Annotated in this window: 461 protein-coding genes, 3 tRNA genes and 4 pseudogenes (2 of these 468 running past the window's edge); 267 read left to right on the top strand and 201 right to left on the bottom strand. The window is 64.0% G+C overall.

Translation table 11 applies throughout. The features are described from left to right. The 9 genes and pseudogenes from QM801_RS12585 to QM801_RS12545 form a co-directional block, all read left to right on the top strand. A protein-coding gene (locus QM801_RS12585) for a chemotaxis protein CheA (RefSeq protein ID WP_415019558.1) crosses the window boundary here: on the top strand, positions 1 to 1277 show its 3' portion. 898 nt of this gene lie to the left of the window's left edge; only the last 1277 of its 2175 coding nucleotides appear in the window; the start codon falls outside the window, past its left edge; the stop codon is at positions 1275 to 1277. Between the two features lie 8 nt (positions 1278 to 1285). Then, positions 1286 to 1744, top strand: coding sequence for a chemotaxis protein CheW (locus QM801_RS12580; RefSeq protein ID WP_415019557.1), 459 nt, complete (start codon positions 1286 to 1288; stop codon positions 1742 to 1744). 5 nt (positions 1745 to 1749) lie between these two features. Beyond that, positions 1750 to 2307 carry a CheR family methyltransferase gene (locus QM801_RS12575; RefSeq protein WP_415019556.1) on the top strand — a complete coding sequence of 186 codons (558 nt, stop codon included), beginning with the start codon at positions 1750 to 1752 and terminating at the stop codon, positions 2305 to 2307. A 1-nt stretch (position 2308) separates the two neighbouring features. Next, on the top strand, positions 2309 to 2608 hold the full coding sequence (locus QM801_RS12570) for a CheR family methyltransferase (RefSeq protein WP_415019555.1): 300 nt from the start codon (positions 2309 to 2311) through the stop codon (positions 2606 to 2608). Then, a pseudogene (locus QM801_RS12565) lies at positions 2605 to 3643 on the top strand (protein-glutamate methylesterase/protein-glutamine glutaminase). The gene QM801_RS12570 and the pseudogene QM801_RS12565 overlap by 4 nt, the downstream one beginning before the upstream one ends. Then, complete coding sequence (locus tag QM801_RS12560; RefSeq protein ID WP_415019554.1) at positions 3640 to 4029, top strand: response regulator; 390 nt, start codon at positions 3640 to 3642, stop codon at positions 4027 to 4029. The pseudogene QM801_RS12565 and the gene QM801_RS12560 overlap by 4 nt, the downstream one beginning before the upstream one ends. Beyond that, a complete protein-coding gene (locus tag QM801_RS12555; RefSeq protein WP_415019553.1) occupies positions 4026 to 4556 on the top strand; it encodes a chemotaxis protein CheD in 531 nt (176 codons plus the stop codon). Before QM801_RS12560 ends, QM801_RS12555 begins: the two co-directional genes overlap by 4 nt. 49 nt (positions 4557 to 4605) lie before the next feature. After that, entirely contained in the window at positions 4606 to 4923 is a 318-nt protein-coding gene (locus QM801_RS12550; RefSeq protein WP_415019552.1) for a hypothetical protein, read from the top strand. Between the two features lie 96 nt (positions 4924 to 5019). Next, complete coding sequence (locus QM801_RS12545; RefSeq protein WP_415019551.1) at positions 5020 to 5388, top strand: hypothetical protein; 369 nt, start codon at positions 5020 to 5022, stop codon at positions 5386 to 5388. 41 nt (positions 5389 to 5429) lie between these two features. Here the strand turns inward: QM801_RS12545 and QM801_RS12540 are convergent, their stop codons facing one another. Beyond that, entirely contained in the window at positions 5430 to 6797 is a 1368-nt protein-coding gene (locus QM801_RS12540; RefSeq protein ID WP_415019550.1) for a methyl-accepting chemotaxis protein, read from the bottom strand. A 355-nt stretch (positions 6798 to 7152) separates the two neighbouring features. Here QM801_RS12540 and QM801_RS12535 point away from each other — a divergent pair, with 355 nt between their 5' ends. Next, on the top strand, positions 7153 to 7374 hold the full coding sequence (locus QM801_RS12535) for a hypothetical protein (protein WP_415019549.1): 222 nt from the start codon (positions 7153 to 7155) through the stop codon (positions 7372 to 7374). A gap of 288 nt (positions 7375 to 7662) precedes the next feature. Here QM801_RS12535 and QM801_RS12530 read toward each other — a convergent pair whose 3' ends face one another. Further along, complete coding sequence (locus tag QM801_RS12530) at positions 7663 to 7959, bottom strand: PilZ domain-containing protein (RefSeq protein ID WP_415019548.1); 297 nt, start codon at positions 7957 to 7959, stop codon at positions 7663 to 7665. A gap of 278 nt (positions 7960 to 8237) precedes the next feature. Between QM801_RS12530 and QM801_RS12525 the strand changes: the two genes are divergently transcribed. Continuing rightward, a complete protein-coding gene (locus QM801_RS12525; protein ID WP_415019547.1) occupies positions 8238 to 9806 on the top strand; it encodes a pilus assembly protein TadG-related protein in 1569 nt (522 codons plus the stop codon). Between the two features lies 1 nt (position 9807). On the opposite strand, the gene QM801_RS12520 is transcribed toward QM801_RS12525, so the two are convergent. From QM801_RS12520 to QM801_RS12435, 18 genes are all read right to left on the bottom strand, one after another. Then, positions 9808 to 10530, bottom strand: coding sequence for an N-formylglutamate amidohydrolase (locus QM801_RS12520; RefSeq protein ID WP_415019546.1), 723 nt, complete (start codon positions 10528 to 10530; stop codon positions 9808 to 9810). Positions 10531 to 10532: 2 nt separating this feature from the next. Continuing rightward, on the bottom strand, positions 10533 to 11873 hold the full coding sequence (locus tag QM801_RS12515) for a glutamine synthetase (RefSeq protein ID WP_415019545.1): 1341 nt from the start codon (positions 11871 to 11873) through the stop codon (positions 10533 to 10535). Continuing rightward, the gene (locus QM801_RS12510; RefSeq protein ID WP_415019544.1) at positions 11873 to 12511 is read right to left on the bottom strand and encodes a cysteine hydrolase family protein; all 639 of its coding nucleotides are present in this window, start codon (positions 12509 to 12511) and stop codon (positions 11873 to 11875) included. Before QM801_RS12510 ends, QM801_RS12515 begins: the two co-directional genes overlap by 1 nt. A 24-nt stretch (positions 12512 to 12535) precedes the next feature. After that, positions 12536 to 14041 (bottom strand): sugar ABC transporter ATP-binding protein, encoded by a 1506-nt coding sequence (locus tag QM801_RS12505; protein ID WP_415019543.1) that lies wholly within the window; start codon positions 14039 to 14041, stop codon positions 12536 to 12538. Continuing rightward, on the bottom strand, positions 14038 to 15075 hold the full coding sequence (locus tag QM801_RS12500; RefSeq protein ID WP_415019542.1) for a hypothetical protein: 1038 nt from the start codon (positions 15073 to 15075) through the stop codon (positions 14038 to 14040). Before QM801_RS12500 ends, QM801_RS12505 begins: the two co-directional genes overlap by 4 nt. Then, positions 15072 to 17195, bottom strand: coding sequence for an ABC transporter permease (locus QM801_RS12495; protein WP_415019541.1), 2124 nt, complete (start codon positions 17193 to 17195; stop codon positions 15072 to 15074). The genes QM801_RS12500 and QM801_RS12495 overlap by 4 nt, the downstream gene beginning before the upstream one ends. A 64-nt stretch (positions 17196 to 17259) precedes the next feature. Then, a complete protein-coding gene (locus QM801_RS12490) occupies positions 17260 to 18291 on the bottom strand; it encodes a sugar ABC transporter substrate-binding protein (protein WP_415019540.1) in 1032 nt (343 codons plus the stop codon). 14 nt (positions 18292 to 18305) lie between these two features. After that, entirely contained in the window at positions 18306 to 19301 is a 996-nt protein-coding gene (locus QM801_RS12485; RefSeq protein ID WP_415019539.1) for an ABC transporter permease, read from the bottom strand. Between the two features lie 83 nt (positions 19302 to 19384). After that, positions 19385 to 19798, bottom strand: coding sequence for a carboxymuconolactone decarboxylase family protein (locus QM801_RS12480; RefSeq protein ID WP_415019538.1), 414 nt, complete (start codon positions 19796 to 19798; stop codon positions 19385 to 19387). 11 nt (positions 19799 to 19809) lie between these two features. Next, a complete protein-coding gene (locus QM801_RS12475) occupies positions 19810 to 20679 on the bottom strand; it encodes a branched-chain amino acid aminotransferase (RefSeq protein WP_415019537.1) in 870 nt (289 codons plus the stop codon). Positions 20680 to 20757: 78 nt separating this feature from the next. After that, positions 20758 to 21960 carry a DegT/DnrJ/EryC1/StrS family aminotransferase gene (locus QM801_RS12470; RefSeq protein ID WP_415019536.1) on the bottom strand — a complete coding sequence of 401 codons (1203 nt, stop codon included), beginning with the start codon at positions 21958 to 21960 and terminating at the stop codon, positions 20758 to 20760. Beyond that, positions 21957 to 22733, bottom strand: a complete 777-nt coding sequence (locus tag QM801_RS12465; RefSeq protein WP_415019535.1) for an SDR family NAD(P)-dependent oxidoreductase — start codon at positions 22731 to 22733, stop codon at positions 21957 to 21959. Before QM801_RS12465 ends, QM801_RS12470 begins: the two co-directional genes overlap by 4 nt. After that, complete coding sequence (locus QM801_RS12460) at positions 22730 to 23725, bottom strand: ABC transporter permease (protein WP_415019534.1); 996 nt, start codon at positions 23723 to 23725, stop codon at positions 22730 to 22732. Before QM801_RS12460 ends, QM801_RS12465 begins: the two co-directional genes overlap by 4 nt. Positions 23726 to 23806: 81 nt before the next feature. Then, entirely contained in the window at positions 23807 to 24847 is a 1041-nt protein-coding gene (locus QM801_RS12455) for a sugar ABC transporter substrate-binding protein (protein WP_415019533.1), read from the bottom strand. Between the two features lie 28 nt (positions 24848 to 24875). Then, complete coding sequence (locus tag QM801_RS12450; protein ID WP_415019532.1) at positions 24876 to 25646, bottom strand: ATP-binding cassette domain-containing protein; 771 nt, start codon at positions 25644 to 25646, stop codon at positions 24876 to 24878. Continuing rightward, positions 25621 to 26796, bottom strand: a complete 1176-nt coding sequence (locus tag QM801_RS12445; RefSeq protein ID WP_415019531.1) for an ROK family transcriptional regulator — start codon at positions 26794 to 26796, stop codon at positions 25621 to 25623. The genes QM801_RS12450 and QM801_RS12445 overlap by 26 nt, the downstream gene beginning before the upstream one ends. A 105-nt stretch (positions 26797 to 26901) precedes the next feature. Continuing rightward, the gene (locus QM801_RS12440; protein WP_415019530.1) at positions 26902 to 27363 is read right to left on the bottom strand and encodes a RidA family protein; all 462 of its coding nucleotides are present in this window, start codon (positions 27361 to 27363) and stop codon (positions 26902 to 26904) included. Continuing rightward, entirely contained in the window at positions 27360 to 28475 is a 1116-nt protein-coding gene (locus QM801_RS12435; protein ID WP_415019529.1) for an alanine racemase, read from the bottom strand. The genes QM801_RS12440 and QM801_RS12435 overlap by 4 nt, the downstream gene beginning before the upstream one ends. Before the next feature lie 138 nt (positions 28476 to 28613). On the opposite strand from QM801_RS12435, the gene QM801_RS12430 reads away from it, so the two are divergent. Beyond that, a complete protein-coding gene (locus QM801_RS12430; RefSeq protein WP_415019528.1) occupies positions 28614 to 29318 on the top strand; it encodes an SDR family oxidoreductase in 705 nt (234 codons plus the stop codon). Between the two features lie 4 nt (positions 29319 to 29322). Here QM801_RS12430 and cysK read toward each other — a convergent pair whose 3' ends face one another. Next, positions 29323 to 30282 carry a cysteine synthase A gene (gene cysK, locus QM801_RS12425; RefSeq protein WP_415019527.1) on the bottom strand — a complete coding sequence of 320 codons (960 nt, stop codon included), beginning with the start codon at positions 30280 to 30282 and terminating at the stop codon, positions 29323 to 29325. A gap of 182 nt (positions 30283 to 30464) precedes the next feature. Here cysK and QM801_RS12420 point away from each other — a divergent pair, with 182 nt between their 5' ends. The 6 genes from QM801_RS12420 to QM801_RS12395 all read left to right on the top strand — a co-directional run bounded on the left by QM801_RS12420 (position 30465) and on the right by QM801_RS12395 (position 33932). Further along, positions 30465 to 31334, top strand: a complete 870-nt coding sequence (locus QM801_RS12420) for an extracellular solute-binding protein (protein ID WP_415019526.1) — start codon at positions 30465 to 30467, stop codon at positions 31332 to 31334. Next, on the top strand, positions 31216 to 31611 hold the full coding sequence (locus QM801_RS12415; protein WP_415020922.1) for an extracellular solute-binding protein: 396 nt from the start codon (positions 31216 to 31218) through the stop codon (positions 31609 to 31611). Before QM801_RS12420 ends, QM801_RS12415 begins: the two co-directional genes overlap by 119 nt. Before the next feature lie 294 nt (positions 31612 to 31905). Beyond that, positions 31906 to 32832 (top strand): transcriptional regulator GcvA, encoded by a 927-nt coding sequence (locus QM801_RS12410; RefSeq protein WP_415019525.1) that lies wholly within the window; start codon positions 31906 to 31908, stop codon positions 32830 to 32832. A 92-nt stretch (positions 32833 to 32924) separates the two neighbouring features. Continuing rightward, entirely contained in the window at positions 32925 to 33077 is a 153-nt protein-coding gene (locus QM801_RS12405; RefSeq protein ID WP_415019524.1) for a hypothetical protein, read from the top strand. Beyond that, complete coding sequence (locus QM801_RS12400) at positions 33074 to 33280, top strand: hypothetical protein (RefSeq protein WP_415019523.1); 207 nt, start codon at positions 33074 to 33076, stop codon at positions 33278 to 33280. The genes QM801_RS12405 and QM801_RS12400 overlap by 4 nt, the downstream gene beginning before the upstream one ends. 82 nt (positions 33281 to 33362) lie before the next feature. Continuing rightward, positions 33363 to 33932, top strand: coding sequence for a LysE family translocator (locus QM801_RS12395; protein ID WP_415019522.1), 570 nt, complete (start codon positions 33363 to 33365; stop codon positions 33930 to 33932). 6 nt (positions 33933 to 33938) lie between these two features. Here the strand turns inward: QM801_RS12395 and QM801_RS12390 are convergent, their stop codons facing one another. Continuing rightward, positions 33939 to 35453 (bottom strand): trimethylamine methyltransferase family protein, encoded by a 1515-nt coding sequence (locus QM801_RS12390; protein WP_415019521.1) that lies wholly within the window; start codon positions 35451 to 35453, stop codon positions 33939 to 33941. Further along, positions 35453 to 37540, bottom strand: a complete 2088-nt coding sequence (locus tag QM801_RS12385) for an FAD-dependent oxidoreductase (protein WP_415019520.1) — start codon at positions 37538 to 37540, stop codon at positions 35453 to 35455. The genes QM801_RS12390 and QM801_RS12385 overlap by 1 nt, the downstream gene beginning before the upstream one ends. Before the next feature lie 134 nt (positions 37541 to 37674). On the opposite strand from QM801_RS12385, the gene QM801_RS12380 reads away from it, so the two are divergent. The 8 genes from QM801_RS12380 to QM801_RS12345 all read left to right on the top strand — a co-directional run bounded on the left by QM801_RS12380 (position 37675) and on the right by QM801_RS12345 (position 46520). Continuing rightward, complete coding sequence (locus QM801_RS12380; protein WP_415019519.1) at positions 37675 to 39699, top strand: CocE/NonD family hydrolase; 2025 nt, start codon at positions 37675 to 37677, stop codon at positions 39697 to 39699. 36 nt (positions 39700 to 39735) lie between these two features. Further along, positions 39736 to 40686, top strand: coding sequence for an ABC transporter permease (locus QM801_RS12375; protein ID WP_415019518.1), 951 nt, complete (start codon positions 39736 to 39738; stop codon positions 40684 to 40686). Further along, entirely contained in the window at positions 40670 to 41530 is an 861-nt protein-coding gene (locus QM801_RS12370) for an ABC transporter permease (protein ID WP_415019517.1), read from the top strand. The genes QM801_RS12375 and QM801_RS12370 overlap by 17 nt, the downstream gene beginning before the upstream one ends. Beyond that, positions 41527 to 42489: an ABC transporter ATP-binding protein gene (locus QM801_RS12365; RefSeq protein ID WP_415019516.1), complete on the top strand. Its 963-nt coding sequence runs from the start codon at positions 41527 to 41529 to the stop codon at positions 42487 to 42489. Before QM801_RS12370 ends, QM801_RS12365 begins: the two co-directional genes overlap by 4 nt. Continuing rightward, entirely contained in the window at positions 42486 to 43490 is a 1005-nt protein-coding gene (locus QM801_RS12360; RefSeq protein WP_415019515.1) for an oligopeptide/dipeptide ABC transporter ATP-binding protein, read from the top strand. The genes QM801_RS12365 and QM801_RS12360 overlap by 4 nt, the downstream gene beginning before the upstream one ends. After that, a complete protein-coding gene (locus QM801_RS12355) occupies positions 43487 to 45043 on the top strand; it encodes an ABC transporter substrate-binding protein (RefSeq protein ID WP_415019514.1) in 1557 nt (518 codons plus the stop codon). Before QM801_RS12360 ends, QM801_RS12355 begins: the two co-directional genes overlap by 4 nt. Then, positions 45040 to 45675: a TetR/AcrR family transcriptional regulator gene (locus QM801_RS12350; protein WP_415019513.1), complete on the top strand. Its 636-nt coding sequence runs from the start codon at positions 45040 to 45042 to the stop codon at positions 45673 to 45675. Before QM801_RS12355 ends, QM801_RS12350 begins: the two co-directional genes overlap by 4 nt. Positions 45676 to 45749: 74 nt before the next feature. Continuing rightward, the gene (locus QM801_RS12345; RefSeq protein ID WP_415019512.1) at positions 45750 to 46520 is read left to right on the top strand and encodes an SDR family NAD(P)-dependent oxidoreductase; all 771 of its coding nucleotides are present in this window, start codon (positions 45750 to 45752) and stop codon (positions 46518 to 46520) included. 59 nt (positions 46521 to 46579) lie between these two features. Here the strand turns inward: QM801_RS12345 and QM801_RS12340 are convergent, their stop codons facing one another. After that, positions 46580 to 48178 carry a GMC family oxidoreductase gene (locus QM801_RS12340; RefSeq protein ID WP_415019511.1) on the bottom strand — a complete coding sequence of 533 codons (1599 nt, stop codon included), beginning with the start codon at positions 48176 to 48178 and terminating at the stop codon, positions 46580 to 46582. A gap of 179 nt (positions 48179 to 48357) precedes the next feature. Between QM801_RS12340 and QM801_RS12335 the strand changes: the two genes are divergently transcribed. From QM801_RS12335 to QM801_RS12280, 12 genes are all read left to right on the top strand, one after another. Beyond that, positions 48358 to 49227 (top strand): carbohydrate ABC transporter permease, encoded by an 870-nt coding sequence (locus QM801_RS12335; RefSeq protein ID WP_415019510.1) that lies wholly within the window; start codon positions 48358 to 48360, stop codon positions 49225 to 49227. Positions 49228 to 49324: 97 nt separating this feature from the next. Next, positions 49325 to 50200 (top strand): phytanoyl-CoA dioxygenase family protein, encoded by an 876-nt coding sequence (locus tag QM801_RS12330; protein ID WP_415019509.1) that lies wholly within the window; start codon positions 49325 to 49327, stop codon positions 50198 to 50200. A 25-nt stretch (positions 50201 to 50225) separates the two neighbouring features. Next, entirely contained in the window at positions 50226 to 51233 is a 1008-nt protein-coding gene (locus QM801_RS12325) for a LacI family DNA-binding transcriptional regulator (RefSeq protein ID WP_415019508.1), read from the top strand. Positions 51234 to 51447: 214 nt separating this feature from the next. Continuing rightward, the gene (locus tag QM801_RS12320; RefSeq protein ID WP_415019507.1) at positions 51448 to 52923 is read left to right on the top strand and encodes an ABC transporter substrate-binding protein; all 1476 of its coding nucleotides are present in this window, start codon (positions 51448 to 51450) and stop codon (positions 52921 to 52923) included. A gap of 9 nt (positions 52924 to 52932) precedes the next feature. Further along, positions 52933 to 54087 carry a carbohydrate ABC transporter permease gene (locus QM801_RS12315; RefSeq protein WP_415019506.1) on the top strand — a complete coding sequence of 385 codons (1155 nt, stop codon included), beginning with the start codon at positions 52933 to 52935 and terminating at the stop codon, positions 54085 to 54087. Next, the gene (locus QM801_RS12310; RefSeq protein WP_415019505.1) at positions 54084 to 55268 is read left to right on the top strand and encodes a carbohydrate ABC transporter permease; all 1185 of its coding nucleotides are present in this window, start codon (positions 54084 to 54086) and stop codon (positions 55266 to 55268) included. The genes QM801_RS12315 and QM801_RS12310 overlap by 4 nt, the downstream gene beginning before the upstream one ends. A gap of 12 nt (positions 55269 to 55280) precedes the next feature. Next, positions 55281 to 56348, top strand: coding sequence for an ABC transporter ATP-binding protein (locus tag QM801_RS12305; protein WP_415019504.1), 1068 nt, complete (start codon positions 55281 to 55283; stop codon positions 56346 to 56348). 33 nt (positions 56349 to 56381) lie between these two features. Beyond that, positions 56382 to 57446 carry a Gfo/Idh/MocA family protein gene (locus tag QM801_RS12300; RefSeq protein ID WP_415019503.1) on the top strand — a complete coding sequence of 355 codons (1065 nt, stop codon included), beginning with the start codon at positions 56382 to 56384 and terminating at the stop codon, positions 57444 to 57446. Then, on the top strand, positions 57446 to 58276 hold the full coding sequence (locus tag QM801_RS12295; protein WP_415019502.1) for a sugar phosphate isomerase/epimerase family protein: 831 nt from the start codon (positions 57446 to 57448) through the stop codon (positions 58274 to 58276). The genes QM801_RS12300 and QM801_RS12295 overlap by 1 nt, the downstream gene beginning before the upstream one ends. Then, positions 58273 to 59094 carry an alpha/beta fold hydrolase gene (locus QM801_RS12290; protein ID WP_415019501.1) on the top strand — a complete coding sequence of 274 codons (822 nt, stop codon included), beginning with the start codon at positions 58273 to 58275 and terminating at the stop codon, positions 59092 to 59094. The genes QM801_RS12295 and QM801_RS12290 overlap by 4 nt, the downstream gene beginning before the upstream one ends. Further along, entirely contained in the window at positions 59091 to 59798 is a 708-nt protein-coding gene (locus tag QM801_RS12285) for a ribulose-phosphate 3-epimerase (protein ID WP_415019500.1), read from the top strand. Before QM801_RS12290 ends, QM801_RS12285 begins: the two co-directional genes overlap by 4 nt. A 5-nt stretch (positions 59799 to 59803) precedes the next feature. Further along, complete coding sequence (locus QM801_RS12280; RefSeq protein WP_415019499.1) at positions 59804 to 60721, top strand: ROK family protein; 918 nt, start codon at positions 59804 to 59806, stop codon at positions 60719 to 60721. Between the two features lie 4 nt (positions 60722 to 60725). Here QM801_RS12280 and QM801_RS12275 read toward each other — a convergent pair whose 3' ends face one another. Continuing rightward, positions 60726 to 61169, bottom strand: coding sequence for a MaoC family dehydratase (locus QM801_RS12275; protein WP_415019498.1), 444 nt, complete (start codon positions 61167 to 61169; stop codon positions 60726 to 60728). Between the two features lie 93 nt (positions 61170 to 61262). On the opposite strand from QM801_RS12275, the gene QM801_RS12270 reads away from it, so the two are divergent. Beyond that, positions 61263 to 63491, top strand: coding sequence for a propanediol/glycerol family dehydratase large subunit (locus QM801_RS12270; RefSeq protein ID WP_415019497.1), 2229 nt, complete (start codon positions 61263 to 61265; stop codon positions 63489 to 63491). Beyond that, on the top strand, positions 63481 to 63894 hold the full coding sequence (locus QM801_RS12265; protein ID WP_415019496.1) for a diol dehydratase small subunit: 414 nt from the start codon (positions 63481 to 63483) through the stop codon (positions 63892 to 63894). The genes QM801_RS12270 and QM801_RS12265 overlap by 11 nt, the downstream gene beginning before the upstream one ends. 13 nt (positions 63895 to 63907) lie before the next feature. Here QM801_RS12265 and QM801_RS12260 read toward each other — a convergent pair whose 3' ends face one another. The 4 genes from QM801_RS12260 to QM801_RS12245 are packed head-to-tail and all read right to left on the bottom strand — an operon-like array spanning position 63908 to position 67703. After that, complete coding sequence (locus tag QM801_RS12260) at positions 63908 to 64930, bottom strand: aldo/keto reductase (protein ID WP_415019495.1); 1023 nt, start codon at positions 64928 to 64930, stop codon at positions 63908 to 63910. A gap of 25 nt (positions 64931 to 64955) precedes the next feature. Continuing rightward, positions 64956 to 65813 (bottom strand): sugar phosphate isomerase/epimerase family protein, encoded by an 858-nt coding sequence (locus tag QM801_RS12255; protein ID WP_415019494.1) that lies wholly within the window; start codon positions 65811 to 65813, stop codon positions 64956 to 64958. After that, complete coding sequence (locus QM801_RS12250) at positions 65803 to 66942, bottom strand: dihydrodipicolinate synthase family protein (RefSeq protein WP_415019493.1); 1140 nt, start codon at positions 66940 to 66942, stop codon at positions 65803 to 65805. Before QM801_RS12250 ends, QM801_RS12255 begins: the two co-directional genes overlap by 11 nt. A gap of 2 nt (positions 66943 to 66944) precedes the next feature. Further along, positions 66945 to 67703 (bottom strand): 3-ketoacyl-ACP reductase, encoded by a 759-nt coding sequence (locus tag QM801_RS12245; RefSeq protein ID WP_415019492.1) that lies wholly within the window; start codon positions 67701 to 67703, stop codon positions 66945 to 66947. Between the two features lie 97 nt (positions 67704 to 67800). On the opposite strand from QM801_RS12245, the gene QM801_RS12240 reads away from it, so the two are divergent. The 3 genes from QM801_RS12240 to QM801_RS12230 are packed head-to-tail and all read left to right on the top strand — an operon-like array spanning position 67801 to position 71746. Then, the gene (locus QM801_RS12240) at positions 67801 to 69393 is read left to right on the top strand and encodes a GMC family oxidoreductase (protein WP_415019491.1); all 1593 of its coding nucleotides are present in this window, start codon (positions 67801 to 67803) and stop codon (positions 69391 to 69393) included. 3 nt (positions 69394 to 69396) lie between these two features. Then, on the top strand, positions 69397 to 70974 hold the full coding sequence (locus QM801_RS12235; protein ID WP_415019490.1) for an acyl CoA:acetate/3-ketoacid CoA transferase: 1578 nt from the start codon (positions 69397 to 69399) through the stop codon (positions 70972 to 70974). After that, positions 70967 to 71746, top strand: a complete 780-nt coding sequence (locus tag QM801_RS12230) for an enoyl-CoA hydratase/isomerase family protein (RefSeq protein ID WP_415019489.1) — start codon at positions 70967 to 70969, stop codon at positions 71744 to 71746. The genes QM801_RS12235 and QM801_RS12230 overlap by 8 nt, the downstream gene beginning before the upstream one ends. A 24-nt stretch (positions 71747 to 71770) precedes the next feature. Here QM801_RS12230 and QM801_RS12225 read toward each other — a convergent pair whose 3' ends face one another. Continuing rightward, positions 71771 to 72415 (bottom strand): TetR/AcrR family transcriptional regulator, encoded by a 645-nt coding sequence (locus tag QM801_RS12225; protein WP_415019488.1) that lies wholly within the window; start codon positions 72413 to 72415, stop codon positions 71771 to 71773. Positions 72416 to 72681: 266 nt separating this feature from the next. Between QM801_RS12225 and QM801_RS12220 the strand changes: the two genes are divergently transcribed. The 5 genes from QM801_RS12220 to QM801_RS12200 all read left to right on the top strand — a co-directional run bounded on the left by QM801_RS12220 (position 72682) and on the right by QM801_RS12200 (position 78356). Then, entirely contained in the window at positions 72682 to 73791 is a 1110-nt protein-coding gene (locus QM801_RS12220) for a sugar ABC transporter substrate-binding protein (RefSeq protein WP_415019487.1), read from the top strand. 112 nt (positions 73792 to 73903) lie between these two features. Next, positions 73904 to 74857 (top strand): ABC transporter permease, encoded by a 954-nt coding sequence (locus QM801_RS12215; RefSeq protein WP_415019486.1) that lies wholly within the window; start codon positions 73904 to 73906, stop codon positions 74855 to 74857. A gap of 6 nt (positions 74858 to 74863) precedes the next feature. Next, a complete protein-coding gene (locus QM801_RS12210) occupies positions 74864 to 76369 on the top strand; it encodes a sugar ABC transporter ATP-binding protein (protein WP_415019485.1) in 1506 nt (501 codons plus the stop codon). An 11-nt stretch (positions 76370 to 76380) separates the two neighbouring features. Continuing rightward, positions 76381 to 77322: an ABC transporter permease gene (locus tag QM801_RS12205; protein WP_415019484.1), complete on the top strand. Its 942-nt coding sequence runs from the start codon at positions 76381 to 76383 to the stop codon at positions 77320 to 77322. Next, the gene (locus QM801_RS12200) at positions 77319 to 78356 is read left to right on the top strand and encodes a zinc-dependent alcohol dehydrogenase (RefSeq protein ID WP_415019483.1); all 1038 of its coding nucleotides are present in this window, start codon (positions 77319 to 77321) and stop codon (positions 78354 to 78356) included. Before QM801_RS12205 ends, QM801_RS12200 begins: the two co-directional genes overlap by 4 nt. 3 nt (positions 78357 to 78359) lie before the next feature. Here the strand turns inward: QM801_RS12200 and QM801_RS12195 are convergent, their stop codons facing one another. Beyond that, positions 78360 to 79178 (bottom strand): aldo/keto reductase, encoded by an 819-nt coding sequence (locus QM801_RS12195; protein ID WP_415019482.1) that lies wholly within the window; start codon positions 79176 to 79178, stop codon positions 78360 to 78362. Between the two features lie 121 nt (positions 79179 to 79299). Here QM801_RS12195 and QM801_RS12190 point away from each other — a divergent pair, with 121 nt between their 5' ends. After that, positions 79300 to 80442: an acyl-CoA dehydrogenase family protein gene (locus QM801_RS12190; protein ID WP_415019481.1), complete on the top strand. Its 1143-nt coding sequence runs from the start codon at positions 79300 to 79302 to the stop codon at positions 80440 to 80442. Positions 80443 to 80451: 9 nt separating this feature from the next. Here the strand turns inward: QM801_RS12190 and QM801_RS12185 are convergent, their stop codons facing one another. After that, positions 80452 to 81378: a LysR family transcriptional regulator gene (locus QM801_RS12185; protein WP_415019480.1), complete on the bottom strand. Its 927-nt coding sequence runs from the start codon at positions 81376 to 81378 to the stop codon at positions 80452 to 80454. A gap of 37 nt (positions 81379 to 81415) precedes the next feature. Here QM801_RS12185 and QM801_RS12180 point away from each other — a divergent pair, with 37 nt between their 5' ends. The 3 genes from QM801_RS12180 to QM801_RS12170 are packed head-to-tail and all read left to right on the top strand — an operon-like array spanning position 81416 to position 83385. After that, positions 81416 to 82084, top strand: coding sequence for an NADPH-dependent F420 reductase (locus QM801_RS12180; protein WP_415020921.1), 669 nt, complete (start codon positions 81416 to 81418; stop codon positions 82082 to 82084). Continuing rightward, complete coding sequence (locus QM801_RS12175) at positions 82081 to 82635, top strand: antibiotic biosynthesis monooxygenase (protein ID WP_415019479.1); 555 nt, start codon at positions 82081 to 82083, stop codon at positions 82633 to 82635. Before QM801_RS12180 ends, QM801_RS12175 begins: the two co-directional genes overlap by 4 nt. 12 nt (positions 82636 to 82647) lie before the next feature. Beyond that, positions 82648 to 83385, top strand: a complete 738-nt coding sequence (locus QM801_RS12170; protein WP_415019478.1) for a type 1 glutamine amidotransferase domain-containing protein — start codon at positions 82648 to 82650, stop codon at positions 83383 to 83385. A gap of 3 nt (positions 83386 to 83388) precedes the next feature. Here QM801_RS12170 and QM801_RS12165 read toward each other — a convergent pair whose 3' ends face one another. Together QM801_RS12165 and QM801_RS12160 are read right to left on the bottom strand one after the other, a co-directional pair. After that, positions 83389 to 83976, bottom strand: coding sequence for a DUF1349 domain-containing protein (locus QM801_RS12165; protein WP_415019477.1), 588 nt, complete (start codon positions 83974 to 83976; stop codon positions 83389 to 83391). An 88-nt stretch (positions 83977 to 84064) separates the two neighbouring features. Continuing rightward, the gene (locus tag QM801_RS12160) at positions 84065 to 84718 is read right to left on the bottom strand and encodes a glutathione S-transferase family protein (protein ID WP_415019476.1); all 654 of its coding nucleotides are present in this window, start codon (positions 84716 to 84718) and stop codon (positions 84065 to 84067) included. Positions 84719 to 84816: 98 nt separating this feature from the next. On the opposite strand from QM801_RS12160, the gene QM801_RS12155 reads away from it, so the two are divergent. After that, on the top strand, positions 84817 to 85263 hold the full coding sequence (locus QM801_RS12155) for a MarR family winged helix-turn-helix transcriptional regulator (RefSeq protein ID WP_415019475.1): 447 nt from the start codon (positions 84817 to 84819) through the stop codon (positions 85261 to 85263). 102 nt (positions 85264 to 85365) lie between these two features. Next, positions 85366 to 85713: a hypothetical protein gene (locus QM801_RS12150; RefSeq protein ID WP_415019474.1), complete on the top strand. Its 348-nt coding sequence runs from the start codon at positions 85366 to 85368 to the stop codon at positions 85711 to 85713. Here the strand turns inward: QM801_RS12150 and QM801_RS12145 are convergent. Beyond that, a complete protein-coding gene (locus QM801_RS12145; protein WP_415019473.1) occupies positions 85689 to 86591 on the bottom strand; it encodes an SMP-30/gluconolactonase/LRE family protein in 903 nt (300 codons plus the stop codon). The two genes, QM801_RS12150 and QM801_RS12145, sit on opposite strands and share 25 nt — an antisense overlap. Positions 86592 to 86777: 186 nt before the next feature. Here QM801_RS12145 and dusA point away from each other — a divergent pair, with 186 nt between their 5' ends. After that, positions 86778 to 87776, top strand: a complete 999-nt coding sequence (gene dusA / locus QM801_RS12140; protein WP_415019472.1) for a tRNA dihydrouridine(20/20a) synthase DusA — start codon at positions 86778 to 86780, stop codon at positions 87774 to 87776. A 154-nt stretch (positions 87777 to 87930) separates the two neighbouring features. Here dusA and QM801_RS12135 read toward each other — a convergent pair whose 3' ends face one another. From QM801_RS12135 to cobS, 3 genes are all read right to left on the bottom strand, one after another. Continuing rightward, positions 87931 to 88182 (bottom strand): DUF1289 domain-containing protein, encoded by a 252-nt coding sequence (locus QM801_RS12135; protein ID WP_415019471.1) that lies wholly within the window; start codon positions 88180 to 88182, stop codon positions 87931 to 87933. A gap of 61 nt (positions 88183 to 88243) precedes the next feature. Further along, positions 88244 to 88762 carry a TIGR02281 family clan AA aspartic protease gene (locus QM801_RS12130; RefSeq protein ID WP_415019470.1) on the bottom strand — a complete coding sequence of 173 codons (519 nt, stop codon included), beginning with the start codon at positions 88760 to 88762 and terminating at the stop codon, positions 88244 to 88246. Positions 88763 to 88868: 106 nt separating this feature from the next. Beyond that, on the bottom strand, positions 88869 to 89720 hold the full coding sequence (gene cobS / locus QM801_RS12125) for an adenosylcobinamide-GDP ribazoletransferase (RefSeq protein ID WP_415019469.1): 852 nt from the start codon (positions 89718 to 89720) through the stop codon (positions 88869 to 88871). Positions 89721 to 89769: 49 nt separating this feature from the next. Between cobS and cobT the strand changes: the two genes are divergently transcribed. Further along, positions 89770 to 90786, top strand: coding sequence for a nicotinate-nucleotide--dimethylbenzimidazole phosphoribosyltransferase (gene cobT / locus QM801_RS12120; protein WP_415019468.1), 1017 nt, complete (start codon positions 89770 to 89772; stop codon positions 90784 to 90786). Positions 90787 to 90900: 114 nt separating this feature from the next. Here cobT and QM801_RS12115 read toward each other — a convergent pair whose 3' ends face one another. Next, on the bottom strand, positions 90901 to 92334 hold the full coding sequence (locus QM801_RS12115; RefSeq protein ID WP_415019467.1) for a sensor histidine kinase: 1434 nt from the start codon (positions 92332 to 92334) through the stop codon (positions 90901 to 90903). Between the two features lie 213 nt (positions 92335 to 92547). On the opposite strand from QM801_RS12115, the gene QM801_RS12110 reads away from it, so the two are divergent. Together QM801_RS12110 and QM801_RS12105 are read left to right on the top strand one after the other, a co-directional pair. Continuing rightward, on the top strand, positions 92548 to 93681 hold the full coding sequence (locus QM801_RS12110; RefSeq protein WP_415019466.1) for an Mrp/NBP35 family ATP-binding protein: 1134 nt from the start codon (positions 92548 to 92550) through the stop codon (positions 93679 to 93681). 133 nt (positions 93682 to 93814) lie between these two features. Then, positions 93815 to 94504, top strand: coding sequence for a hypothetical protein (locus QM801_RS12105; protein ID WP_415019465.1), 690 nt, complete (start codon positions 93815 to 93817; stop codon positions 94502 to 94504). A 12-nt stretch (positions 94505 to 94516) separates the two neighbouring features. On the opposite strand, the gene QM801_RS12100 is transcribed toward QM801_RS12105, so the two are convergent. The 3 genes from QM801_RS12100 to QM801_RS12090 all read right to left on the bottom strand — a co-directional run bounded on the left by QM801_RS12100 (position 94517) and on the right by QM801_RS12090 (position 97200). Further along, entirely contained in the window at positions 94517 to 95137 is a 621-nt protein-coding gene (locus tag QM801_RS12100; protein WP_415019464.1) for a glutathione S-transferase family protein, read from the bottom strand. Positions 95138 to 95249: 112 nt separating this feature from the next. Continuing rightward, positions 95250 to 96254 (bottom strand): GTP 3',8-cyclase MoaA, encoded by a 1005-nt coding sequence (gene moaA / locus QM801_RS12095; protein WP_415019463.1) that lies wholly within the window; start codon positions 96252 to 96254, stop codon positions 95250 to 95252. 55 nt (positions 96255 to 96309) lie between these two features. After that, entirely contained in the window at positions 96310 to 97200 is an 891-nt protein-coding gene (locus QM801_RS12090) for a LysR family transcriptional regulator (protein WP_415019462.1), read from the bottom strand. A 116-nt stretch (positions 97201 to 97316) separates the two neighbouring features. Here QM801_RS12090 and QM801_RS12085 point away from each other — a divergent pair, with 116 nt between their 5' ends. The 4 genes from QM801_RS12085 to QM801_RS12070 all read left to right on the top strand — a co-directional run bounded on the left by QM801_RS12085 (position 97317) and on the right by QM801_RS12070 (position 101118). After that, entirely contained in the window at positions 97317 to 98585 is a 1269-nt protein-coding gene (locus QM801_RS12085) for an aminopeptidase P family protein (RefSeq protein ID WP_415019461.1), read from the top strand. A gap of 102 nt (positions 98586 to 98687) precedes the next feature. Next, positions 98688 to 99776, top strand: coding sequence for an ABC transporter ATP-binding protein (locus tag QM801_RS12080; protein ID WP_415019460.1), 1089 nt, complete (start codon positions 98688 to 98690; stop codon positions 99774 to 99776). 2 nt (positions 99777 to 99778) lie between these two features. Next, a complete protein-coding gene (locus tag QM801_RS12075; RefSeq protein ID WP_415019459.1) occupies positions 99779 to 100483 on the top strand; it encodes a DUF1194 domain-containing protein in 705 nt (234 codons plus the stop codon). Next, positions 100480 to 101118 (top strand): dimethylsulfonioproprionate lyase family protein, encoded by a 639-nt coding sequence (locus QM801_RS12070; RefSeq protein ID WP_415019458.1) that lies wholly within the window; start codon positions 100480 to 100482, stop codon positions 101116 to 101118. Before QM801_RS12075 ends, QM801_RS12070 begins: the two co-directional genes overlap by 4 nt. A gap of 3 nt (positions 101119 to 101121) precedes the next feature. On the opposite strand, the gene QM801_RS12065 is transcribed toward QM801_RS12070, so the two are convergent. Further along, a complete protein-coding gene (locus tag QM801_RS12065) occupies positions 101122 to 102573 on the bottom strand; it encodes an amidase (RefSeq protein WP_415019457.1) in 1452 nt (483 codons plus the stop codon). Between the two features lie 103 nt (positions 102574 to 102676). Between QM801_RS12065 and QM801_RS12060 the strand changes: the two genes are divergently transcribed. From QM801_RS12060 to QM801_RS12045, 4 genes are read left to right on the top strand one after another with little or no spacing between them, the layout of a single operon-like run. Next, on the top strand, positions 102677 to 103270 hold the full coding sequence (locus tag QM801_RS12060) for a hypothetical protein (protein ID WP_415019456.1): 594 nt from the start codon (positions 102677 to 102679) through the stop codon (positions 103268 to 103270). Between the two features lie 54 nt (positions 103271 to 103324). Next, a complete protein-coding gene (locus QM801_RS12055) occupies positions 103325 to 104611 on the top strand; it encodes an efflux RND transporter periplasmic adaptor subunit (protein ID WP_415019455.1) in 1287 nt (428 codons plus the stop codon). Positions 104612 to 104614: 3 nt separating this feature from the next. Continuing rightward, positions 104615 to 105331 carry an ABC transporter ATP-binding protein gene (locus QM801_RS12050; protein WP_415019454.1) on the top strand — a complete coding sequence of 239 codons (717 nt, stop codon included), beginning with the start codon at positions 104615 to 104617 and terminating at the stop codon, positions 105329 to 105331. Then, complete coding sequence (locus QM801_RS12045; RefSeq protein WP_415019453.1) at positions 105328 to 106536, top strand: ABC transporter permease; 1209 nt, start codon at positions 105328 to 105330, stop codon at positions 106534 to 106536. Before QM801_RS12050 ends, QM801_RS12045 begins: the two co-directional genes overlap by 4 nt. Positions 106537 to 106542: 6 nt before the next feature. On the opposite strand, the gene QM801_RS12040 is transcribed toward QM801_RS12045, so the two are convergent. The 5 genes from QM801_RS12040 to QM801_RS12020 form a co-directional block, all read right to left on the bottom strand. Continuing rightward, positions 106543 to 107178 (bottom strand): DUF937 domain-containing protein, encoded by a 636-nt coding sequence (locus QM801_RS12040; protein ID WP_415019452.1) that lies wholly within the window; start codon positions 107176 to 107178, stop codon positions 106543 to 106545. Between the two features lie 3 nt (positions 107179 to 107181). Continuing rightward, positions 107182 to 108525: an MATE family efflux transporter gene (locus QM801_RS12035; protein WP_415019451.1), complete on the bottom strand. Its 1344-nt coding sequence runs from the start codon at positions 108523 to 108525 to the stop codon at positions 107182 to 107184. Next, a complete protein-coding gene (locus QM801_RS12030; RefSeq protein WP_415019450.1) occupies positions 108522 to 109151 on the bottom strand; it encodes an HAD-IA family hydrolase in 630 nt (209 codons plus the stop codon). Before QM801_RS12030 ends, QM801_RS12035 begins: the two co-directional genes overlap by 4 nt. Then, a complete protein-coding gene (gene tldD, locus QM801_RS12025) occupies positions 109148 to 110566 on the bottom strand; it encodes a metalloprotease TldD (protein WP_415019449.1) in 1419 nt (472 codons plus the stop codon). The genes QM801_RS12030 and tldD overlap by 4 nt, the downstream gene beginning before the upstream one ends. A gap of 96 nt (positions 110567 to 110662) precedes the next feature. Then, positions 110663 to 111319 (bottom strand): invasion associated locus B family protein, encoded by a 657-nt coding sequence (locus QM801_RS12020; RefSeq protein WP_415019448.1) that lies wholly within the window; start codon positions 111317 to 111319, stop codon positions 110663 to 110665. Between the two features lie 280 nt (positions 111320 to 111599). On the opposite strand from QM801_RS12020, the gene coxB reads away from it, so the two are divergent. From coxB to QM801_RS11960, 12 genes are all read left to right on the top strand, one after another. Then, positions 111600 to 112484, top strand: coding sequence for a cytochrome c oxidase subunit II (gene coxB / locus QM801_RS12015; protein WP_415019447.1), 885 nt, complete (start codon positions 111600 to 111602; stop codon positions 112482 to 112484). A gap of 24 nt (positions 112485 to 112508) precedes the next feature. Continuing rightward, positions 112509 to 114161, top strand: a complete 1653-nt coding sequence (gene ctaD / locus QM801_RS12010) for a cytochrome c oxidase subunit I (protein ID WP_415019446.1) — start codon at positions 112509 to 112511, stop codon at positions 114159 to 114161. 15 nt (positions 114162 to 114176) lie between these two features. Then, positions 114177 to 115133: a heme o synthase gene (locus QM801_RS12005; RefSeq protein WP_415020920.1), complete on the top strand. Its 957-nt coding sequence runs from the start codon at positions 114177 to 114179 to the stop codon at positions 115131 to 115133. Beyond that, complete coding sequence (locus tag QM801_RS12000; RefSeq protein WP_415019445.1) at positions 115133 to 115288, top strand: hypothetical protein; 156 nt, start codon at positions 115133 to 115135, stop codon at positions 115286 to 115288. The genes QM801_RS12005 and QM801_RS12000 overlap by 1 nt, the downstream gene beginning before the upstream one ends. Next, positions 115285 to 115863, top strand: coding sequence for a cytochrome c oxidase assembly protein (locus QM801_RS11995; RefSeq protein ID WP_415019444.1), 579 nt, complete (start codon positions 115285 to 115287; stop codon positions 115861 to 115863). The genes QM801_RS12000 and QM801_RS11995 overlap by 4 nt, the downstream gene beginning before the upstream one ends. A gap of 11 nt (positions 115864 to 115874) precedes the next feature. Further along, positions 115875 to 116738 carry a cytochrome c oxidase subunit 3 gene (locus QM801_RS11990; protein WP_415019443.1) on the top strand — a complete coding sequence of 288 codons (864 nt, stop codon included), beginning with the start codon at positions 115875 to 115877 and terminating at the stop codon, positions 116736 to 116738. Positions 116739 to 116802: 64 nt separating this feature from the next. Next, positions 116803 to 117177 (top strand): DUF983 domain-containing protein, encoded by a 375-nt coding sequence (locus QM801_RS11985; RefSeq protein ID WP_415019442.1) that lies wholly within the window; start codon positions 116803 to 116805, stop codon positions 117175 to 117177. After that, on the top strand, positions 117174 to 117887 hold the full coding sequence (locus QM801_RS11980) for an SURF1 family protein (protein WP_415019441.1): 714 nt from the start codon (positions 117174 to 117176) through the stop codon (positions 117885 to 117887). Before QM801_RS11985 ends, QM801_RS11980 begins: the two co-directional genes overlap by 4 nt. Positions 117888 to 118001: 114 nt before the next feature. After that, on the top strand, positions 118002 to 119390 hold the full coding sequence (gene thrC, locus QM801_RS11975) for a threonine synthase (RefSeq protein ID WP_415019440.1): 1389 nt from the start codon (positions 118002 to 118004) through the stop codon (positions 119388 to 119390). Between the two features lie 11 nt (positions 119391 to 119401). After that, entirely contained in the window at positions 119402 to 120667 is a 1266-nt protein-coding gene (locus QM801_RS11970) for a M16 family metallopeptidase (RefSeq protein ID WP_415019439.1), read from the top strand. Between the two features lie 41 nt (positions 120668 to 120708). Next, positions 120709 to 121287 carry a GNAT family N-acetyltransferase gene (locus QM801_RS11965; protein WP_415019438.1) on the top strand — a complete coding sequence of 193 codons (579 nt, stop codon included), beginning with the start codon at positions 120709 to 120711 and terminating at the stop codon, positions 121285 to 121287. An 85-nt stretch (positions 121288 to 121372) separates the two neighbouring features. Then, positions 121373 to 124585: a putative bifunctional diguanylate cyclase/phosphodiesterase gene (locus QM801_RS11960; protein ID WP_415019437.1), complete on the top strand. Its 3213-nt coding sequence runs from the start codon at positions 121373 to 121375 to the stop codon at positions 124583 to 124585. 12 nt (positions 124586 to 124597) lie between these two features. Here the strand turns inward: QM801_RS11960 and QM801_RS11955 are convergent, their stop codons facing one another. Beyond that, complete coding sequence (locus tag QM801_RS11955) at positions 124598 to 125179, bottom strand: YqgE/AlgH family protein (protein ID WP_415019436.1); 582 nt, start codon at positions 125177 to 125179, stop codon at positions 124598 to 124600. A gap of 96 nt (positions 125180 to 125275) precedes the next feature. On the opposite strand from QM801_RS11955, the gene QM801_RS11950 reads away from it, so the two are divergent. The 3 genes from QM801_RS11950 to QM801_RS11940 are packed head-to-tail and all read left to right on the top strand — an operon-like array spanning position 125276 to position 128142. Continuing rightward, the gene (locus QM801_RS11950) at positions 125276 to 126088 is read left to right on the top strand and encodes a protein-disulfide reductase DsbD domain-containing protein (RefSeq protein WP_415019435.1); all 813 of its coding nucleotides are present in this window, start codon (positions 125276 to 125278) and stop codon (positions 126086 to 126088) included. A gap of 31 nt (positions 126089 to 126119) precedes the next feature. Further along, a complete protein-coding gene (locus tag QM801_RS11945) occupies positions 126120 to 126602 on the top strand; it encodes a peroxiredoxin (RefSeq protein ID WP_415019434.1) in 483 nt (160 codons plus the stop codon). A 13-nt stretch (positions 126603 to 126615) separates the two neighbouring features. Next, positions 126616 to 128142 (top strand): malonate--CoA ligase, encoded by a 1527-nt coding sequence (locus QM801_RS11940; RefSeq protein ID WP_415019433.1) that lies wholly within the window; start codon positions 126616 to 126618, stop codon positions 128140 to 128142. Between the two features lie 137 nt (positions 128143 to 128279). Here QM801_RS11940 and QM801_RS11935 read toward each other — a convergent pair whose 3' ends face one another. Together QM801_RS11935 and QM801_RS11930 are read right to left on the bottom strand one after the other, a co-directional pair. Continuing rightward, positions 128280 to 128906, bottom strand: a complete 627-nt coding sequence (locus tag QM801_RS11935; RefSeq protein WP_415019432.1) for a hypothetical protein — start codon at positions 128904 to 128906, stop codon at positions 128280 to 128282. Between the two features lie 212 nt (positions 128907 to 129118). Further along, on the bottom strand, positions 129119 to 129340 hold the full coding sequence (locus tag QM801_RS11930; protein WP_415019431.1) for a hypothetical protein: 222 nt from the start codon (positions 129338 to 129340) through the stop codon (positions 129119 to 129121). Between the two features lie 105 nt (positions 129341 to 129445). On the opposite strand from QM801_RS11930, the gene ykgO reads away from it, so the two are divergent. From ykgO to QM801_RS11915, 3 genes are all read left to right on the top strand, one after another. Continuing rightward, a complete protein-coding gene (gene ykgO, locus QM801_RS11925) occupies positions 129446 to 129571 on the top strand; it encodes a type B 50S ribosomal protein L36 (protein WP_415019430.1) in 126 nt (41 codons plus the stop codon). Positions 129572 to 129663: 92 nt separating this feature from the next. Continuing rightward, the gene (locus tag QM801_RS11920; protein ID WP_415019429.1) at positions 129664 to 130284 is read left to right on the top strand and encodes a tetratricopeptide repeat protein; all 621 of its coding nucleotides are present in this window, start codon (positions 129664 to 129666) and stop codon (positions 130282 to 130284) included. A 7-nt stretch (positions 130285 to 130291) separates the two neighbouring features. Continuing rightward, positions 130292 to 130837, top strand: coding sequence for a GNAT family N-acetyltransferase (locus QM801_RS11915; RefSeq protein WP_415019428.1), 546 nt, complete (start codon positions 130292 to 130294; stop codon positions 130835 to 130837). 188 nt (positions 130838 to 131025) lie between these two features. Here QM801_RS11915 and pyk read toward each other — a convergent pair whose 3' ends face one another. Continuing rightward, positions 131026 to 132459, bottom strand: a complete 1434-nt coding sequence (gene pyk / locus QM801_RS11910; protein ID WP_415019427.1) for a pyruvate kinase — start codon at positions 132457 to 132459, stop codon at positions 131026 to 131028. An 18-nt stretch (positions 132460 to 132477) separates the two neighbouring features. After that, entirely contained in the window at positions 132478 to 132888 is a 411-nt protein-coding gene (locus tag QM801_RS11905) for a DUF1036 domain-containing protein (RefSeq protein ID WP_415019426.1), read from the bottom strand. A gap of 214 nt (positions 132889 to 133102) precedes the next feature. Between QM801_RS11905 and QM801_RS11900 the strand changes: the two genes are divergently transcribed. Both QM801_RS11900 and QM801_RS11895 read left to right on the top strand, forming a co-directional pair. After that, positions 133103 to 133402: a DUF1244 domain-containing protein gene (locus QM801_RS11900; RefSeq protein ID WP_415019425.1), complete on the top strand. Its 300-nt coding sequence runs from the start codon at positions 133103 to 133105 to the stop codon at positions 133400 to 133402. A gap of 24 nt (positions 133403 to 133426) precedes the next feature. After that, complete coding sequence (locus QM801_RS11895) at positions 133427 to 133699, top strand: DUF2312 domain-containing protein (protein ID WP_415019424.1); 273 nt, start codon at positions 133427 to 133429, stop codon at positions 133697 to 133699. Positions 133700 to 133894: 195 nt separating this feature from the next. On the opposite strand, the gene QM801_RS11890 is transcribed toward QM801_RS11895, so the two are convergent. From QM801_RS11890 to QM801_RS11875, 4 genes are all read right to left on the bottom strand, one after another. Continuing rightward, on the bottom strand, positions 133895 to 134239 hold the full coding sequence (locus tag QM801_RS11890; RefSeq protein WP_415019423.1) for a GIY-YIG nuclease family protein: 345 nt from the start codon (positions 134237 to 134239) through the stop codon (positions 133895 to 133897). Positions 134240 to 134428: 189 nt separating this feature from the next. Next, positions 134429 to 136003 (bottom strand): DUF882 domain-containing protein, encoded by a 1575-nt coding sequence (locus QM801_RS11885; protein WP_415019422.1) that lies wholly within the window; start codon positions 136001 to 136003, stop codon positions 134429 to 134431. Between the two features lie 260 nt (positions 136004 to 136263). Next, the gene (locus QM801_RS11880; RefSeq protein WP_415019421.1) at positions 136264 to 138258 is read right to left on the bottom strand and encodes a L,D-transpeptidase family protein; all 1995 of its coding nucleotides are present in this window, start codon (positions 138256 to 138258) and stop codon (positions 136264 to 136266) included. A gap of 113 nt (positions 138259 to 138371) precedes the next feature. Further along, entirely contained in the window at positions 138372 to 139850 is a 1479-nt protein-coding gene (locus QM801_RS11875) for a sigma-54-dependent transcriptional regulator (protein ID WP_415019420.1), read from the bottom strand. A gap of 256 nt (positions 139851 to 140106) precedes the next feature. Here QM801_RS11875 and QM801_RS11870 point away from each other — a divergent pair, with 256 nt between their 5' ends. The 9 genes from QM801_RS11870 to QM801_RS11830 all read left to right on the top strand — a co-directional run bounded on the left by QM801_RS11870 (position 140107) and on the right by QM801_RS11830 (position 148674). Then, on the top strand, positions 140107 to 141888 hold the full coding sequence (locus QM801_RS11870) for a M3 family oligoendopeptidase (protein ID WP_415019419.1): 1782 nt from the start codon (positions 140107 to 140109) through the stop codon (positions 141886 to 141888). Next, the gene (locus tag QM801_RS11865) at positions 141885 to 142421 is read left to right on the top strand and encodes a GNAT family N-acetyltransferase (protein WP_415019418.1); all 537 of its coding nucleotides are present in this window, start codon (positions 141885 to 141887) and stop codon (positions 142419 to 142421) included. The genes QM801_RS11870 and QM801_RS11865 overlap by 4 nt, the downstream gene beginning before the upstream one ends. Before the next feature lie 114 nt (positions 142422 to 142535). Continuing rightward, positions 142536 to 142820: a hypothetical protein gene (locus QM801_RS11860; protein WP_415019417.1), complete on the top strand. Its 285-nt coding sequence runs from the start codon at positions 142536 to 142538 to the stop codon at positions 142818 to 142820. A gap of 12 nt (positions 142821 to 142832) precedes the next feature. Then, positions 142833 to 143951 (top strand): Re/Si-specific NAD(P)(+) transhydrogenase subunit alpha, encoded by a 1119-nt coding sequence (locus QM801_RS11855; protein ID WP_415019416.1) that lies wholly within the window; start codon positions 142833 to 142835, stop codon positions 143949 to 143951. Then, positions 143951 to 144268, top strand: coding sequence for a proton-translocating transhydrogenase family protein (locus QM801_RS11850; protein ID WP_415019415.1), 318 nt, complete (start codon positions 143951 to 143953; stop codon positions 144266 to 144268). Before QM801_RS11855 ends, QM801_RS11850 begins: the two co-directional genes overlap by 1 nt. A gap of 1 nt (position 144269) precedes the next feature. Beyond that, positions 144270 to 145667 carry an NAD(P)(+) transhydrogenase (Re/Si-specific) subunit beta gene (locus QM801_RS11845; RefSeq protein ID WP_415019414.1) on the top strand — a complete coding sequence of 466 codons (1398 nt, stop codon included), beginning with the start codon at positions 144270 to 144272 and terminating at the stop codon, positions 145665 to 145667. Between the two features lie 102 nt (positions 145668 to 145769). Further along, on the top strand, positions 145770 to 146546 hold the full coding sequence (locus QM801_RS11840; protein ID WP_415019413.1) for a DUF1194 domain-containing protein: 777 nt from the start codon (positions 145770 to 145772) through the stop codon (positions 146544 to 146546). Between the two features lie 76 nt (positions 146547 to 146622). Then, positions 146623 to 147639, top strand: a complete 1017-nt coding sequence (locus QM801_RS11835) for a flagellar motor protein MotA (protein ID WP_415019412.1) — start codon at positions 146623 to 146625, stop codon at positions 147637 to 147639. 6 nt (positions 147640 to 147645) lie between these two features. Then, the gene (locus QM801_RS11830; RefSeq protein WP_415019411.1) at positions 147646 to 148674 is read left to right on the top strand and encodes a peptidoglycan -binding protein; all 1029 of its coding nucleotides are present in this window, start codon (positions 147646 to 147648) and stop codon (positions 148672 to 148674) included. Here QM801_RS11830 and QM801_RS11825 read toward each other — a convergent pair. Further along, entirely contained in the window at positions 148655 to 150445 is a 1791-nt protein-coding gene (locus tag QM801_RS11825) for an ABC transporter transmembrane domain-containing protein (RefSeq protein WP_415019410.1), read from the bottom strand. The genes QM801_RS11830 and QM801_RS11825 overlap by 20 nt on opposite strands. 133 nt (positions 150446 to 150578) lie before the next feature. Here QM801_RS11825 and rpmE point away from each other — a divergent pair, with 133 nt between their 5' ends. Then, positions 150579 to 150800 (top strand): 50S ribosomal protein L31, encoded by a 222-nt coding sequence (gene rpmE / locus QM801_RS11820; protein ID WP_415019409.1) that lies wholly within the window; start codon positions 150579 to 150581, stop codon positions 150798 to 150800. Between the two features lie 76 nt (positions 150801 to 150876). Here the strand turns inward: rpmE and QM801_RS11815 are convergent, their stop codons facing one another. Further along, positions 150877 to 151425 (bottom strand): DUF1465 family protein, encoded by a 549-nt coding sequence (locus tag QM801_RS11815; RefSeq protein ID WP_415019408.1) that lies wholly within the window; start codon positions 151423 to 151425, stop codon positions 150877 to 150879. A 308-nt stretch (positions 151426 to 151733) separates the two neighbouring features. Beyond that, complete coding sequence (locus QM801_RS11810; protein WP_415019407.1) at positions 151734 to 151919, bottom strand: DUF1192 domain-containing protein; 186 nt, start codon at positions 151917 to 151919, stop codon at positions 151734 to 151736. A 147-nt stretch (positions 151920 to 152066) separates the two neighbouring features. On the opposite strand from QM801_RS11810, the gene QM801_RS11805 reads away from it, so the two are divergent. From QM801_RS11805 to QM801_RS11785, 5 genes are all read left to right on the top strand, one after another. Beyond that, positions 152067 to 153053: an NAD(P)H-quinone oxidoreductase gene (locus QM801_RS11805; RefSeq protein WP_415020919.1), complete on the top strand. Its 987-nt coding sequence runs from the start codon at positions 152067 to 152069 to the stop codon at positions 153051 to 153053. Between the two features lie 71 nt (positions 153054 to 153124). Further along, positions 153125 to 153427, top strand: a complete 303-nt coding sequence (locus QM801_RS11800) for a DUF1778 domain-containing protein (RefSeq protein WP_415019406.1) — start codon at positions 153125 to 153127, stop codon at positions 153425 to 153427. Between the two features lie 7 nt (positions 153428 to 153434). Beyond that, on the top strand, positions 153435 to 153929 hold the full coding sequence (locus QM801_RS11795) for a GNAT family N-acetyltransferase (RefSeq protein ID WP_415019405.1): 495 nt from the start codon (positions 153435 to 153437) through the stop codon (positions 153927 to 153929). A 127-nt stretch (positions 153930 to 154056) separates the two neighbouring features. Beyond that, positions 154057 to 154779, top strand: a complete 723-nt coding sequence (locus QM801_RS11790) for a DUF1013 domain-containing protein (RefSeq protein ID WP_415019404.1) — start codon at positions 154057 to 154059, stop codon at positions 154777 to 154779. A gap of 2 nt (positions 154780 to 154781) precedes the next feature. Continuing rightward, complete coding sequence (locus tag QM801_RS11785) at positions 154782 to 155378, top strand: short chain dehydrogenase (RefSeq protein WP_415019403.1); 597 nt, start codon at positions 154782 to 154784, stop codon at positions 155376 to 155378. Positions 155379 to 155634: 256 nt separating this feature from the next. Here the strand turns inward: QM801_RS11785 and QM801_RS11780 are convergent, their stop codons facing one another. The 6 genes from QM801_RS11780 to QM801_RS11755 all read right to left on the bottom strand — a co-directional run bounded on the left by QM801_RS11780 (position 155635) and on the right by QM801_RS11755 (position 161029). Continuing rightward, complete coding sequence (locus QM801_RS11780; RefSeq protein WP_415019402.1) at positions 155635 to 156018, bottom strand: GNAT family N-acetyltransferase; 384 nt, start codon at positions 156016 to 156018, stop codon at positions 155635 to 155637. Positions 156019 to 156086: 68 nt separating this feature from the next. Further along, positions 156087 to 156860, bottom strand: a complete 774-nt coding sequence (locus QM801_RS11775) for an SDR family NAD(P)-dependent oxidoreductase (RefSeq protein ID WP_415019401.1) — start codon at positions 156858 to 156860, stop codon at positions 156087 to 156089. A 9-nt stretch (positions 156861 to 156869) separates the two neighbouring features. Continuing rightward, positions 156870 to 157619, bottom strand: a complete 750-nt coding sequence (locus tag QM801_RS11770) for an SDR family NAD(P)-dependent oxidoreductase (protein WP_415019400.1) — start codon at positions 157617 to 157619, stop codon at positions 156870 to 156872. 21 nt (positions 157620 to 157640) lie between these two features. Beyond that, the gene (locus QM801_RS11765) at positions 157641 to 158786 is read right to left on the bottom strand and encodes an MFS transporter (protein ID WP_415019399.1); all 1146 of its coding nucleotides are present in this window, start codon (positions 158784 to 158786) and stop codon (positions 157641 to 157643) included. An 81-nt stretch (positions 158787 to 158867) separates the two neighbouring features. Then, positions 158868 to 159902, bottom strand: a complete 1035-nt coding sequence (locus QM801_RS11760; protein ID WP_415019398.1) for an extracellular solute-binding protein — start codon at positions 159900 to 159902, stop codon at positions 158868 to 158870. 137 nt (positions 159903 to 160039) lie between these two features. Beyond that, positions 160040 to 161029: a sugar-binding transcriptional regulator gene (locus QM801_RS11755; protein ID WP_415019397.1), complete on the bottom strand. Its 990-nt coding sequence runs from the start codon at positions 161027 to 161029 to the stop codon at positions 160040 to 160042. Between the two features lie 503 nt (positions 161030 to 161532). Between QM801_RS11755 and QM801_RS11750 the strand changes: the two genes are divergently transcribed. The 4 genes from QM801_RS11750 to QM801_RS11735 all read left to right on the top strand — a co-directional run bounded on the left by QM801_RS11750 (position 161533) and on the right by QM801_RS11735 (position 165459). Further along, complete coding sequence (locus QM801_RS11750; RefSeq protein ID WP_415019396.1) at positions 161533 to 163101, top strand: extracellular solute-binding protein; 1569 nt, start codon at positions 161533 to 161535, stop codon at positions 163099 to 163101. Positions 163102 to 163206: 105 nt separating this feature from the next. Then, positions 163207 to 164118, top strand: a complete 912-nt coding sequence (locus QM801_RS11745) for a carbohydrate ABC transporter permease (protein ID WP_415019395.1) — start codon at positions 163207 to 163209, stop codon at positions 164116 to 164118. After that, the gene (locus QM801_RS11740; RefSeq protein ID WP_415019394.1) at positions 164115 to 164936 is read left to right on the top strand and encodes a carbohydrate ABC transporter permease; all 822 of its coding nucleotides are present in this window, start codon (positions 164115 to 164117) and stop codon (positions 164934 to 164936) included. The genes QM801_RS11745 and QM801_RS11740 overlap by 4 nt, the downstream gene beginning before the upstream one ends. A 106-nt stretch (positions 164937 to 165042) precedes the next feature. Next, a complete protein-coding gene (locus QM801_RS11735) occupies positions 165043 to 165459 on the top strand; it encodes a cyclic nucleotide-binding domain-containing protein (RefSeq protein WP_415019393.1) in 417 nt (138 codons plus the stop codon). A gap of 1 nt (position 165460) precedes the next feature. Here QM801_RS11735 and QM801_RS11730 read toward each other — a convergent pair whose 3' ends face one another. Together QM801_RS11730 and QM801_RS11725 are read right to left on the bottom strand one after the other, a co-directional pair. Then, the gene (locus tag QM801_RS11730; RefSeq protein WP_415019392.1) at positions 165461 to 166627 is read right to left on the bottom strand and encodes a fumarylacetoacetate hydrolase family protein; all 1167 of its coding nucleotides are present in this window, start codon (positions 166625 to 166627) and stop codon (positions 165461 to 165463) included. A gap of 10 nt (positions 166628 to 166637) precedes the next feature. Next, entirely contained in the window at positions 166638 to 168206 is a 1569-nt protein-coding gene (locus tag QM801_RS11725; RefSeq protein WP_415019391.1) for an acetolactate synthase large subunit, read from the bottom strand. A gap of 130 nt (positions 168207 to 168336) precedes the next feature. Here QM801_RS11725 and QM801_RS11720 point away from each other — a divergent pair, with 130 nt between their 5' ends. From QM801_RS11720 to QM801_RS11710, 3 genes are read left to right on the top strand one after another with little or no spacing between them, the layout of a single operon-like run. Further along, positions 168337 to 169158 carry an aldo/keto reductase gene (locus QM801_RS11720; protein WP_415019390.1) on the top strand — a complete coding sequence of 274 codons (822 nt, stop codon included), beginning with the start codon at positions 168337 to 168339 and terminating at the stop codon, positions 169156 to 169158. After that, the gene (locus tag QM801_RS11715) at positions 169151 to 169672 is read left to right on the top strand and encodes an ureidoglycolate lyase (RefSeq protein WP_415019389.1); all 522 of its coding nucleotides are present in this window, start codon (positions 169151 to 169153) and stop codon (positions 169670 to 169672) included. Before QM801_RS11720 ends, QM801_RS11715 begins: the two co-directional genes overlap by 8 nt. 10 nt (positions 169673 to 169682) lie before the next feature. Then, positions 169683 to 170522: a bifunctional allantoicase/(S)-ureidoglycine aminohydrolase gene (locus tag QM801_RS11710; RefSeq protein WP_415019388.1), complete on the top strand. Its 840-nt coding sequence runs from the start codon at positions 169683 to 169685 to the stop codon at positions 170520 to 170522. Positions 170523 to 170631: 109 nt separating this feature from the next. Here the strand turns inward: QM801_RS11710 and QM801_RS11705 are convergent, their stop codons facing one another. The 3 genes from QM801_RS11705 to QM801_RS11695 all read right to left on the bottom strand — a co-directional run bounded on the left by QM801_RS11705 (position 170632) and on the right by QM801_RS11695 (position 172407). Beyond that, positions 170632 to 170964 (bottom strand): type II toxin-antitoxin system PemK/MazF family toxin, encoded by a 333-nt coding sequence (locus QM801_RS11705; protein ID WP_415019387.1) that lies wholly within the window; start codon positions 170962 to 170964, stop codon positions 170632 to 170634. 6 nt (positions 170965 to 170970) lie between these two features. After that, positions 170971 to 171225, bottom strand: a complete 255-nt coding sequence (locus QM801_RS11700; RefSeq protein WP_415019386.1) for an antitoxin MazE family protein — start codon at positions 171223 to 171225, stop codon at positions 170971 to 170973. A gap of 81 nt (positions 171226 to 171306) precedes the next feature. Next, positions 171307 to 172407: a mandelate racemase/muconate lactonizing enzyme family protein gene (locus tag QM801_RS11695; RefSeq protein ID WP_415019385.1), complete on the bottom strand. Its 1101-nt coding sequence runs from the start codon at positions 172405 to 172407 to the stop codon at positions 171307 to 171309. 135 nt (positions 172408 to 172542) lie between these two features. On the opposite strand from QM801_RS11695, the gene ispH reads away from it, so the two are divergent. Further along, on the top strand, positions 172543 to 173505 hold the full coding sequence (gene ispH / locus QM801_RS11690; RefSeq protein WP_415019384.1) for a 4-hydroxy-3-methylbut-2-enyl diphosphate reductase: 963 nt from the start codon (positions 172543 to 172545) through the stop codon (positions 173503 to 173505). Next, entirely contained in the window at positions 173502 to 173954 is a 453-nt protein-coding gene (gene rnhA, locus QM801_RS11685; protein WP_415019383.1) for a ribonuclease HI, read from the top strand. The genes ispH and rnhA overlap by 4 nt, the downstream gene beginning before the upstream one ends. A gap of 1 nt (position 173955) precedes the next feature. On the opposite strand, the gene QM801_RS11680 is transcribed toward rnhA, so the two are convergent. From QM801_RS11680 to QM801_RS11665, 4 genes are read right to left on the bottom strand one after another with little or no spacing between them, the layout of a single operon-like run. Then, entirely contained in the window at positions 173956 to 174351 is a 396-nt protein-coding gene (locus tag QM801_RS11680) for a VOC family protein (RefSeq protein WP_415019382.1), read from the bottom strand. Then, positions 174351 to 175970, bottom strand: coding sequence for an acyl-CoA synthetase (locus tag QM801_RS11675; RefSeq protein WP_415019381.1), 1620 nt, complete (start codon positions 175968 to 175970; stop codon positions 174351 to 174353). The genes QM801_RS11680 and QM801_RS11675 overlap by 1 nt, the downstream gene beginning before the upstream one ends. A 44-nt stretch (positions 175971 to 176014) precedes the next feature. Continuing rightward, complete coding sequence (locus tag QM801_RS11670; RefSeq protein WP_415019380.1) at positions 176015 to 177124, bottom strand: phosphatase PAP2 family protein; 1110 nt, start codon at positions 177122 to 177124, stop codon at positions 176015 to 176017. Next, complete coding sequence (locus QM801_RS11665; RefSeq protein ID WP_415019379.1) at positions 177117 to 178211, bottom strand: phosphatase PAP2 family protein; 1095 nt, start codon at positions 178209 to 178211, stop codon at positions 177117 to 177119. Before QM801_RS11665 ends, QM801_RS11670 begins: the two co-directional genes overlap by 8 nt. A gap of 149 nt (positions 178212 to 178360) precedes the next feature. On the opposite strand from QM801_RS11665, the gene QM801_RS11660 reads away from it, so the two are divergent. After that, positions 178361 to 180250, top strand: coding sequence for a propionyl-CoA synthetase (locus QM801_RS11660; protein WP_415019378.1), 1890 nt, complete (start codon positions 178361 to 178363; stop codon positions 180248 to 180250). A 90-nt stretch (positions 180251 to 180340) separates the two neighbouring features. After that, positions 180341 to 181243: a DMT family transporter gene (locus tag QM801_RS11655; RefSeq protein WP_415019377.1), complete on the top strand. Its 903-nt coding sequence runs from the start codon at positions 180341 to 180343 to the stop codon at positions 181241 to 181243. Here the strand turns inward: QM801_RS11655 and QM801_RS11650 are convergent. The 8 genes from QM801_RS11650 to QM801_RS11615 all read right to left on the bottom strand — a co-directional run bounded on the left by QM801_RS11650 (position 181240) and on the right by QM801_RS11615 (position 187901). Next, positions 181240 to 182232 carry a succinylglutamate desuccinylase/aspartoacylase family protein gene (locus tag QM801_RS11650; protein WP_415019376.1) on the bottom strand — a complete coding sequence of 331 codons (993 nt, stop codon included), beginning with the start codon at positions 182230 to 182232 and terminating at the stop codon, positions 181240 to 181242. The two genes, QM801_RS11655 and QM801_RS11650, sit on opposite strands and share 4 nt — an antisense overlap. 45 nt (positions 182233 to 182277) lie before the next feature. After that, the gene (gene rimK, locus QM801_RS11645; protein ID WP_415019375.1) at positions 182278 to 183183 is read right to left on the bottom strand and encodes a 30S ribosomal protein S6--L-glutamate ligase; all 906 of its coding nucleotides are present in this window, start codon (positions 183181 to 183183) and stop codon (positions 182278 to 182280) included. Positions 183184 to 183186: 3 nt separating this feature from the next. Next, positions 183187 to 183630, bottom strand: a complete 444-nt coding sequence (locus QM801_RS11640) for an ATP-dependent zinc protease (RefSeq protein WP_415019374.1) — start codon at positions 183628 to 183630, stop codon at positions 183187 to 183189. A 55-nt stretch (positions 183631 to 183685) separates the two neighbouring features. Further along, positions 183686 to 184723 carry a zinc-dependent alcohol dehydrogenase family protein gene (locus QM801_RS11635; RefSeq protein ID WP_415019373.1) on the bottom strand — a complete coding sequence of 346 codons (1038 nt, stop codon included), beginning with the start codon at positions 184721 to 184723 and terminating at the stop codon, positions 183686 to 183688. 61 nt (positions 184724 to 184784) lie between these two features. Beyond that, the gene (locus tag QM801_RS11630) at positions 184785 to 185828 is read right to left on the bottom strand and encodes a dipeptidase (RefSeq protein WP_415019372.1); all 1044 of its coding nucleotides are present in this window, start codon (positions 185826 to 185828) and stop codon (positions 184785 to 184787) included. A gap of 116 nt (positions 185829 to 185944) precedes the next feature. Beyond that, on the bottom strand, positions 185945 to 186544 hold the full coding sequence (locus QM801_RS11625) for a superoxide dismutase (RefSeq protein ID WP_415019371.1): 600 nt from the start codon (positions 186542 to 186544) through the stop codon (positions 185945 to 185947). An 89-nt stretch (positions 186545 to 186633) separates the two neighbouring features. After that, positions 186634 to 187473 (bottom strand): hypothetical protein, encoded by an 840-nt coding sequence (locus QM801_RS11620; protein WP_415019370.1) that lies wholly within the window; start codon positions 187471 to 187473, stop codon positions 186634 to 186636. Continuing rightward, positions 187470 to 187901 (bottom strand): ABA4-like family protein, encoded by a 432-nt coding sequence (locus QM801_RS11615; RefSeq protein ID WP_415019369.1) that lies wholly within the window; start codon positions 187899 to 187901, stop codon positions 187470 to 187472. The genes QM801_RS11620 and QM801_RS11615 overlap by 4 nt, the downstream gene beginning before the upstream one ends. 131 nt (positions 187902 to 188032) lie before the next feature. Between QM801_RS11615 and QM801_RS11610 the strand changes: the two genes are divergently transcribed. Together QM801_RS11610 and QM801_RS11605 are read left to right on the top strand one after the other, a co-directional pair. Continuing rightward, positions 188033 to 188629, top strand: coding sequence for a TetR/AcrR family transcriptional regulator (locus QM801_RS11610; RefSeq protein ID WP_415019368.1), 597 nt, complete (start codon positions 188033 to 188035; stop codon positions 188627 to 188629). Positions 188630 to 188635: 6 nt separating this feature from the next. After that, positions 188636 to 189415, top strand: coding sequence for a TSUP family transporter (locus tag QM801_RS11605; protein WP_415019367.1), 780 nt, complete (start codon positions 188636 to 188638; stop codon positions 189413 to 189415). Positions 189416 to 189547: 132 nt separating this feature from the next. Here the strand turns inward: QM801_RS11605 and QM801_RS11600 are convergent, their stop codons facing one another. The 4 genes from QM801_RS11600 to msrB all read right to left on the bottom strand — a co-directional run bounded on the left by QM801_RS11600 (position 189548) and on the right by msrB (position 193854). Next, positions 189548 to 190729 (bottom strand): acyl-CoA dehydrogenase, encoded by a 1182-nt coding sequence (locus QM801_RS11600; RefSeq protein WP_415019366.1) that lies wholly within the window; start codon positions 190727 to 190729, stop codon positions 189548 to 189550. Between the two features lie 95 nt (positions 190730 to 190824). Then, positions 190825 to 191370, bottom strand: coding sequence for an isochorismatase family protein (locus QM801_RS11595; RefSeq protein WP_415019365.1), 546 nt, complete (start codon positions 191368 to 191370; stop codon positions 190825 to 190827). After that, a complete protein-coding gene (locus QM801_RS11590; RefSeq protein WP_415019364.1) occupies positions 191360 to 193456 on the bottom strand; it encodes a S9 family peptidase in 2097 nt (698 codons plus the stop codon). Before QM801_RS11590 ends, QM801_RS11595 begins: the two co-directional genes overlap by 11 nt. Further along, on the bottom strand, positions 193453 to 193854 hold the full coding sequence (gene msrB, locus QM801_RS11585; protein ID WP_415019363.1) for a peptide-methionine (R)-S-oxide reductase MsrB: 402 nt from the start codon (positions 193852 to 193854) through the stop codon (positions 193453 to 193455). Before msrB ends, QM801_RS11590 begins: the two co-directional genes overlap by 4 nt. 197 nt (positions 193855 to 194051) lie before the next feature. Between msrB and QM801_RS11580 the strand changes: the two genes are divergently transcribed. The 4 genes from QM801_RS11580 (at position 194052) to QM801_RS11565 (ending at position 198111) form a co-directional block, all read left to right on the top strand. Beyond that, the gene (locus QM801_RS11580) at positions 194052 to 196184 is read left to right on the top strand and encodes a DUF2336 domain-containing protein (RefSeq protein WP_415019362.1); all 2133 of its coding nucleotides are present in this window, start codon (positions 194052 to 194054) and stop codon (positions 196182 to 196184) included. A gap of 93 nt (positions 196185 to 196277) precedes the next feature. Next, complete coding sequence (locus tag QM801_RS11575; RefSeq protein WP_415019361.1) at positions 196278 to 196685, top strand: MucR family transcriptional regulator; 408 nt, start codon at positions 196278 to 196280, stop codon at positions 196683 to 196685. A 99-nt stretch (positions 196686 to 196784) separates the two neighbouring features. Further along, a complete protein-coding gene (locus tag QM801_RS11570; RefSeq protein WP_415019360.1) occupies positions 196785 to 197294 on the top strand; it encodes a PAS domain-containing protein in 510 nt (169 codons plus the stop codon). Between the two features lie 67 nt (positions 197295 to 197361). Then, positions 197362 to 198111 carry a DUF6456 domain-containing protein gene (locus QM801_RS11565; RefSeq protein WP_415019359.1) on the top strand — a complete coding sequence of 250 codons (750 nt, stop codon included), beginning with the start codon at positions 197362 to 197364 and terminating at the stop codon, positions 198109 to 198111. Here QM801_RS11565 and QM801_RS11560 read toward each other — a convergent pair. Continuing rightward, positions 198099 to 198527 carry a SufE family protein gene (locus QM801_RS11560; RefSeq protein ID WP_415019358.1) on the bottom strand — a complete coding sequence of 143 codons (429 nt, stop codon included), beginning with the start codon at positions 198525 to 198527 and terminating at the stop codon, positions 198099 to 198101. The genes QM801_RS11565 and QM801_RS11560 overlap by 13 nt on opposite strands. A gap of 79 nt (positions 198528 to 198606) precedes the next feature. After that, complete coding sequence (locus tag QM801_RS11555; RefSeq protein WP_415019357.1) at positions 198607 to 199050, bottom strand: DUF5330 domain-containing protein; 444 nt, start codon at positions 199048 to 199050, stop codon at positions 198607 to 198609. Positions 199051 to 199353: 303 nt separating this feature from the next. Here QM801_RS11555 and QM801_RS11550 point away from each other — a divergent pair, with 303 nt between their 5' ends. From QM801_RS11550 to QM801_RS11540, 3 genes are all read left to right on the top strand, one after another. Next, a complete protein-coding gene (locus tag QM801_RS11550) occupies positions 199354 to 200115 on the top strand; it encodes a peptidoglycan-binding domain-containing protein (RefSeq protein WP_415019356.1) in 762 nt (253 codons plus the stop codon). A 10-nt stretch (positions 200116 to 200125) separates the two neighbouring features. Beyond that, entirely contained in the window at positions 200126 to 200467 is a 342-nt protein-coding gene (locus QM801_RS11545) for a DUF1491 family protein (RefSeq protein WP_415019355.1), read from the top strand. Positions 200468 to 200548: 81 nt separating this feature from the next. Then, positions 200549 to 200746 carry a hypothetical protein gene (locus QM801_RS11540; protein ID WP_415019354.1) on the top strand — a complete coding sequence of 66 codons (198 nt, stop codon included), beginning with the start codon at positions 200549 to 200551 and terminating at the stop codon, positions 200744 to 200746. A 13-nt stretch (positions 200747 to 200759) separates the two neighbouring features. On the opposite strand, the gene QM801_RS11535 is transcribed toward QM801_RS11540, so the two are convergent. From QM801_RS11535 to QM801_RS11525, 3 genes are all read right to left on the bottom strand, one after another. Next, a complete protein-coding gene (locus QM801_RS11535; protein WP_415019353.1) occupies positions 200760 to 201326 on the bottom strand; it encodes a hypothetical protein in 567 nt (188 codons plus the stop codon). 1 nt (position 201327) lies between these two features. Continuing rightward, on the bottom strand, positions 201328 to 201846 hold the full coding sequence (locus tag QM801_RS11530) for a DUF1214 domain-containing protein (protein ID WP_415019352.1): 519 nt from the start codon (positions 201844 to 201846) through the stop codon (positions 201328 to 201330). Between the two features lie 63 nt (positions 201847 to 201909). Next, the gene (locus QM801_RS11525) at positions 201910 to 204195 is read right to left on the bottom strand and encodes a transglycosylase domain-containing protein (protein WP_415019351.1); all 2286 of its coding nucleotides are present in this window, start codon (positions 204193 to 204195) and stop codon (positions 201910 to 201912) included. A gap of 300 nt (positions 204196 to 204495) precedes the next feature. On the opposite strand from QM801_RS11525, the gene QM801_RS11520 reads away from it, so the two are divergent. Both QM801_RS11520 and QM801_RS11515 read left to right on the top strand, forming a co-directional pair. After that, on the top strand, positions 204496 to 205107 hold the full coding sequence (locus QM801_RS11520) for a LysE family translocator (RefSeq protein WP_415019350.1): 612 nt from the start codon (positions 204496 to 204498) through the stop codon (positions 205105 to 205107). Between the two features lie 16 nt (positions 205108 to 205123). After that, positions 205124 to 205600, top strand: a complete 477-nt coding sequence (locus QM801_RS11515) for a YcgN family cysteine cluster protein (RefSeq protein ID WP_415019349.1) — start codon at positions 205124 to 205126, stop codon at positions 205598 to 205600. A 1-nt stretch (position 205601) separates the two neighbouring features. On the opposite strand, the gene QM801_RS11510 is transcribed toward QM801_RS11515, so the two are convergent. The 3 genes from QM801_RS11510 to QM801_RS11500 are packed head-to-tail and all read right to left on the bottom strand — an operon-like array spanning position 205602 to position 208770. Continuing rightward, the gene (locus QM801_RS11510) at positions 205602 to 205808 is read right to left on the bottom strand and encodes a hypothetical protein (protein ID WP_415019348.1); all 207 of its coding nucleotides are present in this window, start codon (positions 205806 to 205808) and stop codon (positions 205602 to 205604) included. 21 nt (positions 205809 to 205829) lie between these two features. Further along, positions 205830 to 206489, bottom strand: coding sequence for a class GN sortase (locus QM801_RS11505; RefSeq protein WP_415019347.1), 660 nt, complete (start codon positions 206487 to 206489; stop codon positions 205830 to 205832). Between the two features lie 4 nt (positions 206490 to 206493). Then, positions 206494 to 208770 carry a marine proteobacterial sortase target protein gene (locus QM801_RS11500; protein ID WP_415019346.1) on the bottom strand — a complete coding sequence of 759 codons (2277 nt, stop codon included), beginning with the start codon at positions 208768 to 208770 and terminating at the stop codon, positions 206494 to 206496. A gap of 135 nt (positions 208771 to 208905) precedes the next feature. Between QM801_RS11500 and QM801_RS11495 the strand changes: the two genes are divergently transcribed. Together QM801_RS11495 and QM801_RS11490 are read left to right on the top strand one after the other, a co-directional pair. After that, positions 208906 to 209658 carry a helix-turn-helix domain-containing protein gene (locus QM801_RS11495; RefSeq protein WP_415019345.1) on the top strand — a complete coding sequence of 251 codons (753 nt, stop codon included), beginning with the start codon at positions 208906 to 208908 and terminating at the stop codon, positions 209656 to 209658. Positions 209659 to 209721: 63 nt separating this feature from the next. Further along, positions 209722 to 210672: an endonuclease/exonuclease/phosphatase family protein gene (locus tag QM801_RS11490; protein ID WP_415019344.1), complete on the top strand. Its 951-nt coding sequence runs from the start codon at positions 209722 to 209724 to the stop codon at positions 210670 to 210672. Between the two features lie 9 nt (positions 210673 to 210681). Here the strand turns inward: QM801_RS11490 and QM801_RS11485 are convergent, their stop codons facing one another. The 6 genes from QM801_RS11485 to QM801_RS11460 form a co-directional block, all read right to left on the bottom strand. After that, positions 210682 to 210903, bottom strand: coding sequence for a formate dehydrogenase subunit delta (locus QM801_RS11485; RefSeq protein WP_415019343.1), 222 nt, complete (start codon positions 210901 to 210903; stop codon positions 210682 to 210684). Further along, positions 210890 to 211726, bottom strand: coding sequence for a formate dehydrogenase accessory sulfurtransferase FdhD (gene fdhD / locus QM801_RS11480; protein WP_415019342.1), 837 nt, complete (start codon positions 211724 to 211726; stop codon positions 210890 to 210892). Before fdhD ends, QM801_RS11485 begins: the two co-directional genes overlap by 14 nt. After that, positions 211723 to 214584 (bottom strand): formate dehydrogenase subunit alpha, encoded by a 2862-nt coding sequence (gene fdhF / locus QM801_RS11475; RefSeq protein WP_415019341.1) that lies wholly within the window; start codon positions 214582 to 214584, stop codon positions 211723 to 211725. The genes fdhD and fdhF overlap by 4 nt, the downstream gene beginning before the upstream one ends. Before the next feature lie 5 nt (positions 214585 to 214589). Then, positions 214590 to 216140: a formate dehydrogenase beta subunit gene (locus tag QM801_RS11470; RefSeq protein WP_415019340.1), complete on the bottom strand. Its 1551-nt coding sequence runs from the start codon at positions 216138 to 216140 to the stop codon at positions 214590 to 214592. Beyond that, the gene (locus QM801_RS11465; RefSeq protein WP_415019339.1) at positions 216137 to 216628 is read right to left on the bottom strand and encodes a formate dehydrogenase subunit gamma; all 492 of its coding nucleotides are present in this window, start codon (positions 216626 to 216628) and stop codon (positions 216137 to 216139) included. Before QM801_RS11465 ends, QM801_RS11470 begins: the two co-directional genes overlap by 4 nt. 83 nt (positions 216629 to 216711) lie before the next feature. Next, positions 216712 to 217611: a LysR family transcriptional regulator gene (locus QM801_RS11460; protein WP_415019338.1), complete on the bottom strand. Its 900-nt coding sequence runs from the start codon at positions 217609 to 217611 to the stop codon at positions 216712 to 216714. Positions 217612 to 217885: 274 nt separating this feature from the next. On the opposite strand from QM801_RS11460, the gene QM801_RS11455 reads away from it, so the two are divergent. From QM801_RS11455 to QM801_RS11345, 23 genes are all read left to right on the top strand, one after another. Further along, positions 217886 to 218464 (top strand): hypothetical protein, encoded by a 579-nt coding sequence (locus tag QM801_RS11455; protein WP_415019337.1) that lies wholly within the window; start codon positions 217886 to 217888, stop codon positions 218462 to 218464. Further along, positions 218367 to 219626: a DNA-packaging protein gene (locus QM801_RS11450; protein ID WP_415020918.1), complete on the top strand. Its 1260-nt coding sequence runs from the start codon at positions 218367 to 218369 to the stop codon at positions 219624 to 219626. Before QM801_RS11455 ends, QM801_RS11450 begins: the two co-directional genes overlap by 98 nt. A gap of 14 nt (positions 219627 to 219640) precedes the next feature. Further along, positions 219641 to 220765 (top strand): phage portal protein, encoded by a 1125-nt coding sequence (locus QM801_RS11445; protein ID WP_415019336.1) that lies wholly within the window; start codon positions 219641 to 219643, stop codon positions 220763 to 220765. A gap of 32 nt (positions 220766 to 220797) precedes the next feature. Next, on the top strand, positions 220798 to 221334 hold the full coding sequence (locus tag QM801_RS11440; RefSeq protein ID WP_415019335.1) for an HK97 family phage prohead protease: 537 nt from the start codon (positions 220798 to 220800) through the stop codon (positions 221332 to 221334). After that, the gene (locus tag QM801_RS11435; RefSeq protein ID WP_415019334.1) at positions 221335 to 222543 is read left to right on the top strand and encodes a phage major capsid protein; all 1209 of its coding nucleotides are present in this window, start codon (positions 221335 to 221337) and stop codon (positions 222541 to 222543) included. A gap of 68 nt (positions 222544 to 222611) precedes the next feature. Continuing rightward, positions 222612 to 223181, top strand: coding sequence for a head-tail connector protein (locus tag QM801_RS11430; protein ID WP_415019333.1), 570 nt, complete (start codon positions 222612 to 222614; stop codon positions 223179 to 223181). After that, positions 223178 to 223582, top strand: coding sequence for a DUF3168 domain-containing protein (locus QM801_RS11425; protein WP_415019332.1), 405 nt, complete (start codon positions 223178 to 223180; stop codon positions 223580 to 223582). Before QM801_RS11430 ends, QM801_RS11425 begins: the two co-directional genes overlap by 4 nt. 10 nt (positions 223583 to 223592) lie before the next feature. After that, the gene (locus QM801_RS11420) at positions 223593 to 223997 is read left to right on the top strand and encodes a phage major tail protein, TP901-1 family (RefSeq protein ID WP_415019331.1); all 405 of its coding nucleotides are present in this window, start codon (positions 223593 to 223595) and stop codon (positions 223995 to 223997) included. Then, a complete protein-coding gene (locus QM801_RS11415; RefSeq protein WP_415019330.1) occupies positions 223997 to 224329 on the top strand; it encodes a gene transfer agent family protein in 333 nt (110 codons plus the stop codon). The genes QM801_RS11420 and QM801_RS11415 overlap by 1 nt, the downstream gene beginning before the upstream one ends. Next, positions 224326 to 224523, top strand: coding sequence for a phage tail assembly chaperone (locus QM801_RS11410; protein ID WP_415019329.1), 198 nt, complete (start codon positions 224326 to 224328; stop codon positions 224521 to 224523). Before QM801_RS11415 ends, QM801_RS11410 begins: the two co-directional genes overlap by 4 nt. Next, positions 224520 to 225062 carry a phage tail tape measure protein gene (locus tag QM801_RS11405; protein ID WP_415019328.1) on the top strand — a complete coding sequence of 181 codons (543 nt, stop codon included), beginning with the start codon at positions 224520 to 224522 and terminating at the stop codon, positions 225060 to 225062. The genes QM801_RS11410 and QM801_RS11405 overlap by 4 nt, the downstream gene beginning before the upstream one ends. Before the next feature lies 1 nt (position 225063). Continuing rightward, positions 225064 to 225693: a TIGR02217 family protein gene (locus tag QM801_RS11400; RefSeq protein ID WP_415019327.1), complete on the top strand. Its 630-nt coding sequence runs from the start codon at positions 225064 to 225066 to the stop codon at positions 225691 to 225693. Next, entirely contained in the window at positions 225690 to 225941 is a 252-nt protein-coding gene (locus QM801_RS11395) for a baseplate hub protein (protein ID WP_415019326.1), read from the top strand. Before QM801_RS11400 ends, QM801_RS11395 begins: the two co-directional genes overlap by 4 nt. Next, the gene (locus tag QM801_RS11390) at positions 225880 to 226563 is read left to right on the top strand and encodes a DUF2163 domain-containing protein (RefSeq protein ID WP_415020917.1); all 684 of its coding nucleotides are present in this window, start codon (positions 225880 to 225882) and stop codon (positions 226561 to 226563) included. Before QM801_RS11395 ends, QM801_RS11390 begins: the two co-directional genes overlap by 62 nt. A gap of 2 nt (positions 226564 to 226565) precedes the next feature. Beyond that, the gene (locus QM801_RS11385) at positions 226566 to 226997 is read left to right on the top strand and encodes an NlpC/P60 family protein (protein WP_415019325.1); all 432 of its coding nucleotides are present in this window, start codon (positions 226566 to 226568) and stop codon (positions 226995 to 226997) included. Between the two features lie 3 nt (positions 226998 to 227000). After that, on the top strand, positions 227001 to 230876 hold the full coding sequence (locus tag QM801_RS11380; protein WP_415019324.1) for a baseplate multidomain protein megatron: 3876 nt from the start codon (positions 227001 to 227003) through the stop codon (positions 230874 to 230876). Next, positions 230869 to 232050 carry a DUF2793 domain-containing protein gene (locus tag QM801_RS11375; RefSeq protein ID WP_415019323.1) on the top strand — a complete coding sequence of 394 codons (1182 nt, stop codon included), beginning with the start codon at positions 230869 to 230871 and terminating at the stop codon, positions 232048 to 232050. The genes QM801_RS11380 and QM801_RS11375 overlap by 8 nt, the downstream gene beginning before the upstream one ends. Positions 232051 to 232071: 21 nt before the next feature. Beyond that, entirely contained in the window at positions 232072 to 232290 is a 219-nt protein-coding gene (locus QM801_RS11370; RefSeq protein ID WP_415019322.1) for a hypothetical protein, read from the top strand. Next, entirely contained in the window at positions 232287 to 232859 is a 573-nt protein-coding gene (locus QM801_RS11365) for a lysozyme (RefSeq protein WP_415019321.1), read from the top strand. The genes QM801_RS11370 and QM801_RS11365 overlap by 4 nt, the downstream gene beginning before the upstream one ends. Beyond that, the gene (locus tag QM801_RS11360; RefSeq protein WP_415019320.1) at positions 232859 to 233347 is read left to right on the top strand and encodes a 3TM-type holin; all 489 of its coding nucleotides are present in this window, start codon (positions 232859 to 232861) and stop codon (positions 233345 to 233347) included. The genes QM801_RS11365 and QM801_RS11360 overlap by 1 nt, the downstream gene beginning before the upstream one ends. 120 nt (positions 233348 to 233467) lie before the next feature. Continuing rightward, on the top strand, positions 233468 to 233866 hold the full coding sequence (locus QM801_RS11355) for a PepSY domain-containing protein (protein ID WP_415019319.1): 399 nt from the start codon (positions 233468 to 233470) through the stop codon (positions 233864 to 233866). Between the two features lie 40 nt (positions 233867 to 233906). After that, positions 233907 to 234578 (top strand): response regulator transcription factor, encoded by a 672-nt coding sequence (locus QM801_RS11350; protein WP_415019318.1) that lies wholly within the window; start codon positions 233907 to 233909, stop codon positions 234576 to 234578. Further along, positions 234568 to 235965: an ATP-binding protein gene (locus tag QM801_RS11345; protein ID WP_415019317.1), complete on the top strand. Its 1398-nt coding sequence runs from the start codon at positions 234568 to 234570 to the stop codon at positions 235963 to 235965. The genes QM801_RS11350 and QM801_RS11345 overlap by 11 nt, the downstream gene beginning before the upstream one ends. Positions 235966 to 236247: 282 nt before the next feature. On the opposite strand, the gene QM801_RS11340 is transcribed toward QM801_RS11345, so the two are convergent. Then, complete coding sequence (locus QM801_RS11340; protein WP_415019316.1) at positions 236248 to 237258, bottom strand: GlxA family transcriptional regulator; 1011 nt, start codon at positions 237256 to 237258, stop codon at positions 236248 to 236250. A 197-nt stretch (positions 237259 to 237455) separates the two neighbouring features. On the opposite strand from QM801_RS11340, the gene QM801_RS11335 reads away from it, so the two are divergent. Next, the gene (locus tag QM801_RS11335) at positions 237456 to 238352 is read left to right on the top strand and encodes a methylenetetrahydrofolate reductase (protein WP_415019315.1); all 897 of its coding nucleotides are present in this window, start codon (positions 237456 to 237458) and stop codon (positions 238350 to 238352) included. A gap of 71 nt (positions 238353 to 238423) precedes the next feature. On the opposite strand, the gene QM801_RS11330 is transcribed toward QM801_RS11335, so the two are convergent. Next, positions 238424 to 238648, bottom strand: a complete 225-nt coding sequence (locus tag QM801_RS11330) for a hypothetical protein (protein WP_415019314.1) — start codon at positions 238646 to 238648, stop codon at positions 238424 to 238426. Positions 238649 to 238789: 141 nt separating this feature from the next. On the opposite strand from QM801_RS11330, the gene QM801_RS11325 reads away from it, so the two are divergent. Further along, the gene (locus QM801_RS11325) at positions 238790 to 240217 is read left to right on the top strand and encodes a winged helix-turn-helix domain-containing protein (RefSeq protein ID WP_415019313.1); all 1428 of its coding nucleotides are present in this window, start codon (positions 238790 to 238792) and stop codon (positions 240215 to 240217) included. Positions 240218 to 240224: 7 nt separating this feature from the next. Here QM801_RS11325 and QM801_RS11320 read toward each other — a convergent pair whose 3' ends face one another. Genes QM801_RS11320 through QM801_RS11305 form a run of 4 tightly spaced genes read right to left on the bottom strand, consistent with a single transcriptional unit; the run spans position 240225 to position 245446 of the window. Further along, the gene (locus tag QM801_RS11320) at positions 240225 to 240818 is read right to left on the bottom strand and encodes a sarcosine oxidase subunit gamma (RefSeq protein WP_415019312.1); all 594 of its coding nucleotides are present in this window, start codon (positions 240816 to 240818) and stop codon (positions 240225 to 240227) included. After that, a complete protein-coding gene (locus tag QM801_RS11315) occupies positions 240811 to 243831 on the bottom strand; it encodes a sarcosine oxidase subunit alpha family protein (protein ID WP_415019311.1) in 3021 nt (1006 codons plus the stop codon). Before QM801_RS11315 ends, QM801_RS11320 begins: the two co-directional genes overlap by 8 nt. A gap of 4 nt (positions 243832 to 243835) precedes the next feature. Beyond that, entirely contained in the window at positions 243836 to 244180 is a 345-nt protein-coding gene (locus QM801_RS11310; protein WP_415019310.1) for a sarcosine oxidase subunit delta, read from the bottom strand. 12 nt (positions 244181 to 244192) lie between these two features. Next, positions 244193 to 245446, bottom strand: coding sequence for a sarcosine oxidase subunit beta family protein (locus QM801_RS11305; RefSeq protein ID WP_415019309.1), 1254 nt, complete (start codon positions 245444 to 245446; stop codon positions 244193 to 244195). A 152-nt stretch (positions 245447 to 245598) separates the two neighbouring features. Here QM801_RS11305 and ccmI point away from each other — a divergent pair, with 152 nt between their 5' ends. From ccmI to QM801_RS11245, 12 genes are all read left to right on the top strand, one after another. Then, the gene (ccmI, locus tag QM801_RS11300; RefSeq protein WP_415019308.1) at positions 245599 to 246705 is read left to right on the top strand and encodes a c-type cytochrome biogenesis protein CcmI; all 1107 of its coding nucleotides are present in this window, start codon (positions 245599 to 245601) and stop codon (positions 246703 to 246705) included. Continuing rightward, on the top strand, positions 246702 to 247151 hold the full coding sequence (gene ccmE / locus QM801_RS11295; protein WP_415019307.1) for a cytochrome c maturation protein CcmE: 450 nt from the start codon (positions 246702 to 246704) through the stop codon (positions 247149 to 247151). Before ccmI ends, ccmE begins: the two co-directional genes overlap by 4 nt. After that, the gene (locus QM801_RS11290; RefSeq protein WP_415019306.1) at positions 247148 to 249136 is read left to right on the top strand and encodes a heme lyase CcmF/NrfE family subunit; all 1989 of its coding nucleotides are present in this window, start codon (positions 247148 to 247150) and stop codon (positions 249134 to 249136) included. The genes ccmE and QM801_RS11290 overlap by 4 nt, the downstream gene beginning before the upstream one ends. A gap of 5 nt (positions 249137 to 249141) precedes the next feature. Then, positions 249142 to 249597, top strand: a complete 456-nt coding sequence (locus QM801_RS11285; protein ID WP_415019305.1) for a cytochrome c-type biogenesis protein — start codon at positions 249142 to 249144, stop codon at positions 249595 to 249597. 117 nt (positions 249598 to 249714) lie between these two features. Next, positions 249715 to 251208, top strand: coding sequence for a DegQ family serine endoprotease (locus tag QM801_RS11280; RefSeq protein ID WP_415019304.1), 1494 nt, complete (start codon positions 249715 to 249717; stop codon positions 251206 to 251208). 225 nt (positions 251209 to 251433) lie between these two features. Continuing rightward, positions 251434 to 252108: a winged helix-turn-helix domain-containing protein gene (locus QM801_RS11275; RefSeq protein WP_415019303.1), complete on the top strand. Its 675-nt coding sequence runs from the start codon at positions 251434 to 251436 to the stop codon at positions 252106 to 252108. Further along, positions 252098 to 253495 (top strand): sensor histidine kinase, encoded by a 1398-nt coding sequence (locus tag QM801_RS11270; RefSeq protein WP_415019302.1) that lies wholly within the window; start codon positions 252098 to 252100, stop codon positions 253493 to 253495. The genes QM801_RS11275 and QM801_RS11270 overlap by 11 nt, the downstream gene beginning before the upstream one ends. Before the next feature lie 215 nt (positions 253496 to 253710). Continuing rightward, positions 253711 to 256620: a bifunctional [glutamine synthetase] adenylyltransferase/[glutamine synthetase]-adenylyl-L-tyrosine phosphorylase gene (locus tag QM801_RS11265; protein ID WP_415019301.1), complete on the top strand. Its 2910-nt coding sequence runs from the start codon at positions 253711 to 253713 to the stop codon at positions 256618 to 256620. Positions 256621 to 256733: 113 nt separating this feature from the next. Beyond that, positions 256734 to 257195 carry an EF-hand domain-containing protein gene (locus tag QM801_RS11260; RefSeq protein WP_415019300.1) on the top strand — a complete coding sequence of 154 codons (462 nt, stop codon included), beginning with the start codon at positions 256734 to 256736 and terminating at the stop codon, positions 257193 to 257195. 10 nt (positions 257196 to 257205) lie between these two features. Then, a complete protein-coding gene (locus QM801_RS11255; protein ID WP_415019299.1) occupies positions 257206 to 257817 on the top strand; it encodes a sigma-70 family RNA polymerase sigma factor in 612 nt (203 codons plus the stop codon). 1 nt (position 257818) lies between these two features. Then, entirely contained in the window at positions 257819 to 258211 is a 393-nt protein-coding gene (locus QM801_RS11250) for a hypothetical protein (protein WP_415019298.1), read from the top strand. Next, positions 258208 to 258744, top strand: coding sequence for a periplasmic heavy metal sensor (locus tag QM801_RS11245; protein WP_415019297.1), 537 nt, complete (start codon positions 258208 to 258210; stop codon positions 258742 to 258744). Before QM801_RS11250 ends, QM801_RS11245 begins: the two co-directional genes overlap by 4 nt. Before the next feature lie 10 nt (positions 258745 to 258754). On the opposite strand, the gene QM801_RS11240 is transcribed toward QM801_RS11245, so the two are convergent. From QM801_RS11240 to QM801_RS11215, 6 genes are all read right to left on the bottom strand, one after another. Continuing rightward, on the bottom strand, positions 258755 to 260971 hold the full coding sequence (locus QM801_RS11240; protein ID WP_415019296.1) for a PAS domain-containing sensor histidine kinase: 2217 nt from the start codon (positions 260969 to 260971) through the stop codon (positions 258755 to 258757). Between the two features lie 231 nt (positions 260972 to 261202). Beyond that, a complete protein-coding gene (pepN, locus tag QM801_RS11235) occupies positions 261203 to 263827 on the bottom strand; it encodes an aminopeptidase N (protein ID WP_415019295.1) in 2625 nt (874 codons plus the stop codon). Positions 263828 to 263876: 49 nt separating this feature from the next. After that, positions 263877 to 265229 (bottom strand): 8-oxoguanine deaminase, encoded by a 1353-nt coding sequence (locus QM801_RS11230; protein WP_415019294.1) that lies wholly within the window; start codon positions 265227 to 265229, stop codon positions 263877 to 263879. Further along, a complete protein-coding gene (locus tag QM801_RS11225; protein ID WP_415019293.1) occupies positions 265229 to 265906 on the bottom strand; it encodes a DUF1028 domain-containing protein in 678 nt (225 codons plus the stop codon). Before QM801_RS11225 ends, QM801_RS11230 begins: the two co-directional genes overlap by 1 nt. Positions 265907 to 265910: 4 nt before the next feature. Then, complete coding sequence (locus QM801_RS11220) at positions 265911 to 266327, bottom strand: RidA family protein (protein ID WP_415019292.1); 417 nt, start codon at positions 266325 to 266327, stop codon at positions 265911 to 265913. A gap of 24 nt (positions 266328 to 266351) precedes the next feature. After that, positions 266352 to 266888, bottom strand: coding sequence for a flavin reductase family protein (locus QM801_RS11215; protein ID WP_415019291.1), 537 nt, complete (start codon positions 266886 to 266888; stop codon positions 266352 to 266354). Positions 266889 to 267077: 189 nt separating this feature from the next. Here QM801_RS11215 and QM801_RS11210 point away from each other — a divergent pair, with 189 nt between their 5' ends. Further along, complete coding sequence (locus tag QM801_RS11210) at positions 267078 to 268325, top strand: NAD(P)/FAD-dependent oxidoreductase (RefSeq protein ID WP_415019290.1); 1248 nt, start codon at positions 267078 to 267080, stop codon at positions 268323 to 268325. On the opposite strand, the gene QM801_RS11205 is transcribed toward QM801_RS11210, so the two are convergent. Continuing rightward, on the bottom strand, positions 268322 to 269245 hold the full coding sequence (locus QM801_RS11205) for a sugar kinase (protein ID WP_415019289.1): 924 nt from the start codon (positions 269243 to 269245) through the stop codon (positions 268322 to 268324). The two genes, QM801_RS11210 and QM801_RS11205, sit on opposite strands and share 4 nt — an antisense overlap. Then, the gene (locus QM801_RS11200; protein WP_415019288.1) at positions 269245 to 270003 is read right to left on the bottom strand and encodes a hypothetical protein; all 759 of its coding nucleotides are present in this window, start codon (positions 270001 to 270003) and stop codon (positions 269245 to 269247) included. The genes QM801_RS11205 and QM801_RS11200 overlap by 1 nt, the downstream gene beginning before the upstream one ends. A gap of 77 nt (positions 270004 to 270080) precedes the next feature. Between QM801_RS11200 and QM801_RS11195 the strand changes: the two genes are divergently transcribed. Continuing rightward, positions 270081 to 270698, top strand: a complete 618-nt coding sequence (locus QM801_RS11195; RefSeq protein ID WP_415019287.1) for a hypothetical protein — start codon at positions 270081 to 270083, stop codon at positions 270696 to 270698. A 2-nt stretch (positions 270699 to 270700) separates the two neighbouring features. On the opposite strand, the gene QM801_RS11190 is transcribed toward QM801_RS11195, so the two are convergent. From QM801_RS11190 to QM801_RS11175, 4 genes are all read right to left on the bottom strand, one after another. After that, positions 270701 to 271360, bottom strand: a complete 660-nt coding sequence (locus QM801_RS11190) for a TerC family protein (protein WP_415019286.1) — start codon at positions 271358 to 271360, stop codon at positions 270701 to 270703. 81 nt (positions 271361 to 271441) lie between these two features. Further along, complete coding sequence (gene scpA / locus QM801_RS11185; RefSeq protein ID WP_415019285.1) at positions 271442 to 273592, bottom strand: methylmalonyl-CoA mutase; 2151 nt, start codon at positions 273590 to 273592, stop codon at positions 271442 to 271444. Beyond that, positions 273589 to 274704, bottom strand: coding sequence for a methylmalonyl-CoA mutase family protein (locus QM801_RS11180; RefSeq protein ID WP_415019284.1), 1116 nt, complete (start codon positions 274702 to 274704; stop codon positions 273589 to 273591). The genes scpA and QM801_RS11180 overlap by 4 nt, the downstream gene beginning before the upstream one ends. Positions 274705 to 274754: 50 nt before the next feature. Further along, positions 274755 to 275126, bottom strand: coding sequence for a hypothetical protein (locus QM801_RS11175; RefSeq protein WP_415019283.1), 372 nt, complete (start codon positions 275124 to 275126; stop codon positions 274755 to 274757). 79 nt (positions 275127 to 275205) lie between these two features. Here QM801_RS11175 and QM801_RS11170 point away from each other — a divergent pair, with 79 nt between their 5' ends. Both QM801_RS11170 and QM801_RS11165 read left to right on the top strand, forming a co-directional pair. Continuing rightward, positions 275206 to 276690 (top strand): helicase HerA-like C-terminal domain-containing protein, encoded by a 1485-nt coding sequence (locus QM801_RS11170; RefSeq protein WP_415019282.1) that lies wholly within the window; start codon positions 275206 to 275208, stop codon positions 276688 to 276690. 91 nt (positions 276691 to 276781) lie between these two features. After that, positions 276782 to 277750 (top strand): DMT family transporter, encoded by a 969-nt coding sequence (locus QM801_RS11165; protein ID WP_415019281.1) that lies wholly within the window; start codon positions 276782 to 276784, stop codon positions 277748 to 277750. On the opposite strand, the gene QM801_RS11160 is transcribed toward QM801_RS11165, so the two are convergent. The 3 genes from QM801_RS11160 to QM801_RS11150 form a co-directional block, all read right to left on the bottom strand. Beyond that, positions 277747 to 279318: a trimethylamine methyltransferase family protein gene (locus QM801_RS11160; RefSeq protein ID WP_415019280.1), complete on the bottom strand. Its 1572-nt coding sequence runs from the start codon at positions 279316 to 279318 to the stop codon at positions 277747 to 277749. The genes QM801_RS11165 and QM801_RS11160 overlap by 4 nt on opposite strands. Positions 279319 to 279562: 244 nt before the next feature. Further along, complete coding sequence (locus QM801_RS11155; protein WP_415019279.1) at positions 279563 to 280717, bottom strand: PQQ-dependent sugar dehydrogenase; 1155 nt, start codon at positions 280715 to 280717, stop codon at positions 279563 to 279565. 33 nt (positions 280718 to 280750) lie between these two features. Continuing rightward, entirely contained in the window at positions 280751 to 281962 is a 1212-nt protein-coding gene (locus QM801_RS11150; protein WP_415019278.1) for a cytochrome P450, read from the bottom strand. 69 nt (positions 281963 to 282031) lie between these two features. Between QM801_RS11150 and QM801_RS11145 the strand changes: the two genes are divergently transcribed. From QM801_RS11145 to QM801_RS11125, 5 genes are read left to right on the top strand one after another with little or no spacing between them, the layout of a single operon-like run. After that, positions 282032 to 283258 carry a multidrug effflux MFS transporter gene (locus QM801_RS11145; RefSeq protein WP_415019277.1) on the top strand — a complete coding sequence of 409 codons (1227 nt, stop codon included), beginning with the start codon at positions 282032 to 282034 and terminating at the stop codon, positions 283256 to 283258. 32 nt (positions 283259 to 283290) lie between these two features. Continuing rightward, positions 283291 to 284550 carry a sarcosine oxidase subunit beta family protein gene (locus QM801_RS11140; protein WP_415019276.1) on the top strand — a complete coding sequence of 420 codons (1260 nt, stop codon included), beginning with the start codon at positions 283291 to 283293 and terminating at the stop codon, positions 284548 to 284550. Between the two features lie 10 nt (positions 284551 to 284560). After that, complete coding sequence (locus QM801_RS11135; RefSeq protein ID WP_415019275.1) at positions 284561 to 284806, top strand: sarcosine oxidase subunit delta; 246 nt, start codon at positions 284561 to 284563, stop codon at positions 284804 to 284806. Then, positions 284803 to 287733 (top strand): sarcosine oxidase subunit alpha family protein, encoded by a 2931-nt coding sequence (locus tag QM801_RS11130; RefSeq protein WP_415019274.1) that lies wholly within the window; start codon positions 284803 to 284805, stop codon positions 287731 to 287733. Before QM801_RS11135 ends, QM801_RS11130 begins: the two co-directional genes overlap by 4 nt. Beyond that, on the top strand, positions 287726 to 288256 hold the full coding sequence (locus QM801_RS11125; RefSeq protein WP_415019273.1) for a sarcosine oxidase subunit gamma: 531 nt from the start codon (positions 287726 to 287728) through the stop codon (positions 288254 to 288256). The genes QM801_RS11130 and QM801_RS11125 overlap by 8 nt, the downstream gene beginning before the upstream one ends. Here QM801_RS11125 and QM801_RS11120 read toward each other — a convergent pair. Beyond that, positions 288144 to 289133 (bottom strand): LysR substrate-binding domain-containing protein, encoded by a 990-nt coding sequence (locus tag QM801_RS11120; protein WP_415019272.1) that lies wholly within the window; start codon positions 289131 to 289133, stop codon positions 288144 to 288146. The two genes, QM801_RS11125 and QM801_RS11120, sit on opposite strands and share 113 nt — an antisense overlap. Positions 289134 to 289244: 111 nt before the next feature. Between QM801_RS11120 and QM801_RS11115 the strand changes: the two genes are divergently transcribed. Continuing rightward, complete coding sequence (locus QM801_RS11115; protein ID WP_415019271.1) at positions 289245 to 290033, top strand: 2OG-Fe(II) oxygenase; 789 nt, start codon at positions 289245 to 289247, stop codon at positions 290031 to 290033. Between the two features lie 155 nt (positions 290034 to 290188). Here the strand turns inward: QM801_RS11115 and QM801_RS11110 are convergent, their stop codons facing one another. Beyond that, complete coding sequence (locus QM801_RS11110) at positions 290189 to 291175, bottom strand: neutral zinc metallopeptidase (RefSeq protein WP_415019270.1); 987 nt, start codon at positions 291173 to 291175, stop codon at positions 290189 to 290191. Between the two features lie 128 nt (positions 291176 to 291303). On the opposite strand from QM801_RS11110, the gene QM801_RS11105 reads away from it, so the two are divergent. Beyond that, the gene (locus tag QM801_RS11105) at positions 291304 to 292929 is read left to right on the top strand and encodes an NAD+ synthase (protein ID WP_415019269.1); all 1626 of its coding nucleotides are present in this window, start codon (positions 291304 to 291306) and stop codon (positions 292927 to 292929) included. Positions 292930 to 293054: 125 nt separating this feature from the next. Here QM801_RS11105 and QM801_RS11100 read toward each other — a convergent pair whose 3' ends face one another. Next, positions 293055 to 294044, bottom strand: coding sequence for an aldo/keto reductase (locus QM801_RS11100; RefSeq protein WP_415019268.1), 990 nt, complete (start codon positions 294042 to 294044; stop codon positions 293055 to 293057). A 140-nt stretch (positions 294045 to 294184) separates the two neighbouring features. On the opposite strand from QM801_RS11100, the gene gltX reads away from it, so the two are divergent. The 6 genes from gltX to QM801_RS11070 all read left to right on the top strand — a co-directional run bounded on the left by gltX (position 294185) and on the right by QM801_RS11070 (position 300510). Next, entirely contained in the window at positions 294185 to 295504 is a 1320-nt protein-coding gene (gene gltX, locus QM801_RS11095; RefSeq protein WP_415019267.1) for a glutamate--tRNA ligase, read from the top strand. Positions 295505 to 295523: 19 nt separating this feature from the next. Next, the gene (locus tag QM801_RS11090) at positions 295524 to 296198 is read left to right on the top strand and encodes a glutathione S-transferase family protein (RefSeq protein WP_415019266.1); all 675 of its coding nucleotides are present in this window, start codon (positions 295524 to 295526) and stop codon (positions 296196 to 296198) included. A gap of 7 nt (positions 296199 to 296205) precedes the next feature. Beyond that, positions 296206 to 296901, top strand: a complete 696-nt coding sequence (locus QM801_RS11085) for a glycosyltransferase (RefSeq protein ID WP_415019265.1) — start codon at positions 296206 to 296208, stop codon at positions 296899 to 296901. A 204-nt stretch (positions 296902 to 297105) separates the two neighbouring features. Next, positions 297106 to 297399: an HU family DNA-binding protein gene (locus QM801_RS11080; RefSeq protein ID WP_415019264.1), complete on the top strand. Its 294-nt coding sequence runs from the start codon at positions 297106 to 297108 to the stop codon at positions 297397 to 297399. A gap of 178 nt (positions 297400 to 297577) precedes the next feature. After that, positions 297578 to 300013, top strand: a complete 2436-nt coding sequence (locus QM801_RS11075) for a GcvT family protein (RefSeq protein WP_415019263.1) — start codon at positions 297578 to 297580, stop codon at positions 300011 to 300013. 8 nt (positions 300014 to 300021) lie between these two features. After that, positions 300022 to 300510, top strand: coding sequence for a YbaK/EbsC family protein (locus QM801_RS11070; protein ID WP_415019262.1), 489 nt, complete (start codon positions 300022 to 300024; stop codon positions 300508 to 300510). Positions 300511 to 300565: 55 nt separating this feature from the next. Here QM801_RS11070 and QM801_RS11065 read toward each other — a convergent pair whose 3' ends face one another. The 3 genes from QM801_RS11065 to QM801_RS11055 all read right to left on the bottom strand — a co-directional run bounded on the left by QM801_RS11065 (position 300566) and on the right by QM801_RS11055 (position 303489). Further along, positions 300566 to 300844 (bottom strand): hypothetical protein, encoded by a 279-nt coding sequence (locus tag QM801_RS11065; protein ID WP_415019261.1) that lies wholly within the window; start codon positions 300842 to 300844, stop codon positions 300566 to 300568. A gap of 107 nt (positions 300845 to 300951) precedes the next feature. Then, positions 300952 to 302358, bottom strand: coding sequence for an undecaprenyl-phosphate glucose phosphotransferase (locus tag QM801_RS11060; RefSeq protein ID WP_415019260.1), 1407 nt, complete (start codon positions 302356 to 302358; stop codon positions 300952 to 300954). Between the two features lie 135 nt (positions 302359 to 302493). Further along, positions 302494 to 303489: a LacI family transcriptional regulator gene (locus tag QM801_RS11055; RefSeq protein WP_415019259.1), complete on the bottom strand. Its 996-nt coding sequence runs from the start codon at positions 303487 to 303489 to the stop codon at positions 302494 to 302496. 113 nt (positions 303490 to 303602) lie between these two features. Between QM801_RS11055 and QM801_RS11050 the strand changes: the two genes are divergently transcribed. From QM801_RS11050 to QM801_RS11005, 10 genes and pseudogenes are all read left to right on the top strand, one after another. Continuing rightward, the gene (locus QM801_RS11050; protein ID WP_415019258.1) at positions 303603 to 304361 is read left to right on the top strand and encodes a sugar phosphate isomerase/epimerase family protein; all 759 of its coding nucleotides are present in this window, start codon (positions 303603 to 303605) and stop codon (positions 304359 to 304361) included. Positions 304362 to 304370: 9 nt separating this feature from the next. Continuing rightward, positions 304371 to 305513, top strand: a complete 1143-nt coding sequence (locus QM801_RS11045) for a Gfo/Idh/MocA family protein (RefSeq protein WP_415019257.1) — start codon at positions 304371 to 304373, stop codon at positions 305511 to 305513. A gap of 53 nt (positions 305514 to 305566) precedes the next feature. Next, a complete protein-coding gene (locus tag QM801_RS11040; protein ID WP_415019256.1) occupies positions 305567 to 306568 on the top strand; it encodes an ATP-binding protein in 1002 nt (333 codons plus the stop codon). A gap of 111 nt (positions 306569 to 306679) precedes the next feature. Continuing rightward, complete coding sequence (locus tag QM801_RS11035) at positions 306680 to 307717, top strand: PstS family phosphate ABC transporter substrate-binding protein (protein WP_415019255.1); 1038 nt, start codon at positions 306680 to 306682, stop codon at positions 307715 to 307717. Between the two features lie 102 nt (positions 307718 to 307819). After that, positions 307820 to 308737: pseudogene (gene pstC / locus QM801_RS11030) on the top strand (phosphate ABC transporter permease subunit PstC); the annotation flags it as partial. Further along, positions 308730 to 309953 (top strand): phosphate ABC transporter permease PstA, encoded by a 1224-nt coding sequence (pstA, locus tag QM801_RS11025; protein ID WP_415019254.1) that lies wholly within the window; start codon positions 308730 to 308732, stop codon positions 309951 to 309953. The pseudogene pstC and the gene pstA, both read left to right, overlap by 8 nt. 11 nt (positions 309954 to 309964) lie before the next feature. Continuing rightward, positions 309965 to 310774, top strand: coding sequence for a phosphate ABC transporter ATP-binding protein PstB (gene pstB / locus QM801_RS11020; RefSeq protein ID WP_415019253.1), 810 nt, complete (start codon positions 309965 to 309967; stop codon positions 310772 to 310774). Positions 310775 to 310785: 11 nt separating this feature from the next. Continuing rightward, positions 310786 to 311502: a phosphate signaling complex protein PhoU gene (gene phoU, locus QM801_RS11015; protein ID WP_415019252.1), complete on the top strand. Its 717-nt coding sequence runs from the start codon at positions 310786 to 310788 to the stop codon at positions 311500 to 311502. A gap of 14 nt (positions 311503 to 311516) precedes the next feature. After that, positions 311517 to 312212, top strand: coding sequence for a phosphate regulon transcriptional regulator PhoB (gene phoB, locus QM801_RS11010; protein ID WP_415019251.1), 696 nt, complete (start codon positions 311517 to 311519; stop codon positions 312210 to 312212). A gap of 156 nt (positions 312213 to 312368) precedes the next feature. Beyond that, positions 312369 to 313601: an ATP-grasp domain-containing protein gene (locus QM801_RS11005; RefSeq protein ID WP_415019250.1), complete on the top strand. Its 1233-nt coding sequence runs from the start codon at positions 312369 to 312371 to the stop codon at positions 313599 to 313601. Here QM801_RS11005 and QM801_RS11000 read toward each other — a convergent pair. The 5 genes from QM801_RS11000 to QM801_RS10980 all read right to left on the bottom strand — a co-directional run bounded on the left by QM801_RS11000 (position 313598) and on the right by QM801_RS10980 (position 316822). Further along, positions 313598 to 314557, bottom strand: a complete 960-nt coding sequence (locus tag QM801_RS11000) for a 3-hydroxyacyl-CoA dehydrogenase (protein WP_415019249.1) — start codon at positions 314555 to 314557, stop codon at positions 313598 to 313600. The genes QM801_RS11005 and QM801_RS11000 overlap by 4 nt on opposite strands. Positions 314558 to 314634: 77 nt before the next feature. Beyond that, positions 314635 to 315141 (bottom strand): hypothetical protein, encoded by a 507-nt coding sequence (locus tag QM801_RS10995; RefSeq protein ID WP_415019248.1) that lies wholly within the window; start codon positions 315139 to 315141, stop codon positions 314635 to 314637. An 8-nt stretch (positions 315142 to 315149) separates the two neighbouring features. After that, complete coding sequence (gene hemP, locus QM801_RS10990) at positions 315150 to 315335, bottom strand: hemin uptake protein HemP (RefSeq protein WP_415019247.1); 186 nt, start codon at positions 315333 to 315335, stop codon at positions 315150 to 315152. 348 nt (positions 315336 to 315683) lie between these two features. Beyond that, complete coding sequence (locus tag QM801_RS10985; RefSeq protein WP_415019246.1) at positions 315684 to 316310, bottom strand: outer membrane protein; 627 nt, start codon at positions 316308 to 316310, stop codon at positions 315684 to 315686. Positions 316311 to 316489: 179 nt separating this feature from the next. Further along, positions 316490 to 316822 (bottom strand): hypothetical protein, encoded by a 333-nt coding sequence (locus QM801_RS10980; protein ID WP_415019245.1) that lies wholly within the window; start codon positions 316820 to 316822, stop codon positions 316490 to 316492. Positions 316823 to 317135: 313 nt separating this feature from the next. Between QM801_RS10980 and QM801_RS10975 the strand changes: the two genes are divergently transcribed. After that, positions 317136 to 318560 carry a DUF6600 domain-containing protein gene (locus tag QM801_RS10975; protein WP_415019244.1) on the top strand — a complete coding sequence of 475 codons (1425 nt, stop codon included), beginning with the start codon at positions 317136 to 317138 and terminating at the stop codon, positions 318558 to 318560. Positions 318561 to 319020: 460 nt separating this feature from the next. Here QM801_RS10975 and QM801_RS10970 read toward each other — a convergent pair. Next, a tRNA-Val gene (locus QM801_RS10970) sits at positions 319021 to 319096 on the bottom strand. Positions 319097 to 319436: 340 nt separating this feature from the next. On the opposite strand from QM801_RS10970, the gene QM801_RS10965 reads away from it, so the two are divergent. Then, positions 319437 to 320063, top strand: coding sequence for an alpha/beta hydrolase (locus tag QM801_RS10965; RefSeq protein ID WP_415019243.1), 627 nt, complete (start codon positions 319437 to 319439; stop codon positions 320061 to 320063). Here the strand turns inward: QM801_RS10965 and gph are convergent. After that, positions 320048 to 320713 (bottom strand): phosphoglycolate phosphatase, encoded by a 666-nt coding sequence (gene gph / locus QM801_RS10960; RefSeq protein ID WP_415019242.1) that lies wholly within the window; start codon positions 320711 to 320713, stop codon positions 320048 to 320050. The two genes, QM801_RS10965 and gph, sit on opposite strands and share 16 nt — an antisense overlap. Before the next feature lie 92 nt (positions 320714 to 320805). Between gph and QM801_RS10955 the strand changes: the two genes are divergently transcribed. Genes QM801_RS10955 through gor form a run of 3 tightly spaced genes read left to right on the top strand, consistent with a single transcriptional unit; the run spans position 320806 to position 324355 of the window. Then, a complete protein-coding gene (locus QM801_RS10955) occupies positions 320806 to 322281 on the top strand; it encodes an NAD-dependent succinate-semialdehyde dehydrogenase (RefSeq protein ID WP_415019241.1) in 1476 nt (491 codons plus the stop codon). Further along, positions 322278 to 323000: a ribose-5-phosphate isomerase RpiA gene (gene rpiA, locus QM801_RS10950; RefSeq protein ID WP_415019240.1), complete on the top strand. Its 723-nt coding sequence runs from the start codon at positions 322278 to 322280 to the stop codon at positions 322998 to 323000. The genes QM801_RS10955 and rpiA overlap by 4 nt, the downstream gene beginning before the upstream one ends. Next, positions 322997 to 324355, top strand: coding sequence for a glutathione-disulfide reductase (gene gor / locus QM801_RS10945; protein ID WP_415019239.1), 1359 nt, complete (start codon positions 322997 to 322999; stop codon positions 324353 to 324355). Before rpiA ends, gor begins: the two co-directional genes overlap by 4 nt. A gap of 3 nt (positions 324356 to 324358) precedes the next feature. Here the strand turns inward: gor and QM801_RS10940 are convergent, their stop codons facing one another. Beyond that, entirely contained in the window at positions 324359 to 324943 is a 585-nt protein-coding gene (locus tag QM801_RS10940) for a DUF1989 domain-containing protein (RefSeq protein WP_415019238.1), read from the bottom strand. Positions 324944 to 324998: 55 nt separating this feature from the next. Here QM801_RS10940 and ileS point away from each other — a divergent pair, with 55 nt between their 5' ends. From ileS to mutL, 4 genes are all read left to right on the top strand, one after another. Beyond that, positions 324999 to 328022 (top strand): isoleucine--tRNA ligase, encoded by a 3024-nt coding sequence (gene ileS / locus QM801_RS10935; protein WP_415019237.1) that lies wholly within the window; start codon positions 324999 to 325001, stop codon positions 328020 to 328022. Next, a complete protein-coding gene (lspA, locus tag QM801_RS10930; protein WP_415019236.1) occupies positions 327992 to 328534 on the top strand; it encodes a signal peptidase II in 543 nt (180 codons plus the stop codon). Before ileS ends, lspA begins: the two co-directional genes overlap by 31 nt. Positions 328535 to 328581: 47 nt before the next feature. Further along, the gene (locus QM801_RS10925) at positions 328582 to 329067 is read left to right on the top strand and encodes a hypothetical protein (protein WP_415019235.1); all 486 of its coding nucleotides are present in this window, start codon (positions 328582 to 328584) and stop codon (positions 329065 to 329067) included. A 75-nt stretch (positions 329068 to 329142) separates the two neighbouring features. Further along, positions 329143 to 330912, top strand: a complete 1770-nt coding sequence (gene mutL / locus QM801_RS10920; RefSeq protein ID WP_415019234.1) for a DNA mismatch repair endonuclease MutL — start codon at positions 329143 to 329145, stop codon at positions 330910 to 330912. On the opposite strand, the gene rsmD is transcribed toward mutL, so the two are convergent. Beyond that, positions 330909 to 331466, bottom strand: coding sequence for a 16S rRNA (guanine(966)-N(2))-methyltransferase RsmD (rsmD, locus tag QM801_RS10915; protein ID WP_415019233.1), 558 nt, complete (start codon positions 331464 to 331466; stop codon positions 330909 to 330911). The two genes, mutL and rsmD, sit on opposite strands and share 4 nt — an antisense overlap. A 92-nt stretch (positions 331467 to 331558) precedes the next feature. Here rsmD and QM801_RS10910 point away from each other — a divergent pair, with 92 nt between their 5' ends. Next, positions 331559 to 332011, top strand: a complete 453-nt coding sequence (locus QM801_RS10910) for a nucleoside deaminase (RefSeq protein ID WP_415019232.1) — start codon at positions 331559 to 331561, stop codon at positions 332009 to 332011. Here QM801_RS10910 and QM801_RS10905 read toward each other — a convergent pair. The 6 genes from QM801_RS10905 to QM801_RS10880 form a co-directional block, all read right to left on the bottom strand. After that, complete coding sequence (locus QM801_RS10905; RefSeq protein WP_415019231.1) at positions 332008 to 332898, bottom strand: patatin-like phospholipase family protein; 891 nt, start codon at positions 332896 to 332898, stop codon at positions 332008 to 332010. The two genes, QM801_RS10910 and QM801_RS10905, sit on opposite strands and share 4 nt — an antisense overlap. Next, complete coding sequence (gene purD / locus QM801_RS10900) at positions 332895 to 334148, bottom strand: phosphoribosylamine--glycine ligase (RefSeq protein WP_415019230.1); 1254 nt, start codon at positions 334146 to 334148, stop codon at positions 332895 to 332897. Before purD ends, QM801_RS10905 begins: the two co-directional genes overlap by 4 nt. Continuing rightward, positions 334145 to 335782, bottom strand: coding sequence for a thiamine pyrophosphate-binding protein (locus tag QM801_RS10895; RefSeq protein ID WP_415019229.1), 1638 nt, complete (start codon positions 335780 to 335782; stop codon positions 334145 to 334147). Before QM801_RS10895 ends, purD begins: the two co-directional genes overlap by 4 nt. Before the next feature lie 70 nt (positions 335783 to 335852). Next, complete coding sequence (locus QM801_RS10890) at positions 335853 to 337382, bottom strand: hypothetical protein (RefSeq protein ID WP_415019228.1); 1530 nt, start codon at positions 337380 to 337382, stop codon at positions 335853 to 335855. Beyond that, entirely contained in the window at positions 337379 to 338305 is a 927-nt protein-coding gene (locus QM801_RS10885) for a hypothetical protein (protein ID WP_415019227.1), read from the bottom strand. Before QM801_RS10885 ends, QM801_RS10890 begins: the two co-directional genes overlap by 4 nt. A gap of 152 nt (positions 338306 to 338457) precedes the next feature. Further along, complete coding sequence (locus QM801_RS10880) at positions 338458 to 339600, bottom strand: citrate/2-methylcitrate synthase (RefSeq protein WP_415019226.1); 1143 nt, start codon at positions 339598 to 339600, stop codon at positions 338458 to 338460. 23 nt (positions 339601 to 339623) lie between these two features. Between QM801_RS10880 and QM801_RS10875 the strand changes: the two genes are divergently transcribed. Further along, on the top strand, positions 339624 to 340526 hold the full coding sequence (locus QM801_RS10875) for a phosphate acyltransferase (protein WP_415019225.1): 903 nt from the start codon (positions 339624 to 339626) through the stop codon (positions 340524 to 340526). A gap of 3 nt (positions 340527 to 340529) precedes the next feature. On the opposite strand, the gene QM801_RS10870 is transcribed toward QM801_RS10875, so the two are convergent. Together QM801_RS10870 and QM801_RS10865 are read right to left on the bottom strand one after the other, a co-directional pair. Beyond that, entirely contained in the window at positions 340530 to 341624 is a 1095-nt protein-coding gene (locus QM801_RS10870; protein ID WP_415019224.1) for an acetate/propionate family kinase, read from the bottom strand. A gap of 44 nt (positions 341625 to 341668) precedes the next feature. Continuing rightward, the gene (locus tag QM801_RS10865) at positions 341669 to 342085 is read right to left on the bottom strand and encodes a hypothetical protein (RefSeq protein WP_415019223.1); all 417 of its coding nucleotides are present in this window, start codon (positions 342083 to 342085) and stop codon (positions 341669 to 341671) included. A gap of 100 nt (positions 342086 to 342185) precedes the next feature. Here QM801_RS10865 and QM801_RS10860 point away from each other — a divergent pair, with 100 nt between their 5' ends. From QM801_RS10860 to QM801_RS10840, 5 genes are all read left to right on the top strand, one after another. Further along, positions 342186 to 342656 carry a transcriptional repressor gene (locus QM801_RS10860; protein ID WP_415019222.1) on the top strand — a complete coding sequence of 157 codons (471 nt, stop codon included), beginning with the start codon at positions 342186 to 342188 and terminating at the stop codon, positions 342654 to 342656. Beyond that, entirely contained in the window at positions 342656 to 343465 is an 810-nt protein-coding gene (locus QM801_RS10855) for an ATP-binding cassette domain-containing protein (protein WP_415019221.1), read from the top strand. Before QM801_RS10860 ends, QM801_RS10855 begins: the two co-directional genes overlap by 1 nt. 1 nt (position 343466) lies before the next feature. Next, complete coding sequence (locus tag QM801_RS10850; protein WP_415019220.1) at positions 343467 to 344267, top strand: metal ABC transporter permease; 801 nt, start codon at positions 343467 to 343469, stop codon at positions 344265 to 344267. A 90-nt stretch (positions 344268 to 344357) separates the two neighbouring features. Further along, positions 344358 to 345608: a flavodoxin-dependent (E)-4-hydroxy-3-methylbut-2-enyl-diphosphate synthase gene (ispG, locus tag QM801_RS10845; protein WP_415019219.1), complete on the top strand. Its 1251-nt coding sequence runs from the start codon at positions 344358 to 344360 to the stop codon at positions 345606 to 345608. Beyond that, complete coding sequence (locus QM801_RS10840) at positions 345601 to 346347, top strand: hypothetical protein (RefSeq protein ID WP_415019218.1); 747 nt, start codon at positions 345601 to 345603, stop codon at positions 346345 to 346347. Before ispG ends, QM801_RS10840 begins: the two co-directional genes overlap by 8 nt. On the opposite strand, the pseudogene QM801_RS10835 reads toward QM801_RS10840, so the two are convergent. Next, a pseudogene (locus QM801_RS10835) lies at positions 346348 to 347281 on the bottom strand (polyprenyl synthetase family protein). On the opposite strand from QM801_RS10835, the gene mtgA reads away from it, so the two are divergent. The 4 genes from mtgA to QM801_RS10815 all read left to right on the top strand — a co-directional run bounded on the left by mtgA (position 347275) and on the right by QM801_RS10815 (position 350426). Next, positions 347275 to 348123: a monofunctional biosynthetic peptidoglycan transglycosylase gene (gene mtgA, locus QM801_RS10830; protein WP_415019217.1), complete on the top strand. Its 849-nt coding sequence runs from the start codon at positions 347275 to 347277 to the stop codon at positions 348121 to 348123. The pseudogene QM801_RS10835 and the gene mtgA overlap by 7 nt on opposite strands. Before the next feature lie 68 nt (positions 348124 to 348191). After that, positions 348192 to 348377 carry a 50S ribosomal protein L32 gene (gene rpmF / locus QM801_RS10825; RefSeq protein ID WP_415019216.1) on the top strand — a complete coding sequence of 62 codons (186 nt, stop codon included), beginning with the start codon at positions 348192 to 348194 and terminating at the stop codon, positions 348375 to 348377. Between the two features lie 106 nt (positions 348378 to 348483). Further along, positions 348484 to 349500 carry a GNAT family N-acetyltransferase gene (locus QM801_RS10820; RefSeq protein ID WP_415019215.1) on the top strand — a complete coding sequence of 339 codons (1017 nt, stop codon included), beginning with the start codon at positions 348484 to 348486 and terminating at the stop codon, positions 349498 to 349500. Further along, positions 349497 to 350426, top strand: a complete 930-nt coding sequence (locus QM801_RS10815) for a cupin-like domain-containing protein (RefSeq protein ID WP_415019214.1) — start codon at positions 349497 to 349499, stop codon at positions 350424 to 350426. Before QM801_RS10820 ends, QM801_RS10815 begins: the two co-directional genes overlap by 4 nt. Positions 350427 to 350507: 81 nt before the next feature. On the opposite strand, the gene ald is transcribed toward QM801_RS10815, so the two are convergent. Then, positions 350508 to 351623, bottom strand: coding sequence for an alanine dehydrogenase (ald, locus tag QM801_RS10810; RefSeq protein WP_415019213.1), 1116 nt, complete (start codon positions 351621 to 351623; stop codon positions 350508 to 350510). Positions 351624 to 351761: 138 nt separating this feature from the next. Between ald and QM801_RS10805 the strand changes: the two genes are divergently transcribed. Next, a complete protein-coding gene (locus QM801_RS10805) occupies positions 351762 to 352217 on the top strand; it encodes an Lrp/AsnC family transcriptional regulator (RefSeq protein ID WP_415019212.1) in 456 nt (151 codons plus the stop codon). Positions 352218 to 352220: 3 nt separating this feature from the next. Here the strand turns inward: QM801_RS10805 and QM801_RS10800 are convergent, their stop codons facing one another. The 4 genes from QM801_RS10800 to QM801_RS10785 all read right to left on the bottom strand — a co-directional run bounded on the left by QM801_RS10800 (position 352221) and on the right by QM801_RS10785 (position 355669). Next, the gene (locus tag QM801_RS10800; RefSeq protein WP_415019211.1) at positions 352221 to 353114 is read right to left on the bottom strand and encodes a hypothetical protein; all 894 of its coding nucleotides are present in this window, start codon (positions 353112 to 353114) and stop codon (positions 352221 to 352223) included. Between the two features lie 127 nt (positions 353115 to 353241). Then, positions 353242 to 354189: a DMT family transporter gene (locus QM801_RS10795; RefSeq protein WP_415019210.1), complete on the bottom strand. Its 948-nt coding sequence runs from the start codon at positions 354187 to 354189 to the stop codon at positions 353242 to 353244. Between the two features lie 3 nt (positions 354190 to 354192). Next, on the bottom strand, positions 354193 to 355095 hold the full coding sequence (locus tag QM801_RS10790; protein ID WP_415020916.1) for a PLP-dependent aminotransferase family protein: 903 nt from the start codon (positions 355093 to 355095) through the stop codon (positions 354193 to 354195). Further along, the gene (locus QM801_RS10785) at positions 355019 to 355669 is read right to left on the bottom strand and encodes a GntR family transcriptional regulator (RefSeq protein WP_415019209.1); all 651 of its coding nucleotides are present in this window, start codon (positions 355667 to 355669) and stop codon (positions 355019 to 355021) included. Before QM801_RS10785 ends, QM801_RS10790 begins: the two co-directional genes overlap by 77 nt. Before the next feature lie 131 nt (positions 355670 to 355800). On the opposite strand from QM801_RS10785, the gene QM801_RS10780 reads away from it, so the two are divergent. The 10 genes from QM801_RS10780 (at position 355801) to QM801_RS10735 (ending at position 366519) form a co-directional block, all read left to right on the top strand. Next, entirely contained in the window at positions 355801 to 358608 is a 2808-nt protein-coding gene (locus QM801_RS10780; RefSeq protein WP_415019208.1) for a molybdopterin oxidoreductase family protein, read from the top strand. Beyond that, positions 358605 to 359399 (top strand): 4Fe-4S dicluster domain-containing protein, encoded by a 795-nt coding sequence (locus QM801_RS10775; RefSeq protein ID WP_415019207.1) that lies wholly within the window; start codon positions 358605 to 358607, stop codon positions 359397 to 359399. The genes QM801_RS10780 and QM801_RS10775 overlap by 4 nt, the downstream gene beginning before the upstream one ends. Before the next feature lie 7 nt (positions 359400 to 359406). Beyond that, positions 359407 to 360333, top strand: coding sequence for a dimethyl sulfoxide reductase anchor subunit family protein (locus tag QM801_RS10770; RefSeq protein ID WP_415019206.1), 927 nt, complete (start codon positions 359407 to 359409; stop codon positions 360331 to 360333). 119 nt (positions 360334 to 360452) lie between these two features. Then, positions 360453 to 361178 carry a septum site-determining protein MinC gene (minC, locus tag QM801_RS10765; RefSeq protein ID WP_415019205.1) on the top strand — a complete coding sequence of 242 codons (726 nt, stop codon included), beginning with the start codon at positions 360453 to 360455 and terminating at the stop codon, positions 361176 to 361178. A gap of 21 nt (positions 361179 to 361199) precedes the next feature. Further along, positions 361200 to 362015: a septum site-determining protein MinD gene (minD, locus tag QM801_RS10760; protein WP_415019204.1), complete on the top strand. Its 816-nt coding sequence runs from the start codon at positions 361200 to 361202 to the stop codon at positions 362013 to 362015. Next, positions 362012 to 362269 carry a cell division topological specificity factor MinE gene (minE, locus tag QM801_RS10755; protein ID WP_415019203.1) on the top strand — a complete coding sequence of 86 codons (258 nt, stop codon included), beginning with the start codon at positions 362012 to 362014 and terminating at the stop codon, positions 362267 to 362269. Before minD ends, minE begins: the two co-directional genes overlap by 4 nt. 70 nt (positions 362270 to 362339) lie before the next feature. Continuing rightward, positions 362340 to 363170 (top strand): MBL fold metallo-hydrolase, encoded by an 831-nt coding sequence (locus QM801_RS10750; RefSeq protein WP_415019202.1) that lies wholly within the window; start codon positions 362340 to 362342, stop codon positions 363168 to 363170. Between the two features lie 43 nt (positions 363171 to 363213). Further along, complete coding sequence (gene bmt, locus QM801_RS10745; RefSeq protein ID WP_415019201.1) at positions 363214 to 364227, top strand: betaine--homocysteine S-methyltransferase; 1014 nt, start codon at positions 363214 to 363216, stop codon at positions 364225 to 364227. Further along, entirely contained in the window at positions 364227 to 364982 is a 756-nt protein-coding gene (locus QM801_RS10740; RefSeq protein WP_415019200.1) for an AAA family ATPase, read from the top strand. The genes bmt and QM801_RS10740 overlap by 1 nt, the downstream gene beginning before the upstream one ends. A gap of 70 nt (positions 364983 to 365052) precedes the next feature. Further along, a complete protein-coding gene (locus QM801_RS10735) occupies positions 365053 to 366519 on the top strand; it encodes an AAA family ATPase (protein WP_415019199.1) in 1467 nt (488 codons plus the stop codon). Here the strand turns inward: QM801_RS10735 and QM801_RS10730 are convergent. Beyond that, positions 366516 to 367457 (bottom strand): Gfo/Idh/MocA family protein, encoded by a 942-nt coding sequence (locus tag QM801_RS10730; RefSeq protein ID WP_415019198.1) that lies wholly within the window; start codon positions 367455 to 367457, stop codon positions 366516 to 366518. The genes QM801_RS10735 and QM801_RS10730 overlap by 4 nt on opposite strands. Before the next feature lie 11 nt (positions 367458 to 367468). Then, positions 367469 to 368707, bottom strand: a complete 1239-nt coding sequence (locus QM801_RS10725) for a cysteine desulfurase-like protein (RefSeq protein WP_415019197.1) — start codon at positions 368705 to 368707, stop codon at positions 367469 to 367471. Positions 368708 to 368867: 160 nt separating this feature from the next. Between QM801_RS10725 and QM801_RS10720 the strand changes: the two genes are divergently transcribed. Continuing rightward, on the top strand, positions 368868 to 369563 hold the full coding sequence (locus QM801_RS10720) for a corrinoid protein (RefSeq protein ID WP_415019196.1): 696 nt from the start codon (positions 368868 to 368870) through the stop codon (positions 369561 to 369563). A 99-nt stretch (positions 369564 to 369662) separates the two neighbouring features. On the opposite strand, the gene QM801_RS10715 is transcribed toward QM801_RS10720, so the two are convergent. The 3 genes from QM801_RS10715 to QM801_RS10705 all read right to left on the bottom strand — a co-directional run bounded on the left by QM801_RS10715 (position 369663) and on the right by QM801_RS10705 (position 370733). Next, the gene (locus QM801_RS10715; protein WP_415019194.1) at positions 369663 to 369824 is read right to left on the bottom strand and encodes a Flp family type IVb pilin; all 162 of its coding nucleotides are present in this window, start codon (positions 369822 to 369824) and stop codon (positions 369663 to 369665) included. A 297-nt stretch (positions 369825 to 370121) separates the two neighbouring features. Further along, positions 370122 to 370283, bottom strand: a complete 162-nt coding sequence (locus QM801_RS10710; RefSeq protein ID WP_415019195.1) for a Flp family type IVb pilin — start codon at positions 370281 to 370283, stop codon at positions 370122 to 370124. A 288-nt stretch (positions 370284 to 370571) separates the two neighbouring features. Then, a complete protein-coding gene (locus tag QM801_RS10705) occupies positions 370572 to 370733 on the bottom strand; it encodes a Flp family type IVb pilin (protein WP_415019194.1) in 162 nt (53 codons plus the stop codon). Positions 370734 to 370949: 216 nt separating this feature from the next. Between QM801_RS10705 and QM801_RS10700 the strand changes: the two genes are divergently transcribed. Further along, positions 370950 to 371594: a DUF1638 domain-containing protein gene (locus QM801_RS10700; protein WP_415019193.1), complete on the top strand. Its 645-nt coding sequence runs from the start codon at positions 370950 to 370952 to the stop codon at positions 371592 to 371594. Between the two features lie 3 nt (positions 371595 to 371597). Here QM801_RS10700 and QM801_RS10695 read toward each other — a convergent pair whose 3' ends face one another. From QM801_RS10695 to QM801_RS10680, 4 genes are read right to left on the bottom strand one after another with little or no spacing between them, the layout of a single operon-like run. Next, positions 371598 to 371981, bottom strand: coding sequence for a GFA family protein (locus QM801_RS10695; RefSeq protein WP_415019192.1), 384 nt, complete (start codon positions 371979 to 371981; stop codon positions 371598 to 371600). After that, positions 371978 to 372892, bottom strand: a complete 915-nt coding sequence (locus QM801_RS10690; protein WP_415019191.1) for a homocysteine S-methyltransferase family protein — start codon at positions 372890 to 372892, stop codon at positions 371978 to 371980. The genes QM801_RS10695 and QM801_RS10690 overlap by 4 nt, the downstream gene beginning before the upstream one ends. Then, positions 372892 to 373509 (bottom strand): hypothetical protein, encoded by a 618-nt coding sequence (locus QM801_RS10685; protein WP_415019190.1) that lies wholly within the window; start codon positions 373507 to 373509, stop codon positions 372892 to 372894. The genes QM801_RS10690 and QM801_RS10685 overlap by 1 nt, the downstream gene beginning before the upstream one ends. 43 nt (positions 373510 to 373552) lie before the next feature. Further along, the gene (locus QM801_RS10680) at positions 373553 to 375133 is read right to left on the bottom strand and encodes a trimethylamine methyltransferase family protein (protein ID WP_415019189.1); all 1581 of its coding nucleotides are present in this window, start codon (positions 375131 to 375133) and stop codon (positions 373553 to 373555) included. Positions 375134 to 375314: 181 nt separating this feature from the next. On the opposite strand from QM801_RS10680, the gene gcvA reads away from it, so the two are divergent. Genes gcvA through QM801_RS10660 form a run of 4 tightly spaced genes read left to right on the top strand, consistent with a single transcriptional unit; the run spans position 375315 to position 379601 of the window. Then, positions 375315 to 376247: a transcriptional regulator GcvA gene (gene gcvA / locus QM801_RS10675; protein ID WP_415019188.1), complete on the top strand. Its 933-nt coding sequence runs from the start codon at positions 375315 to 375317 to the stop codon at positions 376245 to 376247. Continuing rightward, positions 376244 to 377818, top strand: coding sequence for a trimethylamine methyltransferase family protein (locus tag QM801_RS10670; RefSeq protein WP_415019187.1), 1575 nt, complete (start codon positions 376244 to 376246; stop codon positions 377816 to 377818). The genes gcvA and QM801_RS10670 overlap by 4 nt, the downstream gene beginning before the upstream one ends. 2 nt (positions 377819 to 377820) lie before the next feature. Continuing rightward, complete coding sequence (locus QM801_RS10665) at positions 377821 to 378684, top strand: carbohydrate kinase family protein (protein WP_415019186.1); 864 nt, start codon at positions 377821 to 377823, stop codon at positions 378682 to 378684. Positions 378685 to 378692: 8 nt separating this feature from the next. Continuing rightward, entirely contained in the window at positions 378693 to 379601 is a 909-nt protein-coding gene (locus QM801_RS10660) for a pseudouridine-5'-phosphate glycosidase (protein ID WP_415019185.1), read from the top strand. A 1-nt stretch (position 379602) separates the two neighbouring features. On the opposite strand, the gene QM801_RS10655 is transcribed toward QM801_RS10660, so the two are convergent. After that, positions 379603 to 380712 (bottom strand): M24 family metallopeptidase, encoded by a 1110-nt coding sequence (locus QM801_RS10655; RefSeq protein WP_415019184.1) that lies wholly within the window; start codon positions 380710 to 380712, stop codon positions 379603 to 379605. A gap of 125 nt (positions 380713 to 380837) precedes the next feature. Between QM801_RS10655 and QM801_RS10650 the strand changes: the two genes are divergently transcribed. Together QM801_RS10650 and QM801_RS10645 are read left to right on the top strand one after the other, a co-directional pair. Beyond that, entirely contained in the window at positions 380838 to 381764 is a 927-nt protein-coding gene (locus tag QM801_RS10650) for a DMT family transporter (RefSeq protein ID WP_415019183.1), read from the top strand. A 57-nt stretch (positions 381765 to 381821) separates the two neighbouring features. Further along, positions 381822 to 382595, top strand: a complete 774-nt coding sequence (locus QM801_RS10645) for a DUF2189 domain-containing protein (RefSeq protein ID WP_415019182.1) — start codon at positions 381822 to 381824, stop codon at positions 382593 to 382595. Between the two features lie 57 nt (positions 382596 to 382652). Here QM801_RS10645 and QM801_RS10640 read toward each other — a convergent pair whose 3' ends face one another. Beyond that, entirely contained in the window at positions 382653 to 382991 is a 339-nt protein-coding gene (locus QM801_RS10640) for a hypothetical protein (protein ID WP_415019181.1), read from the bottom strand. Positions 382992 to 383205: 214 nt separating this feature from the next. On the opposite strand from QM801_RS10640, the gene QM801_RS10635 reads away from it, so the two are divergent. Beyond that, positions 383206 to 383742 carry a hypothetical protein gene (locus QM801_RS10635; protein ID WP_415019180.1) on the top strand — a complete coding sequence of 179 codons (537 nt, stop codon included), beginning with the start codon at positions 383206 to 383208 and terminating at the stop codon, positions 383740 to 383742. Here QM801_RS10635 and QM801_RS10630 read toward each other — a convergent pair. From QM801_RS10630 to QM801_RS10620, 3 genes are all read right to left on the bottom strand, one after another. Beyond that, a complete protein-coding gene (locus QM801_RS10630; RefSeq protein ID WP_415019179.1) occupies positions 383726 to 384463 on the bottom strand; it encodes a hypothetical protein in 738 nt (245 codons plus the stop codon). The genes QM801_RS10635 and QM801_RS10630 overlap by 17 nt on opposite strands. 6 nt (positions 384464 to 384469) lie before the next feature. Beyond that, positions 384470 to 385138 (bottom strand): glutathione S-transferase, encoded by a 669-nt coding sequence (locus QM801_RS10625; protein WP_415019178.1) that lies wholly within the window; start codon positions 385136 to 385138, stop codon positions 384470 to 384472. A gap of 278 nt (positions 385139 to 385416) precedes the next feature. Further along, entirely contained in the window at positions 385417 to 387465 is a 2049-nt protein-coding gene (locus QM801_RS10620; RefSeq protein ID WP_415019177.1) for an ASKHA domain-containing protein, read from the bottom strand. 158 nt (positions 387466 to 387623) lie between these two features. Here QM801_RS10620 and QM801_RS10615 point away from each other — a divergent pair, with 158 nt between their 5' ends. After that, positions 387624 to 388151, top strand: coding sequence for a c-type cytochrome (locus tag QM801_RS10615; RefSeq protein ID WP_415019176.1), 528 nt, complete (start codon positions 387624 to 387626; stop codon positions 388149 to 388151). A 3-nt stretch (positions 388152 to 388154) separates the two neighbouring features. Here the strand turns inward: QM801_RS10615 and QM801_RS10610 are convergent, their stop codons facing one another. Next, positions 388155 to 388571 (bottom strand): GFA family protein, encoded by a 417-nt coding sequence (locus tag QM801_RS10610; protein ID WP_415019175.1) that lies wholly within the window; start codon positions 388569 to 388571, stop codon positions 388155 to 388157. Then, positions 388568 to 389500, bottom strand: coding sequence for a LysR family transcriptional regulator (locus QM801_RS10605; RefSeq protein ID WP_415019174.1), 933 nt, complete (start codon positions 389498 to 389500; stop codon positions 388568 to 388570). Before QM801_RS10605 ends, QM801_RS10610 begins: the two co-directional genes overlap by 4 nt. Positions 389501 to 389614: 114 nt before the next feature. Here QM801_RS10605 and QM801_RS10600 point away from each other — a divergent pair, with 114 nt between their 5' ends. After that, a complete protein-coding gene (locus QM801_RS10600) occupies positions 389615 to 390106 on the top strand; it encodes a cupin domain-containing protein (RefSeq protein ID WP_415019173.1) in 492 nt (163 codons plus the stop codon). 66 nt (positions 390107 to 390172) lie between these two features. Here the strand turns inward: QM801_RS10600 and QM801_RS10595 are convergent, their stop codons facing one another. Together QM801_RS10595 and QM801_RS10590 are read right to left on the bottom strand one after the other, a co-directional pair. Next, positions 390173 to 391132, bottom strand: a complete 960-nt coding sequence (locus QM801_RS10595; RefSeq protein WP_415019172.1) for a methyltetrahydrofolate cobalamin methyltransferase — start codon at positions 391130 to 391132, stop codon at positions 390173 to 390175. Continuing rightward, entirely contained in the window at positions 391129 to 391431 is a 303-nt protein-coding gene (locus tag QM801_RS10590; protein ID WP_415019171.1) for a virulence factor, read from the bottom strand. Before QM801_RS10590 ends, QM801_RS10595 begins: the two co-directional genes overlap by 4 nt. Before the next feature lie 218 nt (positions 391432 to 391649). Here QM801_RS10590 and QM801_RS10585 point away from each other — a divergent pair, with 218 nt between their 5' ends. Further along, entirely contained in the window at positions 391650 to 392510 is an 861-nt protein-coding gene (locus tag QM801_RS10585; RefSeq protein WP_415019170.1) for a hypothetical protein, read from the top strand. A 98-nt stretch (positions 392511 to 392608) separates the two neighbouring features. Here the strand turns inward: QM801_RS10585 and QM801_RS10580 are convergent, their stop codons facing one another. From QM801_RS10580 to QM801_RS10570, 3 genes are read right to left on the bottom strand one after another with little or no spacing between them, the layout of a single operon-like run. Next, positions 392609 to 393664 carry a phenylacetate--CoA ligase family protein gene (locus QM801_RS10580; RefSeq protein ID WP_415019169.1) on the bottom strand — a complete coding sequence of 352 codons (1056 nt, stop codon included), beginning with the start codon at positions 393662 to 393664 and terminating at the stop codon, positions 392609 to 392611. Further along, entirely contained in the window at positions 393661 to 394932 is a 1272-nt protein-coding gene (locus tag QM801_RS10575; RefSeq protein WP_415019168.1) for a hypothetical protein, read from the bottom strand. Before QM801_RS10575 ends, QM801_RS10580 begins: the two co-directional genes overlap by 4 nt. A gap of 16 nt (positions 394933 to 394948) precedes the next feature. Further along, positions 394949 to 395203 carry a GlsB/YeaQ/YmgE family stress response membrane protein gene (locus QM801_RS10570; protein ID WP_415019167.1) on the bottom strand — a complete coding sequence of 85 codons (255 nt, stop codon included), beginning with the start codon at positions 395201 to 395203 and terminating at the stop codon, positions 394949 to 394951. Between the two features lie 125 nt (positions 395204 to 395328). Between QM801_RS10570 and QM801_RS10565 the strand changes: the two genes are divergently transcribed. Beyond that, entirely contained in the window at positions 395329 to 395709 is a 381-nt protein-coding gene (locus tag QM801_RS10565; protein WP_415019166.1) for a YidB family protein, read from the top strand. A 207-nt stretch (positions 395710 to 395916) separates the two neighbouring features. Next, positions 395917 to 396195 (top strand): hypothetical protein, encoded by a 279-nt coding sequence (locus QM801_RS10560; RefSeq protein ID WP_415019165.1) that lies wholly within the window; start codon positions 395917 to 395919, stop codon positions 396193 to 396195. Positions 396196 to 396204: 9 nt separating this feature from the next. Here the strand turns inward: QM801_RS10560 and QM801_RS10555 are convergent, their stop codons facing one another. Further along, complete coding sequence (locus QM801_RS10555) at positions 396205 to 397089, bottom strand: helix-turn-helix domain-containing protein (RefSeq protein ID WP_415019164.1); 885 nt, start codon at positions 397087 to 397089, stop codon at positions 396205 to 396207. 261 nt (positions 397090 to 397350) lie between these two features. Between QM801_RS10555 and QM801_RS10550 the strand changes: the two genes are divergently transcribed. Together QM801_RS10550 and QM801_RS10545 are read left to right on the top strand one after the other, a co-directional pair. Then, positions 397351 to 398643 (top strand): adenylosuccinate synthase, encoded by a 1293-nt coding sequence (locus QM801_RS10550; protein WP_415019163.1) that lies wholly within the window; start codon positions 397351 to 397353, stop codon positions 398641 to 398643. Positions 398644 to 398775: 132 nt separating this feature from the next. After that, on the top strand, positions 398776 to 399990 hold the full coding sequence (locus QM801_RS10545) for an OmpP1/FadL family transporter (RefSeq protein WP_415019162.1): 1215 nt from the start codon (positions 398776 to 398778) through the stop codon (positions 399988 to 399990). Between the two features lie 3 nt (positions 399991 to 399993). Here the strand turns inward: QM801_RS10545 and QM801_RS10540 are convergent, their stop codons facing one another. Further along, complete coding sequence (locus tag QM801_RS10540) at positions 399994 to 401409, bottom strand: putative bifunctional diguanylate cyclase/phosphodiesterase (protein ID WP_415019161.1); 1416 nt, start codon at positions 401407 to 401409, stop codon at positions 399994 to 399996. A 98-nt stretch (positions 401410 to 401507) separates the two neighbouring features. Between QM801_RS10540 and QM801_RS10535 the strand changes: the two genes are divergently transcribed. Together QM801_RS10535 and QM801_RS10530 are read left to right on the top strand one after the other, a co-directional pair. After that, positions 401508 to 402206, top strand: a complete 699-nt coding sequence (locus QM801_RS10535; RefSeq protein WP_415019160.1) for a CAP domain-containing protein — start codon at positions 401508 to 401510, stop codon at positions 402204 to 402206. 139 nt (positions 402207 to 402345) lie between these two features. Then, on the top strand, positions 402346 to 403845 hold the full coding sequence (locus QM801_RS10530) for a replicative DNA helicase (protein WP_415020915.1): 1500 nt from the start codon (positions 402346 to 402348) through the stop codon (positions 403843 to 403845). A 154-nt stretch (positions 403846 to 403999) separates the two neighbouring features. On the opposite strand, the gene QM801_RS10525 is transcribed toward QM801_RS10530, so the two are convergent. The 4 genes from QM801_RS10525 to QM801_RS10510 form a co-directional block, all read right to left on the bottom strand. Further along, complete coding sequence (locus QM801_RS10525; protein WP_415019159.1) at positions 404000 to 404587, bottom strand: SCO family protein; 588 nt, start codon at positions 404585 to 404587, stop codon at positions 404000 to 404002. A gap of 7 nt (positions 404588 to 404594) precedes the next feature. Further along, positions 404595 to 405071: a copper chaperone PCu(A)C gene (locus QM801_RS10520; RefSeq protein WP_415019158.1), complete on the bottom strand. Its 477-nt coding sequence runs from the start codon at positions 405069 to 405071 to the stop codon at positions 404595 to 404597. Positions 405072 to 405094: 23 nt separating this feature from the next. Further along, positions 405095 to 406462 carry a PepSY-associated TM helix domain-containing protein gene (locus tag QM801_RS10515; RefSeq protein WP_415019157.1) on the bottom strand — a complete coding sequence of 456 codons (1368 nt, stop codon included), beginning with the start codon at positions 406460 to 406462 and terminating at the stop codon, positions 405095 to 405097. 80 nt (positions 406463 to 406542) lie between these two features. Beyond that, positions 406543 to 406947 (bottom strand): hypothetical protein, encoded by a 405-nt coding sequence (locus QM801_RS10510; protein WP_415019156.1) that lies wholly within the window; start codon positions 406945 to 406947, stop codon positions 406543 to 406545. A 283-nt stretch (positions 406948 to 407230) separates the two neighbouring features. Here QM801_RS10510 and rpsF point away from each other — a divergent pair. The 3 genes and pseudogenes from rpsF to rplI all read left to right on the top strand — a co-directional run. Beyond that, a pseudogene (gene rpsF / locus QM801_RS10505) lies at positions 407231 to 407590 on the top strand (30S ribosomal protein S6); the annotation flags it as partial. 8 nt (positions 407591 to 407598) lie between these two features. Next, complete coding sequence (gene rpsR / locus QM801_RS10500) at positions 407599 to 407838, top strand: 30S ribosomal protein S18 (RefSeq protein WP_415019155.1); 240 nt, start codon at positions 407599 to 407601, stop codon at positions 407836 to 407838. Between the two features lie 13 nt (positions 407839 to 407851). Beyond that, positions 407852 to 408433 carry a 50S ribosomal protein L9 gene (rplI, locus tag QM801_RS10495; protein ID WP_415019154.1) on the top strand — a complete coding sequence of 194 codons (582 nt, stop codon included), beginning with the start codon at positions 407852 to 407854 and terminating at the stop codon, positions 408431 to 408433. Between the two features lie 61 nt (positions 408434 to 408494). Here rplI and QM801_RS10490 read toward each other — a convergent pair whose 3' ends face one another. The 5 genes from QM801_RS10490 to QM801_RS10470 all read right to left on the bottom strand — a co-directional run bounded on the left by QM801_RS10490 (position 408495) and on the right by QM801_RS10470 (position 411623). Next, positions 408495 to 408860 carry a HutD family protein gene (locus QM801_RS10490; protein ID WP_415019153.1) on the bottom strand — a complete coding sequence of 122 codons (366 nt, stop codon included), beginning with the start codon at positions 408858 to 408860 and terminating at the stop codon, positions 408495 to 408497. Next, positions 408811 to 409044, bottom strand: a complete 234-nt coding sequence (locus QM801_RS10485) for a HutD family protein (protein ID WP_415019152.1) — start codon at positions 409042 to 409044, stop codon at positions 408811 to 408813. The genes QM801_RS10490 and QM801_RS10485 overlap by 50 nt, the downstream gene beginning before the upstream one ends. 81 nt (positions 409045 to 409125) lie before the next feature. Continuing rightward, a complete protein-coding gene (rpoH, locus tag QM801_RS10480; protein ID WP_415019151.1) occupies positions 409126 to 410040 on the bottom strand; it encodes an RNA polymerase sigma factor RpoH in 915 nt (304 codons plus the stop codon). Positions 410041 to 410146: 106 nt separating this feature from the next. Then, positions 410147 to 411139 carry an RluA family pseudouridine synthase gene (locus QM801_RS10475; RefSeq protein ID WP_415019150.1) on the bottom strand — a complete coding sequence of 331 codons (993 nt, stop codon included), beginning with the start codon at positions 411137 to 411139 and terminating at the stop codon, positions 410147 to 410149. Positions 411140 to 411149: 10 nt separating this feature from the next. Continuing rightward, the gene (locus QM801_RS10470; RefSeq protein ID WP_415019149.1) at positions 411150 to 411623 is read right to left on the bottom strand and encodes a hypothetical protein; all 474 of its coding nucleotides are present in this window, start codon (positions 411621 to 411623) and stop codon (positions 411150 to 411152) included. Between the two features lie 33 nt (positions 411624 to 411656). On the opposite strand from QM801_RS10470, the gene QM801_RS10465 reads away from it, so the two are divergent. The 5 genes from QM801_RS10465 to QM801_RS10445 all read left to right on the top strand — a co-directional run bounded on the left by QM801_RS10465 (position 411657) and on the right by QM801_RS10445 (position 413849). Next, a complete protein-coding gene (locus QM801_RS10465) occupies positions 411657 to 412283 on the top strand; it encodes a DUF2306 domain-containing protein (RefSeq protein WP_415019148.1) in 627 nt (208 codons plus the stop codon). A gap of 8 nt (positions 412284 to 412291) precedes the next feature. Next, complete coding sequence (locus QM801_RS10460) at positions 412292 to 412609, top strand: hypothetical protein (protein ID WP_415019147.1); 318 nt, start codon at positions 412292 to 412294, stop codon at positions 412607 to 412609. A 60-nt stretch (positions 412610 to 412669) separates the two neighbouring features. Beyond that, positions 412670 to 412744, top strand: a tRNA-Glu gene (locus tag QM801_RS10455). Between the two features lie 170 nt (positions 412745 to 412914). Continuing rightward, entirely contained in the window at positions 412915 to 413244 is a 330-nt protein-coding gene (locus QM801_RS10450) for a hypothetical protein (protein ID WP_415019146.1), read from the top strand. A gap of 128 nt (positions 413245 to 413372) precedes the next feature. After that, a complete protein-coding gene (locus QM801_RS10445; protein WP_415019145.1) occupies positions 413373 to 413849 on the top strand; it encodes a VOC family protein in 477 nt (158 codons plus the stop codon). Here QM801_RS10445 and msrA read toward each other — a convergent pair. The 4 genes from msrA to cysQ form a co-directional block, all read right to left on the bottom strand. Further along, positions 413783 to 414409 (bottom strand): peptide-methionine (S)-S-oxide reductase MsrA, encoded by a 627-nt coding sequence (gene msrA / locus QM801_RS10440; protein WP_415019144.1) that lies wholly within the window; start codon positions 414407 to 414409, stop codon positions 413783 to 413785. The genes QM801_RS10445 and msrA overlap by 67 nt on opposite strands. 179 nt (positions 414410 to 414588) lie before the next feature. Beyond that, a complete protein-coding gene (locus QM801_RS10435; protein WP_415019143.1) occupies positions 414589 to 415521 on the bottom strand; it encodes a hypothetical protein in 933 nt (310 codons plus the stop codon). Positions 415522 to 415624: 103 nt separating this feature from the next. Further along, on the bottom strand, positions 415625 to 416221 hold the full coding sequence (locus QM801_RS10430) for a DUF1134 domain-containing protein (protein WP_415019142.1): 597 nt from the start codon (positions 416219 to 416221) through the stop codon (positions 415625 to 415627). A gap of 213 nt (positions 416222 to 416434) precedes the next feature. Then, positions 416435 to 417223, bottom strand: a complete 789-nt coding sequence (gene cysQ, locus QM801_RS10425; RefSeq protein WP_415019141.1) for a 3'(2'),5'-bisphosphate nucleotidase CysQ — start codon at positions 417221 to 417223, stop codon at positions 416435 to 416437. 136 nt (positions 417224 to 417359) lie between these two features. On the opposite strand from cysQ, the gene chpT reads away from it, so the two are divergent. Next, on the top strand, positions 417360 to 417995 hold the full coding sequence (chpT, locus tag QM801_RS10420) for a histidine phosphotransferase ChpT (protein ID WP_415019140.1): 636 nt from the start codon (positions 417360 to 417362) through the stop codon (positions 417993 to 417995). Between the two features lie 13 nt (positions 417996 to 418008). On the opposite strand, the gene QM801_RS10415 is transcribed toward chpT, so the two are convergent. After that, positions 418009 to 418212 carry a hypothetical protein gene (locus QM801_RS10415; protein ID WP_415019139.1) on the bottom strand — a complete coding sequence of 68 codons (204 nt, stop codon included), beginning with the start codon at positions 418210 to 418212 and terminating at the stop codon, positions 418009 to 418011. A gap of 140 nt (positions 418213 to 418352) precedes the next feature. Further along, complete coding sequence (gene ctrA, locus QM801_RS10410) at positions 418353 to 419066, bottom strand: response regulator transcription factor CtrA (RefSeq protein WP_415019138.1); 714 nt, start codon at positions 419064 to 419066, stop codon at positions 418353 to 418355. A 417-nt stretch (positions 419067 to 419483) separates the two neighbouring features. Here ctrA and QM801_RS10405 point away from each other — a divergent pair, with 417 nt between their 5' ends. Next, positions 419484 to 419882 (top strand): flagellar export protein FliJ, encoded by a 399-nt coding sequence (locus tag QM801_RS10405; protein ID WP_415019137.1) that lies wholly within the window; start codon positions 419484 to 419486, stop codon positions 419880 to 419882. Positions 419883 to 419937: 55 nt separating this feature from the next. Here QM801_RS10405 and QM801_RS10400 read toward each other — a convergent pair whose 3' ends face one another. Together QM801_RS10400 and QM801_RS10395 are read right to left on the bottom strand one after the other, a co-directional pair. Beyond that, the gene (locus QM801_RS10400) at positions 419938 to 420660 is read right to left on the bottom strand and encodes a hypothetical protein (protein WP_415019136.1); all 723 of its coding nucleotides are present in this window, start codon (positions 420658 to 420660) and stop codon (positions 419938 to 419940) included. Between the two features lie 9 nt (positions 420661 to 420669). Continuing rightward, positions 420670 to 421620, bottom strand: a complete 951-nt coding sequence (locus QM801_RS10395; protein ID WP_415019135.1) for an aminotransferase class IV — start codon at positions 421618 to 421620, stop codon at positions 420670 to 420672. A gap of 115 nt (positions 421621 to 421735) precedes the next feature. Between QM801_RS10395 and QM801_RS10390 the strand changes: the two genes are divergently transcribed. Further along, positions 421736 to 422650, top strand: a complete 915-nt coding sequence (locus QM801_RS10390) for a DMT family transporter (protein ID WP_415019134.1) — start codon at positions 421736 to 421738, stop codon at positions 422648 to 422650. Here the strand turns inward: QM801_RS10390 and QM801_RS10385 are convergent. Then, positions 422647 to 424512, bottom strand: a complete 1866-nt coding sequence (locus QM801_RS10385) for a monovalent cation:proton antiporter-2 (CPA2) family protein (RefSeq protein WP_415019133.1) — start codon at positions 424510 to 424512, stop codon at positions 422647 to 422649. The two genes, QM801_RS10390 and QM801_RS10385, sit on opposite strands and share 4 nt — an antisense overlap. Continuing rightward, positions 424509 to 425111 (bottom strand): NAD(P)H-dependent oxidoreductase, encoded by a 603-nt coding sequence (locus QM801_RS10380; protein WP_415019132.1) that lies wholly within the window; start codon positions 425109 to 425111, stop codon positions 424509 to 424511. The genes QM801_RS10385 and QM801_RS10380 overlap by 4 nt, the downstream gene beginning before the upstream one ends. A gap of 80 nt (positions 425112 to 425191) precedes the next feature. Here QM801_RS10380 and QM801_RS10375 point away from each other — a divergent pair, with 80 nt between their 5' ends. Next, positions 425192 to 425434, top strand: coding sequence for a hypothetical protein (locus QM801_RS10375; protein ID WP_415019131.1), 243 nt, complete (start codon positions 425192 to 425194; stop codon positions 425432 to 425434). A gap of 50 nt (positions 425435 to 425484) precedes the next feature. Here the strand turns inward: QM801_RS10375 and QM801_RS10370 are convergent, their stop codons facing one another. Beyond that, positions 425485 to 425760, bottom strand: coding sequence for a DUF1153 domain-containing protein (locus tag QM801_RS10370; RefSeq protein ID WP_415019130.1), 276 nt, complete (start codon positions 425758 to 425760; stop codon positions 425485 to 425487). 297 nt (positions 425761 to 426057) lie between these two features. Here QM801_RS10370 and mnmA point away from each other — a divergent pair, with 297 nt between their 5' ends. From mnmA to QM801_RS10350, 4 genes are all read left to right on the top strand, one after another. Then, entirely contained in the window at positions 426058 to 427164 is a 1107-nt protein-coding gene (gene mnmA / locus QM801_RS10365) for a tRNA 2-thiouridine(34) synthase MnmA (RefSeq protein WP_415020914.1), read from the top strand. Positions 427165 to 427209: 45 nt separating this feature from the next. Then, positions 427210 to 427863 carry a class I SAM-dependent methyltransferase gene (locus QM801_RS10360; RefSeq protein ID WP_415019129.1) on the top strand — a complete coding sequence of 218 codons (654 nt, stop codon included), beginning with the start codon at positions 427210 to 427212 and terminating at the stop codon, positions 427861 to 427863. A gap of 59 nt (positions 427864 to 427922) precedes the next feature. Next, positions 427923 to 428744: a CDP-alcohol phosphatidyltransferase family protein gene (locus QM801_RS10355; RefSeq protein WP_415019128.1), complete on the top strand. Its 822-nt coding sequence runs from the start codon at positions 427923 to 427925 to the stop codon at positions 428742 to 428744. A 38-nt stretch (positions 428745 to 428782) separates the two neighbouring features. Further along, positions 428783 to 428859 (top strand) — tRNA-Met (locus tag QM801_RS10350). Between the two features lie 11 nt (positions 428860 to 428870). Here the strand turns inward: QM801_RS10350 and QM801_RS10345 are convergent. Both QM801_RS10345 and QM801_RS10340 read right to left on the bottom strand, forming a co-directional pair. Further along, the gene (locus tag QM801_RS10345; RefSeq protein ID WP_415019127.1) at positions 428871 to 429476 is read right to left on the bottom strand and encodes an NYN domain-containing protein; all 606 of its coding nucleotides are present in this window, start codon (positions 429474 to 429476) and stop codon (positions 428871 to 428873) included. A gap of 179 nt (positions 429477 to 429655) precedes the next feature. After that, entirely contained in the window at positions 429656 to 430126 is a 471-nt protein-coding gene (locus tag QM801_RS10340; RefSeq protein WP_415019126.1) for a hypothetical protein, read from the bottom strand. A 253-nt stretch (positions 430127 to 430379) separates the two neighbouring features. Here QM801_RS10340 and QM801_RS10335 point away from each other — a divergent pair, with 253 nt between their 5' ends. Then, complete coding sequence (locus QM801_RS10335) at positions 430380 to 431453, top strand: substrate-binding domain-containing protein (RefSeq protein WP_415019125.1); 1074 nt, start codon at positions 430380 to 430382, stop codon at positions 431451 to 431453. Positions 431454 to 431456: 3 nt separating this feature from the next. On the opposite strand, the gene QM801_RS10330 is transcribed toward QM801_RS10335, so the two are convergent. After that, positions 431457 to 432029, bottom strand: coding sequence for a hypothetical protein (locus tag QM801_RS10330; RefSeq protein ID WP_415019124.1), 573 nt, complete (start codon positions 432027 to 432029; stop codon positions 431457 to 431459). A gap of 124 nt (positions 432030 to 432153) precedes the next feature. Between QM801_RS10330 and QM801_RS10325 the strand changes: the two genes are divergently transcribed. The 9 genes from QM801_RS10325 to spt all read left to right on the top strand — a co-directional run bounded on the left by QM801_RS10325 (position 432154) and on the right by spt (position 440530). Continuing rightward, the gene (locus QM801_RS10325; RefSeq protein ID WP_415019123.1) at positions 432154 to 433233 is read left to right on the top strand and encodes an NAD(P)/FAD-dependent oxidoreductase; all 1080 of its coding nucleotides are present in this window, start codon (positions 432154 to 432156) and stop codon (positions 433231 to 433233) included. Beyond that, positions 433230 to 434027 (top strand): HAD-IIB family hydrolase, encoded by a 798-nt coding sequence (locus QM801_RS10320; RefSeq protein ID WP_415019122.1) that lies wholly within the window; start codon positions 433230 to 433232, stop codon positions 434025 to 434027. The genes QM801_RS10325 and QM801_RS10320 overlap by 4 nt, the downstream gene beginning before the upstream one ends. 33 nt (positions 434028 to 434060) lie before the next feature. Further along, positions 434061 to 434831, top strand: coding sequence for a sterol desaturase family protein (locus QM801_RS10315; protein ID WP_415019121.1), 771 nt, complete (start codon positions 434061 to 434063; stop codon positions 434829 to 434831). Positions 434832 to 434924: 93 nt separating this feature from the next. Beyond that, complete coding sequence (locus QM801_RS10310; protein ID WP_415019120.1) at positions 434925 to 435617, top strand: hypothetical protein; 693 nt, start codon at positions 434925 to 434927, stop codon at positions 435615 to 435617. 107 nt (positions 435618 to 435724) lie between these two features. After that, the gene (locus QM801_RS10305; protein WP_415019119.1) at positions 435725 to 436246 is read left to right on the top strand and encodes a hypothetical protein; all 522 of its coding nucleotides are present in this window, start codon (positions 435725 to 435727) and stop codon (positions 436244 to 436246) included. Positions 436247 to 436356: 110 nt separating this feature from the next. After that, the gene (locus tag QM801_RS10300) at positions 436357 to 438144 is read left to right on the top strand and encodes a fatty acyl-AMP ligase (RefSeq protein WP_415019118.1); all 1788 of its coding nucleotides are present in this window, start codon (positions 436357 to 436359) and stop codon (positions 438142 to 438144) included. A 9-nt stretch (positions 438145 to 438153) separates the two neighbouring features. After that, a complete protein-coding gene (locus tag QM801_RS10295; RefSeq protein WP_415019117.1) occupies positions 438154 to 439098 on the top strand; it encodes an NAD-dependent epimerase/dehydratase family protein in 945 nt (314 codons plus the stop codon). Then, complete coding sequence (locus tag QM801_RS10290; protein ID WP_415019116.1) at positions 439095 to 439340, top strand: acyl carrier protein; 246 nt, start codon at positions 439095 to 439097, stop codon at positions 439338 to 439340. The genes QM801_RS10295 and QM801_RS10290 overlap by 4 nt, the downstream gene beginning before the upstream one ends. Before the next feature lie 2 nt (positions 439341 to 439342). Continuing rightward, on the top strand, positions 439343 to 440530 hold the full coding sequence (gene spt / locus QM801_RS10285; protein ID WP_415019115.1) for a serine palmitoyltransferase: 1188 nt from the start codon (positions 439343 to 439345) through the stop codon (positions 440528 to 440530). Positions 440531 to 440608: 78 nt separating this feature from the next. Here spt and QM801_RS10280 read toward each other — a convergent pair whose 3' ends face one another. From QM801_RS10280 to QM801_RS10265, 4 genes are all read right to left on the bottom strand, one after another. Next, positions 440609 to 440896, bottom strand: coding sequence for a GIY-YIG nuclease family protein (locus QM801_RS10280; RefSeq protein WP_415019114.1), 288 nt, complete (start codon positions 440894 to 440896; stop codon positions 440609 to 440611). A gap of 161 nt (positions 440897 to 441057) precedes the next feature. Further along, positions 441058 to 441603: an adenine phosphoribosyltransferase gene (locus QM801_RS10275; protein WP_415019113.1), complete on the bottom strand. Its 546-nt coding sequence runs from the start codon at positions 441601 to 441603 to the stop codon at positions 441058 to 441060. Between the two features lie 29 nt (positions 441604 to 441632). Continuing rightward, the gene (gene hemF / locus QM801_RS10270) at positions 441633 to 442478 is read right to left on the bottom strand and encodes an oxygen-dependent coproporphyrinogen oxidase (RefSeq protein ID WP_415019112.1); all 846 of its coding nucleotides are present in this window, start codon (positions 442476 to 442478) and stop codon (positions 441633 to 441635) included. A gap of 88 nt (positions 442479 to 442566) precedes the next feature. After that, entirely contained in the window at positions 442567 to 443010 is a 444-nt protein-coding gene (locus QM801_RS10265; RefSeq protein ID WP_415019111.1) for a tRNA (cytidine(34)-2'-O)-methyltransferase, read from the bottom strand. 165 nt (positions 443011 to 443175) lie between these two features. Between QM801_RS10265 and petA the strand changes: the two genes are divergently transcribed. The 3 genes in view from petA to QM801_RS10250 are tightly spaced (at most 14 nt apart) and all read left to right on the top strand, a layout consistent with a single transcriptional unit that may run on beyond the window. Beyond that, positions 443176 to 443769 (top strand): ubiquinol-cytochrome c reductase iron-sulfur subunit, encoded by a 594-nt coding sequence (gene petA, locus QM801_RS10260; RefSeq protein WP_415019110.1) that lies wholly within the window; start codon positions 443176 to 443178, stop codon positions 443767 to 443769. A gap of 14 nt (positions 443770 to 443783) precedes the next feature. Beyond that, positions 443784 to 445025 (top strand): cytochrome b, encoded by a 1242-nt coding sequence (locus QM801_RS10255; RefSeq protein WP_415019109.1) that lies wholly within the window; start codon positions 443784 to 443786, stop codon positions 445023 to 445025. Positions 445026 to 445039: 14 nt separating this feature from the next. Continuing rightward, positions 445040 to 445282, top strand: partial view of a cytochrome c1 gene (locus tag QM801_RS10250; protein ID WP_415019108.1) — the start only. Its footprint extends 579 nt past the window's final position; 243 of the gene's 822 nt are visible here — the first part of the coding sequence; the start codon lies at positions 445040 to 445042; the stop codon falls past the right edge of the window.

Here is a 445282-nt window from a genome sequence, read left to right as displayed (position 1 = left end):
AACCCGTGATGCTCACAGCGATCGAGGGTGGCAAGCAGGATGCGGCGAACAAGCAGGACAAGGCGTTGCCCACCTCAGCCACCATTCGCGTGGAACTGGACCGCGTCGACAAGCTCATCAACCTTGTCGGCGAGTTGGTCATCAACCAGGCCATCCTCGCCCAGAGCGTGGGGCAGGCCATTCACTCCGGCGCCAACGACGTGAACAGCGGGCTCGAGGAACTCGAACGTCTGACCCGCGACATCCAGGACAGCGTCATGGCGATCCGCGCCCAGCCGGTGAAGTCGCTGTTCCAGCGCATGGGCCGCATCGTGCGCGAAGTGGCCGATGCCACCGGCAAGATCGTGCGCCTGCGCACCGAAGGCGAGACCACGGAAGTCGACAAGACCGTGATCGAGTCCTTGGCTGATCCGCTCACCCACATGATCCGCAACGCCGTCGACCACGGCCTTGAAACGACGGAAGACAGGCTCCGCGCCGGCAAGCCGGAGGAGGGGGTCGTGCGTCTTTCCGCAGCACACCAGTCGGGCCGCGTGGTGATCACCGTTGCCGATGACGGCGGCGGCATCAATCGCCCGAAGGTTCTGGAAACGGCGCGCCGCAAGGGCCTCATTCCACCCGGCGCGCAGCTCACCGAAACGGAAATCGACAATCTTCTCTTCCTCCCCGGCTTCTCCACAGCCACGGAAGTGTCCGCCATTTCCGGCCGTGGCGTCGGCATGGACGTGGTGCGCCGCTCAATCCAGGCGCTCGGCGGACGCATTTCCATCAGCTCCAAGCCGGGCATCGGCACGACCTTCACCATGAGCCTGCCGCTGACGCTCGCCGTTCTCGATGGCGTTGTCGTGTCGGTGGCTGATGATGTTTTCATCGTGCCGCTCACCAGCGTTGTGGAAACGCTGCAGCCGGAAGCAAGCAACATCCTTCCGTTGGGGCAGGGCTATGCGCTCCGCATCCGCGAATGGATCGTTCCCATGATCGATGTGGGCAAGGCGCTTGGCGTGCGCCGCACGCCGATCGATCCCGCCAACTCGGTGGCGATCCTGGTCGATACCGAGGACCGCTCGCGCTGCGCGCTTCTGGTCGATCGCATCGACGACCAGCGCCAGGTGGTGATCAAGAGCATCGAAAGCAACTACGGCGAGATTCCCGGCATCGCCGCAGCCACAATCCTGGGCAATGGCCGGGTGGCGATGATCCTCGACGTCGAGACCATCACCGAAGGCCACCAGAAGAATTTTGAAACGCCGAAGCGCGTCAGCAGAGGCGGGAGATGAGGTAAGTCATGGACAACGAAAAGGCACACGACAGACACGAATTGATCGCGTTCAAGGTGGGCGACCAGGAATTCTGCGTCGACATCATGAACGTGCGCGAGATCCGGGGTTGGACGGCAACCACGCCCATTCCCCACGCGCCGCCCTACGTGGTGGGCGTCATCAACCTGCGCGGCACCGTGCTGCCGGTGCTTGATCTTGCGGGCCGCCTCGGCAAGGAGGCCGTCACGCCATCCCACCGCCACGCCATCATCGTGGTGCAGGACGAGGGCCGCATGACGGGGCTGCTCGTGGAAGCCGTGTCGGACATCGTGACCGTGGGCGACGAGATGATCCATCCGACGCCCGAGGTCAGCGACAAGGAAGGCAGCATGTTCATCACCGGCATCGTCACCCTTGAAGGCCGGATGATCAGTCTTCTGTCTCTTGCGGCCGTTCTTCCGGCGAAGCAGGTGAAGGCGGCCTGATACAAATGGACAACGACCCGTCATCTCCGACGAGTGAGTTCAATCTGTCCCTGGAGCAATTCCATGAAATTGCCCAAGTGGTGGAGCGGATGACCGGCATCAACCTGCCGGACCGCAAGCACGCACTCGTCTATTCGCGCCTGGCCCGGCGCGTGCGGGCCCTGGGCATGAAGTCCTTTGCGGACTACACCGCCTTCGTGAAGGGGACGGATGGCACCGAAGAGCTCTTCAAGATGGCCGAGGCGTTGACCACCAACGTCACCAAGTTCTTCCGCGAAGATCACCACTTCGAACACTTCAAGACACAGCTGCTGCCGCGCCTCATCAGCTCTGCCCGTTCGGGCGGCAGGGTGCGGATTCGGTCAGCGGGCTGCTCGTCGGGACAGGAGCCGTATTCAATTGCGCTGTGCATTCTGGCGGCACTTCCGGACGCCCGTTCCTACGATATCAAGATCCTGGCCACCGACATCAATACCCAGGTCCTCGCCACCGGGCGCCGCGGCGTCTATTCGGTGGAGGATCTCCAATTCCATTCCCGCCAACCTGCGCAATTCCTGGACTGACGTGTCCGGATCGCAGTTCGAATTCGACGAAGCGGCAAAGCGCCTGATTTCGTTCAAGCAGCTCAACCTCATCGAGCCTTGGCCGATGAAGGGCAAATTCGACGCCATTTTCTGCCGCAACGTGATGATCTACTTCGCCTCGGACCTACAGTCGACACTGTGGGAACGCTTTTCCACCAAGCTCAATGACGATGGCATGATCTACATCGGTCATTCCGAGCGTGTCATCGGCCCGGCTTCCGGTGTGCTGAATATCGAAGGCCCCACCGCCTACCGCAAGAAGGTGAGGGCCGCCGCATGACCATCCGTGTGCTGATCGTCGATGACTCCCGCACCATGCAGATGGTCATGGCGCAAAAGCTGTCGTCCGAGTTCTGATATCGAAGTGATCGGCTTTGCCGGCACGGCACTTGAAGCCCGCGAAAAGATCAAGCTTCTCAATCCGGACGTCATCACGCTCGATGTCGAAATGCCCGAGATGAACGGCATCGAGTTCTTGAGGCGCATCATGAAGCTGCGGCCCATGCCGGTCGTCATGGTCTCGACCCTCACCGAGAAATCGAGCGACATCGCCATTGCGGCACTGGAAATCGGTGCAGTCGATTGCGTTGCCAAGCCGAAGGGCGATGGCAGCGAAGGTTTCGCCGGTCTCGTCGAGGCGATCCGCGGTGCTGCGCGTGCCGACGTGAAAAGTGCCGTCACGCCACAGGCAAAGCAGGTCAAGCCGGTGGAAGCCTATGCACCCGGCCGTTTCCTTGTGGCGGTGGGTTCGTCAACGGGCGGCGTCGAAGCGCTCCAGACGATCCTGATGAACCTGCCGCCCAATTGTCCACCCATTCTCATTGCCCAGCACATGCCGGGCAAGTTCACCAAGACGCTGGCCTCGCGTCTCGACAAGCTGTGTGCGCCCCGCATCTCCGAAGCCCAGGATGGCGATCCAGTGCGGCCAGGCACGGTCTACATCGCCCCCGGCAGCGATGCGCATCTCGAAATCAACGGTGGCGACACGCCGGTCTGCAGGCTTCGGCAGGCGGATCCGGTCAATGGTCACCGTCCGTCAGTCGATGTTCTGTTTGAGTCTGTGGCGCGGCATTGCGGACCCCGCTCGGTCGGCGTGATCCTGACTGGCATGGGCCGCGATGGCGCGGAGGGATTGCTGAAAATGCGGCAGGCAGGTGCTGTCACCTTCGGACAGGATGAAGGAACGTCCGTGGTCTATGGCATGCCGCGCGCCGCGAAAACTCTGGGGGCAGTCCAACGCGAACTGCCGATCAATCTTATCGCGTCCGAAATCCTCAATTCCACCAACTCATACAAAACAGGAGGTGTACTGTGACATTTGCACGGCACCTGAAAGTACTCGTCGTTGACGACACAACGGTCAGCCGCATGCTGGTCTGTGACGGTCTCTGGTCCTTCGGCGTCAAGGATGTGGTGATCGCACAGGATGGCGATCAGGCCATGAAGATGCTCATGGAAACGCCATGCCATCTCGTGATCTCCGACTACAACATGCCGAAGATGAACGGCATCGAACTGCTCAAGGCGGTCCGCTCCTACGCGCCCACCAAGACGACCGGCTTCATTCTCGTGACCGGCAAGGGCGACAAGGCGCTGATCGACGAAGGCCGCAAATATGGCCTCAACAATTTCCTTCTGAAGCCGTTCACCAACGACGGTTTGCGCAACTGCCTTGAGAGGGTCGTAGGCAAGCTTTCATGACAGACGAACGCGTCAACATCGTCCAGGGCGAATTCGCCGTGGGGGACAGGCAGGAGATCGTGATCCAGACACTTCTGGGGTCATGCGTCGCCGTGTGCGCCTATGATCCCGTGGCCGGTGTTGGCGGCATGAACCATTTCCTCCTGCCGGGGGATAGCGGCGCGAAGGGCGTGGACTACACGGTTCGCCACGGCGCCTATCTGATGGAATTGTTGATCAATGGCATTCTGAAACGCGGTGGGGACAGGAAGCGGCTCAATGCAAAGATTTTCGGCGGCGCCAATACCGTGAAAGGCATTGGCGAGCCGATCGGGCAGAAGAACATCGACTTCGCGCGCCGCTATCTCGGGGCCGAACAGATCCCGATCGTCAGCGAAAGCGTGGGGGGCAGCGTGGGGCGGCGCCTGAAGTTCTGGCCGGCCAGCGGCCGTGTGCAGCAGGCGTACATTGCTCCACCGAAGGAAGAATTCACATTGTCGTATCCAAAGGTGGGAAATGCAAAGGCGGGCGAAATCGAACTCTTCTGAGGCGCCGGGTCTTCCCGCGAACGTCTCCGGCAAGGATGTCCTCAGCAGGATGTCCCACATTCACGGCTCGTTGGCGGTTTCTGCCGCCCGCATCGAGGCGATCGTGTCGGAACTGCTGCGCTCCTCCGACCAGCACGGCCACATTTCGGTGTTCGATCTCCAGGAACTCGACAAGGTGCGTCAGTCGCTTGAAAACCTGCAAAGCATTTCGCGCACCATCGCCGAACATATGCCGGACCGCCTTGCCATTCCGAAGAATGCGCTGAAGCAGGTGATGACGCTGGGCGACATGGAATCCGCGCTGCTCGATGGCCGGCACGCCAATGATGCGGACGATGATCAGGCCGGCATTCACCTTTTCGACTGAGCACGCGAAAACGCTCGAATTTTCTCAAATTTCTTGACGTTCACTTTACGTCAACTGTTCAGTTCCCAGTCAGGTGGGATGGTGCAAAATGCCACCATGACCGCCGAATGGACCAAAGAGGACAGGCGACGCGAGCCCCGCTTCCGCGTGCAGAAGCCCGGCCTTCTCGTGTTCGAAGAGTCCGATGTCTTCGAGCAGTGCCTGGTGCTGGAGCAAAGCGCCGGCGGTGCACGTGTTCTCTGTTCACCGGCGTTCCGGTTTCCCGGCAAAGGCATGTCTCTGGTGTTCATTGCCGAGCGGCTTCTGCAGCCGGTGGAAACGGTGTGGCGGACCGATTGCTACGCCGGATTTTCCTTCAGCCGTGAGGCCTATCACGTCTTTGACCTGGAAGAAGTCGAAGCGGCTTCGCGCTGCCCCATGAGCGCATGGCCCATGTCTTTGCCGCCGTCCTGGCGCGCAGAATAGAAAAGGCGGCCCGCAGGCCGCCTTCGCACGTCAATCGGAAATCAGGCCGCAGCCTGTCGGGTCTTGAACTGGCCGATCAGGCGTTGCAGCTCGTCGGTCTGCTGTGAAAGGCTGAAGCAGGCCGCCGTAGATTCCTCGGCCATGGCCGCATTCTGCTGCGTCGTGCCGTCAATCTTGTCCATCACGCTGCCGAAATCCTGCATGGCCTTGCCCGCTTCCGAGACGGCGCGCACGCCGTTCGAGACGAAGTTGGCGGACTTCGAGATCAGGTCGCGGATTTCCCTGGCCGCTTCGGCGGAACGTTGCGCGAGGGCACGCACTTCCGTTGCCACAACGGCAAATCCCTTGCCGGCATCGCCGGCGCGCGCCGCTTCAACGCCTGCGTTGAGGGCAAGCAGGTTGGTCTGGAAGGCGATCTCGTCCATCACGTTGACGATCTGGGCGATCTGCTTCGAGGAGGTTTCGATCTGCGAAATGGCGGTGACGGCCCGGCCGATCACCGATTCTTCCTTCTCTTTCTCCTCAACCACGCGCATGCCGTCACGGGCAAGCGTCGTGAGGCGGCGCAGTGTCTGCATCGTGTGTTCCACCTCGATGGCGTGGGTTTCCACACGCTTCGACAAGTCGCCTGAGGCCGTTGCAATTTCGGAGGTACCGGAGCGGATCACGTCGATGTTTCCGTGGATCTGGATAACCGCGTTCTCGAGCTTGGCGAGAGATTCGTTGAAGTCCGCTGCAAGATCGGCATAGGCCGCGGGAAGCTCATCGGTGATGCGGTAGGCGACATTGCCGATGGCGAGTTGCTGGATCGCGGCACCGATCGTTCCCGTCACCAGTTGACGCTCATGTTCAACTGCTTCCTCCGCCTTGCGTTCAGCAGAGACACGCGCCCTTTCGGCGACATGCTCGAGATAGACTGAAATGACGAAATCCATGTCGAGCATGGCCGACTTGATGAGTCCGCCCATGATCTTGCCGACACTCTCTTTGTCGGGCCCTTTTGCGAAGAGCGACATTCTCGGCCAGATGTTGTCGATCACAGAAACGGTGATCGCTTCCAGGATCAGGGCATAACCGCCGATGTACCAGTGGGGTTCAAGGCCGAGCCGCGCGTGAGTGGCGGCGATACGCTTGGCGTGTTCGACGAAATCGGCGTCAAAGCGGGCGCTGCCAACCGCATTCCAGTGTTCGATCTGGCGTGTCTTGGCCGAATTGATGTGATCCGCACCGGAGAAGAACTTCGCCACTTCGGGAGTCTGTTGAAGCTTGGCGTAGAACTTGTCGAGGGCACCGGGCAGGGCGCTGCGAATGGCCTCGCTCACCTTGAGCAGGTCTTTGCGCGTGTTCTCATCAATGCCGTAGTATTTGATGAAGTCGTTCGTGTCGAATGATAGCGGCGTGCTGGACATGGGTCTTTCCTTCGAATGCCACAGCGACGAATTACGCCCCACGGCTTGCGCGAACCTCATGAGCGTTGTGGGCGGACTGCAGAAAAGTGCTTGAAGAACCTAAATAAATATTCATTTTCGCTGTGAGCAATCTGTCCCAAGGACGCGTGCTGCGCGTTGCTTCCGGAGCTTCCATTTGCTGAATGACAAGATGACAGCGGGATACAGCCGCCCGTGAATCCAGCAATTGAAAGTTGCCGTTGTCTGCGTACTGAACGTTCCGATTGTTTGGTCTCGATCAATGCAATGACCCGAAGTTGAGCGTAACTGCATCGTCACGGGGGCATGAATTCAACCTGCGATGAAGGTGACAGGCTTGACGGACAGGACCATTGCGGACCGGATCATGCATCTCCTCGACCATATGCAGATCTCGATCGGACATTGCGAAAAGGTCGTGCAGAGCACTGCGTCCACGACCGGTGATCCGACGACCGGTGAACCGGAGGTCGCGGCCCTCGCGGCGCGCCTGAAGCGCCTGCAGGAACAGGTGTTGGCGCTGAAGGCAAAACACGCCCGAGCAGGCAGTGATGTTTGATTGTTCCTGCCGCTATCGCGTGGTGCGGCTGCGCGGCAACGCGTCAGCTGTGCACTTTGCGCAAGCGTTTCTGCCGCCGGGCAGGAAGAGTCCGAATCTCCGCGGGCGGTCGGGAGACTGAAGCACAAGCACCGCCGGCCTCAGGCGCGTCGCATGCATCCGTCCTTCGCCGTTGGTCGAGAGCACCGTGGTCTCGTGCTTCCCGGGTTCTTGGATGTCATGAAAGATGGCGGTCATGCCGCCCTTTGACCGCAGTGACCTTGTGCAGGTCTTTCGCCAAAGCTGGCCTTACTTGTAGGCGGGCGTTACCTGGCGCGGGCCGTTCTCGAGGCTGAGACCAAGGAAGTTCCCTTCCCGCCACACCACGCGCGCGTCATAGCAGACAGCTTCACTCAGCACCACCAGCTCCGCCCTGTCGGACAGGACAAAGGAGTTGGCCAGCTTGACCCTGGCGCCGGAGGCACTCATGTCAACGATTTCGCAATAGAGGCTGTTGCCCGAAATCTTGTCGACAAACAGTCCGTTCTTGCGAACCGCGTAACGGGGGTGAGCCCGCCGCTCGCGTGTGATCTGAACATCTGACATGCCCTGATATTGATCACTGTTACTTACGCTGGGCTGGACTCCGGCAGCCCTTTTGGCCTGCAAGAGACCGCTAATCACAACCACAGATGTCGGGAAGTATTGCCAGATGGCGAAAACCCAGGTTTCACGGGCTTCTTTCTCTCACCCTGGTTGAGAACGTGCAGGCAAAGGGCAGGTTGCCCGCAGATGCTTACAAATTGAGGCAATCTGGAAAGAGCACGCTTATGGGCGCCATGTCATGACATGGCATCCTGAGCTTGAACCGAGAGGCAACAGTCGTGTTCAAAACCGTGACGTCCTTCCTCCGCAACGCCAGCGGCAGCACATCCGTGACTCTGGCCCTGTCGGTCATTCCCCTCATGGCTGCAGCGGGTGGGGCGGTCGACTATGCCCGCTGGAGCGATGCCCGCGTCCAGGTGGGTACGGCACTCGATGCCGCAGTTCTCACCGGCACGCAGCGCCTCGCCGAAACCAAGGGAGATGAGGCCGCGGCCCTGAAGGCGGCGAGCAATTCCTACGCCAAGGCCATTGACGGCAAAGTGCCTCTGGCCCGCAACACCGTGAAATTCGCCCTCAACAAGACCAAGACCGGGCTCAGCGCCACGGGTGACGCCGCGGTCTCCACCAGCCTTTTGCGGGTTGTCGGCATCGATGAAATCCAGGTCTTCAGTTCCGCCGCGTCGGAAACCGTCGAGGCTGATTACACCGCCGGCAATCCGGGTGGCGATCTCGAGATCTCGCTGATGCTCGATGTGACAGGCTCCATGTGCAACGACGGCAATGGTCCGTGTACGTCCGGAACAAAGATCACCGCGCTCAAGGACGCAGCAAAGAAGCTGATCGATACGGTTGTCTGGGATGACCAGTCGAAATACACGTCGCGCATCGCCATCGTACCGTTCTCCACCCGTGTGCGCGTCGGGCCGGATGGCGGTGGCGCCTCGGCCATGGCCGCCATGACCGGCCTTCCCGCCACCTATTCGGGCTTCGTCAACTATTGCGTGAGCGGCAGCGGCAGCGGCGGCAGTGAAGGCGGCGGAAGCTGGACCTGCACCAAGACCGAGGTGCAGCAGGTGAAGAACCTCAAGATCATGCCCTGCGTGACCGACCGCTTCTACAACACCGGCTGGAAGTTCGATTATACCGACGATGCGCCGGGCAAGGGGCAGTACCTCAACGCCCACGATGGCTCGCGCAGCCCGAACTATGTTGATAGCTCAACGACCAAGGCCACCTCGGGCCTTGGCGCAACGGCAAGCGATCCCACCACCACGTGGAACTACGACAGCAACGGTGGCTGCGCCGATGTGGCCAACGGAAACCGAATCCTCGCCCTCAGCAACGACAAGACGGTGCTGAAAAAGAAGATCGATGGGCTCGAGGCCTTCGGCTCCACGGGCGGCGTGCTCGGCACCGCATTCTCGTGGTACATGCTCTCGCCGAACTGGAAGGGCGTCTGGGGCAGCGCCAGTGCGCCCAAGGCCTATTCGCTCCTCAAGGAGAAGAACAGCACGGGTGCGGCCAAGCTGCGCAAGATCGCCATCCTCATGACCGACGGTGTCTACAACACCTATCGCGGCTGGAAGGACCAGAGCGCCTCCGACCTCTCGAACGCTGCCATCACAATGTGCACGGAGATGAAGAAGAAGGGGATCGAGGTCTACACCATCGGATTCGGTCTGGATGAGCTTCCCGCCAAGGACAAGTCGCTGGCCTCGGCCACGCTCAAGTCCTGCGGTTCGGATGTCTCGCACTTCTATTCATCGACGAATGCAAAGGAACTGATGGCAGCCTTCGATGCGATCGGAAGCCAGGTCTCGGCTTCCAGCATCCGCCTGACCCGCTAGTTCAGTCGAGCGCCTGCGCGATGAGCGAGGCCCAGGCCTTCTGGCCCTCGGGCGAGGCGATGAGGTCCTGCCGCACTTCGAAGAGCACCGCTTCGATCCCGCGGGCTTCTCCGTGCACGGGGATGGTGTAATCGCCATCATCGCTGATCTGATAGGGCTGGTTTGCTTCCACAAGGCGGTGCGGCGCATTGAGGCGCTGTACCAGCAGTTCGCCTAGCCGCTCGGACTTCCGGAACAGAAGCCCGGCATGCCATGGCCGCACGAAGCCTTTGAACACCGGTGTGAAGCTGTGCATGGCGAGCAGGATCGTGGCCTGTCCGCGCGCCTTCCTCTGATCGAGCACAGCAGAGACGGCATTCTGGAAGGGCCAGTAATAGGCGTTCAGCCGCGCATCGATTTCGTTCCGCGAGAGATTGCGGTTGCCGGGAATCTCGGTCGTCTCGCTCACCACCGGCATGAGAGTGGGCGAATGACGCGGGCGGTTGCAGTCCACCAGCAGGCGCGAATATCCGGAGAGAACGAGCGGTGCATCGAGCGCCTTCGAAAGCAGGCGCGAGATGCCCGCCGCGCCGATATCATAGGCGATGTGCCGCTGAAGCTCGGACTCGGGCAGGCCAAGGCATTCATATGACGCCGGAATGTAGTTCGACGCATGTTCGCAGGTCAGCACATAGGGCGCGGTGCCCTCTGCATTCACGATTTCAAAGGCTGCAGGTTCTGCCATGGTCAGTAGATGGTCGCGTAGCGCTGGCACAGTTCATCGGGCGATTGCCCGTCGCTGAGCTTCAGCTCCATGCGCTTCATGCCGATGTAGGTTTCGAGCGTCACCGGTGCAAACCAGCCGCTCACCGTCTTGTCTGCCGCAAGGCAATCGAGTGCTGCTTCCAGCGTGTCCGGCAGGCGCACGAGGCCGAGCTTGCTGCGCTCCTCGGCAGAGAGCGCTTCCGGATCGCCGGAGAAGATCGGTGGTGCGGGAAGCTTGGCGCGAATGCCTTCGAGGCCTGCAAGGATCAGCACCGCCAGAGAAAGATGGGGCGAAGCGGTTGCATCCGCAGCACGGAACTCGATGTTGTATTGTTTGGCCGGGTCCTTGCCGCCGATCGAGACCGTGGGGCAGATGCGGAGCGACGACTCCCGGTCGCGCTCACCCAGCCAGGTGTAGCTGGAGCTCCAGTTGTGCGGCTTCAGGCGCAGGCCCGAAATGGGAGACGATGCGGTGAAGGCGATGAGGGCGGGCAGGTGCTTGAGCACGCCCGCCGCGAAGGCACCTGCCAGCTTCGACATGCGGCCCGGCCCCTTGGCATCGAAGGCAGCGGGCTTGCCGTTCGCGCCAGCGAAGCTGAAGTGGATGTGGACGCCGTTCCCCACGCCATTGACGGCCGTCTTGGGCGAGAAGCTCGCCCGCCAGCCCCGCCGCATGGCGATCTCGCGGATGACTTCGCGGATCACGAGCGCGCGGTCGGCGGCCACAAGGCCGTTCGCCGGCGGCGTGGTGATCTCGAACTGGTCGCGGCCATATTCCGCGACAAACACTTCGGGCTCGATCCCTGCCTTCGTCAGAGCCGCAACGATATCGGGCCCGAAGGGATCGGCGCGGCGCAGCGCCGAAACGGCGAAGGAAGGGGCCGGCGGCCAGTTCGCGCCCAGCACCTGGAATTCCTGTTCGAAAGAGGCGATGAATTCCGTTCCCGTCTCCTTTTTGAATTCCGCCAGCGCGCGCTTCAGCAGGCTGCGCGGGCAGCAGACCCACGGTGATCCATCGGTCTCGACGATGTCGCTCATCACGAGGTCGAGTGGTGTAGCGGCACCCGCCGGCCAGCAGGTGTAGCGCGCCGCACGGTCGGCGATGAGACGGAGATCACCGGCGCTGCCCCACGGATTGGGATCGGCGATGATGTCGTAGCTGGTGAGCGACATGTTGGCCGGAACCCAGCCGCAGGTCTTGGCGCCCTTCGAGGCGTCGAACGAGGCGCGCGTCACGGAACGGCCGCGGGCAATGCCGGCATAGTCCATGATCGTGAGCGCGGTGAGGGGCGCGGGCGCAGTGGGGGAGGGAGCCTTCGGCATCACGCCAGGTCCTTGAAGCGCGTCACGATGGTGGCGGTGTCGGTGATCCAGCCATAGCCGCCGAAGGCGCGGAGTGCCGCATCATGCCGTTCCTGGCTGTAGGTGGCGCAGGCATCCGCCGCAACGCTCACCATGTAGCCGCGGTCGGAGGCATCGCGCACCGCCATGTCGACACACTGGTCGGTGACGACGCCGGCGATCACCAGATAGCGGATGTTCATGTTCTTCAGCACGTAGTCGATCGCTGTCGAATTGAACACACCGGAGGAGGACTTCGGCAGCACGATCTCGTTCTCGATGGGTGTCAATTCGCGGATTGGCTGGCCCTCCGGCAGGCCCTTGGGCACGAAGATGTTCGAGAGGCGGTGATCGAGCGAAATGTCCCGGCCATCCTTCGTCAGTGCCTCAATGATGGTGTGCAGCACCGGTACGCCCGCGGCCCGCGCTGCATGCAGCAGCTTTTCCTGGTTGGGAATGGCAGTCTCGCGCAGGCGCTTGAAGTAGTAATGGTCGGCCGTGTACTCCGGATGCGCGGGGTCAAGCCCGGGACGGCAGAAGATTTCCTGGATGTCGACAAAGAGAAGGGCCGTCTCACCCTTCACATAGGGCGCATCGCGCCTTGTGATCACTTGCGCCATGGCGCTCACTCTCCTCAGGCGGCGCTAATGCACCGCGGCAAACATAATTTTCTCTTCCGTCGCCTCTGCCGGTGAAATCTCTTCCACCACGCGGCCTTGGCGGCACACCAGAATGCGGTCCGACAGGTTCATGATCTCCGGCAGATAGGATGAAATCACCACGACGGCGAGGCCCTGGTCGGCAAGCTCGTTGATGAAGCGGTGGATTTCCGCGATGGCGCCCACATCAACGCCGCGCGTCGGCTCGTCGAAGATCACCAGCTTCGGCTTCTGCGCCAGACCCTTGCCGATCACCACCTTCTGTTGGTTGCCGCCCGAAAGCTCAACCACGCGGGCGTTGTCGTTGATCGCCTTCACGTCCAGCCGCTTCGACCACTGCGCCGAGATCTCCTGCATCTCGGTATAGCTCACGAACTTTGCCTTGGTGAGGCCTGCGGCCAGCGCGCCCGAATAGAAGTTCTCGGCAATCGACATGGTTTCGAAGAAGCCTTCGAGCTTGCGGTCCTCGGTCACGTAGATGATGCCGTCCTGCACGGCGTGAACGGGCACGTTGTAGCGCACGGGCTTGCCGTCAAATACCACCTCGCCGCCCCTCAGGAAGTCGCGCTTGTAGATGCCGGAGATGATCTTGAACGTTTCCGTGCGCCCCGAGCCCACAAGGCCGAAGATGCCGGTGATCTGCTTCTCGAAGATCGAGAAGGAGTTGTTGCGCACCATGTTGCCCATGGAAACATCGCGCACCGAGAGGATCTGCCGCCCGGGCCTGCGCAGGTCCGCTGCGGTGCGCCTGCGGTTGTAGATCTCACCCGTCAGGCTGCGGCCCACCATGGCGCGCACCACCTTGTCGCGGTCGAAGTCAGCCGAGGAGCCGCTCTCCACCAGTTCGCCATCCCGCAGGATGCTGATGCGGTCCGCATGGGCGAGGGCCTCCTCGAGGGCATGGGTGATGAAGATGATGGAAACGCCCGACGACTTCAGCCGTTTCATCAGCGCGAAGAAGTGGCGCTTCTCCTCGGGCGTGAGCGTCGCCGTGGGTTCATCGAAGATGATGACGTCGGCCTTGTGGTGAACGGCGCGCGCAATCTCCACCATCTGCCGTTTGGCAGCACCGAGGGTGGCGACGGTTGCCGTGGGGTCTACCGTGAAGTTGAGGGATTGCAGAAACTGCTGTGCGGCGATGTAGATGCCGCGGAGGCGGTTCAGGAATTTCTCCTCACCGAGGTAGATGTTCTGCGCCACCGTCATGGAGGGAACGAGGCTGGTCTCCTGGAACACCATGGCGATGCCGTTCTGCAGCGCCTCGAAGGGCGAGGCGAAGCGCACGGCTGTGCCATTGTGCAGCATCTCGCCTTCGCTGGCCTCTACCACGCCTGCCATGATCTTGGTGAGGGTGGACTTGCCCGCGCCATTCTCGCCGAGCAGGGCGTGGATTTCACCCTTCAGCAGCGAAAAGTTCACGTTCTTCACCGCCGGCACACCGCGATAGGCCTTGGTGACGTTGCGCATCTCGATGACGGGCTGGAGGCTCATGCGGCACCTCCCGTTGCGATGCCGATGATGTGGTTGCCGCCTTTCGACGCGGCCACCACCCGGCCATCGAACAGGATCGCGGATGTCACGCCATGGAAGCGGCCGTTGGCGCGGCTGTGAAAGCTGGTTTCCGGCTGGAAATCATGATCGAGTGAAGCCACCAGACCATAGGACCGTGAAGGCGACCACGGCTTGTGCACGCCCATGCTGCGCACGCCGCCGTTCTGCAGCGGCTCAAGGAAGCTGTGGGCGGGCGAGAGCGTGGGCGCAATCCAGAAGCGGCTGTCGATCTCGCGCATCATGTCGGCGCGGTATTGCGGTTCCTGCAGCACGAACTCGACCAAGCGATTGAGCGGCGCGAAGAGCGCGAGGAGATAGCCCGTGTGCGTCGCCGTAAGGCGCGCAGGATAGGCCGGCAGCCGTGACAGAACCTCCGCCGGCCGGCCACCGGACAGCGGAACGGCCACAAGGCGGTGGGCCCAGCTCTCGCTCACCACGAGACGCTGGTTCCGCGTATCCACGGTGATGCCATAGGCATAGTTGAGGCCGGAAGCGAGTTGCGTGCGGCTTCCCGTGGCCGGATCGACGCGCCACACGGAGCCGGATCGGTTGCGGTGCATGAGGTCACTCGTCCACTGCGACGGCGCAAAGTCCGCCGACCCGTTGCAGACATAGAGCGCACCCTCATGGAAAGTGAGCGCCGTAATGCAGTTGAAGCCTGCCACGGTCTTCTCGCCGATCTTCAGCGTGCCGTCTTCAAGACCAAGCGCCAGCACATCGTCACTGCTCACTGCCAGCGCCGTCACGGGCGAAGGCAACGTGGCCAGCACCTTGTGGGGCGATACCTGCCGCACCTCATGGCCGCTCGAATAGATGAGCTTGCCCTTCAGCACCGCCAGATTGTCGGGTTCGATGGCGGCAACGACAACTTCAGCCTCATCCAGCATCGTGTTGGGGCGCAGCGCCCCGTCCATCGGCGGAATGGTGACGGCCTTGCCGCGGAAGAGATCGAGCAGGGGATCAAGCAGGCTCATGTGGCGGCTCCCCAATAGGAGCGCGGGCCGGTCCAGTTCGGATCGGCATTCTCCAGCTTGTAGCGGCCGATCCTGTTGTTGAGGATGCCGCCCACATAGAGATAGCCCTTGTGCTCGCGCATGGAGGTGACCATCGGATGACTGTTGCCGGTGAGGTCGCCCATGGTTTCGATGATGCGGCCATCGCCTGCGAACTTCACGACGCCGCCCGTGTTGATGTTGGGGAAGAGCCACTCATCCTGCGGCAGGCGGCGGCTCATGCGCTTGCGGAAACCGGGATGACGAAGTGCAAGGTCGAAGCTCGGCGTGCGCATGCCGAGCCAGGCCATCCAGTAGTTGCCGTCGGAGGCGCGGTTGATGTTGTCGGGATAGCCGGGCATGTCCTTGATCACGCATTCGGCGGTGCCGGCCTTGGGGCCCTCGATCCAGTAGCGGTGCACGCGGCAGGCCCAGCTCTCGGCGAAGAACAGCGACTTGCCGTCATGCGCCATGCATACGCCGTTGGCATAGCGGTAGTTGTCGAGCAGCGTCTTCGTCTCGCCCGTCTTGGGATCATAGACCAGCAGGCGGCCGGTGGGGCGTCCCTCGATCGAGTCGATGGCCCAGTCGTGGGCCTCGTAGCGCGTGGTGGAGTCGGTGAAGTAGATCTTGCCGTCAGGGCCAATGTCGAGGTCATTGGGATCACGCAGGCGGGCGTCATCGACGATCGAGGTGTAGGAGCGGTTGGTCTCGGCGGAGAGCTGCTTCACCTCGCCCTTGGGCGAGATCTGGTAAAGCCCCATGGCGCCGACGCAGGAAAGGATGTTGCTGTCCTTGTCGATGGCGAGGCCCAGCGGGAAGCCACCCGTGTGCGCGAAGATTTCGGAGCGCACGTAGTCGGGTGCAAAGAAGCGCACGATCTCGCCATGGCGCGTGCCGCAATAGAGGTGGTCATCCTTGTCCAGCACCACGTCTTCCGGGCCTTCCAGTTCGCCAAGGCCGATATATTCCGTGTGGGCGATGCGGTTGTTGAGGGCATAGGGTGAGCCGCTGTCCGGCACGGCGGATTGGGTCTCGCCCATGCGGTGATAGATCGGTGCCACATAGAGTTCGTTCAGCACCTTGTGGCGGTTCTTCAGCCAGCGGATGTCGAGGATCACGGCGGCCGCGAGCATGATGCCGAGCACCATCTGGTTCGTGCCCGTGCCGTAGCCCAGGCGGATGAGGCCGTTGTTCATGACAAGCACGATGATGGCGCCCATGATCGACTTCGCCACCGAGCCGCGCCCGCCGCCCAGCGAATTGCCGCCGACCACCGCTGCGGTGATGGCGAGGATTTCCATGTTGAGGCCGGTGCCGGGGCCGGCGCCGCTCAGGCGGCAGGCAATCAGGAAACCAGCGAACCCGGCGCACAATCCGGAAATCACGTAGGACATGAACACCGTCTGCCGCACCTTGATGCCGGAGTTGTGGGCAGAGCGGCGCGAGCCGCCGACGGCGAGAATGTGCCAGCCGGGGCGGGAACGCGTGAGCGCGATATGCGCGATGGCCGCCAGCAGCGTGGCCGAGATCACCGGCACGGAAAAACCGTAGACATCGCCGTCGCCGATGAAGTCCCAGACATCGGAGGAGGCCGACGACAGCTGGATCAGCGAGCCGTAGTTGACGATGAGGATGTCGTAGATGGCGCGGCCGATCACCAGCGTCACCAGCGTGGTGAGGAAGGCGCGCAGCCGCATGTAGCCGATGAGATAGCCGTTCACGGCGCCGAAGGCCGCACCCGTGGCGATGGAGGCGAGCAGCGCCACGCCGGTGGGCAGTTCAAAGATGAAGAACGTGGCAACAGCCGCAAAGGCCGAGAGCGCGAAGATCGAACCCACCGCCAGGTCGATACCGCCCGCCAGCATGACAACGGTGAGGCCGATCACCACGATCAGGAACTCACCGAGCTGGCGCGTCGATTCCAGCAGCGAGAACGGTTCGAAGAAGCCGGGAATGGCCGTGCCGAAGACGCCGATGGTCACCAGCAGGGCGAGGAAGGGAATGGCATTGTCGGTCCAGCGCTTGGTCAGGATCTCGCCGATGATGTGATCGGGAACGAGATTGTAACGCCAGGCCTGAAGCCGTTCGCGGAAGGTCATGGGGTCAGCCGGTCAAAAGGAACATGCGGGGAGAGGACCGTTTATCCGCTCCCCGCACGTGGCATCACTTCGCCGCGTCCTGCAGGGCCTTCAGGCTCCAGCAGCTGCGCGGGGTGAGGTTGTCCTTCGTGACGGTGGACATCAGCGTGTAGAGATAGGGCGAAGCGGTGCCCGGGGGCTGGCCGCTCTGCAGCAGGTACTTGATCACCGCCACCATCGCTTCGCTCTCGTTGTAGAGCTCGGTTGAAACAACGGCGTCGAAATTGCCGTCCTGGATGTTCTTGCAGGTGGCATTCTCTTCGCCGCCACCGGTGGTGACGAGATAGACCTGGTCCTGCTTGCCCGCATCGCGGATGGCGGCGGCCGCACCCGTGGCGTCACCATCCCAGAAGTCGATGATGCCACAGATGTCGGGGTTCTGCTGCAGCATGGTGGTGGTCACGTTGCGCGAGTTCGTGGCATCCCAGTTGGAGTCGGGCTTGGCGACCACCTGGAAGTCCTTGTGCTGCTCCAGCACCTTCATGATGCCGGCATACTGGTAGAGGCTGGTGGCGTTCACTTGGTCGCCCTGCACGAGGCCGATCTTCTTCGAGGACTTGTCGCCGCAGCCCTTGATCACCGCTTCTGCTTCAAGCTGGCCCAGGCGGTTCCAGTCGCCGCCCACATAGGCGTCGGCCTTGAAGTTGGCCGGGTTGTCGATGAGGATCACGTAGATCCCTTCCTTCTGCGCCTTCTTCATCAGCTTGACGTAGGAGTTGAGGTCGGGCGCCATGATGACAAGCACGTCCGGCTTGGTGCTGGACGAGATGAGTTCGGTGATGGCCTGCGCGCCTGCTTCCACGGACCAGTTGGGGTCACGCGTTTCGAAAGTGCCGCCGAAGCCTTCCACTTCGCGCTTCAGGATCGCGGCCCAGCCCTGAGCGAGGTCGAAGCCCATGGCCATCGGAACCAGCGCCACGCGCTTGCCCTTCAGGGCCGCTTCATAGATGGCGGGGCCGCCCGCGGCGGGGCCATTGTCTTCCTGCGCAAAGGCGGGAACCGCGTGTGTCAGTGCAGTTGCGGTGGCCGCAGCGGCCAGCAGCATTTTCCAGTTCATGACGTTACTCCCTGTCATATGTCGCCCTGTTGGGCTGTCTGTTCATCGCGTGGGTTGAGGATGCTGTCCACAATGATGGCGATGAGCAAAACTGTAGACTTGATTAGATTTTGGTAAATGTTCGGAATGTCGATGATGGTCATGGCATTGAGCATGATGCCGATCAGGATGGCGCCGCCGATCACGTTGCGCATGCCGCCCTTGCCGCCCGAAAGGCCGATGCCGCCGATCACCACCACCAGGATGATGTCGTAGAGCAGCGTGGAGTTGACGACGCGGGTGTTCATGCTGTGAAGGCTGGAAGCGGTGAGCAGGCCGGCGGCAAAGGCGATCACCGCGGAGATCACATAGCGCAGCATGTTCATGGGCCGCACCGGAATGCCGATGTTGCGCGCCGCCATCAGGTTGTCGCCCATGAAGTAAACATAGCGCCCCCACTTGGTGTAGCGGAGGAAGAGATAGGCGATGAAGCAGGCGCCGCCGAAGATGAAGACTTCCGCCGGAATGTCGAGGATGCGAACGCCGCCGAGTGTCTCGAGCCAATGACCGGGCGGAATGGCGATGGCATCCTGGGTGATGAGCTGCGAGCGCACATAGCCGAAGACGAAGGAGCCGCTGGCGAGCGTCGCAAAGATCGCCGGCACATCGGCGTAGGCGACGAGGAAGCCGTTCACGAGGCCGATCGCCAGCACGGCGAGAAGGGCGATGCCGAAGGCCGCACCTTCGCTCCACCCGTCGTTCAGCATCTGCAGGTACCAGGCAGCGCTCATCGCCATGATGGCGACGGCGGCAAGGTCGATGCCGCGGCCGATGATGACGATCGCCATGCCCACGGCAAGCAGGCCCAGAACCGAAACGCTGCGCACGATGGAAATCAGGTTGGCAGGATCGGCGAAGCCGGGGAGCGTGACAGCCGAGATGAGGAAGAGCAGGGCGGCGATGCCGAGCACGATCCGTTCCTGACTCCAGAAACCCCGCGACAAGACGCCCGCCGTACTCAGCCCACTCATTGTTATGTGCCCGATCCCTTTACCCTTTTGGAAACTTGCCGCACCCCCCGGGGGCCGTCAAGCAGGGCAGCGGGTTTTCGCGACTATTCGCGCCCGTTTTCCATGTCGAAAACGGGGTCCACCGGCACCTGCATGGCATTCAGCAACTGGTTGGTGCGGCCGGCGGTGGCGATCACCCGCAGCAGGTCTGCATACATTTCATCCGTCATGCCCTTGGCGCGGGCAGCGGCGGTGTGGGAGTGCACACAGTAGCGGCACGAGTTGGTGACCGAGACGGCGATGTAGACCAGTTCCTTGGTCAGCGGGTCGAGCGCCGAAGGCACAGCCATGACGGATTTGACACCCTGCCATGTCTCTTCGAGAAGCTGTGGATCGAAGGCGAGATAGAGCCAGAAATTGTTGATGAAGTCGGACTTGCGGGTGGCGCGGATGTCATCGAACACCGCCTTCACGCGCGGGTTGGTCTCGGCATCCTGGATCAGCGTGACGGTCGACATGGCAGAACTCCTCAGAGGCGCTGGCCGCGGGCGGCCCAGTCCCAGTAAATCTCACGCGCCCGCGGGGCAACCTTGCCGGGGCCATACTCCACATCGTCGAAGCGCGTGACGGGCGTCACCTTGGAGATGTTGCCGGACATGAACACCTCGTCCGCCTTGCGGAAGTCGTCGTGGCTGAGGGTGCATTCCTCCACCGTGAAGCCGTCCCCGCGGAGAAGCCCGATGATGCGCTGGCGGGTGATGCCGTTGAGGAAGGTTCCGTTCGGCACCGGCGTCTTCACCACCTTGTCCTTCACCATGAACACGTTCGCGGTCGCCGTTTCCGCCACGTTGCCGAGGGGATCGAGCACCAGCACGTTGTTGAAGCCCTTGGCGTGGGCCTCGCGCAGCATGCGTGCATTGTTGGGATAGAGGCAGCCCGCCTTGGCATTGACGAGGGCGGAGGCCAGCGTCGGCCGGGTGAATTGCGTAGTCGTCACCGTCTGTGACGCGGTGGGTGGCGCAAGCGGCAGTTCCTCGAGGCAGAGACAGAACACCGTCGTCTCCGGATTGGGGCCGATCACGCCCTGTCCGCCGCCCGTCGACCAGTACATGGGGCGAATATAGACGGGCCGGTCCTTGCCAAGCAGCCGCATGCCCTCGTGGGTGATGGCCACCATCTCGGCCACGGTCTTGGTCGGCTTCAGGCCCATCACGGTGGCCGAATGGTTGGCGCGGGCCAGGTGCAGGTCGAGGTCCGGCATCAGCCCGTCAAAGGCGCGCGCCCCGTCGAATACCAGCGTGCCAAGCCAGGTGCCGTGGTCGGCGGCCTTCATCACGGGAATGTCGCCCTGATGCCACTTGCCTTCAAAATAGGTCCAGATATTCGTGCCGACGGCCATGATCAGTAGTCCTGTTGAGATATGGGAGAAAGGTTAGCCGCCCCGCCTGCTGCAAAGAAAGGGTCTTTGCGCCGCAGCTCAGGAAACCCTGCCGAGAGCCGCGCGCAGGGCCTTGCCCACGGTTGAGGCATCGGCCTCCGCCATGCAGACGGGATTGATGACCACGCGATTCTGCCCGCGCCAGAAGGGGTCAGCATGGATGCTGGGCTTGCCCCCGATGAGCTGCTTGAGCACCCGGGCGGCACGGTCCGGCTTTCCCTCACACTGGACGATGAGGAGGGGAATGCCATGGGTGTCGTCCGCACCTTCGATGGAGACGGCGGCAGCCTTCGCGTCCTTCAGTTCGCGCGCCACATCCTGCAGCAGTGCCATCCAGCGGGCATGACGCGTGGCATCGCCTTCGGCAATGAAAAGGCGGAGCGCGGTCAGGAGCCCCACGATCTCCTCCTTCCCCGCCTTGCAGCTGCGGCCGATGCCGTGCTGCGGCGTGCCCTTGAGCTTCTTCTTGTCGATGAGGCTCTTGGGCGGATCCCACATGTCCTCATAGATGTCGAGGTCGAGGTGCTGCAGCGCCGCCGACATGATCAGGTCCTTGCGGCCACAGAGAATGCCGCTCGCCTGCGGGCCGCCCAGAAGCTTCCCTCCGGAGAAGGCGACGAGGTCTGCACCTTCCGCGATGAAACGCTTGAGGTTGAATTGCGGCGGCAGTTGTGCCGCGGCATCGACGATGACGGGCAGTTTGTGGCGCTTGGCAATCGCCGTCACAACGGGAAGCGGCGGCTGGGCCGCGGCATCGGCGACGTAGAAGATCGCCGCCGTGCGATCGCAGATCGCGTCCTCGATCTCCCAGCCCTCGGCATCGCGCACGCCTGCACCCGAATAGCGGTCGGGCAGGCCCACCTCGATGATGGTCGCCCCTGCCGCGCGGATCGCATGATCATAGAAGTTGCGCTGGCTGCGGATCATGATGACCTCGTTTTTCATGCCCCGTGTGTCGGGCAGGCGCGCCATGCGCCCGGGATCAAGTCCCGCCATGCACGCCGCAGCCGCAAGGAGGAGGCAGGCCGACGCGCCTGAGGCAACGTAGCCCGCCTCCGCTCCCGTGGCCCACGCGATCTGTTGAGAGGCTGCCGCCTGAAGCTCCGCCATGTCGACGCAGTGTTGCGAGGCCTGCACCATGGCCTCGGCCACCTCGGGCCGCATCAACCCGCCCGAGAGCCGCGTCGCCGGACCTTTGGCATTGATGATCGGCGTCACCCCGATGGTCTTGTAGATGCTCATGTTGAAGGCGGCCCGATGCGGAAGTCGGCGCTCTCGGGAATGAGCTGCCCGCCATCGACCACGATCGTGGTACCGGTCACGTAGCTGGCCTCATCGGAGGCGAGATAGAGGAAGGCATTGGCCACATCGCGCGGCGTGCCGAGGCGTCCGAGCGGAATCGCCGCTTCCATGCTGGCGACGTACTCGGCGCTGCGGTGGATCTGGATTGCTTCGGTGAGGATGTTGCCGGGCTCCACACCGTTCACGGTGATGCCATAGCCGGAGAACTCCAGTGCCGCCGCGCGAATGAAACCGTTGATGCCGGCCTTGCTGGCCGCATAGTGGCCGTGGCCGGGATTGGTGACGTGTGGCCCGGTGATCGAGGACGTGTACAGCATGCGGCCATGCTTCTGCGCCCGCATGACGGGAAGCGCCGCGCGCGCCGCGTTGAAGGCGCCGCGCAGGTTCACGCCCAGCACCCGGTCCCAGTCCTCGGGCGACGTCTGCTCGATCAGCTGCCAGGGATAGATGCCGGCGTTCTGCACGAAGATGTCGAGCCTGCCGAATTTTTCCTGCGCCAGCGTCACCGCCCTTTGCGCGTCTTCCATCTTCGAGATGTCGGTGCGGATGAATTCCGCGCCCAGTTCCTTTGCTGTTTCCCGCCCCGCCTTTTCCTCCACATCGGCGAGCACGAGCCGTGCCCCTTCCTCCCTGAAGCGGAGAGCCACGCCCTTGCCGATGCCGGTGGCCGAGCCGATCACCAGCGCCACACGGTTTGCGAGACGACCGCTCATGCAAGGCTCCTGCGGATGGTTTGCTTGAAGGTGTCGAGCATCACGGCGGCAAGCACAAGCAGACCGTGGATCACCTGGGTCACGTTGGCGGGAAGGCCCATGAGGTTGATCGCCGTGTTGATCGACGAGAGCAGCAGTACGCCGGCATAGACGCCGGGCAGCGAACCCACGCCGCCCTTGAGGCTGACGCCGCCGATCACCACCGCAGCAAAGGCATTGAACAGCATGCCCACGCCGAGATTGGCGGTGGCGCCCGAGGTGCGGATGGTGAGCAGCCAGCCGGCCAGGCCCGCCGTTGCGCCAGCAAGTACGAAGGCGATCATCAGGTTGCGGTTCACGCGGATGCCGGCGCGGTGAGTGGCGGTTTCATTGCCACCGATCATCTTGAGGTGGCGGCCGAAGGGCGTTTTCATCATCATGAAGGAGAAGGCGACGAAGCAGAGGATGGCGATCCACGCAGTGAGCGGCAGACCGAGGAAGCGCTGGATGCCGAAGAAGCGGATGGCGGGATCGAGGTCCTGCGCCGACCGCCCGCCAGAGACGGCGACCACAAGGCCGCGCACCCAGATATAGGCCGCGAGCGTGATGATAAAGGCGTTCATCTTCACCTTGACGATGAGGAAGCCGTTGAAGAGGCCGATGATGCCGCCGACGGCGAGCGCCGCCAGCAGGGAAACGGGAACGGCGAGCCATTCCGGCGTGAGCTTGAAGCCCATGCCGATGCCGGCGGAGCAGAAGAGAATACCCACGCCCATGGCGGCAAGGGCCGCAACCGATTCAACCGAAAGGTCCATCTGGCCTGCAAGGATGACGAGTGCGAGGCCGATCGACATCACGCCGAGCACGCTCGAGGCCTCGATGATGTTGGCGAAGATGCTGGGCTGGAAATAGTTTGGGATGAAGGCCGAGAACACGGCCAGCACGAAGATCAGCATGAACCAGACGAGATTATCGAGAATGAATTCGACGCGGCGCCGTGTCTGCGGTGTCATCTCTGGTTCCGTAGCGAATGAGAGTTGCAAGGGGGAGAACCTCCGGGCCTTGGCAGCCCGGAGGTTTTGAGGAGGAGGGCGTTATTCCACCGACTTCACGGTGTCCGTCGGCGGCTTCAGGTTGCCCCAGAAGCTCGGATTGTCGACGTTGTCCTTGTTGATGGCAGCACCGGGGATCTTGATATTCGGACCCCAGGCTTCGATCGTCACGGTGGACTTGAGGCCGAGCACGTCATACTCGCCGGCCTTGATCTCCTGCTTGTTCACGATCTTGTCCATGAACATCGCCACGGCGGCGGCCTGAGCATAAAGCGGCTGCTCCACTTCCACGTTGAGCCAGCCCTTGCGGATGAGGTCGAGGCCGACGGGCGCACCGTTCGAGCTCATCATCATCACGTCACCCGGCTTCTTGCCTGCCGCTTCCAGCGAGGCGACGGCCGCCACCGAGAGATGCGCGGCATGCGAGAAGATCAGGTCGATGTCCGGATTGGCAACGATGGCGTCGGCCACGATGGTGCCGGCGTTGCTCGCTTCCCACTGCATGGCGGGCTTGGAGATGATGGTGACGTCCGGGAACGCCTTCATCTTCTCTTCGAAGCCCTTCTGGATGTCGAGGGTGTAGGGGTCGCCAGGGTCGCCCAGCACCTGCAGAACCTTGCCCTTCACCGAACCGTTCTTGGCGGTGAGAAGCTTCTGGGTTTCGTCGGCGGCGATGTGGCCGATCTCCACCGTGCCGGCCACCGAGGTGAAGTCCGACATCGTCGAGGTGATCTGGCGGTCGAATTCGACAACCGGGATGCCGGCGGCGCGGGCCGCCTCGATCGAGGGCTTCAAGGCGTTGAAGTCGACGGCGGCGAGGATGATCGCCGCAGGCTTCAGTGCGATCGTGTCGTTCATCTGCGACTGCTGCGCTTCCGTCTTGTTGTCGGCGTTCAGCGTCTTCATCTCGTAGCCGACCTGCTTGAGGAACATCTCAAGCGCGCTCACCGAACCGGTCTGGAATTCGTCGAGCAGGGTGGGAACCATGTAATAGACGGTGCCCTTGCCTTCGGCCATCGCAGGCTTGATGGTGGCAGACGCGGCCAGCGCCGCCATGACGGCCATGAATGTTCTTCTGTGCATTGTTCGCTCCTCTGGTTTTCCGGATGATTCAGGTCCTCGCCGCTGTTCCGGACACAGCGAGAGATTCTCCCGTGATCATCTTGATCACGTCGTCGGGATTCGTATCCTGCGTGCGCACGTCGCCTGCGACAACCCCCTGGCGGATGACCACAATGCGGTCCGCCACCTGGAAGGCCTGCTGCATGATGTGCGTGATGATGATGACGCCGATGCCCTGGCTTGCAACCTGACGGATGGTTTCAAGGCCACGCCGTGTCTGCTCCACACCGAGCGCGGCGAAGGGTTCGTCCAGCAGCACCAGCTTGCCGCCCCAGTGCACGAAGCGGTTCAGCTCGATCGCCTGGCGCTGGCCGCCGGAGAGATTTTCCACATTGGTGCGGAGTGACGGGATGCGCGTGCCGGCATTGGCCATGGCCTTGGTGACGGCGGCTTCCATCGCCTTCTCGTCGAGAATGGGAATGCCGAGGAACTTGCGGGTGATCTCGCGGCCCATGAAGAAGTTGGCGACGACGTCGACATTGGTGCAGAGCGAGAGGTCCTGATAGACCGTCTCGATACCGGCGGCCTTGCCTTCGGCAGGCGACTTGGCACGGTATTCCTGACCTTCGAAGAGTATACGGCCCGATGTGGGCTCCTGTCCGCCGGCAATGATCTTCACCAGCGTGGATTTGCCGGCGCCGTTGTCGCCGAGGAGTGCGATCACTTCGCCCTTGTTCACGGTGAAGGAGACGCCCTTCAACGCCTCGATGGCGCCGTAGGACTTGCGGATGTTGTCAAGCACCAACAGGGGCTGGTCCATGGTCGGCTCCTTTCCATTGGTCTTGCGATTGCGGGTGCTTGAACATGCGACCCTCGCGGGGGGCAAGGGCGCCGCGTACTGCGAGCGCCGCAGCACCGCGCAGCACGGTGTCCTCGCCCAAGCTGGCCACAATCAGGCGCGGCACGGTGCGGTCGTGGCGGGCGGCGATGGAATTGCCCAGCGCATCGGCTGCGCCTGCAAGTCGGGTGAGCAGGCTTCGCGGTGCAAGGCCGCCGAGCACGATGGTCTGCGGGTCATACATGTTCTCGATCATGCGTATGGCGCGGGTGAAAATGGGGCGGACGTCCTCCACCCAGTCTTCCTCGCTCATCTGGCGGCGGCCAAAGGCTTCGAGGGAGACATAGCGTTCGAGACAGCCGCGGTTGCCGCAGGCGCACATCTCGCCATCGGTCATCATCGCCACGTGGCCGATTTCGCCGGCATTCCCCCAGTTGCCGCGCACCGTCTCGCCGTCATGCACCATGGTGCCGCCCAAGCCGAGACCAAAGTAGAGATAGTAGTAGTCCGAGAGGTTGGTGCCGTGGCCGTACAGCTGTTCGCCCAGCGCCGCTGCCGCCATGTCGATCTCGATGAAGCCGGGCAGCCCGGAGGCCTTCTCCAGCCATTGCGGAATGTTCACGTCCTGCCAGCCCGCGAGTGTGGTGGGACCGATGAAGCTCATGCTGTCGACGCCGAAGGGTCCCGGCATCGCAAGGCCCGCACCGAGAAGGCGGGCGTTGCGGACGGGCTCCTTCAACTGCTGCACAAGCCGCGCGATGATGTCGAAGGCCTGGTCGGGTGAGGCGTTGTCGATGTCCTCCCGCGCCGTGGCCACGATGGTGCCGCCGAGATTGACGAGCGCCACCTCGATGAGGCGCGGTGTGATCTGGATGCCGAAGGCGTGGCCGCTGTCAGGGTTGATGCTGAGGGCGCTGGGCGGAAGGCCGCGGCCTGAGGGTTTCAGCCGCGAGGAGAGCAGGAAGCCATCCTCTTCCAGTTCACGCACGATGTTGGAAATGGTCTGCACCGTGAGTCCGGTGCGGTCGGCGATCTCGTTGCGCGCAATGGGTCCGTGCCGGCGGATGAGCTCCAGCACAGTCCTTCGGTTGAAGGGCCGGCCGACCTCCTGATTGGTTCCGCGCAGAGACATCCCATACCTCTCCGGAAAAAGTTAGACAGCAAATCCAGATTTTGTCAAACGGCTTTCAAAAATAGAGATGGGGAAAAAGCCTGTTTTCCGGCGTTGCCGCCGGCGTCAGGGCTTCACCAGCAGAATGGCCTCGATCTCCACCGTGATGCGGTTGGGGAGCGAACCCATGCCAACGGCGGAGCGGGCGTGGCGGCCTGCCTCGCCGAACACCGCCACGAAGAGATCGGAGCAGCCGTTGATCACCTTCGGCTGGTCGCCGAAGTCCGGCTCCGCATTGACCATGCCGAGCAGCTTGATGACCGCCTCGACGCGCGAGAGTTCGCCCAATGCTGCCTTCGCCGCCGCCAGCAACTGCAGCCCGGTGAGGCGCGCATCCTCGTAGCCTTGCGCCACATCCACGTCGCGGCCAAGCCGCCCGGTGCTGAAGGTGCCGTCGGCGCGCTTCGGGCCCTGACCCGAGAGATAGAGAAGATTGCCGGCAAACCGGTACGGCACATAGTTGGCCTGCGGTGCGGGCACATCAGGCAGCACGATTCCCATTTTCTCCAGGCGTTGTTCAGGCGTCATTGCACTTTTCCTCTTGCATCCACGGTGAGCGCGCCAAGCACGTCGTTGCCGCGCACGAACACCACCTTGTCGAACAGGTTGTTGACGGGGCAGGTGTGGTTCATCACCACCCGCAGCGTCTCGCCGATGTGCAGCGGGCGCGGTGCTGTTCGCGTGTCGAGATAGCCGTGCTCTTCATTGGCGTTGTAGACCTTCGCATCGCCCAGATCGCGGACGATGCCATAGCCCTCTAGGCCGAGAAGGTCGCTGGTCAGCGACTTGGTTCCCGCATCGATGATGGCGCGTTCGCGCGTCGGTGTGCTGACCACGGTGGTGAGCACTGTCTCGGCGCAGTCAGCCCAGTCGCAGGCCTTCACCGCCACCAGCGAGCGGTCATTATAGATGTAAGTGCCGGCCCGGTATTCAGTCACGTCCTCGAGGCCGGTCTTGTCCCAGAGATCGCGCGAGCCGCCGCTGCTGACCCGCGGGCAGGGAAGCCCCGCCTTGCTCAGAAGCGCCTTCGTCTCGGCGATGAAAGCCGCAACCTCCTTGCGCTTGAAGGCGGGCGGATAGGTCATCAGGCCACCGAAGGCGAGGCCGGGCAGGCTGGCGATCTTCTGTGCCAGTGACAGCGTCTCTGCCGGCGTCTGGGTGCCGTTGCGGCCCGAGCCCGTATCGCACTCCGCCAGCACGTCGAGCTTGCGGCCCGCCGCAACGCCTGCCTGCGAAAGCCCGTCGAGGATCTCGGCATTGTCGGCGACGACCGCGATTTCGCTCCGCTTCATGAGCGCGGACAGCCGCTCGAGCTTGTGCTTTCCCACCACGTTGAAGGTGAGCAGCATGTCGCGGATGCCGGCATCGGCCATCACCTCCGCCTCGCCCAGCTTCTGCACGCAGATGCCCTTCGCCCCGAGGGCCAGTTGCAGTTTCGCAATTGGCACCAGCTTATGCGTCTTGATGTGCGGGCGATTGGCCACCCCCACCGCGTCGCAATGGGCCTGCCAGCGCACGAGGTTCTTCAGCATCACGTCGAAGTCGATGACGGGGACAGGCGTTTCAAGGTCATCGATCGTCTTGCCCGCCGGCTCGAAGGGGAAGAAAGTTTCGGCCTGGGCCGCTGAAATCGTCTGCATGGAACACCACTCTGTGGCGGTCATGATCAGCATTTGCCGATTTTGCGGTCAACCCCGCTCATCGCCGCCCGCATTTTTCGGCATGGCTGACCGTCGTACGAGCGGATATGGTGCGCGCCACAACTTCGGAGAGACGACATGAGCAGCAAGAAAGTGGCGATCATCACGGCGGGCGGCAGCGGCATGGGAGCAGCAGCGGCGCGGCGCCTCGCGGCCGATGGCTTCAACGTTGCCATCCTCTCGTCCTCCGGCAAGGGCGAGGCGCTGGCCAAGGAGCTGGGCGGCATCGGCGTCACCGGATCGAACCAGTCCAACGACGACGTGAAGAAGCTGGTCGATGCCGTGGTGGCGAAGTGGGGCAGGGTGGATGTGCTGGTGAACAGTGCGGGCCACGGCCCCCGCGCGCCCATCCTCGAGATCAGCGATGCCGACTGGATGAAGGGCATCGATGTTTACTTCCTCAGCGCGGTGCGGCCGACGCGCCTCGTCACGCCCATCATGCAGAAGCAGAAGGATGGCGTGATCATCAACATCTCCACCGCCTGGGCCTTCGAACCCTCGGCCATGTTCCCGACCTCCGCCGTGGCCCGCGCCGGGCTCGCCGCCTTCACCAAGGTCTTTGCCGACACCTATGCGCCTGACAACATCCGCATGAACAATGTGCTGCCGGGTTGGATCGACAGCTTGCCCGCAACCGACGAGCGCCGCGCCTCGGTGCCGATGAAGCGCTACGGCACGGCAGAGGAAATCGCCGGCACGATCAGCTTCCTTGCTTCGCCCGCCGCCGCATACATGACCGGACAGAACATCAAGGTGGACGGCGGCATCACCCGCTCGGTGTAAGGCCTCAGCCGATCCCGTCGAAGAGCGCGGTCGAAAGATAGCGTTCGGCGAAGGACGGCACGATGGCGACGATGGTCTTGCCCTTGTTCTCGGGCCGCTTCGCCAGCTGCAGGGCCGCCCAGATCGCCGCACCCGAGCTGATGCCGCCAGGCAGGCCTTCCTCGCGTGCAAGGGCGCGGGCCGTGGCGAAGGCATCGTCATTGCTGACCTTGATGATCTCGTCGATCACGCGCGTATCAAGGATGGGCGGCACGAAGCCCGCCCCGATGCCCTGGATTTTGTGAGGGCCGGGCTGGCCGCCTGAGAGGACGGGTGAATCGACGGGCTCGATCGCCACCACTTGAAGGGAGGGCTTGCGCTTCTTCAGCACGGAGCCCACGCCGGTGATCGTACCGCCGGTGCCGACACCGGAGACGAAGATGTCGATCTTGCCCTCGGTGTCGTTCCAGATTTCCTCCGCCGTCGTTGCGCGGTGAATGGCAGGATTGGCCGGATTCTCGAACTGCTGGGGAATGATGGCGTTGGGGTCGGCGTCCTTCAGTTCCTGCGCCTTGGCGATGGCGCCCTTCATGCCCTTTGCCGCCTCGGTGAGCACCAGTTCGGCACCGAGCAGGGCCAGCATCTTGCGCCGCTCGATGGACATGGACTCGGGCATCACCAGCTTGAGCCGGATGCCGCGCGCTGCCGCCACGAAGGCCAGCGCGATGCCGGTGTTGCCGGACGTCGGCTCGATCAGCACCGTGTCCTTGGTGATGCGGCCATCCTTTTGCAGGGCATCGATCATGGCGACACCGATGCGGTCCTTCACGCTTGCCAGCGGATTGAAGAATTCGAGCTTGGCGAGGATGTCGGCGACGGCCCCGTTATTCGTCCCGAAGCGCTGCAGGCGGACAAGCGGCGTATCGCCGATCGTCTCGGTGATGGAACTGTAGATCCGTCCGCGGCCGGGTTTGTGGGTGCTCATGGGGGTTGTCCTTTCGCTGCTGCAATCGGCGCGCCGGAGGTCTCCGGCAAATGAGAGGAATGAAAGTCGCGCTTCAATTTTTCTCAGCTTAACAAATCTAAAGCAGGCGGCAATTGCTTCTCAATTGCCCATGGCGCCGCGCTCGCTGAACATTTGTCATGATCACACATGAGGAGTTTTCGATGTCGATCACTGACACTACCAACAAGCCGCTGAACCGCCGCAGCGTCATCAAGGCCGGCGCCGGCCTTGCCGCCATCGCGGTTGCCAGCCCCGCCATCGTGCGCAATGCGCGCTCGTCCTCTGGCGAACTGAGCCTGCTCAACTGGTCCGACGAATTTCCGGGCGACGTGATCCCGAACTTCGAGAAGGCGACCGGCATCAAGGTGAAGACCACGCCGTTCTCGCAGAACGAGGAGCAGATCAACAAGCTGCAGGCCTCGGGCGGCGACGGCTACGATCTCGTGCAGCCCACCCGCGACCGCGCTCCGCAGTTCAAGGAACTGGACGTGCTGGCGTCCTACGACACGGGCAAGCTCAAGAACTTCGCCAATCTCCAGCCCGCCTTCCTCGATAGTTCGGCGAGCATCTGGACCTGGGACGGCAAGCTCTATCACCTGCCGCATCTCTGGGGCACCGAGGCGATTTCCTGGCGCACCGACCTGTGGAAGGGCGATCCGGCTAAGCTCTCCTACGGCGACCTCTGGGCCGACGATGTGAAGGGCCACGTGCAGGGCCGTCCGCACTCGCTGCTCGCCGGCATCGGCCTCTGGCTCGATGCCACGGGCAAGCTGCCGACGAACCGCCTGCTCGATGCTTACAAGGACGAGGACTCGTTCAAGAAGATCTATGACGAGATTCCTCAAGGTGGCGCTGGAGAAGAAGTCCTGGATCAAGCAGTTCTGGGACTCGGCCGACAACACCAAGTCGGGCCTGCTCGAGAACGACGTGATCATCGGCCAGACCTGGGATGGTCCGGCGATCAGCCTCAAGAAGGCGGGCAAGCCCGTCAGCTATCAGGCGCCCGTCGAAGGTGCGATCACCTGGGTTGATGGCCTGTCGCTCACCAAGGCGGCCAAGAACACCGAACAGGCCTATGCCTTCATCGACTACCTCTTCCAGCCGGAAGTCTCGGCTGCGCTGGCCGAAGGCTCGGGCTACAATCCGGTCATCAAGGGCGCCGACGACAAGCTGTCGGACGCCGCCAAGAAAATCTTCAAGGAAGCCTACCCGGGCGACGCCCTGAGCAAGCTGTGGCACCGTCCGCCGGAGCCCTCGTGGTTCGCGGAACTGCGCACCCAGTACGCCGACAAATACAAGGCGGCGTAACGCTCAACCGCATCCCGAGCGAAGGCCCTGCATGCCCGTGCGGGGCCTTCAACTTTTCTGGCAACACTTCAAAGGAACTGTTTGCAGGGGCTCGCATTTCTCAAAAGTGCCCGGCTCCGTTCCATGGCAGTGTGTGACCCATGCCGCCGCTTCGGTCATGGAGCCCGGCATTTCCTCCCTAGACTTGGGTCGCTCTGCGGAGCGACCCCTTTTCGGGGGGTGCGGCAAACAGGGTGTTCGTCAAAACGAACAACCCCCTTTACTCTACCGATTTAGTAGAGTATTGCTGTCTGCATGAGACGACAGCTCCCCCCTCTGAATGCCTTGCGCGCCTTTGAAAGCGCCGCCCGCCACCTCAGCATCACGCTTGCGGCGGAGGAGTTGCACGTGACACCGGCTGCGGTGAGCCACCAGATCCGCCTGCTGGAAGATCACATCGGCCTGCCCGTTTTCGCCCGCAATGGCCGTGGCCTCGTCCTCACGGATGCGGGTGCAGCGGGCCTGCGTGATTTGCAGGAAGGCTTCGCGCGCCTCTCCGCCGCGATGGATGCCATCGATTCGCTGGGCGAGACAGGGCTGCTGACGATCAGCGTCGCGCCATCCTTCGCAGCGAAATGGTTGCTGCCGCGCCTCCACACCTTCCAGAAGCGCCACCCCGACATTGACGTGCATGTCTCGGCCTCGATGCAGCTCGTCGACTTCGCCCGCGACGGCATCGACCTCGCGATCCGTTATGGTGCCGGCAACTACGGCGAACTCTCGCGCGAGAAGCTGCTTACCGAACACGTGATGCCTGTGTGCAGCCCGTCCTTCCTGCTGGAGCATGGACCGATCAACAGCGTTCAAGACCTCGCCGGCGCAACACTTCTGCATGACGACAGCCCGGACAATGATCCGTCCTGCCCGAACTGGGACATGTGGCTGCGTGCTTCCGGCGCCAAGGACATCGATGCCTCGCGCGGTCCCCGCTTCAATCAGGCGAGCCTCGTCATCGAAGCGGCGATTCTCGGCCGCGGCATTGCGCTGGCAAAGTCCACGCTGGCCCAGGCCGATCTGGCGGCCCGCCGCCTCGTTGCGCCCTTCGCCGCCACCAAGCCCATCGACTTCGCCTATTACATCGTCGCTCCCAAATCGAAGCTGAACCTGCCGAAGGTTTCGCACTTCTGCGACTGGCTGCGCGAAGAGGCCGCGAGCCACGAGCAGGAAAAGGCGGTGGCGTGATGCTGAACGGAACTCAAGCCCCGCTTCAGGCAAGTTCAATTGTGCCTTTTGGGCGAAGCAGCGATTGTGGCGTGGCAATGCGGAACACCACCATGATCAAGCCGAAGCCACCGGAACTCACGCTCTTTGAAATGCTCGCCGACCCCATCGTGCAGGATGTGATGCGGCGCGATGGCGTGACACGCGAGCAGGTGATTCACCTTTTTGAGAACCTTGCCGCGCGGCGGCGGAGGAGGGCAGCATGAGCACGGAGAAAACCATGTGGCAGCGCATTCTGGACTTTCTCGAACGTACCTCCTTCCCGGTCGAGCCCCGCGATGCCGAGGCGATGAACGAGGCCGCAGCCCTTGCCGCCACACGCTATGAATTCATCCTGCCGGAGCTGATGGCCGTGCAGGCCGAAGACAGCCGCCTGCGCCGCGCCAAGCGGATCACCGCAGGCGGCTGACCGCCGATCTGCTTCGATTGATCCATGTCATGACAAGGGCGGGCCTGCCGTGCCATGTGTGCAGGCCTGAGATGAGCCTTCCATGACGTTCACCGCCTTCATCCTTGCAACGGCACTGTTGCTGCTGACGCCCGGACCCACCAACACGCTTCTGGCCGTGGCGGGGGCCGAGCGCGGCTTTGCGCGCGGCATCCGTCTGGTCGCTTTCGAACTCGTTGCCTATCTCGCTGTTGCCGTGCCGCTTGCGCTCGCCAGCACGGCACTCACCGAAGCTGCCCCGCACTTCCGCGAGTTCGTCTCCTTCGCGGCGTCGGCCTGGGTGGCTTTTCTTGCGGTGAAGCTCTGGCCGCAGACATCGGCGGCAGGCATGGAGCCCGCGCGTGTCACAGGCCGCACCGTCTTCTTCACCACGCTTCTCAATCCTAAGGCCGTCATCATCGGCCTCGTTCTTCTGCCATCGGGCGGGAACCTGTGGGAACGGAGCGCGGCCTTCGCGCTTCTGATCCTCGCCGTGGCGGCCGTGTGGTGCGGCGCGGGGCAACTACTGACCGCGCGCGCAGAAAACGGCCCGCGTCTCGCCCGCCGTGTCGCTGCCGTGGGGCTTGGCATTCTCTCGGTGGTGCTGTTTACCTCGGGCCTCCGTCTCGCCTGAGACGGCTCAGTTCATCGGCGCGCCGCCCTCGGCCTTACGCTTCGCCACATAGGCGTCCAGCGCCTCGCTGATACCGGGATCGATGGCGGGCTGTTCATACTCCGCCAGCAACTGCTTCCACACCGTGTTGGCCCGCGTGCGTGCATCGATGCTGCCCCGTTCCAGCCAGTTCGGATAATTGTCCCAGTTGGAGAGAAGCGGCACGTGGAAGGCGGTCTCGTAGCGCGAGAGTGTGTGCGCCGTGCCGAAGAAATGCCCGCCATGGCCCACGTCGCGGATCGCATCCAGTGCCAGGCTGTCTTCGCTGATGGCGATGGGATCGAAATAGGCCGCCATCATCTGCAGCATCTCGGCATCGAGGATCAGTTTCTCGAAACTCGCGGTCAATCCGCCATGCATCCAGCCCGCCGCATGTTCGATGAGGTGAGCGCCACCCATCATCGACCCCCACAGCGCCATCTGGCTTTCGTAGGCCGCCTGCGCATCCACCTCGTTTGCCGCCGTGACATTGGACGATCGGAAGGGCACGCCGATGTGGCGCGCGAGTTGCCCTGAGGCCTGCGCTGCCTTGGCATACTCCGGCGTACCGAAGGCGGGCGCGCCCGATTTCATGTCGACGTTCGAAGTGAAGCCGCCATACATCACGGGAACACCGGGCCGCACGATCTGGGTGAGCATGATGCCGGCCAGCGCCTCGGCATGCTGCTGCACCAGTGCGCCCGCGATGGTCACGGGGCTCATGGCCCCCGCCAGCGTGAAGGGCGTGATGATGTTCACCTGGCCATGCTCCGCCATCGTCATCAGGCCTTCCGCCATGGGAATGTCGAGCTGCAGCGGCGAATTGGTGTTGATCACGCCCATCAGGCAGGGCTGCGCGGTCATCTCGGCGGGCGTGATGCCGAGTGCAATCGCCCCCATCTCGATCCCGTCCATCGTGCGGGCGCGCCCCAGCGTCTGCGTCTGCCAGTTCTTGTCGAGAAGGGTGATCTCGGCCTTGTAGATATCGAGATGGCGGGTGTTGGCCGGAAGGTCGAGTGGCTCGAAGGGGCCGCCGCCTTCCTGATGCAGGATGTTGAGGGACTGGATGAGGCGGAGATAGTCGCACATCTCCGCGAAGGTGCCCTCGCGGCGGCCGCGCTCGATGTCCATCACGTAGGCCGGGCCGCCCACCGCCGAGAAAACCACGTCATTACCGCCGAAGTGAAGGTCACGCTCCGGGTTGCGGGCGCGGAGCGTGAAGGTGCGGGGCACGGTCTTCAGGAGTTCGCCCGCCATGGCCGGATCGAAGCGCACGATCTCGCCGCTCACCGTCGCCCCCGCCGCGGCGAAGCGCTTGCGGGCCTCCGGCTCCAGCACCTTCATGCCGATTTCAGACAGCACCTTGAGGGCGGTCTGGTGAATCTGCGCCACCTGATCGTCGGAGATTACCGAGACAGGCGCATAGGGACGCCGCACGCGGCCGAAACTTCGCTGCGGCACGGAGGTGCCGCTACGCCCGGCCCGCGCCACGCGACGCGCCATTATTCGGCGGCCTTGGCGGCGGGGTGCGCGTCGGGCGGGAAGGGGAAGTCGCGCCGCACCGTGATCTCGGCGGCAGGATGGCCCAGCTCCTGCGCCGTCTTGTGGCCGTTGTAGACGGCATGGACGATGGCGCCGGGCGCATAGGCATCGCCCGTCAGGTGCAGCGAGCGGATGCCCACCGCAGCAAGGTCGGCCTTTTGAAGCGCATCGTGCAGCGCGCTGCCGCCCTGGCGCTGGCCCACGATCACCAGCGAGCGGGCCGGGATGCTGCGCGGCTCGTTGGTGAAGAACTGCGCCAGATGCAGCGTCTCGCCGTCAAAGCCCGTTACTGTCTCGAGGGTGCGGAAGGCGATGCCGCGTTTCGTCAGGGCCTGATGTACGAGAGGTTGTTCGTTGGTCATGAAGGACCATGCAGCCGCTGCGCCCGCCGTGGTGATGTAGGTGACGGCACAGCCCTTGGCCGAAAGGTCTTCCGCCACGGCCGAGCCCAGATAGTAGTTGTCGTAGTCGAAGACCGCGACCGGACCTTCCGGCACCACGCCCCGCATCAGGTCGGCGGGCGTATAGATGCGCGGGGCATCGAGCGTGCCTGAAGGGATTTCGGTGTTGTTGCAGAGCACCGGCAGCCAGCCCGAGCCGGTGGCGATCACCACATGCTCGGCCCCGAAGCCGAGCACATCCTCGGCGCTCATCTCGCTTTCGGGATAGAGATGCACGTTCGGCATTTGCCGAAGCTGGCCAAGGCGATAGTCGACGACGCGGAACCATTGCTTGAGGCCGGGCAGGGCCGCTTCCCAGAGCAGCCGGCCACCAAACTGGCGGGAGCGTTCAGCCACACTCACCTCGAAGCCGCGCCGCCCCAGCGTGAGGGCCGCTTCCAGTCCGGCAGGGCCACCGCCCACCACGAGCACGGAGCCCTTGCCGTCCTTCTTCGTCTTCTCCGGATGCCAGCCGCGCCGCCATTCCTCGCCGGCGGTGGGGTTCTGCGAGCAGCGCACCCACACGCCATCATGCCAGGATGAGATGCACATGTTGCAGCCGATGCATTCGCGGATATCGGCCTCGCGGCCCTCGTTGATCTTCTGCGGCAGGAAGGGATCGGCGATCGATGGCCGGGCTCCGCCGATCAGGTCGAGAACGCCCCGCCGGATCTGGCTCACCATGGTGTCGGGCGAGGTGAAGCGGCCGACGCCGACGACCGGCTTCTTGGTCACCGTCTTTACGAAATCGATGATCGGCTCGTGGCTGCCTTCGGGGGTGAAGCGCGAGGCGGCGCAGTCGGTGACCGAATAATCCATCTTCACGTCGAAGAGATCGGGATCGTCCTTGAGATGGCCGATCGCTTCGTGCGCCTCGCTCTCGGCATTGGCCGAGGGGCGCGCGCGCAGTTCCTGCATGGAGATGCGGAGCGCCACGGCGCAGCGCCCGCCTGTTGCCTGCCGCACCGTGTCGATCAGTTCGCGGGTGAGGCGCACCCGGTTCTGCATGGGGCCGCCATATTCATCCGTCCGCTGATTGTATTCGGTGAGAAGGAACTGGTAGGGCAGGTAGCCCATGCCCGAATAGACATAGAGAATGTCAAAGCCCGCCCGCTCGGCACGGATCGCGGCATCGTGATACCAGCCGCGCATCTCCCTGATGTCGGCCTTGTCCATGATCTTGGGCCGCTGCGAGGACATGAAGCCCACATGGGTCGCCATCCAAGGAACGCCCGAGGGCGAGAGTGGCGCATGCCGCGTCGTGCGGTTCACGGCGGCGGCCCCGCCATGCCAGAGTTCGACACCGGCCAGCGCGCCGTGGGCATGCACGGCATCGGTCATCACGGCGTGGGATTTCACGTCCGCGTCATCCCACAGCGAGGCAAAGGGGAAGGGGCTGTCGTCGGAGGAGGGGTGCACCGAACAGGCGCCGGTGCAGACCACACCCCATCCGCCCTCCGCCTTCATGCCCCGGAAGGCGGCCCGCACATGGGGGTTGGCATTGGTCATGCCGGAGGCGTGAGGCACTTGATAAAAGCGGTTTGGAGCGGTCTTGGGACCGATGCGCACGGGTTCGAAAAGGATGTCGTAACGGGGGTTGCGCGCCATGCCTGCACCCTTGTTGAATGGTTGTATAGTAAGCCCCGGCCAATTCGCCCGTCAAGACATTGCCTTTAAAAGGGCCATTGACGCAATCGGAATTCTTGTTGCATGGTCATTCAACAAGAACAGGGGTGTCCGCAGTGGCGTCCGTCCGAACCGAGTTCCCGCACCGGGTGAAGGTCGTCGAGAGCGAAATGATCACGCTCTCCGATGGCACCCGCCTCGCCGCCAAGTTGTGGCTGCCGGAAGACTGCCACACGAAACCCGTTCCCGCCATTCTGGAATATCTCCCGTATCGCCAGCGCGACGGCACGCGCACCCGCGACCAGGGGCATCACATGTACTTCGCCGGACACGGCTATGCCGCGATCCGCGTCGACATCCGAGGTTCGGGCGACAGCGAAGGCCTGATCGACGACGAGTATTCGGTGCAGGAACAGCTCGACGGTTGCGAGGTGATCAGCTGGATCGCCGGGCAATCGTGGTGCGATGGTCAGGTGGCGATGATCGGCATCTCCTGGGGCGGCTTCAACGGCCTGCAGATTGCCGCGCGCCAACCGCCGGCATTGAAGACCATCATCACCGTGGGGTCCACCGACGACCGTTATGCCACCGATATTCATTGGGTGGGCGGCTGCCTCTCGAAGGACAACTTCGACTGGTCGGCCACCATGTTCGCCCACAACGACCTGCCGCCGGACCCCGCCATCGTCGGCGAAAAATGGCGGGAGATGTGGCTCGCCCGTTGCCGGCACAACACGCCGTGGATTCTCACCTGGCTGCAGCACCAGCGCCGCGACGACTACTGGAAGCAGGGCTCTGTCTGCGAGGACTTCTCGAAGATCACCATTCCTGTCTATGCCGTCTCCGGCTGGGCCGACAATTATTCCGAGAGCGTGCCGCGCCTGCTGGCCGGACTGAAAGGCCCTCGCCTCGGCCTCGTCGGACCCTGGGCCCATTCCTATCCGCACGACGTAACGGTCGAACCGGCCATCGGCTGGTTGCAGGAGGTTCTGCGCTGGTGCGATCACTGGATGAAGGGCCGCGACACCGGCATCATGGATGAACCCATGTATCGCGTGTGGATGCAGGAGAGCGTGCCGCCCCGCACCTGCTACACCGAACGCGCCGGGCGCTGGGTGGGCGAAGCGAAATGGCCGTCGCCCCGCATCAAGCGGCAGACGCTGCATCTCAATGCGGGCGGGGTGCTTTCGGAGAAGAAGGCGAAGAAGAAGTCCGTGCCGCTCTGTTCGCCGCTCTGGGTCGGCCTCGCAGCGGGCGAGATCGGCCGCTACGGCGAAGAGGCGGAATGGGCCACCGACCAGCGCGAGGACGACGGTGGCTCGCTCGTCTTCGTCAGCGAACCCCTGAAGAAGCGCGTGGAGATTCTGGGCGCGCCCGTCGTGCGGCTGCGCTTTTCGTCGGACAGGCCGCAGGCGCTGGTCTGCGCCCGCCTTAACGACGTGGCGCCCGATGGTGCGTCGACGCGCGTCACCCTCGGGCTGCTCAATCTCACCCATCGCGACAGTCACGAGCACGCCACCGCGCTTGTTCCCGGCAAGGTCTATGAGGCTGATGTGGAGATGGACGACATTGCCCACGCCTTCCTGCCGGGGCATCGCATCGCCGTTTCGATTTCGACAACCTACTGGCCCATCGCCTGGCCCTCGCCGGAACTCGTGACACTGCAGGTGATGGCGGGCGACAGTGTGCTCGAACTTCCCGTGCGCCCGCCTCGTAAGGCGGATGCGGAGTTACGCGTCTTCGATCCGCCGGAGATCGCGCCCCAGACGCCGCACACTTACCATGAGGTCGAGAAGCCGCATCAACGCCGCGTCACCCGTGATCTTCTCTCCGGCCGGATGGTGGTGGATTTCCCGCGCTGGACCTTCCGCAAGGAGATGACGGACATCGAGACGGTGAGTTCATCGACGGCGCTGGCCCGTTACGAAATCACCGACGGCGATCCGCTCTCCGCCGTGCTCACCACCAGTTATGATGTGCTGATCGAACGCAAGGATGCCTCGGTCTTCCACCGCAGCGAGGGCAAGCTCTCCTGCACCGCCACGCACTTCATCGTCGACACCACCGTCTCCGTGGGCGAGAACGGCAAGGAGGTCTTCACCCGCACCTGGCATGAAAGGATTGCCCGTGACATGGTCTAGTTGCCGGACACAGAGGCGCAGAGGCGGGAAGCAACCGTGCTGACCTACGCCATCAAGCGCATCTCGCTTGCCCTGATCATCATCGTGGTGGTCATGCTCGCCATGTATGCGATGGTGTTTCTGGTGCCGGGCGATCCGGCGTCACTGGCTCTCGGCCCGCGGGCGACCCCGGAATTCAAGAAAGAACTGATCATACGCATGGGGCTGGACCAGCCCGTGCACATGCAGATCATCCATTTCTTCGGCAGCGCGCTCTCCGGCAACCTCGGCTATGACGTGTGGTCGAAGCGGCCCGTCGTGGACATGATCCTCGAGGCGTTCCCCAAAACGCTCTTCCTCGGTGCAGTGGCCATCGGCGGTGCGCTCGTGGCGGGCATCCTGCTCGGCTGCCTCGCCGTGGTCTGGCGCAACACCTGGATGGACAAGCTGCTCGCCATCCTCTCGGTCAGCTTCATTTCCATTCCGTCCTTCGTGATCGGCATCTACGGCCTGCTTATCTTCTCGGTGTGGCTGGGCTGGCTTCCGGCCATCGGTGCGGGCGAGGAGGGCGATCTCTGGAGCCAGCTCAAGGCAGTGATCCTGCCGGCGCTGGCGATCGGCCTGACCTGGGTCGGCTATCTCGCCCGCCTCGTGCGCGCCTCGCTGCTGGAGGTAATGGGCGCCAACCACATCCGCACGGCCCGCGCCTTCGGTCTCAGCGAAGGGCGGATCATCCTCCGCCATGCGCTCCGCGTCGCCATCATCCCGGCCATTGCCATCGTCGCCGTGGGCTTCGGCTCCATTCTCTCGAGCGCCGTCTTCGTCGAGACGGTGTTCTCGCGCCCCGGCATCGGCACGCTCATCACCACGGCGGTGCAGAAGCGCAACTATCCGGTGGTCATGGGCACAGTGCTGTTCATGACCGCCTTCTATCTTCTCGTTGTCACCGCCGCCGATCTCCTGATCGCACGGCTTGATCCGCGGGTGCGCGATGCCATCCGCTCCTGACCCGCGTAGCGCCTGGCGCAGGCTTCTCTCCGATCCCATGGCGGTGATGGGGCTCATACTCGTCACGGCTTTCGTCGCCATGGCGCTCTTTGCGCCGTGGCTGGCGCCGCATGATCCGCTGAAAATCCAGGTGATGGACAAGTTCCACCGCCCTGACTCCATCTATCTGGCGGGTGCGGACCAGCTGGGCCGCGACATCCTCTCCCGCATCATCTATGGCGCGCGCACCGCCATGGGCGTGGCCCTCACCGCCACGGGCACCGCGGGGCTCTGCGGGCTCATCCTCGGCCTCATCGCAGGTTATGGCCCACGCTGGCTCGACGGCATCCTTGTGCTGCTCTTCGACTCGCTGAGTTCGCTCCCGACCGTGATGTTCGCCCTTGCCGTCATCACCGTGCTGGGGCCCGGCACCTTCACCCTCATTCTCGTCATCATCCTCATTTCCATTCCGGGCTATGCCCGCTTCATCCGCGCCCAGACGCTGGGCCTCGCCCACGCCGACTTCATCGAGGCCGAGCGCGTGATGGGCTCCTCCCACGCCCGCATCATATTCCGCCACTTGCTGCCCAATGTGGTGGGTCCGCTTCTCATCGTGCTCTCCATGGACGTGCCCGTGGTGATCATGCTGGAGGCGGGGCTGAGCTATCTCGGGCTTGGCGTGAAGCCGCCATCGCCCTCCTGGGGCAACATTCTCTATGACGGCTATGTCTCGCTCCGTCAGGCGCCCTTCATCGTGGTGATCGCGGGCCTGCCGCTCGTGCTCGCCACCATCGGCTTCACCTTCCTGGGCGAAGGCCTGCGCGATGCGCTTGATCCGAAGCTGCAGGGGAGGGTGCCCGCATGACCGCCCTCATCTCGACGCAAGACCTGTCGGTGAGCTACCGCGGCCATGGCGCCGAGGTGCGAGCACTCCGCGGCGTCACCTTCCGTGCCGAAGCGGGGGAGGTCGTTGGCATCGTCGGCGAAAGCGGCTGCGGCAAGTCCACCCTTGCTTCGGCGATCATGACGCTGCTGCCGCCCAACGCGAAAGTGACGGGCAGGCTCGATTATCGCGGCGAGAACGTGCTTGCCCTCTCAAACGAACAGCGGCGCGCCCTTCGCGGCCGGAAGATCGCGATGATCTTCCAGGACCCGATGACGGCCTTCCACCCGGCCATGACCATCGGCCGGCAGCTTGTCGAATTCCAGATGCAGATGCCGGGCAGCCGCGCTGAGAAAGAAGAGCGCGCCGAAGCCATGCTGGCCAAGGTCGGGATCGCCGATCCTGCCCTCAACATGCGCCGCTACGTGCACGAACTCTCGGGCGGCATGCGGCAGCGGGCCGCCATCGCCGCCGCCCTGCTGATGACGCCCGACGTGCTGCTGGCAGACGAACCGACGACGGCCCTCGACGTCACCATGGAGGCGCAGATCATCCACCTGCTGCGTGAACTCCGCCGCGAGCACCAGGGCACCATCATCATCATCACCCACCACCTGGGCGTGATCGGCGAGCTCTGCGATCGGGTCTACGTCATGTATGCGGGCGAGGTGGTGGAGGAGGGCGCGGTCGACGCCGTCTATCACGATGCCCGCCATCCCTACACGCGGGCACTCATCGCCTGCGACCCCGCCACGGCGGAACAGGGCAAGGGGCCGCTGCCCACCATTCCGGGCCGCCTGCCAGACCCGAGCGAGCCCATCGCCGGCTGCGGTTTTGCCAGCCGTTGCAGCCTCGCGAGCGAGCGCTGCCGGGTGACGCCGCCGCCCGCTGTCACGGTGGCCACAGGTCATGTGGTCCGCTGCTATGAGGTGACGCCATGAGCGACCTCTTTGTAGCCCACGAACTTCGTGTCGATCTCGAGCCACCGGGCTCCTTCCTCGCGCCGCTTCTCGGCGGCGTGGAGATGGTCAATATCCTCAACGATGTCAGCTTCTCGATCGGGCGCGGCGAGATCTTCGGCCTTGTCGGAGAATCCGGTTCGGGCAAGACGACACTCGCCCGCACCATGCTGGGCCTCACCAAGGCGAGCAGCGGAGAGCTCACCTTCGACGGGCTCGATGCCACCGCGCCATCCTCGCAGCGGCAGTTGCGCCGGAGCGTGGCGATGATGTTCCAGGACCCGGTCGCATCGCTCAGCCCGCGCATGAAGGTGGGAGCCTTGGTGACGGAGCCTCTCGTCATCCACGGCGTGCCCTTCACGGATCGCTCAAAGGCGGCCATCGAACTCCTTGACCGAGTTGGGCTTTCCGCCGCCTTCGCACAGCGCTATCCGCATGAGCTGTCGGGCGGGCAGGCGCGCCGTGTCTGCCTCGCGCGGTCGCTGGCCCTCAAGCCCGCGCTGGTCGTGGCGGATGAACCCACCGCCGGGCTCGACGTCTCGGTGCAGGGCGAGGTGCTGAACCTGATGATGAAGCTCCGCGACGAGATGAACGTCAGCTTCCTCATCATCACCCACAATCTCGCGGTGGTGCGGCAGGTGACCGACCGTGTCGCCATCCTTTATCTCGGGCGGCTGGTGGAGACGGGCAGCACGGCGGATGTCTTCCGCGCGCCGCAACATCCCTACACCCAGAGCCTGCTCGCCTCGGAGCCGCAGCCCGATCCCCGCAAACGCCGGAGCGATCTTGCCATCGTCGGCGAAATCCCCAGCGTCATCCGCCGCCCCAGCGGCTGCGAATTCCACACCCGCTGCCGCTACGCCATGGCGTTCTGCCGGCAGCAGCTTCCCTCTCTCCGCGCCGTCGAACCCGGCCACGGCGTGCGCTGCCACTTTGCCGGAGACACAACAATCATAGAACCCTACCCAGGAGGAACATCATGACGCTTGAATGGAGAACCGACCGCCGCGGCCTGCTGAAGGCCGGCGGAACCCTGCTCGCAGGCCTCGCGGCCGGCCCCCGCATCGCCTGGTCCGCCGATGGCGACACCCTCCGGCTCCGCGCCACCGCCGACCTGCAGGTGCTCGATCCCAAGGGCATCATCGGCGAACTCGACGACATCATTCCCCGCTGCACCCAGGTCACCCTCGTCCGCCTCGGCGACATGCGGGAGGACAATCCGCTCTCCAATTATGCCGCCGAGAAGATCGAATGGCTCGATCCGCAGAAGCTCGCCTTCACGCTGCGCGATGGCCTCACCTGGAATAACGGCTTCGGCCCCGTCACGGCGGAAGACGTGAAGTTCTCCTTCGAGCGCATCGCCGGTAGCGACTCCGCCTGGGCGTACCAGTTCGAGAAGCTCGATCATGTGGAAGTGAAGGACGCAAAGTCCGGCATCCTGCACCTCAAGTCGCCCTTCAAGCCCATCATGGTGATCGGGCTGCCCTATTATGGCGGCCACATCGTCTGCAAGGCGGCGGTGGAGAAAGCGGGCGGCAGCTACACCACATCGATCCCGGCGCAGTGCGGCCCCTTCCTGCTCGACAAGTGGGAGCAGAACCAGAAGGTGACGCTCGTCTCCAATCCGGACTGGAAGCTGGAAAAGCCCGCCTTCAGCAAGATCGAATACTACGTCGTCACCGACGATCAGGCGGCATTGCTCGCCTACGAGGCGGACTCCTTCGACTTCACCCGCGCCGCCAACAGCGCAGCGAAGCAGTTGAAGGCGAACCCGCCCAAGGGCGCCAAGATCATCGAGGCGCAATCGACGCGCTATGTCTGGCTCACCATCAACATGAATGCCGAGCCGCTGAAGGATGCGCGCGTCCGCCAGGCCATCCAGTATGCCTATGACGGCGATGCGGTGGTGCAGGGCGCCTATGACGGGCTTGTCACCCGCGCCGTCGGCGTAGTGCAGCCGGGCACGAAATTCGCCCGCGAGAAAAACATCATCGCCACCCGGGACGTGGAAAAGGCCAAGGCGTTGTTGGCCGAGGCGGGTGTGAGCGATCTCTCGCTCAAGCTCTACTGCCAGACCGATTCCACCCAGCAGGCGATCGCCCAGATCATCCAGGCGAGCCTGGGAGAGGCGGGGATCACGGTCGAGATCCAGCCCACCGAGGATGCCGCCTATTGGGCCCTGGGTGACAAGACGCAAGGCGACCGCTACAAATCCATCGAACTGGTCCTGATGAATTTCGCGGGCGGCATCGACCCCACGGAAAATCTCGTGTGGTTCCGGCCCGACCAGATCGGCGTCTACAACTGGTCCTTCTTCGACAGCAAGGAGTTCGAAGACCTCTACCAGAAAGGCCTCGTCGAGCAGGACGATGCCAAGCGGAAAGAGATCTTCAACAAGATGGAAGACCTGATGGAGCAATCCGGCGGCTTCATCTTCATCTGTTTCGAGCCTTACCTCGCCGTGCACGACGATAACCTGAAGCCGGTCGTCCTCGCGGATGGACATCCCAACCCGGTTCTGTTCACCAAGGCATGACCACAGCAAAGAAAGCCCCCCGCTTCAGCCGGAAGAGCGCTGAGGACCGCAAGCAAGACCTGATCAAGGCAGGGCTCTCCTGCCTTGCCAAGGGCGGCATCACCTATTTCACGGTGGATAATATCTGCCGCGCCGCCAATGTCTCGAAGGGTCTTGTGGTCCATCACTTCGGCTCGAAAGAGGGGCTTGCCGCTGCCGTCTATGCAGCGGCCTACAACCAGATGCTGGCGCCCGTCATCTCGGACGAGGAGACGGGCGGCAACATCGCGAGGCTTCTCGACTGGCTGCTCGACGAGCTTCCCGCCAATCAGGAAAACCTGCGCATCTGGCTGGCCCTGTGGGGGGAGATCGCCAGCAACCCGCATCTGCAGGTGGAGCACCGCAAGCACTATGCCCTCTATCGCGAGTCCATCGCCCGCACCATCAACGCGGCGGCGCGGAAGCGTGGCATCATCGCCGACAGTTACGAGATCGCGGCCTCTCTCATCGCCATGGTGGATGGCGTCTGGCTGCAGCGCTGCCTCGATCCGGCCCGGCTGAAGCATGCCGATGCGGTCGCCATGTGCCTGCGCCATGTGGAAAACGCGCTGGCGGCAGGTTCGCCTGCGCCTGCGGAGCGAGGCCAGCGCTAACCGGCGCTTTCCCGCTTGCATCGCGGCAGCGGAGCGATGATGACTCTTTCGGACAGCCGCATGGAGCATTCACGATGACCGGATGGATCGACCGCTTTTCACTGAAGGGCCGCCGTGCCCTTGTCACCGGAGCGAGCAAGGGGATCGGCTCGGAAATCTGCCGTGTCCTCGCTGAAGCCGGCGCCGATATCGCCGCCGTCGCCCGCGACCCGGCAGGGCTTGCCGCGGTGAAGAAGGACGTGGAGGCACTCGGCCGCACATGCGTGGCGATCGAGGCCGACCTTGCCACCATCGAGGGCCCGCGTGAGGCGGCGCGCCTGGCGCTCGCCGCCTTCGGCACCATCGACATCCTCGTCAACAATGCCGGTGTCACCACCATCAAGTCGATCATCGATACGCCGCCCGAGGATTGGGAGTGGGTCAACAACGTCAACCTGCGGGCGCCCTATCTGCTGGCCCAGGCGCTGGTGCCCAACATGATCAAACAGAAGATGGGGAAGGTCATCAATATCTCGTCCCAGTCGGGCGTGGTGGCGCTCGATGATCACGGTGCCTATGGCGCTTCGAAGGGCGGTCTCAACATGCTGACTCGTGTGATGACGGTGGAATGGGCCAAGCACAACATCCAGTCGAACACCGTCTGCCCCACGGTGATCCTCACGCCCATGGGCGAGATGGTCTGGGGTGATCCCGCCAAGGGCGATCCCATGAAGGCGAAGATTCCTGCAGGCCGTTTCGGCCGCACCACCGAGGTGGCCGACCTCGTGCTCTTTCTCGCGTCCTCCGCGTCGGACATGATCTGCGGGCAGGACATCCTCATCGACGGCGGGTTCACGGCGCAATAAGTTCTTCACGCGCCGTTTCAGCAGGCGGTCTTATCTCCCTGAATCAACTCGCGATTTCCTCAGGGCGAGACGCGATTGCCCTTGATCAGGTCCGCCGCCTTTTCACCGATCATGATGGTGGGGGCGTTGGTGTTGGACGAATTGATCTGCGGCATGATGGAGGAGTCGCAGACGCGAAGCCCGTCGAGCCCGCGCACCTTGAGGTCGGGCGCCACCACCGCCATCTCGTCCACGCCCATCTTGCAGGTGCCGACGGGGTGATGCTGCGTCTTGGCGTTTGCGGCCAGGTACTCGAAGATTTCCTTGTCGGTGTTGACGGCAGAACCGGGCAGGTGCTCGCCCGCCAGGAACGGCTTCAGCGCGGGCTGCCGCAGGATGTCGCGTGCCAGGCGCACGCCCATGATGCCGCGGCGCAGGTCTTCCGGCTCCTGCCAGTAGTTGGGATCGATGAGCGGCGCATCCGTGGGGTTGGCGCTCTTCAGCTTGACCGAACCGCGGGACTTCGGGCGCATGAAGGCCGCATTGAGCGTGACGCCGCCATTCGCCGATTTCGCCACGCCAGCCTCAATGCCAGAGCCCTGGCCGAAGTGAAGCTGGATGTCGGGTAGGGGGGCGGTCTTGTCGGAATACCAGAAGGCACCTGTCTCGAAGAGGCTCGAGGCCGCAGGACCCCGCTTGAACATGAAATACTGGATGCCGGCCCAGAGCGCCCGGTGCGGCGCGGCATAGCTGTCGTAGCTGAAGGGCCCGGAGCAATGGGAGATGACGAAGAGATCGAGATGATCCTGCAGGTTCTTGCCGACGCCGGGCAGGTCGTGCACCGGCTTCACGCCCGCCGCCTTTAACTCGTCGGCAGGGCCGATGCCGGACTGCAGCAGCATCTTGGGCGAGCCGATGGCGCCCGAGGTGACGATCACCTCGCGCTCGGCGCGAATGATCTCGGCGCCCGACTGACCGGCAAGCTCCACGCCCACGGCGCGGTTGTTCTCGATCACGATGCGGGACACCAGCACGCCCATGCGAACCTCGAGGTTCTTGCGCGACTTCGCCGGCCCGAGATAGGCGGATGCCGCAGACGATCGCCGACCGTCCTTCTGGGTCAGCTGATAGAAGCCCACGCCTTCCTGCTTGGCTCCGTTGAAATCCGGATTGTAGGGAATGCCATACTGCTGTGCCGCCTTGATGAAGGCATCGGCCACGGGCAGGGGCGCAAGCGGCATCGACACGCCAAGCGGCCCATCGGCGCCATGGAATTCGTTGACGAAGCGCTGGTTGCCTTCCGCCTTGCGGAAATAGGGAATGAGCGTCTTGAAGTTCCAGCCATGACAGCCATGGTCGCGCTCCCAGGCCTCATAGTCGTCGGCGTTGCCGCGGGTATAGACCTGCGCGTTGATCGAAGAGCCGCCGCCCAGCACCTTGGCCTGCGTGTACCACAGCACCCGGCCGTTCATGTGCTTCTGCGGTACGGTGGACCAGCCCCAGCTTGCCACACCCTTGGTCATCTTGGCAAAGCCGGCGGGAATCTGGAACAGCATGCCCTTGTCGCTGCCGCCCGCTTCCAGCAGCAGAACCTTCGTGTCCGGGTCTTCCGTCAGACGCGCGGCGATGGTGCAGCCCGCCGAGCCGCCACCAATAATAATGAAGTCATAGTTCGCCATCGTCTGCCACATCCTCCCGTTTCTTTTCCGTAACCTTAGCAACTCTGTCGACGCCCGGAAGACCCATTCGCAATGGATGGGGCAGGCGGGCGAGAGGGGGGCGGGCCTTGAAGCCGCCCCATGGCCTCGCTAATCCTGTTGGTGGCCGCAGAAGAATGATCAAGCGAGGTGGCCTCTCCGTGCATAGGCCGCAACAGCGAACATCACCGGGCAGGGCCGCCACCTACATCCTGCTGGGCCTTTGGTCGCTGATCTGCGCCTTTCCTCTGTATTGGCTGGCGCTAGCGTCGATCCGTCCGGTCGAAGATCTGGCGGGTCCGCCACACTATCTGCCCTTTTTCGACTTTGCCCCGTCGCTCGCTGGATGGCGCTTCATTCTCGCCGATCCGGCCGAGACCCTGCTGCCCAGCTTCTTCAATTCGCTTCTCATCGGCACCGGTGCAACAGCGCTCAGCCTGCTCGCGGTGGCCTTCGCGCTCTATGGTGGAACGCGCGTCGGACACGGCGGGCAACGCCTTCCCCTCGCCAAGCTCATGCTTGCTGTCCGCGTCGTTCCGCCTGTCGTCATCGCACTGCCTGTTTACGTGATCGCGGCCAGCATCGGCATGCTGGATACGCGGAGCCTGATGATCGGCCTCTATGCGGCAATCAATCTTCCCGTCGCGTTCTGGCTGCTGGCGCCGGTCTTCGGGCAGCGGCCGACGGATCAGGAGGAGGCGGCCCTGCTGGATGGCGCATCGCATCTCGGCATTCTCTTTTCCGTGCTGCTGCCGATGATTCTCCGCTCAGTTGCCGTCACCGGTCTGCTGCTCTTCATTCTCTGCTGGAACGAATATCTCTTCGCCGCCTATCTCACCTTCGATCATGCCGGCACGCTGACGCCATGGATGGTGGGGCAGCTCTCCATGAAGGAAGCGCAGGCCGGTGGCGAGGCGGAGGAGCTTTCGCACATGGCGGCCGCAGCCGTGTTCATGGCGGTTCCCGCCCTTGTGCTCGCTGCCGCAGTGCAGCGCTTCATCGGCCGCAGCATCGCTGCATTGCAGCGTTGAATTATCCGGACGCCATGCCCGGCAATTATGCATATTGCCTGATCCTAATCGATTAGCTACGGTCTGCCCGCCAATGGGTAAAATGGGAGGAACGCGCATGTATACGAAACAGGCTTTGCGGGAATTGGGCGTCGGCCCCGGCACGTTGAGCGCCGAGCAGTTGCGGCAATTCGACAAGCTCGGCTTCTTCATCGTCGAGAATGTGCTGAGCAAGGACGATTGCCAGAAGATGCGCGACGCCTTCGAGCAGATCCACGCCGCCGAAAACGACAAGGGCGGCCACGAGGTTCACGTTGAACCCGGCGCGCGCCGTCTTTCAAACATCTTCAACAAGACCGATGCCTTCGACAAATGTTTGTGGATTCCGGAAATCCTCGCCGCCTCCGCCCATGCGCTGGGCGAGATCAAGGTGCATGGCGCCAATGTTCGCGATCCGGTGAAAGGCTACGGCCAGCAGGACCTGCATGTGGACGTGCCGAAGAAATTCGACGACGACTGGTGGGTGGTGAACTCGATGATCATGTTCGACGACATGACGCTCGACAACGGCCCCACGCGCGTGGTGCCCGGTTCCCAGTGGTGGGCGCCGATCAATGTGCCTTACGTCAACATCGGTGACTGGGAACCGCAGCCGCTGTCGCCCGAAGACGCGGCCCGCGTGCCCAAGGACCTGTCTGCGCCCTATCCCGGCGAAATCATGGTGGAGGCCCCGGCAGGATCGGCGATCATCTGCAACTCCTCCATGTGGCACAGCGGCACCGTGAAGAAATCCGACAAGCACCGCCGCATGCTGCATCTTACCTACACGCGCCGTGACCTGCCGCAGCAGCTGCTGCAGCTCGATTACCTCACGCCCGAACTCTACAACCGCATGTCGCCGGTGAAGCGCTATCTCCTCGAGATCGAACCGCCTAAGGATGGCGACGGCGTGCTGCGCCAGCCGAAGAAGGATCACAGGGGCTGGTGGAACTGATCACCGACGATCGGGACTGCGTTTCATGGTGACGATGAAGGATGTCGCGCGGGCGGCAGGCGTCAGCGTATACACCGTCTCGGCCGCGCTCTCGGGCGCGGCCCCCGTCAGCGCGGAACTGCGCGAGCGTGTAAACGCGGCTGTTCAGCGTTTGGGTTATGAGGGCAATTCCGTTGCGCGGGGGCTGCGGCAGGGAACGTCGTCGCTGATCGGTCTCATCGTTTCGGACGTGACCAACCCGTTCTTTACCGAGGTTGTCGACTGCATCCAGACGCTGGCGCGGCAGAGCGGCTACTCGGTGCTGCTCGGCATCAGCGGCCACGATGTGGCGCGGGAGGCTGAACTGCTCCGTCTCATGCGCTCGCACCAGGCGGCGGGGACCATCCTCGGTCCTGCCGGCGGCAAGACGGATTACGATGCAGGTGAACTCGCCGCAGGCCGCATGAAGGTAGTGGCGATCGACAATGCCTTTCCCGCCCTTGCAGTTGATTGCATCAGTCTCGACAACCGCAATGCCGCTGCGCTTGCGGTGACGCATCTTCTTGAACTCGGCCACACGGCAATCGGCATGGTCGCTGGCCTGCCGCGCCAGCACGTGGCGCGCGAACGCCTTGCCGGTTATCGCGATACTTTGCGGAAGCATGGTCATCCCGTTCGCGAGGAACTGATTGCGAGCGGCAACTTCCGTCTCGAGGATGGCTATGCCGCCTGCCGGACGCTGATGCAGGGGAAGGGCGCTCCCACCGCGCTCTTCGTTGCCAACAACCTCATGCTGATCGGCGTCATGCGTGCCCTGGGCGACATGGGCCTCCGCGTGCCGCAGGATGTGTCGGTGTGCAGCATCGACGATTTTCCCTGGGCCACCGCGTTTCAACCGGCGCTCACCGTGGTGCAGCAGCCTATCGCGGCCATGTCGGAAGCCGCCTTCACGACGCTCGTGAGGCGCCTCGGCGGTGATGCCGGGGAGGCCACGCGCCAGCTCTTTGCGCCGGAACTGATTGTCCGGAAATCAACAGCGCAGCGGACGCGGTAGCATCGTCTTCGTTGCAGATGCGAAGAGCATGCCAGTCATCTTTTGCATGAGAATTGTTCATGAGCGCGTACGCCCGAGCGTGACGCGCTGATCAAACTTAAGGCACTGTTTTCATCTTGCCAGAACCGCACGTTTGGGTACAACTTGCGCCAAGCTGACATGAAAAAAGTCAGTTGTCGTACAAATAAGAACTTCATAAGTGGGAGGAAAACCAATGAAAATCATGAAGTTTGCCGCGGCCGCCCTGATGGGAGCCGTTGCTCTGACCGGTCTTGCGGCTTCGTCCAGCGCCGGTGAATTCGATGGCGTGACCATCAACATCCTGACGCGTCCGGGCCCGGTCATCGCCGGTCCGCTCAAGGAACGCGGCGTGACCTTCGAAAAGGAAACGGGCGCCAAGATCGTCGTGAACGAAGTGCCGTTCGCTGAAATCTTCCCGAAGATCCAGAACGACTGGACTACGGGCACGAACTCGATCGACGTCGGCGTGTTCGCCGCCGGTTGGGGCGTTGAACTCGACGCCGCCGGCCTGCTCGAGGATCTCGATCCCTATATCGCCAAGGATACGAAGATCGACACGAACGACCTTGCTCCCTATTTCCGCGACTTCGGCATGAAGATCGGCGGGAAGTACAAGCTCGTCCAGCTCGATGGCGACTTCCAGATGGTCTACTACCGCAAGGACGTGCTCGAGAAGGCCGGTCTGCAGCCGCCCAAGACCTGGCAGGACTACATCGACGTGGCCTCCAAGATCCACGGCCAGGACATGAACGGCGACGGCACGCCGGACTACGGCTCCTGCATCTTTAAGAAGCGCAATGCCCAGTCCTACTTCGCCATTCAGACTGTTGCCGCGTCCTTCGTGCAGACTCAGGGCACCTCCCAGGGCTTCCACTTCGACAACAAGACGATGAAGCCGCTGATCAACAACGAAGCCTGGAAGAAGGCGTTCGAGCTCTACAAGGAAACGGGCAAGTACGGTCCGCCTGAAGAACTCAACATGGACATCGGCGACACCCGCGCGCTCTTCAAGGCCGGCCGTTGCGGCCTGCTGATCGAATGGGGCGATCCAGGCACGTTGCAGCTCGACCCCGATGCCGCCAAGGTGAAGGGCCAGATCTTCGCCGTTTCGGCCGTGGGCTCGAAGGAAGTGCTTGATCGCGCAAGCGGCAAGCTGGTCCCCGTGACCAAGGAAAATGCGCCTTACTCGGTTGATGGCGTCAACTACGCTCCGTTCGCCGCCTTCGGTGGCTGGGCTGGTGCGATCAACGCCAAGGCCGACGCCAAGAAGAAGGAAGCTGCCTACGCCTTCCTGTCCTACATGAACCAGGCCGCGCAATCGAACGTCGACGTGACGATCGGCTCGACGGGCTACAACCCCTACCGTCTGTCGCAGCTCAAGAGCACTGACCTGTGGGAAAAGGCCGGCATGCCGAAGGATCTCGCCGAGAACTACCTCGGCGCCATCAACGGTGCGCTGAACAACCCGAACATGGCTTCTGACATGAAGATCCCGGGTGCCCAGCAGTATACCGGCGTCGTGCTCGACACCGAACTCGCCCGCTACCTCGCTGGCGAAATCACCGTCGACGAAGCTCTCAAGAACATCGAAGAGGGCTGGGAAAAGATCACCGAGGACTTCGGCCGCGACGAGCAGATCAAGGCCCAGGCTCTGGCCCTCGGACTCTAAGACACGGCAATGTCAGCCGCTTCAACACATCACCAGCCGGGGGCAACCCCGGCTGGAACGGTGGGGGCCGCAGGGTTGGGCGAATGGTTCGACCGGCATGCGCGCACTTTCTTCATTGCGCCTGCTGTCATCCTCATCCTGATCTTCGCGATCTTCCCGACCTTCTATTCGATCGTCTTCGCGCTCAGCCGCGTCAAGTTCACCGGCAACGGACTGCGCTTCCGTTTCGTCTGGTTCGACAATTTCCTCGCCCAGTTCTCCGGCAACGAGCAGGCCCACTTCCTCGGCCGCGTGAACGAGATGGGTGCCTTCGGCTCGATCTTCACGCTGGCCGTCATCGGTGCCGCCGGGTGGTGGCTGTTCCGCTCCTGGCAGAAGGGCTCCACCTGGGTCGGCATGATCGGCCGCACCATTTCGGCCGCCATGTTCATTTTCGTGGGCTGGATTCTCGGCGCCACGCTGCTCTCCGGAAATCCCTGGGGCACGCTGATGACAACACTGTTCTATGTCATCATCGGTTGTCTCGTTCAGTTCGTGATCGGAACCGGGCTCGCCTTCCTGTGCTCGCAGCCCATTTCCGGCAAGAACTTCTTCCGCGTTCTCTTCTTCATCCCGCTGATGATCACGCCGCTCGGCGTGGGCTACGCCTTCAAGATGGTGCTCGACATCACCAAGGGCCCGCTCCAGCCCCTGTGGAATCTCATCGGACTGCAGGACTGGGCCTGGTCCACCGATGCCTGGGCGGCGCGCTTCTTCGTCATCCTGGGTGATTCCTGGCAATGGATTCCCTTTGTCTTCATCTGCATGCTGGCGGCACTTGAAAACGTCTCCAAGGACCAGATCGAAGCCGCCGAGGTGGATGGCGCATCGAGCGTCGAGATCTTCCGCGAGATCACCTGGCCGCAGATCGTTCCCGTCGCCGTGACGGTGATCCTCATCCGCATGATCGAGGCCTTCAAGATCGTCGACCTGCCCAACATCATGACATCGGGCGGCCCAGGCATCGCCACCGAGTCGATGACGCTGCACTCCTACTTCCTCTGGCGCGCCAACGACATGGGCTCGTCCGCGGCGGTGGCCTACCTGCTGCTCATCCTCACCGTCGTCGTCTGCTCGTCCTTCTTCAACTATGTGGTTCTCGGCCAGTTGAGGAACGTGAAATGAGCGATCAGTCCTTCAAGCTCGTCGAAGCCAACAAGAGCCTGATGGAACGGCTCTTCGAACCTCCTGCCGTCGGCAAGATGTCGCCGGTTGCCAAGGTCGTGGCCTACAGCCTGCTGGCCTTCTGGTCGCTTTTCGTGATCTTCCCGATCTACTGGGTGATCATCACCGCGTTCAAGGATGCGGGTGCGGTCAACCAGGGCCCGTTCTACATTCCCTTCGTCGACTTCCAGCCGACGCTGGATGCCTGGCGCGTGCACTTCTCGGTCGATCCCTATTGCGATCTCTACTCGCTCGGCCGCCAGCTGGTCCTGCTTGTCCACAACACGCTGGCCTTCATCGTTTCGCCCGTGGTCACCATCACGCCCATGGAGCCGCAGATCTGCAAGGTCTATCAGGCCTTCACGAACTCGCTGGTGATCGGCCTTGCGGCAACGGCGCTGTGCGTCTCTGTGGGAAGCCTCGCCGCCTATGCGCTGGTGCGCTTCGAGTACAAGCCGAAGTTCGGCAACGCCGTGGTCTTCGTGCTGCTGGCGCTCGCCATGATCCTCGCCACCAGCTACATGGGCATTCCGTGGTACGTGAGTGCCGCCGCCGCCCTGGCGCTGTTCTTCCTGCTGGCCCGGTCGCTCGGCAAGCGCTTCAAGGCCAGCCTCGGCAACGGCGACATCCTCTTCTGGATCATCTCCCAGCGCATCCTGCCGCCCATCGTGGTGATCATTCCGATCTACATGATGTTCCAGGCGGTGGGCCTGCTCGATACGCACCTTGCGCTGATCATCGTCTATGCGGTGGGCAACCTGCCGATCGTCGTCTGGCTGATGCACGACTTCTTCGCAAGCCTGCCGGTCGAACTTGAGGAATCGGCCCAGCTCGACGGCTCCAGCCGCTTCGGCATCTTCTGGGAAATCGTGCTGCCGCTCACCAGGCCCGGCCTTGCCGCCACGACGCTGCTCACGCTCATCCTCAACTGGAACGAATACATTTTCGCCGTGTTCCTTTCCACGGCCAAGGCGCAGACCATGCCCATCATGGTGGCGGCGAAGAACGCCGGCGAAAAGGGCATCCTGTGGTGGGAAATGTGCGCCATCATCGTCATCATGATCATTCCCGTGATCCTGATGGCCATCATCCTGCAGCGTTACATCGCCAAGGGCGTTCTGCTCGGCGCGGTCAAAGGGTAAAGAGGGGCATCCATGTCTTCCACAACGGGCGTTCCCGTCACATACGACAAGATCGCAAAGTCGTTCGGTCAGGTGCAGGTGCTGGAGGAACTGTCGCTCCAGGTCCAGCCGGGTGAATTCCTCGTGCTGCTCGGCGCCTCGGGTTCGGGCAAGACCACGGCGCTGCGCATTCTCGCGGGCCTCGAAACCGCCACCAGCGGACGCATCACCATCGGCGAGCGCGAGGTCACCAACGTGCTGCCGAAGTACCGCGACGTATCCATGGTCTTCCAGTCCTACGCGCTCTATCCGCACAAGACGGTGGCGGAGAACATCGGCTTCCCGCTGAAGGTGCGCAAGGTTCCCAAGGCCGAGCAGGACGCCGCGATCCGCGATGCCGCGGCACAGGTGCAGATCGACCAGCTGCTTGACCGCTATCCCCGCCAGCTGTCAGGCGGCCAGCGCCAGCGCGTGGCCCTTGCCCGCGCCATGGTGCGCCGTCCTTCCGTCTTCCTCATGGACGAGCCGCTCTCCAACCTCGATGCCAAGCTGCGCGGCCACATGCGCGCCGAGCTGAAGCACATGCAGTCGACACTCGGCACCACCACGATTTACGTGACCCACGATCAGATCGAGGCCATGACGCTCGCCCACCGCGTCGCCATTCTGGAAAAGGGCGTGCTGCAGCAGCTTGATACGCCCGCCAACATCTACAACAATCCGGCCAATCTCTTCGTCGCCCAGTTCATTGGCTCGCCGCCCATGAACGTGGTGCACGGCGCTCTCGAAGGCGGCAACTTCCAGACCCGTGGCGCCAAGGTGTCGGTGCCCGTGAGCGGCCGCATTGCCAAGGCCATTCTCGGCGCCCGCCCGGAAGACTGTTCGGTCGTTGCGCCCAGCAAGGGCAACATGAATGCCGAAATCTACACCGTCGAACTGATCGGCGACCACACGCTGGTGACCGTGAAGGCGGGCGAGGACCTTCTCACCATCAAAGCGCCCAAGGACTTCGCGGGCAACACGGGCGAGAATGTCGGCGTCACCTTCAGCAAGGAACGCCTCTTCGTGTTCGACACCGAGTCCGGCGCCCGCGTCAGGTGAGCGGGCGGCTGTCCTCCAGCGCAGAGCGGGCCGATGGCTGAAAAACTGAATGTCGGCGTTCTCGGTTGCGGCCCCATCGCCCAGGCCGGACATTTCGAAAGCTGCACCAAGGCCTCGAACGCGCGCCTCTATGCCATCTGCGACGTGGCGGATGACCTGCGCGAGCGCATGGCGGCGATGCATGCGCCGGAAAAATCCTATGCCAGCTATGACGAGATGCTGGCCGACCCCAAGCTCGATGCGGTGATCATCGCAACGTCGGACGCTTTTCATGTGCCGGCGTCGCTGAAGGCGCTGGCCGCGGGCAAGCATGTGCTCTGCGAGAAGCCTCTCGGCATCGGTCTTGAGGAAGTGCTCGAACTCGAAGCGGCAGTGAAGCGCTCCGGCAAGCGCCTGCAGGTGGGCCACATGAAGCGCTACGACGCGGGGCTTCAGGAGGCGCACCGCTTCATCAAGGAAGAGATGGGCGAGATCGTTGCCCTCAAGGCGTGGTATTGCGACAGCACCCACCGCTATCCCATGACGGATGCGACGCAGCCGCTCATCATCAAGTCGGCGCTGGCGCTGAAGCCCAAGACCGATCCCAAGGCCGATCTCACGCGCTACTACATGCTGGCCCATGGCTGCCATCTCGTCGATACGGCGCGCTACTTTGCGGGCGACATTGTTGCCGTCACGGCGCGGCTCTCGCGCGACAAGGGCATGCACTGCTGGTTCGCGGATGTGGAGTTTGCCAGCGGCACGCTGGGGCACCTCGACCTCACCGTGGCGGTGCGCATGGATTGGCACGAGGGCTTCCAGATCTACGGCCAGCATGGCTCGGTCATCGGCAAGACCTACAATCCCTGGTACTACAAGACCTCGGACGTGGACATTTTCCGTGAGCGTGACGGCATGTCCTACCGGCCGCTGGGTGCGGATGGCCACTTCTACCGACGCCAGCTGGAAGGTTTTGCCGCCGCCATTCTCTCGAACGGGCCGCTCACGGGTGCGGGGATTGAAGATGGCGTGGCTTCGGTGCGCGCCATGCTTGCCGTCGCGCGCTCCGCGGCGGAAGGGCGGCGCGTGCGCCTCGACGACGTCTCCGGGCTGATCTAATGCGGCTCGGAATCTTTGCCAAGACCTTCGCTGGCAATGATCCCGAAGCGGTGCTGCGCCAGTCGGCCGAAGCAGGCTTCGAAGGCGTGCAGTACAACATGGCCTGCTCGGGTCTTGCCGCGATGCCGGACGCCATTCCATCAGATGTCGCGCAGGCGGTGGCAGCCGCGGCGGCGGCAACGGCGCAGCCGGTCTTTGCCGTGTCCGGCACCTACAACATGATCCATCCCGATGTGGCGGTGCGACGCGACGGCGAGCGCCGCCTGAAGGTGATCGCCGCAGCGTGTGCGGCCCTCGGCACCAAGGTTGTGACCCTCTGCACGGGCACGCGGGATCCGCAGGACCAGTGGCGGCATCATCCGGACAATGCCTCGCCTGAGGCATGGCGCGATCTGCTCTCGGCCTTCGAGGTGGCCGTCGGCATCGCAGAGTCCCATGGCGTCATGCTGGGCGTGGAGCCGGAGTTGGCCAATGTGGTGAGCAGTGCCGCCGCTGCGCGCCGACTCATGGACGAGATGAAGTCGGATGCCATCGGCATCGTGCTTGATCCCGCCAACCTCGCCGAAGAGGCGACTCCGGACGAGCGCCGCAGGGGCATTGCCGAAGCAGTCGATACGCTCGCGGGCCGCATCATCATTGCCCATGCCAAGGACCGCACGGCCACGGGCGAGGTCGCAGCACCGGGGCAGGGCGCCATCGACTTTGCGCATTTCCTCTCCGCCTTGCGCGCCTCCTGCTTCGACGGGCCGCTGGTGGCCCACGGCTTCGGTGCGGGCGAGGCGAGGGACGTGGCAGATTTCCTCCACCGCCAGCGCGCCGCATTGCCATGAAGGGTTTTCGTCAGCATATCCTGCGCCGCGATGGCATCGCGCTCACCCTCTATGTGCAGGAGGGCGAGGGGCCGCTGATGGTCTTCCAGCATGGGCTGTGCGGTGATGCGGCCCAGCCCGCTGCCGTGTTTCCTCACACATCGGGCGCGCGTCTTGCGGTGCTCGAGTGCCGTGGACATGGCGCGAGCGAAGCGGGCGACCCCGCTGCGTTCGCCATCGCCACCTTCGCCGATGATGTGGCCACGGCCATCCGCATGATCACGGATCGACCCTGCGTGGTGGGCGGCATCTCCATGGGCGCCGCCATTGCCATGCGCCTTGCGGTGCGCGAACCGGGCCTCGTGCGCGGGCTCGTGATCGCGCGGCCGGCCTGGAGCTTTTCCGATGCACCCGCCAACATGCGGCCTAACCTTGCCGTGGGCGAATGCCTGCGCAAGCAACGGACGGCAGGCGAGGCCGATGCTTTCGTAGCCTCCGGGACCGGCCGGATGCTCGCCGCTGAATCGCCCGACAATCTGAAATCACTGCTCTCGTTCTTCACCCGTGAACCTCGCAGCGTCACGGCGGAACTGCTCGTTCGCATTTCAGGCGATGGACCGGGCGTCACCCGTGCGGAGCTTTCCGCGCTCCGCGTGCCTACGCTCGTCATCGGGAACAGCGAGGACCACATTCACCCGCTGAGTCTCGCCACGGAAATCGCAGACGCCATTCCGGGCGCGCGGTTCCGCGAAATTCCCGCCAAGACCCACGGCAAGGAGGCATACGAGTCCGCTTTCCGCGCCGGGCTCGGCACTTTTCTTCAGGAGATCACCCCATGAGCAAACCCGCTGCCGGATGGTTCGACCGGCTTCCCGCCAAACGCTGCCTTGCGGAATTCTCCATGTGGTCGGCGGATCTCTGCAATCTCGACCGTGATCTTGCCCGCATCGGCCCCCATGCCGACATCCTTCATGTCGATGTGGCAGATGGCGTCTTCGCACCCGCCTTCCTCTTCTTCCCCGACCTCGTCGCCGCCATGCGGGCGAAGTCGTCGCTCCCCATCCACGTGCACCTCATGGTGGATGATGCGATCCTGCTCCAGCAGGTGGAACAGTTCGCGGAGGCGGGGGCCGATCTTATCAGCATCCACGCCGAATGCCGGAACGCCATGAAGGCGATCGAGCTGATCAAGGCAAAGGGCGCATTGGCCGGCGCGGTGCTGCGGGTGGAGACTCCGGTCGAAGCCATCCTGCCGACGGTGAAGTCGCTCAGCATGGTGACGCTGCTCGGCACCGCCATTGGCGTGAAGGGCGTGGGCCTCGCCGAAACCGCGCCGGGCCGCATCACCGCCATGCGAAAGATCGTGGCGGCAACGAAAACGCCGCACCGCCAGATCGTGGCCGCCGATGGCGGCATCCGTGAGAACACCGTTCCGGTGCTCGTCGCCTCCGGGGCCGAGACGGTGGTGATGGGCTCGCTCGCCTTCGGCGCGCCGGACCTTGCCAAGCGCATCGCCTGGCTGCACGCTTTGCCGATAGGATGATCGCAATGGCGGCGGATGTGGTTCTGGCAGTGGATGTGGGCGGCACGCAGACGCGTGCTGCACTGGTGGACCGTGAGGGCCATGTGATGCACCGCCAGTCCGTGCGCACGCCTGCCGATGAAGGGGCTGACGCTGTTGTTTCGGCCATTGCCCAAAGCTGCCGCAGCATCCTGTCCGAAGCGGGGATCACAACCGCCATTCCGCTTGGCCTCTGCGCCCCGGGGCCGCTCGATGCCAAGCGCGGCATTGCCCTCTCGACGCCCACGATCCGCGGTTTCACCAACTTTCCCCTGCGCCAGGCGCTGAGCGATGCGCTGGGCGTACCCGTCACCATCGAGAATGACGGGCCCTGCGCGGCACTCGGTGAATGGATGTGTGGTGCGGGCCGCGGCACGGAGAACTTCGTCTATGTGACGATCTCCACGGGGATCGGCGGCGGCGTGGTGTCAGACGGCCACCTGATGCGCGGCAGGCTTGGCCTTGCCGGCCATGTCGGCCACATGCCGCTCAAGACCGAAAGCAGCGCCATCTGCTTCTGCGGCAAACCCGGCTGCTGGGAGGCGGAAGCCTCAGGCTCAGCCCTGCAGAAGAAGGCGCTGGTCGCCGGCTTTACCGGCCTTCCCGATGTCTTCGCCCGTGCCGAAGGCCGGGAGCCCAAGGCGCTTTCCTTCGTTGCCGCCGCATCGGACGACATTGCGCTGGGTGTGGTTGCCATCATTCATCTGTTCAGTCCGGAGCGCGTCGTGATCGGCGGCGGCGTCTCGAACGGTTTCAATGTGCTGGGCCCCCTCATCCGCGAACGGGTGGATGCGCGCGTGCTGCCGCCCTTCCGCGGCACTGAGATCGTGCGGGCAGGGCTCGGCGATGACTCCGGCCTGATCGGGGCAGCACAGCTCGTGCTTCACCCCCACACCGCCGCCTGAGTCTTCAGGCCTCCGGGCGCTTCAGCCAGCGCATGATGTGGGTGGCAACGGCGCATTGGGTGCCGTTCTGCGTGTGGATGCTGACGGCCGCACTGGTGCGCATCTTCACCGGATCGGCGCTCTCGATCCGGTACGTCACCGTGATGGTATCGCCGATCTTCACGCCCGCAAGGAAGCGGACCTTGTCGTAACCGAGCGAGACCGGATAGTGCTGTTCCATCAGCGCGACGCATTTGTCGGTGATGAGGGTCGAGGCCCGCGACATGTAGCCCACCAGCAAGGCCCCGTGGGCGATGCGCCCGCCATACTCCGTCTTGGCCATGGCGGCTTCATCCACGTGGTTGGGCGAAAGGTCACCGGTGATCCCGGCAAAGAGATAGACGTCGCTTTCGCCGACGGTCTTGGAGCAGGTGACGGTGGCGCCCACCGCGGCCTCAAAGGCATTCATGTCATTCCCCATCGGATGGGCTGCAAGCTTGCGTGATCCCGTGGGCGGGGTAAAGATCAATTGCAGGAGCGCCGGCGCGCGCAGGACAGGGCAATGACAGGATCGAAGCGGTTTCAGCAGCGGGCCGGGCGCGCGGTCAACAAGGATACCTTTGTCCGGGAGAATGCCTGGCTGGGCCTCATCGTCATGGGAAGTCCCAACGACCCGAAGCCGTGGCTCCGCATCGACAAGGGCCGGGTGGTGGAGATCGACGGCTGCGCCGAGGCCGACTTCGACACCATTGACCGCTACATCGCCCGCTACGCCATCGACGTGACGGCAGCCGAAGAGGCGATGGCGATGGACTCGCTCGCGCTTGCGCGGATGCTGGTGGACATCAACGTGCCACGCCCGCGCCTGATGAAGCTGATGGGCGGCTGCACCCCCGCCAAGCTCTGCGAGGTCGTCTCCCATCTCAACGTCGTCGAAATGATGATGGCGATGCAGAAGATGCGGGCCCGCAAGACGCCGGGCAACCAGGCCCATGTCACCAACTGGCGCGAGAACCCGGCGCTGATGGCGGCAGATGCCGCCGAGGCGGCACTCCGCGGCTTCGATGAGTTGGAAACAACCTGCCGGGTCGCACGCATGGCGCCCTTCAATGCGCTGGCGCTGCTGGTGGGTTCGCAGACGCCCCATGGTGGCGTGCTCACCCAATGCGCTGTGGAGGAGGAATTGAACCTCCGCCTCGGCCTCAAGGGCCTCACCTCCTATGCCGAGACGCTCTCCGTCTATGGCACGGATGATGCGCTGCGCGACGGCGATGACACGCCGTGGTCCAAGGGTCTGCTCGCCTCGGCCTACGCCTCGCGCGGCATCAAGATCCGCTTCACCTCCGGTACCGGGGCCGAAACCCTGATGGGCTACGAGGCCGGGAAGTCCATGCTCTATCTCGAGGCCCGCTGCCTCATGCTGGTGAAGGGCTCGGGCGCGCAGGGGGTGCAGAACGGCTCGATCAGCTGCATCGCGCTCACGGGCGCACTGCCGGGCGGCGTGCGGGCCGTGCTGGCGGAGAACCTGATTGCTGCCGCACTCGGACTTGAGGTGGCCACCGGCAACGATGCGATGTCTTCACACTCGGAAATGCGCAAGACGGCGAAGCTGATGCTGCAGTTCCTGCCAGGCACCGACTTCATCACCAGCGGCTACAGCTCCATGCCGCGCAAGGACAACATGTTCGGCGGCGGCAACTTCGATGCCGACGACATGGACGACTGGCTTGTCATGCAGCGGGACATGCAGGTGGATGCAGGCATGGAGCCCGTCACCGAGGCGGATGTGCTGGCGGTGCGGCGCAAGGCGGCAGCGGCCATGCAGGCGGTGTTCAAGGGGCTCGGTTTCCCGGCCATCAGCGATGCGGAGATTGAGGCGGCGGCGACGGCCTATGCCTCGGACGACATGCCCGAGCGCGACTTCGTGAAGGACCTTGCGGCGGCGGATGATTTTCTGGATGGCCCGCGCACGGCGCTCGATGTGGTGAAGGCACTGGACGCTGCGGGCTTCAGTGATGTGGCCGCCAACATTCTTGCCATGCAGCGGGTGCGCGTGGCGGGTGATTACCTGCAACCCGCCGCCGTGCTCGACAAGAACTTCGAGGCGCTGAGCGCCTTCACCGACCGCAACGACTATCAGGGCCCCGGCACGGGCTTCCGGCTTCAGGGCGAACACCTCGAAAAGCTCGTCAACATTCCGCAAGCCCGCGCGGCTGAGGAAATGGTGCCGCTGTCTTCCGGGCAGGCCGGTGTCGCGCTGACACCCGCTCCTGCAACGTCTGGCGACGCCGGCGATGTGGTGATTGCCGTGGGGCCCGCCTTCGCCGACACGCTCGACACAACCCTCTGCGGCCTGAAGCATGGCGAGGTGCTGAAGGCGATCAGCGAGGGGATCGAAAGCGAGGGCCTGCGCCCGCGGGTCTACAAGGTCTTCCACACGGCGGACTGCGGCATGCTGGGTTACGAGGGTGCCAGGCTCAGCGGTTCGGGCATTGCCATCGGCCTGCAATCGAAGGGCACGGCGGTGATCCAGCGCAAGGGTCTCGCCCCCCTCAACAATCTCGAACTCTTCTCGCAGGCGCCGCTGCTTTCACGCGAGGCCTATGTGCGGATCGGCGCGAACGCTGCCTGCCATGCCAAGCGCCAGCCACCATCGCCCGTGCCCGTGAAGGTCGACAACATGGCGCGCCTGCGCCTCATCGTGCATGCCATGCTGATGCACAAGCGCGAGATTGCCGCCATCCGGCCCGGCAAGCCCGCAACCGAAATGCAGGTGGTCCATGAGCGCTGACACGCCATCGGGCGATGGTGATCCGCGCCGCCGCCAGCGCAGCCTCGAGGTGAGCGAGATCACGTTGGAGAATGTGCGGCTGGGCAAGCTTTCGGCCGAGGACCTCGCCATCCGCCGGGACACACTGCTGGCGCAGGCCCAGCGCGCCGAGGAGGAGGGTTACCCGCAGCTTGCCCGCAACTTCCGGCGCGCGGCCGAATTGACGGCATTGCCAAATGACGTGCTGCTCGGCGCCTATGAAAAACTCCGGCCCTATCGCGCCAGCTATTTCGAACTGCTGTCACTCAGTCAGGAAATTGCCGCGCGCTATGATGCGCCGGAGACGGGCAACTACATCCGCGAGGCAGCAGAGGTCTACCGCGCCAAGGGCCTGTTGAAAGAAGACCCCGGCGCGGAGAGTTGACGGTCAGAGACTATCAGGCCTTCGGCACCGGCGCATCCTCGCGCAGCAGCTTCTCGTGCTTCAGTTCCTGCCAGAAGGCAGGCGGAATGGGGTGGCTGACGAGCGCGATGTTCTGGTTCATCTGCTCCACGTTGCGCGTGCCCGGAACATGCGAGGCGACAGCCGGATGGGCGAGCAGGAATTGCAGCGCCGCCGCCGGCAACGGCACCTTGTGGCGGGCGCAGACGGCCTCGATCTTCTTCACCTTCTGCATGATGGGCTCGGGAGCTGGCGCATAGTTCCACTTGGCCCCGGGCACGGCACCCGTCGCCAGGATGCCGCCGTTGAAGCCGCCGCCGATCACAATCCCTGTGCCGCGGCGCTCGCAAAGCGGCAGAAGGTCGTTGAGCGCTTCCTGTTCGAGCAGCGTGTAGCGTCCCGCCACCAGCAGCGTATCGAAGTCGCCCGCCTTCATGAAGTCGAGCATCACTTCCCAGTTGTTGACGCCCACGCCGATGGCCTTCACCAGACCCTGTTCGCGGAGTTCGATGAGGGCGCGGTAGCAGCCGTCCATGGCCTGCTTGAAGTAGACCTTCTGCATCTCCGCCCCATGGGTGAAGACGTCGGCGTCATGGATGAAGAGAATGTCGATGTGCTCAAGGCCGAGGCGCTGGAGTGAATCCTCGAAGCTGCGCATGGTGCCGTCGTAGGAGTAATCGAAGCGGCATTTGAAGGGTGCGCCATTCACCCACGGCGTGAAATCGATGTCCTTGCGGCGGGCGGCCTTCAGCACGCGGCCCACCTTGCTCGAAACAACGAATTCATCCCGCGGGCGCCAGCGCAGATAGTGGCCGAGGCGGAGTTCCGAGAGGCCGTGGCCGTAGTAGGGCGCGGTGTCGTAGTAGCGCATGCCCGCATCCCAGGCACGGTTGATCATCGCCGCCGTCTCCTCTTCGGAGATGGGCCGGAGGAAGTTGCCGATGGGGGCGGCGCCAAAGCCCATGTCGGTGATGTCGAAGCCGACGCGGCCGAATTTCCTGATCTTGATGGCTGACATGATGTGATCCTCCGCTGCTCTTGTTTTATGTTGCTGTTGAAAAGCGCTCCCGGCAGGCCTGCAGCGTCTCGGCCATGGGCCGACGCCACCAGTTCTGCGCCGAGAAGATTTCGACTTCGACCGCACCCGTATGGCCCGCCTCTTCAAGTGCCGTGCGCAAGCCACGGATGTCGATGATGCCGTCGCCCATCATGCCGCGGTCGTTGAGAACATCGGTGGTCGGCACCAGCCAATCGCAGACATGAAAACCAAAAATGCGTTTCTCGCGGCCCGCGCGGGCAATATCGCGTCGGATGTTGGGGTCCCACCAGACGTGATAGCAGTCGATGATGGTGCCCACCTGCGGCTCGTCCGTCTTGCCCTCGATCATCTCGCACCAGTCAAGGGCTTCGGAAAGCAGGGTGAGACAGGAACGGTCGGCGGCATAGACGGGGTGCAGCGGCTCAAGCCCGATCTTCACGCCAGCTTTCCGGCCATGCTCCATGAGTTCGCCGCAGGCCTCGCGTACCTGACGCCGGGCATCCTCGATATCCTTCGAGCCTTCGGGCAACGAGCCCACCACCATCACGAAGACCGGCGCGCCAAGCACGGCGGCATCGTCGATGGCCTGCTTGTTGGCGGCGATGTTTGCGCGGTACTGCGCGACAGTGGCCGCCGGAATATAGGGGCTGCGGCAATAGCCGGAGAGCTTCAGGCCTGCGTCACGAATCTGCCGCGCCACGGCGGACACATCGAGGTCCTTGGTGTCCCGCCGCCAGGGCGAGATCATGCCGAAACCGGCGCGCGCCACAGCCTCGATCACCTCATCGATGGGCGCCTGGAAACCCAGGGTCGCCGTGTTGATGGAGCAGATCTCCGGGTGGCGGGCGAGGTCACGCACCATACAGGTTCAGCAGCTTTCTCATGCGGGCGGTGGCAAGGTCGGGGTCGCGGAGCAGCCCCGCCTGGTCGGCGAGCTTGAAGCAGTCGATGAAGTAGGGCAGGGGCCGCATCGCCTGCGCACCGTTCACCATGACGAAATGATCCTGGTGGCCGTTGAGCCAGGCGAGGAAGACAATGCCCGTCTTGTAGAATTGCGTGGGCGCGCGGAAGATGAGACGCGAGAGCGGAACGGTGGGGGCCATCAGCCTGTCGTAGGTGGCGCGGTCACCGCTCGCGAGCGCCGACAGCGCAGCCGACGCCGCAGGCGCAATCGCATCGAAGATGCCAAGCAGGGCATGCGAGAAGCCTTGTGCATCACCCGCGATCAGTTCGGGGTAGTTGAAGTCGTCGCCGGTATACATCTTCACGGAGGCCGGCAGGCGACGGCGCATCACCACTTCCTTCTGGTCGTCCAGAAGCGAGATCTTGATGCCGTCCACCTTGGCGACATTCGCGTTGATGACGGCGAGCGCGGTCTCCAATGTCTGCTCGAAATGGTCCGCGCCCCAGTAGCCCTTGAGGGCGGGATCGAACATCTCGCCGAGCCAGTGCAGGATCACCGGATGATCCGCTTCCGACAGCACGCGCGAATAGACCTTCACGTAGTCGTCAGGCGATTTCGCCACCTTCACCAGCGCCCGGCTTGCCATCAGGATGACGCGGCCGCCGAGCTTCTGGATGGCGTGAAGCTGCTGCAGGTAGGCGGCAGTCACATCATCGAGAGAGCGCGCATCCTGCGGCGCAAGATGATCGGTGCCGCAGCCCGAAGCAATGAGGTGAGCCCGGCTGCCCGCATGGGCGAGCGACTGGCGGACGAGTTCAAGCGCGCTCGGCCAGTCCAGCCCCATGCCACGCTGCGAGGTGTCCATGGCCTCAGCAATGCCGAAGCCGAGGTCGAGAAGGTGCGTGCGGAAGGCCAGGGTCTTCGCCCAGTCGATGGCGGGCGGGCCGGAGGGATCGGCATTGGTGAGGGGATCGGCGACCACATGGGCCGCCGCATAGGCCACGCGATTGAAGGGCCTTGCAGGCGCCGATTCCGGCAGCGGCTTGCCGTGCAGGATGTAGTGGCCGTTGGGGAAGACGATCTGCATCGCTAGTACCTCACCGTCAGAAGCCCGCCATCCACCTGGATCGGCTGGCCCACCGTATAGGGCAGGAGGCCAGACGCCAGCGTGAGCGCGATCCGCCCCACTTCTGCAGGCTGGCCGAAGCGCTTCACCACCGTCAGGCCGTTGTCGATCAGGGCATCGTACTTGGCCTTGGAGGGCGCGGTCATGTCGGTCTCGATGAAGCCGGGCTGGATTTCATAGACGCCGATCCCCTCGTCTGAGAGGCGGGAGGCGAAGAGTTTCGACATCATCGAGGCGGCCGCTTTCGACATGCAGTATTCGCCTCGCGCGATCGATACGGCCGTGGCATTGGCCGAGGTGATGGTGATGATGCTGCGATGGTCTGTGCTCTTCACCTTGAGCAGGCGCTTCGCAAAAGCCTGGGTGAGGAAGAAGGTGCCGCGTGCATTGACGCTCTGGCAGCGGTCGTAGCTTTCGGTCGTGACGTCGAGCAGGTCGCCCCGTGACATCACCGAGACCCCGGCATTGTTCACAAGCGTGGTGAGGGGGCCGATGGCCGCTTCCGCCTCATCGAGGACGCGGGCATGGGAGCCAAGGTCGCCGATGTCGGCCTTGATGGCGGCAGCCTTCCGGCCCATTCCTTTCAGCTCCTTCGCCACAGCCTGAAGGTCTTCTCCCGCCTCCACGTCAGCCACCGCCACGTCGAAGCCCGCGGACCCCAGCGCAAGGGCAATTGCCTTGCCAATACCGCGTCTTGCGCCGGTGACCAGAGCCTGTCCCATCTCGGATTTCCTCACTATAAGAGACGCTGCAATTCGCTCTTGAATGCACGAACTAGTTAGTTATATGTTGGGGCCTGTCGCGAAGCAAGGGGCAAACATGGCCGGGTATGATTACATCATTGTGGGCGGCGGGTCTGCCGGATGCGTGATGGCCGCCAGGCTCAGCGAAATGGCCGATGCGCGCGTCCTGCTGCTCGAAGCGGGTCCCCGCGATACTGACCCCTACATCCATCTGCCCGTGGGCTTCGCCAAGATGACCTCGGGCAAGCTGCTGTGGGGTTATGAAACGGCACCGCTCAAGCACGCCAACAACCGCACCGCCGTTTATCCGCAGGCCCGCGTGCTGGGCGGCGGCAGTTCCATCAATGCGGAAATCTTCACGCGCGGCTGCCCGGAGGACTACGACACCTGGGCGAACGAGATGGGCTGCACGGGATGGTCGTGGAACGACCTCAGGCCCTATTTCATCAAGTCGGAAGGGAACACGCGGCTGAAAGGACCGGACCACGGCACCGATGGCCCGCTCGCCGTGTCCGATCTCCGCTCCCACTCACCGCTCTCCGATGCCTTTGTTGATGGTTGCGTCGAGATCGGCATGCCGCGCAAGGATGATTTCAATTCCGGCGATCAGGCCGGTGCGGGGCTCTATCAGACGACAACGAAAAACGGCCGCCGCTGCTCCGCCGCGGTGGGCTATCTCAAGCCCGTCATGGGCCGCGCAAATCTCACCGTGCGCACCGGCCTCATGGTGAAGCGCATCGTCGTCGAGAACGGCCGCGCCAAGGGCATCGAGGTGATCGACAATGGCGCCGTGCAGCGCATCGATGCCGACCGGGAAGTGATCGTCACGGCGGGCGCCATCGGATCGCCCAAGCTGCTGATGCTCTCCGGCATCGGCCCTGCCGCGCATCTGACATCGGTCGGTGTGCCGGTGGTGCATGATCTGCCCGGCGTGGGCCAGAACTTCCACGACCATTTCTCCACCGACGTGATCTGGCAGCTGAAGGGGCCGTACTCCTACGACAAATACAAGAAGCCCCACTGGGCCGCACTTGCAGGGCTCCAGTATCTCCTGATGGGCAATGGTCCCGTGAGTTCCAACATCGTGGAGGCCGGTGCCTTCTGGTGGGGCGACCGCACGGAGAAAACACCCGACATCCAGTTCCACTTCCTCGCCGGTGCGGGCGTGGAGGAGGGCGTGGGCTCCGTGCCCGGCGGCAATGGCGCCACCTGCAACAGCTATCACGTGCGCCCGCGCTCGCGCGGTTCCGTCACGCTCCGCTCCAACCGCCTCGAGGATGCGCCCATCATCGATCCCAATTCCTTCGCCGAACCCTATGACCTCGAGCGTCATATCGACGGCATCAAGATCACCCAGGAGGTGGGCCGCTCGAAAGCCTTCGGCCAATATGTGGAGCGGGAACATTTTCCCGGTACCGCCTGCAAGACGAAGCAGGATTACATCGACGTTGCCCGCAGCAATGCCCGCTCGTCCTATCATCCCGTCGGCACCTGCAAAATGGGCGGCGATGCGATGGCGGTGGTCGACATCCACTGCCGGGTGCGCGGCATCGAGGCTTTGCGCGTCTGCGACAGTTCCATCATGCCGCAGGTCGTTTCTTCCAACACAAACGCGCCCACGATTGCTATTGCTGAAAAAGCTGCGGACCTGATCCGCGGCAACAGGTGACGAATGCCCAAGATTGTTTCTGCCGCCGAAGCCGTGCGCCACATTCCCGATGGCGTGATCGTTGCGGTCAATTCCTCCTCCGGCCTCAATTGCCCGGACAGCATTCTCGCCGCCATGGGCGAGCGCTTCGACCGTGAGAAATCCCCCGGCAACCTCACCATGATCCACCCGATCGCGGCCGGCGACATGTTCGGCATCAAGGGCATCGGCCACATCGCCAAGCCCGGCATGATTTCCAAGGTGGTGGCAGGCTCCTATCCGTCGGGCCCTTCCACCGCCGAGCCACCGCAGATCTGGCAGATGATCACCGGCAACGAGATCGCCGCCTACAACATTCCGTCGGGCATCGTCTTCGACATCATGCGCGAGGCGGGCGCCAAGCGCCCCGGCGTCATCACGAAGGTGGGTCTCGGCACCTTCGTTGATCCTGACCACGAGGGCTGCGCCATGAACGGCCGCGCCGCCGCACAACCGATCGTGCGCAAGATCACGTTCGAAGGCGAGGACTGGCTGTTCTTCCCCACCATCACGCCAAAGGTCTCGATCATCCGCGGCTCCACTTGCGACAGCCGGGGCAACATGACCTTCGGCCAGGAAGGCGCCTATCTCGGTGCCATGGAACTCGCCCTTGCCGCCCACAACAATGGCGGCATCGTCATCGCGCAGGTGCGAAAGATCGTCGGGAACGACACCATCAAGCCGCATGACGTGCATGTGCCCGGCATCCTCGTCGACTACATCGTGGAAGCCCCGGACCAGTGGCAGACCACGCAGACGCCCTATGACCCTGCCATCTCGGGCGAGGAGCAGCGGCCGCTGTCGTCCTTCGACCTCATGGAGTTCGGCACCGGCAAGGTGATCGCGCGGCGCGTGGCGCAGGAACTGCGGGCCGGCTGGGCCGTGAACCTGGGCTTCGGCGTTTCGGCCAACGTGCCCCGCATCTTCATCGAGGAAGGCCTGCACGGCCAATGCACCTGGGTTCTGGAGCAGGGGCCGGTGGGCGGCGTGCCGCTGCTCGAATTCCAGTTCGGCTGTTCCTCCAATGCCGAGGCCTTCGTGCCCTCGGCCCACCAGTTCACCTATTTCCAGGCGGCGGGCTTCGATTGCTCGCTGCTCTCCTTCCTGCAGATCGATCCCGATGGCTCGGTGAACGTCTCGAAGCTGGCGGCGCGGCCGCATGTGACGGCGGGTGCGGGCGGCTTTGTCGACATCACCGCCCGGGCCCGCCGCATTGTCTTCTCCGGCTTCTTCAATGCCGGGGCCAAGATGCAGGTGGCGGACGGAAAGCTCGTGATCGAGAAGGAAGGCAAGGTGAAGAAGCTCACCAAGGCCCTCGACCAGATTTCCTTCTCGGGCAAGCGCGGCAAGATGCAGGGGCAGGACGTGACCTATGTCACCGAGCGCTGCGTCATGAAGCTCACGCCGAACGGCATCATGGTGACGGAGATTGCCCCCGGCGTCGATCTCCAGACCAACGTTCTCGATCAGTCCGAATTCCCGCTGCTGGTTGCCTCCGGTCTCAAGACGATGGATGCTGCGCTTTTCAAGCCGGACAAGCTGGGACTGAGGCTTCATGATTGACACAGGCGACAGCCGCATCGAACTCACGGTGGAGGGGCACCTCGCCACCATCCGCATCAACCGCCCCGACAAGCTGAACGCCCTCGACTACGGCATGGTGCAGGCGCTGGAACGCGCCGCCCTTCTTGCCGATGGCGAGAGTGCCGTCCGCGCCGTGATCCTGACGGGCGCGGGCGAGAAATCCTTCTGTGCCGGTGGCGACATCGAGGCCTGGTCAAGCTGGCCGCCGGAAGAGTTTGCGATGAAGTGGGTGCGCCTCGGCCACCGCGCCTTCGATGCGCTGGCGCGGCTCCGTCATCCCGTCATCGCCGCCATCAACGGCCACTGCCTGGGAGGCGGACTTGAACTCGCCGTCACGGCGGACATCCGCATCGCGGAAGAGCACGTGAAGTTCGGCCAGCCAGAATCAGGCCTCGGCATCATCGCGGGCTGGTCCGGCACGCAGCGGGCGGTGCGCCGCTTCGGCGTGCAGACGGTGCGGCGCATGGCGCTCGCAGGCGAAATCTTCACCACCGAGCAGGCGCTGGCCCTGGGCCTCACCGACAAGGTGGTGGCGAAGGGCGAAAGCCAAGCCGCCGCGAGGGCGATGGCTGAACAGATCGCTGCCCGCAGTCCGCAGGCGACCCGTCTCACCAAGCTGATGATGAACATGGCGGAGGGGGAAGAGCGTGAAGCGGCAGCCGAGGCGTTGGGCGGCTTCGTCGCCGCCGCCAGCACCGACCTTGCCACGGGGCTCGAGGCCTTCCGGAACAAGCGCAAGCCGACGTTCTGAGTGGAGCGGGTGTTGCGCCTGCCCTCAAAAGTGTTCGGGGCGGCAGACCAGCCGGATGATCGTTTCGATGTTGAACTGCAGGCGCTGTTCCAGTGCGGCTGGGTCCATCAGGTCGCGCTCGAAGACGATGGATCCGGTGAAGCGGTTGGTGAGGTAGTAGTAGCCGATCGCCGCGATGGTGATGTTGAGCTGCACCGGGTCCACCCCGGGGCGGAACACGCCTGACTCCTCGCCGCGCTCCAGGATCTTTGCCACCATGTTGACGAAGCGGCGGCTGACCACCTTGATCGCTTCCGACTTCTTCAGGTGGCGGGCGCGGTGCAGGTTCTCGCTGTTCACCAGCGTGATGAATTCCGGATTCTTGATGTAGTAGGTCCAGGTGAAGCGCACGAGCGTTTCCAGCGCCTGCCTCGGCTCGAGGCTGTCGAGCTGCAGCCGCTGCTCCGCATTGCGGATGTCGAGATAGGCCTGCTCCAGCACGGTCTGGAACAGATCGTCCTTGCTGCCGAAGTAATGATAGAGCATGCGCTTGTTGGCTTGCGCGCGGTCCGAGATTTCATCGACGCGGGCGCCGCCGAGGCCGTTCTTGGCGAACTCCGCCTTGGCGGCCTGGAGCAGGCGGCGCTTGGTTTCGTCCGCATCACGTACCTTGACCTTCTTGTCCATCATCCATCTCCCCGCGGTTCCGAGTGACGCGCCGTCGCATGTGGCCTGAGTCGCCTGCCGTCCTGCGTAGCCCAGAAGGTTGCACAGGCCAATTCATTCAAAACGGCAAACCTTCCGGTTGAGCAAGCCCCCGCTGTTGCACGGTCAACAGATGAGACTTGACTCCCGACCCGAATAGTATGTAACCAGTTAGTGCAAAAAACAATCCTGTTTTGCCGCCGACCGGCAAAACAAGAGCGCTCAACGTGGATTGAAAGGGAGGTTCTCAAATGTCCAATTTCATCAAGACCTACGTGCAACAAGAGAAGATCAATCGCCGGAACCTGCTGCTCGCGACGGCAGCCGGCCTGACCACCGCGGCCATGCCGCGGGCCTTTGGCCCCGGTGCCGCAATGGCCGACTCCGGAGGCTGGGCCCTGGCCTGGAGCTACCGTGACCGCGCCTCGGCCTACTGGAATGCCATCGTCTCCGGCGGCGAGGCCTACACCGAAAGCCTCGGCCTCAAGAAAGAGGACATGACCAACCTCATCAACGAGGGCTCGTCCGAAAAGTCGCTGGCCGACATCAAGGCCTTCCTCGCCAAGAACAGCGGCAAGGCCGCAATTGCCTGCGACGCGAACGACAGCCCCAACGCCCGCCCGGTGGCGGAAGCGGTGCGCGATGCCGGCGGCTACATCTCCACCATCTGGAACAAGACCGATGACCTGCATCCGTGGGACATCGGCGACAACTATGTCGCCCACATCTCGTGGTCGGGCGAGAAACCCTCGGCTGAAGCCGCCAAGATTCTCTTCGAGGCCATGGGCGGCGAAGGCGGCGTGGTTCACCTGGGCGGCATTCCCGCCAACATCCCCGCCATCGAGCGCTTCAACGGCCTGAAGACGGCGATGAAGGACTATCCCAAGATCGAGCTGCTCGACTCCCAGCCCGCCGATTGGGACACGACCAAGGCCGCAGCGCTGATGTCCAGCTACCTCACCAAGTACGGTGACAAGATCAAGGGCGTGCACTGCGCCAACGACAACATGGCCTATGGCGTGCTGCAGGCCCTGAAGGCCGAAGGCATCTCGCTCCCCGTCACCGCCTTCGACGGCAACCCGGAAGCGGTCGACATGGTCCTGAAGGGCGATCTCCTCGCCACCGTCTTCACCAACCCGCATTGGGGTGGCGGCATTGCGCTTGCTCTCGCCCACCAGGCAGCGATCGGCAAGTTCAAGCCCTCGGACGAACCGAAGGAGCACCGTGAGTTCTACGGTCCGTCGATCCTCGTCACCAAGGCCGACGCCGAGAACTTCAAGAAGACCTATCTCGACTCGACGCCGAAGTATGACTGGACCGACAAGTGGGGCCTCTCGGCCGGCCAGATCCAGTACAAGTAACCGGTTACACGACATGGAGGACGGCACCCCGGGTGCCGTCCTCAGTCATAGAAACGCCAAAGATCAGATGGGATCATTCCGGTAAAAGGGGCGGCTTCCGGTGCACAACATCATGACGAGGGAAAACCTGCTGAAGTGGGCGCCGCTGCTGGTGCTCCTCGCACTCGTCCTCTTCTTTTCCGCCATCAACCCGAATTTCCTCTCGCTGCGAAACTTCGCGCGCCTCTCGATCGTCGCCTCGCCCGCCCTCATGGTGGCGGTGGGCGTCACCTTCATCATCATCATGGGGTCGATCGATCTCTCCATGGAGGGAGCGGTCTCGGCCCTTGCCGTCATCTTCTGCTATCTGCTGGTCTGGCTGGGCGGCTCCGTCGCCGGCATCGGCTTCCTCGCCATTCCGGCGATCCTGCTGCTGGGTTTCCTCGTGGGCGCGGTGAACGGCCTCATCCATGTACGGCTGCGCATCCCGTCCTTCATGAGCAGCCTCGCCATGGGCTTTGTCGGCACCGGCGCTGCCGTGCTCATGACCGGAGGAAACATCGTCAAGATCGATGACGAGGTCTTCCGCTCGCTCCTCACCTACCGGGTCCTGGGTTTCCCGCTCATGGCCTATGCCGCCTTCGCCTTCCTGCTGCTGGGCTGGGTGATCCAGTCCTACACGCGGCTCGGGCGCAACTTCTATGCGGTGGGCGGCGGCGAGGACCTCGCCCATGCCTCCGGCGTGAACGTGAAGCGCGTGCGGGTGTTGGGTTTCGCGCTGGCCGGATTCTATTTCGCCATCGCCGGCCTGCTGCAGGTGGCGAAACTGGGCCAGGCCGAGTCCGTCACCGGCTCCAACCTCATGTTCATCTCCATCACCTCCGTTGTGGTGGGTGGTGTCGCACTCTGGGGCGGCATCGGCGGTGTGTGGAACGCCTTCGTCGGCGTGCTCATCGTCGCCGTCATCAACAACGGCATGATCGTGATCGGCATTCCCGACTTCATCCAGGATGGCCTGCTGGGCCTTCTGGTCATCATCGCCGTCATCCTCTCGACAGACCGCCGCTCGGTTGCCTTTGTGAAGTAGCCCGCCATGTACGAGATGCAGAAGATCGAGAAGAAGTTCCCCGGCGTCCACGCCCTGAAGGCGGTGGACTTCGCGGTGAAGCGCGGCGAGATCGTGGGACTGGTGGGCGAGAACGGCGCCGGCAAGTCGACGCTGATGAAAGTGATCTACGGCGCCTATTCACCCGATGGCGGCAAGATCCTGAAGGACGGCAAGGAGGTCCGCTTTGCGAGCCCCATCGATGCGCTTCAGGCCGGCATCGGCATGGTGTTCCAGGAGCAGTCGCTGATCCTCAATCTTTCGGTGATGGAAAACATCTTCCTCGGCAACGAGGCGCAGTTCCGCCGGGCCGGGCTCATCAACTGGTCGGCGATGGCCGACGCTGCGCGCCAGCAGCTGAAGAAGGTGAAGCTCGACATCGATCCGGCCCGCAAGACCTCGTCGCTCTCCTTTGCCCAGCGCCAGCTTGTGGAACTGGCGAAGGTGCTGACATTGGAAGAGCGCGTGACGGGCGATCTCGTCATCCTGCTCGATGAGCCCACCTCGGTGCTCTCGAAGGAAGAGGTGGAACTGCTCTTCGGCATCATCCGCGACCTTACCAAGCGCGCCTCCTTCATTTTCGTCTCGCACCGCATGGACGAAGTGCTGGCCATCTCCGACCGCATCTACGTGATGAAGGACGGCATGGTGGTGGACGTGGTGGCCAAGGGCAAAGCCACCATCGAGGACATCCAGCACAAGATGGTGGGACGCGCCGTCGACAAGGAATATTACCGCGAGCGCCGCCGCAAGCCCTTTGATGAGAACAAGGTTCTGGTCGAACTCGACAACGTCTCGCTGCCGGGTCGCGTGCGGGACATCTCCTTCAAGATCCACGCGGGCGAGGTGCTGTGCCTGGTGGGCGCAGAGGGCTCGGGCCGCGAAGGCATCGTGCGCGCCATCTACGGCATGATCACGCCCACCGCAGGCACGCTCAAGATTAAGGGCCAGGCCCTGCAACACGTGTCGCCGCGCGCCGCTGCGGAGTCGGGCGTCGGCTACGTGCCGCGCGAGCGCAAGGTCGAAGGCATCGTCAACGGCATGAATGTCTACGAGAACATGACGCTCTCGCAGCAGTCGCGTTTCTCGAAGGGGGGCATCCTCAACATCGCCGCCGAGAAGACGCTGGCACGGGATTGGATCAGGAAACTGTCGATCAAGGCCTCGTCCGAATTTGCCGATTGCGGCAATCTCTCGGGCGGCAACCAGCAGAAGGTGGTGCTCTCCAAGTGGCGTTCCGGCGGTTCCGACATCATGCTGCTCGATCATCCCACCCGCGGCCTCGACATCGGCGCCAAGGAAGATGTCTACGAGATGATCCGCGACATGTGTGATGATGGCGTCGGCATCCTGCTGGTGGCGGATACCTTCGAGGAGGCGATCGGCCTCGCCCATACCATCATCGTCGTGAAGGACGGCCGCATCCAGAAGCGCTTTGAGCAGGGCGAGGCAGTGCGGCCCACGCCCTTCGATCTCCTGCATCACATGGCATAGGAACAGGCGACATGAACCTGGAACGCATCAAGCCGCACCTTCCCTGGATGACCCTGGCGATGCTCGTGGTGATCGTCAGCCTCATCGATCCCCACTTCCTCAATCCCTGGAGCATGCTGAGCCTTGCCGCCGACATCGTGCCGCTGTTCATCATGGCGCTCGGCATCACCTTTGCGATCTACATCGGCGGCATCGATCTCTCGGCCCAGTCCATGGCCAACATGGTGACGGTGGTGGCCACCGTCCTTCTTGGCTCCATGGGGGCCTGGGTGGCCGTCTTCTGCGTGCTGCTGGGTGCGGCCCTCGGCGCCTTTTCCGGTTTTGTCACGACGCGCTTCTTCGTACCTTCCTTCATCTCCACGTTGGCGGTGGGTGGTGTTGCCTATTCGGTGGCGCAATGGCTGTCGGGCCAGCGCTCCGTCTCCATGGATGCAGCCCAGCGCGATGCGCTGTTCGGCTGGATGATCAGCAAGACCGGCGGCATTCCCCATGAGCTGCTGATCGCCGCGGTGCTGCTCGCGATCTGCTGGTTCATCGAGCGCCGCACCGTCATCGGCCGCAATCTGAAGGCGATCGGTGCGGGCGAGCTTGCCGCCGTGGCATCCGGCATCTCGGTTGCGAAATACAAGACGGCGGCCTTTGCCTTGTCCGGCGCGCTGGCCGCCTTTGCCGGGCTGCTTTTTGCCGTGAAGCTGTCGGGTGGTGCGCCCAGCGTGGCGAACGGCTTCCTGCTTCCCGCCATCGTTGCCGTGCTGGTGGGCGGCACGCCGCTCACGGGCGGTGTGGGCGGCGTCATCAACACGATGATCGGCACGCTGATCGTGGCAGTGATCCGCGCCTCCATGCTTTACCTCGATGTCAACGCCACGCAGCAGCAGATGTTCTTCGGCCTAATCCTCATTGCCGCCATTGCGCTTACCATTGACCGCGCCAAGCTCAGGATCGTGAAATGACCGCGATGGGGCAGATGCGCGCCGCCGTTCTCGTCGAGCCCGGCAAATTCGTGATCGAGCAGCGCGCCATCCCCCCGCCAAAGCCGGATGAGGTTCTGATCAAGGTGGAACGTGCCGGCATCTGTGGCACGGACCTTCACATCTTCCACGGCCACTACGCGGCGGACAAGCTGCCGCTGGTGCCCGGCCACGAATTCGTCGGCGTCGTCGCGGGGACAGGGGCGGAGGCCTCGCGCTTTACCGAAGGGCAGCGCGTGGTGGTCGATATCAATGTGGGCTGCGGCAGCTGCTTCTGGTGCCGCCGCAACGAAATCCTCTCCTGCCCGGAGATGCAGCAGCTCGGCATCACCATGGATGGTGCCTTCGCGGAGTACATCGCCGTACCGTCGCGCCTCGTCATCCCTGTGCCTGAGGATATGCCGGCCGACGTAGCGGCCCTCACCGAGCCCGTCGCCTGCGTGGTGCGTGCGGCGCGGAAGTCGAAGGTGGGTCTCGGCCAGTCGGTGGTGGTGCTTGGGGCAGGCCCCATCGGCAACCTGCACATCCAGTTGATGCGGCTGGTGGGCGCGGCCCCCATCATCGTCATGGAACTTTCGGAACTGCGCGCCGAGATGGCGCGGGCGGCAGGTGCCGATGCCGTCGTCACCGATCCGGCCAAGCTTCACGAGACGGTGTTGGCCATGACCGCCGGCCGCGGCGCCGACGTGGTGATCGAAAGCGTGGGTGCGCCTGCGCTCTATGCGGAAGCCTTCAAGCTCATCCGCCGCGGCGGCCACGTCGCCTTCTTCGGCATCACCGGGCCGGGCGCCAGCGTTCCTGTCGATATCGTTCAGACGATCCTGCGCGAGGATAGTCTCAAGGGGTCGGTCGCCGGCATGGGTGAGGACATGCATGATGCACTGACATTGCTCGCGCATGGCCGCTTCGCCACGGAGCGCTTTACCGAAGCGTCCTTTGCGCTTTCCGACATTCAGCAGGCCTTCGACAGCGTGCCGCAGCGCCCGCAGCACCTGAAGACGCAGATCGTCTTCTAGGCTTCAGTCCCAGTCGGGCGCCCAGGGCACAAGCTGCTTCGTCACGACACGGAAGTTCACGGCCGTGAGCGCGTCGATGCGCGCCATGTCGATGCTGGAGAGTGTGAAGTCCGTGATGTTCCAGTTGGCGCGGATGTTGTCCGGCTTGGTCGACATGGCATTCACCACCACACCCTTCTGGAAGATCCAGCGCAGCACAATTTGCGCGGGCGTCTGCCCATAGGCTGCGGCAAGCTCGTGGAAGAGGGCGTGCTTGAACACTTCGCCGCGCGCCACAGCGGAATAGGAACAGAGGGGAATGCCCGTCTCCGCTGCGCCCGCCAGCAGCTTCGATTGGTCGAGCAGGGGGTGGAACTCCACCTGGTTGGTGGCCAGCGGCGCGGAGACAATGCGCTTCGCCGTCTTCATCATCGCCACCGTGTAGTTGGAAACGCCGATCTCGTTGGCAAGGCCGCGGGTGTGCGCAGCTTCCAGCAACTTGAGCGAGGGCGCGATGTCGCCGCCGATGGGCGGCCAGTGCAGGAGCAGCAGGTCGGCCTTGCTCACGCGAAGATCACGCAGGCTCTGCTCCACGCTTGTCAGGAAGCGCGCTTCGCTGAAGTTGTCGGGGTGGACCTTGGTGATGATGTAAAGATCGTCCCGCACGTGGCCACTGTTTGCCAGCGCCTCGCCGAGGTCCTTCTCGTTGCCATACATCTGCGCCGTGTCGAAGGCGCGGTAGCCCGCGGCGAGGGCGGCGGAGACGGCTTGGGCCAGCACTTCGCCCTTCAACGGATATGTGCCAAAGAGGCGGCCCTTGGTGCGGCGGAAGAAGGTGTTCATGGGGGGTATTCATCCCTGTTCGAAGGTGCTTTTCCCGGCCTTAGCACAAACGGCTTGTTAAGTAACTAGATAGTGCGTATTGTGGCTTGGAATTTTTTGCCGGAATCCTGGAGGAAACCCGATGTTTCTCAATGAGACCCACCTGCAAGTGCGCGACATGGCGCGCAATTTTGCCGAGTCGGTGATCAGGCCCGCCGCCGAGAGGCTGGACCGCGAGGAACGCTTCCCCACCGAGATCTACGAGCAGATGGCCGGCCTCGGCCTCTTCGGCATCGGCGTACCGGAAACCCTGGGCGGGCCCGGCTTCGACACCATCACCTATGCGGTGGTGATGGAGGAACTGGCCCGTGGCTACTCCAGCGTCGCCGACCAGTGCGGCCTTGTGGAACTGATCTGCACGCTGCTGGTGCGCCACGGCACGGCGGAGCAGAAGACGCTCATCGCCGACGTGCTCTCCATGAAGAAGAAGGTGGCCTACTGCATCACCGAGCCGGAGGCGGGCACCGACGTGTCGGGCATCCGCACCACCGCCACGCCCGATGGCAGCGGCTGGACTCTGAACGGCGGCAAGATTCGGATCCACAATGCACCGGTGGCCGACCTCGGCTTCGTGCTCGCCCGCACCGACAAGGAGGCCGGCAACCGCGGCATGTCCATCTTCATCGTCGATCTCCATGCCAAGGGCGTGTCGCGCGGGCCCAAGGAACACAAGATGGGCCAGCGGGCGAGTCAGGTGGGCGCGCTCACCTTCACCGATGTGAAGCTCGATGCCGGAAGCCTTCTCGGCGAGCAGGGCCGCGGCTTCCACATGATGATGAGCGTGCTCGACAAGGGCCGCGTCGGCATCGCCGCTCTCGCCACCGGCATCACCCAGGCGGGGCTCGAGGCGGCCGTGGACTATGCCACCCAGCGCAAGCAGTTCGGCAAATCCATTTCGGAATTCCAGGGCGTGCAGTGGCTGCTGGCTGACATGGCGAAGGACATCGAGGCAGCCCGTCTCCTCGTGCTCTCCGCTGCGTCGAAGATTGACCGCGGCGAGGACGCAACGAAATCCTGCTCCATTGCCAAGTGCTTTGCGGGCGACATGGCGGTGCAGCGCACCTCCGATGCGGTGCAGGTGTTCGGCGGCTCGGGTTACATCCGCGGCTTCGAGGTGGAGCGCCTCTATCGTGACGCCAAGATCTGCCAGATCTACGAAGGCACCAACCAGATCCAGCGCATGATTATCGCGCGCGAGCTGTTGAAGAAGGGCGCCCGCGCCTGAGGGTGCGTTTCAGTTTTTCTCTTTGCCAATGCTGAGCAGGTGCTGGCGCAGCCATTGCAATTGCGGCTGTGCATCGTTGCGGCGGTGCCAATAGGCCGAGACCGCGAAGGAGCGGATCTCCAGCGGCGGCTTGGCCGTGACGAGTCCGAAACCCCTCGCGAAATTCGCCGCCACGCGGGCGGGCAGCGTCACGATCGCAGTTGAAGCCGCGACGGCGGCAAGCGCGGGCAGGAAGGCGGGCAGGCCGAGCACGATGCGGCGGCTCTTGCCCATGGCCTCCAGCCTGTCATCCACCACGCCCTTCAGGTCTCCCGCCGGCGAAATCAGCACGTGTTCCGCCTTGCAATAGTCGTCGAGGCTGATGCGCGGCGCCTTGGGCAGGGCGCGGGGGCGCCCCGCCACGAGGAAAGTCTCGTCATAGAGTTTCTCGCCGGAAATCTGCGGCGGGCAGTTCCACAGGAAGCCGAGCGCCACATCGGCCTGTCCTTCGTTCAGCGCCTCGATGGCATCGCCCCGGCCGTGCGGCAGTACCGACAGGCGGAGGCCCGGCGCGCTCTTGCGCAGCCGCGCAGCCAGCCGCGGAATGATCACGGCCTGCTCGGCATCAAGAGCGGAAATCCGCAGCGTGCCGCTCGCCCGCGCAGGATCGAACTGCCGGGCCGCACCCAGTGCCCCGCGCAGGCTCTCGACCGCCCCAGAGACACTCGCTTCAAGCGCAAGGGCCGTTGCGGTGGGCTCCATGCCATGCGGGCGGCGGAGAAAGAGCGGGTCGCCGAAGATTTCGCGCAGCCGCTTCAGCCCCTGGCTGATTGCCGATTGGGTGAGGCCCAATTCATCCGCCACGGCATTGGCCTTGCGGTGGCGGAGCAGGCCGAGGAAGACCAGCAGCAGCGTGAGGTCGAGGCGGCGGAGTTCGGAATTGCTTAAGTCAGTCATGAACTGAATTCGTTATCATTGATATCGTCACCGTCTTATCCCGGGCTTCCACACAGAGGCAAGGGTCGGACACATGCAGATCGCCATCATCGGAACCGGAAACGTCGGGCGCGCCATCGCCAAGGGCCTGAAGGGCAAGGGACATCTTGTCGTCTTCGGCAGCCGCTCGGATGACGCCGCAAAGGCGGCCGCACTCACGGCGGAAACGGGTGCCACCATCGCCACGCCGAAGGATGCCGCCGCCGGCGCAGACGTAGTGGTCCTCGCGCTCCCCTGGACCGCCGCCGAAACCGCCATCCGTGAGCTTGGCGATCTCGCCGGCAAAACGGTGATCGACTGCATGAACCCGCTCGGCATGGTGGCGGGATCACTCGGGCTCCTCATCGGCCACACAGACTCCGGCGGCGAGACGGTGCAGCGCTGGCTGCCCCGCACCCATGTCGTGAAGACCCTCAATCAGGTGGGCGCAGAGATGATGGCGGACAACGCCCGCCTGCCGCATCGCCCGGTGATGCTGATGGCGGGCAATGAGGCCGCTGCCAAGGCCAAGGCCACCACGATTCTCGCCGCCCTCGGCTTCGAAGCCCTTGATGCAGGCGACATCACCAAGGCGCGACTTCTCGAGCCCTTCGCCATGGTGTGGATCAACCAAGCCCTCATTCGCGGCAAGGGCCGCGCCTGGGCCTTCGCGGCGGTCGCGGCATGAGCGAGCCCGTCACCGTCATTGTCCGCCGCAAGGTGAAGCCCGGCCGGGAAGCCGCCTATGAGGATTGGCTGCAACGCCTCGTGAAGGCGGCCGCACAGGAGTTCAGGGGTTACCTTGGCGCCGAGTTTCACCGCCCCTCGGCGGGCAGCAACGAATACCGCAGCATCTTCCGCTTCGAAACGGTAGAGGCTCTCGAAGCTTTCGAGCGCTCGGACCTCCGCGCCCGCATGCTTGCCGAAGCCGCGCCCTTCTTCGCCGCCGATGCCGCATGGGAGCGCCTCACCGGTCTTGAATTCTGGTTCGATCCGCCACCCGGCACCCGCGTGCCGCAGCCATCGCCCCACCGCATGGCGCTGGTGCTCATCGCCGTCGTCTTCACGCTGGTGCTGGTGCTCAACCTGCTGCTGGGCCCCTTCATGAGCGGATGGCCACTGCCGCTCCGCGTGCTGGCCACCGTGACCCTTCAGGTCGTGCTGATGACCTACGTCATCATGCCGAGGCTCACGCCGCACCTCGCGCGCTTCATCTATCCAACATCGAAACCCCATTGAAAGGAACCCGACATGAGTGCCTCCATCGATATCCACGGCAAGAAAAAGATCCTGATGATTGCCGCGAACCCCGCAACCTCGCCCACCACCGGCTGGCCCATCGGCTTCTGGTGGGCGGAACTCACCCATCCCTACTGGACCTTCACGGAAGCGGGCTATGACGTCGACATCGTCTCGCCCAAGGGCGGTGATCTTGTGGCTGACGGCTACTCCGACCCGCAGGACGCCTCCGGCTATTCCGCCCACGACCTGATCTCTCTTGGCTTCAAGCTCTCGCCCACCCACGCCGCGCTCCTCAAGGGGACGAAGTCGATCAAGGATGTGGACCTCAAGGACTATGACGGCATTTTCCTGGCCGGTGGTCAGTCACCCATGGTGACAATGATCGGCGACACAGCCCTTCATGCCTTCGTGGCCAAGGCTTTTGAGGCAGGAAAGATCGTCGCCGTCGTCTGTCACGGCACCTGCGTGCTGCTGAAGACGAAGCTCTCCAATGGCGATCTTCTGGTGAAGGGCAAGACCTGGACCGGCTTTGCCAATTCGGAAGAGGCCTTTGCCGACAGCTTCGTCGGCAAGCGCATCCAGCCTTTCTGGATCGAGGAGGAAGCGAAGAAGATCGAAGGCACGAACTTCATCGTCTCCTCCATGTTCAAGGCTTTCGCCGTGCGCGATGGCAACCTCATCACCGGGCAGCAGCAGTTCTCGGGCGCCGCCGCGGCGGAGCTCGTGGTGGAAGCGCTGGGCCGCTGAGGCTCAGGTGAGGTCGTGCAGGTCCTTCGACGTGGCAGGGCCGATGGCAAAATCGGAGAAGCGGCAGGTGAACCCGCCGCGCTCCGGACTGCAGCACATCGGGCCGACCCGGTAGTCGCCCGCCACGGGGAAGGGCGCCAGCCGGAAGAGGGGCCAGAGCTTGCCATCGGCGGAGGCCTGCACGCGAAGTGCACCTTTCGCCAGCGTCACCCGCAGGCGCACGTCGCCGGCATCACCCGTAAGTTTGCCCACCGACCAGTCGGAGTGGCCGCGCGTCACCACCGTGCTCAGCATGGCTTCGCCATCGGTGAATTCGATTCCGGCCTTCACCCAATGCGTTTCATCAATGCGGATCATCAGGCCGGCCTGGTCGTAAAGGTGGTCATAGTTTGCGCGAAAGCGGATCTCGGCGGTGACGTCACCCGAGACGGTGGTGCCGAGGAAATGGCCGCTGTCGCGCTCGAAGCCGTAATGCGTCTTGCGCCAGAAATCCGTGTTGGCCTCGGTCGTCACCTCGAGACTGTTGTCGCTGACTGACCAGAGCTTCGGCTGGTTCAGCCATGTGCAGTTCTTGAAGGACACGTGTTGCAAGGAACCTCTCCTGCGAAGGGTGTATGCAGGCCAGCTTAGCCTGCAATCGCCCGGCGCAGGGAGAGATATGTGAGGGGAGGCTCGACCGTCAATTCATCTGCGTCGCAAGGTGAGACGGACGCTTGCGCAAGAAGGCCGTGAGCCTCTCCTCATAGTCTGCACCCACGGCGGATTCGACTGACGGCCGCTCCGCCAGCGCCTTGCGCCACGCAAGGGTTCCCGGCTTTCCGTCGAGGATGCCGAAATCGCCAATCCGGTCGAACACGTCGAAGTAGCGGAAGACCGGTCCGAATACGGCATCGACAAGCGAAAAGCGTGCGCCTGCGAAGAAGGGGCCGTCACCAAGGCGCGTCTCCATCTGGGCAAAGCGGGCCGCAAGCGCCGCCACCTTGGCCTCGAAGCCGGTCTTGTCCGGCGCAGAGTAGAAGCCGGCAATATCGTTCAGGATGGCGGAGCCGAACTCGATGATACCGCGATGGCGGGCGCGGAGCAGGGGATCCTGCGGATGGAGCGGCGCGGCCTGCGTTTCTTCCAGATACTCCAGAATGACCGCACTCTCGAAAATCGCCTCGTCGCCCACGCGCAGGACCGGCGTCTTGCCGAGGGGCGATAACTCCAGGAACCACGCGGGCTTGTTCGAGAGATCAATGTCGATCCGCTGGAACGGTACGTTCTTCTCGGTGAGCGCGATGACGGCGCGCTGAACATATGGGCAGAGATGGTGGCTGACGAGGGTGAGCATGGGCAGAACTCCAGATAGATGCAAATGCATGTTAATTAATGCGGATGCATCTATCTGTCAAGGTGGATGCGAATGCATGTTTGTGCTAGCAAGTCCCCATGAAGGAAAAACCAAGCGAGTCTGCCGTCAGAGCCTGGGTGCGCCTGACCCGCGCCCAGCAGCAGGCCATGGAAACCATCGAAAGCAGCCTGAAGGCCGCGAAGTTGCCGCCGCTCGTCTGGTACGATGTGCTGCTTGAGGTCGAGAGGGCGGGTGCGGATGGTCTGCGGCCCTTCGAACTGGAAGGCGCCATGCTGCTGGAGCAGTACCAGCTCTCCCGGTTGCTGGGCCGCATCGAAAAGGAAGGCTACATCGCCCGCCGCCTCTGCGAGGAGGACGGGCGGGGACAGGTGGTGACCATCACGGACGCGGGCAAGGCCATCCGCCGCCGCATGTGGGCCGTTTACGGCCGCGCCATCGAGGCCGCAGTCGGCCGGCATTTCTCCGATGCGGAGGCGGGCGCCCTTGGCCAGTTGCTCGAGCGCATGATCACCAAGCGGAAATAACCCCACGCTGTGGGGATGCCACGAATGTGATGTGCGGGCAGCGGGAAGCCTTGATACCGTTCGAGTTGCGGCATGATCAGCTACGCCCGGAGACCGATCGACATGAGAACATCAACGCTTCTGGCCCTTGCGGTACTGCTGGCCCATCCGGCAGCGGCGGCCGAACAGAAACTCACGGGCGCAGAGATCAAGGCTGCGCTTGCCGATCATGTCTTCGCGGGGAGCAACGACGGACGCGCGGTGGAACAGTCCTTCGACGCTTCGGGCCGCACACTCTACACCGAAGACGGCAATGCCTCCCAGGGACTCTGGGAGGTCCGTGGCGACCAGTACTGTTCGCAGTGGCCGCCCCACGATGCCTGGTCGTGCTACGACATGACGGCCGACGGCAAGACCGTCACCTTCATCTCCTCCAGCGGCGTGCGCTACGTGATGACCCTCGCCAAGTGAGAGGCCTTCAGTGTCACCAGCCGGCCCGTGCCGGAGAGCGTGACGAAGGCATCGCGCTCGTCGGCATCGAAGCAGATGTTCGTCGTCAACGGATCGGGAAGCGGCAGGAAGCCGAGCGCAGTTCCAACCGGTGCAATCGAGGCAATGCCGCCCCTGAAGAGCGAGGCCACATGAAGCGTGCCCGCGCAGTCCACGGCCATGGAATCCCATGAGGTGAAGCCGGGCGGACCCGCAATATGACGCCCTGGCAGAAATCCCTCCGGCGGGGCCAGCGTCCCGGGTTCCACGACGTCCCACGCCCAGATATGGCCGCTGTCGGTTTCGGCGGCATAGACCGTCTTGCCGTCTGGGGAGAGGCCGACGCCGTTTGGCGTGGTGAGTGGATAGGCCAGTTCGCGGATCAGGCTTCCATCCGCCCTGGCGTAGTAGAGGCCCCCGCAATCAAGATCACGGCTGCGGCGTTTTCCGTGGTCGGTGAAGTAGAAGCCGCCATGCGCGTCGAAGACGAGGTCGTTGGGCCCGGCAAGTGGATGACCGTTGCAGGCCCGGTACAGCTCTTCCACCTTCCCGGTGGTGATGTCGATGCGCTCGATGCGGCCACCCGAATATTCAGGCGCATCCGGCATGGGCCAGAGGTAGCCGTCCCGTCGCGTCCAGGCAAAGCCGCCGCTGTTGCAAATGTAGAGGAAGCCATCCGGCCCAAGAGCGGCGCCGTTCGGACTGCCGCCCGGCGTCGCGATCACCTGCTTGCGGCCATCGGGCAGAATGCGCGACACGGTTCCAGCCGCCAACTCGACGATGAGCAGGCTGCCATCCGGCATCCAGACCGGACCCTCCGGAAAGGCCAGCCCTTCGGCCACAACAGAAAATTCAGTCATGATTGGTCACGCTCCTTCGCTTCTTGCGGCATTCCGCCGGGCCCTTCATGTAGCATGGGACAAAGGAAAAGCGGGCCCTTCATCCTGACATGGCAAGGAGGTGGAAATGACGGGAAACGTGTGTAAAGAGGGCCGTCAGGCCACCATAGAACTTCAGGTGGCCTTGCAGATGTTCTGGACAAACGATTGAAATACGAAGGTAAAACATTCGCCGTTGCACCGATGATGGACTGGACTGACCGGCACTGTCGCGTCTTCCATCGCGTCCTCTCGCGCACGGCTGTGCTCTATACCGAGATGGTCACGGCCCGCGCCATCAAGCACGGCAACCGGCCACAGCACCTCGATTTCGATGCCCGAGAAAACCCGCTGGTCCTGCAACTTGGCGGCAGCGAGCCCGAGATCCTGGCCGAGGCGTCGAAGATTGCCGAGGACTGGGGCTACCGCGAACTCAATCTCAATGTCGGTTGCCCGTCGGACCGGGTGCAGGGCGGCAATTTCGGTGCCTGCCTGATGGCCGACCCGCCGCTCGTGGCATCGTGCGTCGAGGCCATGCGCAAGGCCGTCTCGATCCCCGTTACCGTCAAGTGCCGCATCGGCATCGACGACCAGGACGAGGACGCGGACCTGCAGCGCTTCATCACCTGCGTGAGCGAGGCCGGATGCAGCACCTTCATCGTCCATGCCCGCAAGGCCTGGCTGCAGGGCCTTTCGCCCAAGGAAAACCGGGAAATCCCGCCACTCAACTACGAACGCGTCTACCGCCTGAAGCAGTCGCGCCCCGATCTCCGCATCGAGATCAACGGCGGCATTGCCAGCGTGGCGGACTCGCTCGCCCATCTCGCGCATGTGGATGGCGTCATGCTTGGCCGCACCGCCTACCAGACGCCGTGGGAACTGGCGTCCGTCGATCCTCTGTACACGGATGAAGCGGCCCCCGTCGCCACCCGGCGCGAGGCGGTGGAGGCGATGCTGCCCTACATGGAAGAGCATCTGGCCCAGGGCCTGCCGCTCCATCGCATCACCCGCCACATGCTCGGTCTCTATCACGCCCAGCCGGGCGGTCGCATCTGGCGGCAGATCCTTTCGACCGAAGGTGCCCGCCATGGCGCCGGCATCGAGGTGGTGAAGAAGGCGCTCGCCGCCGTGGAAGAACAGGCCGCCCGCGTGGCGGATGCGGCGTAGAAAACTCACCCGTCATTCCATGCGAGCAACGCCGTGCGTTGCGAGACATGGAACCCAGCTTTGGCTGACACACGCGAAGGAAGCGGGGTTCCATCTCGCGCATCGCGTTGCGATGCTTGGATGGAATGACGAATGAAGATGAAAGTCTTTGGACCTAAGCCGCGCCATCCGCCAGGCGCGCGCGGCGGCCGCCGCGGCGGGTCTTGCGCAGCGTCAGGCTGGCCACCCGTTCCGGCAGCCCGGCCATCACCGCGCGGCGCTCCTCGGGCGTGAAGCCCAGCCAGCTGCCGATTTCGTCGCGCGTGCGTCCGCATCCGATGCAGAAACCCGTTTCCGGATCCACCACACAGATCTTCACACAGGGGCTTTCGATCCCCGGATAGCGGAAGTCGTCCATCATGCCCATGAATGTAGTCCCGAACCGGCGCTGTCAAAGCCCCAATGCGGCATGATTTTGCCGTGAAGCGTCAGTTCTTGAGGATGAGCTTGCCGTCCTCGACGGTGAAGCTCCGGAGCTTGGACAGGAAGCTCATGCCCAGAAGCGTGCCCTTCATCGCACCTTCCTGCAGCACGAGGCCATCCACGTCGCGCACCTTCACATTGTCGATCATGACGTAGCGGAGCTTGACCCGGGCGGCCTTGCCCTCGCCGTTGGCGGTCATCACCTTGACGTCATATTCGAGGCCATGCGGCTTCAGGCCCGCGGCTTCCGCATCTTCATAAGAGAGCGCAACCGCCGTGGCGCCGGTATCGACCAGCACGATAATGTCTTCGCCGTTGATGTTGGCCTTGGTGATGAAATGTCCGCCATTGCTCGAGTCCACCTCGGTCATTGCCATCAGGCGGAGCGGCGGAACCTCCTGTGCCATGGGCTGGAGGCCCGGCATGCCTGCGGCGGCGATCAGGAGAAATGCGAGGAACGTGCTCGGCACAAGGCTCGGCACGCGAACATCAACCTCACGGGCAAACGACAAAAACCGGCGCATGACACAACTCCCGACGCGGCGCCGTCTTCGTGTGGCGCTCGGGCACGGAAATTAGCGATCAGGCTTTGGTCAACAGTTGATGAAGTCTGAAAACCTGCGCGCAGGGTTAATCACCGGTTGACACGAACACGATCAGCATCGCGAGTTCGCTCAGCACCTGCACCGCGCCGCAGACATCACCCGTCTGGCCGCCGATCAGCCGCACGGTGAGGCGGCGCATGTAGGCCGTCACGCCAAGTCCGGCGGCAAGGGCAATCAGGCCCGACGGCGGCGAGACAAGAAGACCCGCCGCCAGCGTCAGCGCCGCCGCAGTGATGATGGCGAAGGCCGCGCCATTCCGCCCCGGCGTTCCGGCATGCACGGCAAGGCCGTCGCCGCGGGCGGGCCGCGTGGCCCACAGCAGGTCCACCATCAGGGCGCGCGAGAAGGCCCCGCAGGCCGCCAGCACCGCAACCACGGTCAGCGGGTCAAGCCCGGCAAGCGTCTCGTAGCAGGCGGTGCGCACGAACATGCTGGCGACGAGGGCGAGCGTGCCATAGCTGCCGATATGGCTGTCACGCATGATCTCGAGCCGGCGCTCCCGGCTCTTGCCGCCGCCGAAGCCGTCGGCGGTGTCGGCGAGGCCATCTTCATGCAGCGCGCCGGTCACCAGCAGGCCGAGCGCCATGGTCAGTGCGGCTGCAACCAGGGAGGGCAGGCCGATGTAGCTGAAGCCCGCCAGCGCTGCACCGCCAGCGGCACCGATCATCGCCCCTGCAACCGGAAAGAGGCGCATCGATTGCGAGAGCGGCGGCGGATCGATGGTGTTGGCGAAGGGAATGGGCACCCGCGTGAGAAAGCGCAGGCTGTGAAGCAATTCGGCGAAGGGTCGAATTCTTCCGCGGCGCGGTTGCTCTGGCGGCGTGTCGGTCATGTCCTTTGGCGTGTCGGCAATTCCGTTGACGTGTGGGGGCGGCACGGCCAAAACCGCTCCCGTCCCCAATTCTCAAAAGCACGAATCCAATCAAATGACTACGGGCCTCCCCTTCGACGACATCAGAAATTTGCTGAGCACCATGCCGCAGGCGGATGGCTCGGCCGTGGCCGCGGTCCGGGAACGGGACGGGCAATTGACCAAGCCGCCCGGCGCCCTGGGCCGCCTCGAGGAGATCGTCGCCTGGATGGCCGCATGGCAGGGCCGGGACATGCCCCGCGTGGAGCGCCCGGTCGTGGCCGTCTTCGCCGGAAACCATGGCGTGGTGGCCCAGGGCGTGGCGGCCTATCCGCAGGCGGTCACGGCCCAGATGGTGGCCAACTTCCAGAATGGCGGCGCTGCCGTGAACCAGATCTGCAAGACCTTCGACCTTGGCCTCAAGGTCTTTGAACTCGCCCTCGAGCGCCCGACCCGCGACATCACCCAGGATGCCGCCATGGACGAGGCCGAGTGTGCCGCCACCATGGCCTATGGCATGGAGGCCACCGCCGGCGGCTGCGATCTTCTCTGCGTGGGTGAAATGGGGATCGGCAACACCACCATTGCGGCGGCGCTCTCCCATGGCCTGTTCGGCGGGAAAGCTGAAGACTGGGTCGGCCCCGGCACGGGTGTCGACAGCGAAGGCCTGAAGCGCAAGGCCGATGCGGTGCGCCGCGCCACCGCGCTCCACAAGGCCCACCTCGATGATCCGCTGGAAGTGCTCCGCCGCTTGGGCGGGCGCGAACTCGCCGCCATGGCGGGCGCCATCCTCGGAGCCCGCATGCAGCGCGTGCCGGTTCTGATCGACGGCTATGTGGCAACAGCCGCCGCCGCCGTGCTCTTCAAGGCGAACCCGTCCGCGCTCGATCACTGCATGGCCGCCCATGTCTCCGCCGAGCCCGCCCACAAGGCGCTGCTGGCGAAGCTCGGGATGAAGCCGCTCCTCGATCTCGGCATGCGCCTGGGCGAGGCCTCCGGCGCGGCCATGGCTGCGGGCGTGGTGAAGGCTGCGGTCAACACCCATGCCAACATGGCGACCTTCGCGAGCGCCGGCGTCAGCGACAAGGGGTGAGTTCCTGACAATCCTCCATGGCCGGGCTTGACCCGGCCATCCAGACTTCACACTGCAAACATGGATGCACGGCTCAAGGCCGGGCATGGAGAGTGTTTGAAAATGGAGTAGCGCTCAACCCGTGAGGTTGATCAGCTTGCGCTGGGTCTCGCTGGCAATGCTGGGCGAGGTGGCTAGTTCATTCCGCGGGCCAGAGAGCACGCGCGCCGCCGGGAAAGTGCAGATCACTTCCGTGCCCTGGCCCACATCCGAGATGATGTCGATCATGCCGCCATGCATCTCCATGAGGCCCTTGACGATGGGAAGGCCGAGGCCTGCGCCATCGATGGCGTTCTTCGCCGCAATCGAACCCCGCGAGAAGGCCGAGAGCGCGTGATCGATTTCCTGGCGCGGAATGCCCGGGCCGTTGTCCTTGATCGAGATGGACACGCCACCGGCCGTCGTCCTGCGCACTGACATCACCACGCGGCCCTTGGGCGGCGAGAACTTGATAGCGTTGGTGAGCAGGTTGATGGCGATCTGGTTCACGGCGCGCTGGTCGCACATGACCTTGGGCACATTGGGTTCGACCTGGATGTCGACGAAGGTGTCCTTTTCCGCCGCTTTCATGCCGAGCAGGTGCTGGGCATTCTGCAGCGCGGTCGTGAGCATCATCGGCTCTTCGCGGAGTTCGAGTCGGCCCGCCTCGATGCGCGAGAGGTCAAGAATGTCGTTGATGAGGCCAAGCAGATAGCGGCCGGAACTGTTGATGTCGCCGGCGTAGTCGCGATAGGCGCGGTTCGAGAGCGGCCCGAACATCTCGCGCTCCAGCACTTCCGAGAAGCCGAGAATGGCGTTCAGCGGCGTGCGCAGTTCGTGGCTCATGTTGGCGAGGAACGAGGACTTGGCGCGGTTGGCATTCTCGGCCTTCTGGCGCTCGGCATCGGCGCGGTCGCGTTCCGCCTTCAGTTCCTGGATGAGGCCGTCCTTCTGCTGGCGGAAGATGATCATGTCGCGCAGCGTTTCCTGAAGCTGCCGCGCCACGAAGAGATAGAACACTTCGAGCGTGATGATGAGGCCCGCGAGCGAAAGATAGATGGCATTGCCTTCAGCGACACAGCGCACCGCGACACCGATGGTCATGACGCCGGTGCCGGCAATCAGCACGGGCATGAAGTTCGAAACGATGAGCAGGCGCACCACGCTCACCGCAATGATGGCGGCCACGAGGAAGGTGTTCTGCAGGCTGTCCGAGTTCGGCCAGAAGAAGAACAGCGGCAGCACCCAGAACATGCCTTGGAAGAGTTCGGACGCGGCGATCATGCCGATCCAGTCGCGCTGTTCCGGCACCGAACGCTTGCGCGAGAAATAGACCTTGCAGAGCACGAGCTGCACGAGGCCGCAGCCGATGGCGCCGACGGCCCAGGCGAGTGCCGTCGTCCATGGCACCCACAGGGTTGCAGTCACGGCCATGAAGAGCACGAGAAGCGGCATCACGGGCGCCAGCTTCATCTGGTTCTTCAGGAAGATTTCGAGGAATTCCCCGTGCCATGCCATGTCGTCGGCCACGGATTTCTCCGGGCTTGCGGACGGCGATGTGAATCCTGCTGCGACGCTCATGGTCAACGGGCCCGGGTTGAAAATTCGAACCCCGACCATATCTGCGAAAGCCTAAGGGCGGCTTTGCACGTATTGTAAAAATTGAGTTGAAGGCATGTGCAAAGCTCCGATTGCAGGGCCGGAGCGCCCATGGCAAGGAGCGGCGGACGCAACGGATTAACCATGACCACACTGACCAAAGACCGCATCCTCGACGAACTGAAGCGCATTGCCGCCCCCGACGGCCGGGGCAACATCGTCTCCGCCGGGCTCATCTCCGACATCGTGATCGAGGGTGGCGAGGTGACCTTCGCGCTCAGCGCCGATCCCGCCCGCCTCAAGACCATGGAGCAGTTGCAGACCGTGGTGGAGCAGGCGGTGAAGCGGCTGCCCGGCGTCAGCAAGGCCCGCGTGGTGCTGACGGCTGAACGCCAGCCGGGCAGGGCGGCGCAGCCCGCCTCACCGGCCCCAGGGGCCCAGCCCGGCGCTGCGCCGCAGTCCCGCGCTGTCGCCGTTCCCGGCATCACGCATCTGATCGCGGTGGCCTCCGGCAAGGGCGGCGTGGGCAAGTCCACCACAGCCATCAATCTTGCGCTGGGGTTGAAGTCGCTGGGCCTGCGCGTTGCGGTTCTCGATGCCGACGTTTACGGCCCCTCCATGCCCAAGCTCTTCGGCCTCACCGGGAGGCCCGAGGCGAGCACCGCCGACGGCAAGCGCATGAAGCCCATGGCGCGCTATGGCGTGGAGGTGTCCTCGATCGGCTTCCTCGTCGATGAAGACACACCCATGATCTGGCGCGGCCCCATGGTGATGTCGGCGCTCACGCAATTGCTCCGTGAGGTCGAATGGTCAGAGGCCGACGTGATGGTGATCGACATGCCGCCCGGCACAGGTGACGCGCAGCTCACGCTCGCACAGCAGACGCCGCTTTCGGGTGCTGTCATCGTCTCCACCCCGCAGGACCTTGCCCTCATCGATGCGCGGAAGGGCCTCAACATGTTCCGCAAGGTCAACGTGCCGCTGCTCGGCATCGTGGAGAACATGAGCTACTTCACCTGCACCAAGTGCGGCGAGCGCCACGACATCTTCGGCCACGGCGGTGCGAAGGCGGAGGCAGAGCGCCTCGGCGTGCCCTTCCTGGGGGAAGTTCCCCTCGACATGGACGTGCGGCTCCGCTCGGACGAGGGCCGCCCCGTGGCCGCCACCGCGCCGGAAAGTCAGCATGCGGCCATCTACCGCGACATCGCCCGCCAGGTCTGGGCACAACTGGAGGGCGGAAACCTCCGGAAACCCGCGCCCAAGATCAGTTTTGACTGAAACCGCGTTAACCATACTTGTGGAGAAATTACATCTGTTCAAAGCCTTGGCTGTCCTGATAGTTTACCATAACAGGGTCAGGGACAACCGGGGGACGGGAATCGTCGCCCCCCGATGGCGGGAGGTGTAGTCAATGTCGAAGTTGATGCAGGTTTTGGGGCTCATTCTGCTTGCGGCAGGCGTGTTCCTTGCAGTGATGGGTTTCGTCAATCAGGCGCAGCTTCAGGTGCGCGGCATTGACATGGCATCAGCGATCAACCTGATCGTGGGCGGCATTCTGGCAATCGGCGTCGGCGGGATCATCTCCGCCGTCTCGGCCACGGCCCCGCTCGAAGACTACGCCGACGAAGTGGCGCCTGCGCCCACGCGCCCTGCGCCCGAACCCATTCCCGCGCCGAAGGCCGAAGAAAAGACATCTGAGGCCGCTCCGGCCAAGTCCATGCGCTTCCCCAGCTTCGGCCGCAAGGCGGAGGAGGCGGCTGCCGCTGCCGCCGCAACCAGCGCCGCCAGCGCGGGTGCCAAGGCGGATGCGCCGCTCTCGCCGGCCGTCAAGGAAACCATCGACGCCCTCGAACAGGCCAAGAGCGATCTCGAGAACGCCCTCACCGGCACCGACTCGGTCGAGACAATGGCGACTGCTGGCAGCGAAGCAGCCGCTCCGGCAGACGGCGAACTCTACGTCGTTGAGGACAAGGTGATCCGTGGCCGCTCCGCCCGCATCCTCTCGGATGGTACGGTGGAAGCCGAGACGGACGAAGGCTGGATGCGCTTCGAGAACCTCGAGCACCTCGACGAATATCTCGACGCCGTGGAACAGGCGTAACCTTCCGCTCGACTATTTTCGCGGCATGCAGTCGTAAGGGTGCTTCCAGCCGGGAAGCGCCCTGATGCCGTCGAGCCAGTTCAGCACGTGCGTGAAGGGCGCCATAGTGAAGGGCAGTTCCTCGCCATAGTAGAGATAGCCGCAGAGCGAGAAGTCCGCGATGGTCGGGCGCTTGCCGAGGATGAACGGCTTGTCGGCGAGATGGGCATTGACCACGCCGAGCGCGCCCAGCGCGCGGCCGCGCAGATACTCCGTCACCTCGTTCTCCGGCTTCTTCATCAGCGTCACCAGATAGCGAAGCGAGGCGATGGGCGAGGTAAGCTTGTGGTTGTCGAACAGCATCCAGCGCATGATCTCGCGGCGTTCGTCTTCGCTCTTGGCGCCGAACTTGCGCGTCACCTCGGCGAGGTAGTCGAGAATGACGCCGGATTGCGTCAGCGTCTTGCCCGCATGCATCAGCACCGGCACTTCGCCCATGATGTTGATCTTGCCGCGGTAGGCCTCGGTCTTCGTCTCGCCGTTGAAGAAATCGACGAACACCGGTTCCCACGCCACGCCGCACACCTGCAGCATGAGGGCAGCCTTGTAGGCATTGCCGCTTTCACCGAAGCAATAGAGCTTGAAGTCTGTCATCGGGGGTTCCCGTCCCGTTGTCATCCCGGACAGACGAGCATCGGACGGGGGCTGATGCAAGTGACCATTTTTTGACTGATCCACGCGACGTGCAGGCCGGGAACTGTTGCCCTCAACCGCCGGTCAGGCTCATGTGGCGGGCCACCGCGGGCTTGTTGTGGCGGCGGTCGATGACGAAGTCGTGGCCGAGCGGCTTGCGCCCGATGGCTTCAAGAATGGCGGCCCGCAGCAGCTCGTTGCTTTCGGAGGCGCGGAGCGGCGCGCGCAGGTCGGCGGCATCGTCCTGGCCCAGGCACATGTAGAGCGTGCCGGTGCAGGTGACGCGCACGCGGTTGCAGCTCTCACAGAAGTTGTGGGTGAGCGGCGTGATGAAGCCGAGCCGTCCGCCCGTCTCCTTCACCTCAACATAGCGGGCGGGTCCGCCCGTCTTGTAGGGAATGTCGTCGAGCGTGAACTGCTCCATCAGCTTCGCGCGCAGCACCGAGATCGGCAGATACTGGTCGGTACGGTCGCCGTCGATGTTGCCCATCGGCATGGTCTCGATGAGGGTGAGGTCCATGCCTTCGCCGTGCGCCCAGCGGATCATCTCGGGGATTTCGTCCTCGTTGAAGCCCTTGAGCGCCACGGCATTGAGTTTCACCGCAAGCCCCGCGGCTTGCGCGGCGCGAATGCCCTCCATGACGCGATTGAAATCACCCCAGCGGGTGATGGTGCGGAACTTCACCGGGTCGAGCGTGTCGAGCGACACGTTGATGCGCTTCACCCCGTGGCGGGCGAGATCGCTTGCGTGTTTCGCAAGCTGGCTGCCGTTGGTGGTGAGCGTCAATTCCTCGAGCGCGCCCGAGCGCAGGTGGCGCGACAGGCTTTCGACGAGCGTCATGATGCCCTTGCGCACCAGGGGCTCGCCACCCGTCAGGCGGATCTTCCTCACGCCCTCGGCGATGAACTCCGAGCACAGCCGGTCCATCTCCTCGAGCGACAGCAGGTCCTTCTTGGGCAGGAAGGTCATGTCCTCGGCCATGCAATAGGTGCAGCGGAAATCGCAGCGGTCCGTGACCGAGACCCGGAGATAGGTCACGTGCCGGCCAAAGGGATCGATCAGGGCAGGGGCGGACATGAAAGCGAAAACCCGTGTGTGTCAGGCCCGTATTTGGGCGTTATAGCCCAACGGGTCAAGCGGCAGCTTCCTTCATCAGCCATGAGCGAAAGGCGGAGATGGCCTCGGCCCGGCCTTCCTTGTTGTCGGGTTCCACCAGCCAGTAGCTCCAGTCTTCATTCACCGAGGTGTTCTCGAACAGCACCACGAGGCGGCCCGCCGCCACGTCATCCTTGATGAGGGAGCGGGGACAGAGCGCCAGCCCCTGTCCGGCCAATGCGGCGGCGCGCAGCAGGTTGAAATCCTCGAACACCGGACCGCTCTCCGGGTTGGCATGGCGGATGCCGAGCTTCTTCATGAAACGCTGCCAGCCCTGCCGGTCGGTGTCGTGAAGGAGGGGCGCGTGGAGCAGGGTGGTGGAGCGTTCGAAGGGCCCCTCGCGGGCAATGAGCGCCGGGTTGGCCACGGCCACCGTGTCGCCCGCCAGAAAGCGCACCGCCTTCCCTTCACCCACGCTGCCTTCGCGCCCCCAGGTGATGGCGATGTCGATCTCGTTGAAGTTGAGCGGCTGCCCGGCGAGCAGGTAGATCACCTTCACCGGAATTTCCGGATGCTCGCGGAAGAAGGCGGAGAGCTTTGGAATGAGCCAGATCGTGGCGATCGACGGCAGCACCGCGATCGTGAGAGTTGCGCCCACCTGCGAGGCCTTCACCTGGCGGCAGGACTCGGCGATCAGGTTGAAGGCTTCCGCCAAGCCGGTGGCGAGGAGTTCGCCCTTGGGGGTGGGCAGGGTCTGGCGGCCTTGGCGCTCGAACAGCATGAGGCCGAACCAATCCTCCAGTTGCCGCACCTGGTGGCTGACAGCCGATTGGGTGACGTGCAGTTCATTGGCAGCGCGCGAGAAGCTGCGGTGACGGGCGGCGGCCTCGAAGCAGCGCAGGGCATTGAGCGGCGGAAGTTTGGCCATCGGGCGAACCCCCTTCAAGTATGAGCTTAGCTCATCATGATAGTGAAGGATGCTCCTTTGACACAAGCCTTTTGTTGCCGGAAACACAAATCCATCTCATGAAGGAAGCACCGGAAATGGCCACTCTCGAACGTCCCGCCCTCGTCGACTACCGCAACAACGGCAAGAGCCCGAAGCCGACCTTCTCGGCCGCTGAAATGCAGCGCCGGCAGGATGCGGTGAGGGGCTGGATGGCGCGCGCCAGCGTCGATGCCTGCGTGTTCACCTCCTACCACAACATCTGCTACCTCTCGGACTTCCTCTATTGCTACTTCGGCCGCAAGTATGGCCTCGTCATCACCCAGGAGAAGGCAACGAGCGTCACCGCAGCGATTGACGGCGGCCAGCCCGCCCGCCGCACCTATGGCGACAACGTCACCTACACCGACTGGTCGAAGGACAACTACTTCATCGCGCTCAAGGGCCTCATCAAGGGCGTGAAGCGCGTCGGCATCGAGTTCGATCACGTCAGCCTCGACTTCCGCAAGATGCTGGAAGATGCCTTCCCGGGCGTGGAGTTCGTGGATTGCGCTGCGCCCTCGCAGCGCCTGCGCTGGATCAAGTCGGATGAGGAGATCAAGCACATCTCCAAGATGACGAAGATCGCCGACCTCGGCGGTGCCGCCTGCGTGGAAGCGATCGAAGTGGGCGCACCCGAACACGAAGTGGCGCTGCATTCCACCGCCACCATGGTGCGCGAGATTGCCCGCGTCTGGCCCAATGCCGAACTGATGGATACCTGGACCTGGTTCCAGTCCGGCGTGAACACCGACGGCGCCCACAACCCCGTCACCTCGCGCAAGATCAAGCGCGGCGACATTCTCTCCCTCAACTGCTTCCCGATGGTGGCGGGCTACTACGTTGCCCTCGAGCGCACGCTCTTTGCCGAGACGGCGTCCAAGGAACACATCCGCCTCTGGGAGGTGAACTGCAAGGTGCACGACGAAGGCAAGAAGCTTCTGGTGCCGGGTGCAAAATGCTCGGACGTGGCGAAGCAACTGAACGCCATCTATGCCGAGCACGACCTGCTCAAGTACCGCACCTTCGGCTACGGCCATTCCTTCGGCGTTCTCTGCCACTACTACGGCCGCGAAGGCGGCCTTGAACTCCGTGAGGATTGCGACACCGTGCTGCAGCCCGGCATGGTCGTCTCGATGGAGCCGATGATCATGATCCCCGAAGGCCAGAAGGGTGCCGGCGGCTATCGCGAGCACGACATTCTCGTCATCACCGAGAAGGGCAACCGCAACATCACCGGCTTCCCCTATGGCCCCGAGCACCTCATCATCGGCGGCAAGAAAGCCGCGAAGAAGAAGCCCGCAAAGAAGGCAAAGAAGCGCAAATAAGAGGCATCCGCGGGGCTTTCCTTCCGCCGCACGCTTGCTAAGATGAGCCGGAAAGAAATTCCGGCAACAAGGGGAATGCCAGACGTGTCGCAGTCCGAAGCAATGGTTCGTTTCGTCAATGTTCAGAAGAGCTATGACGGCGAAACCCTGGTTGTGAAGAACCTCAACCTCGACATCGCCAAGGGCGAGTTCCTCACCATGCTCGGGCCTTCGGGGTCGGGCAAGACGACGACGCTGATGATGCTGGCGGGCTTCGAGCCCGCCACCCATGGCGAAATCTATCTCAAGGACAAGCCGATCAACAACGTGCCGCCGCACAAGCGCGGCATCGGCATGGTGTTCCAGAACTACGCGCTCTTTCCGCACATGACGGTGGCGGAAAATCTCGCCTTCCCGCTGGAGGTGCGCAACATCTCCAAGGCCGAGCGCGAGACCCGCGTGAAGAAGATCCTCGACATGGTGCAGCTGCCGCAAATGGCGAACCGCCGTCCGGGGCAGTTGTCGGGCGGCCAGCAGCAGCGCATCGCCGTCGCACGCGCGCTTGTCTTCGAGCCCGATCTCGTTCTCATGGACGAGCCGCTGGGCGCTCTCGACAAGCAGCTGCGCGAGCAGATGCAGTACGAGATCAAGCACATCCACGACCGCCTCGGCGTCACCGTCGTTTACGTCACGCACGACCAGTCGGAAGCCCTCACCATGTCGAACCGCATCGCCGTGTTCAATGATGGCGTGGTGCAGCAACTCTCCACGCCCGCCGAACTCTACGAGCGCCCGCAGAATTCCTTCGTCGCCCAGTTCATCGGCGAGAACAACAAGCTCAAGGGCACGGTGACCGATGTGTCCGCCGACGGCACCTCGCAGGTGAAACTCGATTCCGGCGACGTGGTGAAGGCGCTTGCCGTCAACGTCAAGAAGGGCGAGCGCACGCTGCTCTCGGTCCGGCCGGAGCGCGTCGAGATCAATCCCGGTTCGCAATCGGTCGATGGCCTGCTCAAGGGCCGCATCGCCGAACTCATCTATCTGGGCGATCATATCCGCGCCCGCCTCGAGGTGGCGGGTCATGACGACTTCATCGTCAAGGTGCCGAACAAGGCGACGACCGGTGGCGTCGACGAGGGCAAGACCGTGCATGTCGGCTGGAAGGCCGCCGATTGCCGCGCCCTCGATTACGCCGAGTACGCATCGCATTAGCGATGGCTGCGCCCCGGCCAACACGGCGTGTGTTTGGTGCGGGGCTTCTGGCGGCCCTTGCCGCCGGGCCGGCAGCAGCCGCCACCGACCAGCCTCCGGTCGATCTTGCCCTCGTGCTTGCCATCGATTGTTCCTACAGCGTCGACAGCCGCGAATACCGCCTGCAGATGCAGGGGCTGGGCGATGCGCTGGCCAGTGCCGAAATCTTCGAGGCGATCCAGAAGGGCCCCCTGCAGAAAATCGCCATCAGCGTCTTCCTCTGGTCCGATATCGAAACCCAGGTGGTGATCCTGCCGTGGAGTGTGATCGCCACGGCGGACGATGCCCAGCGTCTCGGCAACCGCCTGGCCGTCTCGCCGCGCCTTGCGCAGCAGGGTGGCACCGCCATCTCGGCGGCACTTCTCTATGGTGGCGCGCTTCTTGCGATTGCGCCGCCCGCCACCCGCCATGTCATCGACCTCTCCACCGATGGCCGCAACAACATGGGAAAACCTGCTTTCCGCGCCCGCGATGAAGTGGTGGCGCGCGGCGTCACCATCAACGGCCTCGCCATCGCCAATGAGTGGCCGACGCTCGATGTCTATCTTGAACGCCAAGTGGCTGGCGGTCCCTCCAATTTTGTGGTGAAGGCGGACAGCTACGATGATTTCGGTGCGGCCATGCAGCGCAAGCTCATCCGCGAGATCACCGGGCCCGGAGTGACATGATGAAGCAAGCCATAACAGCACCAGACGTGCGGCACGTGATCGGACGGGTGGCGCGGGGCCTGATGGCGCGGGGCGGGGAGGGCGTGGAGAACGTCATCTACCGTCTCTCGGAACAGCCGCTGAAGGACCCGCAGTTCCAGTTGCCCGAACCGGCCACGAAACCCGTCGTCAAGTATCTCGACCAGAGCTTGAAGCAGGCGGAAACTCTCGACAAGGAACTGGCGGATGCGCTGGCGAAGATTGCGCCCGCGCTGCGCTGGGAGCAGAGCGAAAGCTACACCGACGAGGTCCTGGGCGAGGGCTTCAAGGACAATTATGCCTGGGCGGAACTGATCGGGCCGAAGGGCTTCTTCCCCGGCGACGATTACCTGATGGGCTTCCTGCTGCTCGGGCCGCACCGGCATTATCTCGATCACTTCCATCCCGCGCCCGAACTCTATTGGCCGCTCACCGAACCTTCCGAGTGGAAGAAGGGGGACGACCAGCCCTTCGTGCCGCGCCGCCAGGGCGAGGTGATCTGGCATCCCTCACTCGTCACCCACGCCACAATCACCCACGAGAAGCCATTGCTCGCTTTCTATTGCTGGACCCGCAATGTGAAGGTGGGCGCGAGGCTCGTGGCGTTGATGAAGTGAACGTCAATACCCGGGCGGCGCGACGAAGCCGCCGAACTCCTCTTCGATCCATTCCGCCACCTTGAGTGCCGTGAGGTCGCCATAGGCGCGGGCGACGATCTGGACGCCGACAGGAAGGCCGGCAGGCGTGAGGCCGATGGGTGCGATGGTGGATGGCAGATAGAAATTGCCGGAGTAGCCCGCCCAGAAGCGCTGGTCGATGGTCGAGACCTGCTTGCCGTTCACCGGAATGTAACGCTCGTGGCGCTCGCCCTTCTGGTCGTGCGGCCACGCGGCAGACGCCGCAGCGGGGCAGAGCAGCACGTCCCAGTCGCCGAAGAACTGGTCCCAGATCTGCGCCATCTGGTGACGGCGCTCGTTGGCGCGCAGCCACGCGCCGTGCGAGAGCGCGAAGGCGCGCGTCATCAGCGGCACATATGACTTGTCGCCTGGGTCGAAGGTGCGGGCCTTCTGCACGGCGGCATCAATCTCCGCGTCGCTCATCCGCTTCGTCGCGGTGGCGCGGAGCAGCGTGATATAGTTCTCGTACACCTCCTCGTCGCTGAAGGCGGGCGCGGCCTCATAGGTCAGCTTCTTCACCTTCTTCTTCAGGAACTCGCCGAGCGCGATGAGCCGGTTCTGGTAGGCCTGGTCGACATCGCTCACCGGACTGTTGAGCTTCACCGCCACGCGCAGGTCCTTGAGCGTGGCAAACGGCGGCTTCGGCAATTTCACCTGCAGGCCATGGGCCTCGATGCCTTCGGTGCCGGCGAGAAGGCCCATCATCGCCGTCAGGTCCTTGGAGGAACGGGCGAGGGGGCCCGCCACGGTGATGTCGCTGATCGAGACGCTGCCCGGCATGAGATGGCCGCGATAGGGCACAACGCCATAGGTGGGCTTGTGGCCATAGACGCCGCAATAGTGCGCAGGGTTGCGGATCGAGGCACCGATGTCGCTGCCGATCTCGAGCGCCGTCATGCCGGTGGCAAGGGCAGCCGCCGATCCGCCGGAGGAGCCGCCCGGCGTACGCGTCACGTCCCACGGATTGTTGGTGGTGCCATAGACATCGTTGAAGCTCTGCCAGTCGGCGAGCGCCAGCGGCACGTTGGTCTTGCCGTACATGACGGCGCCCGCATCCAGCATCCGCTGCAGAGCGACGGCGTTCTTCTGGGCGATGTTGTCCACCATGGCGGGGTCGCCCCAGGTGGAGGGGTGACCCTGCCAGTCGAAGCTTTCCTTGGCGGTCATCGGCACACCGTCGAAGGGGGACAGGGCTTCTCCCGCGGCAAGGCGCTTGTCGGAGGCCCGCGCCGCCGCCCGCCCGCGTGACAGGTCGGTGAGGATGACGGCGTTGATCGCGTCGTTGTGGCGGGCATATTGGGTCAGGCACTCGCCCAGCAGCTCCATGGCCGAGAGCTTCTTTTTCTTGAGCAGGCGGCCAAGCTCGAGGGCAGGCTTGAAGACCAGTTCCGACATTCCGTTCCCCTATCGAAGACCCAAGCCTAACAAGGCCATGTGCGCGCCGCAATGTCACAAGAGCAGGGGCGACAAGCGTTCGCGCATGAATTAAATCTTGGTCATGCACACGCAAACTCACATCATCATGGGCGCAGCCCTCGGCGGCCGCTCGGTGCGCAATGCCTGGGCGGGGGCAGCGGGCGGCCTGCTGCCGGACCTGCCCATGCTCCTTGCCGTCCTCGGCCTGAAGATCATGTCCGTGCCGGACCCGATCATCTTCGGCATCATCTACTGGCAGGAATGGATGCAGGTGATGAACGGCATCGCCCACAATTTCTTCCTCTGGGGCGGCCTCATCCTGCTGGCCTTCTGGCGGCGGGAGCGGCTGGCCGCCACGGCGGGGGCAATCGACCGATGGGGCACCGTCATGGTCTTTGCCGTTTCCGGCTTCCTGCACACGCTGATCGATTTCCTCTGCCACCGGGAGGATGCGCACATGAGCTTCTGGCCGCTGTCGCGCTGGAAACTCATGTCGCCCGTGTCCTATTGGGACGGGGCGCATTACGGCCACATTGTCTCGGCCTTTGAAGCGGTTCTGGGGCTTGTCCTCGCCCTCGTGCTCTTCGGGCGCTTCGGAAACCGTTGGACCCGCACGGTTCTGGCCCTTGCCATGCTGCTCTACGCCGCAGTCCCGGCCTACTTTATTCTGCGCTGATGCGACGGAATCGCCCTGCGCCAGCCGTCTGCCGTACCTATATACGGTGGACCCATGAACATCATGACCCAGCCCAGCCGGGCCGACGTTGAGACGGCTCTTGACCTGACCGCCGCCCGCAAGGGGCGCAAGTGGGCGCGGCGGCTTGTCTGGATCGCAGTGCTTGCGGTGATCGCGGCGGGCGGGCTCTATGCCTACGAGCGCTACAGCGCCGCCCGCGAGGCCATCGTTTACGACACCAAGACAGCCGAGGTGACCAACCTCACCGTCACCGTTTCGGCCACCGGCACGATCCAGCCCATCACCCAGGTGGATGTGAGCAGCGAACTCTCCGGCGTCATCCGCACCGTGAACGTCGATGACAACAGCATCGTGAAGAAGGGCGATACGCTCGCCACCCTCGACACCGAGCGGCTTGACGCCCAGAAGGCCAAGTCGGAAGCACAACTGGCCGGCGCCGAGGCGAAGCTTCAGGATGCCCGGGCCACCCTCGACCAGCGCCAGACCGCCGCCGACCGCCAGAAGGACCTGCGCAAGCGCGGCCTGTCCACCGAGCAGGACCTGCAGTCCGCCAGTGCCGATCTGGCCCGCGCCACCGCATCCGTCGCCGCCGCCGAGGCCGACCTCGCCTCCGCCAAGGCCGACCTTGCCATTCTCGAAGCCGACCTGAAGCGCGCCGTCATCGCCGCCCCCATCGACGGCGTGGTGCTGAAGCGCGCCGCCGAACCGGGACAGACGGTGGCCTCGTCGCTGCAGGCGCCCGTTCTCTTCACCCTTGCGCAGGATCTCACCCGCGTGCAGCTCGAAGCGGCGGTGGACGAGGCCGACATGGGTGCCGTGAAGACCGGGCAGAAGGCCGGCTTCTCGGTCGATGCCTATCGCGGCCGCAACTTCCCGGCCCAGATCGAGCGCCTTTCCTATGCGCCCGAAACGGTAGATGGCGTCGTCACCTACAAGGCGATCCTCTCTGCACCCAATGAAGACCTTGCCCTTCGCCCCGGCATGACGGCGACCGCCAAGATCATCACCGAGGACTATGCCAACGTCCTGACCGTTCCCAACGAGGCGCTGCGCTATGCCCCGCCGCGGGTGGAAACGTCGCGTGGCTTCTCGATCACGCAGATCTTCATGCCGCGCTTTCCGCGCTCCGAGCGCGGCACACGCGATGCCTCGCCCGACGGCATGCGCGATGTTTATGTGTTGCGGCACGGTGTGGCCGAGAAGATCAGCATCAAGACCGGATCGAGCGATGGCCGCCGCACCGTCGTCCTCTCCGGCGAGCTCAAGGCCGGCGACAAGCTGATCACCGCCCAGCGCACTGCCGCCGCATCGGGGTCATGAGCCATGAACGCCTTTGACCCCAACGCCCGGACGCCGATCATCTCGCTCCGCGGGCTTCGCCGCTCCTATGGCGAGGGGGCGGCACGGGTGAACGCGCTCGATGGTGTCGACCTCGACATCCATCCCGGCGAGTTCACCGCGATCATGGGCGCCTCGGGCTCGGGCAAGTCCACCTGCATGAACATCATCGGCTGCCTCGACCGCCCGACCGCCGGTACCTACAGCTTCAGTGGCGTCGACGTGACCGGCCTCGACAACGACCGCCGCGCGCTCCTCCGGCGCAACTATCTCGGCTTCGTCTTCCAGGGCTTCAACCTGCTGCCGCGCACGACCGCGCTTGAAAACGTCGAACTGCCGCTCGTCTATCGCGGCATGAGCCGCAGCGAGCGGGAACAGCGCGCCGCCGCCGCGCTCAGGGCCGTGGGACTCGAAGGCCGCGAGAACCATACGCCGTCGGAACTCTCGGGCGGCCAGCAGCAGCGTGTCGCCATCGCGCGTGCCATCGTCACGGACCCGCTCGTGCTCCTCGCCGATGAACCCACCGGCAACCTCGACACCGCCCGCAGCCATGAACTGATGCGGCTTGTCACCGATCTCAACCGCACGCGCGGCATCACCATCATCATGGTGACGCATGAGGAAGACATCGCCGCCTATGCCGGCCGCAAGGTGATCTTCGCCGACGGCAAGATCCGCAGCGACGTGAAGGTGGCGGCATGATCTGGGAATCCATCAAGCTCGCGCTCCGCACCATCCGCCGCAACGTGCTGCGCTCCATCCTCACGCTGCTCGGCATCGTCATCGGCGTTGCTGCCGTGGTGGCGCTGGTGACGATCGGTGAGGGTGCACAAAGCCGCATGACCTCGGAACTCTCGAAGCTCGGCAGCAACATGCTGATCGCCCGCCCTGGCGCACCGACGCCGGGCCCGCCCACCGGCAGCGAGGCGCGCAGCTTCTCCGAACGCGATGTGGATGCGTTGAGAAGCGGCCTCACCGGGGTGCGCGCCATGGCGGCCTCGTCGAACAAGCAGGCCAAGGTTGTCTACGGCACGGCAAGCCAGGACACGCAGGTGACGGGCACCGAACCCAGCTTCTTCGAAACCCAGGACTGGACCTTCACGTCAGGCGGCACCTTCAGCGACTCCGACGCCCGCAGCGGCACCGCCGTCTGCGTGATCGGCGCGACGCTGGTGCGCGAACTCTTCCAGGGCGAAGAGCCCATGGGGCAGGTGATCCGCGTCAGCAGCATGCCCTGCGAGGTGATCGGCACGCTCGCCGCCAAGGGCCAGTCCGCCTTCGGCACCGATCAGGACAACACCGTGGTCATGCCGCTCCGCACCTTCCAGCGCCGCATTGCGGGCTCGACCAAGATCGCCACCATCGCTGTCTCGGGCCAGAGCCAGCAGGTGCTGCCCACGCTGCAGGCCGACATGACCGACATCCTGCGCGAGACCCGCCGCGTGCAGCCGGGCGAGGAGGATGACTTCACCGTCCGCGACATGACGCAGATTGCCGCCGCCATGTCATCGACCACCACGGTCATGACCGGCCTGCTCGGCGCAGTCGCTGCCGTGAGCCTGCTGGTGGGGGGCATCGGCATCATGAACATCATGCTGGTGTCGGTGGCGGAGCGCACCCGGGAGATCGGCATCCGCCTTGCGATCGGTGCCCGCGCCAATCAGGTGCTGCTACAGTTCCTGGTGGAGGCGGTGGTGCTCTGCATCATCGGCGGCTTCCTCGGGCTGGCGCTGGGCTATGCCATTGCCGGCGGCGGTTCGCTGCTGCTCGGCATTCCCTTCCACTTCAACGCCACCATGGCGGCGGTTGCCGTGATCTTCTCCGCCGTCATCGGCGTGGTCTTCGGCTTCTTCCCGGCGCGCAGTGCCGCCCGCCTCGATCCCATCGAAGCGCTCCGCCACGAATGAGCGGCCTCAGGTCTTGAAGATGTCCTTGAAGATGTCGTTGAGGCCCGGCGTGCGCGTACGGCGGCGGCGTGTGGTGGTGCGGCGGCGCGTCGAATAGGTGTAACGGCGGCGGCGGCGCTTGGGCGCAAGCTGGCGCTGCGCACCCTGCATCAGGCCCTTGAGCAAGGCGCCAAGAATGATGGAGAGCAACCCGCCACCGCTGCCGCCCGTGTCGGCAGCCTGCTGGGCTCCGCCAGACAACTGCGCGGAATTGCTGGCGGCGAGGGTTGCCATGACGGCCGTTGCGCTCAGCGCTGCGGCTTTTTCTTCCGCTGCATTGCTCGCTCCCAGTGCGTCGGCAGCCTTTGCTTTCGAGCCATAGAGTTCGGTGAGAATGGCGGCGCCGTCGGACTGTGCCTCGCTCCCCGTCATCGCCTCCGCATCGTTCAGGTCGGAACTGTCGCCCCCTTCCTCGAGCAGGTCGAGCAGGGCCTCGAAGGCTTCCGTATCGGAAGCCGCCTTGTCCTTCAGCCTGGTGGCGATCTCGGGTGCGAAGCGGCTGATCAGGCGCTTGCCGTCAGCTTCCGAAAGCCCGCAGGCGGCTGCGGCGTTCGCATAGTATTGTCCGCCCTGCACGGCAGAGAGAATGTCGGTGATGGCCATGGTTCAAGCTGCCCCAGTTTGCAGTCGGTTCACGATCCTAGCGGCCATCCACACCGACGCAACGCCAAAAAGGACGGACCCCACGCCGACCGCCGCCATCATGCCGGTGACGCCGCCCACGGCACTCCCCACAATCGCGAAGGGCACCGTGCCCACCGTTGCCTTGCCCCAGTTGAACCAGGTCGAGAGGCCCGGGCGGCCGAGGTTGTTGAAGGCGGCATTGGCCACGAACTGCGCGCCTGCAAAGGCCCAGGTGACGCCGATGAAGGTGCAGAAGAAGAGCACGTAGTGGCGCGCCTCGCCGGTGAGGTGGAAGGCATCCGCCAGCGGATGACGGAAGAGGAAGAGAAGGAGCGAGGTGATGAGGGTGTAGGCGGCGGCGAAGGTGAGGCCGTCCTTCAGCGTCTGCTTCACGCGGACGAAGTCCTTCGCGCCGAAGTTCTGGCCGATGATCGGGCCAACCGCACCCGAGAGCGAGAAGATGATGCCGAAGGCCACGGGCACGATGCGCCCGATGATCGCCGAGGAGGAGACGGCCTCCGTGCCGTAGGGCGCAACTGCAAAAGTCGTGTAGGCGATGGTGAAGGGTGTGGCGAGCTGCGTCAGTACCGCCGGGAAGGCGATGGCCCAGATCGCCGGGAAGTCGCGCCGCAGGGCCTTGAGCGAGAGATGATTGAGGAAGCGGTGATGCACCGCGATGCCGTGTACGCCGATTGCCAGCGCAACGGTGTTCGCCGTCACATGGGCGACCGCCGCACCCTGAATGCCCCAGCCGAAATGGAAGATCATGATCGGGTCCATGATCAGCGTGGCGCAGGCAGAACCCAGGGTCACGAACATGGCGCGGTTCGGGCTGCCGATGCCGCGGAGTGCGAAGGAGCAGCACACCGCCGTCGAGAGCAGGATGAAGCCGGGCGTGAGAATGTGGATGTAGGAGACGGCGAGTTCCAGCGCCTGTCCCTCTGCGCCGAGCAGGTGCATCAGCGGCCGCGCGAAGATCGCCGCAAGAATGGTGTAGGCGCCGGAGACGACGAGCGTGAATGTGACACAGCTCGTGGCGAATTCCTTGGCGCGCTCGGGGTTCCCGGCCCCGAGGTTCCGCGCCACCAGTGCCGCCGTGGCGATGCCGATGCCGATCCCCATGGAGAGGTTGGCGAAGGAGAGAATGCCGGCAAAGCCGATGGCCGCCGTCACGTTCGTGTCCCGCAGCAGGCTGAGGTAGAAGAGGTCGGCCAGGTCGGCGCCGAACATGGTCATGAGGCCCACGGCGCCCGTCAGCGTCATGACCACCACATGGCGCATGATCGATCCCGACAGGAACACGGCCCGGTTGGCGCCTGCGCTCACAGTTCAAATCCCAGTCTGCGGCCCTCTTCGACGAGAAGGCCGGGGTTGCGGTAATGATGTCCGATCAGGCCGGCGATGCGCGCGCCCTCGACATTGGACTTCTTGTCGTCGATGAACCAGCAGTCGGCCGGCTTACGGCCCAGCGAATCCACCAGCCGGGCAAAGCTCTTGGGGTCCGGCTTCTTGGTGCCGAATTCATAGGAGCAGAAGCGCTGCTGGAAGATCATCGCCGCTTCCGGCAGCAGCCGTTCAAGGCGTTGTTTCACGATGGGCCCGTTGTTGGTGTAGATCGCCACGTCGGCCTGCGCCTTGAGCAGGGCGGCCACCACCAGCACCTCGCTGTTGGCGGTCATGGCGTGGCGGCGGGCCTCCACCCATTCCTCCTCGCTGATGGCATAGCCAAGCCGCGCCCCGAACTCGCTGAGGTAGAGCGACGGATCGGGATAGGCCCCGGCATCGGCGGCATCCTCGAAGCCCGAGTCCCACAGCGCGGCGCGCACGTCACGCGCCGTGGTGTTGGCGAGTGTTGCGAGATAGCGCAGCCTGCGGCCGAGGTCGTAGTGACAAAGCACGTCGTCCATGTCGAAGATCACGAGGGTAGGACGCGCCGCCGTCACGAATGTCATGCCGCCTTTGTGCCGCCCACGGTAAGGCCGTTGATGCGGAGCGTCGGCTGGCCTACGCCCACCGGCACGCCCTGGCCGTTCTTGCCGCAGGTGCCGATTCCCTTGTCGAGGGCGAGGTCGTTGCCGACCATGCTGATCTTCTTGAGCGCCTCCGAACCCGCACCGATCAGGATGGCGCCGCGCACCGGCCGCGTCAGCTTGCCGTTCTCGATCATGTAGGCTTCCGTCACGGTGAAGACGAACTTGCCGGAGGTGATATCGACCTGCCCGCCACCGAAGGACTTGGCGAAGATGCCGGTCTTCATCGAGGCGAGGATTTCTTCGGGCGTGCGCTTGCCGTTCAGCATGTAGGTGTTGGTCATGCGCGGCATGGGCGTGTGGGCATAGGATTGGCGGCGGCCGTTGCCGGTGGGCTTCACCCCCATCAGGCGGGCATTCATCCTGTCCTGCATGTAGCCCACGAGGATGCCGTTCTCGATCAGCGTGGTACAGTTCGAAAGCGTGCCCTCGTCGTCGATGGTGATCGAGCCGCGGCGGTCCGGCAGCGTGCCGTCATCAACCACAGTAACATCGTCGGCGGCGATGCGCTGGCCCATGAGGCCGGAGAAGGCGGACGTGCCCTTGCGGTTGAAATCGCCCTCAAGGCCATGGCCGATCGCTTCGTGCAGGAGAATGCCGGGCCAGCCGGGTCCCAGCAGCACGTCCATCTCGCCTGCGGGCGCGTCACCCGCCTCGAGCGCCACCATCGCCTGGCGGTAGGCCTCGCGCGCGGCGGCCTGCCAGCGGTCTTCGGTCAGGTATTCGGCGGGAAGCGCGCGGCCACCGAAGCCGTCGCCACCCTGGCCCTGGCGGGTGCCGTTGTCGGTCGTCACCGAGACGTTGAAGCGGAGCAGGGGGCGGACATCGCGGAACAATTCGCCGTCGGGGCGAATGATGGTCACGTCCTGGAAGTCGGTGCCGATCGAGACCGAGACCTGCCGCACCTTGGGATCGAGCCCGCGGGTGAAGGCATCGACCTTCTGCAGCAACGACACCTTCTCGGCGAAGCCCAGCACGTCGGCGGGATTGAAGTCGCCGTAAAGCTTGCGGTTGCTCCGCTGTGGCGGCTCGCTCACGGTGCGGCTGCGGCCATGGCGGAGGATTGTCTCCACCGTGTCGCCGGCGCGGCCGAGGGCGGCGGGCGTGAGTTCGGAGGAATGGGCATAGGCCGCCGTCTCGCCGCTGACCGCGCGCAGGCCGAAGCCCTGGCCGTCGTCGCTGGAGGCCGACTTCAGCTTGCCGTCGTCGAAGACCAGGCTTTCGCTCTGGCGCTTCTCGATGAAGAGCTCGCCATCGTCGGCCTTGGCGAGGGCCTCCTGGGTGTGGCGGCGGGCCTCGTCGAGGGAGAGGTCGCCGATGGCGTCAAATGAAGGCATGGGGAGAATCCTGCTGTTCGGATGACCCTAGATAATGAGAAAGGCCCGGACCTTCCAGCCCGGGCCTTCATGATACGGAAAACTGTCCGGTCCGGCTCAGTACTTGTCGAGTTCTGCTGCCGCTGCGCCAAAGCCCTCGAGCGAGATCTTGATGGGGTAGCCGTTGCCCGGGCGGTCATAGAGATAGAAGACCGAGGCGCCGCCCTTCTTGAACTTGGCCAGCGTGTCCGGCGACATCTCGCCCATGGCCTCGCAGATCGGCGGCACGCAGCGGGTGTAGATCAGCCGCGAGGGCAGGGCGGCTCCGTCGATCTCGACGGGAATGCCGGTGGGCAGGTAGACCCCGATCGGCGTCATGATGCGCATGAAGAGGGCCGACTTGTCGCCGCGCTTCACCTTGTTGACGATCACCGAAATGGCGACCTTGTCGTTCTTTTCGCTCTTGTTCTGTTGGGTCATGCCGCAGGACCGGCCGGCCTCGGCGTCGGGAGAGGCAGGCACCTCGGCGCACTGCACGTTCCACTTGCCGAAGGTTCCCATATTGTCGACCTTGGGCAGCGGGCGCTGGCCCGGGGCCTGCGCCTGACCCTGGGCGTTCTTGCGCGGTCCCAGTCCCGGCGGCGGCAGCGGCTGGGAGTCGCTCTTGCCACCCTGGGCGGCAGGATCGTCCTGCGCCATCGCGGGAATCGCATGCGGCTGCATCATGAGGAGCGAGGCCACTGCGGCCAGCGTCAGTACACGGGTGATTCTCACTGAAAGTCGTCCTTTGTCACGTTCGTGGGCGCTCTTAGCCCCCGCCACCGGGGCTGGCAAGCCACCCCTCCCGCGCGGGAACAGCGGGCTTTCCCGTGCAAATGCGGCAGAAATCCGGCTTTGCCGGACACCTCCGGTGAAATGACGTTTTGCCGCGCTTGGTGCGGTTGCGGCAGCCTGTGGAATGTGGTTGATCTAGATCAAACCGCAAAGTGGGACGGCGCTTTTCTGCACGAGGCAACGCGCCGGAACCCCGGGTTAACGTGAGGGTATACTGGCAATGAAAATCTACGCGAAACTCGCATTGGCGCTGCTTGCGCTCGCCGCACTTCCGGGGCTGGCCTTGGCCGCCGCCGGAGAGGCAGAGCCCTGGCAGATCGGATTCCAGGATTCGGTGACGCCTGTGGCAGACTACATCCACTGGTTCCACAACTGGATCCTGCTGCCGGTCAGCGTCATCATCGCGCTCTTCGTTCTGGCCCTTCTCCTCATCGTGATCGTGAAGTTCAACGCCAAGGCCAACCCGGTGCCCTCCAAGACCACCCATCACGCCGGTCTTGAAGTGGCGTGGACGGTGATCCCGGTCCTCATCCTGGTGCTGATCGCCATTCCGTCCTTCCGCCTGCTTTACCTGCAGCGCGACATTCCCCAGGCCGACATGACCATCAAGGTGATCGGCAACCCCGGCTGGAACTGGACCTACCAGTACCCGGACCTCGGCGTCGATGAATCGGGCGAAGCCAAGGTGAGCTTCACCGCCTCGCTGCTGCCCGAAGACCAGGCCAAGGCCCAGAACCGGCCCTATCTGCTCGCCACCGACGTTCCCGTCGTGGTGCCCGTGAACAAGACGATCAAGGTGATCGTCACCTCCGACCCGGCCGGCATCATCCATGCCTGGACCATCCCGTCCTTCGGCAACAAGATCGACGCCATCCCGGGACGCCTCAATGAAGACTGGTTCCGCGCCAGCAAGGAAGGCGTCTACTACGGCCAGTGCTCGGAACTCTGCGGCAAGGACCATGCCTTCATGCCGGTCGAGCTTCACGTCGTGAGCGAGGAAGACTTCAAGGCCTGGAGCGAAAAGGTCCAGACCGCGAGCGTCGAAGAAGCCCGCGACTTCCTGTTTGCCATGCTGCAGGCCAAAGGCCAGCTGGCGTCCAACTAATCACTGCTCCGAGAGGCAATAACAATGGCAACCGCACACGCCGCTCATGACGATCATCACGCCGACCCCTCGGGCTGGCGCCGTTACGTCTATTCCACCAACCACAAGGACATCGGCACGATGTACCTGTGGTTCTCCATCATGGCCGGCGTCATCGGCGGCATTCTCTCCGTGCTCATGCGCATGGAACTGCAGCAGCCCGGCATCCAGATCTTCCACGGCCTTGCCCAGATGGTCTACGGCGTCAGCGCCGATGCAGCCGTTGACAACGGCAAGCACATGTATAACACCTTCGTGACGGCCCACGGCCTGATCATGGTGTTCTTCATGATCATGCCCGCCATGATCGGCGGTTTCGGCAACTGGTTCGTGCCGCTCATGATCGGTGCTCCCGACATGGCCTTCCCGCGCATGAACAACATCTCCTTCTGGCTCCTGGTTCCGGCCTTCACGCTGCTGCTGATCTCCATGTTCGTGGAAGGTCCGGCGGGCATGCATGGCGCGGGCACAGGCTGGACGGTCTATGCGCCGCTTTCGACCTCGGCCCATCCCGGACCGTCGGTCGACTTCGCCATCCTGTCGCTCCACCTCGCGGGCGCCTCGTCGATCCTCGGCGCCATCAACTTCATCACCACCATCTTCAACATGCGCGCCCCCGGCATGACGCTGCACAAGATGCCGCTCTTCGTCTGGGCCGTGCTGGTGACGGTGTTCCTGCTGCTGCTCTCGCTCCCGGTTCTCGCCGGCGCGATCACCATGCTGCTCACCGACCGCAACTTCGGCACCTCGTTCTTCGAAGCCTCGCAGGGTGGTGACCCCGTGCTTTACCAGCACCTCTTCTGGTTCTTCGGACATCCGGAAGTGTACATCCTCATTCTCCCGGGCTTCGGCATCATCAGCCACATCGTCTCGACCTTCTCCAAGAAGCCGGTGTTCGGCTATCTCGGCATGGCCTACGCCATGGTGGCGATCGGCGTCGTCGGCTTCATCGTCTGGGCGCACCACATGTATACGGTGGGCCTCGATGCCGACACGCAGGCCTACTTCGTCGCCGCCACGATGATCATCGCAGTGCCGACGGGCGTTAAGATCTTCTCGTGGATCGCCACCATGTGGGGCGGTTCCATCGAGTTCAAGGCGCCCATGGTCTGGGCCATCGGCTTCATCTTCCTGTTCACCGTGGGTGGTGTGACGGGCGTGGTGCTGGCCAACGCCGGCGTCGACCGCAGCCTGCACGACACCTACTATGTCGTCGCCCACTTCCACTACACCATGTCGCTGGGTGCCACCTTCGCCATCTTCGCGGGCTGGTACTACTGGTTCCCGAAGATTTTCGGTTACATGTATTCCGACGCCATCGCCAAGCTGCACTTCTGGGTCACCTTCATCGGCGTGAACCTGATCTTCTTCCCGCAGCACTTCCTTGGCCTCGCCGGCATGCCGCGCCGCTACATCGACTATCCGGAAGTCTTCGCCGGTTGGAACTATGTCTCGTCGATCGGCTCCTACATCTCGGCCTTCGGCGTCCTCATCTTCATCTTCGGCGTCGTCCAGGCGTTCTCGAAGAAGCAGAAGGCTGCCGACAATCCGTGGGGCGAGGGTGCAACGACGCTGGAGTGGACGCTGTCTTCTCCGCCGCCCTTCCACCAGTTCTCCACGCTTCCTGTCATCAAGTAAGACAGCGGACGGATGATGACTGCGACGACCGCCCATACGGCGACCGAACCCATGGCCACCCTGGCTGCCCCCGGCGGCCAGGGAACGGTGGGCGACTATGTGGTGCTGCTCAAGCCGCGCGTGATGTACCTCGTGGTCTTCACCGCGGTGGCCGGCCTCTTTGCCGCGCCGGGCGAGATGCACCCCTGGTTCGGCTTCGTCACCATCCTCTGCATTGCCCTGGGTGGGGGCGCCTCGGGCGCCCTCAACATGTGGTACGACGCCGACATCGATGCGCTGATGACGCGCACCGCGAAGCGCCCGGTACCGGCAGGCTCCATCTTGCCGGGTGAGGCGCTCGGCTTCGGCCTCGCACTGGCGGTGGCCTCGGTGCTGATGCTGGGGCTGCTCGTCAGCATTCCGGCGGCGCTGCTGCTGGCCTTCACCATCTTCTTCTACGTGGTGATCTACACCATGGGCCTGAAGCGCCGCACGGCACAGAACATCGTCATCGGCGGTGCTGCCGGTGCCTTCCCGCCAATGATCTCGTGGTGCGCCGTCACCGGCACCATCGATCCCGGCGCGATTGCGCTGTTCATGCTGATCTTCATGTGGACCCCGCCGCACTTCTGGGCGCTCGCCCTTTACCGTGAGGTGGACTACGGCAACGCAGGCGTTCCGATGCTGCCCAACGTGGCGGGCCGCGACGCCACCAAGAACCAGATCCTCATCTACACCCTGCTGCTCATTCCGGCCGCGGCCGGCCCGGTCTTCACCGGCACGGCGGGCTGGCTCTATGCCGCGGGTGCCGCCATCCTCACCACGCGCTTCCTCTATGACGCAGTGTGCATCTGGAAGGCCCCGACCCGCGAAGCCGAGAACCGCGCCTCGCGCTCGCTCTTCCGCTTCTCCATCCTCTGGCTCTTCGCGCTCTTCGCCCTCATCCTGGCGGAGAAGCTCATCGGCCTGCCGCCCATCGGAGGCCTGCTGTGATGGCGGAGCCCCTCCAGCCTTTCTCGCCCGATGACCTGAAGCGCCGCCGCCGCCGCGCCATCATGATGGCGCTGGCGCTTGTGGCGCTGGTGGTGATCTTCTTCATCTCCACCATGGTCCGCCTGGGCGGCAATGTGGCGGAGCGCGCGCTGTGAACAGCCCGCAGGACATGAACCGCAAGAACCGGCGCGTCGCCGTCATGGCCTTCGGCGTCTCGCTCGCCATGCTGGGCGCGGCCTATGCCTCGGTTCCGCTGTACCGGCTCTTCTGCCAGGTCACGGGCTTTGGCGGCACCACGCAGCGGGCCGAGGCCGCCACCGGCCCGATCGTCGACAGCCTGATGTCGATCCGCTTTGACGCCAATGTCTCCGACAAGCTGAAGTGGAAGTTCCATCCCGGCCAGCAGCCGATCAAGGTCAGGCTGGGCGAGCCGACGCTCATCCACTACGTCGCCACCAACCTCACCGACCATGAGACCACCGGCACGGCAATCTTCAACGTGACCCCGACGGAAGCCGGCGTCTACTTCAACAAGATCGAGTGCTTCTGCTTCACCGAGCAGACCCTGAAGCCGGGCGAACGGGTCGAGATGCCGGTCGAGTTCTTCGTCGATCCGGAGATCCTGAAGGATCCCGACACCCGCACGATTCGCGAAATCACTTTGTCCTATTCATTCTATCCCGCCACCCCGAAGGCCGCAGACAAGCAAGCGGCCAACACGACCAATTGAGGAGCAACCCCATGGCTGACGCGCACGCCAAGAATCATGATTACCATCTCGTAGATCCGTCGCCGTGGCCCTTCGTCGGCTCCATGTCGGCGTTGATCCTGGCGATCGGTGCCATCGTCTGGATGCACGGCAGCACGCCGATCGTGGCGCTGATCGGCCTCGCGCTCGTGCTCTACACCATGTTCATGTGGTGGCGTGACGTGATCATCGAATCCCACAAGGGCGACCACACCCCGGTCGTCAGCCTCCACCTCCGCTACGGCATGCTGCTCTTCATCGCCTCGGAAGTGATGTTCTTCGTGGCTTGGTTCTGGGCCTATTTCGACGCCAGCCTCTTCGCCGGCGAAGCCCGCCAGGCAGCCCGCGTGCTGGCCACGGGTGGCGTCTGGCCGCCGGCCCCCGGCGGTGAAGTGACCAAGATCTTCGATCCGTGGCACCTGCCGCTGATCAACACGCTGATCCTGCTCACCTCGGGCACCACGGTCACCTGGGCCCACCACGCCCTCCTCAACAACGACCGCAAGGGCCTGATCAACGGCCTGCTGCTCACCGTCATCCTCGGCATGACCTTCACCGGCCTGCAGGCCTACGAGTACATGCACGCTGCCTTCGCCTTCGACCGCGCCAACGGCGGCAACATCTATGGCTCGACCTTCTTCATGGCCACCGGCTTCCACGGCTTCCACGTGATCGTCGGCACCATCTTCCTGCTGGTCTGCCTGTTCCGCGCCCTCAAGGGCGACTTCACCCCGGAGAAGCACTTCGGCTTCGAAGCCGCCGCCTGGTACTGGCACTTCGTGGACGTGGTCTGGCTCTTCCTCTTCGCCTGCATCTACGTGTGGGGCTCGGTGGGCGTCGTCATCCCTGCCGAATAAGCCGCAGGCAAAACGTCTTGAAATGGCCGGGTCTCCCGGCCATTTCCTTTTGGAGGCTTGGCCCATGACCGAAAACTACTATCCCGACCTCTCGCCCGTGACGACGGGCCTCGCCGGAAAGTGCCCGCGCTGCGGGCGCGGCCGGTTGTTCTCGGGTTATCTCACGGTGGCCAAGTCCTGCTCCTCCTGCGGGCTCGATTTCTCCTTTGCCGATGCGGGTGATGGCGCGGCCTGGTTCGTCATGCTCTTCGCCTGTGTGGTCGGCGTGGGCTCGATCCTCGGCATCGAGGTGGCCTATTCGCCCGCCTGGTGGGTCCATGTGCTGATCGCCATCCCCACGCTGGTGATCATGCCCATCATCCTGCTCCGCCCGGTCAAGGGCATCCTGCTTGCCCAGCAGTGGAAGACCAACGCCCAGGAGGGGCGCATCCAGCAATGAGTTCACCCGCACCGATGAGGGAGCAGGGGGTCCGCCACCGCGTCTGGCCGGTGTTGCTGGCGGCGGGGATCGGCCTCGCCATCCTGCTGGCGCTCGGCACGTGGCAGGTGAAGCGGCTGGCCTGGAAGGAAGGGCTGATCGCTGCCATCGACCGTGCCATCGCCGCCGACCCCGTCTCGCTCACCGATGCCCTCGCCAAACCCGATCCCGACTTCACCAAGGTGACCGTGACGGGCGCCTTCAGCGGTCCCGGCCTCCGCCGCCTCGCGGTGGTGAATGGCGGCCCCGGCTGGGAGGTCGTCCAGGGCTTCGTCACCACCGACGGCGCCCGGCTCCTCGTCTCCCGGGGGCTGATCCCTGAGGCCGCAGCCATTCCTCAGAGCCCGGCCGAGGTCACGACAACGGGCATTCTCCGCCGCCACGGCGCCCGCGGCACCTATGACGGCGACAACGACGTGGCCGGAAACCGCTGGTACTGGTGGGACGTGCCCGCCATGCAGCAGGCGGTCTTCGGCGGGCAGGGCCTTGCCACGCCGCTGGTGCTCCACCTCCTGCCCAAGGCGGACGGCACGGCCGGCCTCACGGTCGAGCCGCCCAAGGCCGACCTCCGCAACAATCACCTCGGCTATGCCATCACCTGGTTCGGCCTTGCCGCGGCCCTGGTGGTGGTCACGGGCGTGTTCCTGCGCCGGAACGCCATGGCCCGCTGACCCCGCTCAAAGGGCTCTGGTGAGAACGTATCGCCCTTGGCGGGGCGCCCATGCCGCGGGCGAGGGTTGAACTCACCCGCCGCACCCCTTAAGGCGAGCCAAAAGGTGCACTGCATGCAGTATGTTTCCACCCGTGGCGCCGCCCCGGTGCTGAGCTTCGAAGACGCCATGATTTCGGGCCTTGCCCGCGACGGCGGCCTCTATGTGCCGGATCAGGTGCCGGTCCTCTCCGTGGTCGAGCTGAAAGCGCTCCGGGGCAAACCCTTCGCCGACGTGGCCTTCGCCGTGGCCAGCCGCTTTGCCGATGGCGCCATTCCGGAGAAGGAACTCCGCCGCATGGTGGACGAGGCCTATGCCACCTTCGCCCACAAGGCGGTGACACCGCTGAAGCAGCTCGACGCCAACCACTTCCTGCTCGAGCTCTTCCACGGGCCGACCATCGCTTTCAAGGACGTCGCCATGCAACTGCTGGCCCGCCTGATGGACTGGTCGCTGGAGCGCTCGAAGTCCCGTGCCACCATCGTGGGCGCCACCTCGGGCGATACGGGCGGTGCGGCGATCGAGGCCTTCCGCCACAGCAGGAACGCCTCGATCTACATCCTCCATCCCCATGGCCGCGTCTCGGACGTGCAGCGCCGCCAGATGACCACGGTGCACGCGCCCCACGTTCACAACATCGCGCTCGAAGGCACCTTCGACGACTGCCAATCGATCGTGAAGGCGCTGTTCAACGATCACGCCTTCCGTGACGAGATCCGGCTGGCCGGCGTCAACTCCATCAACTGGGTCCGGGTCATGGCCCAGATCTCCTACTACATCTTCGCAGGCCTTGCCCTCGGCGCGCCGGACCGGGCCATCTCCTTCGCCGTGCCCACCGGCAATTTCGGCAACGTGTTCGCAGGGCTGATGGCGAAGCGCATGGGCCTTCCCATCGACCGGCTGGTGATCGCCACCAACGCCAACGACATCCTCGACCGCACGGTGAAATCCGGCCGCTACGAGGTGAAGGGGGTGCACGCCACAACGAGCCCCTCCATGGATATCCAGGTCTCCAGCAACTTCGAGCGCCTGGTCTTCCTGGCCAACAACCGGGACGCCAGTGCCGTCACCCGCGCCATGGACAACCTGAAGCAATCGAATTCCTTCACACTCGCCTCGGACGCCCTGCAGGCAATCCGCGACGAGTTCGATTCCGGCGCCACCGGCGAGGCCGAAACCGCCGCCACCATGCGTGCCATTCTGGCAGAAACGGGCGAGGTGCTGGACCCGCACACGGCGGTCGCCGTGGCCGTGGCCCAGAAAAACATCGGCAAATCGCCCATGGTCACCCTCGCCACCGCCCACCCGGCAAAGTTCCCGGATGCGGTCGAGAAGGCCATTGGACTAAGGCCGGGTTTACCTCAACGATTTGAACACTTGATGGACGCGCAGGAAAGTTTCACAGTGCTTCCAAACAGCGTGGACGCGGTGAAACAGCATATCAAGACCCGCAACCCGTTGTGAGGGGAGGGTCTATGTCTGTAGAGGTTTCGCGGCTGGAGAATGGGCTGCATGTGTTGACGCATCACATGCCGCACCTGGAAACCGTCGCCCTCGGCATCTGGGTCAAGGCCGGCGCCCGTGACGAGTTGCCGGAAGAAAACGGCATTGCCCATTTCCTCGAACACATGGCCTTCAAGGGCACCAAGCGCCGCACGGCGCAAGGCATCGCCGAAGAGATCGAAAGTGCGGGCGGCGAGATCAACGCCGCCACCGGCATGGAAACCACCACCTACTATGCCCGCGTTCTCCGCAACGACTGGCAGCTCGCCCTCGACATCCTCTCCGACATCTTCCTGAATTCGACCCTCGATGAAGAGGAACTCGAGCGCGAGCGCGACGTCATCCTGCAGGAGATCGCCGCCGCCAAGGACCAGCCCGACGATCTCGTCTTCGATCTTGCGCAGGCGGCAAGCTACGGCGACCATCCCCTCGGCCGCTCCATCCTCGGGCCCGAGAGCCTGATCGAGACCATGACCCGCGACCAGATGAAGGCCTGGCGCGACCGCAACTACTGGGCCTCGCGCATTGTCGTCTGTGCGGCGGGCAACATCGACCACAAGGCCTTCACCCGCGAGACGGCGAAGCTCTTCGGCCATCTGGCGCAGGGCCACGGTCCGCAGCGCCATTCGCCGGTGTTCTCGGCGGGGGCGGCAACCGAACAGAAGCCGCTCGACCAGACGCACATCGTGCTCAACTTCAGTGCGCCCAACTACCGCGATCCGCGCATCTACCAGATGCAGATCCTCTCGGCCATTCTGGGCGGCGGCATGTCGTCCCGCCTGTTCCAGGAAGTGCGCGAGAAGCGCGGCCTCTGCTACAGCGTGTTCTCCTACGGCACCTCCTACGAGGACGTGGGCCAGCTCGGCATCTACGCCGCCACCTCGCCCGAGCACACGCCGGAGCTGATCGACCTTTCCTCCAAGGTGATGATGTCCATGGGCGAGCAGGTGACGGCGAAGGAAGTGGACCGCGCCAAGGCCCAGCTCAAGGCGAGCCTCGTCATGAACCTCGAAAGCGCTTCCTCGCGCGCCGACCAGATTGCCCGCCAGTATCTCGCCTTCGGCGCGGTGCCGGAGATGTCCACCCTCGTCGAGCGCATCAGCGCCGTGACGCCGGACGATGTGAAGACGCTGGCGCAGAGCATCTTCAGCGGCAAGCCGCCGTCGCTCAGTGCCGTGGGCCAGCTCTCCTCACTCGAAAATCATTCCACAATCGCCTCGCGCTTCATGAAGCGTTGACGGGGCGCAACGCCGGGGTCACTCCCGAGAGGTTGTCCTTGATGGGTTTTCTCTCAACCTTTCGCCGCTCGCGCGTCTCGGCTGTGCTGTCGGGGCAGGGCGTGTCGCTGCGCTTTCCCGAGATGGATGATTTCCACGACTGGGTGCACCTGCGTGTGCAGAGCCGCAACTTCCTCGAACCCTGGGAGCCGACCTGGCCCGATGACGAATTCTCCCAGTCGGCCTTCCGCTACCGCATCCGCCGCTACCGCGACATGCGCGAGGACGATCTCTGCTATCCCTACTTCATCTTCTCCGGCGAGACGCTGGTGGGGGCGGTGACGCTCTCCAACGTGCGCCGCGGCGTGGCCCAGGCGGGCACGCTCGGCTACTGGATCGGCGAACCCCACGTCCGCCGGGGCTACATGCTGAAGGCTTTGTCGTTGCTCGTGCCGCACTGCTTCTCGGCCCTTGGCCTGCACCGGGTGGAGGCCGCCTGCCTGCCCCGCAACGAGGCCTCCATCGGCCTTCTGGAAAAGGCCGGTTTCGAGCGCGAGGGCTATGCCAAGTCCTACTTGCAGATTGCGGGAAAATGGGAGGATCACCTGCTTTATGCCAAGGTTTCCCCCGTTCCGGCCTGAGCAAATCGGAAAGGCGTGGCGGGCCTTGCCGGGCTACCATGGGGCGATGATTCGCGGGGCGTCGACATTGCGGAAATGGATGGGCGTGCTGGCCGCGTGCCTGGGCGTTGTCCTCTGCGCCTGCTTCGTCACGGTCCCTGGCGCCGGGGCGCAGCAGGTGATCGACATCCCTGCCACCTTCAGCGAGCGCGACCTGACCGGCGCGGGTGCCCCCATTGCGGCCCAGCGCCAGAACCTTGCGATCGAGGTGCCGGGCGATCTCGAAGGCACACGCACGGTGCTGGAACTGCGCGGGCGGGGGCCGGGGCCCACTTACAACTGGACCGTCTTCAGCATCCGCAATGCCTCCCCCACCGAACGCAAGTTCGTGCTGGTGGTGGATGAACAGCGCTTCGCCGCCTCGGGCGTGCTCGACCCGCTGCCCTTCGGCGTCTGGCCCGCCAACATCGCGCTGTCCAGCGGCCGCGAGACGCTGGAGCGCGCCGCCTCGCAGACGGGCGTCACCGCCACCTTTGTGGTGAAGCCCATGGCCAACGTGACGTTCGCGCTGGAAGGAGGCTCCCCCGGGCAAAGCGTGCAGCTGATGACGCCCCAGGCTTTCGCCAACCACGAGTCGTGGCTGAGCTTCGCCAATGGTGCGGCGATTGCCATTGCCATCCTGCTCGCCTGCGGTCTCTTCGGCCTCTACGGCATTCGCAGCCATTCCGCCTTCGTGGCGGCGGGTGTGTTCTCGCTCGTTTCTGCAGGCTTCATGGCGCTCGACAGCGGCTATCTCGTCCGCCTGCTGCCGCGGCTTCCCATCGCCGGCATGCCCTTCGATATGCTGCGCGCCCTCACCGAAGGGCTGATGACGCTTGCGCTCGTGCTCTGCGTGGTGAGCTTCAACGCCATCCGCCAGCGCGGCGTTGTGGCGGCGCTTGCCGTCACCGTCATGATCCTCGTGGCGGTGGGCAATCTCGGCTTCGGCCTCTTCGATCCGATCCGGGCGACGGTGGCGGCCCGCCTCGGCTTCGTGCTTCTGGCCGTGGCGGGTCTGGTGATGGCGTTCCTTGCCCGCACCAGCGGCACGGGGATCGGCAAATACAATCTGCTCTCGTGGTTCGCCATCCTCGGCTGGACAGTGATGGCCACGATCTTCGCCACCAGCGCCACCGCCAATTCCATGCAGCATGTGGCGCTGCTCTTCGGCTTGGCACTGGTGCTGTCCCTCATCACCTTCATGCTGGCGAGCTTCGCGCTCTCGCAGGGTTATCTCACCCGCAACCTGATGACGGACTCGAGCCGCCGCAGCCTCGCGCTGGCGGGGGCCGAGCATTTCGTCTGGGACTGGCGGCCCTTCGATGACGTGCTCGACATCAGCTCCGACCTCGCCGAAAGCCTGGGCTACGACAAGGCCACGTGGATGAAGGCGCCGCAGGCCTCGCTCCGCGCCGTGCTGCATCCCGATGACGAGCCGCTCTATCAGGCGCTTCTCGCCAACCGCACTCTCGAGCCCGGACGCTTCCACGAAATCGAACTCCGCCTGCGGGAGGCGATGGGCGAATACCGCTGGTTTGCCCTCCGCGTGCGGCCCTTGCCCGGCGCCAACCGCCGCGCCGACCGCGTCATCGGCACGCTCACCGACATCACCCGCAACAAGGTGGTCGAAGACCGCCTCATCACCGATGCGGTGCATGATCCCGTCACGGGCCTGCCGAGCCGTGTCGTCTTCGCCGACCGTCTCGCCCGCGAGATCGAGAAGCCGCTCGCCCAGCCGGTACGCGTGCTGCTCGTGGCGCTTGAGCGCTTCAAGACCCTGAACGAGGGACTGGGGCACGATCTCGGCGACCAGCTGCTCCTGATCGCCGGGAGGCGCATCGCCGATTGCCTGAGCGACGATGACGCGGCGGCGCGCTTGACCGGCAGCCAGTTCGCGGTGATGCATGTCGAGAAGATCGATGGCCGCGATGCCATGACGCTGGCCGAGGACATCCGCCGCGCCATCGCCCAGCCGGTGACGCTGGGCGAGCGCAACATCTTCCTCTCGGCGGCGATCGGCGTCTCGCGCCCGAGTACCGACGGCTACAATGCCGAGACATTGCAGGCGCAAGCGGCGTCCGCGCTGCATGAATCGCAGAAGCAGGGCAAGGCCAGCATCCGCGAGTTCGAGGCGGGGATCGAAGACGAGCGTCCCGCCCGGCTCGATCTCGAACATGATCTGCGCCGCGCCCTCGACACGGGCGAGATCGAGGTTCTGTACCAGCCCATCGTCTCGCTCGAATCCCGGGAGGTGGCAGGGCTGGAGGCGCTGGTGCGCTGGAACCATCCCGGCAAGGGGCAATTGTTGCCCGCCAAATTCCTCAGCCTCGCCGAGCAGGCCGGCCTGATGCCGGAGATCACCGCCAAGGTGATGGCGGACTCGCTGCGCCAGATGGGCATCTGGCAGCGCACGCTCACGCGCGAGCGGCCGGTCTATGTGGCGATCAATCTCTCCGCCGAGGAACTGACCGATCTCGGCTTCGTCGACCGCCTGCGCGCGGCGATTGCGCGGGAAGGGGTGAGGCCCAACACGGTGAAGGTGGAGATCACCGAGTCGGTGGCGGTGCGCTACCCCGAGCGCGCCCGCGTCTTCCTCCAGCGCCTGCAGGCGCTGGGCGTCGGGGTCGCCTGCGATGATTTCGGCACCGGCTTCTCGAGCCTGTCGAGCCTGCGCGATCTGCCCTTCGACACGCTGAAGATCGACCGCTCCTTCCTTGTGGCCGAGGCGATGGAGGGGCGGGGCGGCGTCATTCTCGATACGGTGGTCTCGCTCGCCCACGGGCTCGGCATGCTTGTGGTGGCGGAAGGGATCGAGACCGAGGCGCAGGCCTCGCGCCTTCTCGCCATGGGCTGCGACCTGGGGCAGGGCTTTCATTTCAGTGAGGCGCTGCGGGCTCGCGATGTGGAGGCGCTGCTCAGCGTGCTGCCCCGCGTCCATGCCACGTTCCGCAATGGCTATGATGTGGAGGAGAACGATCCGGTCCCTGGCCATGCGCCGCTTGCACCACGGCCCGCCCGCGCCGAAGAAGAGATGTTTGAAACGCCCGTTCCCGACGACACCATGTTCGAAGGCAGCAGCGATGACGACGAGGACACCTTCGAGGAGGCGGACGATCCCGAGGTCGAGCCCGAGGAACTGCCGTCGATCTTCGCCCTTCCTGGAAAGGGCAGCGCCGAACTCACCGTGGCGCAACTGCGCGCGGCGGTGAAGCCGAAACTGAAGCTCAAGGCGCGCCACCGCCGCAAGCGCCTGCCGGCGAAACCTCGCAAGCGGCGCTAACTTTGAATTCTGTTATCCGTGGCCCGCTTCGCTCGACAGCATGCGCGGGTCGATGCCGAGCTTGGCCAGCGCGCGCGTGTGGGTGATCTCCAGGTCGGGCTCGTAGATCAGCGCCGGCTCGGCATCACAGTGGAGCCAGCCATTGTGCAGGATCTCGTTTTCGAGCTGCCCCGGCGACCAGCCGGCATAGCCGAGCGCGATCAGCTTCTGTGCAGGCCCACGGCCCTGGGCGATATCGGTGAGCACGTTGAGCGTGGCCGAGACAACATAGCTGCTGCCCACCGCGAGGCTGGTGTCATCGGCGGGATAGTCCGGGCTGTGCAGCACGAAGCCGCGGAAGGTTTCGACCGGCCCGCCGAGGCGGATCGGGATGCGCATCACGTCTTCCGGAACGGCATCGAGATTGTCGGCAAGCTCGGTCTTCTCCAGAAGGTCGGAGAACACCGTGAGCGGTGCGGGCTTGTTCACCACGAAGCCCATGGCACCCTGTTCGGTGTGGGCGCAGAGGAAGACGACCGAACGCTCGAAGTTCGGATCACTGATGGAAGGCATCGCAATCAGCAGTTTTCCTGCGAGGCTGGTGAACGATGACATGGGGCCACTGTAATGCGGGTTTGGGTTGTGCGCAAAGGAAAGGGTTGACGCGGCTGTGACTGGAACGGGAGAGTGGGGCGGATTAAAGTCCGGCCCATGACGATACAGCGTTCCAGGCCGCCCGTTGGTTCCCTCTCGCGGCGCATGTTCCTTGGCGGAAGTGCGGCCCTGCCTGTTTTGTGGGCGGAAGCTGTCCGCGCCGCCGGCAAGCCTTATGCGGCCCGCATCTTCTCCGCCGGCTTCGATGGCGCGGCCTATCAGGGCGGGCTGCAGCTGGCCATGGAGCCCGGCTGGAAGACCTATTGGCGGGTGCCGGGCGAGGGCGGCATTCCCCCGTCGCTGGAAGTGAAGGGCGGCAACATCGGCAGCTTCTCCTTCGCCTGTCCGCTGCCGCACCGCATCGCCAGCGAAGGCGGCGAGGCGATCGGCTACAAGGACGAGGTGATTTTTCCGTGGCGGCTTGTGCCCGCCGATGACGCGAAGCCTGTCATGGCCTCGTTCTCCGCCTTCGTCGGCGTCTGCGAGACGGTGTGCATTCCCGTGCCGTTGACGCAAGACCTGACGCTCGAACCCGTCGGCATCGCCACGCCCGACACGGCACTCCTCTCGCGCTGGCTCGCCCGCGTGCCGCCTGAGGGCAAGATCGTGAGCGGCCTCAGTGCAGGGGAGGCAAGCGGCATCTTCATCGACATGCAATTGTCCGCCCCGGCGCAGGATATCTTCGTCGAGGGGAACGCCATGCACTTCTTCGCCGCCCCCGTCTGGGCCGCGGACCGGAAGAGCGCCCGCCTTGCCGTGCACGGGGCCAAATCCGCCGGTGAACTCCGGAACCAACCGCTCCGTATCACCGTTGCGACCGGTGACGGCTCTCCCGCCGGGGGGCTTGAGCAGATCGTCCCGGTCCTCTAAGCCCATTTTTCCTTCAACATACGGAGCGACCATGACCATCAAGATTGGCGAACGCCTGCCGCAGGCCGAATTCAACACCATGACGGCCGACGGCAACCAGAAGCTCTCGACTGACGTGGTCTTCAAGGGCCGCAAGGTGGTGCTGTTCGCCGTGCCCGGCGCCTTCACGCCCACCTGCTCGATGAACCACCTGCCGGGCTTCGTCGCCGCCGTCGACCAGATCAAGGCCAAGGGCGTGGATACCATCGCCTGCACCTCGGTGAACGACGTGCATGTCATGAATGCCTGGGCCAAGGCCTCGGGTGCGGATGGCAAGATCCTCTTGCTCGCCGATGGCAATGCCGCCTTCGCCAAGGCCGTGGGCCTCGACATCGACCTCGCCGTTGCCGGCATGGGCCACCGCTCGCGCCGCTATTCCATGATCGTCGACGACGGCGTGGTGAAGACGCTGAACGTGGAAGAGAAGTCGGGCGTCAACGTCTCGGGTGCCGAGACGATCCTCGAGCAGCTCTGAGCCCTCGCGCATCATGGCGCACTGGAACGAGGGGCTTTCCGCCCGCAACTTCGCCGAACTCGCCGCCACCCGCGGCGGTCCGGTGCAGCGTCCGTTCCTCGCCTGCGATGATGGCCGCAGCTTCACCTTCGCAGACTTCTGGGCGCTGGCGGGCCGTCTCGCCTTTGCCCTGAAGGCGGCAGGCGCCAGGCCCGGTGACCGCATCGCCGTGCAGGTGGAGAAAAGCCCGGAGGCGATTGCGCTGTTCTGGGCCTGCACCCGCGGTGGCTTTGTCTTCCTGCCGCTCAACACCGCCTACACGGCGGCAGAGGTGTCCTATTTCGTCGAGGATGCCGAACCCGCCGTGCTGGTGGTCGCGCCGCAGCGGGCGGACGCGCTTGCAGCCCTCGCGGCCAGGCAGAAGGCCGCGCTGCTGACGCTTGATGATGTGGGCGGCGGCACGCTGGTGACCGGCGCCACCGGCCTGATCGAAGATCATCCGTCGGCTTGGGATGATCTGGCCGCGATCCTCTACACCTCCGGCACCACCGGCCGCTCCAAGGGCGCCATGCTGAGCCACGGCAATCTTGCCTCGAACGCACTGGCGCTGGTGGAGGCTTGGGCGTTCACGGAGAAAGACGTGCTCATCCACGCGCTTCCCGTCTATCACACCCACGGCCTGTTCGTGGCCACCAACACGCTGCTGCTGTCGGGCGGGCGCATGCTCTTCCGCCGCAAGTTCGATGGCGATGACGTGATGCGGCTCATGCCTCAGGCGACGAGCCTGATGGGCGTGCCCACCTTCTACACGCGTCTCCTGCAGCATCCGGGCCTGACGCGAGAGGCAGTGCAGCACATGCGCCTCTTCATCTCGGGCTCGGCACCGCTTCTCGCCGAGACGCACAAGGAATTCTCGGCGCGCACCGGCCACGCCATCCTCGAGCGCTACGGCATGACCGAGACGAGCATGAACACCTCGAACCCCTATAAGGGCGACCGCCGCGCCGGGACGGTGGGCATGCCCCTGCCGCACATCGCCGTGCGCGTCGCCGATCCGCAAACGCACACGCCGCTTTCCGCCGAAACAGATGGGATGATCGAGGTGAAGGGCCCCAATGTTTTCAAGGGCTATTGGCGCAATCCGCAGAAAACGGCTGAAGACTTTACCCGCGATGGCTGGTTCATCACCGGCGACATGGGCCGCATCTCCGCCGATGGCTATGTGACGATCTCGGGCCGCGCCAAGGATCTCGTCATCACCGGCGGCTTCAATGTCTATCCGAAGGAAATCGAACTGGTGATCGACGCCATGCCGGGCGTGGTGGAATTGGCCGTCTTCGGTGTGCCGCATCCGGATTTCGGCGAGGCCGTCACGGCAGCGGTGGTGGCGAATCCCGGCGCTGCACTGGATGAGGCCGCGATGATCGCGGCGCTCCGCAAGGACCTCGCCGCCTTCAAATGCCCGAAGCGGATCCTCGTGCTCGACGAACTGCCGCGCAACGCCATGGGCAAGGTGCAGAAGGCGGTGCTGCGGGACAAGTGGAAGGGGCTCTTCGGGTAACGCGTGTTATCGCGCGCCTCGCCCCCACCTCGTATTTGGTGACGTGCACCACTCCGTTCCTTCTTGCTTGTACTTGCGGCCGCCAAAGAGAGATATCTGCGATGCATGCCGTTGACCCTTCTTAGACTCAATCAGAGTCATTGGTTCTTAGCAAAATGAGAGATTATCTTCTCGAAAGCAGCCTGTGCATCTTCGAAACGGTCAAAGCGTTTGCCCCACGGATACCTTTTCATTTCCGGTTCGCCAACCAGCCCAGGTCGCAAGGAGGTCAAGGGCTCCCCGTCTGGAAGGAGCTCCTTGGGACCAAAAACCTGAAAGTGTAGGTTCTCAGAATCGTGATCTGCAAGTTGGAAAATGTTTAAGCTGATAATTGATTCTCGAATTCGATAAGAGATGTATCTGTCGATAGCGCATCTTCCCGAGCGCTGAAGACCACCAATCTTGGCAGTATTGTCAGACTGCAAGAGATTGTGCGCAACAAAGCGTTTGGTCCCGTTAGACTTCGCTTTTGCCGTCTCAGGCGACAAATCGTACTCCTTAAGGAGTCGAAGTCCAAATTGCCCAAGTTTATGACTCAACTCATTCTCGACTGTTCTCACGCCATCGGTTATGCCCGACCTTCTATTTCTCTTGGCCGCCTTTTGAGTTGGTTGAATTCCTCTTGATGCAATCTCTGTTTCACAGAGATTTAGGACTCTGGCAGCTTCGGTATCGCCTCTTCCCGCGACCTCAAGTGACTTGGATTCTGATCTCCCAAAGCTCATCGTCAGACCTCTTTGTAAACCAGAGAGGGTCCCAACTCTTTGACATATCATCCACTCCTTTTGACTGCTTTCATTTTACCATTGTCGACAAGCGGCCTCCGAACTCTCAGGATGCATGATTTGCCTTACAATGCCTCAACGCCAAGATTTTCCAGTTTTGGCCGCCAGGAAATAGGCGCCACGAAGGCGGCAGGAGCGGGAATCGTGCCCCCTCACCGCCCCGTATGCACCCCGGCCAAGTTCACGAGATGAACCAGCGCCAGGATCCCCACGAATCCCACCACCAGCATCACCGGAGTCGTGGGGAGGAGGCGGGGCTGCAGCGTCGCCCGCGGCCGTTTCTCCAGCCAGGCGAGCAGCCCGACCACCCCGAGGCAGGTGGCAAACACAAGAAAAGTCGTGATAAATTCGGGCGTTAGGGGCAAGTTCGGCATGGGGCAGGGGCTCTAGAGGGAGTGGTTGACAGGCTTCCGGGGCGTGACTAAGGAGAGGCCCGAATTTGAATCAGGGCGGATAAGCCGCTCCTATAGGTGATTTCCATGAAAGTCCGCAATTCCCTCAAGGGCCTGATGAAGCGCCACCGCGACAACAAGCTGATCCGTCGCAAGGGCCGCGTCTACATCATCAACAAGACCAACCCGCGCTTCAAGGCGCGCCAGGGCTAACACCCTCACACTTGCGTGAGTTTGCACCGCGTTGGGCCCCGCCCGGCGCGGTTGCCGTTTTTGTGGCGGAATTTTTGTGTCATAATCTCGTGATGCACGCGCTTCGCATCACCCTCCTGGCACTGGCGTTGTCCGCCGCTCCCGCACTGGCGCAGCAAAGCCCGGCTGATCCCCCCGCGCCTCAGCCTGCCGCCGCGGCTACGCCCGCCGCCCCTGCCAAGAGCCCGTCGCAACTCCGTGAGGAGGAGCTGGACCGCCTCTTCGGCCTTCTCCATGGCGAAGGGGCGGAAGCCCGCGCCGCCACGGTCGAGAAGCGCATCTGGGCCACCTGGGGCCGCAGCGACAGCGTGACGGCGGAAGTCCTTCTCAATCAGGCGACCAAGGCGATGAACGCCGAGGAGTTCGAAACCGCCGAAGTGATCCTCGACCGGTTGCTGACGGTGCGCCCCGAATTCGCCGAAGCCTGGAACCGCCGCGCCACCCTCAACTTCCTTGCCAAGCGCTATGACAAGGCGCTCGCCGACATCGACAAGGTGCTGGAACTCGAGCCCCGCCATTTCGGCGCGCTCGCCGGCCGCGGCATGATCTACGAGGCGCAAGGCAAGCCTGACCAGGCGCTGGCCGCCTATCGCGAAGCCCTCACCATGAATCCCTTCATGTCCGGCGTGAAGGACAAGGTGCAGCTTCTCGAGAAGGAACGGCCGGACATTTAGGACCGTCATGGCGAAATCGTCTGCGCTGATCATCCGGCCTGCGGGAGCCGACGACGTTGCCGCCATCACTGCGATCTATGCCGATCATGTGCTGCATGGCACGGCGAGCTTCGACACGGTGCCGCGCTCGCATGCGGCGACGCGCGACAAGCTCAACGAATGCGTGGGGCGCCATTGGCCGTTTCTGGTCGCCGAGAAGGATGGCGCGGTGGTGGGCTATGCCTATGCCACGCAGTTCCGCGACCGCCCGGCCTATGCCAATGCCTGCGAGAACTCGATCTATGTCGCATCCGCACGGCGGGGCGAGGGGATCGGCACCGCCTTGCTCACCGCACTCGTCCAGCAGGCCGAGGCGAACGGCTTCCGCCAGATGATCGCGGTGATCGGCGGTGGCGAGCCGGCCTCGATTGCGGTGCATGCCAGGGCAGGCTTCGAACATGCAGGCCGCATGAAGGCGGTGGGCTGGAAGTTCGGGCGCTGGCTCGACACGGTCTACATGCAGCGGACGCTGGGCGAAGGCGATTCCAAACCGCCGGACCGGAAGCTCAGGTAGAGTGGCGCTTCCAACGTTCCGTCATTCCGGACGGGCACCCTTCGAGGCCGCTGACGCGGCACCTCAGGGTGAGGGTGTTTTCTACCTCATGCTGAGGAGCATTGCGCAGCAATGCCTCGAAGCATGCGCCGCGCGCCTTCCTTCCCCACCCCCGTCATTCCAAACGCGTCACTTGTGGGCAGCCGCCCTCACACACCCTTGCCGTCGCGGCCGACGGTGGCGACGCGCAGCATGTTGGTGGTGCCCGGCGTGCCGATGGGCACACCCGCCGAGATCAGGATGCGGTCACCCGGCTTGGTGAAGCCTTCCTTGCAGGCGATTTCGCCGGCGCGCGAGAACATCTCGTCGATGGAGGACGCATCTTCGGTGAGCACCGTGTGAATGCCCCAGCAGAGCGCCAGACGCCGCGCCGTTCCGGGAACAGGCGTCAGTGCCAGCACAGGCAGGTTCGGGCGCTCGCGTGCAATACGCAGGCCCGTGGAGCCTGAGCCCGTGTAGCAGACGATGGCCGGCACCTGCAGCGTCTCGGCGATGCTGCGGGCGGCAGCCGAAATGGCGTCGGCAACAGTGATTTCGGGTTCGGTGCGCTGGGCGTGGATGATGCCGCCGTAGAGGGAATCGTTCTCCACCGTCTGGGCCACGCGGTCCATGGTCTGCACGGCCTTCTCGGGCCACTTGCCGCTGGCGCTCTCGGCCGAGAGCATCACGGCATCGGCACCTTCATAGACGGCGGTGGCGACGTCGGAGACTTCGGCGCGGGTGGGCACCGGTTCCTCGATCATCGATTCCAGCATCTGGGTGGCAACCACGACAGGGCGGCCATAGCGGCGCGCGGCGCGGGTGATCTGCTTCTGGCGGGCGGGCACCGATTCAATCGGCAGCTCCACGCCAAGGTCGCCGCGGGCCACCATGATGCCGTCGGCGATCTTGAGAATGTCGTCGAGGCAGGTGAGGGCAGAGGGCTTCTCGATCTTGGCCATGACGGCGGCCCGTCCGGCGATCAGCTTCTTCGCTTCCGCCACGTCCTCGGGGCGCTGCACGAAGGAGAGTGCGATCCAGTCGGCTCCGATCGTCGCGGCAGCCTCGAGGTCGGCGCGGTCCTTCTTGGTAAGGGCCGGAATGGGGATCACGGTGTCGGGCAGGTTCACGCCCTTGCGGTTCGAGAGCAGGCCACCGAAGATCACCTTGGTGGTGAGGCGGTTGGGCGTTGCTTCGGTGATTTCGACGCGCAGGCGGCCGTCGTTCAGAAGCAGGCTGTCGCCCACGCGGGCCGCGGCGAAGATTTCCGGATGCGGAAGGTGCACGCGGATCTGATCACCGGGTGTGGGATCGGTGTCGAAGACGAAGGTGTCGCCGGCATGGATTCGCACTTCCTTCTCGGCGAAGGTGTCGATGCGGATCTTGGGGCCCTGCAGGTCGCAGAGCACGCCGATCGGCCGCTCGAGCTTGGCCTCGACGGCGCGGATGTGGCCATAGAGCGTCTTGAGGAGATCGTGGTTCGTATGGCTCATGTTGATGCGGAACACATCAACACCGGCCATGAACAGCTTCTCGATCATCTCCGGGCTCGAGGAAGCGGGTCCCAGCGTCGCCAGGATCTTGACTTTGCGATTGCGGCGCACGGGACTTCCGGTCTTGCGTTAGGGGTTGGACTTGTCGCCGGAGAGCGAAATCGTCCAGTCGGTTTCTTCGCCGGTATCAACCTCGAAGAAGCCCACCTGGGTGAACTCGCGTTCCTTGCAGTTATCGAAGCCCCGGATCGTGAAAATCTTGTCGCGGATGCACATCATGGCCTTGCCGCCCCAGGAGCCGCCCTTGTCGTAATCCACGGCATACACGTAGTAGTACTTGGCGATCAGGTCGCCCTTGAGCAGCGGCAGGCATTTGCCGGGGTCGAACGTCCACCAGCCTTCCGTCGCCCAGCCTTCGCGATCCTTGTAGCCGATGGCCACGCCAACCCGGCTCGTCGTGTTGTTACACAGCTTCAGGTCGGCCTTGGCCGGCGCGGCAGCAAATCCCAGGAGCATCATCGCCCCCAAGATGCCAGCCATGTGTCGTCCCATGCCTAATCTCCCGGAATACATCATCCGAATCAGCCCTACATTTCATTTCAGAGGTACGCCCGTCAACTTAAAAACTCGGAAACAATTGGTTGTTTTCGCAGGGTGATGGGTGATTTTTGTGGCGAAAAAGCCTGTGTACAGGCTGTGGATGACACCTCCGCCGGGTTTGTCTGGCAGGGCGGGCCTTCCTATGTAGGAGGGCATGGACAAGTCCCGTCAGACAGAACTGGAAGCGGCCGCCTTTCGCCGCCTGATCGAGCATCTGCGCAACCGCACGGACGTGCAGAACATCGACATGATGAACCTGGCCGGCTTCTGCCGCAATTGCCTCTCCAACTGGCTGGAGGACGCCGCGAAGGCGCAAGGCGTGGCCCTCACCCGTGACGAGGCCCGCCAGCACGTCTACGGCATGCCCTACGAGGAGTGGAAGGCCAGGAACCAGACGGAAGCCTCATCGGCCCAGAAGGCCGCCTTCGAACACGCCAAGCCCAAATCCCACTGACCCCCTTCAGGACCGAACCCGCCCATGGCCGAGAAAACCAAGACCACTTTTGCCCAAGGACAACTGCGCGCCCTTGTGGAACGGATCGAGCGCCTCGAAGAGGAGAAGAAGTCGATCGCCGGCGACATCAAGGAAGTCTATGCCGAGGCCAAGGCCAACGGCTTCGACACCAAGATTCTCCGCAAGGTGATCTCGCTGCGCAAGAAGGACGCTAACGAGCGCCAGGAGGAAGAGGCGTTGCTCGACGTCTACCTCGCCGCCCTCGGCATGCCCGAGAGCAGGGAAGCGGCGGAGTAAGACTTCCAGCCGTTATCCCCGCCCCTACAGTTCGTCACCCCCGCGAAGGCGGGGCCAAGCTTTTTTCTGTGATCGGTAAAAGCTGGATTCCGGCTCGCGCGCGACATCTCGCTATCGCTCGATCAAGGCGCGCGTCCGGAATGACGGGTTGGGGAGGTGGCGATTTTTCCTCCGTCACCCCCGCATTTTCTCCCGTCACCCCCGCGAAGGCGGGGGCCCAGCTTTGGCGTCGACCAATGTGGCGATGGTGTCGATCGAGTCTTGCAGATCCAGCCAGCTGGGGTTCATCTTTTCAATGAGTTGAATCTTCCAGGCGCGGTTCCACTTCTTCAACTGCTTCTCGCGCCTGATTGCGTATTCCAAGAAATGGTGGTGTTCGTACCAAACCAGCTGCTTCACGTCGTATCGAGAAGTGAAGCCATCAAAGCGGCCGTTCTTGTGATCGCACACCCGAAGCCAAAGTGAGCTGGTGACGCCGATGTAAATCGTGCCGCGGTACCTGTTCGCCATAATGTAGACGGCGGGAGTCTTTTCTTCCATGTCCAAGCTCTGCCCACCCCTTGGACTATGGGCAAATAGAGTGAGGCAAAGAAAGCTGGGCCCCCGCCTTCGCGGGGGTGACGGAAGAGGGGCGGGGGTGACGGAAGAGGGGGCCGCCATTCCGGACGCGCACCCCAGCAACAAAAAAGCCCCGGCGATGCGGGGCTTTTTCGTTTGATGGTCTGAATCCTATTCGGTCGAGCCGTCGCTGTTGGACGGGGTCACGGCCTGCGACATGCGCACATTGAGCGGTGGCAGGTTGCCCTTGCCCTCGCGGTTCACGGAGAGCATGTCGCCCTTGCCCGTGGCAGCGGTCGGCGCCTTGAAGCCGACGATGCCCGAGCCGTCTTCACCCAGGATCGCCGCGCGCGGCATGATTTCGTTCAGGTTGGCATCGACCTTGGCGGCAACCTCATCGTTGCTCTGCACCTGCTTGGCGCTGGCAAAGAGGCTGTTCCACCAGCTGTCGCTGGCGCCGCCCAGCGAGGCGATGCCCGGCTGGATCGAAGCGCCGTCCTGCTGCGTCTGATCGCGCAGCGGCGGGTTGAAGCTGGTCTTGGTTTCGACGTTGGAGATGACATCGATCTGGTCATCTTCCTCGTTGGCGGCATCTTCGCTCAGGCTGGCCAGTTCTTCGTTGGCGACAGGCGAGGGCTTCTTGCTCCAGTTCTGGCCTTCCGGCGGCGCGCTGGCGGGCTCGATGTTGACGCTGGCATCAGCCGATGCGAGCTGCATCACCGAACGCGGCTTCAGGCGCGGCTTGACGATGGAGGCGGAGGCGAGAGGCTTCGGCGCAGCGGCACCTTCGTCATCGCCCGAACCATCGGCGAGGGCTTCGACAGCCGCCGTCTGGGCCATGGAGGCGAGGCCGTCGGTATCAGGATCGACGAGCTTCTTGCTCTTGCGTTCGGCCGTGGCCGGCTGATCGACGATGGCGTCATCCAGCGGCGCGGCAGAGCTGATCGTATCGGCGCCAACCGCAGCGGCGTCTTCGCTCCACTGGGCCATCTGGCCGCCATTGTAGGCATCAAGCGGCGCGGTCTGGTCGGCAGGGGCCTTCTTGCGGCCCTTGCCGGTCACGAGACCCCAGAGGCCGCCGTTCTTGTCGTTGTCGTCATCCTCGGAGGCCACTTCAACCGAAGCATCGGGCAGCGGCTGCTTGCCGGTGAGGCGCTTGCCGACGTACTTCTTGCCATCGCGGAGGAGGCTGGCCATCTGCGAGGGCGCCATGCCGGGGCCCCAGTGACGGACGTTGCCGGAGTCGATGTGCAGGAAGCCCGTGGGACCACCCGCAGAGCTGTAATAACCGACGCCGCCCACCTGGCGGACAAGCGCGCTGTTGCGGATCTTGGTCGTCGGCACGTCAGGGAAATAGAAGTCGATCGCCTTGCCCTTCATGTGCTGGCTCTTGGTCGCAACGTGGCGGCCGATCTTCTTCAGGAAGGCGTTGGTGCGCGGGCTGCGGTAGCCGCAGACGATGTGAATTGGCTGGGTCGAACCCAGGTCGGCGTGCAGCTCGTACAGAAGGTCGAGGGTGCGCGGATCAATGGTGATCGGCTCGTTGCGGCGCCAGTCGCGGAGCAGGTAGTTGATCTTGTTCATGGCCGACGGAATGTAGCGTCCGTCCTTCATGTACGTGATCGTCAGGCTTTCCTTGGTGTGGATGTGATACAGCGAAATCGTGCGCGTTTCACCGCCAGCGACCGAAGGCGACGTGCCGGCAAAAGACCACGCACCGAGAGCGAGCGTTCCGACAATGGCCATGGAGGCCAACGCTTTGGCGAATTTCTTGGTCAAAGGAAAACGATGTCCGACGTCCGTTACCTGATTTTGTTCCACGCAACTAACCCCGAGCACCGGCCCGGCTCCCACACATACAGGCCGGACTTGAGGAAGTTACCCACCCACTCTAGTCCTGAACCCGACATCGAACAAGATTAAGGCTGCGATGAGGCAACCCCGTTATGGGAGTAACCATGCCCGATTATGATTAATTGGGGATTAATGGTGGCGATTCAAAGGATTTAGTCGCTAACCAAACTGGTCGATTTTGCCGCAGTTTGAACGATCTTTTCCCCCGTCGCACCACCGAAGGTCCGGGCCACCAGGGCCTCGGCCGCCGTGATCGACTTATCCCGCTCGTAAATATCGGAATAATAACGGACTTTTCCGTCAGAATCGGGCCATGCCGTGAAGTAGGTCAGGTGCACCTTGATGTTGCCCTGGACCTTGACGTTTTCGGTCTCGCCACCGGCCAGACGCGCCTCCACCTGGGCGTCGTCGATGCCGAGCAGAACCTTGGCGAACTCACGCGGGTTCTGGACGCGCACGCAGCCATGGCTGAAGGCCCGGCTGTCCTGGGAGAAGAGTTCCCGGTTCGGGGTGTCGTGCATGTAGATCGAGTGGCTGTTGGGGAAGAGGAATTTCAGTTCGCCCAGCGCATTGCCAGAGCCCGCCTTCTGGATCACGCCGATCCCGGAATTGGGACCGACCGCCCCCCAGTTGATCGAGCGGGAGGAGACCTTCTTGCCCTTGGCGTTGATCACCTGATAGCCGTTGCGGTCGAAATAGCCCGGGTCGCGGCGCAGCTTGTTGCGGTATTCGTTGATGATGATCGACTGCGGCATGCCCCAGGTCGGGTTGAACACCACGGTTTCCATCTCATCCGAGAAGACGGCAGTCTGGGTGGTCGGACGGCCGACGATGACGCGGCTCGTCCACTCCCGCTTGCCGTGGTTCATCACCACCACTTCCTGGGCCGCCTGGTTGACGAAGACATAGCGCTGGCCGAGGTTCTTCGGCAGCCAGCGGATCCGTTCCATGCTGGCGATCAGCTTGTCGCGTTCGCTGCCAGTGTCGACGCCGTTGAAGGACTTGACCGTCGCCTGATCAAGCGCGCCCGTCTGGGGAATGCCGGCGCTGGCCTGATAGAGCTTCAGGCTCTTGCTCAGGGTCTTGTCGAGGACATCGAGCTTTTCCGGATCGGCGGCATCGGCGTCGTCAGAGGAAAGATGTCCGAGAGCCACCATGCGGGCGCGGAGTTCCGGGATGCGGGCATCCTTCTGCCCGACCTTCACACGCTTTCCGGTGGGGAAGGGGACGGGCTTCTCGGCCGTGTCGTTCGAAAGCTTGGCCAGCTCCGCCTTGAGAATGGCATAGGCCGGGTGGCTCGGTTCCAGCGTCTTCAGATATTCCGCGGGGAAGGGCGTGTACGCCAGAACCTTGAGCGCCGTTGATGGCGACACGGCTTCAGGTTGGATGTCGTGATAGAGCGAGAGCTTGCTCGGCTCGAAGGCGCCGCCCGTCATGTGGACGGCATAGGTCGCAACGGCCGTGGTGAGGCCCACATCGAACTGTGCGGCCGCAATGTTGCTGCCGGCAATCTGACCGTCCATGTCGTCGAAGGAGGTGAAGCCGCCGGGCAGGTAGCGCGCCGGTTCAAGGCCTTCCTGGGCAGAATTCTTGAGCGTCGCCAGAACCGTCTTGGCCCGCTCGGACACCTTGCCATTCTCCAGCCAGAGCGGCTTGAACTGACTGTCCTTGTAGAGGGCGATCACGGCATCGCGCACAGGCTGGTCGGCCTTCACGGGCGTCTTGGCGTCGGAGAGCACAATCCGCACAGCTTCACCCTCCACGCCGGTGGCCGGCATGGGGATCAGGCTCTTGTCGGATACGGCAACGAGCCGGGGCAGGCCATAGGTGAGATTGCCCATGCCCATGCCGGGAATGGTGGGTTCCGGATCGCCGTAGTCGGCGTCGTTCGCATACTGGCGTTTGCCCGAACCGAAGGACGGATCGCGGTAAACATCGACACCGTTGTCACGCAACCACCAGCCGCGGCGCTCGGCATCCATCTGCCGGCGGCGCTCCGCCCGGCTGGCGCGTTCTTCGCTCGTTCCGAAGAGGGACTCGAAGAAACTCTTGCGTTTCTTCTTCTGCCCGTTGTCGGCATCAGCGGGAGTGATGAGGATCAGAAGAGCAGCAACCGATGCTGCGGCCTTTATAAAACGCGTGTCCATTTCGACTCCCCGGGGAGATTTTTACTTAGACTCCCGGTAGTTCGTTTGCAATGTCCGTGCTGCAACACAGCACAACATTTTATAAACAGATTCGCCGTGGGAAGTATTTGGGTTCAGCTCGCGGCTTCTTCCAGTCCCAAATCGCGCATCTTGCGATAAAGTGTGGAGCGCCCGATGCCCAACTTCCGAGCGACCTCAGACATTTGCCCGCGATAGCGGTGGAGGGCGAGGCGGATCATGTCCGCTTCCACGTCTTCCAGTTTGCGGATGTGGCCGCCGTCGGTCACAACCGGAATGCCGAGCGCCGTGCCGTCGCTGACCTCGGTTCCGCCCTTGCGGGGGCCACTGTGCGTCTGGACGGGTGCCGCCGGCATGACCGGAGCGGCCGGAACCTTGATCTCGTAACCGTCGACGAGGGAGGCGATCTGGGGGAAGTCCTCGATGCCGAGCTGGTCGCCTTCACAGAGCACGATTGCCCGGAAGACGGTGTTCTCGAGCTGGCGGACATTGCCCGGCCAGGCGTAGGCCATGAGCATGGCCAGCGCGTCCGGCTTGATGCCATGGACCTTGCGGCCCTCTTCGGCGGACAGCTTGGTGATGAAGTGCTGGATGAGGGCCGGCACGTCATCCTTCCGGTCGCGGAGCGGCGGCACCATGATCGGGAAAACGTTGAGGCGGTAGTAGAGGTCTTCGCGGAACTGCCCGGCCTTCACCATCTCGATCATGTTGCGATTGGTGGCCGAGACGATGCGCACGTTCACCTTCACCGGCTTGCGCGAACCAACGGGATCGATCTCGCCTTCCTGGATGGCGCGCAGCAGCTTCACCTGCATCTCGAGCGGCAGTTCGGCAACTTCATCGAGGAACAGCGTGCCGCCGTCCGCTTCCTGGAACTTGCCGATGTGTTTGGAGGTGGCGCCGGTGAAGGAGCCCTTCTCGTGACCGAAGAGGGTGGATTCGACGAGGTTCTCAGGGATCGCGCCGCAGTTCACGGCGACGAAGGAACGACCGGCCCGGTCGCTCTCGCCCTGGATGGCACGGGCGATCATTTCCTTGCCGACGCCGGATTCGCCTTCGATGAGGATCGGAATGTTGGAGGCGGCACCGCGCTTGCCGAGGCGGATGACATTGCCCATGCCGGCGGAGGAGGCGATGAGATCGGCGAAGGTGAGCGCGCCGCTGACCTTCTTGTTGAGGCGCTTCACCTCTTCGGTGAGGGCATTGACCTTGAGCAGGTTCTGGATCGAGACCTTGAGGCGCTCGGGCGAGACGGGCTTTACCACGAAATCATCGGCACCGGCGCGCATCGCGCGGATCACCGTTTCGATCGAGCCCTGCGATGTCTGCACGATCACCGGAAGATCGCCGCGCACGCCCTGGAGTTTTTCGAGGAATTCGATGCCGTCCATTTCAGGCATCACGAGATCGAGGATCACCATCTCGTAGGTGCCGCCCTGGGGTCCGCGGAGCGCATCGAGCGCTTTCTGTCCACCATCCACCGCAGCCGCTTCGAAGCCGAAGCGCTTCACCATTTCTTCGAGAATGCGGCGTTGAGCGGGTTCGTCTTCGACAATCAGTACGCGAGCAGCCATTCCGGTATCACTTCTTCACTGACCAAGGGTTTTCGGTGCGGTTTCTAGGGTCCGCTTGGGACGTGTCGCGATTTGTGACAGGTAAGGGTAAATTCCCTCTTAACGGGCTTGCCCAATTGGGGACAAACTCCGGCCAGACCTTCGCCGCGATCGGAGCCGTCGAGCGGTGCACCGTTGTCTTGCGAGGCCCGCTCCTCCATATTTCCCGGTGAAACGGGAAGAGATCTCTTCCGCCGCTCACATTTTGAGGATCATCATGACATCTGCTTCCACCGCTCTTGCCAATCTGCCAGAGTGGAACCTCGCCGACCTTTATCCCGCGCCCGATTCGCCCGCCTTCACCGCCGACGTGAAGGAAGCACGCACGCGCTGCGCTGCATTCGCATCAGCCTGGAGCGGAAAACTGGCGAGCGCCTCGCCCAAGGATCTCGCCAAGGCGATCGGTGAATATGATTCGCTCTCCGATCTCGTGGGCCGGATCGGCTCCTACGCGCAGCTTCACTACGTAGGCGACACCACCGATGCAGCGCGCGCCAAGTTCTATGGCGACGTCTCGAACACGCTCACCGAACTTTCGAGCCAGTTGCTTTTCTTCGAACTCGAACTGAACAAGATCGACGACACGGCGCTGGCAAACGCGCTGCGCGAACCCGCACTCGCCCATTACAAGCCCTGGCTCGACAACCTGCGCATGGAGAAGCCCTATCAGCTCGATGACAAGCTGGAACAGCTCTTCCTCGAAAAGTCGCAGACGGCGGCGGGCGCGTTCAACCGCCTGTTCGACGAGACCATGGCCGATCTCCGCTTCGAGGTGGACGGCAAGCAGCTCACTCTGGAGCCCACACTGAATCTCATGCAGTCGCCGGACGAGGCGCGCCGCAGAACGGGTGCCGAGGCGCTGGCGAAGACGTTCAAATCGAACCTCCGCCTGTTTACGCTCATCACCAACACGCTGTCGAAAGACAAGGACATTTCTGACCGCTGGCGCGGCTTCAAGGACATCGCCGACGCGCGCCATCTCTCGAACCGGGTCGAACCTGAAGTCGTTGCCGCTCTCGTCGATGCGGTGCGCGCCGCCTATCCCAAGCTCTCGCACCGCTACTACCGCATGAAGGCGAAGTGGCTGGGCAAGGAGACGCTCATGCACTGGGACCGCAATGCGCCCCTGCCGCAGGAGGACACGCGCGACATTCCCTGGGACGAAGCGCGCGAGACCGTATTGTCCGCCTACGGAGAATTCGCTCCCGAGATGGCATCGATCGCCAAGGGCTTCTTCGACAAGCGCTGGATCGACGCGCCCGCACGCCCCGGCAAGTCACCCGGCGCCTTCGCGCATCCGACCGTGCCGTCGGCGCATCCCTATGTGCTGCTCAACTATCTCGGCAAGCCGCGCGATGTGATGACGCTCGCCCACGAACTGGGCCATGGCGTGCATCAGGTGCTGGCTGCTCCGCAGGGCGCGCTGATGGCGTCCACGCCGCTCACGCTGGCCGAGACGGCTTCGGTCTTCGGCGAGATGCTGACCTTCCAGCGCATTCTCAAGAACACCACGGACCCGAAGAAGCGCAAGGCGCTGCTCGCCTCCAAGGTGGAGGACATGATCAACACGGTGGTGCGCCAGATCGCCTTCTACACTTTCGAGCGCAAGGTGCACTCCGCCCGCAAGGAAGGTGAACTGACGCCGGACCAGCTCAATGCCATCTGGCTTGAGGTGCAGCGCGAGAGCCTGGGTGACGCCATCACCTTCGGCGAGGGCTACGAGGTGTTCTGGACCTACATCCCGCACTTCATCCACTCGCCGTTCTACGTCTATGCCTATGCCTTCGGCGATTGCCTCGTGAACTCGCTCTACGCGCGTTACAAGGAAAGCGCGGCGGGCTTCCAGGACAAGTATTTCGCCATGCTGAAAGCGGGCGGCACCAAGCACCACTCGGAGCTGCTGAAGCCTTTCGGACTCGACGCCACGGATCCCGCCTTCTGGCAGAAGGGGCTCAGCGTCATCTCCGGCATGATCGACGAACTTGAGAAGACGGAGTGAACGAACTCCGCTTCCGCCGCCCTGCACCGGGAGAGGCCGCCGCCATGGCCGCCCTTCATGTGCAGTGCTGGCGGGAGTCTCTGGGCGATATTCTGCCGCCTGACGTGATTGCAGGCTTCGACGTCACGAAGATGATCTCAGCCTGGGAAAAACGCCTGGCCGATCCCACCCGCATCATTCACGCCGCCTGTGCAGGCGATAACCTTGTGGGCTTCGTTATCGGCGGGGCCGCCGAACCGCCGGGCTACGGCATGGACGGCAATGTGGCGGCGATCTATGTCGCGGCCCACTGGCACCGGAAGGGGCTCGGCAAGGCGCTGATGGGGCTCATTGCGCGGGACTGGCAGGCGCGCGGGGGCAGGGGGCTTGCTCTCGAGGTGATCAGCGCCAATGCCCGGGCCCGCCGCTTTTACGACGCCATGGGCGGCCAGGCCGTCTCAACCGGAACCTATGTCTGGGACGGCCATCCGCTCCCCGTGGCGGTCTATCATTTCGGGAACCTTCCGGCCCTGGCCGCCCTAGCGCCTGCCTGACCTTCGACGAGCGCCGGCCCTGCGCCAAAAGGTGCGCGTTTCCACGTCTTGCACGCCGGGGCCACCCCGGCTAAGCGTGGTGCCATTACAGATTCAGCCATTTGAGGGAACAGTATGGCCGACCATTCTCCGTCTCATTCGCCGCGCGGATTCCAGGACCACAAGGAGACCTATGAGGGCTTCCTCACCGGCTCCGTCGCCCTGGCCATCATCTGTGGCTATGTCCTTGTTGCGCTGGTTGCCTTCGGCTTCATGGACTCTCTCAACGTGCTCACCGGCTTTGCCGGCCTGATCGTCGGCATCATCGCCACGCTGATCGATGCCCGCGCCGGCGGCAAGTGGTTCCTCTCCGGGGGCCTGCTTGTGCTGTTCGGGCTCTTCGTCGCCATCAACCTCTAAGCAGAAGACACCATGAAGATCGCGATTCCCGCCGAAAGTCATCCGGGGGAGGCGCGTGTCGCGGCCTCGCCCGACGTGGTGAAGGCCTACATCAAGAAGGGCGCCAAGGTGGCCGTGCAGTCCGGCGCGGGCCTTGGCTCCAACATCTCCGACGATGATTTCAAGGCGGCCGGCGCCGAGATCGTGAAAGGCGAGGCGGTGGTCAAGGACGCCGACATCGTCCTCACCATCCGCAGGCCCGGCGAGAAACTTCTCAAGGCCATGAAAGAGGGTGCCATCGTCGCCGGCGGCCTCGAACCCTACGGCGACCGCAAGGCGCTGGAAGACTTCGCCAAGGCAGGCGTCACCGGCTTTGCCATGGAACTGATGCCGCGCATCACCCGTGCTCAGGCCATGGACATTCTCTCCTCGCAGGCAAACCTCGCCGGCTACAAGGCGGTGATCGAAGCGGGCGCCGCCTTTGGCCGCGCCTTCCCGATGATGATGACGGCCGCGGGCACCGTGCCTGCCGCCAAGGTCTTCATCATGGGTGTGGGTGTTGCCGGCCTGCAGGCCATCGCCACCGCGCGCCGCCTGGGCGCGATTGTCTCTGCCACCGACGTCCGCAAGGCCACCGAAGAGCAGGTGAAGTCGCTGGGCGCCAAGTTCGTCTATGTCGATCTCGCCGAAGCGGCCACCGCCGCGGGCTATGCCCGTGAACTGACGGCCGAGGAAAAGGCCAAGCAGGCGGAACTGGTTGCCTCCCATATCAAGTCGCAGGACGTGGTGATCACCACCGCGCTCATCCCCGGCCGCCCGGCGCCCACCCTCATCACCAAGGAAATGGTGGAGAGCATGAAGCCCGGCTCGATCATCGTCGACCTCGCGGTCGAGCGGGGCGGCAACTGCCCGCTCTCCAAGCCCGACCAGATCGTCGAGCACAAGGGCGTCAAGATCATCGGCACCCTCAATCTCGCAGGCAGGCTTGCGGGCAACGCGACACCGCTCTTTGCCAAGAACATCGCCAACTTCCTCGACCTGATCATCCAGAAGGACGGATCGCTCAAGATCGACGAGGCGGATGAATGCATTTCCGGCACGCTGATCGCCAAGGGCGGCAAGCTCGTGCACAAAATCTACGAGGCGAAATAATGGAACAGATGGCCCATTCGATCGACCCCTTCATTTCGCTGCTCGGCATCTTCGTGCTTGCGGTGTTCGTGGGTTACTACGTGGTGTGGAACGTGACACCCGCCCTCCACACGCCGCTGATGAGCGTGACCAACGCCATTTCCTCGGTGATCGTGGTGGGTGCGCTGCTCGCCGTGGGGGCAGGGGCGATTGCCTCCGGCTCGACGCTCGCCATGATCTTCGGCTTCCTTGCGCTGGTGCTGGCCTCGATCAACATTTTCGGCGGCTTCATGGTCACCTCGCGCATGCTTGCCATGTACAAGAAGAAAGAGAAGTAAGATGAGCGCCAATCTCGCAGCCCTTCTCTATCTCGTCGCAGGTGCGCTCTTCATCATGGCGCTGCGCGGGCTCTCCTCGCCCGCCACCTCGCGCCAGGGCAACATGTACGGCATGGTCGGCATGACCATTGCCGTTCTGACGACCCTCGCGCTCGCAAAGCCGGTGGGCGTGCTGCCGTGGCTCCTGATCGTGGGCGGCCTCGCCATCGGAGCCGTCATCGGCGGCATCACGGCGAAGCGCATCCCCATGACGGCGATGCCGCAGCTTGTCGCCGCCTTCCACTCGCTTGTCGGCCTTGCTGCCGTCTTCGTGGCCGCTGCCGCCTTCTATGCACCCGATGCCTTCGGCATTGCCACGGATGGCGTGATCCACGCCCAGAGCCGCATTGAAATGTCCCTTGGTGCCGCCATCGGCGCCATCACCTTCACGGGCTCGGTCATCGCCTTCCTCAAGCTCGATGGCCGCATGTCGGGTGCGCCCATCCTGCTGCCCGCCCGCCATGTCATCAACATCGCGCTCGGTGTCGCACTCCTCGCCGCCATCGTGATGTTCTTCCAGACCCCGGCGGACATCTGGTTCTGGGCCATTGTGGTGATCAGCTTCATCCTCGGCTTCCTGCTGATCGTGCCGATCGGCGGCGCCGACATGCCGGTCGTGGTCTCGATGCTGAACTCCTATTCCGGCTGGGCGGCCGCCGGCATCGGCTTCACGCTGGCCAACACCGCGCTCATCATCACGGGCGCGCTCGTCGGTTCCTCGGGCGCCATTCTCTCCTACATCATGTGCAAGGGCATGAACCGCAGCTTCATCTCGGTCATCCTCGGCGGCTTCGGCGGCGAAAGCGCCGGCCCCGCCGCCAAGGGCGAGACGAAGCCTGTGAAGCAGGGCTCTGCCGACGACGCCGCCTTCATGATGAAGAACGCCGAGACGGTGATCATCGTCCCGGGCTACGGCATGGCCGTCGCCCAGGCGCAGCACGCGCTCCGCGAAATGGCCGATCATCTCAAGAAGTCGGGCGTCACGGTGAAATATGCCATCCACCCGGTGGCGGGCCGCATGCCCGGCCACATGAACGTGCTGCTCGCCGAAGCGAACGTGCCCTATGACGAGGTCTTCGAACTGGAAGACATCAACAGCGAGTTCGCTCAGGCCGACATCGCCTTCGTCATCGGCGCCAACGACGTCACCAACCCCGCCGCCAAGGAAGACCCGGCCTCGCCCATCTACGGCATGCCGGTCCTCGAGGTGTGGAAGGCCAAGACCGTGATGTTCATCAAGCGCGGCATGTCGTCGGGTTATGCCGGCATCGATAACGGCCTGTTCTGGCGCGACAATACGCTGATGCTCTTCGGCGACGCCAAGAAGATGACGGAAGAAATCAACAAGGCCATGGGCTGAGCCCAGAGCTTGCGCGAGCGGCGGGGTTGCTCCCCGCCCGCGCATGATTTTGCCGTCTTTGCCGCCGAGACAGTCGTATCACCTGCAAGGGGAGGCGAATGCATGCGGCTTCATGTGCTTTTCAGTCTGCTGGCATTGCTTTTGATCCCCGCCTCCGTGGCGCGGGCCGAGGCGGTCGATCTTGAACTCGTTCTCCTCGCGGATGCGTCCGGCTCCATCGGCAACGACGAGATCCGCTACCAGCGCCAGGGTTATGCCGATGCGTTGGCCTCGCAGGACGTGCTGGACGCCATCGCCACCGCCGGGCGATACCAGAAGATCGCCGTCACCTACATGGAATGGGGCCAGTGGGACTCCCAGATCGTCGTCGTGCCCTGGAAGGTCATCGCCAATGGCGACGATGTCCGCGCCTTCAACGAGGCCCTGCTGGCCGCGCCCCGCATCGCCCGTGGCCGCAATGCCATTGGCAATGCGCTGATCAAGGCCGCCGCCGCCATCGCCACCAATGAGTACGAGGGGGTGCGGAAGGTGATCGACCTTTCCGCCGACAGCGTGAACAGCTGGGGCGGGGCAGGCGTACCCGAAGCGCGTCAGGCCGTGCTGGCACAGGGCATCACCATCAACGGGCTTGCCGTTCTCTGCCGCACCTGTGCGAGCGGCAGGCCTGTCTCCTACGATCTCGAGAAGGCCTTCGAAGACACCATCATCGGCGGCACGGGGAGTTTTGTCGTCTCGGCGGACAAGCCTGAAAATTTTGCATTGGCGGTGAAACGCAAACTCATTCTCGAGATCGCCGCTGCAACACCCGCCATGGCTGCACCCCGGCAGCAGGCCTCCCGTGATGCATGGACTGCGAAGAGCGTCTCACAACCGGACTGAACCCCTTTCCCCCGCGCCGCTTTCTCGTCTAACTTGCCCCATAACAACGGCCGGGAGAGCCGGAAGGGGTGGAACGATGGCACAGGAATCGCCGCAACTTGAACAACCGATGGTTCACCTCGTCCACATGGCGGTGTTCACGCTGGTGGTCGCGGTGCTGGTGGCGGTGATCTACAACGGCATCAAGGCGGCCTTCATGGCCAATCCCTTCCTCAACGGCCTGATCGTGGCGACGCTGCTGCTCGGCATGGTCTATGCCTACCGCATGGTCTGGCGCCTCATGCCGGAGGTGAACTGGGTCAACAACTTCCGCCTCGGCGAAAGCTCGGAGCAGCCGCTGCCCATCCTGCTTGGCCCAATGGCCACCATGCTGGGCGATGCCGACCGCCGCACCATCCTCTCGCCGTCCTCCATGCGCTCGCTGCTCGATTCGCTGGCCTCCCGCCTCGATGAAGCCCGCGACCTGATGCGCTACCTCGTCGGCCTGCTGATCTTCCTCGGCCTCCTCGGCACTTTCTGGGGCCTTCTTGAAACCGTGTCGTCGGTGGGCGATGCCATCCGCGGCCTCGATGTCTCCACGGCGCAATCAAGCTCGGTCTTCGAGGAACTGAAGAACGGCCTGCAGCGCCCGCTGGCCGGCATGGGCCTTTCGTTCTCGTCCTCGCTCTTCGGCCTTTCCGGCTCGCTGATCCTGGGCTTCATGGACCTCAAGGCCTCGCAGGCCCAGAACCGCTTCTACCAGGACCTGGAAGACTGGCTTTCCACCATCACCGACCTGCAGGCCGGAACGGGCGAGGGTTCGAGCCAGGCCGGCACGCCTGCCTTCATGCGGATCGACATGCAGGGCTTGCAGCGCTCGCTCGACCGCCTGGCCCAGCAGATGAGCGAGACCAGCACCACGCCTGCGGTCGCTGCCACCAACGGCAGCGGCAACGAGACAATCGAGCAACTGGCCGATGCCGTCGCAAGCCTCGTGGCCCAGATGCGCGACGAGCAGAAGATGGTGCGCAACTGGATCCAGACCCAGCAGGTGCAGCAAAGTGAAATCCAGCGCCTCCTGATCCGCCAGAGCGGCGGACGCAGCCGGGAATAGCCGCCCATGCCCGCACTGTCCCGCAGGAGACGGCAGGAAGACGCGCCTTACTGGCCGGGCTTCGTCGATGCCATGGCGCAGCTACTGCTGGTCATCACCTTCCTGCTGTCCGTCTTCATGATCGCGCAGTTCCTGCTGGCGCGGGAAATCACCGGGCAGGATTCGGCGCTGGGGCAGTTGCGCTCGCAGATCGCCGAACTCACCCAGCTCCTCAACCTCGAAAAGGCCGCCAAGGCCGATGCCGAGGCGCAGCTTCTCTCGCTCACCGATGACCTCAACTCGGAAAAGGCGAAGAACGCGGGCCTGATGGCCGATCTTCAGGCGGAGAACGAGAAGGGGCAGTCAGCCGGCTCCATCGTCTCGGCGCTGCAAACATCGCTCGATGCCGAGAAGAAGATTTCCTCCGATGCGCTGGCCAAGGTGGAACTGCTCAACCAGCAGATTTCCGCCATGCGCCGCCAGCTCTCGCAGCTGAATGCGCTGCTGGACGCCGCTGAGGAGCGCAACAAGGCCTCGGAAGCCCAGGTGGCCGACCTCGGCAAGCGCCTCAACATGGCATTGGCGCAGAAGGTGCAGGAGCTGTCCAAGTACCGCTCGGAATTCTTTGGCCGCCTGCGCCAGATCCTGTCGCAGCGCTCCGACATTCTCGTGGTGGGCGACCGCTTCGTCTTCCAGGCGGAAGTGCTGTTCCCGAAGGCCAGTGCCGACCTGAACGAGGCGGGCAAGGTGGAAATGCTGAAGCTGGCTGACGCGCTCCGCCAGCTTGAGCGCGAGATTCCGGAAGACATCGCCTGGGTGCTGCGCGTCGATGGTCACACTGATGCGGACCCCATCCAGTCGCCCATCTTCCAGTCGAACTGGGAACTGTCGTCGGCCCGCGCCATCACCGTGGTCAAGTTCCTGATCGCGCAGGGTGTGCAGCCCAAGCACCTCGTGGCGGCAGGCTTCGGCGAATATCAGCCGCTGGTGGAAGGCGCGAGCGAAGATGCCAAGGCGGAGAACCGCCGCATCGAACTCAAGCTGACGGACCGGTGAACTGCAGCTTGGCGAGGCGGGCGTAAAGCTCGTTCGTCTCGATCAGTTCGCTGTGGCTGCCCTGGGCCACCAGTTGCCCCTGATCCAGCACCAGAATGCGGTTGGCATTGCGCACCGTGGCAAGACGGTGGGCAATCACCAGCGTGGTGCGGTGCTGTGTGATCGTCTCCAGCGCCTGCTGGATCATCTGCTCGCTTTCGGCATCGAGCGCGCTCGTCGCTTCATCAAGGAGCAGGATCGGCGCGTTGCGCAGGATGGCGCGGGCAATGGCCACGCGCTGACGCTGGCCACCCGAGAGTGTGACGCCACGCTCCCCAAGCGGGGTGTCGTAGCCCTGCGGCAGGGCGCGGATGAAGCCATCGGCGCGGGCCGCGGCGGCGGCAGCTTCCACATCGGCCATGCTGGCGTCGGGGCGTCCGAAGCGGATGTTCTCCAGCACAGAGCCTGAGAAGATGACCGGGTCCTGCGGCACGGTGGCGATGCGGTTGCGGAGTTCCGTCAGGTCAGCTGTGGGCAGCGCCACGCCGTCAATGGAGATGGTGCCCCTTTGCGGATCGTGGAAGCGTTGCAGCAGGGAGAAGATCGTGGTCTTGCCCGCACCCGAGGGGCCGACGATGGCCACCACTTCACCGGGCTTCGCCTCGAAGGAGAGCGATTTCAGAATCTCGGTCTCGGGCCGTGTCGGATAGTGGAACGTCACGTCGCGGAAGGTGACGAGGCCCTGTCCGGGTTTCGGCAGAGCGACGGGCTTCGCAGGAGAGGTGATCTTCGGCTGTTCCTGCAGCAGTTCGGCAATGCGCTCGGCGGCACCGGCGGCAAGCTGGATCTCGCCATAGACTTCCGACAACTGCCCGAGCGAGCTTGCCGCGAAAACGGCATAGAGCACGAACTGGCTCAGCGTTCCGCCCGAAAGCTTTCCCGCCATCACGTCGCGCGCGCCGAACCAGAGCAGGCCGACGATGGCGCCCAAAGCCACAAGGATGATCAGGAAGGTGAGCACACCGCGGGCGAAGGTGCGCTGGGCGGCGGCATTGAAGGCGGTGCGGGTGGCGCCCGCGAAGGCCGCCATGGTGGTGGCTTCCTGCGCGTTTGATTGTACCGTGCTGATGGCGCCCAAACGTTCCTGTGCGAAGGCGGCACTGTCGGCAAGCGTGTCCTGCGCCAATCGCGAGAGGGCGCGCACCCGCCGGCCATAGAGCACGAGCGGCAGCACGATCAGCGGAATCGCGAGTGCGGCAAGGCCCGAGAGCGTGGGGCTGGTGTAGATCATCATCGCCAGCGCACCGAGCAGCATCACCGCGTTGCGGAGCGCGATCGAGGCGGTGGAGGAGAAGGCGCTCTTGATCTGGGTGGTGTCGGCGGTGAGACGGGAAATCACTTCGCCCGTCTTCTGCACTTCGTAGAAGGAGGGCGTGAGCAGCGTGAGATGGCGGAACAGGGCATCGCGGATATCGGCCACCACGCGCTCGCCGATCCAGGTCACATAATAGAAGCGGAGTGCCGAGCCCACCGCGAGAAGCAGCACCACCGCCAGCATCACCGCGAAATACTGGTCGACCAGATTGGCATTCTCGCCGGTGAAGCCGTGGTCGAGAACCCGCCTGACGGCAATGGGGATGATCAGCGTGGCGCCCGAGGCCACCAGCAGGGAAACCAGCGCATAGACGATTTGCCGCCGGTAGGATCCGAGAAAGGGCAGGAGGCTTCGGAGGGGGCGCAAGTTGTTGGATTTGCCGCGCCTTTTGGCTTCCTGTTCGTAGACGTTACTCATCTCAGACCCTGATCTCCGGAGGGCCTTGCAGGCGCCCGCGGCCTCCTATATAGGACCGCCTCATTCCTTGTCACCCCGCGCTTTTTCAGACTGTGGAACGGCGCAATTTTGTCTTTTTGAAGAGATTGAAATCATGAAGTCCGGCATTCATCCCGACTACCACCCGATCACCGTCGTGATGACGGACGGCACCAAGTTCGTCACCCGCTCCACCTATGGCAAGGCTGGCGACACGCTGAACCTCGACATCGATCCCAAGTCCCATCCCGCGTGGACCGGCGGCCAGCAGGGCCTCGTCGACCGCGGCGGCCGCGTCTCGCGCTTCAATCAGAAGTTCGGCTTCCTCAAGAAGTAAGCCTTCGGGACTTTCGAGATACAAAAAAACCCGGCTGTTTCAGCCGGGTTTTTTCATTTGGAATGGCTGTGAGGCCTTAGCGTGTGCCGAAGGCGCGGGCCAGCTGATCGAGCTGCGAGGCAACGGGGTTGTCCGCCGTCACGGGCGCCTGCTGCTGCTGGCGCTGGATCATGAGATCAAGGGTCTTGATGCGCTCGAGCAGGCGGAGCGACCGCTCAACAAGTTCGTTCAGGCCCTCGGGCAACTGGTCGGCGCCCGGAATGTTGTTGCCGCGGCCGATGTCGCTGAGGCTGATGCGGTTCTTTTCCTTGCGGGCTTCCTCGCTGCCGAGTTCGCCCGAGGCGATGGCGCGCTGCAGGAGCAGCCAGGAGGCGAGCTGCATCAGGCGCGTGGTGAGTCGCATGCTTTCGGTGGCGTAGGCGATGGCGCCGGAACGGTCGAGCGCCTTGCTGTCGGCGCGGCCGGGGCCATCAAGATAGTTGGCCGTCTCCTCGACCAGACCCATGCCTTCCTTGAAGACCCGGTCAAACTGCTCGGAAGCCGTGAATTTCGAAAGGAAATCGACCGTTTGCCGGCCTGTTCCCGTACCCGCCGCATTCCCCATGGTGAACAACCTCTTACTCACTCGTCACTACTTTTAGCATTTGGCCGTTCGTTGTCCACCGGGCGTTGGTGGACCATTCTGGAGCAAATACCGGTTACGCGTTTGTAAGGAGCAAGAGAGGGGCCACGCGCCCGCGCAGGCGCGAAACAAAAAAAAGCCGCGGAAACCGCGGCTTGAGTTCTAACAGGGAGGCGTCAAACAGAGTGGACAAAACCACTCAGAGAATCCGGATCGCTCCGAATGATTGTGAAGGTAAACGACAAAACTTGACGAATGGTTAATACAGACAAATTTTACGGTGAGGTTTTTCGTTTTCTTCACCCTGCCTGTTAGCTTTTGAAGAATGCATCAGCAGCTGCCTTCGATGCTTTCTTCTTTGCAATTTCCGCTTTGAGCCGGGCAATTTCTCCCTCAAATGCAAGTATTCGTTGCTCAAGTTCGGCAACGGAGATCGTGTCGAGAGGTTCGCCGACTGTGAGCTTGGGGGCCGGCTTTGGTAAATCGTCGAGGTCCATTTCATCCTCCGGTCGGTGTACGAATGCTGGAACCGACATTAACCGTAAGCGCCGCGGACGATCAAATCCGTCAGGAAAGTTTGCGTGGCACCGCCGTTCTGACGCACGATGGGCCAGCACGTTCAAGGAGTTGCAGAGATGAACATGATGCGGGCGATTGCCATTCGCGAACCGGGCGGTCCCAATGTGCTGGTGCCGGTCAATCTGGCGCGGCCCACGCCGGGCGAGGGGCAGGTGCTGATCCGTGTCGCGGCGGCAGGCGTGAACCGCCCCGACGTGATGCAGCGGCGCGGCGCCTATCCGCCGCCGCCCGGAGCGCCCGCCACGCCGGGCCTCGAGGTCTCCGGTTATATTGTCGAGCTTGGCCGCAATACCGGCGCCTGGAAAATCAGCGATCCCGTCTGCGCGCTCGTGCCCGGTGGCGGCTACGCGGAATACTGTGTGGCGGCAGCGGAGAACTGCCTGCCCATTCCGCGCGGCATGTCGCTCAATGAAGCTGCTGCACTTCCCGAAACCTACTTCACCGTGTGGACCAATGTGTTCGATCGCGGCGGCCTGAAGGCCGGTGAAACATTTCTGGTTCATGGTGGCACAAGCGGCATCGGCTCCACCGCGATCATGCTCGCCAAGGCATTTGGTGCGACCGTCATCACCACGGCGGGCTCGGACGACAAGTGCGCGGCAGCGCGCGCCTTCGGTGCCGATCTCGCCATCAACTATCGCACGCAGGATTTTGTTGCGGTGATGAAGGAGAAGGGACTTGCCGCCAACCTCATCCTCGACATGGTGGGCGGCGACTACATCGAGCGCAACTTCAAGGCCGCCGCCCTGCATGGCCGCATCGTGCAGATCGCCTTCCAGAACGGCTCGCGCCCGACCCTCGACCTCACACCCATCATGGTGAAAAGACTGACCTATACAGGCTCCACACTCCGCCCGCGCACCGTAGCCGAGAAAGCGGAGATTGCGCGTGAACTCCAAAAGAAGGTGTGGCCTCTCCTGTCGGAAGGCCGCTGCCATCCCAAGATCTTCGCAACGTTTCCGCTGGAGAAGGCCGCCCAGGCCCACGCCCTCATGGAAAGCTCGAGCCACGTGGGCAAGATCGTGCTGACGCTCGGGCATCTGGGGGGCTGAAACAGCCCCGTTTTGCGCAGCTTGTATCGTGTATGTACAATGTCTATACACGGGCTTCAGGAGTTAAGCCCGTGAGCGTCTCGACGAAGAAGCCCAAGGCCACAAAGGCCCGCAAGGATACGGTGATCAATCTGCGTCTGCCGGCGCAGATGCGCGACCTGCTGGATGAGGCGGCCGAGGCCCTGGGCAAGACGCGTACCCAGTTCGTGGTCGACAGCGCCCATGCGCAGGCCCTCGATGTTCTGCTCGACAAGCGTATCTTCAAGCTTTCGGGCCGGGACTTCACGGCCTTCCTCAAGGCGCTGGACCGCCCCACCAAGGCAAACGATGCACTGAAGGCGCTGCTGAAGAGCAAAGCGCCATGGGCGTCTTGATGCGGCTGTGACGATTCTCACCGCGCCGGAACCTCTCGAACCGGATCATCTCATCGACAGCTTTTCCTGCGGCAAGCCGGAACTGGATGACTGGCTGAAATCAAGGGCAGGGCCCTCCGAAGCCAAGTCGGCGCGCACCTATGTTGTCTGCGAAGGCCGCAGGGTGGTCGGCTATTATTGTCTCGCGGCAGGCGGCGTGATGCGCGAGTCCGTGCCAGGCAAGTTCCGCCACGGACTGCCGACCTCGGTTCCGGTGATGATCATGGGACGGCTTGCGGTCGATCTCGCATGTCATGGCCGCGGCATCGGCTCGCATCTTCTGGCAGATGCGATGCGGCGGACCGTTCTTGTTGCCCGCCAGGTGGGGGTGCGGGCGCTTCTCGTCCACGCCCTCGATGAAACCGTCCTGCCGTTTTATCTCCGGCACGGCTTCAGGCCACTTTCGAGCGGATCGCGGACACTGTTTATACCAATGGAAACAATCGTTTCCACGCTCTCGTGAAGGCTTTGCACGAAGCCCAAGGAGTTGATTGCCTTGGGCGGCGTTATCGCCTATAGGAGCGCCATCCCCGACAATTTGTGTCCAAACAATTGGAGCCCGTGGAACGGCCCCGAAGGAGCGAAATATTATGTCACGCCCACCTCTGATGCCCAAGGCCACCGCTGTCTGGCTGGTTGAGAACACGACGCTAAGCTTCAAGCAGATCGCCGATTTCTGTCATCTCCACGAACTGGAAGTGAAAGGCATTGCGGACGGCGATGTTGCCACCGGCGTGAAGGGCCTCGATCCCATCACCGGCGGCCAGCTCACCCGCGAGGAAATTGCCAAGGCGGAGGCCGATCCGTCGCATCCCCTCGCCATTCTCGAATCCAAGGTCGACGTGCAGGTGAAGAAGTCGACGAGCGGCCCGCGCTACACGCCCGTCTCGCGCCGTGGCGACCGCCCGGACGCCATCGCCTGGCTCTTGCGCTATCATCCGGAACTGCCCGATGCCGCGATCATGAAGCTCGTCGGCACCACCAAGCACACGATCAACGCCGTGCGCGACCGCAGCCACTGGAACATCTCTTCGATCAAGCCGGTTGATCCCGTGTCGCTCGGCCTGTGCTCGCAGATCGATCTCGACTTCGCCGTTCAGAAGGCCGCCAACCGCAACAAGAAGATGACGGGCGATGCGGAAGAACCGCGCACCCTCATTCCGGCCTCGGAAGTGGAGGGCACCACCGCCCACCGCATGGCCATGGAAGAGCGCGAGGCCCAGGAAGCGGAAGAAAACCGCCGCGAGGCCGAGCCGGATGCCGATTCCGTCTTCGCCAAGCTCAAGGGCGTCAAGACCGACGACAACGCCTGAGCATGCGCGTCCTCATCGCAGGCGGTGCAGGAACAGTGGGCAGGGCTGCGGCCCGGGCGCTCGGCAAACACGATCTCGTCATCGCCGGGCGCAAATCCGGCGATGTTCATGTGGATGTGACGGATGAAGCCTCCGTCCGCGCCATGTTTGAAAAGCTTGGCAAGGTCGATGCCATCGTCGCCTGCACCGGCAATTCCTATTTCGGCCCGGTCAGCACCATGACGCCGCAGCAATTCCTCGACGGCATGAAGGACAAGGTCATGGGCCAGATCAATCTGGCCCTGATCGGTATGGTGCATGTGACTGACGGCGGCTCGATCACGCTCACGAGCGGCATTCTCGCCCGTGATCCGGTGCGGCAGGGCGCCAACGCCGCCGCCACCGATGGCGCGCTCGATGCCTTCGTGATCGGTGCGGCGATCGAGATGCCGCGGGGCCTTCGCATCAATGCGGTGAGCCCCGGCCTGCTGGAAGAAGCGGTTGCGGCCTACGACGGTTATTTTCCGGGCCATGCGCCGGTGTCGTCTCAACGCGTCGGCCTCGCCTTCGTGAAATCGGTGGAAGGCGCCATCACCGGTCAGGTGATCAAGGTCGATTGAGGCTTCGGACTTCTTATCTCCACTGCCAATAGATCTGTTCTCCACGGCCGGGCTTGACCCGGCCGTCCAGTTTTTTCCAGGATCGAAAATGGATGCCCGGCTCAAGGCCGGGCATGGAGAAGGAAGAGTGACGCGCGTCCGGAATGACGGTTTTGGTTAGTGGCCAGGAGTTTTTTTGACCGTCACCCCCGCGGAGGCGGGGGCCCAGCTTCTTCATCCCACCTTTTTAGCCGTCATGGCCCACGCATGTGGGCCATCAGTCTTTGGTCAGAAGCACACAATGGCTAAGCGTCTTCTTCATGAAAACATCGCCATCTCTCCTGGATGTCACTTCGTAACCCCGCCGCAGATAGAACTGTTCAGCTGTAGTTCCAGCGCCCGTATCAAGGACGATCTCAGACCGGCCACGCTGCGTGAGAAAATCCTCCGCAATCTTCAGAAGGGATGATCCGTGACCTTGCCCTGCATGCGACGGATGCGTGAACAGCGCGAAGAGCCGGCCCTCGGTGCTCTCGGCCATCGCAAAGGCAACGACCGTACCTTGATGCTCTGCCACCCACGCACCGAGCGTTCCATCATCCATGGCACGCCCTACGCTCTCCGGCGTGATGCCGCGCGCAACCATGGCGTCCACGGTCATATGATTTTCCCGGACAGATGTCCGCACGCGGGTGATCTCTGGCAGGTCGCTTTTTCGCGCCTCCCTGATCACTCCTTCACCGGCACCGTGTAATTGAGCGGCATGCGGGCGCCGTCGACATAGATGATCTGGCCCGACACGTAACTCGAGTCATCGGAGGCAAGGAACGTTGCGACGGCGGCGACTTCCGCCGGCTCGCCCACGCGGCCGAGCGGCGTGCGCGAGAGCGCGCGTGTGAGGGCCGCCTTGTCCTGCAATGTGCCCGTCAGCATGTCGGTGCGGATTGAACCCGGCCCGATGCCGTTGACGCGGATGCCGTGATGGGCAAGCGCGATCGCAGAGACCGCCGTCAACTGCTTCACGCCGCCCTTCGACATCACGTAGGGCGCAATCTGGGGAATGGCGAGCGTGTCGTTGACCGACGACATGTTGACGATCGCGCCGGGCTTCCGGCCCGCTGCGATCTGCTTCACCATCTCGCGGGCGCAGGCCTGCAACATCAGGAAGGAACCCTTGAGGTTGATGCCGAGCACACGGTCGTAATCCTCTTCGGTGATGTCGAAGAAATCCTTTGCCACGGTGATGCCGGCGTTGTTCACCAGCACGTCGACGCTGCCCATATCCTTCACCACGCCCGCCACCAGTGCGGTCACATCGGCGGCTTTCGACACGTCGCAATGACGGTAGCTGGCGCCGAGCCGGGCCGCTTCTTTATGCCCGGCGTCGTCCAGCACGTCGCACATCACCACGCGCGCGCCCTCCGCAACGAAGCGTTCGGCGATGGCGAGGCCGATGCCCCGCGCAAATCCTGTGACGATTGCGACGCGATCCTTCAGCTTCAAGACTTACTCCTAGTGTCCGTGGAAATTGCTGGTCGCCGTTTCCATGAGCACCGACATGAAATGCACATGCCGGGCGCGGGAGAGGGCGCCAAGCGCGGTTCCTACCACATCCTTGGTGGTAATCCAGCTTGTCCGATCGCGCGTTTCGTCCCACTCCTTCTGGTGGAGGGGCGAAAGGTCCTCGATGTTGGGCGGGTAGATCGCCGTCACCCGCACGCCCGTGCCGCGCAGTTCCTGGCGGAGGCCATCGGTGAGGCCCGCCTGGCCGTGTTTGGAGGCGAGATAGGCAACCGACGCGCCCTGCAATGGCACGTTGGCCATGCCGCTGATCGAGACGATATTGAGAATGTCGGCGGCGGGCGAGGCCTTGAGCAGGGGCAGCATGCCACGTGTCAGAAGCAGCGTGCCCGTCACGTTTGCCGTGATTGTCTGCTGGATAGCGAAGGCGTCGTGGGACTCCATCGGCCCCGAGAGCCACGTCGCGGCATTGTTGATGAGAATGTCGAGGGGCTGCTTTTCATCCCGCCACTTCTTGGCGAAGAGTGTGACCTGCGAGAGGTCGGCCAGATCGAGGGCGTGATATTCCGGGGCCGTTCCGGTGCGGAGCCGGATCGATTCCGCCAGCGCCGAGAGCGGTTCGATGTTGCGCGCCGTGAGGTAAAGCTTCGCGCCGAGATCGGCGAGGATAACGGCGAAGGCCGCACCCAATCCGCGGGCCGCACCGGTGATGAAGATGCGCTTTCCCTTGATGTCGTTCATCGGTGTCCCCTGCCGGCGGGGTCAGTAGGTATCCGCCGCTTTCACCATGCGCGAATAGAAGGCGATGATCAAGGCAGCGGCCACGGTGATGAAGAGCGCCATCTGCAGGGTGGTGAGGTCGGCCACTACACCGATAAGCGGCGGCCCGGCAAGGAAGCCGGAATAGCCGAGCGAGGTGACAGCGGCGATGCCGCGCCCCGGTGCGGAAGGTTCAAGCCGTCCGCCGCCTGCGAACAGGACAGGCGCAATGTTGCCGAGGCCTAAGCCTGCAAGCGCGAAGGCCGCGAGCGACCATGTGACATGCGGGGCGAGAAGGGCGGTCGCCGTGCCCGCCGCGGTGAGGAGGGCGCTGATCGCCACCAGCCGCACGGCGCCGAAGCGGGCGCGCAGCCAGTCACCGGTGAAGCGGGCAACCGCCATGCCGGTCTGGTAGAAGCCGAAGGCGGTGGCGGCGAGTGCGGCGTCCACCACGAAGCGTTCCTTCATCATCAGCGCGCCCCAGTCTGCAACCGAGCCCTCGATCATCAGGGCGAGGAAGCAGAGCAGGCCGAGGCCGATGGTGGTGCGCGTGGGCCAGGCGAAATGTTCGCCCGAAAGCCCGCGGTCGAGATGCGTGGGAAGCAGGTTGAGCCCGGCATAGGCCACGCCCAGAAGCGCAATGGTGCTGGCGATGAGGAGCTGCCAGTGCGCGCCCACCATGTCGAGCAGCCAGGCGCCCGCGATGGTGCCCGCCGCGGCTCCCACGCTGAAGCCGCCATGGAAGCCCGACATGACGGGCTTCTTCATCTGCCGTTCAACGAGCAGGCCATGGGCATTCATGGCCACGTCCATGGAACCAATGGCGGCCCCGAGAATGGCGCCGCTCGCCATGAAGAGCGGCAGGTCGGGGGCCAGTGACGGGCCAGCCACCGAAAGCGCAAACATCACACCGCAGATCCAGGTCACGCGGGCGCTGCCGTAGAGATTGACCAGCGCGCCGGCGATGGGCATGGCGATGACGGCGCCGCCCGCGATGCAGAGAAGGGCGAGCCCGAAGACCGAGAGGCTCACGTCCAGCCGCGCCTGGGCAATCGGAATCTGCGTGGCCCAGGTGCCGAAGAGAATGCCGTGGAGAATGAAGAGGGAAAGAACCGCAAAGCGGGCTGCTGAAAGGTTGTGAGTCGACATTCCTGATCCGGCACTGAAAAAGCCGCCCGTGTTTAGCGGGCGGCCTTGCATTACCCAAGTGATTTCAACGGACCTCTGCGCTCAGCGCAGAACCTCTTTCCAGATGGCATTGTAGAACTCGGTGACGTCAGGAGGGCAGACGTCGATGAACTTGCCCTTGGCCTCCAGCTCCGGCGGAATAACGATCTCGGTCGCCGTCTTCATGTCGTCGGGCATGTAGGCTTCGGACCCGGAGATGGCGTTGGCATAGCGCGCAAAGGTTGAGTTCAGCCCGGCGGCCTCCGGCGTCATCATGAAGTTCTGGAAGAGCTTGGCGTTCTCCACGTTCTTCGCGTCCTTCAGCACCGCCACGTTGTCCATCCAGAAGGCGAAGCCTTCTTTGGGATAACCGTACTTGATGTCCGGGTTCTCCAGGCGGGCGCGGAACACGCCGCCGTTCCATTCGAGGCTGGCGGAATAGTCGCCCTTGGCGAGCTTTTCGACCGAGCTGTAGTCCATGGAGAGCCAATGCGTCTTGGCCTCGATCAACTTGTCGCGCACTTTCTTGAGCAGGGCCTTGTCGCCGCTGCAGGGTTCGCCGCCCAGGTACATGATGGCCAGCGCCATCACGTCACCCATCTCGGGCACCACGTTGATCTTGCCCTGCAGTTCGGGCGGCGGATCGAAGATGATGGCCGAAGTGTTCACGTCGCCCTTGTAGAGCTTGGTGTTGGCGGCAACGCCGGTCGAGCCCCACAGCCACGGCACGGTGTACTTTCGGCCGGGATCATAGGGCACGTCCTGCCACTTCGCTTCGACGTTCTTGAAGTTCTCCATCTTGTTGGGCTCGGTCTCGAGCAGAAGCCCTTCGCTGATCCAGATCGGCACGAAGTTGGAGGAGGGGATTACGACATCCATGCCGTGTCCGCCGGCGCGCACCTTGGCGAGCGCGGTGTCGTTGGAGTCGAAGTCGGTAATTGTCACCTTGACGTCGTACTTCTCCTCGAACTTCTTGATCATGTCGAGGCTGGTGTAGTCACCCCAGTTGTAGATGTTGAGTTGGCCCGCGGCCTGGGCCGTGCCGGCCATGGTCATGATGGCAAGGCCGCAGACGGCGGCCAGCATTCCGGATTTCATGTGTGCACCCCTTGGGTTGTCGTTCTTGCGCTTCTCCCCGCCCATTGCCCGGTCGTCCGGGTCTCTTGGCGCAACAACACAATCACCAACTTGCCCGCGGTGTGCAAGGGTGTTTCAAGCGGCGGCTGGAGGAAATCTCAGGCGTGGGAGAGCAGGGCCTTGGCCGTTTCTTCGTTGGTGATGAGCACGTTGGTGGCCGCAAGCTTCATCCCTGCAATCAGGGCGGGAACCTTGTCGAGTCCGCCCGAGATCATCACCCGGCGCGGCACCTTGCGCAGGCGCTCGATGGGCGTGGACATGACGCGCCCGTTGATCGGGTGATCGACGATGCGGCCATTGGCATCGAAGAAATTGTAGAGCAGATCTCCCACCGCATTGGCGGCGATCAGCGACTGGCGTTCGCTCTCGCTGAAGAAGCCGAAGCGGAAGGAGGTCGACATGGCCGACATGGTGCCCACGCTCATCAGCGCCATGTGCATCTTCTCCACACGGTTCAGCACGCTGTCGAGGCCGCAGCGTTCAATGAGGGCGCGGCGCGTGTCGGCACTGTCGACCACCGCAGGCGCGGTGAGGAGGTAGCAATCCGCACCCACGGTGTTGGCGAACTGCCAGGCGAATTCCGCGGGGTTGAATCGGCGGGCCTGCACGATGCCACCCAGCAGCGAGACCACCTCGACGTTGTTCAGTTCCTTGGGCGAGAGCGTCTGCAGAGATTCATAGAGAGTGGCGCCCCAGCCCACGCCGAGGCAGAAATCATCCGTGAGCTGATCAGTGACATACATGCCCGCGGCAAAACCGATCGCCTTGTTGACGTGCGCTGGTTCCGCCGGCTCCGGCACCACCACGGCGTCCACGAGATTGAAGCGCAGCTTCAGCCTGGCCTCGAGGTCGAGGCATTCCGCCACTCCGCCGGTAATCCAGATCTTCACCTCGCGCTGCTTCAGCGCCTCGTTGATATTGCGCACCACGGTGACGCGGCCGATGCCGAGGCGGTCGGCGATTTCATTTTGCGTCAGGCCCTCGACGTAGTACATCCATGCAATCCGCATGCGGTTCCGCGCCACCCGGCCCGCCGTGCGCTCCGGCAGGGGAGCCGCTGAAAAGCCGTTCTTCGCCTTGTCCAACATCGCGCGTCGCTCCCGTCTGAGAGGGAACCGGTTCGAGAACCGGCACCCCGGGCCATGGATACTTATGTCCATCCATAGCACATTTGTTTCGGAATTGAGAGCATCCGTCTTGGCAATTCGGTGAATTCGGGTGAAAAGTGGCCCAATATCAGCCCTGTTTCGAAGAAAGTATGGGACTTATCCAGACCAAAACGAAACATTTGCATCGGGCAAATACATTTAGTAGTCTAATTCGAACGAGAACACTAAGGCCCCTCGAAGGGCTCTCCGGGAGGATCAAGCGGAATGCCTGCTACAGGTATCTCCAGATTTGGCGTGTGGTTCGACGCGGCACCGGTGTGTGACCGCAGGCGGCCTGCGTGCCTCGCTCCGTTCTCCGGCTTTTCATCGAAGATTTCGTGCCGTTCCCGCACCGGGACTACGGATCCGAAAAACCTGCGCAGCGGCTGGCCTGCCGCAGCACCGGGCTTCCATCAGACAGGCCACACAAACGGAGGAATGTGATGACGTTAAAGAAGTCGGGTCTCGTCACCCGCCGCTCGGTGCTGAAGAGCACGGCGGCGACAGGTGCGGCGCTCAGCGTGGGCGGTGTGAACCTGTTCAATGTCAACCGGGCCTTTGCCGACATGGCAAATCCGGCAGACGTTCTGGCCAAGATCAACGTGGCCAACTACGTGAACAAGGATTACCAGAAGCAGTACGGCCTGAACGGCGACGAACTGATGTGGGATCCCAACAAGGACTGGATCCGCACCGCCGACTGGGAAGCCATCCGCAAGGAACACGGCGGCAAGACCGTCCGCTTCCTCATCTCGTCGGACGACCGTGAATCGGCGCTGCAGGGCACCCAGCCCTTCAAGGACCTCTCGGGCATCAACATCGACCTCGTCGCCATTCCTGATGGCGACATGAAGAACAAGATCGTCTCGGAAGCCATGTCCGGGAACCCGTCGTTCGACTGCATGCAGTTCTTCTCTCCCTGGCTCGGCGACTTCGCCGCGCAGGGCCTGCTGGCCAAGCTCGACGACTACGCCGCCAAGTGGAAGCTGCCGCTTGACGACTTCTACGACACCTACCGCCTGAACTACGCCAACTTCGGCGACCAGGGCATGTACGGCATTCCCTTCGACTGCGACATCCAGCAGGTGCACATCCGCAAGTCGATCTTCAAGAAGGTCCTCGGCAAGGATCCGGACACCATCAACACCATTCCGACCTACGAGGAAATGGTGCGTCTGGCGCCCGAACTCAACAAGGCCGAGAAGGGCGTTGCCGGCATCGGCATGATGGCTGGCCGCGGCTTCTGGGCCACCTACCTGTGGGAGCACATTGCTGCCCAGCACGGCATGATGCTGTTCGACGACAAGTGGGAACCGATCTTCAACGGCGACGCCGGCATGAAGGGCCTGGAAACCATTCTCGCCCTGTCGAAGAGCGCCATCGAAGGCGTTGCCGCTGCCGACTGGCCGACCAACCGTGGCGCCTTCCTCGGCGGCCAGATCGCCTGCAACATCTCGTGGCAGGACTCGGGCACGCAGGCCACGCGTCCCGACCAGTCGAAGCTGGGTGACGACGTTCTCACGATCTATGAACCGCGCGTTGCCGGCGGCGTCTACTGCCCGCCGAACATTGCCGGTTCGACCTCGTCGGTCGCCGCCACCTCGCCGGAACCGGAAGCAGCCTTCCTGCTGCTGTCGTTCCTGACGACCTCGTCGATCATGGCCATGAACGAAGCCAACGCCAACGGCGTGGCCCCGGGCTACCGCTCGGTGCTCAACAACGAGAACCTCCGCAAGGTTTCGCAGCCGGCCAAGATCTGGGCCGAGTCGCTCGACTACGCCTGGTGCTCGCCGCGCCTCCCGTCGGCCTTCGACATGGAGCAGGAAATCGGCTTCCAGATCAACGACTGCATCGTCGGCAAGATCACCGCGAAGGAAGCTCTCGACAACGCTGCCGCCAAGGTCAAGGACATCATGACCAAGTCGGGCTTCTATGCAGGCAAGGACCCCGTGTCCTACGCCTCCATGGCTCCCGGCCTGAACCTCGGCGCCGGCAAGAAGGCTCCCATCTGATCCTCCCTGAACTGATGGCCGGGGAAACCCCGGCCATTTTTCTTCCGCTTGCACCGCCGCCATTTCTCGCGGCACACTCGATCTCCTCCAGACGGCAGACTGCACATGAGCGCCACAGCCACCTTGCCCTCGACCGCGATGAAGCGACGCCGCAGCCCTCTGGCCCGGAAGCTCTTTCCCTATCTGCTGGTGATGCCGGCGGTGATCTATCTGCTGCTGATCACGCTCTATCCCGGCGTCTATGCCATGTACCGCTCGCTCTATTCGGGCAAGTTCAAGCTGGAGTGGGCCGGCTTCGCCAACTACCGCGACATATTCTCCGACACAGAGTTCCTGAACGCTCTGTGGAATACGCTCTTCCTGGGCTCGATCACGCTCGCCATCGAATTCGTCCTCGCCATGGTTCTTGCGGCACTCGTCTACCGCGACCCGTGGGTGAAGGGCCTGCGCATCATCTTCCTGCTGCCCATGCTGCTCATGCCGTCCGCCGTCACCTTCATCTGGAAGCTGATGTTCAACGACGGCCGCATCATCAGCGACCTGATGAAGCGCATCGGCCTCATCGACTTCAACGTGGACTGGATGTTCACGCCCGCACTTGCCCGCCTCGTCGTCATCTGGACCGACGTGTGGCAGTGGACACCCTTCCTCTTCATCATCTTCGTCGCCGGCCTTCAGGGCCAGGACAAAGAAGTGGAGGAGGCCGCCCGTCTTGACGGCGCCTCGTGGACCAAGCTCTTCTTCAACATCACGCTGCCCATGATGCGGCCGATCATCGCCATTGCGCTCATCCTGCGCGGCATCGACATCCTCAACATGTTCACGCCGATCCAGCTCATCACCCACGGCGCCCCCGGCGGCGCCACCGAAACGCTGGGCTACTACATCAACCGCGTGGCGTGGGATGGCCCCAACTTCGGCTATGCCTCGGCGATTTCCGTCGTCGTGCTGGCCTTCACCGTCGTTGCCGCACAGCTCCTCGTGCGCCGCTACTTCCGCTCGGGAACAGAAGCATGAAATCGAAGCGCTCCATCGTCGGCACCATCATTCTCCTCGCCTGGGTCGTCGTCTCGATCTGGCCGATCTGGTACTTCGCCACGATCGCGCTCCGCCCGCGTGTCGAGATCATTGCACCCGATCCGATCTACTGGCCCACTTTCACCACCGAAACCTGGGCCAAGATCCTGGATGAATGGCCAATGGGCCGCTACTTCTTCAATTCCATCGCCTCGGTGGTGGGCAGCGTCTTCATCTGCCTGCTGCTCGGCGTGCCTGCCGCTTATTCGCTGTCGCGCTACCGCTACAAGGGCCGCGAGGACATCGGCAACTACATCCTCTCGACGAAGATGATGGCCCCGGTCGTGGTCGCCATCCCGCTCTATGTGCTCTTCGCCCAGTTCCGCATGCTCGATACGGTGTGGGCGCTGATGATGGTCTATGCCGCCATCAACCTCTCGATCGTGGTGTGGATCATCCGCTCCTACATGATCGACATTCCCCACGAGATCGAGGACGCGGCCCGCACCGATGGCGCCTCCGACCTGCGCATCCTCTGGGAGATCATCATCCCCATGTGCCTTCCGGGCATCATCACGGCGGCGGTCATCGCCTCGGTCTTCGCCATGAACGAGTATCTGCTCACCCTCGTCATCGGCCGTAAGGACGCCTACACGATGTCGATCGCACTCGGGAACTTCAAGGGCGGCTCCGACGGCATCATCTACAATGCCATCGCGCTCGTCGCCTTCATGGCCTTCTTCCCGATCCTGGCGCTGGTCATCGCGATCCAGAATCATCTCTCGCGCGGCCTCACCATGGGCGCCGTAAAGGGCTGATCCGGCTCGGCGTTTACCCAACCGAAGATGAACGGCTCGTTCAAGGGCCGTTCAGTGCTATGCTGCAACCTTGCCGGGATAAGGGCAACAGCAGCGAGGCGCACCCATGCTTGATTCACTCAAGGAACGTCCCATCGACTTCCGCATCTTGAAGGACCTGAACTTTCCCGACGTCCTCATCCGGGCCGGCGAAACCATCGTCAGCGAAGGCGACGACGGCACGCTGATGTACATGATCCGCAAGGGCACCGTGGAGGTGCGCATCAACGGCATCCCGGTGGAAGAGATTTCCGACGGCGGCATCTTCGGCGAAATGGCGCTGCTCGAACACTCGACCCGCAGCGCCAACATCGTCGCCAAGACCGATGTGGAGGCCGTACCTCTGGACGAGAAGCGCTTTATGGTGCTGCTCGCCAAGGTGCCGCACTTCAGCCTGCTGATCATGCGCCTGCTGGCCCGCCGCATCCGCAAGATGAATTCGAAGCTCGCCGTTCTTCAGGCTGTGAGCGTCGATCCCGCCTGAGTCAGAGAAGCCCGCGCCCCGCGAGGTTGCGCATCAGGTGTGACACGCCGAAGCGCCACGGCGGGCACTGGTCAGTGGACCGCACCGTGTTGATCAGCGCCCCCAGCTTCGGGTTCGAGACGCTTACCACGTCACCATGCTTGTGGGTGAAGCCCGAGCCCGGCGCGTCGCGGTCCTGGGTGGGCGCAAACACCGTGCCGCAGAACAGAACGAAGCCATCCGGATACTGATGGTGTGGGCCGATGGCGCCTTCCACCAGCTTGAGTGGCGGGCGGCTGATGCGGCTCATGTTGCTGCCGCCTGTCAGGGTGAAGCCGTCCGGCCCTTCCACGGCGAGCGACACATCCATCGTGTTCACGTCGGCAAGACCATAGCTCTCGTCAAAGAGGCGAATGAAGGGGCCGAGCGCGCAGGAGGCGTTGTTGTCCTTGGCCTTGCCGAGGAGCAGGGCGGAGCGGCCTTCCACGTCGCGCAGGTTCACGTCGTTGCCGAGGGCTGCCCCGATGATCGTGCCGGCGCTGTTCACCACCAGCACGCATTCGGGCTCGGGGTTGTTCCATTGCGAAATGGGATGGATGCCCACCTCGGCGCCGAAGCCCACCGCACTCATCACCTGCGACTTGGTGAAGATCTCGGCGTCCGGCCCGATCCCCACTTCCAGATACTGCGACCAGGCGCCTTTCTCGATCAGCGCCTTCTTGAGCGCCATGGCTTCGGGAGAGCCGGGCACCAGCTTCGACAGGTCATCGCCGATGAGGCGGGAAATGTCGCGGCGGATGCCGTCTGCCAGCGCCGGGTTGCCGCGGGCCTTTTCCTCGATCACCCGCTCCAGCATGGAGGTGGCGAAGGTGACGCCCGCGGCCTTGATGGCCTGAAGGTCAATGGGAGCGAGCAGGCGGACAGGCGCAGGCGCACCCGAGAGGGTCGCCGCCAGCACGTCCTTGAGCGCGCCCACGGGCGTGCCCGTTGCAGCCTTCGCGGTGGCGGCGGGGCTTGCCGCCTCGCACAGGTCCCGCATGGTCGGGATGTCGCGCGAGGTGATGTCGAACAGCGTGCCACCGCGCACCATCACGATGGCAGGGCCAACGCCCTCGCGCCAGACACGGCCCACATGCACGCCGTCCGCCGTTGCGTTTTCCGTCAGGCGGATCGCTTCTGCCGCTTTCATCGCTTGGTCCTCACACCATCAGTTCAATCAGGAAGGGCCCCGGTTGCTTGTAGGAATGCTGCATCAGCCGGGCGCAATCCTCAAGCGTCGTGGCGCGCGCCGCCTCCACGCCGAAGCCGCGCGCCATCTTCACGAAGTCCATGTCGGGGTTGCCAAGGTCGAGCATGTTCATGGCGGTGGGGCCGGGGTTGGCGCCCACGGCATAATACTCGCCGATTAGGATCTGGTACTTGCGGTTGTTGATGATCACGGTGGTCACGGGCAGGCGTTCGCGCGCCTGCGTCCACAGCGATTGGATCGTGTACATGGCCGAACCGTCGGCCTGGATGTTGAGAACGCGGCGGCCCTTGCCGGCAACCGCAGCACCCGTTGCCGCCGGCATGCCGTAGCCGATGGCGCCACCCGTCACCATCATCCAGTCGTGCGGGCGGGCCGCATAAGAGCCCGGGAACATGAAGGTGCCGAAGGTGATTGCCTCGTCGACGACGATGGCATCATCGGGAATGACCGCACCGAGGAGCGCGCCGAAACCTTCCGACGACGGCGCGCCATGGGGTACTTCGGGCCGCCGCCCGGTATCGAACACGGTGGTGCGCGGCGCACCGATATCCTGGGCCAGCGCATCGAGGGCTTCCACAAGGTCCTGACCCGGCTGGGCCAGCACGGTGACGCTTGCTGTCTCGGGCGCGTGATGGCTGGGCACGCCGGGATAGGCGAAGAAGCCGACAGGAGGCCGCGAGCCCACGCAGATGATGTGCTCCACGTCCTTCAGGCGGTCGATCGCCATGGCGGCAGGATAGGGCACGCGTTCGAGCGGCAGGCGGCCCGTGCCGCGCGCCTGCAGGCCGTTGATCGACTCCGCCATCACCCGGCAGCCGGTCTTGGCCTGGATGCGAGCGGCATGCTGTTGCGCCGCATGGGTCAGCGCCTCGTCACCCAGCAGCAGCAGCACGTTCGACTTCTCTTTCAGGATCGTCGCAGCGGCGCGCAGCTTGGCCACGTCGAAGGGCCGGACGGCAAGGGCAGGGAGGCGGGGCGCAACCACACCGCCCTCATTCCACGAAATATCCGAGGGCACGATGAGCGTGGCGATCTGGCCCGGCGCCTTGCGCGCAGCCTGCACAGCTTCCGCCGCGTCGGCGCCAAGTTGGGCCGTGTCGCGGGCGGTGCGCACCCAGTGCGAGACGGTCTCCGCCACCTTCACGGTATCCATGGCGAGAGGCGGTTCATACTGGGCGTGATAGGTCGCCTGGTCGCCCACGATGTTGAGAACGGGCGAACGCGCCTTCCTGGCATTGTGAAGATTGGCGAGCCCGTTGGCGAGGCCCGGCCCGCAGTGGAGCAGCGTCACCGAGGGTTCGCGCGCCACGCGGCCATAGCCGTCGGCCATGCCGGTCACCACGTTTTCCTGCTGGCCCGGAATGCAGCGCAGGCCGGGGATGCGGTCGAGTGCGGCCACGAAATGCATTTCGCTGGTGCCGGGGTTGGCGAAGCAGACCTTCAGGCCGTTGCCGATGAGCGTGTGGACGAGGCTTTCCGCACCGTTCATCCGGGGCGGCTGGGTGGGGGAGTTTTCCATGACTCACCTTATCGCTGCTTTGCCCGGCGGCCTCAACCCCACGTCTTTTCTGACGTGAACGGTCACATGAACGGCGTTGACGCCTAGGTTGCACGTGCAATAGTGCCCGTTGCGAGCGAGGGAAAGAGCGATGGAAACACGACCGGTTCCGGCCTTCAACGGCATTCCCGCCCTGGGACTCGGCACCTATCCCCTGTCCGGGCAGGATTGCACCGACATCGTCAAGATGACAGTGGGACTTGGTTACCGCCACATCGACACCGCCCAGATGTATGGCAACGAACGCGAGGTGGGCGCGGCCCTCAAGAGCTGCGGCGTGCCGCGCGGCGAGATCTTCGTCACCACCAAGGTCGACCCCTCCAACAACGGCAAGGCCCGCTTCTCGGATTCCGTGAAGCGCTCCATCGATGATCTGGGCGGGCCTGTCGATCTGTTGCTCATCCACTGGCCGCCGCCCGATGCGGAGATTGATGCCACGCTCGACTTGTTGAAGGCGGAGCAGGTGGCCGGCCGCACGGCCCGCATCGGCGTTTCAAACTTCACGCCGCGCATGCTGCGCCAGGCGGCGAAGCGCCTGCCGGAGATCGCCTGCAATCAGGTGGAGTACCATCCGCTCCTCGATCAGCGCGAGCTGAAGAAGGCCGCCGATGCGCTCTCCCTGCCGCTTGTCGCCTACAGTCCGGTGGCGCGCGGCCGCACCTTCCAGAACGGGGTGATCAAGGCGATTGCCGAGAAGCACAAGCGCCCGCCCTCCGAGATCGTGCTGCGCTGGATCGTGCAGCAGGGCGTGGTGGCCATCCCCAAGACCTCGAAGCGCGACCACGCCGCCTCGAACCTCAACATCTTCGCGTTCGAACTGTCGCCCGATGAAATGACGGCGATCTCCGGCATCGGCTCGTCCGCGGGCCGCACCATCAATCCGGGCTGGATGTCGGGGCGCTGGAATGACTGAGCGCCACATCAGGCTCGCGCCGGAGCCGCTCACGCCGGAGGCCTTCCGCCCCTATGGCGACGTGCTGGAAACCTCGCGGGTGTCGCCCCGCACCATCAACCAGGGCTTCGCGCAGCGCTTCAACGACCTCTGCCATGTGGATGTGGCAACGGGCGAGGGCGCGGTGAATGTGAGCCTCTTCACCGCCAATCCGCGGCCGCACCCCATCGCCGTCGAACTCATGGAACGGCATCCGCTCGGCACCCAGGCCTTCATCCCCATGCAGGACCGGCCGTGGCTGGTGCTCGTCTGCGATGACCCGCTCGATCCTTCGACCTACCGGCTCTTCGCCGCAACAGGGAGACAGGGCGTGAACTATGCCCGCAAGGTCTGGCATCATCCGCTGCTCGTCTTCGATCCCGAAAGCCATTTCCTCATCGTCGACCGGAAGGGCCCCGGCGAAAACACCGAAGAGGTCTGGCTGCCGCGCGACTGGAAGCTGCAGGCGTTTGCAAATCACGCGGCAGATCATTAGCCTTGGCGGCATGAGCAAGACACCTCGCTATTTCGCGCCCCATGGCGGGCAGCCGCCGCAGACCGACCTTCTCACCGGGCGGGCCATTTTCACCACCGCCTATGCCGTGATCCCCAAGGGGGTGATGCGCGACATCGTCACCAGCTACCTGCCGGGCTGGGACAAGACGCGCGCCTGGATCATCGCGCGGCCCATGTCGGGCTTTGCCGAAACCTTCTCGCAATACATCATGGAAGTGACCCACGGCGGCGGCAGCAAGACGCCGGAGCCGGACCCCCGTGCCGAAGGCGTGCTCTTCACCGTGGAAGGCACCTACACCCTCATGATCGGGGAGAAGGTGCATGTGATGAAGCCCGGCGCCTATGCCTATCTTCCGCCCGGCGCCAAATGGGCGGTGCGGAACGAGGGCGTCGAGCCCGCCCGCTTCCACTGGATCCGCAAGCGCTACGAGGCGGTGCCGGGCATTCCGTTGCCCGAGGCCTTCGTCATCAACGAGCAGGATGTGGCGCCGTCGGTCATGCCGGATTGCAACGGCGTGTGGTCCACGACCCGCTTCGTCGATCCCGCCGACATGCGTCACGATATGCATGTCACAATCGTGAATTTCGAGCCGGGCGGCATCATCCCCTTCCTCGAAACCCACGTGATGGAGCACGGCCTCTACGTGCTGGAAGGCAAGGCCGTCTACAAGCTGAACGGCGACTGGGTGGAAGTGGAGGCAGGCGACTTCATGTGGCTCCGCGCCTTCTGCCCGCAGGCCTGCTACGCGGGCGGCCCGGGCCGCTTCCGCTATCTCCTGTACAAGGACGTGAACCGCCACGCGCGGCTCGATCCCTTCGCAGCGCGCTGACGCATCGTGCGAGCAAGTGGCATCCACTTGCGAAGCGAAAGATGCGTTAAAACAAATATCTCGCGCAACTTTTCTCTCTCACATCGTACCGATGTGATCGTCCGTTGCGCTAGGCAATCCCGAGGAAAACGGCGAGCGCGCGGGTGACCTGCATCATCTCGACCTCTGCGAGCTTGCCTACGCGCTTTCCGATCCGTGTAAGCGAGAGGGTGGTGACCTTGTCGATGGCGATCTGCGATGGTTGCTGCAGGCCGTTGCCCTTTGTGGGCTGGACAGTCTGGCGAAGCAATGGAACGTCGTCCCGCAAGTCGCTCGTAAACGGACAGACTGTGACCGATGGCACATCCGAAAACGCATCCGACTGAATGACCAAGCAGGGGCTGGGTTTGCCGTAGTCGCCGGGCGAGGAAGCAATCACGATGTCGCCACGGCGAAAGCCCATGGGCGCTCAGGCCTTCGGCCAGTCTTCAGCCGCCTCGATAAAGCCCATCAGTTCGTCGCCGGCGGGGTCGGAGACCGCAAGCCGCCGCGACTGGTTGCGGCAGGCGGCAAGGAACTTCGGATCCTTGGTGTCCGGCAGCCACAATTGCACCGGCTTGAGACCGGCCGCCCGCAACCGCGCGCGATATTCCGCCATGCGCTTCGATGCCGGTGAGGGCGTCTTGCGCGAGCGGGATGCGGGTGTGGAGCGGGACCGTGCCATGGTCTGACATATAGCGCGTAACATGTTACGGCGCAAGGTATTGCGTGGGCCATGACGGCGAAATCTGAAGGCTGCGAAGCCCTACAAACTGCTCGCCTGATGCTTCGCCTTGTCGAGCCAGGCCGGGCTGATCTCCACGCCCCAGCCGGGAGCGTCCGTCACGGTGACGTGCCCGTCCTTCACCACGTACGGATCATTGCGGAAGAGGCCGTACTGCCAGGGATAGTAGTCCGCCTCTTCGATGGAGAATTCGAGATACTTCCCCGCATTCGGAATCGCCCGCAGAAGATGCATGGTGCAGAGTGTCACGAGCGAGAGGTTGGCCGCGTGCGGCGTGCAAGGCAGGCCCGCTGCCGCCCCCATCCGCGCCACTTCCATGCTGCGCAGCATGCCGCCCATGTACATGACGTCGGGCTGGATGATGTCCACGGCGCGCATGGCGATCATCGTCTTCCAGGCGGTGAACTCGCAATCCTGTTCGCCGCCCGTGACGTCGATCGAGAGCGCATCCGTCACCTGCTTGGTCTGCTCGAACTCCCAATAGGGGCAGGGCTCCTCGAAATGGCCGATGCCGTTCTGCTCGAGCAGGCGGCCCACTTCGATGGCCCGCTTCGGCGAGTAGCATGAGTTGCCGTCGACGAGCTTGTCCACGCCGTCGCCCAGGGCCTTGGAAACAACCGGGACAACCGCCTCGGTGCGGCCCGGCCATTCGTCCTTGTCGCGCCCGCACTCCGCCCCCACGCGCCACTTGAAGGCATCGAAGCCATGCGCATCGCGGAGTTTCAGGAAGCGCTTCGCCTCGTCTTCCGGCGTGATGTCGCGCTTCATCGAGGAGGCATAGCAGCGGAGCTTGCCCGGCGTGCCGCCGAGAAGGGCGGTGACAGGCTTTCCCTCCAGCTTGCCGCGCAGGTCGAGGAGGGCGGTGTCGAGGCCGGTCATGGCGCGGCGGAGGTACGAGCCCGGATACTTGTGTTCGCGCTCGCCAATCAGGTTCAGCGTGTCGGCAAAGTCGAGGGCATTGGTGCCCAGCGCATGGCGGGCCACCTGGCGGTGAAAGATCTCGCAGGTGATGTCGGCATTGTAGGTCGAGACCTGGCCCCAGCCGGTGGCGCCCGTTTCCGAGGTGGCGCGGACGAAGCCCACGAATTCATTGCAGAAAGTCTCAAGCCTTGTGATTTTCATGTGTCTCTCCCGGGATGCAATCTGCGCGATGTCGGGGGCTTTCGTCCATGCCGGATGCGACAGGCCTGTGACGCCATCGGGCAAGCTTGACATCCCCCCGCACCCCCGCCACATCTGGCCCCGGAGACCTGACCCATGCCGAAGCCCGCCCTCAAGATCCTGCTCGCGGCCCCGCGCGGCTTCTGCGCCGGCGTGGTGCGGGCCATCGACATCGTGGAGCGCGCCCTCGAGGTCTATGGCGCACCGGTCTATGTCCGCCACGAGATCGTCCACAACAAGTTCGTGGTCGACGGCCTGAAGGCCAAGGGCGCCATCTTCGTCAAGGAACTGGATGAGATCCCGGCAGGCGATCACCCCGTGGTGTTCTCGGCCCATGGCGTGCCGAAGGCTATTCCGGCCGAGGCCCAGCGCCGCAAGATGTTCCAGCTCGATGCCACCTGTCCGCTCGTCACCAAGGTGCACCTCGAGGCCCAGCGTCATTTCGACGAGGGCTGCGAGATCATCCTCATCGGGCACGCCGGCCACCCCGAGGTGATCGGCACCATGGGGCAATTGCCGCAAGGTGCGGTTACGCTGATCGAGACGCCGGAAGATGCGGAAGTCCTTCAGGTGCGCGATGCTTCCAAGCTCGCCTACATCACCCAGACCACGCTCTCGGTCGATGATACGGCGGGTGTGATCGAGGTGCTGCGCCGCCGCTTCCCGGACATTCGCGGGCCGGTGAAGGAAGATATCTGCTACGCCACCACCAACCGGCAGGAAGCGGTGAAGTCCATCGCCAACCAGCTCGACATGCTGCTTGTTGTGGGCGCGCCCAATTCGTCGAATTCCAAGCGCCTTGTCGAAGTGGGCCAGAAGAACGGCTGCCCCCGCGCGCTTCTGGTGCAGCGGGCGAGCGAACTGAACTGGGATGACCTGAAGAACCTCAAGACTCTCGGCCTCACGGCAGGCGCTTCTGCGCCGGAAGTTCTGGTCAACGAGATCGTCGATGCCTTCCGCGAACACTACGATGTGACCGTCGAGAAGGTGACGCTGCGCGAGGAGAACGTCTCCTTCAAGCTGCCGCGTGAACTGCGCGAAAACCAGCCCGCCGCATGAGCGCCAACACCGTCGTCATCCACACTGATGGCGCCTGTTCCGGAAATCCGGGGCCGGGCGGCTGGGGCGCCATTCTCGATTACAATGGCACCCGCAAGGAACTCTTCGGCGGCGAGGCCAACACCACCAACAACCGCATGGAACTGAAGGCGGCGATCGAGGCATTGAATGCGCTCACGCGGCCCTGCGCGGTCGCCATGCATGTCGATTCCCAATACGTGAAGGACGGCATCACCAAGTGGATTCATGGCTGGAAGAAGAACGGCTGGAAGACCGCCGACAAGAAGCCCGTGAAGAACGTGGAGCTGTGGCAGGCGCTCGATGAGGCGATCAAGCGTCACCAGATTTCCTGGCACTGGGTGAAGGGCCACGACGGCAATCCCGACAACGAACGCGCCGACGAACTGGCGCGCCAGGGGATTGCGGAGATCCGCGCCGCCGGGCGCTGAGTTAAGCGGGTTCGCGCGGCTCGATCAGGTCCCAGCCGTTTCCGTAGAGGTCTTCGAAGACGGCGACGGTGCCATAGGGCTCATGGCGCGGCTCCTCGCGGAAGACGATGCCCGCCGCCTTCATCCGCGCTGCCGTGGCAGTGAAGTCGTCACAGTGCAGGAAGAAGGCGACGCGCCCGCCCGCAGCCTTGCCGATGGCTGCGACTTGTTCGGGGCCTTGCGCCTTGGCGAGGATGAGGCCTGCGCCATCGTCAGAAGCCGCAACACGCACCCAGCGTTTGCCCTCGCCCATCGATACGTCTTCCATCAGACGGAAGCCGAGCTTGTCCGTGAACCACGCAATCGCTTCATCATAGTCCCGCACCACATAGGTGACGGCCTTGAGCACCAGCGCCATCAGCCCTTCGCCAGTTCGCGGAGCTTGAACTTCTGGATCTTGCCCGTGCTGGTCTTGGGGATTTCGGTGAAGACCACGTAGTGCGGCACCTTGTAGTGGGCGAGGTGATTGCGGCACCAGGCGATGATTTCCTCGGCGGTTGCCGTCTTGCCGGGCTTCAGTTCCACGAAGGCGCAGGGCGTCTCGCCCCACTTCTGGTCAGGCTTCGCCACCACGCCCGCGGCCTGCACGGCAGGGTGCTTGTAGAGCGCATCCTCCACCTCGATCGACGAGATGTTCTCGCCACCCGAGATGATGATGTCCTTGGAGCGGTCCTTGAGCTGGATGTAGCCGTCCGCATGCAGCACGCCGAGGTCGCCGGAGTGGAACCAGCCGCCCTTGAAGGCTTCGTTGGTGGCCTTCGGGTTCTTGAGATAGCCCTTCATCACCACGTTGCCGCGGAACATCACTTCGCCCATGGTCTCGCCATCGGCGGGCACACGCTGCATCGTCTCCGGGTCCATGACGGTGAGGTCTTCGAGCGCATGATAGCGCACGCCCTGGCGGGCCTTCTTGGCGGCGCGCTGCGGGCCGGCGAGTTCATCCCACTCCGCCTTCCAGTCATTGACCACGGCGGGGCCATAGGTTTCGGTGAGGCCATAGAGATGCGTGACGTTGAAGCCGGCATCGGCCATGGCCGCGAGAACCGCTTCGGGCGGCGGTGCGGCAGCGGTGAAGAACTCCACTTTCTGCGAGAGCGCGCGCTTGTCTTCGGCGGGCGCGTTGAGGATCGTCGACATGACGATGGGCGCGCCGCAGAGATGCGTCACCTTGTGATCGTCCAGTGCGGCCCAGATCAGCTTGGAGCGCACCCAGCGCAGCGTCACGTGGGTGCCGCCGATCACCGAGAGCGACCACGGGAAGCACCAACCGTTGCAGTGGAACATGGGCAAGGTCCAGAGATAGACGGCATGCTTCGGCATCGTTGCCGTCAGCACGTTCCCTTGTGCGAGGAGGGCGGCACCGCGGTGATGATACACAACGCCCTTGGGATTGCCGGTCGTGCCGGAAGTGTAGTTGAGCGAGATCGCGTCCCATTCGTCATCGGGCCAGTGCCAGGCGTAATTGGCGTCGCCCGATTGCAGGAAGCGCTCATAGTCCTCCGTGCCCACGCGGCTGCCGTCCACCTCGTATTCGGGATCGACATAGTCGATGATCAGCGGCTTCACCTTGCACAGGGCGAGTGCTTCGGCGCCGAGCTTCGAGAATTCCTTGTCGACGATGAAGACCTTGGCCTCGGCATGGTCGAGGGAGAAGGCGATGGTCGCCGCATCGAGGCGCGTATTGAGGGTGTTGAGCACGCCCTTTGTCATGGGCACGCCGTAGTGGCATTCCAGCATGGCGGGCGTGTTGGCGAGCAGCACCGACACGGTATCGCCCTTGCCGATGCCGTGCTTTGCGAGCGCCGAACCCAGCTTGCGGCAGCGGGCATAGAACTCCCGGTAGGTGACGCGGGCATTGCCATGGATGATGGCGAGGCGGTCGGGATAGACGGCGGCCGAGCGCTCCAGGAAGGAGAGCGGCGTCAGCGGCTGGAAATTGGCGGCGTTCTTGTCGAGGTCGTGATCGTAGGAAGACATGCGAGGGCACCCGTTGAGGACGCCCCTTTTAGCAAGCCTTTCGATTAAAGCGAGGCCAGACCTTCGTCCAGTTTCTGGGCCTCGGCACGGGCATGGTGCCAGCGGGCGGCGTAGCCGGCCAGCCACCAGCACAGGGCGGCAAGGGCGATCCCGGCATAGCCGTCAACCGCATAGTGCCAGCCCAGGTGGACGGAGCCCACGAGGATGATGCCGCAATAGACGGCAAAGGCGATGCCGAGCCCCCGGCAGCGCCGCCAGGTGGCGAGCGCAAAGAGAAGCGCCGAGGCATTGTGCATGGAGGGGAAGGCCGAGATGCCGATGGGGGCGGTCTTGCCCGTGTAGCCGTCCCACAGCAGCTGCTGGGTATCGAGCGAGAGGATGGGAATGCGTGTGTTGACGTCGTGGAGATAGCTCATCAGCGGCGCGAAGGGATCGGGCGAGAGGCCGATGCCGCCGTAGTAGACGGGGCCTGCCGAGGAGAAGGCGACCGCCAGAATCCCGCCGCCGATCCACCAGGTCAGCATGTAGGCGAGGAAGAACTGGGTGCGATTCACCGAGGTGCGGGTGGCGAAGCCGAACCACATGAAGCAGCCGAAGAGGGCGAGGAACCAGCAGTTATAGAATACGCTGATGGCGAAGGTCACGTAGTCGTGGCCAAGGATGGGTTGCAGCAGCACCCACGGATCGAAGCCGCCATGCAGGCTGCGGTCGAGGGTGGCCATGGTCGTGTCCCATGCGAAGGGGTTCACGTAGGGGATCATCGGCTTCAGCTCGAGCATGCCCTTGTTGAAGATCACCATGGCGGCAAGGAGCGGCAGGCCGACGATGAAGGCAGCGGGCTTGCGGAACAGTCCCGTCACATCGGCGATCATCTGGCGCGAGGGGCTCTCGGGCTTCAGCACCAGCACATATTGACCGAGGCGGAAGAGGAAGACGGCGACGAGGCCCGCCGGGATCGTCAACGTGATCATGCCCATGACGAGGGCGCGCACAGACGCCACCTTCGCTTCCGGCACGTCACGCAAAAACCAGGTCGTGGTCGCAACGTAGAGCAGGGGAATGACGAAGAAGATCCACTGCTGGCGCAGGCTGAGCCAGAGGAGCCGGGCGCGGTCCGGCGTTGCGGCTGGCGTGGAGAGCGTAACCTCAGACATGGGCAACCTCGGCATTGAACTGTGACACCTGCGGGCGGGACTCCCACCAGCGGGCAATGCGGCCGGAAAGCATCCACAGGCCGAAGGCGATGGGCCAGGCGATGTAGCCGTCGACGGCGTAGTGCCAGCCGAGGTGCACCGAGGCGATGAGCACCAGCAGCGCATGGGCGATCATTACACCCCGCAGGATGCGGCCCTTGTTCCACACCGCGAGCACGAAGAGGAGCGCGGTGGCATTGTGCATGCTGGGCATGGCCGACACGCCGCCGAAGACCGAACCCTCGCTGCGGAAATCCCACAGCATGTTCTGGGTGTCGATGGCCCACAGCGGATAGAGATCGTGGACGTGGTTGAGATAGGTCATGAGCGGCGCGTAAGGATCGGGCGAAACGCCAAGCCGCGTGAGGTAGCAGGGGCCCGCCGACGACATGAGGATGGCAAGCAGCGTGCCGCCCAGGATCCACGTCAGCATGAAGGAGAGGAAGAAGCGGGTGCGCTCCACACCGGGCGTGGCGAGGAAGGCGTAGTAGACCCAGAACATGTTCATCACGAAGAACCACATGTTGTAGTTCACGTTGAGCAGCCACGTGACGAGCGGGAAGCCGAGGATGGGTTGCAGCAGTTCATGCGGGCGGTAGCCGAAGTGCAACGCCATGTCCCAGCGGTCGAGGGTCTCGTCCCAGGCGAAGGGAATGAAGGTCGTGATGTTCGCCTTGAACACCGTGAAGCCGTACATGAAGATGATCAGCGCGGTGAAGAGCGGCAGTCCGCGGGCCATGCGCTCGGGCGAAGAGAGCACGCCCTTGAAGCGCCGCCACAGCACCCTGGCCGGGCGGTCGGGGCGGTCGATCACCACCATCGAACCGAATAGGAAGAGCACGAGCGAGAGCAGCGCAACCGGCACCGAGAAGGTGACGAGGCCGATGAGCGCCTCCACGCCGGAGAGGCCGAAGGCCGAGAGAACAAGCACATAGCCGAGCGCGACCGAGAGCAGCAGGGCATGGGCCGAGAAGCCACGGCGCAGCAACGGCGCGAACTCCGCCCGCGGGGCGGCAACGCCAGTCACAAGGTCAGACACAGTGCTCATGCCGCCACTCCCATACGGGGCGCAAAATGCCTGCAAAAACTCTTAAATCCCGTTAATATCCTCAGACCAAAGTTGGCCTCGCGCGGGGGCGGCGTTGCGCGCGAAAAGGGGCCTCGGACGATCAACGCGAAGACCCGGGAAGAATTGCCATGAGCCGCTACGCCGCCACCTACGACCGCTGGAAGAACGACCGCACCGGCTTCTGGGCGGAGGCGGCGAAGGACGTGGAGTGGGTGAATCCTTGGGACAAGGTCTATGACAGGGTGGACAATCTCGACCGCTGGTTCGTGGGCGCCGAGTGCAACACCTGCTGGAACGCCGTCGACCGCCATGTGAAGGCGGGGCACGGTGCCCGCACCGCCATCCTCTTCGACAGCGCGATGACCGGCACGAAGGCGCGCTACACCTACGATCAGGTGCTCGATGAAGTGGCCCGCCTCGGCGCCTGCCTGCAGGACCTGGGCGTAGGGAAGGGCGACCGCGTCATCCTCTATATGCCGATGATCCCGCAGGCCCTCTTCGGCATGCTCGCCTGCGCCCGCATCGGGGCGGTGCACTCGGTTGTCTTCGGCGGCTTCGCGCCGCATGAGCTCTCCACCCGCATCAACGATGCCAAGCCGAAGGTCATCCTCACCGCCTCCTGCGGCATTGAGCCCGGACGCATCATCGCCTACAAGCCGCTGGTCGATGACGCCATCGCGCAGTCGGAGCACAAGCCGAGCAAGGTCGTGCTGTTCCAGCGCCCGGAAGTGGATGCCGATCTCGGCCCCAACGACGTGGATTGGGCCGCGTTCGTCGACAACCAGAAACGCCGCGCCGAGTGCGTGACGGTGAAGGCCACCGATCCGCTCTACATCCTCTATACCTCCGGAACGACTGGCCAGCCCAAGGGCGTCGTCCGCGACAACGGCGGGCACATGGTGGCGCTCCGCTGGTCGATGGAGAACATCTACGACATCAAGCCGGGCGAGGTCTTCTGGTCCGCCTCCGACGTGGGCTGGGTCGTGGGCCATTCCTACATCTGCTATGCACCACTGCTCATGGGCGCCACCACGCTTGTCTTCGAAGGCAAGCCCGTTGGCACGCCCGATGCCGGCACCTTCTGGCGCGTCATCAGCGAGTACAAGGTGGCAGCCCTTTTCACCGCTCCCACCGCCTTCCGCGCCATCAAGAAGGAAGACCCGGAAGGGAGCCACATCGGCAAGTACGATCTCTCGCACTTCCGCACGCTGTTCCTTGCCGGCGAGCGCGCCGATCCGGACACCGTGAAGTGGGCGGAGAACCATCTCAAGGTTCCGGTCATCGATCACTGGTGGCAGACGGAAACGGGCTGGGCCATCGCCGCCAATCCGGTGGGCCTTGGCCGCCTGCCGGTGAAGTACGGCTCGCCCACCGTGGCCATGCCGGGCTATGAAATCCATGTGCTGGATGAAGGCGGCCACGAGGTTCCGGCGGGCCAGCTCGGCGCCATCTGCGTGAAGCTGCCGCTGCCGCCCTCCTGCCTGCCCACCCTGTGGAATGCCGACGAGCGCTTCCGCAAGAGCTACCTCAGCCACTTCCCCGGCTATTACGAGACGGCAGATGCAGGCTACATCGACGCCGACGGTTACCTCTACATCATGGCGCGCACCGACGACATCATCAACGTCGCCGGCCACCGCCTGTCGACGGGCGGCATGGAAGAGGTGCTGGCCTCCCACCCCAGCGTCGCCGAATGCGCCGTGCTCGGCATCGCCGACGAGGTGAAGGGGCAGTTGCCGCTTGGCCTCGTGGTGCTGAAAGCGGGCGTGAGCAAGACCCCGGCCCAGGTCGAGAAGGAATGCGTCAAGCTGGTGCGCGACCAGATCGGTGCGGTAGCGGCGCTCAAGACGGTGATCACCATCAAGCGCCTGCCCAAGACCCGCTCCGGCAAGATCCTCCGCGCCACCATGCGCAAGATCGCCGACAGGGAGGTCTTCAAGACCCCGGCCACCATCGACGACCCCGTGATCCTCGATGAAATTCGCGAGGCCATGCAGGCACATGGCATCGGAACCTGACATGCCGCGTGAGCGGAGGTAGCCTGCGCTCCACGCGCCTTGTCACTCCCGCACGGCGCAGCTAGGGATATGGCCTCACCGGCGGCAGGAATGATCCCTCAGTCACGCATCAAAGGCATCGTCTTCATGGTTCTCGCCATGGGCAGCTTCATCGCCAGTGACAGCGCCTCCAAGTTCGTTCTCTCCGAGATTCCGCCCTTTGAAGTGGTGATGCTGCGCGCCATCGCCGCCATGGTCTTCTGCCTCGTCGTCGTGGTCGTCATGGGCCATGGCCGCGAACTGCCCCGCATGATCAACCCCTGGGCGCTGGCCCGCGGAGTCTGCGAGGTGGGCGCCAACCTCACCTTCACCTTTGCCATCATGCGCCTTCCGATCGGTGACGTGACCGCCATCTGCCAGACCGCACCGCTGCTCGTCTTCCTCGGCGCCAGTTTCTTCTTCGGCGAAAGGGTGGGGGCCCTGCGCCTGCTGCTCATCAGCGTCGGCGTCAGCGGCGCGCTGCTGGTGGCGCAACCGGGATCGACCGCCTTTTCACCCTATGCACTTCTGGGCTTCGTCGTTGCCATCTCTGCTGCAATCCGTGACCTGATCACCCGCAAGGTGCCGAAGGGCACACCGGCACCCATTGCGGCCCTTGCGGTTCTCGCCATGCTCACGCTGGCAGGCGAGATCGGCATGATCACGACCGAAACACCCGTCATGCCCACGCTCACGCAAGGGCTGCTCCTCGTGCTCGCAGGTGCATTGATGGTGGGCGGCCATGTCGGGCTCTACATCGCCTTCACCTCGGCGCCGGTCCGCACCGTGGCGCCCTTCATGTATGCCCTCACCATCTGGGCCGTGCTCTCCAGCGTCGTCCTCTTCGGCGAGATGCCAAACACGCTGGCGATCGGCGGCATGGCGCTCATCATCCTTGCCGGCGTCGCCGTGATCTTCGTGGACGCGCAGCAAACCCGCACGGAACGTCGGGCGAGGGCCGCCGCCGCGGTCTAGATGATTTCGTCTTCGTCCGGCATGGCGTCGACGCGCGCCGTGGTCTTGATCCGCGCCACGTGGAACAGCGCATCGCCACGATTGACGATGGGCAGGTTGGTGCGCCCGATGATGATGCCGTCATCCTCGGCGAAGACCGGAACCCGCGTGTTGCCGAGGGGGTCGGTGATGATGCCGATGGGTTCGCGCCGTCCCACCCGGTCGCCCACGTGGCGCACCGAATGCAGGATGCCGCCCTCGGGGGCCCGCGTCCACGTGCTCGAGGTGGAGTGAATGGTGTTGGCGTGAGCGGGCACGGCCGGGGCATTCTCGATCATGCCGATGTGCTTCATCACCCTGAGCGTGCCCTTCACGCCCGCCTCGATTGCCGGCTCCTCGAAGCGCAGCGCTTCACCGCCTTCGTAGAGGATCACCTTCACGCCGGCGTTCTTCGCCGATTGCCGGAGCGAGCCCTCGCGCAGCTTCGAGGTCATGATCACTGGCGGGGCAAAGGCTTCGGCCAGCTTCATGAGATCGCTGTCGCCCGGCGCAATGCGGATCTGCGGCAGATTGGTGCGGTGCAGGGCGGCGGTGTGGAGGTCGATGCCATACTGCGCCCGCTTCACCACCTCGCGGAAGAACAGGTCGGCGAGCAGGCTGGTGAGCGAGCCCTGGTCCGAGCCGGGGAAGGAGCGGTTGAGGTCACGCCGGTCGGGCATGTAGCGGGAGTGATTGAGGAAGCCGAAGGCATTGACGATGGGGATCGCCAGCAGCGTGCCCCGGATCGTCTTCAGGGCGTCATGGGCCAGCACCCGCCGCACCACCTCGATCCCCTGGATCTCGTCGCCGTGGACCGCGCCCGAAAGGAACAGCACCGGGCCATCACCGCCGTGCACCACATGCACGGGCAGGTTCATGGGTGTCGCATTGGCCAGCGTCGACACATCGAGATGGATCGTCTCGCGCGTGCCTGCGGCCACGACCCTGCCGCCGAATTCAAACCCCGTCATCTCAGCCCCTCATCCGGCTCCCCAGCCGGTTTCTACGCAGGGAGGTCAGCCTTTCCCGCGCGTCTTCGTCCTGTTTGGTTTGGCGTTCTTTTCGAGAAACACAATGATGTCCTTTGCCACATCCTTGCCTGTGGCGCCCTCGATCCCTTCAAGACCGGGCGAGGAGTTCACCTCCATCACCACCGGCCCGCGCTTCGAGCGCAGCATGTCCACGCCCGCAACGTTCAGGCCCATGGACTGGCACGCCTTCAGCGCCGCAGTTTTCTCTGCGGCCGAAAGCTCCGCCACGCTGGCCGAGCCGCCCCGGTGCAGGTTCGAGCGGAACTCGCCTTCTGGTCCGGAGCGCTCCATGGTGGCGACGATGCGCCGCCCCACCACGAAGGCGCGGATGTCGTGACCTTCCGCCTCCTTGATGAATTCCTGCACGAGGATGTTGATCTGGGCGCCGTGGAAGGCCTCGATCACCGACTTCGCCGCCTTGTGGGTTTCACCCAGAACGACACCGATCCCTTGCGTGCCTTCGAGCAGCTTGATGACCACGGGCGCACCACCCACCATCTGCAGGATATCGTCGGTGCTGCCGGTCGAATTGGCAAAGGCGGTCACAGGCAGGCCCACGCCGTCACGGGCCAGCAGTTGCAGCGAGCGCAGCTTGTCGCGACTCCGGCCGATCGCCACTGACTCGTTCAGGGGATAGACGCCCATCATCTCGAACTGGCGCAGCACCGCGAGGCCGTAGAAAGTGTGCGAGGCGGCAATGCGCGGGATCACCGCATCGAAGCCCGAGAGCTTCTCGCCCATGTAGCGGAGTTCGGGCTTGCGTGAGGAAATGTTCATGTAGCAGCGCAGGTAGTCGATGGGCACGATCTCGTGGCCGCGCTCCTGGGCCGCGCGGATGATGCGCTGGTGCGAGTAGAGCTTGGGGTTGCGGGTGAGCAGGGCGATCTTCATGGTTCAGGCCGTTCTGGTCTTCCGTTCGAGCAGGAATGTGCGGGCCGGGTTCACCAGGAAGCGGCCCTTGAGCGTGTTGCGGCCGAGCAGCATGGGAACGTCCATGTCGCTGCGGTCGGTGAGGGTTATCTCGGCTTTGAAAACGGCCTTGCCGATTTCGAGTGTCGCGCGAATGACGGCGCGCATTTCACTGATCCCGTTGGAGCTTTTCACCCGCTTCTGGCCCGCAAGCGGGGCCCGGTAGGTGTGGCGGCGGCCGTTGGTGATGATGACGAAGGTGACCCGCCTGCCGCTTACCGTGATCTCGTCGGCATGGAGGGCGGCCGAGCGCGCGCCGGTATCGAGCTTCGCCACGATGGGGCCGATCTTGAGCTTGGGCAGGCGCACATGTTCCTTCCACCCCGCCTGCGGCAGAAGGAAAATGGTGGGGCGCGGCGCAACCGTCATGCCCTTGGTTTAGCGGACGAACATGGACTTGGAAACAGGAGGGAAATGACCTCCCTCACGGCCGGATGATGGTGATTCCGGTGCCCTCGAAGCGGTCCATGGCGGCAAGGGCTGCAGGGGCGGCATCGAGCGGAATGGTCTTCGCCACCAGCTTTTCCGGCTGCAGGATGCCTTGCGCGATCATCCGCAGCATTTCCGGGTAGCGGTGCGCCTGCATGCCGTGGCTGCCCTTGATCTCGAGTTCGAAGGCGATGATCCGGTCCATGGGAAGGGGCGCCCGGGCGTGTTCGGCCAGCATCAGGCCCACCTGCACGTGACGTCCGCGCTTCCGCAGCGAGCGCACAGAATTCATGGCCGTCACTGAATGGCCGAGTGCATCGATGGAGAGGTGCGCACCACCGCCCGTCAGGTCGCGGATGGCATTCGCCACCTTGACGCCACCGGAGGCGTTGACCGTCGCTGTCGCCCCCAGCGCCTTGGCCAGCGCCAGCTTCTCGTCGGTGAGATCGACCGCGATTACCTGCGCCCCTATCGCAGAGGCGATCATGATGGCGGAGAGCCCGACGCCACCGCAGCCATGCACGGCCACCCACTCACCGGGCTGGCAGCGGCCCTTGTCGATCACCGCGCTGAAGGAGGTGACGAAGCGGCAGCCCAGTGCGGCGGCCGTGTCGAAGCTCATGGCGTCCGGCAGCTTCACCACGTTGAGGTCGGCGAATTCCAGCGCCACGTATTCGGCGAAGGAGCCCCAGCAGGTGAAGCCGGGCTGGACTTGGTTGTCGCAGATCTGCTGCTGGCCAGCGGCGCATTGCGGGCAGTGGCCGCAGCCGGAAACGAAGGGCACCGTCACCCGGTCGCCCAGCTTCAGGGTCTTCACATCGCGGCCCACCGCATGGATGGTGCCCGCAAGTTCGTGGCCCGGCACGTGTGGCAGCTTGATGTCGGGGTCATGCCCCATCCAGCCATGCCAGTCGGAGCGGCAGAGGCCCGTTGCCTCCACCTTCACCACCACGCCGGTGGGCGAGGGCGTGGGATCAGACACGGTCTCGATGGTGGGGAGTGCGGTGAATTTCTCGTAGTAGACGGCGCGCATGGGACCTGATCGTTTTTGAACGTCCGTCACTAAAGCATGGACGGCCGACGCTGTCTCGGGATCAAGCGCCCCAGGTTTCCTCGAGCACCCGCAGCCAGTTGCCGTGGGTGATCTTGGCGGTGAGCGCCGTGCCGTAGCCCGCTCGGTGCATGGCCTCCACGAGATGGGGAAGGCCGCTGGCATCGTGGATCGCTTCGGGGATGCGCGCCCCGTCGAAATCGCTGCCGAGGCCCACGCAGTCTTCGCCCGCGACCGACATCATGTGGTCGAGGTGGCGGATCATCACCTCGAGATCGGTCTTGGTGCTCCAGCGCCCGTCGGGGCGGAGGAAGCCCGTTGCGAAGTTGAGCCCCACCATGCCGCGCGTGGCGCCGATCGCCCGCAGCTGCTCGTCGGTGAGATTTCGAGACGAGGCGGCAACCGCATGGGCGTTGGAATGGGTGGCGACGATGGGCGCGGACGACACGCGCACCACATCCCAGAAGCCGCGCTCGGTAATGTGCGAGCAGTCGACCATGATCCGCATGCGGTTGCATTCGCGCACCAGAGCCTCGCCTTCGGGCGTGAGGCCGGCGCCGACATCGGGTGAAGACGGAAAGCGGAAGGGCACGCCGGAGCCAAAGACATTGGGCCTCGACCACACGGGCCCGATGGAGCGCAGTCCGCGCGCATAATAATCGCGGAGGTTCGAAAGATCGGGCTTGATCGCCTCGGCCCCTTCGATGTGGGTGATGACGCCAAGCCGGCCCATGGCCATGGCGTCGCGCAGGGCTTTCGCAGTCGTGCAGCCCATGACGGCGCCGCCCGACTGGGCGAAGATCTGGTCGCGGATGTCGAGCATGGCGAAGGCCGCACGCTCGGCGGCGCGCTGCGACAGGGCGCCCGCATAGGGCGGGTTCAGGTCCTCGTCGTCGTCGGGAAGGTCTTCGTCATGGCCGGGCGAGAAGATCGCGAAGAAGCCGCCCACCATGCCGCCGGAGCGGATGCGGGGCAGATCGAGTTGGCCGATGCCGTCGCCATCGATGAAGTCGAGGGCCGCCCGCGCGCTTTTCTTCTCGAAGAGGCGCAGCAGCACGTCATTGTGGCCGTCGATGATGGGTACCATTCGAAACGCTCAACATAGATTCCCGAGGCACCCTCAGGAGAGCACCCCGGAAGTGGATGTTACCACCACCGGGGTGCGATTGGACGATGCTACATCAGATTGTAGGCCAACGGCAATTACGCCTTGGCGTGCATCTCGGCGACGTAGTCCCAGTTGACGAGATTGTCGACGAAGGCCTCGAGGTACTTCTGACGGAGGTTGCGGTAGTCGATGTAGTAGCTGTGCTCCCACACGTCGACGCCGAGGATCGGCGAGGCGCCGTGCATCAGCGGGTTTTCGCCGTTCGGCGTCTTGCTGATCACAAGCTTGCCGTCCTTCACGGCGATCCAGGCCCAGCCCGAACCGAACTGGGTGAGGCCCGCCTGCACGAAGTCGGCGCGCATCTTGTCATAGCCGCCGAGATCGCTGTCGATGGCCTTCTGCAGCGAGGCGGGGATCTTCTTGCCGCCGCCGTTGGGCTTCATCCACTTCCAGAAGTGGATGTGGTTGTAGTGCTGGCCGACATTGTTGATGAGGCCGGCGTTCTTGTCGGCGAAGGCCTTCTTGCAGATCTCTTCGATCGAGGAGGAGGCGAGCGGCGAATCCTTCAGCAGGTTGTTGCCGTTGGTCACATAGGCCTGGTGATGCTTGTCGTGGTGGAACTCGAGGGTTTCCTTCGACATGTAGGGGCCCAGCGCGTCATAGGCGTAGGGAAGGGCTGGAAGTTCAAGGGCCATTGGTTCTCTCCTCTTGGTTGGAAGGCACTATCTAGGCCCTCAACCTCCGCCCTGCAAGGAACAGACGATTCACCTCCCGCAGAGCCAAATCACAGCCTGAACAAGGGGATGCCCATCACGGCCTGGGCAAACAGCGCCGCGGTGACGAGGGCCATGGCCAAGGCTATGAGAAAGACAACGCTCCGGCGGCCCGAAAGTGCCGCAAAGGGCACGGCCTGCATGGCATGGGAGGCGGCGAAGTGCGGAATGCGGAGGTCGCCACCCGTCGTTGACCAGAGGAAGACGGGAAGGCCGTTGGCATCGGTCGGCTGGCCACCCACCCAGTGTCCGCCCACGTGGCCGCCGAGGTAGAAGGCGACCGGTATGACCAGCACGGTGGAGAGCATCAGGCCCAGGCCCGCCGCCTCGCGCCACAGGTCGCTGCCGCGATTGCGCCAGATCACGAAGCCGATCCAGCCGGCGGTCAGCATCATGAGTAGCGCGCCCATGCCCATTAGTGCGTAAGCGGCTTGCGCGAAGAGAGTCTCCTGGTTGAAGTGTGAGGCCTCGCCGCGGGCCGCGCGGAAAACGATGTAGGCCATCTCGCCCCATCCCGCGATGATCATTGCGTTCACAGCCCACCTGACCGACCGGAGCGTCCTGAGGGCCACCGGCACCAGCGACAACGCCCAGGCAATGGTGATGAACTGTGTGCCCACGGAGAAGAAGAACTTCGCCGGCTTGTGCCAGACATTGGCGCCGGCGAGCATGCGCTCATCCACCTGCATGAGCAGGAAGACGACAGCGAAGCCCGCGAACATCAGCGCGGCATGAAGCGCAAGACGGGGGGACCCATCGGCACTGTCGCGCAGGAAACGGGCGAGGCGGGTATCGCCGAGGCCGGACGCGGACTGCGGAAGCGCGGTGGACGACGTGACGGCAGCACTCATGATGTTTTCTCCCGGTGAAGCAGCAGGGCGGTGATTTCAGATAGCAGCAGCCCGATCGGGCCGAACAGGAAGGTGGCCGGCAGCAGCACCACGAGGGTGAGGCGGGGGAGGCCGCGCTCCATGGCCCGGCGCGCGATCAGCGCGCCGATGAAAAGGTCGAAGGCGAGGTAGTGCACCCAGCCCGCCAAAGCGGCCCAGGGCGAGGTGAAGAGGGCTTGCACATTGGCGAGGGTATCGAGGCCGCCCGGGGCCGCGCGGAAGAAGAAGACGATCAGCACCGTGTAGAGCGCCGCAAAGGCGAGGGGCCACCAGCGCCCGGCAATCTCGTCCCGCAGGAAAGCGTTCTGGCGCAACACGGCAAAACCCAGAACCACCCAGCCCGCGAGTGCGGTTGTGCTGGCGATGGCAAAGACCTGCTCGGCTGTCATGATCTGCACTCTCCTCGAAACGCGGATTCCCCGGCCGCGGTGTTTGATGACGGCAGATATGACGGAGAATGTTTACGCCGTCAAGATATTTTTACGTTGTCAAGATTATGCGACTCGAATATCCTGCTGCCATGGCTGAAGCACCTCAAAAAGCCTATCACCACGGGCACTTGCGCGAATCCCTTCTGAATGCGGCGGAGGAGGCCCTGGCCGAATTGCCGCTGGAAGAGGTGTCGCTCCGCGAAATCGCCCGCCGGGCAGGGGTGTCCCATGCGGCACCCCGGCACCACTTCGCCACCGTGGGCCAGCTCTATGGCGAGCTGGTGGGGCGGGGTTTCGAGCGTTTCGTCGCCGCCCTCGATGAGGCGGCCAACCGCAGCTACGACCAGTCGCCGTCCGCCCGGCTTCTGGCCATGGGCCGGGCCTATCTCCGTTTTGCCGAGGCGAACCGCGGCACCTATGGCCTGATGTTCGGCAAGCGCGCCGGGGTGGAGCGCACGCCGCACTCCATGGAAGCGGCCTTCGCAGCCTGGAACCAGCTCGAGCGCGAAGTGACGGCCGCCGTCGGCCCTCAGCGAGCCGTCTATGGCTCGCTCCACCTCTGGTCCTCCTGCCACGGGCTCGCGATGCTGCTGCTCGACAATGCCGCCCCGCCCAACATCGATCCCGATCAGGCTATCGAGGCCATAAGTCGGATGGTGATTGCCGGACTGCAATCCGATACATAGTCCGGCATGGACGTCGACATCACAACGCTTCTCCTGCTGGGCCTCGTCGGCCTGGTCGCCGGCTTCATCGATTCAATCGCAGGAGGCGGCGGCATGCTGGCGCTGCCCTCGCTGCTGCTTGCAGGGCTTGATCCGCTCTCGGCGCTCGCCACCAACAAGCTGCAGGGTACCTTCGGCACGGCCTCGGCCACCTTCACCTTCTGGAAGAAGGGCCTGCTCAAGCCGGAGCAGCACTGGCGCACCGTGCTGCTGGTGTTCCTCGGCGCTGGCGTCGGCGTGCTGATGGTCTCGGCGGCACCCAAGGCGCTGCTCTCGATCATCATGCCGGTACTGCTGCTGGCCGTGGCGCTCTACTTCGCACTGTCACCGCGCCTCACCGATGAGGCCTCGGAGCCGATTCTGCCCATGGCGGCCTTCTCCTTCGGCCTCGCACCCGCTGTCGGCTTCTATGACGGCTTCTTCGGGCCGGGCACGGGATCCTTCTTCATGCTGGCGCTGGTCTCGGTGTTCGGGCTCGGCGTCGTCGAGGCCACGGCCCGCACCAAGCTCTTCAACTTCACCTCGAACGTCGCCGCACTGGTGATGTTTCTCTTCACCGCCAAGATCGTGTGGATCGTCGGCCTCGTCATGGGCGTGGCGCAAGTGATCGGTGCCTATGCCGGCGCCCACGTCGCAATCAGGAATGGCGCGCGCATCATCCGGCCCCTGCTGGTGGTCGTGTGTCTTGCGATGGCGGCGAAGCTGCTCTTCGATCCCAACAATCCGGTGTGGGTGTATTTCAGGTAAGCCCCCGTCGTCATTCCATCCAAGCAGCACGCCAGTGCTGCGCGAGATGGAACCCAGCTTCTCGCAAGGCAAAGCGGGGTTCCATGTCTCCCGACGCGTGCCGCATCGCTCGCATGGAATGACGGAAAGAAACTACATGAACGCCTGAATGCCCGTCTGCGCACGGCCCAGGATCAGCGCGTGAACGTCGTGGGTGCCTTCGTAGGTGTTCACCGTCTCGAGGTTCACCATGTGGCGGATCACGTGATACTCTTCCGAGATGCCGTTGCCGCCGTGCATGTCACGCGCCATGCGGGCGATGTCGAGCGACTTGCCGCAGTTGTTGCGCTTCATCAGCGAAATGGCAGGCGGCGCCACGCTGCCACGCTCAAGTCCTCGGCCAAGCGAAAGACACGCATGAAGGCCGAGCGCGATTTCCGTCTGCATGTCGGCAAGCTTCTTCTGCACCAGCTGGTTGGCGGCGAGCGGCTTGCCGAACTGCTTGCGGTCAAGCGTGTATTGCCGCGCCCTGTGCCAGCAGTCCTCCGCCGCACCCATCACACCCCAGGCAATGCCGAAGCGCGCCTTGTTGAGGCAGGAGAAGGGGCCGCTCAGGCCCTTGGCCTTGGGCAGCATGGCATCCTCAGATACTTCGACATTGTTGAGCACGATCTCGCCTGTGATCGAGGCCCGCAACGACACCTTGCCCTTGATCTCGGGCGTGGAGAATCCTTTCATGCCGCGCTCGACGATGAAACCGCGGATATCGCCCGCATCATCCTTCGCCCAGACCACGGCGATGTCGGAGATCGGCGAATTGGTGATCCACATCTTGGCGCCGTTCAGCACGTAGCCGCCCTGCACCTTGGCCGCACGGGTCTTCATCCCGCCCGGATCGGAGCCGGCATCGGGCTCGGTCAGGCCGAAGCAGCCGATGATTTCGCCCGTGGCAAGGCGGGGCAGATACTTTTTCTTCTGCTCGTCGCTGCCGAATTCCTCGATCGGATGCATGACGAGCGAGTTCTGCACGCTCATTGCCGAGCGGTAACCGGAATCGACGCGCTCCACTTCCCGTGCCACGAGGCCATAGGCAACGTAGCCGAGGCCTGAGCCGCCGTATTCATCCGACGTCATCACCCCGAGGAAGCCCATCTCGCCAAGCTCGTTCATGATCTCGCGGTCGAAGCGTTCCTCGCGGAAGGCGGATTTGACACGCGGCATCAGCTTGTCCTGTGCGAAGGCCCGCGCGCTGTCGCGGATCATGCGTTCGTCTTCGCTCAGCAGGCTTTCGAGATCGAGGGGGTCTTCCCAGTTGAAGTCGGCTGTCTTGGCCATGATTTTCCCATGAAATTGACTGTGGCGGCATTGAAGCCGCCCCCTTTGCCAAAGTCAAATCGGCGAAAGGAATGAAGACTTGCGCAAAAGCGCACTCAGCGGATGAGGGGCGAGAGCGCCTTGAACTGCGGCGTGCCTGCTTTTTCAAGGAGTTCGAACAGCGCCATCTCGGTGTTCACCACCTCCACGCCCATGAGGCCGAGGCGGGTGTAGGCCAGCTCCGCTGCGGCAGGTTGGCGCGACGACATGGCATCGGTCACGGCGAAGACGCCGAAGCCGGAATTGTAGAGGTCGACACAGGTCTGCAGCACGCAGACATGCGACTCGATTCCCGCCACCACCACAAGAGGCCGCCCGCTTTCGTGCAACTTGATGAAGTGCTTCTTCATCTCAGCATCGCGCCAGCAGGAGAAGGCGGTCTTCTCGAACACCACAGCATCATTGGCGGCGAGCGCCGGAACGGTACGACCGAGGCCCTTCGGATATTGTTCGGAAATGGTGATCGGCAGCCCCAGTTCCCGTGCCGCCGTGAGCAGGATGCCGGTCTTTGCGGTCACCCGCTCCGGCTCCGCCATGGCCGGCAGCAGGCGCTCCTGAATGTCGATCACCAGAAGCGAGGCCTTGGACGCATCAAGCAGCATTGATCTTCCCCGTCACCTTGAGGCCGAAGGCGTAGACCTCCGCCACTTCCTTGAGGCGGTTGAAGCGGCCCGAGGCGCCGCCGTGTCCCGCCCCCATGTTGATCTTCAGCAGCAGCAGATTGTCCGAGGTGTTCTCGTCGCGCAGCCGCGCCACCCATTTCGCTGGTTCCCAATAGGTCACGCGCGGATCGGTGAGGCCGCCGATGGCGAAGATGTGCGGATAGGCCTGCTTCCGCACGTTCTCGTAAGGTGCGTAAGAGGCGATGGTCTCGTAGGCGTGCTTGTCCTCGATGGGGTTGCCCCATTCCGGCCATTCCGGCGGGGTGAGGGGCAGCGTGTCGTCGAGCATGGTGGTGAGTGCATCGACGAAGGGCACCTCGGCGACGATGCCCTTGAAGAGGTCAGGCGCCATGTTGGCCACCGCACCCATCAGAAGCCCGCCGGCGCTGCCGCCCTGCGCCACGATGTTGCCCTTGCTCGTGAAGCGCTGCTTCACTAGGAACTCGCCCACCGAGATGAAATCGCGGAAGCTGTTCACCTTCTTGTCGAGCTTGCCGGTCTTGTACCAGCGGCGCCCCTTTTCCTGCCCGCCGCGGATATGCGCAGTGGCATAGATGAAGCCGCGGTTTACGAGCGAGAGAATGTTGGTGTTGAAGGATGACGGCATGGAGATGCCGTAGGAGCCGTAGCCATAGAGCCAGAGCGGGGCCGAGCCATCGAGCTTCGCATCCTTTCGATAGAGAAGCGTCACCGGAATCTCTTCGCCGTCATGCGAGGGCGCCAGCAAGCGCCGCGCCACATAGGCTGACGGATCATGGCCCGAGGGCACTTCCTGCGTCTTCCGCAGCACGCGTTCGCGCGTGTTCATGTCGTAGTCGAACACCTGCGAGGGCGTGGTCGGCGAGGAATAGATGAAGCGCAGCGTATCGGTGTCGTATTCGCGCATGTCGCCGAAGGCGAGCGAATAGGCTTCCTCGGCGAAGGCGATGGCGTGTTCCTCGCCCGTCGTCATGTTGCGCACCACGAAGCGGGGAAGAGCGTTCTCGCGCTCGAGCCGCACCATCCAGTTCTTGAACACGGTGTAGGAGACGATGAAGATGCCGGGCCGGTGCGGCACCAGATCCGACCAGTTCTTCGGCGAGGGATCCGACACGGGTGCCGTCACGATCTTGTAGTCTTCGGCATTATCGATGTTCGTCTTGATGATGAACTGCTCGCCGTGATGTTCGATGTCGTATTCGATGCCCTCGACGCGCTCCGCCACGAGGCGCGGCAGCTCCAGCGGCTTCTCCGCATCGATCACCCAGCATTCGGATGTGTCATGGTCATGCACGCTGACGATGATGTAGCGGTCGGAATGGGTGGGGCCGAGGCCGGTGAACTTGCCGGTGTCCTTCTCCTCGAAGATCAGCACGTCGTCGCTCTGCGCTGTCCCAAGCTTGTGGCGGTAGCTCTTGAGCGGCCGGTGATGCTCGTCCTGGATCGTGTAGAAAAGATATTGCCCGTCGGCGGACCATGTGGCGCCGCCGCTGGTATTCTCGATCAGGTCGGGCAGGTCCTTGCCGGTGGCGAAGTCGCGCACCCGGAGTTCATAGAACTCCGAGCCCTTGTCGTCCTGCGACCAGGCCGCAAGTGTATGATCGGGGTTTCGCGCCACGCCGCCCAAGCTGAAATAGGGTTTGTCCTTGGCGAGTTCGTTGCAGTCGAAGAGCAACTCCTCCGCACCGCCTGCCTTGAGCTGCCGCTTGAGCAGCGGATATTGCGCGCCGGTCAGATAGGATTGGAAATAGATGTAGGGGCCATCGGGGGCCGGCACCGACTGGTCGTCCTCCTTGATGCGCCCCTTCAGTTCCGCAAAGAGCTGCTCCTGCAGCGTTTCCGTCTCCGCCATCTCGGACTTGGTGTAGGCGTTTTCCGCTTCGAGATAGGCACGGATGTCGGCCGGCAGCAGAGCAGGGTCCTGCATCACTGCCTGCCAGTTCTCGGCCTTCAGCCATTTGTAGGGATCGGACTTGGTGTGGCCGTGCCACGTCTCGGAATGGGGACGCTTTTCCGCCCGGGGCGGAGACGAAACGGTTTGAGTCATTCTTTGCTTTCAGGTTTGAAATCGAGCGCTACGCCATTGATGCAATAGCGCAATCCCGTCGGTCGGGGACCATCGGGAAAGACATGGCCGAGGTGCGCGTTGCAATCGGCGCAATGCACTTCGGTGCGGCGCATGAAAAAGGCGCGGTCTTCCTGGGTGCCCACGGCTTCTTTGGCCACGGGCTCGAAGAAGCTCGGCCAGCCGGTGCCGGAGTCGAACTTCGCATCCGAGGCGAACAGCTCCTTGCCGCAGCAGACGCAGGTGAACATGCCGTCCCGCTTTTCCTCGTTGAGCGGGCTGGTGAAGGCGCGCTCGGTGCCATGCTGGCGGGCCACGCGATAGGCCTCTGGCGACAACTGGGCCCTCCATTCGGCGTCGGACTTGTTGATCTTGCTCATCTTGTACCTCCGGAGCCCCATGTAGTGGCGGGCGGGCCTCCCGTCAGCGCCATCCTGGCGGAATGACACAGAATTTACCAAGCGTTTACCATAACCTCAAACCTTAACCATGTTCGGGGGGCCGCGCCGGGCCGATTAAGTAAGTTTGAAGCTGTCTCCGTCATGACAGCATTGGGGTCACAACAGTTTTGGGTGAGATGACGGAACAATCGGGCATAAGTGAGCAGGGCAGCGCTGCCTCTTCAGCAGCCCTCGCTGGCGCATCCCGGCCCCGTATTGGTGCGGACCGGTTCCGCGCCCTTGCCGACCGGTTGAAGAAGCCGGCCGCACCCGTTTCAGCACCTGTTTCCGCTCCGGCACCACAGCTCGCGCCCGTCGTTTCCGCGGGTACGCCCGTTTCGCCGGTTGCCGCCTTTGCGCCCGACGTGGTTGTGCCCGACCTGCACATTACGCCCGTGGTTGCCCCGGAGCCTGCATTCGCAGAGCCCGTATTTGCAGAACCACACCCGGTTGAGGCTGAAGCCCACCCGGTGATCCCGGACTACATCCCGGCGCCTGAAACCTTCCACGATGCACTGCCGGAGGATGCGGAAGAACCGCTTCACGCCGCCGCTCCGGCTGCCGCCGAACTGCCCGATCCCGTGCTCGAGGCCTTCAAGGCGCTCACCCAGACGGCTGCCCAGTCTGAACCTGTGGCCGAACCTGCGCCCGAACCCGAAGACACGCCGGATTTCACCTCGCTCTTTGCCGATCCGGTGCCGGAACCGGCACCTGCGCCAGCGCCCGTGTTCACGCCGGCGCCGCCCGCCTATGAGCCGGTCTCGCATTTCGCCGATACTCATGTCGTCGCGCCCGTAGCACCACCCCAGCCGATCTCGCCGCTCGCCCGCATTCTCGCCGCCGAGACGAAGCCCGTCGTTCCGCAGATCGTGCTTCCTGAAATTCTTCCGCCGCCTCCGCCTCCGCCGCCACCGGTGATGGTGATCGAGGAGAACGGCGAGAAGGTCACCGTTGCACCGCCCAGCATGGAAGACGTGCAGGAGCGCATGCGCGAACTCGCCAGCGAACGCCTGCATCAGCTCGACATCGAGAATGTCTGGCGTCAGGTCTTGGCCACGCCGTCCCTCGAAGAACGCGCCGAATTCCTGCGCGAAGCAGCCGAATACACGGCCGCCATGGATATCGCGCTGCCGCCGGCCGAGGTGCCGCCGGAACATGACCTGTCGCGCATCGAAGGCGCCGCAGTGGCAAATGCAGCTGACAGTTCCGAGCCCGCGCCGCTCGTCACCGATTTCACCGAGACCGAACAGCTCGAGACGGCGGAGCTTGCCCGCTCGCTTCTCGACATGATGGCTTCGGGTGCAAGTTCCGGCCTGCCGCATGAGCGCGCCCTTGCCGCCGACACGCTTCTCCGCCTCCTGCCGAAGCTGGCGCTGAAGCCGCTGGCGATGATGGCCCAGCGTCTGGCGATGATGGACAACCCGCCGCAGCTTCTCGTGGCCAAGCTGATCCGCGACGATCGCGTCGAAGTTTCCGGCCCCTTGCTGGAAGACTGCATGCATATCACCGACCAGGACCTGGCGATCGTGGTGGCTGAGGACAATCCGGGCAAGCGCCGCATGGTGGCGCGCCGCCGCCGGCTCTCGCGTGCGATCAGCGACAAGCTGATCGCCACCCATGATCCTTCCGTGCTGCTCACCCTGGTGCGCAATGCCAACGCCGACATTTCCCACGCAGGCTTCAACAACCTCATCGAACAGGCGGCCAAACACGAAGAATTGATGGCTCCACTTTCGACGCGCGGCGACCTTGGTGCACCGCACGCCTTCGAATTGTTCTGGCCAGCGCCGGCCCAGCTTCGCCGTTATCTGCTTCACCGCTTCCTGACGGATTCGGAAACACTCACGAAAATCCTCCGCATCACCCTGTCGTCGCAGAGCGGCGAAGAGGGCAAGGAAGACCTCCATCTCCCCAGCCCGGGCGATGTGATGGAGTATCTCGAACTTGCCTGCCGCGGCCGCAGCGAGACCGCCGCGATCAAGCTGGGCGATGCATTACGCGTTGATTCCATGGCCATTCACCGCATTCTGCTCGACCGGCAGGGCGAGGCCCTGGTGGTCATGCTGAAGGCCGCGGGCTTCCCCCGCGCCAATGTCGGCGACCTGCTGCCTGCCCTCAAGAAGGGTGAAGTTCCGCTACTTGATGGCGAGCGCGATGTCAGCGAGTTGCAGTCGATGTTCGACACATTGTCGCTCAACAAAGCCCGTATTCTTCTCACTTATTGGGATTGGGCCGTGCGCAAATCAGGCCCTTACGCGCCAATTCACTAAATAAACCTAAGGTTGCAGTATTGCACATAAGTGTATTGCCCGGACCGGTGTGAAGGCGTAAGCGCAACACTGCTCACTGGGAACCATTTTTATATGTCCGACTCTCCAATACTTGCGCTCACAGCACAAATCGTCGCCGCCTATGTATCCCGCAATGAAGTTCCGCGCGGCGATGTTGCGCGCCTCGTTGCCGACGTGCACGCAGCGCTGCAGACGGTGGGCTCCGGCGCCCCTCTGGCCTCTGTGCCGGACCTGAAGCCGCAGAAATCGAACATCAAGAAGTCGGTGTTCCCGGACTATCTGATCTGCCTTGAAGACGGGAAGCGCTTCAAGTCGCTGAAGCGCCATCTGCGCGTGAAGTACAGCCTCACGCCGGAACAGTATCGTGCCAAGTGGGGCCTGCCGGCCGACTATCCGATGGTCGCTCCGCGCTATGCCGAGACCCGCTCCAAGCTCGCCAAGTCCATGGGCCTTGGCCGCAAGAGCAAGAAAAAGAAATAAATTCTCCCTCCTGCAACCTGACTCTTGCGGATCACGAGTCGCCGATTCATACAGTGGGGAATCGGTGGGACGACCGATTCGAATATGTAAGGGGCGGCAGTGGATTGGGGTCAGGACGGTAAGGCGTTCAGGGCGCAACTTGTTGTGCCTGAGCAACGCCAACTTTACGATTATTGGCTGGCAAAAGCGGGTTCTTCCGGAATGCCTTGCCGTGCGGACATTGTCCCCGGCGAAATTCCCCGGATGCTCTCGGGCATCAGCCTCATCGAGGTGCGCGACACGATCGGCACCTCTCGCGTGCGGCTTGCGGGAACGCGGTTGCGCGAAATCTACGATCGCGAAATCACCGGGCTGAAGCTCGACGATCTCGACTGGGGTGAGAAGCGCGACTACTGGTACGCCGCCTTCGAGCGCACCATTACCGATGGCCTGCCCACCCAGGGTGTGGTCAAGGGCCCGCGCCTCCACAAGGAACACATGGTGCAATACTGGTTGCGCCTGCCGCTCCGCCACGCCAACCGCGCGGTGGGCATGGTGCTCTGCTTCGATTACTTCATGTCGGCGAGTGACCGCCTCGATGAAGATCTGGAGATGGCGGCGATCGCCTGAGGCATCAGGTATTGATTCCTATGATAGGATATGACACTCTCCGCTCCTGATGATGGAGTGAGAGAGAATGAGTGATCGTGACCGCCGCACACCGCAGCGCCTGTCCCCCGCAAAGACATTGATCAAGCGCCTGCGCGCGGGCGAGGGGGCCTTGCTGCAGCGGAACGGGCGCTGGCACCTTCTCTCGCCCGACGGCAGCGGCCAACGTGCCCTGCCGCTCAAATCCTCCGCCGTGATTGCCGCGCTGATATCGGCTGGCGCATTGGTAGCCGGAGACGACGGCCTGTTCCGCCCCGCTGCATCGGCGATCCGCGCCGTCCGCAACGGGGATGAAAGTCCGCTGCAGCGGCTGGGCCCGCTCGATCCCGAACTGCTGACGGCGGCGGAGCGCCTGCGCCGTGATTACGAGCGCGCCCACCTCGCGCCGCGCCTCACCGCCTCCTACGATCCCACCGTGACAAGCGGCAGCCGCCACTGGCAGATGAGCGACAATGCGGTGACCCGCCTCAGCGACGAAGCGCTGGCGGCACGGCAGCGCCTGCATGTGGCGCTTGAGGCGGTGGGGCCGGAGCTCTCCGGTCTTCTTCTCCAGGTCTGCTGCCTGACGCGGGGGCTGGAAGAGGCGGAACGCCAGCTTGAATTGCCGAAGCGTTCGGCCCGCGCCATCCTGATGCTTGCCCTCACGCGGTTGGCGCGTCACTACGGATTGAAGCCGCAACTGAAGCATGCAGGCCCCGCCCGCATCGGCCACTGGGCCGTGTCCGATTACCGGCCGCACATTCCGGCGGCGGGCAGCAGGCCCGGTCAGGCCTCCTGAAGCGCCCGCGCAGCATCAGCCTTGATGCGCGCCACCATCGAGGCAAGCCCGTTCGAGCGCTGCGGTGTCAGGTGTTCCCTGAGGCCGAGCTGGGCGAAGATCGCCTGCGCATCGACACTGCCGATTTCTGCCACGGGCTTCGGCGCAAAGATCATGAAGGCGATGGCGATCAGTCCCTTGACGATCAGGGCATCGCTGTCGCCGCTGAAGGCGAGATACTTGATGCCATCGCGGCTCTCGACGCGCGAGTGGATCCACACCTGGCTGGCGCAGCCGTTCACCTTGGTGGCCGGCGTCTTCAGCGCGGCATCCATGTCGGGCAGCGCCTTGCCCAGATCGATCACATAGCGATAGCGGTCCTCCCAGTCGTCCAGGACCGAGAAGTCGTCGAAGAGGGTTTCAAGGGTGGTGGTCATCCTGCGGTTCACATAGCCATTTCCCGCCGCCGATCAACCCTTGGCGGAGGAGGGCCGGAGATGTGCGGGGCAGGGCCCGTTACTGCTGGATCAGGTCTTCCATGGTGAGCGGGCGGCTCGCGGGCTTTTCCGGCTTGGCCTGCTTCTTCACCACGGTTGTGGCGGTCGGCATCGGGTCGGCGTTGGCCATGTCGTTGGCAGACGCAGCGGCCGTGGCGATGTCCTCGCCCTCGGCCTTCGCGCGGGCGCCAGCGCGGATCGCAGCGCCGCTGTCGGCCCACTCGTACACCAGCCGTGCACCGTACTTCGCTTTCACCTCGAGGTTGGCGGCGACCTGTCCGGCCACGGTGCAAACCTCCGGGCGGCGCTCGCAGAAGGAGCGCACGTCGGCAAAGGCTTCCGAAGCCGCGGCGACATAGGCGAACGTGCTGGTGGTGGGGGGGACCACGCCATCCGGCGTTTCCGACGCCGGCGGATTGGGCAGGGCGAGAACCACTGCGCCAAGAATGAAAGCTTTTCTCAAGATCCCCATCTGTGACCCCGTTGATACGACCCCTGTGCCGGACGCCCGTCTTCAGGTGCAGGTGTTCCGGCAGGGAGATGTCTAGCAAATCCCTCTTGCGGTCTTTTGAACCCTTGCGCGGGAATTTGAATCAAAACGTCTGAATTGCGTTAACGCCCTGTTCACCTTGATCGCCCCGGGAAGTGGGGGAAACCCCGGGGAAAGATGCCTTGGCATAAGCCTGCGTTAACCAGAATTGGGCAGACTGAAGGCCGGTTCAGTGAGTTGAGTATGGGTCGTTCTTCCAAAGCCAGGGGTCGTGAAGTGCTGGATGAGCACGAGGGCGGAGTATCGCCCGGTGCCGCTGCACTGTCTGTCTTTGCCGTGGCACTGGGCGGAATGATCGTCTGGAACGCCTTCTACGGCGTGCACGAGGAAGGCCACGTCAGCCGCTTCGTCACCCGCGTTCCCAAAGGCGCCACCACCTATGTGGAAGTGCCCGCACCCGCCAAGCCCTCCACCAGCATCACCATCAAGTATGATCCGCTCGTCGAGGACGTGCAGCGCGAGCTTCTTGCCACTGGGCACTATCGCGGTCTCGTCGATGGTGTGGCCGGCAAGCAGACATCGATTGCGATCAAGAGCTACCAGCAGGACAACCAGCTTCCGGTAACGGGAGAGGTGACCCGCGCCTTGATCGAGCATATCCGCTACACCCGCAAGGTGGCTGCGGCTTCTGAATTCACCGGCTCGGTCACGCCGGCGGCAACGCAGGTGCCGGAAGGGCCTGCACCTGAGGATGTGGTCGTGGAGCCTGATCCGCCGCTGCAGGCCGTGAAACCGCAAATTGCCAAGCCGCAGGCCGCGAAGCCGCAAGGCATCGCCCGCATCCGCGATGCGCAGATGAAGCTGCGCCGCCTGGGCTATGATGTGCCCGTTGTCACCGGCACGCTCGATGATGAAACCCGCGCCGCCATCCTCAAGTTCGAACTCGACTTCGGGCTCTCCATGGATGGCGAGCTCACCCGGGAACTGCTGGCCGCCCTGAAGGTGGCCGAGGCCGCACGCACCGCCTCGGTGCAGTGAGGCCCGGAAGGTGAGTCTCCAACTCAAGACCGAAATCTGGGTGCAGGCCTTTCTCCGCCGCTGTGAAGTGAACGGCCAGTTCGGCAGTGTGATCACCCGCGGCGCGGAAGAAGCGGGCGCCCTCTATATTGTGATCAATCACCTCGATGGCGGGCATGACCTGCTGTCACCGGCCCCGGGTGCGGCTTACGACGAGGCGGGCGAACGGCGATTCATCCGGGATTTTCCGTCACCTGTGCCGTGGGCCGAGGTTTCCGCCCGGATGGAGAAGCGGAAACGTTCCGATCCCGACCTTTGGCTCATCGAAGTCGAGGATCGCACCGGGCTTGCCGGACTCACGGTGGAAAGCTGAGACCTTAGCCATTTGTTAACCATGACTGGCCTTAATCGGCCTCTGGGTGACCAATCAACCTGGGGAATGAGGCTTCTCGTCATGTCGTCGGTTCTGGAATTCAGATTGCGTCCGAGGGACAGGAAGGCGGTGCTGCCGGAGGGCGGCAGCGCCAAGATCATCATTTTCCCGGGTGTGCGATTCGAACGCCTTCATGGCGAGGACGACGACATTTTCGAGCCCACCGAACCCCACAGCCCCATGGGCCACAAATTCGCCCGCGGCCGCGCCGCCAAGTAGGATCAGCTTCGGACTATTTCTTCTTTGACGGTTCGCAGGTGGTGCTCTGCACTGCGGCAAGCGTCGTCGGGCGGAAGATCGGATCCGCCACCGGAACCCAGATCACCGCAATGCCGCGCGCATCCGGCGTCTCCACCTTCCAGCCCACATCATTGATCGCTTCTGCTTCGCCGCCTTCATCGAGCGCGCCCTTGAGCTGGGCAATGATATCGGGCGCCTGCAACAGGTCGACGGTGAAGCTGTTCTCGCCCGCCTGCGCATCGGTGAGCGAATAGACCTGGCGGCCCTTCACCGTGAAGATCGAGAAGGTCCAGTAGCCGCGCGGCAGCTTGGCTGCGATCTGCATCGGGCCGTTGGTGAGATCATAGCGGCACATGGCCACGATGTCGGAGGTCGCATAGGCCGGGAAGAGCCGCGCCACCTGCGCCGGCGTCAGCATCAGCATCTTGTTGCGGCTGTCTGGGCCGACGGCGGCCTCGAGCTTGCTGTCGAAATTGTAGCCCGGATAATACAGCACGTAGGCCGCATGCGTGGCGATGGCCGAGGCGAGGAAGAGCAGGAACCAATAGAAGCGTCCCACCTCAGCACCTCACCAGTTTGACGCCGGGCAGCGGCAGCGGCTTGCTCGTGTCCTGCGGGTCGTGAATGGTAAGCGAGACCAGCGGCGTGCCGCCGGGCGGCAACGTCAGGCGGTTGCCCGGCACCGGCTGGGAGGAGAGATAGACGCGCAGGCTGCCATCGGGCTCGTAGACTGCTTCGCCTGCACCCAGCGTGGCGGCGACGCCATCCGCGCCCGTCACCGCCATGGACCAGCGGCGCGCCGCCGGCATGGGGCCGGAGACCTCGTAGAGACAGGTGGTGCGGATTTGGTTGCCGTCGTCATCGGTGCTGCGCACGAAGTGCCGCGAGGTGAGGGGGGGCGGCACCTTTCCCTGATTGATGAAGTAACCGAAGGCATAGGGTGCTGCCGGGTGGTCGGAGGCATTGCGCCGTTCCTTCCACTGCGCCTGCCCGGGGGCGGCCTCGAAGCCGTAATTCTCGATCATGCTGACGGCGCTGATCCAGCCCGCGGCGACACCGGCAATGATCGCAAACAGCATATGGAGAAATCCGCGCATTACTCAGTCAGATACACTGTCCGGCGTGGCGCGTTCAACTGAACTTCAGAAATCCAACAGGAATTTCTTTTTCTCTTTCTTGTCGCCCTGATTCTTGCGCTTGAACAGCTTGTCAAACAGGGATTTTTGGTCGTCCGCCGCCTTTGGCTTGGGCTTTGGCAGCTTGGGCGTTGTCGCCGCCTTGGCAGGCTGCAGGGAGCCGTCGTCCGCCTGGGCGGCTGTCAGCGGCTCGCCGGTCACGGACTTCTGCTTTTCGAACAGTGTGAACATGCCGTTCAGGACGTCGCGCACCTCGTCCGGCTGGTCAGGCTGCGACTCGGGCGTGGCATCTGGCGTTTCTTCCACGACGGGCGCCTGTTCGGCGTCCACTTCGGTGGGCGCCACCTGAACGAATGAGGCATCGAGCGGCACGCCGGGAATGCCCGTCGGGCGCTTGCCGGCATCGGCCACTTCCATGATGCGCTTCCAGATGGGGGCAGGGATGGCGCCGCCGGTGATGTTGTTCATCGGCGTGAAGTCGTCGTTGCCGACCCACACACCGGTCACGTTGTGGGCAGTGAAGCCGACATACCAGGCATCGCGATAGCTCTGGTTCGTGCCGGTCTTGCCGGCCTGAGGCTCGGTCAGGAGATCGGCCTTCTTTGCCGTGCCTTCCTTGACGACCGCGGCCATCATCGAATTGAGGTCGGCCACCTTGTCGTAGGGCAGGGTCTGCTTGGCATCGACGCCGCTGCGCGCGCGGCTGTAGATGATCTCGCCCGTGGGCCTGCGGATTTCGAGCACCGAATAGGGCTTGGCCTGCTTGCCGCCCGCCGCAAAGGTGGCGTAGCCGGAGGTCAGGTCGAGCAGGGTGAGGGCGCTCGTCCCCAGCACCATGGGCGGCCAGGTTTCGAGTTCTTCGGTGATGCCGGCGTCATGGGCCGTCTTGATGATGGCGGGGCGCCCCGTCACGATCGAGAGTTTCACCGGAACGGAATTGTAGGAGTGGGCAAGTGCTGTCTTCAGCGTGGTGCGCCCAACCCAGCCGCCCTTGTAGTTGCGCGGCGACCAACCGCCGATCGACACCGGACCGTCAACGATGGGGTCGTCCGGCTTGTAGCCTTCCATCAGCGCGGTGAGATAGACGAAGGGCTTGAAGGCGGAGCCTGTCTGCCGCTTCGCTGATGTGGCGCGGTTGAACTGGCTTTCGTCATAGTCGCGCCCGCCGATGATGGCGCGCACCGCGCCGTCCGGCGCCATGGTGACGGAAGCGCCCTGCGTAAAGCGCCCGGCCTGGCCTTCGTTGGCGATGAATTCGTTGATGACCTTCTGGCTTTCGTCCTGAAGCTTGCGGTCGATCGTTGTCTTCACCTCGATCACGTATTCATTGGTCAGGCGGTGCTCCTGCAGCACGGCCATCGTGTCGTCATAGGCCCAGTCGAGGAACCAGTCAGGCGCCGCGCCGCCGCGCTTGGCAATGATGGTGGGCGTTTCGCGCCTGGCCTTCAGCAATTCGCCCTGGGTGATGAAGCCCGCATCCAGCATGCGGTAGAGCACCACGTTGGTGCGGGCGCGCGAGGCTTCCGGATTGGCGTGGGGCGCGTAGCTTGTGGGCGCCTTGAAGAGGCCGGCAAGAGTTGCCGCTTCCACAAGATCGATGTCGCGCACCGACTTGCCGAAATAGAATTGCGATGCCGCCTCCACGCCGTAGGAACCGCCGCCGAGGTAGGAGCGGTCGAGATAGAGCTTGAGGATCTGTTCCTTGCTGAGGCGGGCCTCGATCCACAGCGAGAGGAAGGCCTCGTTCACTTTACGGCGGATGGTGCGCTCGGGCGAGAGGAAGAGGTTCTTCGCCACCTGCTGGGTGATTGACGAACCACCTTGCTTCACGCCGTCGGCGCGGGCGTTACGCACGATGGCGCGCAGCGTGCCGAAGACGTCGACGCCGAAGTGATCGAAGAAGCGCGCGTCCTCTGTCGCGAGCACGGCCTTGATCAGGTGCGGTGGAATCTCGTCGAGGGGAATGGCGTCGTCCTGGCGGATGCCGCGCTGGCCCACCACCTCGCCATTCGAATCCGTGAAGGTGACGGCATATTCGCGGCCGCGGTTCCACCAGTCACCGGTGCCGGAGAAGGGCGGCAGCGCATAGGCGAGAAGGCCGAAGGCGATCACGGTGCCGAAGGTCGCCATGTCGTCGATGATGTCGATCACCGGGCGCAGCAGGCGCGGAACCTTGAAGTAGCGGTAGAGGAAAGAGGAATAGGCAGAGCCCGCGCGCTTCAGGCCGTCCCAAATCTCGAACATGGTGCTGGAGAAGGCAGCGTCGCCTTTCCACATCGTGCGGATAATCATGAAACGGGTCGGCAGTTTGGCCAAGAGTCACACCTGCAATGGCAACGGAATAATGGGTTGGTTTGTGGTCCGCAAGACATGAAGGCCGAAGCAGCACGAAGTTGTGAAGATGATGGCAGGCGGTGGCCGATTTGTGGCGCAGGCCGGGGTTGCAAGCGCGCCAGCGCAGATCGGAAAACGCCGCCATTCCAGTTGCTTAGTTCCGGCAAAGTGGACCACCTGAGGGGCGCAATCGTGGCCTTCCCCCGGCAGGGCACGCCGTGCCATCCCTGTGTGCTCATGACCTGAGGAATCGCCTGGATGGAACTGACTGCACTTGGCCTCTTCGCTGCGGCACTTTTCGTGAACGCGGGCTCGCCCGGCCCCTCGATTGCAGCACTGGTGGCGCGGGTGATCAACAAGGGGCTGGGGAGCGTTCTGCCCTTCCTCGCCGCCATGTGGATCGGCGAGGCACTGTGGCTCGTGGCCGCCGTGCTGGGCCTCGGCGTGATCGCGCAGAAATTCTACCTGCTCTTCTCGCTCATCAAGTACGCGGGCGTGGCCTATCTCCTCTTCCTCGCCTGGAAGATGTGGACGGCGCCGACCGATGTGCGGGCAGGGGATGTGCCGGAGAATGATTCTCCCGTACGGCTGTTCCTCACCGGCATGGCGCTCACCCTCGGAAACCCGAAGATCATGGTCTTCTATCTGGCGCTGCTGCCCTCGCTGATCGATCTTCATGCCGTCACAACGCTGGGCCTCGCCGAGCTCGTCTTCACCGCGGTGCTGGTGATGATGACGGTCGATCTCGCCTGGGCGTTCGCCGCCTCCTGGGCGCGGGGCTGGCTCCGCAGCCCGAAGGCCGTGAAGGTGGCGAACCGCGCCAGCGCCACCGCCATGTGCGGGGCTGCGGTTGCAATCGCCACGCGCTAGCTCTAGCAAAGGCTCCATGACGGAGCCCTTCTGGAAAACCAAGACGCTCGACAAGATGACCCGCGCGGAATGGGAAAGCCTGTGCGACGGTTGCGGCCGCTGCTGCCTCAACAAGCTCGAGGACGAAGATACAGGCGAGTTCCTCTACACCCGCGCCGCCTGCAAGCTTCTTGACGTCAACACCTGCCGCTGCACCGACTATCCCAACCGGGCGAAGCGGGTGCCCGACTGCGTGACGCTCACTGCCCGCAATGTCCGCCACCTCGGCTGGCTGCCGGAAACCTGTGCCTATCGCCTGCTCGATGAAGGCAAGACCTTGCCCTGGTGGCATCCGCTCGTCTCCGGCACGCCCGACACGGTGGAGCAGGCAGGCATCAGCGTTGCGGGCGAGGCCTATACGGAAGAAGGCATCACGGTCGAGGAACTGATCGACCACTTGTGGAAACTCCCGAAAGCGAAGCGCAAACCGAAGCAGCCCGTGAAGGCGCGCTGACTCACGCGCTTTCCGTTTCATTGGCCCAGAGCAGATTGAGGAGAGCGGTGAGCGCGGCCAGCACCGCTGCGGCCCAGCCGAGCGGCAGGAGCGCCAGCGTTGCATCGCCACCCGCATCCATTACCCGGAAGGTGAAGAAGGCGGCGAAGGCGATTGCCGACCAGAAGAGCGGCAGCGACCAGCGGAGCGTATCCTTGAACAGCGGCATCTCAATGTTCCCCTCGGTTGATCATTTCACCATCACGGCTTCGACGATGTAGCGCCGGGGCCCGTGCACCACGCTGCCGAACGGAAAGCAGGTGGTGAGCGCGAGCCGGTGGCCGGGCGCATGGGCGTCGATGCCGCTCTTGTTCCAGTCGGCGACCCGCATCCCCGTCACCGCGTAACGGAAGGTGAGGCCGTCGCTTCGTGTCACGGTGATGAGGTCGCCCATCTGCACCTCCTTGAGGAAGGCGAAGTGCGTGTCGCGGTGGGCGGCGATGACGCTCGTGCCGCGCTCGCCGGGCTCGGGCGTCTCGGTCACGTGTGCCGGCCCGAAGGCCAGCAACTCCGTCGTTGCACCGTTGAGCACGATGGCGCTCGCGTTGATCCGCGGGATGCGGATCTCGGCCACGGGCCATGTGTCGGCCCAGCTCCACGGCTTCACCGGATGCCCCGTCGCCACCGTCTGGGTGAAGGCGCGGGCGAGCAGCACCTGGCTCACCTCGGCCTTCAGCATGATCCAGCTCGACTTGCCCAGCATGGCCACAGCTCCTGCGATGCAGAGAACGGAGAGGAGGTTGAGGATGGACCGGCGGCGGGGGTTTGCCGGTCCATCCTTCCGCGCGCGCCCGCTGGGCAGTGCAGGTCCCGTTTCGGGCGCGCGCGAGTGTGTTGTGAGCGAGAGCATGGTCTCAGGCCTGCTTCGGGGTGAGCGCCATGGCGAGCAGCCGGAAGGCGAGCGCGATCATGGCGAGGAGGGCACCGACGATGGCGAGGAGGCCGGCGGGCGTCGCCGTCTGCGGCAGGGCGACCTGCTGCGGGGCATTGGCCGTCACGGGGGCCGTGGCCACGGCGAGCTGCACGTAAGGATCGGCAGCGGCATCGCGTTCACGGGCAGGGCCGGGCAGCGGGGCGGGCACATCCTTGCCGAACACCTTCTCGAAGTTCCAGCCGGCGGGCAGGTTCAGCGGAACATCGGCACGGGTGAGTGGCATGTTGGCCGGACGCTTCGGCGACTTGTCGACGGCGATCAGGCTCGTCTGCGAAGAGACGATCTGGTGTGCGAGGGCAACCGCCAGCACCTGCTTGTTCGCCTCTTCGGTGCTGATCTGGTTCAGCGTCGCGGCGGTTTCGATCTCGGCCACCTTGCGATGCGCCCAGAGCTTGGAAATGCCCTTGCCCTGCGCTGCGGCAGTAACCGGCAGCGAGACGCTCCACGGCGTGTCGCCGATCATCCCATCGACCTTCAGCGTGCCCTTGAGCGCTGTTGCTTCCGCCATCATCAGCACGGGCTCACCGCGATAGAGGTCCGGCAGCTGCGAAGGGGAAAGCACGGCGGACGAGCCGTCGAGCGTGGCGGTGAGGCCGGTCACGACCGGCTGGCCGATCTTGTTGAACAGCTCTTCCATGCGCGACTTCACCTGATCCACCTCGCTGATGAGGGTGAAGGTGCCGCGGCCCATCTCAGCCGCACGGGTCATCAGGTAGGTGTTGGGTGCGGAGCCGATGCCCACCATGAAGATGCGGCTGCGGCCACGGCCCTGGCCGATGGTGGCGAAGAGTTCCTGCTCGTTGCCGATGGCGCCGTCGGTGATGAACACCACCTGGCGGAGCGTGCCGGCATCCTGCGGATGTGCGTCGATGAGCGCGGCCTTCAGCGCCGGCACCATTTCCGTGCCGCCGTTTGCCTGCAGCGCCGAGACGAAGGCGCGGGCCTGGTCGAGATATTCCTTGTTGGCCGGAACGGCACCGTTGAACAGCACGTCATAGGTGTCGTCGAAGCGCACGATGTTGAAGTGGTCCTGCGGCTTCAGCGTGTCGAGGCCCTGAAGCAGGGCATCCTTGGCCTGCTGCATGGAGGGGCCATCCATCGAACCCGAGTTGTCGATGACGAAGACGGTTTCACGCGGCTTCACCGGGCCCGTGGCGGGCACCGACGGCGGCGTGACCGAGGCGAGGAGATAGTCCTTGCCCTGGATCGTTTCGCGGAAGAGGCCGACCTGCGGGGCGGTGCCCTTGGCCGTCCACGTCAGTTCGAAGTCGCGGTCGGCGGGGACGTCGGCGCCGTCAAGCACGAGCTTGCGGTGCGTGTCGTCGATGGTCTCCATTTTCACGCTGTGATGATGGCTCGTCACATCGGCCAGGGTGAAGCCGGCCGAGAGATCGACGCTGATCGTCACGGGGTTGACGGGATCATTCTTGCGGGGGTCGAGCACGGGCGGCGAGATGCGGTCACGGTCCGGCACCGGATCGTTCACCGCAATGCCATAGCCGTTGGCGTTGAAATCCACCGTCTGCACGATGGGCGAAGGGTTGTAACGCGGCGCCACCACCAGCGGCAGGCGGAGCGAATAGGTGCCGTTCGACTGGTGGATGGTCTCCTGATACTCGATCTGCACCACCACGGTTTCATGCGGCCCGATGTTGGCGACCGAGTTGGTGAAGATGTTGGGGCGTTCCTGCTCGAGGAGCGAGGCGGTCTGGCCGGCGCGCTTTGCCTCCTCGTAGATCACCTTGGCTTCCTGCTTCTCGCGGACCTCGCCCACGATCACCCGGTTGCCCGAGACGATCTTGAGCGTATCGACCGCCGCACTTTCCGGCAGCGGAAAGACATAGACGCCCTCCACCCAGCCATCGGCCGGGTTGGTGAAGCGCTGGGTGAGAACGGTACGGCCGGTAGGGCCGGACACGGTGACGGAATAGTCGGCGCCCAGGCGCGGCGCTTCGAGATACTTGCCCTCCTTCGACTTGAGCAGCAGGCTGCCGCTGGTCATGTCGTTGGGGGTGACGAAAGCCGCCAATGTGGCCGCTCCTGCCGCTCCCGCGAAGGCCACCAGGGCCATCACCAGGAACAGGAACCACGCCACGACGCGGTCGATTTGGGATTTGATCCGGCTTTCTGCGCTGCCGGGAAGCGAATGGCTCTGCACTTTTCGTTCCTCCGAGTTGAGCTCCCTCGGACATCCCATCTATGGGGATTGCGGCTGCGCCGCCAACGTGAAGAGTTTCTTTCTTCTGCCGGAAATTGCCCCCGCTTCCTTGCGTCCGGTGGCCATGTGCGGATATGTACGGATTTGTGCGGGGGATGCACAGCGGGAACGGACATGTCGGACGAAGATCTCTCTGCGGAGGAGAACCGGGCCATCAGCGGCCTGATCCGCGAGGAATTGGCCAAGCGCCGGATGACCCGCGCCGCCCTGGCGGAGGACGCGCGCCTGTCGCTCTCCACCCTGGAAAAGGCCATGTCGGGGCAGCGGCCCTTCACCCTGGCCACGGTTGTGAGGCTGGAAACGGCCCTCGGGCTGAAGCTTCGCCGCGCCGGGAACGGCCACGCCGCAGCCGAGGCGGCGCTCGCCCCCGATACGCTGGGGTCCTATTCCCGCCCCGCCGTCAAATGGCTGGAAGGCAGCTACCTGACGCTCCGGCCCTCCTTCAGTGTGTCCAAGGGCATTTATGCCTACCGCACCGAAATCCGCTGGGACGTGGAACTCTCCCACCTCGTGTTCCAGGAAAGCGAGCGGCTGGACACAGCCTACAAGCAGGATGGCGTGATCGCCGTGCCGCACCAGTCAGGCTACATCTACCTCGTCACCAACAAGCACGGCCAGCACCGCATGGCCACGCTGTCGCGTCCCATGATCGGCGGCGAGATGTTCGGCCTTCTTGCAACCCTGCAATCGGGTAAGGGCGCCACGCTGATGCCGATTGCGGTGCCGATCGTGCTTGCACCCTTCCGCGCCTTCGGGGCCAATCCGCGCTTCGGCCTGATCAAGCCGGACGAGGGAGAATATCCCGCCTATGAAAAGCTCTTGCGGCGCTGCATCAACGAGCCTTTCATCATCCTCCAGCCGGAGTGAAGCGCCGTCACGGACGTGTTGCAGTGTGGCGGGAAGAACGGGACGCCATGGAGTCTTGCCGTCATGAAGAAACTTGCCCTTGCCCTTCTGTTCGCTTCGGCCCTTGTGCCGCAGGCCTTCGCCACGGACCTCACCATCATGAGCTTCAACATCTGGGGCGGGGGCGGCAACGAGAAGAAACCGGTGGATGAAACCGTCGCTGTCATCAAGGCTGTGAATGCCGACGTGATCGGCATCCAGGAAACGCGCCTCGAAAGTGATCCGTGTACGGCGGATGTCTGTCCGCCGGTGGGCGAGAGCGCTGCCGGAAAGATTGCGGCGGCTCTGGGATATCACTACTACGATCAGGCTACCGACACCGACGTGCTCTGGTCCAACGCCATTCTCAGCCGCTATCCGATCACGGGCAAGGCGACGAAGAACGACACCGGTGTCACCCTCGATGTCGACGGCCGCAAGGTGCACGTCTTCAACATCCACCTCGATGACTCGCCCTATCAGCCATACCAGCTTCTGGGTATCCCCTATGGCGATGCGCCTTTCCTCAAGACCGCCGAGGAGGCGGTGGCCGCCGCGCAGAAAACCCGGGAAGCGGGATTGAGGCTGCTCTTCGCCGACATGGATGAGGCCGGCGACGCCGATGCCTCCTTCGTCTTCGGTGATTTCAACGAACCCTCCCACAGCGACTGGACCGAGGCTGCCGTGAAGGCCGGGAACCAGCCGCTGGTGGTGGAATGGCCGACCGTGAAGGCGATGGAGGCGCGGGGTTATGTCGATACCTACCGCAGGATTTTCCCTGATCCGGCGGCAAAGCCCGCCTTCACCTGGACGCCAACCACTGAACCCACGGCGAAGGATGACCATCACGACCGCATCGACTTCGCGCTCGCCAAGGGGGCCAAGCTCGAGGTTCTGGCGGCAGGAATCGTGGGCGAGAAATCACCCGAGGCCGATCTCGTTGTCACGCCGTGGCCAAGCGACCACCGGGCGACCTACGCGAAAGTGAAGTTCTGAGGAGGAAGGTCAGGCCGCCTGCGGGCGCTTGATCAGGGGCAGGGCCTTCTTGACGATGGGCTGAATGCCTTCGCCGCCTGCATCCATGTGGGCGAAGAAGATGCGGCGCATGCGCGGCTCCCAGAACTTGTTGATGTGCTCGGCGATGCCGTCGAGCGCTTCCTGTTCGGGGTAGCTCTTGAAAAAGTCACCGATCTGGTTCGCCATGCGGACCGTGTCACGGATGTCCATTCATCTCTCCATCGAAGATCATCACGCCCTGCTTCGAGAGGGCGGCAAGGGAAAGCCCGGCTTCGCGCGCCAGCCGGTGGGCCAGTGCGGTGGGGGCGGAAACAGTGGCAAGGGCGCTGATCCCGGCGAGGGCGCATTTCTGCACCAGTTCGAAGGAGCAGCGCGACGACATGAGAACGAAACCGCCATCGGGCGATTGTCCGGCGCGGGCCATGGCGCCGATCAGCTTGTCGAGCGCATTATGGCGGCCCACGTCCTCGCGCGCCAACAGGATGCGGCCATCGCTCGCGCACCAGGCAGCGGCGTGGACGGTGCGGTTCACCGCATTCATCGGCTGGAAGCGGGGCAGGGCCTCGAAGGCGCGCGCCACGGCGGCAGGATCAAGTGGCCGGTGGGGCAGCTTTCCGCCCGGCATGCGGATGGCATCCGCCATCTCGGCAATGCCGCAGAGACCGCAGCCGACACGGCCCTCGAGCGAACGCGAAACCATCCGTTCACGGATGAAGTTGTCCTCGGGGATGGCGACGTCAGCGGTGAAACCGTCGCCCGAAGGGAAGGCGAGTACATTCGCCACATGCGAGGCGTGGGCGATCAGTCCTTCCGAGAGGGCAAAACCGATGGCGAAATCCTCGAGGTCGGCAGGGGTCGCCATCATCACGGCATAGGGCACGCTGTTGAAATGGATCGCCACCGGAACCTCTTCCGGCAGCTTCCACTCCACGGCTGCTCCATCGAGCGTGCCGGTGACGGTCACGCTGCAATCGGCCTCGCGGGCCTCGCCGGCGGGCGCGGGATCGCGGGAGGAGGGCGGAAGGATGGTCACTCCGCCGCCACCTGCTTGTTCTGGCGTTCGCGCACTTCCCATTCATCCTGCCAGTCGGACTGGCGGTTGGAGAGGGTGACCTGAACCGCAGTCACCTTGTATTCCGGGCAGTTCGTGGCCCAATCGGAGAACTCCGTGGTGATCACGTTGGCGCCCGACACCGGGTGATGGAAGGTGGTGTAGACGACGCCCTGCGGCATGCGGTCCGAGATCTCGGCGCGGAGCGAGGTGGCGCCCATGCGCGAGCTGATGGAAACGAGCTGGCCGTCGCGGATGCCGCGCACTTCCGCATCGTGCGGGTGGATTTCCAGCACGTCTTCCTTGTGCCACGTGACGTTCGCGGTGCGCCGCGTCTGGGCGCCCACATTGTACTGCGAGAGGATGCGGCCGGTGGTGAGGATGAGCGGGAACTCGCGGTTGGTGCGCTCGTCGGTCGGCACATACTCGGTGATCATGAAGCGGCCCTGGCCGCGCACGAACTTGCCGATGTGCATGATCGGCGTGCCGTCCGGAGCGGCATCGTTGCAGGGCCACTGCACCGAACCCATCTCCTCGATCTTGGCGAAGGAGACACCCTTGAAGGTGGGCGTGACGCGGGCGATCTCGTCCATGATTTCGGAGGCATTGTTGTAGTGCATGTCGTAGCCCATGGCTTGGGCCAGTTCGCACACCACCTGCCACTCGTGCTTGCCCTGCATCGGCTTCTTCACCTGGCGGACGCGGTTGATGCGGCGTTCGGCGTTGGTGAAAGTGCCATCCTTCTCGAGGAAGGAGGTGCCGGGCAGGAAGACGTGGGCATAGGCCGCCGTCTCGTTGAGGAAGAGGTCCTGCACCACAACGCATTCCATGGCGGCAAGCGCCGAGGTGACGTGCACGGTGTTCGGGTCGGACTGGGCGATGTCCTCGCCCTGGATGAAGATGCCCTTGAAGGTGCCTTCGACCGCGGCATCCAGCATGTTGGGAATGCGGAGACCCGGTTCCGGATCAAGCGACGCCCGCCAGACTGTTTCGAACATCTGGCGCACGGAATCGTCGCCCACGTGGCGGTAGCCCGGGAACTCGTGCGGGAAGGAGCCCATGTCACAGGAACCCTGCACGTTGTTCTGGCCGCGGAGCGGGTTCACGCCGACGCCGCGGCGGCCGATGTTGCCGGTGAGCATGGCGAGGTTGGCCATGCCCATGACCATGGTCGACCCTTGCGAATGTTCGGTGACGCCGAGGCCGTAGTAGATCGCGGCATTGCCGCCGGTGGCATAAAGGCGGGCCGCGCCGCGGATCGCTTCCGGATCGACGTTGGCGATGGGGCCCAGCACCTCGGGCGCGTTCCGCGGTTCGCGGATGAAGTCGGCCCAGCGCTTGAACTCCTCGCTGTCGCAGCGCTCGGCGATGAAGGCCTTGTTCTCAAGGCCCTCGGTCAGGATGGTGTGCGCCATGGCGTTGACGATGGCGACATTGGTGCCGGGGAGAAGCGGCAGGTGGAAGGCCGCGAGCACATGCGGGCTCTTGGCCGAGTCGGTGCGGCGCGGATCGACCACGATCAGCTTGGCGCCCTTGCGGATGCGCTTCTTCATGCGGCTCGCGAACACCGGATGACCGTCGGTCGGGTTGGCGCCGATCACCATGATCACGTCGGCTTCATCGACGCTGCGGAAATCCTGCGTGCCGGCAGAGGTGCCGAAGGTCTTGGAGAGGCCGTAGCCCGTGGGCGAGTGGCAGACGCGGGCGCAGGTATCCACGTTGTTGTTGTGGAAGGCGGCGCGGATCATCTTCTGCACCACGTAGACTTCCTCGTTGGTGCAGCGCGACGAGGTGATGCCGCCGATCGAGCCCGTGCCGTACTTTCCCTGAATCTCCTTGAAGCGGCGGGCGGTGTACTGGATCGCTTCCTCCCAGCTCACTTCCTTCCACGGATCGGTGATGCGCTCGCGCACCATCGGCTTGGTCATGCGGTCCTTGTGGGTGGCATAGCCCCAGGCGAAGCGGCCCTTGACGCAGGAGTGGCCCTCGTTGGCGCCGCCATCCTTGTAGGGCACCATGCGGACGACTTCGTCGCCCTTCATTTCCGCCTTGAAGGAGCAGCCGACGCCGCAATAGGCGCAAGTTGTCACGACCGAATGTTCGGGCTGGCCCATGGCGATCACCGACTTCTCGGTGAGGGTGGCGGTGGGGCAGGCCTGCACGCAGGCGCCGCAGCTCACGCATTCCGAACCGAGGAAGCCTTCGTCCATGCCGGCGGAGATGGTCGAGTCAAAGCCGCGGCCGTCAATGGTCAGCGCAAAGGTGCCTTGCACTTCCTCGCAGGCGCGCACGCAGCGCATGCAGACGATGCACTTCGCCGGATCGAAGGTGAAATAGGGATTGCTCTCGTCCTTCGGCTTGTAGCGGAAGTTCTCTTCGCCATTGGCCTTGCAGGGGGCGATGTGGTTGTCGCCAGCGTAACCGTAGCGCACGTCGCGGAGGCCCACGGCACCCGCCATGTCCTGCAGTTCGCAATCGCCGTTCGCCGCGCAGGTGAGGCAGTCGAGCGGATGGTCGGAGATATAGAGCTCCATCACGCCCTTGCGCAGGTTGGCGAGGCGTTCCGTCTGGGTGCGGACCTTGATGCCGGGGGCAACCGGCGTGGTGCAGGAGGCGGGCGTGCCCTTGCGGCCTTCGATCTCCACGAGGCAGAGGCGGCAGGAGCCGAAGCTCTTGAGCGAGTCCGTGGCGCAGAGCTTGGGGATCTTGGTGCCCAGTTCCATCGCGGCGCGCATGATCGAGGTGCCTTCCGGCACGGAGATCTCGTGGCCGTCGATTTCCAGCGTCACCATCTTGCCGGTGGCGGCGGGCGTTCCGTAATCGGTTTCCTTGATCAGCATCGGGATTACTCCGCAGCGAGGCGCTTGGTGCGCGAGAAGTCTTGAGGGAAATGCTTGAGTGCGCTCATGACAGGCATGGGCGTGAGGCCGCCCATCGCGCAGAGCGAACCATCGGTCATGGTCTGGCAGAGGTCTTCCAGCAGCGCCATGTTCTGGTCGCGGTTCTGGCCGGCGACGATCCTGTCGATCACTTCCATGCCGCGGGTGGAACCGATGCGGCAGGGCGTGCACTTGCCGCAGGATTCGACCGCGCAGAATTCCATGGCGAAGCGGGCCTGGGCGGCCATGTCGACACTGTCGTCGAAGACCACGATGCCCCCGTGACCCACCATCGCGCCCGCCGCAGCGAAGGTTTCGTAGTCCATGGCGAGGTTGAGCTGGAAGGCCGGTACATAGGCGCCGAGCGGACCACCCACCTGGATGGCACGGACGGGGAGGCCGGAGTGCGTGCCGCCGCCGAAATCGTTGACAAGTTGCCCAAGGGTGACGCCGAAGGCCTTTTCGACAAGGCCGCCGCGCATGATGTTTCCGGCGAGCTGGAAGGGCAGTGTGCCGCGCGACCGGCCCATGCCATAGTCCGCGTAGGCCTTGCCGCCGTTCGCCAAGATATAGGGCACGGCGGAGAAGGTGAGCACGTTGTTGATGATGGTGGGCTTGCCGAACAGGCCTTCGAGCGCCGGGATGGGCGGCTTTGCCCGCACCATGCCGCGCTTGCCTTCAAGGCTTTCGAGCATCGCGGTCTCTTCGCCGCAGATGTAGGCGCCCGCACCGCGGCGGACCTCGAGGCCGAAGGATTTGTCCGTACCCTGAATATTTGCACCAAGGAAGTTGGCCGCTTCCGCTGCGGCAATCGCCGCCTTCATCGTGGCGATGGCGTGGGGATATTCCGAGCGGATGTAGACGAAACCCTTCGTCGCTCCGGCGGCAACTCCCGCGATGGTCATGCCTTCGATCAGCATGAGGGGGTCACCCTCCATCACCATGCGGTCGGCGAAGGTGCCACTGTCGCCCTCGTCGGCGTTGCAGCAGACGTACTTCTGGTCGGCCACGGCATCATGCACCGTCTTCCACTTGATGCCGGCGGGGAAGCCTGCACCGCCACGGCCACGGAGGCCGGAGTCGGTGACCTCCTTGACGATCTCGGCGCCCGCCAGTGCGAGCGCCTTCTTCAGGCCCGCAAAACCGCCGTGCGCCACATACTGCTCCACCGACACGGGCTCGGTGAGTCCGGCACGGGCGAAGGTGAGGCGCTCCTGATTCTTGAGATAGGGGATGTCGTCGGTCTTGCCCTGCGAGAGGGCATGGGCGCCGCCCATGTGGAAACCGGCATCGAAGAGCGCCTTCACATCCTCGACCGATACGGGGCCGTAGCCGACGCGGCCCGCCGGGGTTTCCACTTCCACGAAGGGTTCCAGCCAGAACATTCCGCGCGACGAGGTGCGGGCGATCGAGAGTTCGATATTGCGCGACTTCGCTTCGGCAGAAATGGCCTCGGCCACCTCGTCGGCACCGACGGCCAGGGCTGCGGAATCGCGGGTGAGGAAGAGGCGGATCATTTCGTCACCTCGGCAAGAATGGGCTTGAGCTTTGCGGCATCGACGCGGCCCACCAGCTTTCCGTCCACCATGATGGCGGGGGCAGTGGCGCAGAGGCCGAGGCAGTAGGTGGCTTCCAGCGTCACCTTCCTGTCGGAAGTGGTGCCGCCCACCCGGATGTTCAAGAACTTCTCGACCATGGCCTGCAATTCTCGGCCGCCCATGGACTGGCAGGCCTCGGCGCGGCAGATGCGGATGACGTGCTGGCCCTGCGGCTTCAGGTGATAGTCGTGGTAGAAGGTGGCAACGCCATAAACCTCCGCGCGCGAGAGGTTCAGCGCCCGGGCGATGACGGGCAGGGCCGCTTCCGGCACGTGGCCCACGGCTTCCTGCAGATCATGCAGGATTTCCAGGAGCGCATCGGGCTTGTTGCCGTGGCGGGCGCAGATGTCGAGGGCCGGCGAGGCGGCCGGGCTCGTCATGTCGAGCAATGTCGTTTTTGCGGTCATGCGTCGTATTTTGACGCAAACCCCTGTTGAAGGCCAATCGACTTGGGCAATCACCCCATAGACGGGCCGGATGATTGAGCGGGTTAGTCGGGAATGATCATGCTCTTCGCACTTGCGAAAAGCGCGGCGATCAGGGGCGAGAGCGGGTCCCGGTCAACCGCCACAAGGCCCACCTTATGGGACACGACCGGCTCCACCAGCGGGATCGCCACCACGCCATCAAGCGAGCCCAGGGCATTGCGGAAATAGTCCGGCATGATCGAGCACAAGTCCATGCTGCGGACCGAGGAGATGAGGTTCATGATCGAGTTGGTTTCGAGCCGCGCAGTGGGCTGCACTTTGGCGGCGGCGAAAGCGCGGTCAATGATCCTGCGGTTCTGCATGTTCGGGGTTAGCAGGCAAAGCGGCTGCTGGGCGGCCTCGAACCACGTCACCTGCTCGCGCTTGGCAATGGGGTTCTCGCTGGCGACAAAGAGGCAATAGTTCTCGCGGTAGAGTTCGGCCTGCATGAGGCCTTCCACCGGCTCGTTGTCGAGATAGGTGACGCCGGCATCGATCGCGTAATCATTCAGTGCACGGATGATATCCTCGGACGAATGCGAGAGGATGGTGAAATCAACCGCAGGATGCGCGGCGTTGAGGGCTCGCGTGAGAAGCGAGGCCTTGGGCAAGGCAGAGGGAATGACGCCGAGGACGAGGCGGCCGACGAGGGAGCCGCGCTTGTCCTTCATCTGGGCGAGTTCGGCCTGCAGCGCGTTCCAGTTGTCGAGGATGGTGTGGGCCCATTTCAGCACCCGCTCGCCCTCGTGGGTGAGGCCGATATAGCGCTGGCCGCGGGCGAGCAGGGGCACGCCGAGCTCCTGTTCCAGTTGGCGAATCCGGCCGGAGAGCGTGGGTTGGGTGATGTTGCAGGCCTGGGCCGCACGGGTGAAGTGTTTCTCGCGGGCGAGGGCGGCGAAATATTGCAGCTGCCGGATATCCATGAACTGACAATAATTTGGGCAGGGGCCGATGGCACGGGCAAAAAGAAAATACCTAGAATAGGAAAAAAGTGCTTGACACTGCGCAGGCCTTCCCATAGAAACCGCTACATCCCCGAAATGGGCGAGAGGGAAGGCTCTCCTTCCTCCAACGTCACCCTCGCGAAGGCGGGGGCCCAGCTTCCACTTTCGAGATCGTGACAACCAAAGCTGGGTGCCCGCCTTCGCGGGCATGACGGCGAGGGCGCGCACCCCACACATACAACCGGAGCACATCATGACCAATACACCACCGCCGCCGGGTGATCCGGCGTGGGCGGAGATCCGCGCGCGCTATGAAGCCGGCGCAGAGAAAGTGGAGGCGATTGCCGCCGGCATCGGCCTTACCCGCATCGCGCTCTCCATGCGGGCGATGAAGGAGGGCTGGACCATGCGCGGCAAGGGCAGGAGCAAGGCGAAGCCTGCCACCACGCGCGAGACCATCCACCGCCTGAAGGAGATGCTGCAGAAGCGCCTGGCGCATCTCGAGGAGGAGGTGCGCAACCTCGGCAAGGAGGTGAGCGGCATCGAGGCCGAACGGGGCATCAAGTCCGTCAACACGCTGGTGCGGACGCTGGAGAAGGTGATCGACCTTGAACGCAAAGACAAGCTCAAGCGCAGGCAGATCCGAGAACAGCACAAGTCTTTTGATGACGAGCAGCGTCGTCAGCTTGCGGCAAAGATTGACCGCCTCGAAGCGGAGCGGGACGGCGGCGTGGCTGGCGCAGGCGCTGAGCCCAGAGGAGGTCCTGGAACTGAACAGCCAGTGGCTCTACTGGGCGAGGCCGGACCAGCAGCTTCCGCCGGAGGGACGTGACTACCGCAACTGGCTGGTGATGGGCGGGCGCGGCGCAGGCAAGACCCGCACCGGGGCCGAATGGGTGAAGATCCTCGCCCTCGGCAGCCTCGATCCCGTGATCCGCCGCTGTTCGCGTATCGCCATCGTGGCGCCCACCTTCGCCGAGGCGCGGCTCGTCATGATCGAGGGCGAGAGCGGGCTCCTCGCCGTTCACAATGACCGCGACCGGCCGACCTACGAGCCCTCGAAGCGGACACTGACCTGGCCCAACGGATCGGTGGCGCAGGTGTTCTCGGCCGACGAGCCGGACGGCTTGCGCGGGCCGCAGTTCGATGCGGCGTGGTGCGATGAACTGGCGAAATGGCGGCGGGGCAGTGAGGCCTGGATGAATTTGCAGATGGCGCTGCGCCTCGGCGAATGCCCGCAGGCGGTGATCACCACCACGCCGCGGCCCACCAGACTGATCCGTGAACTGATGAATGACGCCGCGACCGTGGTGACGCGCTCGCGCACCCTCGACAACCGCGGCAACCTTGCGCCGCAGTTCCTGGCGGAGGTGCTGGCGAAATACGGCGGCACCAACCTGGGGCGGCAGGAACTCGATGGCGAACTCATTGCCGATGATCCGGACGCGTTGTGGACGCGCGACCTGATCGAGCGCGCCCGGGTGCGCACATTGCCGGCGCTCACCCGGATTGTCGTTGCGGTCGACCCGCCGGCGACGGCGGGCAGCAAGGCCAATGCCTGCGGCATCGTCTGTGCAGGGCTTGGGGAGGATGGCCGCGCCTATGTGCTGGATGATGCGAGCTGCAAGCGGCTGCGTCCGCTGCAATGGGCGGCGCGGGTGGCGGCGCTGGCAAAGCAGCGCGGCGCAGACCGCGTGGTGGCCGAGGTGAACCAGGGCGGCGACATGGTGCGGACCGTGCTGGCCGAAGCAGAACCGACATTGCCTGTCAGGGCGGTGCACGCCTCGCGCGGAAAGAAGGCGCGGGCCGAGCCGGTGGCCGCTCTCTACGAACAGGGCCGCGTCTCCCACGTGGGCGTGTTCCCCGAACTTGAAGACGAAATGTGCTCGGTGATCGGCGACGGCGAAAGCCCGGACCGGCTCGATGCACTGGTGTGGGCGCTCACCGACCTGGTGCTGAACCAACGGATGCGACCGCGGGTGCGGGCACTCTGAACGAGAGGCGAGGAATGCTGAACAAGATCAGATCGATGTTTGCAGGGAAAGCCTCCGCCACGGGGCCGCTGATTGCGCTCCATTCGGCAGGGCGTGCGCTGTGGACGCCGCGCAACTATGGGGCGCTGGCGCGGGAAGGCTATGCCGGAAATGTTGTGGGCCACCGCTGCATCGCCATGCTGGCGGAGGCCGTGAGTTCGGTGCCGCTGTCCCTGCTGATCGACGGCAAGGAAGCGGAGACGCATCCGCTCAAGGCCTTGCTGGCGCGGCCCAACGGGGCGCAGAGCGGGCGCGAATTCCGGGGCCAGCTGGTGGCCTATCTGATGCTTGCGGGGAATGCCTATGCGGAGATGGTGCAACTCGATGGGAGCCCACGCGAACTCTTTGCCTTGCGACCCGACCGCATGGCGGTGGTGCCGGCACGCTCCGGCTGGCCCGAGGCCTATGACTATTCCGTCAATGGTGCCACGGTGCGCCTGCCGCGCGAGGCGGTGCTTCACCTGAAGCTGTTCCACCCCACCGACGACCACTACGGGCTTTCGCCGCTGGAGGCCGCGGCCCGCGCCATCGATACACACAATGCCGCGAGTGCCTGGAACAAGGCGATGCTGGACAATGCGGCGAGGCCATCGGGCGCGCTCGTCTATGCAGCGGCGAACGGTCATCTGACCACGGAGCAATTCGAGCGCCTGAAGAGCGAATTGCAGACGGCCTATCAGGGCGCGGCCAATGCCGGGCGGCCACTGGTGCTTGAAGGCGGGCTGGACTGGAAGGAAATGGGCTTCAGCCCGAAGGACATGGATTTCATCCAGTCCAAGAACATGGCGGCGCGGGAAGTGGCGCTGGCCTTCGGCGTGCCGCCCATGCTGCTCGGCATTCCGGGCGACAACACCTACGCAAATTTCGCCGAGGCGAACCGCGTGTTCTGGCGGCAGACGGTGGTGCCGCTCGTGCTGAAGCTGGCGGATGCGTTGTCGCTGTGGCTGGAGCCGCATGCGGGTGGCGCGCTGTCGCTCGTGCCCGATCTTGACCAGGTGGAAGCGCTGGCGCCGGACCGGGACGCGCTGTGGAAGCGGGTGAACGAGGCGGGCTTCCTGAGCAACGACGAGAAGCGCGCGGCTGTCGGCTACACGGCCTGACGGAAAAAGATCAGTATACAGAGGATAGTTGAATGACCCAGCCTTTGGCGAGGCGCGGGCTGGAGAAGCCGTTGCATGCGATCCCCGGCCAGGGCGTGTTTTCGGGTTATGCCAGCCTGTTCGGCAAGCGGGACGGGCAGGGCGACATCGTGATGCCCGGCGCCTTCACCGACAGCCTGCGGATGCGGGGTGCTGCGGGCGTGCGAATGCTCTTCCAGCACAACCCGGCGGAGCCGGTCGGCACCTGGCTCGAGATCCGCGAGACGGCGAAGGGTCTTTACGTGCTGGGCCGTCTTGACGCGAATGTGCAGCGGGGCCGCGAGCTGCTCTCGCTTCTGAACACGGGGGGCATCGACGGGCTGTCGATCGGCTTCCGCACCGTCGCCGCCAAGACCGACCGCATCGTCAAGGCCCGGCGTTTGCTCAGCATCGATCTCTGGGAAATCTCGCTCGTCACCTTCCCCATGCTGGAGGGGGCGCGGGTGAGCCATGTGAAGTCCGCCGCGAGGGCTCTTGCGGACTCCCTTTTCGTGAAGAGCCCGAATCCGAACCCTGATGGAGTGACCTGAATGGATTTTCCGACCCCGCTTGAAACCAAGGTGGCCGCGGCTGCGACACACGATGATGTGCTGGTGGCCTTCGAGGCCTTCAAGGAGGCGAACGACGAGCGCCTGGCGCAGATCGAGAAGCGCATGAGCGCCGACGTGGTGACCGCCGAGAAGGTGGAGCGCATCAGCCGCGCCATCGACGAACTCTCGCTGAAGGCGAAGCGCCCGTCTCTCTCCGGCGAGACGAAGGCCGAACCCTCCGAACACCGCCGCGCCTTCGACGGCTATGTGCGGAAGGGCGAAACCCACGGCCTGTTCGAGATCGAGCAGAAATCCATGTCGGTGGCCTCTGCCCCCGATGGCGGCTATCTCGTGCCGGTGGAAACGGAAGCGGAAATCTCCCGCATCCTCGCCAAGACATCGCCCATGCGCCAGATCGCCGATGTGCGGCAGGTCTCCGCCGCGGTGTACAAGAAGCCCTTCGCCACGGCGGGTGCTGCCGCGGGCTGGGTGGGCGAGACGGCGGCGCGCCCCGAGACGGCCTCCGCCACGCTGGCCGAGCTGCAGTTCCCGGCCATGGAACTCTATGCCATGCCGGCGGCGACGCAGACGCTGCTGGACGACAGCGCCGTCAACCTCGACCACTGGATTGCGCAGGAAGTGGAGACGGTGTTCGCCGAGCAGGAATCGGAAGCCTTCGTCACCGGCAACGGCGTGAACAAGCCCAAGGGCTTCATGGACTATACCAAGGTGGCCAATGCCACGTGGGCCTGGGGCGCGATGGGCTATGTGGCGACCGGCACGGCAGGCGCATTCCCGGCGAGCAACCCGAGCGACAAGCTTGTCGACATGATCTACGCGGTGAAGGCGGGCTATCGCCAGAACGGCACGTGGATCATGAACCGGGCGACGCAATCCCTGATCCGCAAGTTCAAGGATGCGGCCGGCAACTATCTCTGGCAGCCGGCGGCGACGGCGGATGGAAATGCCACGCTGCTCAACTTCCGCATCGTGGAAAGCGAGCACATGCCGGATGTGGCGGCGGACTCCCACGCGCTGGCCTTCGGCGACTTCAAGCGCGGCTACCTGATCGTGGACCGGGTGGGCGTGCGCATGCTGCGCGATCCCTATTCCTCCAAGCCCTATGTGCTGTTCTACACCACCAAGCGGGTGGGCGGCGGCATCCAGAACTTCGAGGCGATCAAGACGCTGAAGTTCGGCGTGTCGTAAGGGCACGTGCTGAACCGGGGGCAGGCGCAACGTCTGCTACCCTTCCTTTTCTTCTCCCGAGAGTTTTCATGCCCCTGATCCTGACGGCAGCGCCGGCAGCGGAACCCGTTTCGCTGGCCGAGGCCAAGGCGCACTTGCGCGTGAGCCATGACGACGAAGATACATTCATCTCTGCGCTGATCGTTGCGGCGCGGCGCGCGGCGGAACAGGCCACCGGCCTGAAGCTGATGGCGCAGGGCTGGTCGCTGTTCGCGGACCGCTGGCCGGAGAGCGCTGCACTCTCCCTGCAGGTGGCGCCGGTGAGCGCCGTGACGGACATCATCACCTATGGCGCGGACGACACGCCGGGCACGGTGGACCCCGCACATTATTATCTCGATGCCGCATCGTGGCCCGCGCGCGTGGTGCTGCGCGAGGGGCGCATGCCGCCCCAGGGCGGGCGCAAGGCGAATGCGATCGAGGTGCGCTTCCGGGCCGGCTTCGGGACGACACCCGGTGACTTGCCGCAGGACCTGCGTCAGGCCATTCTCGTCGCCGTGGCGCACTGGTTCGATCATCGTGGCGATGGCGGCGGAGGCGGCCTGCCGCTGGCAGCGCTGGAGCTGCTGCAGCCTCATCGCCTGGTGCGGCTCTCATGAGTGCTGCCCTTTCATTGCAGACGGCGATGCGCGCGGCGCTTGTGGCCGACAGCACGCTGACGCGGCTTCTGGGTGGCGCGCATGTCTTCGATGAAATGCCGCGTGGTGCAAAGCCGCCCCATGTGACCTTCGAGCAATGCGAGACCCGCGACTGGAGCACGGCAACGGAAGCGGGCCAGGAACATTTCATCCAGCTTCAGGTGACGACGGCGGAGCGCGGGCGCGGACAGGCGCAGGCGGTCTGCGACCGCATCGCCGGGGTGCTGGACAATGCCTCGCTCACGCTTGCGGGCCACACGCTGGTGAACCTGCGGCTTGTGTTCTGGAGCGTGGCGCGGAGCCGCAGCGATCCAACCTTCGGCGCAACGCTTCGCTTCCGCGCCGCCACCGAACCCAACTGAGGATTTCAGCATGTCAGCCCAGAAAGGCCGCGACCTTCTCTTGAAGGTGCAGAGCGGCGCAGACTTCCAGACCGTGGCGGGGCTGCGCGCCACCACGCTTTCCTTCAATGCCGAGAGCGTCGATGCGACCTCGCAGGAGAGCGGCGCGTGGCGCGAGCTGCTGGCGGGTGCCGGACTTCGGTCCGCGAGCCTGCGCGGGCAGGGCATCTTCAAGGACGCGGCGAGCGACGCCACCGTGCGGCAACTCTTCTTCGATGGCGCGATCGTGCCGTGGCGGGTGATCCTGCCGGATTTCGGCGTGATCGAGGGACCGTTCCAGGTGACGGCGCTCGACTATGGCGCGCGGCACGATGCGGAAGTGACCTTCGAACTGGCGCTCGCCTCCGCGGGTCCGCTCTCCTTTACGGTGCTCTGATGGCGAACCGTCACCGGGGCGAGATCGAGGCCGAACTCGATGGCAAGCATTATGTGCTGTGCCTGACGCTGGGGGCGCTGGCGGAAATCGAACATGCCTATGGCGGCGAGGACCTGCTCGCCATTGCCGAACGCTTCGAGCAGGGGCGCATCCGCGCGAGTGATGCGATCCGCGTGATCGGCGCGGGGTTGCGTGGCGGCGGCAATGCGGTGAGCGATGACGAGGTGGCGCAGTTCCGTGTCGATGGTGGCGCGGCGGGCTTCATCGGCATCGTTGCCGATCTCCTCAAGGCCACCTTCGCGGTGGAGGACGCGCCACCAAAAAAACCGTGAGCGCCGTGCGGGCGCGGTTCCCGTGGCGGCGCGTGATGATGCGGGGCCTGCATGACTTGCGCCTCGCCCCTTCCGAATTCTGGCGCAGTACCTTGCGTGAGCTCGTGCCTGTTGCGGGCTCTCCCTCCCCGCAGGGGCTGCGCCAGAGCCTGACCGACCTGATGGCCCGCTGGCCTGACGAGGACCATGCATGACACCTGACACCACACCCGGCCTGTCGGCGCGGCTCAGCGAATTGCGGAGCGAGATGCAGGAGATCTCGCGGCTGGGCGAGAGTTTCGGCAGCAGGCTCGTGACCTCGCTCGCCTCCGCGGTGACCCATAGGCGCAGCCTCTCGGATGTGATGCGCGGCCTTGCACTCTCGCTCGCCAACCAGGCGCTGAGCCAGGCGCTGCGACCGCTGGGATCTTTGTTTGGCAGCTTGTTGAAGAACGCAGACGGCAATGTGATTGCGGGCGGGCGCGTGATGCCCTTTGCCGATGGCGGGATCGTCAATTCGCCTGTGCTGTTTCCGTTGCGCAATGGCACCGGGCTGATGGGCGAGGCGGGGCCGGAGGCGATCATGCCGCTGGCACGCGGGCCCGATGGCAAGCTTGGCGTGCGCGGGGCGGGTGGCGGCACCCATGTGACGGTGAACATTACTACACCCGATGTGCAGGCTTTCCGCCAATCGCAATCGCAGATCGCCGCACAGATGAGCCGCGCGCTCGCCCGCGGACAAAGGAACGCCTGATATGGGTTTCGATGACGTGCGCTTTCCGGTTGGTATCGCCCGTGGCGCCAGCGGCGGGCCCGAACGGCGCACCGATGTTGTCACGACGGCGTCCGGCCGCGAGGAACGCAACAGCCGCTGGGCGGCGTCGCGCCGAAGTTATAATGTCGGCTTCGGCGTGAAGACGCTGAACGACATCCACACCGTGGTGAGTTTCTTCGAGGAGCGGCGCGGGCGGCTGCGCGCCTTCCGCTTCCGCGATGCGGCTGATTGGAAATCGTGTTTGCCATCTGCGGTGCCCGCCGCCACCGACCAGGTGATCGGCACGGGCGATGGCGTGACGGCGCAGTTCCAGCTGGTGAAGCGCTATGGCACCGGCGCCACGGCCTACGTGCGGGTGATCACCGCACCCGTTCCCGGCAGCGTGACGGTTGCGGTGAACGGCGTGATCGCATCCGATGTGACGGTTGATCATGCCACGGGGTGCGTGAGCTTTGCTGCCGGCCATGTGCCCGCGGCAGGCGCGGTGATCAGCGCCGGCTTTGCCTTTGACGTGCCGGTGCGCTTCGACACCGACCGGATCAGCATCAATCTCTCGCATTTCGCGGCGGGCGAGATTCCCGACATTCCTCTGATCGAGGTGCGGCCATGAAGACGCTTCCAGACGGTATGCAGGATCATCTCGACAGCGGCGTGACGACGCTCTGCCACTGCTGGCGGGTGCGGCTTGTGACGGGCGAGACGCTGGGCTTCACCGATCATGACCAGCCGCTGGCGTTCGACGGCACGCTCTTCGAGGCGCAGGCCGGCTTCACCGGCAGCGAGATCGAAGTCATCGCTGGGGCTCGCGGTCGACAATCTCGAGGCGGCAGGCGCGCTGCAATCGGGACGGCTCGATGAAACGCGGCTGCGCGCCGGGCACTTCGACCAATCGGAGGTGGAGGTGTGGCGGGTGAACTGGAGTGAAGTCAGCCAGCGCGTGCTGATGCGGAAGGGGCACCTTGGTGAAGTGAGTTATGGCGATGGTGCTTTCCGTGCCGAGGTGCGGGGCCTGGCCCATCTCCTGGGGCAGACGCGGGGCCGCGTCTATCAGCAGGGCTGTGACGCGAAGCTGGGTGACACGCGCTGCGGTGTTGATCTGTCGGGGCGACGCTTCACGGCGGCGGCAACCGTCACGGCGGTGACTGATGACGGCCTCAGCGTAAGCGGGCTCACCATTCCGGACGAATGGTTCTCGCACGGCACGCTCAGCACGGCAGACGGCCGTGTGGTGAAGGTGAAGCGGCAACGCAACTTCGGCGCGACGGCACAGCTGACACTGGCGGCCTCTCCGGAGTTCGAGGTTGCGGTGGGGGCGCGGGTGACGCTGACGGCGGGCTGCGACAAGCGCTTCGACACCTGCGGTGCGAAGTTCGGCAATGCCAGGAACTTCCGGGGCTTCCCGCACATGCCGGGCACGGATTTCGTCACCCGTTTCGCCAGGCAGGGCGACCCGGCCAACAGCGGCGGAAAGCTCTCCTGATCATGGCCACTGCCGACGACATCGTTGCCGCTGCGCGCGGCTGGACCGGTACGCCCTACCGTCATCAGGCGAGCGTCAAGGGCGTCGGCTGCGATTGCCTGGGCCTGGTGCGGGGGGTGTGGCGCGACATTTACGGCGTGGAGCCGGAAACGCCACCGCCCTACGGGCCGGGTTGGGCCGAGTCATCATCCGAAGAACGGTTTGCAGCGGCGGGCTTCCGCCATCTTGTGCCGGTCAATGCGGATGAGATGCAGCCGGGCGATGTGCTGCTCTTCCGCTGGCGTCCGCATCTTCCGGCGAAACATGCCGCGATCCTTACCGCGCCCACGCGCATGATCCATGCCCATGACGGGCTTGCCGTGTGCGAGGTCACTTTCTCCGCGTGGTGGCGCGACCATCTCGCCTTCGTCTTCCGCTTTCCGGACATCACCTGAGCCATGGCCACCGTTGTTCTCCAATATGCCGGCGCTGCCCTGGGCACGCTGATCGGCGGACCCGTGGGCGGGATCGTGGGGCGCGCTGCGGGTGCGATCGCCGGCAACGTCATCGACCAGCGCCTCTTCGGCAAGGCCCGCAACACGGAAGGCCCGCGCCTCACCGACCTCCGCGTCATGGCCTCGGAGGAAGGCGCTGCCGTGCCGGTGATGTGGGGGCGGATGCGGCTCTCGGGCCAGGTGATCTGGGCCAGCAATCTGATTGAAGTATCGAACACATCTTCCGCCAAGGCCTCCGGCAAGGGCGGAGCCAAGGCGGCGGCGAAGACCACCACCTATTCCTACTTCGCCAATTTCGCCGTGGGCCTGTGCGAGGGCGTGATCGACGGCATCGGCCGGGTCTGGGCCGACGGTCGCGAGATCGATCTCTCGGCCTATACCACGCGGCTTTACAGCGGTGGCGAAGCGCGGCTGCCGGACAGCCTGATCGAGGCGGTGGAAGGGGCAGGGCAGACACCCGCCTATCGCGGGCTCGCCTATATCGTGTTCGAGCGCATGCCGCTCACTGATTTCGGAAACCGCATTCCACAGCTCGCCTTCGAGATCCTGCGCGGTGGAAGCGCCGTGGCGCAGAAGCTGAAGGCGGTGACCATCATCCCCGGTGCGACCGAGTTCGGTTACGACACGGAGATCGTGCAGCGCCAGACGGGACGCGGACAGGTGACGGCAGAGAACGCCCATCTCTCTGCCGGGCGCAGCGACTGGACCGCTTCGCTCGATCAATTGCAGGCGAGCGCGCCCAATGTCGGCATGGCGTCAATCGTCGTGGCCTGGTTCGGCAATGACCTGCGCTGCGGCTCCTGCCTTCTGCGGCCCGCTGTGGATGCGCGCGACAAGACGACAACCGGCGGCAAATGGCGCGTCTCCGGCATCACGCGTAACGAGGCTTACGAGGTGAGCCGCGTCAACGGCGCTGCAGCCTATGGCGGCACGCCGTCCGATGCGTCGGTGCGCCATGCCATCGCCGACCTCAAGCGCCGCGGGCTGAAGGTGATGTTCTATCCCTTCGTGCTGATGGATGTGCCGGCGAACAACCAACTGCCCGATCCCTATGGCGGTGTGTCACAAGCGGCCTATCCTTGGCGCGGGCGCATCACGGCGAGCATCGCGCCGGGGCGCGCAGGCTCCCCCGACAAGTCGGCGGCTGCTGCAGCGGAGATCAACGCCTTCGTCGGCACCGCCACGGCGGCGCAGTTCACGGCCGCGGATGACACGGTCCGTTTCACCGGGGCGGCGCAATGGTCATACCGCCGCATGATCCTGCACTATGCGAAGCTGTGCGCCAATGCGGGCGGCGTCGATGCCTTCCTGATCGGCAGCGAGATGCGCGGCCTCACAACGCTGCGCTCCGGTCCCTCAACCTATCCCTTCGTGGCGGCCTTGCAGACACTCGCGGCGGAGGTGAAGGCGATCCTGCCCGCCGCCGAGATTTCCTATGCGGCGGACTGGACGGAATACAACGGTCATCAGCCTACGGACGGTTCGGGCGACGTGCAGTTCCATCTCGATCCGCTGTGGGCGTCGCCCGCCATCAGCTTCATCGGCATCGACAACTACATGCCGCTCTCGGACTGGCGCGATGGCACGAGCCATGCCGACTGGCAGGCGGGATGGCGGTCCATCCACGACACGGACTATCTCAAGGCGGGGATCGCGGGCGGGGAAGCCTACGATTGGTATTATGCCTCCGCCGAAGACAGGCTGGCGCAGCGGCGCACGCCGATCAGCGACGGGGCCTATGGCAAGCCCTGGGTGTTTCGTCCCAAGGATGTGAAGTCCTGGTGGCTCAATCCGCACTACAACCGGCTGGGCGGTGTCGAGAGCGCAACGCCCACGCCGTGGATCCCGCAATCGAAGCCCATCTGGTTCACGGAGTTCGGCTGCCCGGCGATCGACAAGGGCACGAACAGCCCGAATGTCTTCGTCGATGTGAAATCATCCGAAAGTGCGCTCCCGCATTTCTCCAGCGGTGATGCCGATGCCCTGATGCAGGGCCGCTACCTGACGGCCATGATGGACCACTGGGGAGCCGCGGGCCCGCATAATCCGGTGTCTGCGGTGACGGGGAAGAGAATGGTCACGCCCGAACGGCTGTTCGCCTGGGCCTGGGATGCGCGGCCCTATCCCGCCTTCCCGGCACGGCGCGATGTCTGGGGTGATTGTGACAATCATGCGCTCGGGCATTGGCTGAACGGCAGGCTGGGTGCGGTCGACATGGGTGAACTGGTGCAGGCCGTCTGCGCCCGCTACGGCCTCGATGCCATCGATGTGGGTGAGGCGGCGCAGCTGATTGACGGCTTCGTCATCGACCGCCCGATTTCGGGCCGGGACGCCTTGGAGGGTCTGTTGCAGGCCTTTTCGCTGGATGCGGTGGAGAGTGGCGGCCGTATTTTGCTCCGCGCACGGATGAATATCGATGAAGTTTTTGCCGGGGAGTTGGTGGCCGAGGGCCGCAATGAAGCGGTGATGCGCGAGACACGCGCGCAGGAAACAGACCTGCCGGCGGTGGTGCGGATTTCCTATGCCGACGCGGCGCATGACTACCGTGCCGCCACGGTGATGCAGTTGAACGGCGCCACGCGGAGTGCGCGGGAAATCGCGCTCGATCTTCCCGCCGCCGTGACGCGGAGCCTGGCGCAGGCCCGCTGCGACGTGGCACTGGAGGAAGCCTGGCAGCAGCGCACGACAGCTGCGTTCACGTTGCCGGCCTCACAGCTTGCGCTGGAACCGGGTGATGTGGTGCGGCTGGGCACCCGCACGTGGCGGATCATCTCGATTGCCGATGGCGAGGCGCGCAAGGTGGAGGCCGTGGCCCATGATGCCGGGCTTTATCGCGTGGCCGCGCCAGCGCAGGCGCTGGCCGCGACCACGGATGTTGCGGTTTACGGTCCGCCGGATGCAGTGCTGATGGACCTCGCCTGGGTGGCGGGAGCTCAGCCCGCTTCGCCGTGGCTCGCGGCGCAGGCTTCGCCCTGGCCGGGACAATTGACGCTGCTGCGGCAGACGGCGCCGGGCGCTTTCGATGTGGCGCTGACCCTCGACGGGCAGGCGACGATGGGAACGACGCTCACGGCGCTTGCAGGCGGCGAGACGGGGCGCATCAATGCGGGCGGCACGCTCGACGTTGTGCTCGACCATGGCGCGCTGTCGTCGATCAGCCGGGCGGAACTCCTGAACGGCGGCAATGCGGCGGCGGTGGGCTCACCCGAAACGGGCTTCGAGATCATCCAGTTTGAACGCGCGGAACTGATCGCTGCGCAAAGTTACCGCTTGCGGGGGCTGTTGCGCGGGCTGGGCGGCAGTGCGGCGGAGATGCTGCCGCTGCGTGCCGCCGGTGAACGCTTCGTGCTGCTCAACGGCGCGGTGCAGCAGGTGCCGTTGGCGCTGGCGCAGGCAGGGCTCGCCTCCACATGGCGGATCGGCCCTGCGATGTTCGATCACGGCCATCCCGCCTACGCCGACCTCACGTGTTCCGGAACGCTGAAGGCGCTGCGCCCGCTCGCACCCGTCCGGCTGGCGATGCGGGCGGTGAGCGGCGGGCTTTTGTTCACATGGATTAGGCAGTCCCGCCTCGACGGCAACTCCTGGGACCTGGCCGAGGTGCCGATTGGCGAAAATGCGGAACGCTATCGCGTCGCGGTCCTCGAGGGTGCCCGGCTCTGCCGTACGCTCGAAGTGACGGCGCCACAATTCTTCTACGGCGATGCCGAGCGCGCCGCCGACTTTGCCGCGCCGCCGCAGCGCCTCACCTTGCGCGTGGCGCAGGTGAGCAGCGAGGCGGGGGCAGGCCCCTCAACCGAAAGGCTCTTCGATGTCTGATACACCGCTCCTGGGATTGCCTTACCTTGCTGCCGCACAGGCGCAGAAACACGTGACACAAAACGAGGCGCTGTCGCTGCTGGACGGCCTGGTGCAGGGTGGGGTGAAATCGCGGCAACTGGCGGCACCGCCGGCAGCTCCTGCAAACGGCGACCGCTATGTGGTGGCGGCGAACGCGACGGGCGCCTGGGCGGGCGCGACAGGAAAACTCGCTTTCTTCTGCGACGGTGACTGGCGCCTTCTCACGCCGCGCGAGGGATGGCGGCTGTGGATCGACGACGAGGACCTTCTCATCGCCTTTGATGGGACGGGCTGGCGCGCGACGGTGATCGTGCCGCCGCCCCCTCCGCCGCCGCAAACGCTGGAGCGCCTCGGCATCAATGCCACGGCGGATGCCACCAACCGGCTGGCGGTGGCCGCGCGGGCCACGCTGCTCAATCACGATGGCACGAGCCACCAGCTCAAGGTCAACAAGGCCACGTCAGCCGATACGGCCTCGTTGCTGTTCCAGACCGGATATTCGGGACGGGCTGAGATGGGCACCACGGGCAGCGACTCGTTCCGGATCAAGGTGAGTGCAGACGGTTCCACCTTCACGGATGCGCTCTCCGCCGATGCCGCGACGGGCACGCTCACGGCGCACCAGTCGCTGCGGCTGGCGGCGCGCGCCGCCGATCCTGCCGCTCCGCTCGATGGCGAGGTCTGGTACAGTTCGACAGCGGGCAAATTCAGAAAGCGCGAGAACGGCGCGACCAGCGATCTCGTTTCGGCTGCTGCCGCAGTGACACCCGCCACTCTGCGCGCGAGCCTCGCAGCCGACGTCACTCTGCTGCTTGCCAACGTGTTCTATGACGGCGTGCAGCTGGACCTTGCGGCGGGCACTTGGCTGATCGTTGCCACCAGCCATTTCATGCGGCCGACCGCCAATGCCTCGGTGGTCGCGCTCCGCGTCACCGACGGAACCAACGTGCTGGGCATGATTTCGCAGTCCGCACCCTCGACGCTCAATTGGCTCACCGGACTCCAGACGGTGCAGGTTGTGACGCTGGCTGCACCCCAGACAGTGCGATTGCAGATGGCGGCGACGCTGGGCAGCAACGGCGTGATGAAAGCGAGCTTTCCTGCAAATGGCACCGGCCCTGCGACAACCCTTGCCGCCACGCGCCTTGGATGATGACAGACAGGACCTGAGAGAATGAACGACCTCGAACGCGACATCGGCGGGCTGCAGGCCCGCATGGAAACGGTGGAACAGGAGCTGCAGGCGATCCGCAGCGATGTGCGCGAAATCCGCGACACGCTGGTGCGCGCCAAGGGCGGCTGGATGGCGCTTCTGGTAATGTTCTCCGCCGCTGCCGGGCTTGGCGCCTGGGCGGTGAAGCTGCTGAACCTTCTTGCCGGAGCCCGGCCATGATGATGACCGAGGAGGGACTGGCTCTGATCCGCCGCCTCGAAGGATTTCGCGCCGAAGCCTATCGCGATGCGGTGGGCGTATGGACGATCGGCTATGGCCATACCTCCATGGCCGGACCTCCTGCCGTGACGGCGGGACTGCGCATCACCGCCGAGGAGGGCGCCGCGATCCTGGCGCGTGACGTGGAGGCGGTGGCCCGCGGCGTGCGCAAGGCTGTGACGGTGGAGCTGACCGGCAACCAGTTCTCGGCGCTCGTCTCCTTCGCCTATAATGTGGGGCTCGGCGCCTTCCGTGCCTCGAGCGTGCTGAAGACCGTGAACGCGGGCGCTTTTGCCGATGTACCGGCGCGGCTGAACCTCTGGGTGAAGGCGGGCGGCCACACGCTGCCCGGCCTCGTCCGGCGCCGCGCACTTGAAGGCGAACTCTTTGCCGCCACCACGGCGGGCACGGCTGCCGCACCACCGGCGCCACTTGTACCCGAACCGCGCACCTGCGCCGTGACACTGCTCGCCCGGCTGCTGCGGCGTCTTGTGCAGATCATCTTTCCAGACCAACCGGAGACCCGCTGATGCCCATTCCCGTTCCGCTCGTGACCAGCCTGGTGGGGGGACTGATGTCCGGCCCCGTCACCAAGATCCTCGATGCCTACATTGCCGACACGGAACTGCGGCGGAAGCTGGAGGCCGACCTCAAGGGCAAGCTGGTGGAGCATCTGGCCCGGGAGGAGGCCCTGCAGCAGTCAGTCGTCCTCGCCGAGATCGCCTCCGAGTCCTGGCTGACTCGCAGCTGGCGGCCGCTGATGATGACCGGCATTTTCGCCTTCCTGGCCTTTGTCGGGCTTGTGCTGCCGCTTGCCGACCTGATGGCGGGCCGGACCCTGCCGTTCAACCCGCGCTGGACCCTGATTCCCCCCGAGTTGTGGCAATTTTTGTCCATCGGTGTCGGGGGTTACGTGGGCGGTCGCTCGCTCGAGAAAATCGCCGCGGCGGTGGCTCCAGGCCCCCTCCGCGGGGGCTCCGGAACGGGGCCAGGGCGGGGTGCCGGAAAGGTTTCGTAAACCATTGGGGGGCCGCGACTTTCCCGTCTTTCGCAGGTGCGGAACCGTTCATGTGCGGTTCAGGTTACAGAGCCTATGAGCGGACCTGTATCACTGGGGCGGAGTGCCATGAATTATCTGATGACGAGGATCGCTGCAATTGCCCTGCCACTGACGCTGGTGGCGGGTCTTTTGTGTGGCGTCTCGGGTCCAGCTCAGGCCGGTCGGCTCAAGCACCTCTACGCCGTGCCGGGACAGGGGGAGTTCCTGCTGCCGCCTCCCGGCGCCAACGACTATGCCCAATCCCAGGACTACGCCGACCCCGACCTCGCCGACCCGGGGGCAGACCCCGGCATGGGCGCCGGCCAGGGCCTGACCATCCGCCCGCGCGAGGCTGCCCGCATTGCCCGCCAGGTCATGCCGGGCGCAAAGGTGTTGAATGTCAAACTCTTGCCCTCAGGCGTTTATGCTGTCACCTTGCGCGGCGGTGGCAGGCTGACTCGCGTGATGGTGGACGGTCGCAGCGGCGACATCCTCTAGACCGGACGGCCCGGCTGTCACAGTTGGAGCCAATTCTCTCATGCGCGTTCTCGTTGTTGAAGACGATGCCGATCTCAACCGGCAAATCACCACGGCGCTCGCCGATGCGGGCTATGTGGTGGACAAGGCCCTCGACGGGGAAGAGGGACACTACCTCGGCGAGACCTCTCCCTATGACGCGGTGATCCTCGATCTCGGCCTCCCCGTGCTTGATGGCGTGAGCGTGCTGGAAAAATGGCGCCGTGCCGGCCGCAAGATGCCCGTGCTCATCCTCACCGCGCGCGACCGCTGGAGCGACAAGGTGGCGGGCTTCGATGCCGGCGCCGACGATTACGTGACCAAGCCCTTCCACATGGAAGAGATCCTCGCCCGCGTGCGCGCCCTCGTGCGCCGCAGCGCGGGGCAGGCCTCGAGCGAACTCACCTGCGGCCCCGTCACCCTCGACACCAAGGGCGCCAAGGTGATGGTGAACGGCATGCCGGTGAAGCTCACCTCGCTCGAATACCGCCTGCTCGAATACCTGATGATGCACATGGGCAAGGTGGTCTCACGCACCGAACTTGTGGAACATCTCTACGACCAGGATTTCGACCGCGACTCGAACACGGTGGAAGTGTTCGTGGGGCGCCTGCGCAAGAAGCTGGGCGTGGACGTGCTGCACACCATCCGCGGCATGGGCTATTGCGTCCAGCCGCCCGGCAATGAGGACTAACTCACTCGCCTTCCGCCTTACCGTATCGGCGGCCGTGACAGCCGTCGTGCTGCTGCTGGCTGCGGTGATCGTGCTGTCCGAACTCTTCGAACAGACGGTGCAGCGGAACTTCGATGCACGTCTCCGCGCCATCATGGATGGCCTGCAGGTCAATATCGAACTCTCGCCCGATGGTGCGCCGCGCATCCAGGGCAGCCTCGCTGACACGCGCTTCCAGCTTCAGGATTCCGGCTGGTACTGGCAGGTGAACGCGGTGAAGCCGGGCGGCAAGTTCGTGGCCTCGGCCTCGCTGCTCGAGCCGCCGCTGATGCTGCCCGCCAATGCCGTGAACAAGCGCGACCAGGAAGGCTATGCCCGCTTCTCGCTCGTCGACGGTGCCGGCAACCAGCTGCGCGGCATCGAGCAGCGGCTCAAGCTCTTCGGCAGCAACGATGACTATTCCTTTGTCGTCACCGGGAATTTCGATGAACTGCGCGCCGAGGTGCTGGCCTTCCGCCGCGGCCTCTACGTGTCGCTGGCGTTGATCGGCTTCGGCCTGCTGGCGGCGATCTTCTTCCAGGTGCGCTACAGCCTGCAGCCGATGAAGGTGATGGAGCGCAAGCTCAACGACATCCGCGCCGGCAAGGTGGAAATGCTGGAGGGCGACTTCCCCGCCGAAATGCAACCCATCGCCGACGAGCTCAATCTGCTGGTCCAATCCAATTTCGAGATCATCGACCGGGCGCGCATGCAGGTGGGCAATCTCGCCCATGCGCTCAAGACTCCGATCAGCGTTCTCACCAACGAGGCGCGCGACCACAAGGGGCCGCTCTCCGACAAGGTGACGGAGCAGATCGGCGTGATGCGCGAGCAGGTGAACCTCTACCTCGACCGCGCCCGCCGCGCCGCCCGGGCCCAGACGGTGGGCTCCGCGACCGACGTCGATCCGGTGCTGCAGGCGCTTGCCCGCACCCTGCAGCGGATCAACCGCGACCGCGGACTGGAAGTGATCGTGGAACCTGGCCCCGCGCTCAAGTTCCGCGGCGAGCGCCAGGACCTCGAGGAGATGGTGGGCAACCTGATGGACAACGCCTGCAAGTGGAGCAAGACCAAGGTGCTGGTGCGGGCGCGCCTCCTTACCCAGAACGGCGATGACGGCCGGCCCTGGATGATGATCGAGGTCGACGACGACGGCCCCGGACTGCCGCCCGAAAAACGCGCCATCGCCATGAAGCGGGGACAGAGGCTGGACGAGTCCAAGCCTGGTTCAGGGTTGGGGCTGAACATCGTTTCCGAGACGGCTGCCATGTACAGCGGGCAGGCCTCGCTCGATCAGGCGGAGCTGGGGGGCCTGCGCGCCAAGCTCAAGCTTCCGGCCCTTCTCGGCACCGCAGCACCAGCAATTTGATTGCATTCGCTGAAAGCATTCAGCTTTTCCGCGCAGGGATTGCAACTTGAGATTATTTCTATTCGAATTGCGACAACCAAATTTACGCATTCAAAAGGTTGATAATGAAAGAAATCTGGAAAAATCCCACGCTACTTGATTCAAACTCATGCGAGAGTTAAGTGAAACTCTATACCGATGTAGCGCCTGTTTCGTGGTCCTGAGGCCCAAGTTTTTGGCTCAGACAGCAATCCGTTTACTGCCCCCGGTCGCGGACTGCCGTCGGAGTAGGGGAGCGAATCGTCAGATTCGCTCCCCGATTTCCGCCCCCGTGTCGGCGGCGGCAGGCGTCGGCAATCCCCGTTCACGATAGGGCGTGCGGCCGTAGAACGAGCGGTAGCATTTCGAGAAATGCGATGGCGATGAGAAGCCGCAGGCAAGCGCCACGTTGATCACCGACAGATCCGTCTGCAGGAGCAGCGAGCGCGCCTTCTTCAAACGCAGTTCGAGATAGTAGCGCTTCGGCGAGCGGTCGAGGTAGCGGCGGAAGAGACGCTCGAGCTGGCGCGTCGACAAGCCGGCCTGCTTGGCGAGCACGCTGGGCGAGAGCGGATCTTCCAGGCAGCCTTCCATCTTCTCGATGATCGACACCAGCTTCGGATGCCGCGCACCGATGCGCGCCGGCAGCGACATGCGCTGGTTTTCGCTGTGATGGCGGATGGGCGAATGGAGAATGGCTTCGGCAACTTGCGCAGCGAGGTCCGGCCCGTGCTGGCTGGCGATCAGCGTCAACATCATGTCGATGGCCGTGGTGCCGCCCGCGCTGGTGAAGCGGTCGCGGTCGATCTCGAAGAGGCCGCCCGTTGCTTCCAGTTCCGGGAAGGCCTCGGTGAAGCCCGGAAGGTTCTCCCAGTGGATGGTGCACTTGTAGCCGTCGAGAAGGCCCGCTTCAGCAAGCACATGGGCGCCGGTGCAGACCGCACCGATTTCGACGCCGCGGCGCGCCACCTTGCGCAGCCACGCGATGAGACGGCGGTCGGCGTGCTTCTGCACATTGAGGCCGCCGCAGACGATGATCGAGGCATCGGCCGGAACCGACTCCAGATCCCCGTTGACCATCGTCAGAATGTTGTTGGAGGCGGCGACCGGCTGGCCGTCGATCGAATGCATGGTCCAGCGGTAGAGCGTCTTCTCGGCGAAGCGGTTGGCCTGGCGGAGGGGCTCGATCGCCGAGGTGACCGGCATCATCGTGAATTCGGGAAGAAGGATCAGGGCCACCGCATGGGGCAGCGACTTGGACTTGTCTCCGAACATGGGGCACCCCCTCCGGGAATGGTCTGTTTGCGACTCCATGGTCCATTTCCGGCATTTTGTCCATAGGCGTCATCGACTGGTCATTTTGCGACGCAATATCAGCGGAATGGTCGGGAACAGGCTGACCGTGTCGCAAAAGCAAGAGCGATGGGCGACAGGCATGGCACGATAGCGACGTTCTGATCGAGGCATGCCCAATGGATACCAGCGTCAAGTTCCCGCCCACTGCATCGGCCACCATGGCCAACCCTTCGGCAGCCTTCCTGGCCAACGCCACCATCGAGGTGACGGGCAAGCAGATCGAGAAATTTCCCCTGCTGAAGGACAACATGCCGGCGGGCGCCACGGTCTTCATCGCGCTCATCGAGGCGCAGGACCTTGAAGCGCAGATCAACGCTGCGGCTGAACTGCGCAAGCTGGGCTTCGACCCTGTGCCGCATGTGCCCGCCCGCTTCGTGCGCGACGAGGCCGACCTCGATGCTCGCCTCTCGGCCTTCCGCGACCGCGCCGGTGTGACGACGGTTCTGGCGCTTGGCGGCGGTGCGCCCGAGCCCATCGGCAAGTTCGATGCGGCGATCCAGATGATGCGCACCGGCCTCTTCCAGAAGGCGGGCATCACCCGCATGGGCATCGCGGGCCACCCCGAAGGCAACCCCGACATCACCAAGAAACACGGCGAGGCCGCATTGCTTGCCGCCCTCACCGAGAAGACCGCTTGGCTGAAGGCGAACGGCATCGAGGGCTTCATCGCCACGCAGTTCCTGTTCGAGGCAGGCCCGCTGGCGCTGTGGGCGCAGTCGCTCCGCACGGCGGGGATCGACCTTCCCGTCTATGTGGGCATTCCCGGGCCCGCCACCATCAAGACGCTGGTGAAGTATGCCGCCATGTGCGGCGTGGGCAATTCTGCCCGCTTCATCCGCAAGCAGGCGCTCAACATCACCAAGCTGCTCACGGTGTCGGAGCCGACCGAGTTCGTGGAGCAGCTGGCGCGGCTCCATTTCGACAAGCCGGAACTGAAGATCGCGGCCCCGCACCTCTATCCCTTCGGTGGCTTCGACAAGCTCTTCGACTGGAAGAAGCGCAGCATGGCCTGAGGCCAGCGCAGCGACAGACATTTCAAACGCCGTCTCCCGCGAGGGAGGCGGCGTTTTTTGTTTTTGGCGGCTTACCAGCGCTCGGGCGTATCGGCGAAATCGCGCTGTGTCTTTGCGCCCGGCGACAGCGCGAGAAAGGCCTGTCCATATGCCTCGCTGAGGGCTGCCGGGATCTTCACCAGGGCCCGGAGCAGGTTGGCAGTGAAGGTGCGCGTGACAGCGAGGCCACGCAACAGGGGACGAAGCGAGGCGGAAATCGTGGTGACGGAGCGGCGGTGGGGAAGGGCGAGGGTCATCTGGCATCTCCTGTGATGCCCTGAAGGTGCTTGAAACCCGGGCGGCAATCCTTGGGCCACTCCTGAATTATTCCTGATTTCGATGGCGGGGCCGGATCAGGAGACTTGCCGGGCGGGGACAGTTTTGGAATTGTCCCGCCCATGAGCGTGCTGAAATTTGCGGACTTCGCCCTCGACCGCAGCGAATGGCGCCTGGATGGCCCGGCCGGATCAACCGACCTCGGCAAGCGCTCGCTTGAAATCCTCGATCTTCTGCTCTCGCGCCCGGGCAGGCTCGTCAGCAAGTCCGACATCCAGGACGTGGTGTGGAGCGGGCAGATCGTGGGCGAGAACGCGCTGCAGGCGCACATCTCCGCCCTGCGCAAGGCGCTGGGCCCCGACCTCATCACCACCGTGCACGGGCGCGGCTACACCTACGCGGGACCTCAGCCCCAAGCCGCTTCACCAGCGCAAGACCCGTCTATCGCGAAGAAGGTCAGGCTGTTCGTCGGCGCGATTGACACGCTGCGTGGAACCGAGGCCGAGACGCGGCGGGCGCAGAACCTCACCGACGACATTCTTGATGTTCTCGCGCGCTACCGCAACGTCGATGTCCTCGATGCGCGCCTCACGCAGTCGCAGAACGGCTTCCTCATCACCGGCAAGCTCGGGCTGGAAGACGGGCGCTGCCGCCTTTCGCTGCGCCTTGCGGAACTGAGCACCGGCAAGGTTCTTTGGGCGGATGTCTTCGACCACCCGGAAGCAGGCGGCGCGCACCATATGGAATTGGCGGCAATCGTGGCCGGGCACATTCTGGCGCGGCTCGAACTGGAACTCAGCCTGCTCGCGCCGGCGCTGGACAAGCCTGCGCCCTTCCTCAACATCGTGAAGGGCATCTGGCATTTCCGCGATCTGACGATCGATGCCAATTACACAGCGATGGAGTCGCTGCGGCGGGCAATCGAGGAAGACCCGCGCAGCGCCGAGGCGCAGCGCTGGCTGGCCTGCTGCTACAACAGCCTGTTCCTGTTCCGCTTCGAGTGGACGGCCCACCAACAGTGCATTGAACATGCACGGCGCGGACTGGAACTCGACCCGGCAAATGCGGGATGCCATGCGGTGATGGGTTTCTCGCAGATGTGGGTGGAAGGGCTGGAGGCCGCGAAGGAAACCTATGCGAAGGCTCTGCGCTTCAATCCGCATGATCCGCACATTCTCGCGGATACAGCACTCTTCCACGCCTTCAACGGTGACTTTGCCGCGAGCCGCGATGCCTTGCGGAGAGCCCGCGAGACCCATCCGATGCCGCCGCTCTGGTATGACGAGTTTGGCGCCATGGCAGATTTCGCCGAGGGCAACTACGCCGCGGCCTATCAGAAGTTCAAGGTTGTCGATGGGGCGTGGGACATGATGTACGCGCTTTCCTGCTGTGGCCACAGCGGCGAACGCGGGGACGCGCAAGAGATCAAGGCGCGCTTCGATGGCCATAGTGCGCAACTGAGCCTGCGCGAGGCGGCTGCGCGCGAGCCGCATCGCGAAGGCCGCGTGCGGGATTCATTGATCGCGGGGATCGAGAAGGCCCTGGGCTGAGCGCGCGTCACTCCGCCTTGGGGAAGACCCGCACTTCGCTGCCCTTGCGAGCGGCCTTGCGCAGGAAGTCCCACGTATACTGCGCGTAGGAGCGGAAGACGTAGATGTCGATGACGCTGTCCTCGACGATGTGGAGGAGGGCGGCGATCTCGGCGAAGCGCATGCGGCGCACCGTACCCGGCGGATAATCGCCGTGGGTGAGATCGATCGAGGTCCCCTTCATCACCACTTCGCGCACCCCTTCGCCTTCGAGGCGAATGATGGCGCGCATGTCAGACACATTGACGGCAAGCGAATGGATGCCTTCAAGCTCCTTGGTCAGGGCGTCGGTCAATTCCTGGGCGCGGGCGCGCGGGCAGGTGATGAGCCACTGGTCGGGCGAGAGCCAGAAGACGCGGATGTCGCCCCATGTCGCGGCGGTGCGCGGCTGCTTCGGCAGGTCCACATCCAGCACGGCCTTGGCGGCGGCCATGAACTTCTTGTCGCTGGCGAGCCCGCGCAGATCGATCATGCCGCGCTCGGCGATCTCGCGGAGCGAGACGTAGGTGTTGGCGGCCGCCTCGGCATGGGCGAGCGGCGATTCAAAGCGGGCCTCAAGCATTGATGCGGCCTCCATCCTGGTCATAGAACACGGGGCTGACGATCTTGGCCTTCACCACCTTGCCGCCATCGAGCGGGAAGGAGATGGTTTCACCCATGCGGGCGCGGCCGTTTTCAATGAGGGCCATGGCGATGGAGCGGCCAAGAGTGGGAGACAGGTAGGTCGACGTGACCTGTCCGATCATGTCCATGGGCGGCTTGTCCTTCACCTCGCGCACGGCGTAGGCGCCATCGGGCAGCACCTCGTTCGGATCCTCGGTGAGGAGGCCCACAAGCTGCTTGCGGTTGGGGCCCTTGAGGAAGGACTGTTCCAGCGAGCGCTTGCCGATGAAGTCCGCCTTCTTCTTGGAGACGAGGCCATCGAGGCCGACGTCGATGGGCGTGGTGGTGCCGTCGGTTTCATCGCCGATGACGATGTAGCCCTTTTCGGCGCGGAGCACGTGGAGCGCTTCGGTGCCGTAGGCTTCGAGGCCGAATTCCTCGCCCGCGGAAACGATGGCATCCCAGAGGCCGCGGCCGAGATTGGCCGGTGTGGCCACTTCGTAGGACATTTCGCCCGAGAAGGAGATGCGGAAGATGCGCACGGGATAGCCACCGAGGCGGCCCACCTTGAACGACATGTGCGGGAAGGCCTCGTTCGAGACATCGAAGTCGGGACCGAGCTTCTGCAGCAGTTCGCGCGCCTTCGGACCGGCGATGGCAAACTGCGCCCACTGCTCGGTGACCGGCGTGACGAAGACCTTGTAGTGGGTCCATTCCGTCTGCAGCCATTCCTCGAGCCAGGCGGCGATGCGGTCGGCGCCGCCCGAGGTGGTGTGCATGAGGAAGTGATCATCGGCGAGGCGCACGGTGACGCCGTCGTCGGTGAGGAAGCCAAGCTCGTTCATCATCAGGCCGTAGCGGCACTTGCCCACCTTCAGGGTGGAGAACATGTTGGTGTACATGCGGTCGAGGAATTCCGCCGCATCGGGGCCCTTGATCTCGATCTTGCCGAGGGTGGAGGCATCGAGCAGGCCGACCTTGTTGCGGACCGCGAGGATTTCGCGGGCAATGGCGGCGTGCTTGTCTTCACCCGCGGTGGGGTAGGTGTAGGCGCGGCGCCACTGGCCCACCGGCTCGAACACCGCGCCCTTGTCCTTGTGCCACTGGAAGATGGGCGTGCGGCGCACCGGCAGGAACAGGTCCTTGGTGAGCGCACCCGCGATGGCGCCGAAGGAATAGGGCGTATAGGGCGGGCGGAAGGTGGTGACGCCGATCTCGGGGATGGACTTGCCGGTGGCTTCCGAGAGAATGCCGAGGCCGTTCAGGTTCGAGGTCTTGCCCTGGTCGGTCGCCATGCCGAAGGTAGTGTAGCGCTTGGTGTGCTCGACCGACTCGTAACCTTCGCGCTGGGCGAGTTCGAGGTCGGCGGCGGTGACATCGTTCTGGTAATCGATGAAGTGCTTGTTGCCTTCGTTGTAGCCGCCCGTTGCGGGCGCAAACCACAGGGGCTCAAGCGCACCGCGCGACGGTTCCTCGATGGCCGGCAGCTTGATCTTCGATGCCTTGGCCTTGGCATTCACAGACTTGGCGGCGGCTTCACCGGCAGCAAGCGCCTCGCTCAGCGTCTCGGCCACGCTCATGGTGCCGTTCGCCGCACCGATGGCCGTGATGGCGTCGGTGTGCGTGTTGGGGCGGAAGCTTGCCAGCGTGTCGTCGAATTTGATCTTGCCGCCGTTGTGGCACCAGAGGTGCAGCGCCGGATTCCAGCCGCCCGACATGGCGATGAAATCGCAATCGACCTTCTGTTCGGTGATGACGCGGCCCTGGCCCTTGCGGTAGGCGGCGATCTTGACGGCCTTGATGTTGAGATTGCCCTCGACCTTCGAGATCACCGAGCTGGGCGAAATCTCGATCCCTTCCGCAATGGCGCGCTGCACGAGATCGCCTTGCGGACGGGCACGGCTGTCGACCACGCGCACGTTCACGCCCGCCTTGCGCAGCACGATGGCTGTCAGATAGGCATCGTCATTGTTGGTGAAGACCACGCCGTTGGTGCCGGGGGCAACGCCATAGCGCTCCACCATGCCGCGCACGGCAGAGGCAAGCGTGATGCCCGGGCGGTCGTTGTTGGCGAAAGCGATGGGGCGCTCGAGCGCGCCGGTCGCAAGAAGGATGTGTCCGGCGCGGATCTTCCACAGGCGGTGACGCGGCGCGCCGTTGGCGAGGAGCGACGGATCGTGATCGGCGACGCGCTCCAAGGCCATCATGTAGTTGTGATGGAAGTGGCCCACCGCCGTGGTGCGCGAGAGGATCTGCACATTGGGAAGGGCGGCCAGACGATCTGCCACGGCCCTGGCGTGATCGGCGACGCACACATCCCCGATCTTGCCCGCGGTGATGTCGGCAATGCCGCCCAGCACCGGATTTTCATCGATGAGGAGAACGCGCACGCCGCCGGCCGCTGCCGCTTCCGCGGCGGTGAGGCCGGCGATGCCGCCACCCACCACGACAACATCGGCGTGGATGTGCATGTGCTCGTAGGTGTCGGGGTCACGCTCTTCCGGCGCCTTGCCGAGGCCCGCGGCGTGGCGGATCACCGGCTCGTAGACGTGCTTCCAGAAGGCGCGCGGCCACATGAAGGTCTTGTAGTAGAAGCCGCCGGGGAAGAAGCGCGAGAGGGTGTTGTTGATGGCGCTCACATCGAAGGTCAGCGACGGCCAGCGGTTCTGCGAGACCGTGGTGATGCCGTTGAAGAGTTCGATCTGGGTGGCGCGGAGATTGGGCTCGTGGCGGGCGCCGACGCCCACGCCGATGAGCGCATTCATTTCCTCGGAGCCGAGGCCCACGACACCGCGCGGGCGGTGATACTTGAAGCTGCGGCCCATGACGCGCTGGCCCGCGGCCATGACGGCGGAGGCGACGGTGTCGCCCGCGAAGGCGGGGAGCATCTTGCCGTCGAAGGAGAACGAGATCGGCTTGCTGCGGTCAATGCGGCTGCCGCCGGTTGCCAGACGATAGGGTTTGCCAGTCATCGCGTCACTTCGCCTTCGCACGGGATTGGAAATACTCGGCCCACGGGCCCTTCGCCTGCTGCTGCAGTTCGACAGGCGGCAGTTCTGTGATGCCGTAGAACGCCTTGAAGTCGAGGGTCACGGTATCGCGGGCGGCGTGGAACCATTTTCCGCAGCCGCGGTCGCAGCGCCAGCGTTCGAAGTGCAGGCCCTTCGGGTTGTGGCGGATGAAGAGATAGTCGCGCTGTTCCTCGTCCGTGATGTTCACGGGGTCGGTGGTGGCGGGTCGGCGCACATGGGCCTGGCCGCCGTAGTGGAAATCGGTTTCATCGCCCTTGATGCCGCAGACGGGGCAGGTGACAACAATCATCGGTAACCTCCCTTAGTGCGCCACGGCGGCGGCGACGCTTTCGTCGATGAGCCGGCCTTCGGTGAAGCGCTTGAGCGAGAAGGGCTCAGCAATCGGATGCGGGCGGTCGTTCGCCATGGTGTCGGCGAAGACCCAGCCGGAACCCGGAATGGCCTTGAAGCCGCCCGTGCCCCAGCCGCAGTTGACGTAGAGGCCCTGCACATCGGTCTTGGAGAGGATCGGCGAACGGTCGCCGGTCATGTCGACGATGCCGCCCCACTGGCGCAGCATGCGGAGCCGCGAGATGACGGGGAAGGTTTCAACGAGTGCCGTGATGGTGTGCTCCAGCGCCGTGAAGGAGCCGCGCTGCGAATAGTTGTTGTAGGGATCAGTACCGCCGCCGATCACCAGTTCGCCCTTGTCGGACTGGCTGATGTATCCGTGCACGGTGTTGGCCATGACGACGCAATCGATGAGCGGCTTGATCGGCTCGGAGACCAGCGCCTGCAGGCACATGCTCTCGATGGGCATGCGCACGCCTGCCATGTCCATGATGGTGGAGACATGGCCCGCTGCAACGACACCGATCTTCTTGGTCTTGATGAAGCCCTTGCTGGTGTCGAGGCCGACGACCTTGTCGCCCTCGCGGCGGATGCCGGTCACTTCGCAGTTCTGGATGATGTCGACGCCCATGGAGTCGGCCCCGCGGGCATAGCCCCAGGCCACGGCATCGTGGCGGCCCGTGCCGCCGCGCGGCTGGTAGTAGGCGCCGAGGATGGGATAGCGGCAGTTGGGATCATCGTTGACGATGGGGACGATCTCCTTCACCTCGGCCGGCGTGATCATGCGGCAGTCGAGGCCGGCAAGCCGGTTGGCATGGGAGGTGCGCTTCATGGCGCGGAATTCATGTTCCGTCTGGCACAGCATCATCAGGCCGCGCGGCGAGAACATCATGTTGTAGTTCAGTTCCTGCGACAGGGTCTCGTAGAGCGAGCGCGACAGCTCATAGATCGCGATCGAGGGGTCCTGCAGGTAGTTCGAGCGGATGATGGTGGTGTTGCGGCCGGTGTTGCCGCCGCCGAGCCAGCCCTTTTCGACGACCGCGATGTTGGTCATGCCGTGGTTCTTGGCGAGGTAGTAGGCGGTGGCGAGGCCATGGCCGCCCGCACCCACGATCACGGCATCATACTCGGCCTTGGGGGAGGGGGAGCGCCAGGCGCGTTCCCAGTCCTTGTGGAAGGAGAAGGCATTGCGGGCCAAGGAAAAAACTGAATAACGGCTCTTCATGGGCGATTTCCGGTTGAGCCGTCCTCATAACAAAGTGAGGGGGTGGCCTCCATTGTTTTCCGACAGGCCACGCCGCCCATGCGACAATGGGCCATGGCGGATTGAGGCATTGCATCTATATGTAAGGGCAAAATCAAGAACGTTCAGGTCACATGGAAATCTGGTTCATACTTGCCGCCCTGTCGCTGCTGACGGTGGTTTCGCTCGTCTGGGGAGCACGCCGCCTCGGCGCCAGGCTTGGCACTGATTCCGCCGCAGCCCAGATGGCAATCTACAAGGAACAGCTTTCGGAGATCGAGGCCGACCTCGCCCGCGGCGCTCTGGTGCCGCAGGAGGCCGAGGCCCACCGTGCCGAGGTGGCCCGCCGACTGCTGGCCGTCTCGGCCGATGGTTCAACACCCGTTGCCGCCGGGCGGAGCTGGCTCATCCTCCTTCCCGTGCTGCTCATTCCGCTGGTGGCGGGCGCCCTCTACGTTCGGGGCGGCTCTCCCGTGCTGCCCGACCTGCCGCAGGCTGCGCGCATGGCCAATGCCGAGAAGGCGGGCGACCTTGAGGCGATGATCTACAAGGTCGAGCAGCATCTCCAGAAGAACCCGGGCGACGTCACCGGCTGGGAGGTGATCCTGCCCAGCTACAAGGCCATGGGCCGCTTCGACGATGCGGCGCGCGCCATGCGCGAGATCATCAGGCTGAAGGGCGGCGGCACCGCCGACCAGTTTGCCGATCTTGCGGAAACGCTGATGTTCGCCGGCAACGGCCTGATGCCCGCCGACGCCATGACCGCCGCACAGGAAGCCGTGAAGCTTGATCCGAAGAACGCAAAGGGCCGTTACTATGTGGCCTTGGGACTTTCGCAGGACAACCAGCATGAAGCGGCCCTTGCCGCCTTCCAGTCTCTGCTGGCCGATGCGCCGGCCGATGCGCCATGGCGGGCCGAAGTCGAAAAGCAGATTGCCGCATTGAAGAACCCGAAGCCCGCCGCACCCGGCCCAACCGAACAACAGGTGCAGGACGCCTCCACCATGAGTGCGGGCGACCAGCAGGCGATGATCCGCTCCATGGTGGACGGGCTGCAGGCAAAGCTGGATGCTGACCCCAAGAACATCGACGGCTGGCTGCGCCTTATTCGCGCCCGCGTTGTACTGAAAGAGGCAGACGCCGCGCAGACCGCCCTGGACAAGGCGCGCGCGGCCTTTGAGCAAGATCAAGGTGCCCAATCGCAGCTTGCGGCACTGGCACAGGAACTCGGACTGAAATGACTCGCAAACAAACCCGCACCGCCGTCATCCTTGCCTCGCTGGCCATTCTCGGCATTGCGGCGGGCCTGATCCTTTACGCCATCCGCGACACGATCGTGTTCTTCTACACACCAAGCGAAATCGCCGAGAAAGCCGTGCAGCCGGGCACCCGGCTCCGCCTCGGCGGACTGGTGGAGAAGGGCACCTTTGTGCAGGGCCAGAATGCGATGTATTCCTTCGCCGTGACGGATACGCTGAAATCCATGAAGGTGACTTACAAGGGGCAACTGCCTGATCTCTTCCGCGAAGGGCAGGGGGTTGTCGCCGAGGGCACGCTGCAGGGTGACGGCTCCATGGTGGCCGACACCGTTCTCGCCAAGCATGACGAAAAGTACATGCCCAAGGACGTTGCCGACAAGCTCAAGGAAAAGGGGGTCTGGCAGGAAGGCCAGACGACAACACAGTGATCACAGAGATCGGTCATTTCGCGCTTCTGCTTGCCCTTGCCGTTGCCGCCTACCAGACCATCGTGCCGCAATGGGGGGCATGGCGGAACGACGTGACCCTGATGGCGTCCGCCTCGGTAGCAGCGGTGGTCCAACTGACGCTGCTGGCGATTGCCTTCGCTGCGCTCACCCACGCCTATCTCATTTCCGATTTCTCGGTGCTGAACGTGGCCGAGAACTCCCACACCATGAAGCCGCTGCTCTACAAGATCAGCGGCGTGTGGGGGAACCACGAGGGCTCGATGCTGCTCTGGGTGCTGATCCTCGCGCTCTTCGGCGCGGCGGTCGCGGTGTTCGGCAACAACCTGCCGGATACGACCAAGGCCCGCATCCTTTCGGTGCAGGGCTCGATCGGCCTTGCCTTCCTCGTCTTTATCGCGATTGCCAGCAATCCCTTCATCCGCCTGATGCCGGCGCCGGTTGAAGGCAACGGCCTCAACCCCATCCTGCAGGACCCGGCACTCGCCTTCCATCCGCCCTTCCTCTACGCGGGCTATGTGGGTCTCTCGATTGCCTTTTCCTTCGCCGTGGCCGCCCTGATCGAAGGCCGCGTCGATGCTGCCTGGGCGCGCTGGGTGCGGCCATGGACGCTGCTCTCGTGGGCCTTCCTCACCATCGGCATCGGCATGGGCGCCTGGTGGGCCTATTACGAATTGGGATGGGGCGGCTTCTGGTTCTGGGACCCGGTTGAAAACGCGAGCCTGATGCCCTGGCTCATTTCCACTGCACTTCTGCATTCGGCGATCGTCGTTGAGAAGCGTGGTGCCCTCAAGATCTGGACGATCCTGCTCTCGATCCTTGCTTTCTCGCTGTCACTGGTTGGCACCTTCCTTGTGCGCTCCGGCATTCTCACCTCTGTCCATGCCTTTGCGGTGGACCCCGAACGCGGCGCCTTCATTCTCACCATCCTTCTGATCTTCGTGGGCGGCAGCCTGACGCTGTTTGCGCTGCGCGCGCCGTCGCTGAAGACGGGCGGATTGTTTGCAACGGTGAGCCGCGAAGGCGGGCTCGTCCTGAACAACCTGCTGCTCTCGGCGGCCTGCACGGCGGTGTTCTTCGGCACGCTTTATCCGCTGGCCCTCGAAACCCTGACCGGCGACAAGATTTCCGTCGGACCTCCCTATTTCAATCTCACCTTCGGGCCGATCTTCCTGCCGCTTCTGCTGATCATGCCGCTCGGCACCATGCTGACGTGGAAGCGCGCCGACGTGTTGAACGCCATGCGCCGCCTGTGGTGGGCGGCAGCGGCGGCGCTTGCGATCACGCTCGTGGTGCTCGTCATCACCGTGCGCGGCCCCTGGCTGGCGCCGCTCGGCATCGCCATGGGCTTCTGGCTCGTGTTCGGTGCGGCCGCCGACATCCTGCAGAGGGCAGGGGTGGGATCACAACCGCTCCATATCGCCTGGGCCCGCTTCAAGGGCCTGCCGCGCAGCGCCTTCGGAACGGCCTTCGCCCATGGCGGGCTTGGCATCATCGTCATCGGGGTGATCATCCTCTCGCTGTGGAAGGAAGAGCACATCGTCTCGATCCCGCCGGGCGACAGCATTCCGGTGGCCGGATACACGGTGGTGTTCAAGGGGATCGAGCCGCTCTCCGGCCCCAACTACGACGGTACGCTGGGCCGCTTCGACATCATGAAGGGCGACACGCTCGTGAAGGATGTCGTCTCCGAGAAGCGCAACTTCCGCCCGCGCGGCATGCCGACGACCGAGGTGGGCCTGTTCCAGGGCTTCTGGGGTGACGTCTACGTGGTGCTGGGCGACAAGGGCGCTGACGGCAAGTACGTGGTCCGCGCCTCGTTCAATCCCATGGCGAGCTTCATCTGGGTGGGCGCTTTCATCATGTTCCTGGGCGGGCTTCTCTCGCTCACCGACCGCCGCCTGCGGATCGGCGTGCCGAAGCGGCCTGCTGCTGCGGCGATGCCCGTGCCGCAAGCGGCCGAGTGACCCCGATGAACCGCGCCCGCTTCGCCCTCTCGCTCGTCTTCTCGCTCTGGCTGGCGGCACCCGCCTTCGCGGTACAGCCTGACGAAGTGCTGCAGGACCCTGCACTGGAAACGCGGGCGCGCCACATCTCGGCGGGGCTGCGCTGCCTCGTCTGCCAGAACCAGTCGATCGACGAATCGGATGCGAGCGTCGCCCGCGACCTCCGCATTCTCATCCGCGAGCAGCTGCTGCAGAAGAAGAGCGACGACGAGATCGTGGACTTCGTGGTCGAGCGCTATGGCGACTATGTGCTGCTGAAGCCACGCTTCACTCCGGAGACGCTGATTCTGTGGCTGGCGCCCTTCGCGGTGCTGCTGGGCGGTGGCTTCTTCCTGCTGCGCCGCCGCGCCGCGCCGGTTTCCCCCGTGGAAGGCCTGAGCGAGGCCGAAAAGGCCCAGCTGGACGCCCTGGTCCGCAAATAAGCCTGGTTTGCCGCAGCCTTGCCGCAAACCTTACGGTTAATTCATCGCGCCGTAATGCTGATGTAAGCCGGGAAACCCTATCTCTTCACCATACCCACTGATGATGGAGTTGAAGAGATGTCATCGAAGTTTTCCCCCTCGCGCAAGACGGTGCTGAGCCTGCTGGCCGCCGCCTTGATGGGCTCGACCCTGCTCACCGCCTCGACCATGGTTCCTTCGCCGGTGAAGGCGCTGGCCGACCAGACACAGACCCAGACCCAGGCGGCCGCCCCGCTGGTGGTTGACCCGACCCGCAGCTTCGCTCCGCTTGTCGACAAGGTGATGCCGTCGGTCGTGAGCGTCCAGGTCAAGATCGAAGAGGTCTCCGACACCTCCGGCGGGCAGGGCCAGATCCCTGACCAGTTCCGCGACTTCTTCAACCAGTTCCCGCAGTTCCGCGACCAGTTCGGCGGCAATGCCCCCAACATGAAGCCGCAGCGCCGCGAAGGCATGGCGGTGGGCTCGGGCTTCGTGATCAGCTCTGACGGCTATGTCGTCACCAACAACCACGTGGTGGACAGCGCCAAGTCCGTGACCGTCACCTTCTCGGACGGCAACGAATATGACGCGACCGTGGTGGGCAAAGACCAGAAAACCGACCTTGCGCTTCTCAAGATCAAGTCAGACAAGACCTTCCCCGCGGTCCCTCTGGCCTCGTCTGAAGCCAAGGTCGGCGACTGGGTCATGGCTGTCGGCAATCCCTTCGGCCTCGGCGGCACGGTGACGGCCGGCATCGTCTCGGCCCGTGGCCGCGACATCGGCAGCGGCCCCTATGACGACTTCCTGCAGATCGATGCCTCGATCAACAAGGGCAACTCCGGCGGCCCCTCCTTCAACCTGAACGGTGAAGTGGTGGGTGTGAACTCGGCCATCTTCTCGCCCTCGGGCGGCTCGGTCGGCATCGGCTTCGCCATCCCTGCATCGATTGTGCGTGACGTGGTGGACAGCCTGAAGTCGAACGGCTCGGTGACCCGCGGCTGGCTCGGTGTGCAGATCCAGCCGGTGACGGAAGACCTGGCGGAAGGCCTCGGCCTGTCGAAGGCCCAGGGCGCCATCGTCTCGGACCTGACGGAAAACTCGCCCGCGCTGAAGGCCGGCATCAAGCAGGGTGACACCATCCTGAAGGCCAACGGCAAGGAGATCTCCGACGCCCGCGACTTGGCCCGCACCATCGCCAAGGTGAAGCCCGGCAGCGAGATCCCGATCGACATCATCCGCAACGGCAAGGCCGAAACCATCAACGTGAAGATCGGCACCATGCCGTCCGATCCCGCCAAGATGGCCGGCGTGACCAAGCCCGATGACGGCTTCGATCTCTCGTCGCTCGGCATCGAAGTGGCACCCGCCGATGATGGCGCCGGTGTCCGCATCACCCAGGTCAATCCGGACTCGGCTGCCGCCGAGCGCGGGCTGAAGGAAGGCGATGTCATTCTTGAAGTGGCCGGCAAGCAGGTGGCGAATGCCGCCGATGTCGAAGCCGCGGTGAAGAAGGGCGATGCCAAGCGCGTGCTGATGTTGGTGCGCTCCGGCGACAACCAGCGTTATGTCGCACTTCCCCGTGAACGGAGTTGAAAATGGGAAGCCCGCTTCCCACTTCTAAACCACTAAAGAGCGCCTCACGCTTCCCCGCTCAGCGATAGCGCTCTTAAGGCGCGGAGACAGTGTTCCCCCGACGTTCCCCTGAACTGTCTCCGCGCCGCCCTTCTTTCCTCCCCCCTTTTCAAGCGAGTGAAGCTCATGCAAGTAGCGTCTGGCGAGTCAACGACTCAAGCGGGCAAGCCTGCCCGGGGAAAGACGATGCGGGTTTTGGTGATCGAGGACGACCGAGAGGCCGGCTCCTGGCTTGTGAAAGGCCTGGAGGAATCGGGCCATGTCGCCGATCTCGCCACTGACGGTGAGGAGGGCCTCACCCTTGCACGCGAAGGTGTGCACGACGTCATGATCGTCGACCGCATGCTGCCCAAGCTCGATGGCCTCACCATCATCAAGACATTGCGCGGCGAGGGCCTGACCACGCCGGTCCTCATCCTGAGCGCGCTTTCGGATGTCGATGAACGCGTCCGCGGGCTGCGCGCCGGCGGCGACGACTATCTCGCCAAGCCCTATGCCTTCGCCGAGCTTCTGGCCCGCGTTGAAGGCATGAAGCGCCGCGGCACCGAACTGCCGGCGGAAACCAAGCTCCGCGCTTGCGACCTCGAGATGGACCTGCTCTCCCGCACCGTGACGCGCGGCGGCAAGCCCATCCTGCTCCAGCCGCGCGAATTCAAGCTCCTTGAATATCTGGTGCGCCATGCCGGGCACATCGTCACCCGCACCATGCTTCTCGAAAATGTCTGGGACTACCACTTCGATCCGCAAACCAACGTGATCGACGTGCACGTCTCGCGCCTGCGCAGCAAGATCGACAAGGGCTTCGAAGAACCCTTGCTCCAGACCGTGCGCGGAGCCGGGTACATGATACGTGACGTTTAACTCGAAGATCTTCCGCACTTCGACGTTCCGCCTCGCCGCGATCTATCTCATCTTCTTTGCCTTTTCCGTCTGTGCCGTGCTCGCCTACGTGTACTGGAACACGGTGGGCATTCTCGAGCGCCAGACCGACGAGACCATCCGCGCCGAAGTGCAGGGCCTCTCCGACCAGTACCGGCTGCTCAACCTCGCGGGCGTGGCCGACGTCATCAAGCGCCGCATCGATGAGGGCGCGGGCTCGATCTACCTTCTCGCCGACGACGACAACGAGCAGGTGATCGGCAACATCGACAAGATGCCGCCCACGGCCGTGGGCGAACCGGGCTGGGTCGATTTCCCGATCGTGGTGGGCAAGGCGCCGAAGCAGCAGAAGCATACGGGCCGCGCCTATCACGCGCCGCTGCCGGGTGGTTACCGGCTGCTCGTCGGCCGCGACGTGGAAGAGCAGCGCCTCTTTGGCGACACCATTCGTCAGGCGGTGACCTGGGCGCTGGGCCTCGCGCTGGTGCTGGGTCTGGGCGGGGGCTGGGTGCTGAGCCGCAACTTCCTGCGCCGTGTCGATGCCATTACCGACACGAGCCGCACCATCATGGCCGGCGACCTGACGCAGCGCATGCCGGTTTCCGGCTCCGACGACGAACTGGACCGCCTCGCCAAATCCCTGAACGACATGCTGAGCCAGATCGAGCGCCTGATGGCGGGCATGAAGGAAGTCTCGGGCAATGTCGCGCACGATCTCCGCACACCGCTCACCCGCATGCGGGCGCGGATCGAGTTGGCGCTCCGCAGCGAGAACGACGCCACCCACAAGCAGGCACTGGAAAAGACTCTTGAGGACAGCGACCGGCTGCTCAGCACCTTCAACGCGCTGCTCTCCATTGCCCGCGCGGAAGCGGGGCACTCGCGCGAGGGATTTGCAGAAACCGATGCCGCGGAGATCGTGCACGAGGTGGCCGAACTCTACGAGCCCATCGTCGAGGACGAGGGCGGCACGCTGACCCTCAACGTGGACGCGAACATTCCGGTGAAGGCAGACCGCCAGCTTCTGGCGCAGGCGCTCAGCAACCTTCTCGACAACGCCCTGAAGTACGGCGGCAAGGAGGAGGGCGAGGCCACCACCGTGACGGTGACGGCGCGCGCCGTGGACGGCAAGGCGGTGATCACCGTCGCCGACCAGGGCCATGGTATCGCGGTTGCCGACCGCACCCGCGTGCTCGACCGTTTCGTGCGGCTGGACGAGAGCCGCAACAAGCCGGGCAACGGTCTCGGGCTCAGTCTTGTCTCCTCGGTCATGAAGCTGCATGGCGGCTCGCTTACTCTCGGGGATGCCGAACCCGGCCTCCTCGCCACGCTGGAACTGCCGCTGCTCGCCGAACAGAAGGCGGCGTGAAGGGACGCCCCACTCGTCATTCCGGACGCGCACCCGTCGAGGCTCGGCTGCGCCTCGCTCCTCAGGGTGAGGGATAACCCCAATCCTCATGCTGAGGTGCCGCGAAGCGGCCTCGAAGCATGGGTGTGACGGCTGAAGGCGAGTGCCCGCCAGGCTGTCAGACTGCGGCCAAAGTGGCACCTCGACTCCAGCCCGGCTTGCGCTACACCCAAGGCATGACCCGCCCCCTGCAGGACCGCATCCACGGCCATTGGCCACTGGGCCGCGACACCGCGGCCATCCAGCATTTCTTCGACGCCATTCCCCCTGCCACGGCGAAGCGCCTGGCGCGGGCGCGGGCCTTGCTCGACGCCATCATCTCGGCCTCGCCCTTTCTCTGCGGCCTGATGCGCCACGATCCAGAGTTCGTGGCGGAGTGCCTTGAATCTTCTCCCGAGGATTTGCTGGCAAGACTCTGCGTGCAAACGGAAAAATCCGCCTTCCTCGAGGATGTGGCGGCGACGGGAACGGTGCTGCGCCAGGTGAAAGCGAAGATCGCCGTGCTGGTGGCGCTCGCCGATGTGGGCCGCGCGTGGTCGCTGATGGAGGTGACGGGCGCCCTCACGCGCTTTGCCGATGCGGCTGTTGGTGCTGCCGTGTCAGCACTGCTCCTGGAAAACCATCGCAGCGACAGGATGCAGCTCAAGGATGTGACGGACCCGCAGCGCGACTGTGGCTATGTGGTCCTCGCCATGGGGAAGCACGGGGCCCATGAACTCAACTATTCGAGCGACATCGACCTGATCGTGCTCTTCGACCCCGAGACACTTCCTTTGGCGGAGGGACAGGATGCGGCGACGCTTGCCATCCGCCTGACCCGCAAGATGGTGGCGCTGCTGCAGGACGTGGACGAACACGGCTATGTGTTCCGCACCGACCTTCGCCTGCGTCCTGATCCGCGCGCCACGCAGGTGGCCATCGCCATCGAGGCGGCGGCGCACTACTACGAGAACCTCGGGCAGAACTGGGAGCGCGCCGCTTACATCAAGGCCCGCGCTGTGGCGGGCGACATTGCTCTCGGCGAGGAGTTCCTGCAGCGGCTGAGGCCTTACGTTTGGCGCAAGTATCTCGACTTCGCGTCGATTGCCGACGTGCAGTCGCTGATCCGCCAGATCCACGCGGTGAAGGGCCATGGCGCCATCGCGGTCGAAGGGCACAATCTCAAGCTCGGGCGGGGCGGCATCCGCGAGATCGAGTTCTTCGTGCAGACCCAGCAGCTCATCGCCGGCGGGCGCAATCCGAAACTGCGCGGGCGCGGCACGCTCGCCATGCTCGACCAACTGGCGGAGTTGGAATGGATCAGCAAGGACACCGCTGCCGATCTCAAGGAGTGTTACGTTCTCCTGCGCACGCTGGAACATCGCGCCCAGATGATCGATGACCAGCAGACGCACCATGTGCCACAGAAGCCCGAGGCGCTGGAGAACTACGCGCATTTCTGCGGCTTCGGCCACAGCGGTGCCTTTGCCCAGCGCCTGCGCCATGCCCTTGAAACGGTGCAGCGCCATTCCTCGCGCCTGTTCGAACAATCGGATGCGCTGGCGGCGGAGTCGGGAAGCCTGGTCTTCACCGGCGGCGAGGATGACCCGGAGACGATCGACACGCTGACCCGCATGGGCTTCCGCCAGCCGTCGGAGGTCTCGGCCATCATCCGTGGCTGGCACTTCGGCCGCTATGCGGCGACCCGCACGCGACGGGCCCGCGAAGACCTGACGGAGCTGATGCCTGCGCTGCTGAAGGCGCTCGCCCGCGATGGTGACGCCGACCGCGCCTTCACCGAGTTCGACCGCTTCCTTTCGGGGCTTGGCGCGGGCGTGCAGCTCTTCGCCATGCTGAAGGCGAACCCGGGCCTGCTCGATCTCATCACGCGCATTCTCGGCACGGCGCCCCGCCTAGCCGAAGGTTTGAGCCGCCGCCCGCGCGTGCTGGAAGCGGTGCTTGAGCCCGGCTTCTTCGGACCTTTGCCGGGCCGCGCCCAGATCGAAGCCGCAGCGGACCAGCTTCTTACAACCGACCTTCCGCTCGAAGAGGCGATGGACCGAGCCCGCGTGCTGGGGCGCGAACAGCAGTTCCGCGTCGGCGTGCGCGTGCTCTCCGACACGGTTTCAGCGGAGGAGGCGGGACAGAGCTTCGCCAACATTGCGGATGTTCTGATCGGCAAGCTGCTGGCGGCAGCGCTGCGCGACATGGAAGCCCGTCATGGTCACGTCGAGGGCGGCCGGGTGGCGGTGATCGCCATGGGCAAGCTGGGTGGACGCGAGATGACGGCGGCGTCAGACCTCGACCTGATCCTGATCTACGATCATCCGGACGCGGTGGTGTCGTCGTCGGGCGCGCGCCCGCTCACCTCGCCGCATTTCTACCAGCGCCTGACGCAGCGCTTCATCTCGGCGCTGACCGTGCCCACGGCGGAAGGTCCGCTCTATGAAGTGGACATGCGGCTCCGGCCCTCCGGCAGCAAGGGGCCGGTGGCGGCGAGCTTCGCCAGCTTCAAGACCTATCATGCCGAGAGTGCTTGGACCTGGGAGAAGCTGGCGCTGACCCGCGCCCGTGTCGTTGCAGGGGATGCATCTCTGGTGGCCGAGCTGCAGCAGGCGATCTGCCAGTTCCTCTCGGTGGCGCGGGACGAGGCGACCCTGCGCAAGGACGTGGTGGAGATGCGGAGCCTGATGCTGCGCGAGCACAAGCCTTCGAGCCCGTGGGACATCAAGCGCATCCGGGGCGGGCTCGTGGACCTGGAATTCATGGCGCAGTTCCTGCAGCTTCTGCATGCCCATGCCCACCCGGACATTCTCCGCAGCAACACCTTCGCCGCCTTCGAGGCGCTGCACGGGGCTGGGGTGCTGGACGGCAAGGACGCCGGCCGGCTTCTGGACACGGCCCGGCTCTATCACCGCCTGACGCAGGTGCTGCGGCTCTGCCTCGATTTCGAATTCGAGCCCGACAAGGCGCTGCCCGGTCTCAACCGGGCCATTGCCGCCGCCGCCCAGGTGCCCGACGTGCGCATTACCGAAGACCTGCTCAAGGAGCGGGAAGCGGCTGTTGCGGTGCTGTTCGACCTGATCGTGGGCAAGCCCGTTCCCTGAGGCGTCACGAAAATCTCTGCTGGAGGTGCGACGGAAAGGGCGGCCTTGCCCCGTCTCAAGCCTGGAAACCCCGGTTCCAGAGTGAAGACAACGTCCACTACAGGAGAAAAATCGTGAGACATTTCATCATTTTGCTTGCCGGGCTTACAGTCATTTCTACGCTTCCCGCGAACGCCGCCGAACCCTATCTGCCCCGCAGCGAAAAGGCCTTTCAGCGGGTTGACGCCAACAAGGACGGCAAGGTGGAGCTGAACGAATTCAACCCGGTCGCCGCCCGCGCCTTCAGCCGCTTCGACCTGAACGGCGACGGGCAGGTGACCTCCCAGGAGGTGGAGGCCACCTACCAGAAGCAGCTACAGAAGCGCCTTCAGCGGCTGATGGCCATGCTGGACACCGACCGCAACGGTGTGGTGACGCCGGCGGAACTCGACAAGTTCACGGCCGCCATGTTCAATGGAGCCGACAACGACAAGGATGGAGGCCTCACCATGGCAGAAGCGCAAAGTTTCAATCGCGGGCTCTGGCGCAAGGCCTATCTGGCGCAAGGGTCATCCGCGACGGGCAACGGCAACTGACAGGCGGCGCTTGCTGAACGGACGTACCCCGGCCACGGCTTCGGCAGGTCTGGATCAGGTTCCTGATGCAGACCTGCTGGCCCGCGCGGCAACGCGCGACCAGGCGGCGTTTGCGGCCCTCGTCGACCGCCACTTTCCGGTGGTGCACCGGGTGGTGTGGCGGATGATGAACGGCCATGCCGACGCCGAGGACGTGGCGCAGGAGGCATTCCTCCGCCTGTGGCGCGAACCGGCCCAGGTGCGCGAGGCGGGCGCCTTGCGCGGCTGGCTGATCCGCGTGGCGAGCAACCTGGTGATGGACCGGTTCAGGACGAAGCCCATGCAGGAGATCGACGACGGTTTCGAAATCGCGGATGAGCGCAGCACGGCAGAGGAAACCCTCGACCGCAGCCGCGCCGTCGCCACCATCGATGCCGCCGTGGCCGGATTGCCCGAGCGCCAGCGCCTTGCCCTGACGCTGGTGCATTTCGAGCAGATGACCAATATCGCCGCCGCCGCCATCATGGAGGTGAGCGTCGACGCCCTTGAATCGCTTCTGGCCCGGGCCCGCCGCAGCCTGAAGCAGCGGCTTGCCGCCGACAAGACTTTGCTGCTGGCGACCCTCGCCACAGAAAGGACCTGAGATGACAGACGACCGCAACCTGATGAGCGACCGCGAACTCGACCAACTTCTGGCCCATGCCAGCGCCCCGCCGCTGCCCGATGCGGCGCGCGGCCGGCTGCTGCAGCGCCTCGCCGAAGAGGAAGCGAAGCGGCCGTCCTCCAATGTCGTGTCGCTGACTGAGGCCCGCGCCCGCCGCGCCGCACAGCAGGCGCCATCCTCGGGACGCCTGGGATGGCTGGCGGGCCTGCCGCTGGCGGCCTCGCTTGCCCTCGGCATCTATCTCGGAGCGGGCGGCACCTTTGACGGCTATCTGACAACGTCGGCGTACGACCTGATTGCGGGCAACACCTCCGACACGACACTTACGGGGATCGAGGACATGGAAAGCTACACGGAGGAGAGCCGCTCATGAGCGAAGCGCCATCCACTCCAACAGTCGCGCCGGGCACCGGCAGCGAAAAGCGCAGCCTCCTGCCGCAGCTTCGCTCGCGCTGGTGGACCCTGCTGCTCATCCTCTCGCTGATGGCCAACTTCCTGGTGATCGGGCTTGCCCTCGGCTTCCGCTATGAAGGCCGCCCGGACCGCATGTTTGGCCCGAGCTATGTGCAGTTGATCCCGCGGGATTTCCTGCGCCAGTTGCCGCGCGAGCGCCGCATGGAGCTGATGCAGATCGTCCACGACCGGCTGCATGACCTGCGCCGTCTGCGCGCCTCGTCTCAAAGCGCCTCGCTGCAACTGGCCGATGCGCTGGAAAAGCCTGACGCCACGGATGCGGACATCAAGGCTGCCATCGATGCCTTCACCACGGGGTCCGGCAGCCTTGCGGCGGGCGGCGGCGCCATTGCCTTGGAAATGGTGAGCAAGCTGACCGCCGACGAGCGCAAGCTTCTGGCGCAATCGATCCGTGACCGTGCGTCCCGTGCCAAGCGGCGCGGTGGCGACTGACCCCGCGGAATCAGATGTTGGGAAGGGTGACCGTTACCGTCGTGCCCTTGCCGACGGCACTGGCGATTTCCAGCGTGCCGTGATGCAGTTCGACGAGTGAGCGCGAGATCGCCAGGCCGAGGCCCGAGCCGCCACGGCTTTTGGTGAACTGGTTTTCCACCTGCTCGAAGGGGCGGCCCAGCTTCTGGATGTCACGCTGGGGAATGCCGATCCCTGTGTCGGCGATGGAGAGCACGAAGCCCGCCTCCGTGCTGCGGCCCTTGATGGTGACGGTGCCGCCCTCGGGCGTGAACTTCACGGCATTGGAGAGCAGGTTGATCATCACCTGCTTGAGGGCGCGGCGGTCGGCACGGAAGGGCTTCGCATCCTCGATCTGCTGCACGATGTTGAGCTTGCCTTCGGCGGCACGCGGGCCGACGAGGCGCATGACCTCTTCCAGCAGGGTGTTGAAATGCACGTCCTCGATCTCGAGATCGAGACGGCCGGCCTCGATCTTCGACATGTCGAGAATGTCGTTGATGACATCGAGGAGGAACTGGCCGCTGCGGCGGATGTCGTTGGCGTATTCGATGTATTTGGGCGTGCCGATGGGGCCGAAGAACTCGTTGGTCATCACCTCGCTGAAGCCGATGATGGCGTTCAACGGGGTGCGGAGCTCGTGGCTCATGTTGGCGAGGAATTCCGACTTGGAGCGGTTCGCCGCCTCGGCGCGGGCCTTTTCGGAGGCATACTTGTCGGCCAGTTCGGCGAGGCGCTGCGATTGCTCCTCGGCGATCTGGCGTTCCTTCTGCAGGTCGCGCACCGTCTCCATCAGCGTCTTCTCGGAGGCGAGCAGGTTTTCCTCCTGCCGCTTCAGCGCGGTGATGTCGGTACCCACCGAGACGAAACCGCCGTCCTTGGTGCGGCGCTCGTTGATCTGCAGCCAGCGGCCATCGGCCAACTGCACCTCGACGGAGCGGGCGCCCGACTTGTCGATGATCTGGCCGGGCACATACTGCTTCACCACCGGCTCGCGCGAGGACTGCGCCACCACGTTGTAATGCGTGCCGGGCAGGCAGACCGAGGCGGGCAGGGAGTGGAACTGCTGGTACTTGCTGTTGCAGAGCACGAGGCGGCTCTCGGTATCCCAGAGCACGAAGGCTTCCGAGATGTTCTCGATCGCATCCTTCAGGCGCACTTCGGCATCCTGGTTCAGCTTGTCCAGTTCCTTCTGGCGGCTGATGTCGAAGACGATGCCGACGAGGTGCGGCGCATCCACGTCGTGCGAGAGATGGCCGGGGGCAAGGTCGGCGCGGGCGCGTAGCCAGACCCAGTGGCCGTTGGCATGGCGCATGCGGAATTCATGGTCGAAGTCCAGGCTGTTGCGCTTGAGCAGATCGTCCACGAGCTGGTCGAGGGGGGCATCGTGCGGGTGCATCAGCTCGGCCACTTCGCGATAGGAGAGCATGTCGCCACGGCCCTCGAGGCCGAGGATCGAGAACATGGAGGCCGACCAGAAGACCCGGCCCGAGGCGATGTCCCAGTCCCACAGGCCGCAGCCGCCGCCATCCAGCGCCTTGTCGAGGCGGACAGTGGCAAGGGCGAGAAGGTCGTCGGCTTCGGCGGCGCGGGCCGATTGCCAGTGGAAGGAGCCGGCCAGCATGGTGAGGATGAGCAGTGTCACGCCGAAGAGCATGGCCAACTGGTTGGCGCTGGCGTTCCACTGGCCGAGGAAGCCGGCGTCGGTCTGGGCCACGATGAGGCTGCCGCCGAGGCGCCCGAGATCGCGGGAGGCCACGTGCAGCACGCGGCCATCGACAGTCCTCACGGTCACCAGCGACTTGCCGTTCATGGGCACGGTGGTGAAGATGTCGGCGGCCATCACGTCGGTGAGGGGCTTGCCGACATTGGCGAATTCATCCGGCTCCGAGGCGAGGACGAGTCCGGCGCTGTCGACCAGCAGGAAGGAGCGGCCTTCATTGAGGGCGCCCTGCGGCAGGCTCTGGGCGAGGAGATCGCCATCGACCACGGTGACCGGCCCCTGCATGGCGCGCAGCCGCAGGCCCTGTGCCGCCGCATCGGCATGGAGCAGCGTGATGGCGCTCTGGTCCGACATGTGATTGCGGCGATACTCCGTGAGCTTCATCAGCAGCGCGCCCGCCAGCGCCACGAGGAAGAGCGAGGTGAGGATCAGGATCAGCCAGCGCAGCGCGCGTTCAGAAATGAGGATTGCCGGAAAACCGGGCACAGGCAGACGCAGCCGGAGACTCCGGTCACGCGTAAACCATTCCTTGATCAGAGCCCGTTGCAAAATGTCAGTCCGCACCATCACGCGCGCTGACCGGGAAGAATCCCGAACCCCCGAAAAACCAAATCGAATCAGGCCAGCGCGACCCACGTCACCGGATTAACGCGCGTGACTCTGATTTGCCAAGCGATGTGCTGCGCTGCGGCAGGACGTTTTGCGTCCTGTCACGATTCAGGCCGCCAATGTTCTTGTTATGATCTCGAAGACGTCGCGGCTGAGGCTTTCGGTAGCGAGGATGCGGCGCATCTCCTGTTCTGCTGCACTGCGGCGCGGCGCATCGAACTGACGCCAGCTGCGGAAGCCGGTGGCCATGCGGGCCGCAACCTGGGGATTGATGCCATTGAGCCGGATGATGGCATCGGCAACCAGACGGTAGCCCGCGCCGTCAGCGGCATGGAAGGCGGCAAGATTGGCGCTGAAGCCGCCGATCAGGGCATAGACGCGGTTCGGCGTCGTCCAGGTGAAGAGCGGATGGCGGGTGAGCGCATCAACCCGCTCTGCGGCACCGGGCAGTGGCGCCTGCGCCGAGAGCAGCAGCCACTTGTCGACGAGCAGCGGATCTTCGCCATGGCGTTCGAGGAAGCGCTGGAGGAGTGGGGCGGCTTCGACATCGGCAAGGACGGCGGAGAGGGCGCCCATCTCGGCGGTCATGTTGTCGGGGTGGGCAAGTTCAGCCGTGGCGAGCGTGAGGCCACGGGCGGGCGACGCCGCCGCGATCAGCGAGAGGGCGGCATAGCGCAGCGCCCGGCGTCCAGTGCTGGCGGGATCGGGCGTATAAGCCGCGGCACTCGCCGTTGCGGCGAAGGCGGTTTCGAGCGGCGGCAGCAACTCCTTGGCGATGGCCGCACGGATGCGGCGGCGGGCCTCGCGCACGTGATCGGCATTGACCTCCTTGCCGATGAGGGCGGCGATCTCCGCCTCGGTGGGGAATTCCAGCATGAGCGACTTGAAGGCGGGATCGGCGCTGTCGTCGTCCAAGGTCTTGCCGAGGGCCGCGGCAAAGGCGCTTACCGAGGGCAGGGCGGCACCTTTGGCGAGCGCTTCGTAAGCTGAAATGAAAAGTGCACGTGCCAGACCCTGCGCCGACTCCCAGCGATTGAAGCCGTCGCTGTCGTGACCCATGAGGAAGAGCCGGTCCTGTTCCGTGGCATCGCTCTTGAGCACCACCGGGGCCGAGAAGCCGCGATTGATCGAGAGGACAGGGCGCTCCGCCACGCCGGTGAAGCGGAACACCTGTCGCGCCTCGGTGAGTTCGATGAGGGGCGTGTTGAGGGCGCCCTTGCCTTCGAGATGCAGCGGCAGGTCACGCCCATCCTTGCCGACGAGGCCAAGGCCCAGCGGCAGATGAAGCGGCAGCTTATCGGATTGGCCAGGGGTTGCAGCTTGCGCCTGCGTCACCTCGACATCGAAGGTCTTCTTCGCGTCGTCGTGATGGGTCTTCACTTCGACCACGGGCGTTCCCGCCTGTTCGTACCAGCGGAAGAACTGCGTGAGGTCGCGGCCCGATGCGTCCGCCATGCAGCGCACAAAATCTTCCACCGTCGCGGCCTCGCCGTCGTGGCGCTGGAAGTAGAGGTCCATGGCCTTGCGGAAAGCCTCGCGGCCGATCAGCGTCTGCATCATGCGGCAGAGCTCGGCGCCCTTTTCGTAAACGGTGGGGGTGTAGAAGTTGTTGATCTCGATGTAGCTCGCGGGCCTGACCGGATGGGCGAGCGGGCCCTGGTCCTCGGGGAACTGGCGGAGGCGGAGCGTGCGCACATCCTCGATGCGCTTCACGGGACGCGAGCGCACGTCGGAGGTGAATTCCTGGTCGCGGAAGACGGTGAGGCCTTCCTTCAGGCAGAGCTGGAACCAGTCACGGCAGGTGATGCGGTTGCCGGTCCAGTTGTGGAAGTATTCATGCGCGATGATGCGTTCGATGTTGATGTGGTCGGCGTCGGTGGCCGTGTCGGGGCGGGCGAGGATGTACTTGTCGTTGAAGACGTTGAGGCCCTTGTTCTCCATCGCCCCCATGTTGAAGTCGGAGACGGCGACGATGTTGAAGACATCGAGGTCGTATTCGCGGCCGAAGGCGGTCTCGTCCCAGCGCATGGAGGTCTTGAGGGATTCCATCGCCCAGGCGCAGCGGTCTTCCTTGCCTTTCTCGACATAGATGCCGAGACAGACCTTGCGGCCCGACATGGTGGTGAAGCTGTCGTGCACGCTGGCGAGATCGCCCGCCACGAGCGCGAAGAGATAGGACGGCTTGGGATGGGGATCGTGCCATTCGGCATAGTGGCGTCCTTCGCCTTCCATGATGCCGTTCCGCACGGGGTTGCCGTTGGAGAGCAACACGGGGAGCGACAGCGGCGCTTCGATCCGCACGTCATAGGTTGCCATCACGTCGGGACGGTCGTGGAAGAAGGCGAAGCGGCGGAAGCCTTCCGCCTCCATCTGGGTGCAGTAGATGCCGTTGGAGAGATAGAGGCCGGAGAGTGCGGTGTTGGCCTGCGGGTTGCACGACTGCACGATGTGCAGACGGAAAGGCACATCGGGCACCCGGTTGATGGTGAGAAGGCCGCCTTCATGCGTCCATGCTTTGGGCGGAAGCGGCTTGCCGTCGATGGCGATGGCGTGAAGCCGCAGGCCTTCGCCGTGCAGCACCATGGGCGCCTGCGATTTGGGTTCGACATCGATGTCGGAGGTGATGTGCGTGGCGGTTGGATGCAGGTCCACCTTCAGCCGCACATGGCGGATGGCCTGCGCCGGGGGCTGATAGTCCTTGAGGTGGATGGTGACGGGGGTATCGGTACGCATCGGCAAACTCCGCTGGCGGCGGCGGGCGCCGCGCTGATTGCAGGCGAGACTAGCCGTTCACCAGCACGCGGGCGAGGGCGTTGTGCCGCTCCACAAGCTTGACCACATTCGCCGTTTGCAGGTCTCCGCCGCGGATCACCACCTTGCCGTTGATGATGCTGGTGGAGACACGCACCGGTGCTGCAAAAAGCAGCGCTGCGACCGGATCGTGGAGAGCGCCCGCATGATCGAGGCCACGCGTGTCGAAGGCGACGATATCCGCCGCCATGCCGGGGGCGAGATGGCCGATGTCGGCGCGGTTGAGAACTTTTGCGCCACCCCGTGTCGCGAGTTCGAGCGCCTGCCGGGCGGTGAGTGCCGCTGGCCCGAAGCCCACGCGCTGAAGCAGCAGCGCCTGACGCGCCTCGCCCAGCATGTGGGCGCCATCGTTCGAGGCGGAACCATCCACACCGAGGCCGACATTGACGCCGGCCCGGCGCATCTTGCCGATGGGCGCGATGCCGGAGGCGAGCCGCATGTTGGAGCAGGGGCAGTGGGCCACGCCCGTGCCGGTGCGGGCGAAGCGGGAGATGCCGTCGTCATCAAGCTTCACGCAGTGGGCATGCCATGCGTCGGGGCCGGTCCAGCCGAGGCCTTCGGCATATTGCGCCGGCGTGCAGCCGAATTTCTCCAGGCTGTAGGCCACGTCATCGTCGTTCTCGGCGAGGTGGGTGTGGAGCGAGACGCCGAGTGACCGCGCCATCACGGCACTTTCGCGCATCAGGTCGGTCGAGACGGAGAAGGGCGAGCAGGGGGCAAGCACCACCCGGCACATGCTGCACTCGGACGGATCGTGATAGGCTTCGACGAGGCGCTGCATGTCCTTGAGGATGGCGCCTTCCTCTTCCACCACGCGGTCGGGCGGAAGGCCGCCCTTGCTTTCGCCGACGCTCATTGCGCCGCGCGCCGCATGGAAGCGCATGCCGATTTCGTGTGCGGCCCCGATCGAGTCATCGAGCCGGCAGCCGTTCGGATAGATGTAGAGGTGGTCGCTCGAGGTGGTGCAACCGGAGAGCATCAGCTCGGCCATGGCTGTTTGCGTTGAGACGCGGATCATCTCGGGCGTGAGTCGGGCCCAGATGGGATAGAGCGCCTTCAGCCAGTTGAAGAGATCGGCATCCTGCGCCGCAGGCACCGCGCGGGTGAGCGACTGGTACATGTGATGGTGCGTGTTGACCAAACCCGGCATCACCACATGGCCGGTGCAGTCGATCACCTCGTCGGCGTCAGGAAGCGTCTCGCCTGTGCCATGGATGGAGGCGATGCGATTGCCATCGATGAGAACGGAGCCGCCCGCCAGCTCGCGCCGCGCCTCGTCCATGGTGAGGAGCACGAGCGCATTCTTCAGCAGCAGCCGCGCCATCAGGGATCGCCCGGCACGCCGTAGCTCGGGGCCTTGGTGGGATCGATGGCGCGCTGGAGATACGCACCCATCTGCGGCTTGTAGTCTTCCCACAGGCGGCGGAGCGTGGCGATGGGGTTGCCGTCATCCCAATCGACGCGGAGCGAAACGAGGGGAAACGCCTCGGTGTGATGTACGATCAGTGCGGCAGAATGCACAGGTCCTTCCTCGCCGCCGGATTCGAGTCCGGCCTCGAGGGCGCGAAGCAGGCGCTCCGCCAGATGCTGGTCGGCATTGCGGGCGAAGCTTTCGGTCATGACCGCGGGCAGCGTCGCGGACTTGAGCAAGTTGCCGGCCGCCACGCAGTCACGTGCTTCCGAAACGCCGTGGGTGCCGAGGATCCGCGTTCCCGAGAAGCAGGCGCTGTTGCCGTGGCGGTCGACGGCGAGAAGCTGGCGGTAGTCGATGTGGGCACGGTCCTTCACCACCGCGGCGATGGCCGCCTTGGCATCGAGACCCTCCGCCATCTTGTCGAGGAGGAGGGGGCCAAGGTTCGGATCGGTGACGTTCTGGGTGGCGACGGCGCCCACGCCGGCGCGGGCATGAGGGCAACGTGCGCCCACCGCAATCGACGACGTGGTGATCGCCACACCGAAGGCTCCGCTCTTGGCGCAACGCCCTGCAATGGAGAAGGTCATCGCCTCAATCCGGGATGACGGCGGTGGCTTCGATCTCCACCAGCCATTCGGGACGGGCAAGGGCCGAGACCACAAGCCCGGTCGAGACGGGGAAGACGCCCTTCAGCCAGCGGCCCATCTCGCGATAGACGTCCTGGCGGTAACGGATGTCGATGAGATAGACCACGACGCGGCAGATGTGTTCCATGTTGCCGCCCGCTTCCTCCATCAGCATCTTGATGTTTTCCATCGCCTTGCGCGTCTGCAGCGTGGCATCGCCCACATGCAGGGACTCGCGCGTGTCGAGGTCCTGCGAAATCTGTCCGCGCACGAACACGGTGCGGCCCCGCGCCACCACCGCCTGGCAGAGATCGTTGTCGAGCTTCTGCTCCGGATAGGTGTCCTTGGTGTTGAAGGGGCGGATGCGGGTATGGACAGGCATGGTCGGTCTTTCTTCTGGTGGGTGTTATTCCGGACCCTCATCCAGGGGCGAGAGGCGCCCATAGCTGCGGTTCGAATAGAGAAGCGGCGGCGTCTCGCCGCGCAGTGCCGCGATCACGCGGCCGATGAAGATGCGGTGCGTGCCGGCATCGTGGATGGTGTCGACCTCGCACTCGAAATGGGCGGCGGCGTCGGTGAGGAGGGGCATGCCGTGTTCGCCCAGTTCCCAGCCATGGCGGGTGAAGTCATAGGCCTCGCCGCTCACCGGCTTTCCCGAGAAGATGCGCGCCACGTCTTCCTGTGTTTCGGAGAGGATGTTGACCGCAAAGCGGCCGTTCTGGGTCATGGCGGCAACACAAGGGTTGCGGCGGTTGACGCAGACGAGCAGCAGCGGTGGCTCGGCCGAAACCGAGGCGATGGCGCTGACCGTAAGGCCGTAGCGCCCGGCCACGCCTTCGGTCGTGACGACCGTGACGCCCGTTGCCGCAGCGCCCATGGCCCGGGTGAACTCCCCGGAGGTGACATGGCCCTTGCGGCCCTTGGGATGGTGGATTGCGTTCATGTGGTTCTGCCTTTCCGTCTTAAGCAGAACGGGGCGGGAGGAAAAGCGGATGTTTCGGAAGGGGTTTATGCCCCCTTGAAAAGCGCATGGGGGTCATGAGCCGCGCCAATCTTGATATCTGGCCTTTGCGGACAGGTGGGGCAGCAGCTATTCTCCGGCTTTCCCGCCGTTTCATTTCAGGAGCTTGCCATGACGCCCAACACCACCATCATCGGGGCGGGCATCGTCGGCACGTCCACGGCGGCCTTCCTGCAGAAGCAGGGGCACCAGGTGACGGTGATCGACCGGGTGGGGCCGGGCGAGGGCTGCTCCTTCGGCAATGCCGGCGGCGTTGCCTTTGCCGAGATCATGCCCACGGTTCACCCCCGCATCTTCCGCAAGCTGCCGGGCTGGCTGATGGATCCCCTGGGGCCGCTCACCATTCGCTGGAGCTACCTGCCCAAGGCACTGCCCTGGTTCCTGGCGGCGGCGCGCAATACGACACCCGCCCGTGTCGAGGAGATCGTTCAGGCCCGCGCCGCGCTGGGCATGCGGGTGGTGGCCGATTTCGAAACCCTGCTGGGCGACGCCGGCCGCAAGGACCTGCTGGTCTACCGCGAGACGCTGCGCCTCTTCGATGAGGAGTCCCAGTTCAAGGCCGAGGCTGCCGAGCGTGTCACCAAACAGCGGCTGGGCTTCCCGTGCGAAATCTATACCGGTGACCAGGTGCGCGAGATGGAGCCTGCGGTGGGCAAGAACGTCATCCGCGGCGCTTCTCACGGCGGCTGGTATTTCGTGCTCAATCCGGAAGGGGTGGTGAAGGCCATCGCGAAGACGGTTGTCGCGAACGGCGGCAAGATCATCTCCGACGATGTGCGCGGCATCGTGCATCAGGACGGCAAGGTGACCGCCCTCACGCTGGCAAGCGGCGGGCGTCATGCGGTCGACAATCTGGTGATCTGTGCCGGTGCCTATTCACATCTACTGGCGCGGCAGCTTGGCGAGCATGTGCTGCTTGAAGCCGAGCGCGGCTATCACATCGTGCTGCCCGATCCGGGGGTGAGCATCTCGCGCTCGCTCACCTATGCCCGCACGCCGGGTGCTGCGACGCCCATGGAGATGGGCCTCCGCCTTGCCGGCACTGATGAATTTGCGGGCCTCGAGGCCGAGCCGAACTATGCCCGCGCCGATGCCTTGTATCATGTTTTCAAGAAGGTGCTGCCCGGCCTGCAACCGCCGAATGAACGCGCCACGCGCTGGATGGGCCGCCGCCCGGGCACGCCGGACTCGCTGCCTGTCATCGGGCGTTCCAAGACCATGAGCAATGTGGTTTATGGGTTTGGTCACGGCCATATGGGGCTCACTTGGGGCCCGACGACCGGGCGTCTTGTTTCCGAGATCCTCGCCAACAAGACGCCCAACATGAGCATGGAGCCGTTCCGGGTGAACCGGTTCTAGGCTTTGAGTTCCGCAGGAAGCGGAACGAGCGCACCCTTTTGCGAGACGACTTCCGCTGCGACGCGGGCGGCAAATGACGCTGCCGCGCGAGCTGTTTCTCCACCTGCGATGCGGGTGAGGAAGGCGGCGGCAAAACTGTCGCCCGCCGCCGTGGTATCGGCGAGGACGCGCGGCGTGACGGCCGGAACGTGATGCGCGCCCGCAGCATCGAAGACGGTGGCGCCCTTCGCACCATCCTTGACGACGACAACCGAAGCGCCCTGCGCCCTGTAACGCCCGGCGACGTCCGCTTCCGTTGAAGGTCCGAAGACGGAGATCTCGTCATCAAGCCCCGGAAGCACGATGTCGGCCACTCCGGCAGCGCGGAGATAGATGTCTGCCGTGTCGCTGCGGCCCTGCCACAGGCGCGGGCGATAGTTGGTGTCGAAGGAGACGCGCGCGCCGCGGGCTGTCGCGTTGCGCAGGGCGTCCAACAGTGTCGCCGTCGCCGCGGGCGTGAGAATGCCGAGCGTGATGCCGGAGAAATGGATCACATCGGCTTTTGCGAGATGCTGCGCGAGATGGGCGGGATCGTCGGCGAGTTGCCGCGCCGCCGAGGTGTCACGCCAGTAGGTGAAGCTGCGCTCGCCGTTCAGCAGCGAGATCATGTAGAGGCCGGGCGACTTGCCTGCGATGCGCCGCACGGGCGAAGCATCGATGCCGCTCTCCGTCATGAAGGCCAGCATCTGCGTAGACAGCGCATCATCGCCCAGTGCACTCAGGTAGGACACGGTCCACGCCGCAGGCAGAAGCTTGCGCGCATAGTAGGCAGTGTTGAAGGTGTCGCCGGCAAAGCCGCGGCGCAGGAGCCCGCCTTCGGCCTCCGACAGTTCCACCATGCATTCGCCGATCGCGACGAACTGGGGTACCAACTGGGGCATCAGTAGAGGTCGCGGACGGCGGCCAGTTCCTTCGCCAGCGCTGCAATGTCACGGGCTTTCACGGCGCGCTCCATGGCGGGCAGGCGCGGCGCCAGAAGGGCGGCGGAGATGGCGAAAAATTCGTCCTCGTCGAGGGTCTCGATGGGCTTGCCCTCTTCGGCGAGGAGGAGGGCGAGACAGGCCGTCGCCATCACCGAGAGGTTGGGATCGGTGCTGTTGAGGTGAGCGAAGCCCGGCTTTGCGGGTCCGATGCGGGCGATGGCCCGGGCATCGGCGAGGGCCATCAGGATATGGGCGAGGGCCGTCATCTCGTCGGCGGACTGCACGTTGGCGGCGGCGAGGGCCCGGCGGGCGGCATCCACCCGGTGTTCCAGCACGAGGAAGGGCGGCGCGGCGCAACGCTCCAGGATGTGACGCGAGGAGCGGAAGAAATAGGCGGTGAAGAGCGACGTCATCGCCAACTGATTCTCGCGGATGGCGCGCGTCACTTCGTCCACCATGCGGGGCGCGAAGGGCGACGGGAGGTTGCGCCACTTGGGGAGAAGGAGCCGGATCGAGAGGTCGGCGGTGGTCGACAGCAGGCTGTCCGCCAGGCGGGCGAGGCGGCCCACAAGCCGTGACAGAACAGTGGGATGGCCGGCATCCGCCTGGGACATGTCCCGGACATAATATTGCGCGGTGCGCAGGCCGTCGCGCAGGCCCGCGGCCATGCAGACGGCATGGTCGGTGAGGGTGGCTGGCGGTGCGGCGGTACTCATCAGATTGTCACTCCTTGGCAAATTCAACCTTGCGGGATGGTCTTCGTCAAGCCAACATAGGCGCGCAGGATGAAGCCATGCTTACCCCTTTGAAACCTGAACTTTCCGAGGCTACCGACCTCAGCCATGAGGCGCGGCGCTTCCGGACCATCCTGAAGTCCTTCGAACGCAACCTGGAATTGCTGTTCCGGGACACCCGGCTGGCCCCCGAAGTGGACCATGCCGCCCTCGCCGTGGCCTTCGCCAACTGGCGCCAGCGCTTCGATGCCCAGAAGCACCTGGCCACCGTCGACCGCCGGGATTTCACCATCTATTCCGCCGGCCTGATGCTGAAGGAGCTGATCGCGGCGGGGCCCCTCAAGACCATTCCCCGCACCGATACGGTGCCCGCGGTGGTCCAGTCCCATGCCCAGCATGCGCTGGCCCGTTGGCCGGAGGGCTATGCCTATACCAGTTTCTGCCTGTCGGTTGCGGCGGCCGTGTTGCGCGAGATCGGCGAGGACGAGCCCGACACGGAGCGGGCGGCCGATGACCCGGCCTTCTGGGCGTCATTCAAGGAAAACGTGGCGGAGAATCCGGCCGCGGCCATTGCCTTCTTCGATCTCGTCTGTGGCAAGGAGCCGAACTGGGAAGCGCCAGATGTGCCCTGGCTGCGGCGGGCCTTTGCGGGGGCGCAGCTTCTGCCGCGCGCCTGATCTCAGAGCGAGGCCGCCACGTGCGGCCAGACCTCGTGCGCGCCCTTCCAGATCATTTCGAGTGCGACATAGAGGATGATCAGCAAGCCGACATAGGCGATCCAGCGGTGCCGGTGCAGCAGCTTGGCGATGAATGACGCCGCAAGTCCCATCAGCGCCACCGAGAGGATAAGGCCGATGATAAGCACCTCGATGTGGGCATGGGCGGCACCCGCCACGGCGAGCACGTTGTCGAGCGACATCGAGACATCGGCCACGACGATCTGGGTCGCGGCCTGCATGAAGGTCTTGCGGGGCGCGCCGCCACCAATGCGGCCGTCCTTGTTGCTGTCCTCGTTGGCAATGGCTTCGAGGGCGTCCTCGTCATGCTGGCCGTTGCGCAGTTCGCGCCACATCTTCCAGCACACCCAGAGCAGCAGGATGCCGCCCACCAGGAGGAGGCCAAGGATCTGCAGGAGCTGCGTCGTGAAGATGGCGAAGACGATGCGCAGCACTGTCGCGGCAAGGATGCCGACGAGGATCGCCTTGTTGCGCTGATCCTTCGGCAGGCCCGCGGCCGCAAGCCCGATCACGATGGCATTGTCGCCCGCCAGCACCAGGTCGATCATGATGACCTGGCCGAGTGCGATCAGGGCTTGGGAGGAAAAAAGGAAATCGAACAAATGCTCAGACCCGTGATGCGTTGAGCCTCACATAGGGCCATAAGCGGCCATTCTCAAGCGAAGCTTTGACAGCCGGCGGGCTCAAGCCGGGCGGCGCTGGGCATATCCGAGATGGGCGGAGAGTGCATCGAGGATGGCCTGTGCCGCATCGGGCACTACCGTTCCGGGCGGGAACACGGCGGCAGCGCCCATGTCGGTGAGCTTCTGCACGTCCTCGGGCGGAATGACGCCACCCGCCACGATGAGAATATCGCTGCGGCCCAGTTTTTCGAGCGCGGCCTTGAGTTCCGGCACATGCGTCAGGTGGCCTGCCGCCAGTGACGAGACGCCCACAACATGAACGTTCTTCTTCACCGCGAGTTCCGCGACTTCCTGCGGCGTGGCGAAGAGGGGGCCGATGCTGACGTTGAAGCCCATGTCGTCGAAGGCCGAGGCGATCACCTTCTGGCCGCGGTCATGGCCGTCTTGGCCGATCTTGGCGACGAGCACGGCAGGGGGCCGGCCTTCCGCTTCAGCGAAGGCCTTCACCGCATGGCGCGCGGCATCGACCTTGTGCAGGTCACGCGGGGTTGCTGCATAGACGCCCTTCACGGCCTTGGGCGTGGCCTGATGGCGGCCCCAGACCGTTTCGAGGGCGGCGGACATTTCACCCACCGTGGCCTTGGCGCGGGCCGCATTCACCGAGGCTTCGAGCAGATTGCCGGAGCCGCTGCGCGCCACCTCCGCAAGAGCCGCGAGAGCAGCCTCGACGGCCTTGGGGTCGCGCTCGGCGCGCAGGCGTTGCAGCTTGTCGATCTGGGTGGCGCGGACCTTTGAGTTGTCGACGACGAGAATGTCGATGGGCTTCTCGTCGCTGGCGCGGAAGCTGTTCACGCCCACCACGATCTGCTCACCAGAGTCGATGCGGGCCTGGGTGCGGGCGGCGGCTTCCTCGATGCGCTGCTTCGGAATGCCCGCTTCGATGGCGCGGCTCATGCCGCCGAGCGTATCGATTTCCGCGAGGTGACTGCGCACACGGGCGATCAGGTCTTCTGTCAGCTTCTCGACGAAATAGGAGCCGCCCCACGGATCGATGACGCGGCAGGTGCCCGCTTCCTGCTGCAGGAAGAGCTGGGTGTTGCGGGCGATGCGGGCAGAGAAATCGGTGGGAAGTGCCAGCGCCTCATCCAGCGAATTGGTGTGGAGCGACTGGGTGCCGCCCTGGGTCGCGGCCATGGCCTCGATGCAGGTGCGGGTGACGTTGTTGAAGACATCCTGTGCCGCAAGGCTCCAGCCGCTGGTTTGGCAGTGCGTGCGGAGCATCAGCGACTTCTCGTCCTTCGCTCCGAGAGACTGCATCATCTCGGCCCAGAGCACGCGGGCGGCGCGAAGCTTCGCCACCTCCATGAAGAAGTTCATGCCGATGCCGAAGAAGAAGGAGAGGCGTGGCGCGAAGCTGTCGATGTCGAGGCCTGCGGCAATGCCCGACTTCGCGTATTCGAAACCGTCGGCCAGCGTGTAGGCAAGTTCGAGATCGGCCGAGGCGCCCGCTTCCTGCATGTGGTAGCCGGAGATCGAGATCGAGTTGAACTTCGGCATCTTCCGCGAGGTGTAGGCGAAGATGTCGGAGACGATGCGCATCGATTCACGGGGCGGATAGATGTAGGTGTTCCGCACCATGAATTCCTTGAGGATGTCGTTCTGGATGGTGCCTGCGAGCTTCTCGGGCGCAACACCCTGTTCCTCGCCCGCGATGATGTAGAGCGCCATGATCGGCAGCACCGCGCCGTTCATGGTCATGGAGACGGTCATCTTGTCGAGCGGGATGCCGTCGAAGAGGGTGCGCATGTCATAGATGGAATCGATGGCCACGCCTGCCATGCCGACGTCGCCCGCGACACGGGGATGATCGGAATCATAGCCGCGGTGGGTGGCGAGATCGAAGGCGATGGAAAGGCCCATCTGTCCCGCTGCGAGATTGCGGCGGTAGAAGGCGTTCGAATCCTCCGCCGTGGAGAAGCCCGCATATTGCCGGACCGTCCACGGCTGGGTCACGTACATGGTGGGATAGGGGCCGCGCAGGAAGGGCGCAACACCGGGATAGGAGGGCTGATAGTCCGGCGTATCACCGGCAGAATGATGAGGCGCGATGGCGATGCCTTCCGGCGTTTCCCAGGTGGCGCCCTCTGCGGCGCGCGGGCTTGCGGCGGAAGCCGTGCGGGCGATGCTGCTGAAGTCCGGGATGCGCTTCATGACTGCGCCTCCACTTCGGCGGTAAGCTCCTTGGGTGGCGGATAGACGCTGACGCCGATCACCGGCTTGGCTTTCGACTGTGCCGGATCGCCCGACGGCCACACGCCGCGTTCGGCCGCCTGCAGCACGCCCCACGCCTTGTCACAGATGTCGTGCGTGAGCGTCTCGATGGCGCCTGCACCTGCCGCCGGATCGGCGACGCGCCAGAGCTGCGATTCATGCAGCAAGACGTTCTGGAGGTTTCGCGCCACACGCCGGGCGAAGTGATTGGGCATGCCCTGGTTGAAGGAGAAGGGAAGCACCGAAATCGAATCCGCACCACCGAGGCCCGCCGCGAAGACGGCCGTGACGCTGCGGAGAATGTTGCTGTGGGCATCGGTCTCCGCCAGCATGATGCGCGAGGTTTCGCCGTGAAGACGAAGCGGCACCTGCGGCAGTTTGCTTGCCTTCAGGATATCGGCCCAGAGAATGCGGGCGGCGCGGAACTTGGCAAGCGTTGTGAACATGTCCTGAGAAGCGGCGAGTGTCACGGAGACGGCGCGGGACAGCATGTCGTCGGCGAGGAAGGTGAGCTTGCGAAGGTTTGCTACCGCCGTGGCCAGCGCTGCGCCCAGTTCCTGCGCATCATCGAGACCTTGCGCATGGAAGCTGCGGCCATCGCCACGCATGAAGGGCCCGCTGAACCCTTGCGCCACCAGCAGCTTCACCAGGTCCGGATCATGGGCGCCGTGATCGAAGGCAAGGCGCGAAGGATCAAGCGGCAGGCGCGCGACGAGATGGCGGAGCGCCTCGGCACCGAGGTCGCCGCCCTCATTTCGGACGGCGATCTTGTGCAGCGGCAGATGCTCGAAGGCGGGGGCTTGTGCCGGCGAGGGCAGGATGAGTCCCGTGACGCCGTTCTCGATGTCTTCCTCGGCCTGACGGCGCGCCTTCGCCACATCGTGATGATCGACGCGGGAATGGATCGCCCAAGGGGCAACGCTGGCCCGCTCGGCGCGGGGGCCGTCCATGCGCTGGAACAGGACGGCCTCGGCATCGAAGGCCGCGCCCTTCGTGGCCTTGGCCACGCGCTTCAGCCAGTCTTCGGCAGTTGCTGGGGGGAAATTTTGCATGTGCGAAAACTTAGCCCCGCGCGGCCTCTCCGGCAAATCCGCCTTTTGGCTCAGAGGAAACCGCTGATGCCCGGAATGTTGGCAGCGCACTGGCGCACGAGATCGTCGCCCGCCCTGGCGCGGGCATGGGCGAGGGCCGCGCTCCCCACCTCGCGCATCTGTTCGGTGCTCAGCCCCAGCGCCTGCAACTTGGTGATGGCGGCAAGCGGCCCGCCCATCATGCCGCCGGCGAGGAGTCCGGTGAGGCTTCCCGACTGGCGGCGGACGAGTTCTTCCACGCCCGGCAACATTACAAAGAGTTCAGCTACCTTGGCAGAATTGCCCTGCGTCTTGATCAGATTGAAGATCACGCCCAAGGCTTCCTCCACTTTTTCGCGCGGGATGCCCGACTTCGCCACAATCCCGTTGATCAGCTCCTGCATGTAACGCCCCGTTTGCCTTGCTTCGTGATTTGGAGCAGATAGGCGCAAACGGACCGGAATGACAGGGGATCTCATCACTATGGCCGACACATCCATTTTCCTGGGCAAGAGCGAGAAGCGCGAAGAGCTGTTCCTGCAGATGGCGAACCGCCACGGCCTCGTGACGGGCGCCACCGGCACCGGCAAGACGGTGACGCTGCAGATCATGGCGGAAGGCTTCTCCAAGGCCGGTGTTCCCGTCTTCGCTGCTGACGTGAAGGGCGACCTCTCCGGCATCTGCATGAAGGGCGAGCCCAAGGATTTCCTGCTCGAGCGCGCCAAGACCATCGGCTTCGACGACTACGGCTTCGAGGAAACGCCGACGATCTTCTGGGACCTCTTCGGCCAGCAGGGCCACCCGATCCGCGCCACCGTGGCTGAGATGGGCCCGCTGATGCTCTCGCGACTCATGGGCCTCTCGGATGCGCAGGAGGGCGCCCTCAACATCGCCTTCAAGATTGCCGACAAGGAAGGCCTCGCACTGCTCGATCTCAAAGACCTCCGGGCGCTGCTCAAGGACCTCGGCGACCGTGGCAAGGAGATCACCACCGAATACGGCAACGTCAACGACACCACCATCGGCGCCATCCAGCGCCGCCTTGTGGTGATCGAGGAGCAGGGTGGTGACACCTTCTTCGGCGAGCCCGCCCTCGACATCAAGGACCTGATGCGCACCACGCGCGACGGCCGCGGCTACATGAACGTGCTCGCCGCCGACAAGCTGATCAACAGCCCGCAGCTCTATGCCACCTTCCTGCTCTGGCTGATGTCGGAACTGTTCGAGCAGATGCCTGAAGTGGGCGATCCCGATAAGCCGAAGATGGTGTTCTTCTTCGACGAAGCGCATCTGCTCTTCGCCGATGCACCGCCCGGGCTACTGCAGAAGATCGAGCAGACGGTGAAGCTGATCCGCTCCAAGGGCATCGGCATCTATTTCGTCACCCAGAACCCGCTTGACATTCCGGAATCGGTGCTGGCCCAGATGGGCAACCGCGTGCAGCATGCGCTTCGCGCCTACACGCCTCGCGAGCAGAAGGCAGTGGCGACTGCGGCCTCCACCTTCCGGCCCAACCCGAAGTTCAAGACCGAGACGGCGATCACCGAACTCGGCAAGGGCGAGGCGCTGGTCTCCGTCCTCGATCTCAAGGGCGTGCCCACCATGGTGGAGCGCACGCTCATCCGCCCGCCGTCTTCGCGCATGGGGCCGATCACGCCCGAAGAGCGCGGCAAGCTGATCAAGAACTCGCCCGTCTACGGCCAGTACGAAGAGGCGGTGGACCGCGAGTCGGCCTACGAGAAGCTCACCCAGAAGGCGAAGGAACGCACCGCCCAGCAGGAAGAAGATACGGCCGCCAAGACCGCGGCCAAGGCCGAGCGCGCCGCTCCCAAGGGCAAGGAATTGGCAACCGACCGCTTCGTCAAGAACGTGGCCGGGTCGGTGGGCCGCCAGCTGGGAACAACGGTCGCCCGCTCCATCGGCAATGCGCTGGTGCGCGGCATCCTCGGCGGCCTTACCCGCCGCTGAGGGCCATACCAGAGAGCCATGCCTGCTGGGCATGGGGGACATTGAGGGGCGCGAGGCGACAAGCCCGCGCGCCTCGTGTAGGTGACGGCCCATGGTCGCTTCGCCCCAACAGAGACTTCTCGGCTATCTGTTCGCCTTCACGGGTGCGGCCCTGTTTTCGACCAAGGCCATCTTCATCAAGCTCGCCTACCGCGAGGAGGTGAACGCCACACTCATGGTGGCGTGGCGGATGATCTTTTCGACCCCCGTCTTCCTGGTGATCGGCATTGCCGCCTTCGTGCTCCGCGCCCGCAGCGGCTCGCCCATGCCTGCCGCGAAACACATCGCAGGTGCTGCCGCAGCAGGGGCGCTTGGTTACGGCCTCTCGGCCTACCTCGACTTCAAGGGGCTCGAGTTCATTTCGGCGCAGCTCGAGCGGCTGGTGCTTTTCACCTATCCGCTCTTCATCATGATCCTGGGCTCCGTGTTCTTCGGCCAGCGCATCACCCGCTATGGCATCATTGCCTGTCTCGTCACCTATGCCGGCCTTGCGGTGGTTGTGGGCCTCGACGTGCCGGAGGGCGGCATGCGCACCTTCATCGGCACGGCCTTCGTGCTGGCCTGCGCCATCACCTTCGCGCTCAACCAGCTCTTCGCCAAGAACCTGATCACGGTGGTGGGCTCGATCATCTACACCTCGGTGTCGATGCTCGCGGGTGCGGCCTCGTCGGTTGCGATCCACGCCGTGAGCGATGGTGATTTCGGCGCGAGCCCCTATTTCCTCTGGATGGCTTTCGGCTGCGCCGTCTTCGCCACCATCCTGCCGATCTTCCTGATCAACGCGGGTCTTGAGCGGACCTCGGCGCAGACGGTTGGGATGATCTCGACGATCTCGCCGCTCGTCACCATCGGCCTTGCGGTCGCCGTTCTTGGCGAACCCTTCACCTTCGCCGATGCATTCGGTTCGCTGCTCGTGTTGGGCGGCGTGATGTATTACACGCTCGCCGATATGAAAGCGAAAACGGCGGCCAAGGAGGCCGCCGCGCGCGAAACCGTTCTGACGGAAAGTACCGTCGGCTAGTTCAGGGTATCCGGCAGCTTCTCCTTGCGCTGGGCCATGAAGGCGAGAAGCGCTTCGTCGATCGCGGGATCAAGCGGCGGCGCTTCGTAGTCGCGCAGCATCTTCTTCCAGGTGGCATTGGCGCGGACCACGATGTCCTTCTCGCCGTCGTCGCGCCACTGCTCGAAGGAGTTGTTGTCGGCGAGCGACGAGCGCCAGAAGGCGGTCTCGAAGTTCGCCTGGGTGTGGGCGCAGCCGAGATAGTGCGAGCCCGGGCCCACTTCGCGGATCGCGTCCATGGCCTGGCCGTTCTCGGAGAAATCAGCACCTTCGGCAAACTTCTGGAACATGGTGAGCTGGTCGGCGTCCATGATCAGCTTCTCGTAGCCCGAGGCGAGACCGCCCTCGAGCCAGCCCGCGGCGTGCAGGCAGAAGTTGACGCCCGAAAGAAGCGTGGGCCACAGCGTATTGGCGCTTTCATAGGCCGCCTGTGCATCCGGCACCTTGGAGCCGCAGAGGCCGCCACCCGAACGGAAGGGCACGCCCATGCGGCGGGCAAGCTGCGCGGCACCGAGGGTGACGAGGGCCGGTTCCGGCGAGCCGAAGGTGGGCGCGCCCGACTGCATCGACATGGAGGCGGCGAAGGTGCCGAACACCACCGGCGCACCGGGGCGGCAGAGCTGCGTGAAGGCGATGCCGACCGAGGCTTCGGCAAGGATCTGGGTGAGGGTGCCCACCGTCGTCACCGGCGACATGGCGCCTGCGACGATGAAGGGCGAGATCACCGTCGCTTGGTTGGCGCGGGCCAGCACCTTGAGGGCGCCCAGCATCACGCCATCCCACACCATCGGCGAGTTGGCATTGATCAGCGAGGTCATGACGCAGTTCTGGTCGACAAACTCCTTGCCGAAGACCATCTCGGCCATGGCGACGGAATCGGCCGAGCGTTCGCCCGCCGTGACCGAGGCCATGAACGGCTTATCGCTGTACTTGATGTGGGTGTAGATCATGTCGAGGTGGCGCTTCGGCACCGGCACGTCGACGGGTTCGCAGAGTGTGCCGCCTGCGTGATGCAGCGATGGCAGCATGTAGACGAGCTTGGCGAAGTTGCGGAAGTCCTCGATCGTGGCATAGCGGCGGCCTTCGTCGAGGTTGCGGATGAAGGGCGGGCCGTAGACGGGTGCGAATACCGTGTTGTTGCCGCCGATCGTGACACTGTTGGCCGGGTTGCGGGCGTGCTGCACGTATTCGCGCGGTGCGGTCTTGATCAGCGAGCGCACGAGGCCGCGGGGAAAGCGGACGCGGAAACGCTTGGGGTCGGTCGCATTCGCCTTCACGTCGGCACCGGCGTCCTTCCACATGCGGACGGCTTCTTCGTCCTCGTAGAAGTCGATGCCCGTTTCCTGCAGCACGGTCTCGGCATTGTGCTCGATCATCGCGAGCTGGTCGTCGCTGAAGGGCTCGTACGGCTTGATGGTGCGGCGGATGAAGCCCGCCTGCTTGACGGTGGTGGAGGTGCGGGCGGCGCGGCGGGCGTCGGCGCCGCCACGGGCGCGGCGTCCGGTGGGGGCGGGTTGCTGGTCGGTCATGGGCGGCCTCGTCACGGAAAGGGTGAGAATTTGTCACCTTAGCTTTACGGGATTGGCCAGTCGGGAGGTGGCGGCAAACGTCAGGGGAGGGTGCGGAAACGACGGGGGTGAGGGAAGCCCTCGTAACTTGCACTCCATGGCCGGGCTCGACCCGGCCATCCAGTGGTTCCGTCGCGCTGATCTGGATGCCTGGCTCGAGGCCGGGCATGGAGAGGAGTGGAAGAGGAATGACGGCGGTGTGCGGCTACGTTGCCGTGATCACCATCAGCGCCCCATCCGGCGCGGAGGCGTCGGTGAGGACGTAGATGCGGCCGTCCGGTCCCTCCACAACATCGCGGAAGCGGGTGTCGCCAAGGAAAAGCTGTTCCTCTGCCACCACCGTCTCGCCCTCCCAACTGAGGCGCGAGATGTGCTGCCCGGCGAGGGCGCCGACCAGCATGCTGCCCTTCCAGCCCGGATAGGTGTCGCTCATGACGAAGGCCATGCCCGAAGGCGCAATCGATGGATCCCAGTAATGCAGCGGCTGTTCCATGCCTGCCTTGGCGGTGCCTTCGCCGATCTGCAGCATGGAGTATTCACGGCCATAGCTGATCACCGGCCAGCCATAGTTCTTTCCGGCTTGTGGTGTGTTCACTTCATCGCCGCCACGCGCGCCGTGTTCGACGGTCCACAAAACGCCCGTATCGGGATGGAGCGCGGCGCCCTGCATGTTGCGGTGGCCGATCGACCAGACCTCGGGCGCCCAGCCCGGTAGCTCGGGGTTGCCGGGCGCAGGGGCGCCATCGCGGGTGATGCGCAACACCTTGCCGACATGCGAGGCGGGGTCCTGCGCCTGATCCCGCAGCACGTTGCGCTCGCCTGTGGTCACGAAGAGATGGCCGTCGCGGCCGAAGACCAGGCGCGAGCCGAAGTGATGGCCGGACTTGGCCCTGCGGTTCTGCCGGAAGATCACCGTGCCGTTCTCCAGCGATGCCGCATCGTCGCTGAGGCGGGCGCGGAACACGGCGGTGCAGTTGCCCTCATCGCCCGGCTCGGCGAAGGACATGTAGACGAGACGGTTGGTGGTGAAGTCCGGGTCGAGGGCAATGCCGAGGAGGCCGCCCTGTCCATCGCTGTCCACCACGGGAACGCCGCTAATGGGGTTCGACAGGGCCGCCGCGGTCACATCGACGCGGCGGAGTGTGCCCGTACGTTCGGAGACAAGCGCAGTCCCATCGGGCAGGAAGGCGAGACCCCAGGGATTGTCGAGGCCCATAACAACAGGCTTGAGGGCGACCGGGCTTGTTTGCGGCGAAGCCATGGCGCGGGCCTTCGAGCGCGTGAGATACCACGTGGCGCCAGCTCCGGCGGCTGCGACGGCGGCAAGTCCGAGGGTGACGGCGCGGCGGTTGATCATCATGCCCCTTCTACGTGGAGAGGTGCGCTTCGGTTCCTAACGCAGCGCCACGTCCAGCCGCTCCAGCCCATGGAAATGATAGGCATCGCGGTAGACGGGTTGCGCCGCAAGACGGAGCTTCGGGAAGCGCTGGAACAGCAGCGGCAGCGCCACCTCCATTTCGAGGCGCGCCAGCGGCGCCCCGATGCAGAAATGGATGCCCGCCCCGAAGCTGACATTCGTCGACGCATTGGCGCGATCGGGCAGGAAGCGGCCAGGTTCCGGGAAGCGGGCGGGATCGCGGTTGGCCGCACCCAGCAGCAGGCCGATGACCTCGCCCTTTTTCAGGCGAAGGCCGTTCCAGTCCATGTCCTCAAGGGCATAACGGGTGAACATGTGGAGCGGCGCATCGAAGCGCATGATCTCCTCCACATGGCCTTCGCCGATTCCGTTTCGCGCATTCTCCTCGAGCAGCGCCTTGATGCCATTGCCCAGCGCATGGACGGTGGCCTCGTGCCCGGCATTGAGGAGCAGGATGGCGGTTGTCACCAGTTCATCCTCGGAGAGCTTGCCGTCCTCACTCTCGGCCCGGATCAGTTCGGAAAGCAGGTCGCTGCCGCCCTTGCCGCGCCGCTCCCGGATGAGATCGCGCATGTAGGCGGAGAAGGCGAGGGTGGCGGCCACTGCCTTGTCCTCAATCGTGCGGTCGCGGCGGGCCTGATACATCGCCACCATGTCGTGCGACCAGGAGAGGAACTGGTTCCCCATTTCGATGGGCGCACCCAGCAGATCGCAGATCACCGCCACCGGAATGGGAATGGCGTAGGCGGTGAGGAGATCGGCTTCAGACTTTCCATCCAGTTGATCGAGCAAGCGGCTGCAAAGATTCGCGATTTCGGGCCGCAGCCGTTCCACCTGGCGGGAGAGGAAGGCGCGGCTGACGAGCGAGCGCAGCCTCGTGTGCACCGGCGGTTCCAGTTCGAGGAGCGAATGCTGTTCAAAGTCATAGAAGGGCCTGAGGTGTTCCGGCGTCTCGGGCCAGCCCAGTTCCTCGCGGCTTGCCACATGCAGGATCTGGCGGCCGAAGCGGCGGTCGCGCAGCAGGGCGTTCACATCCGCATAGGTTGCACAGCACCAGTGGCCATACTGCTCCCACCTGAAAACAGGTGTTTCCGCGCGGATGGCGTCGTAGAAGGGATAGGGGTTCTGCACGAATTGCGTTTCGCGCGGATCAAGGTTGACGGATCGGGTGTTGGTATTGATTTTCATATGCTTTAGGGCCTGCGGGCTCGATACCCTTTATCCCTCCCGGACCCGCTGAGGGAAGAGCGAACGGACATGCAGCAGAAACGGCCCGCCGAATTCATCGCCCTCGTGGCGCTTCTCACCGCCATGGTGGCGATGTCGATCGACACCATGCTGCCGGCGATCGGCCTGATGGCGACCGAACTCGGCGCCAGCCATCCCAATGACCGCCAACTCATCGTTCTCGGATTCTTTGCCGGCCTGATGTTCGGCACGCTGATCTTCGGCCCCATCTCGGATTCGATCGGCCGCAAGCGCACGATCTATGTGGGTCTCGTGCTCTTCGTCGCGGGCTGCTTCCTCTGTGCCGTGTCGACCAGTTTCCCCATGCTGATTGCCGCCCGCATGCTACAGGGCTTCGGTGCGGCCTCGCCGCGCGTCTGTTCCATCGCCATGGTGCGTGACGGGGCAGGGGGTGCGGCCATGGCGCGGATCATGTCCTTCGTGATGTCGGTGTTCATGCTGGTGCCGATCCTCGCGCCCAGCATCGGGCAGCTTGTGCTGTTCGTTACAAGCTGGCGCATCATCTTCCTCGGCTTCATCGCCATGGCGCTCATGGCAGGCCTGTGGCTTGCGCTCCGGCAGGAAGAGACGCTGGCGCCCGAAAAGCGGATCGCCTTCTCGGCTGCCCGTCTGGCCGCGGGTGCGGCTGAGGTCATGCGCAATCCCGTCTCCCTCGGGAACACCATCGCCGTGGGCTTCATCTTCGCCGCCTTCAATGCCTATCTCGGCACCTCGCAGCAGATCTTCGCTGAGCAATACGGCCAGGGCGCCTATTTCGCCCTCTGGTTCGGCGGGCTCGCCATGGCGATTGCCCTTGCCATGATCGTGAACGGCAGGCTGGTCATGCGGCTCGGCATGCGCAAGCTTGCGAAGTACGCGCTCTATGGCTTCCTCGCCGCCTGGGCGGTGATGGTGGTGGCGGTGCTGGCCTCGGGCGGGCATCCACCGCTCGTCATGCTGGGCGTGGTGTTCTTCTGCTCGTTCTTCTGCAGCGGCATGCTGTTCGGCAATTTCAACGCCATGGCGCTGGAACCCATGGGCCACATCGCCGGCATGGCGGCGGCCATTTCGGGCTCGCTCTCCTCGGCGATCGGGGTGTTTTTCGGGGCGATTGCCGGGCGTTTCTATGACGGCAGCATGTATCCCCTTGCTTTTGCCTTCTTTGCCTTCGGTATTGTGTCCTATGTTTTCGCTGAATGGGCGGCGCGGGCTTCTGTCGCGGCGTCGCAGCGGGTGGCTCAAAAAACTGGCGCTTGATCAAAAGGCGGCGCGCCAGATATGGGAATTCCATGGCAAAGGGTTACTCGGTCTTCTCTCTTCTCCGGCATGCGCTGAAGCCGGACTCCCCATGGCCCATGGCCTGGGAAAAGCCCACGCCCCGCTTATCCTATGATGTGGTGATCATCGGCGGCGGCGGACACGGCCTCGCCACCGCCTATTACCTCGCCAAGAACCACGGCATCACCAATGTGGCGGTGCTGGAACGGGCCTACATCGGCTCGGGCAACGTGGGCCGCAACACCACTCTCATCCGCTCCAACTACGTGATCGACGGCAACACCCAGTTCTTCGAGCATTCGATGAAGCTGTGGGAGGGCCTGTCGCACGATCTCAACTACAATTGCATGGTCTCGCACCGCGGCCAGATCGTGCTCGCCGTGAGCCCGGTGCAGCTCGATACCTTCGCCCGGCGCGGCAATATCATGCGGCTCAACGGCATCGACGCGGAACTGCTCGACCGCGGCGAAGTGCAGAAGTTGCTGCCCTACCTCGACTACTCGAAGGAAGCGCGCTTCCCCATCTGGGGCGCCATCCACCAGCCCCGCGCCGGCACGGTGCGCCACGATGCCGTCGCCTGGGGTTATGCCCGCGCCGCTTCGCAGCTGGGCGTGCACATCATCGAGAACTGCGAAGTGACCGGCATGGTCATCGACAATGGGCGCATCACCGGCGTCGAGACCTCGCAGGGCCGCATCAATGCCGGCAAGGTGGGGATCGCGGTCGCCGGCCACACCTCCGAGGTGGCGCGCATGGCGGGCCTCAAGCTGCCGGTCGAAAGTCACATCCTGCAGGCCTTCGTGACGGAGGCGGTGAAGCCCGTGGTGCATCACGTGGTGTCGTGGGGCGCGGAGCTCTTCTACCTCTCGCAGTCCGACAAGGGCGGGCTTGTTTTCGGCGGCCACATCGACGGCTTCAACACCTACACCCAGCGCGGCCAGCTTTTCAAAATCCAGGACGTGATGCAGTGCGCGGTATCGCTGATGCCGTTCATGTCGCGCATGCGGCTCCTGCGCCACTGGGGCGGCATCCAGGACATGACGCCCGATGGCTCGCCCTTCATCTGCCGCACGCCGGTGCGCGATCTCTATCTCAATGGCGGCTGGTGCTACCAGGGCTTCAAGGCCACGCCCGCCTCGGGCTGGACCTTCGCCCACACCATCGCCAACGACAACGAACACGAGCTGAACCGCTGCTACAGCCTCGACCGCTTCGAGAAGGGGCGCGAGCTTGACGACTATGGCATCGGCAACTGGACCTACAAGCAATGAGCGCCCGGACATGAAAATTCCCTGCCCACATTGTGGCGAGCGCGACGTTTCCGAATTCCGCTATGGCGGTGATGCCACGCGCGAGCGTCCGGCCCACAGCACGGGCGATCTCAAGGCCTGGCACGACTACTACTTCACCTTCACCAATCCGAAGGGCCCGCACACCGAGCACTGGCAGCATGTGCTAGGCTGTCGGCAGTGGTTCAAGCTGCGCCGCAACACCGCCACCAACGTGATTGAAGGAGTGGTGGAATGACCGCCTTCAAGCGCCTGACCACCGGTGGCCGCATCGATCGCAGCCGCACCCTGAGTTTCACCTTCGACGGGCAGCGCCTGTTCGGCCAGCCGGGCGACACGCTGGCCTCGGCACTGCTTGCCAACGGCAAGGTGCTGGTGGGGCGCAGCTTCAAGTATCACCGGCCGCGCGGCTTCCTCTCGGCAGGGATCGAGGAGCCGAACGGCCTCTTCACCGTGGGCGAGGGTAACCGCGCCGAGCCGAACCTGCCGGGCACCATGGTGCCGCTGGCCGAAGGGCTGGTGGCGAAGAGCCAGAATGCCTGGCCGTCACTCTCCTTCGACATGATGGCGGTGAACAGCCTGGCCTCGCCCATCCTGGGCGCCGGCTTCTACTACAAGACCTTCATCGGCCCGTTCAAAAAGTCCTGGATGTTCTACGAGCCCTTCATCCGCAAGGCGGCGGGCATGGGCAAGGCCGACACCGCCGCGGACGCCGCGCGCTATGACGTCGAATACGGCTTCTGCGACGTGCTGGTGGTGGGCTCCGGCCCCGCTGGCCTTGCTGCGGCGCTGACGGCCGCGCGCGCCGGCGCCAAGGTGATGCTGGCCGAACAGGACATGGAACTGGGCGGCAGCCTGCTGGCGGAATCGAGCGAGGCGCTGGAACGCTGGCGGAGCGATACCATCGCCGAACTGCAAAGCATGCCCAAGGTAACGTTGCTCACCCGCGCCACGGCGCAGGGCATCTATGACGGAAACCAGGTGACGGTGGCGCAGCACGTGCCACAGGGCCAGCTGCTGCGGGTGATGCGGGCGAAGTCGATCATCCATGCGGCAGGCGCTCTGGAGCGGCCGCTGGTCTTCACCAACAACGACCGCCCGGGCGTGATGCTCTCGTCCGCCGTGCGGAGCTATCTTAACCGTTTCGCCCTTGCCCCTGCCGAGCGCGCCGTGCTCGTCACCAACAATGACGCGGCCTATGCCACGGCCTTCGCGCTGGCCGAGGCGGGCGTTGCCGTGACCATCGCCGAGGAGCGCATGTCGCCCGCGAGCGATCTGCTTGCGCAGGCGGCGGCGCTTGGCATCGCCATCTTCCCGAACGCCGGCATTGCAGACACGATCGGCACCACGCAGCTGCGCGCCGTGCGCCTCAAGGGCCGCCACAGCGTCACCATCGATTGCGACGTGCTGGCGGTCTCGGGCGGCTGGAACCCGGCAGTGCATCTCTCCTCCCACGGCGGGATCAAGCCCAAGTATGATTCCAGCATCGCGGCCTTCGTGCCCGGTGGCTTTGCCGAGACGCAGTTCGGTGCGGGTGGATGCATCGGCCACTTCGGCTGGCTCGCTTCGGTGCGGGACGGCGAAGCGGCAGGGAAGGGCGCGCTTGCTGCCTGCGGCATCAGCAAGGCCCCGAAGGCGATCGAACAGCCCGGCATCCGCGAAGACCGCTCCTACGGCATCGCCATGCCCCGCGATCCCTTCGACGTGACAGTGCCGGGCAAGGCCTTCGTGGACTTCCAGCACGACGTCACCGCCAAGGACATCAAGGTGGCCCATGAAGAGGGCTTCCAGTCGGTGGAGCACCTGAAGCGCTACACCACGCTCGGCATGGCCACCGATCAGGGCAAGACATCGAACGTCAACGCCATCGCCATGATGGCGGGCCTGCGCGGGATCGGGCCTGAAGCCGCAGGCACCACCACCTTCCGCCCGCCGTTCTCGCCGCTCACGGTGGGCGCGCTTGCGGGCCGCAGCGTGGGCCATCACTTCCGCCCCGTCCGCCGCTCGCCGCTCCATGACTGGCACGCGAAGAACGGCTGCACCTTCATCGAGGCAGGCTTGTGGATGCGCGCCTGGTACTACGAGTGGGCCGGCTCCTCGCCAGAGGCGGCCTATGTCCGCGAGATGGAACTGGTGCGCAAGGGCGTGGGCATTGCCGACGTCTCAACCCTCGGCAAGATCGACGTGCAGGGGCCGGATGCGGCGGAGTTCCTCAACCGCCTTTATGTCAACGGCTTCGCCAAGCTTCCCGTCGGCAAGGCGCGCTATGGCGTGATGCTGAACGACGACGGCATCGTGCTCGACGACGGCACCACCAGCCGCATCAGCGAAACGCAATTCTACATGACCACCACCACGGCCCAGGCGGGCGAGGTGATGTCGTGGCTCGAATACCTGCTGCAATGCCACTGGACCGACCTCAAGGTGCATGTGGCCTCGCTCACAGACGAATGGGGCGGCATGGCCGTCTCCGGTCCGGACTCGCGGAAGGCGCTGGAGCTTGCCTTCCCGCGCGTCGACGTGTCGAACGAGGGCCTGCCCTACATGGGCGTGAAGGACATCTCCTTCGGCGGCACCACGGTGCGCTTGATGCGTCTCTCCTTCTCGGGTGAACTGGCTTACGAAGTGCACTGCCCGGCGAACCACGCGATTGCCCTGTGGGAACACATCCTGCAGGCCGCGGCCCCCCTCGGCATCCGGCCCTACGGCCTCGAGGCGCTGGCCTCGCTCCGCATCGAGAAGGGCCATGTGGCGGGCCTCGAACTCGATCACCGAAATTCGCTCGACGACCTCGGCCTCGGCAAGATGGCGGCGAAAGAGAAGCCCTTCATCGGCAAGGAGCTGCGCCTCCGCGAGGACATGCAGGCGCCGGATCGCTGGTCGCTGGTCGGTCTCGAACTGCTGGAGCCCGGCAAGAAGCTGCGCGGCGGCTCGATCCTCTTTTCCGCAACGGACGAGATCAAGGGCCATGGCCGGGGCTACATTACTTCGGTCACATGGTCGACGGAACTCAACACCTTCATCGCGCTCGGCCTCTACAAGGGCGGGCTGAAGCACGAGGGCGAGGAGATCATCGCCGCCTTCCCGCTGAAGAACGAGCAGGTGCGCCTGAAGATCGTTTCGCCGCACTTCATCGACAAGGAAGGAACGCGCCTCCATGCTTGATGCCCGTTCAGCGCTGGCCACCGTTTCCGCCTACGAGGCGAAGGGCATCACCATCCGCGAGGAGGGCGGCTTCACGCTCACGCAGATTGCGGGCTTCGGCAAGGGCTTCGAAACGCCCCTGATCGATGCAGTTGGCAAGCTTCCCGCGAAGATCGACGTGGCGCAGGCGAACGAGGCCTTCACCGTGATGCGCATTGCACCCCACCAGCTGTGGTGCGTGGGCGAACGTGCGCCGCAGGGCCTGCCGCCCGAATGTCTGGTGACGCCACTCTCATCGGCGCGCTGCCGCATCCGTGTGGAGGGTGATCACGCCCGCCGCACGCTGGCACGCGGTTCTGCCGTCGATTTCGATCGTGCCGCCTTCAAGCCGGGCCAGTTCGTCATGACCGGCATCCACCATACGCCGGTACTCATTCACTGCGTGGGGGACGATGCGTTCCACGTTTACGCGATGCGGACCTTTGCGCTCGCGGTGTGGGAGTGGCTGGTGGATGCGGCGGAAGGCCTTGTGGCGGACGCCTGACCTCTTCCAGAAGCCAGGTGCGGAAGGCCTGCACCTCCGCCTGCCGGGCGCGGGGCGCGGCAAGGGCGATCACATAGCTCTGACCCAATTGCAGGCTTTCGTCTGACAGCGTGACGAGCCTGCCGCTGGCGAGTGCATCGCCCGCCAGCAGCATCTGCCCCAAGGCAATGCCCGCACCTCCTTCCGCAAGCGCAAGCGCCGCACGCGAGGCATTCACCTCGTGACCTGCGGACATGTCGATGCGTTCGCGCGGCGACACATGCTGGAACCAGTCTTTCCACGTCACGTTCGAGCCGTAGCTCGGCCCCCATTGCGTGTGGATGAGGTGAGGCGCCAGCGCTGCCGTGAACTCGCCTGGGCGCGCGGCGGGATGAGTGGGCGCAGCAAGCGGCTGCACCGTGTCGCGGCAGAGGTCGTCCTGCACGAGGTCTTCGTCAGGGAGACGGCCATAGTTGATGCGGATGTCCCAGGCGCCGGGGCGGGCTTCCTCCTCGACGGCGAGATCGATGCGGAGGCGGGGATGCGCTGCGAGGAAGCGGTTGAGGCGGGGCAGCAGCCAGCATTCCGCCAGCGAGGGCACGGCACTCACCCGCAACCGGCGCCTGGTGCCACTGCGCGAAACGCGCTCTGCCGCCTCGGCGAGTTCCCCCAGCGCCGGCGACACCGATTGCAGCAGCGACTTCCCGGCGTCGGTGAGGATGATGCGGTTGTTGAGGCGCTGGAAGAGCGTCTTGCCGAGATGGCCTTCGAGCTTCCGCACGAGCTGGCTCACGGCGGCGGGGGTGACGCCAAGTTCCTGTCCCGCCAGCAGGAAACTGCCGTGGCGGCCCGCCGCGGCGAAGGCGTTGATGGCATTGAGGGGGAGGGGCGCTTTCATGCTCTGACCTGGAATTTCTATCTCAGGATGAACAAAATCTGGGTTGCAGGCAAAGGAAATCATTGTCAGACAGGACGGCACCAATGGACGGGCCCGCCCGCGGAGGACAGCATGCAGGACATTCTCGATCTCGACCGCTACCCCTTGCACAAGGTGGGCGCGCCGGAGTGGCACGCGCTGGTCAAGCGCTGCAAGGACGATCTTGCCGCCAACGGCATGTACAATCTGGAAGGTCTGGTGCGGCCCGATGCACTGGCGAAGGTGGTGGCGGAGATCAGCCCGGTGATGGAGCGGCTCTCCTTCCTGCACAAGCGCGAGCACAACATCTATTTCAAGAAGGACATCCCGGGTCTGGCGCCGGATCATCCGGCCCTCGCCACCACGACCACGATCAATCACACCGTCTGCGCCGATCAGATCAGCCAGAGCCTGATCATGTACATCTACGAATGGGCGCCGATGGTGATGTTCCTGGGCGAGACCATGGGCAAGCAGGCGCTCTATCCCATGCGCGACGCGCTGGCGCGGGTGAACGTGATGTCCTACCGCCCGGGTGAGGCGCTGAACTGGCACTTCGACCGCAGCGAGTTCACCACGACGCTGCTGCTGCAGGCGCCCGAGAAGGGCGGCGAGTTCGTCTACCGCACCGATCTTCGCAGCGACACGGACCCCAACTACGATGGTGTCGCCAAGCTGATGCGGGGCGAAGACCCGGAGGTGAAGAAGCTGACGCTCTCATCGGGCACGCTCAATGTCTTCCGCGGCAAGAACACGGCCCACAAGGTGGCGACAGTGGAAGGCAGCAGGGAACGCCTGATCGCGGTGTTCTCCTATTACGAGAAGCCGGGCGTCACCTTCACCCGCGAGGAACAGATCGGGTTCTACGGCCGGGCGGCTTAGTAGGACTTTGCCCTCTCCCGTCTGGAGGCAATCACGTTCCCTATCAACCGTCACCCCCGCGAAGGCGGGGGCCCAGCTTCTACTTTCCACGCTTGAAATCAGCCAAAGCTGGGTGCCCGCCTGCGCGGGCATGACGGACTATCAGGACGGCGCCCTTACAGACTATCAGTCGAGAACGTATCGCAGTCCTTCAGCGACTTCGCCTCCATGCCCTTCTTGAACCAGCGCACGCGTTGTTCGCTGGTGCCGTGGGTGAAGCTGTCGGGAACCGCATAGCCCTGGCTGCGCTTCTGCAGGCGGTCGTCGCCGATCGCCGCTGCCGCATTCAGGCCTTCCTCGATGTCGCCATCCTCGAGGATCTTGGCGCGGGCATTGGCTTCCTGCGCCCAGATGCCGGAGAAGCAGTCGGCCTGCAGCTCAACCCGCACCTGCAACGCATTGCCTTCGGTTTCCGAGGTCTTCATGCGCGCCGCCAGCACCTTGTCGAGAATGCCGAAGCTGTCCTGCACATGATGGCCCACCTCGTGGGCGATGACATAGGCCTGGGCGAAGTCGCCGGGAGCGCCGAGCTTGTCCTTCATGTCCTGATAGAAGGAGAGGTCGATGTAAACCTTCTTGTCACGCGGGCAATAGAAGGGGCCCATGGCCGATTGCGCCGTGCCGCAGGCGGATTGGGTGAAGCCCGAGAACAGCACCAGCCGGGGCTTCTCGTAGGTCTTGCCCATCTGCTGGAAGATGTCGGTCCAGGTCTGCTCGGTGGAGCCGAGGACGCGGGCCACGAACTCCTTGCCGGCATCGGCCGTGACGCTGGAATTGCCGGTGCCGCCGCCTGGCAGCTGCGTGTCGGCCGAGTCGGTGGTGACGTCCGGAATCTGGTATTCGGTCGATGTGCCGCCGCCCGGCAGCTGGATGCCGCCGCCACCGCCGTTCATCATGGCGAGAAGGTCGATGCCGAAGAGCAACTTCAGCACCAGATAGGCGATGACGAGCAGAACGAGGGTGGAGATGGACATGCCGCCGCCGCGGCCACCCATCGGAATGTTGATGCGGGTTCCGCGCCCGCCACCCGGAAAGCCCATGCCGCCGCCACTGCCGCGGCGGTCCTCGATGTTGTCGCTTGGACGTTCGTTGTCGAGACGCATGATCTTTCTCCTGGCTTGTCCCCCGCGTGCAGGTGTCGCGGCATACTGGGCCGGGAATTTGGCGAGTGGCTGCCCTGATTGCAAGGTGTTTTGCAGTGCCTGCGTTTTCCGCTAGAAGCGCCGACATCATGACAACCTCGTTGACCATTGCGCTGGCCCAGTTGAACCCGACCGTGGGCGCAATCGATGCCAATCTCGAAAAGGCCCGCACCAAGCTTGCGGGCCTCCGCGATGTGGATCTCGTGCTCTTTCCGGAACTCTATATCGCCGGCTATCCGCCGGAAGATTTGGTGCTGCGGCCCTCATTCGTCACGGCCTGCAAGGAAGCGGTGGAGAAACTGGCCGCGGAGTTCGCGCAAGGTCCGGCGATCCTGATGGGTCTACCCTGGCGCGATGGCGAGAAGCTGCACAACTCCGTGGCGTTGCTCTCGGGCGGCCGCATCGAGACCGTGCGCCACAAGTACGATCTGCCGAACTACGGCGTGTTCGACGAGAAGCGCGTCTTCCAGCCGGGCCCGGCGCCGGGGCCGCTCTCGGTGAAAGGCGTGCGCATCGGCGTGCCCATCTGCGAAGACATCTGGACCGAGGAAGTCTGCGAGACGCTGGAAGAGACCGGCGCCGAGATCCTGCTGTCACCCAACGGCTCGCCCTTCGAGCGCAACAAGGATGACGTGCGCCTCAACCTTGTGGTGGCGCGCGTGACGGAGACGAACCTGCCGCTCGCCTATCTCAATCAGGTGGGCGGGCAGGACGAGCTTGTGTTCGATGGCGCAAGCTTCGTGCTGAATGCCGACCGCACGCTGGCCTTGCAGATGCCGATGTTCGAGGAGGCCATTGCCGTCACCCACTGGACCAAGTCCGGCGAAGGCTGGACCTGCCGCAAGGGCGAAATCGCGAAGCTGCCCGAGCGCGAGGAAGAGACGTGGAAGGCCTGTGTGCTGGGCCTGCGCGACTACGTGCTGAAGAACCGCTTCCCCGGCGTGGTGCTGGGCATGTCGGGCGGCATCGACTCCGCAGTCGTCGCCACCATGGCCGTCGATGCGCTGGGGCCGGAGAAGGTGCATTGCGTGATGCTGCCCTACGCCTACACCTCCAAGGATTCGTTGGTGGACGCGGAGGACTGCGCCAAGCGGCTGGGCGTGCGCTACGACGTGGTGCCGATCAAGCAACCGGTCGAAGGCTTCCTTTCCGCCCTGAAGCCGATGTTCGCGGGCCGCAACAGCGACATCACCGAAGAGAACGTGCAGTCGCGCTCGCGCGGCGTGATCCTGATGGCCATTTCCAACAAGTTCGGCTCGATGGTGCTGACGACCGGCAACAAGAGCGAGATGAGCGTCGGCTATGCCACGCTCTATGGCGACATGAACGGCGGCTACAACCCGATCAAGGATGTCTACAAGACGGAAGTGTACCGCCTCGCCGAATGGCGGAACACGCTGGGAGAGGTGATCCCCGGCCGCATCATCACCAAGGCACCCACGGCGGAACTGCGCGAGAACCAGAAGGACCAGGACTCGCTGCCGCCCTATGACGTGCTTGACGACATTCTCGATGGCCTTGTGGAGCGCGAGCAGACGGTGGCCGAGATTGCGGCGCGCGGCCATGACGTGGCGCTGGTGAAGAGGGTGCAGCACATGCTCTATGTGGCGGAATACAAGCGCCGGCAGGCGGCCCCGGGCGTGAAGATCACGCGCCGCAACTTCGGCCGCGACCGCCGCTATCCGATCACCAACGGCTTCCGCGACAAGCCGTGAGGGGCTGGGATAGGGCGCATGCTTCGAGGCCGCTTCGCGGCACCTCAGCATGAGGTGAAAACTAAACCCTCATCCTGAGGTGCGAGGCGGAGCCGAGCCTCGAAGGATGCGCAAGCGGCCCTCCCTCAGCAATACAGTTCCGAACTCTTCTGCTGGTCCTCGGTGTAGCGGTTCCCCTGCGCAAACCCGGCGGGCAAGATGCGCTCGATCTCGGCGAGGTCCTGCGGCGTCAGGCTGATGTCGGCTGCCTTCGCATCCATCGCGAGGTTCTCTGCCGTGCGCGTGCCCGGAATGGGAATGATGTGCGCCCCTTGGTGCAGCACCCAGGCGATGGCCAGCGCCGAGGTGCTCCAGCCGCGAGACTTGGCGAAGGCGCGGAAGGCCTCCACATACTTCATGTTGTAGGCGAAGGCGGCGGGCTGGAAGCGCGGCATGTTCTTGCGGAAGTCGTCCGCCGGGAAGAGGGTGGGATCGAGCGTCACATCGGTGAGCACGCCGCGGGCCACGGGCGAGAAGGCGACAAAGGCCGCGCCATGACGCGCGCAGGCCTGGATCATGCCAAGCTCGGGCAGGCGGGACCACAGCGAGTATTCGCTCTGTACGGCGCGGATGGGGTGCACACTCGCCGCGCGCGCCAGCGAGGCGGGCGAGATTTCGGAATAGCCGATGCCGCCGATCTTTCCTTCCCTGACGAAGTCCGCGAGGGTGCCGGTCACGTCCTCGATGGGGATCGCCTGTTCGCGGCGGTGGATGTAGTAGAGGTCCACGTGGTCGACGCCGAGGCGCTTCAGCGAACCCTCAAGGCATTCGCGCAGGAACTGCTTCTCGTTGCTGATGCCGCGCGGATTGATCCTGAAGCCGCCCTTCGTCGCGATCGACACTTGCGACCGCGCCGCCGGGTTCTGCTTCAGGAAATTGCCGATGATGGTTTCGGAGGTGTGCGGGCCATAGATGAGGGCGGTGTCGATGTGGGTGACGCCGAGGTCCAGCGCCTTCGCCAGCACCCTGTGGCTGGTGGCCTCGTCGGTTGGCCCGAAGGCGCCGGCGATGCTCATGGCGCCAAAGCCGATGGCGCCCACCGAAGGTCCGTTCCTGCCCAATTGCCGCTGCTGCATGTTTCACTCCGCTTTTTCCCGCTCGCTAGCAGATTGCGCCCGCCGCCGCCATGCCTGCCGCTGCATGCGGCCTTCCCATTCTTGACGGCCTCCGCCACATTCTTGACGGCCTCCGCCTCAGGGGCTAGCGCAGGGCGGTCATGACCATCGTCCGCTTCGCGCCATCTCCGACCGGCCGCATCCATATCGGCAACGCCCGCACGGCCATTCTCAACTGGCTTTTTGCGCAGAAGACCGGCGGTCAATTCATCCTGCGCTACGACGACACCGATACGGCGCGCTCGACCGAGGAATACGCCCGCGGCATCGCCACCGATCTCGCCTGGCTCGGCATCGCGCCCGCCCGGGTGGAGTGGCAGTCGAAGCGCTTCGCCCGCTACGACGCGGTCGCCGACGATCTGCGCGCCCGGGGCTTTCTCTATCCCTGTTATGAGACCGCCGACGAACTGGACCGCCGCCGCAAGCGCCAGCAGGCGCGGGGCCTGCCGCCGGTCTATGACCGCGCCGCGCTGAAACTGACCGATGCCGAGCGCAAGGCCTTCGAGGCGGAGGGCCGCAAGCCCCACTGGCGTTTCAAGCTGGCCCAGACAGCCGTGGAATGGACCGACCTCATCCGCGGCCCCGTGCACATCGACACCGCCAATCTTTCAGATCCCGTGCTGATCCGCGAGGACGGCACCTATCTCTATACGCTGCCCTCGGTGATCGACGACGTGGACTTCGCTGTCACGCACGTGATCCGCGGCGAGGACCACGTGGTGAACACGGCGGTGCAGATCGAGATCACGCGGGCGCTCGGGGCCACCGTGCCGGACTATGCCCATCACTCGCTGCTGACAGGCTCTGATGGCAAGGGACTGTCAAAGCGGCTGGGCTCGCTCTCGATCGGGCAGATGCGCGAGGATGGTTTCGAGGCCATGGCGGTTGTCAGCCATGCGGCACTGCTCGGCACCTCCGACAATATCCATCCGTGTACGGATTATCGCGAACTGGTGGAGGGCTTCGGCCTCGACAAGCTCTCGCGCGCGCCCGCCCGCTTCGACGAGGCGGAACTGAAGTCGCTCAATGCCAAGCTTCTGCACATGACGGACTACGTCGCCGTTGCAGGGCGCATCCCCGGGCATTCGGAAGCCTTCTGGCTCGCAGTGCGCGGCAACATCGAAAAGCTCTCGGATGTGGAAGGCTGGGCCAGGGTGATCGCGGGCCCGATCATGCCGGTGATCGCGTCCGAGGATCGCGCGTTCCTCGCTGCGGCCAAGGCTGCGCTTCCGCCCGCGCCATGGGATGGCAACACGTGGAAGCTCTGGACCGAGGCGGTGAAGACAGCCACCGGCCGTAAGGGGAAGGGGCTGTTCATGCCGCTCCGGCAGGCGCTCACCGGCCTCGACCACGGTCCCGAACTCGCCGCCCTCCTTCCGCTCATCGGCCGGGAGCAGGCGCTGGAACGGCTTTCCGCATGAACCTGGGTTGGCGCAGCCCTTGCGCCCCCCGCGCAACCGCGCCATCATCCCGTCCATGATCCTTGTCGGCCAGTACGACTCTCCCTTCGTGCGCCGTGTGGCGGTGACACTCAATCACTACCACATGCCGTTCACGCGCAATCCGCTCTCCATCTTCCGCAATGCGGCGGAGGTGCAGAAGCTCAACCCGCTGCTGCGCGTGCCGGTGCTCATTCTGGAAGGCGGCGAGACGCTGATCGACTCCCACGCCATCATCGATCATCTCGACGAGATGGCGGGCCCGGCGCGTGCCTTGACGCCCCGCCACGGCCCGGAACGCCGCCATGTGCTGAATGCTGTCTACCTTGCTGCCGGCATCGCAGAGAAAGTGGTGCAGACGTTCTTCGAGCGCCACAATCACCCCGACAAGATGCTGGCGAAGGACTGGGAGAAGCGTCTGCTCTCGCAGATCAACACCAGTCTCGAGAAACTCGAGCATGACTGCGGCACGCCGTGGTTCTTCGACAACAAGATGACCCAGGCCGATGTGACCACGGCCTGCATGATCATGCACATGAAGCTGCGCGTGCCGGAGTGCTTCCCGGCGACGAAATATCCGAAACTGCATGCCCTCGCGCTTCATTGCGAGATGCTGGAAGCCTTTGCCGAAGCGCGTCCCGGCCCTGATGAAACCGTTCCGTCGCGCAAATCGTAAGTGAAGCGTGCTGCGCTTTTCCGTCATCATTCCCACCCACAACCGTCCGCAGTTCCTGGCCGAGGCGGTGCAGTCCGTGATGGCGCAGGAGAAGGTGGCCTTCGAGATCATCGTCGTCAATGACGGCGAGCCGCTGCCGCCTTTCTCGGATGACCGGCGTCTCCGCCATTTCGAGAATGCACGGCGGGGCGCCATCGCCGCACGGAACCTTGGCGTATCGGCAGCGCGAGGCGAATTCATCCTCTGGCTCGATGACGACGACATTCTTCTCGATCCCGCTTACCTAATGAAGGCGGAGGCGCTGCTCACGAAAGGAGCAGGGCTCGTTCACTGTGATGGCGTGATGCTGTTCGCCGACGGACGCGCGCCGCGGCCCTTCGCGCATGAAGCGGATGCGGCGAGCCTTGCTGGCAACAACACCATTCTCATTTCCGGCGTGTGCTATCGCCGCCGCTTGCATGACGAGTTGGGCGGCTTCGATCCCACGCTTCCGTACTATGCCGACTGGGACTGGTATCTGCGCGTGGCCCGCGCGGGGCATCCGCTCGCCCGCATCGCAGAGCAGAGCGTGGGCATTCGAATCCACGCGGCGAACACCTCGGGTGAGTCCACGCAAGTAGCGCGGCAGGCGAACCTGAACGCACTTTCCCACAAGCATGATCTTGGTCCGCTCACCCTCAAGACCCACGTGGATTTCGTTTGACCGGCTCGCACTGCAATCTAAAATTGCCTAAGAAATTCAGATGGTTGCGCGTGTCTCAATTCGTTAACAAAGTATTAACCCCGGAGAATCGGGCATTTTTTCGATCCGGATTCAAGAAAGTCCCGGAAAATAAGGGTTTTCACGAATCGGAGAGTCATGTAACCAATCGTTCAGAATTGATTCGCCACCACCAAGGAGATGACAATGGCTGACGAAAAAGTACTGACGGTTGCTCTTTCCAAGATCGCTGCCGAACTGGCTGAGAAGCACGAAATGTCCAAGAAGGCGATGAACGAGCTTCTTGGCAACTTCGTCGAACTCACCGTCAAGAACCTCAAGAAGGGCAACAAGGTCCGCATCACCGGCCTTGGCATCTTCCAGGTCCGCAAGCGCCCGGCCCGTCTCGGCCGCAACCCGCTGACCGGCGAGCAGATCAAGATCAAGGCTTCCAAGAAGCTGGCCTTCCGCGCCGCCAAGGAAGTCAAGGAAGCGATCTAAACTTCCTTCCGTTACGACCTTCGTCGAGCCCCGCGTCATGCGGGGCTTTTTTATTGGGCAGGGAGCCGGGGCGGGGGCCCTTCTTGTTGAGCGGATTTCACCGCCGGGGCTGATTGCGAAAGCAGGGCCGCCGCTCTAGGTTCGCCCCCAATTCCACATTTCTTTCAGGATCCACCACATGAAATCTTCTGCCCAGGTTGTCGTCATCGGCGGCGGTGTCGTCGGTTGCTCGGTACTCTATCACCTCACCAAGGCGGGCTGGAAAGACGTGGTGCTGGTGGAGCGCGACATCCTCACCTCCGGCTCCACCTGGCATGCGGCGGGCGGCTTCCACACCCTGAACGGCGACCCCAACGTGGCCAAGCTGCAGGGCTATACGATCGGCCTCTACGACGAACTGGAGAAGATCTCCGGCCAGGCCTGCGGCCTGCACCGTTCCGGCGGCCTCATCCTCGCCGACACCAAGGACCGCATGGACTGGCTGAAGATGGCACATGCCCGCGCCAAGTACCTGGGCCTCGAATGCGAACTCCTCACCATGGCGGAAGCGAAGAAGCTGAACCCGCTGCTGGAAGAGCAATACTTCGTGGGCGCCATGCTGGACGCCGCCGACGGCAACCTCGATCCGGAAGGCACCACCCACGCCTATGCCAAGTCGGCCCGCATCAACGGCGCTGAAATCTACCAGGGCACGCGCGTCACCGAACTCGTGCACCGCACTGACGGCTCCTGGGACGTGATCACCGAGAAGGGCAACATCCACGCCGAGCATGTGGTGAACTGCGGCGGCCTGTGGGCCCGCGAACTGGGCCGCATGGTGGGCCTCGAGTTGCCGGTGCTCGCCATGGAGCACATGTACCTCGTGACCGAGGAAATTCCCGAAGTCGTCGCCTTCAACAAGGAGTTCGGCAAGGAAGTCACCCACATCATCGACTTCAAGGCGGAAATCTACATGCGCCAGGAGCGCACCGGCCTGGTGCTCGGCACCTATGAGCAGGATTGCCGCCCGTGGCAGCCGCGCCAGACGCCCTGGACCTTCGGCCGCGAACTGCTGCAGCCCGACCTTGACCGCATCGCGCCCAACCTCGAGCTGGGCTACAAGCACTTCCCGGTGCTGCAGAAGGCCGGCATCAAGCGCGTGATCAACGGGCCCTTCACCTTCACGCCCGACGGCAACCCGCTCGTCGGCCCGGTGCCCGGCATCAAGAACTACTGGGTGGCCTGCGGCGTGATGGCCGGCTTCTCGCAAGGCGGCGGCGTCGGCCTCGCACTGTCGCAGTGGATGGTGAACGGTGATCCCGGCTTCGACGTGTGGGCCATGGACGTGGCCCGCTTCGGCGAATGGGCCACGCGCAGCTACACGAACGAGAAGGTGCGCGAGAACTATTCCCGCCGCTTCTCGATCCGTTTCCCCAACGAGGAACTGCCGGCGGCCCGCCCGCAGCAGACCACACCGCTCTACGACATCATGCGCGAGCAGGGCGCGGTGATGGGCGACAGCTGGGGCCTGGAAACGCCGCTGTGGTTTGCGCCCAAGGGCGTGGAGCCCAAGGACATAGTCTCCTTCCGCCGCTCCAACGACTTCAAGCACGTGAAGGCGGAAGTGCACGGCACCCGCAATGGCGTGGGCGTGACCGAGATTGCCAACTTCGCCAAGTACCGCTTCACGGGCCCGGGTGCGGAAGCCTTCCTCTCGCGCCTCATGACCAACAAGATGCCGAAGACCGGCCGCATCAGCCTGACGCCGATGCTGAACCCCAACGGCAAGCTGATCGGCGACTTCACCATCGGCAAGCTGAAGGACGAGACCTTCTACATGTGGGGTTCCTCGCAGGCGCAGCGCTATCACATGCGCTGGTTCGAGAAGTACCTGCCCGTGGATGGCTCGGTGAAGATCGAGCGTCTCGACATGGGCATGGTTGGCCTGTCGATCGCAGGCCCCAAGTCGCGCGACGTGCTGCAGGCACTGACCGACGAGGACGTCTCGAACGCCGCCTTCAAGTTCATGGATATCCGCGCCATGGACATCGCCAACTGCCCGGCGATCATCAACCGCGTCACCTACACGGGCGACCTGGGTTATGAAATCTGGGTGGCACCCGAATACCAGCGCCGCCTCTATGAAAAGATCATGGCGGCGGGCAAGGCGCACGGCATCATCACCTTCGGCATGCGCGCACTGCTCTCCATGCGCCTCGAGAAGAACTTCCCCACGTGGTTCCGCGAACTGCGTCCCATCTACGGCGGCTTCGAAGCGGGCATGGACCGCTTCATCGACCTCACCAAGAACGACTTCATCGGCCGCGATGCCGCAATGGAAGAAAAGCGCAATGGCGGCAAGCTCCGCCGCGTCTCCTTCATCGTCGATGCGGGGGATGCCGACGTGCTGGGTGACGAGCCGATCTTCCACAAGGGCAAGGTGGTCGGCTGGGTGACTTCCGGCGGCTATGCGCACTACGTCGAGAAGTCGATGGCGCAGGGCTATGTGCCGAAGGAGCTGGCGAGCGACCTTTCGGCCGGCGCCTTCGAGATCGAACTGATCGGCGAGATGCGCAAGGCCACTATCAACGTCGATCCGCCCTTCGATCCGGAAGGCAGGCGCATGCGCGGCTGAGGCCACGCATGAAACCCGCAACACAAGCCTCCGCGCTCAAGGTGCAGGCCGTTCTCGGCCCGCGCTTCCGCGTCGTGGAATTCGAGGAAAGCACCCGCACCTCGGCGGATGCGGCGGCGGCGATCGGCTGCACGGTGGCGCAGATTGCGAAGTCGGTGATCTTCCGCGCGGCGGAGAGCGGCCGGCCTGTGCTTGTCGTCGCCTCCGGCGTCAATCGCGTGGACGAGAAGAAGGTCGCAGCGCTTCTGGGCGAGAAGGTGAAATCGGCGGATGCCGACTTCGTGCGCGAGAAGACGGGCTACGTGATCGGCGGCGTGCCGCCCGTCGCCCATGCGACAGCACCTGTCACGTATCTCGACGCCGATCTGGCAAAGCTTGGCACCATCTGGGCGGCGGCGGGAACGCCGAACGCCGTGTTCGAACTCACCTGGGCTGATCTTGTGACGCTCACGGGCGGCACGGCAGCCGACGTGGCCAAGCAGCAAACGCCGGCCTGAAAAGAAAAGGGCCGCTTCTGCTGGCGGCCCTTCGCAATCCATCGTGCTGAGGTGATCAGGCGCTCTTGTTCATCTGCGCCTTGATGAGGCCGGCGATGATCTGCAGCACCAGCCCGCCCACGGCAGAGCTTGCAAGGTTGGTGATGTCGAAGCCCGCGGCCTGTGCGACACCCATGATGATGGGCAGAAGCTGCCCCGCACCGACGCCGCCGATGGCGCCCGTAATCGTGTTACCCAGTCCTCCCAGGCTTCCATTCTTCATGGCAACGCCACCGACGTTGCCGCCAACCGCACCTGCAACGAGTTGCAGGATGATCGGAAGAAGTGTTTCCATTTGGAGCTCCCATTGGTTTTGTCCCCGCCCCCTATGACGGGGATTCGCGAACGCTATCACCAATTGCGGCTGTCACCAACGGAGGGTTGCGGGAGCGCCTGCCGGGCTCAGTAAGCACTTTCGGTGCGCAGCAAGGCGAGCGGTGTCTTGGCGAGGATGTAGAGATCGAAGCCCAGCGACCAGCGGTCGATGTATTCGAGGTCGTGCTTCACGCGCTGTTCAAGCTTCTCGCGCGTATCGGTTTCACCACGCCAGCCGTTCACCTGGGCCCAGCCGGTGATGCCGGGCTTCACCTTGTGGCGTGCGAAGTAGCCATCGACAACCTGATCGTAAAGCGTGCCGGCCGCCTTGGCCTGGGTGGCGTGCGGGCGCGGGCCCACGAGCGACAGTGTTCCTGCAAGCACGTTGAAGAGCTGTGGCAACTCATCGAGCGATGTCTTGCGAATGATGCGGCCCACGCGGGTAACGCGCGGATCGTCCTTCGTCACAAGCTTTGCGGCCTGGGCATCCGACATGTCGGTGTACATGGAGCGGAACTTGAAGACCTCGACCAGCTCGTTGTTGAAGCCGAAGCGCTTCTGCCGGAAGATCACGGGCCCCTTGCTCTCCAGCTTCACGGCGAGCGCCACCACAGCCATGACGGGCGAGAGGCAAAGAAGCGCGGCAAGGGCAATTCCCTTGTCCACAACTCCCTTGAGGAATGAATCCCAGCCCGAGAGCGGGCGCTCGAACACGTTGAGCAGTGGCAGCTTGCCGAGATAGGAATAGGCCCGGGGGCTGAGCTTCAGTTCTGCCGTCGCGGCACTGATGCGGATGTCGACGGGCAGCACCCAGAGGCGCTTGAGGATCTGCAGCAGCCGCTGCTCGGCGCTCATCGGAATGGCGACAATGACGAGATCGACCGCATGGCTGCGGGCATAGTCGGCAAGGTCGGCAATCTTCCCGAGCTTCCTGTGCTTGCGGATCGATTCCGGGCTGCGGTTGTCGAAGCGGTCATCGAAGAGGCCGACGACCTCGGCATCCAGTTCCGGTGAGAGTTCGATGAGGTGGATGGCTTCTTCCGCCGCCTTGCCGCCGCCCACGATGGCGATGCGCTGGCGGAGTTTGCCTGCCTTGGCGAGCGGCTCTGACCAGAGATGGGTGAAGAGACGTGAGAGGCTGAAATAGGCAGCGGTGAGCACGATGAAGCCCACCGCCCAGTCGTTCTTGAGGACGAGGCCGAAAAGCGGTGCGGCATAGAGGGCTGAAAGACCGATGACCAGCGTGACGGAAAAGCTCTTGAGGGCACTCGTGACACCATTGATCCAGGCGTTGACGCGGTAGAGCCCGAAGCCGCGCACCAGCCGGAGCGAGGCAAGGCCGATGCAGAGCGCAAAGAAGCCGGCCGCGGAGACCTGCTGTGATGTGTGCGAGGCCTGCAGCGTGAGAAAGAGCGCAATGCCGGTCAGGACGGCAAGGTCCGAGCCCTTGGCCAGCCTCTGCACCACTTCCTGATCGATCGTTCGCGTTGCCATGCCGTCCCCGCAACAGAGAAATTCATCCCGGCATTCAATTGCCAGAGCGCCCCGTGAGGAAATGCTAACGCCACGCCAGCGCCTGCGAGAATGGTGAAGAACTTGCTTGCCCGAAAGGTTGACGGAGAATGAAGATCAGGAGGCGTGGGGCGCCACCAGCATCTGCAGTTTGCTTGCGTCTTCGCCATCGATGAGGGCCAGCAGCATACGGGCGAGTTCGCGGCCTGCGGCGCGATGATCTTCCTCGATGCCGATGATCTGGGGCAGGGCGAGCTTCGCGAGCTTGGAGATGGGTTTGACAACCAGATCATAGGTGCGGCCCATGACGAACCCTGCCTTGGCCATGCCGCTGGCCACCGCGATGGCTTCACTCGGGGAGGAACAGATCACGGCATCGGGGGCCTGTGGGGAGGTGGCAATGCCGTGGGCCGTTTGCTGCAGATGGCTGAAATCGGAATCCGAATGTGCCGTGGTGACGACCTTGCCCTGCATGGCATGGGCCTGAAGCCCGTCGACAAATCCTGCCAGCGTGTGCTGGGCATAGGCCAGGCCGGGCGGCGGGCCGAAAAGCACGACGCGCTGGCGCCCGCGCGCCTTCAACTGGCGCAGCGCCTCCATCACATAGGCGTGGTTGTCGTAGTCGTAGTAGCAGTGGTCGATCCCGATGTCGGTACGGCCATGGGTGGCGAAGGGCAGTCCGACACTGTGGAGGTAACGCACGCGCGGATCATCCGGCATGATGCGCGAGATGATCACGCCATCGGCAGCGTGGGTCTCGGCGATGTGGCGGATGGGCGCCATGGGATCGGCGAATGTGCTGGGGGTGACAACGAGGTGATAGGGCGTCTGCGCCAAGGCATCGGCGATGCCGTAAATCATGTTGGTGAAGAAGCCCGAACCGTCATCCTCGGGATTGAGCACGAGGCTGATGATGTTGGTCTTGCCGGTGCGGAGGCGGACGCCGGCGCGGTTCGGCACATAGCCCAGTTGCTCGGCGGCCTGCTTCACCCGGCGGCGGGTTTCCACGGCAATCTCCGGGCTGTCACGCAAGGCCTGGCTCACCGTCGAAACGCCAAGCCCCAACCTGGCAGCGAGGTTGCGAAGGGTTGGGGGCTTGTCCCAGGCGTTCATAAGCTTTGGACCTTAGCGCCGTTCTGAAACGGTTCAAGGGTGTGAATTTGACTTTCTGAAACGTTGCAGAGAGCCAAAAACGTGGTATGACTGCCTTTTCGGGGGACACATCAATGCCCAAGCGCCTGTCGTTCCAGCTCTATTCGGCCCGCAATTTCAAACCCTGGGACAAGCTGCTCGCGCATCTCGCCGCGTGCGGATACGCCGAGGTCGAGGGCTATGGTGACCCTGATATCTACGAGACGCCCGAGGCCTTCCGCGCCCTGATGGATGCAAACGGCCTCAGCATGCCGACGGGCCATGTCTTCCCGCTTGCGATGTTCGAGCGTGAACGGAAGAAGGTGGTGAAGATCGCCCGCACGCTCGGCATGCGCGCGCTCTACTGCCCCTACATTCTTCCTGAGGAGCAGCCGAAGTCCGGCACCGGCTGGAAGGCCTGGGGCAAACGCCTCGCCACGGTCGCCCATGCGATGCGCGAGGAGGGCTTCGCCTTCGGCTGGCACAATCACGACTTCGAGTTCGTGAAGCTGAGGGACGGCTCGTTTCCCATCGAGCGCATCTTTGACGGCGGGCCATTGCTCGACTGGGAATGCGACATCGCCTGGGTGGCCTTCGCAAGGCAGAACCCGGTGAAGTGGTTCAAGACCTATGGCGAGCGCATCACCGCCGTTCACCTGAAGGACAATGCGAAGGCCGGCGAGAACGCCGACCAGCAGGGCCAGACGGATGTGGGGGCAGGCGTGCTGAAGTGGCCGGAGATCTTCGCGGCGCTGAAGAACACGCGCACGCTTCATTATGTTGTGGAGCACGACAATCCCAAGGATGTCTGGAGCTTCGCCCGCAACTCGTTCAAATTCGCCAGCAAGATGTGAGGTCGCGCAATGGATAAGGTCTTGGGTGTCGGCATCATCGGCTGCGGCAACATCTCCGCCACCTATCTCGAATTGATCCCCATGTTCCGCAACATTGCCGTCGTGGCGGTGGCGGACATCAACGCCGAGGCCGCAAAGGCGAGGGGCGCTGCCTTCAACGTGCCGGCGCAATCGGTGAAGGAGCTGCTGGCCAACGCCGCGGTTTCGATCGTGCTCAATCTCACCGTGCCGGCGGTGCACTACAAGGTGACGAAGCAGGCGCTTCTGGCGGGCAAGCATGTCTATTCGGAAAAGCCGCTCACCCTCACCATGGCGGAAGCGAAAGACCTGCAGGCCATTGCCAAGCGCAAGAAGCTGCAGGTGGCGGCGGCCCCCGACACGTTCCTCGGCGGCTCGCACCAGATGATCCGCAAGCTGATCGATGACGGCGCCATCGGCAAGGTGGCCTCGGGCACGGCGCACATCCTCTCCCAAGGCATGGAACACTGGCACCCCAATCCGGACTTCTTCTTCAAGCCGGGCGGCGGCCCAATCCTCGACATGGGGCCATACTACATCGCCAATCTCGTGAACCTCGTGGGGCCGGTGAAGCGCGTTGCGGCACTCGCCTCGACGCCGCGCAAGACGCGGATGATCTCGTCAGAGCCGCGCAAGGGCCAGACGATCAAGGTGACGACGCCCACCACCTATCACGCGCTCCTCCACTTCGCGAATGGTGCCGCGATCACGCTCTCCGCCTCGTGGGATGTCTATGCCCACCGCCACCAGCCGCTCGAGATCTATGGCACCGAGGGCGCGATCTTCGTGCCGGACCCGAACTTCTTCGGTGGCGAGGTGCTGATGGCGGGCACGGACGCGGTGGCGAAATCCGTGGCGCTGTGGGACCATCCCTTCACGCTGCCGAACTGGAAGGACCATGGCGGAACCGCGTGGCCCAATTACCGCGCGGCAGGCCTTGCCGACATGGCAGTGGGCATTCTGAAGAAGCGGGACATTCGCTGCGGCATTTCCCGCATGGCGCACGTGGTGGAGATCATGTCCGCAATTGCCGTTTCGGCAAAGTCCGGCCGCTTCGTCGATCTGAAGTCCACCTGCACCCGGCCCAAGGCGCTTGCTCCCGAGGAGGCCCGCAGCCTGCTCAAGACTGCTTGAGAAGCGGGCGCCTCATGGGCTAGGAGCAGGCCTCATCACATTGAGGCCACCCCATGCCCGGCGCCGGAGAATTCCTTGAAGCCTTGCCCGATGGCGCCCTTGTGCTTGTGGCGGGCGGCACCATCACGGCCGCCAATGCCCAGGCAGAGGACATGCTGCAATTGCGGCTGACCGGCCTCAATGCCTTTACCGTCATCCGCTTGCCGGCCTTCGTGGAAGCCGTGCAGAAGTGCGAACAGCAGAACACGGCGCAGACGGTGGAACTCGATATCCATTCGCGCCCGCCACGCTTGCTGGAGGCCCATGTGGCACCGCTGGGGGAGGGCGGCTCCATGCTGGTGGTGCTGCGGGACCTGACGCGCGAACAGCAGATCGAGCGGATGCGCTCCGATTTCGTGGCCAATGCCTCCCATGAAATGCGGACACCGCTCACCGCCATCCTCGGCATCATCGAAACCCTGCAGGGCCCGGCGCGGGATGACTCCAAGGCGCGTGACAAGTTCTTCGGCAGCATGCTGACCCAAGCGCGTCGCATGAAGCGGCTGGTGGACGATCTCCTCACCCTCAGCCGCATCGAGCTGAACGAGCATGTGCGGCCCGGCGCGCGCGTCGATCTTGCAGACGTGGCGCGGCAGGCGCGATCCAATCTGCTCACCCTCGCGAAGGACGTGAACGTCGAACTGAGTGTGAGCAGCAGTGAACCCGCGCTCGTTGCGGGGGATGCCGACGAACTGCTGCAGGTGGCGCAGAACCTGATCGAGAATGCCCTCAAATATGGAAACGGCGGCGGCAAGGTGGAGGTGACTTGCGAGAAGAAGGCGGGCTTCGCCGTGCTCAGCGTGCGCGACTGGGGCAAGGGCATCGCCGCCATCCACCTGCCGCGTCTCACCGAACGCTTCTACCGCGTCAGCACCCAGGAGAGCCGGGCCCGGGGCGGCACCGGACTCGGCCTGGCCATCGTGAAGCACATTGTCTCGCGCCACCGGGGCAGCCTCGCAATCGAGTCCCGCGAGGGTCAGGGCAGCACCTTCTCGGTGTCTATTCCTCTATATTAAACAAGAGGATATATTGTCATATAGGCGTTACACAAGCGTTGCATAACCTCCACATGCGGCGGCTAATCCCGCTCTGGTCAAGACATGAACGACCACACTGGAGACAAACAGATGACACGACTTCTCTTCGCCGTTTCGGCCCTTGCCCTTGCCGCCTGTCCGTCCTTCGCCCGTGACCAGATCCGTATCGTCGGCTCGTCCACGGTGTATCCCTTCACCACGGCCGTTGCCGAAGCCTTCGGAAAGTCGAGCGGCATGAAGACCCCGGTTGTTGAATCGACCGGCACCGGCGGCGGCATCAAGCTCTTCTGCGAAGGCGTCGGCGAAGATACGCCCGATATCGCCAATGCCTCGCGCCCCATCAAGAAGTCCGAATTCGAAACCTGCCAGAAGAACGGCGTGACCGACATCGTTGAAATCAAGGTCGGCTTCGACGGCCTGACCATCGCCACCTCGGTTGCCGACTCGGACATCTCCCTCACCAAGCAGCAGATCTTCCTCGCGCTGGCCAAGCAGGTTCCGGACAAGGACGGCAAGCTGATCGACAACCCCAACAAGCTCTGGAGCGACATCGATCCGTCCCTCCCCAAGACCAAGATCGAAGTGCTCGGCCCGCCGCCCACCTCCGGCACCCGTGACAGCTTCGCCGAACTCGTCCTCGAAGCCGGCGCCCTGAAGTTCGACAGCCTCGCCGCCCTGAAGAAGTCCGACGCCAAGGCCTTTGAAGGCGTATGGAAGTCGATCCGCACCGACGGCGCCTATGTCGAAGCCGGCGAGAACGACAATCTGATCGTCCAGAAGCTGGAAGCCAACCCGGATGCCCTCGGCATCTTCGGCTACTCCTTCCTCGCCGAGAACGAAGGCAAGATCAAAGCCGTGAAGGTTGAAGGCCAGGTCCCGACCTTCGAGACCATTGCCTCGGGCGAATACAAGGTGGCCCGTCCTCTCTTCATCTACGTGAAGAAGCAGCACATCGGCCAGGTTCCCGGCATCGCCGAGTTCGTGGCTGAATACACCTCGACCAAGGCCATTGGCGAAGAAGGCTACCTCGCCGACAAGGGCCTGATCCCGCTGCCGGCTGATGCCGCCAAGGAGTCTGCCGATGTGGCGAAGAACATGACGCCGCTTTCTGCCGACAAGGTGATGTAATCCATCACCGGACTGGTGGGCGGTCCCGCGGATGTACCGGGCCGCCCCCAGAATGTTTTCAAGCCGATTGGTGTTTCCATGGCGATGACCGCTGAACTTTCCGCTCCGTCCTTTGCAGCCAAGAACACCACGCGAATCCAGATCGAGCGTGTGATCCTGATCGTGCTGGCGGCGGCCTCCGGTGTCGCCGTCCTCACCACCATCGGGATCGTGCTCTCGGTTCTCTACGAGAGCCTGCGCTTTTTCGCCGAGGTTCCGGCCTGGCAGTTCCTCTTCGGCACCACCTGGGCACCCACCGCCAATCCGCCGTCCTTCGGAACCCTGCCGCTTCTGGGCGGCACGCTGCTCATCACCGTGATCGCCATCGCCGTGGCCGGCCCCCTCGGGCTCTTCTCCGCCATCTATCTCGCAGAATATGCAACGCCAAAGGTGCGGGCCATCGCCAAGCCGCTGCTCGAGATGCTGGCCGGCATTCCCACCGTTGTTCTGGGCTTCTTCGCGGCGTTGACCGTCGCGCCGCTGATCCGTTCGCTCGGCACCTCGGCCGGACTCGAGGTCGCCTCCGAATCCGCACTCGCTGCCGGCCTCGTCATGGGCATGATGATCGTGCCGCTCATCTCGTCGCTCTCCGACGACATCATCAACGCCGTGCCGCAGGCTCTCCGCGACGGCTCCTACGCCATGGGTGCCACCAAGTCGGAAACGGTGAGGAAGGTGGTGCTGCCTGCAGCACTTCCCGGCATCGTCTCAGCCTTCATTCTCGCCATTTCACGCGCTATCGGCGAAACCATGATCGTGGTCATGGCCGCAGGGCTTGCAGCCAACCTCACCTTCAATCCCTTTGCCGCCGTCACCACTGTCACCGTGCAGATCGCCACGCTTCTCGTCGGCGACCAGGAGTTCGACAGCGCCAAGACGCTCTCCGCCTTCGCCCTCGGCCTCGTGCTCTTCTGCGTGACGCTGGCCCTCAACTACGTGGCGCTCCGCACCGTGCGCAAGTACAGGGAACACTATGAATAACGCCAACCTCGTGAAGAAGCGCTACGCCGCCGAGCGGCGCTTCAAGGCCTATGGCCTCGGCGCCATCGCGATCACCGCGGCCTTCCTCGCCTTCCTGCTGATTGACCTCGTGAGCAAGGCCATTCCGGCTGTGTTCGTCAACGAGGCCATTCTGTCGGTCACCGTCGATCCGTCCATGGCCGATCCCGCGAACCCCATCGCCGGCGACTATCTCGGCATGACCAAGAAGGCGCTCCAGGCCAACTTCCCCGAAATCACAACCCGCGCCGACAAGAAGGCGCTGAACGGCCTGCTCTCGGCGGGTGCCGCCGACGTGCTGCAGGCGCGGGTGATCGCCGATCCGTCGCTCATCGGCCAGACCATCACGGTGCCGGTGGCGCTCGACAGCAATGCTGACCTCTATCTGCGCGGCACGGACGATGGCCAGCTCTCCGACAAGCAGAAGGAACTGATCACGGCGCTGAAGGACAAGGGCCTTATCACCCACGGCATCGCCTGGAACTTCTTCCTGAACGGCGACAGCCGCGAACCGGAACTGGCCGGCATCAAGGGCGCGCTCATCGGTTCGATCTTCACCATCCTCATCACGCTCTCCATTGCCCTGCCGCTCGGCGTGGCTGCCGCCCTCTATCTCGAGGAGTTCGCGCGCAAGAACTGGATCACCGACGTGATCGAGATCAACATCAACAATCTCGCAGCCGTGCCCTCGATCATCTTCGGCCTGCTCGGGCTTGCGGTGTTCCTCAACGCCTTCGGCATTCCGCGCTCAACCCCGTTGGTGGGTGGCCTGGTGCTCTCGCTCCTCGTGCTGCCCACGATCATCATTGCCTCGCGCGCCGCCATCAAGTCGGTGCCGCCCTCGATCAAGGAAGCAGCCCTCGGTGTCGGCGCCTCCCATGTGCAGGCCGTGTTCCATCATGTGCTGCCGCTTGCCGTGCCGGGCATCCTGACGGGCACCATCCTGGGTGTGGCGCGTGCCCTGGGTGAAACCGCTCCGCTCCTCATGATCGGCATGATCGCCTTCATCGTGGATGTGCCGGGCAGCGTCACCGACGCGGCGACGGTTCTTCCCGTGCAGGTCTTCCTGTGGTCCGACCTTCCTGAAGCGGCCTTCCAATCCCGGACGGCTGCCGCGATCATCGTCCTCCTGGTCGTGCTCTTTGCCTTCAACGCGCTGGCCATTTACCTGCGCAAACGCTTCGAACGCCGGTGGTGATGATGAACGACATGCCCGTAAAGACAATCTATACGCCGGAGCCGCCACGCGCGCTTCAGGCCAAGCCCGCCAAGATCGTGGCCCAGGACGTGAATGTCTATTATGGCGACAAGCACGCCATCAAGGGCCTGTCGATCACCATCCCGGACAAGGCGGTCTCCGCCTTCATCGGACCATCGGGCTGCGGAAAGTCGACATTCCTCCGCTGCATCAACCGCATGAACGACACGATCGAAGGTTGCCGCGTGACGGGCAAGATCACTGTCGACAACCACGACATTCATGACCGCGACCTTGATGTGGTGCAGCTTCGCGCCCGCGTCGGCATGGTCTTCCAGAAGCCAAATCCCTTCCCGAAGTCGATCTTCGAGAACGTGGCCTATGGCCCCCGCATCCACGGCCTCGCCAAGGACAAGACGGACCTCGAGCGCATCGTCACCGAAAGCCTCAAGAAGGCCGGCCTCTTCGAAGAGGTGAAGGACCGCCTTGCGGCCCCTGGCACCGGCCTGTCCGGCGGCCAGCAGCAGCGCCTCTGCATCGCCCGCGCCATCGCCGTGAACCCAGAGATCATCCTGATGGACGAGCCGTGTTCGGCGCTTGACCCCATCGCCACCGCCCGCATCGAGGAACTGATCCACGAGCTGAAGCAGAACTTCTGCATCGTGATTGTCACCCACTCCATGCAGCAGGCGGCGCGCGTCTCGGACCTCACCGCCTTCTTCCATCTTGGCAACCTGATCGAAGTGGGGGACACCGACGTGATGTTCACCACGCCGCAGGACAAGAAGACGCAAGACTACATCACGGGCCGTTTCGGCTAAAGGGACCGCACATGTCGAACCACATCATGAAGGCCTATGACGACGACCTGGCGGCATTGCAGACCATGCTGTCGACGATGGGCGGCCTCGCCGAGGAGCAGCTCTCCCGCGGCCTCGAGGCGCTGACCCGCCGCGATACCAAACTTGCCGACCAGGTGATCCTCGCCGACGACAAGATCGACGAAATGGAGCGCAATGTCGAAGAGAAGGCGATCCTCACCATCGCCCGCCGCCAGCCCATGGCCAAGGACCTGCGCCACATCATGGTGGCAATCCGCATTGCCGCCGACCTGGAACGCATCGGCGATCTCGCCAAGAACGTGGCCAAGCGCGCCCATGCCATCAACGATCCCATCCCCCGCCGCCTGACGACCGGCCTGCAACGCATGGGCCAGCTCGCCCAGGCGCAGCTGAAGCGGGTGCTCGATTCCTTTGCCGCCTCGGATTCGGAGCAGGCGCTGGACGTCTGGCGTCACGACGAGGACATCGACGCGCTCTACAATTCGATCTTCCGCGAACTCCTCACCTACATGATGGAAGACCCGCGTCAGATCGGCGCCTGCACGCATCTTCTGTTCGCCACCAAGAACATCGAGCGGATCGGTGATCACGCCACAAACATCGCCGAGAACGTCTACTTCCTCGTCCACGGCACCATGCTCAAGGATGCGCGCCCCAAAAAGGACGACACGGCGACGACGCCCTTCGCGCCGTTGAATGACGACTGAACGAAAGAGCCCCCATGAGCGCTTTGATCCTGATTGTTGAAGACGAGGCCGCGATCCAAGAGCTGCTCGTCTACAATCTTGAGGCGGAAGGCTTCCGGACCAAGGTGGTGGAGCAGGGGGAGGACGTCTACCCGGCGATCTCCGAGGAGATGCCGGACCTCGTGCTGCTGGACTGGATGCTGCCGGGCCTGTCCGGCATCGAAGTCTGCCGCATGCTGAGGGCTCGCGCCGAGACGCAAGCCTTGCCGGTGATCATGCTCACCGCGCGCGGCGAAGAGGCCGAGCGCGTGCGCGGCCTTTCGACCGGCGCCGATGACTACATCGTGAAGCCCTTCTCGGTGCCTGAGGTGATGGCGCGTGTGCGCTCCATCCTCCGCCGCATGCGCCCCGAAGCCGTGGCCGACAGCCTGGTGCGGGGCGACATCACGCTGGACCGGGTGCGCAAGCGCGTATTGCGCGGCAGCCGCGACATCGAGCTTTCGCCCACCGAATTCCGCTTGCTCGAGTATCTGATGCAGACGCCGGGCCGAGTGTTCAGCCGGGCCCAGCTCCTCGACCGGGTGTGGGGCGACGAAGGCGATATCGACGAGCGCACCGTGGATGTGCATGTGGGCCGCCTGCGGAAGTCGCTCTCGCGGGGCCGGGAAAATGATCCGCTCCGTACCGTCCGCGGCGCGGGCTATGCCTTCGACGAACGCTACGGAAAGTAAGCAGACCTGACATTTTTGCGGTCCGGAGCGTGGCCGGCAGCCGCCGAAAAACCTGAACTTTTCTTCACAATCACGGTCTTACAGTCCGGCGCAAGCTTTTGGGTCAAACTGGTCTTTCGCCTGTGTCCCGTTGGACAGGCTGAAAGTTGGTGAGACATGACACATCGCAGGCTGCCCGAAATCCATGGCAAGGCGGAGATCGTCCGCAGCTTCTATGACGGCAAGGACACCTTGCCCCTGTGGTCGGTGCTCTACACACGCGTCAATCACAATCCGTCCGATGCGGCAGCCTTCATGGATCTCTCGATCATGCTCCAGACAATGGGGAAGACCGAAGAAGCCATGCAATGCCAGAAGGCTGCGCTCGATATCAGCCGCAGTTACCGGGTGAAGTCGGAGAAGGACGGGCGTCTCACCGTGGTGGCCTTCATGGCGCCCGGTACCTTCATGTCCAACACCCCCATCGAATTCCTGCTGGAGCGCGCCGATGTGAAACTGGTGCTTCACTACGTGGATGCCGAAACCACCAGCCTCGCCGATGTGCCCGTCCATGACGTGGGCTTCGTGGCGGTGAGCCAGTCGGCCGTGAACGAACCAGTTCTCCTCAATCTCGACCGCTTGCTCGCCAACTGGCGGAAGCCGGTGATCAACAGCCGGACGTCAACCATCGCCGGCATGACGCGCGATGCCGTCTCCCGGCTCTTCGCCGGCGAAAAGGACCTGCTGTCACCGCTCACCGTGCGCCTGCCGCGTGAGGATGTGCTGCGGATCGCCGCGGGCGTTCTGGGCCTGCAGACGGTTCTGCCTGGCCACACCTATCCCGCTCTCATCCGGCCCTTCGATACCCATGCGGGTGTGGGCCTCCGGAAGATCAACAACCAGATCGAGTTCCTGACCTATCTCACCGAATTCCCCGATGCGCAGTTCTACCTCGCGCCTTTCGTGGACTACAGCAACGCCGACGGCAAGTTCCGCAAGGCACGCGTGGCGGTGATCGACGGCAAGCCTTTCGCCAGCCATCTTGCGGTATCGCAGAACTGGATGGTGCACTACCTCAATGCCGACATGACCATCCATGCCGACCGCCGCGCGGAAGAGGCCGACTGGATGAACCGCTTCCAGACCGACTACGCCGTGCGCCACGCCGGTGCCTTCCGCGCGCTTTACGAGAAGCTGGGGCTTGATTACTTCGTCATCGACTGCGCCGAACTGCCGGATGGCCGCCTGATGCTGTTCGAGGCGGATGTGGGCATGATCGTGCACTCCATGGATCCGCCCGATCTCTTCCCTTACAAGTGCGGGACCATGGCGGCGATCTATGCGGCCTTCGAAGCGTCTCTCGCTGCTCATGCAAAGCGGGCGATCGAGCCGCTGCCGCTCGCCGTCTAGTCCTTCTCCGCCATCTGCCGCTTGTGGGCGGCGAGCGCCATCAGCCGGCGGTCGCGCCAGACGTGGCGCTGCTTCATCCTATCTGCGGGCAGGAGAGCGCGGCGTGCCGGCTCGATCCTGTCCATGACCTCGCCCGCCCAGTCGACGCGGCGCTGCATCTGCGGGAAGATGTTGGAATAGATGGACTGGTAGCGGTTGACGTAATCGCGGATGCCGCCCGGCGCGTTGAGATCGATGGTCTCGAACGGCCCCATGAAAGACCAGCGGAGCGCGAGGCCATCCTTGATGCCGGTGTCCACATCCTCGATCGAGGCATAGCCATCGGCGACAAGCCGGAAGGCCTCTTCCAGCAGTGCACCTTGCAGGCGGTTCATGATGAAGCCGTCGAGCTCCTTCTTCATGACGAGCGGTGCATGGCCTGCGGCAACCAGAAGCGCGCGGGTGCGCTCCATGCTCTCGGCACTGGTCCAGGGTGCAGGCACCACTTCGGCAGCAGGAATGAGATAGGGCGGGTTGATGGGATGCACCACAAGGCAGCGTGCAAGGCCCTTCAGGCCTTCGGTGAAGCGCGATGGCAGAAGCGCCGAGGTTGAACTGGCGATGACTGCATCTGGTCCGGCGAGATCATCGAGCTCGCGGAAGACCTCGATCTTGGTGGCGAGAACCTCAGGCGTGTTTTCCTGGATGTGGACCGCGCCTTGCAGCGCCTCGGCCAACGAAGGCGCCACACTGCAGCGGGACAGCACAGCCGCCGGTGCATCATTGAGGAGGCCGTTCCGCTCCAGTTCCGGCAGGATGGCGGCAATGAAGTCCATGGCCGCGGCACTTGTAGGCGTGTGCTGATCCCAGAGCCGCACCTCGGCTCCTGCGCGCGCAAAGGATATCGCCCAGGCGCGGCCGATGAGGCCCGCACCCACGATGGCAATGCGCGTTGCGGCGAGTGAGAGCTGAGGCATCGATGGCGACCTTTCGTGTTGTTTTCACGAGGCTCGCGCAGTTCGCAACGGCTGTAAAGATCAGGGGCGGAATGCCATCAATGCAGGAGGGCAGGGCGTTCCGCAACGGCGTGACGCTCTTCCATGGCGCAGATCGATTGCACCACGGCAGTCGTCACCGGATAGAGCGTGAGGTTCTCCATCGCCAGCGCCGTGGCAAAATGCCAGGACGCGTGCCACAGCTCGCCTAGCGCATGCGCATCCTGCGTGCCCAGCAGATGAATGGCGGCAAGATCGGCACAGGCACGGTCCCCTGCTTGCGCCGCGGCAAGGGCAGAAACCGCCATGCATTCATCATGGCAGATGTGGCGGCAGGAGCAGGGGAAGTAGCGCATGGGCTTCTGGGCGTGGCTGCGGATGGCGCGCGTCCAGAACTGCAGTTCGCCCATGAGGCGGCGTGCAGGCCCGTTGCCCAGGCTGTCGATGTAGGCTGTCCAGGCCTGTTCCCAGCAGGCGGCATCGCTGAGGTCATGCGCGGCCATGACATTGCGGAAGCCCTGGATCACCAGGCGTTCGGGCGTGAGCGAGAAGATTTCGGGAGCCATGGCAGACCTCATTTGTTCAGGATGAGGCCACCGCTGCGTGTCATCCGCAGGGTGTAGACCGCTCCCTTGTGTTCAATGCGGATTTCGGTGCCGGAGCCGAAAAGCGCATCGCTGAAGTAATGCGGTGCAGCGGGGGTTGGTTGCACATCACGCGCCGCGCCGGGCGGCTGAATGTCGGATCTGGATTGGGCCACGTGTACTCTCCGTCTGGAACGTGGCTTCCGGCTGGTTCCATTAATCCGAGTAATTTAATCGGAAATGATATGCTGTCAAGGGCCAGTGAAAGGAGGGCTTTTCTGGTTCCGTCCGAGAAGGCCGCCCGGAAGGACTACATAGCCGCTATACTGAAGTTGGGTGTGTCATACGGGAATGCCCGCGGAAGGACGAAGGACATTGCACCGGCTATTATCTGGTGGTCCGCTTCCTGATGGGCGAGGAGTGCGCTGTCGTGATTTGGTGCATCCACAGATCCACGCCGACGCCGCCACCGAAGGCTGGAGGACGATGCATCCCGTTAACTGGCGAGCCCCGAGACGAGGTGCTCAGAACTGGTAGTCCAGCCCCACGCGAATTTCATCGGCGCTGTTGGTGACCGTCACGGGGACCGTCAGGTTGTAAGTTGTGTCGCCGTAGAAGTAGTGCACATATTCCAATCGCCCGACGAAATGGGAATTCAGGGCGTAGTGACCACCAATGCCCAATGCGGGCCCCGAAATGCTTTTCTTCTGCTCGACCAGACCCTCGCCATACTCGGACTGACCCCAGCCCCAACCCGCGGTCGCGAAGATCATCGACCGTTCACCGACGGTCATGCCGAGCTTGGCCCTGACCGAAGCGATGTTGTCCATGTCCTGCGTCTGGAAACTCGCTGTTCCCCGCACCCCCTGATCATCGTCAAGATCGGAAAGCGAAGCATTTGCCTCGATACCGATGACCACCTGATCCAGTTGGTATTGGAATCCGACGTCCGCTCCGCCGAACACGCCCGTGGGGTGCATGTTTCCAAAATCGGCTTCCGTCGTACCGATTCCTCCCGCCGCAAATGCACCGACGTAGAGTCCTGTCCAGTCATGAGCTGATTCAGAAGCGATTGCCCCCGAGGCGGCAAACAAAAGACCGCCAAGCGGAAGTGCAAACACCAGTGCCAAATGAGTTACGCCGCGTCTCATTGCAAACTCCAAAATGATACCGGTAGTGAACTTGCCGAGCGCGGGCAACATAACACAGGTTGAGTGCGGTCATTGGAGATTTATGGGGCGCGACAGCAACACTTCCACATGACACCGGGATTCAATTTAAAACTGTATCAATGTGATGATTGCATCCATGAGATGCTGTGCGGTAGAATTCAGCGCCCAGTTGCCTGCTTGGCGGCCTTTGTCTTGAGCAGGCCCATGTCGGCGCGGATTGCATCCCGGTCTCCCTCACTCACCCGCAGGCTGATGCAGGAGTATCCGCCGTACGGAATGGCGGCGCGCACGATATCGGCGCTACAACCGAAGACTTCGGCGATGTCATCAAAGAAATGCTGCTGCATCTCGCGCGGATCAGTAAGGATTTTCTCGTTGAGATGGCGCGCGATCTTGTGCGCCAGAAGATTGGCTTCATTCGTCCGCCTGCGGAGAATCTGGTTCGGCCCGCGATAGGACTTCAGGAGTGGCCTTATCGGAAGTGTCGTCAAAGCTCCGCCCTTCTGGATGAAACGCGTCGAAATACGCCACACAACCAGAGATTTGGCGGAAGCCAAAGTTATTGCAAGTGATTCGGTAGCAGTTCCGCCCCGGACTCCGGCCCGGCCGAGGGAAAACATCCTGCACATTCCGGTGCATCGGCCAGTGAAGTGCCGCAACCCGGTTCAACCAAAGCGGTAACTCTGGTCCGCGACTTGCACGCCCCAGGATCGGACGGGGTCGCCGAAGGCACGCCGTGGGGAACTCATGGGGCGGGACACAGTTTCCCTGCGTGGCAGCACTATCATTCAAGGAAACATGATCATGAAAATCACAACGTTACTGGCGAGCTCCGCTGCCCTGGCAGCAATCGCTCTGGTCACGCCGGCACCTCAGACTGCGGGCTTTGGCTTCATCCGATCGGCAGAAGCGGCCAATGTCTCCGTGAACATCTCGCTGTTCTATTCGGGCCTCGGCCGCTACGGCGACTGGGTCGATCACCGTGGCATGTATGTCTTCGTGCCGGTGGTTTCGGACCGCAATTGGCGACCTTATCGCGAAGGTCATTGGGTTTATGCCCGCGGCTATGGCTGGACCTGGGTTTCACGCGAACCCTTTGGCTGGGCCACCTATCATTATGGCCGCTGGGGTTTTGACCGCGAGATTGGCTGGTACTGGGTTCCGGGAACGCGCTGGGCCCCGGCCTGGGTGAGCTGGCGCCGCAGCGGCAATCACGTCGCATGGGCGCCACTGCCGCCGTGGCGCGACCGCGGCACGGATGTGAGCATCTCGATCAGCGTCAACGACATCCCGGACTATTACTGGGTTGCGGTTCCCACCCGCCATTTCCTCGATCGTGACCTGACGGTCGTCGTGATCAAGGACGAGCGCGAACGCCATCGCATCGTGCGCGAGACGGAGTTTGCCGGCACGGTGAACATCGAGAACAACATCATCGTCAATAACATCATTGACGTGAACTTCGTCGAGAAGAACACCGGCAAGAAGGTGAAGGAAGTCGAGGTGAAGGAGGCCAGTGATCCAACCAAGGCGAAGTCGAGCGATGAAGCTGTTGCCGTCTTCAACGGCACGCTTGAACAGAATTCCGACGTCAAGCCGCCCAAGGTGAAGGACGTTGGAGAGGTCAAGAAAAACCAGGCCAAAGTGAAGCAGGACGTGGAGGAGGAAGCAGGCGCAGAACTGGACAAGAGCGCCCAGCCGGCTGAAGAGCCATCCTCGCAGAACGGCAAGAAAGTGAAGCCTGAGGACGCACAAGGCACGCCGCCTGCTGACCAGCCTGCAACGGCGCAGGATGGTGCGGCCAAGAAGCCCAAGTCCAATGAGCCTGATGGCCAGGCGACAACCGCTCAACCTTCGACGGACGAGACCGCCCAGCCCCAGGACAAGAAGGCCAAAAATAAGCAGCCCGGCCAGGCTCAGCAGCAGACCGAAGAGCCTCAGTCCGGCGAGCAGGTAACCCCGCCTGCCGAGACAAAGAAGAAGGCGCAGGACAAGAAGGCTGCTCCTGCCGAGGCTGAGCAGTCTCCGGCTGACACCCAGCCCGCGGGTCAGCAGCAGGGCAAGAAGAAGAAGGCGAAGCCTGAGCAGAACCAGACGGAGGAATCTGCTGCACCGCCTGCCGACAATGCGCCTGCCGCGGCTGACGAAACTGCACCTGCGGCCGCCGGCAAGAAGGGCAAAAAGGCCAAGGCTTGCGATCCTGCCGTCGAGACCTGCGACGCACAGTAATTTCGATCACGCGAGACGGACAACAGCGCTGCCTTCGGGCGGCGCTGTTTTGTGTAAGAAGTGAGTAAGTTGCATCGGCCTGTCCGAAGCCCTTGCATGGCGGTACAGGAAACGAAGCCGCATTGCGTCGGACCAGACATTGAATGGGGAGCGCGCAATGATGGTGATGATGGTGACGCCCTGCTCTGGCCGCCGCATCACGTACTGCTTCGGGCGGTGTGCCATCTGCAATCGCCGTACCCTGTGGTTCAGTGGCCTCAGGATGTCACGCCCACTTTCATTTAGGAGAGTGGATGCAGTCGCTCTGTATTCAAGAGCAGCGGGTACAATGGCGCCCGCATGAATTCGTAGGACGCCAAGTCCACAATCCTACTTGGTGACATGGTGGTGACACGACCCAAAAGAGCACTCGGCCACCAAGTGCGGGGCCGTTATAAGCATTTGAAATCATTTTTGAAAATGGTGGGCGATACTGGACTCGAACCAGTGACCCCTGCGATGTGAACACAGTGCTCTACCAACTGAGCTAATCGCCCGGAACCTTGGGGTGGGCGTGCTATAGGCGGGCGGGCGGGCGAAAGTCAATGGCGCTTTCCGGGCCTTCCGCCGGGCGAACCCCACCCTTGCATCTGACGCCCGATTCTGGGCGTATCTGCCCCATGCGCACCGCTTTCACCTCCCTGGGTGTCGCCCTCATCGTGCTGGGGCTGCTCTATCATTTCGCCGCCCTCCGGATCTTCAACCTGCTGGTGCCGAAGGATGCCGGCGTGCGGAAAGTCGCTCGAAACCTCGCCTATGGCGGGGCAGGGCGGCAGCGGCTTGACCTCTACGCGCCCGTCAACCCTGCGGCCGCCCTTCCGGTGCTGCTCTTCATTTATGGCGGCTCGTGGGATTTCGGGCCGCAAGGAAGACTATGCCTTCGCCGCCCATGCCTTCGCGGCCCAGGGCTTCCTCACCGCCATCGCCGACTACCGCTTGGTGCCCGACGTGCATTACCCGGATTTTGTCGACGACACCGCACTCGCCCTCACCTGGCTCTCAGACAATGCGGAGGAGTTCGGCGGCGATCCCGCCCGCATCTTCTTCGCCGGTCATTCGGCAGGCGCCTACAGCGCCGTGCAATCGGTGCTGCGGAACGGGCTGCGCGATCACGTACGCGCGGTGGCGTCGCTTGCCGGGCCCTTCGATTTCCTGCCGCTCGATTCCCCCAAGACCATTGCCGCATTCGGCAAGGTCAGCGACCTTGAAGAGACGCAACCGGTGAAGGCCGATCTTTCGGATGCGCCGCCCATCCTGCTCCTCCATGGCGAGGAGGATGACACGGTGGGCCTGCACAACAGCTGGAACCTTTATGCGCACGCGATCGGGGCAGGGAACGCATCCGAACTCCGCTTCTACAAGGGGATCGGCCACGTCGGCATCATGCTGGCGCTGGCGAAGCCCTTCCGCTGGCGCGCACCCGTGCTCGCCGACATCACCGCCTTCTTTCAGAGATACGTCTGAACGATCGGCCAGGCCTCGTCGTAGTGGTCGATGATGTGGGTGGGATTGAAGGCCGAGACATGCTGCGGCGTGTAGCCGAAGGAAACAGCGATCACCGGCACGCCGGCGTTCTGCCCGGTGCGGATGTCGGTCTCGCTGTCACCGATCATGATCGAGGATGACGCCTCGCGGCCCAGGCGCTTCAGCGCCTCGTGATAGGGGCGGGGATCGGGCTTGGCGATGCCGATGGTATCGGGCCCCACAACCGCGCCGAAGTAACCCGCAAGATCGAGCGCCTGCAGCAGCTGCACCGAGAGGAACTCGAGCTTGTTGGTGCACACCGCCATGGCAAGGCCCTTGGCCTTGCAGGCATCGAGGAAGGGGATGAGGCCGGGGAAGGGCTTGCTGAAGGCCGAGATGTGGGCGGCGTAGTAGATGACGAATTCCTGGTAGAGCGTCTCGATGGCGCGGGGGTCCACGGGGTCGCCGGTGGCCTCGCAGCCGCGGGCGATCAGGGCGCGCGCACCGTGGCCCACGAAGGCGCGCACTTCTTCCATGGAGATGGGGCGCCGCTTCAGCGTTGAAAGCACATGATTTGTGGCCGCGTGCAGATCGGGGGCGGTGTCCACCAGCGTCCCGTCAAGGTCGAAAACCAATGCTTCAACTGGCATTCCCAACTCCCGTTTCTGGCCTGTTTGTTCTGCCGGACCTACCATGCTATGCCGCCCGCCAGATCAGCCCGTTTCCCTTTCAGGAGCATTCCATGGACATCGCAAGAACCCAGGCCCTGCGCGACTTATTGAAAGACAAGTCGCTGCTCAAGGAGAAATGCTACATCAACGGCGCGTGGGTGGGCGGCTCCGCCACCATCGACGTCACCAACCCGGTGGACAACCGCGTCATCGCCGCCGTGCCGAAGCTCGGCGGCAAGGAAACCCGCGAGGCCATCGAAGGCGCCGAGAAGGCCCAGAAGCTGTGGGCCAAGAAGACCGCCAAGGAGCGCGCCGGCATCCTCCGCAAGTGGTTCAACCTGATGATGGAAAACCAGGAAGACCTGGCCCAGATCCTCACCGCCGAGCAGGGCAAGCCCCTCACCGAGTCCCGCGGCGAGATTGCCTATGGCGCGAGCTTCATCGAGTGGTTCGCCGAAGAGGCCCGCCGCGTCTATGGCGAAACCGTGCCGGTGCCGTTCCCGAATGGCCGCGCCGTGGTGATCAAGCAGCCGGTGGGCGTCATCGCCTGCATCACGCCGTGGAACTTCCCCAACGCCATGATCACCCGCAAGGCGGGTGCTGCTCTTGCCGCAGGCTGCGCCATGGTGTGCAAGCCCGCAGGCGAAACCCCGCTCTCGGCCCTTGCCATGGCGGAACTGGGTGAACGCGCCGGCATTCCCGCCGGTGTCTTCTCGGTCGTCACGGGCTCGGCCCGCGAGATCGGCGCCGAGATGACCTCGAACCCCATCGTGCGCGGCCTCACCTTCACGGGTTCGACCGAAATCGGCCGCGTGCTGATGGAGCAGTCCGCCCCCACCATCAAGAAGCTCGGCCTTGAACTCGGCGGCAACGCGCCCTTCATCGTCTTCGACGATGCCGACCTCGATGCAGCCGTGGCCGGCGCCATGGCGTCCAAGTACCGTAACAACGGCCAGACCTGCGTCTGCGCCAACCGCCTTTACGTGCAGGCGGGCGTCTATGACGCCTTCGCCGAAAAGCTTTCGGCTGCCGTCAAGAAGCTGAAGGTGGGCAATGGCGCCGAGGATGGCGTCACCACTGGCCCGCTCATCAACGAGGCCGCCGTAAAGAAGGTGGAAGAGCACATTGCCGACGCTCTCGCCAAGGGGGGCAAGTTGGCCGCCGGCGGAAAGCGCATGACCGGCAACTTCTTCGAGCCGACGATCATCACCGGCGTCACGAGCAGCATGGCTGTGGCGCGTGAGGAAACCTTCGGTCCGGTGGCGCCGCTCTTCAAGTTCAACACCGAAGAAGAAGTGATCGAAGCCGCCAACAACACCGAGTTCGGCCTTGCCTGCTATTTCTACAGCCGCGACATCGGCCGCATCTGGCGCGTCGGCGAAGCGCTGGAATACGGCATGATCGGCATCAACGAAGGCATCATCTCCACCTCGGAAGTGCCCTTTGGCGGCGTCAAGCAGTCGGGCCTCGGACGTGAAGGCTCGCAGCACGGCATGGAAGAATATCTGGAGATCAAGTACATGCTGATGGGCGGCCTGGGCAAATGAGTGCGAAGAAGGTGAGCACGCCAAAGAGCGCCGACGACCAGAAGAAGGACGCCGCCCTCGAAGCGCTCAAGCTCGTCACGCCGGGCATGACTCTGGGCCTCGGTACCGGCTCGACCGCGAACCACTTCATCCGGGCGCTGGGCGCCAAGGTGAAGGAAGGTCTCGAGGTCAGGGGCGTGCCGACCTCGCGGGCGACGGCGGACCTTGCCAAGGAACTCGGCATCCCGCTCACCACGCTCAACGATCATCCCTACCTCGACATGTGCGTCGATGGCGCGGATGAATTCGACGACAAGCTCCGCCTCATCAAGGGCGGCGGCGGCGCGCTGCTGATCGAGAAGATCGTGGCGACATCGGCGAAGCAGGTGGTGATCATCACCGACGAGAGCAAGCGTGTGAAGACACTGGGCAAGTTTCCGCTGCCCGTGGAAGTGGTCAACATGGGGATCAAGGCCACGGCCTGGAAGCTGGAGCGCACTTTCCGCATGCTCGGCATGAGCCCGAAGATGACGCTCCGCATGAAGGACGGCCAGCCCTTCCGCACCGACCTCGGCAACTCCATCATCGATGCCGCCTGCGAGGAAATCAAGGAGCCGGAGCGTCTTGAATTTGTGTTGAACAACATTCCCGGTGTTGTGAACAATGGCCTCTTCATCGGCATCGCGTCCCGGGTCATCATGGCGACAGCCAAGGGAACCGAGGATATCTCCGGCACGTGAGCACATTTGACTACGATCTCTTTGTCATCGGCGCAGGCTCGGGCGGTGTCCGGGCCGGGCGCATCGCCGCGAAGCACGGCGCCAAGGTGGCCGTTGCTGAGGAATATCGCGTGGGCGGCACCTGCGTCATCCGCGGCTGCGTGCCCAAGAAGCTGTTCGTGTATGCCTCGAAGTTCGCCGAGGAGTTCGAGGATGCGGTGGGCTTCGGCTGGACGACCGAAAAGGTCTCCTTCGACTGGGACACGCTGCTCGAGAACAAGGACAAGGAAATCGACCGCCTGAACAAGGCCTATATCCGCAACCTTGAGGCGGCGGGCGCGGAACTCATCCTCGAGCGCGCCACCATCGTCGACCAGAACACGGTGCAGCTGGCCTCGGGCCGCAAGGTGCGGGCGCGATACATTCTCGTCGCCACCGGGGCCTCGCCCTTCATTCCGCAGCACCTGCCGGGGCGTGAGCTTGCCATCACCTCGAACGAGGCCTTCCATCTCGAGCGCCTGCCGCGCCGCATCGTCATCGTTGGCGGTGGCTACATCGCGGTGGAGTTCGCCGGCATCTTCAACGGTCTCGGCGTCGAAACGGTTCTTCTCTACCGCGGCGAGCAGATCCTGCGCGGTTTCGATGACGACCTGCGCAACCATCTCGCCGCCGAAATGAAGAAGAAGGGGATCGAGATCCGGACCGGTGTCGATGTGGCGGAGATCGTCCGCTCCGGCGACGGCGTGCGCGTGACCCTGACGGATGGTGCGGCCATCGGGGCAGGGCAGGTGATGTATGCCACGGGCCGCATTCCCAACACCTTCGGCCTCGGACTCGAGAACGTCGGCCTGCAGGGCACGCCCCACGGCGCCATCAATGTGGATGCCTATTCCAAGACGGAGGTCGAGTCGATCTATGCGGTGGGCGATGTCACCAACCGCGTGAACCTCACGCCCGTTGCAATCCGCGAGGGCCATGCCTTTGCCGATACGGTCTTCGGCAACAAGCCCACCACGGTCAACCACTCCCTTATTCCGACGGCGGTGTTCTCGCAGCCGGAGCTTGGCACGGTAGGCCTGACCGAAGCACAGGCACGGAGCGGCCACGCCAAGGTCGACATCTACAAGACCAGTTTCCGGCCCATGAAGCACACGCTCTCAGGCCGCGACGAGCGCATGCTGATGAAGCTCGTCGTCGATGGCGAGACAGACCGTGTGCTCGGCTGCCACATCGCCGGGCCCGATGCGGGCGAGATGGCGCAGCTTCTCGGCATCGCCGTCACCTGCGGCGCCACCAAGGCGCAGTTCGACGCCACCATGGCGGTGCACCCCACGGCCGCGGAGGAACTGGTGACCATGCGCGAGAAGAGCAAGTAGGGATCAGACGATCTCGAAGTGCGCTTCCGTGGGCGTCCCGTTGTTGATCGGCAGCATGTCCTGCGGGCAGGCGGAGAAGGCGACGATGCAATCCATCTCGGCGGTGAAAAGCACGTTGTCGCCCGGGCGGCAAAGGCAGTTACCCCATTCCAGCGAGCCATCCTGGCGCCAGGGGATGTTCATGAAGAGGTTGAGCGAGTTGGGCGTGTAGGGAATGGTGATCCCGAGATTCGCCAGCCCCGCGTGCAGGTTGTCCCGGCAGTTGTCGTGGTAGTGGGTACAGCCCAGAAGGCCGTAACGCTCATTGTCGCAGGGGGCGATCAGGGTGTCGTGGCGGCCCGGCGAATTGTCCTCCACCAAGGTCAGGATGGCGCGGCGGCGGTTGGTCAGCATCTTGTCGCCCGCCACCGGGAAGAGGCGTGACCAGAAGGCCCGGCAGTGCTCCATCCCCATGTATTCGCGGAAATCATTGGCATTAAAGGCCCAGAAATCCACGACCTGGTTGCCATGGGTGTTGATGACCCGGACGGATTGGCCCTTTTCGAGCCGGTGAGCCTTGCCCGAACGGGCCGGAATCGTGTGTTTCATGAGGACCTCCGGGAGCACTTTATTCTGTCCGGCAAAGCCGTTACAAGCCGCCACCATGACCGAACAGCCGAAAAAGACCGATCGCTACCGCGACACCGTTTTCCTGCCCAAGACCGACTTCCCGATGAAGGCCGGACTGCCGGAGCGCGAACCCCAGATTCTCAAGCGCTGGGCCAACATGGGGCTGTTCCAGCGCCTGCGCGAGCAGAGCAAGGGGCGCGAGAAATTCGTGCTGCATGATGGCCCGCCCTATGCGAACGGCAACATCCACATCGGCCATGCCCTCAACAAGATCCTGAAGGACATCGTTAGCCGCTCGGCCCAGATGGCGGGCTACGACTCCCACTACGTGCCGGGCTGGGATTGCCACGGCCTTCCCATCGAATGGAAGATCGAGGAGCAGTACCGCGCCAAGGGCAAGAACAAGGACGCAATCCCGATCAACGAATTCCGCCGCGAGTGCCGCGAGTTCGCCCAGCACTGGATCGACGTGCAGCGCGAGGAGTTCAAGCGCCTCGGCGTCGAGGGCAATTGGGACCATCCCTACACCACCATGAACTTCCGTTCGGAAGGCGTGATCGCGCGCGAACTGATGAAGTTCGCCGAGACGGGCCAGCTTTATCGCGGCTCGAAGCCGGTGATGTGGTCGGTGGTGGAGAAGACGGCGCTCGCCGAAGCAGAAGTCGAGTATCAGGACTATACCAGCGACGCGATCACCGTGCAGTTCCCGGTGGCGAAGCATGACACGGCCCACAGCCGCTCGGTGATCAAGCGCCTCTTTGACCTCGTCGCACTGGTGGCGAGCGAGAGCCATCCCGGCCAGAAGGTAAGCGAGACGGACTTCCACGCCGAGCAGTCGCTCGATGACGCCGCCGTGGTGATCTGGACGACCACGCCGTGGACGATCCCCGGCAACCGCGCCATCAGCTTCTCCAACCGCATCGAATACAGCCTCGTGAAGGTGACGGAAGCCCCCGAGGGCAACTGGCTCGGTGTGGGCGAGAAGCTCATCATCGCCACCAAGCTGATCGAGACGGTGATGAAGGCCGCCAAGGTCACGGGCTGGCGCGACCTCCGCGTGGTCGATGCCAAGGAGCTTGCCGCCATCGTTTGCCGCCATCCGCTGGCCGACATGGGCTACGGCTATCCGATCCCCATGCTCGACGGCGACCACGTGACCGACGACGCCGGCACGGGCTTCGTGCACACCGCACCGAGCCACGGTGCCGACGACTACAACATCTGGATTGCCCACCAGAAGCAGTTGGCCGAGACCTATGGCCACGACTTCACCACGATCCCCACGCCTGTTGATGCCGACGGCTTCTACACCAAGGATGCACCCGGTTTCACGGGCAAGCGCGTCATCACCGACAAGGGCGAGAAGGGCGACGCCAACGAGTCGGTGATCGCCGCGCTGCGTTCTGCCGGCATGCTGATCGCGCGCGAACGCCTGAAGCACCAGTATCCGCATTCCTGGCGCTCGAAGAAGCCGATCATCTTCCGCAACACGCCACAGTGGTTCATCTCCATGGGCGACGGGCAGGCGAATTCGCTGCGCGACAAGGCGCTGGCCGCCATTGATGCCACCGAGTTCTTCCCGGCCTCGGGCAAGAACCGCCTGCGCGGCATGATCGAGCAGCGCCCGGACTGGGTGATCTCGCGCCAGCGCGCCTGGGGCGTGCCGATTACCGTCTTCGTCGAGAAGGCGACGGGCAAAATCCTGAACGACGCCAAGGTCAACAAGCGCATCTTCGATGCCTTCTGCACCGAGGGCGCCGACGCGTGGTTTGCCGATGGCGCAGCGTCGCGCTTCCTCGCACCCGACTACAATTCGCAGGACTACGAGCAGGTGCGCGACATTCTCGACGTGTGGTTTGATTCCGGCTCGACTCATGCCTTCACGCTCGAGGGCAATCCCGAGCTGAAGTGGCCCGCCGACATCTATCTCGAAGGCTCGGACCAGCACCGCGGCTGGTTCCATTCCTCGCTGCTCGAATCCTGCGGCACGCGGGGCCGCGCGCCCTACAACCAGGTGCTGACCCACGGCTTCATCATGGCCGAGGACGGCCGCAAGATGTCGAAGTCCATGGGCAACGTCACGGCGCCCCAGGACGTGATCAAGAATTCGGGCGCGGACATACTGCGCCTGTGGGTGGCATCGTCGGACTATTCCGATGACATGCGGATCGGCCCCGAGATCATCAAGTCGAACGTCGAGGCCTACCGCAAGCTCCGCAACACCTTCCGCTACATGCTGGGCGCGCTCGACGGCCTGCATGACTGGGAGAAAGTCTACTGCAAGGACATGCCGGAACTTGAGCGCTACGTGCTGCACAAGCTGTGGGAACTCGACCAGACCATCCGCGCCGCCTACAAGGTCTATGACTACAAGCGCATCTTTGCGGCACTCACGCAATTCATGAACGCCGATCTCTCGGCCTTCTACTTCGACATCCGCAAGGACGTGCTCTACTGCGACCCGTGGTCCAGCCTGAAGCGCCGCTCCTGCCGTTCGGTGATTGATGAACTGTTCCACTGCCTCACCACCTGGTGGGCGCCGATCCTCGTCTTCACCATGGAAGAGGTCTGGCTGTCGCGCTTTGCGGGCGAGGGCTCGTCCGTCCACCTGATGCCGCTCGCCAAGGCGCCGGAAGAATGGCGCGACGATGCGCTGGCCGCCAAGTGGGAGAAGATCCGCGACGTGCGTAGCGTGGTGACGGGCGCGCTCGAAATCGAGCGGGCCAACAAGACCATCGGCGCCTCGCTGGAGGCGGCTCCCAAGGTCTACGTGGCGCGCGATGCCGCCGAGGTCGAGGCGCTGCGCGCCAATGACTTCGCCGAAATCTGCATCACCTCGGCAATCGAGGTGATCCGGGGTGACGCACCAGCCGGCGCCTTCACCATCGACAGTGTCAAGGGCGTGGGCGTCGTCTTCGCCAAGGCCGAGGGCGCCAAGTGCGCCCGCTCCTGGAAGATCTCGAAAGAGATCGGCAGCGACAAGGACTTCCCCGATATCACGCCCCGCGACGCCGAAGCGGTGCGCGAATGGCAGACGCGCTTCGGACGGACCGTGTGACCGACGTGACCAAGATACAGGCCGGAGCGAACCGCTTCTGGGGCCCCTTGTCGCGGCTCGGCGTGCTGCTGGCCGCATGGGTGTTCGGGCTCGACCAGCTCAGCAAGTTCTGGATCCTGAAGATCGTGAACCTCGACGAGCGCCCGCCCATCCAGATCACGCCCTTCGCAGACCTCGCCATGGCCTGGAACGAGGGTGTCTCCTACGGCCTCCTCACCACCAATGCCCAGATGGTGCTGGTGGTCATGAGCCTCGTCATCACCGCCGTCCTGTGGATCTGGCTGGCGCGGGCGGCGCACCCCCTGTCGGCGGCCGCCCTCGGCCTGATTATCGGCGGGGCGCTGGGAAATGCCCTTGACCGGGTCCTGCACGGCGCGGTTGCGGATTTCGTCCACCTCCATTGGGGAAGCTGGAGCTGGTACATTTTCAACATTGCCGATGTGGCCATCGTTGCCGGTGTGATCCTGCTGGTCTATGATGGTTTCCGGCCCCACGCCCCCCGGAAAGCCTGAGAATGAGCCATGGTTTCGCCGGAATCCGTCATCAGATTGTCGCCGCTATGAAAAAGCCCTTCCTGAGCATGTGCCTTCTGGCGTCCGGCCTCCTGCTGGCCGGCTGTTCGACCTCGAGCCTGCTCGGTGGGTCGCGCGGTCCCGATGCCGCCGCAGTCCCGGCAGGACGCAACCTCTCGATGCCTCCTGACCTGCAGCTTCCGGCACCCGGCTCGGGCACGGCCTCGGCCTACCAGGAACCCGCCCCGGGCACCTATAGCGCCGCCGCAGCCGCACCCCCCGCTGACGACAGCGTCTATGGCAGCGGTGCCCCCGTCACGCCCCGCCGCGTGGGCGGCACCCAATGCAAGAACGGAACACAGGCGCCTGACATCTACGGCTGCTACAACATCAGCAAGTTGAAGCCCGACGGCACCAAGAAGAGCCAGGCAGACCTCACCATGGAGCTGCGCACTGCCATGCTGGAAGAAAAGCGCCGCGCCAACCCGAGTTACGGTACCTTCAAGAACTTCGGCGATCTGTTCAAGGACTGAAGTCCCGGACGCCCGCAACCGCCGTCCACAGGCCCGGCTTGAGACGGCGTAAAGCCGCCTGCTAACCTCTTTGCCATGCGAATCCGCCGCCTTCCCGAAGGCACCATCAACCGCATCGCCGCCGGCGAGGTGATCGAGCGACCCGCCAGCGCCGTCAAGGAACTGGTGGAGAATGCAATTGATGCAGGCGCAAGCCGGATCGAGGTTGTCTTCCGCGGCGGTGGCAAGTCGCTGATCCGCGTGTCCGACGATGGTTTCGGCATGACGGCGGAGGAACTGGCGCTGGCGCTTGAACGCCATGCCACCTCCAAGTTGCCGGACGATGATCTCTCCACAATTCGCACCATGGGGTTCCGCGGCGAGGCGCTGCCTTCCATTGCCAGCATCGCCCGCTTCTCTCTGGCCTCGCGGGCGAGGGGAGCTGCGGAGGCCTTTTCCATCGCCGTCGAAGGCGGCAGCACGCCGGAGCTGCGTCCCGCTGCCCTCAAGTCGGGAACGGAAGCCGAGGTCCGCGACATCTTCTATGCCACGCCCGCCCGTCTCAAGTTCCTCAAGACCGACCGCAGCGAAACGGCGGAGGCGCTCGACGTGGTGCGCCGGCTGGCGCTCGCCAATCCGGCGGTGGGCTTTTCCTTCGTGAGCGAGGAGCGGCGCTGGCTCGATTGCCCGCCGGGGGAAGATCGCGCCGCCCGCGTGGTCCGCATCATGGATGCGAGCTTCATGGAGAATGCCGTGCCCGTTGCGCGCGAGGGCGAGGACGTTGTGATCGAGGGCTTCGCCGGCCTGCCGACCGCCGCCCGCGCGCAGGCCACACAGCAGTTCGCCTTCGTGAATGGCAGACCCGTCCGCGACAAGCTGATTAGCGGCGCCATCCGCGGCGCCTATGCCGACGTGCTGCCGCCGGGGAGGCATCCCGCCGTGGTACTCTACATCACCTGTGCGGCGGAGCGCGTGGACGTGAACGTGCATCCCGCCAAGACGGAAGTGCGCTTCCGCGACCAGGGCTTCGTGCGCGGCCTGATCGTGAGCGCCATCCGCGCGGCACTTGGCACAACGCGGCCCGTGGCCGACACCGGTATCAGTGCGGCGACACTGGACTCTTTCCGGCGGGAGCGCAGCGGCTTCTCGGCGACGCCACCGCCGCGATCATCGGCGAGTTACGGCGGCCAGCCACAGTTCGCCGAAGCGGTGCAGACGGGTCTCGACATGCACATGCCGCCTTCGGCCCGAGAGCAGGATACATCGGCACCGGAGCCCGCGGCGGATTATCCGCTGGGGCAGGCGCGCGCGCAGCTTCACGGCAACTACATCGTGGCGCAAACACCGACGGGCCTGATCCTCGTGGACCAGCATGCCGCCCATGAGCGCATCGTCTACGAGCGGCTGAAGGCGGAGCACGCGGCCCGCGGTGTCATCACCCAGCCGCTGCTGGTGCCGCAGGTGATCGACGTGGATGGCCAGACTTTCGCCGCCGTCCTCTCGGTGCAGGACATGCTGGCCAAGGCGGGTCTTGCCGTGGAAGGCTTCGGCGACACCTCGCTCGTCATCCGCGAGGTGCCGGCAGCCCTTGCATCCGCCGACTGGAAAGAGGTGCTGCAGGCCGTGGCCGACGAAGTGACGGAACTGGGCACGCTGCAATCCGTCGACGGCAAGCTGAATCACGTACTCGCCACCTTCGCCTGCCACCACTCCGTGCGGTCCGGCCGCACACTCCGCGTCGATGAAATGAATGCGCTCCTGCGCCAGATGGAGGTGACGCCCAATGCCGGACAGTGCAATCACGGCCGTCCCACCTTCATCGAACTGAAAATGGGCGATATCGAGCGTCTGTTCGGACGGTCCTAAGCCGCCCGGAAGAAGTAGACGGTGGTGTCGCCATAGACACGCGCGTCGATGCGGGTGAGGCCGGCCACATCGGCAACGGTGGCGCGCTCCGCTTCCTCCAGCACGACGACTGCACCAGGCGCGAGCCAGCCCCCTTCAACAAGCGAGGCCATCGCCTTCTCGCCCATGCCCTTGTTGTAGGGCGGATCGGCGAAGACGAGATCGAAAGGTGATTGCGGCGCGCAGGGACCGAGCTTCGTGGCATCGCGGCGCCAGATCTTGCAGAGGCCGATAGCACCAAGCGCATCGGCATTGCGGCGGATGACGCCGCGGGCTTCCGTGCCTTCCTCAACGAACTGGCAGAACTTTGCACCACGTGACAGCGCCTCGAGGCCGAGCGCGCCCGTACCCGCGAAGAGGTCCATCACCCGCGCACCTTCGAGGTCGAAGCCTTCGATGCCATGGGCGAGGATGTTGAAGATCGACTCGCGCACCCGGTCGGAGGTCGGCCGCGTGGCGGTGGAGGAGGGGCCGTGGATGGCGTGGCCTTTGAATTTTCCTCCGACAATCCGCATCTTACCTTCCCGGCATCCGGCCAGACTTCGCTCTTGAATCGGCCCTGTTCTCCGTGTGAATTGCCACGATGAAGCAGAAACTGCCAGACCCTATGCGTCTTGCAATCGCCGAGGCCCATGCCGCGGCGGAGCGGGGCGAGGTGCCCGTGGGCGCCGCAGTGGTGGCCGCCGACGGTGAGGTGCTGGCGGTGGCGGGCAATCGTACGCTGGAACTGAAGGACCCTTCGGCTCACGCCGAACTGCTGGCCATCCGTGCCGCCGCGCGCAAGCTGGGCAGCGAGCGGCTGATCGACTGCGATCTCTATGTCACGCTCGAACCCTGCGCCATGTGTGCGGGTGTCATCTCGTTCGCCCGCATCCGCCGTATCTATTTCGGTGCTGCCGACGAAAAGATGGGCGCTGTCGAACACGGGCCGCGCTTCTTCAGCCAGCCCACCTGTCATCATGCACCGGAGGTCTACGGCGGCATCGGCGAAACGGAATCCGCCACCATCCTGCGGGACTTCTTCCGGGAGCGCCGCGGTGCGACTCCAGCGCGAGACTAGCTCTCGCGCTTGTCCTCGGCTTGTGTGTGCGTGAGTTGAACGGGCTCGGCCGTCTCCGCAATCAGCATGCGTTCCAGCTTGCGCTTCAACTCGTCCTTGGACGGTTCTGCCGCCGCGATGATGTCGCGGGCGCGGAAGAAATCCGCCGAGCCGAAATCCTCGACGCGCGGCGTGATGTACACGTCGGGCGGAGACAAGGCCCGCTTCAGCTGCGCCATGCGGTTGAACATGATGAGGAGCGAGCCCACCGCGATCTCCATGTTGCCGGGCTTGCTGCTCTTGGCCGGGCGCGGCTTCCCCGTCACATCAATGGCGACGACAAGATCGACGCCGTCGCGCACATGGTCGAAGGGGACGGGGTTCACGACGCCGCCATCCACATGCACGCGGCCATCGATGGTGGGCGCAGAGATGAGGCCCGGAATGGCAATCGATGCCCCCACAGCCTTGGCAAGCGGCCCCGTGGTCAGCACCGCTTCCTCCATGCGCTCGTAGTCGCAGGCGATGATCTTGAGGGGGATGCGCGTCTCCTCGATGTTGCGGGGCAGCGTATCGGGAAGTGCCAGATCGGCAAGCCGCTCGCCATCGAGATGCATTGAAGCAAGGCCCCCCAGCGAGAGCAGTTCCAGCGGCTTGGTCTTGCGCGCGCCGAAGACATAGCGGGCGAAGTCCACGCGGTTCGACAGCAGTTTCTCGGCGTGAAGGCGGAGCTCCTTGGCCGGCATGCCCGCCGCATAGCAGGCACCGACAAGCGCGCCCATGCTGCAGCCCGCAATCACCGCAGGCGTCAGGTTCATCTCGTCAAAGGCTTCGAGCAGCGCGATATGGGCGAGGCCGCGCGCACCGCCGCCACCGAGGGCAAGGCCGATGCGGCGCGGCGTGGTCATAGCGCCCGCCAGCCGATGTCGCGGCGGCAGAAGCCGCCGGGGAAGCTGATCCTGTCGACGGCGGCATAGGCGCGGGCCTGCGCCTCCTTCACGGTCTTGCCCAGCGCCGTGACGTTGAGAACGCGGCCGCCGTTCGAGACGAGCGCGCCATCCTTCATCGCCGTGCCCGCATGGAAGACTTCAACGTCCGCGCCAAGGTCACCATCCAGGCCCTTGATCGGATTGCCCTTCTTGACCGTGCCGGGATAACCCTCGGAACACAGGCAGACGGTGAGGGCCGCTTCGTCCTTCCAGCGCACGCTGATCTTGTCGAGCGTGCCGTCGGCAGTGGCGAGCAGAAGCGTGAGCAGATCGCTCTTGAGGCGCGGCATCAGGACCTGCGTTTCGGGGTCGCCGAAGCGGGCGTTGTATTCGATGAGCTGCGGGCCGGTCTTGGTCAGCATCAGCCCGGCATAGAGCACGCCCTTGTAAGGGTGCCCCGCGGCGGCAAGCGCCTTAACCGTGGGCTTCACGATTTTTTCGAGGGCCTCTGCCGTGATCGCGGGCGTCATGCAGGGGGCCGGGGAATAGGCGCCCATGCCGCCCGTGTTGGGGCCGGTGTCGCCGTCACCCAGGCGCTTGTGATCCTGCGCGGTGGTGAGCGGCAGCACGTTCACGCCGTCGCTGAGCACGAAGAAGCTGGCTTCCTCGCCTTCAAGGAAATCCTCGATCACGCAGGAGGCCTCGCCGAAGCGCCCATCCCAGATATCGCGCAAAGCGGCTTCCGCCTCGGCCAGCGTCATGGCGACGGTGACGCCCTTGCCCGCGGCAAGGCCGTCCGCCTTGATGACGATTGGAGCGCCACGCTCCCGCACATAGGCGAGCGCCTTGTCGAGGGCGGTGAAGCGCTCGTAGGCCGCAGTCGGAATGTTGTTGGCGCGGCAGATGTCCTTGGTGAAGCCCTTGGAGCCTTCAAGCTGTGCGGCGTAGCGCGTCGGCCCGAAGGCCTTGATGCCGGCCTTGGTGAGATCATCGACGAGGCCTGCAACAAGCGGCGCTTCAGGGCCTACCACCACAAAGCCGATGTTGTTCTCGGCGCAGAAGCGGATGACGGCGGCATGGTCGGTCACGTCGAGCGCCACGTTGGTGCCGACCTTCGCCATGCCGGGGTTGCCGGGTGCGCAATAGAGCGTTTCGAGTAGCGGGCTTGCCGAGAGGGCCCAGGCGAGGGCGTGTTCGCGGCCGCCGCTGCCGATCAGAAGAACGTTCATGACTTCAGTTGCACGTTGGATGAGAGGGCGATGCGGCTCGACTTCACGTGAAGAACGGCAGGGCCGGGTGCGGCAAGGAATGCCGCCACCGTGCCATCGACGTCATTCTCGCCGCGCGCGATGGTGAAGGACGCTGCACCGAAGGAAGAAGCCCAGTCGTCGAAGTCCGGATTGCTGAGATTGGTGCCGGAGACACGGCCCGGGAACTCGCGCTCCTGGTGAGCGCGGATGGTGCCGTAGATGCCGTTGTTGGAGATGACGATCTTGGGCGCCGCGCCATAGGCCATAGCGGTGGCGATTTCCTGGCCGGTCATCAGCACGCCGCCGTCGCCGACGAAGCACAGCGCCGTCCGCTTCGGCTGCACGAGCGAGGAGGCGACAGCACCCGGCACGCCAAGGCCCATCGCCCCGACGATGCCGCCGATCAGGGTGTTCTCGGGCGTCATTTTCCAGTGGCGGTGTACCCAGGTGGAGATGTTGCCAGCATCGGTGACGATGATGGCGTCCTTGGGCGCAAGGCGCGAGAGCGCGTCCACCACCACGCCGAAATCCATGCCGTCCGGCGCATCGACGGGCGAGAACACCTGCAGGCCCTTCACAACGCCGTTGATCCTGCTGATCCAGCCCTCGCGGGTGGCGCTCACCACGCGGGCCGTCTGCGCCATGCCGGAGAGCACGGCCACCGGATCTGCGATGAGGCCGAGGTCGGTGCGGAAGACATGCCCGATGGGCTTGCTGTCGGGATAGACGTGAACGAGCGTCTGCTTCGGGGCAGGGGTCTCGGGGAACGTATAGCCCAGGCTTGCAACGTCGCCGAGGCGCGTGCCGATCGCCACGATGAGATCGGCTTCGGCCAGCGCGTTGCGGTGCGCGGCCAGCGCCCCGAAGCCGAGGTGGCCGGCATAGAGCGGCGAGGCGTTGTCGAAAATCTCCTGGTTCTTCCAGGTGACGGCGACGGGAATGCGTTGGGCCTCGGCAAAGCGGTTGAGGGCTGCCTTGCCGGCGGCGCCGCGAAGTGCGCCACCTGCCACCAGCACGGGCCGCTCGCTGGCATCGATCAGCGCCTGAATGCGGGCGAAGTCGGCGGGATTGGTGCTCACCTGCGCGCGCGGGAAGACCACGGGCTCTTTCGCTTCCACGGCATCGTCCAGCATGTCCTCGGGCAGTGACAGCACCACGGGACCGGGCACGCCCGCCTGCGCCAGCCGGAAGCTGCGCGGCAGAAGCTCGTGCAGCTTGCGCCCGTCAGTCACTTCATAGACGGCCTTGGTCATGCTGCCGAAGAAGCTCTGGTAATCGACCTCCTGGAAGACGCCGCGGGTGCGTTCCTCGCGCGCCACCTGACCCACCAAAAGGATGACCGGCAGGGCATCCTGGTCCGCCATGTGGATGGCAATGGAGGCGTTGGTGGCGCCGGGCCCGCGGCTCACCATGAACACGGCGGGCTCGCCCGTGAGCTTCGCTTCGCTGCAGGCCATGAAGCCGGCACCGCCCTCATGGCGGCAGACGATCACCTCGATGCCGCTGGCATGCAGGGAATCGAGCAGCGTGAGATAGCTCTCCCCGGGCACGCAATAGACGCGTTTCACCCCATGGGCTTTGAGAGACTGAACAATGGTGTCGGCTGCGCGCATGTCGATTCCGGGCAATGGAGGGGTTGTGAGGCTCCTCATGCCCGAAACGACCCGGCCCTGTCGATAGTGCTTACTGGGCTGCGGCGTTGAGTTTTTCGAGGGCCTTGCGGGCGTCGGCATAACCGGCGGCAGCGGCCTTGTCGTACCATTCCTTGGCCTTGGCGGCATCAGGCTCCAGACCGCGCACGTTCATGGCGGTGTAGACGGCCGGATCGTAGGTCTGGCCGGCACCATAGGCACCTTCCGCGAGGCCGAGCCCATGGGCCTTGATGAAGAACTGGCGGGCGGTCACGAGATCACCCGTCTTCATCAGCGCCTCGCCCTTGCCGAGCAGCGTCTTGGCTTCGGTATTGTCCGCTTCCTGCGGTACCGGAATGGCCTGCGGCAGCGGCTGGCTGTTGGACTGCACTTCCGGCGGCGCGCTGGCGGGCTGGACCGTCACGTTGGTGAGGTCAAGCGCCACCGTCATTTCGCGGGGCGGGGCAGCCTGGGCGCCGGTCTTCTCTTCCACGGCAGCGACGTTCAGGTCGATCTGCGAGGACTGGGCATTCTGCACCACAAGCTTCACGCCCTGGATTTCCGTGGGCTTCAGCAGCCACTCGCCATCGGCCACTTCGCGGCCCTTGGTGAGATAGGCGTCGTTCGGAAGGCCGGTGATCTTGAGGGCAAGCGGAATGTCGGGATCGGCGGGTACGGCAGCGATCTCGAGCGGGATCGGGTTGTTGAGGGCACCGCTCGCATCCGCCACGTCAACGCGCGGAATGCGCACCGGCTTCTTGGTGAGGACGGTACTGCCGCCCGCTGCAGCGGCCGGGGTGGCGTCCGCCGTCTTGGTGTCGGTGGCCGGCGGAGACTGCATCAGGGCGAGCACCGCGCCGATCGCGGTCGAGGCGCCATCGACGGTGGCGGCATAGCCCTTGTGCAGCATGTTCATGTTGGAACTCGCCACACCGGCGACACCGCCGATGGTGCAGGCCACGGCAAAGAGGCCGGCAATCTTGAGCGGCGACATGCGGGCGCGGCGGCGTCCCTGCTGGGCCGGCTGGCCGTTGCGGGATTCCATCTTCTTCTGCCATTCGCGGAAGCGAAGGCTGCCTTCGTCGTCATCCTTGCCGCGGCTGAAGCCGCGGTCGTTCGGCATGGTAGAGAAGGGCGGAATGGGCCCTGCGGCCTGGCGCTTGGCGTTCTGGAAGCGCTCCTCAAGGCGGCGGCGGTAAGCATCGTAGGCTTCCGGGCTCGGCTGCTCGAAAAGCGGCGCGTGGGCGCGGGCAGAGCGATACTGCTCACCCATGTCGCGCGCCATGTCGCGGACATCGTTCGCCGGAACCGAGCGGCCGAACCAGCTCGGCGTCACGTTGCGTGCGTCTTCCTCGCGGTCCTCGTCCTCATAGTCGTCGTCGCGCTCGTCCTGTTCGTCATAGGACTGCGCTTCATAGGCCTGCTCGTCGTAGGACTGCGGTGCATCCTGTTCCTCGAACGAGTATGCGTGTGCGGCAGCATCATCCGCGTCCTGCCCGGAGTAGGAAGGCGCTTCCTGATCGTTCGCGGGGATGTCCTTTTGTGGCGCACGGTTTGCGGTGTTGCGCTTGGACTTGCTCATTGCCCGTCTCCTTGTTGGATTTCTGTTTCAGCACCGGCGGTCGCCTCGGCGGCAAGTTCGTTCAGGGCTGCCTGCGCCGCACGATGGCGCGTCCAGCCCGGAATTTCGGCAGAGAGATTTGCGTTGATCTTGAGACGCCCGGCATTGCGGAGCAGGGCGGTCGTGAAATTCTTGAGGCGCGTGTCGGTCGCCTTGTCGGGCGCGCGCGCCAGCACCATCACGGCAAGCGGGGCCGCAAGCGATTCAACATCGGCGTCCTTGGGGATCAGGGCCGGCACGTCGGCATTGCCCAGCATCACCGGCACGTAGGTTGAATCGAGCTGCTTCGGCACGGGGAGCGGCAGGATCTTCCAGCGCTTGGCATCGAGCCGTGCTGTGCGGAGAATGCTGGCATCGACGAGGGCGGCATCGGCATTGCCCTGGTTCAGCATCGCAACGGCTTCATTGTTCTGGCGGGGCACGCGGGAGAACTGGATGTTCTGGGCGTTGAAGATGAGCTCGCCCGCGACGAAGCCCATGCTGCCCGTGGGGCCCGTGGCAATGCGCTTGCCGGAAAGGGCGGAAATGTCTTCCACGTCCTTGGGCACGATGAGCGCCCAGGCGACAGGCTGCAGGCGGGCGAGATAGGTGATCTTGCCGCCGAGTCCGTCGAGGAGGCCCTGCGCCTGTGCGTAGGTCAGGGTGTCGAGCGGCATCAGCGCGGCATCGACCCGGTCGAGATAGGCAAGATCGGAAACGCCCTGCAGGGTGCCGGCACCCGCAATCGGGAGAACGCGGAGTCCCTGGTCGTGCTGCACGACGGTGGCGATGGCAATGGCCTGCGAGAGCCACTGGGAGTCGGCGGCGAGCAGGCCAAGCGTGTTCTGGTTGAGCTTGTCGGCGCGTGAGTCAGCGTGCGCAGAAAACGCAGCTATACACAACACACAACAGGCGACCCACGCCGCCAAAAAGGGCCGAACTCTGCCCATGATTTCCCCGCTTATCGCCAAACCCTGGCTGGGGCAACTCATACCCCGATTAATATCTCATCGTATTTTGTGGCAGAGGCGGGGCAGAACTGGGGAAATGTGGCGTTTCAGCCACGGTCTTTAACGGGCACGTAGGGGCGGGCGGCCGGACCGTCATAAAGGGTGAGGGGCCGGATTAAGATATTGTTTTGCAACTGTTCCTGGCACTGGACGGTCCAGCCCGGAACCCGCCCGATGGCGAAAATGGGCACGAAAAGATCCGGCGCAATGCCGTTCAGGTAGTAGATGGCACCGGAATAGAAGTCGACGTTAACGTTAACCCCAAACCGGGCATATGGCTTCATGGCCTCAACCACCGCTTGCAGGATGGCGAACCAGCGCGGCTCGCCCATTTCCTTGGAGAGTTGCTCGACACCGTCCCGCATGTGACGGGCGCGGGGATCCTCGGTGCGGTAGACCCGGTGGCCGAAGCCGGTCACGGCCTCGCCCCTGGCCCGCTTCTCCTTGACGTAGGCCGCCGCATTCTCGGGAGCCCCGATCTCCTGCGCCATCTTCATCACGTCCTCGGCGGCACCCCCATGGGCAGGGCCGGAGAGGGCGGCAATCGCGGCCGTGAGGGCAGCGTGGAGGTTGGCTTCGGTGCCGATCACCACCCGGCCCGTGAAGGACGAGGCGTTGCTGCCGTGTTCGGCGTGGAGGATGAGGTCGCGGTCCATGAGTTGCGCTGCCTCGGTCGAAGGCTTCCGGCCGGTGAGAAGCCACAGCACGTTGGCAGCATGGGAGAGGCTGTCATCCGACTCCGGAACGGGCTTTCCCGCCCGGATCGCCGCATGGGCGCCGACGATCACAGGCACCTGCGCAGTGAGGCGCACGCCCTTGGCCCGCGTTGCCTCGAGCGAATTATCGTCCGCCTGCGGATCGAAGGCGGCAAGCGCCGAGACGGCGGTGCGCAACACGTCCATCGGGTGGGCATGGGCGAGCGTGCGGATGATGTCGATGACGCCGCCCGGAATCTGCCTCGCTGCCTTCAGGTCGCGGGTGAAGGCGTCAAGCTGGCCCTGCAGCGGCAGTTCGCCATGGAGGAGGAGGTAGGCCGTTTCCTCGAAAGTGGACTGTTGCGCGAGGTCGTGGATGGAGTATCCCCGGTAGCGGAGTTCGCCCGCCTTGCCGTCGATGAAGGTCGTGGCGGAGCGCTCGAAGTAAACACCCTTGAGGCCGCGATGGATCTCGATCTTCTCTTCAGTCGTCATGGTTCCGGTCCGGAGATTGCTGGATGTCTGTGATCGAAGAGGCCAAGGCCAAAATCAAGGGCAGGGGTCTGAAACTTGTGATGCCAGAGGCGGAGGACGCCCGCATCGCCGAAGCCGCCCGCAAGATCGAAGCGCAGGGTCTTGCGCAGGTCATCCTCTTCGGCGCGGAGAGCGTGCCGCAACCGCCGGTGCAGGCGGTGGAACGGTTGCGCGCGTTGCGCCCGAAGCTCTCCGACGCGCTCGCCCGCAAGTTCCTGCAGAAGCCGCTCTATGCAGGGGGCGGGCTCGTCGCGGCGGGCGAGGCTCATGCCATGCTGGCAGGCGCGGCCAATGCCACGGCGCGGGTGATCGAGGCCTCGCTGATGACCATCGGCCTTGCCGAAGGGATCGCAACGCCCTCGAGCTTCTTCCTCATGCAGTGGCCGGACAGGCGGCTCGTCTTTGCCGACTGTGCTGTGAACGTGCAGCCGACGGCGGCGGAACTTGCCGACATTGCGCTTGCCTCGGCCCAGACGGCGCGGACCATCCTCACGGACACGCCGCGCGTGGCGCTGCTCTCCTTTTCCACCAAGGGCTCGGGCGATCATCCGGATGCGGAAAAAGTGCGGGAGGCGCTGGCGCTGGCAAAGGCGCGGGCACCATCGCTGCTGATCGACGGCGAACTGCAGGGCGATGCAGCGCTTTCCGCGGCCGTGGCCGCGCGCAAGATCAAGGAGCCCGGCGAGGTAGCGGGCCGCGCCAACGTGCTGGTCTTTCCGGATCTCGACGCCGGCAATATCGCCTACAAGCTCACTCAGTATCTTGCGGGCGCGCAGGCCATCGGCCCGATCCTGCAGGGCTTTGCACGGCCTGTTTCCGATCTCTCGCGCGGTGCAACAGTGGACGATATCGTCGACACGGCGGCACTTCTTCTGTCGCTGGCTTGAAGCTCAGCCGCCCAGCACGTCCACCACATCGCGCGCCATGGTGAGTTCCTCGTTGGCTGCGACGACATGGACATGGGCAGCGGGAACGCCCAGCCAGGCGAGGTGCGACATGATCCGTGTGCGGACGGGTTCGGCATTCTCGCCGACGCCGCCGGAAAAGACGATCGCATCGACGCCGCCCAATGCAGGCACCAGTGAGGCCGCGTGCCGTGCCGCCGAATAGCAGTAGTATTCGACCGCCTCGGCGGCTTCCGGCTTCGGGCTCGCCAGCAGTTCGCGCATGTCTCCGGAGATACCGGACAGTCCGAGAAGCCCGCTCTTGCGATAGAGCAGGTCCTCGAGCTGATCGAGCGAAAGCTTCTCGTCGCGCATCAGGGCAACCAGAACGCCCGGATCGATGGAGCCCGTGCGGGTGCCCATGACGAGGCCGTCGGCGGTTGAGAAGCCCATGGTGGTGCCCACGCTCTTGCCGTCCTTGATCGCGCACATGGACGAGCCCGAGCCCAGATGCGCAGCAATCATGCGGTGGGGCAGCGGCCGTCCGGTCTGCTGCGGCAGGTGCGCCACGATGTGTTCGTAGTTGAGGCCATGGAAGCCGTAGCGGCGGTAGCCCTTGTCGCGATAGGCCCGCGGCAGCGGAAGGCGTGTCGCCAGTTCCGGCTGTGTCGCGTGGAAAGCGGTGTCGAAGCAGGCCACCTGCCGCACATCCGGCAGCAAGGCGCGCATGTCACGCAACACGCCGATGCCGAAGGGCAGGTGCAGCGGCGCAAGGCTCCGCAGGCTGTCGAGGGTGGTGAGGACATGATCGTCGATCAGCGTGGGCGCGGTAAAGGCCGAGCCGCCATGGACGACGCGATGTCCGACACCGGTGATCGTGCCTGCGTCGATGCCCTGCTTCTTCAACCAGTCCAGCAGGATGGCGAGGCCATCGCGATAGCTGATGTTGACGGGAAGCGACTCCTTCACGCCGCCGCATTCGAGGTGGGGCGTGGTGCCGATGCCGCTCACCTGGCCGCGCAGCACCTCCGCAAGCTCTCGCGGTTCATAGACCGCGAACTTCAGCGAGGATGATCCGGCATTGAGGACAAGGATGGCCATGGCCCTTCTTCAGGCGCGCGGGCCATCCTTGCAAGGGCCGGGGATCAATATTGCACAAGACCAGAGCGCGAGAGCTTGAAGCCGGTGCCGTTCGCCATGCACTTGAGGCCGGAGGTGGAGGAGGTGCAGACGATGCCGTTCTTCTTCCACTTGGTGCCATAGTCGAAGACATTGCCCAAGGGCTCGCCATAGCCGCAGCCGGGCACTTCGCCCGGGTTCTTGTAGACGTGCATCTCGCCATCGGGGGTGAGCGTCACGGTCCAGTACTTGGGCTTGACCCGGGAGCAGGAGAGGAGGGGACCATCGGCCGCATCGGGGATGTAGGAGCAGCAGATGTTCCCGGACGGCATGTCGAATTCGGTGGTGCCGCCATCCGACGTCGTGAAGTCGATGGCCAGCGCCGGGGCGGCCAGAACACCGGCGAAAAGGGCGGCGAGGGACATGGATTTGAGGGTCAGCATCACGAATCTCCTGTGCATGGCGAGGAGGATGCGCCGCGGCGCCTGAATGCAACTTGAACGGAAGATTGTATTTGGCAGGAAATGTTATAATATAACAAGCATGAGCTTCCCCAGCCCGAAACACGATCACCACGCCTGTACCCGCAACATCGTGAGCCATGCGGAGAAGGTGTGTGCCGCCACCGGCGCACGCCTCACCGAGCAGCGCCGCGACGTGCTGGTCTGTGTGGCCGAGAGCCATCAGGCAGTGGGGGCTTACGAGATCATCGAGCGCATGGCGGTTCATGGTCCCCGGCCCGCGCCGATCACGGTCTATCGCGCGCTCGAATTCCTGCAGGGTCAGAACCTCGTCCACAAGATCGAAAGCCGCAACGCCTATGTTGCCTGCTCGGAGCAGCATGACGGTGCACCGGCGGCACTCCTGATCTGCGAGACCTGCAACAACGTGTCTGAAGTGCTGGACCGTCAGGCGGCCGCGGGCCTGATCGAGGCGGCGCGCGCGCAGGGCTTCACCGTGAAGCATTCCGTCGTCGAACTCTCGGGCATCTGCGCCCATTGCCGGAGCGCCTGATGCTGAAGGTCAACAACGCTTTGGTCACCGCCCATGACGTGAGCCTGAAGGCCGGGGCTCGCATGATCCTCGACAAGGTCAATCTTGCGGTGAGGCCGGGCGAGATCGTCACCATCATCGGCCCCAATGGCGCGGGCAAGTCGACGCTCGTCAAGGTGCTGCTCGGCCTTGTGCCGCACACCGCCGGCCGGGTGGAGAAGCCCGCCGACCTGCGCATCGGCTATGTGCCGCAGCGCTTTCCCATCGCCATGAACGTACCGCTCTCGGTCCGCCGCCTGATGACGCTGACGCTCTCGGCGAATGCGAAGGAGATCTCCGCCGCCCTCGATGAGACTGGTGTGGCGCACCTGATCGATGCCTGGGTCACCGATCTCTCCGGCGGCGAATTGCAGCGCGTGCTGCTGGCCCGCGCACTGCTCCGCCGCCCGCAATTGCTGGTTCTGGACGAGCCGGTGCAGGCCGTCGATTTCCACGGCGAGGTGAAGCTCTACGAACTGATCTCCGCCATCCGCAAGGCGCACGGCTGCGGCATCCTGATGGTGAGCCACGACCTTCACATGGTGATGGCCGAGAGCGACCACGTCATCTGCCTCAACAGCCATGTCTGCTGCGAGGGCGGGCCCACGGCGGTGCAGAAGGATCCGGAATTCGCCAAGCTCTTCGGCCCTGCGGCGGCGCGCATGATCGCGGCCTATACCCATCACCACGACCACGATCACGAGACCCATTCCCACCTGGGCCACGATCACGGTCACGATCATCAAGATCACCACCACGGCCACCCCCATCCGCCGGGCCACCGCCACTGACATGCTCGACATTCTCTCCGAACCCTTCTTCCGCCGCGCCGTGCTTGCAGGTCTCGGCGTTGCGCTGATCGCGGGGCCCATCGGCTGCTTCATCGTGTGGCGGCGCATGGCCTATTTCGGCGAGACGCTGGCCCATGCCGGATTGCTGGGGGCAGGGCTCGGGCTACTCTTCAATGTCGACATCGCCGTGGGTGCGGTTGTCGTGGCCATGATCCTGGCGTTGATCCTGATTGCGCTCCGGAGCCAGAAGCAGCTTGCCGTCGATACCATCCTCGGCATCCTCTCGCACACGGCCCTCGCGCTGGGCGTCGTCGTGATCGGTCTCGTCACCGGCGCGGTGACGGGGCACCTCGACATTCTGTTCGGCGACGTGCTTACCGTCTCGAGCCGCGACGTGTGGACGGTCTGGGCTGTTGCCACAGTCTCGCTTATGCTGCTCGCGCTTCTGTGGCGACACATGATCGCCATTTCCGTGCACGAGGACCTCGCCCGCGCCGAGGGCATCAACGTGCAGCGGACCGAACTGCTCTTCACCCTGCTGATCGCCTTCGTGGTGGCGATTTCCATGAAGATCGTGGGCCTGCTTCTGATCACGGCCCTGACCGTCATGCCCGCCGCGGCGGCGCGGCGGCTCGCCTCAACACCCGAATCCATGGCGCTCCTCAGCAGCGCCATGGCAGCCGTTGCGGTGATTGCCGGGCTGTTCATGTCCGCCGCCTGGGGCACGGTCGCGGGGCCGTCCATCGTGCTGTCGGCCGGCTTGCTCTTTGTCTTGACCTTGCCGCTCGGACAACGCAGTTAGCGCAACGGACGAACAAATCGGAACGATTTGAGAGAGAAAAGTTGCGCCAGATATATGTTATGGCTCATCTTTGAGCGCCAGAGGAACGAAATGACTTTCACTGCAGCACATCCCCGCCGCGTCTCGGTCGGCGTCATGGTCGGAAACGTGAAGGTGGGCGGCGGCGCCCCCGTGGCAGTGCAATCCATGACCAACACCGACACCGCCGATGCCGAGGGCACCGCCCGTCAGGTGGCGGAGCTGGCCCGTGCAGGTTCGGAGCTCGTCCGCATCACGGTCGACCGGGAAGAGTCCGCCTCCGCCGTGCCGGCCATCCGCGAGAAGCTGCTGAAGATGGGGCTCACCGTGCCGCTGGTGGGCGACTTCCACTACAACGGCCACCTGCTGCTCTCGCAGTTCCCGGCCTGTGCCGAGGCGCTCGACAAGTACCGCATCAATCCCGGCAACGTCGGCTTCAAGGAAAAGCAGGACCGCAACTTCGCGCAGATGATCGAGATCGCCATCAAATATGGCAAGCCGGTTCGCATCGGCGTCAACTGGGGGTCGCTCGACCAGGCGCTGCTGACCAAACTGATGGATGAGAACAGCAAGTCGGCCCAGCCCAAGGACGCCCGCGCCGTGATGCATGAAGCGGTGGTGCAGTCGGGCCTTGCTTCCGCCGCCCGTGCCGAGGAACTGGGCCTTGCCCGCAACAAGATCATCATCTCGGCCAAGTGTTCCGAGGTGCAGGACCTGATCGCCGTCTATCGCCTGCTGGCGGCGCGCAGTGACCACGCGCTCCATCTCGGCCTCACCGAGGCGGGCATGGGCTCCAAGGGCATCGTCGCCTCGACGGCCGCCCTTGCGGTGCTGCTGCAGGAGGGGATCGGCGACACCATCCGCATCTCGCTCACGCCCGAACCAGGCGGTGACCGCACCCGCGAGGTGATCGTGGCGCAGGAAATTCTCCAGACCATGGGGCTTCGCGCCTTCGCCCCCATGGTGATCGCCTGTCCGGGCTGTGGCCGCACCACCTCCACCGTGTTCCAGGAACTGGCGCAGGACATCCAGACCTACGTGCGTGGCCGCATGCCGGAATGGCGCGGACAATATCGCGGCTTCGAAACGCTCCAGCTTGCGGTGATGGGCTGCATCGTCAACGGCCCCGGTGAATCGAAGCATGCCGACATCGGCATCTCGCTGCCGGGCACGGGCGAGCTTCCCGCCGCCCCGGTCTACATCGATGGCCGCAAGGTGAAGACGCTGCGCGGCGAGGACATCGGCGAGCAGTTCAAGTCCATCGTCGAGACCTATGTGCGCGAGCGCTGGGGCGAGGGCGGACGCTCGGCGCGCCATGGCTGAGGCGATCAGCGTCAAATCCTTCCTGGCCAATGCCGAAGACCACCTGCGGGTGGGTGACATCATCCTGTCCCGCAGTCCGACCTTCTCAAGCTGGGCCATCCGCTGGGCCACGGGCAGCGCCTTCAGTCATGCGGCCCTCGTCTTCCTCGTGGCGCATCCGGACGAAGGCTTCACCAGCAGCTTCATTCTCGAAAGCGTGAGGGGCGGTGTCGGCCTCTCCAACATCAAGGACTACATCGGTGGCAAGCATCCCCATGCGGAGATCGTGGTGCTGCGGCTCGAGGGCGAGCAGTTCACCGAAAGCTATTTCAAGAAGGTGCGCGGGCTGATGCTCGATCACGTGAAGTCGGGCTACGACTATGGCCGCGTCATGCGCATGGGGCTCTCGGCGGTGTTCAGCCTCAGGCTCGGCTGGTTCACGCTCAGCAAGGGCCAGCGCCGCTCCATGGAACATGCGGTCAGCACCACCACGCGCAAGCTGCACAAGTGGGTGCCGCCGCAGTTCATCTGCTCCGGCTTCATCCAGTATGGCCTTGCGAAGGCGGCGGAACTGACCGGCCTCACCGCCAACGTGATGCTGAAGCCCGGCCTTTCGCCAAATGACCGGGACGGCATTCTGGCCGTAACGCCGGAAGACGTAGCGCGCTCACCCATCCTGACATGGCGCTTCGCCATTCGTCGCGGCTGGGTCTATCCCGTGCAGGGCTACGACGAGGCGATGAAGCGCATCAACAGTTGATCACTTCTTGCGCGTGACGATGAAGCGCGCCGTCTCGGCCAGAAGCCTGGCGTTGTCGCCATAGACAGCGACCGCCGCAACCGCCGCCTCGGACAGACGCGCGGCCTCACGCTTGGCACCGTCGAGTCCGAGGAAATCCACAAACGTCGCCTTGCCGCGCTCCTTGTCCTTGCCGGTGGCCTTGCCCAGCGTTGCGGCATCGGATTCCACATCGAGAATGTCGTCGGCGATCTGGAAGGCAAGGCCGATATGTTCCGCATACTGACGAAGCGGCGTGCGGTCGGCCCCGGCCATGATGGCACCCGCCTCGCAGGCGAAGCGGAAGAGGGCGCCGGTCTTGCCGCGCTGCATCTCGGCAATGGCCGCGTAGGAGGAGAAGCCGCCCTGTTCGGCGACGATGTCCAGCATCTGGCCGCCGACCATGCCGGCCTCGCCGGCGGCACGCGCCAGTTCGAGCACGAGCGCGCTGCGGACTGCAGGATCAGTGTGGGTTTGAGGTACCGCGAGGAATCTCGAACGCGAAGGTGAGGAGCCCGTCGCCCGCGAGAATCGCGGTGGCCTCATCGAACTTGCGATGGGTGGTGGGCTGGCCGCGGCGAAGGTCGTCATCGTCCATGGCAGGAAGGTCGTCGTGGACGAGGGAGTAACAGTGGATGCACTCGAGCGCCGCCGCCACGCGGATCGCCTTGTTCGACGGCTGATCGAACAGGCCCGCCGACTGCAGCACGAGGAAGGGCCGCAACCGCTTGCCCTGGCCGAGGCTCGCATAGCGCATGGCCTCCCGCAGGCGGTCGCCGGGGCGGGGAGGCAAGAGGCTGTCGAGGGCTTTCTCCACCGCCTGCGCGGTATTCACCAAGGCTGTCTGGAAGTCCGGTTGCTGCTCTTGTGTCACGAGTCCAATTCCGCAATATGGCGTTCCATACGCAGATGGCATCGAAATCTCAACAGAAGGACGCGGGCAAGCCGCGGGAGAAGCTGCCCTGGGCCCCGCGCAAGAAGCGGGAGTCCCTGGCCGATGAGCCACAGGCAGGGACCTCCCCGCGCCGCTTCCAGCGTTTCTGGACCTTCTGGGAGGCCCGCTCCGTGTGGCAGCGGCGGGTGCTCGCTGTCATGGCCTTCCTTGTGGCGTGGCCCATCGTCGGCACGCTGATCTACGGGGTCATTCCCCCGCCCGTGTCCAACCTCATGGTCTTCCGCCTGTTCACCGGCAACGGCATCCACAAGGATTGGGTGAGCCTCGACGAGATGTCGCCCTATCTTGCGGCCTCGGTGGTGAGTTCGGAGGACGCCCGCTTCTGCACTCACCACGGCGTGGACTGGGTCGAATTCCAGAACGTGATCGATGACGCCATGGACGACGGCGAGGGACCGTCTCGCGGTGCCTCCACCATCTCCATGCAGACGGCCAAGAACCTCTTCCTCTGGGAAGGGCGGGGGCCGCTGGGGGCCATCCGCAAGGGGCTGGAAATGCCGCTCGCCCTCTACATGGACGCCCTGTGGACCAAGCGCCGGATGATCGAGGTCTATCTCAACATCGTGGAGTGGGCGCCGGGCGTCTATGGCGCAGAGGCTGCGGCCCAGTTTCATTTCAAGAAGCCCGCGAGCAAGCTCTCCCGCCGCGAGGCGGCGCTTCTCGCTGCGGTTTTGCCCAATCCGATCAAGCGGAAGGCCGGCAAGCCCTCGCGCGGTGTGCGGCTGATCGCCGGCATCATCGAGCGCCGGGCCCGCGGAATGGGGCCATACCTCACTTGCCTCGACCGCAAGAACTGGCTATAGACCCCCCAGATTTCGCGCCCCGGACCCGGGGCGATTCATTTTTACACGTTCTTTCAGAGGTTTAGATCATGGCTGTTCCACGCAAGAAGATGACCAAGAGCCGTATCGGCATGCGCCGTTCCGGCCACAAGATGCCGACAGTCACGGTGATCGAGGACAAGACCTCGGGCGAACTGCGCCGTCCGCACCACATCGACCTCAAGTCGGGCACCTACAAGGGCCGCCAGGTTCTCGCCGCCAAGACCGAAGGCTGAACCAAACAATAACCTCGTTTTGAAAGGCCGGGCCTCAACCCGGCCTTTTGCTTTGCGGGTTAACCAAGCAGGGCCGGACTGGCGGGCATATTGCAATGCCTTGCCCATGATGAGCCCGACCGCCTCAGCTTTTTCCGATGCCGCGTGGATGCGTGCCGTTCTGGCACATGTGCCGCATGCCTCAACGCTTGTGAATGGCACGGAGCCGGGCCCCTTCGGCCTGTTTGCGGCGAAGGAATCACTCCTCCCGCTTACCCACCTGCAATCCGTCACCACGGCGCTCACACCGTGCCCGCTGCCCTCCGTCACCGGTCCCGTGACCGAGTCGGATGCCGCGGCTTTCCTGAACGACTTGGGCGAACCCCTGGTGCTGCGCGGCGTGCCGGCCCACCACCCGGTGGCCGAGGCGCTGCTCAAGGGCGCGAAGCACGTGCATGTGCTGAAGACCTGGCAGCGCGCGGCGCTCGACCTCTCCGGCGATTTCGAAAGCTGGATGACCAACAACTTCGATCACAAGCGCCGCAAGGAACTGAAGCGCCTCAAGGCCCGGCTCGCGGAGCAGGGCACGCTGGTGCTGCACGAACTGATTCCGGGTGGCGACCTTGCCTCCCACATTCGCGCCTTCCTCACTGTCGAAGCCTCGGGCTGGAAGGGCGAGCGTGGCACGGCGATGGCGAGCGATTCCGATGCCGCCCGTGGCCTCAGCGCCGGCCTTGCCGCCATGCACCGCGAAGACAAGGTGCGCTTCTGGACGCTGCGTCTTGATGGCCAGCCCGTGGCTTCGCTCTTTGCCCTCGTCAACGGCGGCGATGTCGTGCTCGGCAAGATCGGCTACGACGAGGCCTTCGCGAAATTCTCGCCGGGCGTGCTTCTCATTGTCGAGGCTACGCGCTGCCTCTTCGAAGAGGGCCTGCGCCTCGCCGACTCCAATGCCATTCCCGGTCATCCCATGATCGACCGCATCTGGCGCGACCGCATCACCTGCATGGACGTGGTGATTGCCGGCAGCGCCGTGAGCAGCGCCACCTTCAGCGTGGTCGCCCGCTATCATGCCCTTAAGGATGCCGCCCGCGCCGCGGCAAAGATGATTTATCTCAGACTGACCGGACGGAGAGCCTCATGACACTTGTTCATATCGACAGCGCAACCGCGAAGGCGAAGTTCCTCAAGGAAGCCTTCACCCTGAAGCACACGCTTGCGGGCCACCCGCTCTTCTCGCTGCCGCGCCTTGTTGAACTTGCCAAGTCGATGCCGCGTGACCGCATCGAATACAACTCCGGCAAGGTGGCCGTGGGCGTGAAGCCCGAGGACATTCCGCGCATCGACAAGTCGCCGGACGACGTGATCCGCTCGATCGAGGTCGACAACGCCTGGATGGTGCTGAAGCGCGTGGAGACGCACCCGGCCTATCGCTCGGTGCTGGAAAGCTTCGTGCGCGAGGCCAATCTTGCGGCGGGCCGCGAGCCGGGTGACTTCTCGGACATCCAGGGCTTCATCTTCGTCTCGTCGGCCAATGCCACGACGCCCTTCCACATCGATGCCGAAGAGAACATCCTGATCCAGCTGCATGGCGACAAGTTCGTGCGCACCTTCGACAACAGCGACCGCGCGCTGGTGAACGAGCAGTGGATGGAGCTTTCTCCCAACCGCCACCGCAACATGCCCTATGAGGACTGGTTCGAGAGCCGCGCCACCATGCACACGCTCAAGCCGGGTGATGCGCTGCACATGCCCTACATGATCCCGCACTGGGTCTCGACGGGTTCGAGCTATTCGATCTCCATGGCGATGACGTGGAAGACGCCGGAGGTCATCCGCCTCAACAAGATCCGCACCATGAACGGCACGCTCCGCCGCTTCGGCCTGCCGCAGCGCGGGCCGGGCGCGTCGCCCGTGCTCGATGCTGCCAAGGTGATCGCCCACGATGTGATCCGCGCCGTGCTCGATCCGCTGCGCAAGTCGGAGCGCATCCGCAATTTCCTGCGCGGCGCCATCTACGGCAAGCAGGCCAACTATTACCTCCAGGACAAGAAGGAGCAGGAGGCGTAACGCCCCTGATCTTTGTGCCCCAACAAAAAGCCCGCCCGGTGATCGCCGGGCGGGCTTCGTGTTTCAGGAGTGTGCCCGGGCTCAGCCGAGGAGCTTTTCGGCGGGCACGTAGCAGTAGCCGAGATCGTCAGCGACAGCCTTGTAGGTCACCTTGCCGCCCGCCACGTTCAGGCCGTTGCGGAGGTGGATGTCGTCGGAGAGCGCCTTCTTCCAGCCCTTGTTGGCGATGGCGAGACCGAAGGGCAGCGTCACGTTGTTGAGGGCATAGGTGGAGGTGCGGGCCACGCCACCCGGCATGTTGGCGACGCAGTAATGGATGACACCGTCGACCTCGTAGGTCGGGTCGGCGTGGGTGGTGGCCTTCGAGGTTTCGGCACAGCCGCCCTGGTCGATGGCGACGTCGACGAGCACCGAGCCCTTCTTCCAGCCCGAGAGCATCTTCTTGGTCACGAGCTTCGGCGCAGCGGCACCCGGAATGAGAACGCCGCCGATCACGAGATCAGCTTCGGCGCATTCGTCTTCCACCGCACCTTGGGTGGAGTAGAGCGTCTTCAGCTGCGTGCCGAAGCGGGCCACGAGTTCTTCCATCCGGTCGGTGGACTTCTCAAGAATGGTGACGTCAGCGCCCAGGCCAAGCGCCATGGCGGCCGCATTGGTGCCGACCACGCCGCCGCCGAGGATGACGACCTTGCCCGGTGCCACGCCGGGCACGCCGCCCAGCAACACGCCACGGCCGCCCTGCGCCTTTTCGAGGCTATGGGCACCGGACTGCACCGACATGCGGCCGGCCACCTGGCTCATGGGCGCAAGAAGCGGCAGGCCGCCACGGGCGCTGGTCACGGTTTCATAGGCGATGCAGATTGCGCCCGAGTTGACGAGGTCCTTGGTCTGCTCCGGATCGGGGGCGAGGTGGAGGTAGGTATAGAGGATCTGCCCTTCGCGGAGCATCTTGCGCTCGCCGGCCTGCGGTTCCTTCACCTTCACGATCATGTCGGCCTTGGCGAAGATCTCGTCCGCAGTGGGAATGATCTTGGCGCCGGCCTTCTCGTAGTCGGCATCGCTGGAGCCGATGCCTGCACCGGCCTGGCTCTGCACCCACACGGTGTGGCCGCTGCGCACGGCTTCACGTACCGAAGTGGGCGTCATGCCCACGCGGTATTCATGGTTCTTGATTTCCTTCGGCACGCCGATGAGCATTTTGGTTTCCTCCGTCTTTTGAAGGCCGGAGAATACGCGAGAGCCCTCGCAATGTTTTCCCGAAGGAATGGTGCGGAGCCGCACTGACTGGAAAAATATTCCGAATTATGCTACGATAGCGGCATGAAATACCATGAATTGGATAAATCAGACAAAATCATCCTGAAAACCCTGCAGTCCAGCGCCCAGATGCCGCTGAGCGAAATTGCCGGGAAGGCGGGTCTCTCGCCCTCCACCTGCCACCGCCGCATCAAGGCGATGGAGGAGGCGGGGCTGATCCTCGGCTACGGCGCGCAGCTTGACCGCAAGCGGCTGGGCCTTGCCAACGAGTTCTTCGTGGAGGTGTCGCTTGCCGCCCAGACAGAAGAGGCCTTCGAGAAGTTCGAGAAGGCGGTGGCGCGGGTTCCGGAAATCCTCGAGTGCCACCTGATGAGCGGACAGTTCGACTATCTGCTCCGGGTCGTCGCGCGCGATGCCGAGGATTACGAGCGCATCCACCGCACGAGGCTGGCGCGGCTTCCGGGATTGCAGCGCATCCAGTCGTCGCTTGCGCTCCGCACTGTGAAGGCGGGCGGCGGCGTGCCGGTGGAGTGAGGCTTATTCGAGCGGGCCAGCCGAGATGCCCTGCCAGCGTGTAAAGGCAGGGAGATCCATGGCCGCGCCATTGCGCTCGTTGTCACGAAGACTGTGACCGAAGGTCCACGTCGTGCCGAACAAGATCGTGTGGCTGTTCACATGATCGTTTTCATTGTCCTGGTCGGCAAAATCCCCCCTATAGGCAATGTAAATCTTGCCGGGCCAATCAAAGTCACCCGGGAAGAAATCCAGTTCATGCTGGAGGCGAGCTCCCACCGACAGGATGTCGATGCCGTCATTGTCGCCATCCATCTCGCCATGGAGGTATGCCGCCTCCGCTTGCACAAGGGTGTTCTCTGCGAAGTAGTAACGCGCAAGCCCACGCACGTAGAAAGCGTCGCGGATCATGTCGTCATCATTGTGATCGCTGTCGAGGAAACCGGCCTGTGCACCCAGCGTCGCGTCACCGGCGTACCACTGCCCTTCAACGCCGAAGGTGTGCGTCTTGCCTCCGCCAGTCTTCTCGATTCCAACGTCTGCAAGGGCGCCGTAGAGGCCCAAAGCGCCGGTATCGCCCCTCATGTAGGCGTGCAGGCCACCGCCGAGGGTGGACAGGTAGGAGGCATCTGCGCCGCTATTGAGCCAGGCGTATTCTCCGAAGGCATCGCCCTGGAGGTTGAAACCGTTGCCCATGTCGAAATTGAGCCGGGCTACGCCCGCCGTGGTGGAATAGAAATCATCTTCTGGCGAATCGACGGCATTGCCCTTCAGAAACACGTAGCTGCTCTGGCTTTCGAACATGAAACGGATGGTGTTGTCATCCTGAACGAATGCGTCAGCTGCCCGCGCTGCGGAACTTCCCCAAGCAATACCTGCTGCAGAAATGACCGAGAGAAATACAGCTCTTTTGTTCATCTGACGTCTGCCCAGAAACAATTTGCCCGGCGGGGAACTTACCCGAGTTTGGCCGTGCCATGCAAAAGGAATTGAAGGGTTCAACGTTTGTGCCGGGGACCGTGTGACACACCGGCAACAGCTTCGCTCAGATGCTGCCCGCAGGCCGGTTGCTTCGATCCTTCCACAACATCCAGATGCCGGCGCCGATGACGATGACGGCCCCGGACCACGTGGAAGAATCTGGAAAATCACCGAAAAACACGATTCCGTTGCAGATCGCCCAGAGCAATGCGGTGTACTCGAACGGAGCGACGAAGTTTGCTTCCGCCGTCCTGTAGGCAAAGATGAAACCCGCCGAGGCAAGCGCGCTCAGCATCCCCATGAGGATGAGAAGGATCAACTGGTGCGTGTCCGGCCACACCCAGGGCCGCAGCAGGAAGAGCAGCGACTTGTCTGTGATGGAGGCGCTGGCGAAATGCGGGCCGATCAGACCGATAAGAAGTGCCACGCTGAAGTACGTGAGGTTCTGCCAGTTGGCGATCACCACCGGCTCGACGCGGAGCGACAGGTGCCGCCCGATCATCTGCCCGATGGCGTAACCCACGGCCGACCAGAGCGCATAGAGGGCGGCGGGCTGGAACGCCTCCGAACCCGGCCTCACCATCAGCATGACGCCACCGAAGCCGATGATGATGGCAATCCAGCGGTACCGCGGCACGCGCTCCCCCAACGCCCATCCGGCAAGCGCCGCTACGAAGAAGGGCATGGTGAAATAGATCGAGACCGAGGTGGCCAGCGGCAGCGTCGCGATCGACAGAACGAATCCGAAATAGGCCGTGCACAGAATGAAGGAGCGCAGCACCAGCATGGGGAGCAGGCGCGGCGGAAAAAGATTGGCCGGGCTGCTGGTGATGAGGAGCCAGGTAAAGAGCAGCGGCAGGGACGAGATGGTGCGGAAGATCACCGCCTCATAGGCGGGCAGGCTGCCGCTCACACCCTTCATGATCGCGTCCTGCATGGACGCAAGGCCCACCGAGCCCACGACGAAGAGCGCGGCCCGTGCGCGGCTCTGGAGGACCGTGCCGTCGCCCATGACTCAGCCGAGCGACCGGATGGTGTCAGCGAGGAGCTTGATGCCGGGTTCGATCTTCTTCTCGTCGATGGACGAGAAGGCCAGGCGGAAGAAATTGAGTGGTGGCTTGGCGCCGCCGAAAGTGATGCGCCCCGGTTCGATGAAGATGCTCTTGGCGAGGGCCGCCTTGTACAGCACCTCGCTGTCGAGCCGCGGCGGACCCTTCACCCAATAGGCGGTGCCACCGAAGGAGGGATTGCGCGAGGCATTGGGCAGGTGGTCGGCAAGCGCTTTCCCCATGATCTCCCAGCGGGCGCGGTAGGACTTGTGCAGGCGGCGGATGAGCGTGTCGTGATGGCCGAGCGAGAGGAAGAGGGCGGCGGCGCGCTGGTTGTTGTTGGGCGCATGGCGCACCATCAGGCGGCGGAGCGCGCGGGCCTCGGCGATCAACTCTTTGGGCCCCACCATGAAGCCGAGGCGCAGGCCCGGGAAGAGAGTCTTCGAGAGCGAGCCCACATAGATGACGCGGCCATCGTCATCGAGCGACTTCAACGCCGGGCAGGGCTCGTTCACGTAGTTGGTTTCGAACTCGTAGTCGTCCTCGATGATGAGGAAGTTTTGTTCCTGTGCCTTCTTCAGAAGCGCAAGGCGGCGCTCCAGCGGCATAGTCACCGTGGTCGGGAACTGGTGGCTGGGCGTGGTGAAGACGAGATCGAGATCATCGAGCGCCGCATTGACCACCAGACCTTGCTCGTCCACGGGGAGGAGCTTCACGTTGTCGGTGCGCAGGCGGAACATGTTGCGGGCATCGGTATAGCCCGGCTCTTCCATGCCCACCTTACTGCTGCGGTCAACGAGCAGGCTCGCCAGCAGGAAGAGGGCGTTCTGCGCGCCCAGCGTGATGAGGATTTCGTCGTCGCTCGCCATGATGCCGCGGCGCGGCAGGATGCGGCGGCGGATTCTGCTCCACCAGCAGCGGGTCGTCATGCTCCCACGAATCGTTGGTCCATGCGCCCAGCCACTTCTTGCCCAGCGCTTGGCGGGTGCACTCCCGCCATTCCGCCAGCGGGAAGAGCGTGTGGTCCACCTGTCCGTAGATGAAGGGGTAGGTGTAGTCCTGCCAGTTCAGCGGCTTCGACTGGTTTTCCTGTTCGGAGGGGCGGGTCTTGAACTGGCGGGAGACATCCGCCGCGGCGCCGCTCCGGGCGGCCCGCGTGCCGACGCTGCGCACCGTTGTGGCGGTGTCTTCCAGCGCCTTGTCGGCGACGTAATAGCCGGAGCGCTCGCGGGCGACGAGATAACCGTCGTCCAGCAGCCCCTGGTAGGCCAGAACCACGGTGTTACGCGACACGCCCAGCGACTTCGCCATCTTGCGGGTGGAGGGAATGGGTTCCGATTGGTCCAGTTTTCGGTCCAAGATCGCCGAGACAAGCGCTTCCCGTATCTGCGCCTGCAGGCTGGAGAATTCGGTCCGCTTCAGATGGATAAGCCAGTCGCGCACGTCGGTGGGTTCCGTGGTTGGATCATACTGGCCCTATGATAGGGCCAATTTGCCCCATAAATCCAGTACGCGGCGTTCTGGCACATCAGCGAAATTCGCATATGATGACCCGGCGCTGATACGGGACACAAATGACTGAGCCTGCCGTCGACACCCAGATCAAGACCTGGGACGAGATCAAGACGACTACCTGCTACATGTGCGCCTGCCGTTGCGGCATCAAGGTGTATCTGAAGGATGGCACGGTCAAATACATTGAAGGCAACCGCGACCATCCCGTGAACAAGGGCGTGATCTGCGGCAAGGGCGCCTCCGGCATCATGCAGCACACCTCGCCGTCGCGACTCTCGAAGCCGCTGATCCGCGTGGGTCCGCGCGGCTCCGGCGAATTTCGCGAGATCGAATGGGAAGAAGCGCTCCGCACCGCCACGCTGTGGCTCTCGGAAGTGCGTGGCAAGGATCCCCGGCGTCTCGCCTTCTTTACGGGCCGCGACCAGTCGCAGGCCTTGACTGGTTGGTGGGCCTCGCAGTTCGGCACGCCCAACTATGCCGCCCATGGCGGCTTCTGCTCGGTCAACATGGCGGCGGCGGGTCTCTACACCTATGGCGGCAGCTTCTGGGAATTCGGCGAGCCGGACTGGCAGCACTCGAAGTACTTCATGCTCTTCGGCGTGGCCGAGGACCACGCCTCGAACCCGATCAAGATGGGGCTGGGCAAGCTCAAGGCGCGCGGCGCCAAGATCGTCTCGATCAATCCCGTGAAGACGGGCTACTCGGCGATTGCCGATGAATGGATCGGCATCCGCCCCGGCACCGACGGATTGTTTGCCGGCGCGCTCATCCACGTGCTGATGGAGCTGCAGAAGATCGACGGTGAATATCTGCTGCGCTTCACCAATGCGCCGTGGCTGGTGATCGAGAATCCGGGCGGCGCCGACGATGGCCTGATCCTGCGCAATGCCGCGGGCACGCCGCTCGTCTACGATCCGCAGACCGAAGGCACCAAGGTGGCCGGCACCTACGGCATCAATCCTCCGCTGATGGGCCGCTTCACGCTTGAGGATGGGCGCAAGGTGGTGACGAGCTTCACCCTCATCGCCGAGCGCTTCCTCAGCAAGGACTATGCGCCGGAAACGGTGGCGGCGGCCTGCGGCGTTCCCGCCAGCACCATCCGCCGCATCGCCGGCGAGCTCGCCCACACCGCCTTCGAGCAGACGATCGAGCTTGATATTCCGTGGACGGACTATCTCGGCCGACAGTACGAGAAGACACGCGGACGGCCCGTGTCCTTCCATGCCATGCGCGGCATCTCCGCCCATTCCAACGGCTTCCACACCTGCCGCACCATCCATCTCCTGCAGATCATGCTGGGCACCATCGATTGCCCGGGCGGCACGCGCTACAAGCCGCCGTTCCCCAAGCCCATTCCGCCCGGCGTGAAGCCCGCCGGAAAGCCTGGGCAGGTGAAGCCGCTGACACCGCTGCCGGGGCCGCCGCTTGGATTCGTGACCTCGCCAGACGATCTGCTGGTCGATGAATTCGGCACGCCGCAGCGGATCGACAAGGCCTATTCCTGGGATGCCCCCATCGCCGCCCACGGCATGATGCACATGGTCATCAACAATGCCGCGAAGGGCGACCCTTACTCCGTCGACGTGCTCTTCATGTACATGGCCAACATGAGCTGGAACTCGGCCATGAACGTGCCCGACACGCTGAAGGCGCTGACGGCGGTGCGCGACGACGGCGAGTACGTGATCCCGCACATCATCTATTCCGATGCCTATGCCTCCGAGATGGTGCACTACGCCGACCTCATCCTGCCGGACACCACTTACCTCGAGCGCTGGGACTGCATCTCGCTGCTCGACCGTCCGGTGTCGGAGCCCGATGGCCCGGCGGATTCGATCCGCCAGCCTGTCGTGGCGCCGGATCGTGACGTGCGGCCCTTCCAGGATGTGCTGCTTGATCTCGGCGCGCGGCTTGGCCTTCCCGCCATGGTGAAGCAGGACGGCACGCCGCGCTATCCCGGCGGCTACCCCGACTACCTCGTGAACCACGAGCGTGCGCCGGGCCTCGGGCCTCTCGCCGGGTTCCGCGGGCATGAGGGGCGCATGTCGGGCAGGGGGCCGGTGAACCCGAAGCAGCTCGAGCAGTACATCGAAAACGGCTGCCATTGGTTCCAGGAAATTCCGGACCGCGCCAAGTACTACAAGCACGTGAACTGGGACTATCTCGACTGGGCCACCTTCATGGGCTTCCTCGCCAAGCCCGAGCCCATCATCCACCAGCTTTACTCGGAGCCGCTGCAGCGCTTCCGCCTTGCGGCCCGCGGCTTCGGGCAGGTGACGCCGCCGCCCGAGCACCGCCAGCGCATCGAGACCTACTTCGATCCCATTCCCTTCTGGTATGCGCCCTTCGAGGGTGAGCAGGTGAGCGGTGAGGCATTCCCCATGCACGCGATCACGCAGCGACCGATGGCGATGTATCACGCCTGGGGATCGCAGAATTCCTGGCTCCGGCAAATCCTCGGCCGCAACTGGCTCTACATCCACCGCAAGCGCGCCGCGAAACTCAACATCGCGGATGGTGATTGGGTGACGGTCACGTCCCATCACGGCCAGATCAAGTGCCAGGCGAAGCTCATGGACGGACAGAACGAAGACACGGTGTGGACGTGGAACGCCATCGGCAAGCGGAGCGGCACATGGGGCCTCGCCAAGGATGCGCCCGAATCCAAAAAGGGATTCCTGCTCAATCACTTGATCAGCGATCTGCTTCCGGAACGTGAAGGCGGCTACCGCTATTCCAACAGCGACCCCGTGACGGGGCAGGCGGCGTGGTATGATCTCCGCGTGCGCGTCGAGAAGGCGGCGGACCAGTCGGCCGAGAGCGCGCCGCAGTTCCCGAGCCTCAAGAACGTGGGGGTGAAGGCATGACATCGCTTCCCGCCAGCACGCAGAAGAAGCTCGGCCTCGTCATCGATCTCGACATCTGCGTGGGCTGTCAGGCCTGCGCAACGTCATGCAAGGAGTGGAACACGCAAGGCGTCTCCGCCCCGCTCTCCGACGACAAGCCACGGAGCGCCGAGCCCATGGGCACATGGCTGAACCGCATCCACGGCTACGAGGTGAAGGAGCAGGGGCAGCAGGAATCCCGCATCGTGCATTTCCCGCGCTCGTGCCTGCATTGCGAGACCCCGGCCTGCGTCACCGTCTGCCCCACGGGTGCCTCCTACAAACGCGCCGAAGACGGCATCGTGCTGGTGAATCCCGAGACCTGCATCGGCTGCAAGCTCTGTTCCTGGGCCTGCCCCTATGGCGCGCGTGAATACGACTATCCCACCGGCGTGATGAAGAAGTGTACGCTCTGCGTCGACCGCATCTACAACGAGAACTTCGCCGAGGAAGACCGCCTGCCGGCCTGCGTGAAGGCTTGCCCCACAGGTGCCCGCAGCTTCGGCGATCTCGGCGATCCTGCGTCCGATGTCTCGAAGCTGGTTGCCGATCGCGGCGGCTACGACCTGCTGCCCGAGATGGGCTACAAGCCCACCAACAAGTATCTGCCGCCGCGCGCCCGCCGCGATCAACAGACCTTCGCGGAACCTCTGCCCAAGTCCGATGGCTCGGCGCTGGAAAAGCTCTTCGCCTGGGCCGACAGGCTGATGACCAGTGCCAAGGCCTCGGCCCGCGCCAACGAAACCGACCTGTCCGACAGGCTGGAAGGGTGATGCCGGAATGAATCCCGCCTATTCGGTGATCCTGTTCACGACTGCCTCAGGCGCGGGCTACGGCCTTCTCGCCTTGCTGGGACTCGTGGGTGTCAACCACGGCCAGGCCTCGTCCATCGCTTTCGGTGTGACGTCGATGCTGCTGGCGCTGGCGCTCATCACCGTGGGCCTGCTCTCGTCCACCTTCCATCTCGGCCATCCCGAGCGGGCGTGGCGGGCGCTATCGCAGTGGCGCTCCTCCTGGCTCTCGCGCGAGGGTGTTGCGGCAATCGTCGCCTACCCGGTGGCGCTCGCTTTCGGACTCGTGTGGAGCGGGCTGATCGAGAAGCCGGAGTGGATCACGCCGCTCGGCCTCGCCTGCGTGGTGATGAGCTTCATCACCGTGCTCTGCACCGGCAAGATCTACGCCTCGCTGAAAACCATTCCGCAGTGGCACAACGGCCTCACGGTGCCCGTCTACCTCCTCTTCGGCCTTGCCACGGGTTCGGTGGTGCTGATGGCGGTGGCCACCATCTTCGGCCGCTTCCAGGGCTTCCAGGTGATCTTCACCATCGTCGCCCTCATCATCGTGGGCGTGCTGAAGAGCCTCTACTGGCGGTCGATCGACAACGCTATTCCGCGTTTCACTATGGGCGATGCCACGGGCCTCAAGGGTGATGTGCGCCAGTGGGAGGTTCCGCACACCAACGTGAACTTCATCCAGAAGGAGATGGGCTACGTGGTGGCGCGGAAGCACGCGGAGAAGCTGCGCAACATGGTGGTGATTGCACTCGCCGTTGCGGTGATCATTTCGCTGCTCGCCTGGGCGGTGACGCCGTGGCTTTCCTTCATCGCAGCGGCTGCCGCGCTCTTCGCCGCGGCGGTCGAACGCTGGCTCTTCTTCGCCGAAGCGACCCACGTGGTGAACCTCTACTACGGTCTTGATAAGGCCTAGAGTTCGACACAAACCTGCCTCAATCCGGCACGTCCTGTTAACCAGCTGTTAACCATGATCCCTTCACATCCTGCCTGCTGGGGTGCGTTGCGTAGAAGGGTTTTTCAGTCGTGTCAGTCATGTCCACGTCCCGTATGTCGTTGCGTCTCCTGGGCCGCTCATATCTGGCCTTCGTGCTCGCACCCGAACCGCCATTCAATGAATGGCTTGCTGAACTTGATGCGCGCCTGCTGCATCAGGCGTCGTTCTTCTCGAACCGTCCGGTCATCCTCGATCTTGCCGCGCTCTCGCCCACCATGGCGGAGACGCAGCATGTTATCGCCGCCGTCGAGTCACGGGGCCTCCGCCTCGTTGCCGTCGAAGGGGTGAATGCCGACTGGGTGTCGCCGCGGCTGGCGCCGCTGCCGGGAACGCCCATGCCCATCGGCGTCTTCAATCCGAAGGATGCCGACGGCAAGCCGCCGCCGCGCCAGGCGCGCTTCTCGCTTGCCGAGAAGCCGGACCTCAACAAGCCCGCAGCGAGCCTCCTCGTCGAGGAGCCCTTGCGCTCCGGCCAGTCCCTCATCTTCCCGCAAGGGGACGTGACGGTGATCGGCTCGGTTGCCTCCGGCGCCGAGATCGCCGCCGGCGGCTCCATCCACATCTACGGCACGCTGCGCGGACGCGCCTTTGCCGGCACCAACGGCAATGCCAAGGCCCGCATCTTCTGCAACCGGTTCGATGCCGAGTTGCTGGTGATCGACGGCCTCTACAAGACCGCAGACGACTTCGATCCGGCCCTGCGCGGTGCGCAGGTGCAGGCACGGCTCGACCGCGACGTCCTCAACATCGAAGTCTTTCATTGATCATCATCAGGAGTAGGTAACATGTCGAAAGTCATAGTCGTCACGTCAGGCAAGGGTGGCGTGGGCAAAACAACAACAACCGCAGCCCTGGGGTCGGCGCTGGCCATGAACGGCAAGTCTGTCGTGGTGGTGGACTTCGATGTCGGCCTGCGCAACCTCGACCTGATCATGGGCGCCGAGCGCCGCGTGGTCTATGACCTCATCAACGTCACGCAGAACCAGGCCAAGCTGCATCAGGCGCTCATCCGCGACAAGCGTCTCGAGAACCTCTGGCTGCTGCCCGCCTCGCAGACCCGCGACAAGGATTCGCTGAACGAGAAGGGCCTCGGCCGCCTGATGAAGGAGCTGAAGGCGCAGTTCGATTTCATCATCTGCGACAGCCCCGCCGGCATCGAGCGCGGCGCCATTCTCGCCATGCGCTATGCAGATGAAGCGGTGATCGTCACCAATCCGGAAGTCTCCTCGGTGCGCGATTCCGACCGCATCATCGGGCTTCTCGATTCCAAGACCGAGAAGGCGGAGAAGGGTGGCAAGGTGGAGAAGCACCTGCTGATCACCCGCTATGACCAGAACCGCGCCGGTCGCGGCGACATGCTGAAGATCGACGACGTGCTGGAAATCCTGCTGGTGCCGCTCCTCGGCGTCATCCCCGAGAGCGAGCAGGTGCTGCGCGCCTCCAACATCGGCCAGCCGGTCACCGTCGCCAAGCCGATGTCGGCGCCGGCGCGGGCCTATTCCGATGCCGCGCGCCGTCTCCTCGGTGAGCAGCTGGCCATGAATGTTCCGCTCGAACGCTACAACCTCATCTCCCGGATCTTCGGCGGGAGGGCTGCATGAATTTTCTGAACCGATGGTGGAAGCCGCGCGAGCCGGAGCCTTCGACCGCCCCCGTGGCGCGCGAACGCCTGCAAGTGCTGCTCTCGCACGAGCGGGGCGCGAACGGGCAGTCCAATCTCCTGGGCCTCATCAAGGAGGACGTGCTGGCGGCGATCAAGCGTCACATCAGCATTCCCTCCGAGGCCGTTCATGTGAAGGTGGAGCGCCGCAAGGCCATCTCCACCATGCGCATCTCGCTCGACCTGCCGAAGTAGAAAAGCAAAGTTGAGGGTGGCCGCCTCGTCCGCGCTGGCATAGAGTTGCCGGCAAAGGCGAGGTGACAACATGCCCAACATGCTGGCGGATGGCGTGCGCTGGTTCGACGACTGGTTTGCCCTGCGCGAAGTGGCGCGGGGCATCCATGCCATTGGCGAACCGCGCTTCCACCAGATCAACTGGAACTATCTTGTGCTGGGGAACGAGCGGGCGCTGCTCTTCGACACGGGCCCCGGCGTGCGCGACATCCTGCAGGTGGTGAAGGCGCTGACGCCGCTGCCCCTGACCGCCATGCCCTCACACATGCATTTCGATCACACCGGCAACATCACCCGCTTCTTTGACGTCGCGGTGGCGGACCTGCCGCTGTTGCGCGCCTTCGAGCAGGACGGGATGCTGCAGGAACCCGGCAATCTCTTCCTCGGCCACTACGAGGGGATGAAGTGGACGCCCTTCCGCGTGAGCCAGTGGCTGCCGCCCGGTCATGTGATCGATCTCGGCGGACGGCGGCTGGAGGTGATCCACACGCCCGGCCATTCGCCGGATCACGTGGCCTTGTGGGACAAGGAGGCGGACGTGCTGCTCGCCGCCGACTTCCTGTATCTGGGCGCGCTCTATGCCCAGGTGCCCGGCTCGAACCTCGCCGACTACGAGCGGGTCTGTGAAAGCCTGCTGACGCGGCTTGGGCCCAAGTCGCGCATCTTCGGCGCCCACGGCATGCCGGATGCGAAGGGCCAGCACACCGCGCCGGAACTTGCCAAGGCGGATGCGGAAGCGCTGCTATCCACGCTGAAAATCCTGAAGAAATCCGGCGAGACGCCAAGCCGGGTGGAGGTCAACGAGCGCATGTACCTGCTCATCGGCCCACACGCATATGAGGCTTGGCAGGCAGCAAAGTGATCTATATAAAGAAATCTTTATATGGAATTGAGAGGTCGAACCCATGCCGAAAGTCTCCTTCACCGAAGCTCTGGCCACGCGCCCCTGGCTTCTGGCCGATGGCGCCACGGGGACGAACTATTTCCAGATGGGCCTTGTCTCGGGTGATGCGCCCGAGATGTGGAACTTCGAGCACCCCGAGCGGGTGCGCGAGCTGCACCGCCGCTTCATCGAGGCAGGTGCCGACATCGTTCTCACCAACTCCTTTGGTGGCAACCGCCACCGCCTGAAGCTGCACAACGCGCAGGACAAGGTGCACGAGGTGAATGTCGCCGCCGCGAAGAATGCCCGCGCCGAAGCGGACGCCGCGGGCAGGGACGTCTATGTCGGCGGCTCGATCGGCCCCACCGGCGAAATCTTCATGCCGGTCGGCATGATGCCCTATGAGGAAGGCGTTGCCGCCTTTGCCGAACAGGCCATGGCCTTGAAGGATGGCGGCGTCGACGTGCTGTGGATCGAGACCATGTCGTCGGAGGAAGAACTGCGTGCGGCTGTCGAAGGGGCAGCGCAGGCGGGCCTTCCCATCGTCACCACCATGAGCTTCGATACCAACGGGCGCACCATGATGGGGATCACGCCCAAGGCCTTCGGCGCCATCACCGCAGCACTGCCGCACCAGCCCTGCGCCATCGGCGCCAACTGCGGCGTCGGCGCATCCGAACTCGTGGCAACCGTCATGGGCATCACCGAGGCGCGCCCCGATGCCGCCGTGGTGGCCAAGGGCAATTGCGGCATCCCGCAATATGTCGATGGCAAGATCCACTACACCGGCACACCCGAACTGATGGCGGACTATGCCCGCATCGCGCTTGATGCCGGTGCCAAGATCATCGGCGGCTGCTGCGGCACGAGCCCGGAACATCTCGCCTCCATGCGGAAGGCGCTGGAAGGTTACAGCCGCGGACCGCGGCCGACGTTCGAGCTGATCGAAACCAAGCTCGGCCCGGTCTCGGAACTCGCCAAGGGCGTGGACAAGGCAGCCGATGGCGCGGCCCGCCGCGAACGCCGCCGCGGCTGATGAAAAGCTTCGAGGCCCGGCACTATCTGCTGAAGGCCTCGGTTCTGTGGGACAGGGTCGAGAACAGGGAGAGCTATCCCTATTCACTCCCTGTGCTGAGAGGGCTGGAAGAGATTGTCTTTCATCCCAAGGTCACCTTCTTCGTGGGTGAAAACGGCGCCGGAAAATCAACGCTGGTGGAGGCCTTGGCCATTGCCTGGGGCTTCAATCCCGAAGGCGGCACGAAGAATTTCAACTTCCGCACGGCGGAGGCGCATTCGTCACTTCATTCGAACCTGCGCCTGACGAGAGGCACGAAGCGGGCGCGCGACGGCTTCTTCCTGCGGGCCGAAAGCTTCTTCAACGTGATCACAACCATTGACCGGCTGGATGAGGAACCGGGCGCCGGTCCGCCCATCAAGGACAGCTATGGCGGTGTTTCGCTGCACACACGCTCCCACGGCGAATCCTTTTTCGACCTGCTGGAACACCGCTTCGGTGGACACGGCCTCTACATCCTGGACGAGCCTGAAGCAGCACTTTCGCCTTCGCGGCAGCTTACGATGCTGGTGCGGATGCACGACCTGATTGCCCAGGACTCGCAATTCATCATTGCCACGCACTCGCCCATCCTCATGGCCTACCCGGATGCCCTGATCTACCAGATCAGCAGCCGCGGGCTGGAGCGCGTGGCCTATGAGGACACAGAGCACTACCAGGTGACGCGCGCCTTCCTCAACCGCCCCGGGCAGATGCTGGAGCAGCTCCTGAAATAGTGCGCGTTGCTGGCTTCGGCTGATTGATGCCGGTCAATGCGCCGCCATGATCGTGGCGCATGCTTGAAAGATGCTGAATCGGGCCTTCCTTGACGGCAGCACCTGGGGCGCTCCGGGCGCGCGCGTGGAGCATGTGGAGACGCATGCGGCACACGTCTTTCTGGTGGGCGAGCGGGCCTACAAGATCAAGAAGGCGGTGAAGTATCCCTATCTCGATTTCTCGAGCGTGGAGAAGCGCGAGGCCGTGCTGGCGCGCGAACTGGAGACGAACCGCATTTTTGCGCCGGACATCTATCTGCACGTCGCTCATGTGCTGGATGAGCCCGTTCTCGTCATGCGGCGCTTCCGCGGCGATGATCTGCTGGCCGAACGACTGAAGCGTGGCCCGATGCCGGCAGACCTGTCGCGGGCGCTTGCTCGCGCGGTGGCGGACTCCCACCGGGCAGCACCGCGCCGCGATGTGGCGGGTGCGGGCATCATGCGCGGCCTCGTCAACCAGCTGAGCCAGACCTTTGCGGCCTCGCCGGATGTCTTCGAGCGGTGTGATGCCGAGCGTTTTGCCAGCGAGGCCATGGCCCATCTCGCCCGGCTTGCGCCGCTGCTCGATGCGCGGAGCGGCAAGGGGCTTGTGCGGCGCTGCCATGGCGACCTTCATTCCGGCAACATCGTGGTGATCGGCGAACGGCCGCTGCTCTTCGACTGCATCGAATTCAGCGAGGAAATCGCCACCATCGATGTGCTCTATGATCTCGCCTTCCTGCTGATGGACCTTGTGCATCGCGGGCAGGGGCAGGGGGCCAACCGCCTGTTCAACCATTATCTCAACATGCGCCGCGCCGAGGAGGACTTCTCAGGACTCGCAGCCCTGCCGCTCTTCCTCGCCATTCGCGCTGGAGTACGTGCACTGGTGACGGCGGACCGCATGCACACCGCTGAAAGCGGAGGCCAAGCGAAGGCGCGCGACGAAGCCCGCAGTTACCTGCGGAATGCGCTCGCCGAATTGCGGCCAACGCCGCCGCGGCTCATCTGCATCGGCGGATTGTCCGGCACGGGAAAATCCACGCTTGCCGATGCGCTTGCGCCAATAGTGGGCTCCATTCCGGGTGCAGTGCTGGTGCGGAGCGACGTGGAGCGGAAGGTGATGGCGGGCGTGGCCGAAACCGAGAAGCTGCCCTTCGACAGCTACACGCCGCAGGCCTCGCAGCATGTATACGAGGCAGCCTTTGCCCGCGCCTCCACCGCGCTGAAGGCGGGCCACGCCGTCATTCTCGATGCAGTCTTCTCAAAGCCCGAGGAACGCCGGGCAGCGGAGCAGGTGGCGCGCGATACGGGCGTGGCCTTTACGGGCCTCTGGCTGGAGGCGAAGCCCGCCCAGATGAAGGCGCGGGTGGCGCAGCGTCACAACGATGCCTCGGACGCCGATATCGCCATCGTGGAAAAGCAGATGCTCCGGGGCACCGGCGAGGTGGACTGGCATCACATCGATGCAGGCGGCGGACCGGCGGACACGCTGGCCCGCGCCAAGGCACTCGTCTAGCGGGCGCTCCACTCGAAGGCCTTCACCACCACCGGCTTGCCCAGCATGAAGCAATCGGAAATGAGCTGCAGCGGCGAGGCATCCACATCGCTCTTCTTCGCCTTCAGCAGGCGGGCGAACTTGGCGTAGATGTCCTCGTACTCGTGAAGCTCAGCCTCGCGCACGGTCTTGCCGTTCACCGCCAGCACCGAGCCGCCCTTGCTGAGGTGCAGCTTCAGGCCGTCGGTGGTGCCCACTTCGATCTCCCAGGTCTCGCCTGAGGTCTGGCGCCAGTCCATGCTGGCCGAGAGATCGGCAGAGAGGCCGTCACCGCGCTTGAAGCGGATCTCGGCGGCAATCGGTGTGGCCGAATTGGACGGCACCTCGATCGTTGCCTCCTCCACGAAGATGGGTTCCGGCAAAATCTTGGTGACGATGGAGATGGCGTTGATGCCGGGATCGAGTACGCCGAAGCCGCCCGGCTCCCAAATCCACTGCTGGCCGGGATGCCACTTGTTCACGTCTTCCTTCCAGTTCACGCGGAGGAAGTTCACCGTCTTGCCCTTGAGGCGCTTCTTCGCCTCGTCGACGGAGGCGTTGTAGCGCGAGTGCCACGTGGCATAGAGCACGCGGCGCTTCTTCCTGGCATAGGCTTCCATCGAGAGAAGCTCGCCCACGGTGGGCGTCGGCGGCTTTTCGATCAGCACGTGCCAACCCGCATCGAGGCATTCCCGCGCCATGGCAAGGCGCACCGATGGCGGCGTGCAGAGCGCCACGGCGTCGATCGCCAGCTTGCTCTTCTGCAATTCGGCGATGGAGCGGAAGCAGGGCACGTCCTCGATGGTGCCGTGACGGCTGACGCCCGCGGCGAGCTTGAACTTCTTGTTCTTGAGGATGCAGGGAATGTGCTGATCGCGTGCGATCTTGCCGATGCCGACAACGGCGATTTTGAAGGCCATGGTGTGTGTCCTCAGCTCAGTGTTGCCTTGAGAGATGAAATGAAGCGGCTCACTTCGTCTGGCGTGTTGTAGTGGGCGAGGCCCACCCGCAGCACGCCGCCCTTGTCCATGAGGCCCATGCGGTTCACGGGCTCGAGAGCATAGTTGTGGCCGGACCAGACGAACATGTTCTCGCCCGCGAAATGCTTGGCGAGTGTGACGGGCTGCACGCCCTCGACGGTGAATGACACGGTGGGCACGCGGCGGTGCACGGCGTTGGCCGAGGCGATGCCGCGCACCTTCAGGCCCTTGATGCCGCTGATGCCGTCGATGAGCTGCTGCGTGAGCGACTGCTCATAAGCTTCCATGCTCTTCCAGGCCGTCACGAGCTGCTGGCGGCGGTTGTCTCCGGTGCCGAGCGAGGCGAGATATTCGACCGCCCCCAGGCAGCCTGCCATGCCCTCGTGCGACAGTGTTCCGGTCTCGAACTTGTGCGGCAGGTCTTCACCCACCGGGCGGACCTTGTAGCCGAAAGTCTCCTTCAGCCGCTCGGTGCGGCCCCAGAGAATGCCCATGTGCGGCCCGAACCACTTGTAGGCGGAGGAGACGAGGAAGTCGCAACCGACGGCTGCGACGTCGATGAGGCCATGGGGCGCGAACTGCACCGCATCGATGTAGCTGATCACGCCTGCCGCCCGGGCCTCGGCGCAGAAGCGCGTCACGTCGTTGATGGTGCCGGTGCAGTTGGAGGCATAGCCCATGGCGAGCAGGCGGGTGCGCGGCGACAGCACCTTGCTCAGGGCATCGTCGGGGAACTCGAAGGTGTCGGGATCGAAATCCATCCAGCGCACGGTGAGGCCCTTGTCCTCGGCCAGCAGCAGCCAGGGGGCGACATTGGCATCGTGGTCCATGCGCGAGAGGACGATCTCGTCGCCCGTCTTGAATTGCCGCCCGAGGCAGCGCGACATGTGGAGCGTCAGCGTGGTCATGTTCTGGCCGAAGACGATCTCGTCGGGCGAGGCGGCGCCGTACAGATCAGCGACCGCCACGTGGGCCTCATGGACCAGCGCATCGGCATCCACGGTGGTGCGGAAATAGCCGCCCAGATTGGCGTTCTTGCGGACCAGCGCCTCGAGGGTGCGGTCGATGACGCGCTGCGGCACCTGGGTCCCGGCGGGGTTGTCAAGGTAGGCGCGGGGACGGCCCCCGTCGGTCAGGGCAAGGGCGGGGAACTGGCTGCGGACGGCGTCGATGGGGAAAGGGGCGGTCATGGGACTCTCGAGGGGGTACTCTTGAAGGACTCATCAGGCAGGTGAGGAGAACAGCCCTTGCCACCTCCGTCGCTTTCCGGCAAGTGGAGGTCGTGTCGTGACTGCGGCCCTCAAAACAAGCCGATATTCTCGCGATTACAACGCAGATGTGGAGCGCCCGATGAGCGATGCTGGTGATCTTGACCTGAACACCCTCAATGACGAGGAACTTGTCCAGCAGGTCCACGACGATCTCTATGACGGCCTCAAGGAAGAGGTCGAAGCCGCCGTCCACATTCTGCTCGGTCGCGGCTGGGCCCCCTACAAGGTTCTGACCGAAGCCCTGGTCGAAGGCATGCGCATCGTCGGCGTCGATTTCCGCGACGGCATCCTCTTCGTGCCGGAAGTGCTCCTGGCCGCCAACTCCATGAAGGCCGGCATGGCCATCCTTCGTCCGCTGCTCATCGCCACCGGCGCACCGCGCCTCGGCAAGATGGTGATCGGCACGGTGAAAGGCGACATTCACGACATCGGCAAGAACCTCGTCGGCATGATGATGGAAGGTGCGGGCTTCGAAGTCGTCGACCTCGGCATCAACAACCCGGTCGAGAAGTATCTGGAAGCCATCGAAACCCACCAGCCGGACATCCTCGGCATGTCGGCGCTGCTGACCACGACCATGCCCTACATGAAGGTCGTGATCGACACGATGAAGGAAAAGGGCATCCGCGACGACTACACCGTTCTGGTGGGCGGCGCGCCGCTGAACGAGGACTTCGCCAAGGCGATCGGCGCCGACGCCTATTGCCGCGACGCGGCCGTGGCCGTGGAAACCGCCAAGAGCTTCATGGCGCGCAAGCACAACCAGCTCGGCTGAGAAACTACGTCCGCCTGAAACGCAAAAAGCGCCGCGAGAGAAGCGGCGCTTTTCGTTTGGAATGAAGCGGAGCGGCTCTTGCCACCCCGCCGAATTCTATTACGTGCCAGACGAGATGTGGCCGGCGATGGACGAGAACGAGCCCGTGATCGCGGAAGCCAGGGTCGGCATGACGGTCACGAGAGCGAGGCCCATGGCAGCGGCGATGAGGCCGTACTCAATGGCGGTCGCGCCGGATTCGTCCTTGAAAAACTTCTTCATGTGAATACTCCAACTGTATTACTGACTGCACCTATTCACGACATGCCGTCAGCGGAATGCTGGTCGCCTCGTGAATATGCACACACACTACCTTGCAGTTTTTAACGAGGGCTGAATTCGGGGCTCCGCATTAAACCCAGTTCATGAATTTGCGGACAGGATGGAAGTTGTGGTGAATAGCGGGTTAATGCCGCCGGGGGGCGGGCGCCTTGCCGGCAAACAGCAAAAAGGCGCCCCGGGGGAGCGCCTTTCTGTTGGAGTGAAGCGGCGTCGCCGGCCGCCCACACACGAAAGCGATTACGTACCGGACGAGATGTGGCCGGCGAGCGACGAGAACGAGCCCGTGATCGCGGAGGCCAGGGTCGGCATGACGGTGACAAGGGCGAGGCCCATGGCAGCGGCGATGAGGCCGTATTCGATAGCGGTCGCGCCGGATTCGTCCTTGAAGAACTTGATCATTGTGTAACTCCGATAACTCTCTTTGACGCCCACGATCTGCCAACAGCTTTTGCGGATGGCCCGTGTTGCTGGATCAGAGCCTACGGGTTGGACGCCTAAGGACATGGCAACACAATGAATCGCATTTTATCCAAATCGCGCGTTCTCGCGCTGCTGTGCGGATGTGCTGAAGAAAGGCTTAACGGCGGCCCGGCGTGCGGCTGGCCCCGAAACGCAAAAGGCGCCCCCGAAGGAGCGCCTTTCGTTTGGAATGAAGCGGAGCGGCTCTTGCCACCCCGCCGAATTCTATTACGTGCCAGACGAAATGTGGCCGGCGATGGACGAGAACGAGCCCGTGATCGCGGAAGCCAGGGTCGGCATGACGGTGACAAGGGCGAGGCCCATGGCAGCGGCGATCAGGCCGTATTCGATGGCGGTTGCACCGGATTCATCCTTGAAAAACTTCTTCATGTGTTTTCTCCAACTAAACTACTGACTGCACCTATCCACGAAAGGCCGTCAGCGGATGCCGGTTGCTTCGTGAATATGCCCCAGACTAGGCAGGTGGGCTTTAATGACTGCTGAAGGCGTTATTTAAGATTTGAAATGTCGCTGCCGAATTTGGCGCGGGCCGCTTTCGTGGTTAAATGACTGCTAACAAACGGGCCGGCACAGGAGCGCTTCGGCATGGCGGAACGGGCACCACTGGACCTTGCCCCCTCGGAGGGGCTGGAACGCACCTCGGGCGAGGGGCGGGTGCTGCTGCTCGCCTGCGGGGCTCTGGGCCGCGAGATCGTCGATCTGGTGGAGGCCAACCGCTGGACCGCCTTCGACATCCAGTGCCTGCCGGCCAAGTGGCACAACACGCCGGAGCTCATCGTGCCAGCGCTCCGCGAGAAGATCCGCGCCAACCGCGAACACTATGAAAGCCTCTACGTGCTCTATGGCGACTGCGGCACGGGCGGCCTCATCGACACCATGCTGGCGGAGGAGGGCGTGGAGCGGATCGAGGGCCCGCACTGCTATTCATTCTTCACCGGCAACGCGAAGTTCCTGGAAACCGCTGATGACGATGTGACGGTGTTCTTCCTCACGGACTATCTGGCGCGCCACTTTGAAAAACTGGTCTGGCAGGGGCTGGGCCTCGACCGCCACCCGGAGCTGCTGTCGGCCTATTTCGGCAACTACACGAAGATCGTCTATCTCGCGCAGACCAAGGATGCGGGGCTGGAGGCCAAGGCGAAGGCCGCCGCCCAGAAGCTCGGCCTCGGATACGAGTACCGCTTCACCGGCTACGGTGATCTGGCAAGCGAGATGGCGAAGCGCGCCTGATCCTCACCACTGGGCGAGGTGATATTCGCCATCGCAGATGGCGTAGTAGTCGCCCTTGTCGGCGCAGTAGATGTGACCCTCGGTGACAAGCCCGGTCTTGCCGTTGAGGGAGCCCGCCGCAACCGAGGTGCTGTCGCGGCCATCCGCCTTCCAGAACAGCAGCGAACCGCAGGCCTTGCAGAAGCCGCGCCCGGCGCTGGCGCTGGCCCGGTACCAGGCGAGGGTGGACTCGCTGGTGAACGTGAGGTCGGCGTTCTGGCAGGAGGTGAAGGCGGCGTAGTGGCCGGACTGCTTGCGGCACTGGCTGCAGTGGCAGGCGATGACGGGACGCAGGGGCCCGCTGATCTCGAAGGCAACGCCGCCGCAAAGGCACGATCCGGTGATCATCCCCGCATCTCCTGGTTCAGTTTCGCGATATGGTCGGGGCCAATACCGCAGCACCCGCCGAAGATGGTGGCCCCGAGTTCATGCCAATGCCGCGACTGGCTGACGAGTTCCGCGGGCGGGATCACATCCACGAATTCCCAGTCGGGCGAGCGGAAGTAGCCGCATTCGGGATAGGTGGCGATGGGGCCGGACCAGTATTGGCGCAGGACGCGGATCGCTTCGCCCGTGTCGTTGGGCGAGGTGTGCATGATGCTCATAGCGTCGGGCTTGAGGGCGGCCAGCTTCGCCGCAATGTCGTTGAACCGGCAGTCGGCCCGGCCCCAGCCCTGCAGGCCGCCGGCTTCCGATTTCTCCGCCGACATGCCGATCCACACGGGAAGACCCGTCTCGAGGGCCGCTTCGCTCGCCCAGACGGCGTAGTCGGTGTCGCGCATCATCTCCATCATGATGAGATCGACGCCGGCGGCCTTGAGGCCGTTCGCCTTCATCCGGAAAAGGGCGCGGGCATCCGCCTCGCTCCATTCATGGGCGAGATTGTTGCGGTCGGAACCCGTCTGCATCGGCCGCATGGTGGACATGGAACCCGCCACGCAGACCTTGGTTCCGGCAGCCGCCTCCTGCGCCAGCTTCACGGCGATGGCATCGATGCGGTTCACGTCCGCCGCGCGCCCGATGTGGCTGAAGAGCAGCGGGCTCGTGGCGAAGGTATTGGCCGTGATGATGTCGGCACCGCAGGCCACGTAGTCCCTGTGCACGTCGCGAACGATGTCGGGGCTCGTGAGGTTGGCATCGGCGCACCAGGTGTCGCCGCTCATGGCCGCACCGCGGCGCTGGATGTCGGTGCCGGTGCCGCCGTCGAGGATGATCGTTTCGCCGCGGGCGAGCTTGGCGCGAATGAGGTCGTAACCCATCAGGTGTCTTTCTTGCGGGCCTCGGCAAAGGCCCTCATGTGGAATTGCATCTGTGCCGGGGCGTAGGCGTAGCCTCTGCCCACGGGGCAGGCAAGCCGCGCAAGGCAGCCGCCTGTCATGCAATCCTGGCCCGCCTCGGAGAGCACATGACGGCCGCAAGTCTTGTAGTCGTAGCCCGTGCCGTCGAAGGCCCCGACCGGGCAGGAGGAAAGGCAGGGCTTCTCCAGACAGCTTTCACACGGATGCGCGCCCGCCGAGAGGCGCGGCAGGTCGAACGCCACCGGAAAGAGCAGGGCAGCCCGGTAGGCATGCCAGAGCCCGTAAGTGGGATGGATGTTGAGGCCGAGCGGCGAAGTGTGCCCGGCATTGGCGGCCCGCGCCCAGGTGAGGAAGGGCGCAGGCGGCGTGTCGAAGGGATAGATCGCCGTGGCCGAGAGGTCCTCGGCGAGGACATCGACGGTGGCCTTGGTCCAGGCATCGAGGGTGGCGAGCGCCGGCGTCCGCTCGCGAGAGAAGCGGCGGAACATCTCCGGCCCGGCATTGCCGATCAGGATCATGAAGGCGGTGCCCTGCGGCACGCGGTCATTCTGGCCCGGCGCGAACCAGCCGAGGGGCACGAAGCCCTCCCGCCTGATCCGGCTCAGGACCGGGTGTTCCACCTCAGCGCGCCCAGCGCGGGTCGCCCGGTTCCATCACCTGGCGCGGCAGCTTGATGTCATGCTTGGCGCGGAGAATGTCGTCGATCGCCCGGGGAATGTAGTCGGGATAGTAGGTGGAGAGGATCTCGCGCTTCCGTGCGGCCGCCCGTTCCACGATGTCGGGGCGCCCGGCTTCCACCCATTCCTTCGGGCTCATGCGGTTGCTGATTGAGGGATAGACATAGTCCTTCTGCATCAGCGAAAGCGTCTGGTCGCTGCCGAGATAGTGGCCGGGACCATTGAGACAGGTCTCGGCGATCACATCGATGGAGAGCGAGTCCTCCGTCACCTCGATGCCGCGGACGTTGCGGTTGATCGAACCCAGCATGTCGTTGTCGATGAGCAGGCTCTCGAGACAGAAGCCGAGCAGCGAGGCGTGCATTCCTGCACTCTCGTAGAGCAGGTTGATGCCGGTCATGGCCGAGATGCCGGCGGTGACGCCCTTCTCGTAGCCTGCCTGCATGTCCGGCATCTTGGAGTCGCACATGCCAGCGGCGGAGCCCACCGTGAGGTCGTAGTAGTGGCCCATCTGGGCGCAGCCCGAGGTGATGAGCGCCTGTTCGCCCGAACCGCCCGACATGGCGCCGGTGCGAAGGTCGGAGACGAAGGGCCACGGACCCCAGATCGCCAGCGCCCCCGGCACGATGCAGTTGATGTAGACGAGGCCAGCCAGGCATTCCGCCACCGCCTGCACGACTGTTCCGGCGAGTGCGGCAGGCGAGGTGGCGCCCGCCTGTGCGGCCGAGAGCAGCAGCACCGGCATGCCGCCGCGCGCCGCCGTTTCGAGGCAGCGGCAGGCGTCCTCGGCGAACTTGAGCGGCGGCACCACGAAGCAGTTCGACTGCGAGACGAAGGGGCGGGCGCGCCACTTGTCCTCGCCGCCCGCGATCACGTGCAGCATCTCCAGGCATTCGGTGACGTGGGCCGGATCGACCATCGAGGTGCCGACATGCTTCTGCGTGCCGGCAAGGCAGGCGTACATGGTGTTGATGTCGAGGTCGTGCCCGGTGATCATGTCGCGCGCCGTCAGCGGGCGCTGGTAGAAATGGATGTGCTCGCAGTTGTCGACGATGCGGGCGGCGTCATAGAGATCGATGAGCAGGGACTCGCGGTATTCCTTGGTGGACGGTTCCACGATGTGCACGGCGGCACCGGCTGTGCCGAAGTAGACGCGCTTGCCCGAGGGTTCCATGTCGTGCTGCGGGTTGCGCGCGGGCAGGATGAAGTTGCGCGCCGCTCCGGCTATGGTGTCGTCCACCAGCGCGCGGGGAATGCAGAGGCGGCCCCTCTCGTTGACCCAGCAGCCGCGGGCCGACATGGCCTCGACGCACGAGGGGATGGGGTTGCCGAGGCCCACGGTTTCGAGAAGCTTGAGGGCGGCCTCGTGGATGCGGGGCAGGTCGCTGTCCTTGAGCGGCTTGTACTGGCCGCCGGTCATGCCCGGGCGGACGGCTGCCTCGTCCATGGGGATTGCGCGGGAACGGAGGGCGCGGCGGGCGTCGCGGCCGCCACGGCGGCGGCTCAGGTCTTCGGCGGTGCTCATGAGCGAGTGTCCTGTGTTTCGCGGGAATGTGCCCGGATTTGGCCTTTCCCGGAAGGCCGGATTTGCACGGGGGAGTGGTGAGGAGAATTCACGCTGTGTCAGCCTCCAAACCCAAACTGCCCCCTAACACCCCGGAAAAGCTACTGCTATGAGAGGGACCTCTTCTGCATGGTGAGCAATCTTGGCCAGACGTGACCTCCCGCCGCTCCGCGCTTTGACCGCTTTCGAAGCCGCCGCCCGGCTCGGTTCTTTCCGCATGGCCGCCAATGAGTTGGGCATCACCCGCAGCGCCGTCAGCCACCAGGTGAAGCTGCTGGAAGACCGGCTCGGCACCCAGCTCTTCCGCCGCGATGCCCGGCGGGCCGAACTCACCCCCAGCGGCCAGGCCTATTACCCCGCCGTGCGCGATGCCTTCGACCTGATCGAGGCCCAGACCCGGGCGGTGCGCCCCTCGGTCACAGACAATGAGTTGACGGTCCAGGTCTATGTGACGGTCGCCCTCAAGTGGCTGATCCCGCGCCTCCATGATTTCGAGCGCCGCTTCCCGGACATGAAGGTGCGTCTCTCGACCTCCTACTTCGACTGGGACTTCGACGACCGCAACGTCGACCTCGGCATCATCCTCGCCCGCAACAAGTCGCCCGGCCATTACTACCGGCCGCTGTTCAAGTCCTATCTCGTGCCGGTCTGTTCGCCGCAACTTCTGAAGGGCGACAACGCCCTCAAGAAGCCCGAGGACCTGAAGAAGCACAAGCTCATCGACGTCTACACCGCCGAAGAAGACTGGCAGCTCTGGCTCGATGCAGCGGGCGTGAAGGGCGTGAAGCCCTCGAACCGCCTTGCGGTGGACAGCTACATTCTCGCCCAGGAAGCCGCGATCGAGGGCAGGGGCGTGGCCATGACGATCGGCCCCTTCGCCTCGGAAGAGATCAAGCTCGGCCGCCTCGTGCAGCCCTTCCCTATGCGGGCCCCCAACCGGAACCAGTGGTACTTCGCCTGTCACAGCGAGCACCGCAACAAACCCAAGATCAAACGTTTCGAGGAATGGCTGGTGAAGCAGGTTGCTGCCGATCCCGCCCTCGAACCCATCAAGGATGCAGGCAAGGCAGCATGACCGACACGACCGCAGTGGAAACCTCGATTGAAACGGGCGGCGCCCGCCGCACCCGCCGCGACACGGCCCGCCGGGCTCCGGCAGGCTCCACCATCCCGCAGCTTCCGCCGGGCGTGGCCAAGCGGCCGTTCCCGCCCACCAAGATCGTTTCCGACGATCAGGTGGAGGCGATCCACAAGGCCTCGCTGCAGGTTCTCTCCGAGATCGGCATGGACTTCCTGCTGCCGGAAGCGATCGACCTCCTGAAGAAGTCGGGCGGCGTTACGGTGACGGGCGAACGGGTGCGCTTCGATCCCGCCTTCGTGGAGGAGATGGTCTCGCACGCGCCGTCGAACTTCACCTTCCACGCGCGCAATCCGGAGAAGAGCATCCCCATCGGCGGCGACCGCATGGCCTTCGTCGCCGTGGGCAGCCCGCCCAACTGCCATGACATGGAAGGCGGCCGCCGCCCCGGCAACCGCGCCGACTACCAGAAGTTCCTGAAGCTCACGCAGTACTTCAACTGCATCGATGCCTCGAGCGGCTACAGCGTCGAGCCCATCGACCTTCACCCCTCGATCCGCCATCTCGAAGCGCTGCGCGACAAGGTCACGCTCATCGACAAGCCGATCAAGTGCTATTCGCTCGGCCGCCAGAACGTGCTCGATGCCATCGAGATCGCCCGCATCGTCAATCAGGTGAGCGAAGAGGAGCTTCCGAGCCATCCCTGCCTGATGACCATCGTCAACACCAACTCGCCGCTCAAGCTCGACAACAACATGCTGATGGGCATGATGGAACTGTCGGCGCGCGGCCAGATCGTCTGCGTCACGCCGTTTACGCTGGCAGGCGCCATGGCCCCCGTGACGGTGGCAGGCGCCGTGACGCAGCAGAACGCGGAAGCGCTTGCCGGCCTCGCCTTCTGCCAGCTGGTGCGCAAGGGTGCACCCGTGGTCTATGGCGGCTTCACCTCCAACGTCGACATGAAGTCGGGTGCGCCCGCCTTCGGCACGCCGGAATACATGAAGTCCACCATCCTCGGCGGCCAGCTTGCCCGCCGCTATGGCGTTCCCTACCGCACTTCCAACACCTGCGCCGCCAATACGGTGGATGCGCAGGCGGCCTATGAAAGCGTCTTCTCGCTGTGGGGCGTCACCATGGGCGGCGGCAACTACATCATGCACGGCGCGGGCTGGATGGAAGGCGGCCTCGTCGCCTCCTTCGAGAAGTTCGTGATCGACTGCGACCTGATCCAGATGGTGAAGTCGTTTCTCACCCCGCTCGACACCAGCCCCGATGCGCTGGCGCTCGACGCCATGCGCGAAGTGGGGCCGGGCGGCCACTACTTCGGCGCGCAGCACACGCTGGCCCGCTACTCCGAGGCCTTCTACCAGCCCATCATCTCGGACTGGCGCAACTACCAGCAGTGGTCGGCCGCCGGAAGTCCGGATGCCTACAAGAAGGCGAATCAGGTCTATAAGCAGGCATTGGAAAACTATGTGCAGCCGCCCATGCCTGCCGCCGTTCGTGCCGAACTCGATACGTTCGTCGACCGCCGCGTCAAGGAGGGCGGCGTCAAGACGGACTTCTGAGCATGGCTGACATTGCCGTCTTCGGCGGCGCCAATATCGACATCAAGGCGAAGGTCAACGCGCCCAACCGGTTAGGCACGTCAAACCCTGGCATCGTCACCACGACAGCGGGTGGCGTGGGGCGCAACATCGCGCACAATCTCGCCCGCCTTGGCGCCGACGTGGCGCTGATCTCGGTCGTCGGCCATGATGTCCACGGCGATGCGGTCCTCTTTGAAACCAAGCGCGCGGGGGTGGATGTCAGCCGCGTGGTGCGGAGCGACATATCCACCGGCTCCTATGTGGCGCTGCTCGACCATGATGGCGAGATGATCTCGGCTTTGAGCGACATGCGCTGCGCCGATCTGCTCACTCCCGACGTGATCGTGGCCCAGGAGAAGACGATCGAACTGGCGCGCCTCGTGGTGGCGGATTGCAACCTGCCGCAGGAGTCCCTCAACCTTCTCGCCGCCATGGCGGGCGGCAAGCTGGTGATCGAGCCCGTCTCAGTGCCGAAATCCCGCAAGCTCATCGAGGTGCTCAAGACCGGGCAGGTCTATCTCGCCTCACCCAACTTCGACCAGATCGAACAGATGGCGGGCACGCGTGACATCGAAAGCGCCTTCCGGTTCCTGCACGGCAAGGGCCTCACCAACGTGGTGATCCATGCCGGGCCGGAAGGGGCCTTCGTTTCCGATGGCGTCGAGATCGAACACGTGGAGGCGCAGCCACCGCAACGCATTGTCGACGTGACGGGCGCGGGCGATGCGGCGGTGGCAGGCCTCGTCTATGGTCTTCTCCACGACGAGCCGCTGGCGGTGGCCGCAGCCCGCGGGCAGAGCCTGGCAGGCCGGGTTATTGCCGGCGCATTTTCCACCTTGGAATAGGGCGAGAGATGAAGGTTCACCTCACAGAGACTGTCCGCCGCGCCGTGACGAGCGGAGCGCCCATCGTGGCGCTCGAAAGCACCATCATTGCCCACGGCATGCCGTTTCCGCAAAACCTGGAGATGGCGCGCGAAGTTGAAGAAGTCGTGCGCCGAGGAGGTGCCGTGCCCGCCACCATCGCCATCATCAACGGCGAACTGCGGGCCGGATTGAGCACGGACGAACTGGCGCATTTCGCCAAGACCGGACCCTCGATCATGAAGGTCTCGACCCGCGACATCCCTTACGTGGTGGCGCGCAAGGACACGGGTGCTACCACCGTGGCCTCCACCATGCGGATTGCAGCGATGGCCGGCATCCGCGTCTTCGCCACGGGCGGCATCGGCGGCGCACATCGCGAAGCGAATGACACCTTCGACATCTCCAACGACCTGCATGAGTTTGCGATCAGCGACGTGGCTGTCGTGACGGCGGGTGCAAAGGCCATTCTCGACCTGCCCATCACGCTGGAAGTGCTGGAGACGAACGGCGTGCCGGTGGTGGGCTTCGGCACATCGGAATTCCCGGCCTTCTACTCGCGCCAGAGCGGGCTTGCCGCCCCCATGCGCCTCGACACGGCGGCCGAGTTTGCGGCGATGATGAAGGCGAAGTGGTCACTTGGCCTCACGGGCGGCGTGGTGGTTGCCAATCCCATTCCGCAGGCGGATGAAATTCCCGCGGCTGAGATCACGCCGCACATCACCCGGGCGCTGGCGGAAGCAAAGCAGCAGGGCGTGGCGGGCAAGAACGTGACGCCCTTCCTGCTCAAGCACCTCAACGAGATCACCGAAGGCCGCTCGCTCAAGGCCAACATCGCGCTTGTGATGAACAATGCGCGCGTGGCGGCGGACATCGCCGTCGCCTACGCCAGGGCGTGACTCAGCCGATCACCCGCAGTTCGCGCGGATAGCTGGTCAGGCTTTCGATGCCGCTCTCGGTCACCACCACATCGTCCTCGATGCGCACGCCCGCTTCGCCGTCGCGATAGAGGCCGGGCTCGATGGTGAAGACCATGCCGGGTTCCAGCTTCACATGGTTGCCGCGCATGATCTGCGGCGCCTCGTGCACGTCAAGGCCGAGGCCATGCCCGGTCTTGTGGCGCTTGAAGGCGGCGAATTGGGATTTCTCCAGCACGCTGCACACCGCATCATCGACATCGGAAGCTGTGATGCCGGGGCGCGAGATCTCGCGGCCTTTGGTGTTGGCGGCGAGAACCGTGTCGTAGAAGGCGCGGTCGTGGTCGCTGACCTCGCCGACGAAGAAGGTGCGGGTGATGTCGGCGCTGAAGTGCCGGTAGCGTCCGCCGAAATCGAAGAGCAAGGCATCGCCGCGCCTGATGGCGTAGTCGGCGCGTGCCGAGGCGTGCGGCTTGGCGGCATTGTCACCCGCCGCCACGATGGGATCGAAGGAGAGGCCGTCGCAGCCCGCCTTGAAGAGTTCGCCCAGAAGGATGGCCTCCACCTCCTTCTCGGTCATGCCCACCTTGACCTGACGCACCGTGGCTTCGAGGGCGGCTTCGGACCGGCGGATGGCCTCGCGCAAGGCGTCCAGCTCGGCCGGCGTCTTGTGGAGGCGGATCGTCGAGATGTCGGCATGGGCGTCGACCAGCGTGGCATGGGGCAGCACGCTTTGGAGGGCCATGAAATCGAACACTCGCATGCGCTGGCCCTCGACGCCGACCCGGCTGCCTTTGGCGAGTTGCGGGAGGGCGGCGCCGGCGGCCTTGAAGGCGCCCATGTAGCCGTCTTCATCGCGCCAGTCGAAGACCTCACCGGGAAAGCCCAGCGGCTTGAACGAGCCCATTTCGAGGTTGGGAACGATGGCGACGGGCACGCCCTTGGCGGGGACGACGACCACAAGGGGCCGCTCCATCTGGTGGAAGTCCTTGCCGAAGACGCGGAGGAAATTGGCGCCGGGAACAAGGGCGATGGCATCGAGCCCGGTGCGGGCGAGGATGGCGTGGACGGGGGCGAGCATGTCTGTAGTCATGACCGCAAGCTTTAGCGGCTTCCCCGGGGCGGCGTCGAGGCTTGCCCGGGTGAGCCGGAGGCAGGGCAGGTGAGTGCGCCGCGCATTGCCTGCCGCCAGTGGCCGCGATATTCCGGTGCCCTCCCATGACGGCGTCTTCCTACCGCAACAATCTCCTCGGCATTGCCTCGCTCAGTGCCGGCACCTTCGTGTTCTCGCTGCAGGACACGGTGATCAAGGCGATCAGTGGTGACCATTCGGTGACACTGGCGATCGTGCTCCGCGCCATCGTCGCCTTCCCGATCCTGACCGTCATGGTGATGCTGGCGGGCGGCCTGAAGCAACTCGCAACACCCCAGTGGCCCATCCTGGTGGGGCGGGGCTTCATCCTGCTCACCGCCTACACGACCTACTTCATGGCCTTTCCCGCCTTGCCGCTGGCCGAGGCCATTGCGCTCTATTTCAGCGTTCCGCTGCTGGTGACGCTGATGTCGGGGCCATTGCTGGGCGAGCGCGTGTCGCCGGCGGCCTGGGGGGCTGTTGCCCTCGGCCTTGTGGGTGTCGGCGTCATCTTGCGGCCCGGCTATGGCCTGTTCGAACCTGCCGCACTGCTCTCGCTCGTCAGCGCCGTCACCTATGCCTATGCCATGATCCTGGCGCGCAAGCATGGCCGCACCGTCGAAGCACCCGTGATGACCTTCTATCTCAATGCGTCCTATCTCGTGGGCGCGCTCGCCTTCGCCGGCATCACCATGGCGCTGGGCGTGAAGCCGCCGGGCCACCCGAGCCTCGACTTCCTGGTGCGTGCGTGGGACATGCCGTCGACACGCGACATGCTGCTGATGGGGCTGTGCGGCATCATCGCCGCCTTCGGCTCTAACTTCCTCGCGCAGGGCTATCGCAAGGGCGCTGCCAATGTGGTGGCACCCTTCGAATATCTCGGCATGGTGTGGGGCAGCCTGTGGGGCTTCCTCATCTTCCACGAGGTGCCGCGCATCACGACATTCATCGGCATGGGCCTGATCGCGGTCGCAGGGCTCTTGGCGCTTCGTGCAAGTGCGAAGCAGAGCTGAGGCGTTGCTGCACCGCGTATTGATTTGAATCGCTGCTTGCCGCAACGATTCCGCATCATGCCGAAACCGACACGCATCTCCCACCCGCTTTCCATTTCAGATGTTTTTGCTGCCCTTCACGCCGGCTGGAGCGACTTCAAACACGCGCCAATGCAGGGCCTTTTCTTCGGCGGCATTTATTCGGCAGGCGGAATCCTGCTCTATCTGCTGCTCTCCTACTACCGCACGGTCTGGCTGATTCTGCCGCTCGCCATCGGCTTCCCTTTGGTGGGGCCCTTCGTTGCCGCCGGTCTTTATGAAATCAGCCGCCGCATTGCACACAAGGAACCGCTGCGCATGGCTGACATCCTGACAGTGACAATCCGGCAAAGCCGCCGCGAGTTCGGCTGGATGGCCTTCGTCGTGCTCTTCATCATGTGGGTGTGGATGTATCAGGTGCGCCTGCTGGTGGCGCTCTTCATGGGCTTCAAGGGCTTTGCCAGTCTCGATGGCTTCATCACCGCACTGACCCAGCAGGACGGCACCACGTTCCTTATGGTGGGAACGGTGATCGGCGCGGCGCTCGCCTTCGTGCTGTTCTGCTCCACGGTGATTTCGATGCCCATGCTGCTGCACCGGGATGTGGACTTCATCACTGCTGTCATCACCAGCTGGCGCAGCGTGTTCGAGAATCTTCCGGCGATGCTGTTCTTCGGTGTGATCGTCGCGGCGCTCACCTTCCTTGCGCTGCTGCCGATGTTCCTCGGTCTTCTGGTCGTGCTGCCGGTGCTGGGCCATGCGACGTGGCATCTCTACGTCGCCTCGCGCCATATCGAAGACCGGCCGGCATGAAAAAACCCCGGATCTTGCGATCCGGGGCTGCCCCCAATACGGGAATTGGGAGAGGGCTTACTTGCAGGCCTTGCCCATGTCGGCGGTGAATTCCACCTTGTGGTTCTTCACGGTCACGTTGGTCATGTAGCAGAGGATGCCTTCATCGGGAGCCGACACGCGCAGGTCATAGGTACCATCGGCGAGGCCGGCGACCTTCACGGTCTTGCCGGAGTCGAGCGCGCCTTCGGCAACGCCTTCGAGAATGTTCTTGCCCCAGGCCTTCGTGCCGGGCTTTGCCGAGAACAGCTCGTCAATCGGCAGGCCGCTGTTGTTGGTGATCGTCGTCTTCGTGGCGGCGATGGCCGAGGTGGCGAGGACAGCGGCGAGGGGAAGAATGGTCAGATAACGGAACATCAGAAAAAATCTCCACTTGGGTTTTGGTCGGTGCACATCTGCGTGCGTCGCGGAGCCTGAATGCCCGCGTTGCGCTGACAGGAAACTGACGAAATGTGGAGTGGGCGCGGTGTTACACTTACATGTACGAAGTTTAATATTCGTCGATTCTGTGGGCCTTTTTCTGTTATAGATTCATTAACGATTCAAAATCGCCGCAAAGGACGCGTGTTTCATGACGCTTTCATCGCATTCGAGAACGATCGCGCTGCTCATCGCGGTGTCATTCATGCTTGCAGGCTGCGTCCTCCAGTCGCAGACGGCGGTGTTCCCTGAGACGAAAGGTGTAGACGCGCTCGCGTCCATCGGCAGCCGCTTCACATCTGAGTCCCTGGGCAAGGATGGAACCTGGGTGAAGGAAGAAGACGAGATCACCTTCACGGCGGACGGGAATCACTATGTGGCGCAGAATACGAAAGAGAAGGACACGATCACGATTCTCTTCGCGCCGCTCGATACCGGACGCTTTGTCATGCAGGCGCAGGAAACCAAGGATAAGCCCTATGCTTACATGCTCGCGGAGATTGCTGATGGCCACGTGCTGATGTCGCCGCTGCTCTGCGACGACCTGAAGGCCGATGCCGCCGTTGCGGCGGAGGTGACGTTCCAGGGTTCCGACTGCTTCGTGAAAGGCGCGTGGACTGGCGACTCGTTTGCCCGCGCCGCGAAGGTTCTGGGCCCTGCGAAGATGCGGCTCACGCCTGTGAAGTGAGGCCGGGCGGTGGCAATGCCGGCGAAAGCTCGGTCCGTGCGGCAGGATCATTCACATAGCGCAGGATGGCTGAACCCAGCGCCGACAGCGTGATGCCGTATTGCGACGGCATCAGCATGTAGTCCGCGCCGGTCCAGGCACGGTTGCTCCCAATGAGCTTGAAGGCAGCGGCGGTCTTGTCCGGAGGCACCACCGTGAGCATCCTCTCGTCATGCAGGGTGATCAGCAGCACCGGGTTCATGTGATACTCGGTATCGACCACGCGGCCGATGGCATCCCAGGGAATGCGCACAGCATAACTGCCGTGGCCAAGCTCGAACGCATCCGGGTCGAAGCGCAGATGGCCGCGCGGCAGGCGGCCGAGCAGGGCCGCGCCACCGAACACCGCACCCACCACCGCAATCAGCAGGCCAAGGAGGCGGAAGAGCAGGGGATAGCCGTCGCCGAACCAGTAAAGGACGAGCCCGAGCGCAATCATCCAGGCTCCGGTGACAAACAGGAAGGTGCGCCGCGGCTTGATCCTGACGCCACCCACCACGCTGATCTTCCGCACGCGGACAAGACTGTTGAGGCGCCACTGGAACATCATCGCCAGCGTGATGGCGAGGCATGAGCCGAAGAAGGCAATGGTCACGATGGCCATGTGCGGCTCGTCGCGGATCATGACGAGCCCCGCGCCGATGAAGGCGAGGTTGAGCAGCACGAGCAGCCAGTTGCGCATGGGGCTTCAGGGCCGCCAGCGCGGCATGTTCTCGGCCTTTGCGGCGGTGCCCCAGTCCTTCATGTGCGGAAGCTCCATCATCATCGCCCGCCACTCCTCGACGCGGCCGTCGTCGCCATAATCAGACAGCTTCACGTCGAAACTGGTGAAGCGCGAAGCAACGGGCGCATACATGGCATCGGCATTGCTGAAGGTGCCGTAGAGGAAGGGACCGCCTGCACCGAAGCGGCGACGGGCCTCGCCAAGAATCTGCACCACGCGGCGGATGTCGGCCTTGGCCTGATCATTGAGATCGGCGTCGAGGTGGCGCTTGGAGAATTCCATGGGAAGGCCGTAGCGCATCTCGCGGAAGCTCGAATGCATCTCGGCTGCGGCACAGCGGGCGTGGGCGCGGGCCTCCTCGTCAGCGGGCCAGATGCCGCGGCCCGGCCATTGCTCGTTCACATATTCGGCGATGGCCATGCTGTCCCAGATGATGCGGCCCTTGTGGTGCAGCACCGGCACCGCACCCGAGGGTGAATAGCGCGCGATCTCCGCGGCGGTGTTGGGCGTTCGGAGCGTGATGAGGATTTCCTCGAATTCGATTCCGGTCTGCTTCAGCAGCAGCCAGGGCCGGAGGCTCCACGACGAGCCTTCCTTGCTGCCGATGACGAGGGTGGGTGTGCTGGCGGTCATGGGGGAAATCCTGTTGGAATTGAGACGACGTTATTGGGCGCAAGGACGCGGGGCAAGACGGCGACAAATGATGTCCGCGACCACGAGCGAGGTTGGGAGGCCTACTCCCCCCTCATGCTGAGGTGCATTGCGGCAGCAATGCCTCGAAGCATGCGTCCCGTGACGCACCCTTCGAGGTTCGAACTCCGCCCTCACACCTCAGGGTGAGGGGAGAACAAAATCTCGCGCAGCACTTGCGTGCTGCTTGGATGGAATGACGGGAGAATAGGACGGCCCCTTCACCCCCGGCGGCGTCTCCGCCGCTCGCCGCCTTCGCCGTCTTCGCTGGCGATGGTCACCGTCTTGGTGGGTGGCAGCGTCACCACCTTCTTGAGGTTGACGAAATCCGCCGTCTTGTGCGGCAGGGCCATGGCTTCCACGAAGTGCTGCTGGAACTTGGGCTCAACCGCAGTCTCGATCTTCTCGATGCGGCGGACCACGCTTTCGATCTCGTCGCGGCCCTTCTTGTTCAGAAGCGCGATGCGGGCACCCGTGCCCGCGGCATTGCCCGCAGACTGCACCTTGGCAAGATCGCAATCGGGAATGAGGCCCAGCACCATGGCGTACTTCATGTCGATGTGCGACCCGAAGGCGCCTGCGAGGCGGATCTTGTCCACGTGGTCGATGTTGAGCTTGTCCATCAGCAGGCGCACACCCGCATAGAGCGCGGCCTTCGCCATCTGGATGGCGCGCACGTCGTTCTGCGTCACGCGGATCAGCGGCTCGTTGCCGTCTTCGCGCGGCTTGCGGATCACGTAGTTGAAGGTGCGCTTGTAGGGCTCGATGCGCCACGACCTCTCGGCCAAGGCGCCATCGACAAGACCATCCTGGTTGATGACGCCGGCGAGATACATCTCGGCAATGGCCTCGATGATGCCCGAGCCGCAGATGCCGGTCACGCCGGTTGCGGAAATCGCTTCCTCGAAACCGTCTTCATCCGACCAGAGATCGCAGCCGATCACCTTGTAGCGCGGTTCCAGCGTTTCCGGATTGATGCGGATGCGCTCGATGGCGCCGGGGGCTGCACGCTGGCCGGACGAAATCTGTGCGCCTTCGAAGGCGGGGCCGGTGGGGGAGGAACAGGCGAGCAGGCGGCGCTTGCTGCCCAGCACGATTTCGGCATTGGTGCCGACGTCGACGCAGAGCATGTATTCCTCCTGCGTGTGCGGCGCCTCCGAGAGCACCACGCCCGCAGCATCCGCACCCACGTGGCCCGCGATGCAGGGCAGCACATAGGCATAGGCACCGGGATTGAGCTTGAAGTCCATCTCGCGCGCCGGGAAAGTGAGGGGAAGGCCCGTTGCCAGCGCGAAGGGCGCACCACCCAGCTCCGTGGGATCAACGCCCAGGAAGAGATGGTGCATGACCGGATTGCCCACCAGCACCACCTCGAGAATGGAATCGAGCGGCACGTTCGCCTGCTTCGCCACTTCCTCGGCCAGCTGCTGGAGCGCGGTGCGCACCGCGGTCGTCATTTCCTGTTCACCGCCCGGATTCATCATCACGTAGGAGACTCGGCTCATCAGGTCTTCGCCGAAGCGGATCTGCGGGTTCATCAGGCCCGCCGACGAGATCACCTCGCCGGTCGAGAGATTGGTAAGGTGTGCGGCAATGGTCGTGCTGCCCACGTCGATGGCGAGGCCGAAGAGCTGCTCATGGAAGCCGGGCCAGATGGCGGTGAGGCGCTTGCCGCCGCCCGGGGCCCGTGAATAGATGGCACAGGTGATCTTCCACTCGCCCTTGCGCAGCACCTTCTGCAGGCTGGCAATGATGGAGAGATCGCAGGTCACGTTCTCCACTCCCCACTGGTCCTTGAGCGCGAGATAGACGCGTTCGAGGTCGGAGGAGGGGTTGTGCATGTCCGGCTCTTCCACCTCGATGTAGAAAAGGTGGGTAGCGGGATCGAGTTCGATCACGCGGGTGTCGGCCTCCTTGCGGACGACCTGCTTGTGCACCTGGGATTCGGGCGGCACGTCGATGACGAGATCGCCGAGGATCTGCGTCTGGCAGGAGAGGCGGCGGCCTGCCGGCAGGCCGCGGATGCGGTCATAGCGCTGCTCCACCTGGGTGACACCGCTCACATGGCCTGTGGCCGAGGTGATGCCGTGCTTGGCGAACTCGCCTTCCCCCACGGTGATCTGGCAGCGGCCGCAGATGGCACGCCCGCCGCAGACGGAATCGATGTCGACGCCGAGCGCCCGGGCGGCCTGCAGCACCGGCGTGCCCTTGGGGAAACGGCCGCGCTTGCCGGAGGGCGTAAAGACGATGAGGGGATTCTGGTCGGTCATGATGGTCCGGATACGTTGGAAGACCCGAGAATAGATGCCCCGCCCGCCCGCCGGAACCCCAAATGCGACATGGCGGCAGCGATTGCCGCACTGGGAAAAGGCTGGCATAGAGGCAGCCGTGGGGCATTCAAGAAAACAAGAACACGAGGGAACCACCCATGTCCTTATCACCGTCTCTTTCCGCGCTCCGCACCGCTGCCCTTGCCGCCGCCGGACTACTGCTCGCCGCCGTGCCGCTCGCCCAACCTGCGGCTGCTGAAGACGCCGTCGCCCGCGGCAAGTATCTGGTGGGGATCGCCGGTTGCAATGATTGCCACACGCCGGGCTACTTCCTCGGCAAGCCCGACATGGCCCGCTATCTGGGCGGCTCGGAAGTGGGCTTCGAGGTTCCGGGTCTCGGCGTCTTCCACGGCCCGAACCTGACGCCCGACAAGGAGACCGGCCTCGGCGGCTGGACGGATGAGCAGATCATCGCTGCCGTCACCCAGGGCAAGGCGCCGGATGGTCGCGAACTGGCTCCGGTCATGCCGTGGCACGCCTTCGCCACCCTGACACCGGACGATCAGAAGGCCATCGTCGCCTTCCTGCGCTCCATCCCGGCTGTCAGCAACAAGGTGCCCGGACCCTTCGGGCCGAGCGAGAAGCCCACCAGCTTGATCCTGCGCGTGGTGCCGCCGCAGCCCTGAGGCTCAGAACCACATATCCTTCACCGTCCGCCCGTCGCGGGGCAGGTCTTCCCAACTGTGCAGGCCTTCGAAGCGCTGCAGGGGAATGGCCGCCACCGCGTCGGGCTCGGCGAGGCGCAGGTTCACGGCGATGCGCGTGCGGCCATCGGGCTCGGGTGCCAGCCCCTGCCACGAAACGAGATTGCCGCAGCTCTTGCAGAAATTGAACGAGATGGTCTTCGCACCCCAGGCGTAGGATGAGAGCGCGCCATCGGCGGCGGTGATGCTGATCTCTTCGCCCACGTGACCATAGGCCCAGAGCACGCCGTAGCGGCGGCAGATGGTGCAGTTGCAGATGGTGGCGTCGGGAATGTCGCCGCTGAAGCGCCAGTGCACGGCGCCGCAATGGCAGGAGCCGGTGGTCGTCTTGGTCGCGGTCATGGAATGCTCCTGAAGGGTTCGCACAACTCATGCACCATCTTGCGCAGCCAGGCATGGGCGGGATCGCGCGTGCGGCGGCTGTGCCAATAGAGCCTGATGTCGGCCGATGGCGGGTCGAAGGGCAGATGGAAAATCCGCAAGCCCCGCGGCCGCGCATAGATCTCGGCGAATTGCGTGGGGATCGCGGTGGCCAGCCGGTTTGCAGCCACGCAATCCACGAGCGGCGCGAAGTGCGGCATGCTCAGCACCACGCGGCGGCTGAGACCCTGTTCCGCCAGCGCGTCGTCGACACGGCCGCGCAGGCTGCCGTCGCTGGCGCGGAGCGCCCAGTCCAGCTTGGGAATGGCCTCGCGGGGAAGCGTGTCCGTCTCACCGATCTCCGCCAGCAGGGGATGATCCGCCGCAATGGCTACCTTGAAGGGGGCCATGAAAAGCAGCTCGCTGTTGATCCACTCCGCTGTTTCGAAGGGCGCCTCCAAAGCCATGTCGATGGCATCGTCACTGAGGAGGCGGCCCACGTCGCCGCGCGCCGTGTCGAGGAAGCGGAGGCTGATGCCGTTGGAGATGCCGCGCAGCCGGCGCACGAGGTTGGGCACGAGGAGGATCGCAAAGAAATCAGCGCCCATCAGCGTGAAGCTGCGCTCGATCCGGGCTGGATCGAACGAGCCCGGCGCGGCGAGAAGGCGCTCCAGCTCCTCAAGGGCATCCTGGATGCCGGGGGCGAGACTCTCGGCCCGCGGTGTCGGGATCATCTCGTTGCCCTGGCGCACGAACAGCTTGTCGTCGAGGAGATCGCGCAGGCGGTTGAGGGCGGCACTTACCGCAGGCTGGCTGAGGCCCACCTGTTCACCCGCGCGGGTGGCGCTCCGCTCCCGCATGAGAGCGTTGAAGATGCGCAGCAGGTTGAGATCGAAGGCAGCGAAATTCATGGCGCAAATGGAGCCCATACAATCATTCGATTTCCCCGGAAACAGAGAAGGCAATATCCGGGCCTCCGTCAACCCCGCGGGCAATGACGCCCCGAGGGACAGAGGAAAAACACCATGACCACCATGACTCCCATTGCCAACACCGTTGCAGATCCGGGCCTGCGCAACTTCAAGGGCACCCTTGTGTCACTGCGCCTCTCTGCCACGGAGAGCGCCGACGGCATCTCCATCATCGAGCATCACATGCCCTTCGGCGAGGCGCCGCCGCTTCACATCCACCGCACCGAGGACGAGGTCTTCCACATCGTCAGGGGCAGCATGCGCTTCGAAATCGGCGGCAAGACCGTGATCGGGCAGGGCGGTGATGTGGTCTGCGCGCCGAAGGGCGTACCACACCGCTTCATCGTCGAGTCGACCGACGGCGTGCACTGCTTCACCATCACCCGCGGCAGGGATTTCGAGACGATGGTGATGGAAATGTCGTCGTCCGCCGGCGCAGGCGAACAGCCCCGCCTCGTCGCCCCCACGCCGCAGATGATCGAGGAACTGGCGCTGGCCTGCAGCCGCAACGCCATCGACATCATCGGTGCGCCGCTCTCGCTCTGATGCCCAAAGAAAAACCTTCCCCGGTTGGCCGGGGAAGGTTTGCTGTCTTCGAGATGCTGTCGCGTATCAGCGGCGGCGGCGGGCTTCACGGGCCGCGCGGCGTGCGGCGATGTCGTCGGCGGTCGGAGCTGCTTCGCCGGCCGGGCGGTTCGCTGCCGAGGGCGCAGGCGCCATGTCGCGGAACTTGTTGTTCCAGAAGCGGCAGTGCGCGTCGGTGCCGTTCAGCACGTTGGCGCCGAAGATGGCGTGCATGTCTTCATCGTGCATCGGGTTCATGATCGCAGAGGTCATGCCGTGCGAGGCCGCCATGGCGAGGAAGTAGCCGGTGAGGGCGCGGCGGTTCGGCATGCCGAAGGAAATGTTGGAGGCACCGCAGGTGGTGTTCACCTTCAGCTCTTCGCGCAGGCGGCGCACGAGGCGGAACACCTGCTGGCCGGCGGTGCCCATGGCGCCGATCGGCATGACGAGCGGATCGACCACGATGTCATGCGGCTTGATGCCATAGTCGGCTGCGCGCTGCACGATCTTCCTGGCCACTTCGAAGCGCACGTCCGGATCTTCCGAGATGCCGGTCTCGTCGTTCGAGATGGCAACGACCGGAACATTGTACTTGGCGACGAGAGGCAGGATCGCTTCGAGCTTTTCTTCTTCGCCCGTGACCGAGTTGACGAGCGGGCGGCCCTTGGCCACCTCGAGGCCCATCTTGAGGGCCGAGGTGACGGAGGAGTCGATGCAGAGCGGCAGGTCGGTGACCGACATGACCACTTCAAGCGTCTGCTTCATCAGCAGGGGCTCGGTCTCGTTCGGGTTCACCGCCGTAACGCCGGCATTGACGTCGAGGATGTGGGCGCCCGCCTGCATCTGGGCCAGCGCGTCGGCCTTTACCGTGTCGAAGTTTCCGGCCTGCATTTCGGCGGCAAGCTTCTTGCGGCCCGTCGGGTTGATGCGCTCACCGATGATGGTGAAGGGCTTGTCGAAGCCGATGATGTGCTCGCGGGTGGCCGAGGCGACAAGGGTGTGGGTCATGACGGGTTTCGGCCTCCATTGCCGATGAGTTGCTTGATGCGGTCCGGGGAGTAGGTTTCTTCGAGCTCGGCCTTGGCCTTGTCGGCCTCGGCGGCAAGATCGTCGGAAACGGGAATGGGTTCGCCCCTGCGCCAGTCGGCGAGGTAGTCGTCAGTCGAGGTCGAGCCGTCGCGCATGGCGGCCATGTCGATGGCTTCCATGAAGCGGTTGTCGAGCATGCGCTTCTCCTCCTTCCGCCCGGCCTTGACCGAGACGGCAGAGGGAATGTCGCGCCAGAAGGTGATGACGAGATTGGCCATGCCAGCGCTTATGACACGGGTCAAAAGCGACGAATAGTCGAAAAGCGACATCGGAACGCCGCCAGAAGAGGGATCGGGCGCGGGGTGGGGCCTCGATATTGTGCCTTTTTTGCCACCAACCTGCAAAAGCACGACCATACACGCAGAGGTAGCTGGCCCAAATTGTTAATGTTTGATTAATAGGCGGATAAGCCGAAGCTAACAGCGGGGAATCAAACATGTCGAACGTGCGTTTCATTGCAGCTCTTCTGGGCGGAACCATCATTTCAGGCTTCTGGGGCTACGGCGCACTGGCTGCCGACGTGGCCGGTGGCAAGACCGATCTTCCGGCCGTATCGGCCGTCAACGGCAAGCTTGAAGCCGGTGGCGGTTACGCCGATCTGGACGGCGTGAACGGGGACGGCGTCTGGTACGGCGCGGGCTCGATTTCCGTCCCGCTGGGTTTCTCTTTCGGTGCCCAGGCCGACTTCTCGGTTGGCAACGCCTTTGACGAGACGGGCGTTGGCGGTGCCCTTCACCTCTTCACCCGCGATCCCAACTCGCATCTCTTCGGCCTCATCGGCGGCTATAGCGACGTGGGCAACGGCCATCTCGCGTTCGTGGGTGGCGAAGCGGAATGGTACCTCGACAACATCTCCATCGAAACCGCCGCAGGCTATCTGAACGCCAATCCGGACAGCGGTTCCAGCAAGGACCGCTTCTTCGCCTTTGGCGATCTGGCCATGTATGCCACCGACAACTTCCGCCTGTCGGTGGGCGCCTCTTCGGTGGCGCAATTTGAATCTGCCAATGTGCAAGCCGAATACCTGCTCGACAGCATGCCGGTCTCGTTCAAGCTGCGCGGTACCATCGGCGAAGATGGCTACGTAGCGGCGACCGCCGGCGTCAGCTTCTACTTCGGCGGCGATGACGCCAACAAGTCGCTGATCCGCCGTCACCGCGAAGACGATCCGCGCAACCGCTCGCTGGATATCTTCGGCACGGGTGCTGGCGCTGCTGCGTTGGGTCTGGGTCCGAAATGCTCGCCAGCTCAGCTTAATGATCCGGAAAGCGCTTGCTACGTGTACAATCCAGGTTGAATCTACCTGAGTTGAGAGATGGGGGCATCGAAAGTTGCCCCCTTTTTTTTGTGTAAGGTTTGAATTCTCCGCTGATCCGGTGGTGATTGCCCCTTCGTTCACGGCATATGTAACATGTCGTCAACGTTCCTTTGAATCTTCGACAGGACTGGAAGTGTGAGACCGCAGGAGCACGGCGGTCCACGCACGACGATGTCGCCCTGTTCGTAGCGGATCAGGGGCTGGGCAGCGTTGAAAAGAGGCGTGATGATCACGCGTCCCGCCTCGCCTGGGCGGACGGGCTTGTCCTCAGCGTCCACGATCTCCAGCAGCACGAGTTCACTGTTGATATGAAAGTTGGAGCGCTGTGTGGCACACTGGAAACCCAGCATGCCGCCCTCCATTGAACTGTAGGGAGAGAACACACGTGCTCCGAAGCTCCGGGAGATGAGTTCTTCCTGCAACGGGCTGACGGCCATGCCGATGGCGACGAACGTGTGCAGGCTGACCGGACGCCCTTGGCGCAGGTTTTCGCGCGCGAGAACTTCCGCGTGGTTCGGTACATCCACGAGAACAGCGGTTTTGGTTTCTGCAAGTGCGCGCAGCTTCTCGGGCGTGGGCAGCTTGCGATTGAGCAGGAATTTCGGCGGATTGGTCGGGCCACGTGGAAGCTGATAGGTCGAAACCGTCATCGACTGCCCGTCAGGAAGCAGCGCCTGGAATTCTGCGATGCCTTTCTCGAATGGAATGTCATGGAGTCTGGAGGCGCGCTCCCACGCCATGCTCGAGACCAGACTGAAGAGCTCTGAAAAGTCGACGGCGATCGGCCTGCCGCTTGAGCCGGATGTCCTGCCGACCACTGCGCGCCCGTGGCCCCGAGGCAGATGAGGTGAGAGCATGAGCACGCGATGCTGCTGCAGGTCCTTGCGCTGGACGATTGGCACCTCGGACCAGCGCGACAGGTCGACGCTTCCGTCTGGGCGAATGAGGCAGCGCAACCGGTCCGTATAGAGCGGCACATGGGTCCACGCGTGGCGAACGAGTTGTTCAAGCTGCAACGCCTGGAAGTCCCACATCTGCCGTGGAGTCCAATACATGCTCTCCTGGAGAAGTTCACGCAATTGCTGCGAGGTCACGCCCCTGACATTCTCGCCGGACGTTTGATCTTCCGTCATGCGGACCATTCCCGGAGATAGCGCTTCGGCTTGCCCTCAGGAGTCGTAGGCAATGTCTCGCGTCGTATGTAGACCACGGAGAATTCGTTTTTCAGGGTCTGCTTGAGATGTTGTGTGAGACTGGCGAGGCCAGACTGCGCAGCATCGTCGTCACCAATATAGCGCACCTCGACGGCATCACTGGCAGTCTGTGCGATCTGGAAAGCCTTTGCCCTTAGGCTCTTGAGGAAAACTTCATCCTTGAGACCCGCCACCGGCACGCGCTGACCATGGAAGATGAAGTAGTCATCGGCGCGCCCGACGACGCGCTCGATCACCGGCAGGGCACCTTTCCCGAACCTTCGTCCGGAAACCTGCACAAGGTCGCCCTGATCGTAGCGGATCAGCGGTTGGGCAGCGTTGAAGAACGGCGTGACAATCAGGCGTTTCAGATCCCCTTCAGCCGGAAGAAAATCGATCAGGAGGGCTTCTGCACAGACCACATATGCGGGATCCGGCAGGACCTGGAATCCGATCAGTCCGCTTTCCTTGGAACTGTAGGGAGAAATAACAGTGGCGCCGAAGCTGTCACGGATGAGCGCACGTTCGTCTTCCGAAATTGCCATGCCGTAGGGGATGGCCAGATCCAGTTTCACGCGGTCTTTGCGCGTCATGTTCTCCATCGCAAGATGAACCATCATTCCCGCGAACGCCGTGAGTTTGCGCGCGCCTGTCTCTGCCATCACGTCGAGTTGGCGCTGCTCTGACAGGTTGCGGTTGCCGTTGATCATTCCGTTTGGATCAATGTAGTAGTCCCCGTCGAAAGACAGGTTGCCGCCTTTCTTGAACCAGAATCTGATCTCGGGACTGACGGAGCTGACGCCATTCAGCGCAAAGACCCGGGCCCAAAGGCTGTTCAGCACCTTGCTTGCAAGCTCGGTCGTCGTGACCTTGATCGGCACACCCGTGGAACCGCTGGAATAGAAGTCGCCTGTCCGCCCATGCCCGGGCGGCAAAATGCGTGCAATCAGTTCATCGCCATGATCCCGCAGATCCGCCCGGGTGAGCACCGGCACCTCGTTCCAGCGTGACCAGTCGATCGTACCATCGGGGCGAAACAGGACGTCAAGTCGTTTCTCATAAAAAGGCACCTGCGCCTTTGCGTGACGCAGGAGCTGTTCGAGTTGTGACCGTTGATAAGCCTGAAGCCTGACGTGGTCCCAGTGCAGGCTTTCCATCAGGAATGCGAAGATGTCCGAAGGCTTGAGCCCTTGTTCTGTTCCGGTCATCTTTGCTTCGCAATGCTCACGCCTTGGGCTTGAACACCATGCCGTAGACCACCAGGACGATGATGGCGCCGACGATCGAGCCGATGAAGCCGGCGTTCTGGTTTTCGCCGTAGAATCCGAGCGCCTGTCCCAGGAAGGTGGCGACCAGGGCGCCCACGATGCCGAGGATGGCGGTCAGGATGAAGCCCTTGGGCTCGTTGCTGCCGGGCATGATGAACTTGGCAATGGCGCCGACAACGGCGCCGATGATGATGGTCCAGATGATACCCATAGTCTTCTCCCTCAAAGTCCCATGGTGGGACGTAGGGAAGTTATACGCCGCCCTGCGTCACGGCAATGCCTTGCATTCGTCACCTTCGGCTCCAATATCAATGCAACCATTGAGAGGAGAACACGATGGCCAACACCAATAACATGCTGAAAGCGCTTCTTGGCCTCGCCGTTGTGGCGGGCTGGCAGAACCGCGACAAGATCGGCGAGTTCGTCAAGAACCTCGGCAACCAGCCGGCTTCCGGCGATCATCCGGCGGGCGGCCTCGGCGGCCTTCTGGACAGCTTCCGCAAGGCAGGCCTCGGAGAAAAGGCCGACAGCTGGGTTGGCACCGGCCAGAACTCCCCCGTTACCGAAACCGAGGTCGAGAAGGGTGTGGGCGGCGACGTGATCGACGAACTCGCCAAGCAGACCGGCCTTTCGCGTGAGGAATTGCTCAAGCGCCTCGCCAGCGTGCTGCCCAACGTGGTCGATCACATGACGCCGGCAGGCCGCCTGCCGACCTGAAAGCCCGGTCCCGTATTGCACGAAACCGAAGCCCCGGACCTCCGGGGCTTTTTTGTAGGATGAACTGGCACGGCGCTCTGCGCAGGACAACGCATGCGCGAAAAAGCCAGAGAGCGAAGGACCTCCGGTTTTCACCTGAGCCAGCCGCCGAAATGGTGCTGGCGCGCCGGGCGGCTATCGTGATCAGCCAAATGGAGAGGAGATCGCATGGCGCAACGCGGAAAGGGATCGCACAAAATCCAGGACTTTGCCCTCGACCAGAAGCGCACCCGCGAATTGCTGCGCAATCTCGTGGAGTGGCGCGCCAGTCCTGACACTTTCGAATCCGTGCGGCTCGACAAGGCCGCTGTTGCAAGCTTCATCGCCGAGCAGGCGGTGCTGCTCAGCGCCATCGCCCACGCTGCCGGGCACTCCACGGCGAAGATCCTCTGCGATGTGCTTTACGTGAACACGGTGAAGCCCCCGAACGGCATCACGCTGGAATAGGCCCGCCGCTCAGCGCCCGAGCCAGGCCCCCACGATCTCCTCAACGTTCGGCAGATGAAGCATGAGGTCGCGCTCGCCATCGGCCTGCAAGACCTTCTGCACGAAGGTGGGCACACGCGGATCGTCCGCCGGCATCACCCCGCAGGCCTTGAGATGGTCGCGCCGGTTTCCGGCCGGGTCGAGCCGCTCGAGCACGACGCGGGAAGTGACGGGAAGGCCGGCGCCATGGGTCATGGTCAACCCCACGAAGTAGTGCGTGAGCACCAGCGTGGGCCGGATGTTGATCATCGACACCTGGAAGGGCGAGATACGGTTGCGCGCAATCAGCGAGACTTCGCCGCGCGCCGCGATGGCGACACCGAAGTGGCGGCCGATCGCTATCATCAACGGCTTGCCCGGTTCCTTGAGCCGCGTCAGCCGCGTGAACATCAGCAGGTCGTTGTGCAGCCACACTTCCTGATAGGAGCGCAGCACATGCCCCTTGGAGCCGCTGAAGGGAAAATAGACGTGATAGGCGCCGGGCCCGAAATCCTGTGTGAGCGCGCGCCCGTCGCCGCGCAGGTCCGGCAGGAAGAGATTGAACAACCGGTCAAGCTCGCGGCCGAGCTGCGGCAGGCGGGGCGGCGCGATCATCGGCGTCTGGGCGCCGTTGCCGGGTCTGCTGCCCGGTGAAAACGAGAGCAACTGGTCTTCAGTGACGCGCAGTCGTTCGCAGATCTTGCGCAGCACCCGCGCACTCGGGATGGCGCGGCCCGCGAGATACTTGTTGAACTGCTGGCGGTTGATGCCGGTATCGCGGCAGACATCGGCAATTGACGTCTGCATGGCACAGAGATGGCGGAGGTTCTCCGCGAAGACCGCGTGATGTCCGGATTTTCCGGAGGTCTTCGTCATTCGCTGCGCCACCGGCGATACTGGTTTGTCTTGCCTGTCTTTTGAAAGTCTGTTGCCACCACAGCTGTTATACTGAATTGCACCAGCCGCAGGCACAGGTAATACTTCCCCCGTACCGAATAGACCCCCGGTTGCAAGGGCTTGCGGCGCACACCATCCCTAGCTGTTGCACCCCCCGGCAAATGCTGTATGAGCCGTCAACGGCCCCCCGGACCTGATGAGTCCTGCGGGGCCGTTTTCGCGTCTTGAAGGAAGATACAGATGGCAAACGTCGCCGTGGTCGGGGCCCAGTGGGGCGATGAGGGCAAGGGCAAGATCGTGGACTGGCTGTCCGAGCGGGCCGATGTGGTGGCGCGCTTCCAGGGCGGCCACAATGCCGGCCACACGCTGGTCATCAACGGTGTCACCTACAAGCTCTCGCTGCTGCCGTCCGGCATCCTGCGACCCGGCAAGCTCTCGGTGATCGGCAACGGCGTCGTCATTGATCCGTGGGCCTTGATGTCCGAGATCGACAAGCTGAAGGGGCAGGGCGTTGCGATCAGCCGCGACAACCTCCGCATCGCCAACAACGCCACGCTCATCCTGCCGCTCCACCGCGAACTCGACCAGCTGCGCGAAGCGGCTGCGGGCGCAGGCAAGATCGGTACCACGGGCCGCGGCATCGGCCCCGCCTATGAGGACAAGGTCGGCCGCCGCGCCATCCGTGTGAACGACCTCGCCGACCTCTCCACCATCGGCATGAAAATCGACCGCATGCTGGCGCATCACAACGCGCTCCGCCGCGGCATGGGCCAGCCCGAACTGAAGGCGGCTGATGTTCTCGCGGAACTGAAGGAGATTGCGCCGAAGATCCTGCCCTTTGCCGATGCCGTGTGGGCCTTGCTCGACGAGCAGAAGCGGGCCGGCCGGCGCATCCTGTTTGAAGGCGCTCAGGGCATTCTCCTCGACATCGATCATGGTACGTATCCGTACGTCACCTCGTCGAACACGGTGGCCGCACAGGCCGCCAGCGGCACCGGCATCGGTCCTGCCTCGGTGAGCTACACCCTCGGCATCGCCAAGGCCTACACCACGCGCGTGGGCTCCGGTCCGTTCCCCACCGAACAGGACAACGAGATCGGCGAACTGATCGGCCAGCGCGGCCGCGAGTTCGGAACGGTAACGGGCCGCAAGCGCCGCTGTGGCTGGTTCGATGCCGTGCTGGTGCGGCAGGCGATCAAGACCTCGGGCATTCAGGGGATCGCGCTCACCAAGCTCGACATTCTCGATGGCCTGAAGGAGATCAAGGTCGGCGTGGGCTACATGCTGGACGGCAAGCGCATCGACATGTTCCCCGCTGCCGAAGAAGCGCAGAAGCGCGTCGAGCCCATCTACGAAAGCTTCGAAGGCTGGTCCGGCACCTCGGCTGGCGCACGCTCGTGGACGGCCCTCCCGGCGCAGGCGGTGAAGTATGTGCGCTATCTCGAGGAACTGATCGAGTGTCCGGTGGCGCTTCTCTCTACCTCGCCGGAGCGTGACGACACCATCCTGATGCGCGATCCCTTCCAGGACTAAGTCTGGCTTGCCCCGGGCTGGATTGCTGCATCGCAATGCAACCAGTGGGAGCTTATCAGCAAAATTCCCGGTTGATTTGTACCGCTGTTTCAGCCCAATTATTGGGCGGGCGACGCACTGTGGGAACGGTGCGTGATTCGTGAGTTGGGGGATATCATGACGCATTCATCACTGAGAATCGTGGCAGCGGCCGCAGCGATGCTGTTGGGCTCCACCGCGGCCTTCGCCGGTGGCTTCGCCCTGCGCGAACAATCGGTGGTGGGGCAGGGCAGCGCCTTCGCCGGTGTGGCTGCGGGCAGCGGTGGCGTTTCCTCGCAGTTCTGGAATCCCGCCGCGACCTCGTTGCTCAATGATTACGGCCTCATTTCCGAATCCAATTTCGCTGGTATCCTGCCGCAATCGGAGGCGCCGGGCGCCGGCAATGTTGGTGAGAAAGCCCTCGTGCCGGCTTCTGCCTATTCGTGGGGTGTCAACGACCAACTCACCTTGGGCCTGACATTCGGTGCGCCGTTCGGCCTGGCGACCGATGGCAACAATGGCTGGGCCGGCACCATTTACGGTGACCGTTCTGAAGTCCAGACCTATACGCTTGGACCATCTGCTTCATATAAGTTGAACGACTGGATTGCCATCGGCCTCGGCGCACAGCTCGAATACATGACGCTGTACCTCGACAATCGCGCAGGAGGGGACAAGATCGCCAAGATCGACGCCAATGGTGTTGGAGTTGGTTTCACCGCGGGCGTGATGCTGACGCCGTCGGACACGACGCAGATCGGACTTGGTTTCAGATCCTCTGTGCATCACAAGCTGGAGGGCAAAGGTCTGGGCGTCGCTCCCGGCCCAGTGTTCTCGGGAGATGTGACGGGGGATTTCGACACTCCTGAAATTGTGACCTTGGGTATCCGTCAACAGGTCAGCGATCAGTTTGCATTGCTGGCTGGCGTTGAGTGGTCCAATTGGAGCCGCTTCAAGGAATTGGCCATCACGCCTGATGTCGGTTCGATTCCCGTGACCACTGAGAAATGGAATGACGGGTGGTACTTCTCACTGGGCGGTGAGTATGCATACAATGACAAGATGGTTCTCAGAGCTGGCGCGGCTTACGAGATCTCGCCCGTCAATGACACTTACAGGACTCCTCGCATTCCCGACAACGATCGCGTCTGGCTCTCGGCCGGTGCCTCTTACAAGATCAACGACAAGTTCACCGCGCATCTTGCCTACAGCCATGTCTTCATGAAGGACGGCGACGTGAATATTCCGATTGGCCCCGGCCCAGGCCTCAACACATCCTTCGATCAGCACATCGACATCGTGTCGCTGGGCCTGACGAGCGACTGGTAACTCTCAGAACTCGAAGCGCTGGGCGGCGGGCGGCGGAACATCCGCCTGCTTGAGGTTGCGGAGCGAGGCGGCAAAGCGCGACATGACGATCGCCGCCACCTCCGCCTCAGGCACGGGCTTGCCGCAGAGATAGCCCTGGATGAAATCGCACTTGTGATTGCGCAGCATCTCCGCCTGTTCGACGGTCTCGATCCCTTCCGCCGTCACCTTGAGGCCAAGGTTGCGGGCAAGGTCGAGGATCGTGCGCAGCATGCCCTTCACCTGCGGCTTGGTATCCATCGCCTGCACGAAGGACTTGTCGATCTTGAGTTTGGAGAAGGGGAACTTCCAGAGATAGCTGAGCGACGAGTACCCCGTACCGAAGTCGTCCATGACGATCTGGCAACCGAGTTCACGCAAGGCCGTGAGCTGCGACATCACCATTTCGGTGTCGCTCAGCATGGTCGATTCCGTGATCTCCACTTCAAGCCGGTAGGCAGGAAAGGAAGAGAGTTCGAGGGCGTTGTGCACGTCGCTCAGAAGCTGCCCGCTGAGGAACTGTTCCGGCGAGAAGTTGATTGAGACAAGAATGTGCTGCGGCCAGTTGGAGGCGATGCGGCAGGCTTCCGCCAGCACCCAGGCGCCGATCTTGTGGATGGCGCCCGACTCTTCGGCCACGGGAATGAACTCTGCGGGCGAGATCGACCCCATGGTCGGGTGCTTGAGGCGCATCAGCGCTTCCATGCCTGCAAGCTCGCCGGTCATGGCATGGAAATAGGGCTGGAAGGCGAGAGTGAAGTACTGCTTCTCGAGGGCTTCCTGGATCGCCGTCTGCACATCCTGCTTGCGGCGCGCCGCCTGTTCGAGGGCGGGGTTGAAGAAGGCATAGCCGGGGCCGCCCTTTTCGGTGGCCGCCTTGTAGGCAAGGCCGGCGCGGTGGAGGAAGAGCCCGGCATCGACGTCGGTCTTGTTGGCGAGCGCCACGCCGGCCGCGGCTTCGATCGTCAGCGACCGCTCCACCCAGTCGATGGGCTGGTTCGTGAGTTCGATGAGCTTCTTGGCGGTGATTAGCGCTTCCAGGGCATCGTTGATGTGCGGCAGGAAGACGGCGAAGCTCCAGTAGTCGAGCCGGCAGAGCAGGCAATCGGCGGGAATTCCGGAGGATAACCGCGCGGCAAGCGCCGAAATCACATAATCGCCCACATGGCGTCCCAAGGCTCCGGTGATGCGGGGAATGCCACGGACACCGATTTCGATGATGGCGCATTGCGGGCCGTTTTCGCGCTGCTCGCCCAGCACCTTCTCGACCCGGCGCAGGAAGGCCGAGCGGATCAGGAGGCCGGTCAACTGGTCATGGCTGACCAGATGCTGTACATCCTGTTCCAGCATGGCGATCTTGCGCTGCAGATCGGCAATGTCTTTGCCTGTTGGCTCGGTCATGTCGCGTCGTGGCCCCGCCCCATGGGCGCCTGATTCGGTCCAAAATATACGATTTGCGTGTGTAACGCTCAGTTAAATTCACGGAAGAGGTGGAAGTGTTGGCTGACAAGTCTTGCGCAAGGGTGTTGTCGCGGCGGGAGGTTCTCCTTGGGGCCCTGGCGGTTGCCGCGGCCCGGCCGGCGCTGGCCCGCGAGACCTATGCCGATTTCATGGCGCGGATGAATGCGGGGCCCCCGGGCGGCGGCAGCTTCCGCCCCGACCTCGAGGACGTGCTGCTGGGGGCCGCCAATGCCTACCGCGCTCAAAGTGGCCTCAAGGGCCTGAAGCGCGGCAGTGACGAACTGGTGGCCGCAGCCCGTGCCCATGCCGCTGACATGATGCTGAACGACTTCGTCGGCCACACCTCGTCCACGGGTGCGGCGTTTGAGGGCCGCATGCGGACCGTCTACCCGGGCGTCCTGATGCTGCCGCGCATGGCCGAGAATGCCGCACGCGAACGCTCCAAGGGCCCGGCAGACCAGGCAAAGGCCGGAAAGCTGTTCCAGCAGTGGGTGCATTCCAGTTCGCACGCCCGCACGCTGCGGAGCCGCGACTACATCACCGTGGCGACGGGCGTCGTCGAGAAGGACGGCAAGCTATTCGCCGTTCAGATTTTCCAGGGACCGGAACTGAAGACCAACATGTTCGGAACGGCGGGAGCAGGGCCGGCCACCACCCCCAAGACCGAGGTGAGCGGCGGCGGCAACAGCGGCGGGTCCGGCATCGGCACGGCATCGGGTGGCGACTCCCTCTATTGAGAAACCGCTTCAGATCGAGGCCTTAAAGAGCTGAAAACACTTGCGATATCGCAGGTTGCTTGTCCCCCTGTGGATAGCGCGTACAATGACCACGAATCCCGCCGCCGCGCGCGGCCTGCTTGCTACACCAGTCTCGACCATGAACACCGTTACGCCGCTTCGCCCCGCAGATGCGCCTGCCGCATCCGACAGCTACCGCCAGCCGCCCCATAACCTTGAGGCGGAGATGGCGTTGCTTGGCGCGATCCTGATCAACAACGAAGCCTGCGACCGGGTCACCCAGTTCCTCCAGCCCGATCATTTCTTCGAGCCTCTGCATTCCCGCATCTTCGATGCCGCCGCGAGCCTGATCCGTGTCGGCAAGCTGGCCAGCCCGGTGACACTGCGCTCCTTCTTCGAGAACGACGCCACCATGAAGGAGGTGGGCGGACCCGCCTACCTCGCCCGCCTTGCGGCCTCCGCCACCACCATCATCAACGCCGAGGAATATGGCCGCACCATTCACGAACTGGCCCAACGGCGGAAGCTGATCTCGGTCGGCACCGACATCGTCAACGAGGCTTATGACGCCACGGTGGAGGACAGTGCCCGTGAACTGATCGAGCGGGCCGAGTCCTCGCTCTATTCGCTTGCCGAGGTGGACAAGTACGGCAAGGGCTTCATGCCTTTCGGCCGGGCCCTCACCGATGCGATCGACATGGCATCCGCCGCCTACCAGCGCGACGGGCATCTCTCCGGCCTTTCAACGGGCCTCAAGGACCTCGACGAGAAGCTGGGTGGCCTGCAGGCCTCCGACCTCCTGATCCTCGCCGGCCGCCCCTCCATGGGCAAGACCGCGCTCTGTACCAACCTCGCCTACAACGTGGCCAAGAACTACCGCGCCGAATATCAGGCGGATGGCTCGATGAAGGTGCTGGATGGCGGCGTGGTGGCCTTCTTCTCGCTCGAAATGTCGGCGGAACAGCTGGCGACGCGTATCATCGCCGAGCAATCGGGCATCGGGTCGGAAAAGATCCGCCGCGGCAAGATCACCGAGGATGAGTTCGCCCGCCTCGTGGAGGTGAGCCAGGAATTGCAGAAGCTGCCGCTCTACATTGACGCCACGGGCGGCCTCACCATCGCGCAGGTGGCGGCCCGCGCCCGGCGTCTCAAACGCCAGCGCGGTCTCGGCCTCATCGTGGTGGACTATCTTCAGCTGCTTGCCGGTTCATCCCGCAAGGCCGCCGAAGGCCGCGTGCAGGAAGTGACTGAAATCACCGTGGGCCTGAAGGCGCTGGCGAAGGAACTGGCAGTGCCGGTGATCGCGCTCTCGCAGCTTTCGCGTCAGGTGGAAAACCGCGACGACAAGCGCCCGCAGCTTGCCGACCTGCGTGAATCCGGCTCGATCGAGCAGGACGCCGACGTGGTCATGTTCATCTACCGCGAGGAATACTATCTCCTGCGCAAGGAACCGCGCCCCGGCACGCCGGAACACATCACCTGGCAGGACGAGATGGCGAAGGTGGAAGGCATCGCCGAAGTCATCATCGGCAAACAGCGCCACGGCCCCACCGGCGTGGTCGAACTGCAGTTCAACGCGGCGCTGACCAAGTTCCAGAACCTGGTGCGCGACGGTTACGCGCCGGAGCGGTTCGAGTAGGTCTCACGTCACACTCCTAAATCCGTCATTCCGGACGCAGCACCTGATCGAGCGAAGCGAGATGTCGCGCGCGAGCCGGAATCCAGCTTTGGCGGATCGCGTGTGATGATCAAGGAAGCTGGGCCCCCGCCTTCGCGGGGGTGACGCAACCAACTCACCCCTTCGCCAGTCTGCGCAGCTTCTCCACCCGCATCTTCGGGTCTTCGTCAAAGGCGATGGTGCCGGCGAACTTGCCCTCGCGGTTGAAGAGGAACACCGTCGCCGTGTGGTTCATGGTGTAGCCGCCGTCGCTGGTCGGCACCTTCTCGTAGAAAACGCGGAAGGCCTTGGCGAGGCCCGGCAACTGTTCCGGCGTCGGGATTAGCCCCTCGATCCGCGGATCGAAATTCGCAACGTAATTCGCCATGTAGGCTTGCGTGTCCTGCTCGGGATCAACCGAGATGAAGAACATGCGCAGGTCCTTGCCGTCATCGCCCAGCGTCTTGAAGGCGGTGTCCATCTCGTAGAGTGTCGTCGGGCAGACGACCGGACAATGGGTGAAGCCGAAGAACACCGCATAGGGCGTGCCCTTCAGGCTGTCGGAGGAGAGCGTGCCACCCTTGGAACTGGCGAGCTTGAACGGCCCGCCGATATCAAGTGCCGCGATCTTGCTGCCGCCATACTGCGACTGCCAGGCGAGATAGCCGAGGAGGGCGGCGAACACCGCCACCGCCCCCCAGAGAATGATGTTCAGCTTCTTCATCGGTCTCTCAATGATCCATGGTGCCGTTGGCGTCCACCACTTCGTAGTCGATGTCGACCTTGCCGGCCTTCTCGAAGGTGAGCGTGCCCTTGAACTCGGTATCGACAATGGGCTGCTTCGCCACCTTGAGGAACATGATGTGGTAGGACTTGGGCTTGAGTTCCACCGTCTTTCCGGCAGGAATGACGAGCCCGCCCGGCACTTCTTCCATCTTCATTACGTCGCCCTCCATCTTCATGCCGTGGATCTGGACGACGGGCGCGATCTCGGCCGTGGCAGAGACAAGCCGGTCATCCTCCTTGCCATTGTTGGTGATCTTGAAGAAGCCGGCCGAGACATCCGCACCCATGGGCGACTGGCGCGACCAGGGATGGCTGATGACGAGGTTGCCCACCTTGATCTGGTGGGCGAAGGCGTTCGGCATCGTCGCGAAGGACGCGAGCGTGAGCGCCACGGCGAAGGTGATTTCCTTGAACAGTTTCATGTGCGTTTTCCTTTGCAAGTCCGTTACGCGCCCGCCTGCTTCAGGCGGGCCGGGAGGAAGAAGTCGACGATGGCGAACGCCAGAATGGCGAGCCCACCAAGCGGGAATGCCAGCGAAAGTACAGCGCCCAGAACGAGCACCGTGACGGGCACCGAATATCCGCGCGGGTAGAGCGGTGCGCCGAGCTGGCCCACGGGCCTGCGCTTCCACCACATTACCACGCCTGACACGCAGGCGAAGATCACGAGGGCGAGGTAGACCGTGTTGAAGGCGAGGTTCCACCAGCCGGCCATGCCCTTGTGGAGCGCGATGCCCCAGGCCATCAGCTTGCCGACGAAGGGATAGTCGGCGAAGCGCACATCGGCGAGGATGTTGCCGGTGTACTGGTCGATGTGGACGTAGCGGTCGTGGGCGGGCGTCACGCTGTCTTCGTTGCGCCCGTCATAGGAGACGGTGAAGACGCCTTTCTCGTCCGCCGGCACGGCCACCTTGAACTGGTTGTGGAAGCCGTTGCCCAGGGCCCAGATGACGACGGAGTCGAGGGCGACGGGCTGCGCCACGGCAGGCGTGCCCGCGGACGAGCCCGAGGCGGGCAGGGGCGTTGCCTCCAGCGTCCACGGCACCTCGTGCAGCAGATCGTGGTTGAGGCTGGCATGGCTCACATCCGACAGCGGGACATTGTCCCACTTGCTGGCCGGGAAGGAGGACCAGGGCTTCACGTAGCTGTCGCCCCAGATGCCGGCCCAGGCGAGGCCGGAGAGGATGAAGAGCACGAGGAACAGCGAGATCCACGCGCCGCCCGTCTTGTGCAGTTCACGCCACAGGCTGCGCCCGGCAAGGCCCCCGCGCGGGATGAGGGCGCGCACAAAGCTTTCGCCGCGTGGCCACCACAGGAAGAGGCCCGTCACCGTCATGATGATGGTGAGCGAGGCCGCAATCTCGATCAGGCGGTCACCAACCGTTCCCAGAAGGATGGTGCCGTGGATCTTCTCGGCAAGCGCCCGCGACGTGGTGGACTCGTCGTGAGAGTCCAGCACCGCAGCCGAATAGGGATCGACCGCGACGGAGTAGTAGGCGCCGTCCTTCGCGAGTTCGAAGAAGGCCGGGCGGTCCGCCGCTTCGGGCGCGATGTAGGTGGCAAGCTTGCCGCCGGGGAGCGCGGCAAGGGCCGCCTTGGCCTGCGCCGAGACGGGCACGGTCTTTTCCTGCTGCACCACGTCGGGCACCCAGCCCAGTTCATTGCTCAGCTTGGAATAGAACATCATGTAGCCGCCGGTGAGGGCAAGCATCAGAAGGAAGGGCACGACGAAGAGGCCGGCATAGAAATGCCATCGCCAGACGGCGCGATAGAGGCGGGTGGAGGCTTGCGCCCCCTCGTAAGAATTGGACATGGAATTGATCCTTGAATGAATGCAGTCACGCCCGCGCGCACGGGGTGCTGTGGCGGGCAGCGGTCAGTCGTTTCAGAGGATCAGGCGGGCGGCCCTCGCTGGGAGAGCGGACCGAATACCGCTTCCGAGGGCGGCGTCGCGAGAACAAGTTCCGGGCGCACCGGATCGTCCGGGCGCGCATCGGGGAAGGTGATCGGCACGAGCAGCAACTGTCGCGGCGTGTCGCTCACCTGCGGAACGGCGTGAAGGATGCAGCAGGTGTTGCAGTCATGCTTCGCGGTGCCGGGCAGGGTGCCAGCCGGGTTGCTGCCGTCAAGACAGCGGCTCATCATCAGGTCGGCATAGAGCTGCTGTTCCGCGGCGGAGGCGGGCGACGGCAGGATCGACAGCAGGCCGGGCACAAGGTAGCAGAGCGTCACGATCACCGTGACGATCCGCGCCATGCGCCGCATGAGGCCGAGCCCCGTTTGCTGCCTTCCAGTCATACCCACAGGGTTAGGAGTGTGGGGGAGGGCGGGTCAACGGCAAAAAGATCGCAGGGTCGCCCGCACTTGCTTTTGAACCCCGCATCGGCCATAAGCCGCCTGTCCGAAGCACAGGCTGGTGGCTGTACGGAAAGACTTCCTGAGAAATCAAGAGGTTAGGCATCGCAAGATGCCGGTTTCCCGTGTCTCCGCTCTCTTCAGAACGGTCTTCAACCCTTTCCCGAAGGTTTGAAGGAGGCTTTGCGCCGGTGCTTTTGAGGACATGCAACACGAAAGGGTACCCATGGGTCTCTACGAACATGTGTTCCTGGTTCGCCAGGACGCCACACCCGCGCAGGTCGATGCGCTGGTGGAGCAGTACAAGGGTGTCATCACCTCGGGTGGTGGCAAGGTCGAGAAGGTGGAAAACTGGGGCGTGAAGTCCCTCACCTATCGCATCAAGAAGAACCGCAAGGCGCACTTCACGCTTCTCAACATCGCCGCTCCGTCGGATGCGGTGAAGGAAATGGAACGCCAGATGTCCATCTCCGAAGACGTGATCCGCTTCATGACCATCGCCGTGGAAGAACTGGAAGCCGGTCCGTCGGCCCAGATGCGCCGCCGCGAAGACCGCCGCCGTGAGGATGGCGAAGAGACAGAGGAGTTCAACTGATGGCTGAACCACAAGCCCGCCGGCCTTTCTTCCGCCGCCGGAAGTCGTGCCCCTTCACCGGCCCGAACGCCCCCAAGATCGACTACAAGGACGTCCGTCTCCTGCAGCGCTACATTTCCGAGCGCGGCAAGATCGTCCCCGCCCGTATCTCGGCCGTTTCGACCAAGAAGCAGCGTGAACTCGCCCGCGCCATCAAGCGCGCCCGCTTCCTGGGCCTGCTGCCCTACGTGATCGGCTAAGGGAGGAACGAACATGGAAGTCATTCTCCTCGAACGCGTCTCCAAGCTCGGTCACATGGGCGAAGTCGTGAAGGTCAAGGATGGTTACGCCCGTAACTTCCTTCTCCCGCGCGGCAAGGCTCTGCGCGCCAACGACGCCAACAAGGCCAAGTTCGAAGCCCGCCGTGCGGAACTCGAAGCCCGCAACGCCGAAGCCCGCGGCTCGGCCGAAGTGGAAGCCAAGAAGCTCGACGGCAAGACCTTCGTCATCATCCGCCAGGCGGGTGAATCGGGTCACCTCTATGGTTCCGTGAGCCCGCGTGACATCGCCGAAGCCGCAGCCGCGGCGACGGGCGTCAGCGTTCACCGCAACCACGTCGAACTGCTGCAGCCGATCAAGACCATCGGCCTCCACACGGTTGACGTTTCGCCCCATCCGGAAGTGACCGTGAAGGTCACCGTGAACGTCGCCCGTTCCGACGAGGAAGCCGCAGCCCAGGCCCGCGGTGAAGTCCTCATCGGCAACGCCGCCGAGCGCGACGAAGTGCGCGCCGCCGCCGCCGCCCTCTTCGAGGAAGCGGAAGCCGAGCGCGTCGCCGAAGAAGCCAAGAGCTGATCCTTCAGCGAAGGCATTGCAAGACAAGCGAACCCCGCCAGCGATGGCGGGGTTTTTCTTTTCAGCGGGTGGTGAGGGTGAGGCGGAGCGCCTTGCTGCCCGGCGCGAGGACGAGCGGCGGATCGCCCGTGGTCACGAAGGCGAAGTCGTGGCGCTGCAGTGTGCCGCGGCCCCAGCTGATCGTGCCGTCGAGGCAGAGCACGCCCTCGATGTCGGCCCGCGTGGGCACCAGCGTTTCGCGCGTGGAAAGCACGATGGCGGCACCGGAGAAGAGCCGGGGATCGTAGATGAGGTTGAAGTCGAGGCAAGGCCCGTCGCGCAGCCGCCCTTCCAGCTCCTCGTCGCCGGAGAAATAGACGGGCACGAGCGGTGGCAATTCATGGGCGAGGGTGCCCCGCGGCGAAACCGAGATCCATGCCGACGCCATCGATCACGGTGAGGATGCGGGCGAGACCCGGAAAAAGAGAGAAGGGGCCATCACGCCCCACTTCGGCAAGGCTCAGCCGCCAATGCAGTTTGCCGTCCTCATCCTCGCGCGCCACCTCATGGGTGATGCCACCGCCGTTGTTCCACGGCACGGTCTGAAACTGTGAGCGGCGGATGATGTCCATCGCCCAACTCTAGCAAAGAGTCGGAAACGCAAAAAGGCCGCCATCGCTGGCGGCCTTTGCAACTGTCGGATGTGTGCCCGTTCAGAGCGGCGCGGCGAGGGCCTTCGCCTTCGGAGCAAGCGCCTTCTGGGCGGCGTTCTTCACCGCCTTCTGCAGCTTCTCGAAGGCGCGCACCTCGATCTGGCGGATGCGCTCGCGGCTGACGTTGAACTCCTGCGAGAGATCGTCCAGCGTCGCAGGATCGTCCTGCAGGCGGCGGGCTTCGATCACGCGGCGTTCGCGGTCGGTAAGCTTCGACAGCGCTTCCTTGAGATAGGAGTTGCGCATGTCTGACTCTTCGTTGCGCACCAGAACGGTTTCCTGGCTGTCGGAATTGTCGACGAGCCAGTCCTGCCATTCGCCGTCGCCCTCACCGTCGGAGCGGAGCGGGGCGTTGAGCGAGGTGTCGCCGGAGAGGCGGCGGTTCATCGAAACCACCTCGTCCTCCTGCACACCCAGGCGGTGGGCGATGTACTTCACCTGCTCGGGCTTGAGATCGCCCTCTTCAAGCGCCTGGATCTGGCCCTTGATCTTGCGCAGGTTGAAGAACAGCTTCTTCTGGTTTGCGGTGGTGCCCATCTTCACCAGCGACCACGAGCGCAGGATGAACTCCTGGATCGAGGCCTTGATCCACCACATGGCATAGGTGGCAAGCTTGAAGCCCTTGTCGGGCTCGAACTTCTTCACCGCCTGCATCAGGCCGATGTTGCCTTCGGAAATGACTTCGCCGATGGGCAGGCCGTAACCACGGTAGCCCATGGAGATCTTCGCCACGAGGCGGAGATGGCTGGTGATGAGGCGGTGCGCGGCCTCGCGGTCGCCATGCTCCTTGTAGCGCTTGGCGAGCATGTATTCTTCTTCAGGCGCCAGCATCGGAAACTGGCGGATCTCCTGGAGGTAGCGGCTCAGGCTGCCCTCGCCCGAAGCGATCATAGGAAGTGATGCTGTCTTGGCCATTGGTTCCCTTTCCCCGGTCACGTCAGGTTTCTTGACGTTGTCCTCATATAGGAAGCCCCGTCGGAATTAAAAGACACCGGATCAGTAACAATTTGTAATGCTCTTGCTACGGCCTTTTGTGAACTCCGGATTGAAGCCTCAGTTCCTGTTGTAAATGTGACAACCCCTCCGGCAAGGGGGCCTCGAAGCGCAGCGCCTTGCCGGAAGAGGGGTGCTCGAACCCCAGCACGGCGGCGTGAAGAGCCTGTCCTTTCAAGGCCTTGAGGGCGTCCTGTGCGCCAGGCGAAAGGCGGGAGCGGGCAGTCTTGTGACCGGCCCCGTAGGTTCCGTCGCCTAGCAGGGGATGGCCGATATGCGCCATGTGCACGCGGATTTGATGGGTCCGCCCGGTCTCCAGCCGGCAGCGGATGAGGCTCGCGGCGGTGCCGTAGCGCTCCTCCACCTGCCAATGTGTCACGGCGTGGCGGGCATCGGGCCGGGTGCTGACCGCTTGTTTCTGGCGGTTGGCGGTGCTGCGGCCGATGCCGGTCTCGATCACCCCGGCGGGCCGGTCCGGCACGCCCCACACGAAGGCGAGGTATTCCCGGGCCAGTTTCCCGTCCCGGCCGTGCGCGGCGAACTGGGCGGACAGCGCCTGATGGGCGGCGTCGGTCTTTGCCACCACCAGAAGGCCGGAGGTATCCTTGTCGAGGCGGTGGACGATGCCTGGGCGCTTCACCCCGCCGATCCCCGAAAGGGAGTCGCCGCAATGGGCGAGCAGGGCGTTCACCAGCGTCCCGCCCTCGTGCCCCGCTGCCGGGTGGACCACGAGGCCGGCCGGCTTGTTGATGACAATGACGTGCTTGTCCTCGAAGGCGATATCAAGCGCAATGTCCTCGGGCTCCGGTTCCGCTGCGACCGGGGGCGGCATCTCCACCCGCACGCTCTGGCCGGGCTTGAGCTTCGCACCGGCATCGCCAGCGGGCGCACCCTGAACCGTGACCGCACCCTCGGCGATCAGCTTCTGGAAGCGCGCCCGGCTGACAGCCGGAAAGGCGCGGACCAGGAACTTGTCCAGCCGCTCGGCCTCCTCCGCAATGGCCTCGAGAACATCCGTCATCCGGTCGCGATCACTTGGCGAAGCAGTGGGCCTCGCCCTTCACCGTGTAGTTGGCGGAGAAGATCGGCATGCTGCCTTCGCGGCTGCTGAAGTCGAGATCGGGTTCGCCGATGCCGAGCATCACGTAAGGAGGCTCGACATCGTTCTTCACGTAGTCGATGACCACCGTCTTCTTGGCGCTGCCCCACTTGACGTGGCCCTTCAGTTCCTCGTTGCTGGCGTGGATGGTGAGGAAGCGGAAGAGGGTGGGGCCACAGGAACCGTCTGCCGCCACGCTGACGCCGCAGAAATCCTTGCCGCAGGGCGCCACGTCGATCGAGGTGTAGAGCTTGCCCTTGGAACTGACGGGAGAGTCGAGGGCGGTCTGCGTCCAGTGCCCGAAATAGGGCGCGACTTCCACCGCCTGCGCGGCGGGTGCGCCGCCGAGGGCTAGTGCCGCAAGGGCAGTCAGGATAAACGGGGTGCGATGGCCGGTCTGAAACATGGTGTCCTCCGAGACGCGCGGGTTTCGCCAGCAATGATGGCAATTTGGCGTATCGCCTTGCTTGCCCTTGCTGCGCCTGTTGCTGTCTTCACCCTGTATACCGCGCTTCGGGCCGTTACGGAAAGCTGGGACAATGACGCCTTCCCGGAGGCGCTGGCGGTGAAGCTAGAACTGCTGCCGGCGGTCTTCCCCGTCCACATGGTGGCGGGCGGGCTGGCCCTCGTGCTGGTGCCGCTGACGCTTCTTGCCCGCGGCACACGCTTCCATCGCTGGCTCGGCCGCATCACCGCGGCGGATGTGGTGATCGCCGGTGCCACCGCCATCCCGGTTGCGCTGGAGGCCCCGGTTACGGCGGTCTCGGCTGCGGGCTTCTTCACCCAGGGGGTTCTGTGGATGAGCCTGTGCGGGCTCGGGATCTGGCACATCCGCAACGGCCGGGTGGAGCAGCACCGCCGCGCAATGCTGCTGATGGCGGCGGTCACCTCCGGGGCAATGTTCTTCCGCATCTGGCTGGCGCTGTGGATGCACTATGGCTGGCCCCGCCACTTCAAGACCTTCTACGCCTGCGACGCCTGGATCGCCTGGGGCATTCCCTTCCTGATCATGCTCGCCGTCACCTGGCCGCGCGGGCCTCGACAAGTGCTGGCCGCTCCGCGATAAGCCGCCCCATGAGCAATGACGCAAGCCCCGAAGAAACCTTCGTGCCCACCGCCGGCCAGAAGCGCCTGCTGCGCGCGGTCTATGGCATGGGGATCGCGCTTGTCCTGCTCTTCCTAGCGCTGATCGGCGGCATCATCTGGAAGGCAACCCACAAGGCCCCGCCGCCCCCGCCCGAAACGCTCACCCTCGGGCTTGGCCTCAAGGCGGCGGATGTGAAGGCGGTGGCCGTGGACGGCGGCACGGTGGCCATCACCACCACCAGCGAACTGATCGTCATCGATGCCAACCGCCGCAAGGTGCTGCTGCGCGAGCCTCTGGCGCAGTAACCGGCCCCGCGGCGGGCGGCTTGCAATCTGCGGGCGGCTTGCCTAAGAGCAAGGGCGAGAGCTCCCTTCGTCTATCGGTTAGGACGGCAGCCTCTCACGTTGCAAAGACGGGTTCGATTCCCGTAGGGAGCGCCACTTCTCGGCAGGATCACCCCTCAAATCCAGTGTTGCCCGTCATTCGAACCCGCGGTCTTGCGGGCGCGAAGTTGTTCGGCATGGGCGATGAATTTCCTTGAAGGGTCGTTTCCGAAAACATAGGCTTCAGCTTTCGGTTGCATCAGCAAAGCTGCCTCGGGAGACGCTCCATGAAACGTACGCAATGCGCTTTTTCCATTCTCTCCGCTACCTGCGCGTTCCTGCCGGTCAGTCCCGCCGAAAGTCTTGCCATGTCGAAGGAGGATTACTGCAAGGCAGTCGCTCGCCACGAAGTCAACAACGCCAAGGAGTCCATGGCCGCAGACGTCGGGTCCGATCAGGCAGACGACTCATATGGTCTGAATTCCGGCGGCGGTGATACGGACAAGTCGCGCAAGAAGCACAAGGCCAAGAACGCGGCGGCTGGTGGGCAGAATAAAAAGTCGAAAAGCAACCATGTTTACCGGCAGGTCTTTGACCAATGCATGGCAGAAAATTGATTTGCCTGCCGCCGGAAGCCCATGCGAGCGCCGGGAAAGCATGACGCCAACGTCTTTCTCCGCTTGAGCCGCAACGTGCCTTTGCCTAGCCTCGGCCACCAGTTGGCTCAGGGCACCTCAGGGCAGCGATGATGAAGATCTCACTCCACCACGTCTCCGTTCCCACGCGCGACTTCGCCGCGTCCTGTGCATTCTATGAGAATGTCCTCGGCCTGAAGAAAATTCCGCGGCCGCCGTTTTCCATCAAGGGGCAATGGTATGGCCTCGGCGCACTGCAGGTCCACATCGTGGAATTTCCGGACGCGAACTTCCGCGCCGGAAAACCTGTCCACAACGACGACATACATTTCGCGCTGAAGGCCGAGGACTTCGAGGAGGCCGTTGCCCACCTGCATCGCGCCGGTTACGACGAGAACCTTCCCGAGAACGATCCCAGGCGCCTCATCCTGAAACGCACCGGACTTCGCGGGATTCCCGCAGGTGTTCCTGATGGACCCCGACCGCAACATCATCGAGATCAATCAGGCACCGTGAGGCGTCAGTTCGTCTTCGCTGCCGACCACACTTCTTCCACGCGCTGGTCGCGGCCGCAGTTCCAGCGGTAGTACTTGTAGCGCGTCGGGTTCTTCTCGGCGTAATCCTGGTGATAATCTTCCGCCGGCCAGAACTTCGCGGCGGGCAGGATCTCGACTGCGACCTGCTGCTTGATCGCCTGCGCCACATCGGCGGACTTCGCTTCGGCTTCCTTCTTCTCCGCGTCGTTCATCACGAAGATGGCAGGGCGATAGGCAGGCCCCCGGTCGCAGAACTGGCCGCCACCATCGGTCGGATCGATATGATGGAAATAGTAGTCGAGGATGTTGGCGTAGGTCAGCTTCGTGGGATCGTAGGTGATTTCCACCGCCTCCACATGGGGCACCGGATTGTCGCCATCGGTGTCGTGATAGTCTTCATAGGTCGGATTGGCGCGGCTGCCGCCGGTATAGCCGGAGACGACGTTGCTCACGCCCTGAAGCTGGCGGAAGTCATGCTCCACGCACCAGAAGCAGCCGCCCGCCACGATGGCCGTGGCCTGTTCGGCGGCGTTGACGCCCGCAGCATGGGGCATGGTCAGGGCCAGTGCTGCAAGGGCACCGAGGAAACTCCGTCGCATCATCTTCGTCATCGTGCTCACCTTCCGTCTGGTCGTGGGGTCTGTTGGCGTGTGGGGCCACCATAGTCCGCAATCGCGTTCACAGGGCACACACAAACCCGCCGCTCCGCTTCAAGTCTGTGTGAGGCTGCCGTGCACTGAAGTGTGATACGCATCCGCCCCGGCGCCGGAGCAGGGGCCAAGCCATCGCCTCAGTTGCGCACGCCTTCCTTGAGCGAGCGGAACTTCTCCGCCAGCGTCATGCGCTTTTCGGGGGTGGGCGGCGGCGCAGCTTCGCCTCCCGAGGCGTCCGCGGAGGTTGCATCGGTCGCAGGCGTATCAGGCGCTGCGGCGCCATTGGCGGCGGCATCGCTCACGGCGGCCACACCCTCGGAAGAAACGGCGATCACTTTCTCGTCTTCCGCCGCGCCTTCGCGCAGGGCTGCAAGCGCCAACGGAACGGGGTCGGCCGCGCGGGGCGCAGGCGGCGCGGTGCCGGGGGCAGGTGCAGCACTTGCCTCAGCAGGCGTGACATCGCCCGATTGCTGGCCCGCGATCTGGGCGGAGAGAGCATTGAGTTCGGCGATCTTCGCCTTGATACGGTCGAGCGGCGCGGCATCGGCGGCAATGTCTGCGGGCACCGGCATGGGTGTGGGCAGGTTCACGTCGAAGGCGGGCCGCGTGGCCGCCTTGGCGCCCGCCGGAACCGGCAGGTCGAAGTTGCGCAGCTTCACCGCTTCATGGCCGGTGATCTTGGCGATGATGCGGGCACGCTTGTTGGTCTCGTTGGTGAGTTCGGCGGCCAGCGCGCGGAGCGAGGCGATCTCGGCATCCTTGGCGATCAGGTCCTTCGACATGACGATGGCGCGGTTGCGCTGGCGGGTGACCTGCGCAGTCTTTTCCGCCGCCTGAGCGCGGGCTTCCTCAAGCAGGAACTCAAGCCGCCGCGTGGCCATGGCGTTCTGGGCGCGCAGCGCTTCGCGCTCGGCCTGCATGTCCAGGATGGTGGTGGGCACTTCGCGCTTGCGCTTGTAGCTGGCCCAGCGGTTTGCCGAGGACCAGATGGCGAAGCCGAAGATCATTGCCAGGACGAGCGCCAGGGCGAAGCCAAGGGCGACCAGCAAAAGGGACTCAGTTTGCGACATCAGCCTACCAGATCTCAACGAACGACAAGCTGTTTAGCCCGCTTTGACGGCCTTGGCGACTATGATCTGGCTGCCGGGGATAACGCCCTGCGGAGAGCGTCCCTCAGAAGGGGTTCCACTTGGGCTTGGGCGAATACTTGAGATAGCCCACGTTGGCGCCAAGGCGGGCGCCGACACCGGTGCGGATCGGGGCAAGAACGATGTCGTCCTTCTTCTGGAAGTTCACGCCAAGCCCGCCGATCAGGTAGGCAGCACCTTCCACACCGCCGAAGCGGTCATAGAGGTCTTCCGGCGAAGACGAATTATAGACCAGCGTCATGGTGCGCGAGCCGTTGCCGCCGAAGTCGAAGCCGAGCGACGGGCCCTGCCAGAAGATGCGCTGGGTGGTGCCGTTCTTGTAGTAGATCGTGCCTTCGCCGTAGCGCAGGCCGCCCACGAAGGCGCCGGCGGCTTCCTCGCCCACGATGTAGGCGGTGGGCTCACCCTGGTTCTGGAAGACGAATTCGATGGCCTGGCCGACGCCGCGGCTGGCCTTGCCGAAGAACTCGTGGCCCTTCACGACCAGTTCCTCGGTGGTGAAGGTTTCATGCTGCTGGGCGCGGGAAACGCTGCCCGTGGTCTGGGCGAGGGCGCCCGTGGTGGGCAAAATCAGCGAGGCGGCTGCGGCGGCGGCGGCAAAGCGGCGGCGAGTGAGGTTCATGGTCCTGTCCCCAAAAATATCGTTGACCTTCAACACCTCGGCGAGGGCGGAGGTGAGGCCAAATTCGGTCCTTTTGACGTCTTAGGCCAAGGCCGTTTCCGCTTGGTTAACAAAGCTGAAAGATGGGCGGATGAGATTCGCTCAAAGATTTCATGGTATTCCGCGGCGCTGGCGCTATCCGCCCGGATTGTGGCGGCAGGGCAGCAACAGCACTCAGGCCGAGGCGATGAAGCCCGGATTGTCGAAGCCGCGCTGGCGCTTGCCATAGAGCAGGGGGGCGCCCGAGGTATCGACAACCTTGCCGCCTGCCGCCTCCAGAACCGCCTGTCCGGCCGCCGTATCCCATTCCATGGTGCGGCCGAAGCGGGGGTAGAGGTCGGCAGCGCCGCAGGCCACCTTGCAGAACTTGAGCGACGAGCCCGCCGAGATCAGCCGCGCAACCTTCACGGTCGAGAGGAAGGCATCGGTCTCGGCATCCCGATGCGAACGGCTGGCAATCACTGTGAGGCCGGAGGAGGGTTGCGGGCGCACCTGGCAGCGCGTCCAGACCAACCCATCCAGCGAATGCTCGGGAGCGAACGCGGCATGGGCCGCCACATCGCCTTCGCCCCAATAGAGGGCGTTCGTCGCGGGTGCATAGACCACGCCCATTACCGGCTTCGCGTTCCGGATGCGGGCGATGTTCACGGTGAACTCGCCGTTGCGGGAGAGGAACTCCTTGGTGCCGTCGAGCGGATCGACGAGGAAGAAATCATCCGCCGTGATCGGCACGATGCCGGCCGCGGCCTGTTCCTCCGCCACCACGGGCACATCGGGGAAGTGTTCGCGCAAGCCCGCCAGGATCACACGCTCGGCGCGCTCGTCCGCCTCGGTCACGGGCGACAGGTCGGCCTTGTCGCGCACCGCGAAGTCGCTGGCGTAGACAGCCATGATTTCGCGGGCGGCTTGCTTGGCCAGGCGCAGCAGCACCAGCATGCCGGGGGACGGAACAGGAGAGGTCATGGGAACCGGAATATCGATTGAGTTGGGCCGCTCTATGGTCGCGCAGAGGCTTCGCGTCAATGCGGTAATCCTTGCCTGGATTTGATATAGCTTTGTGACGAATCACCGACCTCCCAACCTCCATTCAGGGGCCCCCATGACCAGCGACATCGCCCGCCTTTCCGACCTTGATCTGGCCGCACTGCTCTGTTCGCGCGTGTGCCACGACATCATCTCGCCCGTGGGTGCGATTGCAAACGGCCTGGAACTGATGGACGACCCCGACACCGACGCGGCGATGAAGGCGACCGCCCTCGACATGGTGCGTTCTTCCGCCAAGACGGCGACCGCCAAGCTGAAGTTCTGCCGCATCGCCTTCGGGGCCTCGGGCTCGGCGGGCGCGCACATCGATCTGGGCGAAGCCGGCGAGACGGCGCGATCCTTCGTCGGCGACGAGAAGATCAAGCTCGACTGGCAGGCGCCGCGCGAGAACCGCCCCAAGGCGGAAGTGAAGCTGCTGCTCAACATGCTGCTTCTCGGCATGGCGGGCATTCCGCGCGGCGGCCTCGTTACCGTCTCGGTCGACGGGCGGAGCTTCCGCGTCTCGGCCAAGGGCGAGCGCGCCAAGGTTCCGCAGGCGATGGCGGATGTGCTTCTCGGCGTCACGCCGCTCGACAGCATCGATGCCCGCCTCGTGCAGCCGTACTACACGCGCATCATCGCGCAATCCGCCGGGCTCTCGATCGGCATGGCGATGGATGGCGAAGATACGGTTCTGGTGAGCGCAGCCTGAGAGGCTGCACCGGTCAGCTTCCGGACTGCGGATCTTCGAAACCCGCTTCCAGCTTCTGCTCAAGCTCCACGAGGTCGGCCGGCATCGGCAGGCCGAGTGCACGCATCTGCGCCAGCTTCTGGCGGATCAGTTCGTGAATCTCGTGGATGTCTTCGGGGTTTTCCTCGATCGAGGTGAGCAGCAGATTGATCTGAGCCTCAAGTTCATCGAGTGCCATGGCGCGTCTCCCGTGAAGTCCTGAGTTCAATGTGGTCTCCGCGGCTTCACGCCGCAAGTGTCAGGACGGCACACGCGCCCTGCGCGCAAAAGAAAAGGCACCCCTTGGGGTGCCTTGTTCGTTTCAGGAGGTAACAGGGATCAGGCGCTTTCGCGCATGTCTTCTTCGCCCATCGGCGGCGCGCCATCGCGGAGCACGTAGCCGCGGCCCCAGACGGTTTCGATGAAATTCTTGCCCTGGGCTGCAACCGCGAGCTTCTTGCGCAGCTTGCAGATGAACACGTCGATGATCTTGAGCTCGGGTTCGTCCATGCCGCCATAGAGGTGGTTGAGGAACATTTCCTTCGTGAGCGTGGTGCCCTTGCGGAGCGAGAGCAGCTCCAGCATCTGGTATTCCTTGCCGGTGAGGTGCACGCGCTGGCCACCCACTTCGACGGTCTTGGTGTCGAGGTTGACGACGAGTTCGCCGGTGTGAATGACCGACTGGGCGTGACCCTTGGAGCGGCGCACCACGGCGTGGATGCGGGCGACGAGCTCGTCCTTGTGGAAGGGCTTGGTCATGTAGTCGTCGGCGCCGAAGCCCAGACCCTTGACCTTGTCTTCGATGGCCGCGAGGCCGGAGAGAATGAGGATCGGCGTGCCGACCTTCGAGACGCGAAGCGCCTTCAGGACTTCATAGCCGGACATGTCCGGCAGGTTGATGTCGAGAAGGATGATGTCGTAGTCGTAGAGCTTGCCAAGATCGACGCCTTCTTCACCGAGATCGGTGGTGTACACATTGAAACCTTCAGACTTGAGCATCAATTCGATGCTCTGGGCCGTCGCGGTATCATCCTCGATCAGCAAAACTCTCATGCGAATCCCCTTCGATTCGGACGCCGTTCCCACAACGTCCTTTGTAATTCAACACGGCGCCGCCCGTGAGGACGCGCTACGAACCATTAACTGTGAACATTAAGATAGGCTGAGAAAGGTTAACAAAACCTAAGCCCTTTTGGCGGGAATGAGGCGGAGCTACCACAATATCTTGTGTAGAGATGCCTGTACCCACTAAATATGGGGTCCGCCACTTTGAGGCGAAATTTTGCTCGACCGTGCCTTTCATGGCTTGCCGGTTTACCCCGTCTTAAACCTGATTGTTCATGATGAACGCGATTGGACTGACCCGGACAGAGCTAGTTGATTCTTTGACTCGTGAATAGAGTCATTGGGTTGCGGTGCAGATAAGACCTTCGGGGCGGCAGTCAGTGTGTTGTGTAGAGTGAGGAAAACATGCGTTCACGCGATAGCCTTCTGAGGCTTCACCGCTTCCGCACCGAGGATGTCCGCCGCCAGGTGGCCGACATGGATCTGATGATCCAGGACCTCATGAGGAAGCATGATGAGCTCGATGCCCATGTTAAGGCCGAAGAGGCGCGGACAGGCATTTCAGATCCCAACAATGTCAATTATTCCATGGCGGCGAAGTCGGTTCGTTCGCGCCGCGACAACATCCTGCGCACGGTCGCCGAACTCCGCGACCAGCATGATGCCATGAAGGACAAGCTCAAGGACGAAGAGACCGAGCTGCGCAAGGTCGAGCTTCTCGTCGAAAAGGAAGGCGGCTCCATCAAGCCCGCCCCGATGACGCCGCCGCCCGGCGCCATGATCGGTCACGCCATCGCACGCTGATTCAATCGAGAACAGCGCCTACCAGAGAAGGCCGGGGAAACCCGGCCTTTTCTTTCTATGCCTTCAGCGCGTGGCGGCTGAGCTTCTCGTAATAGGGCCGCGCCTGTTCGGCCACGCGGGCGAGATGAGGGGGCAGCGGTGGCAGCGTTTCTTCTTCCGACTGGCCGAAGCCTTCCGACTGCCACACAGCATTGTACCAGTGCTTCGCCCACACGCCGTCGAAGGGCTTGGGCCCTTTCGGCCATTTCAGCATCGCCTCGTCGAAGGCAATGCCGCAGGCGGCACAGAGCTTCGTCAGCACGGTGCGCGGATTGGCAAGAATGTCTTCGGAGTCGACCACGGGCGGCGCATGGCCGAGCTTGTCCGCCACCATGTCGAAGATCTCCGACTGCTCGACGAAGCCGATCGCCTGCAGGTCCACCTCCGCCCACTTCTTGGCGTAGCTTGTGAGCACGCGTGCCGGATCTCGGATGAGGAAGGCGTTGGTGAGGCCAAGGATGAAGCTGCGGTCCTGTCCCTCCAGCATGTGGTGGGTCATGTGCTTCTGGTAGAACAGCGGCTTCTTTGATGGCGTGGTGCAGGCTTTCACCAGCCTGTCCCAGTCCGTCTCCATGCTGGCGATGATTTCATCGCGCATGGGGTGGTCGTTGCCGCGGGTGGTGAGCGAAAAGCCGTAGAAGGGCTCGTCCCAGGCTTCGCAATCCGCGCGGTTGCCGAAGGAATACATCATGGCGGTGGAGATGTTGCGGGGGCCGCTCCACATGGCAAGGATGGTCATGTCACTACCTCAGAGAGAGCGGGCGCTTTCGGCCTTGCACAGGGCCTTGTAGCCTTCGGAGAGCTGGCGCGAGATGGGGCCTGCGCCACTCCACGGATCGGACGAGAGGGGATGGCGCACTGGGCGGCCATCGATCACGCGCACCGGAATGAGCCCTGCGAAGGTGCCGGTGACGAAAGCCTCGTCCGCGCCGTACACGTCATAGAGCGAGAACTGCTTTTCGAACGCAGGAATGCCGAGCGACTTCGCCACGCGCAGCATGTTGCCGCGGGTGATGCCGGGAATGCAGTACTGTCCGGTCGAGGTCCACAGTTCGCCGCGCCGCACGATGAAGAAGTGGGTGGAGTTGCAGGTGGCGACGAAGCCGAGCGGATCGAGCATCAGCGCTTCGTCGGCGCCGGCATTCGCCGCCTGCACGCAGGCCGTGATGCAGTTGAGCTTGGAGTGCGAATTCAGCTTCTGGTCCTGCACGTCGGGCGCGCCACGGCGGACGTTCACGGTGTGCAACGACAGGCCCTCGGCGAATTTCTTCGGATTGGGTTCCTTGTATTCGGGAATGATCACGATGGTGGCGGGCGAGATCGTGACGCGCGGGTCCTGGTAGGGTGTGGCCTTCACGCCCCTGGTCACCATCAGGCGGATGTGCACGCCGTCGGTCATCTTGTTGGCGTCGATGCAGTCGAAGAGGCGCTTCACCAGCGCGTCCGGCGAAAGGCCGATCTCCATGAAGATCGCCTTGGCGCCTTCATAAAGGCGCTCGATGTGGGCGCGAAGGAAGGGCACGCCGCCGTTCACCAGCCGCAGGCCTTCCCACACGCCGTCGCCGAGGATGAAGCCGAAGTCGAAGACGGAGACCATCGCCTCGGCCCGCGGCACCAGCTTGCCGTTCACCGAGATCAGGATGTTGAGGTTGCGGGGATCGATCTGGACGTCGTGGATATTGGTCTGGGGTGCGGTCATGATGGGGGAGAGTTAGCGGAAATCGGGGCGGCGGCAAACGGGCTGTTGTCGGTGGCGGCCGGGCAGGCTTCGCTTCTGCGACAGGGTGGTTCGGCGGCGGCCCTAGAAGGGCGGCATGACGGCAGCAACGGCACAGGGCAGGGGAGCGATATGGGTGGGCGCCGGGCTCCTTCTCATGGACGCGCTGCTCCTCGCCTCGTGGAGCGGCGGCTTCATCGGCATCCGCTTCGCCAGCGACTACGCACCCATCTTCCTCATCCTGCTTTGGCGGAGCCTGCTGTCGGGCCTCCTCCTGCTGCCCTTGGCCCTGGTGATCGGCCCCCGCATGAACGCCCGGCAGGTGTTGGTGCAGGCGCTGTTCGGCGGCTTCGGCATGGCGAGCTATCTCGGCACCTTCGCGCTGGCGATCGGGCAGGGTGTGCCGACGGGCCTCGTGGCGCTGATCACCGACATGCTGCCACTGGCGGTCGCGGTGCTTTCCTGGCCGGTGTTGGGCGAAAAACTGAACCGCTGGCAATGGCTGGGCACGGTGATCGGCCTTGCCGGCGTGCTGCTGGCCTGCGGCGGCAGCCTGCATGTGGGCGGCGGGCCGCTCTGGGCCTACGGACTGCCGGTTGCCGGAACGATTGCGCTCGCGGTTGTGGTGCTCCTCCAGAAACGCTGGCCCGCGCAGCAGATGGCGGTGCACCAGTCGCTGGCCATTCAGTGCCTGTCGGCCGCCGCGATGTTTGCGCTCTTCGCCTGGCATGAGGGCGGGGTGATGCCCGTCATGCGGATCGAGTTCGGGGGCGGCATCCTCTGGCTTGTGTTCGTTGCCACCTTCATGTCCTGGGGCATCTATTATCTGGCGCTCCGCAAATCCTCGCCGGCGCGGGTCTCATCCGTTCTTTATCTCAGTCCGCCGCTCACCCTCGTCTGGGCCTGGGCGATGTTCGGCGAACCCCTGTCGTGGGCCATGGCCTTTGGCCTCGCCGTTTCGCTGGCGGGCATCATCATCGTGGCGCGGGCGACGCCGAAACAGGGAAGCTAGCGCTTCAGCTCGTCGTCATCGTGCCACGAGGTATCCGGCTGCACCTGTTCGCCGCCCCGGTCGGCCGCGAAGACGCGGGAGATTTCGGCACGCGACTGGCGGGCAAGGTCGATGAGCTTGCTCTCGTCATCGGCATGGGCGGCGGACTTGCGCAGGAAACGCTCGTCCAGCGCGCGGAAGCGCGTGACCGCCCGCTGCGCTTCGTAAGGATGGAGGCCGAGGCTGGTGAGGGTGTCGCGCGCGAGGTCGAGCGAGGTGCCGTAGACCTCGCGGTAAACCTCGTCCACGCCCTCGCGCATGACTTCATAGGCGTGCGATCGGTCGAAGACGCGCACCAGCAGTTTCAGGTGCGGGAAGTTGTGCTTTGCGAGCTTGACGAGTTCCGTCGTTCTCTCGCGGTCGTCGATGGCGATCACCATCACCTTGGCTTCCTTGGCGCCCGCTGACTCGAGAAGGTCGAGCCGCAGCGCATCGCCATAGAACACCTTGAAGCCGAACTTGCGCAGCGCATCCACCTGCGAGGAGTCGAGATCGAGCACCACCGTGCGCTTGTTCTGGGCGTTGAGCACGCGGCCCACGGTCATGCCGAAGCGGCCATGGCCGGCAATGATCACGTCGACGCCGGAGTGCGAGACGATGTCGTGCTCGCGGCGGAAATCGCCATCGGCGAAGCGCGGCTGGATCAGCTTGTCGTCAAGCATCATGAGAAGGGGCGCGGCCGCCATGGAGAGCGCGATGACGGCGGTGAGCAGTCCCGGCATGGTGCCGGTGAGAAGCCCGAGCCCGGCGCAGAAGGTGATCAGCACGAAGCCGAATTCCGAGCCTTGCGCCAGCGCGAAGGAGAAGCGCGACGTGTCTGGCCCGTTCATGCCGAAGAGGCGGGCAAGGCCCAGTTGCGTCGCCAGTTTCAGTGCGATGAAGGCGACAAGGCCGCAGGCGAGCAGGACCGGGGCAGAGGCCATCAGCGAGAAATCGATGCCCGCACCCACGGCGATGAAGAAGATGGCGAGCAGCAGGCCCTTGAAGGGCTGCAGGTCCATTTCGAGTTCGTGGCGGTATTCGCTGTCGGCGAGAACCACACCGGCAAGGAATGTGCCAAGCGCCGGCGACAGGCCGACGAGGCCCATGAGAAGCGTGATGCCCACCACCAGCAGCAGCGCAAAGGCAACGAAAATCTCCCGCGTGCCCGTGTCGGCGACGATACGGAAGAGGGGGCGCATCAGATAGCGTCCGGCCAGCAGCACGACGGCGACGGCGCCGATGGTGAGCAGCGCCTGTGCCCAGACGGGATAGCTGTCGATGAGCGAACCGCCATGCGCTTCACCACCGCCATGAACGCCCGCCACCGCAGCGAGCGGCAGCAGCGCCAGCATGGGGATGACGGAAATGTCCTGGAACAGCAGGACCGAGAATACAGATTGCCCGACGGGCGACTTGAGCGTGCCCTTCTCCGACATGGTCTGCAGCACGATCGCCGTCGACGAGAGCGCGAGGATGAGGCCGATCGCGAGGCTCTCGCGCCAGCCGCTGCTGATCGCAAGCGAGGCCGCACCTGTGACTGCCGCAACGCCGACGACCTGCAGAAGACCAAGCCCGAAGATCTGCTTGCGCAACTGCCAGAGCTTCGACGGCTCCAACTCAAGCCCGACGAGGAAAAGCATGACGATGACGCCGAATTCGGCGAAGTGCTTCACGGCTTCGCCCTCGCGGCCCACAAGCCCGAGCACGGACGGTCCGATGATGGCGCCCGCGGCGAGGAAGCCCAGCACCGAGCCAAGCCCCAGGCGTTTTGCGAGCGGCGCCGAGATCACGGCGGCGGCGAGATAGATGAGGGCGCCAAGAAGGAATTCGTTGAGGCTCATAGGGCGTGCCTCCGCTTGAAGCCCTCGGGCAGCACATAGCCCTCGGCCAGATTTTCGGTGGGGTCGATGCGGCCCTCGGCCAGTCCGGAGAGCCAGTCGCGGTAGGCCTCTGCCTCCGCCGTCAGGTCCTCGCGCGTCTGCTTGCGCGCGGCATAGACAACGAAGGGCTTGAGATAGGCCATGCCGCAGAGATGGGCCGACTGGTTGAAGGGCGCGAGCAGTTCTTCCACCGTGAAGCGGTTGCGGCCCTCGGGATGATAGAAGCTCTCGCGGCCGCCGGTCGTAAGCGCGTTCACCAGATACTTGCCGTGGAGTTTGGTGCCGCCATCGCCATAGGCCCAGCCGGACTCGAGCACGATGTCGAGCCACTCCTTGATGATGGCAGGGGCCGAATACCAGTAGAACGGATGCTGCAGCACGATGATGTCGTGCTCCAGCAGCAGTGCCTGTTCGGCGTCGGCATTGATGTTGAAGTCGGGATAAACGGCATAAAGGTCGCGCGCCGTGACACCTTTGACCGCACGTGCGGCTTCCGTGAGCGCCCGCTGGGCGATGGACTGGGATGACCTTGGATGAGCGGCAAGAAGCAGGATTCGCATGAGCGGGCGACTATGGGGCAAGCCTTTCCGGTTGAAAAGCCCGGCTGCCTTTCGCCACAATCACAGGTTATCCGGCCGCCATGCGTGCGATGATTTTTCTTCTGGCGATGATCTTTGCGGCCCCCTCGGCGCTCGCCGATGAGGCGCAGCCGAAGCGCGAGGCCGTGTCCTCCAAGGCCTGCCAGTTCACCACGAACAATTGCGAGCGTTGCGGCTTCGATGAAAACGGAAAACTGTGGTGCACGCCATCCTTCTTCGGCTGCACCGTGACCTCGACATCCTGCCTCATCGAGGCGGACGGAACGCGCCATACGAACGGCTGAACCGCCCTGTCACAGGCGGCGCCAAATCATTTGCGATTTCTGATTGAGATTTAAGAACGGTACTGCTGGATGCGCGTGGTGCGCAGGCCGGCAAGGCCGTTCTTGTCGAGGGCACGCTGCCACGACAGATATTCTTCCGTCGTCAGCGTGTAGCGTTCACACGCTTCCTCGAGGGAGAGAAGGCCCCCGCGCACCGCGGCCACCACCTCTGCCTTGCGCCGGATGACCCAGCGATGGCTGCCGGGGGGCGGCAGATCGGCGATCGTCAGCGGGCTCCCATCGGGGCCGATGACGTAATTGACGCGGGGACGCAACTGACCGTTCATACGCAAACTCACTCACACACACCGGGCCCGCGCGACTGGCGCTTCAATGACCCAACTGAAGCCTACCCTAGAGTGCGGCCCTTAATTTTGGGCTAAACGCCTATGAACAAAGTGCAAATTTGAGCGATTCATCTGGCGCATTTTGGAACAGGTCGGCTGACTTTCCGGCAGCCGTACGTTGAAATGCGGCGAAAACCGCAATTTCATGTGGCGGTTGCCTTTCTGGGTTCCTGCCGCCATTTAGGGGAAATGGCATTGGAGCTTTCACCCGAGATCCTCCGCCTCGTGCACGAGGCGATGGCGCTGCCCGGAGACCCGGGCCGGCACAGGGTCGTGTGCGCCATGTCGGGCGGGGTTGATTCTTCCGTCGCCGCCGCGCTGCTGAAGGCAGCAGGCTATGATGTGGTCGGCATTACGCTGCAGCTTTACGATCACGGCGAGGCGGTGCGCCGCAAGGGCGCCTGCTGTGCGGGCCAGGACATTCACGATGCCCGCCGCGTCGCTGCGGCCCTCGGCATTCCCCATTATGTGCTCGATTTCGAATCGCGCTTCCGCGAGGCGGTGATCGACGACTTCGTCTCATCCTATGTGCAGGGCGCCACGCCAATCCCTTGCGTGCGCTGCAATCAGACGGTGAAGTTCGCCGATCTTCTCTGGCGCGCCCGCGACCTCGATGCGAGCGCGCTGGTGACCGGCCATTACATCGAGAGCCGCACCCGGGCCGATGGCCGCCGTGAACTGGTGACGCCTTCGGACATGGCGCGCGACCAGAGCTACTTCCTCTTTGCAACGACGCAGGAGCAGGTGGACTTCCTGCGCTTTCCCCTGGGCCGCCTGCCCAAGAGCGAGACGCGCGCGCTTGCGGCACAGCTCGGCCTCCTCGTCGCCGACAAGCCCGACAGCCAGGACATCTGCTTCGTGCCGGATGGCCGCTATGCCGATCTCATCCTCAAGCTCCGGCCCGATGCGGCGGAGGAGGGCGACATCGTTCACCTCGATGGCCGCGTGCTCGGCCGTCATGGCGGCATCATCCACTACACCATCGGCCAGCGCCGCGGCCTTGGCGTGGCCGAGGGCGAACCGCTCTATGTGGTGAAGCTCGATGCCGCCAACCGGCAGGTGATCGTCGGCCCGCGCGAGGCGTTGAAGCAGCACGACATCACCGTGGCGGACGTGAACTGGCTGGGCGATGTGCCGCTCTCGGACGAGCCGCAGCCGGCCTTCGCAAAGATCAGGTCCACGCGGCCACCGGTGGAGGCCATGGTGCGCCGCGCCGGCAATGCCGTTACGGTTTCGATTGCGGAAGGCGAGTATGGCGTGTCGCCCGGGCAGGCCTGCGTTCTCTATGATGGCACGGGCTCCGGTGCCCGTGTGCTGGGCGGGGGTTTCATTTCACAGATCTGACACACGGTGCAATCAACGTTCCGAATCTCAAGTGAAGGAGAGCGCATGAGACAGGCCACACGCCCCGCTGCGAAAATCGTTTCGCTGAACACCCATGACGTGCAGAAGGCCTACCGGCGCTGGGCTCCGTTCTACGACCAGACCTTCGGCAAGATCGTCGAAGCGGGCGTGCAGCAGACGGTGGAGCGCGCCAACAGCTTCACGGGCCGCCTTCTGGAAGTGGGCGTGGGCACGGGCCTTGCCCTGCCGCACTATGCATCGCACCTGCAGGTGACGGGGATCGATCTTTCGGCTGACATGCTGGCCAAGGCCAGGACGCGCGTCGCCGAACATGGCGTCACGAATGTCGAGGCGCTGCTCGAGATGGACGCCACCCACATGGGCTTTGCCGACGCCAGCTTCGACATTGCCACCGCCATGTATGTGATGACCGTGGTGCCGGACCCGGCCGCGGTGATGCACGAGATGGCCCGCGTGGTGAAGCCGGGCGGCACCGTGCTTGTGGCCTCGCATTTCTCCACGCAGGGGTTGACCGGCGTGATCGAGCGCGGGCTGGCGCGCCAGGCCTCGCGCCTCGGCTGGCGGCCGGAATTCCCCATCGACGCGGTTCTGGTGAGCGAAAAGCTGCGTCTTGTCAGCCTCAGGCCCATCAAGCCCTTCGGATTCTTTTCCCTGCTGGAATTCCGCCGGCAGGCTTGAGGCGTTGCGGGGGAGGGCGGGCTTCCCTATAGTCGCCGAAAAATGGGGACCGAGTAACCGTGGCGAAACTGACGCGAAACGCGCAGCTTGAGAAAGACATCAAGAAGGGCATCGCGTGGTCGGTCCATGCCTTCACCACCTTCGGCATCGTCGCGGGCTTTCTTGCCCTCGTGGCCGTGCTGAAGAATGACCCTTTCACGGCCTTCATCTGGCTCGGCGTGGCGCTCTTCGTCGATGGCGTGGATGGCTCTCTCGCCCGCAAGGCACGCGTCACCGAATATACGCCGAACTTCGACGGCGCCTCCCTCGATCTGGTGATCGACTATTTCACCTACGTCGCCGTGCCCGCCCTGATGATCTACTGGTTCGACATGGTGCCGCTCGACTTCTATTTCGGCGGCAGCACCTGGAGTCTCGTCGCCGCCGTGCTGATCATGGCGGTGTCGTGCTACACCTTCGCCAACGTGGGGATGAAATCCTCCGACTATTATTTTGTCGGCTTCCCGGCCATCTGGAACGTGGTGGTGCTCTATTTCTACCTGCTCGATACAGGCCCGCTCACCAACCTCATCACCGTGGTGCTGCTTTCGATCCTCACCTTCATCCCGGTCAAGTTCGTGCATCCGCTCCGGGTCACCCACTGGCGCTCCTGGACCATCCCCATGACGGTGCTTTGGGCGGCCATGACCCTGAGCCTGATCATCTCCAAGAAGTTCCCCGAGAACGACGGCATCGTGGAGCAGATCGAGGTCTGGCTCTTCGGGCTTTCGAGCCTCTATTTCGCGGCCATTTCCCTGTGGCGGACGTTCATTTTGGGCGACAAGGGCGAGGACGAGGACGAGGCCGAGGACGGCAAACCCGAGACGCAATCACCTGCTTGACGGGGGCAGGGCGTCCACCCTATACGGCGCCCACCGATGGCGGGGTAGCTCAGTTGGTTAGAGCACGGGAATCATAATCCTGGGGTCGGGGGTTCAACTCCCTCCCCCGCTACCATCGGTCTTCCCTCACATTTCCAACGATACGTTCGGCCACGAGATTTGCCGCTTGAAATCAGAGTGGCATACTAATTCGTTCGGTGGGCGTTTGGGCGGGAACGACACAAGCACGACCTGAACCCCGAGCTTTCGAGCGTGTTTCATCGCCGGTACGCAATCTGTATCACCGGTGATCAGTATAAGCCGCTGCACGAGCCGCGCACTGGAGTAAGTCGCAACATCAAGGCCGATGCGCATGTCGACTCCCTTTTGTTCGAAGTCCGGGCCAAAATCAGCGTCGGTCAGTGTCTTGTTTTCGACTGGTCTTTTCTTCGGCTGCCAGCCACGAAACTTGAGAATGCCGCGCCGGACCGCGAAGAGGTCCTTCGTCTCAAGCTTGCCAAGCCATTCGTCCGAACCTTCAAACGTGTGGCTGGTGCCAGAGACTGGAAGCTTCACCGTTCCTCTGTAGGGCGCACAATCGTAGTAGAGGAATCGCAAGGGCTCTTCATCCTTGCCGATGCAGGCATGGGCAACCTTTTCAATCAGGTCTGCGGTATAGGAAATATTGGCGTGCTTTGCGAGGACCCGCAGGTGACCGCCATCAATGAGCACTGCAACCTTCTTGTCAGTCATAGAAAAACCCCCCGAAACATCACCGCTTCAGGGGGTTTGGATATAGTGCCCGCCTACGGGCGTCGCGGATGACATCGAATGGATAAGATGCAAGCCCTACGTCGTCAAGGGCAGCGTTTGTTTGCGAGAGTATCAATTCCGGGGGTTCAACTCCCCGTACCGCTACCATCATGCGACGGTCACGCCACCTTCGGCTTTGGTTCGGGCGCGGGCTTGCTCTTCGTGATCCGTTCGTTTGCCTTCAGGTGCAACTCGTTCAGCGTTGCCACGAGGCGGTTCACGTGGCGCGTGGCGAGGGTGAGGTCCGGGTCGTAGCGCGAGACCAGATACTCCCGGTTCTTCGCGAGATCTTGCAGATGCTCCGCCGTGCGCTTGCGCAGCACGAGGCCGGCTTCCTGCGCCAGTTTCGTGCGTGAGGCGAGGTCGTGCTGCAGGCCTCTCACCTTCTTGTGGTCGAGACCTTCGTTGCGCAGCAGGGCATTCAGATAGAGTTCCATGGCGTGGATGGCGGCAAGGCGGAAGGGCGCCAGCGAAATCGGATCGCCCTTGCGGCGGTTGCCGAGGAGTGTCTCAGCCGCGCGATGATATGCTTGCGCGAGAAGCAGCAACTGCTCGGTGCTTGCCAGACTGCCGGGATAGTGCTCGGTCATGCCAGTCCCTCGTGCCGTGGACTGCAAACCTAGTTGCCGAACGCTTACGGTTTACCTAACGCGAAAACCCGCACAACGCCCGCAAACCGCTCTCGGACTGCAACCCCGAGGCACCTGTTGATGGCCGGGAAAACCCACGGTTTCGCCATGGAACTCCCGGGTTCAATCCGCTATCTCACGGGGAAAGGTTTTTTCCATCCCTGCCGCGCCGTGTTCCGGGTAAGCAGGGACCGCGCCAACGAGACCGAGTCCGATGCTCACCCGCCGCCTTTTCCTGTCCGCCCTCACGCTGCCGGTTGCGGCCCGCGCCTTCGCGCAGGACCAGCCGGACCCGCAACAGGTGCCGCAGCCTGACGCGCCCGCTGATCCCGCCCAGCAGGAGCCACAGCCGGATGCGCCGAAGCCCTTGCGCCTCGCGCTCATCGTGCCGCGCGACAGCGACGACTACTTCCTCGCCTGCCGCGAGGGCGCGCTACAGGCCGTGGCGGAAGTGCAGGGCGCGCAGCTCACCTACATGGCGCCGCCTTCGGAAGAGGCAGAGCGCCAGGCGGCGCTCATCGACGACTACACCCAACAGGGTTACGACGGCATCCTGATTGCGCCCATTCCATCCGACGTGGTGATTGCCGCCTGCCAGCGCGCGCTGGCCACGGGCCTGCGCGTCATCTCCTTCGGCACAGCCCTGCCGCCCGATGCCCGCAGCCTGCACATTCGCACGCCCGATGTTGCCGATGCTGCCCCCGCGCTGCTGCAAACCCTGACGACCGCGCTGAACAAGGCCGGCGAAGTGGCGCTGCTCTCGACCGCGCCGGAACGCGCCGATCACCAGGGTTTCGTCAAGGCAATGCAGCGCGAGTGGAACAAGCCGGACTATGATGACCTCGCGCTCATCACCACCGTGTTCGGCCAGCAGGACCCGCGTGTGGCCTATGCCCAGACGCTGGCCATCGTGCAGGCCTATCCCAAGCTCCGCGGCATCATCGCGCCCGACATGGCCGCCATGACGGGTGCGGCCAAGGCGGTTGCCGATCTCGGCAAGAGCCAGACCATCAAGCTCACCGGCGTCGGCCTGCCGTCGCGGCTTGCAAGCCTCGTGCGCGAAGGCGAAGTGCCGGCCTTCGTCACCTGGAGTCCGATCGACGTGGGCTATGCCGCAGCACGGATCGCGCTCTCCGTCATCCGCAATGAAGAGGCAATCGTCGGCGATGCGCCGCTGAAGGTGGGCCGGCTTGGCGAAGTCGTGGTCGACAAGGGCGGCATGGCAAGCGTCGCCTCGCTCATCACCGTCGACAAGGCCAACATCGACAAATACGACGACGCCTTCTGAGGCTCACTTCGGCGGCGTGATCCTGATCGACGGATCGAAGGTCACCTTCTGCACCGTGACACTCTTCTTGCCCATCGCCTCGCCGTCGACCACCAGCCAGGCGGGCAGGCCGTCGCTGGCATAGAGCGTCACCTCGGCAGTGGACTTGATGCCCATCATCTCGCCCGACGTGTTGAACTGGTAGGCGTCATAGCTGCCGCCTTCATAGGATTGCGTGCCGAGGCACTGCACGTCCTTCACCGCGGCAACGCCCTTGCTGATGCCGCTGTTGATCATGGCGGAGAATTGCGCCGCGGCTTCGGCGGGCATGGCCTGCCACTTGCCACCCATCTTCATCCACGCCTTCTTCTTCACCATGATGGTTTCCATCTGGGCCGCCTTCATGTGGAAGCTGTCGGGATAGATGACCTCGGCTGTGACCGTCATGGGCTGGCTCGGGCCCTTGATCGTCATCTCGGTGCGATAGGGCGTGGCGAGCTGCGCCTTGAAGATGGCGTCGAGGTCGGACTTGCAATCGGCGAGGGCAGGGGTGCTGGCGGCGAGGGCTGCGGCGGCAGCGAACATGAAGGTGCGCATCTGAACTCCAGATCAAGATGCCCCCACCGCCTGAATGAATATCCCGGAGAGGTGGTGATTTGCAACCGTGCCCTGCGTCAGGCCATGCTTGGCCAAAGCCCCGGCGTGACGCTAAGAAGGCGGGATGACTCAGAAAATCCTAATCGTGGGCGGCGGCATCATCGGCGCGTCCTTTGCCTTGCACCTGGCCGAGGCGGGCGCCGACGTGCGCCTGCTCGATGCCGAGAAGACGGTGGGCGGCATCGCCACGCCGAACTCCTGGGCCTGGATCAACGCAAGCTGGGGCAACCCGCCGGACTATTTCCGCCTGCGGCAGGAATCGATGCGGCAGTGGCGCGACCTTGATCGCCGAGTGCCGGGCCTTTCCGTCAACTGGTGCGGCGGCCTGCTGTGGGACATGGCCGAAGCCGATCTCCTCGCCTACGCCAAGGAACGGAATGCGCAGGGCTACGAGGTGAAGGTGGTGAAGGGCGATAAGGTACGCGCCCTCGAACCGCAGCTCGCAGCACCGCCCGCAATCGCTGTGCATGTGCCGGGAGAAGGTGCGGTCGAACCCGTGCACGCGGTGGAGCGTCTGCTCACCACCGCCCGCGCCAAGGGCGCCGAAGTTCTGCAGGGCACGGGCGTGCGCTGGCTCATCGAGAAGAAGGGCCGTATCACCGGTGTCATGACCGAAGAGGGCGATCTCGATGCCGACATTGTCGTGCTGGCGGCGGGCACGGCCTCGGCGCGCCTCCTCAAGGATGTGGGCAAGGAATTGAAACTGGACCAGCCGCCGGGGCTTCTCGTTCACACCGAACCCGCCGCCGAAATGCTGAAGGGTCTCGTCATGGCGCCCGAACTGCACATGCGCCAGACGCCAGAGGGCCGCATCGTCGCGGGAACCGATTTCGGCGGCACCGATCCTGGCGACAATCCGCAAGGGGCCGCCGATGAACTCTTCGCCAAGGTGCAGGCCTCCCTCATGGGTGGCGATACCCTGAAGCTCTCGCACTACACCGTGGGCTTCCGGCCCACGCCGCCCGACGGTGTCTCGGCCATCGGCGCCGTGCCGGGGCTCGAAGGTCTCTATCTCTGCGTCACCCATTCCGGCATCACGCTGGCGCCCGCACTCGGCGCCTTTGGTGCCGCCGAAATCCTGGGGCAGGGCCGGAACCCGCTCCTGCAACCCTTTGCCCCGGACCGTCTGTTCGCCACATCATGAAACCGCTCTCATCCATTCCGCATGCCGACTTGCGCGGCCTCAAGGCCGTGCTCACCGACATCGACGACACGCTGACGCTGCATGGCCGCCTGCCGGCCGATGCCTATGCCGCACTCGAGAACCTGCGCCGCGCCGGGCTGAAGGTGATCCCGATCACCGGCCGCCCTGCAGGCTGGTGCGATCACATCGCCCGCATGTGGCCCGTCGACGCCGTGGTGGGCGAGAACGGTGCTTTCTATTTCGCCTATGACGAGAAGGCGAAGAAGATGGAGCGCGTCTATTCCCAGACCGCGGAGGTCAGAAGCGCGAACACCGTCAAGCTCTGGGAGATCGCGCGAGCGGTGCTCAAGGAATTTCCGGGCACGGCCATCGCCTCCGACCAGGCCTATCGCGAGATCGACGTGGCGATCGACTTCTGCGAAGACGTGCCGCCCCTGCCGCTCGACACGGCGCAGGCCATCGCCGAGCGCTTCCACAAGGAAGGGGCGGAAGCCAAGGTAAGTTCGATCCACGTCAACGCCTGGTTCGGCTCGCACGACAAATTGTCGATGTCGCTGAGGCTCTTGGGTGACAAGTTCAACCTCACGCATGAGCAAGCGAAGGCCACCGTTGCCTACTGCGGCGACAGCCCCAACGATGCGCCCATGTATGCAGGCTTCCCCTTCGGCATCGGCGTCGCCAACATCCGTCCGCTTGCGCATCTGATGAAACATCTGCCGGCTTACGTCACTGAGGGCGAGGGCGGCACCGGCTTCGCGCAATTCGCTGACGCGGTTTTGAAGGCGAAAGCCTGATCCGCCGCCGCGGCGGCGTGGTAGAAGGCTGACATGCAGGACTTCATCGCCATCGTCACCAGCAAGGGCGGCATCATCGTCACCACGCTTGTCACCTTCATGGTGCTGGAGCGCCTCTTTCCCGTGGCGCGCTGGGTGGGCGGGCTCTGGCGTGTGCTGAAAAACATCGGACTGGCCGGTTTCAACGCGCTGCTCTCACCGCTCATCGTTCTGCCGCTCACGCTGTTTGCAGCGGGGCATGGGCTTGGCTGGCGGCCCGAGAGCTGGAGCGGCGGATGGGTGATGCTGCTCGATCTCCTCATCCTCGATTGCTGGATCTACTGGTGGCATCGCGCCAACCATGAACTCCCCTTCCTCTGGCGCTTTCACGAGGTGCATCATCTCGACGAGACGCTGGATGCGAGTTCGGCGCTGCGCTTCCACTTCGGTGAAGTGCTGCTCTCCGCGCTGGTGCGGGCGGCGGTCATCATCCTGCTCGGCATTCCCTTCACCACGGTTGCGGTGTTCGAGGTGCTGGTGGCGGTGAACGCCATCTTCCACCATTCAAACGTGAAGCTGCCGCAGTGGCTGGAGCGGCCTCTCTCGTGGCTGATCGTGACGCCTTCCATTCACTGGGTGCATCACCACGCCATCCGCCGCGATACGGACTCGAATTATTCTGCGCTTCTCTCGGTGTGGGACCGTATCTTCGGCAGCAGCAGCGCCACGACGCGCACGCCCGAGATGCCGATCGGCGTCGAGGGCCTCAACGACAGGCCGGCGCTCTCCCTCGTGGCGCGACCCTTCCGCCCCCGGAAACCCTGACCAGCCCTCCATTGGCGTCGAATCGCGGGAGGGGATAAAGCGCCCAAAAGCCGCCACGCCTGCGTGGTCTGAGCCGCCAAACAGAGGAATTTCATGTCCAATCTCGGCAAGCCCTTCCGTGAAACGCTCGTGCAGCTTCTCGCCACCGTGATGATCCCCATCAGCGTGGCGGGCACCGGCCTTTACTATACGCGCTGGCAGCAGAACCTGAATGACCTCAAGACCATGATCGATCTCGTCAGCGATCCCAATGCCGAGAAGCGCAAGTATGGCGTCGCCATGTTCGAGTACCTGCTGAAGAACGACAAGGTGCCGGTGGAGTTCGTGGCGGCGCAGCTCGCCTATGCCAATTCCTCCTCCGACAAGGAGTTGCTGCCGCTCATGGAGCAGGCGCTGATCAAGGCCTCCGCCGAGAACGCCAAGGTGGCCGATACCTACCGCCAGGCACTGGAACGCATGCCGAGCCGGCTCTTCGTTCTCACTTCGGACGAAAGCCAGCGCACCTGCGTGCGGCTGCTCATGGGCAAGATGAAGGACACCGAGCGCTCAGGCATCGTTCTGCCAGGCTTCGGGCGGGCCACCTGGGCCGGCACCAATCACGAGCTTCGGGTTTACCATGCCACCGACGCCGCCCGGGCGAACGAGATCGCCACCCTGTTTACCAATGTCGGCCTGCCGCTGGTGGTGAAGGACCTCTCGGCCATTCCCGGCGCTGCCGACAAGACCCGCCCCAACAGCTTCGAGCTGTGGTTCGGCAGTGCCCCGCTGCCCGCCAGTTGCGGTTGATCTTTACCTTTTAACTTAATCTCCGCATTGGCACTTTTCTTGCTGGATTCGTGTTGCATCTTCCCCGAACGGGGGAGAGCGTATGATTTCGGAACAGGATTTGCCGTTTGGCGACACACGACCAGTTCAATGAGGCGCTGCGCAAGGCCAGAATGGCCGAGGCCGCCCATCTCGACGCCCTGCACAATGTGCGGGATGCGCGGGGCTTGCGGCTGGCCGCGCTCAGGGAAAACATCCTCCCGCACATCAAGGGACACCCCCTGGCGGAGGGCTTCAGCGAGCTCAGCCTTCAGCAGGGCGACATGCCCCGCCTGTGGATCGACCTGATTTCGTCTGTGGTCGTCGAGCCCGATACCCGCACTTACCGTCTGGTCCAGGATACGGACGGCAACCGGGTCATTCTCAACGAAACCCAGGACCCCGAGGAAATGTCCAAGGCGGTTCTGCGCTACATCGCCCACCGGGTGATTGCCCGGGAAAAGGCCGCCGCGGGCGAGTCGCCCCGGCCGGGAGATTCGCAAAGCCGATATCGCCTGGGCGAACTGGTCTACGTCTGGTTTACTGGCGCAGCGCTTGGCGTGCTGAGCATGCTGATCGTGGCTATCCTCTTGGGCCTGATCACTTTTTAGCCCTGTTCACACTGTTACAAACTGAAATCTGTTTTGATTTCCGGACTGCTGTTCCCGGCGTTAGTTAACGCCTCGGGCAAGGTAATTTTTGAGCGGCAGAATATTTCGGCATGAGTTTTGATAGCCAGCGACAGGAGCAACCGGCCGGGCTGAGCCGTACGCCACGCAGCAGCATGGCGCTACCGCAACAGCTCGGCGGTTTTCCCACAATCGCCGACGGCCTCGACTACGCTGCCCGCGGCGTGACCGGCTTCAACTTCTATGGTGGCCGCGGCGCTCTTGCCGAAGTGCTGCCCTATGCCGAACTCCGCAAGCGCGCGCTCTCGACAGCCCGCAAGCTTCTCTCCCTGGGCCTGAAGCGCGGCGACCGCGTCGCCGTGGTGGCCGAGACCGGCAGCGACTTCATGGCGGTGTTCTTCGGCTGCCAGTACGCCGGCCTCGTGCCGTGCCCCGTTCCCTACAGCATGTATATCGGCGGCCGTGACGCCTATGTCGAACGCGTCGCCGGCATGTTCCGCGCTGCCGATGTCTCCGCCGTCATCACTTCGGAAGACGTGAAGGATCACATCCGCGAGGGTGCGGCCCGCGCCAATGTGAGCGTCGTCTTTTCCCACGCCGAACTCAACGCCTGTCCGGAGTCCATGACCCGGCTGGAAGGCTTCGGCCCCGGCGACGTGGCCTATATCCAGTATTCCTCCGGCTCCACCTCTTCGCCCAAGGGCGTGCTCATCATGCAGCGCTCGATCATGGCGAATGGCGATGCCATCCTGCGCAATGGCCTCAAGGTGCGCCCCGGTGACCGGGCCTTCTCGTGGCTGCCGCTTTATCACGACATGGGCCTCGTGGGCTTCTGCCTCGCGCCCATGCTGGGGCAGGTGACGGTCGACTATCTCCCGACCACCGCCTTCGCCCGCCGCCCCACGCTGTGGCTGAAGCTGATGTCGGAGAACCGCTCCACCATCTCCTATTCGCCGACCTTCGGCTATGAACTCGCCGGCCGCCGCATCAATGGCGAGGCGATCACGCTCGATCTCTCCAACTGGCGCGCTGCCGGTATCGGCGGCGACATGGTGCGCTCCGAGGTGCTGCAGGACTTTGCGAAGTCCCTGTCGCTCGCAGGCTTCAATCCGCGCGCCTTCGTGCCGAGCTACGGCATGGCGGAATTGACGCTGGCGATTTCCTTCAGCGACGTGGATTCGCCGATCAAGCTCGACACGATCGACGTCGCCTCTCTCAAGAACAAGCAGCGTGCCGTTCCGGCCAAGCCCGGCAGCGAGCGGGTGCGCAGCTTCGTCGTCTGCGGCTCGGCACTGCCGAACCACACGATCGAAGTGCGGGACGAGAAGGGCAAGGTTCTGGCCGACCGCGAGGTGGGCCGCATCTTTGTGAAAGGTCCGTCGATCATGGCGGGCTACTTCAAGTCGGAAGAGGCAACGGCGCAGGCACTGGGCCTCGATGGCTTCCTCGATACAGGCGACATGGGATACCTGCTCAACGGCGAGGTGGTGATCACCGGCCGCGCCAAGGATCTCATCCTCCACAATGGACGCAACATCTGGCCGCAAGACATTGAATGGGCGGCAGAAACCATTGCCCCGCTCAAGTCCGGCGACGTCGCTGCCTTTGCCGTCGAAGGCGCTGATGGCGATGACGAGGTTGTCGTGCTGGTCGAATGCAAACTCTCCGATCCCCTGCAGCAGGAAGAGTTGCGCAAGACCGTGCACATGAAGGTGATGCAGACGGCAGGCGTGGATTGCACCATTGTGCTGGTGCCGCCGCGCAGCCTTCCGTTCACCTCCTCGGGCAAGCTCTCGCGCGCCGGCGCCCGCGACCGTTACGTCTCGGGCGAGATCAGCGAGATCGCGCCGGACACGGCCCATGGCCAGGCGAAAGCCTGATCCCACATCATGACGATCGCTGTCACCGGTGGCACCGGATTTGTTGGGCGTCACGTGCTGCGGCTTCTGGCGGAGCAGGGCGTGCCCGTGAAGGCGCTGGCCCGCAAGCCGGCGGCGCTGCTGCAATCGCCGCTCGTCACGCCCGTATCCGGTGACCTCTCTGACGCGGAAGCATTGGCGGCGCTTTGCGATGGAGCAGACGCGATCCTCCACATCGCCGGCGCGGTGAGCGGCACGCCTGCGCAGATGAAGCAGGCCAATGCCGTGGGGACGGCGAACATCCTTCACGCCGCCGACAGGGCAGGGGTGAAGCGCCTCGTCCACGTCTCATCCCTTGCCGCGCGCGAACCGCAGCTTTCGGCCTATTCCCACAGCAAGGCGGAAGGCGAGAGCCTCGTGCGGGCCGCAGCGCGAACCATCTCCACGCTCATCATCCGTCCGCCTGCGGTCTATGGCGAGGGCGACCTTGCCACCTTGCCGCTCTTGAAAGCGCTGACCTCGAACACCGCCATCCTGCCGGGCACGGCGCAGGCGCAATTCTCCCTCATCCACGCCGAGGACCTCGCTCGTATCCTGATCGCCGCCGTGACCGACACGGTGGAGGATGTGCGCGAGGTTGATGATGGCCATGGTGCCTACCGCTGGAACGATGTTGCCCTCTGCCTGCGCGAGATGTGCGGGCGGCCTCGACGCCTCCACTTCATTCCCCGCGGCCTCGCCATGGGGGTGGGGCATGCCGCCGATGGCCTCTCCGCTCTCACCCGCAAACCCGGCATGGTGTCGGCGGGCAAGATGCGCGAACTCTACCATCCCGACTGGGTGTCGCGCCCACCGGGCTGGCCCCGCGACAGCGCCATTTCGCTTGCCGACGGCATGCGCCGCACCCTCTCCTGGGCCATGGCGCAAGGCCTGTTGCCGCAACTCCCCCTAGCCGATAGAAGCGCCGCATCATGACTGACACGAGCATCATCGACGAAATCTGCCGCCTGCTGGCGCCGCACAATCCGAAGGGCATCGCCCTTTCGGCCGAGACCGACATTCCGAAGGAACTCAACATCGACTCCGTGGGCGTTCTCGATTTCATCATGGAAGTCGAGGACACCTTCGACATCGAGATCCCGATGAACGTGGTGGCCGAGACCCACACCATCGGCGACCTTGTGAAGGTGGTGGAAGCCCGCATCAGGAAAGGCTGATCATGACCGATCTTCTCGACAAGCATAAGCCCATTGCCGAGCGCTTCGAGCGTATGATGGCGATGGGCGTCAATGCCGTCGGCATCACCAACGACAAGCTGCTCTCGCCCACCCGCGCCATGATCCAGGGCCGCGAGACCATTCTCGCCGGCACCAACAACTACATGGGCATCACCTTCGAGAAGAACGTGATCGAGGCGGGCAAGAAGGCGCTGGACGAATTCGGCACGGGCACCACGGGCTCGCGCATTGCCAACGGCTCCTATGCCATGCACAAGGAACTGGAGCGTGAACTCGCGCGCTTCCTTGGCCGCAAGCACTGCATCGTCTTCACCACCGGTTATCAGGCCAATCTGGGCATGATCGCGGGCCTCGCGGGTCCCCGCGACACCGTCTATCTCGATGCCGACTCGCATTCCTCGATCTATGACGGCTGCACGCTCTCGGGCGCCAAGCTTGTCCGCTTCCGCCACAACGACGCCACCGATCTCGACAAGCGCCTGTCGCGCAGCGAAGACGGCGAAGGCGGCAAGCTCGTGGTGCTGGAAGGCATCTACTCCATGCTGGGCGACCGCGCGCCGCTCAAGGATTTCGTCGAGGTGAAGAAGAAGCACCAGTTCCAGCTTCTCGTCGATGAGGCACATTCCTTCGGCGTGCTCGGCCCCAATGGCCGCGGCCTTGCCGATGAAGCAGGCCTCGAAGCGGAGGCCGATTTCGTGGTCGGCACCTTCTCCAAGAGCATCGGTTCGATTGGCGGCTTCGGTGCGGGCGATCACCCGCTCTTCGAAACGCTGCGCTATGCCATGCGGCCCTACATGTTCACGGCCTCATCCTCGCCAGCCACCATCGCAACATCGATCGAGGCGGTGAAGACGCTGGCCCGCGAGCCGGAGCGCCGCGATGCGCTCCGCCGCAACTCCGAGCGGCTGTTCAACGGGTTCCGTGCGCTGGGCTTCGAGATGGGCTGCGACGAGGTGAGCCCGGTGATCGCGGTGAAGTGCAAGGACGAGCCCAGCACCATCATGATGTGGAACGCGCTGCTCAATGCCGGCGTCTACGTCAACATCGCGCTGCCGCCCGGCACGCCGAACCGCCTCTGCCTGCTGCGCTGCTCGGTCTCCGCCGCCCACACGGACGAGGAGATCGACACAGTCATAGCCACCTTCGCGAAGGTCGTGGCGGGAAAGTAGGGGCGCCGACTTCACTATTTATCGTCATTCCATCGGAGCGACGCTTCGCGTCGCGACAGATGGAACCCCGCTGCCTTCTCAATAAGCACCTTGCGCAGGACGGTAGTCGATGTTCTCGTGCTGATCGAACCAATCGGGGTTGAACAATTCAATGAGTTCGATCTTCCAAGCCCGCTTCCACACTTTCAATCGGGTCTCCCGGAGAATGGCGGACTCCATTGTGTCATGATGCTCATACCAGACGAGTGTCTTTACACCGTACTTGAGCGTAAATTCTCCGCCAGTGCCTGACTTATGTTCTAAGACGCGGTCATAGAGCCGGGCTGTCACGCCGATGTAAAGCGTGCCGCGGTAGCGGCTCGCCATGATATATACAGCCGGCTGTTTGTCCTGTTCCGCAGAAGCGGGGTTCCATCTCGCGCAGCACATGCGTGCTGCTTGGATGGAATGACGGAAATGGGGAAATCAGCAGCCTCGCGGTTGTTCCGATGGAATGACGGAAATGAGGAAATCAGCTTCCCTCGAACTCAATGCCCCTCGAAGCCGACGAGCGTGTGGACCTTCACGCCCTTGGCCTTCAGTTTGTCGCCGCCGCCCAGGTCAGGAAGGTCGATCACGAAGGCCGCCGCCACCACTTCGCCGCCCGACTTGCGGATGAGATCGATGGCCGCACCCGCCGTACCGCCCGTGGCAATGAGATCATCCACCAGCAGCACACGGTCGCCCTTGGCGATGGCATCGGCGTGCATCTCGATCGTATCGACGCCGTATTCGAGCGCATACTCCTGACCGATCACCTTGGACGGCAGCTTGCCCTTCTTGCGGATGGGGATGAAGCCGAGGCCGAGATTATGCGCCACCGCACCACCGAGGATGAAGCCGCGCGCCTCGATCCCCGCAACATAATCGATTTCCGTCTTGAGGAAGGGCCACGCCAGTTCATCCACCGCCGCCCGGAAGCCATAGAGGTTCGAGAGCAGGGTGGTAATGTCGCGGAACATGATCCCCGGCTTTGGATAGTCCGGAATGGTGCGGATGTAGCGCTTGATGTCGAAGCCGTTACGGAGGTCCATCGTCGTATTCCCCAATCAGTCCGTTCGTCTCACGGCCATTTCACTTCGGGCGGCATGGAGGAGAGGATGCTCTCCACGTTGCCGCCGGTCTTCAGGCCAAAAATGGTGCCGCGGTCATAGAGCAGGTTGAACTCCACGTAACGGCCGCGGCGGATGAGTTGCTCCTCGCGGTCTTCCGCCGTCCATGGGCTGGCCATGTTGATGCGCACGATGGCGGGATAGACCTTGCGGAAGGCCTCGCCCACGCTTTTCACCAGCGCAAGCGCCGCTTCGCCCGCATCGAGATAATCGAAGAAGATTCCGCCGATGCCGCGCGGCTCCTTGCGGTGGGGCAGATAGAAATACTCGTCGCACCACGCCTTGAAGCGCTCGTAGTCGGCGATGGCGTGCCCCTCGCAGGCGGATTTCATGGCGGCATGGAAGGCGACCGTGTCCGGATCGTCCTGGGTGCGGCGGCGCATCAGCACCGGTGTGAGGTCAGCACCGCCGCCGAACCAGGCCTTGGTCGTCACCACATGGCGGGTGTTCATGTGCACGGCCGGCACATTCGGATTGCGGGGATGGATGATGAGCGAGATGCCCGAGGCCCAGAAGCGCGGGTCCTGGTCGGCGCCCGGAATCTGCTTCCGGAATTCGGGCGAGAATTCGCCGTGCACGGTGGAGACATGCACGCCCGCCTTCTCGAAGAGGCGGCCGTGGAGCAGGGCCATGGTGCCGCCACCCTCGTTCTCGCCGCGCTTCCACGGCGACTTGACGAAGCGGCCGGCCGGCCCGGTGTCGTAGAGCGCGGGGTCCGCCTCGCGCTCCAGCGTCTCCAGATCGGCGACGATGCGGTCCTGCAGCCCCTCGAACCAGGCGCGCGCAACTTCCTTCATTTCAACTCCCCTGCCATCCATTTGGCATTCCCGTTCTTCTGCCCTGCTGGTTAGTGCATTCCGTCACGCTCTTCCACCACGGCTTTCGTCAGGCGAGCTGGCGCAGCGCCTCGCCCGTGACCATGGCGCAGGCCATGGCGACATTGAGCGAGCGCATGCCCGGTTTCATGCGGATGGTGATCCGGTGTTGCACCGCCTGGTGAACCTCCTCCGGCACGCCAGCACTTTCCCGCCCGAGGAGCAGGATGTCGCCGTGGCGGAACTCGAAATCGAGATAGTTCTGGTCGGCCTGGGTGGTGAGCAGGACCAGCCGCTTGCCGCCCGACTCCGACTGGAAGGCGTCCCAGGAGGGGGAGCGGCGGAGGGCCGCGGCGGCCAGGTAATCCATGCCCGCCCGGCGCAGCGCAGAATCGGTCCAGGCAAAGCCGGCAGGTTCGATGATCGTCACCGGCAGGCCGAAGCAGGCGGCCATGCGCGCGATGGTGCCGGCATTGCCGGCAATGTCCGGTTGGAAGAGGGCAATTTCGATCATCTTCCAAGGGGTTTAGACCATCTGAGGGCCGCAGGGGAGGGGTGTCATGAGTGCGACAACCTTTGGCTGGACTTCCCCCGGGAGCAATGTCAAAACGCCCACGATTTGAACCGCGTGAGAAAAAGAGCTCCCGCGGCTTGTCTTGTAACGCGAGGGAATAGGGACGTGGCCACAGCATCACATGCGGATGTCACACGGCGTGACTTTCTTTACATAGCAACGGGCGCGGTCGGCGCGGTGGGGGCAGCCCTCACGGCCTGGCCATTCATCGCCCAGATGAACCCCGACGCTTCGGTGAAGGCGCTCGCCTCCATCGAGTTTGACCTGTCGCCGCTGGCCGAAGGCCAGGAAGTGACGATCAAGTGGCGCGGCAACCCGGTGATCATCCGTCACCGCGGGTCGAAGGAGATCGAGCTCTCCAAGGCCGTGAAGCTGGAAGATCTGAAGGATCCGGTGGCCCGTAATGCCAATGCGAAGGATGGCGATCCCGCCACCGACGAGAACCGCGTGATCAAGGGGCACGAACAGTTCCTAGTCATGATGGGCGTTTGCACCCACCTCGGCTGCGTGCCGCAGGGTGACAACCCCGCCAAGGAATTTGCCGTCGTGGAAGGCTCGCTCAAGGTCGGCGGCTGGTTCTGCCCGTGCCACGGTTCGCAATACGATACCGCCGGCCGCATCCGCAAAGGCCCCGCACCGGAAAACCTTGCCGTACCGGTGTACTCGTACGTTTCTGACACCAAAATCAAGATCGGCTGATAGGAACCAACACAATGGCCGGACAATCAAAGTATATCCCGACGTCTTCCTTCGGAAAGTGGATGCATGAGCGCCTGCCCATCTACGCCCTGATGAAGGAAACGATGATGGACTTCCCCGCCCCGAAGAACCTCAATTACTGGTGGACCTTCGGCGGCATCCTGACGACCATGCTCGTCATCCAGATCATCACCGGCGTGGTGCTCGTCATGCATTACACGCCGCAGACCTCGATGGCCTTCGACAGCGTCGAGCACATCATGCGCGACGTGAACTACGGTTGGCTCATCCGCTACATGCACGCCAACGGCGCCTCGATGTTCTTCATCGCCGTGTACATCCATATGTTCCGCGGCATGTACTACGGCTCCTACAAGGCCCCGCGCGAAATCCTCTGGATGCTGGGCGTGGTGATCTACCTGATCATGATGGCCACCGCCTTCATGGGCTACGTGCTTCCCTGGGGCCAGATGAGCTTCTGGGGCGCCAAGGTCATCACCAACCTGTTCTCCGCCATTCCGCTGTTCGGTGATGCGATCACCACCTGGCTGTGGGGCGGATACTCGGTCGACAACCCGACGCTGAACCGCTTCTTCTCGCTGCACTACCTGCTGCCCTTCGTTCTTGCCGGCGTCATCGGCCTGCATGTCTGGGCGCTGCACGTGCCGGGCAACAACAACCCGACCGGCGTGGAGATCAAGAGCGGCCAGGACGCGATCCCCTTCCATCCCTACTACACGATGAAGGACCTCTTCGCGATCGTGGTGTTCATGCTGTTCTTCTCGGCGTGGATCTTCTACAGCCCGAACTATCTGGGCCACGCCGTGAACTACGAGCCCGCCAACCCGCTGGTGACGCCGGCGCACATCGTTCCGGAATGGTACTACCTGCCGTTCTACGCGATCCTGCGCGCCATCCCGTCGAAGCTCGGCGGTGTCATCGCCATGTTCGGCTCGATCCTGATCCTCTTCGTGCTGCCGTGGCTCGACACCTCGAAGGTGCGCTCCGGCAACTACCGCCCGATCTTCAAGGGCTTCTTCTGGATCTTCGCGATCGTGTGCGTGGGGCTGGGTTATCTCGGTTCCAAGCCTGCAGAGGGCGTCTACGTCATGTGGGCGCGTATCCTGACGGCCTACTACTTCGCCCACTTCATCATCATCCTGCCGGTTCTCGGCCTGCTCGAACGGACAAAGCCGCTGCCGGCGTCGATTTCCGATGCCGTGCTGGCAAAGTCCAAGCTGGCCCCTGCTGAGTGATCCGGAGAAGACACATGAAGAAACTTGCATCACTCGCCCTGATTGGCCTCACGGCCGGTCTGCTGTCCTTCACGGGCGGCGCCATGGCGTCGGAAGGCCAGAAGACCGCGAAGGACATCGACTTCTCCTTCGAAGGCCCCTTCGGCAAATTCGACCGCCAGCAATTGCAGCGCGGCTACAAGGTCTACAAGGAAGTCTGCTCCAACTGCCACTCCATGCGGTTTGTCAAGTTCCGCAACCTGGCCGAGGGCGGCATC

The sequence above is a fragment of the Aestuariivirga sp. genome, from assembly GCF_047600585.1.
GTDB lineage: Bacteria > Pseudomonadota > Alphaproteobacteria > Rhizobiales > Aestuariivirgaceae > Aestuariivirga.
This window is presented reverse-complemented; position numbering and strand designations above follow the sequence as displayed.

Coding starts and splice junctions, on each gene's coding strand:
- QM801_RS10540 (WP_415019161.1), bottom strand. CDS start 401,409: ATGACCGAGCCAACAGGCAAAGACATTGCCGATCTGCAGCGCAAGATC.
- QM801_RS10290 (WP_415019116.1), top strand. CDS start 439,095: ATGACTGACACGAGCATCATCGACGAAATCTGCCGCCTGCTGGCGCCG.
- QM801_RS12475 (WP_415019537.1), bottom strand. CDS start 20,679: ATGGCCGTCGGCACGAATATCTGGACCTATTTTGAAGGCAAGTGGCAT.
- chpT (WP_415019140.1), top strand. CDS start 417,360: ATGACCAGCGACATCGCCCGCCTTTCCGACCTTGATCTGGCCGCACTG.
- rimK (WP_415019375.1), bottom strand. CDS start 183,183: ATGAAGATCGCCCTGCTCACCCGCAACCCCAAGCTCTACTCGCACCAG.
- QM801_RS10275 (WP_415019113.1), bottom strand. CDS start 441,603: ATGGACCTCCGTAACGGCTTCGACATCAAGCGCTACATCCGCACCATT.
- QM801_RS12390 (WP_415019521.1), bottom strand. CDS start 35,453: ATGGCGCGTCGCGTGGCGCGGGCCGGGCGTAGCGGCACCTCCGTGCCG.
- QM801_RS11050 (WP_415019258.1), top strand. CDS start 303,603: ATGCCCAAGCGCCTGTCGTTCCAGCTCTATTCGGCCCGCAATTTCAAA.
- QM801_RS10435 (WP_415019143.1), bottom strand. CDS start 415,521: ATGTCGCAAACTGAGTCCCTTTTGCTGGTCGCCCTTGGCTTCGCCCTG.
- QM801_RS11220 (WP_415019292.1), bottom strand. CDS start 266,327: ATGCCTGTCCATACCCGCATCCGCCCCTTCAACACCAAGGACACCTAT.
- QM801_RS11165 (WP_415019281.1), top strand. CDS start 276,782: ATGGTCGCTTCGCCCCAACAGAGACTTCTCGGCTATCTGTTCGCCTTC.
- QM801_RS10320 (WP_415019122.1), top strand. CDS start 433,230: ATGAAACCGCTCTCATCCATTCCGCATGCCGACTTGCGCGGCCTCAAG.
- QM801_RS12130 (WP_415019470.1), bottom strand. CDS start 88,762: ATGCGCCGGTTTTTGTCGTTTGCCCGTGAGGTTGATGTTCGCGTGCCG.
- QM801_RS11110 (WP_415019270.1), bottom strand. CDS start 291,175: ATGCGTCTCGACAACGAACGTCCAAGCGACAACATCGAGGACCGCCGC.
- QM801_RS11675 (WP_415019381.1), bottom strand. CDS start 175,970: ATGTCTTCCTACGATCACGACCTCGACAAGAACGCCGCCAATTTCCAG.
- QM801_RS12085 (WP_415019461.1), top strand. CDS start 97,317: ATGGCCACTCTCGAACGTCCCGCCCTCGTCGACTACCGCAACAACGGC.
- QM801_RS11665 (WP_415019379.1), bottom strand. CDS start 178,211: ATGAGCACTGTGTCTGACCTTGTGACTGGCGTTGCCGCCCCGCGGGCG.
- QM801_RS11525 (WP_415019351.1), bottom strand. CDS start 204,195: ATGATTATCCGCACGATGTGGAAAGGCGACGCTGCCTTCTCCAGCACC.
- QM801_RS11130 (WP_415019274.1), top strand. CDS start 284,803: ATGACCGCCTTCAAGCGCCTGACCACCGGTGGCCGCATCGATCGCAGC.
- QM801_RS11640 (WP_415019374.1), bottom strand. CDS start 183,630: ATGACGGTTGCGCCGCGCCCCACCATTTTCCTTCTGCCGCAGGCGGGG.
- QM801_RS12310 (WP_415019505.1), top strand. CDS start 54,084: ATGAGCGATCAGTCCTTCAAGCTCGTCGAAGCCAACAAGAGCCTGATG.
- QM801_RS11955 (WP_415019436.1), bottom strand. CDS start 125,179: ATGTCATCGTTCACCAGCCTCGCAGGAAAACTGCTGATTGCGATGCCT.
- QM801_RS11140 (WP_415019276.1), top strand. CDS start 283,291: ATGGCAAAGGGTTACTCGGTCTTCTCTCTTCTCCGGCATGCGCTGAAG.
- QM801_RS11720 (WP_415019390.1), top strand. CDS start 168,337: ATGGAAACACGACCGGTTCCGGCCTTCAACGGCATTCCCGCCCTGGGA.
- QM801_RS11725 (WP_415019391.1), bottom strand. CDS start 168,206: ATGGAAAACTCCCCCACCCAGCCGCCCCGGATGAACGGTGCGGAAAGC.
- QM801_RS11835 (WP_415019412.1), top strand. CDS start 146,623: ATGGCACAGGAATCGCCGCAACTTGAACAACCGATGGTTCACCTCGTC.
- QM801_RS11880 (WP_415019421.1), bottom strand. CDS start 138,258: ATGGACACGCGTTTTATAAAGGCCGCAGCATCGGTTGCTGCTCTTCTG.
- QM801_RS10965 (WP_415019243.1), top strand. CDS start 319,437: ATGGCGGCTCGTGGGATTTCGGGCCGCAAGGAAGACTATGCCTTCGCC.
- QM801_RS11745 (WP_415019395.1), top strand. CDS start 163,207: ATGAGCGCCACAGCCACCTTGCCCTCGACCGCGATGAAGCGACGCCGC.
- QM801_RS11395 (WP_415019326.1), top strand. CDS start 225,690: ATGAAGACGCTTCCAGACGGTATGCAGGATCATCTCGACAGCGGCGTG.
- ispG (WP_415019219.1), top strand. CDS start 344,358: ATGACTTTCACTGCAGCACATCCCCGCCGCGTCTCGGTCGGCGTCATG.
- QM801_RS12345 (WP_415019512.1), top strand. CDS start 45,750: ATGACCGGATGGATCGACCGCTTTTCACTGAAGGGCCGCCGTGCCCTT.
- QM801_RS11610 (WP_415019368.1), top strand. CDS start 188,033: ATGGCTGAAGCACCTCAAAAAGCCTATCACCACGGGCACTTGCGCGAA.
- QM801_RS11225 (WP_415019293.1), bottom strand. CDS start 265,906: ATGACCTTCTCCATTGCAGGGCGTTGCGCCAAGAGCGGAGCCTTCGGT.
- QM801_RS11285 (WP_415019305.1), top strand. CDS start 249,142: ATGAACCGCGCCCGCTTCGCCCTCTCGCTCGTCTTCTCGCTCTGGCTG.
- QM801_RS11335 (WP_415019315.1), top strand. CDS start 237,456: ATGGATACCAGCGTCAAGTTCCCGCCCACTGCATCGGCCACCATGGCC.
- cysQ (WP_415019141.1), bottom strand. CDS start 417,223: ATGACCTCTCCTGTTCCGTCCCCCGGCATGCTGGTGCTGCTGCGCCTG.
- QM801_RS11485 (WP_415019343.1), bottom strand. CDS start 210,903: ATGGACATCCGTGACACGGTCCGCATGGCGAACCAGATCGGTGACTTT.
- QM801_RS10610 (WP_415019175.1), bottom strand. CDS start 388,571: ATGACCGCGACCAAGACGACCACCGGCTCCTGCCATTGCGGCGCCGTG.
- pepN (WP_415019295.1), bottom strand. CDS start 263,827: ATGCGTACCGATACCCCCGTCACCATCCACCTCAAGGACTATCAGCCC.
- QM801_RS12350 (WP_415019513.1), top strand. CDS start 45,040: ATGACCACAGCAAAGAAAGCCCCCCGCTTCAGCCGGAAGAGCGCTGAG.
- QM801_RS12170 (WP_415019478.1), top strand. CDS start 82,648: ATGAGTGCCTCCATCGATATCCACGGCAAGAAAAAGATCCTGATGATT.
- ctaD (WP_415019446.1), top strand. CDS start 112,509: ATGGCAACCGCACACGCCGCTCATGACGATCATCACGCCGACCCCTCG.
- QM801_RS12405 (WP_415019524.1), top strand. CDS start 32,925: ATGATCAAGCCGAAGCCACCGGAACTCACGCTCTTTGAAATGCTCGCC.
- QM801_RS10725 (WP_415019197.1), bottom strand. CDS start 368,707: ATGACCGCCCCTTTCCCCATCGACGCCGTCCGCAGCCAGTTCCCCGCC.
- QM801_RS10445 (WP_415019145.1), top strand. CDS start 413,373: ATGATGAAGATCTCACTCCACCACGTCTCCGTTCCCACGCGCGACTTC.
- QM801_RS11980 (WP_415019441.1), top strand. CDS start 117,174: ATGAGTTCACCCGCACCGATGAGGGAGCAGGGGGTCCGCCACCGCGTC.
- QM801_RS11215 (WP_415019291.1), bottom strand. CDS start 266,888: ATGAACGCAATCCACCATCCCAAGGGCCGCAAGGGCCATGTCACCTCC.
- QM801_RS10265 (WP_415019111.1), bottom strand. CDS start 443,010: ATGATCGAAATTGCCCTCTTCCAACCGGACATTGCCGGCAATGCCGGC.
- QM801_RS11730 (WP_415019392.1), bottom strand. CDS start 166,627: ATGAAAGCGGCAGAAGCGATCCGCCTGACGGAAAACGCAACGGCGGAC.
- QM801_RS12205 (WP_415019484.1), top strand. CDS start 76,381: ATGAACCTGGAACGCATCAAGCCGCACCTTCCCTGGATGACCCTGGCG.
- QM801_RS11885 (WP_415019422.1), bottom strand. CDS start 136,003: ATGGCCATTGTCGGAACGCTCGCTCTCGGTGCGTGGTCTTTTGCCGGC.
- QM801_RS12150 (WP_415019474.1), top strand. CDS start 85,366: ATGAGAACATCAACGCTTCTGGCCCTTGCGGTACTGCTGGCCCATCCG.
- QM801_RS10855 (WP_415019221.1), top strand. CDS start 342,656: ATGCTGAAGGTCAACAACGCTTTGGTCACCGCCCATGACGTGAGCCTG.
- QM801_RS12515 (WP_415019545.1), bottom strand. CDS start 11,873: ATGCCGAAGGCTCCCTCCCCCACTGCGCCCGCGCCCCTCACCGCGCTC.
- QM801_RS11520 (WP_415019350.1), top strand. CDS start 204,496: ATGGAACTGACTGCACTTGGCCTCTTCGCTGCGGCACTTTTCGTGAAC.
- QM801_RS10650 (WP_415019183.1), top strand. CDS start 380,838: ATGACGGCGTCTTCCTACCGCAACAATCTCCTCGGCATTGCCTCGCTC.
- QM801_RS12370 (WP_415019517.1), top strand. CDS start 40,670: ATGCCATCCGCTCCTGACCCGCGTAGCGCCTGGCGCAGGCTTCTCTCC.
- QM801_RS10670 (WP_415019187.1), top strand. CDS start 376,244: ATGACCGACACGACCGCAGTGGAAACCTCGATTGAAACGGGCGGCGCC.
- QM801_RS11420 (WP_415019331.1), top strand. CDS start 223,593: ATGTCAGCCCAGAAAGGCCGCGACCTTCTCTTGAAGGTGCAGAGCGGC.
- QM801_RS11055 (WP_415019259.1), bottom strand. CDS start 303,489: ATGAACGCCTGGGACAAGCCCCCAACCCTTCGCAACCTCGCTGCCAGG.
- QM801_RS12240 (WP_415019491.1), top strand. CDS start 67,801: ATGGCCGGGTATGATTACATCATTGTGGGCGGCGGGTCTGCCGGATGC.
- QM801_RS11205 (WP_415019289.1), bottom strand. CDS start 269,245: ATGCCCCAGTTGGTACCCCAGTTCGTCGCGATCGGCGAATGCATGGTG.
- QM801_RS11935 (WP_415019432.1), bottom strand. CDS start 128,906: ATGAGCTTTGGGAGATCAGAATCCAAGTCACTTGAGGTCGCGGGAAGA.
- QM801_RS12330 (WP_415019509.1), top strand. CDS start 49,325: ATGTATACGAAACAGGCTTTGCGGGAATTGGGCGTCGGCCCCGGCACG.
- QM801_RS12440 (WP_415019530.1), bottom strand. CDS start 27,363: ATGACGCCTGAACAACGCCTGGAGAAAATGGGAATCGTGCTGCCTGAT.
- QM801_RS12490 (WP_415019540.1), bottom strand. CDS start 18,291: ATGAACTGGAAAATGCTGCTGGCCGCTGCGGCCACCGCAACTGCACTG.
- QM801_RS12460 (WP_415019534.1), bottom strand. CDS start 23,725: ATGACACCGCAGACACGGCGCCGCGTCGAATTCATTCTCGATAATCTC.
- QM801_RS11470 (WP_415019340.1), bottom strand. CDS start 216,140: ATGATCCGCCTCTTCCTCACCCGCGATTCCGCAGCCCTGGCCGTCGGT.
- QM801_RS10625 (WP_415019178.1), bottom strand. CDS start 385,138: ATGACCGCCAGCACACCCACCCTCGTCATCGGCAGCAAGGAAGGCTCG.
- spt (WP_415019115.1), top strand. CDS start 439,343: ATGACCGATCTTCTCGACAAGCATAAGCCCATTGCCGAGCGCTTCGAG.
- QM801_RS10860 (WP_415019222.1), top strand. CDS start 342,186: ATGAGCTTCCCCAGCCCGAAACACGATCACCACGCCTGTACCCGCAAC.
- QM801_RS10695 (WP_415019192.1), bottom strand. CDS start 371,981: ATGATCACCGGATCGTGCCTTTGCGGCGGCGTTGCCTTCGAGATCAGC.
- QM801_RS11155 (WP_415019279.1), bottom strand. CDS start 280,717: ATGATGATCAACCGCCGCGCCGTCACCCTCGGACTTGCCGCCGTCGCA.
- QM801_RS11435 (WP_415019334.1), top strand. CDS start 221,335: ATGGATTTTCCGACCCCGCTTGAAACCAAGGTGGCCGCGGCTGCGACA.
- QM801_RS11315 (WP_415019311.1), bottom strand. CDS start 243,831: ATGACTGGCAAACCCTATCGTCTGGCAACCGGCGGCAGCCGCATTGAC.
- QM801_RS12555 (WP_415019553.1), top strand. CDS start 4,026: ATGACAGACGAACGCGTCAACATCGTCCAGGGCGAATTCGCCGTGGGG.
- QM801_RS11530 (WP_415019352.1), bottom strand. CDS start 201,846: ATGCTGTTTGCGATCATTGCCGGTGTCGCCGCGGGCTGGATCAGCGCC.
- QM801_RS12545 (WP_415019551.1), top strand. CDS start 5,020: ATGACCGCCGAATGGACCAAAGAGGACAGGCGACGCGAGCCCCGCTTC.
- QM801_RS11985 (WP_415019442.1), top strand. CDS start 116,803: ATGACCGAAAACTACTATCCCGACCTCTCGCCCGTGACGACGGGCCTC.
- QM801_RS10640 (WP_415019181.1), bottom strand. CDS start 382,991: ATGTTCCGTTATCTGACCATTCTTCCCCTCGCCGCTGTCCTCGCCACC.
- QM801_RS11540 (WP_415019354.1), top strand. CDS start 200,549: ATGTCGTCGGTTCTGGAATTCAGATTGCGTCCGAGGGACAGGAAGGCG.
- QM801_RS12435 (WP_415019529.1), bottom strand. CDS start 28,475: ATGCAGACGATTTCAGCGGCCCAGGCCGAAACTTTCTTCCCCTTCGAG.
- QM801_RS12325 (WP_415019508.1), top strand. CDS start 50,226: ATGGTGACGATGAAGGATGTCGCGCGGGCGGCAGGCGTCAGCGTATAC.
- QM801_RS10340 (WP_415019126.1), bottom strand. CDS start 430,126: ATGACCGAGCACTATCCCGGCAGTCTGGCAAGCACCGAGCAGTTGCTG.
- QM801_RS11560 (WP_415019358.1), bottom strand. CDS start 198,527: ATGACCACCACCCTTGAAACCCTCTTCGACGACTTCTCGGTCCTGGAC.
- QM801_RS11405 (WP_415019328.1), top strand. CDS start 224,520: ATGACACCTGACACCACACCCGGCCTGTCGGCGCGGCTCAGCGAATTG.
- QM801_RS11575 (WP_415019361.1), top strand. CDS start 196,278: ATGTCCGACTCTCCAATACTTGCGCTCACAGCACAAATCGTCGCCGCC.
- QM801_RS10430 (WP_415019142.1), bottom strand. CDS start 416,221: ATGAACCTCACTCGCCGCCGCTTTGCCGCCGCCGCCGCAGCCGCCTCG.
- QM801_RS11060 (WP_415019260.1), bottom strand. CDS start 302,358: ATGGCAACGCGAACGATCGATCAGGAAGTGGTGCAGAGGCTGGCCAAG.
- QM801_RS10880 (WP_415019226.1), bottom strand. CDS start 339,600: ATGACGACTGAAGAGAAGATCGAGATCCATCGCGGCCTCAAGGGTGTT.
- rsmD (WP_415019233.1), bottom strand. CDS start 331,466: ATGCGGATTGTCGGAGGAAAATTCAAAGGCCACGCCATCCACGGCCCC.
- QM801_RS10750 (WP_415019202.1), top strand. CDS start 362,340: ATGCCCAACATGCTGGCGGATGGCGTGCGCTGGTTCGACGACTGGTTT.
- QM801_RS11440 (WP_415019335.1), top strand. CDS start 220,798: ATGACCCAGCCTTTGGCGAGGCGCGGGCTGGAGAAGCCGTTGCATGCG.
- QM801_RS12500 (WP_415019542.1), bottom strand. CDS start 15,075: ATGAGCCTGCTTGATCCCCTGCTCGATCTCTTCCGCGGCAAGGCCGTC.
- msrB (WP_415019363.1), bottom strand. CDS start 193,854: ATGAGCAAGATCAACAAGTCCGACGCCGAATGGAGGGCCCAGTTGTCG.
- QM801_RS12220 (WP_415019487.1), top strand. CDS start 72,682: ATGTCCAATTTCATCAAGACCTACGTGCAACAAGAGAAGATCAATCGC.
- QM801_RS11375 (WP_415019323.1), top strand. CDS start 230,869: ATGTCTGATACACCGCTCCTGGGATTGCCTTACCTTGCTGCCGCACAG.
- QM801_RS12280 (WP_415019499.1), top strand. CDS start 59,804: ATGGCGGCGGATGTGGTTCTGGCAGTGGATGTGGGCGGCACGCAGACG.
- QM801_RS12045 (WP_415019453.1), top strand. CDS start 105,328: ATGATCTGGGAATCCATCAAGCTCGCGCTCCGCACCATCCGCCGCAAC.
- QM801_RS10800 (WP_415019211.1), bottom strand. CDS start 353,114: ATGAACAAAAGAGCTGTATTTCTCTCGGTCATTTCTGCAGCAGGTATT.
- QM801_RS10325 (WP_415019123.1), top strand. CDS start 432,154: ATGACTCAGAAAATCCTAATCGTGGGCGGCGGCATCATCGGCGCGTCC.
- QM801_RS12400 (WP_415019523.1), top strand. CDS start 33,074: ATGAGCACGGAGAAAACCATGTGGCAGCGCATTCTGGACTTTCTCGAA.
- QM801_RS11515 (WP_415019349.1), top strand. CDS start 205,124: ATGACGGAGCCCTTCTGGAAAACCAAGACGCTCGACAAGATGACCCGC.
- pstB (WP_415019253.1), top strand. CDS start 309,965: ATGCCCGTAAAGACAATCTATACGCCGGAGCCGCCACGCGCGCTTCAG.
- QM801_RS10530 (WP_415020915.1), top strand. CDS start 402,346: ATGAACACCGTTACGCCGCTTCGCCCCGCAGATGCGCCTGCCGCATCC.
- QM801_RS12355 (WP_415019514.1), top strand. CDS start 43,487: ATGACGCTTGAATGGAGAACCGACCGCCGCGGCCTGCTGAAGGCCGGC.
- QM801_RS11180 (WP_415019284.1), bottom strand. CDS start 274,704: ATGCAAAATTTCCCCCCAGCAACTGCCGAAGACTGGCTGAAGCGCGTG.
- QM801_RS10375 (WP_415019131.1), top strand. CDS start 425,192: ATGCGTGCGATGATTTTTCTTCTGGCGATGATCTTTGCGGCCCCCTCG.
- QM801_RS11780 (WP_415019402.1), bottom strand. CDS start 156,018: ATGACCGTGGACGCCATGGTTGCGCGCGGCATCACGCCGGAGAGCGTA.
- QM801_RS10475 (WP_415019150.1), bottom strand. CDS start 411,139: ATGACGGATGTTCTCGAGGCCATTGCGGAGGAGGCCGAGCGGCTGGAC.
- QM801_RS11495 (WP_415019345.1), top strand. CDS start 208,906: ATGTCGGACGAAGATCTCTCTGCGGAGGAGAACCGGGCCATCAGCGGC.
- QM801_RS11505 (WP_415019347.1), bottom strand. CDS start 206,489: ATGCTCTCGCTCACAACACACTCGCGCGCGCCCGAAACGGGACCTGCA.
- QM801_RS12260 (WP_415019495.1), bottom strand. CDS start 64,930: ATGTCAGCCATCAAGATCAGGAAATTCGGCCGCGTCGGCTTCGACATC.
- QM801_RS10385 (WP_415019133.1), bottom strand. CDS start 424,512: ATGAGCCTCAACGAATTCCTTCTTGGCGCCCTCATCTATCTCGCCGCC.
- coxB (WP_415019447.1), top strand. CDS start 111,600: ATGAAAATCTACGCGAAACTCGCATTGGCGCTGCTTGCGCTCGCCGCA.
- QM801_RS10460 (WP_415019147.1), top strand. CDS start 412,292: ATGAGCAATGACGCAAGCCCCGAAGAAACCTTCGTGCCCACCGCCGGC.
- tldD (WP_415019449.1), bottom strand. CDS start 110,566: ATGCCTTCATTTGACGCCATCGGCGACCTCTCCCTCGACGAGGCCCGC.
- QM801_RS10615 (WP_415019176.1), top strand. CDS start 387,624: ATGTCCTTATCACCGTCTCTTTCCGCGCTCCGCACCGCTGCCCTTGCC.
- QM801_RS11275 (WP_415019303.1), top strand. CDS start 251,434: ATGCGGGTTTTGGTGATCGAGGACGACCGAGAGGCCGGCTCCTGGCTT.
- QM801_RS11005 (WP_415019250.1), top strand. CDS start 312,369: ATGACACATCGCAGGCTGCCCGAAATCCATGGCAAGGCGGAGATCGTC.
- QM801_RS11770 (WP_415019400.1), bottom strand. CDS start 157,619: ATGAACGACATCAAGGGAAAGCGCATCTTCATCACCGGTGCGGCCCGC.
- QM801_RS11915 (WP_415019428.1), top strand. CDS start 130,292: ATGGCGAAATCGTCTGCGCTGATCATCCGGCCTGCGGGAGCCGACGAC.
- QM801_RS12320 (WP_415019507.1), top strand. CDS start 51,448: ATGAAAATCATGAAGTTTGCCGCGGCCGCCCTGATGGGAGCCGTTGCT.
- QM801_RS11950 (WP_415019435.1), top strand. CDS start 125,276: ATGACGATACAGCGTTCCAGGCCGCCCGTTGGTTCCCTCTCGCGGCGC.
- QM801_RS10335 (WP_415019125.1), top strand. CDS start 430,380: ATGCTCACCCGCCGCCTTTTCCTGTCCGCCCTCACGCTGCCGGTTGCG.
- rpoH (WP_415019151.1), bottom strand. CDS start 410,040: ATGGCCAAGACAGCATCACTTCCTATGATCGCTTCGGGCGAGGGCAGC.
- QM801_RS10645 (WP_415019182.1), top strand. CDS start 381,822: ATGCCGAAACCGACACGCATCTCCCACCCGCTTTCCATTTCAGATGTT.
- QM801_RS10300 (WP_415019118.1), top strand. CDS start 436,357: ATGAGTTTTGATAGCCAGCGACAGGAGCAACCGGCCGGGCTGAGCCGT.
- QM801_RS12510 (WP_415019544.1), bottom strand. CDS start 12,511: ATGGCGCAAGTGATCACAAGGCGCGATGCGCCCTATGTGAAGGGTGAG.
- QM801_RS12480 (WP_415019538.1), bottom strand. CDS start 19,798: ATGTCGACCGTCACGCTGATCCAGGATGCCGAGACCAACCCGCGCGTG.
- QM801_RS12155 (WP_415019475.1), top strand. CDS start 84,817: ATGAAGGAAAAACCAAGCGAGTCTGCCGTCAGAGCCTGGGTGCGCCTG.
- QM801_RS10490 (WP_415019153.1), bottom strand. CDS start 408,860: ATGGCGTCGGCATGGATCTCGGTTTCGCCGCGGGGCACCCTCGCCCAT.
- QM801_RS11930 (WP_415019431.1), bottom strand. CDS start 129,340: ATGCCGAACTTGCCCCTAACGCCCGAATTTATCACGACTTTTCTTGTG.
- QM801_RS10840 (WP_415019218.1), top strand. CDS start 345,601: ATGGCTGAGGCGATCAGCGTCAAATCCTTCCTGGCCAATGCCGAAGAC.
- QM801_RS12465 (WP_415019535.1), bottom strand. CDS start 22,733: ATGAGCGGTCGTCTCGCAAACCGTGTGGCGCTGGTGATCGGCTCGGCC.
- lspA (WP_415019236.1), top strand. CDS start 327,992: ATGGCAGACGCGCTTCGGACGGACCGTGTGACCGACGTGACCAAGATA.
- QM801_RS10360 (WP_415019129.1), top strand. CDS start 427,210: ATGAGACAGGCCACACGCCCCGCTGCGAAAATCGTTTCGCTGAACACC.
- QM801_RS11460 (WP_415019338.1), bottom strand. CDS start 217,611: ATGGATATCCGGCAGCTGCAATATTTCGCCGCCCTCGCCCGCGAGAAA.
- QM801_RS11360 (WP_415019320.1), top strand. CDS start 232,859: ATGCCCATTCCCGTTCCGCTCGTGACCAGCCTGGTGGGGGGACTGATG.
- QM801_RS11830 (WP_415019411.1), top strand. CDS start 147,646: ATGCCCGCACTGTCCCGCAGGAGACGGCAGGAAGACGCGCCTTACTGG.
- gltX (WP_415019267.1), top strand. CDS start 294,185: ATGACCATCGTCCGCTTCGCGCCATCTCCGACCGGCCGCATCCATATC.
- QM801_RS10470 (WP_415019149.1), bottom strand. CDS start 411,623: ATGTTTCAGACCGGCCATCGCACCCCGTTTATCCTGACTGCCCTTGCG.
- bmt (WP_415019201.1), top strand. CDS start 363,214: ATGCCGAAAGTCTCCTTCACCGAAGCTCTGGCCACGCGCCCCTGGCTT.
- QM801_RS10985 (WP_415019246.1), bottom strand. CDS start 316,310: ATGAGACGCGGCGTAACTCATTTGGCACTGGTGTTTGCACTTCCGCTT.
- cysK (WP_415019527.1), bottom strand. CDS start 30,282: ATGAGCACCCACAAACCCGGCCGCGGACGGATCTACAGTTCCATCACC.
- QM801_RS11320 (WP_415019312.1), bottom strand. CDS start 240,818: ATGCTTGAGGCCCGCTTTGAATCGCCGCTCGCCCATGCCGAGGCGGCC.
- QM801_RS12520 (WP_415019546.1), bottom strand. CDS start 10,530: ATGGCAGAACCTGCAGCCTTTGAAATCGTGAATGCAGAGGGCACCGCG.
- msrA (WP_415019144.1), bottom strand. CDS start 414,409: ATGACGAAGATGATGCGACGGAGTTTCCTCGGTGCCCTTGCAGCACTG.
- QM801_RS12000 (WP_415019445.1), top strand. CDS start 115,133: ATGGCGGAGCCCCTCCAGCCTTTCTCGCCCGATGACCTGAAGCGCCGC.
- QM801_RS11170 (WP_415019282.1), top strand. CDS start 275,206: ATGGCCGACACATCCATTTTCCTGGGCAAGAGCGAGAAGCGCGAAGAG.
- QM801_RS10570 (WP_415019167.1), bottom strand. CDS start 395,203: ATGGGTATCATCTGGACCATCATCATCGGCGCCGTTGTCGGCGCCATT.
- QM801_RS11965 (WP_415019438.1), top strand. CDS start 120,709: ATGGGTTTTCTCTCAACCTTTCGCCGCTCGCGCGTCTCGGCTGTGCTG.
- rpiA (WP_415019240.1), top strand. CDS start 322,278: ATGAGTGCGAAGAAGGTGAGCACGCCAAAGAGCGCCGACGACCAGAAG.
- QM801_RS12070 (WP_415019458.1), top strand. CDS start 100,480: ATGATGAAGCAAGCCATAACAGCACCAGACGTGCGGCACGTGATCGGA.
- QM801_RS12420 (WP_415019526.1), top strand. CDS start 30,465: ATGTCGATCACTGACACTACCAACAAGCCGCTGAACCGCCGCAGCGTC.
- QM801_RS10585 (WP_415019170.1), top strand. CDS start 391,650: ATGTCGAACGTGCGTTTCATTGCAGCTCTTCTGGGCGGAACCATCATT.
- QM801_RS12485 (WP_415019539.1), bottom strand. CDS start 19,301: ATGAGTGGGCTGAGTACGGCGGGCGTCTTGTCGCGGGGTTTCTGGAGT.
- QM801_RS10710 (WP_415019195.1), bottom strand. CDS start 370,283: ATGATCAAGTTCTTCAAGGACGAATCCGGCGCGACCGCTATCGAATAC.
- QM801_RS10605 (WP_415019174.1), bottom strand. CDS start 389,500: ATGAATTTCGCTGCCTTCGATCTCAACCTGCTGCGCATCTTCAACGCT.
- QM801_RS10730 (WP_415019198.1), bottom strand. CDS start 367,457: ATGGCCTTCAAAATCGCCGTTGTCGGCATCGGCAAGATCGCACGCGAT.
- QM801_RS12395 (WP_415019522.1), top strand. CDS start 33,363: ATGACGTTCACCGCCTTCATCCTTGCAACGGCACTGTTGCTGCTGACG.
- QM801_RS11175 (WP_415019283.1), bottom strand. CDS start 275,126: ATGCAGGAGCTGATCAACGGGATTGTGGCGAAGTCGGGCATCCCGCGC.
- QM801_RS10680 (WP_415019189.1), bottom strand. CDS start 375,133: ATGAGCACCGCCGAAGACCTGAGCCGCCGCCGTGGCGGCCGCGACGCC.
- QM801_RS10955 (WP_415019241.1), top strand. CDS start 320,806: ATGGACATCGCAAGAACCCAGGCCCTGCGCGACTTATTGAAAGACAAG.
- minD (WP_415019204.1), top strand. CDS start 361,200: ATGTCGAAAGTCATAGTCGTCACGTCAGGCAAGGGTGGCGTGGGCAAA.
- gph (WP_415019242.1), bottom strand. CDS start 320,713: ATGCCAGTTGAAGCATTGGTTTTCGACCTTGACGGGACGCTGGTGGAC.
- QM801_RS11970 (WP_415019439.1), top strand. CDS start 119,402: ATGTCTGTAGAGGTTTCGCGGCTGGAGAATGGGCTGCATGTGTTGACG.
- QM801_RS11125 (WP_415019273.1), top strand. CDS start 287,726: ATGCTTGATGCCCGTTCAGCGCTGGCCACCGTTTCCGCCTACGAGGCG.
- QM801_RS10715 (WP_415019194.1), bottom strand. CDS start 369,824: ATGAAGAAGTTTTTCAAGGACGAATCCGGCGCGACCGCCATTGAGTAC.
- QM801_RS10255 (WP_415019109.1), top strand. CDS start 443,784: ATGGCCGGACAATCAAAGTATATCCCGACGTCTTCCTTCGGAAAGTGG.
- QM801_RS12235 (WP_415019490.1), top strand. CDS start 69,397: ATGCCCAAGATTGTTTCTGCCGCCGAAGCCGTGCGCCACATTCCCGAT.
- QM801_RS12340 (WP_415019511.1), bottom strand. CDS start 48,178: ATGGCGAACTATGACTTCATTATTATTGGTGGCGGCTCGGCGGGCTGC.
- QM801_RS10975 (WP_415019244.1), top strand. CDS start 317,136: ATGAAAATCACAACGTTACTGGCGAGCTCCGCTGCCCTGGCAGCAATC.
- QM801_RS11510 (WP_415019348.1), bottom strand. CDS start 205,808: ATGCCGCTGTTCAAGGATACGCTCCGCTGGTCGCTGCCGCTCTTCTGG.
- QM801_RS12075 (WP_415019459.1), top strand. CDS start 99,779: ATGGCTGCGCCCCGGCCAACACGGCGTGTGTTTGGTGCGGGGCTTCTG.
- QM801_RS11695 (WP_415019385.1), bottom strand. CDS start 172,407: ATGAAAATCACAAGGCTTGAGACTTTCTGCAATGAATTCGTGGGCTTC.
- QM801_RS11250 (WP_415019298.1), top strand. CDS start 257,819: ATGACAGACGACCGCAACCTGATGAGCGACCGCGAACTCGACCAACTT.
- QM801_RS11660 (WP_415019378.1), top strand. CDS start 178,361: ATGAGCCGCTACGCCGCCACCTACGACCGCTGGAAGAACGACCGCACC.
- QM801_RS11070 (WP_415019262.1), top strand. CDS start 300,022: ATGAAACCCGCAACACAAGCCTCCGCGCTCAAGGTGCAGGCCGTTCTC.
- QM801_RS11625 (WP_415019371.1), bottom strand. CDS start 186,544: ATGGCCCTTGAACTTCCAGCCCTTCCCTACGCCTATGACGCGCTGGGC.
- QM801_RS11615 (WP_415019369.1), bottom strand. CDS start 187,901: ATGACAGCCGAGCAGGTCTTTGCCATCGCCAGCACAACCGCACTCGCG.
- QM801_RS11670 (WP_415019380.1), bottom strand. CDS start 177,124: ATGTCTGAGGTTACGCTCTCCACGCCAGCCGCAACGCCGGACCGCGCC.
- QM801_RS11635 (WP_415019373.1), bottom strand. CDS start 184,723: ATGCGCGCCGTCTACTACGAGAAATTCACCGCACTCCCCACCATCGAG.
- QM801_RS12445 (WP_415019531.1), bottom strand. CDS start 26,796: ATGTCTCTGCGCGGAACCAATCAGGAGGTCGGCCGGCCCTTCAACCGA.
- QM801_RS12360 (WP_415019515.1), top strand. CDS start 42,486: ATGAGCGACCTCTTTGTAGCCCACGAACTTCGTGTCGATCTCGAGCCA.
- QM801_RS11365 (WP_415019321.1), top strand. CDS start 232,287: ATGATGATGACCGAGGAGGGACTGGCTCTGATCCGCCGCCTCGAAGGA.
- QM801_RS12190 (WP_415019481.1), top strand. CDS start 79,300: ATGTTTCTCAATGAGACCCACCTGCAAGTGCGCGACATGGCGCGCAAT.
- QM801_RS11805 (WP_415020919.1), top strand. CDS start 152,067: ATGCGGGCGATTGCCATTCGCGAACCGGGCGGTCCCAATGTGCTGGTG.
- QM801_RS11145 (WP_415019277.1), top strand. CDS start 282,032: ATGCAGCAGAAACGGCCCGCCGAATTCATCGCCCTCGTGGCGCTTCTC.
- QM801_RS12550 (WP_415019552.1), top strand. CDS start 4,606: ATGTCCCACATTCACGGCTCGTTGGCGGTTTCTGCCGCCCGCATCGAG.
- QM801_RS10940 (WP_415019238.1), bottom strand. CDS start 324,943: ATGAAACACACGATTCCGGCCCGTTCGGGCAAGGCTCACCGGCTCGAA.
- QM801_RS12145 (WP_415019473.1), bottom strand. CDS start 86,591: ATGACTGAATTTTCTGTTGTGGCCGAAGGGCTGGCCTTTCCGGAGGGT.
- QM801_RS11080 (WP_415019264.1), top strand. CDS start 297,106: ATGGCTGACGAAAAAGTACTGACGGTTGCTCTTTCCAAGATCGCTGCC.
- QM801_RS11620 (WP_415019370.1), bottom strand. CDS start 187,473: ATGAGTGCTGCCGTCACGTCGTCCACCGCGCTTCCGCAGTCCGCGTCC.
- QM801_RS12060 (WP_415019456.1), top strand. CDS start 102,677: ATGCACACGCAAACTCACATCATCATGGGCGCAGCCCTCGGCGGCCGC.
- ispH (WP_415019384.1), top strand. CDS start 172,543: ATGCCGAAGCCCGCCCTCAAGATCCTGCTCGCGGCCCCGCGCGGCTTC.
- QM801_RS11040 (WP_415019256.1), top strand. CDS start 305,567: ATGCCCGGCGCCGGAGAATTCCTTGAAGCCTTGCCCGATGGCGCCCTT.
- QM801_RS10600 (WP_415019173.1), top strand. CDS start 389,615: ATGACCACCATGACTCCCATTGCCAACACCGTTGCAGATCCGGGCCTG.
- purD (WP_415019230.1), bottom strand. CDS start 334,148: ATGAACGTTCTTCTGATCGGCAGCGGCGGCCGCGAACACGCCCTCGCC.
- QM801_RS11385 (WP_415019325.1), top strand. CDS start 226,566: ATGGCCACTGCCGACGACATCGTTGCCGCTGCGCGCGGCTGGACCGGT.
- QM801_RS12495 (WP_415019541.1), bottom strand. CDS start 17,195: ATGACCTTCCGCGAACGGCTTCAGGCCTGGCGTTACAATCTCGTTCCC.
- QM801_RS11600 (WP_415019366.1), bottom strand. CDS start 190,729: ATGGCCAAGACAGCCGACTTCAACTGGGAAGACCCCCTCGATCTCGAA.
- QM801_RS11035 (WP_415019255.1), top strand. CDS start 306,680: ATGACACGACTTCTCTTCGCCGTTTCGGCCCTTGCCCTTGCCGCCTGT.
- QM801_RS10910 (WP_415019232.1), top strand. CDS start 331,559: ATGCGTCTTGCAATCGCCGAGGCCCATGCCGCGGCGGAGCGGGGCGAG.
- QM801_RS12050 (WP_415019454.1), top strand. CDS start 104,615: ATGAACGCCTTTGACCCCAACGCCCGGACGCCGATCATCTCGCTCCGC.
- QM801_RS11580 (WP_415019362.1), top strand. CDS start 194,052: ATGACGGAACAATCGGGCATAAGTGAGCAGGGCAGCGCTGCCTCTTCA.
- mnmA (WP_415020914.1), top strand. CDS start 426,058: ATGGCGCTGCCCGGAGACCCGGGCCGGCACAGGGTCGTGTGCGCCATG.
- QM801_RS12160 (WP_415019476.1), bottom strand. CDS start 84,718: ATGCTCACCCTCGTCAGCCACCATCTCTGCCCATATGTTCAGCGCGCC.
- QM801_RS10870 (WP_415019224.1), bottom strand. CDS start 341,624: ATGGCCATCCTTGTCCTCAATGCCGGATCATCCTCGCTGAAGTTCGCG.
- QM801_RS11785 (WP_415019403.1), top strand. CDS start 154,782: ATGCGCGTCCTCATCGCAGGCGGTGCAGGAACAGTGGGCAGGGCTGCG.
- QM801_RS12290 (WP_415019501.1), top strand. CDS start 58,273: ATGAAGGGTTTTCGTCAGCATATCCTGCGCCGCGATGGCATCGCGCTC.
- ccmE (WP_415019307.1), top strand. CDS start 246,702: ATGACTCGCAAACAAACCCGCACCGCCGTCATCCTTGCCTCGCTGGCC.
- QM801_RS12030 (WP_415019450.1), bottom strand. CDS start 109,151: ATGACATTCGTGACGGCGGCGCGTCCTACCCTCGTGATCTTCGACATG.
- QM801_RS11230 (WP_415019294.1), bottom strand. CDS start 265,229: ATGGCGCGGCTGCTGCTGAAGAATGCGCTCGTGCTCCTCACCATGGAC.
- QM801_RS11740 (WP_415019394.1), top strand. CDS start 164,115: ATGAAATCGAAGCGCTCCATCGTCGGCACCATCATTCTCCTCGCCTGG.
- QM801_RS10740 (WP_415019200.1), top strand. CDS start 364,227: ATGAAAAGCTTCGAGGCCCGGCACTATCTGCTGAAGGCCTCGGTTCTG.
- QM801_RS10655 (WP_415019184.1), bottom strand. CDS start 380,712: ATGACTACAGACATGCTCGCCCCCGTCCACGCCATCCTCGCCCGCACC.
- QM801_RS11565 (WP_415019359.1), top strand. CDS start 197,362: ATGAGTGATCGTGACCGCCGCACACCGCAGCGCCTGTCCCCCGCAAAG.
- rpsR (WP_415019155.1), top strand. CDS start 407,599: ATGGCTGAACCACAAGCCCGCCGGCCTTTCTTCCGCCGCCGGAAGTCG.
- QM801_RS10790 (WP_415020916.1), bottom strand. CDS start 355,095: ATGGCGAGCGACGACGAAATCCTCATCACGCTGGGCGCGCAGAACGCC.
- ald (WP_415019213.1), bottom strand. CDS start 351,623: ATGCTCATCGGCGTGCCGAAGGAAATCAAGAACCATGAATACCGCGTG.
- QM801_RS11045 (WP_415019257.1), top strand. CDS start 304,371: ATGGATAAGGTCTTGGGTGTCGGCATCATCGGCTGCGGCAACATCTCC.
- QM801_RS11400 (WP_415019327.1), top strand. CDS start 225,064: ATGGGTTTCGATGACGTGCGCTTTCCGGTTGGTATCGCCCGTGGCGCC.
- rpmF (WP_415019216.1), top strand. CDS start 348,192: ATGGCTGTTCCACGCAAGAAGATGACCAAGAGCCGTATCGGCATGCGC.
- QM801_RS10400 (WP_415019136.1), bottom strand. CDS start 420,660: ATGACCATCCTTGCCATGTGGAGCGGCCCCCGCAACATCTCCACCGCC.
- QM801_RS10380 (WP_415019132.1), bottom strand. CDS start 425,111: ATGCGAATCCTGCTTCTTGCCGCTCATCCAAGGTCATCCCAGTCCATC.
- QM801_RS10780 (WP_415019208.1), top strand. CDS start 355,801: ATGACTGAGCCTGCCGTCGACACCCAGATCAAGACCTGGGACGAGATC.
- QM801_RS11790 (WP_415019404.1), top strand. CDS start 154,057: ATGTCACGCCCACCTCTGATGCCCAAGGCCACCGCTGTCTGGCTGGTT.
- QM801_RS10390 (WP_415019134.1), top strand. CDS start 421,736: ATGACGGCAGCAACGGCACAGGGCAGGGGAGCGATATGGGTGGGCGCC.
- minE (WP_415019203.1), top strand. CDS start 362,012: ATGAATTTTCTGAACCGATGGTGGAAGCCGCGCGAGCCGGAGCCTTCG.
- QM801_RS12195 (WP_415019482.1), bottom strand. CDS start 79,178: ATGAACACCTTCTTCCGCCGCACCAAGGGCCGCCTCTTTGGCACATAT.
- QM801_RS11280 (WP_415019304.1), top strand. CDS start 249,715: ATGTCATCGAAGTTTTCCCCCTCGCGCAAGACGGTGCTGAGCCTGCTG.
- QM801_RS12250 (WP_415019493.1), bottom strand. CDS start 66,942: ATGCAGATCGTCTTCCCCAACGGCCACTACATCCTGCACGGCAAGCCG.
- QM801_RS11755 (WP_415019397.1), bottom strand. CDS start 161,029: ATGTTGGACAAGGCGAAGAACGGCTTTTCAGCGGCTCCCCTGCCGGAG.
- QM801_RS11355 (WP_415019319.1), top strand. CDS start 233,468: ATGACGAGGATCGCTGCAATTGCCCTGCCACTGACGCTGGTGGCGGGT.
- hemF (WP_415019112.1), bottom strand. CDS start 442,478: ATGAAGGAAGTTGCGCGCGCCTGGTTCGAGGGGCTGCAGGACCGCATC.
- minC (WP_415019205.1), top strand. CDS start 360,453: ATGTCCACGTCCCGTATGTCGTTGCGTCTCCTGGGCCGCTCATATCTG.
- QM801_RS11840 (WP_415019413.1), top strand. CDS start 145,770: ATGCGGCTTCATGTGCTTTTCAGTCTGCTGGCATTGCTTTTGATCCCC.
- QM801_RS11680 (WP_415019382.1), bottom strand. CDS start 174,351: ATGGCGCTGGTGCTCAAGGCCGTCACCTATGTGGTGCGGGACTATGAT.
- QM801_RS10705 (WP_415019194.1), bottom strand. CDS start 370,733: ATGAAGAAGTTTTTCAAGGATGAATCCGGTGCAACCGCCATCGAATAC.
- QM801_RS10620 (WP_415019177.1), bottom strand. CDS start 387,465: ATGACCGACCAGAATCCCCTCATCGTCTTTACGCCCTCCGGCAAGCGC.
- QM801_RS12255 (WP_415019494.1), bottom strand. CDS start 65,813: ATGGTGCGTGACCTCGCCCGCCACCCGGAGATCTGCTCCATCAACACG.
- QM801_RS11210 (WP_415019290.1), top strand. CDS start 267,078: ATGACGCCCAACACCACCATCATCGGGGCGGGCATCGTCGGCACGTCC.
- QM801_RS10565 (WP_415019166.1), top strand. CDS start 395,329: ATGGCCAACACCAATAACATGCTGAAAGCGCTTCTTGGCCTCGCCGTT.
- QM801_RS10345 (WP_415019127.1), bottom strand. CDS start 429,476: ATGACTGACAAGAAGGTTGCAGTGCTCATTGATGGCGGTCACCTGCGG.
- QM801_RS11370 (WP_415019322.1), top strand. CDS start 232,072: ATGAACGACCTCGAACGCGACATCGGCGGGCTGCAGGCCCGCATGGAA.
- phoU (WP_415019252.1), top strand. CDS start 310,786: ATGTCGAACCACATCATGAAGGCCTATGACGACGACCTGGCGGCATTG.
- QM801_RS11150 (WP_415019278.1), bottom strand. CDS start 281,962: ATGAAAATCAATACCAACACCCGATCCGTCAACCTTGATCCGCGCGAA.
- QM801_RS11160 (WP_415019280.1), bottom strand. CDS start 279,318: ATGACCGACCAGCAACCCGCCCCCACCGGACGCCGCGCCCGTGGCGGC.
- QM801_RS11075 (WP_415019263.1), top strand. CDS start 297,578: ATGAAATCTTCTGCCCAGGTTGTCGTCATCGGCGGCGGTGTCGTCGGT.
- QM801_RS11065 (WP_415019261.1), bottom strand. CDS start 300,844: ATGGAAACACTTCTTCCGATCATCCTGCAACTCGTTGCAGGTGCGGTT.
- QM801_RS10525 (WP_415019159.1), bottom strand. CDS start 404,587: ATGAAGAAGCTGAACATCATTCTCTGGGGGGCGGTGGCGGTGTTCGCC.
- QM801_RS11330 (WP_415019314.1), bottom strand. CDS start 238,648: ATGACCCTCGCCCTTCCCCACCGCCGCTCCGTCACCACGATTTCCGCC.
- QM801_RS10795 (WP_415019210.1), bottom strand. CDS start 354,189: ATGGGCGACGGCACGGTCCTCCAGAGCCGCGCACGGGCCGCGCTCTTC.
- QM801_RS12110 (WP_415019466.1), top strand. CDS start 92,548: ATGACCACACTGACCAAAGACCGCATCCTCGACGAACTGAAGCGCATT.
- QM801_RS10995 (WP_415019248.1), bottom strand. CDS start 315,141: ATGGCTCCCGAAATCTTCTCGCTCACGCCCGAACGCCTGGTGATCCAG.
- QM801_RS11650 (WP_415019376.1), bottom strand. CDS start 182,232: ATGACGGGGTTTGAATTCGGCGGCAGGGTCGTGGCCGCAGGCACGCGC.
- QM801_RS12315 (WP_415019506.1), top strand. CDS start 52,933: ATGTCAGCCGCTTCAACACATCACCAGCCGGGGGCAACCCCGGCTGGA.
- QM801_RS10415 (WP_415019139.1), bottom strand. CDS start 418,212: ATGGCACTCGATGAACTTGAGGCTCAGATCAATCTGCTGCTCACCTCG.
- QM801_RS12275 (WP_415019498.1), bottom strand. CDS start 61,169: ATGAATGCCTTTGAGGCCGCGGTGGGCGCCACCGTCACCTGCTCCAAG.
- QM801_RS11945 (WP_415019434.1), top strand. CDS start 126,120: ATGACCATCAAGATTGGCGAACGCCTGCCGCAGGCCGAATTCAACACC.
- QM801_RS10775 (WP_415019207.1), top strand. CDS start 358,605: ATGACATCGCTTCCCGCCAGCACGCAGAAGAAGCTCGGCCTCGTCATC.
- QM801_RS11445 (WP_415019336.1), top strand. CDS start 219,641: ATGCTGAACAAGATCAGATCGATGTTTGCAGGGAAAGCCTCCGCCACG.
- QM801_RS11845 (WP_415019414.1), top strand. CDS start 144,270: ATGAGCGCCAATCTCGCAGCCCTTCTCTATCTCGTCGCAGGTGCGCTC.
- QM801_RS12265 (WP_415019496.1), top strand. CDS start 63,481: ATGAGCGCTGACACGCCATCGGGCGATGGTGATCCGCGCCGCCGCCAG.
- QM801_RS10590 (WP_415019171.1), bottom strand. CDS start 391,431: ATGGCCAATCTCGTCATCACCTTCTGGCGCGACATTCCCTCTGCCGTC.
- QM801_RS11765 (WP_415019399.1), bottom strand. CDS start 158,786: ATGTCGACTCACAACCTTTCAGCAGCCCGCTTTGCGGTTCTTTCCCTC.
- mutL (WP_415019234.1), top strand. CDS start 329,143: ATGCGAATCCGCCGCCTTCCCGAAGGCACCATCAACCGCATCGCCGCC.
- QM801_RS10665 (WP_415019186.1), top strand. CDS start 377,821: ATGGCTGACATTGCCGTCTTCGGCGGCGCCAATATCGACATCAAGGCG.
- QM801_RS12100 (WP_415019464.1), bottom strand. CDS start 95,137: ATGACAGACTTCAAGCTCTATTGCTTCGGTGAAAGCGGCAATGCCTAC.
- QM801_RS11000 (WP_415019249.1), bottom strand. CDS start 314,557: ATGCCTCAGCTCTCACTCGCCGCAACGCGCATTGCCATCGTGGGTGCG.
- QM801_RS11100 (WP_415019268.1), bottom strand. CDS start 294,044: ATGCAGCAGCGGCAATTGGGCAGGAACGGACCTTCGGTGGGCGCCATC.
- QM801_RS11895 (WP_415019424.1), top strand. CDS start 133,427: ATGGCCGAGAAAACCAAGACCACTTTTGCCCAAGGACAACTGCGCGCC.
- QM801_RS10515 (WP_415019157.1), bottom strand. CDS start 406,462: ATGTCCAATTCTTACGAGGGGGCGCAAGCCTCCACCCGCCTCTATCGC.
- QM801_RS11415 (WP_415019330.1), top strand. CDS start 223,997: ATGGCGAACCGTCACCGGGGCGAGATCGAGGCCGAACTCGATGGCAAG.
- QM801_RS10925 (WP_415019235.1), top strand. CDS start 328,582: ATGAAAAAGCCCTTCCTGAGCATGTGCCTTCTGGCGTCCGGCCTCCTG.
- QM801_RS12210 (WP_415019485.1), top strand. CDS start 74,864: ATGTACGAGATGCAGAAGATCGAGAAGAAGTTCCCCGGCGTCCACGCC.
- QM801_RS12200 (WP_415019483.1), top strand. CDS start 77,319: ATGACCGCGATGGGGCAGATGCGCGCCGCCGTTCTCGTCGAGCCCGGC.
- QM801_RS10690 (WP_415019191.1), bottom strand. CDS start 372,892: ATGGGTTACGACCTCATTCGCGCCAAGCTCGCCCGCGGCGAAACGATC.
- QM801_RS11345 (WP_415019317.1), top strand. CDS start 234,568: ATGAGGACTAACTCACTCGCCTTCCGCCTTACCGTATCGGCGGCCGTG.
- phoB (WP_415019251.1), top strand. CDS start 311,517: ATGAGCGCTTTGATCCTGATTGTTGAAGACGAGGCCGCGATCCAAGAG.
- QM801_RS11115 (WP_415019271.1), top strand. CDS start 289,245: ATGCAGGACATTCTCGATCTCGACCGCTACCCCTTGCACAAGGTGGGC.
- QM801_RS10735 (WP_415019199.1), top strand. CDS start 365,053: ATGCTGAATCGGGCCTTCCTTGACGGCAGCACCTGGGGCGCTCCGGGC.
- QM801_RS12575 (WP_415019556.1), top strand. CDS start 1,750: ATGGACAACGACCCGTCATCTCCGACGAGTGAGTTCAATCTGTCCCTG.
- scpA (WP_415019285.1), bottom strand. CDS start 273,592: ATGAAGCGCATCCCGGACTTCAGCAGCATCGCCCGCACGGCTTCCGCC.
- QM801_RS10510 (WP_415019156.1), bottom strand. CDS start 406,947: ATGACTGGAAGGCAGCAAACGGGGCTCGGCCTCATGCGGCGCATGGCG.
- QM801_RS11380 (WP_415019324.1), top strand. CDS start 227,001: ATGGCCACCGTTGTTCTCCAATATGCCGGCGCTGCCCTGGGCACGCTG.
- QM801_RS11425 (WP_415019332.1), top strand. CDS start 223,178: ATGAGTGCTGCCCTTTCATTGCAGACGGCGATGCGCGCGGCGCTTGTG.
- QM801_RS12245 (WP_415019492.1), bottom strand. CDS start 67,703: ATGGGACAGGCTCTGGTCACCGGCGCAAGACGCGGTATTGGCAAGGCA.
- QM801_RS10890 (WP_415019228.1), bottom strand. CDS start 337,382: ATGAGCAAGTCCAAGCGCAACACCGCAAACCGTGCGCCACAAAAGGAC.
- QM801_RS12300 (WP_415019503.1), top strand. CDS start 56,382: ATGGCTGAAAAACTGAATGTCGGCGTTCTCGGTTGCGGCCCCATCGCC.
- moaA (WP_415019463.1), bottom strand. CDS start 96,254: ATGTCCGCCCCTGCCCTGATCGATCCCTTTGGCCGGCACGTGACCTAT.
- QM801_RS11760 (WP_415019398.1), bottom strand. CDS start 159,902: ATGAAATCCGGAATGCTGGCCGCCGTCTGCGGCCTTGCCATCATGACC.
- QM801_RS12580 (WP_415019557.1), top strand. CDS start 1,286: ATGGACAACGAAAAGGCACACGACAGACACGAATTGATCGCGTTCAAG.
- QM801_RS11860 (WP_415019417.1), top strand. CDS start 142,536: ATGGCCGACCATTCTCCGTCTCATTCGCCGCGCGGATTCCAGGACCAC.
- QM801_RS10405 (WP_415019137.1), top strand. CDS start 419,484: ATGCGTTCACGCGATAGCCTTCTGAGGCTTCACCGCTTCCGCACCGAG.
- QM801_RS10850 (WP_415019220.1), top strand. CDS start 343,467: ATGCTCGACATTCTCTCCGAACCCTTCTTCCGCCGCGCCGTGCTTGCA.
- QM801_RS11195 (WP_415019287.1), top strand. CDS start 270,081: ATGCTTACCCCTTTGAAACCTGAACTTTCCGAGGCTACCGACCTCAGC.
- QM801_RS11310 (WP_415019310.1), bottom strand. CDS start 244,180: ATGATTGTTGTCACCTGCCCCGTCTGCGGCATCAAGGGCGATGAAACC.
- QM801_RS10595 (WP_415019172.1), bottom strand. CDS start 391,132: ATGACCCACACCCTTGTCGCCTCGGCCACCCGCGAGCACATCATCGGC.
- QM801_RS12410 (WP_415019525.1), top strand. CDS start 31,906: ATGAGACGACAGCTCCCCCCTCTGAATGCCTTGCGCGCCTTTGAAAGC.
- QM801_RS10485 (WP_415019152.1), bottom strand. CDS start 409,044: ATGGACATCATCCGCCGCTCACAGTTTCAGACCGTGCCGTGGAACAAC.
- QM801_RS11500 (WP_415019346.1), bottom strand. CDS start 208,770: ATGGGATGTCCGAGGGAGCTCAACTCGGAGGAACGAAAAGTGCAGAGC.
- QM801_RS12505 (WP_415019543.1), bottom strand. CDS start 14,041: ATGAGCCTCCAGCCCGTCATCGAGATGCGCAACGTCACCAAGGCCTAT.
- QM801_RS11810 (WP_415019407.1), bottom strand. CDS start 151,919: ATGGACCTCGACGATTTACCAAAGCCGGCCCCCAAGCTCACAGTCGGC.
- QM801_RS12105 (WP_415019465.1), top strand. CDS start 93,815: ATGTCGAAGTTGATGCAGGTTTTGGGGCTCATTCTGCTTGCGGCAGGC.
- QM801_RS12175 (WP_415019479.1), top strand. CDS start 82,081: ATGAGCGAGCCCGTCACCGTCATTGTCCGCCGCAAGGTGAAGCCCGGC.
- QM801_RS10630 (WP_415019179.1), bottom strand. CDS start 384,463: ATGCGCAACTGGCTGCTCGTGCTGCTCAACCTCGCCTTCATCGGCGCG.
- QM801_RS10555 (WP_415019164.1), bottom strand. CDS start 397,089: ATGACGAAGACCTCCGGAAAATCCGGACATCACGCGGTCTTCGCGGAG.
- QM801_RS10370 (WP_415019130.1), bottom strand. CDS start 425,760: ATGAACGGTCAGTTGCGTCCCCGCGTCAATTACGTCATCGGCCCCGAT.
- mtgA (WP_415019217.1), top strand. CDS start 347,275: ATGGCATCGAAATCTCAACAGAAGGACGCGGGCAAGCCGCGGGAGAAG.
- QM801_RS10295 (WP_415019117.1), top strand. CDS start 438,154: ATGACGATCGCTGTCACCGGTGGCACCGGATTTGTTGGGCGTCACGTG.
- QM801_RS11705 (WP_415019387.1), bottom strand. CDS start 170,964: ATGGGCTTTCGCCGTGGCGACATCGTGATTGCTTCCTCGCCCGGCGAC.
- QM801_RS12080 (WP_415019460.1), top strand. CDS start 98,688: ATGGTTCGTTTCGTCAATGTTCAGAAGAGCTATGACGGCGAAACCCTG.
- QM801_RS12530 (WP_415019548.1), bottom strand. CDS start 7,959: ATGTCAGATGTTCAGATCACACGCGAGCGGCGGGCTCACCCCCGTTAC.
- QM801_RS12230 (WP_415019489.1), top strand. CDS start 70,967: ATGATTGACACAGGCGACAGCCGCATCGAACTCACGGTGGAGGGGCAC.
- QM801_RS10660 (WP_415019185.1), top strand. CDS start 378,693: ATGAAGGTTCACCTCACAGAGACTGTCCGCCGCGCCGTGACGAGCGGA.
- QM801_RS10550 (WP_415019163.1), top strand. CDS start 397,351: ATGGCAAACGTCGCCGTGGTCGGGGCCCAGTGGGGCGATGAGGGCAAG.
- QM801_RS10315 (WP_415019121.1), top strand. CDS start 434,061: ATGCAGGACTTCATCGCCATCGTCACCAGCAAGGGCGGCATCATCGTC.
- QM801_RS10820 (WP_415019215.1), top strand. CDS start 348,484: ATGATGAGCCCGACCGCCTCAGCTTTTTCCGATGCCGCGTGGATGCGT.
- ileS (WP_415019237.1), top strand. CDS start 324,999: ATGACCGAACAGCCGAAAAAGACCGATCGCTACCGCGACACCGTTTTC.
- QM801_RS11735 (WP_415019393.1), top strand. CDS start 165,043: ATGCTTGATTCACTCAAGGAACGTCCCATCGACTTCCGCATCTTGAAG.
- QM801_RS11850 (WP_415019415.1), top strand. CDS start 143,951: ATGGAACAGATGGCCCATTCGATCGACCCCTTCATTTCGCTGCTCGGC.
- QM801_RS10450 (WP_415019146.1), top strand. CDS start 412,915: ATGAAACGTACGCAATGCGCTTTTTCCATTCTCTCCGCTACCTGCGCG.
- QM801_RS11200 (WP_415019288.1), bottom strand. CDS start 270,003: ATGAGTACCGCCGCACCGCCAGCCACCCTCACCGACCATGCCGTCTGC.
- QM801_RS10700 (WP_415019193.1), top strand. CDS start 370,950: ATGGCGGAACGGGCACCACTGGACCTTGCCCCCTCGGAGGGGCTGGAA.
- QM801_RS11710 (WP_415019388.1), top strand. CDS start 169,683: ATGAGCAAGACACCTCGCTATTTCGCGCCCCATGGCGGGCAGCCGCCG.
- QM801_RS10875 (WP_415019225.1), top strand. CDS start 339,624: ATGTCTGTGATCGAAGAGGCCAAGGCCAAAATCAAGGGCAGGGGTCTG.
- QM801_RS10280 (WP_415019114.1), bottom strand. CDS start 440,896: ATGGCGAGCCGCTACCGCGGCACGCTTTACATCGGCGTGACAGCCCGG.
- QM801_RS10310 (WP_415019120.1), top strand. CDS start 434,925: ATGTCCAATCTCGGCAAGCCCTTCCGTGAAACGCTCGTGCAGCTTCTC.
- QM801_RS11715 (WP_415019389.1), top strand. CDS start 169,151: ATGACTGAGCGCCACATCAGGCTCGCGCCGGAGCCGCTCACGCCGGAG.
- QM801_RS11105 (WP_415019269.1), top strand. CDS start 291,304: ATGACAACCTCGTTGACCATTGCGCTGGCCCAGTTGAACCCGACCGTG.
- QM801_RS12135 (WP_415019471.1), bottom strand. CDS start 88,182: ATGGGCATGATGGACGACTTCCGCTATCCGGGGATCGAAAGCCCCTGT.
- QM801_RS12295 (WP_415019502.1), top strand. CDS start 57,446: ATGCGGCTCGGAATCTTTGCCAAGACCTTCGCTGGCAATGATCCCGAA.
- QM801_RS11265 (WP_415019301.1), top strand. CDS start 253,711: ATGACCCGCCCCCTGCAGGACCGCATCCACGGCCATTGGCCACTGGGC.
- QM801_RS11700 (WP_415019386.1), bottom strand. CDS start 171,225: ATGGCACGGTCCCGCTCCACACCCGCATCCCGCTCGCGCAAGACGCCC.
- QM801_RS11870 (WP_415019419.1), top strand. CDS start 140,107: ATGACATCTGCTTCCACCGCTCTTGCCAATCTGCCAGAGTGGAACCTC.
- QM801_RS10330 (WP_415019124.1), bottom strand. CDS start 432,029: ATGCGCACCTTCATGTTCGCTGCCGCCGCAGCCCTCGCCGCCAGCACC.
- QM801_RS11120 (WP_415019272.1), bottom strand. CDS start 289,133: ATGAAAGCGCCCCTCCCCCTCAATGCCATCAACGCCTTCGCCGCGGCG.
- QM801_RS12540 (WP_415019550.1), bottom strand. CDS start 6,797: ATGTCCAGCACGCCGCTATCATTCGACACGAACGACTTCATCAAATAC.
- QM801_RS12065 (WP_415019457.1), bottom strand. CDS start 102,573: ATGTCGGAACTGGTCTTCAAGCCTGCCCTCGAGCTTGGCCGCCTGCTC.
- QM801_RS11630 (WP_415019372.1), bottom strand. CDS start 185,828: ATGGTACCCATCATCGACGGCCACAATGACGTGCTGCTGCGCCTCTTC.
- QM801_RS11890 (WP_415019423.1), bottom strand. CDS start 134,239: ATGGAAGAAAAGACTCCCGCCGTCTACATTATGGCGAACAGGTACCGC.
- QM801_RS10575 (WP_415019168.1), bottom strand. CDS start 394,932: ATGACCGGAACAGAACAAGGGCTCAAGCCTTCGGACATCTTCGCATTC.
- QM801_RS12090 (WP_415019462.1), bottom strand. CDS start 97,200: ATGGCCAAACTTCCGCCGCTCAATGCCCTGCGCTGCTTCGAGGCCGCC.
- QM801_RS12270 (WP_415019497.1), top strand. CDS start 61,263: ATGACAGGATCGAAGCGGTTTCAGCAGCGGGCCGGGCGCGCGGTCAAC.
- QM801_RS11605 (WP_415019367.1), top strand. CDS start 188,636: ATGGACGTCGACATCACAACGCTTCTCCTGCTGGGCCTCGTCGGCCTG.
- QM801_RS11825 (WP_415019410.1), bottom strand. CDS start 150,445: ATGAGTAACGTCTACGAACAGGAAGCCAAAAGGCGCGGCAAATCCAAC.
- QM801_RS10395 (WP_415019135.1), bottom strand. CDS start 421,620: ATGACCGCACCCCAGACCAATATCCACGACGTCCAGATCGATCCCCGC.
- QM801_RS11750 (WP_415019396.1), top strand. CDS start 161,533: ATGACGTTAAAGAAGTCGGGTCTCGTCACCCGCCGCTCGGTGCTGAAG.
- QM801_RS12470 (WP_415019536.1), bottom strand. CDS start 21,960: ATGAGCATCTACAAGACCATCGGGGTGACGCCGATCATCAATGCCAAA.
- thrC (WP_415019440.1), top strand. CDS start 118,002: ATGCAGTATGTTTCCACCCGTGGCGCCGCCCCGGTGCTGAGCTTCGAA.
- QM801_RS11340 (WP_415019316.1), bottom strand. CDS start 237,258: ATGTTCGGAGACAAGTCCAAGTCGCTGCCCCATGCGGTGGCCCTGATC.
- QM801_RS11135 (WP_415019275.1), top strand. CDS start 284,561: ATGAAAATTCCCTGCCCACATTGTGGCGAGCGCGACGTTTCCGAATTC.
- fdhF (WP_415019341.1), bottom strand. CDS start 214,584: ATGCTGATCAAGGAAACCGATTACGGAACGCCCGCCGCCACCGGCAAG.
- QM801_RS11350 (WP_415019318.1), top strand. CDS start 233,907: ATGCGCGTTCTCGTTGTTGAAGACGATGCCGATCTCAACCGGCAAATC.
- QM801_RS10520 (WP_415019158.1), bottom strand. CDS start 405,071: ATGAAACTGTTCAAGGAAATCACCTTCGCCGTGGCGCTCACGCTCGCG.
- QM801_RS12365 (WP_415019516.1), top strand. CDS start 41,527: ATGACCGCCCTCATCTCGACGCAAGACCTGTCGGTGAGCTACCGCGGC.
- rpmE (WP_415019409.1), top strand. CDS start 150,579: ATGAAGTCCGGCATTCATCCCGACTACCACCCGATCACCGTCGTGATG.
- QM801_RS11875 (WP_415019420.1), bottom strand. CDS start 139,850: ATGGCTGCTCGCGTACTGATTGTCGAAGACGAACCCGCTCAACGCCGC.
- QM801_RS11595 (WP_415019365.1), bottom strand. CDS start 191,370: ATGCTGCTTGATGCGTCCAAGGCCTCGCTTCTGGTGATCGACATTCAG.
- QM801_RS11940 (WP_415019433.1), top strand. CDS start 126,616: ATGGCGCACTGGAACGAGGGGCTTTCCGCCCGCAACTTCGCCGAACTC.
- QM801_RS11855 (WP_415019416.1), top strand. CDS start 142,833: ATGAAGATCGCGATTCCCGCCGAAAGTCATCCGGGGGAGGCGCGTGTC.
- QM801_RS12285 (WP_415019500.1), top strand. CDS start 59,091: ATGAGCAAACCCGCTGCCGGATGGTTCGACCGGCTTCCCGCCAAACGC.
- QM801_RS12450 (WP_415019532.1), bottom strand. CDS start 25,646: ATGGACCAGCCCCTGTTGGTGCTTGACAACATCCGCAAGTCCTACGGC.
- QM801_RS12385 (WP_415019520.1), bottom strand. CDS start 37,540: ATGGCGCGCAACCCCCGTTACGACATCCTTTTCGAACCCGTGCGCATC.
- QM801_RS10580 (WP_415019169.1), bottom strand. CDS start 393,664: ATGACGGAAGATCAAACGTCCGGCGAGAATGTCAGGGGCGTGACCTCG.
- ykgO (WP_415019430.1), top strand. CDS start 129,446: ATGAAAGTCCGCAATTCCCTCAAGGGCCTGATGAAGCGCCACCGCGAC.
- QM801_RS11325 (WP_415019313.1), top strand. CDS start 238,790: ATGAGCGTGCTGAAATTTGCGGACTTCGCCCTCGACCGCAGCGAATGG.
- QM801_RS11900 (WP_415019425.1), top strand. CDS start 133,103: ATGGACAAGTCCCGTCAGACAGAACTGGAAGCGGCCGCCTTTCGCCGC.
- QM801_RS10560 (WP_415019165.1), top strand. CDS start 395,917: ATGGCGCAACGCGGAAAGGGATCGCACAAAATCCAGGACTTTGCCCTC.
- QM801_RS12055 (WP_415019455.1), top strand. CDS start 103,325: ATGAACATCATGACCCAGCCCAGCCGGGCCGACGTTGAGACGGCTCTT.
- QM801_RS11990 (WP_415019443.1), top strand. CDS start 115,875: ATGGCTGACGCGCACGCCAAGAATCATGATTACCATCTCGTAGATCCG.
- QM801_RS12215 (WP_415019486.1), top strand. CDS start 73,904: ATGACGAGGGAAAACCTGCTGAAGTGGGCGCCGCTGCTGGTGCTCCTC.
- QM801_RS11655 (WP_415019377.1), top strand. CDS start 180,341: ATGATCCCTCAGTCACGCATCAAAGGCATCGTCTTCATGGTTCTCGCC.
- cobT (WP_415019468.1), top strand. CDS start 89,770: ATGACTACGGGCCTCCCCTTCGACGACATCAGAAATTTGCTGAGCACC.
- rplI (WP_415019154.1), top strand. CDS start 407,852: ATGGAAGTCATTCTCCTCGAACGCGTCTCCAAGCTCGGTCACATGGGC.
- QM801_RS11465 (WP_415019339.1), bottom strand. CDS start 216,628: ATGACCGCAAAAACGACATTGCTCGACATGACGAGCCCGGCCGCCTCG.
- QM801_RS12305 (WP_415019504.1), top strand. CDS start 55,281: ATGTCTTCCACAACGGGCGTTCCCGTCACATACGACAAGATCGCAAAG.
- QM801_RS10815 (WP_415019214.1), top strand. CDS start 349,497: ATGACACTTGTTCATATCGACAGCGCAACCGCGAAGGCGAAGTTCCTC.
- QM801_RS12430 (WP_415019528.1), top strand. CDS start 28,614: ATGAGCAGCAAGAAAGTGGCGATCATCACGGCGGGCGGCAGCGGCATG.
- QM801_RS10465 (WP_415019148.1), top strand. CDS start 411,657: ATGATGGCAATTTGGCGTATCGCCTTGCTTGCCCTTGCTGCGCCTGTT.
- QM801_RS12185 (WP_415019480.1), bottom strand. CDS start 81,378: ATGACTGACTTAAGCAATTCCGAACTCCGCCGCCTCGACCTCACGCTG.
- QM801_RS10905 (WP_415019231.1), bottom strand. CDS start 332,898: ATGACCACGCCGCGCCGCATCGGCCTTGCCCTCGGTGGCGGCGGTGCG.
- QM801_RS11590 (WP_415019364.1), bottom strand. CDS start 193,456: ATGACTCAAACCGTTTCGTCTCCGCCCCGGGCGGAAAAGCGTCCCCAT.
- QM801_RS10865 (WP_415019223.1), bottom strand. CDS start 342,085: ATGCTGACCCTCAAATCCATGTCCCTCGCCGCCCTTTTCGCCGGTGTT.
- QM801_RS11920 (WP_415019429.1), top strand. CDS start 129,664: ATGCACGCGCTTCGCATCACCCTCCTGGCACTGGCGTTGTCCGCCGCT.
- QM801_RS10720 (WP_415019196.1), top strand. CDS start 368,868: ATGAGCGATGCTGGTGATCTTGACCTGAACACCCTCAATGACGAGGAA.
- QM801_RS11305 (WP_415019309.1), bottom strand. CDS start 245,446: ATGAAGAGCCGTTATTCAGTTTTTTCCTTGGCCCGCAATGCCTTCTCC.
- QM801_RS11430 (WP_415019333.1), top strand. CDS start 222,612: ATGCCCCTGATCCTGACGGCAGCGCCGGCAGCGGAACCCGTTTCGCTG.
- QM801_RS10770 (WP_415019206.1), top strand. CDS start 359,407: ATGAATCCCGCCTATTCGGTGATCCTGTTCACGACTGCCTCAGGCGCG.
- QM801_RS12455 (WP_415019533.1), bottom strand. CDS start 24,847: ATGCACAGAAGAACATTCATGGCCGTCATGGCGGCGCTGGCCGCGTCT.
- QM801_RS12040 (WP_415019452.1), bottom strand. CDS start 107,178: ATGGCCATCACCGACATTCTCTCTGCCGTGCAGGGCGGACAATACTAT.
- QM801_RS10895 (WP_415019229.1), bottom strand. CDS start 335,782: ATGCGCGCAGCCGACACCATTGTTCAGTCTCTCAAAGCCCATGGGGTG.
- pstA (WP_415019254.1), top strand. CDS start 308,730: ATGAATAACGCCAACCTCGTGAAGAAGCGCTACGCCGCCGAGCGGCGC.
- QM801_RS10635 (WP_415019180.1), top strand. CDS start 383,206: ATGACGCTTTCATCGCATTCGAGAACGATCGCGCTGCTCATCGCGGTG.
- QM801_RS12005 (WP_415020920.1), top strand. CDS start 114,177: ATGACTGCGACGACCGCCCATACGGCGACCGAACCCATGGCCACCCTG.
- ctrA (WP_415019138.1), bottom strand. CDS start 419,066: ATGAGAGTTTTGCTGATCGAGGATGATACCGCGACGGCCCAGAGCATC.
- ccmI (WP_415019308.1), top strand. CDS start 245,599: ATGGAAATCTGGTTCATACTTGCCGCCCTGTCGCTGCTGACGGTGGTT.
- QM801_RS11490 (WP_415019344.1), top strand. CDS start 209,722: ATGAAGAAACTTGCCCTTGCCCTTCTGTTCGCTTCGGCCCTTGTGCCG.
- rnhA (WP_415019383.1), top strand. CDS start 173,502: ATGAGCGCCAACACCGTCGTCATCCACACTGATGGCGCCTGTTCCGGA.
- QM801_RS11905 (WP_415019426.1), bottom strand. CDS start 132,888: ATGGCTGGCATCTTGGGGGCGATGATGCTCCTGGGATTTGCTGCCGCG.
- QM801_RS11455 (WP_415019337.1), top strand. CDS start 217,886: ATGACCAATACACCACCGCCGCCGGGTGATCCGGCGTGGGCGGAGATC.
- QM801_RS12225 (WP_415019488.1), bottom strand. CDS start 72,415: ATGATGGACAAGAAGGTCAAGGTACGTGATGCGGACGAAACCAAGCGC.
- QM801_RS11245 (WP_415019297.1), top strand. CDS start 258,208: ATGAGCGAAGCGCCATCCACTCCAACAGTCGCGCCGGGCACCGGCAGC.